Origin of the sequence: Parasaccharibacter sp. TMW 2.1891 (assembly GCF_023337675.1) — a bacterium.
GTDB lineage: Bacteria > Pseudomonadota > Alphaproteobacteria > Acetobacterales > Acetobacteraceae > Bombella > Bombella apis.
Genome location: NZ_QORT01000001.1, coordinates 517,700 through 979,072 on the forward strand (window position 1 = coordinate 517,700; position 461,373 = coordinate 979,072).

Here is a 461,373-nt window from a genome sequence, read left to right on the forward strand (position 1 = left end):
CCTGCATGAGCATGGCCAGCCTCCGATGAACTTTCAGGCTCTCTGTCAGGGCTGCGACCTTCCGGCCGCCGTGCTCAGGCCCATCCGGGAGCTGCTGCACCTCAAGTCCAGAAGCCGGGAGCAGCAGAGCGGCCCTTCCATCCCTGCCGTGAATGAGCTGATCGAAGCCGAATTCGCTTACGCCGAGGCCATGACCCTGCCAAGGCCGGGCATGGACGTTCACGAGCAGGCCGAAGCCTTGTTTCGGAAGCTGGTGAAAGCCGAGTTCTAGGAAAGGCTGACCACTACCGGCACATGGTCGGATGGCTTTTCCCGTCCCCGTTCGTCCTTGTCGATGGTGAAGCCGGTCAGGCGGTCGGCAAGGCGGGGGGAGAGCAGGGCATGGTCGATCCGCAGGCCGGAATTGCGCTGGTAGGCTCCGGCCTGATAGTCCCAGAACGTGTAATGCCGCCCCGCAGGGTGCAGGCAGCGCAAGGCGTCCGTCAGACCGGACCAGAGAAGGCGGCGGAAGCCCGCACGGCTTTCCGGGCGGAGCAGGGCATCGCCCGGGGACAGGGCCTTGGGGGCGTAATCCTCTTCTGTCGGGCAGACATTGTAATCCCCGATGAAGGCAAAGGATCGTTCCTCTTTCTGCAGGGTCAGGGACCGCTGGTGCAGGGCCTCAAGAAAGTTCAGCTTTTTGGCGAAACCGGCGTCCCCGCCTGAATTGCCATTGGGCAGGTAGAGATTGCCGATGGTGACCCCTTCAAGCTCCGTCTCGATGTAGCGGGCCTCGTCACTCTCGAAGCCGGGCAGATGATCGGTCGTGACGGTCAGAGGGACACGGCTGATGAGAGCCACTCCATTATAGGCCTTCTGCCCCGCCACGGCGACGTGAAATCCGGCTTCCTCAAAGAGTTTCGGAAACTGGTGCGCCTCGCACTTGATCTCCTGAAGGCACAGCAGGGTGCAGTCCGGGTTACGGTCCAGCCAGTCCTTTACCAGATGGGCACGGGTGCGGATGGAGTTGATGTTCCAGCTGGCAAAGGTCAGGGACATGGGGTGGCGGGCCTCCAGAGTGAAAAGTCAGGCGAGGGAGAAGCTGCTGCCACACCCGCAGGATGAGGCGGCATTGGGGTTGTTGACGGTGAAATGGGCACCCATCAGCTTGTCGATGAAGTCCAGCTCGGCCCCTTCCAGAAGGTCGAAGCTGACGGGGTCGATGAACACGCGGGCCCCGTCCTTTTCGATCAGATGGTCACCAACCTTTTTCTCCCGCACCAGTTTGAACTGGTACTGGAAGCCATTGCATCCTCCGGCGAGAACGGACACACGCAGGGCCATGCCGTCCGGTTCGGACTGCTGGCTGATGATCTCTGCAATGCGGGCAGCTGCCGCCCCTGAAATGCTAAAATCGGCCACGGACAATCTCCATAATCATCACAAAATTTCACGCCATTGCAGCATACATGGCGGAGAGATGTTGACACTATAAGGCCGGCCGCCAAGAATCGAAACCGGAAAGGCTGTATGCTTCGTGCGGCCCGCTCGGATATGGGGATGGCAGATGGAAATGGCCAGATACGCAGTGCAGCGGCAGGGTGCCCGTGGGCGTCAGTTTGCCGAGGAGGAAAGCCGCACCCGCACGCCGTGGCAGCGGGACAGGGACAGGGTGCTTCATTCATCCGGTTTCCGCCAGCTGCAGTACAAGACGCAGGTCTTCCTCAATCACGAGGGGGATTTCTTCCGTACCCGCCTGACCCATTCGCTGGAAGTTGCCCAGATTTCCCGTTCCATTGCCCGGACACTCGGTGTCAACGAGGACCTTGCGGAGGTGATCGCCCTGGCGCATGACCTTGGCCATACGCCTTTCGGTCATGCCGGTGAGGATGCGTTGCAGGCCGCCATGAAGGACTGGGGCGGGTTCGACCACAATATCCAGTCCCTCCGGCAGGTCACCGAGATCGAGGCCCGCTATCATGGTTTCGACGGCCTCAACCTGACATGGGAAACGCTGGAGGGGCTGGCGAAACATCACGGGCCTGTCCGCCGTCCTGCACCGTGGCTGGCCAGTTTTGATGGGCGCTACCCGCTGGAACTCTCCAGCCATGCCTCCGTGGAAGCGCAGATCGCCGCCATCTGTGACGACGTGGCCTATCACGGGCATGACCTTGATGATGGTCTCCGTGCCGGTCTTCTGAGTTTTGAGGACATCGAGGCGGTTCCCCTGCTGAAAACCTGCCTCGAGGAGGCCCGGTCTCTGAACTGGTCAGGGCATGGAGCGTTCGACCGTGACCAGCGCATCCGTCATGAAACGGTCCGGCGTGTCATCAATCGGCTCGTCAGCGACCTGATTGAACAGAGCCGGAAAGCTCTGGATGAGCTGAAGCCGCAGAATGCCGATGACGTACGCCATGCGGGTCGTGCCATCGTCGAATTTTCTCCGGAAATGGCAGACCGGAACAAGGAAATCCGCACATTCCTTCACGCCCGGATGTATCGCCACTGGCGTGTCCGGCGGATGACCCGCAAGGCCCGCATCGCTCTGGCCGACATATGTGCCATTCTGGGGGATGAGCCGGAACTTCTGCCCACGCCCTGGCAGGAGCTGGCCCTGGAGCGGCGACGTGCAGGCAACGAGGCTGCTGCACGTCGTGTCGTGGCTGATTATATTGCCGGGATGACAGACCGTTTCGCCATGGAGGAACATCGCCGCCTGATGGACCTGTCCGTTCTGGGGTAAGAGGTTGCAAGAATCGCCTGTTCTGGCAGCGAGTGCCTGCTGGGCTGTTTCAAAAAGAGGCGGTGGCTTTTATAGTGGCACGGAACAAGGATGGCAGGCAGTTCTGGTGGCCTGTCATGTAGTGGATCATGACCCCCTTTCAGGGGATTTTGACAGGTTGGATAGAGAAAGTTGCAGAATATGGCCGGCATTGCCCCGACAGCATCATCCCCGGATTGTCTTTTCGCCATCATGCGGGAGAAGGTCGTAACAGCTCTCAAGGCCGTTCTGCCAGACCTGCCGGACGATGTCGCAGCCCGGGTGGAGGTCACGCCTCCCCGTGATGCCGCCCATGGGGACATGGCCACCAATGCCGCCCTGCTGGCCGCCAAGCCCGCAAAGCGCAAGCCGTTCGAAATCGCCAGGGAGCTGGTGGCCGAGCTGGCCACCCTGCCGGAGATCGCCCATGTGGAGATGGCCGGTCCGGGCTTCGTGAACATGACGCTGAAGCCGGAGCTGTTCCACGATGTCGCCCGGGCCGTGCTGAAGCGTGGGGCCGCCTATGGGCGGTCCACCCTCGGGGCGGGGCGCCGTGCCAATGTGGAATATGTGTCCGCCAACCCGACAGGCCCGATGCATGTCGGTCATTGCCGTGGTGCTGTTGTGGGGGATGCGCTGGCCAACCTGCTGGAGGCGGCAGGTTTCAGGGTTACACGGGAGTATTATGTCAATGATGCCGGGGCACAGGTCATCGCCCTGACATGGGCCGCCTACTGGCGCTACCTTCAGGCCATCGGTACGGATATTCCTGCCGAGGAATTCGGAGAGCTGGCACCCAGCGGACTGCAATATCAGGGTGAGTATCTCATTGCCGTCGGGCAGGCACTGGCCGAAAAGCATGGCCGCTCCCTCGCATCCGCCGATGGTGGCGTGGCCCCGGTAGACACATGGTTCGGGACCGTCCGTGCGGAAGCCCTTGAGCACATGATGGGCATGATCCGGGATGACCTTGCCGCTCTGGGTATCCATCACGAGATTTTCAGCAGCGAGGCCGAAGTGCTGAAGAGCGGCGAGGTTGATGCCGCCATTGCCAGCCTTGAGACGCGTGGCCTGCTTTACGAAGGCGTGCTGGAGCCCCCCAAGGGCAAGAAGCTGGAAGACTGGGAAGCCCGCCCGCAGACGCTGTTCCGTTCCACCGAATTCGGTGACGATCAGGACCGTGCCCTGCGGAAGTCTGACGGGTCCAACACCTACTTCGCCAATGATGTCGGCTATCACGCCCGCAAGGCGTCCCGCTCCGATCTGCTGATCGATGTTCTGGGAGCTGACCATGGCGGGTATGTCTCCCGCATGAGGGCTGCCGTCGCCGCCCTGACGGAAGGGAAGACGGATTTTGAGGTCGTCATGTGCCAGATCGTCCGTGTGGTGAAGGACGGTGAGCCGGTGCGCATGTCCAAGCGGGCCGGGACCTTCGTCACGCTGCGGGATCTGATTGATGAGGTGGGCCGGGATGCCGTGCGCTTCACCATGCTGACCCGCAAGGCCGATGCGCAGATGGAGTTCGATCTGAACGCCGTCGTGGCGCAGACCCGGGACAACCCGGTCTTCTACGTCAACTATGCCCATGCACGCTGCCGGTCCGTCCTGCGGTTGGGAGAAGAAACCTATGGTGCCGCCGCCGTGACGGACGAGGCGCTCGCCGGGCAGGACCTGTCCATCCTGACAGCGGATGAGGAGCTGGCCGTCCTGCGCCGCATTGCCAGCCTGCCACGGCAGGTCGAGGCTGCCGCTCTTGCCCGGGAGCCGCACCGCATCGCCACATACTGCATCGATCTGGCATCGGACTTCCATGCGCTCTGGAACCGGGGGCGTGAGGAAACCAGCCTGCGTTTCATCCAGGATGATGCACCGGAGGCCAGCAAGGCCCGGCTGGCCCTCGTGGCCGCCATTGCCTCAACATTGCGGATCGGCCTTGGCATCCTTGGTGTCGAAGCCGTAGAGGAGCTGCGCTGAACCATGTCCATGCCGGACGATCACCATAACGACATAGCGCCCCCTCAGGCTGATGACCGCCTGGGGGGAGGAAGCCGCAGGCCGCCCCGCAGTCGCCCTGATGAATCTCGGGGAGAACGGGCCGAGGTACGGTCAGGCCTGCTGGCGTCGCTCATGGGGGGGCAGTCCGGCACACGGGGATTGATGCTGCTTGGCGTGATCGGGGCTGCGCTGCTGCTGGGGATTGGTGGGGTCTGGAGCTGGATGGCCAGCCATCATCCGTCTGGTGTTCCGGTCATCGGTCCGCCACCTTACCCTGTGAAGGATCGTCCGGCTGATCCGGGTGGCATGATGGTCATGGGTGATGACACCACGAAGAGCGATGTGACCGGTCGTGGAGCCGTGCATCTGGCTCCCCCGCCTGAACAGCCGGATGCCAGCCTGCTGGCCGGTCGTCTGGCACCGTCCGCCTCCGGGCCCGGGGCAGGAGAAGCGGCCCAGAAGGTAGCGTCTGCCAATAGCGGACCGGCAGGGGATGCAGTGTCGCCCGGGAAACAGGTGGCTGCCCCCGGAGGGGACGCGGATGCTGGAAAAGGTGGCGTGACCCAGGGCGGGGACATCCAGAGCACGTCCCTGCCGCCAGATGATACGGCGGATCAGACGGCAAAGGGAGATGTGGCGGATAAGGGGGCGTCCTCAGCCACAGTGTCCGCGCCGAAGAAGCGTGAGCCATCATCCGATGCTGGGGATGAGGCCGATGAGGCGGACAACAGCCCGGATGAGGCCAGCAGCAGGGTGGAGACGCCAAAGCGGAAGACACCGCCGGCCCGCAAGGCTGCTGGGGATGATGTGTCTGATGGGGCGTTGCCGCCGCCTGTACCCGCCCGGGCAAAGCCTGCCACCCCGATGGTGTCTTCTGAGGGACCCCGCAGAAAGGCTGCTGAAACAGGTGCGGCAGGGCGGTATGAGGTCCAGCTTGCTGCTCTGGCCAGTGAGGATCAGGCCCGGCAGGAATGGAGCCGCCTGCGCCACAGGCTGCCCGACCTTCTGGGAGGGTATGATCCGGTCTACCGGAAGGTGGAACGGGACGGGAAAACCTTCATTCGGCTGCGCATAGGCGGGTTCGAAGACAGGGCGGCGGCACGCCAGCTCTGTGTCCGGCTGCATGCACAGGCACAGGCCTGCGCCGTGGCGACGAACTGATCGTGGCGGCATCAGCCAGTGAGTGACGCATTGCATCTCGTGCTGGAGGGATTCGAGGGACCGCTGGACCTTCTGCTTGACCTTGCACGTTCCCAGAAGGTGGACCTCCAGCAGATTTCCATTCTCCAGCTCAGTGAGCAGTATCTGGAGGTTGTGGAGCGGGCCCGGCAGGGGGCGGCGGCCCTGCGGCTGGAAATTGCGGCGGACTGGCTCGTCATGGCAGCCTGGCTGGCGTGGCTGAAGTCCCGCCTTCTTCTGCCCTCGGCCGAGCAGGATGATGAAGCGGAGGATGCTGCGGGCCAGCTGCATGAGCGGTTGATCGACCTGGAGCAGATGCACCGGGCGGCCGCCTGGCTGGAGGAACAGCCACGGCTGGGACGGGATGTTTTCGCCCGGGCCGAGGCGGAAAATCACACACGGATTGAAATGGCACCGCTGAAGGGGGATGTGCCGTCCCTTGTTCTGGCCTATCTGGCGGCACGGCGGCGGGGAGGGCGCAAGCGGACCTATTCCCCCCGTGTGGCACGGTACTGGAGTGCCCAGCAGGCGCGGGAGGCTCTGGCCCGCCTGCTGGGGCGCAGGCGGGTGGCAGGCTGGCAGTCCCTGACAGATGTTCTGCCAGAGCTGATGGAAGGTGGAGCGCTGGAGAAGCGGGCTGCTTTGGCCGGTGCCCTGATGGCCGGGCTGGAAATGGCTCGTGGCGGCAGGCTGGAGCTGCGGCAGGACAGGGCCTTCGGCACTATTGAATGGCGGGAAAGAGAGGAGACCGGGCATGAATGAGAGAGGGCCAGCCTTTCAGGAGCTCCCGCCGGACATGGCCGGGCAGGATGAGTTTGCCAGAGCTGTAAGCCTCGTGGAGGCTCTGCTTTTTGCCAGTGCAGGGCCGGTGACGGCCAGCAGCATTGTGGGGCTTCTGCGGGAGCAGGGGCTGGAGGCACAGGCCGACAGTCCGGGTGCCGTGCTGGATGGGGTAGCCCAGCGGTACAGGGGCCATGCGGTGGAGCTTCAGGCCATTTCCGGTGGCTGGCAGTTTCGGACGAGAGCCGTGTTCGGCCCGGCTCTGGCACGGGTGATCGAGCGGCCGAGACGGCTGAGCCAGGGGACACTGGAGGCTCTGGCCATCGTGGCCTATCACCAGCCCTGCACTCGGGTGGAGATCGAGACGATCCGCGGGGTCCGGCTGGGGCAGAGCATTCTTGATACATTGCTGGAGGAAGGGCTGATCACGCCCAAGGGTCGCAAGGAGGTACCGGGCCGTCCCGTACTGTGGGGAACGACGCCCCAGTTCCTGAAACTGTTTGGCCTTGCAAGCCTTGCAGACCTGCCCCGTAGGGAGGAATTGCTTTTCGAGCCTTCTTCCGATGGGGCGGGAACTGGGCTAGAAGACACCATACAGCCTTCATGAGGGGAGATGGCCACCGATGTTCGACCTGAGCTGGACAGAAATTGCCCTTCTGGTGATCGTGGCCCTCGTCTGCATTGGCCCCAAGGACCTTCCGGTAGCCATGCGGACCCTGTCCAGAGCCATAAAGGGCATCCGTCGGTTGGGGGCAGAGTTCCAGCAGCATATTGATGAGATGGTCAAGGAGGCGGATCTCAGCGAGGCGAGGGACCAGCTGCGGGAGATCAGGCAGTTCAGCCCACGGGAGCAGCTGCGCAGGGCCATTGACCCGGACCGCTCGCTGGACAGGCAGCTGGATGTTGGGCGGCAGGAAGGGATGCCCATGGCGCCTCCACCGCCACCACCACCACCTCCACCACCGCCCGCACCGGGCAGTGAGGAGTTGGGGGGCTCCCGGTCCCATGTTCCCCCCGCCCAGCCTCATAACGCCCGTATGCAGGCACAGGCAGAAGCGCTGGAGCGTGCCCCGGCCATCCTTCCTCCGACAACAGCCCTGCGGTTGATCGAGGAATCCCGTTATTGGCACCGTCCGGCATTTCTTCCGCCGGAGATTGCCCTGCATAATGGTCGTCGTGCGGCCATCCTGACAGCAGCCCAGCCCTCTGAGAGCATGAAAGGAGAGCCGCAGCATGGTTCAGCCTGAGACATCCGGTGATACGGCACGGACACCCGCCCAGCAGGTGGAGCAGCCTGCTGGGGCGCCGGGGGGCGGAACGGTGCCAGGGCAGGCGCAGGAGCGCAGCGTGGCCGGTGATACGCCCATGCCCCTGCTTGATCATCTGATGGAACTGCGGCGGCGGCTCATCTGGTCTCTGGCAACCTTTGTGGTGGCCTTTCTCGTCTGCTATCATTTTTCCGGCGAGATATACCGGTTTCTGGCGGCGCCTCTGGCCAGCATCATGCGGCAGAAGGGCGAGCAGCCGCATCTCATCTATACCGCCCTGTACGAGGCTTTCTTCACCTATGTGCGTGTGGCCGTGTTCGGGGCGTTCTTTCTGTCTTTTCCCATGATGGCCATCCAGGCATGGATATTCATTGCGCCGGGTCTGTACCGCAATGAGAAGAAGGCGTTCGCCCCGTTCCTGATCGCCACGCCGCTGCTGTTTCTGGCCGGGGCGGCGCTGGCCTATTATCTGGTCTTCCCGTTTGCGTGGAAGTTCTTCCTGTCCTTCCAGCAGCTTGGTGGTGAGAACCAGATGGGGATTGAACTTCAGGCCCGCGTGTCGGAATATCTGAATCTGGTCACGAAGATGATCATGGCCTTTGGCATCTGTTTCGAGCTGCCTGTGGTGCTGACCCTTCTGGTCCGGGCCGGACTGGTGGGTACGGCCCTGCTGCGGCGCATCCGCCGTTATGCCTATGTAGGTGCCTTCGCCATTGCGGCGGTCATCGCCCCGCCGGATGCCATCACCATGCTTGGGCTGGCCATACCGCTGGTCGGGCTGTACGAGGTGTCCATCCTTGCCGCCCGCATGGTCGAGCCGAAGCCGGTTACGGCCGATGACGATGATGAGGCCCTGCCCGAGCGTGGGGACGCCGCCTGAAGGCGACATTTCCCCGGCAGGGGAAACTGGTATAGACAGACCCTGACAGTTGTAGAGACCCAGCGGAGTATCCCGACCCATGCATGACCTCAAAGCCCTACGTGCAGACCCCGCCGCTTTTGATGCCGCCCTTGCCCGTCGTGGCCTGCCCGCCGTGGCTGAATCCCTCGTGAAGGAGGATGAGCAGCGCCGTGCCGCCCTGGCCGAGTTGCAGGAGGCACAGGGACAGAGAAAAGGGCTGGCCAAGGAAATCGGACAGGCCAAGCGCAAGGGTGAGGATACGGCTGGGATTGAGGCTCGTGGTGCCGCCCTGCGGGACCAGATCGCCACGCTGGAAGCCCGGGCCAATGAGATACAGAAGCGTATTGATGACGTTCTCCAGAGCCTGCCGAACCAGCTGGATGCAAACGTGCCTGATGGCCGGGATGAAAACGACAATGTGGTCGTGCATCAGCGGGGGGAGGTGCCGTCCTTCGCTTTCGAGGCGAAGCAGCATTTCGAGCTGGGCGAGGCTCTGGGCATGATGGACTTCCCCTCCGCGGGAAAAATTGCCGGGTCCCGCTTCGTGATGCTGCGGGGCGCCCTGGCCCGGCTGGAGCGGGCACTGGGGCAGTTCATGCTGGATACCCATACGGGTGAATTCGGTTATGAGGAAGTGACTGTCCCTCTGCTCGTCAATGATGCAGCCATGTATGGCACGGACAAGCTGCCGAAATTTGCCGAGGATTCCTTCCATACCGATGATGGCCGCTGGCTGATCCCGACCGGTGAAGTGCCGCTGACGGCCTCCGTCATGGGGGACATCCTGCCCGCCGAGAGCCTGCCACGCCGCATGACGACCCTTTCCACCTGTTTCCGGTCCGAGGCCGGGTCGGCAGGGCGGGACGTGCGGGGGATGCTCCGTCAGCATCAGTTTACCAAATGTGAGCTTGTGTCCGTTGTGGCACCAGAGGAGAGCGAGGCGGAGCATGAGCGCATGACCCGTGCTGCCGAAACGGTGTTGGAAAGGCTGGGCCTGCCCTTCCGCCGGGTGCTGCTCTGTGCCGGGGATACGGGCTTTGGTGCGGCAAAGACGTACGATCTGGAAGCCTGGCTGCCGGGGCAGAAGGCATGGCGTGAGGTGTCGTCCTGCTCCAACACGAGGGACTTTCAGGCCCGCCGCATGAATGCCCGGATGCGCCGGGAGAAGACGACGGTTTTCGTCCATACCCTCAACGGCTCCGGCCTTGCTGTGGGCCGGGTCATGATCGCCCTGATGGAAGTCCACCAGCAGGAAGATGGCAGCATCAGGGTGCCGGAGGTTCTGCGCCACTACATGGGTGGTCTGGACGTCATCCGGGCTTGAAAAAGCAGGAGGGATCATCCGTATCGGCTGGGATATGGATGATTGCCTGATGGTGCTTGAGGCCTGAAAAATATTTCCATTGAGTCATGAGCCTGCTTGCTGGTCAGTGGCGGGGGGCCTGTGATAGATGTCGTGGACTTGATCATGTGCAGGCGGCATGGACGCTCTGGCATATTTTGTTTTTCAGGATAACTCATGACACTGCTTCGTTCTCTGGGATGTGCCTTTGCTGTGGGTACATTGGCCCTGTCTGCCTGCTCATCATCTATCGGGCCGCACAACATGCGGCGCGACCGGCTGGATTATGAGAAGGAGATGAGTCGGCAGCAGAATCAGGAGATGCTCTTCAACATCGTGCAGCTCCGCTATTCCCTGTCACCTACATTGATCGAACCGACACAGATCATCTCGGCCTATACGGCAGAGACGAATACCAGTGCGAACATCAGCGGTACGCCCTGGATTCAGGGTGCCGGGGGAACACTGGGCGGTTCGCTGGGCTATTCCTATAGTGACAGCCCGACGGTGACGTATCAGCCGGTTTCCGGGATGCAGTTCTCGGTCAACATCCTGCGGCCCATCTCACCGCAGACGCTTCTGCCGCTGATTTCCAGCGGTCTGCCGGTCGATACGCTGTTGCAGATGACGATGCAGTCCATCGGTCCAGCCAGCAACACGACCAGCACGATTGCCGGGACGGAAGGCAAGGAAGCTTCCATCCGTTTCACCTATCTGCTGCGGGCACTGCGGAAGCTCCAGGCAGGCAATGCGCTGAGTATCCGGAGCATTGCGCCGACACCGGCAACCAAGACGCAACCCGCTCAGCCAGAACGGACCTTCATCCTGCTGCCCCACAGCAGTGCGCCGGAGATTACCGAGCTTCAGGGGCAGGTGCGGCAGGCTCTCCAGCTTCCGCCGGGCTGTGAACAGGCCGAGGTCATCTATGGCCGTACGGCGGATCATCCGGGCCAGGTGGCGATGGTGACACGTTCCATGCTGTCGATCTGGGAAGACGTTGCGAGCACGATGGAAGTGCCGCAGAAGATGGTGGACAAGGGCGTGACGGCTCCTTCCGTCGTGCGTGGTCCGAACGAACCGCAGCCGGCCATCATCATTCATTGCAGTCCGGAGAAACCCAGCAACGAGCAGGCTTATACCTCCGTCGAGTATGAGGGATCATGGTACTGGATTGCCAAGGATGATCTGGCCAGCAAGCTGGCTTTTTCGATGCTCCAGTTCATTCATGCCATTGCGGAGACAGCGTCTGCCAAAGGGGCCATGGTCACCATTCCCAGCCGCTGAGGCTGACTGGCTGACCTGAAACAGGAACGGGCGTGCCTTGTGAAAGGCCCGCCCGTTTTTTGAGGTGGATTATTCCTTCCTGCGCCGTTTGTGTGGTTTTTTCTTCTCGAAGCCTCCAGCCTTGCCTCGTGGTCCCTTGGGCCGACCATGATTTTCCTGGCGCCCGGGAGGGCCAGTCCGGCGACCCTGATGGCGGCGGGAGGATTCACGCATCCGGCTCTGGGTGCGAAGAACCTGCTCGATCCATTCATCGAGAATGGCGGCGTTGCGTTCGGCAACGATGAGTTCCGGATAGTTCTCCGGGAAGCGCATGGCCAGCCACCGCCATGTGACAAGGCGGCGATGGCGTTTCTCGGCCCGTTCCAGCTCTTCCCGTCCGGCCGTGGCGGCGGCGGGGAGACGGCCCGTGCCGGGGGGGAAGATGCGCTGCCCACGGGCATGGAGGGCGGCCCATTCCACAAGGCGGGGAATCCCGTTGTCCCGTGTGTTGATCGGGCACATGGCGTAGGTCCAGCGGGTGGAGAGGTCCAGCCCGTCCACGCCTTCCAGTGTGGCGGCAATTTCCAGAGCCTGCTCCATGTCGGCAAGACGGTAATTTGGGTCATCCGGGCGGAGGACAGCCCGCTTGATGCGGGTCAGCACGCCGTAAAGGCTGTCTGATCCCATTTCCTGCGCAACGGCCTGTACGATGTCCGCATCGGGCTGGACGAGGGGGCGGAGTTCCAGCGTGGGTTCCGGCGGAGCGTCCAGCATCTGGCGGATGAAGCTGGGGCGGCCTGCCCCTTCCAGCACGCAGACCAGTCCTTCCTCATGCTTGCCGAAACGGCCTGCCCGTCCACCGATCTGTTTGACTTCCTGCGAGACAAGGTTGCGTGTCTGCCGTCCGTCATATTTGCGCAGCGTGCTGAACACCACCCGGCGGATGGAGAGGTTGAGGCCCATGCCGATGGCATCCGTCGCGATGAGGATGTCCGCTTCACCCCGGTTGAAGCGGGCGGCCTCGGCCCGGCGGACTTCCGGGCTTAGGGCACCATAGATGACGGCGACCCGGCGGTTATGGGCCATCAGTTCGGCACGGAGGTCCAGCACGTCCCGGCGGGAAAAGGCGATGAGGGCATCACCGGCCCGCAGGTCCGTCAGGGCCAGTGTTCCGGCGGGGCGGAGCGGGCTTTTGCGCTCCAGATGGATCTCATCCACCGGGTCATTGCAGAGTTCGGCAATGCGCTTGACGAGCGGGATGCAGTCCGCCGCTCCGAGGATGAAGACGTGCCGTGCCGGAACGCCCATGATGGCGGCCGTCCACGCCGCTCCCCGGTCCGGGTCGCTGAGCATCTGGGCCTCATCGATGATGGCTACGTCAACAGGGGTGCTGAAGGGGCACATCTCCACCGTGGCGGCCAGATGGCGGGCCGTGGGGTCGATGATGCGTTCTTCTCCGGTTGTCAGGGAAGCCGGAACACCCCGGCTGAGCATGGCTTCCCGGAATTCATGGGCCAGCAGCCGCAGGGGGGCGAGGGCCAGACCGCTCTCTGCCTGGGCGAGGGCCTCCAGCGCCGTGTGGGACTTGCCGGAATTGGTAGGGCCGGTCACCAGCGTGATGCGGCGTTTCAGCGCACGGGCAGTGCGGAAATGGGCGGCGAAGCGGTCCAGTGCGGCGACACGGGCGATGGCCGCATTGCCCTTGCGGGCCTGCGGGCTGTCATCATAGCCGTCACTCTCCTTCTGGCCCGTGCCACGTCGCCAGCTGTTGAGCAGGGGGCGGCATTTTTTCAGCTCTGCCGGGTCGAAATGGAAAATCTCCAGCCCGTCCGGCTGCATGTCCCGCTTGGCGACGGGGATGCGGTTCTCGGCGATCCAGCGCAGGGCTTCCCGGCGGGAGCAGTGCAGCAGGGCGGGAACCTTCTCGAAGCCGACAAGGGTGGCTTCCCAGTCCCTGATCTTCTGGAGTTCCCGTGCCCGGCGGGCTTCGGCCCTGGCCCGGATATCTTCCTGCTCCCGTGCCCGGCGTTCCTCCTCAAGGATCATCTCATCCTCGAAGCCAAGGTCCACGCCACCAAAGGCCCGGGCGATGCTGTGGGAGAGCCGTTCAATCTGCGTGCCGGAGAGGAAGGTGCCGACATCGGCAAAGTCCGCCCGCATGTCGTCCAGCACCCGCAGGGGGGTGTCTGCCATGTCCCGCCAGCGTTCTTCCAGCACGCTTTCCAGCACGGCGTTCTGGCCGTTCTCGTCAATCAGCGGATCGCTGATGCGTTCGGCCGCCAGAAGGACATCGGCCTTGCGGACCCAGACATCTCCGTTGCGATGGGCACGGTTCATCATGCCACTGGCCCAGCTGCGGCGGCGGACCTGGCAGAGCGCATGGAGCAGCTCGGCCTCGTTGATCTCCGTCTTGTCGGCTCCCAGCCGGCGGGCGACCTGCCGCAGGAGGGCGGCCCGTTCCCGTGGGGTGATGGCCAGGTGCGCCCCAAAGGCAGATTCAGCCTGTTCGAGGGCACGTTCTGCCGGGGAGGCGGGGGTGAAGGAGGAGGGATCGTGGGGCTGGGAACTGTCTGTCATGCAGGTGTTTTCAGGAGGGCAGGGCCGGGAAGTCAAGAGAAAAGGGGGCATGGCGTCCCGTTTCTGGTGACAATCGGGTAAAAGAAAGGCATGTTGTCGAACATGCCGGTCGGTGCCCCCGGTCTCCGGGTGGTGCCGTGCCCTGTTGACTGAACATGATGTGATTTTTGCATTTCTGGAGATGACGACGGATCATGAGCACGCCTTACCCCGCTGAATCCGCCCCCACACCTGTGATTGATGAGCCGTTGACCGGCCTTGTCCCCTTTGAGGGGCACGAGGGCCAGTACCGCCTTGCCGAACCGACCAAGGAATATGGTCATCTCTATCCGGCCAAGGTCCAGCAGGTCCATCACTGGACGAACCGCCTTTTCAGCTTCACCACGACTCGTGACCCCGGCCTGCGTTTCTCCAACGGCCAGTTTGCGATGATTGGCATCGAGGTGGAGGGCAAGCCGCTGCTGCGTGCCTATTCTCTTGCTTCCGCCAACTATGAGGATCAGATGGAGTTCCTCTCCATTGCCGTGGAGAATGGTCCGCTGACCTCCCGCCTGCGTCACGTCAAGGTGGGTGACACGGTGCTGATCGGCCGCAAGCCGGTGGGGACCCTGCTGCTGGACAACCTGAAGCCGGGCCGCAATCTGTATTTCCTCTCCACCGGGACAGGTCTTGCGCCGTTCCTGAGCCTCATCAAGGACCCGGACGCCTATGACCGTTATGAGAACGTGATTCTCACCCATACGGTGCGTGAGCGTGGCGAGCTGGCCTATCGTGATTACATCACGAACATCCTGCCCAAACATGAGTTCCTCGGTGAGGATGTGGCCGCCAAGCTGAAATATTATCCGGCTGTCACCCGTGAGGAGTTCCCCGTGCAGGAGCGCATCACGGCCCTGATCAATAACGGGCGCATCTTCCGTGACCTGAACATTGACGAGCTGGACCCCGAGCATGACCGCGTGATGATCTGCGGGTCCCCGGAGATGCTGGCCGATACCCAGAAGCTGCTGGAAGAGCGTGGCTTTGAGGAAGGCAACATGAGCCGTCAGGGCTCCTATGTGGTCGAAAAGGCTTTTGCCGAGCGGTAAAGGCGAGGCTGTAAAATCAGCGGACCCGTAAGCGGGCAGGTTCGAGCGGGTATGAGTAGGCGATGTGTGGCGGGGCCCCTCACGCATCGGTGAAGCCCCTCGGGCCTGCCCGTTCTGCTATCTGGTGGAAACGGGTCATGCAGGTGTGGCGATAATCAGGGCCTGTTTCCCTTGGCTGAAGGGGGAGAGGTGGGAGGAACGTTATGCAGGATTATGATCTCTTTGTGATCGGTGCGGGGTCGGGCGGGGTGCGCTGCGCCCGCATTGCAGCCCAGAATGGTGCCCGTGTGGGTATTGCCGAGCGCAGACACTGGGGTGGTACCTGTGTCAATCTGGGCTGTGTTCCCAAGAAGCTGATGGTCTATGCAGCCGAAACGGGCCGGATGATCGAGGATGCCCCGGCGTTCGGCTGGGATGTGCAGCGCCCGTCCTCCTTTGACTGGTACGGCTTCCTTGCCGCCAAGGACCGGGAAATCGAGCGGCTGAATGGCATTTATGTCTCCATGCTGGAGAAGGCCGGGATCGACCTCTACACGGGTGATGCCCGATTGCTGGATGCCAATACGCTGGAGATCGGCCCGTCCGTTCTGGCACCGGAGGCTCCGGTCCAGCGCATCCGGGCCAGGAAGATCGTGCTGGCACCCGGCTCCACCCCCGTGCGGCTGGATATTCCGGGTGCTGAGCTGGCCATCACCTCTGATGAGCTGTTCCATCTGCCCGAGCGGCCCCAGAGGGTTGCCATCATTGGCGGCGGTTATATCGGGGTGGAATTCGCCGGGATTCTGGCGGGCATGGGCTCGCAGGTGGACCTGTTCTACCGCCAGCCCCTGCCACTGCGTGGATTTGATGAGGAAGTCCGTACGCATCTCAGGGAGCTGATCGACCTGCATGGCATCACCCAGCATCCGGGCACCTCGCCGGTCCGTCTGGAGGATATTGGTGGCGGCAGGGCCGTTCGTCTGGTGATGGATGACGGGGCCTCTTACGAGGTCGATGCGGTCATCATGGCTACGGGGCGCCGGGCTGCCGTGGATTCCCTAGGGCTGGATGCCGCAGGTGTGGCGCTGGAGAAAGGACATGTCGTGGCGGGGGTGGATGGCAGGACCAATGTGCCCTCCATCTATGCCATCGGGGATGTCAGGGATCAGTACAACCTGACCCCTACTGCCATTGCGGAAGGTCACATGCTGGCCGAGCAGCTCTTCAATCCGCAGGGGCGGACATGGTCCTTCGAGACCCTGCCGAAGGCCGTCTTCTTCTCATCCCCCGTGGGTGTTGTGGGAATGAGCGAGGAAGAGGCAGCCAAAACGCATGATCTTGCCATCTATACGTCCCGCTTCACCCCCATGCGGCAGACGCTGCCCAAACGGGCAGGGAAGATACTGATGAAGCTGGTGGTGGACCGCCACAGTGATGTGGTGCTGGGTGCCCACATGGTCGGGCCGGATGCTCCTGAGATCATCCAGATGCTGGCCATTGCCGTGACGGCGAAGCTGACAAAGAAGCAGCTGGACCAGACCGTGGCCCTGCACCCCAGCACGGCAGAGGAGTTCGTGACGATGAGGACGCCCACCCGTCTGGTGGACCGCCACTGAACGGGCTGGCAGGAGGGCAGGGCGGATCATGAACTGGCTCAAGTTACAGCCGAATACCCTGAGTGCCGTTCTGTTCTCCCTGCGGACGACCATCGCCTCGCTTGTGGCGCTTGCCATCGCCTTCTGGATGGAGATGGGATCGCCCCAGTGGGCTGCCATGACGGTCTGGATCGTGGCGCAGAATTCCCGTGGGATGAGCCTTTCCAAAGGGCGCTGGCGCATTGCCGGAACCCTGCTGGGCATGGTGGGAGGCATCAGCCTGATAGCGGTAGCCCCGCAGCATCCGTGGATTTTCTTTGTGTTGCTGGCCGGCTGGGTTGGCTGGTGTACCGGCATGGCCTGCATGCTGGAGAATTTCCGGGGTTATGCCATGGTTCTGGCCGGTTATACCGGGGCCATCATTGCTGTCGGTGCTTCGGAACATCCCGATCAGGTCTTCTATATTGCCATGGCCCGCGGGTCTTACATCCTGCTGGGTGTGGTGTGTGAAATGGTGGCAGGAATGGTCACCGTGCCGGGGGCAGACCGGGTGGCCCGTACGGACCTCCAGCAGCGTATGGCTGCCCTGCTCAGCCAGACAGCCGCGGCTCTGGCCCTCATCCTGCGTCAGGACGAGAAGGGTGTGGCGGAGATGACCCGCATTCTTGGCTCGTTGCAGGGGTTCAATGATCAGCTTGAATTCATCCGTATTGATTCCCGTCATGCAGGCGAAGAGGCGGATCAGGCCTATGTGACGCTGGAGCGTGTGTCCTTCGTGCTGGCCCGTGGGGTGGGGGTCCGCTCCCGTCTTGCATCAGCACCGCACATACCGGCCCGGCTGGCAGCCGGCCTAGAACGTGTCGCCGGGGAGCTGGATGGCATCGCAGCCCTGCTCAGGCAGGACACGGCTCATGTCATGGCTGGGCTGGGCCAGCTTGAAACCATGCTCCAGGAAAATCATGACGAGCTGGAACGCTGCCTCTCCCGGGATGATGAGGATGCTCTCCAGCAGGGTATTGTTGGGGTAGGGGTGGAGATCATGCTCATTGATTTCCGCTCGGCGGTGGAGTCCCACTATGCAGGTCTGCGGAAACTGCCCGCCCTGAAACGTCATCGCATAAAACGTCAGGCGGATGGGCGGCTTGCAACCATCAACGCCATCCGGGCTGCCGTGGCCATATTGATCGGCGCCTTTGTCTGGGAGGTGACGGCATGGTCCTATGGGGGGGCTTACATGAGCCTGCTCAGCGTGGTGTGCGCCCGGTTCGCAATCATGAACAACATGATCCTGATCAGCAAATATTTCTTCTATGGGGCTGTCTGCTCCGTACTGGCCAGCATCATTCCGGTTTTCCTGGTCATGCCCATCACGTCGGACTATGCCGTTTTCGCCATACCGGTTGCCGTGCTGATGTTCCTCGGGGGGCTGGCACTGCGTATACCCGCTCTGGCAGGGGTTGCAGCGTCCTATGTCAATTTCTTTCCGTGGGTTCTAACTCTGGACAATCAGGCCAGGGTGGATGAGGTGACATGGTTCAACCAGTCACTTGCCCTGTTGCTTGCCTTGTGGAGCGGTGTGCAGGTGTTCCGCACGGTTCTGCCTTTCTCCGTGACACAGGCATGGGCACAGTTGCGGCGGCAGCTGGTCAAGGAGATTCAGAAGCTGAAAGAGCCCCTGCGGGGACGGGCCCAGACCCAACGGCTCTGGACCAACGAGACAACCCTGCGGATGGAGCAGATCATCCGTTTTGCGGGCCAGATCCCGCAGGATGAGGTTGACAGCATGATTCGTGGCACGCTGGCCGTCATGACGGTCGGGCGGAACCTGTTGACCCTGCGGGACCTTGTTGCGCTCGGGCGTCTGCCCCCAAGTGCCCTGGCCGCCGGGGAGCATATGGTCCGGGACATCATCCATCTGACTGAACAGGGGCAGGAAAGCAGCCCGATGACGGTGGAAGAGTTCACGCAGGAACAGGCCCATCTGGAAACTGTCTTCCATGGCAGTAGAGGGCTGTCCCGCCGGCGGGACCTTGCTGCCGGGATAGGCTGCCTCAGGATCATCCGCTTTGAGTATCAGACAAGCCGGACGTTCTTTCTCAGGGGGTATGGCGCCGCAGCAGGGCAGGTACTGGGGGCAGGATGAAAAAAAGCCCCGTCTCCCAGTGGGGAGACGGGGCTTTTCCGGGGGCGGGCTGACCGTTTACAGGTCTCTTTTCCCCTCAGAAACCATTGCCGCGCGGGGCGACCCAGCCATTGCCGGTAGCGTCACCCACCTGGCCACTCTGGATGGGGTTGGTATCCTGATAGGAGCTGCCGAATTTGCCGAGATTGCTGCCCGTGACAGCATCACGGTTGGAGCGGAGATGGGCCTCGTGCTCCGGGTCCGGGCCATTTTCGAACTCCGTGGAGGGAACATCCTGATAGCCCGGCGGCGGCGGACGATGCCCCCGGGCACGGAAGTGCTCACCACCTTTCACGGCGTTTTTCTGTGCCTGCTGGGCAGCCTGTTTTGAGGAGGTAGTGGCGGGGTTGTCCTGATAGGGGGTGCTGAAGTGGACCGTCTGGGCCATGGCACCCGGCATAGCAGCCGGAACAAGAGCCGCAAGACCGAGGGCAGCCGTCACGGCTGTCAGGCATCTGGAGACTGAATGAAAAGGCGAAGCCATGTGTGTTCTGTTCCTGCGTAGATGGGAAGTACTTCCTTCCCCCATATATCCTTTCAGGCGGCGGGATGATCAAGCCTTTTCAGGGTAAAATGATGAAGGAACCGCAGGGCGGTCATGGCATGGCCGCATGGGCGAAAGGAGCCGGGTTGAATATTTTGCGGCCTGCTCTACCATTCAGCGGACATTTCGGTCATAAAATCACCCACTGGAATGACAGCTCCAACCATTACGTTACGGGCGGCCCATCCCATGAGCAGGGTCGCTTCCCTTGTCGCAGGAGAACAAGATGCAGCAGTCAGACGGGCACAGCAGCACGACACAATGGTCACCGGCCAGCTGGCGCCTGCGTCCGATCCGTCAGGCCCCGACCTATGAGGATGGGGCAGCCCTTGCCGCAGTGGAAGAACGTCTGCATCGCTATCCGCCGCTCGTTTTTGGCGGGGAGGCCCGCCGCCTGAAAGAGCGTCTGGCGGCTGCCTCCCGCGGGGAGGCCTTCGTTCTTCAGGGAGGGCCTTGTGCCGAAAGTTTCGGGGAGTTCACCGGGGACATCATCCGGGATACGTTCCGTGTCCTGTTGCAGATGGCTGCCATCCTGACCTTCTCCGCCAAGGTTCCGGTCGTGAAGATCGGGCGCATGGCCGGGCAGTATGCCAAGCCCCGTTCTTCCGATGTGGAGAAGCGGGATGGCGTGGAGCTGCCCTGCTACCGTGGTGACAATGTCAATAGTCCGGAATTCACTGCCGAGGCCCGCAGGCCGGACCCGGCCCGTATGGAGATGGGCTATTTTCAGGCGGCAGGCGTGCTGAACCTGCTGCGGGCCTATTCCCGGGGCGGGTTTGCCAATCTGCATGACATCCATCGCTGGAATCTGGACTATGTCCGCAACTCCCCGCAGGGTGAGCGTTATGAGCAGCTGGCCTCCCAGGTGGAGGATACGCTGGCCTTCATGAAAGCCTGTGGCGTGGAGGACAATGCCCCGCATTACGATGAGGTGGAGTTCTATACCTCTCATGAGGCCCTGCTCCTGCCGTATGAGCAGGCTCTGGCCCGTGTGGATGAGGTGACAGGCCGCCATTATGGCCTGTCGGCCCATTTCCTCTGGATTGGCGACCGTACCCGCCAGCCGGAGGGGGCGCATGTGGAGTTCCTGCGTGGGGTGGACAACCCGATCGGCATCAAGGTCGGGCCGACCACGACCATTGAGGACCTCCAGAAACTTCTGGAAATCCTTAATCCGCAGGATGAAGCAGGCCGCATTACGCTCATTTCCCGCATGGGCCACAGCAAGGTGCGTGAGCTCCTGCCCCCGCTGCTGGAGGCCGTGCGCAGGACAGGCCGGACCGTGACATGGATATGTGACCCCATGCACGGCAACACCACCACGTCGTCCAACAAATACAAGACCCGTGCTTTCGAGCATGTTCTGGACGAGATCATGGGCTTCCTTGATGTGTTCGAGCAGGCCGGTGTGGTGCCTGGTGGTATCCATCTTGAGATGACCGGCAGCGACGTGACGGAATGTACGGGTGGTCCCCGGTGTCTGACGGATGCCGATCTGCCGACCCGGTACACGACATTCTGTGACCCGCGGCTGAATGCCGAGCAGTCTCTGGAGATCGCCTTTCAGCTTTCAGACCGGCTGAAGCGTATTTTCGGAAAACGCTGAAGGTGTCCGCCCGGCCGTAAGCGCAGGATCGGCCCAGTTCTGTCAGGGGAGACAGCGTGATGAGTTGGAAACAGACTCTCGAGCAGGCCTGCAGCCCGCAGGAGGCGTTGGATGCGCCGCAGATCGAGGGACGGACGGATGCCTATTTCCTGCGGATGCGGGACATCGTCAGCCAGTTTGGCGATTGTGAGGTCACCTATGCCGTGTTCGTCCGCCGTCCAGTCGTGGCGGCCTATGGGCTGGCCCTGCAATGGGTGCAGAATGTCGCCCGTCATCAGGGTTTTTCCGTCAGGATCACGGAGGTGCATCCAGAAGGTACATGGGTCGGAGCAGGGGATCCGCTCTTCTATCTGACAGGGTCGCTTGTTGCGCTGGCGCCGTTGGAGACGTTGCTGCTCCAGAAGACGGGTGCTGCCTGCGTGGCAGCTCATAACGCCTACCAGATGGCCCTTGCCCTGCCGAAGGTGCCTTTTCTGGCGATGGATGCCCGTCACTGTGCCGGTGGTGAGATGCAGGAGCTGATGGCCTATGCCGCTGCCGTGGGGTCACGGGCGGCACAGGCGGAAGGGGCCGTGGGCTTCATCGGCAATGCCAACCATGCCACGGCCCGTTTTTTCGGGCAGGAGCGTGGATTGGGGACCATGCCTCATGCCTTCATCGGTTATGCCGGGTCTACCCTGCGGGCGGCGGAAATGTATGTGGAGCGTTTCCCTGATGAACCTTTGACTGTGTTGGTGGACTATTTTGGGCAGGAAGTGACGGACATGCTGGAAGTCTGTCGCCGCTTTCCGGAAAGGGCCGCCGCAGGTGAGTTGAGTGTGCGGCTGGACACGCACGGAGGGCGCTTCCTCGAAGGGCTGGACCCGCAGCGTTCCTATGAGGTGCTGGAGCGGAACACGCCAGGCACCATCCGCCGCTACCGGTCGGAAAAGGAGCTGCGCTATCTGGTAGGGACGGGCGTTTCTGCGGCCGCCATCTGGCGGATGCGGGAAGCGTTGGATGAGGCAGGTTTTCCGAAGGTGAAAATTGTCGTTTCGTCCGGGTTCGGTATTTCCAAATGCATGGCCATGCATGATGCTTCTGCACCGATCGACATTGTGGGGACGGGGTCGTTCCTGCCGGATCGTTGGTCAGAAACCTACGCCACGGCTGATATTGTTTCCTACGACGGTGAGCCGAGGGTGAAGATCGGGCGTGAGTTCCTTCTTCAGAAAATTCAGGAAAGGGCCGGATGATGAATGACGAGGATAAAGAAGCCAGACGGGCTTTCATCAATGGAATCCGGGGCGGAGAAAGCGGGCAGAGTACTGAGGAAGCCGTGCAGGCAGAGGCCGAGGCAACCATGAAGCAGGATGAAGCCGGTTGGGTTGTCCGTATTCTGGATCAGTCCGGCGCCAGTGAGGGTGACGATGATGTGGTGGAAGAGGTGAAGGGCTTCTTCGACCTCGCCCACGCCAACGCTTTTGCCCGGGCTTATGTGCGGGACAGCATCGAGCGGTGCCGTGTCCCCGGTGCGGCGGATCGGGATGTGTTGCAGAGCTGGTTTGCTTTTGGCGAGAATGCCGAGGTCGTGGATGCTGGGGAAGACGGATGGAAGTCCAGCACGGAACTGGATGATTTCGTTTCCAGCCCGGCCACGCCGATGGAACGTGACTGGCGGGCACTGGACCCCCGCCGCCTCGTGAGTGACGAGGAGCTGGCCGGACCGCCTGATGAGGACGGTCAGGATGACGATGATGATGAGGCCTTCGTGGCAGAAGTCATCCGCCGCCGTCAGAACGGGCAGCAGTAAGGGACCGGGAACTGGCCCTGCAGCCATGCGTCCCATGAGAGAATGAGAACAGAGTACGGTATGAAAGTACGTTTTGCCCCTTCACCAACAGGGCATCTTCATGTTGGCAATGCCCGTCTTGCCGTGGCGAACTGGCTGTTCGCCCGTCGGCATGGTGGCCGGTTCCTGCTGCGGATGGATGATACGGATACGCAGCGTGGCAACAGTGCCTATGAGGAAGCCATCCGCCGGGACCTGACCTGGCTGGGGCTGGACTGGGACGAGTACGCCCGCCAGTCGGAACGTCTTGCCCGGTATGAGGAGGTGATCGAGCACCTCAAGGAAACGGGGCGGCTCTATCCCTGCTTTGAGAGTGAGCTGGAGCTGAAATACAAGCGGGAGCAGCGTCTGCGGGCTGGCAAGCCGCCGCTTTATGACCGTGGCATGCTGAAAATGACGGCCGAGCAGCGTGCCCGGGCGGAGGCCAACGGCAAGGTGCCGTACTGGCGTTTCAAGCTGAGCGGGGCCACCCGCCGCTGGACCGACCTCGTGATGGGGGACTGCCATGTGAAGCTGACCGCCGTTTCCGATCCTGTTCTGGTGCGGGCGGATGGCAGCATCCTCTACACGCTGGCCTCGGTGATTGATGATCTGGACATGGGCATCACCCACATCCTGCGGGGTGAGGACCATGTGACCAACACGGGCGTGCAGCTTGACCTCGCCGAGGCCCTTGGGGCGAAGGAGGGACGTTTCACCTTCGGGCATCTGCCACTGCTGCTGGGGCAGGATGGTGGCAAGCTGTCCAAGCGTCTGGGAGGGCTGGCCCTTTCCACATTGCGTAATGACGGGATCGAACCCCGTGCCCTCGTGGCCTATCTGGCCCGTCTGGGCAGTTCGGATGACCCGCAGGCTGCCTCCAGCATGGATGAGATCGTGCGCGGCTATGACATCGGCCATGTGTCCCGGTCCGCGGCCCGGTTCGATGTCCCGCAGCTGCTGGGGCTGAACCGCCGTGTCCTGCATGGCATGTCCTATGAAGAGATACGGCCTCACCTGCCGGAAGGGGCTGATGAGGCCTTCTGGCTGGCCATCCGGGGCAATATCGATCTGGCCGTGGAGATCGCTCACTGGTGGTCTGTCGTGCAGGGGGACATCGTGGCTCCGTCCCAGCCTGAAGAGGCAGGGTTTCTTCAGGAAGCAGCCCGTCTCCTGCCGGAAGGACCGTGGGATGGGACGGTCTGGAAGCGTTGGACTGACGTGCTGAAGAGTGAAACCGGCCGCAAGGGAAAGACGCTCTTCCTGCCCCTGCGTCTGGCCCTGACAGGCGAGGATGCTGGGCCTGAACTGGCAGCCCTTCTGCCGCTCATGGGGCGGGAGCGGGTCCTGCACCGTCTGCAGGATGCCATGCAGCATTGACCTGATGAGACCGGGGCGGGCTGCCTGTCAGTCTGTCCCGGCAGAGGTCTCATCTGTCACGGTGATGGGCTCCTCATCCCTGGCGGGCAGCGGGTCTGGAGATGTCGTGTGGAAGAGGCTGAAATCCACTTCCATCAGGCCCTGTCCGGAGGCTCTCAGCAGGCTGACGAAGCGTGCCCCGTAGAGCATGTCCTGTGCCATGTAGGTATGGTGGGCGAAGACATCCTGCGCTGAAACGGGATCGGTGGCATTGAAGATGAGGAAAATGCGGGCCTGTTGTTCCTCAAGGGTGGCTTTGTCCAGCCCGTGGAGTGGACTGCTTTCCGTGATGTGGTGGGTGAAGGAGAGGCTGACCGGAAAAACCGGGAAATGGTTGTAAACCAGTGGCAGTATTTCCAGCTGGAGCGAGGTATGGCCATTTTCGTCGCATCGCGTACGGGCCAGAATGGCCTCCACGCTGGTATTCATCAACGGTGTATTGCGCAGGTTCCCCAGCCGGAAATTGAGTTTGAGATTCTCCCCCTCCTGGAAGATCGTGACGATGCTGCTGAACAGGACCCTGGCCTGCGGGCGTGAAAAACGGGCGAAGACAAGCCCGGTGATGATGGCGGTCGAGATGACCCCCACCAGCATCTCGAACGTGGCGAGTGCATTGGCCGCTGGGCTTTGGGGATAGATATATCCATATCCGACTGTGGAGAGGGTCTGGGCGCTGAAGAAGAAGTCTCCCCAGAAATTTCCACTGTGCACGTTGCTCAGCCCATGCGGCACGAGATAGAAACCGACGCTGAACAGCAGGTTGAGCAGCAGATAGGCGGCTGTCATCGTGGCAAAGAAGGGCAGCCACCCCATGGTCAGACAGTTGTGATACATGTCTCCCAGCAGGCGGCCCTTTGTTTTCCTGCGCGTGACGATGTTCAGGATGTTGTCCTGCGAGAGAAGGCTCAGACCCGGTGTCTGTGGTGCCGTCTTATGCTGGTGGAGCAGGGTTTCTGGCAGTTTCAGATGCATGGGGAGCCTATGGCAGGATGGAGGGATGGGGATGCTGCCTGCCCGGAATCTGGCCGGGCAGACCGGGACGGGTCATTTCATATGGCGGATTTTCCGGGCCCGTGAGAGTTCGCTGACGACACCATGCAGTGTCCGCAGTTCCTGTTCCGTTACCTCTCCACGGGCGAAAAGATGGCGCAGGTTGCGGATCATGCCCGGCCTTTTCTGCTCGTGGTGGAGGAAACCGCACTCATCGAGATCCCGCAGCAGGTGGGTCATGAAATTTTCCACCTCGCCCTTGGTTGCCACATGCGTCTCGTTGGTCATGAGATACTGCTCCGGCACCGTATCTTCGGTCAGGTACCATTCATAGGCCATGACCAGCACCGCCTGGGCCAGATTCAGCGACATGAAGCGGGGATTGAGCGGATAGCGGATGAGTGTGTCCGCCCGGGCCATGTCCTCATTGTCCAGCCCTGCCCGTTCGGGACCGAAGAGGATGCCGCTTTTCAGCTTCCGGCTGCTGGTGGCCCGCAGTTCTGCTGCTGCTCCACGGGCTGTCATGACCGGTTTGATGATGTGGCGGGGGCGTGGACAGGTGGCAAAAACACGGTGGAGGTCGGCGATGGCGTCATCCACCGTCTCGAAGACCGTGGCCTCTTCAAGGATGCGGTCGGCACCGGAGGAGGCATACCAGGCCCGGGGCTGCGGCCAGCCGTCACGGGGGGCCACGAGGCGGAGATGGAACAGCCCGCCATTGGCCATGGCCCGGGCGGTGGTCCCGATATTTTCAGCCAGCTGCGGGCGGACAAGGATGACGACGGGGTCAAAGGGAGCGGGCGGAGCCAGATCAGCTCCACCATTACGGCCTGTCATGGGATGACTTATCCTTTCCGCCATGTTGTGCCGGCAGGTCCATCTTCCAGAAGGATGCCCTGTTCTGCCAGGTCGTTGCGTATCTGGTCGGCCAGTGCAAAGTCACGGGCCTTGCGGGCGGCCAGACGTTTTTCAATCAGGGCTTCAATGGTGGCGGGGTCAAGGTCTGTCCCTCCCTGGAACCAGTCTGCCGGTTTCATGGTGAACAGCCCAAGCAGCTGCCCGCCGGCCCAGAGGTGGTTCGCAGCACTCTGCTGGCCTTCCAGCGCAGCATCGGCGTAACGGTGGAGAGCGCTGAGGGCCAGCGGCGTGTTGAGGTCGTCACACAGGGCTTCCAGAATGTCGGCCGGAATGCTGTCCGTGCTGGCTGGTGGCGTTTTCTCCAGCGCCCGGTAGAATCGGTCCATGATGCGGCGGGCTTCGTCCAGCTTCTCCCATGTGAAGTCCAGCGTGGAGCGGTAATGGGAGCCAAGAAAGAGCAGCCGCAGGGCCTCGGCTGGAGCACGCTCCAGCACTTCATGGATGGTATGGAAGTTGCCCAGGGATTTGGACATCTTCTCACCATTGGAGAGCAGCATCCCGGTATGGACCCAGTGCCGGGCGAAATGGCCATGCGGATAGCAGCAGAGGGATTGTGCCCGTTCATTCTCGTGGTGGGGAAAAAGCAGGTCGTTTCCACCGCCGTGAATGTCGAAACTCTCCCCAAGATAGCGTTCTGCCATGGCAGAGCATTCAATGTGCCAGCCGGGGCGGCCACGGCCATATGGGCTGTCCCAGCCCGGCTCATCGTTGCTGGAAGGTTTCCAGAGGACGAAATCGCCAGGGTTGCGCTTGTAGTCGGCCACGTCCACCCGGGCACCGGCCAGCATGTCCTCCAGCGAGCGGCCCGACAGGGCCCCGTAACTGGGGAATGATGTGACGTCGAAGAGAACATGCCCCTCCGTCTCATAGGCATGGCCCTGCGTGATGAGGCGGCCGATCATCTCCAGCATGTCGGGAATGTGCTGGGTGGCTCTGGGTTCCACAGTGGGAGGCAGGATGTTCAGGGCAGCAAGATCGTCGTGGAAGTCTTTCGTGGTCCGTTCTGTCAGATGGGAGATGTCTTCATCATTCTCCCGTGCCCGCTGGATGATCTTGTCGTCAATGTCGGTAATGTTGCGAACGTAGGTAACCTGTGGGTAGAGCGCCTTGAGCAGCCGGACAAGCACGTCTGCACTCAGCATGGAGCGCAGATTGCCGAGATGGACCCGGTCATACACGGTTGGCCCGCAGAAATAGAGGCGGACATTGCTGGCATCATCGGGGGTGAAGGGAACAGTGGTGCGCTGATGGCTGTTGTGAAGCCTCAGGCCGGGCCGGGGGGAGATGGGGGCTGTATTGCTCTTCTGCGTGCTCATGTCTGTTCAATGCGACAGAGATGCGTTTGGTGCAACAGGGGAATTTATTTTTAGAATTTGCACTTTGCTTTATATGCGATAGAGACGGTCTCATGTCTGCATCACGTATGAAACAGGGCCCCCAGATTGTGGGGATGCCGACCCATATCCGCACTCTTGTGCAGGTTGGCCTGCCTCTTGCGCTGTCCCAGCTTTCGGAGATGGCCATGGCGGTGACGGATACCGTTCTGCTGGGCAGCCTGGGGGTGGATGCAGTCGCCATCGGGGGAATTTCCAACAATTTCTTTTTCACGACGATGATCTCCTTTCAGGCCGTGCTTGGTGGAGTCGGCGTGTTGCTGTCCCATGCCCGTGGTGGTGTGGAGCATGGCCATGGGGGCGGGCATGACAGGCGCAGCATCATCAGTGCGGGGGTCGTGCTGGGCATGGTGGCGTTTATTCCCTGTCTGCTCCTTCTTCTCTGTTCCAGCGGTATTTTCAGCCTGATGGGGGAGCCGGAGATGGTGACCAGGCAGGGAGGGCAGTTCATCAATGTGCTGCTCTATGCCCTGTGGCCCAATCTGGTTCTGCTTGGCCTGTGTCGTGTGGCTCTGCCATCCCTGGGAGCGGAATCCCTGCTGTTGTGGACGATGCCAGCCATGGCCCTGTGCAATGGGGTGCTCAATGCGGCCCTGATTCACGGCTGGTTCGGCCTGCCAGCCTATGGGCTGTTCGGGTCCGCTCATGCCACGATGCTGACGGGCTGGGCCATGAGCCTCGTCCTGCTGCTTCTCTGCCTCGGGCGGCCACAGCTCCGGCACCTGCTGAAGCCTGCGAGGGTCCACTGGCCGCTCTTCAGGGAACTGCTGGTGCTGGGTCTGCCCATGATGGTCACGGCAGCCTCCGAGCTGCTGCTGTTCCAGATCACGACTCTCAATGCAGGGCGATTGGGGACACGCAGCCTTGCGGCGCATCAGGTTGCACTGAACACGATTTCTTTGCTTTTCATGGTGTGTCTGGCCATCGGGCAGGCGGCGAACGTACGGGTGGCTTACTGGCGGGGGGCCCGGAAGAGGGCAGAAGCCTGTCGGGCTTCCAGCGGTGCCCTGTTGCTGGTGCTGGCCTGGACCATTCTGACGGGCCTTGTCCTCATGCTGCTGCCGGGTTGGATCGCCCGCCTCTATTATACTGGTGGACCACCGGATGCCGGTACGTTCGCCACTACCGTCCTGCTGCTGAAGATTGCCGGAATTTTCCAGATCGTCGACGGGGTGCAGGCTGTCTGCAACGGGGCGTTGCGGGGCTGTGGGGATACCTTTGTTCCGATGGTGATCAGTATCGTGAGTTATGGTGTCGTGGGGATCGGTCTGGGGTACTGGCTGGCTTTCCACCAGGGCTATGGTGTGGAGGGGCTATGGATCGGCCTTGCGGCCGGGCTGGGTGTGACGGCCTTTGCCCTTGGGGCACGGCTTTACCTTCTGCTGTACAGGACGGGGGATGCACGGCCTTAAAAAGGTCACTTGCGGGAAGACCCTGCGGGAGGATAGGTAATCTGAAACATTTTTCAGGTTGTTAAATGTTACTTTATAGGGATTGAGATGCTGGTTGTCTCAATTCGTTTGAAAAAAGGGGTCATGCTCCCGTATCGTCGGGCGCTTCGATGTGTAAAAAAGATGAGTGGTCTGGTTGGTCAGATGCTTTGCGAGGGCAGGTGTTTCCGTATGTACGGGGGCAGGCCCTTCAGGGCTGTGTGTTGTCCCCGTAGCTGGAAACAGGAGCGTGCATGAAGCTGCCCGGAGTATTTTCTTTCAGGGCTCATGGAGCCCCAAGGTGGGGGCTGGCCCTGCTCATGGTGCCCTTGCAGGGTTGTGCCGGGATCGGGGCGCCGAGTTTTCCTCTGGCCGGTGCGTATTTTCCGGCCTGGCTCATCTGCCTGTTCATCGGTGCGGTGTCCGCCGCCCTGCTGCGGCTGGTCTTTCTGATCCTGCATATTGATGGCCTGTTGCGGTATCATCTGGTCACCTACCTTTCCATGGGCACGATGATAGGGCTTGTCGGCTGGCTTCTTCTCTACGGGTAATTCAGGGGCGGTTTCATGAAAAAAGAACGGATTAAAGGCCGCTTCCCGGTGGGGAGCGTGATTGCAGCAGCCACGCTGTTATGTGCTCTCTTCGGTGTCCTGTATGTGGATCACCGGTCAGGCCAGCATCCCAACAGTGATAGTGCTGTCATCTATACGGAAAGCGTACATGTGGCCGCTCTGGTGGGTGGGCGCCTCCAGACTCTTTCTGTCCGGGAGAATCAGGTCGTCCACAAGGGGGATCTGCTGTACCAGATTGATCCCGAGCCCTATGAGATTGCCCTGCACAAGGCTGAGGCCAGTGAAACACAGGCACAGGCCGACCTGAACGACGCCCGCCGTGCTCTGGCCGTCCGCATGGCCAATGCGGCAACCAACGAGCGCAAGCGGCACCAGGCCGAGGATGAGAAGGACCTTGCCTGGCGTACGGTGACCCGTCTCAAGCCATTGGCCGAGCAGCATTATGTGTCATGGCAGGTCTATGACCAGGCCGTGACAAAGTTCAACTCTGCCGTGGATGCCCTGGCAGAAGCCCAGCACGAACAGCAGGCCAGCCAGGTGGCTGTCGGTGATGTCAAACACGCCGAGGCCATGCTGCAGGAAGCATCCGTGGCGGTGGAACATGCCCGCTATGAGCTGCGTCAGACCCGTGTGACGGCCAACATAGATGGCTATGTGACGAGTCTGAATGTTCGGGAAGGCGAGGTGCTGGCTGCCAACGAGAACCTGTTTACGCTGGTTTCCAAGGATGAGTGGTATGCCATTGCCCCAATCCGGGAAATCAACCTGAAGCCGGTCCGTCCGGGTGACTGCGCCACCGTGTATTCCATGATTGATCGCAGCCATGCCATCCACGGGGTTGTCGAGAGCATTGGCCGGGGTGTGACGACCGATTACATGAGGGAAAGCGAACGTGGTGTGCCGTCTGTCGAGCGGCAGATGGACTGGGTGCATATTGCCCAGCGCTTCCCTGTGCGCATCAGGATCGAACATGCTCCTGAACATCTGATGAGACTGGGGGCAACAGCCAACGTGGAAATTCTCCATGGTGCTGCCTGTCATGGTTAAACCCTATCTGGACGCCTTCATGCGTCTCTGGCGGTTGGCCGTAAGGCCAACCCGTGGGCGCACGGCGCTGGCCTTGCGGACCGCCATCGTATGCATGGCGCTCGTCCTCATAGGTGAGATATGGCAGCTGCCCATGTTGACCCTGCTCACGCTCACCCTGGGGGCGTTGTGGCAGGGGAACAGGGTGGCGAACATGAAGATCTCCGTCATGTACATCATCTTCTTTTCCGGTGTGACGGGGGCTCTCTATGTGGGGGTTGCCACGACAATCAACAATTTTCTGGCAACGCTCATTTTCAACCTTGTTCTCAGCTTCGTCTTTTTCTTCCTCAGCACGACAACCATCCTTGGCATGATCAGTGTCATTGGCGGGTTGATCCTTTCCTACATGCTGGTGGCGCTGGACAATGTGCAGAGCGGTGACAGTATCGCCCGTCTTGTTCTGTCGGCATGGCGTGTGTTTCTCATCATCGCCGGCATGATGGCCTTTGTGGGGAGCTGTCTTTCTCCGTCTCCAGAGCATGTCCTCACGGACCAGATCATCGAGCGGCTGCGCCTGTCGGCGAAATGTCTGGGACGGCGGGGCGAGGGGCGCGGCATCCCTCAGGCCTGGCAGGATGCTGTCATGGATACCGTGGGTGAGGGGGTCAGCGGCATGTTCGGCATGCTCGGTGCTGCCACTGCGGAACAGCGCTGGAGCCCGGAAGACCTGTCCTACCTGCGCCGGGCAGCTCTGAACAGTTTTGGCATCCTGCAATTTGTTGAACGCTGCCTGAAGCCCAACGCCCCCATTTCCATGGAGGATTGTGCGTATCTGGCCAAGCGGCTGGAAGAAGCGGCGGAGTGTTTTGAAACAGGTGGCCGCCCGGCCGAAACGGGCACGGATCAGGTCTGCTCAGGTGATATCGCCCAGGAGATGGAGCGCCTGCTGAACAGTCTGGACCAGCCCCTGACAGCCGAGGACGTGCAGCTGCCTTCCAGCCAGTCCGGAAATGCCGCACCGAAAAAGAAATCGGGCTTTTTCCTTCCTGGTGCCTTTACGGACCCGGAGCATGTCCGTTTTGCCGTCAAGGGGACCGTCTCTGTCTGCCTCTCCATCATCACATACAAGATGCTGAACTGGCCGGGGGTGCATACGTGCATCATCACCTGCTTCATCGTGTCCCTGCCGACGATGGGGGCCGTGCTGGACAAACAGCGGCTGCGTATTGTCGGGGCTCTGATAGGCTGTTTCATGGCCATGGGCACCATCGTATGGCTCATGCCACACATGACGGACATAGCCGAGATCATGCTGGTCATGGGTGTGGTCATTTTCATCGGGGCATGGGTCAAGGCCGGCGACCAGCGTATTTCCTACCTTGGGTTGCAGATCATCGTGACCTTCACGCTGGCTGATCTTGCCAAATATGCGCCAACGACGGATCTGACGGTGCCCCGTGACCGTATCATCGGTATCTTGATCGGTCTGGCCATCACATATGTCGTGCATACCATGTTCTGGCCACACAGTGCGATGGGTGGGGCCCTGCAAAAGCTCAAGGCGCTTGATGGCCTGCTGGCGCAGGATATCACGGACTGGAATCACGACCAGCGCATGCTTCAGGCGGCACGGATACAGGAAACGGCCAGTGGGGCCATGAGCCAGCTGCGGCAGGTCATGATAGAACCGGCCGCCATGCGTCCGACAAAACATCGCATGAGGCAGTACATGCTGTTCCTGCGGCGTGCGGCCATGAGTGCCGGGTGTCTGTTCGGGGATATTGCTGCCAGCCAGCAGAAACAGTCTCTTCGTCTGGGGCAGATACTGAAGGGGGGAGAGACCGCTTCCCTTAAGGAAGGAGGAGGTCTCTGATGGATGGTTTTGAGTGGAAACAGGTCATGGAGCGTAAAAAAATGCAGCAGCCGGGGAAGGTATGGCGCAGGGCCGTGCTGGTCTGTAGTGCTCTTCTCTGCAGCAGTGCGTTGAGTGGTTGCCAGACAACGGCCATGCGGAATATGCCGCCTGCCCCCAACCAGCCATGGAATGCACCGGTTGATGTGAATGGTCATATCATGGAGGGGCATGAAAAAGGGGCACCGGGCCAGAAGGGGGGACGTGTCCTGAAAATGCCTGCGGGGTACCGCCTCGCATCGGACCGTGTCCTGCCGCAGCCTGCTGCACTGGGCACCGTGCAGGTGGATCATTCCTACGATCTGGCCGATCTGATCGACATGGCCCAGTCCATCAACCCCTCTACACGTCAGGCCTGGGATGCAGCACGGGTCAGTGCGGCAGAGACGGGCATTGCCCGCTCGGCCTATCTGCCGCATCTGACAGCCGTAGCCATGGGGGGGTATGGCCTGCTGGAGCCACACAACCGCTTCCGGGTGGCAGGCCAGCATGCGAGTCTGAATACCCGCCTTCAGGGCACACTGGAACGTCAGCAGGTCGGGCTGGAATGGTTGCTGTTCGACTTCGGCAAACGTCGTGCCGTGATGGAGGAAGCGACCCAGAAGAGCATTGGGCAGAACATCCTCTTTACTGGTGAACACCAGAAGGTCATCCACAAGGTGGCTCTGGCTTATTACCGTTATGCGGCTGCTCTGAACAATGTGGCGCTTGTGCGCCAGTCTCTTGAGAATGCCCATGCGATTGCCCGGGCCGCAGATGCCAACCTGAGAAACGGGGAAGGGACGGTCATTGATACGTCACAGGCCGAGCAGGCCGTGGCGGAAGCCGAGCTGGTGCTGGCCAGAACGGAAGGGGATGTGGAGACATACCGGCTGGAGCTGCTGGCTGCCGTGGGCGTGAATCCATCCCAGCCACTGCATGTGCAGACGGACAGCGGGAGGAACATCCGCGTTGAGGATATCCGCCTGAGTGATGAGATGGTGCATGAGGCTGTGGCCCGTCGGCCGGATGTCCTGGCAGCCTATACGAGCCTGCGTGCCGCCCAGAGTGCGGTGGAAGGCGCCCGTGCCAGCTACAGGCCGCAGATTTTCATGAGTGGCAATGTCGGGTACAACTTTGATGACCTGCATTTTCGCAATCTGCCGCTTGTCAATGTGAACTCGATCAACGATCGTGTGCATACATTCGGGGGTCTCATCACGGCAGGTATTTCCGTGCCGATCTATGATGGCGGGCTGCGTCGCAATCGTCTGCGGCAGGCGCATGAGCGGGAAGACAGTGCCCGTGCTGCGCTGCAGGACACGCAGAACAATGCTGTCCGGACGATCGTGAGTGCAGAGGCCATGCTGCATACGGGCATCACGGCCTATCAGGCGGCACTGAGCCTCCAGAAGGCCAGCCAGACCGGCTTTGATGCCGCCCTTACAGCCTACCGTTCGGGTGATGGTACGATGACCCGGATGCTGGAGCTCCAGAATACGCTGCTCAATGCCCGTCTGTCCGTTTCGGACAGCTATTACGGCATGTTGAGTGCAGCCGCATCATTGGCTTATGCGGCTGGTACGCTGGGCAGCAGCAGTGTTCTGTCCAATATTGAAGGTTCATTGGAAGAAGCAGCTCCGGCTGTGCCGGTCTCCAGCGGTCAGGCCCCCGGCTGAGGGGCCTGCCGTTTTTTCATGGCTTGTGAAGGCGGGCGACCTGGAGCGTGACGAGGTAGATCAGCAGCCCGCTGGCTGAGAGGATGGCCCCGCCCCAGCCAACGGCGCTGATGCCCAGGCCGTGCTCTACCAGCATGGCACCCAGGGATGCCCCCAGAGCGTTGGCGATGTTGAAGGCCGAGTGATTCAGCGAGGCTGCCAGCGTCTGGGCATCTCCGGCAACATCCATGAGACGGGCCTGCATGGCGGGACTGAGGATGATCGTGGCAGCAGGCAGGAAGAAGCAGACAACCAGCATGGCAGTGCTGGAGGGAAGCAGCAGCCAGAAGGCCAGCATGAAGACAACGCTGGCAATCAGGCTGAAAATGGTCGTGCGGTTCAGGTTCCTGTCAATCATGGCCCCGCCGAAGGCATTGCCGGCGACCATTCCGCATCCCCAGATGACCTGATAGAGCGTGACCATCCAGGGGCTGAGATGCGTTACCTGTCCCAGCCCGGAGGTCAGGAAGGTATAGACGGCGAACATGCCGCCGAAACCGATGGCCCCGGTCAGCAGGGTCAGCAGGACGTGGGGGTTCCTGAAGGCGGACAGCTCGGAACGGGCATTGATGTTGTTCTGCGGGCGGTCAGCGGGGATGAAAAAGGCTACCCCGGCCACGCAGATCAGCCCCAGAACGGACAGGGCTCCATAAATCACTTCCCACGGAACATATTGGGAGAGGAACGTGCTGAGTGGTGCGCCTATGACGGTGGAGATCATGATGCCGGACAGGACCATGCTGATGGCCCGTCCCCGCCGGGCCCGTTCGACCATGGAGGCACCCGTCAGGGCAGCGATACCGAAATAGGCCCCATGGGGCAGCCCTGTGATGAAGCGCATGACCTCGATGGGCAGGAGTGAGGTAAAGAGGATGGTGCCGATATTGCCGATGCAGAACAGGGAGAGCAGAAGCAGCAGGACTGTCCGGCGGGGCAGGCGGGCTCCGGCGATGGCCATGATGGGGGCACCCACTACCACGCCAAGAGCATAGGCGGAGATGACGGCGCTGGCCTGCCCGATGGAAATGTCAAGGGCATGGGAGAAGGCAGGCAGGATGCCCATCATTCCGAATTCTCCCGTGCCAATGGTAAAGGTCCCGAGCATGAGGGCTGCAATGGCCGGGGCGACGCCATGAGGCGGGGTCAGGCGTGGGCCTGTAACCGTTTCGGTCTGCTCCATAAAGGGAGTGCTCCAGTCTGATTGGGGATGACGAGGATATACGGGATATGGCCTGTTTTTTCCAATCTCTTCTTGCCGTTCAGGCATGGCGTACGACCTTCCCACATGGTCGGATTTCTTGACACTCTGTGCTGCCTCGTGTAACGGCAGTGCCATTGCCGGGAATGTTGGATGGTCTGGCCGGGATGATGCGTGCTGTGGCGCACTGTTCCATGAGGTTCGCAGGCTGTTCCGTTCTCCAAGTACCCCGTGATGGGGGAGGGGAACCTACCGGTGCAACAAAGGGCTGTCGCACAGAGCCGCCGGTCTGAGAGAATACGGGTTTAACCGATGTCAAAACGTCTTGAGAGCAAGTACAAGATCAACCGCCGCCTCGGCGTCAACCTGTGGGGCCGTGCCAAGTCCCCGGTCAACCGTCGTGAATATGGCCCGGGTCAGCATGGTCAGCGCCGCCGTCAGAAGCCGTCTGACTACTCCGTGCAGCTGATGGCCAAGCAGAAGCTGAAGGGCTATTACGGCAACATCAGCGAGAAGCAGTTCCGCCGCTATTATGACGAGGCCGTGCGCCGCAAGGGTGATACCTCTGAGAACCTGATCGGCCTGCTGGAGCGTCGTCTGGATGCCGTCATCTACCGTCTGAAATTCGCCATGACGCCGTTCGCTGCCCGTCAGTTCGTCAGCCACGGTCATGTGCTGGTCAACGGCAAGCGCGTCAATATCCCCTCCTATCTGGTGAAGGAAGGCGATGTGATCGAGGTGCGTGAGAAGTCCAAGCAGCTCGCCATCGTTCTGGATTCCGTCCAGAGTGCCGAGCGTGATGTGCCGGAATACATCGAGGTGGATCATCGCCAGATGAAGGGTACCTTCATCCGTGTTCCGCAGCTTTCCGATGTGCCTTACCCGGTGCAGATGGAACCGAATCTGGTGGTCGAGTTCTACTCCCGCTAAGATACGGCTACTGGCTGTATATGGAGGCGCCGGGCGGTTTTACCGTCCGGCGTTTGCCGTTTCTTACGCTCTCTTCCCAGGAAGGCTGATATGTCCGACCCTACCATCGCTGCGGAGATTCCCCGGCGGCGCACTTTTGCCATCATTTCCCATCCTGATGCCGGTAAGACCACGCTGACAGAGCGCATCCTGCGGGCAGGTGGGGCCATCCAGATGGCCGGGAATGTCCGGGCCAAGGGAGAGCGGCGGCGGACACGGTCGGACTGGATGAGCATCGAGAAGGACCGTGGCATTTCGGTCGTCACCTCGGTGATGACCTTCAATTATGGTGGATGTGTCTTCAACCTGCTGGACACGCCGGGCCATGAGGACTTCTCCGAGGATACCTACCGCACGCTGACAGCGGTGGACTGCGCCGTGATGGTGATTGATGCCGCCAAGGGCATCGAGGCCCGGACCCGCAAGCTCTTCGAGATCTGCCGTCTGCGGGATATTCCCATCGTCACCTTCATCAACAAGATGGACCGTGAGGCGCAGGACTGTTTTGCCCTGCTGGATGAAATCTCCAGTGCGCTGGCTCTGGACGTCTCCCCGGCGACATGGCCGGTCGGGCGTGCGGCGAAATTCGCCGGTATTTATGACCTTCGTACGAAGTCCTTGCACCTGAAGGAAGAGCTGCCCGAGGATGATGAGCGGCTGGCCCAGATGCGGGAAGAAGTAGAACTGGCCGAGGTGGCCCTTCCTCCTTTCGAGAAGGAATTTTTCGATGAAGGACATCTGACGCCCGTTTTTTTCGGTTCAGCCATGAAAGAGATTGGGGTGACGGACCTTCTGGATGCTCTGGCTGCCTATGGGCCGCCGCCCCGTGCCCAGCCCTCTGAGACACGGGATGTGCAGGCGACGGAAGAGAATGTCACGGCCCTGATTTTCAAGATTCAGGCCAATATGGACCCCAATCACCGGGATCGCATGGCTTTTGCCCGTGTCTGTTCAGGGAAGCTGACCCGTGGGATGCGTCTGAAGCATGTGCGTATCGGCAAGCAGTTCGCCCTTCATACGCCACAGTTTTTCTTTGCGCAGGACCGGCAGCTGGTGGAGGAAGCCTTTGCCGGGGACGTGGTGGGGATTCCCAACCATGGGACACTTCGCATTGGTGATACGTTGACGGATGGTGAAGACCTGCGCTTCACGGGGGTTCCGCATTTTGCCCCGGAAATCCTGCGTCGTGTGCGGCTGGATGATGCCATGAAGGCGAAGAAGCTGCGTCAGGCCCTCGTGGAGCTGGCGGAAGAGGGGGTCGTCCAGTTGTTCCGCCCGCAGGATGGAGCCCCGCCAATCGTGGGCGTGGTGGGGACCCTCCAGCTGGACGTGCTGCAGTCCCGCCTTCAGGCGGAATATAACGTGCCGGTCGGTTTTGAGAGCACGCCTTTCACGCTTGCCCGTTGGGTCACGGGCGATAAAGCTGCCCTGGAGCAGTTTGTGGCCCTAAACCGGAGTGCGATGGCTGATGATCTGGATGGTGATCCAGTCTTCCTTGCCGGTTCTGGCTTCATGATGAACCGGGCTATCGAGATGAATGAGGCTCTCAGTTTCCATGACATCAAGCAGATCGGGATGTCTGGAACGGCCTGAAGTTCTTCCTGCCCGAAACATGAGGAAAGGCCCGGGCGGGAGACCGTCCCGGGCTTTTCTGTTTTCAGGGCAGCCTGATCTGCACGGAGACAGGACAGTGGTCTGAAAGGGTCAGCCCTTGTGCCACATTGCGCAGGAGCATGACACGGAGACTTCCCGGAATGAACCAGTCCCGGGCCTGATTGCCGAGCAGGATGTGATCGATGAACAGGTCACCACTGCGGCGGCAGGGGCTGGTAAAGCCCGCCGTGGTGAGGGTCAGGCTGGCGTCGTTCTGGAGATTTTGCATGAGAGGGTCAGCCGGTGTCAGGCGGCGGTTGAAATCTCCCAGAATGGCAAAGGGCGTCCCGTCATCCACCCTGTCCAGTATCCAGTCCTCGATGACATGGAATTGTTGATAGAGTAGGGAACAGGCACGTTTTCTGGCAGCAAGAGGCTGTGCCCAGCATCCGGTCTTCAGATGGACGATGAGCAGTCTCAGGCTGGAGGCTCCTTTGCGGAGGGTGACATCCATGCCGCCCCGGAGGGGGTGATGATGCCCCGGCTGCGGGATATTGAGAGCCGTGATCTCGGGATTGACGGTGACGCTCAGGCCGGCCGTCCGCCGGATCGCCAGTCCGACCTTCTGGGGAATAGGGTCTGGCGTGATGTAGAGGTCATACTCGTCCTGAGGGAAAACAAGCTGGGCCGCCGCAAGACTGTCCACTTCTTCAAAAGCGAGGATGTCACTGTGGAGACGGTGTGCCTGATGACGCAGGGCTGCGAAGTCTGCAGCCGTGCGTGTGGGGGCATCAGGGGGCAGGGTATGGTCACTGGCAGGGCGGAGGGTGAGCCAGTCCATGTTCCAGCTGGTCAGCTTCAGGCTTTCCGAAGCCTGTGCTGGGGACAGCAGCAGGATGAGGCTGCACAGCAGAGAGAGTGCAAGGGACAGGGCGTGGCATGAAAAACCGCCTGCCCCGGGGGACAGACGGCTCTTCGGTGCCAGAAAGGGCACGCTGTCAGGCATGGTTGGCTGTGCCGGTTTCCTTGAGAAGGGCGATGGCCTCTTCAACGGAATATTCCGTCTTGTTATTCTCGTGGAGAATGTACATGCGTCCATTCTGGATGTCGTAGTACCAGCCTTGTACGTTCAGCTCGTTACGGGACAGAGCCTTGGCAACGATCGGGTGTGTCTTCAGATGGGTGAGCTGAAGGCGGACATTGGCCTCAGCCAGATCGCGGACATCTTTGGGGCCAACATCTTCAGCCCGCAGATCGCCGATGGTGGCAGCAGCGGCCTCGGCATTGTGCAGCCAGCGGCGGACGGTTGGCATGTCGGCCAGCTTTTCCGGGTTTGTGGTCAGATTGATGAGGGCGGACATGGCCCCGCAGTTGGAGTGGCCACAGATGATGATGTTTTTTACCCCCAGAGCTCCGACGGCGTATTCGATGGCGGAAGCCACGGCCCCGACCATGTTGCCATAGGCCGGAACGATGTTGCCGACATTGCGGATGAGGAACAGCTCACCCGGTTCTGTCTGGGTGATCAGGCTCGGGCTGATGCGGCTGTCGGCGCAGGTGATGAATAGCGTTGGTGGGTTCTGATCGTAAGCCAGACTCTGGAAGAGATCCTTTTTTTCCGGATACACCTCTTCTTCAAAGGTGCGGACGCCATCAAGGAGTTCCAGAAGAGTGTTACGGTGGAAGACCATAGCGTTATGTTTCCTGATCAAAGACGCATCATGCGGGGCAAAGCCCTGGCGAGCCCACTATGGGCGAGGCAGGTCACGGTGCCCATAGGCCATATATTAAAAATCTTTTTAAGAAGCGTCCAGACGAAAGCCCCTCCTGATTCATGAAATGTCTTTCATGACCTGGGCGGGCAAGGCCAGAGCAGGATCATCTGCAAGAAAAAAGCGTCAGGCCCTCCATAACAGGCCTGACGCTCTCTTCAGGGTAGTTCTTTTCGTCAGAAAAGAGGTCTCGCAGGTCTCAGCCTTCGGCCAGTGTCTTGCGCAGCATGGCGAATACGGCATCGGCAGCCGGTTCGGAGCCACCAGCCTGCGCCATGTCAGGGCGGCCACCGCCGCCTTTGCCGCCCATCAGGGCGGAGGCTTCCCGGGCCAGCTTCACGGCATCGAAGCGGTCCGTAAGGTCCTTGCTGACGGCGATGACGATGCTGCCCCGGTCATTGGCGCCGGAGATCAGGGCCACCACGCCGGAGGAGATCTGCTTCAGCAGGCCATCAGCCAGCCCCTTGAGGTCCTTGGGGCTGACATCCTCAAGGAAGCGGGCCGCCAGAGTGACGCCATTGATGGTCTCGCTGGAGGCAGACCCTTCCCCCGTGGCCAGCTTGTGCTGGAGGGAGGAAATCTGCGCATTGAGAGCCTTGCGTTCTTCCAGCAGGGCGGCAAGACGGGCCGGAGCCTCGGCAGGCGTGACCTTCAGGAGGGCAGCCATTTCGGCCAGCCGTTCCTCACTGGTGCGGATGGTCTGCTCGGCCGCAGCCCCGCAGACAGCCTCGATACGGCGGACGCCGGAGGAGACGCCACTTTCGGAGACGATGCGGAACAGGCCGATCTCACCCAGACGGGTCACATGCGTACCGCCGCAGAGTTCGATGGAATAGGCCTGACGGTTTTTCTCATCCTCATTGCCCATGAAGACGACACGGACTTCATCGCCATATTTCTCACCGAAGAGGGCCATGGCGCCGCTTTCAATGGCCTGTTCCTGCGTCATCAGGCGGGTTTCGACCGGGCTGTTCTGGCGGATGCGGGCATTCACCTCGGCCTCGATGGTTTTCAGCTCATCCTCCGTCAGAGGGCGGGGCTGGCTGATGTCGAAGCGCAGACGGTCCGGCGTGTTCAGGCTGCCCTTCTGGGTGACATGCTCACCGATATGGCGGCGCAGGGCCTCATGCAGGAGATGGGTTGCGGAGTGATGCCCCCGCACGGCGGTGCGGCGGGCGTGGTCGATCTCGGCATGAACATCCATGCCCGGCCTGAGCGTGCCTTCCACGATGCGGCCATAATGGACGATCAGGGAGCCGTTCTTCTTCTGCGTGTCAGTGATTTCGATCCGCAGGCCCGGGGCTGTCAGCGTACCATGATCGCCAACCTGTCCGCCGCTTTCTCCATAGAAGGGGGACTGGTTGAGCAGGATGGCGACTTCGTCACCGGCTTTGGCTTCGGCAAGCTCATCGCTGCCACGGAAGACGGCCTGCACCTGGGCATCGGCAGCCTCGCTCACATAGCCGAGGAACTCCGTGCTGCCGAAGCGGTCACGGGCATCGAACCAGACGGTCTCCACGGCACTGTCACCGGAGCCAACCCAGGCGGCACGGGCACGCTGGCGCTGCTCGGCCATGGCACTTTCAAAACCGGCCTCATCGACCTTGTGGCCACGCTCACGCAGCACGTCCTGCGTCAGATCCAGCGGGAAGCCGAACGTGTCATAGAGCTTGAAGGCCACGTCACCGGGCAGATGACCGTTGCTGGAGAGGCGGCCCATCTCGTCTTCCAGCAGGGCCATGCCACGGCCCAGAAGGGCGGAGAAGCGTTCTTCCTCACCCTTCATGGTTTCGGTGATGAGGGCCTTGTGCTGGTTCAGCTCAGGATAGGCATGGCCCATCTGCTGGATGAGGGCAGGCAGCAGACGGTAGAAGACCGGCTCCTTCGCTCCCATCAGGTGGAGGTGACGCATGGCACGGCGCATGATGCGGCGCAGCACATAGCCACGTCCCTCACGGGAGGGCAGAACACCATCGGAGATGAGGAAGGCGGTGGACCGCAGATGGTCGGCCACCACACGATGGCTTGTCTTGAAGCGGCCATCCGCATCCTGTTTCAGCAGGTCGGCAGAGGCCTCGATGAGGGCACGGATCGTGTCCGTGTCGTAATTGTCCTTCTTGCCCTGCATGACAGCGGCGAAACGCTCCAGCCCCATGCCGGTATCAATGGAAGGGTGGGGAAGATTGGTCCGCTTGCCTTCGCCTTCTTCAAAGAACTGCATGAAGACGAGGTTCCATATCTCGACGAACCGGTCGCCGTCTTCATCAGGGCTGCCTGGAGGGCCACCGGCCACGGACGGGCCATGATCGTAGAAGATTTCGGAGGACGGACCGCAGGGGCCGGTATCGCCCATACGCCAGAAATTGTCGGACGTGGCGATGGGGATGATCTTGTCATCCGAGAGGCCAGCGATCTTCTTCCATAGGGAAGCGGCCTCATGATCGTCCGCATAGACGGTGACGAGCAGCTTCTCGGCCGGGATGCCGAAGCCTTTGGTCAGCAGCGTCCAGGCAAATTCGATGACCTCAGCCTTGAAGTAATCTCCAAAGCTGAAATTCCCCATCATTTCAAAGAATGTGTGATGACGTGCCGTGTAACCGACGTTGTCCAGATCATTATGTTTGCCACCGGCACGGACGACCTTCTGGGCTGTTGTGGCCCGCTTGAAAGGCAGGGTCTCCTGCCCGGTAAAAACGTTCTTGAAAGGCACCATCCCCGCATTGGTGAAGAGCAGGGACGGATCATTCTGCGGAACCAGAGAGGCAGACGGAAGGATGCGGTGCCCGTGGGATTCAAAATACTGAAGGAATTGTGCGCGGATATCGTTGGTACTGATCATGAGTCTGTAGGTCCGGGTTCCGGAGAAAGAAAGGATGGTTCCTGTTTTCTAGCCGATTTTCTGGCTTTTGGAAATGGAGGTCCGATGGAGGAGATGCAGGGAAGCGTGCAGGTAAAGAAGACCACCAGCCGGGGAATGGGGCTTTATGACTGGGGGGTCTTCTTGTGAAAGACGAAGTGATGGCAGAGGGCAAAATTGATGAACATGCCGCCTGCTGTCCCGCAGAGCAGAGCAATGACGGTGTAATGCCGTGTCAGCGGCCAAAGGCTGAAGAGGGCCAGCACGATCCCACGGTTGATGATGAAACCGGGAAGATTGGCCAGTACAAAGCGCCCCCATTGATGATGCACCTTGTGGCGTTTGCGGCAACAGTCCCGGAATGTCCAGTAACGGTTCAGAATCCAGTTGTTGCTTGAGGCAATGACATAAGCAAGCAGGGCGGCAGCACGGAGCCCGACAACATGGCGGAAAAGGGAGAGGCTTGCCCAGTCCACGAGAAAGCCGACAGCTCCCACAACGCCGAAATAGAAGAAGCGCTGCATGAGAGGAAGGAACTTCATCAGGCTTCTGGGAATGAACTGTTCAAGCATTTTTCAGCTGGAAAACCATAAGGATTGTTGCAGAGGCGGAGGGGACCCTAACACAGCTTCACAGGGGAGAGGTAAATCTTTTCTTGTGAAAGGTTGCACAGGGGGAACGGGCCATAAAAAAAGGGTGCCCGAAGGCACCCTTTTCCGTGACCGTAAGGCCCGGGCTGAAAATCAGCTCTGAAGATTACTTCAGGATGATCTCAACGCGACGGTTCTGCGGCTCACGCGTGTTCTTGGCAGTTGCCACCAGCGGGTTGGCATCGCCGTAACCGTGGATGTCGATGGCCGTAGCCGGAACGCCCAGACGGATCAGCTCAGCCTTGACGCTGTTTGCACGACGGAGGGACAGACCCATGTTGTACTTCTCACCGCGCGGACCCGGATGAGCAGCGGAGTTATCGGTGTAACCGTTAACTTCGATGCGTGTCGTCTGCACGTGTGTGGAAGCCTGGGCAGCCTGGGCAACGATGTCGCGGGCGCGGCCTGTCAGGTTGGACTTATCCCAGTCAAAGAAGACGAGGTAAGTACGGGCAGCCTGAGCCGGCGGCGGAACGACAACATGCGGAGCCGGCGGCGGCGGCGGCGGAGCATTGTTGAAGGCATAACGCAGGCCGAGCATGAACTGGTGCGTGTAGCGCGTGTTGAAGCTTACGCGGTCACCCTTGCCATGGTTCTCGTTGTTGTTGTGCAGGTACTGACGGCCGCTGGTCACGCCGCTCATGGAACCCGTCTGGCCCATGAAGCGATATTGCGTGGTCAGAGCCAGGCCCGGAACGCCCGGGATGTCGTAAGCGGCACCAGCGATGAACTGAGCAGCGAAACCACCCTGGGTGTTGTTGAAGTTCGGGTCAGGACGACCGGTGCTGCGGTTGTAGACCTTGCGGTAACGCTGCCACATGTAACCAGCACCGATACCGACGAACGGTGTAACCGGAACATCGTTCAGGCCGAACATGCCGAGATCGATGTCATACAGCACGTTGGCGAACCCGCCCCAGCCTTCGCTCTTGCCGTGGGCCTTGCGGTTGCCACCAGCGGCAAAGGCGCCACCCAGACGGGTGATGTGGGTCTGGTTGTAGGTGCCCTCGATTTCGAGGCGCAGGCCGTTACCGAAGCCGTAACCAGTGGAGAGGTAGCCGTTGAAGCCGGTGCCGGAGTGGGCGTTGCCACCGATGCCACGACCGTGGGAGGTGCCAGGGTTACCCTGACGGAACTGCTGGTGCTGAACCAGGTTGTAACCGCCTGCCATGTCGACATACGGGCCGGTGATCGTGCTGGCCATGGCAAATGACGGCAGGGCCACCATTGAGGTCATGGCGAGAAGTGCATTACGAATACGCATTTACTTCCTCAGTCCTTAATTCTGTATACTTACGGCCATTACGGTTGGCGGGCGTCGGAACGATCACCGTATGGAGCCAGCGCGGCCGATAACCGAGATGTAATGGAAAGCTGGTAGGAAGTTAAGAGGTTTTCCGCCCTGCGTTTGCGATGGAAGATACACTGTGACCAATACAACACATTATCGGAATAAAGGCTGGAATGTGGCGGTATCAGGGGGCAAAACCTTCAGCCAGAAGCAGGGCCCGGACATCATCCATGGCGACATCACGGCAGGTGAAAGCCATGCCGATTCCGCGGAGCAGAACGAAGGTGATCTTCCCGTCGCGCAACTTCTTGTCCCGGCCCATGTGGTTCAGCAGGGTTTCCGTACTGAGGCCGTGGGGCAGGTCTGCTGCACCGGCGGGCATTCCCAGGGCGTGGAGATGGGTGTCAAGCCGTGCCAGGTCATCCTCGGGGGCAAGCCCCATCCTGACGGACAGTGCCAGGGCCATGTGCAGGCCGATGGAGACGGCTTCCCCATGCAGGAGGCGGCCGTCATAATGGAACTCGGCTTCAAAGGCATGGGCGAAGGTGTGGCCCAGATTGAGCAGGGCCCGACCGCCTGATCCTGCCTGCTCCCGTTCATCGTCCTGTACGACTCCGGCCTTGAAGGCACAGGCCCGGCGGACAGCTTCACCCAGCTTCCCGGGCTCTCCCTCCAGAACGGCCTGACCATTGGCTTCGCACCAGGCAAACAGTTCGGCATCAGCGATGAGGCCTGCCTTGACGATTTCTGCATAACCCGCCACGAGCTGGCGGCGGGGGAGAGTGGCCAGCGTTTCCGTATCGGCCAGCACGAGCCGGGGCTGCCAGAAGGCTCCGATGAGATTCTTTCCGGCCCGGGCATTGATTCCCGTTTTGCCTCCGACAGAACTGTCCACCTGTGCCAGCAATGTTGTGGGAATCTGGATGAAGGGAATCCCGCGCAGCGCCGTAGCCGCCACAAATCCGGCAAGGTCACCAATGACCCCCCCACCCAGGGCAATGACGGTGGTGCCACGCTCGATGCCCCGTTCGAGCATTTCTTCCATGACGGCTTCAAAACGGGCGAGAGATTTGCTGCCCTCTCCCGGAGGCACGATGATGGTGTGAAAGCGGATGCCGACCTCACGGAAACTGCGTTCCAGCGTGGCCAGGTGATGGGTGGCAACTGTCTCGTCGGTCAGGATGATGGCGTGGCCATTGGGCAGATGGGGCTTTACCCGCAGGCCCGCCTGCGCCAGCAGCTCACGGCCGATGAGAACCTCATAACTGTGGCCGGCGAGAGCAACCGGGACATGATGGGGCAGACCCGTATTGGCAAGGGTATCAGTAATGGTCCGGGTGGCCTGTTCCACGCTTTCATCTCCACAGTCGATAATGATGTCTGCCTCGGCATAGCGCGGATACCGCACGGTGGCGAGCTGACGCAGGGTGGCTGCCGGGTCGCCCTGGGCGAGGAGGGGGCGGCTTCCACGGTTGTTGAGCAGGCGTCTGAGCAGGACAGCCATGGGGACATGCAGCCAGACAGCACAGACATCTGTTGCCTCGTGGATGAGGGCACGGGTCTGCGGATGCATCCAGGCGCCACCACCGGTGGCCAGAATGCAGGGGCCGTTCTTCAGGAGGCGGCGTATGACCCGATGTTCCCCGGCACGGAAATGGGCTTCGCCATGGTGGGCGAAGATTTCCGGGATGCTCTGGCGGGAGGCTTTTTCGATCTCGGCATCGGTATCGATGAAGGGGATGCCATAATGCTGGGCCAGCATCCGTCCCAGAGTCGTTTTTCCGGCCCCCATGAGGCCGACAAGGACAATGATGCGGAATGGTGGTCTGGCTGGCTGCGGGGCGTGCAAGGAAGGGGACATGCTGTCCCTCTATCACGGGTGAGAGAGGTGGGGTAGGTCTCTCATCGCCCATGTCTCTGGGAGAGTGTGTCTCCGGTGGAAGAGAAGAGGGTTTTTAAAACGGGATGATCCTTCTATAAACGGGACGTATCCTTTGACATGGAGCCGTCTTATGAAAACCGTTGCCCGTCTGGTGCTGGTCCTGCTGGTTCTTGTGGTGTTGGTGGGGGGTGGGTACGTCCTGACGGCTCACGATACGCAGCCCCCGGCACCGGTGATGGTGCATCGTGACCTGACACCGCAGGCCGTGGCCCCTGCCACCTCTGCCCAGAAGGTGGCCCCGGGCCTGCCGGAGCTTCCACCTGTTGGAGGGCATTGAGGAGCGGCCCTCATGACGGACGGGCGGGAGGTCCGGCGCTGCCCTGCAGAATCTGCTGCCCTGATAGAGGCGTTTCTTGAGGCCATCGTGGCAGAACGGGGAGCAGCAGAGCAGACGAGAGCGGCCTATCGGGCTGATCTGGAAGATTTTGCCTGCTGGTGTGCGCCCCTGTCGTTGGCAGATGTATCCCGGGGCAGTGTACAGGCCTATTTTGCCGACCAGGGGCGCCGTGGCATTTCCGCCCGGACACAGGCCCGCCGTCTTTCCTGCTTTCGGCAGTTTGCCCGTTTCATGCTCCAGATGGGCGTGCGGGCGGACGAGCTGACCGCCGGGCAGGCATCTCCCCGCTATCAGAGTGGTCTGCCTCATCCATTGAGTGAGGATGAGGTCAGGCGACTTCTGGAAAAGGGCACCTGCGGCCATGCGGATCTGCGCCGGGACCTTCTCTCCCGTGTGGCGCTGGAGATGCTGTACACGACAGGCCTGCGCATCAGCGAGCTTCTGAGCCTGCCAGCGGGCTGTGTCCGGCAGAGAGGCGGCATGCTGCCCGTGCGGGGCAAGGGCGGGCGGGAAAGGCTCGTGCCTTTCTCCAGCGCAGCCAGGGAAGCGGCAGAGGCGCTGCTGGCCTATGATGCCGTGCTGGACAGCCCGTGGCTGTTCCCGGGGCGCAATCCCCGGAAGCCACTGACAAGGCAGGGATTCGACAAGATACTTCATGCCTGTGCGCTCAAGGCCGGGCTGGACCCCCTGCGTGTCAGCCCGCACGTGCTGCGTCATTCCTTTGCGACCCACCTGCTCAACAGGGGGGCGGACCTGCGGGCGCTTCAGGTGCTGCTGGGACATGCCGATATCACGACGACCCAGATTTACACGCAGGTCATGACGGAGCGGCTGAAAGAAGTTGTCCGCCAGCATCATCCCCTGGGGCAGGACAGGCAGAGCGGGGAGGCGGGAAAGCGGGGGTGATAGCCGGCTCCGGCAGAGTTTTCCTGCTTCGTGTCAATTTAGGGCTGTCTTGCGTCCTGTTTGCGTGCTATCGGGCAGAACATGCGCCAGTTCCTAGATTTCGAAAAATCGGTTGCCGAGCTTGAGACCAAGATCGGTGAACTTCGTCAGGTTGGTCGCCAGGAGGATGGCGCTGGTCTGGATGGTCTGAACATTGATGAGGAGACAGCCCGCCTTGCGGAGAAAGCGGACAAGCAGCTCCGCACGCTCTACAGCAAGCTGACCCCTCTCCAGAAAGTGCAGGTGGCCCGTCACGCACAGCGGCCTCATGCGCTGGATTACATCCAGTCGCTGATGACGGATTATACCCCGCTCGCCGGGGACCGTGTTTTTGGGGATGATCAGGCTCTTGTAGGGGGGCTGGCCCGTTTCCGTGGGCAGCCGGTCGTGGTCATCGGGACCGAGCGTGGTTCTGATACGGAGAGTCGTCTCCGTCACAATTTTGGCATGGCCCGACCGGAAGGGTATCGCAAGGCCCAGCGTCTGATGCGCATGGCAGAGCGTTTTGGCCTGCCGATTCTGACATTTGTGGATACGGCCGGTGCGTGGCCGGGGATTGATGCCGAGGCCCGCGGGCAGGCAGAGGCGATTGCCCGGGCGATTGATACCTGCCTTCAGGTCAAGGTTCCGCTGATCGCTACGGTGATCGGCGAGGGCGGGTCTGGTGGTGCCATTGCCATTGCCGCAGGCGATCGTGTTCTGATGCTGGAACATGCCATTTATTCTGTCATCTCTCCCGAGGCGGCCGCTTCCATTCTCTGGCGTGACCCCAAGATGGCGCCAGCCGCTGCCGAAGCGCTTCGTCTGACGGCGCAGGATCTGAAAAAACTTGGCCTGATCGACCATGTGATTGATGAGCCGGTGGGGGGCGCCCAGCGTCTTCCTGCTGAAGCCATCAATCGCGTGGGTGAGGCCATTGCTGCAGAACTGGCCTCCGTCCAGGGGCTCTCAAAGGAAGAGCTGCTGGCCCGGCGTCGGGAGCGTTATCTGGAAATGACACGGGTAGGCTGACCGTTCCGCCTGACTGATATGGAGTTTTTGGGAAAGCCGCCTTTTTAGGCGGCTTTTTTTTTCAGGCTCCTCGTGGAGGATCTCCCTCCAGGGGGGTGAAGCCCAGGCTGGCAAGAAGGGTGCGCAGGGCCGCCCCAGCCAAGGTGACAGCCTCAGCGTCATAGCCTTTTGCAACAAGGGCCACACCCCGTTTCTGTCCTTCGTCAAACGGGTAGGAGCCGATATCCAGTGTAGGGAAGTCATGCTGGATGGCCGTGAGTGCCTCGGCAAGATCGCCTTCATAGACATTGTAACTGTACCAGCTGGCACTGGTCAGTGGAGCTCCGCCCTCAAGACGTGGCATGAGCCAGCCCACCATGGCTTGAAAGATGCGGGGGACTCCGGCCATGACATGAACATTGCCCAACGAGAACCCGGGTGCTGTGGACACGCTGTTTTCTATGGGTGTGGCGCCTTTGGGCAGCCATGCCATGCGCTGTCTGGCCTTGTTGAATTCTCCCGCCGGGAAGAGGGCTTCCAGCTGGTGGAAGCTCTCTTCATGGCATGTCAGGGGGACCCCAAAGGCCTCGGCCACACATGCAGCGGTAATGTCGTCATGGGTGGGGCCGATGCCGCCGCTGGTGAAGAGAAGATCGAATCGGGCCCGGCAGTCATTGATGGTGGTTATGATGTGTTCCGGGATGTCGGGAATGACCCGGACTTCAAGAAGTCGGATGCCTCGGCCATTCAGGGCCTGGGCCAGGACACGGATGTTGGCGTCCTGCGTGCGGCCTGAAAGGATTTCATTGCCGATGACAAGAAAACATGCAGTACGGGGAGCCATGAGCCTGTAATACCTTGGTGCTGGCCGCATTGTTTTTCTGCGGGCTTGGGGCCCTCGGGCGTGGCATCCGGGGGTGTGGAAATTGAACCTTCTTCATTATATGGGAGGGTATGGCCTTTTAGAAAGGGAGAGATGCCTGTGAAGCTGGAACACCATAAGCCCGTGTGCCTGTCAGAGTTTCGAGCAGTGCTGGGGGAGGGGCCGGTCTGGATCAAGGCAGAAAATTCTTTCTATTTTGTCGATATTGTGAGTCACCGCATTCATCGGTACAGCCTGACGGATGGCTCCCTGTCAGGCTGGGATGCTCCCAATCGTACGGGTTTTCTTCTGCCTGTCAGTGACGGGACATTTCTGGCCGGTCTGCCGGATGGTCTGCATCGGTTTGATGTGAAAAAAGGCTATTTCGAGCGGGCCTGCGTCATCGAGCCGGACGATGAGGGGAACCGGCTGAATGATGGCTGTGTCGACCAGCGGGGGCGCATCTGGTTTGGTACGATGGATGACGGGGAAAGTCGGGAGAGCGGGTCTCTCTACCGGGTTGACCACAGGAACGGCCAGCTGGATATCTCACATTGGGATAGTGGTTATACCGTTTCCAACGGTCCGGCCCTGTCACCTTGTGGTCGGGTGCTTTATGCCTGCGACAGTCCCCGGCAGCGTATCTACGCCTTTGATGTCGCAGCAGATGGCCGCCTGACAGGCAAGCGCATTTTTGCCACTTTCACCAAAGGGTATCCAGATGGGGTTGTGACGGACAGCGAGGGCAATCTCTGGTGCGGGACATGGGCAGGGGGACAGATCACCCGCTTCCGCCCGGATGGCACCATGATGGACCCGATTGCCCTGCCGGTCGCCAATGTCACGAAGGTGGCGTTTGGTGGGGATGATTACAGGACCGTGTTCGTGACGACAGCCCGCAAGGGGTTGGACCCCGAGGAGCTGGCAGCCCAGCCGCAGGCTGGTGGCATTTTTGCGTTCCGGACGGACGTTCCGGGCAATCCGCAGCACAGTTTCGTGCTGGAAGGTGTCTGATCCTTCGTCTGTTGAGGGTAGACCTGCCAGGAAAGGGGCTTTCGAGGGCCCCTTTCGTCCATGTCAGCCCAGCAGGGCCTGAATACGGGGAACAAGAGGGGCATCGGCCTTGGGCATGGGGTATTCATCCAACCTTGAGGCAGGCACCCATGCCAGTGTCTGGCCTTCCCGCCCGACAGGGTCATTCTCCCACTCCCGGACAAGATAGAGCGTCATGAGCAGGTGGAAGGTAGCACAGTCTTCACTGACAAACGTGAAGGGTTCCAGGCGGTCGGGTTGAACGGTAATGCCCAGCTCTTCATGGAGCTCCCGTGCCAGGGCGGTTTCCGGGGATTCGGGTACTTCCACCTTTCCACCGGGAAATTCCCACAGTCCGGCAAAGGTTTTTCCCTCCGGCCGCTGTGCCAGCAGGACAGAGCCATCCGGCTGGATGAGGATGGCTGCCACGACAAGCAGAGTGTGGGGACGGAAAGGTGAGGTCATCAGAGGCTCCGTATCCAGAATGTCCTGTTGTATGGGATGCCAGTTGAAAATGCGCCTTTTATGTCACAGGGGAAAGAGGAAACGTTAAAAAAACGTCATAACCTTTGCGGCAGAGGCTGCTGCTCTGTAGGAAGTCCACCATAACATGAGTTGATAGCTGCCCTGACAGGGAGACAACCCTGACATGGGCTTTTTATTGTGTGCCAATATTGTTGGGAGTGCCAGACGCATTGCGCCGCCATCTTCTTCTGTCCTCTGCTGCCATTTTTCTGGGAATGGGGAGTGGAACTGCCTTTGCCCAGACCCGTTCATCAACTCCGGTGAGTTCTGCTGGTAAAACGGCAGGTGTTTCTGCCGCACAGCATGGTGGGCACACCCTGACGGGGCACCGGCATGGCAGTCGCCGGGATATGACAGGCAAGGGTGGAAACCAGGCAGCAGCGGCAGGGACTGGTGCAGGGCGTGTGAAGGCGGCCAGCCATCACAGGCCGAAATATGTGTCTGCTCATGGGGTGCAGAGCCTGTCCGTCCATGCCTCGCATGTCAGCCGGGCGGCGGAGCTGGTCGTACCGAAAAGCGTGATGAAGGAATATGTGCCCGGGACCAGCCCCTACAAGGCACTGGACCGTATGCCGGGCGTGAGCTTCACCTCCACGGACCCGTTCGGAATCGACAGTTTCGGGGCGAATCTGTACGTCCGTGGCTTCTTCATGAACCAGCTGGGCGTGACGCTGGATGGCATTCCCCTGAATGACCAGACCTATCAGTCCGTCAATGGTCTGAGCCTTGCCTCGGCCATCATTCCTGATGATATCGGCAGCATGACGATGTCGCAGGGTGGGGGTGGCGTGGACGTGCCGTCCACCAACACGCTGGGCGGGACCATCCGTTTCACCTCCAGCGATCCGTCCGACAGGCTGGGGGGCAAGGTCAGCCAGGCTTTTGGCAGTTATGGGTCTTACCGCACCTATGCCCGGTTTGATTCCGGCCGTCTGAATGACTCCGGCACGAAATTCTACACCTCCTACGCCCGTACGGATGAAGGCATGTGGGAGGGGAAGGGGGACCAGTTCCTTCAGCAGGTCAATGCCAAGCTGGTGCAGCCGCTTGGCGAGCGCAGCAGGGTTTCGGCCTTCTTCGACTGGACGGACCTTCAGCAGCAGAACTATCCGGACCTCTCACTGGGGATGATCAACAATCTGGGCTGGCGTGTCCCGCATCTCTACCCGGATTATGGCAAGGCCTATCAGTGGGCGCAGCAGTGCAATAACAGCCCGAACAATTTCATGGCCTATCCGGGGTCCAACGGGCAGGTGAATGCCTGTCAGATGCCCTATTATGACGGTGGGCAGCATGAGACCAATTTTCTGGGTGGCCTGAATCTTGATCTTGCCCTGACGGACCATCTGACATGGCATACCACGGCCTATGGTCACGCCCAGTCCGGCAATTACAGCTACACGGCTGCCGCATCCGCCGCTTCGGAGGACCCGGACCTGCAGGTCGCCACGCCGAATGGCGTGCCGCTCTATCAGGAAGTCTGGAAGAACAGCCAGCAGCGTTTCGGCATCAACAGCAGTCTGGACTATCGCTGGAGGCATCACAGGATCAACACGGGTGTCTGGTACGAGAACAACAACCAGACCGCCGGGCTTTACAATTATCTGGAGCCGGAGCTGGGGGCGGGTGCGCCCGTCAAGGCGGTCGGGCCTTACAATGTGTATGGGCCGGCCGACCGGGTCTATAATTTCAGATGGCGTACCAATGTGGTGCAGACCCACCTTCAGGACACCTACACCATCCTCAAGGGGTTGACGCTGACAGCGGGCTTCCGCTCCCTGATCTCCCAGACATCCGGTGGCGGGCATGAGAATGACGACTCATGGGCGGCTCTGGATGCCGGTGGCCTGCCCTCCGGCTCCCTTCATGCCACGGGAGCTTTCCTGCCCCATTTCAATCTGGACTGGCGTCTGAACCGGCAGAACGAGTTCTACATCGACGTCTCCAAGAACATGCGGGCCTATGAGGTCTCCGGCACGGGTGTGGCCAACTCGCTCTTCTCCGTGCCCAACCAGCAGGAGTTTCTGCGGCAGAAGGCGCAGACCAAACCGGCCCGGGCCTGGACCTACATGGGGGGGTATCGTTTCACGTCTTCCATCGTGCAGCTGGATGCGACCGTCTATCACTCCACCCTGATGCACGAGCTTCTGGCTGGGGCACGGGGAACGATGTTCAATCCGATTTCTGAAGAATTCGATTTCGGGCGCATCTCCATGACGGGGGCCAATGGCAGCGTGTCCGTCCGTCCCCTGCCGGGGCTGATCATCACCAATACGCTCAGTTACAACAAGGGCACCTATGACCGGAACGTGACCTCCAGTGCCGGGAATTATTACCCGCTGAAGGGCAAGAACATCGTCAATTACCCGGCGTGGATGTACAAGGCTTCCATCGCCTATACATGGCGTGGGCTGAATGCGCATTTTGATGCCAACTATTTTGGCAGGCGGTATTACAGCTTCATGAACGACACCTCAATCGGCAGCTACTGGCTGGCCAATACGGGGGTGACTTATACGTTCAGGAAACTGGCAGGCGTGCGGGACCTGACGGTCAGCTTCAACGTCTACAACCTGTTCAACAACAAATATATCGCCATGATGGGTGAGAACAACAACCCGCCCGTGGGGGATTACCAGTCCCTGGAGCGCGGGGCGACACGGGAATATTTCGGAACGATCAGTGCAGCCTTCTGACTGGTCCGCAGCATGAAGAACGGCCCGCTCTGGTTTCAGGCGGGCTGTTCTGCTGTTCAGCGGGCTTCTTCGGCCAGTTCGGCACTCAGGGCGGTGATGAACTGCGAGGCGACCCGGCCGGAGCGGCTGCCCCGCTGCATGGCCCATTGCAGGGCACGCCGGTGCAGCTCCTCCCTGGCGATGGGGAGCTGCCTCTCCTCCGCATAGGCATTGATGATGCTGAGATAATGGGGCTGGGAAGCACCATAGAGGCCGATCCACAGGCCGAACCGGTCGGAGAGGGACACCTTCTCCTCGATGGCCTCGCCCGGGTTGATGGCATCCCCCGCTTCATTCTCGATCATGTTCTGCGGCATGAGGTGGCGGCGGTTGGAGGTGGCATAGACCAGCACATTGTCAGGCCGTCCGGCGATGCCCCCATCCAGGACCGATTTCAGGGACTTGTAATCCGCATCCTGCGTCTCGAAGGAGAGATCGTCACAGAACAGGATGACCCGGCGGGAGGTGCGGCGCAGCAGGGCCAGAAGCTGCGGCAGGGTGGCGAGGTCATCCCGTGGAATCTCGATCAGTGCCAGCGGGGGCTGGCCGTTCCTGCGCTGTTCCTCATTGACGGCCAGAAGACAGGCCTTGACGAGCGAGGACTTGCCCATGCCTCTGGCACCCCAGAGCATCACGTTGTTGGCTGCCAGTCCGTGGGCAAAGAAGCGTGTGTTGCCCATGACCTGCCTGATCTGCCGGTCAATGCCCTTCAGCAGCTTCAGCGGGACGGCCTGCATGTGGGGGATGGGCAGCAGATGGCCGCTCCCGCCCTGCCAGATGAAGCTGTCCTGCGTGGGGTCATCCAGCATGGCAGGGTTTGCTGGTGGAGGAGCCATGCGTTCCAGACTTTCGGCAATGCGGGTCAGGAGAGGGAGAAGAGCGGTTGCTGGCATGGTCTTCCTGTGTAATGAGCTTGACGTGACGGTCTGGCACGATATGGTCCGCAATTATCTCATCAAGATGGAACCAACACCACCTATGCACAATATTCTTTTTTCCACGGCTTATGCCGCTGATGCCGGTACCAATGGCGGCGCCTTCAGTTCGGCAGCGCTTGTGCAGTATGCACCTTTCGTGCTGATCTTTGTGGTCTTCTATTTCTTCCTGATCCGCCCACAGCAGAAGCGCCAGCGTGAACTGCGGGAGGAGCAGAACAGCCTGCGTCGTGGTGACCGGATTGTCACGGCAGGTGGCATCGTGGGGACGGTACAGAACACCCGTGATGATTCGCAGGAAGTGGATGTGGAAATCGCACAGGGCGTGAAGGTGAAGGTCATCCGCAGTACGATCACGACCATCCTGCGGCGTGAGGGCAAGCCTGCCAACGAGGCGTAAGGGAACGTTCCTCAGCGGGTTTCATGCCCAGCTGGCACCATAAAGAAAAGGCCCTGCCACGATGAACCGTGGCAGGGCCTTTCTCATGTCGGGTGGGCCGGACGATCAGGCACCCTTTAGGCAGCTCTCGGCGTACTCGTAGTTGGCGAGACGGTCGAGGAAGTTGGTGACGTAGTCCGGACGACGGTTGCGGAAGTCCAGATAGTAGGAGTGCTCCCACACATCCAGCCCCAGCAGCGTACGCCCCTCATCCTCGGAGAGCGGATTGGCGGCATTGGCCGTCTTGGTGACCTTGAGCTTGCCATCGGAGCCCAGAACCAGCCATGCCCAGCCAGACCCGAACTGTGTCGTGGCAGCCTGCTTGAAAGCGGCCTTGAAGGCATCAACGGAGCCGAAATCCTCGGTCAGTTTCTTCTCCAGCGCACCGGGGATGCGGCCGCCGTTGGGGGAGAGGCAGTTCCAGAAGATGCAGTGGTTCCAGTGCTGGCCGGCATTGTTGAAGACCGGGGCCAGGGAGGAATCAGCGTGAGACAGGGCAATGATTTCTTCAAGGGCCTTGCCTGCCAGTTCCGGCTTGCTCTCGACGAAGCCGTTCAGGGCTGTGACATAGGCCTGATGGTGCTTGCCGTGGTGCAGCTCCAGTGTTTCCTGGCACATGCCGGCATCGGCCAGGGCGTTTTCGGCATAGGGGAGTTTTGGGAGTTCAAAAGCCATGTGAATCTTCCTTGACATATGAGGGGCAGGAGGCATCCCTCCTGCCAATTCATGACCCCCTCTAGCTATGGTTGCCGGGCGGCAACGTCAAGGTGTGTGGGGCGGAGTGTCTTAAAAAAAGAGTAAAACAGTCCCAATAGTGGGAAGAAGGGCCGCTGGGTACCTTTCAGCGGTTGGCAGCCTCCCGTTCCATCCGGGCAATCAGGGCGGAGTAATCGTCATCAGCATGATTCCGATTGGAGGCGGCCAGATTCTGGGAGGCTGCCGCCATGCCGTGCATCGGGACGCCACAGCGGCGGGCGGCCTCCATCAGCAGGCCCATGTCCTTGCTCATCAGGCGGGTTGGAAACTGGGAGGGGAAATGCCCTGCCTTGCCCATGCCGATCTTGCGCTTGTGATGGGGGCTGATGACGGCCAGTTCCTGAAGGGCATCGAAAAGGACGCTGCGCTCCACGCCAGCGGCCAGGCCATAGGCGATCCCTTCAGCAATGATGTTCAGCGTGCCCCCCATGATGCCGTTGACGACGAGCTTCAGCCGGGCTGCGCTCCCGGCCGGACCGGCATGGATGGTGATGCGGCCGATATGGTCCAGAATGGGGCGGGCGAGCGTTACGGTTGCTTCCGGGCCTCCCACCAGCATGATGAGGGCCCCTTTTTCGGCTTCCGGCGTGCTGCCTGACATGGGGGCGTCCAGCACGGCGACATTGCGCTCACCCAGCAGGGCTGCGAGGTGGTCGGCCTGTTCCGGTGAGACGGTGGAGGTGTCCAGCACGAGCTGCCCGCTCCGCAATCCCGCCAGGAGGCCATCCGGGCCATGCAGGGTCGTGTTTTCCGCCTCGTCATTCGGGACACAGATGATGATGGCGTCGCTCCTTTCCGCCACGAGGCGGGGAGAGGCCAGCATGGGGACATCCGCCTCAGCGCCATTGCTCCGGCCTGATGGCGTGTGAGCGACGACATCGTATCCGGCCCGGACCAGATTGCGCCCCATGAGGGACGCCATGGCACCATAACCGATGAAACCGATGGTCTTGATGGACATGGGTGGGTTCCTTCCAGGGTTTGTTGAGTCAGTCTGTATGGAGGAGATGGACCGGGGTGGGCGGGGATTAAAGAGGGATGGCGGAAGCGTGATGGAAAGCCGCCATGAAAAAACCCCGCCGGAGCGGGGTTGGAAAAGGATCATTCCTCGTCGTCGTAATCTTCTGCATCGGCCGGGTGGCGGATGGGGGGACGGGACCGGTTGTCCGCATTGCGGCGGGTGAAGTGGTGAGCAATGTCAGCCAGTTCCACGAAGTGGTCTGTCTGGCGGCGCAGGTCGTCACCAATCATCGGTGGTGTCGTCTTGACGGAGGAAATGACCGTGACCCGCACGCCACGGGACTGCACGGCCTCCACGGCACGGCGCAGGTCGGAATCCCCGCTGACGATCACGATATGGTCCAGCCGGGGGGCCTGTTCGATCAGGTCCACGGCCAGCTCGACATTCATGTTGCCCTTTACGCGGCGCTGGCCGGACTGGTTGGTGAATTCCCGTGCCGTCTTGGTGACCAGATGATAGCCGTTATAGGCCAGCCAGTCTGTCAGCGGGCGGAGGGGGGAGTAATCTTCCGTCTCCGGCATGGCCGCATAATAGAAGGCCCGCTGGAAGGAACACTGCTGTTCGAAAAGATCCCGCAGGGCGAGGAAATCGACCTCGAACCCCAGGTTGCGTGCGGCGTGGTGCAGGCTGGCCCCGTTGATGAAAAGTGATGTGCGATCGTTTTTGCGTAGGAGAAGGTTGGACATATGGCTCACATATGGTCTTGGGTTAGTCTTGGGTGCGGGGAGTGTTGATCAAGAAATGTCCTGTCAGTCTCGGGCAGGGCTGCCCTTTGATTGTTTCCCTGTTCCGTATGTATGGCGGACTCAGCACCAGATCTGATGATGGAAGGCATGTCGGGTGGAGAAAGCAGGACAGCCTCCTGCTTCCCTCTTACAGCTTTGCGTTGCGTCAATAAAGGCCTTTGTGGTAACAAAAGTCCAGATTGTGAGATAGCAATGGGATGGGCTGCCTGTTTCGGCAGGTGGGGCTGTCCCGGCCCGTTTGCAGGGGCCATTTCAGCATGTGAGTGGGGAGCGCCGGTTTTATGGCACGTGTGACCGTAGAGGACTGCATCGAGAAGGTTCCGAACCGTTTTGACCTGGTGCTGCTGGCCGCCCAGCGGGCCCGTGGTCTTTCCCGCGGGGAGGAGATGCAGGTTCCGCGGGATAATGACAAGAATACCGTTGTTGCCCTGCGTGAGATCGCCGAGGATCATGTGAGCCTCGAGGGGCTGAAGAACGGCATTGTCCGCTCCATGAGCAACCAGCCGGAAGTTGAGCCTTCCGATGAGGAAGTGATGGACCTCATCCCGACAGACCAGAACATTTTCGGTCTTCAGGATGTATCTGCGGAAGAGGAAGCTGCCAACATGGCAGCTGATGAAGCCGGCTCCGGCCGGGGGCGTCGCTAAGCCTTTCAGGAACTGAGGTGTGCGCCCTGGGGAAGGGCCCCCTTTTCTTCGCCTTCGGGCGGGGATGGGATGCAGGTTCTTCCATCAGTGAAGAATGGGGGCTGATCCATGGCTGATGAAACGCTGCTTTCCACCGATCTCCCGGCGGAGACGGTGGCTGGTGCCGGGGACGCCCTCTTGCAGGATTTCCACCCCTCCATAAGCGGCCTGCTGGAGCGGGTCCGCTGTTACGATCCCCATGCTGATCTGGCCCTGATGCAGGAGGCCTACGATCTGGCCGCCAAAGCCCATGAGGGTCAGTGCCGGGACAATGGTGATCCTTACATCACCCATCCGATTGCCGTGGCCAACATACTGGCCGGGTTCCGTATGGACCCCGTGTCCATCATGGTGGGTTTCCTGCATGATACCGTGGAGGATACGGGCATCTCTCTGGAGATGCTGGCAGGGCGTTTTGGCAAGGATGTAGCGGCCATCGTTGATGGCGTGACCAAGCTGACACGGCTGGAGCTTCAGTCCGACAGGACCAAGCAGGCGGAGAATTTCCGCAAGCTGGTGCTCGCCATGTCGCGGGACATCCGTGTGCTCATTGTCAAGCTGGCGGACCGGCTGCACAACATGCGGACGCTGCATTATGTCCAGCGGACAGACCGGCGGCAGCGTATCGCCAGGGAAACACTGGACATCTACGCCCCTCTGGCCGAACGCATCGGCATGGACCGGGTGAAGACGGAACTCCAGGATATTGCCTTTGTCAATCTGGAGCCGGAGGCTGATGCCACCATCCGGGCCCGGCTGAATTACCTGCGTGGGCAGGGTGCGGACATGATCGAGCAGATACGCTGCGAGCTGGCCACACTCTGCAAGGAAGCCGGGGTGGAGGGGGCGACCGTCATCGGGCGGGAAAAATCCCCCTATTCCATCTGGGAAAAGATGAAGCGGCGGAATGTTGCTTTCGAGCAGCTTTCCGACATCATGGCGTTCCGCATTCTCGTGCCCACGAGAGAGGCCTGCTATGCGGCGCTGGGGGCGGTGCACGGGGCCTACCCCATGATTGCCGGACGCTTCAAGGACTACATCTCCACCCCCAAGACGAACGGCTACCAGTCCCTGCATACAGGGGTGACGCTCTATCGGCCGCACAGCCAGAAGATCGAGGTGCAGATACGCACACCGGAGATGCACGATCTGGCAGAGAATGGCGTGGCCTCCCACTGGAGCTACAAGGATGGCAGCAGCCCCAGCGAGCATGAGACGGCCGTTCTTTCGGAAACATTCGGGGCCTATACCCGCAAGCTGCGTTGGGTGCAGGACCTGCTGGACATTCTGGAGGACAGTCAGGGGCCGGACGAGTTTCTGGAGAATACCAAGCTCGAACTCTATCAGGATCAGGTCTTCTGCTTCACCCCCAAGGGACAGCTCATTTCCCTGCCTCGTGGGGCTACGCCGGTGGATTTTGCCTATGCCGTACACAGTCAGGTCGGGGACCGGTGTGTGGGGGCCAAGGTCAATGGGCGTCTTGTCCCGCTGAAGCATGTTCTGGAGAATGGCGACCAGATCGACATCATGACGGCACGGGGGGGCACGCCGTCCCCGTCATGGGAGCGGTTTGTCGTCACGGGCAAGGCCCGTGCCCGTGTGCGGCGCTTCGTGGCCCTTCAGCAGCGGCAGAACAACGTTGAGAATGGCCGTGGTGCTGTTGCCCGTGCGTTCCGCCAGAAAGGTGTTGATGGGTCGGAGAAAGTGCTGGAGGGCCTTCTTGGCACGCTGAAGCAGAACAGCCTTGATGAGCTGTATGGCAGCGTCGGGGCCGGGCAGCTGGACCCGAGGGATGTTGTAGGGGCGGCCTATCCGGAGCTGTCCCGTCAGGGGCAGGTGCCCCGTATCGTGCCCGGCCTGTCCCCCCGGCTGGAGGGAAGGCTGGACCAGAAGCCCCTGCCGCCAAGACGGCCTTCCAGTTATGAGGGCACGTTGGTCAATGGTGTCGGGCGGGGTATTGAACTGCACTTTGCGGGTTGCTGCCGTCCTTTGCCGGGGGACCGCATCGTGGGCATCATTGCCCAGGGCAAGGGAGTGACCGTACATCGGCGCAAATGCCACAATCTCAGCATGTTTTCGGACATGCCCGAGCGCTTTCTTGAAATCTCATGGAGTGAGGAGGCCCTTGGGCGGACAGGGCGGGATGCCCCCCGTTACACGGCCCGCCTTTCCGTCGTGGCGGGAAATGACCCGGCTGTTCTGGCAGCGCTGACCAACCTGGCCACACGGCACGAGGCCAGCGTGATCAATCTGCGGATCGTGAACCGCCAGCTGGATTTCATGGAAATTCTGGTGGACCTCGAGGTGCGGAGCAAGGGGCATCTGGCAACGGTTCTGGCAGGGTTCCGGGCCGAGAAGGGTGTTCTTCAGGCCGAACGGACAAAGGGATGACCTCATGATTCTGGGGATCGGGGTTGATCTCTGCTCCATCGGGCGGATCGAACGGGCCCTGGCCCGCCATGGGGATGCGTTTCTGGAGCGTGTGTTCACGCTGGAGGAGCGTCAGTATGTGCAGGCATTGCGGGGGGCGGCCCGGGCAGGGGCCTGTGCCAAACGCTGGGCAGCGAAGGAGGCCTGCGCCAAGGCTTTGGGAACAGGCTTTGCCCAGGGGGTGCAGCTTCAGGATATTTCCGTGGGGCGGAATGATCTGGGGGCTCCTGTGCTCAGCCTTTCGGGCGCAGCGGCGACCCTTCTGGACCAGCGCCTGCCAGCAGGGCATCGGGCCGAATTGCTGTTGAGCCTGAGTGATGAGCCGCCCATGGCCATGGCACAGGTGCTGATACAGGCTGTTGCCCTTTAGTCTTGGCGGCTTGAAATATCGTCAGGATGGAATTAACGCATGACCCGGCGGGTCAGGCAGGCTATGGCAGAAACGGGCAGGGCAGTCTGCCTGCTTCTTGCCAGAACAGGATGAACAGGGACCATGAACGAAGACAGACAGGAAGAACAGACAGAAAAGCCGGAAAGCCTTCTGGCCTCCATAAGACAGATTCTTCTATGGCTCATTCTGGTGGTTGCCGTACGTTCACTGCTGGTCGAACCGTTCAATATTCCGTCTGCCTCCATGATCCCGACCCTTCAGGTCGGGGATTTTGTGGCGGTCTCCAAGATGAGCTACGGTTATTCCCGGTATTCTTTTCCGTTCTCGCCGCCGTTCATTTCGGGACGTGTGTTCGCTTCCATGCCGCACCGTGGGGATGTGGCGGTGTTCCGGTTCACCAAGGATACGTCAGTCGATTACATCAAGCGGATTGTCGGCCTGCCCGGGGATCGCATCCGCATGGAACAGGGGCATCTCTTCATCAATGGTCAGGAAGTGCCGCGGGAGGACCGGGGGCATTACAGCGTGATGGATGAGCGGGGCTATGTGCTGTCTGGGACCCGTTATCGGGAAATGCTGCCCCGGGAGGATGGCAAGACGGTACCGCATGATATCCTGAAGATGCGGGATGATGACCTTGCCAACAATACGCCTGAATATACCGTGCCAGAGGGCTGTCTGTTTGCCATGGGGGATGACCGGGATGACAGTTCGGACAGCCGCTTTCAGGGAGGGCATGAGAGCGGTGCCTGTGCTGTCCCTGCCGGGCGTGATTATCTGACGGATAGCGGCGGTCATGATCTGGGGTTCGTGCCTGTGATCAATCTGGTCGGACGGGCAAAGATGGTGCTGTTCTCCGTTGATATGCGGCATCCGGCCTGGCAGTTCTGGTATTGGCCGACAGAGATACGCTGGGGCCGTTTCCTGCGTGGTATTGACGAATGATGACACGTGATGAGGCTGTCCGCCATGTCGAGGCGAAGCTGGAACACCGTTTTGCTGACCCCGCACTTCTGCATGAGGCTTTGACCCACCGGTCCGCCGTGCCACGGCGGCAGGGACGGAACCGGGGGCGGCAGAAGGGGCATGCTCCGGGGAAAACGCCACGGGGGCAGGGGTCCAACGAGCGTCTGGAGTTCGTGGGGGACAGGGTGCTTGGCCTGCTGATGGCGGAATGGCTCTTTGAGCGCTATCCGGAGGAGCAGGAAGGCGCTCTGGGGGCCCGCCACGCCCATCTGGTCTCCCGTCCTGTTCTGGCCCGGATTGCGGAAGGGATTGAGCTTTCCGAGGCGATACAGATTGCCCAGCATGAGGAAAGTGCCGGCATACGTGTTCTGGCCAGCGTTCTGGCCGATGCGATGGAAGCCCTGCTGGGCGCACTCTATCTGGATGCCGGGCTGGACCCGGCCCGGCATGTGGTCCGTCGCCTCTGGGACAGGGACATCGAGAAGAGTGGACAGCCCCACAAGGAGCCGAAAACGCTGCTTCAGGAGTTTCTGCTGGGGCGTGGCGAGGCCTTGCCGCATTATGAACTGACCGCCGCTGATGGGCCGTCCCATGCACCGATCTTCCGTGTGGAGGTCCGGGCACTGGGGCAGGTGGGTGTTGGCCGTGCAGGCAGCAAGCGGCTGGCTGAAAGTGCGGCGGCGACAGATTTGCTGAAGAAGATGGGGCAGGAGACAGAACGTGCCTGAGGATACAGAAAAGACCGCCACGGGCGGAGAGACACGCTGCGGTTTTGTTGCTCTTGTCGGGGCTCCCAATGCAGGAAAATCCACCCTGCTGAACCGCATGGCTGGGGCCAAGCTGTCCATCGTCAGCCCCAAGGCGCAGACGACACGGTTCCGTACGCTTGGCATTGTGATGCGGGATGCGGCGCAGATCGTGTTTGTGGACCTGCCGGGCATCTTCAAGCCCCGCCGACGGCTGGACCAGGCGATGGTCAATGCTGCCTGGAGCGGGTCGCAGGATGCTGACCTCAACCTGCTGCTGGTGGATAGCCGCATCGGTCTGACAGACGAGATCAGGGAGATCATCGCTCGACTGAAAGAGGGGAAGCGGCCTGTCTGGCTGGTGCTGAACAAGACAGACCTCATCCAGCGGGATCAGCTTCTGCCCCTGACGAAGGCCATCACGGACCTCCTGCCGGTGGAAGAGGTCTATATGGTCAGTGCCCGGTCCGGTGATGGGGTTGAGGGCCTGCTGGACGGGTTGGCCAGGGCCATGCCCGTTGGGCCTTACCATTACCCTGAAGATGATCTGACAGATCTGCCAGACCGTCTGCTGGCAGCGGAAATCGTGCGGGAGCAGGTCTTCCTCCAGACCCATGAGGAGATTCCCTACCATGCCACGGTGGAGACGGAATCCTTCAAGACACGCAAGGACGGATCCATCCGCATCGACGTGACGATCTACGTGTCACGGGCAGGGCACAAGGCCATCCTCATCGGGGAGCGGGGGCAGCGCATCCGGGAGATCGGGATGCGGGCCCGGAAACAGCTGGAAGGCCTTCTGGATGCTCCCTGCCATCTTTTCCTCAATGTGAAGGAGAGGGCTGCGTGGGACAAGGAAACAGCCCGCCTGCGGGCCCTCGGTCTTGCAGATTATGGCTGAAGCGCACGAGTTTCGCTTGTTCATGCAGGGGTAGCTCTGTATGAGGGAGCAGACAGATTTCAGGACATCATCAACCAGAGAGCCGGTACGATCATGAGCACCGCCCCCCAAGAGCCGAACTTCCCTTATAAACGGGTCCTTCTCAAAGTGTCTGGCGAGGCGCTGATGGGCAAGGGAACTGCCGGTGTTGACCCGGAGATGGTGGACATGGTGGCTGCGGACATCGCCGGTGTGGCCGCTCTGGGCGGGCAGGTCTGTCTCGTCGTGGGGGGAGGCAACATCTTCCGTGGACTGGCCGCTGCCGCCAAGGGAATGGACCGGGTGCAGGGGGACTATGCCGGGATGCTGGCAACGGTCATCAATGCCCTGATGCTCCAGAATGCGCTGGAGAAGCGTCATGTGGAGACCCGGGTGATGACGGCCATCCACATGGCCTCCATTGCCGAGCCTTATATCCGCCGCCGGGCCGTCCGTCATATGGAGAAGGGCCGTGTGGTCATCTTCGCAGCCGGTACGGGCAATCCGTTCTTCACAACTGATACGGCTGCTGCCCTGCGGGCGAACGAGATGGAGTGCGATGCCCTCTTCAAAGGAACGCAGGTTGATGGTGTCTATTCCGATGATCCTCGCCTGAATCCCGATGCCGAGCGTTATGAACAGCTGACCTACATGGATGCCCTGGCCCGCAATCTGAAGGTCATGGATGCAGCAGCTGTCAGTCTCGCCCGGGAGAATGCTCTGCCGATCATCGTGTTCAACATGCATGCGCCGGGGGCTTTTGCGGCAGCCATGAAAGGTGAAGGGCGCTTCACCCGGATTGTTGAGGGTTGAGAGCGAGCGACCAGATTACCATGTCAGTCCGCACCGGCTGACGAACGGAACGATTACTGAGGAAGTGATTTGCCATGAGCACAGAACTGAACGACCTGCTTGATGACCTCAAACGTCGCATGGAAGGGGCGCTGGAGAGCCTGCGCCGTGATCTCTCTGGCCTGCGCTCCGGCCGTGCCAGCCCGAACCTTCTGGAGCCGGTACGTGTGGAGGCTTATGGCTCCGTGGTGCCCCTCTCCCAGGTTGGTTCCGTTGCCGTGCCGGAAGCCCGGATGCTGACGGTCTCTGTCTGGGATGCCAGTGTTGTTTCCTCTGTTGAGAAAGCCATCCGTGACAGTGGGCTGGGGCTGAACCCTGCTGCTGAAGGGCAGACCATCCGTGTGCCCATCCCGCAGTTGACAGAGGAACGACGCAACGAGATGGCCAAGGCCGCTGCCCGTTACGCCGAAGGTGGCCGTGTGGCCGTGCGTGGTGTCCGCCGGGATGGCATGGACAAGGCCAAGGCCCTGGAAAAGAATGGCGATATCAGTCAGGACGACATGAAGGTCTGGACGGCTGCCATCCAGAAGCTGACAGATGAGCATATCGGCCGTGTGGACAGCCTGCTGGCTGACAAGGAGCGGGACATCAAACAGGTCTGATCGCCAGAACATTGTCGGAACTTCACCCTTCTTCCCGCCCGGCTGGCACACTCCCACGTCATGTTGCCGTCATCATGGATGGCAACGGACGCTGGGCCAGAGCACGTGGCGTACCGATCGCACAGGGCCATCGTGAGGGAGGCGAGGCCGTGCAGCGTTGCGTCCGTGCCGCCATGGAGCATGGGGTGGATTATCTGACACTCTATGCATTCTCATCAGAGAACTGGCGCCGGTCTGGTGAGGAGATCAGCGACCTGACAGGGCTGATGCAGTTTTATCTGCGGCATCGTTTCCGGGAGCTGGATGAGCAGGGTGTCCGGCTGCGCATCATTGGTGATCCTGAACGTTTCGGGGCGTCTTTCTGCCGGGAGCTGCGTCGGGCAGAGGAAAAGACATGCCACAATACCCGGCTGACTCTGGCTCTGGCTCTTTCCTATGGCAGTCGTGCGGAGATTGCCGGAAGTGCCCGCCATTTGGCCGAACGGGTCCGGGCGGGCACGCTGGAGCCGCATGAGATTGACGAAGCCCTGTTCGCCAGTGCCCTCCAGACGCATGACATGCCCGACCCCGACCTTGTCATGCGGACGAGTGGAGAGAGCCGACTTTCCAATTTCCTGCTCTGGCAATCCGCCTATGCAGAACTTGTGTTTCTTGACGTGCTCTGGCCGGATTTCGGTGAGAAGGATTTTGCCGAGGCCATGATGCGGTACATGCGCCGTCAGAGGCGTTTCGGTGGGCGACCAGAATGACAGAGTTGCAGAAACGCATCCTCTCCAGCCTTGTGATTGTTCCGGTGGTGCTCCTCTGTCTCTGGTTTGGTGGATGGGCCTATCGGGTACTGGTGCTGCTCGTCATGGTCGGGATTGTCTGGGAAGGGGAAACCCTGCTTGGCCAGCCGATGAAAAGTCTGCGGGGTGCTCTGCTTCTGCTCTGGCCTCTCTGTGGTGGACTGATCGCCATCAAAGGGCAGTGGTTTGCGGCCTTTTACCTTCTGGTGTCCAGCGTCCTGTTTGGCAGGCGGGCCTGCGGTCCGGTTCTGGTGGCCATGCTGGGTGGTTTTTCCCTGCTCTGGCTGCGGGGGCGGCCTGACGGTTTTTTGGAGACCTTTTTCGTCATTTTCGCCGTCATAGCCAGTGACAGCTGCGCCTACGCCACCGGGCGTCTGATTGGCGGGCCGAAACTGGCCCCGGCCATTTCTCCCGGCAAGACCATTTCCGGCTCGCTGGGGGGCATCGTGGGAGCCGTGATCCTCGGCGGGCTGGTCGGGCACTGGTCGGGTCATGGTTGGTCGTTCTCTGCCTGCCTGACGGGCGGAGTGATTGCCGTGGCGGCCCAGGCAGGCGATCTGCTGGAGAGTGCCTTCAAGCGGCGTCTGGGCGTCAAGGATTCAGGGCGGCTCATCCCGGGTCATGGGGGACTGCTGGACCGGCTGGATGCCCTCCTGCTGGCGGCCCCTGTTGCAGCCATCCTGGCCCTCATGGCCGGAGAGGGGCCATTCTGGCAGCTTTTCCGTTAAGTCTTATTCTGGAGCGGCAGTCTCTGCTATAGGTCTGTCATGAGGCAGACCCGCCATCACGTATCATGTTGAAATCATCAAGGGAGAGGTATTCCATGGGGGGAGGTTCCGGGCGTCGGCGCATTAGCGTGCTTGGCAGTACAGGCAGCATTGGTGTCTCGACAGTCGATCTTCTGAAGCAGCAGGCAGACTCCATCCAGGTGCGGGCTCTCGTGGGGGGAAAGAACGCTGCCCTTCTGGCCGAACAGGCCCGTGAGCTGAACGCCGAGCTGGCCGTCCTGAATGATGAGCAGCATTACGAGGAGCTGAAAGAGCGTCTCGCTGGCACCGGCGTGAAGGTAGCTGCCGGACGGCAGGCTGTCATCGAGGCCGGTGCGCTGGAAGCGGACTGGACGATGGCCGCCATCACTGGGGCTGCCGGCTTGGCCCCCACGCTGGAAGCCATCCGCAACGGGCACAAGGTGGCTCTGGCCAACAAGGAAGCTCTCGTTTGTGCTGGCAACGTCATGCTGGAAGCTGTGCGTGATGCCGGAGCCGAGCTGCTGCCCGTTGATTCCGAACATAATGCGATCGTGCAGTCCCTGGGTGGGGCGGACATGTCCCTCGTGGAGAAGATCGTCCTCACGGCCTCTGGCGGACCGTTCCGCTGCTCCACGAAGGAGGAGATGGCGAAAGCCACGCCCGAACAGGCCCTGAAGCATCCCACATGGTCCATGGGGGCCAAGATCACGATTGACTCCGCCTCCATGGCCAACAAGGGGCTGGAGGTCATCGAGGCCGCCCGCCTGTTCGATCTGCCGGAACATCAGATAGACGTGCTGGTTCACCCGCAGTCAGTCGTGCATGGCATGGTCTGTTTCCGTGATGGCAGCTTCGTGGCCCAGATGGGGACGGCGGACATGCGGATTCCCATCGCACACACGCTGGCCGCCCCGACCCGGATGCAGACGGGATGCGAGCGTCTGGATTTCGTGAAGCTCGGGCAGATGAATTTCGAGGCAGTGGATGAGGACCGCTTCATCCCGCTGCGTCTGGCCCGTCAGGTCCTGCGGGCTGGTGGCGTGGCCCCGACCGTGTTCTCCGCTGCCAACGAGATTGCCGTGGAGGCTTTTCTCGCCGGGAAGATCCGTTTCCTTGGCATTGGTGAGCTGATTGATGCCAGCCTTCAGGCTATGCCGGAAAACCCGGTGCCGACATCTCTGGAGGATGTCTATCACTGGGACGAAATGGGGCGTGAGCTGGCCCGGACACAGATGAAGCGGATGGCCGACCATGCATAGTCTTCAGAGCATCCTTGCCGGTCTGGCCGTTTTCGGGATCGTCGTCTTCATTCACGAGCTGGGCCATTATCTGGCCGCACGCTGGCGTGGTGTGCAGGTGACCGTCTTTTCCATCGGGTTCGGTCCTGCACTGACATCATGGAAGGACCGGGTCGGAACACGCTGGCAGATCAGCCTGCTGCCGCTGGGAGGGTATGTCAAACTCCACGGGTTTGAGAACCGTCCCGATGCGCCCCGGGAAGAAGGTGACGAGAATGCCTTCAACCGCAAGTCTGTCCTCTCGCGGGCAATCGTGACGGTGGCGGGGCCTGTCTTCAACTTCCTGCTGACGATCCTTCTGTTCGTGGTGCTGCTGTCCTGCTTTGGCAGGCCGGAGACCCGGCCCGACATCGGCACGCTGGCCCCGAATGGTGCAGCCATGAAGGCCGGGCTTCAGGTGGGTGACGAGATACAGCGTCTGGACGGGCATCACATCCTGAGCATTGGCGACATCCAGGCGCAGGTGGCGGCCCATCCGGGTGAGGTCATGAAGGTTGGTCTGCTGCGGAAGGGGCAGAGCCTGGAGCTTCCGGTCACGCTGGACCGTATCCAGCAGGGGGGGCATGACGTCGGTCGGCTGGGGGTTGGTTTTGCCGTCAGCCACAGTGCGCCCCTGCCTGTCTACAAGGCTGTTCCGGCGGCCATCGGGCAGACGTGGGACATGTGCGGCAACATGCTGGAGGGAATCTGGCAGATCATCAGCGGGCAGCGGAGCGCCAGGCAGCTCTCCGGGACCATCGGCATCATTCACATGTCCGGGCAGGCCGTGGATTATGGCGTGGCCAGTGCGCTGGGGTTCGTGGCTCTCCTGTCCCTCAATCTTGGCCTGCTGAACCTGTTCCCCGTGCCGATGCTGGATGGCGGCCATCTGCTTTTCTATGCTTTTGAGGCAGTTCTGGGGCGGCCTCTCTCCGAGCGGACACAGAGCTATGCCCTCCAGTTCGGGCTGCTGCTGGTCGTGGGGCTTTTCATTTTCTCAACGGTGAATGATCTCAGAGGGTTGGGAGTTTTTCACTGGTTGTTTGCACATGGGGGTTGATCTTTCCCCCTCCAATGATGGAAAAGACCTTCTAGGGTAGAGTATATAACTGAAACAGGCAGCTCCCTTCATTGTGATGTCGTGGGAGTCTGTCTGGTGCGGTTGTGCGTATGGGACTGTCTGGACCTCCTGCATCAGGGTTGTGTGGCGGGATGGCCGTTCGTAGAAATTTGGGACGAGGAATACCGGTTTTGTCAGGATTGCGTACGAAAAGGTTCCGGCCGATGGCCGTTCGACTGGCTCTGCTGGCTTCTGTCTGTACGGCACCGGCTTTGCTCTGTGCGGCAGAGGCAGCCCCCCAGAAGGGGCGCAGCATCCATCATGCCCGCCGGTCTGCGGGGGATGGCTATGCGCCGGCCGGTGGTCTGATCCAGGCCATCGAAGTCCACGGCAATACCCGGATCGAGACCAGTACCGTCCTTTCCTACATGGTCGTGCAGCCGGGCGACAGTTTTGACCGTGATGCGCTGAACCGTTCGCTGAAGACACTTTACGCTACAGGTCTCTTCAGGGATGTGACGCTGAGGCGTGAAGGCAGCACCCTGCTGGTGGAGCTGACGGAAAATCCCGTGGTGAACCGGATTGTCTTCGAGGGGAACCATGCCCTCAAGGACAAGGACCTGATGAAGGAGATCAGCCTGCGGACCCGTGCCGTCTTTTCGGCCCAGACCGTGGCTGTGGACAGGCAGAAAATCCTGAACATGTATGCGGCCCGTGCCCGCTATGGGGCCACGGTGGTGCCGCAGGTCATCCGTCTGTCCCACAATCGTGTTGATGTGATCTTCAACATCAATGAATCCCAGCAGACACTGGTCCGGAAGATTGCTTTTGTTGGCAATGACAGTTTCAGCGAAGCTGCCCTGTCTCATGTCGTGTCTTCCAAGGAACATGCCTGGTACCGTTTTTTTTCTTCCTCGGATGAATATAACCCGGAGCGTATCCGCTACGATGCGGAACTGCTGAGACGTTTCTATCTGCATAGCGGCTTTGTGGATTTCCACATGGTGGATGCCACGGGTGAGCTCTCTCCGGACCACAAGAGCTTCTACGTCACCTACACCCTGCATGAAGGGCCACGGTACCGTCTGGGCAAGATTGGTGTGCGTTCCAATGTGCATCATGTCACGGCTGACACGATGAAGAGGCACATCGAGGTTTACAAGAACCAGTATTATGACGGTACGGCCGTGCAGGACAATGCGACGGACATGCAGGAGTGGCTCCAGGCCAACGGGCACCCGTTTGCCATGGTCCGGCCTGAGATTGCCCGCAATCCTGAAAAGAAGGTCGTTGACCTGCTGTTTGATATTGTCGAGGGGCCGCATGTTTATGTGGAGCGGATCGACATCAACGGCAATACGATCACACGTGACCATGTGATCCGCCGCAACCTGCCGATGGTCGAGGGCGATGCCTATACGCCGTTCAACCGCAAATATTCCAAGCTGGCCCTTCAGGATATGGGGTATTTCAGCAGCACCAATGTGGACCAGTCCCAGGGGTCTGCGCCGGACAAGGTCAATGTCAGTGCCAATGTGGTGGAGAAGCCAACCGGCGAGTTCTCCCTCGGCGGTGGGTACTCGACCGATGCCGGTATCATGGGGAATCTCGGGTTGAAGCAGCATAACCTGCTGGGGACCGGGATTGATGCCGGGTTCTCCGGTACGGTTGCCTATTATGAGAAACAGGCCGACCTGTCCGTGACGGATCCATACTTCCTCGGGCGCAATTTCGTGGCCGGGTTCGACATTTATACGATCCAGAACAATTACCAGACGTATCAGAGCTATAATGAAGGCCAGTATGGTGCGTCTGTCCGGCTTGGTTATGCCTATAACCGGTATCTTTCCCAGTCCTGGACCTATACGGTCGTGGACCGTCACGTGGGTAACGGGGTGCCGGGGTCGCAGTATCCGGGGTGGGAAGATGACACGCCGTCCGTTTATGTGCGTGATGCCGCAGGCTGGTCGCTCCTTTCCCAGATTGGCACGAACATCACTTATGACCGTCGTGACAACCGCATGAATCCACGGTCTGGCTACGTTCTCAGTGCCGGAGGTGATTTTGCCGGTCTGGGTGGCAACGAGAAATATTACCGTGTCAAAGCCAATGGCAGCTATTATCTGCCGCTGGATGACCTGACAGGCAGCCACAGCTGGGGCTTCCAGTTCAAGGGCGGTGTTGGCTACATGCATGACTGGAGCTCCAGCGGCGACCGCAACATCGTCGACAACTTCTACCTCGGTGGTCAGAACCTGCGCGGGTTCCTCCAGGGTGGTGTCGGGCCCCGCAGCAGTCATTACAAGGCGCCCTGCCACAGCGGTGCCGCCAATACGCCGCTGGGGCAGGCCCGTAATGGCTACTGCCCGGGTGCCGGACAGGAGGACCTGATCGGTGGTACTTTCATGTACACGGCATCTGTCCAGCTGAATTTCCCGCTGCCGATGGGTGACAGCCTTGGCATCTCCGGGCGTGGCTTCATCGATGCCGGTAGTCTTTCCGGCAAGCGTGTGAAGGACCGCAACCATTACCGTAACTGGAACGACCCGTACTATACGCCGATTGGCGGCAGCACCATGACGCCCCGTGTCTCTGGTGGTCTTGGTATTTCCTGGAAGAGCCCCTTCGGCCTGGTCAATATTGACGGTGCGGTCCCGATCCATCGTGAGCATGGGGACAGGCTTTATCCGGTTCGCTTTGGCTTCGGGCAGCAGTTCTGAGGAAAGGTGCAGGCCACGATGCCGGCTTCATTCCGGGCTGGCAGGGTGACCTGGGGGATGCCCATTTTCATAAAGAGGTTTTTCATGTCACGTTTTTCACTGCCTTTGACCCTGATGACCGCGAGTGCTCTGGCTTTCATGGCGGTTGGTTCTTCCGTGGCTGCTGATGGCAATGATGGAAACGGTGCCTGGTTTGTTCCGAAAACGGCCCAGCCATCGGCTCCAGCCGCCTCCCATCATCATGCGGCTCCGGCTGCTGCTCCTGCTCCGGCTGCCGTGCCGGACATGGCAGGCCTGGATGATGGTGGTGATGCTGGCGCTCCAGATGGGGAAGGCCAGCAGCAGGCAGCGCCCGTGCTGCCTCTGCCGCCTGTACCGTCTTCTCCGGCTGTTCCGAAGGAAGATGCCCCGCCGCCGGTTGTGCTTGGCCTCATCAGCGTTCAGGGTGTGATGCAGCTTTCCACGGCTGCGCAGGAAATGCAGCAGGTGCTTGGTGAGCGTCGTGACCGTCTGGCCCGTGCGGTGCAGAAGGAAGAGGGCGCCTGGCGGGAAGAGCAGCAGAAGCTTCAGGTTCAGGCTCGCACTCTGACATCCGACCAGCTCCAGCTCCGTGTCCGTCATCTGCAGGAGCGGCGTGCGAAGGATCAGAGGGATTTCAGCAACAAGGCCCGGATCATTCAGGAAGCCTATCAGGTGGCATTCCATCAGATCGAGCGTGTGCTGGAGCAGCGTGATGGAATCATTGCCAAGGTGGCTGCGGCCCATGGCATGAATCTTGTTCTGCATGCCGAGCAGGCTGTCCTGCATGTGGATGGTCAGGACATAACCGAGGAGGTAGCAGACCGTCTGAACAAGGTTCTGCCGCATGTCTTCATTCCGGATGACGGGGTGGACCCGGAGGTTCTGGCAAAATCCGGGAAGATGCCGACAACGGCTGATGAAGAACGCCTGATGAATCAGGCGGCTCCGCAGCAGCCTGCCGAGGCTCCGGCACAGGCCAAGGGGTCCATCCTGCGTCGCCAGAAGTAAGGGGAAGGGCGATGGTGGCGGACCAGCTCCCGGGTGATTCCCGTTTTTTCAGGCGGTGTGGCCCTTTTGCGTTGAAGCACCTTCTGGAAGTAACGGGAGCGGAGGCCGCAGGTTGCGCTGAGATGGGGGCGTCTTTCGAGGGCGTGGCCCCGCTTCATGCTGCTGGCCCGCAGCACATCTCCTTTCTGGACAACCGCCGCTATCTGCCCCTTCTCAAGGAGACGAAGGCTGGCGCCGTCGTGCTGGCCCCTGCTTTTGCGGACAAGGTGCCAGAAGGCTGTGCCGCTCTGGTCAGTCGGGAGCCCTATCTGGCATGGTCCCGGGTTGCCCGTCTGTTCCATCCTCTTCCGCCTGCACGGGCCAGCCAGCATCCGACGGCTGTCATTGGTGAGAATGTCGTCATTGGTGACCGGGTGGAGATAGGTCCTTTTGCGGTCATCGGCGATGGCGTGCAGATTGGTGATGGCTGTGTCATTGGGCCTCATGCCATGCTGGGGGACCATGTCGTGCTGGGAGATGGCTGTCGGATCGGGGCGCATGTAACTCTCACTCATGCTCTGCTGGGGGAGCGGGTCATCCTGTATCCCGGGGCCCGGATCGGGCAGGATGGTTTCGGCTTTGCGGTGGGGCCTGACGGATTTGAGACCGTTCCCCAGCTGGGGCGTGTCATCCTTGAGGATGGTGTGGAGATCGGTGCCAATTCAACGATTGACCGAGGCTCCATGCGGGATACGGTCATCGGGGCCGGGACCCGGATCGATAATCTGGTGCAGATTGGTCACAATGCCCGTCTGGGTCGGTGCTGCATCGTGGTATCGCAGGCTGGTGTTTCAGGTTCCACCGAGATTGAGGATTTCGTGACGATTGCAGCCCAGGCTGGGCTCATCGGTCATATTCACATTGGCAGCAAGGCCCGTATCGGGGCGCAGTGTGGCGTGATGAATGATGTGGAAGCCGGGGCTGATGTCATCGGCAGCCCGGCTATGCCGTTCAGGGAATTCTTCCGAAATGTGGCGACGTTGCGTAAGCTTTCGCGCAAGTAAGATGATCCAGTTGGTGTTTCGGGATTTTTTTTGGTAATAAGGTGTAGACATTGACTGCCTCTCCCCGCGGGGACAGGGGCGGACGGTTGCATTTTGTCGAAAAAAAACCGGGAGATGAGATAAGTGGGTGATGCTGCTGGGCAGACACATCAGGTGCCTGAGAGCGTAGATGTGATGCAGATTATGAAGGCGATTCCTCATCGCTATCCTTTCCTCCTGCTGGACCGGATGGAAGAGATCAAGGCGGCGGAATCAGCCGTTGGCATCAAGAACGTGACAGTCAATGAGCCATTCTTCCAGGGGCATTTCCCAGCACGCCCTGTCATGCCGGGTGTGCTCATCGTTGAGGCTATGGCCCAGACGGCGGCCACGCTTGTCGTGCTGACACTGGGCAAGGCCTTCGAGGGCAAGCTGGTCTATTTCATGACGGTGGAGAATGCAAAATTCCGTCGCCCGGTCGGGCCGGGGGATCAGCTGCGCATTCATGTCAACAAGGAACGCGCCCGTGGAACGGTCTGGCGGTTCCGTGGGGTTGCCAAGGTTGATGGAACCACGGTGGCGGAAGCATCTTTCAGCGCCATGATCGTGGACTGATTCTGATGCCAGAACCGGGACAGCGCCCTGGAAAAACCGAGATTCATCCCACGGCTCTTGTGGATCCACGGGCGTCCCTCGGTCAGGGAGTGAGGATTGGTCCCTGGTGCATGGTCGGTGCGGATGTGCGGCTGGGAGATCATGTCCGGCTGCACGCTTCTGTCATGGTGGGCGGGCATACGGTGCTGGAGGATGGGGTGGAGGTTTACCCCTTTTCGACCGTAGGCTATCCCCCGCAGGACCTGAAATATGCTGGAGAGCCGACCAGGTGCCATATTGGTGCAGGGACGGTTGTACGGGAGAATGTGACCATCCATCGGGGCACGGCACAAGGCACGGGAGAAACCCGGATTGGCCGGGGCTGCCTGCTCATGGCCAATGCCCATATCGCTCATGATTGTGTGTTGGGTGATGGTGTCATCATCGTCAACAACGTAGTCATGGGGGGGCATGTCCTGATCGGGGACGATGCCAGGATCATGGGCTCTGCGGCCCTGCATCAGTTTGTCCGCATCGGGCATGGGGCTGTTGTCGGAGGGCTGTGCGGTGTGGAGATGGATGTCATCCCGTACGGCAGCGTCCTGGGTAACCGGGCCAGGCTGGTTGGGTTGAACTGGATCGGTCTCAAGCGGTCTGGCGTGGAGGCCAGTGAGATTCAGCAGATGCGTCTGGCGTTCCGGGAGCTTTATCCACGGTCTGGCCGTGGTGGGCCGCTTTTGGGAGAACGCATGGACCAGGTGCGTCAGCGTTATGGTCACATTGAGCGTGTACGGGAAATGCTACGCTTCATGGAGGCTCCCAGCCGCCGTGGGCTGACGCGGCCGGGACAGGCTGGCAGTGACAGGGATGTTGACAGGTGAGCAGGCCTGCACGGGTTGGGATCCTGGCCGGTGGCGGGCCGCTTCCAGCCCAGGTGGCAGAGGCTCTCAGGAAAAGAGGGCGGGAGCCTTTTCTCATAGGCTTCCAGGGTTTTGCTGATGAAGCCCTGCTGGCCCCTTATTCTCATGAAATGATCCGTTTGGCAGCGGCCGGTGCGATCCTTCGGTCTCTGCGTAGGCAGGGATGTTCCGAACTTGTCCTGATAGGACCTGTCCGCCGGCCCTCATGGCGGTCTTTGCGGCCAGATGCGGAGGGGGTGCGCCTGCTGGCCCGGCTTGGGCGTGCCCTGTTTGCCGGTGATGACGGCCTGCTGGCATCCATCATCCGGCTGCTGGAAGAAGAAGGCTTCCGGGTGCGGGGAGCGCATGAATTCCTGGATACGGAGAGCAATCGCTGGGGAGCATGGGGCAGGGTTCCCCCTGACCGTCAGGCCATGGCCGACATTCATCAGGCCGTGCGCATATTGTCTGTCATGGGGCCTCTGGACATAGGGCAGGGATGTGTGGTGCAGAATGGCCTGACACTGGCTGTTGAGGCCCTTGAAGGAACGGATGCCATGCTGCATCGCTGTGGAGGTCTGCGGCAGGATGGGGTGGCTGGTGGGGTGCTCGTGAAAATGCCAAAGGCAGGACAGGAGCTGCGGGCGGACATGCCTGCCATTGGGCCGGTCACTATCAGGAATGCGGCAGCAGCCGGGTTGCGGGGGATCGCCTTTCCCGCACGGCTTACCTTGGTCATGGAGCCAGATCGCTGTATAAAGGAGGCGGATCGTCTGGGACTGTTTCTCTACGGGCTGGGACCAGACTTCCTTTCTGACAAAAGGACATAAAGATATATGAGCATCTATCTTCATACGATGGTCCGTGTGCGGGACCTTGATCGCAGTCTGGCTTTTTATCACCTTCTGGGCATGCGTGAACTCCGTAGGCTGGAGGTGCCGGAGGGGCGTTTCACGTTGGTTTATATTGGTTATGAGGGTAATGCCCGTGGTGAGGCCGAGATCGAACTGACCTATAACTGGGATCAGACCGAGGATTACACACACGGGACAGGCTTCGGGCATTTTGCTGTTGGCGTGCGTGATGTCGCAGCAGCTGTGGACGTGGTCCGCCAGGGCGGTGGGCGTGTCACCCGTGAGGCCGGACCGATGGGCAATACGGGTATTGTCATTGCCTTCGTGCAGGACCCTGATGGCTACAAGATCGAGCTGATTGAAAAGAAGGACGCCTGAGCTCAAAAGCCGGGTACAGCTTCGGGATCTGTCCGCTCTGGATGGAATTGCAGGATTGACAGGGCAGGGCCATCCCCTTAAAAGCCACTCCCTGAGTGGAGGGGCGTTACTGGGTGCGTCCTGTTCTGATACACGTCTTCACAGGTGTGTTGTTGAGATTAGAGGATTGAAAAGATGAAGCGCACATATCAGCCTTCCCGTCTGGTTCGTAAGCGTCGCCACGGTTTCCGCACGCGTTCTGCTACTGTTGGTGGTCGTCGTGTTCTGGCAAGCCGTCGCGCCAAGGGCCGCAAGAAACTTTCTGCCTGAGCATGAAACAGCCTGACCGCCTGAAGAAGCGGTCGCAGTTTCTGCGTGTGGCCCGTAAGGGCCATAAGGTCGTGTCTCCCGGGCTGATTGGCCAGGTTCTGCCGGAGCCGGGGGACGTGACGGTACGGGCCGGTTTTACCGTGACCAAGAAGGTCGGTAATTCTGTCGTGCGCAACCGTACCCGTCGCCGCCTGCGGGAGGCTCTCCGCCTGGTGGTGAAAGAGGAAGGCTGTTCTTCCTCTGGTGATCTCGTCCTGATCGGACGCGCCGCAACCAGAAAGCGGCCTTTCCCCCTTCTGAAGCATGACGTGCGTCGGGTTCTGCAGGCCCTTGGCCGGGAAGAGGCAGAGTGAGGGCGGCCAGCGGGCTGTTTTCGCTTCTTCTGTTGGGGCTGATAAGGCTCTATCGCCTGTTCCTCAGTCCATTCATGGGACGGCAGTGCCGTTTTCATCCCAGTTGCAGCGTTTATGGCGAGGAAGCCATCCGCCGTCATGGTCCTGTGCGGGGTGGGTGGCTGACACTTTGCCGCATTTGCAGATGCCATCCTTTTCATCCGGGTGGCGTGGACTATCCCCCCTGATCCGCCTCTGATGCTCTGGCAGAAAATGTAAAAAAAATGGCGTGGCTATTGTTTTGAGGACGATTTTACGCCAGTGAAGAGGCAATCTACCCTTCCAGCATGAAGAAAGAGCGGCTCCAGCCCGATGGAAAGTAGCAAACGTATTATTCTGGCCGTCATCCTGTCGGCCATGATCCTGATCGGTTTCAACATCTTCCTTCCGCCGGACAGACACAAACCGGTGGAGGATCAGGGGTCTGCTCCGGCACCAGCGTCTGCCGTGCAGCAACCCGCTCTGGCATCTCCGGCGCCTGCTGGCCCTATGGATGAGGCGGATGATCACCAGGAACATCGGCTGAAGGTTACGTCATCGGATGTGCAGGGTTCCTTCAACCTTCGTGGTGCACGGCTGGATGATCTGGAGCTGACCCGCTATCGTGAGACGATTGCCAAGGACAGCCCTCTGGTCCGTCTGCTGGACAGGGCAGGCGGTGCCCAGCCGACCTATCTGGTCATTGGCTGGGAAAATGCTGCCGGGTTCACCACCCGTCTACCCAATGACCATTCCCTCTGGCAGGTTGATGGGGAGCAGACCAGCCTGACGCCGGAATCCCCGGTCAGCCTGCGTTGGGACAATGGGGCAGGGGTCCGCTTCCTCATTCATCTGGAGCAGGACCACCACTACATGGTGACGGTGCGGCAGGAGGTGGAGAACCATTCCGGCCAACCCGTGTCGGTCTATCCGTTCCAGCGTGTCCAGCGTGACTATCTGCCGGAGGATACCGGTTCCTTCACGGCTTATGAGGGGCCAATCGCCGTCATGAATGGCCGTCTGGCGGACAAGGGGTACAAGTCCCTGCGGACTGATGGCAACGGCCCGGACCATGTGTCATGGACAGACGCCGGAAAAGGCGGCTGGGGTGGCATCACGGATAAGTACTGGCTGACAGCCGTTGGGGCGGATGCGTCTGCCAACGTGCGCATCCGGTACAGTTACCTGCCGGAAGAGCACGGGTCCTATCGTGTGACCTTCACTTCGCAGGAGCCGCAGGTCATTCAGGACGGGGCCCGCCTCGGGCAGGGCAGTTACCTGTTTGCCGGGGCCAAGGAGCCGGGCCTGCTGCGCTATTATGGTCGCAAGCTGGGGCTGCCCCGTTTTGATGACAGCATCGACTTCGGCTGGTTCAGCTTCCTGACGAAGCCGATCTTGTTTCTGCTGCACTGGCTCTATGCGCATATCGGCAATTTCGGCCTTGGGCTGATGGCCATGACGCTGATCGTCAAGATTGTCCTGTTCCCGCTGGCCTCCAAGGCGGCGCAGTCTTCGGCCCGCATGCGCATGATTGCGCCGAAGGTCACGGAGATCCGTGAAAAATACAAGAATGATCCGGCAACCATGAACCAGAAGGTCATGGCCATGTATAAGGAAGAGAAGATCAACCCGGCAGGTGGATGTCTGCCCATGCTGATCCAGGCACCGATCTTCTTTTGCCTGTACAAGATGCTCAATCTCAGCATTGATGAGCGTCATGCGCCCTTCTTTGGCTGGATCAAGGACCTTTCCGTACCGGACCCGACCAATCTGTTCAATCTGTTCGGGCTGCTGCCGTTTGATCCCACGCACATCTTCTCCTTCCTGCATCTCAGCATCTGGGGGGCGGCACTGGGCATCACCTTCTGGCTGCTCCAGAAGCACAGCATGGTCAGCATGGACCCGGCCCAGGCCCGCATCATGCAGTTCATGCCCATCGTGTATGTCTTCGTGATGTCCAGCTTCCCGGCGGGCCTGCTGGTCTACTACACATGGAACAACGTGCTGACTTTCCTTCAGCAGCATTACATCGAGCGTCGGACCAGCCTGCCCGTGCCGTTGATCGGTCGCAAAGGCAAGGCACCGCGCAAGGGCGGTGAGAAGAAGAAGGGCTCGTGATGGAGCAGATGCAGACAGTCCTGCCCAGCGAGGATGAGCTGGAGGAAGGACGCAGACTTTTTTCAGGTCCCTGTGATTTCTTCTTCGGGGCGCAGACAATCGAGCAGCTGCCCCCGCCCGACCGGGCGGAGGTGGCGTTTGCTGGCCGCTCCAATGTGGGCAAGTCCAGCCTCATCAATGCGCTGACAGGCCGGAAGGCTCTGGCCCGAGCTTCGTCCGAGCCGGGGCGGACCAAGCAGCTCAATTTCTTCAATCTGGGGGGGAGGCTCTCCCTCGTGGACATGCCCGGTTACGGCTTTGCCAAGGCCTCCAAAGCGGTGAAGGAAGATTGGCAGAGGACGATGTTCGCCTATCTGCGGGGCAGGCCGAATCTGGCCCGCGTGATCCTGCTGATTGACGGGCGTGTGGGCCTCAAGGCTTCCGACAGGGAGGTCTGCGACCTGTTGGACAGGGCCGCTGTGGTGTTCCAGATTGTACTGACGAAATGTGATGCTCTGTCGGCTTCCGCTCTGGCCACACGGCAGAAAGAGGTGGAGGCTTTGGCAAAGACCCATGCGGCGGCTTTCCCGCATATTGTGGCAACAAGCAGCACGACATCATTGGGGATTGCCGAGCTGCGTGGCATAATGGCCCGCTTTGCCGAGCCCGCCGGTACACGGCCCTGAAAAGTTTTTCTGTATAGTGAAATGCCCATGTCTTCTTCTGATACCTCTTCTACCGCTTTCCCGGATGCCCTGATGGCCCATGGTGGCCTGCTGAGCGACCAGCAGCAGGCTGCCGTCCTTGCCGGTGCGCTGCCTTATCTGCGCCGTTATGCTGGCGACACCATCGTGGTGAAGTATGGTGGTCACGCTATGGTCGAGAACAGCCTTGCCGCCACCTTTGGCCGGGACATTGCCCTGCTCAAGCTGGTGGGCATCAACCCGATCGTGGTGCATGGCGGTGGTCCGCAGATCAACAGCATGATGAAGCGGCTTGGTGTTGAGTCCCGCTTCATTGATGGCCTTCGTGTCACGGACCGTGAGATGATCGACGTGATCGAGATGGTTCTCTCCGGCACGGTGAACAAGCAGGTGGCCGATCTCATCAGCCACGCTGGAGCGCTGGCCGTGGGCATTTCGGGGCGTGATGGGCGTCTGATCCAGGCCAGCCGTCTTGTCCATTATCACCGGACGGAAGGAAACGGGCGGGAAGCGGTCGATCTGGGCTTTGTCGGCAAGCCGGAGCATGTGGACCCCCGGGTGCTGTATGCCCTGCTGGGGGCTGGCCTGATCCCGGTCGTGGCGCCGCTCGGGGCTGGGGATGAAGGTGAGATTTACAACATCAATGCGGATACGGCTGCTGGTGCGGTTGCCGGTGCCGTGCGGGCCTCCCGCCTGCTGATGCTGACGGATGTTCCCGGCGTGCTGGATGAGAATGGCCAGCGCATCGAGGAGCTGACAGCCGAGGAAGCCCGCCGTCTCATCCGGGAGGGGCACATCACGGGCGGCATGATTCCCAAGGTGGAGACCTGCCTCAAGGCCGTGCAGGCCGGGGCCAAGGCGGCCGTCATTCTGGATGGCCGGGTGCCACATACCTGCCTGCTGGAACTCTTCACCAGGGCAGGGCAGGGTACGCTCATCAAGGCGGACTGAGAGATGGGGCAGGGCAGCCTGCCTGGATTATGGTTGTAGAATAAGGAGCGTTTTATGGATCACGCAGAGCTTCGCAAGCAGATTGAAACCCTTTGGGAAGACCGTGCCAGCCTGTCCCCGCAGACGCAGGGTCAGGCCCGTGATGTCGTGGAAGCCGCTCTTGCCGGGCTGGATGACGGGACCTTCCGCGTTGCCGAGCAGCAGGAAGATGGACGTGTCGTGCATGAATGGCTGAAGAAGGCCGTCCTCATGTCCTTCCGCCTGTATGAATCCGAGCCGATGGCCAATGGCTGCGGTGGGGCTCCGGGTTTTGACAAGGTGCCGCTGAAATTCGCCGGCTGGGGCAAGGCAGAGTTCGAGAAGGCCGGGTTCCGGGCCGTTCCGGGGGCTGTCGTCCGCCGTTCCGCCTACATCGCTCCGGGTGTCGTGCTGATGCCGAGCTTCGTCAATCTGGGTGCCCGTGTCGAGAGCGGCACGATGATCGATACATGGGCCACGGTCGGCTCCTGTGCACAGATCGGCAAGAACTGCCATATCAGCGGTGGTGCCGGGATCGGCGGTGTTCTGGAGCCGCTCCAGGCCGCACCGGTCATCATCGGGGATGACTGCTTCATCGGTGCCCGTTCCGAGGTGGCCGAGGGCGTGGTCGTGGAGCGTGGCTCAGTCCTCTCCATGGGCGTGTTCCTTGGGGCCTCCACCAAGATCGTGGACCGTACGACGGGTGAGATCCATATGGGGCGTGTTCCGGCCTACTCCGTGGTCGTGCCGGGAACCCTGCCGCCGAAGACTCCGGGCGGGCCGTCCCTGGCCTGTGCCGTGATCGTCAAGCGTGTTGACGAGCGGACACGCTCCAAGACATCCATCAATGAGCTGCTGCGTGACTGAGTGACCTCATGAGCCATCCATCATCTCCTTCCAATCCCGTCGCCCTGTTGCAGGACCTTCTGCGGTGCCGCTCCGTCACTCCGGCGGATGACGGGGCACTGGGCGTCGTGGCCCGGTCGCTGGAGATGATGGGGTTTGAGGTCACACGCCTTTCCTTCGGTCCCGAAGGCGGGCAGACGCCCAACCTCTATGCCCGGCTGGGGCAGGGCGGTCCCTGTCTCTGCTTCGCAGGGCATACGGATGTCGTTCCTCCCGGTGAGGGCTGGAGCTGCGACCCTTTCGCCGGAGATATCCGGGACGGGCATATCTACGGCCGTGGCACGGCGGACATGAAGGGCGGTGTCGCCGCTGCTCTGGCTGCCGTAGCCCGCAGGCTGGAGGCCGGACCGCTGAAGGGCAGTCTGGCCTTCCTCATAACGGGGGATGAGGAAGGACCGGCCCGGTATGGCACCCGTTCCGTGCTGGAATGGATGAAAGAACAGGGCGAGGCCCCGGATTTCTGCTTGCTGGGCGAGCCGACCAATCCGGCTGAAATGGGCGAGGTCATCAAGATCGGCCGCCGTGGCAGCATGAATGTGGTGATTACCGTCAAGGGCACGCAGGGGCATGTGGCCTATCCGCATCTGGCAGACAATCCCATTCACCGCCTTGTGCCGATCCTGCATGATCTGACATCCCGCACGTTGGATCACGGCAGTGACTGGTTTGCTCCGTCTTCCTTGCAGATCACGAGTGTGGATGTCGGGAATCCGGCCACCAACGTCATTCCCGCCACGGCACAGGCCCGGGTGAACATCCGTTTCAATGACCTTCATACGAGCGGCAGCCTGCGCAACTGGATTGAGGATGTCGTTGCCTGCCATGCGCCGGAGGCTGATCTTGATGTGGCTGTCAGCGGGGAATCTTTCCTGACGGAACCCGGTGCCGAGGTGGAGAAACTTTCCCAGGCCGTGCAGGCCGTGACGGGGAGGACGCCAAAGCTCGACACGGGCGGGGGAACATCCGATGCCCGCTTCATCACGCATTGCTGCCCCGTGGCGGAGTTCGGGCTTGTGGGGGCCACCATGCACAAGCGTGACGAGCATGTGTCTCTGGCCTCCGTGGAGCAGCTGACACAGGTTTATCTGGAGTTCATGCAGCGTTTTGGTGTCTGAGCTTCTTTCACAATGATGGATGTCTGGGAAACCCGCCCGTCTGAGGCGGGTTTTCTGTATACAGGGCGGGACTCTGTAGCACGGCCGATACTGGAAAGAGGAGAGAGCCCCGCATGTCCAGAGGGAACGGGTCATCACGGATGAGGTTGTTGGCCCCTGCTACGCTGCGGTCCTTCGTCCGGCGTGACGGGCTGGGGCTGTTCCTGCTGGCCCTGCTGACGGGGGGACTGGCGGGCTGCTGTGTCCTGCTGATCAATGTCGTGACCCTCGGCCTGCATGTCGTGTTCTATGGCCTGCATAATGGTGGCAGACTGTCGGAACTGCCTGCACTGCCACTATGGCGTTGTCTGCTGGTACTGGGCGGTGGTGGTCTGGCGGTTGGCGGGCTGAGTGCCCTGCTGCGTCGCTGGATGAAGCGGCGCCCGGTGGACCCGGTGGAGGCCAATGCCCTGCATGGCGGGCGCATGTCCGTCCGGGACAGTATCAGTCTTGCCGTGCAGACGGTCCTGTCCAACGGCGTGGGGGCCTCCATCGGGCTGGAGGCTGGCTATGTGCAGATATCCGCTGCTTTCGGTTCGTGGCTGGGGCGGGTCTTCCATGTCCGGCGGGAGGACATGCGGATTCTGGTGGGAGCCGGGGCGGCCGGGGCTGTCAGTGCCGGGTTTGATGCTCCGATTGCCGGAGCCTTCTATGCGTTCGAGCTGGTGCTGGGAACGTACAGTCTTGCCAACCTGTTCCCCATTGCGCTGGCGGCCATGGCCGGGCTGGGTGTCCGGCATCTCATGCGGATGGATGGCGGCCTGCCACCACTGGTGACCAGCTGGCAGATGGGCTGGGCTGATGTGCCCGGGGTCAGCCTGCTGGCCATTCTGTGTGCTTTCGTGGCCATTCTCATCATGTACTGCGTGACGCAGACCCAGGCGGTGTTCCAGAAGCTGCCTGTACCGGTCTGGCTACGGCCTGTCGCTGGTGGTCTGCTTGTGGCCTGTCTGGCGGCACCTTTCCCCTCGGTCCTGTCGGCCGGGCATGGTGGGGTTGGGCTGGTGCTGAAGGGGGAGATCGTGCCGTCCTTGGCTCTTCTGCTGCTGGTCCTCAAGGCGGTGGCGTCGTGCCTGTCCATCGGGTCGGGTTTCCGGGGTGGCCTGTTTTTTGCCTCGCTGTTTCTGGGTGTTCTGGCCGGTGAGGCATTCGGGGCTCTGCTGGCTCCTTATGGTCTGGCCCCGGCTGATGGTCATGTCTGTTCCGTGCTCGGTATGGCGGCCATGGCCACGGCCATCATTGGAGGCCCCATGACGATGATCTGCATGGTGCTGGAAATGACGGGGATCATGCCGCTCAGCAGTGCCGTGGTGCTGTCGGCCACCCTGTCCCTGCTGACGGTCCGGAGGCTCTTCGGATACAATTTCGCGACATGGCGTTTTCACCTGAGGGGAGAGACCATCCGGTCCGCCGTGGATGTGGGCCGCTTCCGTACCCTGACCGTGCAGAAGCTGATGCGGGCACAGGTCCGCAGCTTTCCGGCGTCCATGACCATTCGGCAGGCACAGGCGCAGCTGACACTGGGGATTGAGGAGCGGCTCGTGCTGGTGGATGAGGAGGGCCGGTATCAGGGAATTGTCCTGGTGTCCGAGATCACGGCGGCCTGCGCAGGCGAGGAGCCTGTCTCCAGTCTGGCCTGCTATCGGGACATCATGCTTGAGCCGCACATGACCATCCGTGAGGCAGCCGACCTGTTTGCAGAGGCGGAAGCTGACGTGCTGGCCGTGGTGGAGGATCGTCAGTCCCGCCAGCTTGTCGGGCAGCTGAGCGAACGGCACACGCTGCGCTGCTACGCCGTGGAGCTGGAGCGCAGCCGCCGGGACCTTGCCGGGGATGGACGTTTTTCCGTGTGATGGTCCGTCCCCGGTGGAGCGGACTTATGGAGTGGTGCCGAGGATGGCCTGTCCGGCACTGTAGATGTGATAGAGGCTGCTGGCGGGCATGTGGTCCGTGGCAGTCTTGCCCTGCTCATCCAGCCGGTCGATCCACCCGCCATTGAGCGGGGCCGGGGCATAATGGGTGAAGAAGAGCTGGCTCATGGTGGCGAGCCGTTCCTGCCGGGACTGGAGATCCGCCGGACCATGCTGGGCCAGAAGGCGCATCATTTCGGTCTGGGGCCAGATGCGTGTGGAGGCTTCCAGCATCGAGCCATCATCCAGCAGGGCATCCGGCAGGAGAGGGCCGGGAGCGGTCTTCTGAAGGCGGTCATGGAGGCGCTGCTGCGCCTGACGGGCAGTAGCGGCGTGCCTGCCATCGGGGGCAAGACGGAGATACTCGCCCAGTAGCCAGCACCATTCCGCCTGATGGCCGGGTTCGACACGGTTCTGGCCCGCAGGCCGTTCCGGCTTCCATTCCGGCGTGAAGAATTCCAGCAGGGCATCCGTTCCGGCCGGGATGAAGGACTGCAGGGCCAGTTTCAGGATGGCATCGGCATGATGGAGGAACACCTCCCGACCCGAGACCTCGAAAAGTGTCAGACAGGCTTCCAGCAGATGCATGTGGGGGTTCTGGGAGTGCCGGTCCGACGTGGCAGGCAGGACATCCCGGTATCCGCCATGTGTGGAGGGGAAGAGCTGGTCGATTTCGGCCAGGCTGGCCTCTGCCCTGTGCAGCAGGGCGGGGTCTTTGCCCAGACGGTAGGCCCATCCATGCGCGAAGAGGATGAAGGCGTGGCCGTACAGGTCCCGTTTTGCGTCGGAAGGGGCCAGATCAGGCCCAAGGGCGAAGACCCAGCCTGCGCTGCCGTCGGCCCGGTGATATCGCTGCGTGACATGGTCCAGCACCGTCAGGGCCTGCTCCCCGGCGTCGTAATGGCCGTTCAGGGCGGCCTGACAGTAGGTGGCGATCTGCCGGGCCTGCACCATCAGGCGGCGATGGGGCAGGGTGATGGGGGTGGCCTCAAAGGTCAGCCGCTCGTGATAGAGGCCTGCATCCCTGTCGAAACCGGCCTGGGACCAGAGGGGCAGAGCCTTGTGGAGCAGCCAGTCCTGCCATGTCTGTCTGTATGTCATTGTTGGGTGTCCTTTGCCGGGTGGCTGTCATCCATCGTCTGCACGATGCGGCTTGTGGAATGTCCGTCCAGCAGCGGGGCCAGACAGACACGCCCGCCATGTTCCCTGACGACATCCCCCCCGACGACCTCATCTTCCCGGTAATCGGCCCCTTTCACGAGGACGTGGGGCTTCAGGGCGGAGATGATGTCCAGTGGCGTGTCCTCATCAAAGAGGACGACCAGATCGACATGCCGCAGGGCACGGATGACCGTGGCCCGGGCCTGTTCTGTCTGGAGCGGGCGGCGGGGGCCTTTCAGCCGCCTGATGGAGGCGTCGGTGTTGAGGGCGACGATCAGCTTGTCACCCTGGCTGGCGGCAAACTGGATGAGCGAGACATGGCCGGGATGGAGCAGGTCGAAACAGCCATTCGTCAGGACGACGGAGGCTCCGTGCCGTTTCCAGTTCTCCACGATGGCGCAGGCGTCGGGCAGGGGAAGGCAGGCTCCGCTGTCGGCGATTTCTTCCAGCAGCTTCTGGTGCAGTTCGTCCCGGGTGACAAAGGCCGTGCCCAGCTTGCTGACGGCAATGGCGGCGGCCGTGGTGGCCATGGTCACGGCGCTGGCCAGGGAGCGGCCACTGGCCAGGGCACAGGCGATCGTGGCGATGACGGTGTCCCCGGCCCCGGAGACGTCATAGACTTCTGAAGGATGGGCACGGCAGTGCAGCGGGGCGGCCTTCTGCTGCCAGAGCGTCATGCCCTTTTCGGAGCGTGTGAGGAGAATGTCGCCGCCCGTCAGCGGGGCGACGGCGGCGCAGGCCTGTTCCACCTCCTCATCATCCGTCAGTGTCCACGGGCGGCCTGCCGGGTGGGCGATGCCGGAGGCGGCAAGGGCCTTGCCGAGTTCCTGCCGGTTGGGTGTCAGCAGGCTGGCCCCCCGATAGGCGGAGAGATCGGCCCGCTTGGGGTCCACCAGAACGGGAATGTTCCGGCTGCGGGCGGCCCCCATGATGGCGTGCAGGACACGGTCGGAGAGGACACCTTTGGCATAGTCGGAGCAGATGAGAATCCGGGATGTTTCCAGTGCCTTCAGGGTGGAGGCGATGAGGGCCTCCTCGGTGGCCCTGGAGAAAGGGACGAGCTTTTCATTGTCCAGCCGGACGATCTGCTGCCGCCCGCTGAGGACACGGGTCTTCGTGATGGTCGTCCAGCTGGCATCATCGACCAGACCATCCAGCCTGATCTCCTGCCATACCGAAAGGGCCTGACGGAGCGTCCCGGCCGCCTGGTCCGTACCCACCACGCCGACCAGATGGACCGGATGACCGAGGGCGGCCACGTTCACGGCCACGTTGGCGGCTCCGCCGGGCGTGGACCGCTGGTGGCTGCTCAGCAGGACAGGGACGGGGGCTTCCGGCGAGATGCGGGTGACATCCCCGGTGATGTACTGGTCCAGCAGCAGATCACCCAGAATGGTGATGGCACCGTCAATCAGCGTGTCAGTCAAAAAACGTCCCTCCCTTCAGGAGACAGCACTGCCCGTGAGTGGCGTTCGGCAGCGTCCGTGGCCTCATGTCTGGAGAGGAAAGTTTAGGATGTTTTTACCACTCTGTCGTCAGGGAAAGGGTCTTATCCAGCCCGGAAGAGGGTCTGTGGCATAATAAATAAATTTTATACATTTTTGAAGTTGACAGTGATAATTATGACACATACTCATGCAATACAGACTGAAACAAAAAAAACAGGGCCGGGAAGTACGTAATGTCTCGTCATGTTCACTTTATATCCGGTCTTCCCCGCTCAGGAAGTACCCTTCTTAGTGTTCTTTTAGGGCAGCATCCTGACATTTACTGTGCAGAATATTCAACACCTGTCTGTTCTCTCATGACAAAGATGCTTTCCGTTATTTCAGAAGGTGAATATAAAACTGAATTCAGCGATGGAAAGGTCATGAATCTTCTTAAGAAGACAATGGATACATATCACGACATGCCATCAAGGCCGAATCTGGTCATTGACAATAACCGGGCCTGGTGCAGCAAGCTTCAGCTTCTGGACTATCTCTACCCTGATGCAAAAGTGATCTGCTGTGTGCGTGATCCTGTCTGGGTGATCAACTCCTTTGAGCGCATCATTGGCAGGGACCCGATGCTTTCATCCTATCTCGTGCCCGTGGAACATCGGGCCACGCTTCATCAGCGGGTGAATTATCTGCTGTCTCCTGCGGGGGCTTTCGGTTTTGCGTATCAGGCCTTGCAGGAGGCGTTTTTCGGACAGTTTTCGTCCAAACTGGTACTGGTTGATTATGACAGCCTGGTGACACAGCCCCTGTCCGTCATGCGTCTTCTGGAAAAGGAACTGAACGTTCCTGCGGCCACTTACGACATGAACAATGTCCGTTACACGCCTCCTACGGCATACGACAAGGCTCTGGAAACGCCGGGCCTGCATGAAATTGCCCAGAAGGTGGAGCCCCAGAAGCATCCTCTCATATTGCCACCCGATGTCGTGAACCGTCTTGCTGGGGGTGCATTCTGGAGGGACAGAAGCATGAACCCGAAGTCGGTACGGATCATATGAAAACCAGCAGAGTTTATGGCCGGAAAGGATCATCCGGGTAGCCGACATCCATCAGGCATAGGCCATCGGGGGGAGCGGTGGGGCCAGCCTTGCAGCGGTCCCGGGCTTCCAAAGCCTCCTTTACACGGTCCGGGTGCCATTGATGATGGCCGACCAGAGCCAGCGTTCCCACCATGTTGCGGACCTGATGGTGCAGGAAGGACCGGGCCTGCACGTCCACATGGACATGGTCGCCGGAGCGGGTGATGGTGAGTTCATCCAGCGTCCGCAGGGCATCACGGGCCTGACAGGCTGCCGCCCGGAAGGAGGTGAAGTCATGCCCGCCCAGCAGATGGTTGGCGCCTTCCTGCATGGCCTCGACATCCAGCGGGGCACGGATGTGCCAGACGAACCCTTCCTGCATGGCCGGACGGGCCGGACGGTTGAGGATGGTATAGCGGTAACGCCGCCATGTGGCGGAGAAGCGGGCGTTCCAGCCCTCGGGGGCCGGGGCGGCTTCCAGAATGGAAATGGGATGGGGCTTCAGATGGTAGCCGATGGCGTCCCGCACGGCCTTGCGGCTGAGGGGGGCATCATCGGGAAAGTCCAGATGGGCCACGAGTCCGGCGGCATGGACGCCTGAATCGGTCCGGCCCGCTGTCACGCTGCTGACCTTGCGGCCCTGCGTGAGATGCTCGGCGGCCTCCTCGATGAGCTGCTGGACGGAAAGGCCACTTTTCTGGCGTTGCCAGCCGACATAGGGCCGCCCGTCAAATTCGATGCGGATGGCCCAGCGGCTGATGCCGGGCGGGGCGGCGTCAGTCAAGGCGCATCCCTCTGTCCAGTTTCGTGCCACGGAGGAAGGCCTCCCGGTCCATCATGGCCCGGCCCGGTTTCTGGATGCGTTCGATCCGCAGGCAGCCTGTCCCGCAGGCAATGGTCAGCCTGTCATCCAGAACCGTGCCCGGAGCAGGAGCCGAGGCCATGAGGGCGGCAGTCTCAGCCGCATCAGTCAGGCTGACGGCACCGATGCGGTAGGTCTGTCCATCCAGCAGCGTGTAGCTGCCGGGCCACGGAATGAAGGCCCGTACCTGACGTTCAATCTCCACGGCAGAACGGCCCCAGTCGATCTGCCCGTCCTTGCGTTCCAGTCTTGGAGCGTAGCAGCTCCGGGAATCATCCTGTGGAACGGCAGTTGGCTGTTCCTCCAGCGTGCGGACGACCAGCTGGGCACCGATCCCAGCCAGCCGGTCATGCAGGCTGCCTGCCGTGTCCTCGGGTGTGATGGGGGTGGCCTCGGAGAGAAGGACGGCTCCGGTATCCAGCCCCTTGTCCATCTGCATGATGCAGACGCCGCTTTCGGCATCTCCGGCCCGGATGGCGGACTGGATGGGCGAGGCCCCCCGCCAGCGGGGGAGCAGGCTGGCATGGATGTTCAGGCAGCCCAGCCGGGGAGCTTTCAGGATGGCTTCCGGCAGGATGAGGCCGTAGGCAGCCACGATGGCGGCATCGGCCTTCAGGCTCTGGAAGAAGGCCAGCTCCTCATCATTGTGGCGCAGTTTTTCCGGGGTCCGCACGGGAATGCCGAGCTCATCGGCTGCCTCATGAACGGGCTGACGCCGCAGGGCCTTGCCCCGGCCTGCGGGACGGGGGGGCTGCGTATAGACGGCGACAATCTCATGCCCGGCCTCGATCAGGCCGTGCAGGGCCGGGACGGAAAAATCCGGCGATCCCATGAAAACGAGGCGCATGGGTTATCGTCTCCGCTTCTGTTCCTTGGCCAGACGGCGCATGATCATGTTGCGCTTCAGGGAGGACAGATGATCGACGAACAGGATGCCATCAAGATGGTCGATTTCGTGCTGGATACAGGTGGCCAGCAGGCCGTCCGCATCCTGCTCGATGGTCTGGCCGTCCAGGTCACGATAGCGGACACGGATGGATTCCGGCCGGATGACCTCGGCATACTGGTTGGGGAGGGAGAGGCAGCCTTCCTCCCGCACGGCCAGGGTCTCGGTGGACTCGATGATCTCGGGATTGATGAGGACCATCGGTCGGCGGGGTTCATCCTCCCGGGCGACATCAACCAGCACGAAACGCTGGCTGAGCCCCACCTGCGGGGCGGCCAGACCGATACCGGGGGCCTTGTACATGGCGGAGAACATGCCCGGCAGGGCCTCACGGAGGGCCGTCATGTCTTCCGGGCGGACCTCATGGGCCACCTGGCTCAGCACGGGCTGGGGGGCAACAAGGATTGATGTCGGGGCGATGTCATCAAGCCGGTCGAGAAACTCTAAATTTTTCATGGCAGGCATGTTAGCGGCTGGCTGTGTGTAATGCCAGCCTGTTCTTTGATGCGGCAGGCCGGGGCATGGCGGGCCTTGCATCATGGTCTTTCCATCCTCATATCAGCGGGGACGGGCGATGCCTTGTGTAGGGTCGTTCGTCATCATTCACGTCTCGCTCCCTGAGGAGGCATTTTAGAGCCATGTCGTCTGGACGTCTTTTCACTTCCCCCATGTTTCTGGGGTTTGATCATCTGGAACAAATGCTTGAACGGGCATCAAAAACAGCATCGGATGGGTACCCGCCCTACAATATCGAACAGCTGAGCCGCACGGCACTCCGCATCACGCTGGCTGTTGCAGGTTTTGTCATGGATGATCTCCAGATCACCCAGGAAGACAACCAGCTCGTGATTCGTGGGCGGCAGGCGGATGACACGCAGGGGCGCGTTTTCCTGCACCGTGGGATTGCAGCACGGCAGTTTCACAAGGCCTTTGTTCTGGCAGAGGGAATCGAGATTGCTGGAGCCTGGCTGGATAATGGCCTGCTGCACATCGACCTTCATCGCCCGGAGCCGGAGGTGCGGGTGAAGCATATTGCCATCCAGCAGGGCAGTTCCGGGGGAGCCGTACGGGCCCCGGCATCACCAGCCCGTGATGTGGAGCTGGCCCGTGATCTTCCTCCTGTCGCAGAGGAGGAGCCTTTTGGCCGGGAATGATGAGAGGGGAGCCTCTGCCGACGCTGGGTTGGCAGGGGACATGCAGGTCCGGGCCCGTACCATGACGGGTGCGGAGCTGCGGGACTGGGGCATGAAGGAAGTTGCCTATTTCCGGACCATTATGCATGAAGGAGCCACGCTGGTGGCCATTCATGCAGCAGACGGTACCCCGGTCGGCATTGTCGAGGACGAGGACAGTGCCGTGGATGCCATTCTGGAGCAGGACATGGTGCCGACCTTCCTGCAATGAAGGGCCAGCCGTGGGGCTGTCCTTTTCTGACGGACGGAAGACTGGCTCATCGTTTGTTCTGTAAGCCGCAACGTGTCTGGCTCCAGCCAAACAGCAGCCATAGGGGAAGGACCATGACGACCATGCAGGCGAGGTCGAGGAGGTCACTGTGTCCGATGCCCCAGTAGAGGCCCAGCTGGTGGGAGGTACGGTCCGAGATCATGCAGCACGTGACGAAAAAGCAGGATTGTGAACCTTTGAACAGGATTTTCTTCATGGCCTCCCCAGTATCCGGAGTGGATATGGGCACATCCACTTTTCCTGACAGATACTGGCAGCTCATTATGGCAGGGGTGTGAAAGAATTTTCCCCCTTACAGGGAGAAATTCTCTCCCAGATAGACCCGGCGCACGTCCTCGTTGGCCACGATGGCTTCCGGTGTTCCTTCCATCAGGACACGGCCGCCATGAAGAATATAGGCCCGGTCGATGACCTCCAGCGTTTCACGCACGTTGTGGTCTGTGATGAGAACGCCGATGCCACGGTCCTTCAGATGGGAGACGAGGGCACGGATCTCACTGACGGCAATGGGGTCGATCCCGGCCAGTGGCTCATCCAGAAGGATGTAGTTTGGCTGGCTTGCCAGGGCGCGGGCGATCTCGAGACGGCGGCGTTCACCCCCCGAGAGAGCCAGGGCAGGAGAGTGGCGCAGACGGGTGATGCCGAATTCAGCCAGCAGGCCATCCAGCATGGCCTGCCGCCTGTCCCGGTCCTTCTCGACGGCTTCCAGAGCAACAAGGATGTTCTGCTCGACATTGAGCCCTCGGAAAATGCTGGCTTCCTGCGGCAGATAACCGACTCCCAGCCTGGCCCGCCGGTACATGGGCAGGGGGGTGATGTCGGCACCATCAAGCGTGATGCTGCCCATGTCTGTCTGCACCAGCCCGACAATCATGTAAAAGCTGGTCGTTTTTCCTGCACCATTCGGGCCAAGCAGCCCGACAGCCTCGCCACGCTGCACGTGGAGAGAGACATCATGGACGACGGTGCGCTTTTTGTAGCTTTTGCCGATACCCCGGGCAGCCAGGCCTGGTTTCCCCTGATTTTCCTGCATGGTCATTTGCCTGCCTCATTGGGGACGATCAGCCCCTGTACGGGATCGCTGGAGCCGGAGAGCATATGGGAGACGCCGGTCTTCATGTTCACGATGGCCTGCGAACCATTGTTCTGGTTCTGCCCCTGCGTGACACGGACATGGCCGATCAGCCGGGCCAGCTCCGGTCCGGCCAGATAGACGCCACGGTCTCCGGTAGCGGTCTGCCGGTCCGTACGGATGACCACATGGCCCCAGCCATAGGCCCGGTCCAGATTGCCACTCTTCGCTTTTTCCCCACCAGCAGCCTGGCTGGCCCTGTTGGCGGCTTTCTGGGCATCGGAAAGTTCCACAGCCTGCATGACATCAGCGGTGATGCGTTTGCCGTCACTGGTATTGACGGTCGCTTCTCCCCAGCCAATGGAGGTATGGGTCTGGGGGTGATATTCCACAAGGTCCCGAGCTGTCATGAGCTGACGGGGCGTAGTGAATTTCATGGCTTTGCCCGTCATCAGCAGGACGGCCCTGTCAACATCGTACAGCCCGTGATCGCCCCAGCCCTGATCTTCCAGATTGTAGATATGGACATGGCCGAAGGCCTCAACACGGTACAGTTCCATGTCGCTGCTGCCACCATTTTTCTGGCTCTCATCAGTACTGGATGTGCCTGCGGCCTGCTTTTTCGGGCGCAGATAACCGATGAGTGTATCGGCATCGACAGTCATGTCGCCCCGCTGGGCACGGGCACCTCCCGTCAGGGTAACGGTCTGGCGGTTATGGTCGTAGATCTCTTCTTTCTTCCAGAAAAGATGGACGACCTGCCCATGGGCCTGATCCCCGGGTGTCGGGTCGGCTGCCAGAGCAGTGGGAGAGGGGGCCAGGGCCTCGGCCAGAAGAAAACCGGCAGCGGCAAGAAAAGCATGAGGGCGGGAAAAAACAGGGAGACGCATCATGCTTCCTTTATGGGCTTTTCGGCGTTGCGGGAGAAGAGGGGGCGGGTGATAAATCCTCAAAATGATCCGTACGTCCGGCACCGAGGAACTGGAGAGTCCCTGTCTGCTGGTCCATGAAGGCGCCTTCTGCATCCTGCGTGCCGAAGGGCCCTTCGGCATGGACCCAGTCATGCGTGGCGATGACCTGCTGGGGCAGGTCAATATCGGCTGAAGGGCTGTTCAGCAGGACGCCGTCACTGCGGTAGACCACGACATGGCCGTTCAGTGTCAGCGTCTGTTCGTGCTGGAGATACATGCCGCTATCCGCCCGGGCATGGACCCACTGATGATTGTGCAGCAGGATGTCTGCCTCAGGCTCGGTCATGTCGATGCGGTCCGGCTCGCTCTGGCGGGCAATGCGGGATGTGATGGTATAGGGGCGGTCCTGCGAATCAAGATCGTGGTAGGCGGCATGTTCCATCATGCCGCTATCCGTATGGGCATGACGCATGCTGGCCAGAATGGCGCTGTTCTGGTGGATCAGATGATTGATTTCCGGCCATATGGCGACCGAGAACAGCAGGAACATCGCAAGACCGGGGAGACCCCATTTGGCCCGCTTCAGCAGCAGGCTCCGTCTGGCCATGGCTTCGGCTGAAGGGGGCGTGCGCCGTCTGGCCATGCTTTCCTGTCGCATGGCATCCAGCTGGCGGGTCTTTTCCAGACGGTCCGGGTCAAAATCTTCCCGGTTGGGCTGCGGTGCGTTCATGAGAGACCTGCCCGCAGGAGATCATGCAGATGAAGAATCCCGACAGGGCGACGCTCTTCATCCAGAATGAAAAGACTGTTCACCGGGACAGGGCGGTCATTCATGAGGTGCCGTATGTCCTGAGCCCGCATGTCTGCCGTGCCCGTCAGGGGCGTGCGGTTCATGATCTCCACGGCCGTGGTGTTGTCGAGATCACGGTCCAAAGCGGGGCGGAGGTCACCATCGCTGATGAGCCCGGCAAGGCGGCCTTCGTCATCCAGAATGCCGATGCAGCCGAAACTCTTGTGGGTGATTTCCAGAATCACGGCACGAAGGGACATGTTTTCATGGCCCAGTGGCATGTCCTGCCCTGTATGCATGAAATTGCTGACGGGGCGGAGCTGGGCACCCAGCGTCCCTGCCGGATGCAGGAGACCGAAATCATGCGCATTGAAGCCACGGCGTTCCAGCAGGGCGATGGCCAGCGCATCCCCCAGGGCCAGCTGGAGCAGGCAGGAGGTTGTCGGGGCCAGTCCCATCGGGCAGGCTTCCGGCGCGGCAGGGAGGATGAGGGGAATCTGCACCGACTGGGCCAGTGTCGATGAGGCCCGTGTCGTAAAGGCGATCTGCGTGAGATTCAGGCGGGCTGCATGAAGCAGGACTGGCGCCAGCTCGTTGGTCTCGCCGGAATTGGAGAGATAGAGGATGACATCATCGGCCTCTACCATGCCGAGATCCCCGTGGGCGGCTTCGGCAGGATGAAGGAACAGTGATGGTGTTCCCGTGGAGGCCAGGGTGGCGTTGATCTTGCGACCGATATGGCCGGATTTCCCCATCCCTGTCAGGATGAGGCGGCCTTTCATGGACAGTATGGCAGTGAGAGCGGCTTCAAACCCTTCCTGCATGGGGCCACGCAGGCACGCCTCGAGCTGCTCAAGCCCCTGACGTTCTGTCTGGAGGGCACGGCAGGCGGTCGAGAGGGAAGATGAGGTCATGGAGCAGCTATGTCAGGCACGATGGGCGAAAATGTCCGACACATCATAGCCCAGAAGATCCAGCTTTGCACGGGCAGGGAGGAAATCATAGCAGCTCTGCGCAAGATCACGCCGCCCTTCCCGGATGAGCATGGCTTCCAGCTTTTCCCAAAGGGCATGGAGATGCAGCACATCGGAGGCTGCATACTGGCGCTGCTCTTCTGTCAGGGTCGGGCTGCCCCAGTCGGAGCTCTGCTGCTGTTTGGACATCTCGACGCCCAGCAGCTCCCGGCTGAGATAGGCAAGGCCATGCCTGTCCGTGAAGGTATAGACAAGACGGGCGGCAATCTTCGTGCAGATGACGGAATTCAGCGTGATGCCGAGATAATGCTGGAGAACGGCCACGTCGAACCGGGCAAAATGCATCAGCTTGGTGACAGAACTGTCCTGAAGGAGCGCCTTGAGGTTGGGGCAGTGCCCGTAGCCACGCCCGCCCAGATGTTCCGGCACGAACTGTACGAGATGCGCCTGACCATCCCCGGCGGAAATCTGCACGAGGCAGAGGCGGTCCCGGTGGGGGTTGAGCCCCATGGTCTCGGTATCAATGGCGATGGAAGAGCCCAGCTCAAGATTGTCCGGGAGGTCGCCCTCATATAGATGAATGGCGTTACGCGGAGTGCTCATAGATTCACCGGATTTTCTGAGAGGGGACAATTCTGCCCTGCATGTCAGGGGAGAAAGCCTTGGTGCCCAGAAGAAGACTCGAACTTCCACGTCCTTGCGGACACAGGCACCTGAAGCCTGCGCGTCTACCAATTCCGCCATCTGGGCATAAAGCTGTAAGAGGAAGCTGTCTCCGTGAGGAAGCCGCCTCAGCTCTGTTGAAGATGCTTTTACGGCGCAGGAGGGGGGACGTCAATGAGGAAAATGCATCCTTTTGAAAAAAAACGAATGGAATGATGTTAGGCTGAACATAGGTCCGTTTCGGACTTATTTTGTAAAATGAAAATGACAATCATGCGCATTTTCAGGATGTTATGATGCTCATTAGGTAAGCGGTACTGTCTGGTCTTTTATGGTTGAGCTGTTTAGTGCTGGGGCGACAAGGACCATTCTGCGCTTCACGGTGCAGGCAAGACGGGGATTGATGTCATAATGGCTGAACAGATGCTGCGGTTCGTAAACTGCTCCCAGAAACTCCCGGACAAACGCTCGGCTGCCGAGAGACGGGGGGATTTTGGCGAGATTTACGCCGGGTTCAGCCCTCAGAGGGCGCAGGAGCAGGCGTCACGCTGTTCCCAGTGTGGGATTCCGTACTGCACGGTCCACTGCCCGCTGGGCAATGTCATTCCCGAATGGCTGCGCCTGACGACGGAAGGGCGGCTGAAGGAAGCCTATGAACTTTCCTCCAGCACCAACAGCTTTCCGGAAATCTGTGGCCGCATCTGTCCGCAGGACCGTCTCTGTGAAGGGAACTGCGTCATCCGTCCGGGTTTCAGCAGCGTGACCATCGGGGCCGTGGAGCGGTATGTTACCGAGACGGCCTTTGCGGAAGGCTGGGTCCTGCCCCGTCTGCCCGCCGAGGAAACGGGGCAGAGCGTGGGGATTGTCGGGTCCGGCCCGGCCGGTCTTGCCTGTGCCGAGCGTCTGCGGGCCGCAGGGCATGAGGTGCACGTCTATGAACGGCAGGAAAAACCCGGCGGGCTGCTGATGTACGGGATTCCGGGCTTCAAGCTGGACAAGAGCGTCGTGGAACGTCGTTGGAAGCTGCTGGAGAAACAGGGAATCATCTTCCACCTGGGGCAGTCCGTCGGGCATGGCGATGGTGCTCTGCCTCTGGAGGAACTGCGTCAGCGGCATGATGCCGTGTTTCTGGCCACGGGTGTGTATCGTGCCCGGCAGGTGAAGGGGCCGGGGGCCGGTCTGGCCAACGTGGTGGAGGCCCTTCCTTACCTCAAGGCCTCCCAGACGGAGCATGAGACTGCTGGCCTGACAGCGAAAGGCAAACGTGTCGTGGTGCTGGGGGGCGGTGATACCGCCATGGACTGCGTCCGCACGGCCATCCGGCAGGGGGCGAAGGAAGTGGTCTGCGCCTATCGTCGGGACCGTGACAACATGCCCGGCTCCCGTCAGGAGGTTCTCAATGCGGAGGAAGAAGGAGCCCGCTTTGAGTGGATGCTGACACCGGAGGCCTTCCTTGGCGATGACAGGGTGAAGGCCGTCCGCCTGCGGGAGATGCGCCTCGGGGCAGCTGATGCGGCGGGCCGCCGGGCCGTGGAGCCGACGGAATCGACTCGTGAACTGAAAGCCGATCTGGTCATCTGTGCGCTGGGGTTCGAGCCGGAAGACCTGCCGGACCTCTGGAACCGGCCCGACCTCGCCGTGACACGGTGGGGCACGCTGGAGGTCTCCGGCAGCGGGCATGAAACCAGCCTGCCGGGTGTCTTTGCCGGTGGGGACATCGTCCGGGGGGCGAGCCTCGTCGTCTGGGCCATCCGGGACGGGCGGGACGCCGCCGATTCCATCATGAACCATCTGTCTGCCGGGGCTGCCCGGACCGCAACATCTGTCGGGGAGTGTGCCTGATGACCACCATGAACGAAACCACGACCATGACATCCGCTCCGGAAACGGCACGGGACTTCGTGAAGGCCTATCAGGCCAATGTTGAACGGCTGGAAGGGCTGTATGACCCGGCGCAGGAGCATGATGCCTGTGGTGTGGGGCTTGTGGCGGCGATGGATGGCAGGCCCAGCCGTGCCGTGGTGCAGGCGGGCATCGAGGCCCTGGGCAACATCTGGCACCGTGGTGCCGTCGATGCTGATGGCAAGACGGGGGACGGGGCTGGCATCCATGTGGAAATCCCGCAGAATTTCTTTGAGGATGCCATCCATAATGCGGGTGACCTGCGGATCGAGGGACGCATCTCCGTCGGGATGGTCTTCCTGCCCCGCACGGACCTGGGAGCGCAGGAACGCTGCCGCCAGATCATCGAGACGGAAATCCTGCGGTTCGGCTACGGCATCTATGGCTGGCGTCAGGTGCCGATTGATACGGCCTGCATTGGCGAGAAGGCCAACGAGACCCGCCCCGAGATTGAGCAGATCATGATCCGCAACACGCTGGGGCGTGATGAGGAAACGCTGGAACGGGACCTCTATGTCATCCGTCGTCGGATCGAGCAGGAGGCGACACGGGCACAGGTGGAGCTGTACATCTGCTCCCTGTCCTGCCGCTCCCTCATCTACAAGGGCATGTTTCTGGCGGAAAACCTGACGGATTTTTACCCGGACCTGCTGGATGAGCGGTTTGTCTCCCGTTTTGCCATCTATCACCAGCGTTATTCCACCAACACCTTCCCGAAATGGAAGCTTGCCCAGCCTTTCCGCAAGATCGCCCATAACGGGGAGATCAACACGCTCTCCGGCAACGTCAACTGGATGCGGGCGCATGAGACACGGCTGAGCAGCCCGGTGCTGGATGACTACATGGAGGCCCTCAAGCCGGTCGTGCAGGTGGCGGGGTCCGACACGGCCGCTCTGGACAATGTCTTCGAGCTTCTGACCTTCGCTGGACGGACGGCACCATCGGCCAAGGCCCTGTTGATCCCGGCAGCGGCGGGGGCGAATTCTTCCCTGTCCGCCCGGGCCAAGGCATTCTACCGCTACTGCAATGCCGTCATCGAGCCGTGGGACGGTCCGGCGGCCCTGTGCGGGACGGATGGCCGCTGGATCATCGCCGGTCTGGACAGGGCCGGTCTGCGGCCGCTGCGCTACAGCATCACGAAGGACGGGCTGCTGATCGTCGGGTCCGAGACGGGCATGGTGCGTGTGCCAGATGAGGCCATCGCCCTGCGTGGGCGGCTCGGGCCGGGGCAGACCCTTGCGCTGGACCTTGATGAAGCCCGTTTCTACACGCCGGATGACGTGCTGGACATGCTTATCAACCGGCAGGATTATGAGAGCTGGATCAGGGACGGCATCGAGGATGTCGGGCCGCTGATGGCTCGGGTGACGGAACCGGACGGCATTGATGCGGAGATGCTGCGCCGTCGCCAGCTGGCCGTCAACCTGACCTATGAGGACATGGAGGCCACGCTCCAGCCGATGGTGGAGAATGGCAGCGAGGCTCTGGCCTCCATGGGGGATGACACGCCGCTTCAGGTGCTGTCCCGGCATTATCGGGGGCTGTCCCACTATTTCCGGCAGGGATTCAGCCAGGTGACGAATCCGCCGATCGACAGCCTGCGGGAAACACGGGCCATGAGCCTGGTGACGAGGCTGGGCAATCTGGGCAACATCCTTGCCGAGGAAGCGGGCCAGTGCCAGCTTCTCCAGCTTTCCAGCCCCATCCTGACGAATGGCGAATTCAGCCGTCTTCAGGAGATGTGCGGCAGGCAGGGTGAGGTTATCGACTGTACCTTCCCGCTGGCCGAGGGCGAGGACGGGATGCGGGCGGCCCTGACGCAGACATGCCAGAAGGCCGAGGATGCCGTGCGGGGTGGCTGTGCCCATCTCTTTCTGACCGATGAACACGCCACGGAGGACCGTGTGGCGGTTCCCATGGTGCTGGCCGTGGCGGCCGTGCATGTCCATCTCACCAATCACAGCCTGCGGACCTTCACCTCCGTGAATGTCCGGGCCTCCGATGTGCTGGACGTGCACAGCCTCGCCGTGATGGTCGGAGTGGGGGCCTCCACGGTCAATCCGTGGCTGGCCCAGCAGAGCATTGCCGATCGTCTCCAGCGGGGGCTGTTCGGAAAGATGACCCTGCGGCAGGCCATGGAGCAGTACCGCAAGGCCGTGGACAAGGGGCTGCTCAAGATCATGTCCAAGGCGGGGATTTCGGTCGTCTCGGCCTATCGTGGCGGGTACAATTTCGAGGCGATCGGCCTCTCCCGTGCGCTTGTGGCCGAGTTCTTCCCCGGCATGGCGTCCCGCATTTCGGGCATCGGCCTGCCCGGTATCGCCCGGAACGTCATCAAGGCGCACAGGCAGGCATGGCAGCCCGCCAACGTGTCTCCGCTGCCCATCGGGGGGCGGTACAAGATCCGCCCGGGTGGGGAGGCGCACTCCTTTTCGGCCAGTGCGGTCCACATGCTTCAGACGGCGGTGCAGGCCAACAGCTACAGGCTCTTCCGCCGTTATGCGGACGCTCTGGAGGCGCAGGAGCCGGTCGCCCTGCGTGATCTGCTGGATTTCCGTTCCAGCGCACGGTCCATTGACGTGGATGACGTGGAAGGCATCACCCAGATCCGCCGCAGGCTGGTTGCCCCGGGCATCTCCCTCGGTGCGCTGAGTCCGGAAGCGCATGAGACGCTGGCCATCGCCATGAACCGCATCGGGGCGAAGTCCGATTCCGGCGAGGGAGGCGAGGACCCGGCCCGGGCCACACCACGGCCCAACGGGGACAATGCGTCCTCGGCCATCAAACAGGTGGCGTCCGGCCGCTTCGGCGTGACGGCGGAATATCTCAACAATTGCCGGGAGCTGGAGATCAAGGTCGCACAGGGGGCCAAGCCGGGTGAGGGGGGCCAGCTTCCGGGCTTCAAGGTCACGGAGCTGATCGCCCGTCTCCGTCATGCCACGCCGGGCGTCACGCTGATCTCGCCGCCGCCGCATCATGACATCTATTCCATCGAGGACCTTGCCCAGCTGATCTACGACCTCAAGCAGATTAACCCGGAGGCGACCGTGACGGTGAAGCTCGTGGCCCGGACGGGCATCGGGACCATCGCCGCCGGTGTGGCCAAGGCCAAGGCTGATGCCATCCTGATCTCCGGCCATTCCGGTGGGACGGGGGCCAGTGCCCAGTCTTCCATCTATTATGCCGGCCTGCCGTGGGAAATGGGGCTGAGCGAGACCCATCAGGTGCTGATGCTCAACCGTCTGCGTCATCGGCTGAAGCTGCGCGTTGATGGTGGAATCAAGACCGGGCGTGACGTGGTGATCGCCGCTATGCTGGGGGCCGAGGAGTTCGGCATCGGTACGGCGGCTCTTGTGGCGATGGGCTGCATCATGGTGCGGCAGTGCCATACCAATACCTGCCCTGTCGGTGTCTGCGTGCAGGATGAGGAGCTGCGGAAGAAGTTCGAGGGCACGCCGGAGAAGGTCATCAACCTGTTCACGCTGATCGCCGAGGATGTCCGCAACATTCTGGCCCGTCTGGGATACCGCTCTCTTGAGGAGATCATCGGCCGGACGGACCTGCTCCATCAGGTCTATCGTGGCTCGGATTATCTGGATGATCTGGACCTCAACGCCCTGCTGGTGCAGGCGGATACGGGCGGCTTTGCCCGTCACTGCACGCTGGAGGGCCGCAATGAGGTCCCGGACACGCTGGATGCACAGATCATCGCCGATGCGCAGCCGCTGTTCGAGCGGCGGGAGAAGCTGCATCTGCACTATATCGTCCGCAACACGCATCGTGCGGTGGGGACGAGGCTGTCATCCCTCATCACCCGTCGCTTCGGCATGGCCAGCCTGCCGGAAGGGCATCTGACGCTCTCCCTGCGTGGGTCTGCCGGTCAGTCCCTTGGGGCCTTCGCCGTACAGGGGCTGCGCATCGAGGTGGAAGGTGATGCCAACGATTATGTCGGCAAGGGCCTCTCCGGGGCCACTCTGGTGCTGCGGCCCAGCAGTGCGACACCCTGCGCCACGGAGAAGAATTCCATCATCGGCAACACGGTGCTTTATGGTGCGACGGCGGGAGCACTCTTTGCCGCCGGGCAGGCCGGAGAACGGTTCGCCGTGCGGAACTCCGGTGCCGTGGCCGTGGTGGAAGGCTGTGGCTCCAATGGCTGCGAATACATGACAGGCGGTACGGTCGTTGTTCTGGGCAAGGCCGGGGACAATTTCGGGGCAGGCTTCACGGGTGGTACGGCCTATGTGCTGGACCGTGATGGCGACTTCCCGAAACGGGTGAATCACGACACGGTCATGTGCCAGCCCGTGACGGCCAGACGGTGGAAAGATGAGCTGCGGGGCCTCGTGGAGCGGCACGAGCGTGAGACGGGCAGTGCCTATGCGGCGGATCTTCTTCACCACTGGGAGGAGGTTCTGCCGAAATTCTGGCATGTCGTGCCGAAGGATTATGCCCGCATCATCGGGTATGAGGAGGCCGATCTCAGAAGCCTGTCAGCCTGACAGGGGCCACCCGGGCAGGGCTGCGGGGCTGGAGGATGGACCGTGACAGAAAAGAGAGTTTTCACAGCCCCCTCGCTTGGCTAGTCTGCAGGGATGATGACATCATTTCTCAAGACACGCTCCTTTGCCCGTCTGCCGGAAGGCAGGCAGGTTTCCGCCCCGGAAGGTGAGGCGGCTGCGCCCGTGGCCGCCCCCCGCTGGGACCTTTCCGACCTCTATGCCTCCCCGGAGGACCCGGCCATTGAGTCGGATTTCGTCCGGCTGGACCATGAGGCCCGGACATTTGAAAGCCGCTGGAAGGGTACGCTGGGCAAGGCCTCTCCGGCCGATCTGGCCCATGCCCTCCAGGGCTATGAGGTGATCGAGGAAGGGCTGGGGAAGATCGGTTCCTATTCCCAGCTTCTCTTTGCAGCCCACACGACCGACCCTGCCTGTGGCCGTTTCGCCCAGAGCGTGCGGGAACGTCTGACCGCCATTTCAGCTTTCCTGCTGTTCTTCCCGCTGGAGCTGAACCGGCTGGATGATGCAGCCCTTGAGAAAGGCTTCAGCGAGAATGCGGAGCTGGCCTCATGGAAGCCTTATCTGCGGGACCTGCGGGTCTTCCGCCCCTATCAGCTTTCCGATGAGGTTGAGCGTGTTCTGATGGACATGGCCGTCTCTGGCCGGAATGCGTGGGTGCGGCTGTTTGACGAGACCATGGCCGGGCTGATGGTCTCCTTCGAGGGGAAAGAGCAGCCGCTGGGCGACGTGTTCAATTACATGACGGACAGCGACCGGAAAAAGCGGGAAGGGGCGGCCAGGGCCATCAGTGCCACGCTGGCAGCCAACAACAAGCTGCTGGTGGGCATCACCAACACGCTGGCCAAGGACAAGGCCACGATTGATACCATGCGGGGTTACCCCCGGCCTGTCAGCAGTCGCAACCGGGCGAACATGGTGGAAGACGAGGTGGTGGATGCGCTGGTGGATGCCGTGCAGTCGTCCTTCTCCCGTCTCTCCCACCGTTATTACGGCATGAAGGCCCGCTGGCTGGGGCTGGACAAGCTGGAACACTGGGACCGCAATGCCCCGCTGCCCGACGTGCAGGACAGGCGGCTGAGCTGGGATGAGGGCAAGGCGATCGTCCAGCGTGCCTATCAGGATTTTGATGAGGAGATGGGCCGCCATGCCAGCACGTTCCTCAACAGCCCGTGGATCGATGCGGCAGCCGTACCGGGCAAGTCTTCCGGGGCGTTTGCCCATCCGGTCGTGCCCTCCGTGCATCCTTACCTGCTGATGAACTATCATGGCCGTCCCCGTGACGTCATGACGCTGGCCCATGAGATGGGGCACGGCATCCATCAGATGCTGGCCGGGAAGAAGCAGGGCTATCTCCGTTCCGACACGCCGCTGACGCTGGCCGAGACGGCCTCCGTCTTCGGGGAGATGCTGACCTTCCAGTCCCTGCTGGATGCGGAGAGTGATCCGAAGCGCCGTCATCATCTGCTGGCCTCCAAGGTGGAGGACATGCTGAACACGGTCGTGCGGCAGATCGCCTTCTACCAGTTCGAGGTGCAGGTGCATGATGAACGCCGCAGGGGAGAAATCCCTGCCGAGCGTCTTGGTGAAATCTGGCGGGACGTGCAGACACGCAGCCTTGGCCCGGCCTTCAGCTTCACCCCGGATTATGACCTCTACTGGTCATACATTCCGCATTTCATCCACTCGCCCTTCTACGTGTACGCCTATGCCTTTGGCGACTGTCTGGTGAATGCGCTTTATGGCGTGTATCAGGACAGCCCGGCAGGCTTTGCGGAAAAATACAAGGAGATGCTTGCCGCCGGTGGCACGTTGCGCCATCAGGAGCTGCTCGCACCGTTCGAGCTGAATGCCGGTGATCCGTCCTTCTGGAACCGTGGTCTGGATGTCATTTCCGGGCTGATCGACCAGCTTGAGGCTGAACCGGCTGCATGAGGATGAAAGCCGGCCTGCACGCCATGCAGGCTGGCACACTGCCTGACAGGGCAACAGGTAAGGGTTGAGATCATGGCACGTGAACGTGACATCGACAGGACGGGCTTTGTCGATAACATGCAGCGCATGTTCCGGGCCTCCAGCATGGTGGGGGGTGTTGCGGCCCGCATGGCCGGGCACAAGCTGGGCCTGCGGAGCAACACGACCAGCCATGCGGAGGAGCTGCGGGCCGTTCTGGGCAACCTGAAAGGCCCGATGATGAAGGCTGCCCAGCTTCTCTCGACCATTCCCGGTGCCCTGCCTGATGACTATGCCGAGGAGCTGGCCCATCTCCAGGCCAATGCGCCGCCAATGGGATGGAACTTCGTCCAGCGGCGGATGAGGGCCGAGCTGGGGGCGGGGTGGGAATCCCGCTTCCGGTCTTTCAGCCATGAGGCCGTGGCGGCGGCGTCACTGGGGCAGGTGCATCGTGCGGCTCTGGCCGACGGGCGGGAGGTGGCCTGCAAGCTGCAATATCCCGGCATGGCGGGAGCCATGGAGCAGGACCTCCGGCAGCTGAAGCGGGGTCTGGGCGTGTTCAGCCTCGTGGGCAATGCCATCCGGCAGGATGAGGTCTATGCCGAACTGGCCGAACGGATGCGGGAAGAGCTGGACTACACACGGGAGGCCAGCCACCTGCGGCTCTACAGGCTCATGCTGGCGGATGTGCCGGAAGTTACCGTGCCTGCCCCCGTACCCGGGCTGGTCACGGAACGGCTGCTGACGATGGACTGGGTGGGGGGCCGCTCCATGAAGTCCGTGCTGGAGGAACAGCTCCCGCAGGAAGAGCGCAACGCCATTGCAATTGCGCTGTTCAAGGCCTGGTACAGGCCCGTCTATCATTATGGTGTCGTGCATGGTGACCCGCATATGGGCAATTTCACCGTGCGGCAGGATGGTGGGCTGAACCTGCTGGATTTCGGTTCCGTACGCATTTTCTCGCCCCGGTTTGTCGGTGGTGTCCTGTCTCTCTTCGATGCCCTGCGGGATGGCGATGAGGAACGGGCCTACGAGGCCTATCATGACTGGGGCTTCAGGGACATTTCACGGGAGCGGGCTGCCGTGCTCAATGAGTGGGCACGCTTCTTCTATCGTCCTCTCATGACGGATGAAATCTGCAATGTGGAAGAGAGCAACAACCCGCAGGAGGCCCGCCGGGTGCTGGAGCATGTCTATGACGGGCTGAAGCGCACGGGCGGCATCACTCTGCCACGGGAATTCGTCATGCTGGACCGCTCGGCCATCGGGCTGGGTAGTGCCTTCCTGCGGCTGGGAGCACGGGTGAACTGGCACCGGCTCTTCATGGAGCTGACGCAGGATTTCAATGTGGATGTTCTGGCGGCCCGGCAGAAGGATGCCCTGCGGAAGGCGCAGGTCCAGCCCGCCAGATGAAGGAAAGGCCGGACGGGTGAGCATACCGGTCCGGCCTTGCCTGTCAGGATGGGCAGAGAACTGTCAGCGGAAGAATTTGCTCAGCAGGTTGCCGCCGATTTCCTGGATCACGTCCTGCTGGAGGGCCTTGCCGAAGCTGGCGAAGCCGCTGCCCTGTTCACCGGAGCTTTCGCCCCCGTTTTTCTCGCCGAGATGGCTCACCAGACCGGCCAGCTGGCCGACGAGGTCTCCGGCATGGCCCTGGCCATTCTGGAAGATGGAGGAAATCTGCTGGAGGCTCGCAGCCCATTCCCCGGCCTGTGCGTCGCCATTCTGCGAGGCGTCCTGCATCTGGCCGATCAGCCGGTCAATCAGCTGGAAGGCCTGCTGCGCCGTGTTGCGGAACTGCGTGTAGCTCTGCTCGATCTGTTCGATATCCATAAGGTTCTGACCTTTTTGTGGAAGTGGAGCCTCATTGGGCAGTGAAGAGGCGGTGTGATGGTAAACGACCCTGTAAAAACTGCCAGTCTTTTTATGAGGAATGAACAGCCGGAAACGGGTGGCTCCATTTATTCCGTCAGAGGCATCTTGTGGTGGCAGGAACATGCTCCCATCTAGGGGCCATGGCAGTTTCTTCGTCGTCCCGCAAAAAGAAAAAACCGGTCACGCCCCGTCAGACGGATTTTTTCCCTGAAAAACAGCCCGCCAAACCGAAGACCAACCGGTTTGTCGTCAAATCGGATTACGAACCCTCCGGGGACCAGCCGCAGGCGATTGCCGCCCTGCTGGACGGGTTGCAGGCCGGGGAGCGGGATCAGGTGCTGATGGGTGTGACAGGGTCGGGCAAGACCTTCACCATGGCCAAGGTGATCGAGGCGGCGCAGCGGCCCACGCTCATCATGGCTCCCAACAAGACCTTGGCGGCCCAGCTCTATAGTGAGATGAAACAGTTCTTCCCCGACAATGCGGTGGAATATTTCGTTTCCTACTATGATTACTATCAGCCGGAAGCCTATGTGCCCCGCTCGGATACCTTCATCGAGAAGGACAGCCAGCGCAACGAGCGCATAGACCGGATGCGCCATGCTGCCACGCAGGCCCTGCTGGAAAGGAACGATGTCATCATCGTGGCCTCCGTGTCCTGCATTTATGGTATCGGCTCGCCCGAATCCTATGCCCGCATGAAAATCCGCCTCGTGCCGGGGGAGATCATCGATCGGGACGACCTGATCCGCCATCTGGTGGAGCTGCAATACCAGCGGAATGATCTGGCCTTCGAGCGTGGGTCATTCCGGGTGCGGGGGGAGCAGGTGGACATTTTCCCCATCCAGAACGAGGACAGGGCGTGGCGTGTCATGCTCTTCGGGGATGAGGTGGAAAGCATCACCGAATTCGACCCGCTGACGGGGGAGAAGACGGCTGATCTGGAAGAGGTCAGCCTCTATGCCAGCTCCCATTATGTGACGCCCCGCCCAACGCTCAATCAGGCGATGGTCAGCATCAAGGATGAACTGCAGGACCGCATCCAGTATTTCAGGGACAAGGGAAAGCCGCTGGAGGAAGAACGCATCCTTCAACGGACCAATTTTGATCTGGAAATGCTGGAAACGACAGGCGTCTGCAAGGGAATTGAGAACTACTCCCGCTATCTTTCAGGTCGCCGTCCCGGTGATCCGCCGCCAACCCTCTTTGAATATCTGCCGGAAGATGCCCTGCTGATCGTGGATGAAAGTCATGTCGGCGTGCCCCAGATTGGCGGGATGGAACGGGGGGACCGTGCCCGCAAGGAAACGCTGGCAGATTTCGGGTTCCGTCTTCCCTCCTGTCTGGATAACCGGCCCCTGTCTTTTTCGGAGTGGGATGCCTTCCGGCCGCAGAGCATCTTCGTGTCCGCCACGCCGGGGCCGTGGGAGATGGAACAGACGGAAGGCGTGTTTGCCGAGCAGATCATCCGTCCGACCGGCCTGACAGACCCCATCACCATCATCCGACCCGTGGAAGGGCAGGTGGACGACCTGCTGCATGAGGCCAGGGCGACCATTGCCGAGAATGGCCGTGTCCTCGTCACGACCCTGACCAAGCGCATGGCTGAGGACCTGACGGAATATCTTTCCGAACATGGCGTGAAGGTGCGGTATCTCCATTCCGACATTGATACGCTGGAGCGCATGGAGATCATCCGGGACCTGCGGCTGGGGGCCTTTGATGTTCTTGTGGGCATCAACCTGCTGCGGGAAGGGCTGGATATTCCCGAATGTGCCCTTGTGGCGATTCTCGATGCAGACAAGGAAGGCTTCCTGCGGTCCCGCACCTCTCTTGTGCAGACGATCGGCCGTGCGGCCCGTAACGTGAATGGCCGTGTCCTGCTCTATGCGGACAAGGAGACGGACAGCCTGCGTTACGCCATCGAGGAAACGGCCCGCCGCCGGGAAAAGCAGATGGCCTGGAACGAGGCGCACGGCATCACGCCGCAGACGGTCCGCAGCCGCATCAGCGACACGCTCTTTCAGGAAGAGCTGGCGGGCAAGGAAGCCCCGCCGGAGTCTGATCCACAGCTCACCATTGACGATCTGCGCAAGAAAATGCGTGAAGCAGCAGCTGAGCTGGACTTTGAACAGGCCGCCGCCCTGCGGGACGAGATTCACCGGCGGGAGGCCAGCGACATTGGCCTCATTGCTCCGGCCCCGGCAGCTTCGCAGGCCAGACAACGCAAGACGACCAGACGGAAAAAGAAGGACTGACCATGCTGGAACTCAAGAGAGACGGGCAGAGCCTGACCATCCTGCCGGAGACGGGGGCTGCCCTTGGCCAGTGGCAGGTGCAGGGGCATGACATGCTCCGTCCGGTCGCCAATCCGGCCCTGCGGAACCAGAAGGGCGTGGCCGTGGGGGCCTATCCTCTGCTGCCCTATGTCAACAGGATTGCAGACGGCCATTTTGCCTTCGGGGGAGAGGAGCACAGGCTTGTCCCCAACATGGAGGGCTGCCCGCATCCCATCCATGGCAATGGCTGGGAGCATGAATGGCAGGTGGCGCACAGAACGGACAGTCACGCCATCCTGACTTTCGATCACACGCCTTCTGATGATGAAGCCGGTCGGGGGGAATGGCCCTATGCCTATCGGGCCGTCATGTCCTACGAGCTGCGGGCGGACGGGCTGCATGTCTCCATCGTGATCCGGAACAGCGATACGGTCGATCAGCCGGTCGGTCTGGGGTTCCATCCTTTCTTCCATTCGGAGGCCAAATCCCGCCTGAAATTCGCAGCGGACTCGGTCTGGCTGACGGACGGTCACGGCCTGCCGACCGAAAAAAAATCCTGCGAAGGTGAGTGGGATTTTTCGACAGGGCAGGCCCTTGAGGAGCTGAAGCTGGATAACGGGTTTGCCGGGTTTGCCGGTCAGGCCCGGCTGGAGCAGCCCGGGGGTCTGCCAGACCTGACGGTGGAAGCGGACCGGATTTTCTCGCATCTGGTGGTCTTCTCCCAGCCGGAGGAGGGCTATGTGGCCATCGAGCCGGTCACGAGCATGACGGATGCCCTCAACAGGCCGGAGATCGCCGGGCGTGGCGTGCATGTGCTGGCACCGGGGCAGAGCCTTGGTGGCATGATCCGCTTCCGTGCTGATGTCTCACGTCGTCCGGCGGAAGGCTGACGCCGCATGGCCGCCGAGAAGATTGCCCTGCACCGTTATCTTTCCCCACAGGGTGCGGCCCGGATGCGGGCTGAGCTGAAAGAGCTGACCCAGAAGGAGCGGCCGCAGGTCGTGGAGGTCGTCTCATGGGCGGCGAGTAATGGCGACCGTTCGGAGAATGCGGACTACCAGTATGGCAAACGCCGCCTGCGGGAGATCGACCGGCGCATCCGGTTCCTGACGAAACGGCTGGATCAGGCCGTGATTGTGGACCCGGCAGCCCAGACCAACCGGAACCGTGTCTTCTTCGGGGCCACCGTCTGCTATGCGGATGAGGAGGACCGTCATTATACCGTGACGATCCTTGGCGTGGATGAGTCCCGGCTGGAGCATGGGGAGGTCAGCCTGCAGGCTCCGGTGGCCCGTGCTCTCATGAAAGCTGCCGTGCATGACGAGGTCACCATGCAGACACCATCCGGCCCTGTCCTTGTGGAAGTGCTGTCCATCGCCTATCCAGACCCGGCCTGATATGGTGGGGGCCTGAAAGAAACCGTTCGGTCCTGAACTGCTTTTGCGGAGTTATTCTTATGGTCCAGTCCTCTTCCTCCCGGCGGCGTGTTGCCGTGCAGATGGACCCGCTGGAAGACATCAACATCGATGGTGATTCCACCTTTGCCCTGATGCTGGAAGCCCAGCGTCGTGGGCACGAGCTGCATGTCTATCACCCCACCACCCTGTCCCTGCTGGAAGGAAAGGGCACGGCAGGCCGTCTTCAGGCCCGGAGCCGCAGGGTGACCGTACAGCGGAAGAAAGGCGATCATGCTGCCTTTGGCCCGGAGGAGGTTCTGGACATCGGCTCATGTGATGTCGTGCTCATGCGGCAGGACCCGCCTTTCGACATGGGCTACATCACGGCCACCCACATGCTGGAGCATGTTCATGGCACGGGCGAGGGGCAGGCCCTCGTGGTGAATGATCCGGTATCCGTACGCAATGCACCGGAGAAGCTGCTGGTCACGCATTTTCCCCAGCTCATGCCGCCAACGCTGGTGACGTGGGACCGGGAGGCGATTGCCGCTTTCCGGCAGAAGCACAGGGACATCATCCTGAAGCCGCTTTATGGCAATGGTGGAGCGGGCATCTTCCGGGTGAAGGAGGATGACGAGAATTTCTCCTCCCTGCTGGAGATGCACTTCTCCCGCTCCCGTGAACCGCTGATGGTGCAGCGTTATGAGCCTGCCGTGCGGCTGGGGGACAAGCGCATCATCCTTGTGGATGGCGAGCCGATCGGGGCAATCAACCGTGTTCCTGCGCAGGGTGATGCCCGGTCCAACATGCATGTCGGCGGCCGTGCCGAACGTGTGGAACTGACGGACCGTGACAGGGAAATCTGCCGGACCATCGGCCCGTACCTGAAGGAACATGGCCTCATTTTCACGGGGATTGACGTGATCGGGAACTGGCTGACGGAGATCAACGTCACCTCCCCGACGGGCCTTCAGGAACTGGACCGTTTTGATGGCATCAACAGTGCCGGGATGATCTGGGACTGCATCGAGGCCCGTCTTTCCTGAAAGGAAACATGGAAGCGGCCTGGCCCTATGGTCAGGCCTTTCACCTGTTTGGTGTCTGGTCCGTTTTCCGTGTTACGGTCTCGTGGGGAGGCTCTTCTGGTGATGTGGAGCCGTCCTCTGCCCTGGCATCTTTTTCAGGGTCGGAAGGATAGAGATTGTCCCGGAATGGAATGGGTACGCCATCAGAGAAATATCCATTTTCCACCTTCAGGTCCCTGGATGGTCTGTCCCGGCTGAACCTGTTGATGAGCCATGGAAACAGTCTTTCATGGTAATAGACGACATAAAGGGCCACCCAGAAAAACAGGCAGAGAAGGGCCAATATGAGATCGAGATGCTTCATCGTGTGATCCAGTCATGAGTTCTGGTTCTGTTCTGGACAGGTAGACCAAATTTTTTCGCATAATATCGTCAGAATACCTTGTCAGCCAAGGGCGTTGGGGGGCAAGAAAGGGGCGGACTGATCGGTATCAGTAGCGATAATGCTCCCCGCTTTGTTGGGGGCAGACAGTTGAGGCTGCATTTTCATGGTGTCTTCCCTTAAACCCCGTTCTTCCCTCGATGCTGACAGCGTACGTGATGCCTATCGCCGTTGGGCCCGCATGTACGACAAGGTTTTTGGCGGTGTATCTGCTTTCGGGCGACGGCGGGCCGTGGCGGCTGTCAATGCGCTTCCGGGCACGCGTGTGCTGGAGGTGGGAGTTGGAACCGGGCTGGCCCTTCCTTCCTACAGGTCCGACAAACGCATTACAGGAATCGACCTCTCGGAAGACATGCTGGCCCTTGCCCGGGAGCGTGTGAAGAGGGAAGGTCTCCGTAATGTTGATGAACTTATGGTGATGGACGCCGAACATACCACCTTTGCCGATAACAGCTTTGATATTGCCGTCGGCATGTTCGTGGCCTCTGTCGTGCCTCATCCGGACCTGCTTCTGGCAGAGTTGAAGAGGGTGGTGAAACCGGGGGGACACATCCTTTTTGTCAACCATTTCCTTGCCCGTGGGGGCCTTCGGCTGAAGGTGGAGAAGGTCATGGCCCGGGCCTCCCGTGCGCTGGGCTGGCATCCTGATTTTGCCATTGAATCCCTGCTTCCACCGGAGGATATGGCCCGGGCGACCATCGTGCCCGTCCCTCCGGCGGGTCTGTTCACCCTCGTGACATTGCCGCCTGAGAAGACTAAGTAGGGGAAATCCATCTGCCTTCGAGCAAGGCAGATGTTTCATGGTGGCAACAGGCTGGCGGAATAGAGTGACTTCAAGGCCGTTATTTCAGACAGTATCTTCATCCCGTCATGGGAGAAGCGGTGGGGCGTTTTTTCTGCTGGCGTTGTTTGCTGGCATGTTGGGGGGCGCCATGGGGTTGCCTTTCCTGCATGTGCATCCGTCTCCTGGTGTCGTTGTGTCCCATGCCGTGCTGATGACATTTTATGTTGTATGCCCGGCTTTTCTGGGCGGGATGGCCCGCTGGTTCCTGCCGGACCTGCTGAAAGGCGAGGGCATGGCTCTGCCGTTTGCGGTCCGTACCGGTTTTGGCGTGCTGGCTGTAGGTGCCTTTCTGTTGCCGGTCATGCCGTTTGTCGGGCTGGCTCTCTGGAGCATTGGCGTGCTGGCGCTGGCTTTCAATGTGCTGGCCACGGTTCTGGAGATGCGGTCCATCCCCTTCCGTGATTGTCCGCCGCTGGTCTGGGCGTTTCTGGCCAATGCTCTGTCTGTGCTCATCATCGCTCCCGTTCTGCTGGCTTTTCTGCTGCGGAGTGGTCTGGCTGGTGCCGGGCCTGAAGCCCTTCTGACGGTTCTGCGTGGCAGTGTGGAAATGACCCTGCTGAGCGTGCCTTCGCTTGGCATCATCATGGCTGCTCTTCTGCCCGGGCAGAAGGAGCAGGGGTGGGTACCCCGCTGTGCTCCCCATGCGTTTGGCGTCATGGGTGTGGTGCCTGTTCTGCTCTGGGCTGACCATCTCTTCGGCGGGCTTCCGTCATCGGTTTACAGCGCTGGATTAAGCATCGGGCTGGGGGTTCCCTGTCTGGTTCTTCTCGTAGCCTTTGCCGGGGATAGATGGCGTACTGCCCTGCCATCGGGGCCAGTGGCGGCCTGGGCTTCCGGTGGGCTTGTATTGCTGCTCGCTGGCTGGGCCGCCATGCTGACCGAACCAGTCTGGGGCATACAGGGGGTGCCGCCGGGGGCCTTCGTTCTGGGGGCGGCAGGGCATCAGCTTGTGATGTTCGGCAGCCTTCTTGCTCTCAGTGCAGCTTTCTATGGCTGGTGCGGGGCCAGACTGGCACGGTGGGGGCGATCTTTCTCCATTTTTGGCATGATTCATGCTTTCATCACGTTTGTCGGGGCGCTCTGTTCCATTCTGCCGCAGCTGGTCGTGCCTGCCGTGCTGTTGATGGGCTGCAGCCTGCTCATGTTCGCCCTGTCTGCCGGAATGGTCTGGTATGGCCTGCTGGTAGAGCGGACCCAGGGGACAATGGGGCTTTTTCCTGAAGAGTAAGGTGTTTTTCCATGCAGGCATCATCCGGTCTTTCGGCCTCTCCACTGGCCCGTTTTCTGGGGGCGCTGCGTGTCGAGGGACATGCTGGTGATACGGCTCTGCAAGATTGGGTGGCGCTGCTCAAACCACGGGTGATTTCACTTGTGGTCTTCACCGGGTTGGCGGGCATGGCCGTAGCGCCGAAATGGCCGTCCGTACCTGTCGGGCTGGTCATCATTGCCTGCATTTGTGTTGGGGCCGGTGCGGCGGGTGCCATCAACATGTGGTATGATCGTGACATTGATGCGATCATGAAGCGAACCCGCGTTCGTCCTGTTCCCGGAGGGCGGGTCGAACCAACGAGTGCGTTGGTTTATGCGGTTGTGCTGTCGGTAGCCTCCGTTGTGCTGCTCTGGTTGGCGACCAACCTGCTGGCGGCAGGGATTCTGGCTTTTTCCATCTTTTTTTATGGTGTGATCTACACCATGTGGCTCAAGCGCAGCACGCCGCAGAACATCGTGATTGGCGGTGCAGCCGGAGCTTTTCCCCCCATGATCGGTTGGGCAGCGACGATGGGATCGCTGGACGTGCTGCCGGTGGTGATGTTCGCCATCGTCTTTCTGTGGACGCCTCCGCATTTCTGGTCGCTCTCCCTTTATGCGTGCAAGGATTACGAGAGTGCGGGCATCCCCATGCTGCCAGTCGTGAAGGGCGCACGCCATACACGCTGGCAGATCGTCATCTACACTTTCATTCTGGGCGCCGTGTCTCTCGTGCCGAGCGTGGTCGGGCAGTGTGGCTGGTTCTACACGGTCTGTGCCAGCCTGCTGGACCTCGGTTTCATCTATTACGGCCTGCGGGTCCTGTTTGACAGACAGGATGAGAAGGGGAACAGCCTGACGAAAGATAAACCGGCCCGTCATGCGTTTCGCTATTCACTGGCCTATCTGTTCTTCCTCTTCTGTGGCCTTCTGATTGACAGGGTTCTTCTGGCATGAGCGATCATAACACTCCTTCCCGCCGCCAGGGCCGTCTCTTCGGCATCGTTCTCGGGCTTTCCTTTTTCACGCTGGCCCTGTTCGTGGTGGCTTTGTACCGACTGTGACGTCTTCTCGTAGATGGGAAAGAAAACCCCGCCTGCCTGTCCATGAAAGGTTCAGGCAAGCGGGGTTTTTTCATTCAGGTGAGGGCGGCTGAGAGGCAGGGTGGCTGCCTCTCGCCCAGGGGAGTGGTCACCCGGCCTGCTGGATGGCGGAGAGGATCCAGTTGCCCCGGCCATCGGCACGGAGGAAGGTCCAGAGTTCCGTGATGGTCTGGCGTTCGGTTTTGCTGCCGTCCAGAACATTGCCCATGCTGTCGGTCGTGACATCAATGGCGGAATATTGCAGGGCCACGGTGGCGTAGGTGATTGTGCCTTCCCGCCAGGCTTCGGCAAGGTCACCCCGCAGGAACTGGATATCAGAGACGATGTTGCGGGCACCACGGCTTGTCAGCTCGGAAAGCTGGTTGTTGAAGTAACTGACCATTTCAGGCGTCGCCATGCGCTGGAGGGACATCATGTCCTGTGCGCTCCAGGCAGCCTGTACGTTTATCAGCAACTGCTGGAAGGTGCTGTAATCATCAGGCGTCAGGGTCACGCCCTGCGAAGGAGCCTGCTGCGGCTGGCTGGTGAAGGGGGAGGAAGCGCCACCGGCTGCACCAAACAGGCCAGAGCCACCTGCATTGCTGGACATGGTGTTGTTGGAAGACCGTTTCCGCCAGAGTTTGATGAGGAAATTGATGATGAAGGCAACGACCAGCACCTGAATGAGGAAGCCGAAGAAGGACCCGCCGCCCCCGCTGAAACCGCTGAAGAAGCCATGCCCGCTCAGCATTCCGAACAGCCCGGCCCCAAGGAAGCCACCAGCCAGCCCGGTCAGAAAGGGGTGCCGCATGGCAAAGGGTGGTCGCATGCTGTTGCCGAAGTTTGGCCGACTGAAGCCGCTCTCCGGTGCCGGAGAGGCATAGGACGGCGTGCGGGGCGTCATGCTGCGGTCCATGGGCCGGGTCCAGTTGGGGGTGAGGCTGGTGCGGGGCGGGGGGCTATAGGTGCGGGAGCCCCGGCTGCCCAGGGAAGACCCCATGCCAGCTCTGGCATCGGCAGCCGGAGCAAGGGCAAAGAGTGGCAGGCACAGGGCTGCCGCTGCGAGGGGGAAAAGACGAATACGCATAATCTGGTCAGTCTCCAGCAAGACTCATCTGGTCAATACGGATGGTTGGGGCGTGATGGCCCGTCATCAGGTTGAGGTCATTGGCGGGGATGAGCCGCGCAAACATGTCAAGCAGATTACCTGCCACCGTGATGCCTGATACAGGCTCGGCAATCTCGCCATTGCGGATCATGAAGCCTGAACCGCCCCGGCTGTAATCGCCTGTCAGCATGTTGATGGCGTTGCCCATCAGTTCGGTGATGAGCACACCCTCCCTGATATCACGTCTCAGTTCTTCAGGGGAGTGGGTGCCCGCATGAAGGAACAGGTTGGACGGACCGGGGTGGACATTGCCCCCGCTGGTCCGGTTGGCCCGGCCATTGCTGGCGGGCAGACCCAGCCTGCGGGCACAGCGGCTGTCCAGCAGCCAGTGGCGAAGCTGCCCGTCTTTCACAAGGTCCAGCGGCAGGCAGGCCGTGCCCTCACCATCAAAGGGGCGGGAACCGGCAAGACGGGGCAGGGTCGGGTCATCGGTGATGGTGACGCCAGACCCAAATACCGCTTCATTCAGCCTGTCCTTGAGGAAGGAAGTCCCCTGCACGATGGCGGATCCATTGATCGCCCCAGCGAGATGCCCCAGCAGGGAGCCGGACACGCGGGGGTCGAACAGGACCGGATAGAGGCCCGTTCTGGGGCGGGTAGGGTTCAGCCGGGCAAGGGCACGGCGGGCCGCCTCATGGCCCAGCCGGGCAGGATTTTCTAGGTCGGCCTGATGCACGGCACTGTGCAGGGCATAATCCCGTTGCATCCCTGTTCCTGTTCCCGCCAGGACGCTGACGCCACAGCTGTGGCCGCTGCGCTGATACTGGCCGGCAAAGCCGGCACTGGTGGCCAGGGCGATGTCCTGAAGGGTCGTGCTGGTTGAGGCACCACTGCTGTTGGTGATGCCTGCATGTGAGAGGGCTGCGTCTTCCATCTCACGGGCTCTGTCCAGCAGGGCCGGCGTATCCGGCGTGCCAGAGGGGTCGAGCAGGTCGAGCTTTGCAATCGTGCTGGCAGGAACAGGCATGAGCGGTTCGTCTGCCAGACCGTCATCAGGGGATGGAGGAACGACCCTGGCCATGGCACAGGCCCGTTCTGCAAGCTGTGAGAGGGCTTCCGGCGTTACGTCATTGCCGGAGACCGTGGCCACACGGCCCTGATGGAAGACACGCAGCCCGAGGGACAGGCTCTCCGCATGGCGGAGGCCTTCCGCCTGACCCTGCCGGATCATGGCGGAGCGGCTCCGGCCACGGAGCATGACCGCATCGGCATGGTCGGCACCGTGCTGGCGGGCAAACTTCAGGGCGGCCTCAAGATGGGGGAGCAGATCGGTCATGCGGATTTCAGTGCGGCGTGGATGGCATCTGGCCCGGGGATGTTGCGGGCTGGTCCCATGGTGGTCAGCGTCGGAGCCCCGTTGAAGATGGTCCGGGCCATGGCCAGGACGTCCTCTTCCGTTACGGCATCGATCTTGCGGATCATGTCGCTGGTGGAAATGATGCGGTCATGGACCTGGATCTGGCGGGCGATCTGGGCACAGCGGCTGCCTGTGCTCTCCAGCGACATGAGCAGCGAGGCCTTGAGCTGCGTGCGGGCACGGTCCAGTTCTTCCTTGCTGATTCCCTTCTGGAGGGTGCTGAGCTCAGTCAGGGCGGCAGGAATCAGTTCGTCCGTCTTGTCTGGCCCGGTCCCGGCATAGAGGCCGAACATGCCGCTGTCCGCAAAGGGGCTGGCAAAGGTGTAGACGCTGTAGACGAGCCCGCGCCGCTCCCGGATTTCCTGGAACAGACGGGACGACATGCCACCTCCCAGCAGGGTGGAGAGGATCATGGCACTGTAATAGCCTTTTTCCCGATAGCCGGGGGCGGGGAAACCCAGCAGGAGGTGGACCTGGTCCAGCTTGCGGTCCGTCTGCTTCATCCCGCCGACATACCGGCCCGGTACGGCCTGTGGTGGCGTGTGCGTGGGCAGGTCGGCAAAATGGGTACGGACGAGGTCGACAACCTCATCATGGTGGAGATTGCCCGCTGCGGCGATGACCATGTTCTGCGTGCTGTAATGCTCATGCATGTAGGCCATGAGCGTCTCCCGGCTCATGCTGGCGATGCCATCTTCCGTGCCAAGGATGGGGCGGCCCATGGGCTGATCGGGGTAGGCACATTCCTGGAAATGGTCAAAGACGATGTCATCAGGCGTATCATTCGCCTGACCGATTTCCTGAAGGATGACACCACGTTCCCGCTCCACTTCTTCCGGCAGAAAGGTGCTGTGGGTGAGGATGTCGCCGATGAGGTCCACGCCAAGTGGCAGATCATCCTTCAGCAGCTTGACGTAATAGGCTGTATTCTCCCTGGCCGTGTAGGCGTTGAGATAACCGCCCACATTTTCGATTTCCTCGGCAATGCGGATGGCAGAACGACGCCCTGTTCCTTTGAAGGCCATATGCTCGAGAAAATGGGCTGCTCCATTGGTGGCTTCGCTTTCATGGCGGGTGCCAGCAGCCACATAGGCTCCGAACGAGACGGTTTCGACACGCTCCATCCGTTCCGTCACGATGTTGAGGCCATTTTCAAGAGTCGTACGTCTGATCTGTTCGCTCATGCAGTTCTGCGTGTCCATGATGTGAGAAGAAGCGGAAAGTGTTTGCAATATGGGGTGCCGGGAGTCTTTTTCCAGTCCCCCCGTTTTTCACGGGGCAGACGGAAAAGGGGACAGCCTGACAGGGCCATCCCCTTTTGCCCATGTGTAGCAGCCAGCGCAGGACTCAGCGTCCGCGATGCGCCCGGACAGCCGCTTTGACCTTTTCGAGGTCGTTGGGAAGAACCTCATAACGTTCCTTGCGGGAGAAGAGGTCTGCCAGATGCGGCGGCAACTCCGGATGGATGCCGGTTGCTTTCTTTACGGCATCGGGGAACTTGGCCGGGTGGGCCGTGGCGGCGGCCACCATCGGCACGCCTGCTTCACGGAAGCGCCGCCCCGCTGCCAAGCCGATGGCGGAGTGAGGGTCTGCCAGATAATGGCTTTCAGCGTAAAGTGCCTTCATCGTGGCGGTCGTCTGCTCGTCACTCAGGGCAACGCCGTGGAAAGTTTCCCGGATCTGCTCCCAGGCGTCATGTGGCACGGCCATGCAGCCCGTCTGCCGGAATTCTTCCATGATGGCACGGCAGCGGTTGGGATCACGGCCCAGCATCTCGAACAGCAGACGCTCGAAGTTGGACGAAACCTGAATGTCCATGGAGGGGGAGAGGCTCGGCTCCACCTGCCGCTTCGTCATGTCGTTGTTCAGAAGGAAGCGGGTCAGGATGTCGTTCCGGTTGGAGCCGACACAGAGATGATCGACAGGCAGCCCCATCTGGCTGGCTACCCAGGCGGCCAGGATGTTGCCGAAGTTGCCGGTTGGCACGGCGAAGGAAACCGGGCGGTCCGGCCCACCAAGAGCGAGGGCGGAGCGGACATAATAGGGAATCTGGGCTGCAATGCGGGCCCAGTTGATGGAGTTGACGGCGGAGAGGGCGCAGTCCGTACGGAAGGATTCATCGGCGAACATGGCTTTGACCATGTCCTGACAGTCATCAAAGTCGCCTTCCACGGCGATGTTGAGGACGTTGTCCTCCAGCACTGTGGTCATCTGGCGGCGCTGGACTTCCGACGTCCGGCCATGGGGATGGAGAATGACGATGGACACATGTTCCCGGCCACGGAAGGCCTCGATGGCGGCGGATCCTGTATCGCCCGATGTGGCACCGACAATGGTCACATGGTGGTTGCGCTGTTTCAGTACATGTTCGAAGAGGCGGCCAAGCATCTGCATGGCCATGTCCTTGAAGGCGAGCGTCGGGCCGTGGAACAGCTCCAGCGAAAAGAGACCATCCTCCACTTCCACCAGCGGTGCTACGGCGGCGTGGTCGAATTGTCCGTAGACGTCGTGCGCCATGGTACGGAGTGTGTCACGGTCTATGCTGCCCTCGGTGAACAGGCCGATGACCTCTGCCGCAAGGTCGGCATAGGAGAGGGTGCGCCAGCCTGTCAGGGTCTCGCGGGGGATATGCGGCCAGTGATCGGGCATGTAGAGCCCGCCATCACCAGCCAGACCGCTGAGCAGAATATCGGAAAAGTCGGGGGCAGCGGCATCCAGTGTGCCGCGGGTAGATCGATAACGCATGCCCCCACTATATCACCGAAACGCCATCAGGGCAGGGTAATTTCCAGAAGATGCTGGTGATTGGTTGTTGGGGCCGGATTCATGCCGTTTTCCGGCATGGCGGAACCGGTCAGGACAGCCAGCCGTCCCGGCACGCCTGAGCGGCCTTTGAGCAGTGTGACGGCCTGGGCATCATAGAGTTTCTCATCATGAAGCAGACGCCAGGGCAGGCGGTCGGCACCAAAGGCGAGCAGGTCTCCATGTTCGATGTCGATCATGTAGATCGTGTCATCCCGGCTGATGGTCATGCCGCCAAGGCTGGGGGTACGGCGCCAGTTTGTCATGGCTTCTATCCGTTCCGCCGGGCCAAGGCTGGAATCGGTCAGAATGTCAGTTCCGATTCGGTAAAGTGGCCCTGTCGGAGTCTGATAAAATAGCCAGTTTTTGCCGTGGTCCAGTAGGAGGAAGCGCACGTTGCCCCCCGTTTTGGGCTGCCCCTGTGCCGTCGTGACGGGCTGGCCATGCCGGATGAGAGGGGCATGGCTGCTGAGGGAGGGGGCGCCTTCCAGCAGACGCTCTGCATGACCGCTCCTGAGGTCGATGATGACGAAAGCCGGAACGCCGTCATCGACCAGAAAAGCCTTGCTGTCCGTGACCTGAAGGGCCGAAATGTGGCTGCCGACGGCCAGGGCGTTGCTGAAGCCGATATGGTTGAGGATGACCCCTGTATCCGGTGCGATATTGAGCAGTGCGGGCGTGGGCGCCTGTGTTACGGCCCAGAGGCCCTGGGATGTCGCCGTCAGGGCCGTGATGGCGGGCAACTCGTCCATCAGGAGAGTGAGGCGGCTGTCCACGGGGTCCAGACGATAGATCTTGCCCGTCATACCCAAGGCGAAGGGGGACCCATCGGGAAGGGAATTCAGCGAGGGGGCCAGCGGCAGGCTCAGCTCATGTTCGCCAACAATCCGGGCCTGCACATGGGCGTCCTGCCAGGGGCGGTCTGCTCTGGCAGCGGGGCTGAGCCCCAGAACGGCGGCCGACATGATAAGGGCTGAGGTCAGCAGTGAGGACAGACGTATTTTCATGGCAGGTATCTGGGTGTTCCCCGATGGTTTTGCAAGTTCCGGCCTTTGGGAGCTGGTGAGTGTGGCAGATGGGGGAGGGTCAGGCCGAGCAGAAAGCCCGTGGCTGGAGCTGTGAAGGTCCAGAGGAACAGTCCCTCCAGTCCTTCCAGAAGGCAGGCTCCGGTCAGGCCGGCGGCAGGCAGGGCCAGGCGGAGAAGCGTCTGCAGCGTTCCGGCAGGGGGAAGATGGCAGGGATTCTGTCGCCTGTAGGTGGGCAGTCTGTTGAGATGGAGCAGCCAGACAGCAGCCCAGAGGCCCATGAGGAACAGGATGATCATGCTGCCTGCTTTCGGAAAAGATGCAGAAGAACGGACAGGGCAGCCAGTCCAAGGCAGGCTGCCAGAAGGTCCACGGTGCCGAAGAGGAGAGGTCGCCCCGTATGAAAAGGGCGAGTCAGCAGGTCGAGTCCTGTAGTGCCAGTGCCCAGAACAGCCACAAGGGCGAGCTGCTGGCAGGTTGCCGGTCTGATGATGAAGGCATGGAGCAGTGAGAGGCTCCAGAGACCGAAGAAAACACTTTTTTCCCAGAGAATGGGCGACAGGGAAAACGGCGTGGGGAGGCGTGTGCTCCAGAACAGGGCCAGCGTGGCCAGGGGCAGCCCCAGTGTGGTGGCGATGGTGACGGCCTCATGACTGCGCTGGAGGCGCTGCCGGATTGTGGAGGAAACAGGGTGATGGGTGATGCTGTTCCTTTCCGACTGCAGGAAGAGGACCAGGCCGGACCCGATGATGATGCAGCCCATCAGACCGCTGAAGCAGTAGAACCAGCGTGTTGCCAGTCCGGCCCAGCGCAGGTTGTGCAGTCCCACGAAGAAGCTGTGTACGGTCGGGCAGACGGACCGGGGCGGCAGGGTGGGGTGGGAAGGTGTCAGGGCCTGCCTCTGGAGGCAGAAATGCAGGGTGTCAGGGCCATAAAGGCCGATTTCCCTGCCGGTCTGCATGAAGAATCCATCTGCTACCGTGCCCCACTGCCGCAGGCCGTTTTCGGTCAGGCTGCTGATGATGGCGGGAGACAGGGACGGTGGTATGGCTGTGTGGGCCTGATGGCGACTGGCATGGCCTGCGGGGTGATGGGGCGGGTTCATCATGTGGATGAGCTTCTGGGACTGAAGGATCACGCCGGACAGGCCGATGATGAACAGGACGGGCAGGCTCAGCGTGCCGCACAGCAGGTGCAGGTCCAGCCAGCGGCGTTGGGAGGCAGCCCGGGGGCGGAAAAGTAGCAGGTCCGGCAGGAAGCGGCGCAGCTGGAGCCACAGGCCGGTCAATAGTGTCACGAGCAGACCGATGCCTACGGTGGTTGTCAGTATCTGCCCCCATGGGTTGGGCAGGTGAAGGCTGGCATGGAGGGTCACGAAAAACGTGCCGCCGGTGACGTCATGGTCTGTCAGCGGCAGGCCCGTGTCAGGCGCAAGGGCCGGGCCGAGGAAGATGCGCCCATCATAGTGCCAGAGGCGGAAAACGGGGTCCCGTGGAGAGGGAAGTTTCAGGAAAGCGAAGATGCCCGTGTCGAGCTGTGTCTTCAGATTCTGTCCGGCCTTCAGCAGGCCGGTGTGTGTCATGGCGGGCAGGGGACTGTGGAGGGCGGTGCGGGGCTGCATCCAGCCCTGTATTTCCGGAGAAAAACAGGCCAGCGAGCCGGTGAAGCAGAGAACGAACAGGAAAAGGCCAGCCGGGAAGCCGATCCAGCGATGGAAAAGGCGCAGTGCGGTGCGGAGCCTTGGAGACATGATGGACGCAACACGGCATAAATGAGAATGATTCTCATTTATTACGAGGTTTTGGCAGTTCTGTAAATGGGGCAGGACGCAAAAATGACAGGGGTGTAAAAAACGGTAAGAGAAAAAAGGTTTTTTTATGAAAAAAAGTTGAGAATAATTATCGTTAACATATAAAGCGGCACTCATTCAGTTTCACAGTTCAGGATGGGCACGCATGGTTATTCCTTTCCGTTTTTCCCGCAGAACCGTCACTCTCTGGTGCCTTCTGGCAGGCAGCATGCTGACGGGGCATCCCGTCTGGGCTGCCGGAGATGAGGGCAGAGAACAGACAGCAAAGGGCCAGATGGCACGGTCCGGCCAGCCGGACGGCAAGGTTGACATCAGGAAGAAGAGCGTCGGAAAGGACCGTCAGCAGGCGGACGCACCCCCGGTGGAAACCATCCTCGTCAAGGCACGGCGGCGGGAGCAGATGGAGGTGAAGCTGGGCGGGCAGGCCGGCGTGCTGGGCAACAAGAAGGGGCTGGACCTGCCCTTCAACCTGCGCAGCTATACGTCCAGCATGATCCTGAACCAGCAGTCCCAGACACTGGGGCAGGTGCTTCAGAACGACCCGTCCGTGCGGACGACCTATGGTTTTGGCAATTTCTCGGAGACGTTCATCATCCGGGGGATGCCGGTTTATGGGGATGATGTGGCCATCAACGGCCTGTATGGAATCAGCCCCCGCCAGCTGATCTCTCCCCAGCTCTATGATTCGGTGCAGGTGCTGAATGGGGCAAGTGCCTTCATCAACGGGGCCGCTCCGGGGGGAACGTCGGTCGGTGGCAACATCAACCTCCAGTTCAAACATGCGGGGAGCGAACCGCTCGCTCGTCTGACGGGCGACTACACCAGCAGGGGGCAGGGCGGCGGCAGTCTGGATGTGGGGCGCCGCTTTGGCAGGAATGACCAGTTCGGCATCCGTTTCAATGCGGCGGGCATGGATGGCCAGACCTCCATTTCTGGTGAGCGGCGTCATTCCGTTGCGCTGGGCCTGGATACGGACTGGCACAATGACGACACCCGGATCAGCCTCGACATCAACTACCAGAACCAGAACGTCCAGCAGGGGCGGGGGTCCGTGGTGCTGAATTCCGGTCTGACGGCCGTTCCCAGACCCACGAGACCGGGGCGCAACTGGAGCCAGGGCTGGAGCTATGAGGACATGCACTATGTGTTCGGGCTGCTCAATGTCGAGCATGACCTGAACAGCCATGTCATGCTTTATGGCACGTTCGGGGGCATGACAGGCCATGAGGAAGGCAATTACGATACGGTCTATGTCTCGGACGGGCTGAAGGGCACCGGCTTCGGATACGGGTCCTACGTCCCCTACCAGCAGACCAATGAAAGCACCCGGGGTGGCGTGCGGGCGCATTTCAGGACAGGTTTCCTGAAGCATGAGGTCAATGCCGGTGGGTCGGCCCTGTGGTCGGAGGCCTCCACGGGCTATGCGGGCGGAATGGTCGGCGATACGAGCCTGTATGCTCCCGGGGTCCAGGCCAAGCCGGCGTCGGTCCATCACGTTTCGGCAACGCCAGCCACGAAGACGCAGCTTTACAGCCTGTTCTTCTCGGATACGATGTCTTTCTGGCACGACCGCATCGCCCTGACGGGAGGCTTCCGGTACCAGCATATTCTCCAGAACAGCTACCAGTACACGCCGACCCATTATTCCCGGGATGCCATCACGCCTGTGGTCGGGCTGGTGGTGCATGTGGCCCGCCATGCTTCTCTCTATTTCAACCGGGTGGAGGGGCTTAACCAGGGGCTTCAGGCCCCGGCACGGAGTTCCCTCTATCCCAATCTGGTCAATGCGCAGCAGTTCCTGTCACCCACACGGACCGTCCAGTATGAAGTTGGCGGGAAATATGACATTGGCCGCTTCAGCGCGTCCCTGGCCTTCTACCGGTTGGACCGGCCGACAGGGCTGGTCGAGGATTATGGGACGGAACAGATATTCAAGGCCAGTGGCAGGCAGCGCAATCAGGGCATCGAGCTGAACGTCAATGGTGAGATCATTCACGGGCTGCGCTTCAACGGGGGCAGTGCCCTCATCCAGGCCAAGCAGGTCAAGGGGGACTATGTCGGCAACAGGGCTGTCGGCATTCCCGGTTATACGATCAACGGGAATCTGGAGTATGACATTCCTTTCGTGAAGGGACTGACCCTGACGGGGCGTGTCACCCATACGGGCCATCAGTGGGTCAATGTCCAGAACTCCCTGCGGATTCCGAACTGGACGACCTACGATCTCGGAGCCCGCTACACCTTCATGATGACACCGAAACGCCCGATGACCTTCCGTTTTGGTGTGGAAAATCTCACCAACAGCCATTACTGGGCTTCATCCTACACGGCGTTCAGCAGCGTGAACGGTTATCTGACCCAGGGGCTGCCACGGACCTTCAAGGCGTCTTTCTCGACCGACATGTGAGTCGAACTGGACGGGGCCATGCCATGCAGGCACGGTCCTGTTCCCGTCAGGAGATGTCCGCCTCCGTGTGGCGGAGCGTTTCCAGCAGGGCCGTCTGAAGGGCCTCTTCCTGCTCTGGCGTTGCCAGCTTGTGACCTTCCGCATCCGTCACATAGAATACGTCCACGGCCCGCAGCCCGTAGGTCATGATATGGGCGGAAGAAATGTGCAGCTTCAGGCGGCTGAGCGTGGCGGTGATGTTGTACAGCAGGGCCGGTCTGTCCCGCCCGTTGACCTCGACGATGCTGTGATTTTCTGACGCATCATTGTCGATGAGAACACGGGAGGGAATGGGAAGGGCTTCCAGCCGCCGGACGAGGGGGAAGCTGGCGGCACTGAGTGTCTCGTCCAGATTGACGTCCCCTTCCATGACCTGCGTGATTGTCTCACGCAGGCGTTCTACATGTTCCGGCTCCAGAAAAGCCTCGCCGTGAGGGGTCTGGAACCAGAACGTGTCCAGCACCATGCCATTGTGGAGCGTATGGATGCGGGCATCGGCGATGGTGGCCCCGCAGAGGGCCAGTGCCCCCGTGATGCGGGAGAAGAGGCCCGGCTTGTCCTTGCAGAAGACGGTCAGCTCCGTGATTCCCCGGCTCGGGAGGGGGACGATGTCCATGATGATGGCGTTGTCACGCCCGTCCTCACGGTGTTGGCTGATCAATCCGGCATGGCGGACATGGCTCTGCGGGTCGAAGCTCAGCCAGTAGCCGGGGCTGCCAAGCTTCATGAAGGAGGCGATGTCTGCGGGGGCCATGTCTTTGTCCATCAGCTCCTGCCGGACGAAGGCCTTGTTGTGTTCCACCCGTTCATCATCTTCCCGGGCCTGCAGGCCGCCTTCCAGCACATCGGCTATGCGGGTATAGAGGCGGCCCAGCAGGGTGGCCTTCCATGCGTTCCATGCCCGTGGGCCAACGGCCCGGATGTCGGCAATGCTGAGCAGGAGCAGCATCCGCAGCCGCTTGGGGGACTGGATGGTGTCAGCGAGGTCCAGAATGGTCTGGGGGTCATCAATGTCCCGGCTGAAAGCCGTGCGGGACAGCAGCAGGTGGTGGAGCACCAGCCATGAGACCGTATCTGTGTCGCTGGCGGAGAGACCAAGCTGCTGGCAGATATGTGTGGCGATTTCGGCCCCGATCTCGGAGTGGTTGCCGCCCCGGCCCTTGCCGATGTCATGCATCAGCGTGGCAAGATAGAGCAGGGGCCGTTGTGTCATGGTACGGGCCAGCCTGTAGGCCAGCGGCAGCTCGTCTGCCATGCGGTTCTGCTCAATCATCCGCAGGATACGGATGGCTTCGATCGTATGGGCATCCACGGTATGGATGTGATAGCCATCAAACTGCGTCCGACCGAGGATGCGGGACCAGCCAGGCAGGAGATGGGAGAGGATGCCCGTCTCGTTGAGCAGTGGCAGCCAGAAGAGGCGGTCCTGCCACTGCTCGGGATATTGCTCCGGTACAGTAGCTGTGCCTGGTGTCGGAAGTTCAGCAGCCGGTTCGCAGAGCAGCCTGATGAAGAGGGCGGAGGCCTCATCATCATGGCGGAGGAAGGCGCTGTGCCGTTCAAAACGGATGATATGCTGTATGGCAGCAGGGTGCAGAGCCAGTTGATGGCGGCGTGCACAGTCCAGAAAACGCAGGACGGTCACAGGTTCCCGGACAAGGGCTAGCGGGTTGGGGAAACTGAGGCAGCCATCAATGCGCTGGAATCCGTCTGGCCCCGGTTCCACCCGCGGGGGGCGCTGCTGGAGCTGGTTGCGCAGGTGCAGAAGGATGGCAGGCTGGAAGACATGGGTCAGCCGCATCACGGCCCGGGCCATGAGGAAATGGTGGCGCATGAAGCGCTCCACCCCTCGCTGATGACCATGATTGCCATAGCGCATCCTGGCCCCGATAATGGGCTGGACATCAAATGTCAGACGTTCTTCATTCCGGCCGGTGATGTAATGAAGGTTGAGCCGCACCGTCCAGAGGAAGTTCCAGAGGCTGCGGGTACGGGATATTTCCCGTTGTGTCAGCAGGCCGAGCAGGGTACAGGCCGGGGCCAGCCCCTGGGCACGCTGGAGGTTGGATTTTATTGAAAGACCATTTCCCAGCACGGCATAGCCAATCCAGTTCAGGACCTGAAGGTCCCGCAGCCCGCCTTTGCCTTCCTTGATGTGTGGCTCGACCAGATAGGGTGTATCACCAAACCTCTGGTGCCGCTCCTCCCGCTGGGTGATGGCCTGGAGGACGAAGCGCTCCAGTGCAGGGCCTTTCAGATAGGCTTCCAGCTTTTCCTGGAGAGCCAGGACGAGTGATTTCTGTCCGTGGAGAGGGCGTATGTCCAGCAGGGTCGTGCAGGAGGTCTGGTCTGTTCTGGCCATCTCCATGGCACTGTCGATGGTGCGTGTGGCATGGCCGACCCGCAGCCCGAGGTCCCACAGTGTATAGAGGATGTACTCGATGGCTTTGATGAGGTTCGCAGAGGGAGGGGCCTCGGTCAGGAAGAGCAGGTCCACATCACTGAAGGGGGCCAGCAGCCCCGCACCATGTCCGCCCGTGGCACAGAGGCAGAAGGCCTCACCTGTTCCATCTTCCTGTGGGGCAGAGGGCAGCCCGGCATGGCGGGCCAGTTCTGCAATGACATGGTCCATCAGCAGGGCGAGGTTGCGGGCTGTTTCCACACCGCTCGTTTCCCGTTTTTCAAACTGCTGGCGGATACGCTCCCGTTGCAGGCCGAGTTCTGTTCTCAGCCGTTCCAGGGCTTCCTGGCGGGGCACGACGGGCTGCCAGGCCTGGCTCATGTGTGATGGAGGGGTGGAGGTGAGGGGAGCAGACATGACAGCTCTCTTGTTGGCGGCAGGCTCTGGCAGGTTTTGCAGGGTACCCGTTGCGTCATTCTGCATCCGCAACATCCTTTTTGGCAAGGCCATCCATCAGGCTTTTCAGCTGATAGAGGGCTGAATGGGCCTCCCGGGGGGAGAGGGAGTCCGGGTCCAGCCCTGCCAGTTCGTCACGCAGGGCATGGAGGGTGGCCAGTCCGTCGGTGGAGGTATGGCCAGTGGGCAGGGGGGCATCCGGTGGAGGGGTTTCCATGGCGGCCTGTTCAAACAGGGGCAGGCTGGCAGGCTGGCGGGTCTGTCCCCGTTCGCCCTCGAGGCGTGCCAGCAGGACCCGTGCCCGCTGGAGGACGGAAGCTGGAATGCCCGCCAGCTTTGCCACATGCAGGCCCCAGCTTTTCTGGGCCAGCCCGGGCCGGACCTCGTGCTGGAAGACGACATGCCCCTTCCATTCCCGCACGGCCATGGTGCAGGCGGCCAGCCGGGGGAGGGTTTCCAGCAGGGCACCGAGCTCATGAAAGTGCGTGGCGAAGATGGTGCGGCAGCGCAGCTGGGAGTGCAGGGCCTCCAGCGTGGCCCAGGCGATGGAGAGGCCATCCAGCGTCGAGGTGCCCCGCCCGATCTCATCCACCACGACAAGGGAGCGTGGTCCCGCCTGATTGAGGATGGCGGCGGTCTCCGTCATTTCCACCATGAAGGTGGAACGCCCACGGGCCAGATCGTCGGCCGCCCCCACACGGGAGAAGAGCCGGTCCACGATGCCGATCGTTGCCTCCTGTGCCGGGACGGGCAGCCCGGCCTGTGCCAGAATGACGGCCAGGGCGTTCTGCCGCAGGAAGGTCGATTTCCCGGCCATGTTGGGGCCTGTCAGCAGGATGGCGTGTTTTTCCGGTGGCAGGGTGCAGTCATTGGCGATGAAGGCCGTGTCATGGGCGGCCTGATCGTGCAGGGCGGCTTCCACCACGGGGTGACGGCAGGAACGGAGCGTGAAGTCTTGCCCGTCCGTCATGGTGGGGCGGCACCATGTGCCACGGTCCATGATGCGGGCGCAGGAGATCAGCGCATCCAGCTCGGCCAGGGCACGGCCGACATCATCAAGGGCAGGGGTGTTGAGGCAGTGCTGGGCCAGGTCGGCAAAGAGGTGACGTTCCAGCTCGTCAGCCTTTTCCGATGCTTCCAGAATGGCCTGGTTGAGCGAGGAGAGTTCTTCATTGGAGAAGCGGGCGAGACTCGCCGTGCCCTGCCGCAGGCTCAGCCCCTCATGCTGGCGCAGCTTCCGGCCTGCCGCCGCAGGAACCTCGATGACGTAGCCGAGCTGGTTGTGATGGCGGATGCGCAGGCTGGAAATCTCATAGTCTTCCGACAGGCGGACCTGCAGCTGGGCGATCAGGCGGCGGCTGTTGTCCCGCAGGTCCCGCTGGCGGTCCAGCTCGGCATCAAAGCCGGGAGCGATGACCCCACCATCCTCGATCTTGACGGGCAGTTCGGCATTTAGGGCGGCCTCAAGCCGTTCCAGCAGGGCGTCGGCCCGCCCGTACAGGCTGGCTCCGACATGGCGGATGCGCTCGGGCATGCCGGTTTCTGTCAGTCCGCCGAGTATCCCGGTGATCTGATCCGCTGCCCGGAGCGTGTCCCGGATGGCGGCAAGGTCCCGTGGCAGGGGACGGCCGCTGGAGATGCGCCCCAGGGCACGGGCGGAATCGGGAGCCTGCCGGAGGATGTCCCGCAATGTTCCCGTGGGCTGGGGATGCTGGTGAAGCCAGCTCCAGCCCTCCTGCCGTTGCGTGATGAGGGTGAGGTCCGTGCTGGGGGTGCTGACCCAGTGGGACAGAAGGCGGGTACCGGCCGCTGTGGCTGTCTGATTGACACTGGTGAAGAGCGTGTGCCTGCTGCCGCCATCCCGGGACTGGAGAATGTCGAGACTGCTGCGGGTGGCCGGGTCCAGCCCCATGATGCTGTCCAGCCCGTGGTCGATGGGAGGGGCCAGCCGGGGCAGCCTGCCCGCCTGGCTGCGGCGGACATAGTCCAGCAGCACGGCACAGGCGATGATCTGTTCATCCCGGAAATCCCCCAGCGCATCCATCTGGGCGACCTGATAGGCGTCTGTCACGGTGCGTTCTGCGGCCTCCCGGCTGGGGGCGGCCGTGGAGGGGGTGATGATTCCGGCATGGTCCGCCGGGATCAGGGCCGGGTCGGAGAGAATTTCCGAGGGGGAGAGGCGGGCCAGCAGCTCGGCCAGGGTGTCTGCCTCCAGCCGGAGCAGTTCCAGCGTACCGGTGGAAATGTCGATCCAGGCCGCCCCGAGGCAGTGCCTGCGGCGTCTGTCCGGGGCGACGATGGCCAGGAGCGTGTTGGCCCGTCCGGCTTCCAGCAGCTCATCTTCCGTCAGGGTACCGGGCGTGATGACACGGACGATCTCCCGGCGGAGCGGGCCTTTCTGGCCCTTGCGGGGGATTTCCGTCTGTTCGGCCACGGCCACCCGGAAGCCCCGGCGGATGAGCCGGGAGAGGTAGACCTGCGCCGTGCCCACGGGCACGCCACACATGGGGATGGGTTCCTCATCATGAGTTCCCCGGTGGGTGAGGGTGATGTCCAGCGCAAGGGCGGCCGCATGGGCATCGCCAAAGAAAAGCTCGTAGAAGTCTCCCATGCGGAAGAAGAGCAGGGCATCAGGTTCCTGCTTTTTCAGGGTGAACCACTGCTCCATGGTCGGCGTGACCTTCCCCGTTACCTGCGGGGGAATGGGAGGGACGGATGGTTTCTGGTCGACCATGCAGAAAAAAGACCTCACCGCTTTGTCGTGGCTGGGCAGCCCATGAAGATTAATAGAAGGTTAAGTTGAGATGCGATGCTTCTTATTATCATGAAATGGTGAGGGGAAGGCCAGAGTCATGATGGCAGGGCAGGGTAGAGTGGTTTCCCTTGCCACAACCTGCCCCGGGGCGGCATGGTGGCCTCATGAGTACTGCACCGGAAAATCATGTTGTTTTTGAAGATGTTCTCCCGATGGCTCAGGGACTGCTGGAAGCCGAACGGGACGAAATCGCCAATCTGGCCAATATTGCTGCCCTGCTGTTCGAGGCGATGGCGCAGGTCAACTGGGTCGGTTTTTACCTGATGAAAGGTGGTGAGCTGGTCCTTGGTCCGTTCCAGGGCCGGGTGGCCTGCACGAGGATCGCCGTGGGCCGGGGCGTCTGCGGGGCTGCCGTGGCCGAGCGGGCCGTGCAGCGTGTGGCGGATGTTCATGCCTTCCCCGGTCACATCGCCTGTGATGGAGCCTCGGAATCGGAGATTGTCCTGCCCATCATGAAGGGTGGGGAAGTGCATGGCGTGCTGGACATCGACAGTCCCGTGAAGAATCGCTTTTCGGCAGAAGATCAGGCACAGCTGGAAGCCCTTGTCCGGCTTCTGGAATCGCATCTCTGAAATTCTTTTTCCGCCTGCCTAGCGCCTGAAACGCCGGAGCAGGCGGGTACGGAGTTCCTCCAGTCCCAGCACCCGCAGGGCCACGAGCAGCCCGCCATAAAGTGCGGCGCTGCTGCCGATCAGGATGATCAGGGCGCAGAGTCGGGGCAGGGCGTGCCATTCCGGCAGGCCGGTGGTCAGAAAGCGGGCACAGCCCCAGGCCCAGACGCCCATGATGAGAGCGGCCACCATGATGCGGATGGCCCGTGACAGGCTCGTGACGGTGGGGCGGAACGAGTCCCGTCTCCAGAGCAGCAGGGCCAGTGCCCCCATGTTGACGATGGCGGCCAGCGTGCTGGCCAGTGGTGGAGCCAGATGGGCCAGCGTGCGGTACAGCAGCAGGTTGAGGGCCAGATTGATCCCCATCGTGACGAAGCCGATGCGAACCGGTGTCGTGGTGTCGCCTTCGGCAAAGAAGGCCGGAGCCAGCAGCTTGATGATGATGAAGGCGGGCAGCCCGAGCGCATACATGCGGAGGGCTGCGGCGGAATTCTGCACGTCATGGGGTGTGAAATGCCCATAGCCGAACAGGGTGGCCATGATCTCCGGTGCCAGGCTGAACAGGCCGATCATGGCGGGGAGGCTGAGCAGCAGGGCGTAGTTCAGGGCCTGGTTCAGGCTGGTCTGGAGGGCAGAGCGGTCATTGGCAGCGACATGACGGGTGAAGAGCGGCAGCAGCGTCGTGCCGAGGGCCGCCCCCAGCACGCCAAGAGGAAGCTGGTTGACCCGGTCTGCAAAATAGAGCCACGAGATGGAGCCTGTTGGCAGCAGGGTGGCGATGATGGTGTCGATGGTCAGGTTGATCTGCGTGACGCCGGAGCCGACCAGCCCCGGCAGCATCCGGCGGAGTAGCAGCCGGATGTCGGGCGACAGCGCCGGGCGGACCAGTGGCACCGTCATTCCGGCCTTTCGGGCTGCCCAGAGCAGCCCGGCAAGCTGGGCGATACCGGAGAGGGTGATGCCCCATGCGCTGGTCGGGGCGACATGCTGGTGCCCCCAGAAGGCCCCCACAAGAATGGCGGCGATCCCGACGATGTTGAAGGAAATGTACGCCGCCGAGGCGGCTGCGAAATGGTTGCGGGCATTGAGGATGCCGGCGACCAGGGCTGCCCCGCAGATCAGCACCGTATAGGGCATGGTGATGCGGGTGAGCTGCACGGCGATGGCGAAACGGCCCGTGCCGTGGGAGCGGAAGCCGGGGGCGATGAGGTCGATCACCCACGGCATGAAGATTTCTGCCAGAATGGTCAGCAGGCTCAGCCAGAGCAGCAGGAGGGAGAAGGCCTGCCCGGCCAGCAGAAGGGCAGCCGGTGGGCCTTCCTTCTCATAACGGGATGTGAAAAGCGGAACGAAAGCGGCGTTCAGGGCCCCTTCTCCGAAGAGGCGGCGGAACATGTTGGGCAGGCGGAAGGCGATCTGGTACGCATCCTGCACGGGGCCGGCTCCCAGAAACATGGCCAGAAGCTGGTCCCGCACCAGCCCCAGCAGGCGGGACAGCATGGTCCAGCTGCCAACGGTGAGAAGGTGACGCAGCATCGTTCAGGCGTGTTTCCGGCTTACCCGGCGGATCTCCTCCAGCAGGCGGGGGGCCTGGGGGTCTGTCAGCGGAGTGAACCAGCGGTGCAGCTTTCCCTGACGGTCGATGAGATATTTGTAGAAATTCCAGCGGGGCAGGGAGAGGAAGCCTCCTTCCTTCGCCAGCCAGCGGAACAGCGGAATGGCTTCCGTTCCCCGGACGACGGAGCGTGCCGCCAGAGGGAAGCTCACGCCATAACGACGCTGGCAGAACTGGCTGATCTGCTCCGATGTCCCCGGCTCCTGTCTGCCGAAATCATTGCTGGGCACGCCAAGCACGATGAGGCCATCCGGCGTGGAATGTCCCATGTCACGCCACAGGGTCTGGAGGCCCTCATACTGTTTGGTGAAGCCACATTCGGAGGCTGTGTTGACGACCAGTACGGGGCGGCCCCGCCACTGGGAGAGGTCAATCTCGCCGCCTTCAAGGGCGGGGAGCCGGAAATCATAAAAGCTGGTCATGATGGGGCCTATTCAAAACGGGTGGGGCGGTCCAGCAGCTCGTCACGGGCCTGATGGGGGGTCAGCTCCCCGGACAGGAGACGGGTGATGACATTGATGATGGGGGTTTCGATGCCGAAACGCTGGCCAAGCTCCTGCAATGTCGGGGCTGTCAGAACGCCCTCGGCCACCGTGTCACGCTGGGCGAGGATGTCCTGTATGTTCTCGCCTTTCCCCATGGCCACGCCCAGGCTGTAATTGCGGGATCCAGCCCCCGTGGCGGTCAGGATCAGGTCGCCCATTCCGGCCAGGCCGTACATGGTACGGCCCTGCCCCCCCATGGCATCGACAAGGCGGGCCGTTTCGGCCAGCGCACGGGTGATGATGGCGGCTCTGGCATTTTCACCCATCCCGGCACCGACACTGATGCCCGCCCCGATGGCGATGACATTCTTGGCCGCCCCGGCGATCTGCACGCCCAGCGGGTCCGTGCTGGCATAGAGGCGCAGGGTGGGGGTGGTGAGGCGTTCGGTCAGCGCCGTGACGAAGGCGAGATCATGCGCGGCCAGCGTGGCTGCGGCGGGCATGCCCCGGGCCACCTCGATGGCGAAGTTGGGGCCGGAGAGAACGGCAGCCGGTCGGCCGGGCATGGTCTGCTCCACGATCTGGAGAGGGAGCAGGAAGGTGCCCCGCTCCATCCCCTTGCAGCATGTGATGACCGGCACGTCAGGCTTCAGATGCTTCTGGAGGGCCATGGTGACATCCCGCAGCCCCTGCGTGGGGACAACAAGCACCACGATGTCGGCTTCCGTCGGCAGGTCGCTGGTGACGGTGACGGCCTCTGGCAGGGTGACCTGTGGCAGGTGCGGCAGGGCACGGATGCCTGCCGGAACGGGAGTGCGTGTCCAGAGGGTGATCCGGGCGATGTGGGAGAGGGTGCAGGCCAGAGCAATGCCCCATGCTCCGGCACCGATGACGGCAATATGTGGCTGGACGGTCATGCGGATGGTTCCATCAGAGAGCTGTGTCCGGTGGAGGACGTTTCCTGTGTGGCCTGTGGCCGGTAGGGCTGGCGTTCACTCAGCGGCCAGCGGGGGCGGGGGGCCAGGGTGATGTCGTCCGGCACCTCACCCTGTTTCAGCCGTTCCAGCGCAGCCCAGCCGATCATGGCGGCATTGTCGGTGCAGAGACGTAGCGGGGGCGCAAGGAAGGTGATCCCGTGCTGGCTGGCAATTTTTTCCAGCCTCTGGCGCAGCACGCTGTTGGCCGCCACGCCACCGGCCACCACGAGTGAGGTGACCTGCGGTGCCAGAGCCAGAGCATTGAGGATGCGGTCCGCCATCACGTCCGTCACGGCCTGCTGGAAGGAGGCGGCGAGGTCGGCGGCCACCTGCCGGGGCAGGGCCTCACGTCCGTATGGTTCGATGTGGCGGGCGACGGCCGTCTTGAGGCCGGAGAAGGAAAAATCGCAGCCGGGGCGGCCTTTCAGCGGGCGAGGCAGGCTGTAGGCCTGCGGGTCGCCTTCTCTGGCGAGCTTCTCCAGTGCCGGGCCGCCGGGCCAGCCCAGTCCCAGCATCTTGGCCACCTTGTCGAAGGCTTCCCCGGCGGAATCGTCAATCGTGCCTCCAAGGCGGCGATACTGGCCGGTATCCTCCACGGTGATGCACTGGCAGTGCCCGCCAGAGACGAGCAGGGCGAGATAGGGGAAAGCCGGGGCCGTTTCATCCGGCCGCAGGGCCGCAGGCAGGCGGGGGGTCAGGATGTGGCCTTCGATATGGTTGATGCCCATGAAAGGCTTCCCGCAGGCCATGGCCAGCCCCTTGGCGTAGGAACTGCCAACAATCAGCCCGCCAATCAGGCCGGGGCCGGTCGTGGCGGCAAAAAGGGCGATGTCCTCCAGCTCCAGTCCGGCCCGCTGGAGGGTCAGCTCCACCAGTTCCGGCAGGGCCTTCAGGTGGGCACGGGCGGCCAGCTCCGGCACGACACCGCCCAGGGCAGCATGATCCTCCTGCGAGAGGACGCTTTCCCCGAGCAGGGCTCCGTGGGCGTCCAGAATGGCGCAGGCGGTGTCATCGCATGAGGTCTCGATGGCCAGAAGCGGCGTCAGGTGGGAAATGTCAGACATGATTGGTTCATTATGGCGGATTCTTCGGAGCATGACACCCCTTCCAGAATCGGTTATGGAGGGAACACCATGAATGCTTCAAACTTTTCCTCCGCAGCACTTCAGAAAATTGCTGCCGAAGCGGCTCGCCGCTCCCATGCGCAGGCTCCACCGGACCGGCGCAAACTTCCCCTGCGGGTCGGGACACGGGCGTCCCCGCTGGCACTGGTGCAGACGCGGCACTTCCTGACCCGGCTGACCCGTTTCTGTCCCGTTCTGCGGGACATGGGGGCCTTCAAGGAAGAGCAGATGCAGACCTCCGGGGACCTGAACCTCAAGGACCGTCTGGCCGAGATCGGTGGGAAGGGGCTGTTCTCCAAAGAGATTCATGAACTTCTGGCCGTGGGCGGGATCGATTTTGCCGTCCACAGCCTCAAGGACCTTGAGACCCACCTGCCGCCGGGACTGGTGCTGGCCTGCACGATGAAGCGTGAGGATGCCCGTGATGTGCTGATGCTGCGCAAACGGGGCGTGACGGTTGATCCTGAAAGGCCGTTCGACTGTCTGCCAGAAGGAGCACTCGTGGGCTGTGCGTCTGTCCGCCGCCAGGCGCAGATGCTTCATGTCCGGCCGGACCTCCGCTTCACCCTGCTGCGGGGCAATGTGCAGACCCGGCTGGACAAGCTGGGGGCAGGACAGTGCGATGCGACGCTGCTGGCCTACGCCGGGCTGAAACGCCTCGGCATGGAAGACCGCATCGACGTGCCGCTCTCCCCCGAGGTGATGCTTCCGGCCTCCGGGCAGGGCATCGTGGGCGTGACGGTACGGGAGAGCGACCATGAGCTGAGGGAGCTGCTTTCCGCCATTGAGGACCCGGAGGCCCGTGCCGTGGCCACGGCGGAACGTGCCCTGCTGGCGGAACTTGATGGCTCCTGCCGGACTCCGATTGGCGGTTATGCCCAGCTGAAGGAAGGGCGGCTTCATCTTTCCGGCCTCGTGGCCAGCGAAGATGGCACCTTCCTGCTGCGCCGGGAAACTGAAGGACTGCCGGAAGATGCGGCTCGTCTGGGCTATGAGCTGGCCTGTGAGCTGCGGCGGGATACACCGCCTGCCATCTTTGCGAAGATCGTCCAGCCATAACGACCATGCGTCAGACTGTGCTGGTAACCCGGCCTGAGCCGGGGCTGAGCGAGACAGTCGGTGCCGTGCAGGCGCAGGGCTGGCGGGCTGTTGCCAGCCCTGTCATGACCATACGTCAGGAACCGCCAATGGCGGACCGGCCCTGTCATGCTCTGCTGGTAACGAGCGGTCAGGCCCTGCCTTTTCTGGTCCATCAGGACCGTGACAGGCTGCTGCTGACAGTGGGCCACCGTACGGCGGAGCGGGCTGTGGCGATGGGGTTCCGGCGTGTCGAGGCGGCATCAGGGACACAGGCCGGTCTGGAAACGCTCTGCCGTCAGAAAGGGTTGTCTGGCTCCGGCCTTGTGCTGGCCTGCGGGCGGGGGCGGCATGGACAGCCCTACGGGGCCGATCTGGCGGTCAATCTGGGGGCGCAGCGTGTTGAGGCCTATCAGGTACAGCCTGTCAGACAGCTTGCTGCGGCGGCAAGGACCGCCTTGGCGAGCAAAGAGGTGAGTGCTGTCCTTTTTTATTCCAGTGAGACGGTTTCCCTGTTCATGGAGCTGTGCCCGCCGGACCTGTACCGGCAGCTTGGCCATTGCAGGGCCATCTGTCTCTCCCAGGCCATCGCCGGGCGTGTCAGGGAGAGCGGCCTGTGGGGGCAGGTTGAGGTTGGTCCTCCCCTGAGGCTGCTGGGAAGAGGATAAGAAAAAAGGCGAACCCTCATTGGGTCCGCCTTTCCTTGTTGTGGTCTGGCCACAGCGTGTTTTCCGGCTTCAGGCTTCGCCTTCCGGCTCGGGGAAATTCTGCTCCTGCTTGGCCTGCCACAGAGCGGCAAAGTCGATGGGCTGGAGAGCCACCGGCGGGAAGCCGCCATCTCGTGTGACATCACTGATGATGGCCCGGGCGAAGGGGAAGATCAGGCGGGGTACTTCCACCAGCAGGATCGGCTCAATGATTTCCTGCGGCGGGTTGTCCAGCGTGACGATGGCGGCATAGGCGAGCTCCGTGATGAACACCACTGGCCCGGGGGTCTGGCTTCCTTCTGCCGGAGCCTCGGTGGCCTCGGTGCGGATGATCAGCGTGACCTCATAGATGGACTGTTCTTTTTCGATGCGGTTCGCCTGCACGTCGATGTTCACGCCAACCTGCGGCGGAGCCTGAAGGGAGGTGAAGGTTGACGCACCACGGGGAACTTCGAAGGAGAGATCCTTGGTATATTGCAGGTTGATGGCCAGCGGCAGGGAGGGAGGGGTGTTGTCCTGCGGGGCCTCAGGGTTTGTCTTGTCGGACATTCGGGATCATCCTTGCGTGAACGTAACTCTAGATGGGGCGCCCGCAGGGATGAAGCCGCTTTCCGACGGGGGGATGGGCCCGCCTCCTGCGTACGCACGTCTTTTATGGCGGTAGCATGTCTTGAAGAAGGGGCCAAGCAGATGCGGTTCTTCTTTTGCTGCTGCGGTGCGAGAGGGTGGTCACTCTTGAGATTGCCGACGGGGCGGCCTACCTTTAGGGCATGATGAGGAGAGGGCCGTGCAGGCCGGCTCCGGGTGTGATGATTGGGACTTGAGATGACGGATTTCCCCTGGGATATCGTTTTTTGGGCTCTGCTGGCCGTGGCCGTGGGCAGTGCCGTGTTTTTTGTTCTGGGGCGCCGCATGGGGGCGCAGGCCATCCGGCAGGAACAGATGCCGGCAGCCCGTGCTGTTGGCCAGCGGCAGGAGGGGGGCGTGGCCGATGCCCCCAAGCCGCCGCCGTTGCCCGGCCGTGTCGGCGGAGAGCAGAAAGCGACGGAATACAGGCTCCCGGAGGCGGATACGCAGCTCGGACAGGCTCTGGCCCGAGTCGGAACGGATGTCAGCGGGTTCTCGGCAGAATATTTCCTGAAGAAGGCTGAGGATATTTTCGCCCGTACCATCAAGGCCTTTGCCTGCGCTGATCTTCCTGCGCTGGAGAAGGTTCTGTCTCCCGCCGTGCTGGAAACGTTCAGTCACGTTCTGGAGGAGCGGAAGAAGCGTCATGAGCAGGTTCATCTGGAACTGCGACGGATCGAGCGGCTGGATTATGCATCCGTGCATCCGGGAGATGGGGAGGGTGGTGCCTGCCGTCTCGGTGTCCGCATCGTGTCGTGGCAGGTCAGCTACTGCCGGGATGAGAAGGGGATGCTCGTCGAGGGAACGGAAGCCCTGACGGAGTTTCGTGATCGCTGGACCTTTGAACAGGGCGAAAATGGCCAGTGGAAGGTGGTTGCCACAGAAGCGGACTGAGGCTACCCCGCTGGGTAAGGTTGGTCTCCCGCACGGGGAGGCCGGGTATGATGAAGACCCGGTGCTTGTTCATGCCGGGGTGGGGTAACTCTGTCATGATGAAACGTCGTTTCTCCTCTGCTGGTCTGGTGCTGGGCCCTCTGATGCTTCTTCTTGCCGGGTGTATGCCCGGCGCTCCCAAGGGCAGGATGGATGTTGCTCCTGTCAGCTTCAGCCAGCTCCCCGGCTGGGAGGGAGAGGACCATACGGCGCTGGTCAACATGGTGCGGCTGGAGTGCCTGCGTATCGCCCATCTGCCTGCGGGGGCTTCTCTTGGAGGCGCCGTTACCCTGCCTTATGGCCGTGACATGAAAGACTGGAAGAATGTCTGCGTGGCAGCCTCGTCGGTGCGGAGTAACAGGACGGAGGCCAGACAGTTCTTCGAGAGCTGGTTCCAGCCCTACCTCGTCCAGCAGGATGCTTTCTATACGGGGTACTATGACCCTGAGGTTTCTGCCTCGCTTACACAGGGTGGAGAGTATCAGATTCCTGTTTATGCCCGCCCGAAAGACCTCCTGCGGGGGCGGGATGAAAATGGCGAGCTGGAATATGGCCATTGGGTGAATTCCGTGTTCCGGCCCTATGATGACCGGGCAACCATCAATTCTGGTTCTCTGGAGGGGAAAGGGCTGGAGCTGGCCTGGCTGAAAAGCCCTGTCGATCTGCTGTTCCTGCAGACGCAGGGCTCTGGCCGTTTGCGCCTGCCGGACGGCCAGCAGGTGTTTCTTGGTTATGATGGCCGCAATGGGCGGCCTTATGTTCCGATTGGCCGCGTGCTGGTCAAACGTGGGCTGATGAAGTCGGAAGATGTGGATGCCCAGAGCATCCGGGACTGGCTGGCCAACAATCCGGATCAGGTTGCTTCTGTCCTGGAGGCAAACCCCAGTTATGTCTTTTTCCGCCGCACGCAGCGCACGGCTGATGAAGGACCGACAGGGGGCTTTGGCCTGCCGCTGACTCCTCAGCGTTCTCTTGCCGTGGACAGGCGCTTCGTGGGGTATGGGATGCCTGTCTGGGTGAATATCAGTGGCAAGGATGCGCAGGGGCGTTTCGTGACATGGTCCCGGATGGTCTTTGCGCAGGATACCGGGAGCGACATACGGGGTGCAGCGCGTGGGGATCTGTTCCTCGGGTGGGGTGAGAAGGCCGCCAGGATTGCTGGGGACATGAAGAATCACGGTCAGATGATGGTTCTCGTCCCCCTGCCTGAGGCAAAGCAGGCTGGTGAGCAGCCGGTCGTCGGTACGGCAACGGAGGTCATGGCAGCAGGGGCGGGGCAGACAGCCAGATGATTCGTGCGCGTCGTGAGACGCTGGGGATGCATACGCTCATCCGGGGAGACTGTCTGAGTGTCATGCGGCGTATGCCCGCAGGCAGTGTGGATGTGGTGGTGACATCCCCTCCCTATAATCTGGGGCTTGCTTACCGCAGCTACAGGGACAGCCTCTCCGAGGAGAGTTATCTCGACTGGATGGAGATTATCTGCTCCAAGGTAGCCCGTGTGATGCGGGATGATGGGTCTTTTTTTCTCAATATAGCCGGGTCATCTGCCCAGCCATGGTTGCCATTCGAGCTGATGGTCCGGTTGAGGAAGCTGTTTACCCTTCAGAACCATATTTCATGGATCAAGTCCGTATCGGTAGGGGAGGTGACGCATGGGCACTTCAAGCCGGTCAATTCACCTCGCTACGTCAACCGGAACCATGAGCATATTTTCCACCTGACCAAACAGGGAGATGTGGAGCTGGACCGGCTCGGGGCGGGTGTTCCTTTCACGGACAAAAGCAACATCCATCGTCGCCAGCACAGGGAGGACCGGCGGTGTCGGGGTGATACATGGTTCATCCCCTATGAAACGGTACGGAGTCGTTCAGCCCGCTACAGCCATCCGGGGACCTTCCCCGTTGCCCTGCCGGAGCGTTGCATCCGCCTGCATGGGGTGCATCCTGAGATGATGGTGCTGGACCCGTTCATGGGAACGGGGACGAGCCTTGTGGCCGCAGAGTCGCTGAAGGTCCGCTCCATCGGCATTGAGGCCGATACGACCTATGTCCGGTTTGCACGCAAGCGTCTGCGTGCCATGATAATGCAGGGTGATACCGGCGCAGTGACGGAAGACGGGGCATAACAAGGTGGCAAGACGGACTCTGGGTGATGATGAAGCGGCGCTGTGGAAAGCTTTCGTCTGGGATGTTGCCCCGTTGCGGGGGCGAAGGGAGGCTGCGGGCAGGTTTGTCCGGGAGGAGACTGGCAAGACGGAGAGTACGGTAGCTCGCCAGTCGGAAGGGGGGCGGAATACAGGGATGATGACGGTCAGGCTGGTGATGGCCCAGCCGGCCAGGGCACCCCGTCCCCGTCCTGCCCCGCATGTGGGGGTCCGTGCTCCTGGCCTTGATGATACGCAGTGGCGTCGTCTGTCCCGTGGGCAGATGCGTGTGGATGCCCGGCTCGACCTGCATGGCTACGTCGTGCAGGAGGCTTTTGAGGAGTTTCACCGCTTCATGCAGCGCAGTCGTGTCATGGGGTGGCGCTGTGTCGAGGTCGTTACCGGGCTGGGCAGTGGCATCCGGGGAGGGAGCATCCGCCGGGAATTGCCTCATTGGCTGCATCGTGCCGACATAGCGCCCATGGTGCTGGGTGTGGTGCACAGCCATCAGGGAAATCAGGGTGCCTTGCGGCTTCTTTTGCGGAAAAAACGCTAGAAGAGGAAAGGGAGGATCATTCCGATCTTGGAGAAGGGGAAGAGGTTTTCTATAACATTAATGTCGAGAATGATTATCAATTAAAGCAGGAGGTTTCATCCATGGGGGGCATGGTGTCCCTGCGGGATGACCTTTCCGGGAAAGGCGCAAGATCATGGTTTCATTGAAAGCCCTGTTTGGCTCTGCCGGCGTCATGCTGGCAGCCCTGGCTGGCGGTATGTGGCCAGTCCATCAGGCTCAGGCGAAGGATGTGCGGGACATCACGGGGGCGGTCGTGTCCGTTCCGGATCATCCCCAGCGCATCATTCTGGGAGAAGGGCGGCTGATCTACGCCTTGGAGCCTCTGGAGGGAAAGCATCTGTTTGACCGTATCGTCGGCTGGCAGGGGGAATTCCGGGAGGCCGACAGACAGAATTATGAGCAGATGCTCAAGACATTTCCGGAGGCTGACAAGGTCGCCGTGATCGGACGGACAACCGCTGATACGATCAGTCCGGAAAAGGTGCTGGACCTTCATCCTGATCTCGCCATTTTCAGCACGACCGGCCATGGTCCCGGGCAGACTGGTGATGTGACGGCCAGGCTGCGGGCAGCGCATGTGCCTGTCCTGTTTGTGGATTTCCGGCAGGACCCGGTAAAAACGACCGTCCCCAGCATGGTCATTCTCGGCCAGGCCCTCGGGCGTGAGGCAGAAGCAAAAGCCTATACGGATTTTTATGAAAGCCGTCTGAAGGCCATCCAGTCTGTCGTGGAGACAATCCCGGAGGCCCAACGCCCCAGCGTGTTCATCAACATGCTGGCCGGGGCGCGGCAGAGCTGCTGCCATACGGCAGGGCGAGGCAACATGGGAGCCTTTATCGAGGCTGCCGGGGGGCGCAACATCGCAGCCGATCTTCTACCGGGTTATATCGGCGATGTTTCGGCAGAGATGGTCATCGCCAAAGATCCCGACGTGCTGATTCTGGATGGCACCCGGGGGCCGGGCAACAGCGGGCCGGGCCTGAAGATGGGATCACAGGTGACGCCGGAGATGGCGCAGGCCTCTCTTGCGGCCCTGCTGAAAGCGCCTGAACTTGCCGGGCTTGGGGCGGTCCGCAATGGACGTGCCTATGGTATCTGGCACACGTTCTATGACAGTCCGTTCAATATTCTCGCCATTGAGGTCATGGCAAAATGGTTTTATCCCGAACGCTTCAGGGATCTGGACCCGGATGCTGACCGCAGCCTGGTACAGAGCCGTTTTACAGTGATGCCGAACAGCGGGACATATTGGATCAAGGCGAATGCCCATTAAAGAGACAGAGACCAGAACAGACGGGCCATCAGACGAAATGGCCCGTCTTGCCGCACGATTGACAGGCATACAGGCATCCTATGTAAAGCTGACCCGCCACAGGGTGGGTGTCCTCTGCCTGATGGCAGGGCTGATCCTTTTTTCCATACTGCTTGATTTTTCCCTGGGCCCGGCCGGTCTTGGCCCGGCGGCCTTGTTTCATGCGCTCATGCATCCCTCATCCGGGACGAATGCCGTCATCGTATGGCATATCCGCCTGCCTTATGCCCTGATGGCGGCCCTGGTGGGCGTTGCTTTGGGAATATCCGGTGGGGAGATGCAGACGGTGCTGGATAACCCCCTGGCCAGCCCTTACACGCTGGGTGTGTCGGCGGCGGCGGCATTTGGGGCCTCTCTGGCCATCGTGCTGCATTGGCATATCCCTTATGTGCCGGAAAACTGGATGGTCCCGCTGGAGGCGTTCGTGTTTGCTGTGGGTTCGGCTGGTCTGCTGGAGCTGGTGGCCCGGGCACGGGGCCATTCCACGGCCATGGTGGTGCTGTTCGGTATTGCGCTGGTATTCACTTTTCATGCCTTCGTGGCCTTGATGCAGTTCATCGCTGATGAGGATGCTCTTCAGGACCTTGTTTTCTGGACGATGGGTAGCCTGACCCGGGCTGACTGGGGCAAGATTTCCGTCATGAGCCTCGGTTGCCTGTTGGTGCTGCCGTTCTGCTTCCGGGCGGCTCCGGCCCTGACAGCCCTGCGGCTGGGGGAGGACCGGGCAGCAAGTTATGGTGTGGATACGAAACGCCTGCGGATGATGTCTCTGCTGCGCATCAGTGTGCTGTCTGCCCTGGCTGTATCCTTTGTCGGGACGATCGGTTTCGTGGGGCTGGTTGCGCCCCACATTGCCCGCCGCCTGCTGGGGGAGGATCATCGTTTTTATCTGCCCGGGGCTGCCCTGTGCGGTGGGCTCATCATGTCGCTGGCCTCCATCGCGGCCAAGAACATTCTGCCGGGGGTCGTGATTCCGGTGGGGATTGTTACCTCACTGGTGGGAATTCCTTTCTTCCTTGCCGTGGTTCTGAGAAAGGGGGCCTGAAATGGGGAACTGTCAGACACATCAGCTGGAAGTTGAAAATTTCAGTGTCCATTATGGGCGGCGGCAGGTCCTGCATGACATGACGCTTGCCCCCATGCGGGCCGGGCGTGTGACGGCCCTGCTGGGGCCGAATGGCTCGGGCAAGTCCACCTTCATGCGGGGAGTTGCCGGCCTGACCCGGGCGGAGGGGTGTGTTCGCCTTGCCGGGCAGGATCTTTCAAAACTGGGGGTTGGTGAGCGGGCCAGGCTGGCTGCCTATCTGCCACAGAGCCTGCCGCCTGCCGTTCATCTTCAGGTGATCGAGGCGGTGATGGTGGCCCGTCGGGCGGGGGAGGCCGTGTCTGCCGAGTGTGCCCTGCGGGAAAGCACCGACGTTCTGGAGGAGCTGGGTATCGGCAGGCTGGCCCTGCGCTACATGGATGAACTGTCCGGTGGTCAGCGGCAGATGGTGGGACTGGCGCAGGCCCTGGTGCGCCGTCCGGCCATGTTGCTGCTGGATGAACCCTTGAGTGCGCTGGACCTGCGGTATCAGTTTGCCGTCATGGACGTCGTCCGTCGTGAGACACGGAAACGTGATATCGTGACGCTACTGGTTGTTCACGATCTGAACATCGCTCTGCAACGTGCTCATGATGTTGTCTATATGCGGGATGGTCGGCTTGTGGCACAGGGGGCTGTCATGGCCGTGACAACACCTGCCGTGCTGGGAGATGTCTATGGTGTCCAGACCCGTCTGGAGGTCTGTCCCCGTGGGCTGCCCCATGTGCTGGTGGATGGCATTATTGGGAGTGATGGCTGAGGCACTGTGCTGCCGGAAAGTCCCATGATGACCCGCACGGATACCATGGCGTGTTTGTCAGGTAGGGACAGGATGAGCCATTGCCCAGTAACGGACTGTTTTCAGATGTCGTGAGTTCTTTCGGGGCTTTTCTGGTCAGGAGGCCCCGATGCGTTATCTCGTGACGGGTGGTGCCGGTTTTGTTGGCAGTCATGTCGTGCTTGCCCTGCTGGATGCAGGGCATGAAGTTGCTGTTCTTGATGATCTGAGCACAGGGCATCGGGCAGCCGTGCCACCTGGCGTCCCTTTCTTTCTGGTCGATCTGGCCAGTCAGGAGGCCACAGCGGGTGTGATGGCCCAGGGGCCGTGGGATGGTGTGCTGCATTTCGCTGCCCTGTCCCGTGTTGGTGACAGTGTGAGAAGGCCCCTCCATTATCTGAGGCGGAATTATCTCACCACGCTCAATCTCATCGAAGCCTGTGTGGCCCATGGCGTGAAGAAATTTGTCTTTTCCTCCACAGCGGCACTGTTTGGAGGAACGGAGCGCACTGGCCTCATTTCAGAAGCGGCATCTGTTGATCCCGGTTCCCCCTATGGGGAAAGCAAATTCATGATCGAACGTGTCCTGCATTGGGCTGACAGGATATACGGCATGAGAAGCGCCTGCCTGCGTTATTTTAATGCTGCTGGGGCCGATCCCGCTGGAAGGGCAGGTGAAGATCATCGCCCTGAAACGCACCTGATTCCTTTGACGATCGAGGCTGCGTTGGGAATGCGGCCAACGCTGAAGCTGTTTGGCCTGGATTATCCAACGATGGACGGGTCCTGTATTCGTGACTATGTGCATGTCGCCGATATTGCCGAAGCCCATCTCAGGGCGCTGGAGCAGATGGAGCAGGGCAGCATATGCTACAATATCGGGACCGGGTGTGGTTATTCCAATCTGGAGGTTATTGCCAGTGTTGAAAGGGTAAGCGGCCGGTCGGTACCTTGGGAGCCTGCTCCAAGGCGGGAAGGAGACCCTGTCAGACTGGTGGCAGACCCGGCACGACTGCACGCCGATACAGGCTGGACGCCCAGATTTGCAGGGCTTGACATGATTGTTGAAACAGCCCTGCGCTGGCGGCAGGCTCATCCGCAGGGCTATGCTGACTGATCATTCTCCAGCTCCGTATGGAGCTGGACATGAATGCTTCAGGGCCAGATGACTTCTGGTGGCATGGACATCAGGATGGCCTCGGTATTGCCGCCTGTTTTCAGGCCGAAGAGCGTCCCCCGGTCATAAAGGAGGTTGAACTCCACATAACGGCCCCGTCGCCTGAGCTGGGCCTGACGGTCTCCATCCGTCCAGGGAGTGAACATCCGCCCCCGGACGATGCCGGCATAGCTGTTCAGGAAGGCTTCTCCCACATCCCGGGTGAAGGTGAAGTCATTGGCGAGGTTCTGGCTGTCCAGCCAGTCATAGAAGATGCCGCCCAGCCCACGGGGTTCGTTGCGGTGTTTCAGGAAGAAATACTCATCACACCATTTCTTGAAGCGGGGATAGTAGTCCGGGTCGTGTCTGTCGCAGGCCTCCTGAAAGGCCCGGTGGAACGTGGCCGCATCTTCGAGGGCTTCCGGGCTTTCAGGGAACATGGGCGTGATGTCGCCACCCCCACCGAACCATCCCTTTGAGGTGATGATCATGCGGGTGTTGAAATGCGCCGCACTGACATGGGGGTTGCAGGGATGGGCCACCAGAGAGATGCCTGTGGCAAAGAAGCGTGGGTCCTCCGCCGCACCGGGAATGGTCTTGCGGAATTCTGGTGAAAATTCCCCCCAGACGGTTGAGACATTCACGCCAACCTTCTCAAAGACACGCCCCTTCATGACAGACATGACACCACCGCCACCTTCAGGCCTCTCCCAGGCCGTACGCTGGAAACGCCCCGGCAGCTCATGCCCGGCCAGAACGGGAGCGTCCCCGGCTGCTGCCTCGTCTTCCAGAGCCTCATAGGCGGCGCATATCCTGTCACGCAGGCTTTCGAACCAGCTGCGGGCCTCGTCCGTCAAGCCGGCATGGGGCAGGTCGGGCAGGGCAAAAGGCGTTGAGGATGGCATGGGCATCTCCTGATCTGTGTGGGGCAGAAATGGATGGTTTGTCACTCTGGGTTGTCATGCTGTTCATAGGCCAAAAGGCTCATTCTGGCTTACTGGCTTTTCCTGATGTTGTAAAAAGGGCAGGCAACCCTGCCTATTGATTTTTGGGTTGGTCTTCTGAAAGACTGTCCGCTATCTGATGAGAGGACTGCCGGAAGGGTTGTGCGGGACTGTGTGCCCTGCGAGCGGCGACCGGGTCGAGGCAGGATGGAGTGAGGATTTATGGTTGCAGACAAGATGATCGAACCTGTCATTGGTGTCATCGGGGGCTCAGGCCTTTATGAGATTGACGGGCTGGAAAACCGGGAGTGGCGGCGTTGTGAATCCCCTTGGGGCGCTCCTTCCGATGAGCTCCTCTTTGGCACGCTGGAGGGGGTGCGCTGCGTGTTTCTGCCCCGTCATGGCCGTGGGCATCCCATTCCGCCCTCACGTCTGAATTACCGTGCGAACATTGATGCCCTCAAGCGGGCCGGTGTGACGGACATCATCTCTCTCTCTGCCGTGGGGTCTCTGAAGGAAGAGCTGGCTCCGGGCCATTTTGTGCTGGTGGATCAGTTCATTGACCTGACACAGGGGCGTCCCCGGACCTTTTTTGAGGAAGGCTGCGTGGCCCATGTCAGCATGGGTGAGCCGGTTTCCGCCCGCATGGCCACCACGCTGGCTGATGAGGCCGAAAAGCTGGGTATCACGGTTACACGGGGCGGCAGCTATGTCGTTATCGAGGGGCCGCAGTTTTCCACCCGGGCCGAGAGCGAGCTTTATCGCTCATGGGGGGCGTCGGTCATCGGCATGACGAACATGCCGGAGGCCCGTCTGGCCCGTGAGGCAGAAATGAACTATGCCACCGTTGCCATGGTGACCGATTATGACTGCTGGCACGAAGAGCATGAGCACGTCACGGTGGATGCTGTCGTCCGTACCATGAAGAGCAACTCCAAACATGCCCGGGAGCTTGTTCGCCGGGCCATTCCGGCCCTTGGCAAGGCCCGCCCCATCTGCACCGGTACCGGTGCAGCCGAGCGTGCGCTGGACAATGCCATCATCACGCCGCCGGAAGCCAGAGACTTCTCCGTTCTGGCCCGTCTGGACGCTGTTGCGGGGCGTGTGCTGTTCAGCTGAGCGCCAGCCTGATGGCTTTGTGAAGGGAGGGCCTCCCCGCTGGATGGCGGGGAGGTCTTTCTGCATGCAGGGCTTTCAGAAACCGTGAAGCAGGCCCCCGTCAACCGGGATGCGGGTCCCGGTGATGTAGGCCGCCAGAGGGCTGGCCAGAAAGGCGGCCATGTGCCCCAGCTCTTCGGGTTGGCCGTAGCGGCCTGCGGGCACGCCGTTTTCTTTCTGCCTGCGGAACTCTTCGAGCGGAATACCAGCCTTTTCAGCCCGTATTCTGTTCAGGGTGGCGACGCGGTCCGTCTCGAAGCGGCCGGGCAGCAGCGTATTGACCGTCACGCCATCATGGGCGACCTCCCGGGCGAGGGTTTTGCCCCAGCTGGCCAGGGCGGAGCGGAGTGCGCTGGAGAGAACGAGGTTGGGAATGGGCTCCACGATACTGGTGGAGGACACCATGATGATCCGGCCGAACTGTCGTTGCCTCATGCCCGGCAGATACTGGCCGACAAGCTGCATGACAGGCAGAAGCATCGTGGCGGTTTCTTTCTGCCAGAGTGCCGGATCGCAGGCCGTGGCAGGCTCTAGGGGCGGTCCGCCGCCATTGCCGATGATGATGTCCGTCTCCGGCATGATATTCTGGAGGGCTGTCAGGCAGGTCTGTACGCTGTCTGGTGCCGAGAAATCCACGGCATGCCAGTGCGGGGTGATGCCGGTCTCGGCTGCCAGATCATGAGCGGCCTGCCGCAGTCTGTTTTCATCACGGGCCAGCAGACAGGGGCGGACGCCTTCCCGTGCCAGGGATCGGGCAATGCCCAGTCCCAGCCCCCGGCTTCCTCCCATGATGATGGCTGTTCGTTCTTGCAGATGCAGGTCCATGATGGCCTCTCCTGATCCTGTAAAGACGCCCCTTTTCAGGGAATGGAAAAGAGAAGTTTTCACCTCTTCGTGGTCAGGAGCAAGAGGGAATGAAACGGTGTGGCTCATGACAGGATGCGCCTATTCATGAATGTTTGTTTAAAAGTAAGAACGATTAAAAAATCTCCGGTGCCTCGGAGGGGAGTTCTTGACGCTACAGGGGGGCGTCACTATCTCTCATTCGCCCCGTTTGATCGGGGAGTTTACTGGTGCGCTGCTAGAATGAGCGCAATAACCCGGCTGCGCTGCTTTATGGAAGGGCCAGCCTAAAATGGAGTGATCCATGACGAAGTTTCGTCCCCTTCACGACCGTGTAGTGGTCCGCCGTCTGGACGGTGAAGAAAAAACCGCCGGTGGCATCATCATTCCTGAAACCGCCAAGGAAAAGCCGATGGAAGGCGAGGTCCTGGCCGTTGGGTCCGGTGCCCGCAATGAGCAGGGTCAGGTCGTGGCGCTGGATGTCAAGGCTGGCGACCGTGTCCTGTTTGGCAAGTGGTCCGGTACCGAGGTGAAGATCGGCGGTGAAGACCTGCTGATCATGAAAGAGAGCGACATTCTGGGCATCGTCGGCTGAGGCCACATTCCCGGACATTTTTCTCTCCGACCATCTTTGAAGGAATTAGGTGTTATGGCTGCTAAAGACGTGAAATTTGGTGCTGATGCCCGTGAGCGCATGCTCCGTGGTGTTGATATTCTTGCCAATGCCGTGAAGGTGACGCTCGGTCCGAAGGGCCGCAATGTCGTTCTGGACAAGAGCTACGGTGCCCCCCGCATCACCAAGGACGGCGTTTCCGTCGCCAAGGAGATCGAGCTGGCCGACAAGTTCGAGAACATGGGCGCACAGATGGTGCGTGAAGTGTCCTCCAAGACCAACGATGTGGCTGGTGACGGCACCACGACCGCTACCGTTCTGGCCCAGGCCATCATCCGTGAGGGTGCCAAGGCTGTCGCCGCCGGCATGAACCCGATGGACCTGAAGCGTGGCATCGACAAGGCCGTGCTGCGTGTCGTGGAAGAACTGAAGACCCGCACCAAGAAGATCTCCTCCCAGGATGAGATTTCCCAGGTCGGCACGATCTCTGCCAACGGCGAGTCCGAAGTCGGCAAGATGATCTCCGAAGCCATGGAGAAGGTCGGTCACGAGGGTGTCATCACGGTGGAAGAGGCCAAGGGCCTGCACACCGAGCTGGATGTCGTGGAAGGCATGCAGTTTGACCGTGGCTACATCTCCCCGTACTTCGTGACGAACACGGAGAAGATGACGGCTGATCTGGAAAACCCTTACATCCTGATCCACGAGAAGAAGATCTCTTCTCTCCAGCCGATGCTGCCGCTGCTGGAAAGCGTCGTGCAGTCTGGCCGCCCGCTGCTGATCATCGCTGAGGAAGTCGATGGTGAGGCTCTGGCCACGCTGGTCGTCAACAAGCTGCGTGGTGGCCTGAAGATCGCTGCCGTGAAGGCTCCGGGCTTCGGTGACCGTCGCAAGGCCATGCTGGAAGACATCGCCATCGTGACCGGTGGTCAGGTCGTCTCCGAGGATATCGGCATCAAGCTGGAATCCGTCACGCTGGACATGCTTGGCACGGCCAAGAAGGTGCATATCGACAAGGAGAACACCACCATCGTCGAGGGTGCCGGTGCTGCCGAGGGCATCAAGGGCCGTTGCGCCCAGATCCGCTCTCAGATCGAAGCCACGACATCCGACTATGACCGTGAGAAGCTCCAGGAGCGTCTGGCCAAGCTGGCTGGTGGCGTTGCCGTCATCCGCGTCGGTGGCAGCACCGAGGTCGAGGTGAAGGAGCGCAAGGACCGCGTTGATGATGCCCTGCACGCAACCCGTGCGGCTGTTGAGGAAGGTATCGTCCCGGGTGGTGGTACGGCTCTGGCCCGTGCAAGCCTGCTGTTCGATGACCTGACCTTCGAGAATGACGACCAGCGTGCTGGTGCCCAGATCGTTCGCAAGGCTCTTCAGGCTCCGCTGCGCCAGATTGCCCACAATGCTGGTGAAGATGGTGCCGTGATTGCTGGCAAGGTGCTGGAACTGAGCAACTATAACGAAGGCTTTGACGCCCAGAAGGGTGAGTACAAGGACCTCGTGGCTGCCGGTATCATTGACCCGACCAAGGTCGTCCGCACGGCCCTTCAGGATGCAGCCTCCGTGGCTGGCCTGCTGATCACCACCGAAGCCATGGTTGCCGAGCGTCCGGAGAAGAAGTCCGACGATGCTGCTGGTGCCGGTATGGGTGGCATGGGCGGAATGGGTGGCATGGGTGGTATGGGCGGCTTCTGATCGCTCATCCTTCCCCATCCCGGTCACTCTGGCCGGGATGGCCTCCTGTCCCGTACAGGCAGAAAGAAAAGCCTCGCTCTTTCGGGAGCGGGGCTTTTTTGTGTTTTACCTGTTCAGGAAGCCGTCAATGTCTGTCAGTGCTTCGCTCAGCGGTAGACGCTGGACAGGTACGCCATCAGGGAAGGCGGAGAGAAGGCGGGACGGCATCCGGCTGTCCAGAATGATGAACACGCCCCGGTCATCAGCCCGGCGGATGAGGCGCCCGAAGGCCTGACGCAGGCGCATCCGGGTGATGAGGTCGTCATAATCGCCCGGCCTGCCGCCGGAAAGATGGCGGCGGCGTTCCCGGTGTAGGATGTCGGGCCGGGGCCAGGGGGTGCGCTCCATCACCACCATGCGGAGGGCCTCTCCAGGGACATCCACGCCATCACGCATGGCATCCGTGCCCAGCAGGCAGCTGTTCGTCTCGGTACGGAAGACATCCACCAGCGTGGCGTTGTTCATGGCGTCCACATGCTGGGCGTAGAGGGGGATGTTCTTCATCCCCAGCGGCTCATGGATGCGGCGGTGGACCTCTTTCAGCCGTTGAATGGCTGTGAAAAGCCCCAGAGCTCCTCCATTGGCGGTTTCAAAAAGAGCCTGAAAGGCCTGCGCCTGTGCTGCCGGGTCCCGTGAGACATCCGTGATGATGTAGGCCCGTGTCTGGTGGGCATAGTCGAAGGGACTCATCAGGGCAGCCCGCATGGGGGGCTTGAGGAAATGCGCCGTGCCCAGTCGTCGCTCAGCCTTTTCCCATCCGGCTTCCCCGTCTTCATCCGGGCTGCGGTCCCGCAGGGTGGCGGAGGTGATGAGCAGCCCGTGCGTGGTGCTTTGCAGGGTGCTGGCGAAGGGAATGGTCGGGTCCAGCCAGTGGCGGTTCAGGGCAATGTCGTGTCCTCCCTGGAGGAGCCGTGTGGGGGGTAAAGGCTCCCGGTGGATGAAGTCCACATAGGTCGGCAGGCTTGTCTGGGCAACGGGTTGCTCCATGATGGCCCGTACCATGCTGATCCACCCTTGAAGGCGGGAGAGGGCACGGCGATGCAGGCTGCGTATGGTTCCCTCCAGCCGTTGCTGGAAGGCTGTATCGGGGTCTTCCTCCTGCGCTTCCAGAGCTTCCTGAAGGTGCCGGATGATCCGGTCCAGCGGGGTGACGATGTCCTGAAGGGCCGTGAGCAGGGTTTCGGCGTGCTCACGCAGCGGGGCGGGTATGGGGTGCAGGTCGCATTCCTGGCGAGGATAATGGCCCTGCTGGCCGCGGGTCTGCATCTGTATTTCCGCTATGCGGGCATCCAGATGCATGTCCAGCATCTGGAGGAACGCCTCGGCCGGTTGGGGGAGGGACGCTTCCTCGACCATGGCGAGGGGGAAAGGGTCTTCCTCATCGTCATCAGGCGGGGTGGCAGGCCTGTCTTCCAGCGGGGGGACGTCTGGTGGCGGCGGGGCCATGCGGGCCTGCCGGGCCTCATGCAGGCGTCCGCTCCAGCCGGGGCGTGGCAGGCCTTTCTGTGTGGCAAGGACAAGCTCCTGAAGGGCATCCTTGAGGGCTGGCAGGCGCTCCATCAGGTCTTCCATGCGGCGCATCAGGCCACGGGCACGGGAGCGGCTCCCCTCAGCCCCGAGTATCCAGCGGCGCAGGTCGGCTGCTTCCAGCCCGGAGAAGACCAGAGAGAAGGCATTGTCTGCTGCATCAGGGATATGATGGCCTTCATCAAAGACATAACGGGTGGGGACGCCATTTTCGTCTGCCAGATTGCCGGGTGCCATGTCCTGCGGCAGCATGGCGTTCCACGCTGCCTGGGACAGGACGAGCGCATGGTTGGCGATGACGAACCGGGCATGTTGTGCACGGCGTATGCCATGCTCGATGAAGCAGCTCTGATAATGCGGGCAGGCGGAATGGATGCACTCGCCCCGCCGGTCGGCAATCATGTTCAGCAGCCCGGGCTGGAACAGGTCCCCGAACCAGCCGGGAAGGTCGCCCCCCATCAGGTCGCCATCTTCCGTGGTCTCGGCCCAGAGAGCGAGAAAGACCAGCGGGATGAGGCCAGGCTGCGCCTGTGGCTGGCGGTTGAGAAGGGCGGTGGTGATATCTTCCAGGTTCAGGAGGCAGAGATAGTTTTCCCGCCCCTTGCGGATGACGGCAAGTTCATGCCGTTCTGTCGGATCGGGGTAAAGACGGGTCAGTTCCTGTTCGATCTGCCGTTGCAGATGGCGGGTATAGGTACTGACCCAGACAGCTCCGTCATTCTTTTCGGCCCAGAGGCTGGCCGGGGCGATGTAGCCCATTGTCTTGCCCGTGCCGGTACCCGCCTCGGCCAGCATGATGTTGGGGGCATTGGCGACATCCCGGGGGGTGAAGGCGTAGCTGGTGGCCGAGGCAAAATCGGCCTGACCGGGGCGGGGTTCTGCATGCCTGCCCAGCAGGGCGGAAAGACGCCTGCGGGCTTCCTGCTGGCTGACTGGCTGGCTGCCAGCAGGGGGACGGGGCGCACGCTCCTCCCACTGGGGCAGGCGCCGCCATATTTTCAGGGCATCAATTTCTCTGGATCGTCCCGAAGATGCAGAGGGAGGAGGCAGGGCCTCTTTCACGATGTCGTGCCAGCTCCATCCGGCCTGGTCCAGAGTGGGCAGCAGAAGGTGGAGCGTCGCGATTTTCTGGGGAGGCTGTCCCGACAGCTCATCCAGAAGGTGCTGGGCAATACGGTAGAGACTGTCGGCCTGTAGGGGAGCTGTATCCGTCGGTTCTGCAAGGCCCAGCTCCAGGGCGAGGCCACGGGCTGTCGGGGTCACGCTCCGGGCCGGATGGACGAGAAGGAAGAGTTCCAGCAGGTCCAGCCAGGGAGCGGGAGGAGGTTCCGGGGGCAGTTCCAGCAGGCGGAGCGTGGCAGGCCCGTGGATGAGCAGCGGCGGCGGCAGCTGGCGGAGCATGTCCCGGACTTCGGCAAGGGGGATGTCCAGCACCTCACCATCAGGCGTGATGAGGGAGGAGAGGCCATGTCGTGCGATCAGGGCTGGCGCATCAAGGTGGGAGCGGAACAGGCTGGGCATGCTCCAACTCATACACAGGAAGTCCCCCTTCTGCGAGGGGAAAGCAGTGCACGTCCCGCCTGCATACTTGACCAGAGGGGGGAGGGTTCATAATTAACGTAGTCTTATGCAGAACAAAACGCCTTCTCCCCAGAATGATTCGTCTTTCCCCAAGCTCTGGCCGTTTGAGGAAGCCCGTAAACTGGCTGCCCGTGTGGCAGACAGGGACCCCAGCAAACCGGTTCTGATGGAGACAGGCTACGGGCCTTCCGGCCTGCCGCATATCGGTACGTTCGGCGAAGTGGCCCGGACGACATGGGTCCGGCAGGCTTTTGAGAAGCTGACAGGTCGCCAGACCCGTCTTCTGGCCTTTTCTGATGACATGGATGCCCTGCGCAAGGTGCCGGGCAATGTCCCCCAGCAGGAGATGCTGGCTGAGCATCTTGGCCTGCCGCTCTCCCGTATTCCCGATCCGTTTGGCACGCATGAGAGTTTTGCGGCGCACAACAATGCCCGCCTGCGCCAGTTCCTTGATGCGTTCGGGTTCGATTATGAATTTGCTTCTGCAACCGATTACTACACGTCCGGCATCTTCGATGCGGCGCTGAAGCGTGTTCTGGAAGAGCATGACCGCATCATCGAGGTGATCGCTCCCACGCTGGGCAAGGAACGGCGGGCGACCTATTCCCCCGTGCTGCCGATCCATCCCGAGACGGGCCGTGTCATGCAGGTGCCCATCATCAGCGTGAACCCGGAAGCCGGGACAGTCGTCTGGAAGGACGAGGACGGGAAGAGCTTTGAGACATCCGTCTATGGCGGACAGGCCAAGATGCAGTGGAAGGCCGACTGGGCCATGCGCTGGTATGCTCTGGGTGTCGATTATGAGATGTCCGGCAAGGACCTCATCGACAGCGTGAAGCTTTCCTCCAGGATATGCCGCATTCTTGGCAGTGAGCCACCGCTGAACCTGACCTATGAGCTGTTCCTCGATGCCAATGGGCAGAAGATCAGCAAGTCCAAGGGAAATGGCCTCTCCGTGGAGGAATGGCTGCGGTACGGCCCGTCGGAGAGTCTGGCTCATTACATGTTCCAGCAGCCGACCCGTGCCAAAAGGCTCTATACGGACATGATCCCCAGAGCCACGGATGAATATCTGGCCCTCGTGCAGAAGGGTGAGCAGCAGAGCGCAGAGGAGTTCCTTTCCAACCCGGTATGGTTCATCCATGAAGGGAAACTGCGCCCGCAGGATACCAGCCCGGTTTCCTTCACAGCCCTGCTGAATCTGGCCAGTGTGGCCAATGCCAGGGAAGTGGAGACACTCTGGAAGTTCCTGCGGCGTTATGATTCCAGCCTGTCGCCAGAGACACATCCTTATGTGGCACGGCTGGTGCAGCACGCTCTGGATTACTTCAATGAGCGTGTCCGTCCGACCAAGGTGTTCCGTGCTCCGACGGAGACAGAGCGCAAAGGTCTGGAAGACCTCGCAGCAACGCTGAAGACGGTGCCGGACAATGCGACCCCGGATGATGTGCAGAATGTCGTATTTGAGGTCGGCAAGCGTTACTTTGCCAAGCCGGAGCTGCGGTCCTGGTTCGGGTGCCTGTATGAGGTGCTGCTGGGGCAGAAAGAGGGCCCCCGCTTCGGCATTTTTGCGGCTTTGTTTGGCCTGAAGGAGACTGTTGCCCTCATTGATGAGGCTCTGGCACGTCCTGTTGAGCCTGCCGGGGCAACGGAGGAAACCAGAGGCTGAGGCATGACGGCTCCCTCCGGTATGCCAGATGGTGCGGATGCCTCTCCGTCACTTGCTGACGGACGGCTGCGGCGTTTTCTGACGCGTCTGCCGGCCATGGTGGGGCTGGTCCTGCTCATTTTTGCGGGGCTGGTGATCTGGCGGGAGCTTCAGCATCTGTCCCTCCAGCAGGTGATGGCGGGGCTTCATGCCATTCCTGCCGCCGCCTTGTGGAAGGGGGCCGGGGCAACCATTCTTTCTTATGCCATCCTGTCTTTCTACGATGGTCTGGCCTGTCATCATGTGCAGGCGGGCATTTCGTGGCGGCGGTCAGCCTTTGTGGCGTTCTGTTCCTATGTCCTGTCCCATAATCTTGGGTGCGCAGCCATTTCGGGCACGGCTGTGCGCTACAGGCTCTATCGTAACTGGGGTGTGCCGGGGATCAAGATTGCGGCCATCGTGGCGTTCTGTTCCGTCACCTACTGGCTGGGGATGCTGGGGCTTGTGGGGTTCATCCTGCTGGCCCAGCCGGGCATTATTCCTTATGTCCGTCATCTGCCGCCCTGGGTAACTGATCTTGGGGGGGCAGCCTGTTTCTCTGTCCTGCTGGCCTATGTGCTTCTGCCCTGCTGGAAGCAGGAAGTGCATATTGGCAGGTGGACATTGCGGTTTCCAGACTGGCGGATCGGGCTGGGGCAGATCCTGTCCAGCATGGCGGACATGTCTGCTACCGCCCTGATCGCATGGTGTGTGCTGGATACGCTGCCCAATGGGAGCGGCCTGACATTTGGCGGGTTTCTGGCCATTTATATCGGGGCTTACACGGCCGGTCTGCTGGCCAATGTTCCGGGTGGGCTGGGAGTGTTCGACAGCACCATGCTGCTGGCGCTGTCCCCGTGGTTTTCCGTGCCGCACATCATGGCAGGGATTCTGGTTTTTCGCCTGTTCTATTACATCATTCCCCTGCTTCTGGCGGGTGCCATGTTTGCCGGGCATGAGCTGTTCATAAAAGGGGCACCTCTGCTGGCCCGGTTTGGCAGGACCGTGGAGCACAGCCAGAGTTTGCGTTCATCTGAAGCGGATTTCGCCACGATCGTTGCCACGGGCAGTCAGGCCGTGCTGGGCATCGTCATCGTGGTTTATGCCCTTCTGGCACCATTGCCTCCGTTCCATTCTTTCTGGAGTGCGGTCCTTCTTCAGGGCGCCGCTTTTCTGCTGACCCTCATCGGGGTGATGCTCGTCGGCCTGTCTCTGGGGCTGTCCCAGCGGGTGGCGTTGGCTTGGCGGCTTTCTGTCGGGGCTCTGTCCATCACGCTGGTGATCCTGACCGTAAGGCAGGCCCATTGGGTGGCTTTTCTTGTCGTGCTGGCCGTGCTGTTCGTTTTGCTGCCATTCCGCAAAACCTATTACAGGCAGGCTTACTGGCGGGTAGAGCCGTTTTCTCCTTTTGTTCTGGCGCCATTTTCGCTCTGGCTGTGCGGGTTGGCCGGTGTCAGCTGGATCGCCCGTCAGCGGCATCTCGGGCATGTCTGGTGGCGTTCTATGGTTCATGATGCCCATACGGCGGTCGGGCGCTGGTTTCTCGGTGGTGCGGCCGTGTGCTGTCTGCTGGGGCTGTGGTTTGCCCTGAGGAAAGCACGGCTGCATCTTCTCCCATGGAACATGGATGCCCGGGTGCAGTACGCCTGCCTTCAGGATTCAGCAGAGGCTCTTTCCCTGCCGTGTGAGCGCCTTTTCGTGCCTGATGGCATTTTGTCGGATGCAACGGGGAAGGCTGCCTGCGCGGTGGTCCGGCTGAAGCCTTTCCTGCTGTCGGAGCCAGTGCTCCTGTGTCTGGGCGGAGCCGTGGGGGCACGGGGACAGCGGGGTGGTGCTGTCTGGCGGCTGCGGGATTACGCCGTGCAGGAAGGGTGCCAGCTGGCCGTCCTTCAGCAGGGAGCACGGCAGGCGGACATCTACGCCTCTTTCGGCCTTGGTCTTTTTTCTCTTGAAGGCGACGAGGGATGGTTTCTTGTCTGCCGGCCGGAAGATTATCACGCCCTGAAGCTGCTGCTGGGCCTTTAGAAAAACCCGTTTTCCTCATCAGCCAGAAGAGGGCTGACGTGCGGCAGGGCAAGCCCCGGCTGGGCCGGGTAGGCTTCCAGAATCTGGAGATGGAGGCCGGTGCCAGAAGGCAGATGCTCTACCAGACTGATGTGGTCTACTGTCATTTCAGAGCTGTGAAAGAGGTTGTGCCGCTGTATCCATGGGATGAGATCGGTCGGGGAGGCCGGTTCCAGCCAGGCAATGGTCACTTCCGGGACGACGGCACGGCGGGGCAGGGAGAGGCCTGCGCGGCGGAGGGTGCTGGCAAGCCGCTTCTGCAAGGCAAGTAGCGGGGCCTGCGGAGTGAGGCTGACTGTCAGCCGGTCTTCCATCTCTCCCATCTGATGGCCGACCTGATGGAGGGCCAGAGAGAAAGGTTCCCATCGCAGGTGGGACAGGGTCATGTCCAGCTCCTCCATCTCGTGGCGGCTGTTTAGGTGGCCAAGGGGCTGGAGGGGGATCAGACACTGTTCTGCCGGTGACCAGCGGACATCATCCAGACTGCCACGCAGCAGGCCAAGTTCTGCCTGTATGGTGGGGGACAGCGTGAGGGCGAGGGAAAGATTCATGGGGCCTCCCGCAAATCAGGGAGATTAACAAAAAGAAAGTCAGGGTCTTGTCCTGAATTCTTGACTTGGGAAGAAACTACCCCACATTCTACGGGAACGATAGGGACGGGCCCAGTGAGTCCCCCCTGAAGACTTATCGCAGCAAGTGGATATCATGGCTTTCCATTCCGATTACGAGACAACACGAGGACAGGCGGCTGCCGCTTTTGATGCGGGTCTGCGGGCTTACATGCTGCGTGTCTACAACTGGATGGCTCTTGCTCTGGGGATAACGGGGGTGACGGCCTATGCCGTGGTCCATACGTCGCTCCGGGCGCTGTTCTTTCATGTCGTGCAGAGAGGGGATGCTTTTGCGCTGGCTCCGACCGGACTGGGGATGGTGAGTGTTTTCGCCCCTCTGGTCTTTGTCATGGTGCTGTCCTTTGGTGTGAACCGTCTCTCCCGTTCGACAGTGCAGCTTCTGTTTGTGCTGTTCAGCGTGGCCATGGGCGTCAGCATGGCATCGCTGCTTCTGGCCTACACAGGGTCTTCTGTTGTCCGGACATTCTTTATTGCCGCCTCCCTGTATGGCGTCATGTCTCTCTGGGGGTATGTGACGAACCGGTCCCTCATGGGGATGGGGTCGTTCCTGACGATGGGGCTGATAGGTCTGGTGATCGCTTCTCTGGTCAACATGTTCATCCCGGCCCATGGGCTGACAGTGGCCATATCTTTCATCGGGGTGCTGCTGTTCACGGGGCTGACAGCTTATGACACCCAGCGCATCAAGCTTTCCTATCAGCAGTATGCGTCTGTCCTTCCGGCTGAAGAGACGGGGAAGATGGGGATCTATGATGCCCTGACGATGTATCTGAATTTTGTAAATCTCTTTCAGTTCCTGCTGCAGTTTACAGGAACAAGATCTGGTGGGCGCGATTGATCCACTGATGAGTCGGGTCAGTGCCCTGACAGGAAGAGGAGCCTCCGGGCTCCTTTTTTGTTGCGATTTTTTGCGGTTGAAAGGAAAATGGAAAATTAAGCGATCATCTTCTTGTTTTTGATGAAAATATGATGTTTTCTCAGAAATGGCAGATAACCGGTCTTTTTTTAAAAAGACCGACGGGGTTCCTTTTTTTTATGAGGCTTGCCCCCTTGTAATCTCCGTTATTCGGGAAGAATAAAGTGGGCGGCACTGGGGTCTCAGGGCTCCATATTTCATATTGAGTACGGAGGGAGTTCCCTTCTGTTGTCAGGATACGAACGGGAAAGGCACATATAAGATGACAACGTTCGGTGGCGATCGCGCTGTCCTGACTGTGTCAGAAAGTGTTCCGGCCTTTTTACGGCGGAACAACAGATAGAGGCAGGATCCATGAAAAGACTCTGGCGATTTTTCCCGGCGTTGCCTGCATTGATGCTGTCGGGCTGTACGGTTGATCTTCTTCAGCCAGCCGGCCCGATCGGGGAAGGTAATCGCGACATGATGGTGCTTGAATGGGCCGTCATGATGTGCGTTGTGGTTCCGGTGATTATTGCGACACTCGTATTTGCCTGGAAATACCGGGCTTCCAATACGAAGGCGGAATATCTGCGGAACTGGTCACATTCAAACAAGATTGAAGTGTTCATCTGGGGTGTCCCCATTCTGATCATTCTTGTTCTGAGTGTCTTCAATTACTGGAGCACGCATTATTACGACCCGTACAAGCCCATCTCCAAAGAGATGCAGGTAAAAGTTGGTGCGCCCGATGCAAAGCCGCTCCATGTGGAAGTTGTTTCCCTGGACTGGAAGTGGCTGTTCATTTACCCAGACCTTGGGATTGCAACCATCAACGAGCTGGATGTCCCCACAAAGACACCTCTGGATTTCCGGATTACGTCTGACAGTGTGATGACATCGTTCTTCATTCCGCAGCTGGGGTCACAGATCTACAGCATGGCCGGGATGGAAACACAGCTCCACCTGATGGCAAGCCGCCCGGGCAATTTCCAGGGTGAGGCCGCCCAGTACACGGGGCCGGGCTTCTCCGACATGCGCTTCCGCACGATTGCCATGCCGCAGGAGCAGTTTGACGCCTGGGTACAGAATGTACGCAGTGGCGACAATCCGCTCGCAGCCAAGGAAGCCTTGGATGCACAGACGTACCTGAAATATCACGCCGCACCGGCTGCCCCGCATGCTGAGGCACCCAAGCCGGCTCCGGTCGTGTATTTCTCCAACGTACAGTCTGGGCTGTTTGAGAGCATTGTTGCGAAATACAATGTCGGCATGACCCATGAGAACCACGGCACGAGCATGGGCGACAAGTCCATGGACATGCCTGCTGAGTCTCATACGGCTGCACCTTCCAATACCGGCATGTGAGGACTGATCTAAAGATGCTCGGAAAACTTACCCTTTCGTCCATACCGTATGATGTGCCGATTCTTGTCGGTACATTCATCGGTGTGGCTGTAATCGGGATTGCCGTTCTTGCGGCGGTCACCTATTTCAAAAAATGGGGTTATCTGTGGCGCGAGTGGCTGACCACGGTCGACCACAAGAAGCTCGCCATCATGTATGTTGTTCTCGGTCTCGTCATGCTTGTGCGTGGCTTTGCCGATGCGCTGATGATGCGTACACAGCTTGCCCTTGCCTACGCAGGTAACCCCGGTTATCTGCCTCCGCACCATTATGACCAGGTCTTCTCGGCCCATGGTACGATCATGATCTTCTTCATGGCCATGGTGATGATGCAGGCCCTGTTCAACTTCGTGGTGCCATTGCAGATTGGTGCGCGCGACGTTGCGTTCCCGCTGATCAACTCGATCAGCTTCTACATGACGCTCGTCAGTGCCATTCTCATCAACATCTCCCTCTTCATTGGTGAGTTCTCCAATGTTGGCTGGCTCGGCTACCCGCCGATCTCCGAACTGCAGTTCAATCCCGGCGTCGGTGTGGATTACTACATCTGGTCGGTGCAGATCTCCGGTATCGGTACTCTGCTGACAGGGATGAACTTCCTGACGACGATCATCAAGCTGCGTGCCCCCGGCATGAAGTGGATGCACATTCCCGTCTTCACATGGACGGCTTTCTTTGCCTGCATCATGATCCTGACGACCTTCCCGGTTCTGACGGTTTCCATGGCTCTGCTGGCTCTGGATCGTTACCTCGGCATGCACTTCTTTACCAATGATGGTGGCGGTAGCGTCATGCTCTACCTGAACCTGATCTGGTCCTGGGGTCATCCGGAAGTTTACATCCTCATCCTGCCTGCCTTCGGTGTGTTCTCCGAAATTGCAGCGACCTTCTCCGGCAAGCCGCTCTTCGGTTATGCCACGATGGTCATCGCAACGGGTATCATCACCTTCCTGGGCAGCATCGTGTGGGTTCACCACTTCTTCACGATGGGTGCTGGTGCTGATGTGAACACCTTCTTCGGTATCATGACGATGTTCATCGCCGTGCCGACGGGTGTGAAGATCTTCAACTGGCTCTTCACCATGTACAAGGGGCGTGTCCGCTTCGAAGGTCCGATGCACTGGATCGTCGGCTTCATGATCACCTTCTCCATCGGTGGTATGACCGGTGTCATGATGGCCATGCCGGCAGCAGACTGGGTGATCCACAACTCCCTGTTCCTGGTGGCGCACTTCCATAACGTGATTATTGGTGGTGTGTTCTTCGGTTACGTGGCTGGTCTGAGCTACTGGTTCCCGAAGGCTTTCGGCTACAAGATGCGCGATGTCTGGGGTAAATGGGCGTTCCGTTTCTGGTTCGTCGGTTTCTACCTCTCCTTCATCCCGCTCTATGCTGTTGGTCTGGAGGGCATGACCCGTCGTATGAACCATTACGACAACCCGAACTGGCACCCCTGGCTGCTCGTGGCCTGTGTTGGCGTGTTCGTTCTGGCTGCCGGTCTGGCCTGCCAGGTCATCCAGTTCGTGCTGGCTGCGTTTGACGCCGTCAACAAGAAGCCGGATGCTCTGGATCTGACGGGTGACAACTGGGGTTCTGGCCGTACGCTGGAATGGTCCCTTCCATCTCCGGTTCCGCACTACAACTTCGCACGTCTGCCGGTCATCCGTGGCCTGGATACGTTCCATATCGAGAAGGAGCTGGGTCGCCCGGCACCGGTCTCCGAGCTGGAGCCGATCCACATGCCGAAATATTCGGCTGTTGGCCCGATGCTGGGTGCCTGCGGGCTGCTGATCGGCTTTGCGCTGGTCTGGCACATCTGGTGGGCTGTGATCGTAGGGCTGGTCGTAGCCTTCTTCACCATCGTTCACCGCAGTGCGAACCTGGATGTTGATTTCTACGTCACCGTGGAAGAGATCCGTGCTGATGAAGAAGCTTTTGCCCGGCGGCTTGCCGCTGCCAAGGCAGCAGAGTAAAGGGAGGCGATGAAAACCATGTCTTATGACGTAATGCACGCGCCCTCTGCTCATCACGATGAGCATGAGCATCATCAGCAGGAAACCACGATCTTTGGTTTCTGGATCTACCTGATGACGGACTGTATCATTTTCGGCACGCTGTTTGCCGTCTTTGCTACACTCTGCCATCACTTTGCTGGTGGGCCGACGGGGAAGGACCTGTTCGATATCAAGAATGTTGAGATCGAAACAGCCATCCTGCTTTTCTCCTCCATCACCTACGGCTTTGCTTCCATCAACGCCCACAAGAAGAACAAGGGTGCCGTGCTGGGTTGGCTGCTGCTGACCTTCGTGCTCGGCGTGTCCTTCGTCGTTCTGGAGATCAACGAGTTCCACGAGCTCGTGGCTCACGGCGCAGGGCCGGACAAGTCCGCCTTCCTGTCTTCTTTCTTCACGCTGGTAGGGACACACGGGCTGCATGTCACGATCGGTCTGATCTGGATGCTGGTCCTGTTCTTCCAGATCATGGGCAAACAGGGGCTTAGCACCCGGATGCAGACGAAACTGACGTGCCTGAGCCTGTTCTGGCATTTCCTTGACATCGTCTGGATCTGCGTCTTTTCCTTCGTTTACCTGGGGAGTGTTGTCTAATGAGCGGGAATCATACGACATCGCACGAAGGTGAAAATCACGGCTCCTATGGCTCCTACATTGTAGGGTTCATCCTTGCCGTGGTCCTGACAGTGGCATCCTTTGCCACTGTTCTCAGCAAGGCCTTCTCCTTCTGGCAGACGATTGCCATTCTCGGTGTGCTGGCTGCGGTCCAGATGGTCGTCCATCTGATCTTCTTCCTGCACATGGGTACGAAGAGCCTCTCCCAGCGGCAGAATCTGGCAGCTTTCATCGTGACGGCCCTGATGGTCCTGATCGTGGTTGCCGGGTATCTGTTCGTTCTCTGGGACGCTCAGGCGAACATGATGGCTGGTTGATAGACCGGCCCATCATGTCAGCGACATGAAGAAACCGGTGGGGGGAAACCTCCACCGGTTTTTTTTATGTGTGATGCAGCCGTGGCAGCCATGCAAAGAAAAACCCCCGGAGGGACAATTCCCCCCGGAGGTTCTGCTCCGTTCCAGCAGGAAGAAGGCTGGCGTCAGTCCTTGTGTGGCTCTTCGGAGAGCATCTCACGCTTGCCTTCCTTGCCGTTCCATTCCTCACGGTCGGCCGGGGGCGTGCCCTTCTGGCTCATGTTCGGCCAGATGGCTGAATATTTGGCATTGATCTCCATCCAGTCAGCGGCACGGGCATCACTGTCGGGGAAGATGGCTTCTGCCGGGCACTCAGGCTCGCACACGCCGCAGTCAATGCATTCATCAGGATTGATGACGAGGAAGTTCTCACCAGCGTAGAAGCAGTCAACGGGGCAGACTTCCACACAGTCCATGAACTTGCAGCGAACACAGTTTTCTGTGACCACATAGGCCATTATTGCCGTCTCCGGTTTGGTGTTGCAGGCCAGCCAAACGGCCCATTTCAAAGATTCCAGCACTGATATGCCGAAAGCGGAGGGCCTTTTGCAAGCCTATTGTCAGAAATTGGCCGTCTTTTCCTCGATCCGTTCATAAAGGAGGGCGGCCTCTCTGGCAGGACCACGCCGCTCTCCCAGCTGCATGACACGCCATACGCAGACCTCCCCCTGACGGTGGGGAGAGGCGAAGCTGACGATGTCTCCCAACCGGAGGCGGGCATGGGTCTTGTGGGTCCGCTGCCCGTTGATGCGAACCCGTCCCTTGCGGATGAAGGCGGCGCAGAGACCACGGGTTTTGGCTAGGCGGGTGTAATAGAGCCAGAGATCAAGCCGCTGTCCGTCCATCATGATGATCTGCCAGATGACCAGTTCCGGAGGGCTGCGAATGGTGAGTCGGCCTGCTTCTGGGCGGCTTTCTGTTCCCTGCGGTCAGCAGACGGTTTCTGTTGCCGGTTCCTGCGCCGTTCGGTGCCTTTCTGGCGGCCGGAAGGCCGTGTGTCCCTGTGGCCCGTCCGACCCAGAATGATGAGGGGCGAGGCGACGCCATACTGCCCGGCCGAAAGCGGCTGCGGCGCATGATGGGGAATGTTCAGGCTCTTGAGCAGGGCGGGCAGCAGGGCCGCCTTTATCCCGAGGGATGAAGCCAGTGTGTCGGGAGCCATGATATTGTGGCCGGGCTGCCTGCCATGAGGGCGAAGGGTGGAGAGCAGGGCATCCAGCCTGTCCAGACGGACATGCACGGGGCCGGCCTTTTCCCAGCCCGGCGGGGGGATGGGATGGCCATCGCTTGTGAGACAGATGCGGGCGGCATCGGGTGTGGCCTGCTGGCGGTCATGCCAGATGTTGTGCAGCAGGACCATCATCGGCAGGCAGGCCGGGCGGAACAGCTGCGGGCAGTAGACCTGCCGCCAGCCGATGCGAACCCCGCTGCGGTGCAGGCGTTTTCTCTCGGCAGGGGTAAGGGTGCGGTCTTCGGGCAGGGTAGGGGTGGTGCCGCCATCCTCCCGCAGGCGGTAATAGAGGCCACGCAGGGTGGGACTGTCCTGCAGCTTGTCTTCCAGACGGAAAAAGAATTCCAGAACGGTGCTGATCCGCTCCGTCATCAGGGCCTGAAGATGGGTCTGTACCTGTCGGCTCTGGTGGTTGTCCTGAAACTCACCGGGCAGAAGCTGGATGAGGGGGTGAAACAGGTCATCGCCCCGCACGAGGGTGGCAATGGGGGCACCTTCCCAGTGAATCTGCCTGTCATCGGTCAGGGTGAACCGGCTGATGTCCTGTGTGAGGAAATGGCGTATCCGGGCGGGCATGGCCTGCCGCAGGGCACGCCTGCCTGCCCGGCGCAGCAGGTCACCCTCCCGGCTGTCGGCGGGCGTGTCGATCTGCATGGTGAAGCCCACAATCTGCCCGACCTCGTGCCCTTCCACGATGATGCGGTTCTGGGGGGTGACGGCATGGAGAGCCTCGGAGGCCGCCCCGGGTTCAGGACGGCGGAGCAGGGCGGTGGCCCGCCTGTTGACGAAGCGTTCCTTCAGCCGTTCATGCAGCGTGTCGGAGAGGCGGTCCTCCACGGCACGGCAGCGTTCCTGCCACTGGCGGCTCTGGTGCATCCAGCCCGTCCGGGCAGCCACATAGGCGCAGACCCGCACGCCGGAGAGCCGGTGCATCAGTGTGTCCATGTCGCCATCCAGCCTGTCCAGCCCTCTCAGCTGGCCTTCCATCCACGCCGGAGGGATGCGGCGATGTTTCAGGAGGTCAAGGAACAGGCGGGCACAGAGGCGTGTATGGCTGCCATCGCCCAGCTTGCGGAAGTCCGGAATCTGGCAGACATCCCAGAGCAGTTCCGTTGCCCTGTGGCCACGGGCCACTTCCCGGATGTCGTCCATCTGCATGAGGCCGGTCAGGACATCCAGATCGGAGGCCGTACGCCCGGTGATCAGGCCGGGGCGGGGAGGCTTGCGCATCAGGCTGTTGAGAAGCGTTTCGGGCGAGGTGTAATCCAGAGCCGTCTGCCGCCAGTAGACGGCCTTGATGGCCTCGAACTCATGGTCTTCCACCGCCTTGACGAGCTGCTGGCTCATGGGCGGGCAGGAGGCCGTCGTGCCGAAGGTACCATCCCTCATGCCCCGGCCAGCCCGACCGGTGATCTGGGCGACTTCCTGCGGCGTGAGGGCACGGGAGTTCTGGCCGTCAAACTTGTGCAGGGCGGCGAGGGCGACATGGTCCACATCCATGTTCAGCCCCATTCCGATGGCGTCGGTAGCCACGAGATAGTCCACATCCCGGTTCTGGTAGAGGGCGACCTGTGCATTGCGGGTACGGGGGCTGAGACGGCCCATGATGATGGCACAGCCACCCCGTTTCTGCCGGATGGCCTCGGCAATGGCATATACCTCCGTGGCGGAGAAGGCCACGATGGCCGAGCGTGGTGGCAGACGGGTGAGGTTGACCGGCCCGATGTTCGTCAGCCGGGAGAGGCGTTCCCGGGTCTCGATCGTGATGCCGGGAACCAGCTGCCGGAGCAGCCCCCGGATGGTCTCAGCCCCCAGAAAGAGCGTTTCTCCCTTGCCACGGGCATGGAGGAGCCGGTCGGTGAAGATGTGGCCACGGTCCGGGTCTGCGGCGAGCTGGATCTCGTCAATGCCGACAAAATCCACCTTCCGGTCCAGCGGCATGGCCTCCACCGTGCAGGAGAACCAGCGGGCCCCCGGTGGAATGATTTTTTCTTCCCCTGTCAGCAGGGCGACATGGCGCTCGCCTTTCAGCTTCACGAGGCGCTCGTAATTCTCCCGGGCCAGCAGGCGGAGGGGAAAGCCGATGATGCCGCTCTGGTGCGCCATCATGCGGGTCAGGGCGTAATGGGTCTTGCCGGTGTTGGTGGGGCCAAGTACGGCATGGATCACCCCCGATTGCCGGGAAGTGGCTGGGGCAAAGGCTGGATGTGGTCCCGTCATGGCTGGAATGATCTTGCCTGAATCGGATAAAAGCAAGACATTCCATGCAGTTTTTCAGGAAGGCCAGAGTCACGCTCTGGATGATGGGACGGTATCCATATGTCTGACGCTCCGTTTTTGCCCCTCTGTACCTCTGGCGATGGTGGGGTGGCTCTCCCCCTCCATCTGGTCAAGGCGGGTGATGAGGCGACCCTTGCCCACCTGTTGGGGGAGCATGAGGCCTTCCTGCGGCAGCAGGGCTTCGAGGGGCGTGCGGGGCAGTTCACCTTCCTGCCGGGTGGTTCCGGTGTGGCCGGGGCCGTGTTCTGCGTGGAGGAGGGGAGAGGCCCCATGCCTTATGGTGCCCTGCCTGCCCATCTGAAGGAAGGATGCTGGCAGCCGCAGCCTGAAGGGCAGGAGGACGCCGCTCACGACGCCATGCTGGAGGAGCTGGTTCTGGGGTTCTGCCTTGGGGCGTATGATTATTCGCTGAAGCATGAGGGAGGCAAAGACCAGAAGACGGGGCCAAAACTCTGCATTCCGGCCAGCCTCGGGAGAGAGGCCCGGATTCTGGCCCGGGCTGCCTGGCTGGGGCGGGGCCTTATCAACACGCCCGCCAATCTCATGGGACCGGCGGAGCTGGCTACTGCTGCCCGCAGGATGCTGGAGGAGCGGAAGGTTGCGGTTGAGCTGGTGGAAGGTGAGGCTCTGGAGAAAGCCTATCCCTGTCTGGCGGCGGTGGGTGCCGGGTCGGACAGACCAGCCGTGGTCGTGATCGGCCGCCGGGATGGCCGGAGCAAGGATGCTCCCCGCCTGTCCCTCGTGGGGAAGGGCGTCTGCTTCGATACGGGCGGGTATGACATCAAGCCCGGCTCCTCCATGGCGAAGATGAAGAAGGACATGGGCGGGGCTGCCCTGATGCTGGCACTGGCCTGTGCCCTGCTGGATGCCGGAACCGACATTGCGCTGGAAATCCGCCTCGGCTGTGTGGAGAACAGCGTCTCCGGCCATGCCATGCGCCCGGGGGACGTGCTGACAACCCGAAGGGGGCTGCGTGTCGAGGTGGGCAACACGGATGCGGAGGGGCGTCTCGTTCTGGCAGACCTTCTGGCAGAGGCTGCCGAGAGCCAGCCTGACGTCCTGTTGGATGCGGCGACGCTGACGGGGGCCGCCCGTGTGGCTCTGGGGCCTGACCTGCCTGCCCTTTTCAGCAATGACGAGGAGCTGGCGGACCATATCCTGACCTCCGGCAGGGAAGCTCACGACCCGCTCTGGCAGCTGCCGCTCTGGGCAGATTATGACGGCTGGATGGACAGCTCCATTGCGGACTGCAACAACCTGTCATCCCGCCCGATGGCCGGGGCGATCACGGCAGCCCTGTTCCTCCAGCGTTTCGTTCCGGAAGGGCAGAGATGGGCGCATGTGGATACCTATGCGTGGAATGACACGGCCCGGCCCGGTCGTCCCGCAGGCGGGGAGGTGCTGGCCCTGAGGGCACTTTTCCGTGCGTTCTCGGAAAGTTTCTGAAAAGAAACAATTTGTAATCTTGTGTGCAGCAACCTGTTTTTTCTTGCCTTTTGCAAGGGAAACGGGTTTTGGAATGGCTGCCTTGCGCTGAGAGTGCTTGTCATTTCGATGTGAAAACGTCACAGAATGGATAGTAGAATGAAATCCCTATACAGGTGCGTCTGATACCACAGCCGGAAGGCTTGCTGGGCCGGCAGGATGATAGGGTGTGTGAAACCGGGAAACGATGGGGCTTTTGTTATGAGTCGGAATGCTGATAATCGCATGCTTCAGTTGCTGCGTGATACGATCGTTTCCACAGTACGTGGTGAGGGGCCGGATCTTTCTGCCCGTCAGCTGGCTGTGTTTCTGAGCTGCTATCTGGAAGATGGCGCCCATACGGTGCGGGGCCTTGCCCAGTCTCTCAATGTGTCCAAACCAGCTATTACCCGTGCGCTGGACCGATTGAGCGAGCTTGATCTGGCCCGCCGCAAGGTGGACCCGCTGGACCGTCGTTCCATTCTTGTTCAGCGAACCCTGAAAGGCTCGGCCTATTTGCGGGACCTGCGTGGCGTGATGGAAGAAGCCTGCGCTGATGATGTGGTCGTCCGTGCGCCTATTCTTTCATCCGTGGCGTCTCTCCAGACCCGTCGGGCTGGCTGATTTCTTGTCCGGGCCTGTTTCTTTTCTCGACCTGCCCGCCCAGCAGAGGCGTCTTGGGGCGGCCCTGCGGGAGCGGCTGGATCGGGTTCTGGCTCATTGCCGTTTCGTAATGGGGCCGGAAGTGGCGGAGCTGGAGGAGCGTCTGGCCCGTCATGGCGGTGCCAGACATGCTGTCGGCGTGTCCTCCGGGACGGATGCTCTGCTGATGGTTCTGATGGCGGAGGGCATTGGCCCCGGCATGGCGGTTTTTCTGCCAGCCTTTACCTACACGGCCACTGCGGAGGTGGTGCTTCTGCTGGGGGCGGTGCCAGTTTTTGTGGATGTGGACCCGCATACCTTCCAGATCAGCCTGCCATCTCTGGAGCAGCGTCTGGCGGATGTCCGGCAGGATGGTCGTCTGAAACCTGTAGCCATCATGGGGGTGGATCTGTTCGGGCAGCCAGCCCCATGGGATGAGCTGAACGACCTTGCCACCCGGGAAGGGCTTTTTCTTGTTGCGGACTGCGCCCAGTCCTTTGGCGCTTCTTATAGGGGGCGCCGGCTGGGGCATGAGGCCAGAGCCACGACTTTGTCCTTTTTCCCTTCCAAACCGTTGGGATGTTATGGCGATGGCGGGGCCGTCCTGACGGACGATGACGACAGGGCCGCACTTTATCGCTCTCTGAGAAGCCATGGGGAAGGGCCGCAGCGTTATGACGTGCAGCGCATCGGGCTGAATGCCCGGCTGGACAGTCTTCAGGCAGCTGTTCTGTTGGCCAAGATGGATGTTTTTGATGAGGAGCTGAAGAGGCGTGAGGCTGTGGCCTGTGCTTATGATGCTGGTCTGCCGTCGCTGGTCCGTCCGCCAGCACGGGTGCCGGAAAGCCAGAGCGCTTGGGCTGTCTATTGCGTGACCCTGCCATCCCGTGCCCTGCGGGACAGTTTGCGGGCCCGCCTTGCCGAGGCGGAAATCGCCACGGCCATCTATTATCCCATGCCGTTGCATCAGCAGCCAGCGTACCGGGCGGTGCATGATGGCGTTGCCCTGCCTGTGGCAGAGAGGATAGGAGAGCATGTGCTGGCCCTGCCGATCCATCCTGATCTTTCTGATGAGGCGGTTGCGCATGTGCTGGCTGTGACTGGAACATGGGCGGAGGAGCAGGATGAGCCGCAACAATAAGTTTCTTCTGGTTTTTGCGGTGGCGGTGATCGTGCCGGTCGTGCTGATCTGGACGGTGGCGTGGCCCATTCTGCGCCCTTGGTCCCTGCCGGACATTGCCCGTGGGACAGTGCAGGAAGCTGGAGAAGAGCGGAACCTCATGGCCGATGAGATCACGGCCATGAACCAGTGGCTGCACCAGCACCAGACAGGCTGGGGAATTTCTGGCGAGGTCCCCCCCAAGGATACACCGGCGGAGGCTGTTTATCAGCTTTCCAGTGCCGATGGTCAGGCCGTCATTCTGTCAGCCTGGCACTTCCGGCATGGTGCCGATGTGGTGGGTATCCAGACAAAGGCAGGTGGGGCGTACCGGATGCGTTCTTTCGAACGTGGGACACTCCATCTGCCTGATCTTCCCTGAGGGGGAAAGTCGCTCATTTCTTGGGCGGAGAGGTTGAGCCATCCGTCTCCTTTTTTGTGCTGTCAGATTGTTCCTGCCTGTTTCTGGCCATTTCCAGCTGGGTCAGCTCACTGGTTTCCAGCTGGGTTTTTGTAGCATCCGCCAGTGGTGGAGTCGCCTTGTCAAACACGGCCAGCAGAGCGGCCGTGATGGGGGACGCCAGCACAAGCCCTGGCACACCAAGGATGGAGCCGAAAACACTCTGTGACAGGATGGCCAGAGCAGGCGGCATGTGAACGGCCCGCCGCTGGATGAGGGGGGCCAGGATGTTCCCTTCGCAGAACTGGATGATGCTGTAGAGAATGGCCACGAAGAAAGCCTCTCGTGTGCCGAGGGACAGGCTGATGAGCAGGGCGGGCACAGCCCCCAGGATGGCCCCGATATAGGGTATGAAGTTGCAGAGCCCGGCCACGACACCCAGAGCAAGGGCCAGCGGAATGCCGATCAGATATAGGCCGAGGCCGGAGAAAAGACCGACAGCCAGCATGTCCAGAGCCTGTCCGGCGGTCCATGCCCAGAGAGTGTTGCCTGCACTGTAGAGGAGGTTGCGGGCGGTTTCCCGCTGGTCGGGCGGTACGAGCCGAAGAAAGCCGTTGATGTAGAGGGACGGGGAGACGGCAAAATAGAAGGCTGAAATCAGCACGACAAAGAGCGTACCAACCAGACCGAAAGCGCTGCCCAGCAGGCCGGTGACGGACCCGGCAAGACCAAAGCCAAAGCTGCTGAGGGGGGTTGTTGCATCATTGCCGCCCAGCGAGACGGGCAGGTGGTCCAGCACCATCTGCCCGATGGTTGTCTGGGAGAGATGCTGGTGCATGTCACCGGACTGTGCAACCAGGGCGTTCTTGAGGGCAATGAACTGTTCCCCGATGGCCGGGCCGTTGCTCCAGACCAGAGCCGTCATGATGCCAATGACAGCGAGGGCGACAAGGCTGACAGCAACCGGATAGGGAATGAATTTCATGTGTCGCCGCAGGATGCGGGCCAGCCCGTGCAGAACAATGGCCATCAGTGTGGCAGCAAACAGGACCGCCAGTACCTCGCCCATGAGCCAGATGGCCAGCATGATGAGGGAAAGCCATAACGTCAGGCGAATGATGCCGTAGATACGGTCCAGCGCATTGGCGGGAGTCTGCTGTGCCGCAGGAATGGGAGGGCGGTTGAAGAAAAAAGACATCGGGCGGGGCAGTTCCTGTGAGGGGCGGCGAAGATGACGAAAGAGATAATGTGGCTTATTTCATGGCAGGTCAATTTGTGGCTTTTTCAAGTTCCTCCTGCGCTTCCAGCCAGTGCATTTCCGTTTCGTCCTGTTTCTGGCTGACGAGGGCGAGATCGCTGTTCAGCGTGGCAATATCTTCTGCACGGCTGGACTGATAAAGGTCTGGGTCGGCCAGTTTGGCTTCCAGCTGGGCTTTGGCTTTTTCCAGACGTTCCAGCCGTGTTTCCAGATCACGGATCTTGCGGCGGAGTGGAGCGAGCTGGCGGGTCTGCTCCTTGCGCTGGGCACGCTGCTGGTTCCTGTCCGGCTGCGGGATGTCGTCATCCGTGTCTTTCCGGGATCGGGCTGCCTGACGCTGGTTTTCCTGCGTGGCCTGTCTGGCCCGTTCGTCCAGCCATGTGCGGTAATCGTCCATGTCGCCGTCAAAAGGCGTGATCGTTCCGTTTTCGGCAATCCAGAGCTGGTCAGCGACGGATTCCACCAGATGGCTGTCATGGCTGATGAGAATGACGGCCCCTTCAAACTCACCGAGGGCACGGATGAGCGCATCACGGGCATCAAGGTCCAGATGGTTGGTCGGTTCGTCCAGCAGCAGCAGATGGGGAGCGTGGCGGGTGGCCAGAGCCAGAAGCAGGCGAGCTTTCTCGCCACCGGAGAGGCTGCTGACAGGGGTTTCCGCCCGTTCTGCATCCAGCCCGAAACGGGCCAGCTGGGCACGGACCTGTGGCGGGGTGGCCTCCTTCAGCGTACGGGCCATGTGCTGGACGGGGGTTTCATCCAGAACCAGCTCATCCGTCTGATGCTGGGCAAAATAGCCGACCCGCAGGCGGGAGGAGGCCTGCACCTCGCCGGACATGGGAGACAGCTGCCCTGCCAGAAGTTTGGCGAAGGTGGATTTGCCGTGCCCGTTGCGCCCCAGCAGGGCTATCCTGTCCTCACTGTCCAGCCGGAGGGAGAGGCGGCGCAGAATGGCCGTCTCACCATAGCCGACGGACACGTCATCCAGTTTCAGCATGGGGGGGGGCAGGGCACCGGGGGCCGGGAAGGAGAAATGGGTGGGGGTGTCTTCCACCACCGCATCAATCTGCGGGAGGCGGGCCAGAGCCTTCAGGCGGGACTGGGCCTGCTTGGCTTTCGTGGCCTTGGCCCGGAAGCGGGCCACGAAGGCCTCCATCTTCGCCCGCTGGTCTGCCAGCTTTTCGGCCTGCCGGTTCTGCTGGAGCCTCTGTTCCGTGCGTATCTGCACGAAGCGTTCATAGCCGCCGGGGGTGAGAGAGAGTTTCTTCTGGTCCAGATGGGCAATGGCCTGCACGCTGTTGTCCAGCAGCGCACGGTCATGGCTGACGATCAGGGCCGCACCGGGGAAGCGGGCCAGCCAGTTCTCCAGCCAGAGCGTGGCCTCGATGTCCAGATGGTTCGTCGGCTCGTCCAGCAGCAGGAGGTCGGGGGCCAGAAAGAGCGCACTGGCCAGGGCCACACGCATCCGCCATCCGCCCGAGAAATCATTGACGGGACGCTGCTGCGCCGCCTGATCGAACCCCAGACCCGCAAGAATGGTGCTGGCCCGGGCTGGCGCACTGTGGGCATCGATGGCGAGCAGGCGTTCATGCACGTCCGCCAGACGGCTCGGGTCTGTCGTGCTGTCGGCCTCTGCCAGAAGGCGGGTGCGTTCCTCATGGCTGTTCAGGACCGTGTCCAGAAGAGAGAGGTGGCCGGAGGGTGTTTCCTGCTTCACCCGGCCCATCGTGGCACGGCCGGAAAGGGTGATGCTGCCGCCATCGGGAGAGATGTCCCCGGCAATGGCGGCCAGAAGGGTGGATTTTCCTGCCCCGTTATGGCCGATCAGCCCGATGCGCCGCCCGGGTTCGATGGTGAGGGAGGCCTGGTCGAGCAGGGTACGGCCTGCGATGCGCAAGGTAAGATCGGTAATGGAAAGCAGACTCACGCAGGCCCTCGGACGATGAAAATACGAAAAAAGATGCCCCGAACACTACCAGAAACAGGTTTTTTCCTCTAGGGGAGGCTGATTATAGACGTCTATTACTGAGGAGGGTCTTATGGCTCTGGAACGTACACTGTCCATCATCAAGCCTGATGCCACACGTCGCAACCTGACCGGCAAGGTGAATACTGTATTCGAGAATGCAGGCCTGCGCATCGTGGCCCAGAAGCGCATCCAGCTGACAGAGAAGCAGGCTGGTGCTTTCTACGAAGTCCACAAGGACCGCCCCTTCTTTGGTGAGCTGGTGTCCTTCATGTGCTCCGCTCCGGTGGTCGTGCAGGTTCTGGAGGGCGAGAATGCTGTTGCCCACCATCGTGACGTGATGGGTGCCACCAACCCGGCCGAAGCCGCAGAGGGAACCGTCCGCAAGCTTTATGCCCAGAGCATTGGCGAGAATTCCGTTCATGGCTCTGACAGCCTCGAGAATGCAAAGCGTGAGATTTCTTTCTTCTTTGCCGAGACGGAAATCCTGCCCTGATCCCTCTCTGAATGGAGAGCGGCATGGGGCATCGGCCCCTATAAGAAAGGGAGCCGGAGACGGCTCCCTTTTCTGTATCCAGCTGGTGGATCCTGTTCAGGAAATCTGCCGTCCCTCGATGAACCGGCGCAGTGTTTCCGGGTAGAGGCGGTGTTCCTGCTCCAGAACACGGGCTGCCAGAGTGTCAGCATCATCGCCGGGCAGGACGGGGACATGGGCCTGGGCCAGAATGGGGCCTTCATCCACACCATCTGTTACGAGATGGATGGTGCAGCCATGCTCCTTGGCTCCCGCCTTAAGGGCGGCCTCATGCGTATGCAGGCCGGGGAAGGCGGGCAGCAGGCTGGGATGGATGTTGATCATGCGGCCCTGCCACTGCTGGACAAGCCAAGGGGTCAGCACCCGCATGTAGCCTGCAAGGCAGATCAGCTTCGCACCAGAGGCCCGGACGGCCTCGTCCAGTGCCCGCTCATGAGCTTCACGATCCTTGCCGTATTCCTTGTGGGGAATGCAGAGTGTTTTTATTCCAGCCCTGCTGGCCGTTTCCAGCCCGGCCGCATCGGCCCGGTTGCTGAGGACAAGAACGATCTCGGCAGGAAAGTCTGGCCGGGCACAGGCTTCCATCAGGGCGACCATGTTGCTGCCACGACCGCTGATGAAAACGGCGATGGGGGTCTTCTTCACCATTGGTTCCTCAGCCCAGATTCAGCGGGGAGGTGAGGCGGAACGGCGTGCTGCTGCGGACGACACGGCCAATCAGCATGGCTTCTTCATCACGCTGTTCCAGCTCTGCCATGACCTTCTCCGGCTCGCTGGTGACCAGCACCATGCCGATGCCGCAGTTGAAGACCTTCAGCATTTCATCCTCGCTGACAGGTCCCTGTTCGGCAAGCCATGAGAAGATGCCGGGGATCGGCCAGCTCTGCCCGTCCACTTCCACACCCAGCCCTTCAGGCAGGACACGGGGCAGGTTCCCGGGCAGGCCGCCACCGGTGATATGGGCGCAGCCATTGATCAGCTTCTTCTCATGCAGGGCAAGAACGGTGCTGACATAGAGGCGTGTGGGCGTCAGGAAGGCTTCGGCCAGCGTCTGCTTCGGGGAGAAGGGGGCAGGGTCGTTCCAGCTCAGGCCGGAGGCTCCCACGATGTGGCGGACGAGGGAGAAGCCGTTGGAATGGACACCGGAGGATGGCAGGGCGATCAGGCTGTCGCCTTCATGGATGGTGGCGGGCAGCATGGCATCACGTTCCACGGCACCAACGCTGAAGCCTGCAAGGTCGTAATGGCCCTTGCCATAGAGGCCCGGCATTTCGGCCGTTTCACCCCCCACCAGGGCGCAGCCGCTTTCCTTGCAGGCGTTGGCAATGCCCTTGATGATCCGTTCCGCCACGGCGACGGAAAGGCTGCCCGTTGCCATGTAGTCTAGGAAGAAGAGTGGCTGGGCACCCTGCACGATCAGGTCATTGACGCACATGGCCACAAGGTCGATGCCGATCTCATCATGCAGGCCGCTTTCGATGGCGAGCAGGAGCTTCGTGCCCACACCATCCGTGCAGCTGACGAGCACGGGGTCTTTCAGGCCCGCTGCCTTGGGGTCGAACAGGGCACCGAACCCTCCAAGCCCGCCCATGACACCGGGGCGTGTCGTGGCCTTGGCCGCCGGCTTGATGGCATCGACCAAGGCATCTCCGGCTTCGATGTCCACACCGGCTGCGGCGTAACTGGCACTGGGGGAGGAGGATGTCTTGGTCATGGGGGTATGATGTCCCTGCTGGTTGATGCTGGTGCCTTTATAGAGCATCCTGCGTGAAGACGGAATGTGCAGGACTGTCAAATCATTTCGGTTTTGTGAAAGAATGGGAAACCTTCTGCTCCCCGATGACAGGGGCAGGCAGGCTGAGGCAAGGGGGCGGATGAAGCGGGGATGACAGACGCACGGGTACAGCTGGTGTTGGATCTTCAGCAGGACCGTCCTTTCTCGGCGGAACGGTTCATTGCTGGTTCGTCCAATGCGTCGGCGCGTGCATGGCTGGCACGGGCCCGCTGGCCGGAAGGGAGGCTCTGGCTGTGGGGGCCTGCGGGTACAGGCAAAAGCCATCTGCTGCATGTCTGGGCGCAGCAGAATGGGGCTGTGCAGTTCGAGGCTGCGGCACTGTCCTGTGATGCAGATGGGGCCCTGCTGGTGGCGGGGCAGAAGCTGGAGCCGGGCGTGACCCCGTTCGTGATTGACCATCTGGAAGGGCTGGAGCAGAAACAGGAAGTGGCGCTGCTGCATCTGCTCAACCGTGCTCATGCGGCGGGCAGGCGGGTGCTCATGGCATCCCGGCACCCACCGGCACGCCGTTTTTTCCATCTGCCAGACCTTGCGAGTCGGCTCAGGGCGACCATGACAGCGGGGCTGGAAGAGCCAGAGGATGAGTTGCGGGCAACCCTGCTGCTGTCTCTCATGGCTGAGCGGCAGCTTGTCGTGCCACAGTCCGTCACGGACTGGCTCTGGCGTCAGCTGCCCCGGACAGGGGAGGCACTGGTCCGGGCGGTGAACAGACTGGATGATGCCGCCATGAAACGGGGCAGCGCCATCAGCCGTGCTCTGGCCATGGAGGTGCTGGTCGATCTTCTCAAAGAAGAAGACTGATGGAGCCTTGCCTGGTCCGGGGGAAGAAATAAGAGGCGATTTTCTGCCAGATCAGGAACTGTCCAGCCCCAATTGCATTTGTTACCTGCAAGGCTGAAATACTATCTTAATAATTGTCATATTGACGGAACCTCTGTCTTATTGAAGCAATAAAGAAGCGGGATTGTGCCTGCTGACCAGCCAGGTGAGGAGACTGTCATGTCCAACATAGGGAATATGGCGTTTGTTGAGACAAACATGGCGAGTGAAGCCATGACAAAGAAACATCAGACCCGTTTCATCAATCGTGAGCTTGGCTGGCTGGATTTCAACCAGCGTGTTCTGGATGAAGCTGAAAATCCGGCAGCGCCCCTGCTGGAGCGGCTGCGCTTTCTCTCCATCAGTGCGGGCAACATGGATGAATTCTACGCCGTCCGTGTCGCTGGGCTGGTGCACCAGCTGAAGGATGGTTCCGGCAAGAAAAGCCCCGACGGGCTGACCCTGGCCCAGCAGCTTGAAACGGTACGGCACCAGGCATGGCATCTCCAGGGAGAGCAGCAGCGCATCTGGGGTGACATGCTGAAGGAGCTGCGGGACGAGAATATTCTCATCAGGAATGTTGAGAAGCTCCATCATCACGATCAGGAGTGGCTTTCCAAATATTTTGACAGCCAGCTTTTTCCTGTACTGACGCCGCTGACCCTGAATCCCACCCATCCCCTGCCGTTCATCTTCAGTGGCGGGCAGGCGCTGGTGCTCTGTCTCAAGGACCCGAAGACGGATCATCACATGATGGATGGCATGGTTGTCCTGCCAGAGCAGCTGCCTCGTTTCATCCGTCTGCCGGACCAGGATGACACGATCCGCTTCGTATTGCTGGAGGATGTGATCTTCCGCTTTGCCAAACGTCTGTATCCGGGGCTTCATGCCAGCCGTTCAGGCATGTTGCGCCTTGTGCGTGACCTGGATGTGGAGCTGGAAGAAGATGCTGAAGACCTGCTGAACAGCTTCGAGAAGGCTGTGAAGGAACGGCGGCGTGGGGCCTGCATCCATCTGGAGGTGGATGGTCGCCTGCCCGGGCATCTTATCCGCAAGCTGGGCGTGGCCAAGGATGATGTTGTCCATCTGCCGACCATGGTCGGTGTGGGCGATGTCAAGCAGCTCATCGTGTCCGACCGGCCGGAGCTTCTTTTCAAACCGTATCATCCCAGTATTCCGCAGCGTGTCCTGAAGCATGACGGCGATTATTTCGCCACGATCCGGGAGGCTGACCTTGTCGTCCATCATCCGTATGAGAGTTTTGATACGGTTGTTCATTTCCTCCAGCAGGCAGCACGGGATCCGGATGTCCTGTCCATCAAGCAGTCTATCTACCGGACATCGCATGACAGCCCGATCGTGGATGCGCTGATCGAGGCTGTTGAGGCGGGTAAATCCGTTACGGTAGAGGTGGAGCTGCGGGCCAGGTTTGACGAAGAAGCCAATATCCGTCTTGCCCGGGCACTGGAGACCAGAGGCGTGCAGGTCGTGTATGGTCTGGCGGCTTACAAGACCCATGCCAAGATGATCCTGGTGGTACGGCGTGAAGGCGACCACCTCCAGTCCTATGCCCATTACGGGACGGGCAACTATCATCCCAATACAGCTAAGATCTATACGGACATTTCCTATTTTACCTGTAATCCCGTCCTGGTTGATGACTGTGCCCGGCTCTTCAACTGTATTACCGGCGCTGCGGTGCCGGAGCTTCATGCGGTGGCTTTTTCGCCTCTTACCATTCGCCCGACGCTGGAAAAGCTGGTGCGGGAAGAGATGGAGCATGTCAGCGCCGGACGGCCCGGGCAGATATGGCTGAAGATGAACAGCCTTGTGGACAGGAAGCTGATCGAGCTTCTCTACGAGGCATCACAGGCCGGTGTGAAGATCACCATTGTGGTGAGGGGGATGTGCAGCCTGCGGCCGGGTGTGCCGGGCCTTTCTGAAGGGATTGAGGTACGGTCCATCGTGGGGCGGTATCTGGAGCATGCCCGTGTTTTTGCCTTTGGCAACGGGTGTGAGCTGCCTTCCCGCCAGGCAAAGCTGTACATTGCATCGGCTGACTGGATGAAACGGAACATGGACCGCCGCATTGAGGCCATGGTGCCCATTACGGATACGGAGTCTCATGACCGCATCCTGGGCGAGATCATGGTGGTGAATGTTCATGATACGTTGCAGAGCTGGGTAATGCTGCCTGATGGCCACTGGAAACGTGTCGAACCCGGCGAATCTCCCCTTTCCGCGCATGAGTATTTTATGGAAAAAGCCTCTGCGTCGGCTAAAGAAGCAGACACTCCAGCGAATCCCCGGCTGGACTCCGAGGATGGGGAAGGGCCTGCGAAGGAGGCGTAAGAATGGTGTATACGGCAGCGCAGTGGGGGGGACGGGAGTCCCGCCGGGCTGCAATCGTGGACCTGGGCTCCAACTCCGTGCGGATGGTGGTCTATGAGGGGGTTGCCCGCAATCCCGTTCCCATCTTCAACGAAAAGGCCACTCTGCGTCTTGGCGCAGGGCTGGAGGCCACAGGGATGCTGAGCGAGGAAGGCATCAACCGCGCGTTGGAGGTCCTTGCCCGTTATCAGGCCATCGGTCAGGCCATGAAGGTGGAACCGTTCGATGTTCTTGCCACGGCTGCCGTGAGGGATGCCCATAATGGGGCTGACTTTGTGAAAGCGGCCAAAGCCCGCATGCCGGAAGCCCGCTTCCGTGTGCTGAATGGAGAGGAAGAAGCGGATTATTCCGCCGCAGGGGTGCTGTGTGCCCTGCCGGATGCTGATGGTGTGGTGGCCGATATTGGAGGGGGCTCGCTGGAGCTGATCCGTGTCAGGAACGGGGCCTATTTCGAGGCTGGGACGACACCGCTTGGAGTGATCCGGTTGCGGGAGCGTTCGCAGGAGGACCTGGGAGAGGCCAGCAAGATTGCCAGAAAGACGCTGGCAGATGTCTCATGGCTGGAAACGGCGGCCGGCAAGCCGCTTTATCTGGTGGGTGGGGCTTTCCGGGCGCTGGCCCGCCTGCATGTGGCCCGTATGGAGTATCCTCTGAACATGGTCCATCTCTTCCGGCTCAGCCGGGCAGAGGCAGAGGAAATGGCAGGCTGGGTCATCGGGGCCAGCCGCAAGCAGATGGAAAAGATCGGCAACGTCCCACGCAAGCGGATGGTGGATGCGCCATTTGCAGCCCAGGTTCTGCTCGCCCTGCTGGCCCAGACAGATGCGCAGGAGGTCGTTTTCAGTGCGGAGGGTCTGCGGGAAGGCTGGTACATGCGTGAGGTTGCCTCCTCTGTTGCTGAGGAAGACCCTATGGAGGCTCTGGCGCGGGAGATGGCAGGGCGGCTTGGCCGTAATGCCTCCTTGGCCGAGCCTCTTATCACATGGGTGTCTCCTGTCTTCCTGACTGGACTGGACTGGGTAGAAGATTCTTTTCTGGCAGCACAGCTCCGGCTGGCCTGTACCATCTCCGATATCGGGTCATATGACCATCCGCAATATCGGGCAGAGCAGACCTATCGACGGGTCCTGTACTGTCATGGTGTTGGTTTTTCCCATGAATCGCGGGCCTTTCTGGCCCTCGTGCTGGCCGTGCGGTACGAGATCAACAGGGATGATCCCGTTCTGGAGCCGTCCCGCCGTCTGCTGAGCAAGGGACGCTACGAGGCGGCCGTGCAGCTCGGGCTGGTGCTGCGTCTGGTCTATACATTATGTGCTGGGACAGAGGTTCTTTTGGAAAGAACACACCTGGCCATGAAGGATGACAAGCTGGTGCTCAGCCTGCATGGCAGTCGACTGCGTTCTGGCGGCAGCGCCATTTCCCGTCAGCTGGAACGCCTGGCCGAGGCACTGGGGATGAAACCGTCCCTGCGCTGACAGGCGGCTGTTTTCTGTACAAAGAGCCAGCATCCCCGATAGGATGGCTGGCTCTTTTTTTAATCTGACATGATCTTGCGGGCCTGGTCCTATTCCCAGACGTTTTGTCGTCCTTCAGGGGGCATGTCAGACGGTTCAGCTTTTTCTCCATTCCACCCGATATGACGGGTTTCTGCCGGCTGGCTCCCGCCATCTGACAGGGTCAGTGCGACTGACGGAGGGGGGCAAGAAGCCGGTTGAGATAATCCAGCTCACTCTGGGGGCGGGTGCGGTCAGAGGCACGACGTTGCAGTTCACGCTCGATGTCATGGGCACGGTTGCGCTCATGGTCCGGGATGTGGGCATCAGAGTCCGGACTGTCATCCAGTTTCCGGCCCAGCGGGTCCTGATTCTCCGGCTGTTTTTCCTCATCATCATGTGTGTCCTCATCCTGCCCGCCGTTCGGGTCGTCATCGGGGGAGGCAGAGGGGGTGCCGTTCTGCTCATCTGGCGATGAGGAGGCAGAAGGAGGAGGAATGAAGCCAAGATGCCCCTTGCTTTCCTGACTGGATGCAGATTGGTTCCGGCTCATCTCATGACGGGACTGTGACAGATCATTCAGGACGGTCTGGATGTTCTTCACGCTTTCTTCGTCCTGACGGTTGGCGAGGCTCTTCAGGACAGCTCCCATATCTTTTTCTGCTTTTAGCAGATTGGACATTTTTTTCTTTGTCAGGGTTTCCCCACGATGGTTGAGCGTGCCGGCCAGAAGGCGCAGGGCATATTGGGTTGCATGGTCCTTTTGCCGTTCATCAGCATGGAGGAGAACGGCCTCCTGATCCAACTGTGATGTTGTGGAAGAACTGTCTGTTGAGGCGGAAACCATGCCAAGCTGGCTGAGCAGTTCGGCTGTGGACATCTGGGAGACATCCTTGTGCTGGGTGTCCTGATCATCCGTTTTGGGGCGCTCTGAGGCAAGACGTTTCTGGGCGTGGTTCAGAAGGTCGGTTTCCTGCCGTATCAGATCCCGCAGGGCGAGGCGCTGGGTACGGGCTTCAGCCTGCGCCTGCATGGAGGCGGCCAGCGACTGCATGTCTGGCAGGGTCGCCTGCCGGAGCTGTTCGGCAGGTTCCACCATATTGCGCAGGTGCTCCAAAGCCTGTTCTGTCCGTCCGGCCAACGCATCAGACTGGACCTGCCCGGCAAGGCGGATCCAGGGCATTCCCCGGCCACCGGGCATGGGCATGACGAGGCCGCTTTGGCTGGCTTTCTGGAAAATGAAGGCCATGTGGCCGTCCAGAGCAGTTTTCAGGCTTTCCAGTTCGTCATGCAGCGCCTGCTGTTCAGCTGGAGGCGGGGGAGCGGGATGCTGCCCGAGAGCGAGAAGATGCAGGCGTATCCCGTTCTGCAAGGCCCGTACATGAAGCATGGAGGCCGCAATGGCCTGCCCGGATTGTGAACGGTCTTCCGCATAAAGGGCTGTGAACCAGAGCTGTTCAGTCAGGGCCTGGAGGGGCAGGCCTGTCGTTGCCTGCCGCTGTAGCAGGGCGAGTGGCAGGCTGAGATCAGCCGGAAGAGGCAGGTCTGTCAGAAGGGCCAGCAGGTGGGCTGCCTGTGCTTCTGTTGTGCGCTTGAGAACAAGAGCCAATCGCAGGTCCAGCAGTGCGCGGCTCAGTGGATCGTGAAAGGAACGGTGCCCCAGGCGGAAGGTCTGGAGTTTGGAGCAGCGTTCTTTGCCAGAGCTGCTGCGGGCGCAGAGCTGCCCGGCAACTTCCAGCCCGGCGAAGGGGCTGTCGGAGAGGTCGAGCCGGGTGGTGCCCGTGGCTTTGGTCGGCTGTTTTTCCAGCGGCAGGGGAATGGTCAGACCATGAGCAGGGTCCGGCGTGTGCGCTGGTGGAATGATGGGGTGCAGTCTGGCTTCCAGGGAAGCGACACCATGGGGCTGGCTGACTGACCATGGAAAGCTGGTATACCAGTCCTGCGATATGGCACCGGCTTTGGCGGTCCATTGAATGTCTGGCGGTGTGTCGGCACTGACATGAAGCTGCCAGCGCCCCAGCCTGCGGCCCCGGACAGAAAGACTTATGGTGCCGCTCTTTCGCAGGGTTCCTTCAATCTGCCAGCTTCCTTTCTCCCGGGATGTCTGGCTGTGCTCGACAGTACCATGCAGGGCGGGGCGTCCTGATGTGGCGTCCAGCACGGCGTGGAGCCGTGCTCCTTCCGGTAGTGAGAGGGCGGGACTGTGTGCCGTCAGGAAAATGGGTGGGCCGGGTGAATAGGCGGGCTGGTCGATCCATGCCTGCATGGCAGGGAGCGGTGCGGCGTCATCATCCATGCCGGGGATGAAGCCAGCCTTCAGTCTCAGCCCGGCCTGTGGTCCCGCCAGCCCCCCAAGGACGAACAGGCAGAGCACGACAAGAGCGGTTGTCAGCCTGCCTGCCCAGTGTGGAAAGAGCCGTGGAAGACGCAGGCGGAGAGAGTCGAACGAGTCCAGAAGCCGTTGCCGGTGGATGGTCCAGAGCTGCCCTTCCCGGCGTATGTCTTCCTCGGAGAGGCCTTCAGGCAGAGCGGGGCGGTCTGTCAGGGCTGCCAAGGGCGGAAAGGCAAGCCCGGAATCGCTGGCGATACGCTGATCCACCTGTGCAGCGGAGGGACGGGGCAGGCGGTGGAGGCGCCGGGCTGCCAAGAACAGCACACTTCCGAAGGAGGAGACTTCCAGCAGGAGGTGCAGGCTGTCAGGCAGGGATTGTGGGAGATGAAGCAGGGCCGCACAGCCCCACAGGCCAGCAAGCAGCAGGGGCCAGCGGGCATGATGCCAGCACTGTTCCAGCCGGAGCCGACGGTAGGCCTGCCGCTGGATGTGGGCAAACCGGGGAGGGAGGGGTGTGGGCTTCACGGGGGTCAGGGGCGGGCCAGCCAGTCGGGGACGGCTTCCTGTGCCAGCAGCTCTTCAAGTGTCTGGCGTCTGCGGATGATGGCTTTCCGGCCGCCTTCAATCATGACCTGCGCAGCAAGGGGGCGTGAATTGTAGGTGGAGCTCATGACTGTGCCATAGGCTCCGGCATCCAGCAGAGCAACCAGATCTCCTTTCTTCAAAGGGGGCAGGGAACGCTGGCGGGCAAAGATGTCGCTGCTCTCACAGATGGGACCGACCACATCTACGCACTCTTCGGTGGTGGTGTCCGGTTCGTTCAGGGGGAGGATGCCATGCCAGGAATCATACATGGCTGGGCGGACGAGGTCATTCATGCCAGCATCAATGATGACGAAACGGCGGGCAGCGTCCTTCACGTCGATCACACGGGCCAGAAGAACCCCGGCGGGTGCCGCCAGCCAGCGGCCGGGCTCGACATGCAGCTGCACATCCAGGTCTCCCAGCGTCTCGGCAATGACATCAGCCAGCATGGCGGGGGGAGGTGCCTGCTCGTTCCGGTAGGCGATACCAAGGCCGCCGCCGCAGTCAATGTCGCTGACATGCAGCCCATCTTCCCGCAGGGTGCGGACGAGTGCGGCAATTCGCTCATAGCCTTTGCGGAAGGGAGCTGCCGTCACCATCTGGCTGCCGAGATGAACGGCAAGACCGACCAGCTCCACACCGTGCATGTCTGTCTGTGCCTTCCGGTAGAGGGCCGGGATGGCGTCATGGTCAATGCCGAATTTGTCTTCGGCACGCCCTGTCGTGATCTTGCTGTGTGTCTGGGCGTCAATATCGGGATTGACCCGGAAGGCGATGCGGGCCCGCTGCTGCATGTTTTGTGCCAGAGCGTTGAGCCGGTGCAGTTCTTCCACACTTTCGACATTGATCTGACCGATCTGATGATGAATCGCCAGCTCCAGCTCGTCATCCGTCTTGCCGATTCCTGAGAAGACGATGTCACGGGCCCTGATGCCCGCCGCAAGAGCCCGCCGCAGCTCTCCACCGCTGACGACATCAGCCCCGAAGCCACATTGTGCCAGAACGGTCAGGCAGGCCTGATGATCCTGTGCCTTGACGGCAAAGTGGCAATGGATGGGCAGATTGCGGGCCCTGAATGCATCCTGAAGGGCATGGGCACGCTGGCGTAGCGTATCGGCGCTGATGACCCAGCAGGGTGTTCCGTGCTCTCTGGCAATATCCGTGAGAGAGGTGCCATCCATGACCAGCCCCTGTCTGCCTTCGTAGGACAGGTTGGGGTGGTTGTTCAGGAGGGTCTGGAATGTCGGGTCGGGATGTGTCGAAGTCATGACCGCATGATTACAGACCAGCAGCCAAAATGGGAAGGTGTAACCCGCAGGAAACAGGGGTGCAGCCGCAGACAGTACGGAACACCCTGACGCTCTTCCCAAGCAGCTATGGAAGCGCTTCAATCATGTATTCTGGATGAGGAGATATGTGGTGCACCCGAGAGGACTCGAACCTCTAACCCCCAGATTCGTAGTCTGGTGCTCTATCCAATTGAGCTACGGGTGCAGACCTCGGAAGACCCGAGTATATGATGACATGGTGCACCCGAGAGGACTCGAACCTCTAACCCCCAGATTCGTAGTCTGGTGCTCTATCCAATTGAGCTACGGGTGCGCCGTGTTGAGGAGGCTTCTATCCGGTCTGGGGCAGTGGTGCAACCCCACTGGAGAAGTTTTTTTAAATATTTTCCAGTGGGATGTTCCCGGCGTTTTTCAGCGGCGAATCAGCGAAACATGGGCACGGCAGCGTGGTGACGTGTAGGTCCCACCGATGGCCGTACCAACCGGATAGCCGTTGAATGTCTGCCTGTAGGGGGTATCGTTCATTCCCTTGTCGGTCAGTTCGGCTAGGTAGTGCTGCTGGCCTTTTTCATAGGTGCCCCGGAGAGTGGATGTATTCATGCCGGGGTTGAAAACGACCTCATGCCCACGGATGCGAAGGGAGGATATGTCCTTGGTCGGGCAGATTCCCTGCTCGGTAACGAGCTTGCCCGTCCACAGGCCATAGGGGTCGGAAGCCGGGTCGGGAAGGGAGGAGCAGGCCCCCAGAGTGCAGAGGCTGACCAGACAGGTGAGAAAAGCGGGACGCATTGCGCAGTTCCTGAAAAACATGTTCGAGTAATGTGAGCCGCCGCGGAAATCTTTGCCGGAAGGTAAAAACCGGTGGAGAATAAGGATGACGTTGGCGGTCGATCGTCCTATAGAGACTAGCACGAATTGAGCATTGTGCCATATCCAGCAGGCGAGGCCCGGAACTTGACGCAGAAAAACGCAGACACCCTTCAGCAGCTTGATGAAACCCTCCATGAAGACCGTATCCTGATTCTGGATTTCGGCAGCCAGGTGACCCAGCTGATCGCCCGCCGCGTGCGGGAAAGCGGGGTGTATTGTGAGATCTGGCCGTTCACTTCCCCGCTGGAGAAAATCCGTGAGTTCAACCCGCGGGGCATCATCCTGTCCGGCAGCCCGGCCAGCGTGCATGACGACAATGCGCCGACCCTGCCGGAAGGGCTGCTGGAGCTGAAGCGCCCCATTCTGGGTATCTGCTACGGCCAGCAGGTTCTCTGCCATACGCTGGGCGGGCGTGTGGAAACCCATGACCACCGTGAATTTGGCCGTGCCTATATTGATGTCGCCGAGGAATGTGCGCTGTTCCATGGCCTCTGGGCACAGGGTGGGCGTGAGCAGGTCTGGATGAGCCACGGTGACCGTGTGGCGGCCCTGCCGCCGGGCTTCAGGGCTGTGGCCTATTCCGAGGGGGCACCGTTTGCCATCATCGCCAATGAAGAACGCCGCATCTATGGCGTGCAGTTCCACCCGGAGGTGGTGCATACGCCACATGGGGCGGAGCTGATCCGCAACTTCACGCATGGCGTGGCAGGCTGCTCCGGCACGTGGACGATGGCCGGTTTCCGTGATCTGGAAATTGCCCGCATCCGCAAGCAGGTGGGTGATGGCAAGGTGATCTGTGGTCTCTCCGGCGGGGTGGACAGCTCCGTGGCGGCCAAGCTGATCCATGATGCCATCGGGGACCAGCTGACCTGCATCTTTGTCGATCCGGGCATCCTGCGTGCCGGTGAGGCCGACGAGGTGGTGAAAACCTTCCGTGACCGTTTCAACATCCATCTGGTCCATCGTGATGCCTCCGACCTGTTCCTTGGCGAGCTGGCCGGGGTGACGGACCCGGAGGTGAAGCGCAAGACCATTGGCCGCCTCTTCATTGAGGTCTTCGAGCAGGAAGCGGCCAAGCTGGGCGGGGCGCAGTTCCTGGCGCAGGGCACGCTGTATCCGGATGTGATCGAGAGTGTCAGCTTCAATGGCGGGCCGTCCGTGACCATCAAGTCCCATCACAATGTGGGCGGTCTGCCAGAACGGATGAACATGGAGCTGGTCGAGCCGCTGCGTGAGCTCTTCAAGGATGAGGTCCGTGCGCTGGGCCGTGAGATCGGCGTGCCGGAGCATATTGTCGGGCGGCATCCATTCCCGGGGCCGGGGCTGGCCATCCGTATCCCCGGTGACATCACACGGGAGAAGCTGGACCTCCTGCGGAAGGTGGACAGCATCTATCTGGAGGAAATCCGCAAGGCTGGCCTGTATGATGAAATCTGGCAGGCTTTTGCGGTTCTCCTGCCTGTCCGCACAGTGGGCGTGATGGGTGATGACCGTACCTACGATCAGGCCTGCGCCCTGCGTGCCGTCACCAGCACGGACGGCATGACCGCCGAGGTCTATCCCTTCACTTTCGAGTTCCTCAACCGTGTCGCTGGCCGCATCGTGAACGAGGTGCGTGGCATCAACCGTGTCACCTACGACATCACCTCCAAGCCACCGGGCACGATCGAGTGGGAGTGAGACTGCAGAACATTATGGGGAATGATGGGGAAGGCCTGCAGGAATGCAGGCCTTTTTTGTGCCCTGATGATGGTCAGGAAGATGTCAGTCTGTACAGAAAGGTCATGAGATATGAGAGCATGTCCTATGAGGGAAAAGATGAGTGAATAGAGACTGCCAGGCGGTTGGATTTTATTGCATTTCCCTCCTTTCCTGGGAGGAGTGGTGTTCAGTCCGGGTAAGGGATGGCTTTCACAAGCAGAGTTGAACCGGAGGCAAAGAGGATGTTCCAGCCATTGCTCCCAGTATGAAGCCGATCCTCCGCCCCAGTCTGCCCATGAGGATCGAAGCTCCAAAAGTTGTCAGGCAGGCCACGAGCGTGATGAGGGAGTAAGGGAGAGTGGCCAGAGTCTTGTCAGGCGTCAGCTGATAGCCGACAATCCCTGTCAGGGTCAGATCGACTGAGAATGAAGCCGTGAAAAGCAGCTGCCCCAGAAACAGGATCATGAGGCGGCCTCTGGTGGTCTGGGGCATGATCAGGACTCCCTGATGCCTCATTGTTGGTCCTGATTTGTGGTATGAGTGTGTTCTGGTTCGCATGGGTGGACAGAAGCGTGGCGTGACCATGCCACGCTTTTCTGGCAGGGCAGGGTTGCTGTACATGAGCGGATTTTTTGGACATGAGAGGGGGAATACGGCTTGCCCAAATGGCTGTCCCTTGGCAGGGATAAAGGGATGAGAGTACCTGTTTCATTTTCCTGTAGGCTGCCTGTGCAGGGGGCGTTACCGATTGTGGTGATGGCCCTGTTTGCAGCTTGTCCCGCCCGTGGGGCGGAGGGAGAGCAGGCTATGTCTCATGCTTCCCATCATCATGGTAAGCGGCATGAAAAGCACCACGCCGCCGTGCATGAGCCAGCCCATGCGGCAAAAGCGCATGGGCGTGTCCACCATGGGCGCACTACCCCTCACAAGGTCGCTCCTGCGGCTCCGACGACGCAGCCAGCTCCGCCTCCTGTTCCCGACAATGTTGGTACGGAGACAAAGCTGCCACTGCCCCGCTATGCCGCCATGCGGGCGGACCGTGTTTACATGCGGCGTGGCCCCGGTGAGCGGTATCCGATCGACTGGGTCTATCATCGCCGTGGATATCCGGTGCTGATCGAGCGGGAATTCGGGGTCTGGCGTCTTGTGGAGGACCAGGATGGCCAGAAGGGCTGGGTACATCAGGTGACGCTGCATGGCAGCCGTTCCTTTATCATACCCGGTTCCGTGTCCTATGATGGGGATGCGTCTAAAGTTTCGACCACGGGTCATGCTGATTCCCGCATTGTGGCATACGTGCCGGCGGGGGAGGTGGCACGGGGCCAGAATCATGACGTCCCTCTGATGAGTTCGGACAAGCCGGACCGGACCGTTGTCGCCCTGCTGGAGCCGGGGGCGATCGGAAAGATCAAGGCCTGTCCACAGGGCTCATCATGGTGTCATGTCACAGTCAGGGGCTATGACGGGTGGATCGAACGCCGCCTGTTATGGGGGGTGCAACCCGGTGAAATCATTCAGCCTGACTGAACAAATGAAAAGTCGAGGAATGTTATGACAGCCAACATCCATCATCGCCGCACTCGGATTGTTGCGACCCTCGGGCCGGCATCAGAAACCGCTGAGCAGATTCTCCATCTTGCCAAGACCGGTGTGAATGTTTTCCGCCTGAACTTCTCCCACGGTGCCCATGATGAGCACGCCGCCCGCCACAAGGCCGTGCGTGAGGCCGAAGCCAAGCTGGGCCGCCCTCTGGCCGTCCTGGCCGACTTCCAGGGGCCGAAGCTGCGTGTTGGCGTGTTCAAGGATGGCCCGGTCCAGCTGAAGGTCGGCCAGAAATTCACGCTGGATCTGGACAAGACCCCCGGCGATGCCAACCGTGTCAACCTGCCGCACCCGGAGATCATCGCCGCTGTTGATGTCGGTCACCGCCTCCTGCTGGATGACGGCAAGCTGGCTCTGCGCGTCACGAAGAAGCACAAGGAAGCGCTGGAGACGGAAGTTCTCGTGGGGGGCAAGCTCTCCGAGCGCAAAGGTGTGAACGTTCCTGACGTTGCCCTGCCGATCCCGGCCCTGACAGAGAAGGACCACAAGGATCTCCAGTTCGCCCTCTCCATTGGTGTGGATCTGATCGCTCTGTCCTTCGTCCAGCGTCCGGAAGACATTCAGGAAGCCCGTGACATCGTCAAGGGCCGTGCATGGATCGTCACCAAGCTGGAGAAGCCGCAGGCTGTTGAGTGCCTCGATGAGATCATCCGTCTCTCCGATGCGCTGATGGTGGCCCGTGGCGACCTGGGTGTCGAGCTGCCGGCCGAGGATGTTCCGGTCATCCAGAAGCGTGCCATCACCGAGGCCCGTCGTCAGGGACGTCCGGTCATCGTGGCAACGCAGATGATGGAAAGCATGATCAGCAGCCCGGTGGCGACCCGTGCGGAAGTCTCCGACGTGGCCAATGCTGTTTACGACGGTGCTGATGCTGTCATGCTCTCCGCTGAGAGTGCTGCCGGTTCCTTCGGGCCGGAAGCCGTGGCCACGATGGCTCGTGTCACCGCCCGTGTGGAGCAGGACCCGGAATGGCGTGCCCGCATGGACCGCATGCGCCCGGTCTCCGAGCACACGATCCAGGGTGCACAGGCCAAGTCAGCCTTCGATGTGGCCCGCAACGCCCGTGCAGCCGCTCTGGCCGTGCATACGGAGAATGGCCGCAGTGCCGTGCTGGTTTCCCGGGAGCGTCCGCATGAGCCGGTCGTGGCCCTGACGAACGAGACGACCTCCCGCCGCCTGTGCGTGGTCTGGGGCGTGTTCCCGAAGGTTGTTTCCAGCAAGGATGATGTGAAGGCCGTTGGCGAGTTCGCCAAGGGTGGTGAGCATGTCGTCCTGCTCGACAGCTCCAAGAACCTGCGCATCGTCAAGGTCTGATCCTTCGCTGATGCGTTGTCTGCATCCCTGGAGGCTTCGGCCTTCCGGGATGCAGGGAGAAAAGAAGGAGCCCGGCAGACTGATCACCTGCCGGGCTTTTTTTGCATGGGGTTGAAGAAGAAACGGTCAGGCCTGCTTGTTCTCGATCAACCCCTGCCGGATACGGCGTCCACGCCTGATGCGCTCCGTGATGGCCTCGGAATCGCCATTACGTATGGCCTCGACCATGAGGTGGGCATCCTTCTCGAAACGCTCGAACGTGGCGAGCAGGACGTCCCTGTTTGTCAGGAAGATGTCTCGCCACATGGTCGGGTCGGACGCAGCGATGCGGGTGAAGTCCCGAAAGCCCGAAGCGGCATATTCCAGCACATCGGCCCGGAGGTCGGCGGAAAGACGGTCCGCAGTATCGCATATGGTGAAGGCCAGAAGATGCGGGAGATGGCTGACCATGGCGCATATCTGGTCATGATACTGGTCGGTAATCTGTCGGGTGCGGGCCCCACAGCGCTGCCAGAAAGTTTCCATCGTGGTGATGGCTTCAGAGGGTGTTCCCGCGGGGGGGACGAGCAGGGTCCAGCGATTCTCGAACAGGGTGGCGAACCCGGCATCTGGGCCGGAATATTCCGTACCAGCCATGGGGTGAGCCGGAACATAGCTGACATCTTCTGGCAGCAGAGCGCTGATGTCCGGCCCCAATGTGCTGCGGACGGAGGCGACGTCACTGAGGATGCTCCCGGGCCTCATGTGGGGAAGGATGGCTGCAGCGACCGGCCGGATGGCCCCCGTGGGAATGCAGAGGATGACAGCATCGGATTTTGCGGCTGCCTCTGTCAGGGAGGCTGTGACTTCATCCGCCAGGTCCAGCTCTCTTGCCCGCTGGAGAACAGCCGGGGCGCTGTCGGCTGTGATGAGGCGGCGGGCAAGGGTGCCTGTCTGTCGGGCACGGCGGAGGATGGAAGAGCCGATCAGCCCCGGGCCGATGATGGTCAGGGTGTCAAAGAGGGGGGCATCAGCCATGGAGATATCCGTTTCATCCTGTAAAGCGCATGTGGGCCAGTGTGTTGTTCAGGACCGGCGCAGCTGGCGGAACTCATAGAGCTGCCAGAGCAACAGGACAGGCACGCCGATGACGATGTCCCGTCCCCGTCGCAGCAGGGAGATGCTGATGGAAATGTCGGCACTGATGCCGAACAGATGCCCCAGAGCCACATAACCTGCTTCCTGCACCCCCAAGGCACCGGGCACCAGAAAACCGGCGGACATGATACCACAGACGGCCCCTTCAATGGCCAGTGCATTGAGAAAAGAACAGTGTGCGCCCAGCAGGATAAGGGACAGCCATGTCAGCAGGGCGCTACCAATCCAGCAGAGCAGATGCAGCGCTGCCCCCAGGCCGATGCGGACCGGCTGGTCCCAGAGGCTTTCAATATAGCTCTGGAAATTTTCGCTGTTTTCAGCCAGCGCATCATGCCAGTCGGCAGAGATGTGCTTGGAAAGAAAACGGGCCAGCGCCTGGAGGGCATTGCCGCTGCGCTGCTGTGTCCAGATGAAACCCGCCATGCCGATGCTCAGCAGAACGATGCCAATGGCCAGCGGCCAGACAAATCGCCCGGCATCGGCCTGGCCGACAAGGCAGAGCAGGGCGATGATGATGAAAGCGAGCTGCCCCAGAACTTCCGTTGTGATGTCAACAATGTTGGCGGCAACTCCCTCTGTCCAGCTGATGGGCTGTCCATCCGTCGTATGGCGGGGGTGGCCCGCCGTGGTGGCCCGTATGCCGATGAGCATTCCGCCAAGCTGGGAAAAAGGCAGGCACGCTGCTGCAGCATCCCGGACAAACCGGGAAAAGGTCAGGCGGAGGAAGCTGATGCTGGCGATGCTGCTTTTCCAGGCGACGCCGAGGAGAACGTTGACGGCCAGCTGGCTGAGGATCAGCAGGATGAACCCGCTGAGGCCGATCTTGGCAAGTGAGGCCAAAATCGGGTGTATGCCAGTACGCAGGGTCAGAAAACAGAAAAGGACGACACCTGTAAGGGAAAGAACAAAGGGAAGTATTTTTTTCAAGGTGTCCGCCATAGTGTTAAATTCATGTTCATGTCCTTCTAGGCCACTCCGTGGCGCACGTCCAATCAGCAGGGCTTTACCCGCCATGATGACGGGGCCTATATCCGGCAGAACAAGGCGCTGAAGTGAGGAAGGAGCGGAGATGTCAGAAGATGTGACCCTGGTGACCGGGGCAACCGGTTTTGTGGGATCGGCCGTCGCACGGGCTTTGCTGGAGCGTGGTCGTCGTCTGCGCCTTCTGGTCCGGCAGACATCGGATCGCCGCAACGTGGCCGACCTGCCCGTGGAATTTGTTGTCGGAGACCTGGCAGACCCTCAGAGCCTGGCTGAGGCGCTGGAGGGCGTGACCTATCTTTTCCATGTAGCGGCGGATTATCGCCTTTGGGTACCAAACCCTGAAGTGATGATGAAGGCCAATGTCGAGGGAACCCGGCGCCTGATGCTCGCCGCCATGAAGGCGGGTGTAAAGCGTATCGTGTATTGTTCCTCCGTTGCGGCACTGGCCACGGCCCATGATGGCATTCCGGCCACGGAGTCTTCCCCCGTGACGGAGGATCAGATCGTGGGCGTTTACAAGCGGTCCAAATATCGGGCGGAGCAGGAAGTTCTGCGCCTTGTCCGGGAGGAGGGCCTGCCGGCTGTCATTGTGAATCCATCGACTCCGGTGGGACCACGGGACATCAAGCCGACACCGACCGGGCAGATGATTCTGGACTGTGCGACAGGCCGTATGCCGGCTTATGTCGAGACTGGGCTGAATATTGTCCATGTTGATGATGTGGCAGAAGGCCATGTGCTTGCTTTTGAGCATGGTACGATTGGCGAAAAATATATTCTGGGCGGCGAAAATCTCATGCTGGGTGATCTTTTTCGCATGGTGGCGGAGGTCGCCCATCGCCGTCCGCCCCGTATCCAGCTCAGGCAGTCATGGCTTTATCCGGTAGCCTATCTTTCCGAACTGTTGGCAAAAGGCTTTGGAATTCAGCCTCGTGTCACGAAAGAGATGCTGGACATGTCCAAAAAGTTGATGTTTTTTTCTTCGGCCAAGGCGGAGCAGGAGCTGGGGTACCGCCCCCGTCCGGCCCGTCAGGCCGTTGCCGATTCCGTGGCCTGGTTCCGCCAGCATGGGCGGGGACATTTTTTATCTTGAGAGGTAGTAGCAGGCTGGCACGGTGATGGTTTTTGTGATGGCGTTGTTTTCCTTGTTGGCCTGGCTGGGGCTGACATTTTTTCATGGTCAGTTCTGGATTGGTGGCCCCTGGCTCAGGAGGGGGCTGAAGGCCAGACGTTGGAAGAATGGCCTTCCAGCCGTGGCTGTCATCGTTCCAGCCCGTGATGAAGCAGCCTCCATCAGTGCCTGCCTGTCTTCCCTGCTGGGGCAGGATTATCAGGGGCGCTATCATGTTTTCCTTGTGGATGATGAAAGTACTGATGGTACGGGGGATATTGCCCGCCGTGTGCCAGACCCGCAAGGACGCCTGACCGTTCTGGATGGGAAGCCCCACCCGGCGGGGTGGAGCGGCAAACTCTGGGCCGTTGGGCAGGGGCAGGAAGAGGCTCTGGAGTTCCTTCCTGCTGATGGCTATGTCCTTCTGACAGATGCCGATATTGTCCATAAGGAAGACCATGTTTCCTCTCTGGTGGAGAGAGCCCAGAGCGAAAATATCGACATGGTTTCCGAGATGGTGAAGCTGAACTGCGCCTGTTTCTGGGAAAAGGTTTTTGTTCCGGCCTTCGTCTATTTCTTTGCCATGCTCTATCCTTTTCGAAGGATCGCTGACCCGCAGTCTCCAGTGGCTGGAGCTGCCGGGGGGACGGTGCTGATCCGCCGCAAGATGCTGGAGATGATAGGGGGAATACAGACCCTCAGGGATGCCTTGATCGACGACTGTACGCTCGGTGCCCGTGTCAAGGAGGCCGGAGGGCGGCTTTATCTTGGGTGCAGCGAACAGGCATGGTCTATCCGCACCTATCAGACCTTGGGCGAGATATGGCACATGATCGCCCGCAACGCTTATGTCCAGCTCGAATTCTCCCCCTGGAACCTTCTGAAAGCCTTGGCCGGCATGGTTCTGATATGGTTTCTGCCGGTTCGCCTTCTTCTGTTCGGCCGTGGTAAAAACCGCGTGGTGGGTGGCTGTGCATATGCGCTCAGCTGCATTACGTTCATGCCGACCCTGCGCTGGTTCAACCTGTCATGGTGGCGCGTCCTCTCATTGCCGCTGGTGGCTGCCTTCTACATGATGGCAACCGTCGGCTCCGCAGTGAATCATTATCGGGGCAAAGGTGTCAGCTGGCGCGGGCGGTCGTATGAAGGAGCAGAATCATGATGCCACAGTCTGGTGGGGCCATGGCGCAGGAGGATGCCCATATCTGGGGAAAACAGGACGTTTCTTCCAGCAAGGGCATGAAGGATGAGAACTTCCCCGTCGGGTCTTTCCTGATATCTCCGGGACACAGGCCCGCCGTCCATGCCTATTACAGGTTTGCCCGTGTGGCGGACGACATGGTGGACAATACCCGGCTGTCTCCCGCTCAGAAGGTGGTCCGGCTGAAAGCCCTGCGTGAGGTCCTGCACGGCGAGCGGAAGCCCCCGCCTGGCCGGGCTGATGCCTGGAGTGCGGTCATCCTCCGGACGGTTCTTCAGGAGCGCAACCTGCCGTTGGAGCTGGGAAGCGACCTGATAACGGCCTTCATCATGGATGCGGAAAAGACACGCTATGAACACTGGTCGGAGCTGCTGCATTACTGCCGCTATTCGGCCAATCCCGTAGGGCGCTTCCTGCTGATGCTGCATGGTGAAGGGGAAGAGACCTTCGGTCCGTCGGATGCGCTCTGTACGGCATTGCAGATTGTCAATCACATGCAGGATGTCAGCAGTGATCTGAAGCAGCTGAACCGCTGTTATGTGCCTCTCCCGTGGTTGCAGGAAGAGAATGTCCGCCTGAAGGACCTCATCCTTGCCCGCAGCAAGCCGGGTGTACGGCGCGTGTTCGATCGCATGCTGGCTCATGTTGATGCCCTGAATGAGGAGGCCGCACGTCTTCCCGCACTTGTGAAAGACCGTCGCATGAGGCTGGAGGCCGCCGTGATCGTGGCACTCTGCCGCCGCCTGACAGAGCGTCTGCACCGGCAGGACCCGATAGCCGAACGGGTGGCGCTGACAAAGTCTGATGGTCTGCGGGCGTTGGGCTGGGCCATGCGTTACCTGCGCTGAGGCGGGTTTCATGCTGGCTCTTTGCCACGGCAGACTTTGCCGCTAGAAGAGGGCAGGCTGTGATCGGCCTGTGGTTACGGTTCTGGCTGCGGCCATTGAAGGGATATGAGGAAGGTTATGGTCTCTGTTCGTCACAATACGTCTCAGGGTCTGCCATGTGCTCCGTCTGACCTGAGACAGGTGGAAGAGATCGTCAACCGGTCAGGGACGTCGTTTGGACGGGGGATGAAAATCCTGCCTCCCGGGCGGCGGGATGGCATGTTTGCCATCTATGCCTTCTGTCGTGTCGTGGATGACATCGCCGATGGCGACACCCCTCATGATGACCCTGCTTCCGCCCTGGAGAGCTGGAAAGGTCGTATTGCCGCCCTGTATGAGGGGCAGGCCGATACGGCGCTGGAGCGTGTCCTGCTTGAGGCCATCAGGCAGTTCGGGCTCAGGCAGGATGATTTCATTGCCATCATTGATGGGATGCTCATGGATTGTGGTGAACCGGTCGTGGCTCCTGATGAGGCTACGCTGGACCTGTACTGCGACCGGGTGGCGTCTGCTGTGGGCAGGTTGTCCGTGCGCATCTTCGGCACGCCGGAGGAGCAGGGGGACAGGCTTGCCTACCATCTGGGCCGTGCCCTTCAGCTGACGAACATCCTGCGTGACATTGCCGAAGATGCAGCCCGTGGACGGCTGTACCTGCCAGCCGAACTGCTGCGGCGTTACAGCGTGCCGGCTGATCCCGCCGAGGCTCTCTATGCCGTTGGGCTGGATGGGCTGTGCCGTATCCTCGCAGGACGGGCAAAAGATCATTTCCGCCGGGCTACGGCTCTGATGAAACAGTGCCCGGCAGCCACGGTGCGCCCGGCCCGGATCATGGCGGCCTCCTACCGGGTCACGCTGGCCGCTCTCTGCCGCCGTGGCTGGCGCAACCCGGAGGCCCCTCTGCGGGTTTGTTCCGTCCGCAAGAAGCTGGCCATGCTGCTGGCGGCGGCTGGAGTGTCATTGTGAGCCATGTTCATGTCATTGGTGGAGGACTTGCGGGTCTTTCCGCTGCTGTGGAGCTGGCACCCCAGGCGCAGGTGACCGTCTATGAGGCTGGTCCGGCCTGTGGGGGGCGGGCCCGGTCCTTTCATGACAGGGCGCTGGACACGGTCATCGATAACGGCAATCATCTGCTCCTTTCCGCCAATCCTGCCACGTTCCGCTATCTCGACCGTCTGGGTGCCCGGGATACGTTGCAGGGGCCGGGGGCTCCCGTTTTTCCGTGGCATGATCTGGAGGCGGGCCTTTCCTGGACGTTGCGCCTCTCGCCGGGGCGTCTGCCTTTCTGGCTGCTGCGGCGGGGCAGCCGTGTGCCCGGTATGCGCCTTGGGGAGGTGAGGGCTCTGTTCCGCCTGATGAAGGCTGGTGATCAGGCCAGCGTGGCAGACTGTCTCCTGCCGGGGCAGTTTGCCCGGCGCCTGCTGGAGCCGCTGGCTGTCTCCGGCCTCAATACGGGCATAGACCGGGGAAGTGCCCGTCTGCTGGGTAACATCGTACGGCGGACGCTGGCTAAAGGGGGACAGGCCTGTTGCCCGTGGATGGCCGCCAGAGGGCTTTCGGAAAGTTTTGTGACCCCCGCACTGCATTACTTGGAGCAGTTTCATGCTCAGGTGCTTACGGGTACGCGCGTCTCTGCCCTTGCGTTTGGGGATGGATCAGGGCGTGTGAGTGCGCTGGAGACATCCAGTGGCCCTGTGAGACTGGGGGCAGAAGATGCGGTCATCCTGGCCGTTCCGTCACCGGTGGCGGTCGGGTTGCTGCCGGGGCTGGAAGGGCCGGATGAGTTCGAGAGCATTGCCAATGCCCATTATCGCCTCCAGCAGCCTCTGCGGCCTCGTGGTGCTCTGAAGCAGGCTGGTTTTCTTGGGCTTGTTGGTGGTGTGGCGGAGTGGGTCTTCCTGCATGATGAGGTCCTGTCCGTCACGGTCAGTGCGGCCAACCGCTATGCGGACTGGCGCCAGGACGAGATGCTGGCGCACATATGGGCGGAACTGCATCAGGCCCTGGACCCGCTGGTTGAGACCCCGCTGCCGCAGGACATGCCGGCTGCCCGGTTGATCCGGGAGAAGCGGGCCACCTTTGCAGCCACACCGGAACAGGATAAAAAGCGGCCGGGAGCAAAAACGGCTCATCCCAATCTTGCTCTTGCCGGGGACTGGACGGATACTGGTCTGCCTTCCACAATCGAGGGTGCCATACAGTCCGGGCTGGTGGCGGTGGGAGCGCTTGGTTTTCGCACGGCGTCTGCCGGAGCGGCGTGTACCTGAAGAACTGGTTTATGGTCTCCGCACATGTGGACAGGCACAAGCCCTGCTGTGCGAGGATTTTGGAGGAGAGGTCAGTGAACAAGACGTTGTTCCGTCATAACATGGATGCCACGGTGGTGGAGCAGGCTGTCAGGGCTTCCCATACTGCCTTGGGCAAGCGTCAGAAGAGTGACGGTCATTGGGTCTTTGAACTGGAAGCCGATGCAACCATCCCGTCGGAATATGTTCTGCTGCGCCATTTCCTTGACTGCATTGATGTGGAGCTTGAGCAGAAGATCGGAGTCTATCTGCGACGGACACAGGGTGAGCATGGGGGCTGGTCTCTCTATACGGATGGCCGGTTTGATCTTTCCGCCAGCGTGAAGGCCTATTTCGCCCTGAAGATGATCGGGGATGATCCGGAAGCCCCCCACATGCGCAAGGCCCGTGCGGCCATCCTGCATCATGGCGGGGCAGAGCGGAGCAACGTCTTCACCCGCATCCAGCTGGCCCTGTACGGGGAAGTTCCGTGGGATGCCGTGCCCGTCATGCCAGTGGAGCTCATGCTGCTGCCCCGCAAGGCGTTTTTCTCGGTCTGGAACATGTCCTACTGGTCCAGGGCGGTCATAGCGCCGCTGCTCATTCTGGCAGCTTACAGGCCGTTGGCCCTGAATCCCCGTGGCGTGCGGGTGCAGGAGCTGTTCAGGAGACCGCCAGCCACCATCAGGGACTGGATACGCGGTCCGTACCGGTCGGTCTGGGGGCGGGTATTTACCGGTCTGGACAAGCTCATCCGGCCGCTGGTTCCATTCATTCCCCGTTCCGTTCATGAGAAGGCCATCCGTGTCACGATCGATTTTATCGAGAAGCGGCTGAGTGGCGGTGGACTGGGTGCCATTTATCCTGCCATGGCGAATGTGATCATGATGTACCGGACCCTGGGGGTGCCGGATGATGATCCACGGGTTGTCCAGGCATGGGAGGCGGTACAGGGCCTGCTGGTAGTGAAGGATGATGAGGCCTATTGCCAGCCCTGCGTGTCGCCTGTGTGGGATACGGGGCTTTCCGGTCTTGCCATGCTGGAGGCTTCGACCGGTGCCAGGGGCGTGATGCCGGCCGAGACGGCGATTGCCCTGAAGAAGGCCGCTGCCTGGCTCAGGGAGCGCCAGATTCTGGATGTCAGAGGGGACTGGGCCATCAATGCGCCGACCCTGCGTCCGGGAGGTTGGGCTTTCCAGTACGAGAATGATTATTATCCGGACGTGGATGATACGGCTGTTGTCGGCATGTTGCTGCACAGGATCGACCCTGAAGAGAACCGTACGGCCATCGAGCGTGCCCGGGAATGGATCATTGGCATGCAGAGCAGCAATGGTGGTTGGGGGGCCTTCGACATCGACAACAACATGGAGGTGCTGAACCACATTCCATTCTCCGACCACGGTGCGTTGCTGGACCCACCGACGGTGGATGTCTCCGCACGTTGCATTTCGTTCCTCTCCCAGTTGGGTCATCCGGAAGATCGTGAGGTGATCCGCAAGGGACTGGATTATATCCGCTCCGAGCAGGAAAAATCCGGCAGCTGGTTCGGCCGCTGGGGGACGAATTACATTTACGGCACGTGGTCCGTTCTCTGTGCCCTGAACATTGCTGGTATCAGTCATGATGACCCGATGGTGCGTCGGGCCGTCGCCTGGCTGGAGAGCGTACAGAATGATGATGGCGGCTGGGGTGAGGACTGCGCCAGCTATGAGGGGGCCCCACAGGGCCTTTACAAGGAGAGCCTGCCGACCCAGACGGCCTGGGCAACGTTGGGGCTGATGGCTGTTGGTCGCCACGATAGTGAGGCTGTCCGCCGTGGCATGGCCTATCTGATGCAGGCGCAGGATGATCAGGGTGAATGGCACGAGGCGCCGTATAATGCCGTTGGTTTCCCCAAGGTTTTTTACCTGCGCTATCATGGCTACAAGCAGTTCTTCCCGCTCATGGCGCTGTCCCGGTACCGCAATCTGGCTGATAGCAATTCCGGGCAGGTGGAGTTCGGTTTCTGATGCTGGGGGTCCTGGCAGGGCTCAGGCAGGAAGCACGGCTGGCCCGCCGTTTTTTCCCCGGGGCGAAGATCGCCCTGAGCCATGCCTGTGAGACCGGGGCACGGCAGGCTCTTCAGGCTCTTCAGGATGAAGGTGTGACGGCATTGCTGTCTTTTGGCTGCTCCGGGGCGCTGGATGCCGTCCTGCCACCGGGGAGTGTGCAGGTGGCTGAATATGTGCAGGCTGATGGTGAGCATTACAGGGCTGATCCCGCCCTGAGTGCCCGTTTCGGTGCGGCCCAGGCGGCTGTCCGGGGTGGCATCCTGCACAGCCCGGTCATGATTGGCACGGCCAGAGAGAAAGCTGACCTTTTTTCCCGGACGGGGTGCCACGCCGTGGATATGGAGAGTGGTCTCGTAGCCCGGTCTGGCCTGCCCTTTGCGGTTCTGCGGGTGATCTGTGACGATGCGGGCAGGGACCTTCCCCCCGCTGCCCGGGAAGGCCTGAAGGACGGGCGGGTCCACGTGCCGGCTTTGCTGGGGTCCATCCTGAGGCATCCCGTGCAGATTGGCGCCTTGATCGGCCTGGGGCGTGATGCTGCCCGTGCCCATCAGGCCATGGCTGATTTTCTGGAAACACTTCCGCTCGCACGGGTCTGAAAGGCGTCGTCGGAGTACTTGCGTTTCCGTCCGGCCTGTTCTAGAGAAGGGCCGTATTTGCCGCTTCCATGTGGGGCGGGAGGTATATTTCGCACGCATGGCCCGGATTGCCTGGTGTCCCTTGCCACCAAGGGGCGTTGCCATGCGGAGGACAAACCAGAGAAAGAAAGTTTCAGACTATGGCAATGCCACAGTTCACGATGCGCCAGCTGCTCGAGGCTGGTGTTCATTTCGGTCATCACACACGTCGCTGGAACCCGGCCATGGCACCGTACCTGTTCGGTGTCCGCAACCAGGTGCACATCATCGACCTTCAGCAGACCGTTCCGCTGCTGGACCGCGCCCTGAAGCAGGTGCGTGACACCGTGGCTTCCGGTGGACGTGTTCTGTTCGTCGGTACGAAGCGCTCCGCTGCCGATCTGGTGGCTGATGCAGCACAGCGTTGCGGCCAGTACTACGTCAATCACCGTTGGCTCGGTGGGATGCTGACGAACTGGAAGACCATCACCGGCTCCATCAAGCGTCTGCGTGGCATTGACGAAATGCTGGCTGGCGACACGACCGGCCTGACCAAGAAGGAAGTCCTCGACATCACCCGTGACCGCGAAAAGCTGGAACGCTCCCTTGGCGGCATCAAGGATATGGGTGGCCTGCCGGACCTGCTGTTCGTGATCGACACGAACAAGGAGAAGCTGGCTGTTGAGGAAGCCAACAAGCTGGGCATCCCCGTGATTGCCGTGCTGGACAGCAACTCCGACCCGAAGGGTGTCACTTTCCCGATCCCGGGCAATGATGATGCCATCCGTGCCATCGCCACATATTGCGACCTGGTCTCCGGTGCCGTGCTGGATGGCATTTCTGCCGAGCTGGCTGCGTCCGGGCAGGACATTGGCGCTTCCGCAGAGCTGCCGGTTGAGGAAACCGTTGTGGCAGAGAAGGCTGAATAAGCCTCTCCGGCTTTTGGCCACAGGGCCATGCGGACAGTCCGGCCCGTCTTTCATGGAGTGGCCGGACAGTGGATATTGTGACATGAACAGCTCATGCAGCCGTGGAGACTTTCCGGCTGCATGGGTGTTTTATCGGGGATGAAGAGATATGGCAGAAGTTACTGCTGCAATGGTGCGTGAGCTGCGCGATACAACAAGCGCAGGCATGATGGACTGTAAAAAGGCCCTGACGGAAGCCAATGGCGACATGCAGGCTGCCATCGACTGGCTGCGCAAGAAGGGTCTGTCCCAGGCTGCCAAGAAGTCTGGCCGCGTTGCGGCTGAAGGTCTGGTGGGTGTGGCCGTTGATGGCAAGAAGGCTGCCATGGTCGAGGTCAATGCCGAGACGGACTTCGTGGCTCGCAATGATGCCTTCCAGCAGGCTGTGGAAGACATCGCCAAGGTGGCTCTGCAGGTTGGTGGTGATCTGGAGGCCGTCAAGGCTGCCAAGATGCCGTCTGGCCGTACTGTTGCTGATGAGCTGACCCATCTGGTCGCCACCATTGGTGAGAACATGAGCCTGCGTCGCGTGGACGTGCTGAGCGTGCCGTCTGGTGTCGTGGCCAGCTACGTTCACGGTGCCCTGCGCCCCGGCGTAGGCCGTATCGGTGTGCTGGCTGCTGTCGAGGCTCCTTCCGAGAGTGAAGCTCTGCTGACACTGGGCCGCCAGATTGGTATGCACGTTGCTGCCACCAGCCCGACGGCTCTGGATGTGGATGGCGTGGACGCTGCGTCCGTTGCTCACGAGCGCAAGGTGCTGGAAGACCAGGCCCGTGCCTCCGGCAAGCCGGAAGCCATCATCGAGAAGATGGTGGAAGGCCGTATCCGCAAGTTCTACGAGGAAGTGGTTCTGCTGGAGCAGGTCTGGGTGCATGACGGTGAGAGCCGCGTGAAGGAAGTCGTCAAGAAGGCTGGTGCCAAGCTGGTTGGTTTTGCCCGCTACAAGCTGGGTGAAGGCATCGAGAAGGCTGAGACGGACTTTGCTGCCGAGGTGGCTGCGGCTTCTGGCCAGAAGAAATAAGCCTTTAACGGTTTCTTGCTAGAAGAAAGGGGCTTCGCCAATATGGCGGGCCCCTTTTTCTGTCTTGAGGGTAACGGTATGGAGTGGGAAGACCCGGCCATCATCCTGCGGCTTTCTCCTCATGGGGAAAGCAGTCTGCTGGTCCGTGCACTGACCCGGCATCGGGGGGTTTTTCATGCTCTGGTGCGTGGCGGGCAGTCCCGGCGGCAGGCGGCGCTCTGGCAGGAGGGCAGTCTGGTCGTGGCCCGCTGGAAGGCCCGCCTGCCAGAACAGTTGGGTTACATGACAGCGGAGCTTGTGCGGCCCACAGCGTCTTTCCTCCTCGACCATCCTCTATCTCTGTCCCTGCTCGGGAGTGCCTGTGGCCTGTGTAGTGAAGCCCTGCCAGAGAGGGAGCCACATGAGGCGCTGTTTGCGTCTCTGGCCCATTTCATGGGGGTGATGAGCGTGTCCGCCGCCCTGCCACCCGTGGCGCTTTATCTGCGCTGGGAACTGCTTCTTCTGGAGCAGCTGGGGTATGGCCTGACGTTGGACCAATGTGCCGTTACGGGCGTGCGGGAGGGGCTGGCCTATGTGTCTCCCCGCACGGGGCGTGCCGTAAGTGAGGAGGGAGCTGGGGAGTGGAAGGATCGTCTTCTTCCTCTGCCGTCCTGTCTTCTGGATGATGAAGAGGAAGGAAAGCCGGCAGACTGGCTTGCTGGGGCAAGGCTGAGTGGCCATTTTCTTCAGCGGGCTGTTTTTGCTGCCTGCCATCGTCCTTTGCCCGCTGCACGGGACCGGCTGATGACAGCCCTGTATCGACTGGCTGAGGATGCGTCCTCTGGACAGGAGGAAGAAGAGCGTGTCTAACCTGTCTCCATCAGAGAGGCGAACATGAAGCAGGAGACCTTATGACGGGCGATCTCGCCGGGCATATCGAAGATACACGGCTGGCTGAGGCACTGAGTGAGCGTTATCTGGCCTACGCCATGTCCACCATCACGTCACGCTCTCTGCCGGATGTACGGGATGGGCTCAAACCGGTGCATCGCCGTTTGCTCTATGCCATGCAGCAGCTCAAGCTGGACCCGAGTTCCGGCTTCAAGAAATGTGCCCGTGTGGTGGGTGATGTCATCGGTAAGTTCCATCCCCATGGGGATGCATCCGTCTATGATGCGCTGGTGCGTCTGGCGCAGGATTTTGCCGTGCGTTATCCGCTGGTGGAAGGACAGGGCAATTTCGGGTCCATTGATGGCGATGGTGCGGCTGCCATGCGGTACACCGAAAGCCGCATGACCGAAACGGCCCGCATCATGCTGGAAGGAATCAGCGATGATGCGGTCGATTTCCGTCCGACCTACGATAATGAGGATCAGGAACCGGTCGTCCTGCCGGGGCTTTTCCCCAATCTTCTGGCCAATGGAGCGGCCGGGATTGCCGTGGGTATGGCCACCAGCATCCCTCCTCATAATGCCGCCGAACTCTATCAGGCGGCCCGGTTACTGATCGAGAAGCCGGACTGTAGCACGGAGGAGTTGCTGGATGTCGTGCCGGGGCCGGATTTCCCCACCGGTGGCCTGCTGGTTGAGGACCGCCAGACGCTCGTCCAGGCCTATGAGACAGGGCGTGGCAGCTTCCGCATCCGGGCACGCTGGGCGGTCGAGAAGGGCCGTGGTGGCGCATGGACCATCATCGTCTCGGAAATTCCCTATCAGGTGCAGAAGGGTAAACTGATCGAAGATATCGCCAGGAAGATGGAAGAGAAGAAACTTCCTCTCCTGGCTGATGTACGGGATGAAAGCACAACGGATATCCGGTTGGTTCTGGAACCCAGAACCCGCAGTTGCGAGCCTGATGTGCTGATGGAAACGCTCTTCCGGCACACCATGCTGGAAAGCCGCTTCAGCCTGAACATGAACGTTCTCAGCCAGGGGAAAATCCCCGGCGTGCTGTCTCTCAAGGATGTTCTGAAGGCATGGCTGGAGCATGTGCATGATGTACTGGTCCGCCGCACGCAGCACCGTCTGGATGCCGTCCTGAAAAGACTGGAAATTCTGGATGGTTTCCTGAAGGTCTATCTCAACCTTGATGAGGTCATCCGCATCATCCGGGAAGAGGATGAGCCGAAGCCTGCCCTCATGAAAGCGTTCTCCTTGAGTGAGCTTCAGGCGGATCATGTGCTGAACATGCGTCTGCGGTCCCTTCGACGGCTGGAAGAAATGGAAATCCGCAAGGAATGGGACGGTCTGGGCAAAGAGCAGGCGTCACTGGAGGCTCTGCTAGGGTCTGAAAAGCGGCGCTGGAGCCGGATCGGGAAAGATCTCCAGAAGATGCAGGCCCTGTTTGAAGGTGGACCCTATGGCCAGCGTCGCACGGTCATGGGTGAGGCCCCGGTCAGCATTGATACCTCTGCCGCTCTGGCGGTGGAACGGGAACCTGTCACGGTGCTTCTTTCACAGGAGGGCTGGGTTCGTGCTGTCAAGGGGCATGGGCATGATGTGGAGAACCATCGCTTCAAGGAAGGGGACGGACTGGCCTGGCATGTCGAGTGTCAGAGTACGGACCGTCTCTGTCTGATGGCAGCCGGGGGGCGGGCTTTCACGCTGAAGGTGGCGGACCTGCCCCGGGGGCGTGGCTTTGGTCAGCCGGTGCGGACACTGGCTGATCTGGCGCAGGATGATCAGGCTGTGGCCCTGTTTGTTCTTGGTGAGGATGATGCCCGGTATTTTCTGGCCAGTACCGATGGCCGGGGGATGCAGGTGGCCGCCAGCAATCTTGCAGCAGAGAAGAGAACAGGGCGGCAGGTGTTCAACGTGCGGGATGGAGCGCAGGTATGGCTTGCCCTGCCCGCTGAGGGGACGCATGTTCTCTGCCTGACAACAGCCAGACGTGCGCTCATTTTCCCGCTGGAGCAGGTGGCCGAAGTGGCGAAGGGAGGGGGTGTCAGCCTCCAGAAACTGGCTGATGGCGTGGCGATCAGTCATATCCGTCTCTTCTCTCTGGAAGAGGGCCTCGTCTGGCAGGAGGGGCAGAAGGTCCGGTCCCCGGCTGATCTGGCCCCGCTGGTTGGCCGCCGGGGCGCTGTCGGGCGGGCAGCACCACAATGGATGCTGCGCCGATAGGCGGGACAAGCCTGAAACAGCCTGCCGGCCGTCTCCGCCTGCAGGTGGGGGCGGGCTGATTAATGGGACCATGCTGAGGAGAGGACATGGCAGCGCTTTTTTCATACACCTTCCTGCTGGGGCTGCTGCATGTCAGTCTTTCCCTTCTGGTAACAGGCCATATCCTGCTCACCAAACGGGATACGGCTGCTGCCGCTGGCTGGATAGGTTTCTGCTGGGTCATGCCCTATCTGGGGTCGCTGCTTTATCTCTGCCTGGGGATCAATCGTGTCCATCGCCGGGCGCAGAAGCTGCGGGAAGATGTCAGCCCGGAGGAGACGGCCTTTCTGGCGACATGGACCCATGATGCTGCCGACAGTTTCATGGCACCTCTGGTAAAGATGCTGGATGGACTGACTGGCCTGCCCCTGCTCAAGGGGAACAGCGTGACCTGCCTGCATGATGGCGACCATGCGTATCCGAGGATGCTGGAAAGCATTGCCCGGGCAAAGCACTCCATTCTGCTCTGTTCCTACATTTTTCGGGATGATGGAATCGGCAGGAAATTCGTGGCAGCTCTGGCGGAGGCCCGGCAGCGTGGGGTCGAGGTCCGTGTACTGGTGGATGGTATCGGCAGTGGCTATCTCTACAGCCCGATCATCCAGAGGTTGAAGCGGGAGAACATACCCTGTGCCCGGTTCATGCATTCTCTCTGGCCTTGGCGGATGCCGTTCATCAATCTGCGGGACCATCGCAAGATATTGGTGGTGGATGGCCGGACAGGCTTCATGGGTGGGTTGAATATTGGAGCGGAAAATCTGCTCAACCAGCCCAGAGGGCGGCGCATCCCGGTGGCGGATACGCATTTCCAGCTGGAAGGCCCCGTGGTCCAGCAGCTTTCCGAGGTCTTTGTGAGGGACTGGGCCTTCACGACTGGGGAAACCCTGGAAGGGGAGCGTTATTTTCCGGTGCCCGTGGCGGGTGGCAGCATTCCGGCCCGTGTCGTGACGTCAGGGCCGGACATGGACGTTGAGAAGATTGAATATACCATTCTTCAGGCTGTCATTCTGGCCCGCAGCCATGTCTGCTTCATGACCCCTTATTTCATCCCGGATAACCGGTTTGCCACAGAGCTTGGGCTGGCTGCCCTGCGTGGGGTGCGGGTGGATATTGTTGTTCCCCGTCACAGCAACCATCCGGTGACGGATTATGCCCGCAATGCCCGCCTCAGGAACCTGGTGCTGGCGGGTTGCCGGGTCTGGCTGGGGGATCCGCCTTTCAACCATTCCAAGCTCATGACAGTGGACCGGGCCTGGAGCCTTGTTGGCAGTGCCAATCTGGACCGACGTTCCCTGCGTCTCAATTTCGAATGCAATCTGACCCTGCATGGTGCGGAGACGGCAGGTCATCTGGAAGAGTTCATCCTTGGCCATTGCAGCCATCAGCTGACGCTTGCTGAAATTGATTCATGGTCCCTGCCGGTCCGCCTGCGGAATGCGGCCTGCTGTCTCTTCCTGCCTTATCTCTGATCAGGAAGGGTGAGGCTGCTGCTTATGGCCTCTGGTTGCAGGGTGACGGCAATGGGGCGATGGTCTGATCCGAAACGGGGATAGACCCGCCGTTCCATCAGGGAGAAACCGCGGACAAGGCAGCGGTCCAGCCGCAGGGGCACCCTGTCGAGCATCCGGTGGGTCTGCTCCCGTGGTCCCACATCCCTGAAACCCCGCAACATGGCGGGGCCTACCTGATTGAAGTCTCCGATGATGATGGCCCGTTCCGGCAGTTCCTCCCGGATGAGCCGCAGCTGACGCCGGTTGAGGATGGGACCGTGGGAGAGATGGACATTGGCGAGGCCGAACGGCCCAAACCCTGTATCAAATTCCAGCAGCTGGGCAGAACGGTGGGCAGCCAGACCGGGCGGCAGCATGTGCAGCCGTGGGGAGGAGAGAAAGGGATGGCGGCTCCAGCAGGCGGTGCCATGGACCCGTCCCTCTGAAGCCAGACGGCTGAAATGCCCCCCTATGAGGTCGGGCAGACGGTTGATGAAGGGGCGGCATTCCTGCATGAGCAGTATGTCGGGCTTCGTAACCCGCAGCAGGAGGCGGATATCCTCCAGCGTGGCACCATCCTCATGAAAAAGGTTCCAGCTCACCAGCCGGAGGGCATGGGGGACTGCAAACGGCAATGTCGGGTCCTGCATTGTTGTAATGACCTGATAATCAACAGAAACAAGACCCATCTGCACAGGCCTGAAAGGGAGAAGGCAGTCTATACCGTTTTGGCGGTAAAGAACATCATGGAACCTTCATGCCAGATACCGGCCTTCTCTACAGGAGAAAGCTGTACGGCAGGGGGCTTCATGAAGGGGGGTTGCGTCTCTTCGTGAAGAAGGGAAAATGTCTGTCCGACCCGCATGGATAGCAGGAGTGACAGGTATGAAGAGCAGGAGCAGGACCATAGGGGCAGGGTCTGTCATTGGTGAGGGCTGGCAGAAATTTGCGACGTTTCTGACCCACGCCGGGCGTCAGCAGCCGGGTCGGGAAGGCGGGTTTGTCAACATGCCGGTTGAGCGTGGTTCAACGGTCGTGTTCCCGACGGTTGAGGACATGGAGGCCCAGGGCGTTCATGCCTACGATCACAGGCTTGTTTATGGCGCCATGGGCAACCCCGTCCAGCACAGGCTGGAACAGGTGATTGCAGCCCTGGAAGGCGGAAGCCATACGCAGGTTGTCAATTCCGGTCTGGCAGCCTGTAGCGTGGCTCTGCTGGCGTTCCTGAAGAGCGGGGACCATCTGCTTCTGCCAGATTCCGTCTATGGTCCGACACGGCGTTTTGCGTTGGGAATGTTGGCCCGTTTTGGGGTTGAGACCGGCTTTTATCCGCCCCGTGCGGATGAAGCCACCCTGCGGGCGCATCTCCGGCCCAACACGGCCGTGGTTTTTGCCGAAAGCCCGGGCAGTCATACGTTCGAGGTGCAGGACGTTCCCCGGATCGCCCGTCTGGCACACGGAGCCGGGGCACGGCTGCTGCTGGACAATACATGGGGGATCGGGGCGTTCCAGCCCTTCACGCATGGGGTGGATGTGTCCATTCAGGCCCTGACGAAATATCCCAGCGGCCATGCGGATGTGATTCTCGGGTCCATCACGGTCCAGCGGCAGGAACACTGGCAGGCCCTGCGCCGTGCCGCCATCGAGCTGGGAGCCTGCGGTGCCCCGGATGACTGCTGGCTGACCCTGCGGGGCCTGAAGACCATGGCTGTCCGTCTGGCCCAGCAGGCCCGCTCCGCTTATGAGCTGGCCCTCTGGCTGGAGAGTCGCCCGGAGGTCGCCCATGTGCGGCATCCAGCCCTGCCGGGCTGTCCGGGGCATGAGATATGGAAGCGTGATTTCACGGATGCCAGTGGTCTGTTCGGTGTGGAGCTGGTTGAAGGGATCACGCAGGAAGCCATGGTCGCCATGCTGAACGGACTGAACCTCTTCAGCATTGGAGCCAGTTGGGGGGGGTATGAAAGTCTTGTCCTGCCGACATCCGGGGGACTGACACGACATCATGAAGAGGGTTTGCCGAAGGGCGCAGCCTTCCGTATTCAGGTCGGGCTGGAGGACGTGGCGGATTTGAAGGCTGATCTGGCCCGTGGGCTGGATGGACTGTCTTCCTGATCTTCAGAGCGGGGTGCGGTAGGAGAGAGCTTCTGCCGCATGGTGTTTCTGCACGGTTTCCGTGCCGTCCAGATCGGCAATCGTGCGGGCGACACGGAACATGCGTGTGATGCCACGGTGTGAAAGTTTCATCCGCAGGGCTGCCTGTTCTGCAAGAGCCAGGGCGTCCGCTTCGAAGAGGAACCCATCGGGGGGCATGGTGCTGTTGCAGGTTCCCTGTCGTTCCATCTGCCGATCATAGGCCTTTTGCACTCTGGCCCGTACCTCTGCGCTGCTTTCCCCTGTGGGGGCACTGCTGATGGCCAGAGGTGAAAGGGAGTGGATATGAACGCACAGATCCATGCGGTCCAGCATCGGGCCGGAGATGCGGGCCGTATAATCCTGTGCGCAGCGTGGTGCCCGGTTGCAGGAACGCTCGGCATCATGGACATACCCGCAGCGGCAGGGGTTCATGGCGGCAACAAGCTGGAAACGGGCCGGATAGTGTGTATGCCGTGCGGCACGGGAGATGGTGACCTCACCTGATTCGACAGGCTGGCGCAGTCCTTCAAGACAGTTGCGGGGAAATTCAGGGAGTTCATCCAGAAACAGGACGCCATTATGGGCGAGGCTGACCTCGCCGGGCATGGCTTTTGGACCGCCACCGACCAGAGCAGGCAGTGTCGTATTGTGGTGTGGCGCCCGATAGGGGGGACGGTTGACAAGCTGCCCGGCAGGCAACAGGCCACCAATGCTGTGGATGCGGCTGGTCTCCAGGATTTCCGTCGCAGAGAGATCAGGCAGGATACCGGGCAGACGGCTGGCCAGCATGGATTTTCCAGACCCGGGCGGGCCAGACATGAGCAGGGAGTGACGACCTGCGGCGGCAATTTCCAGCACACGACGGGCCTGCATCATGCCCTTCACATCCCGGAGGTCGAGGCCATAATCGGGAGGCTGGGGGGTAGGAGGGGGTTCATCCGGCAGGGGCTGTTCTTTGCGGAGATGGCCGATCAATGCCGTGAGGGATGGCGTGGCGATGATCTCAAGGGCCGGATGGCCCCAGCGTGCCTCTGCCCCCTGCGATGCTGGGCAGATCAGCCCTTGGCCCTGGGTCGATGCTGTCAGGGCGGCGCAGAGGATGCCGTTTACAGGGGTGACCGTTCCATCAAGGGCGATTTCACCCAAAGCGGTCAGGGCCGTGATGGAGTCGGCCGGGATGACACCCATGGCGGCAAGCAGGCCCAGAGCGATGGGGAGGTCGAAATGGGCTCCTTCCTTGGGGAGGTCGGCCGGGGTGAGATTGACGAGGATCCGTTTCGGAGGGAGGGCCAGCCCCATGGCGGAGAGTGCCGCACGGACACGCTCCCGGGATTCGGCAATGGCCCGGGCGGGCATTCCGACAATGATGAAGGATGGCAGCCCGCTGGAAATCTGAACTTCCACCATGACAGGCAAGGCATCGATTCCAGAGAAGGTGACGCTCTGGATGCGGGCAAGAGCGGGCGGGGTGGTGGCCATGATCAGAAGTCCTTGTGGGTCGGATATGAAACCGCCCGACAGTGGACCTGCCGGGCGATTGTCAGAAGCAGACCGGACAGGGCAGCAGGACGGCTCAGTCTTCAGCCGGGACCGGACGGATGGAGCGGGCCCGCAGGGTTCCTTTCAGGCTACGGAGCTGCTCCAGAAGCTCTTTTTCCAGTTCGGCGACATTCTGGCCTTCCTGTGCTTCGGCTTCGGTCACGACGTAGCCAAGCTCACCATCTGTCTGGAGGAACTGGGCCGTCAGGTTGCAGGCGGCTTTGGCAAAAATGTCGTTGATCTGCCCAAGGATGCCCGGCTGGTTGGAGTGGACATGCATGAAGCGCATCCCGCCGGGGCGCTCACCCAGCTGAACCTGTGGGAAGTTGACAGCCCCGATGGTGGAGCCGACATCAGAATAATCCACCAGCTTCTGGGCGACTTCGACACCGATGCGCTCCTGTGCTTCCATGGTGGAGCCACCGATGTGTGGGGTCAGCAGTACGTTTTCCAGCCCCTGGAGCGGAGAGGTGAAGCGCTCCTGACTGCTCTTCGGTTCCACGGGGAAGACGTCGATGGCCGCACCCATCAGGTGGCCGTCCTTCAGGGCACGGGCCAGGGCTTCAATATCCACCACCGTGCCACGGGCGTTGTTGAGCAGAATGGAGTTCGGCTTCATGGCCCGGATTTCAGCCTCGCCGATCATGTTCTGCGTTTCCGGTGTTTCAGGAACATGCAGCGTCACGATGTCGGACTGGCCCAGCAGCTCTTCCAGAGAGCTGACGGCAATGGCGTTGCCGTGTGGCAGGCGGGGGGCGATGTCGTAAAAGAGCACCCGCAGGCCGAAGGATTCGGCCAGAACGGACAGCTGGGACCCGATGGAGCCGTAGCCCACGATGCCGACCGTCTTGCCGCGGACTTCCCACGCATTGTTGGCGGACTTTTCCCAGCCCCCCTTGTGGCAGGCCTCCGAGCGGGACGGAATGCGGCGCAGCAGCATCACGATCTCGCCCATGACCAGCTCGGCCACGGAACGGGTGTTGCTGAAAGGCGCATTGAAGACGGGAATCCCGGCCATCCGGGCAGCCTTGAGGTCCACCTGGTTGGTGCCGATGCAGAAGCACCCAATGGCCATGAGGCGGTTGGCAGAGTTGATGATATCGGCTGTCAGCTGCGTCCGGCTGCGAATGCCGACCATATGGACCCCCTGAAGGGCTTCCTTGAGGGCATCGCCTTCCAGGGCGCCTTTCAGCCGGGTGACAGAGGCGTAGCCCTGCTGTTCCAGATAGTTGACGGCACTGTCATGGATGCCTTCCAGCAGAAGAATGTTGATTCTGTCTTTGGCGAGGGAGAGGGGCATGGCGGGTAACCTTCATCGTGGGAACCGGGTCAGCAGGCGTGACCTCGTGAAGAATCGTTATCTATGTGTAATGGACAGATCGTCAGGTGGAAAGGGCTTCCATGGCCTCATCACGCAGGGGTGTGCTGGCACAGGCCAGTACGGTGCCGTCACTTTCCAGTGTCAGCGGGGCGCCGGACCAGTCCGTCAGGCTGCCACCGGCCCCCCTGATGATGGGGGCCAGTGGGCCCCAGTCCCATGGTTTGAGCGTATCTTCCGCAATGAGGTCGATCTGTCCCAGAGCCAACAGTCCGTAAGCGTAGGCATCTCCTCCCCATGAGGTCCGGCGGACTTTTTGCTGAAGTGCCTGAAACTGCCGGAACTGGGCAGGACGGAAGATTTCCGGTGCCGTGCAGGAAAGCTCAGCCTCTTTGAGGCGGACAGTCTGCCGGGTGCCGATGGTGCCGGGCATGTGCGGGGCGACATAGCGGCTGGATTCACCATCCAGCCCGAGCCAGCGTTCATTGGTGACGGGCTGGTCGATCAGGCCCAGTACGGGACGGCCTTCATGAAACAGTGAGATCAGTGTCGTGAAGCTTGGTCGGCCCGTTACGAAGGAGCGTGTGCCGTCAATGGGGTCCAGCACCCAGAGCCAGTCTTTCCCCGGAGTGCCAGAGGCACCGGCCTCTTCGCCCAGGATGGCATGATGGGGAACATGCTTTTCCAGAATGGCCCTCATGGCAGATTCGGCTTCCCGGTCGGCCAAGGTGACGGGGCTGTCATCGGCCTTGGAGATGATGGTGAGGGACTGGCGGAAATACGGCAGGATGACCTGTCGGGCAGCATCGGCGCAGCGCTGGGCAAGGGCCAGATGGGAGGAAAGATCAGACTGACGCATGAGGATTGTGCCTTTTTCCTGCTGGGTTGATTGACGTGGACAGGACCGCACGGCAATCAGGGATCATGCAACCGATTATTGTCATTCCCTCCAGAATTGCCTCCACAAGGCTTCCACGCAAGGCTCTGGCCGAGATTGATGGCGAGCCCATGATCGTTCATGTCGCCCGCCGGGCTGTGGCGGCCGGGTTGGGGCCTGTCCTCGTGGCGGCCGGAGATGAGGAAATCCGGGACGCTGTGGCAGGCATGGCGGGGGTGAAGGCCATTCTGACAGACCCGGCCCTGCCAAGCGGATCGGACAGGGTGCAGGCGGCGATTGAAGCTCACGACCCGCAGAGGCGGCATGACTGCGTGATCAATCTTCAGGGTGACCTCCCTCTTGTGGAACCGGAGACCCTCCAGCAGGCCTTGCGCCCACTGGCAGAAGGGCGGTTCGACATCGGGACACTGGTTGCCCCGGTGCAGAGTCCCGAGGAGCGTGACGCCGAGTCGGTCGTGAAGGTGGCCTGTAGTTTCCAGAGTGACGATGACGTGGCCCGGGCACTCTATTTTTCCCGGTCCGTGATTCCGTGGGGTGAGGGCGTGTACTGGCATCATGTGGGTGTCTATGCGTGGCGTCGTGAGGCCTTGGCCCGGTTCGTTACCCTGCCGCCCTCCGGGCTGGAAGAGCGGGAAAAGCTGGAGCAGCTCCGTGCGCTGGAGGCGGGCATGACGATTGGCTGTGCCCGGATTGCCACGGCTCCCTTGGGGGTGGATACGCCGGAAGACCTTGCGAGAGTCCGGGCCAGAGTGGGGGAGCAGCCATCATGCCGGTAATTGCGTTTCAGGGGCGGCCGGGAGCTTATTCCGATCTGGCCTGCCGGGCCACACGTCCGGGCTGGGCCACGCTGCCCTGTCGCAGCTTTGCCGAGACGATCGAGGCCGTGCGGGATGGTCTGGCGGATGAGGCCCTTCTGCCATGCGAGAATTCCCTTGCCGGTCGTGTGGCAGAGATCCATGCGCTGCTGCCGGAAGCGGGATTGAAGATCGTGGGGGAGCATTTCCAGCGGGTGGAACACTGTCTGTTGGGTGTGAAGGGGGCACGGCTTGAAGATGTGAAGCGTGTCCATACGCACCCTGTGGCGATGGCGCAGGTCCGGGGTCTTCTGGCACGGTATGATCTGGAGCCGGTAACAGAGTTTGACACGGCGGGAGCCGCCGAGCTTGTGGCAGGCTGGGGGCGCAGGGAAGAGGCGGCGGTGGCGTCCTCCCTAGCTGGAGAGCTGAACGGGCTCGAAGTTCTTCTGCGCAATGTGGAAGATGCTGCCCACAATACCACCCGTTTCTACCGTGTGGCCCCTCCGGACGCTGTGGTGGAATCCGTGGCAGGCCAGCCGATGATGACGACGCTGATCGTTCATGTCCGGCATGTGCCGGGGGCATTGTGTGATGTTCTGGCCTGTTTTGCACGGCATGGGGTCAACATGACACGGATTGAAAGCTACATGCTGGGAGGCTCTTTTGAGGCATCCCGTTTTCTGATGGACATTGAGGGGGCGCCGGATGACAGGGGAGTTCGGGAGGCTCTTCTGGAGCTGGCAGGGGTGAGCCAGGATCATCATGTGCTGGGCACCTACCGGCGGAGTTCGTTTCGGGATGAGATGTGACCTTTCTCCAGCGGAGAGGTCTCACTATAATGGCAGCAGAATGTCGGCTGGCGAGGTCAGCCCACGGATTTTTATGAGCAGGGACAAGGGTGGAGAGTAAAGAGATGGCACAGAATATCAATGAACGGTACCACAGCTCGCTGACCGCCCTGATCACCCCCATGAAGAAGGACGGCACGCTGGACGAGCAGGCCGCTACCAGGCTGATCGAGCGTCAGATCCAGGGCGGGACGACAGGCCTCATTCCGTCCGGGACAACGGGGGAAAGCCCGACGCTCTCCCATGCGGAACATGGCCGTGTCGTGGAGCATTGTGTGGAGGTGGCTGCTGGCCGTGCGCTCGTGATGGCCGGAGCAGGCTCCAACAGCACACATGAGGCTGTGGGTATGGCTCGTCATGCTCACAAGGTGGGGGCCGATGCCCTGCTGGTGGTCGTTCCCTATTACAACAAGCCGACGCAGGAAGGGCTGTACCGCCACTTCATGACGGTGGCTGACGCCACGCCGCTGCCGCTCTGGCTGTACTGCATCCCGGGCCGTTCCGTTGTGGACCTGACGCCGGAGACCCTGGGGCGTCTGGCCAAGCACCCGAACATTGTCGGTACGAAGGATGCTACGGCCAATCTTTCCCGTCCGCTGGCCGTGCGGCGGGAGGCTGGGGCGGACTTCAACCAGCTTTCTGGTGAGGATGGGACCATCCTGTCCTTTCTGGCCGCCGGAGGGCACGGCTGCATCAGTGTGACGTCCAACGTGGTACCGGATCTCTGCTCCCAGCTCCACCGTCTCTGGCGGGAAGGGAAGGTGCAGGAGGCCATTGCTCTTCAGGACAGGCTGCTGCCGCTGCATGATGCCCTGTTTGCCGAGACCAGCCCAGCCCCGGCAAAGTACGCCATGTCCCGTCTCGGGTTGTGCGAATCCACGCTGCGCCTGCCAATGGTGGAGCCGACGGAAGGAACGAAGAAGCGTGTGGACGAGGCTCTGCGTTTGCTTGGCCTTCTGGATTAAGACGGACCATGGCAGCCAGCAAGAAAAAAACAAAAGGTGGGCTCATTTCCCATGGCATCGCTGCGCAGAACAGGAAGGGCCGTTTCAACTATACCATTCTGGAAACGGTTGAAGCGGGTCTTGTTCTCAAGGGGCCGGAGGTCAAGAGCCTTCGCATGGGCCGAGCAACACTGACCGAGGCCTACGCCGTAGAACGGAATGGTGAGCTGTGGCTCATCAATTCCTATATTCCGGAATATCAGGGAGGGGTGCTGTCCCGGTTTGATACACGGGCTCCTCGCAAGCTGCTGCTGCACCGCAAACAGCTGGCCAAATATATTGGAGAGGTCACCAGAGCCGGGGCTTCACTGGTTCCGCTGGACATTCACTTCAATGCCCGTGGTGTAGCCAAAGTGACACTTGGTCTTGGTAAGGGGCGCAAGAAGGAAGACAAACGCCACGCCATTGCAGACCGTGACTGGCAGCGAGACAAGGCCCGTCTGCTCCGTAACAAAGGGCGTGGAGATTATTGAGGGGAATTCCCCGTTAAAGCTGCCCCGGGGCCAGTAGTAGCAGGATGGGATGCCCGTTTCTGCTGGTTGTGGGCAGAGGATACAGAAAACCCCACGTTCCTTGCGGGCCGTGGGGTTTTTCTTCAGCGGATGCGGAAGACTGTCTTATTCGGCTGTAATCTCTACAGCCTCAGGGCCTTTGTGTCCCTGAACAACCTTCATGCCGATCTGCTGGCCATCAGCCAGACCATGCAGGCCAGAGCGCTCCAGAGCAGAGGCGTGGACGAACACATCCTTGCCACCTGTCTCAGGCGTAATGAAACCGAAGCCCTTCGTGGTGTTGTACCACTTGACGATTCCACGCATTTCCTCGGCCTGGGACAGGTCCGGAGCAGGATGGAAACGTTCCTGGCGCATGGGGGCAGGGCGACGGGGGGCTTCTGCTGTGGCCGTGCTGGCATCGACAGAAATCACCTCAGCCACCTGGCGGCCTTTCGGCCCCTGGCCGACACGGACAACAACGGTCGTTCCCGGTGCAGGCTCAGCATGGCCGAGGGCGCTGATCGTGTTGGCATGGAGGAAAACATCGCCACTGCCATCGCTCAGGCCAACGAAGCCAAAGCCACGCTCGGTGTTGAACCATTTGACGGTACCGGTGATCTCCGGACCTGTCGGGGTGATCTGCGGGCCACCACGGCCACCGCCACGGCGGGCGCCACCGCCAAAACCACCGCCACGCGGGGCATCGTAACTGCCGCGATCATCAAAATAGGAAGGCTGGGTCATGAAATCGCGGTCAAAACCGCCGCGGCGAGAGGAAAAGGAGCTGCGGTCGGATCTATTATTTCTCAAGGGTCTCGTCCCGTACTGGGGTCATCAGGGAGGAAGCGGTCGATCCGCTCCCTCAGGGTCATTATGTTGGAAACATGCCTGCATGTTCCACTTCTGACGGTAGCATGTTTTTTCAATTAAGCCACAAGGAAAAAGATGAAATTACGATAATTTTTTCTGCCGTTATTATGCTGCGTCATCTGGAAGTCTAATTGTAGGCCACTCCTTCGTAGAGATGACAATAATGTAAGTTTATGGCTGAACAAATATTGTTAACAATTTCTGTGACAGTCTTTTATTTCAGCCAGATACAAGCAGTCTGTCCGGTATGGCCCGGTCGAACAGATGCAGGAGGTCCTGGAGGGCCTCTCCCCTTGGCCCTGTCAGGTCGGGGTTGCGGGTGAGTTCACGCTGGCTGTCCTGCCGCATGGCTGTCAGAAGCAGGGAGAGGCGGGTCGGGTCGGCCAGCCGGAAGCCCGGCAGGCCGGACTGTCGGTTGCCTGTCAGGTCGCCACCACCACGGATGCGGAAATCTTCATCGGCAATCAGGAAGCCATCCTCCGTATCCCGCAGGAGGTGGAGGCGACGCTGGGCTGTGAAGCTGGTGCCTTCACTGTGCAGCAGCAGGCAGAAGGATTTCTGTGCCCCCCGGCCGACACGGCCACGCAGCTGATGCAGCTGGGCCAGACCAAAGCGTTCGGCCTGTTCGATGACCATGATGGTGGCATTGGGAATGTCCACGCCGACCTCGATGACCGTGGTGGCGACCAGCAGGCGGGTCTGGCCTTTCTGGAAGGCCGTCAGGGCGTTCTGCCTCGTGTCGATGTCCTGCCTGCCATGAGCCAGCCCGATGATGGGGCCGAAACGTTTTGTGAGCTCCGCCCAACGTTCTTCTGCCGCTGCGGCACTCTGCGTTTCACTCTCCTCGATGAGGGGGCAGACCCAGAAGATCTGCTTCCCCTGGTCCAGGGCCCGTTTCATGCCGGCAAAGATGTCGTCCAGCTTGCCCATGTTGTGCACGGTCGTATGGATGGGCTGGCGCCCGGCTGGCTTGCTGTCCAGCCGGCTCACGCCCATTTCGCCCCATTCTGTCAGTTGCAGGGTGCGGGGGATGGGGGTGGCGGTCATGACGAGAAGGTCGGTGGCTGCCCCCTTGCTGGCCAGCCTCATGCGCTGCTCCACGCCGAAGCGGTGCTGCTCGTCGATGACGGCCAGGCCGAGGTCGGCAAAGGTGACGCCATCCTGAAAGAGTGCATGGGTGCCTATGGCGATCTTCGCATGGCCATCGGCCAGTTTCGCCAGTGCGACCCGCCGTGCCTTCCCCTTGACGGAGCCGCTGAGAAACACGAACGGCACCGGGCACAGGGCCTCGCACGTGCTGGCATGCTGCTGGGCAAGGATCTCCGTCGGGGCCATGAAGGCGGCCTGTGTTCCGGCCTCGACGGCCTGGAGCATGGCCGTCAGGGCGACAAGCGTTTTTCCGGCGCCGACATCCCCCTGGAGCAGGCGCATCATGGGGGCGGGACGCTCCATGTCCGCTGCGATTTCGGCCATGACACGTCGCTGCGCCGGTGTGGGTTCATGGCCGAAACGCTCAAGCAGGGTACGGCGCAGGGAGCCATCGCCCGCCAGCGGGCGGCCCGTGCGTGTCCGGGCCTGCATCCGGGCCAGCCCCAGGCAGAGCTGGTCCGCCAGAACTTCATCGGCTGCCAGCCGGGCACGGGCACGCTCCAGAATGGGAGTAGGGTCGTCGTCGGAAGGCAGCGTCTCGGGGAAGTGCATCAGCCCAAGAGCCGTGGCGAAGCTGGGCCAGTTCCGTTTTTTCACCAGGGGCGGGTCCAGCCATTCCGGGAGGTCGGGCGGGATCAGGGCCAGGGCGGCCTGCATGGCTTTCCGCACGGTGGAGGGAAACAGCCCGGCCGTGAGGGGCCAGACCGGTTCCAGCCACGGGAATCTGTCCTTCTTTTCCCAGGCCATGATGTGGTCCGGGCGGGAGAGGGTCAGCCGGTCATGGTAATGCCCGACCTTGCCGGAAACGAGGATTTCTGCCCCCTCTGGGGGGAGGAAGAGCCGCCCCTTCTGGAAGAAGGTGATCTCCAGCGTGCCGGTGCTGTCTCTGGTGGTCAGGATGGTGGGCTGGGAGGAGCGGACGGGGCGGCGGATGCCTGTCACACGGACACGGCTTGTCAGGATGTCGCCCGCTGGCAGTTTCCGCCCCTCGGCGACGCTCATGAGCCTGCGCCGGTCGATCAGCTTTTCTGGCAGGGTGAAGAGCAGGTCGATGATCCGCCTGCCGCCGCTGATCCGGCCCAGCATCGTGGCGTGGCGGGGGCCTGTGCCCGGCAGGCTGCTGATGGGAGCCAGAAGTGGCGCAATCCGTGCGGAAGGGGGAGCTAGGGGCATGGCATCGGGGGCGGGTGGCTTCCGGGCTGACAGGGGGGCTGTGGAGGGCTATAGGGTAGCAGAACCGGCCGATAATAAAAATGTCCTTAGTGGAGAGCCCGCCCTGATGCCTGTTGATCGTTCTGCCGTTGCGTCCTTTGGTCCGACAGTCTGGGGGGTGCCTGATGGGGCGGTGGCATTCCTGCTCCTTCAGCGTCTGGCGGAACATGAGGGGACGCTTGTTCATGTGGCACATGATGACGCTGCCCTGGCGTCTCTGGCGGACATGCTGGGCTGGCTGATGCCGGAAGTCACCGTCCTGCGCTTTCCGGCATGGGACTGTCTGCCTTATGACCGGATTTCCCCCAATCCTTCCATCGTGGCCGAGCGTGCCGCCACGCTGAGCCACCTTCTGGAGCCACGGCCCAAGACGGGCCGCATCGTGCTGACGACCATCCATGCCATGCTCCAGCGTGTGCCGCCCCGTGCGGCCTTTGCGGGGCAGACCATCCATGTGAAGGTCGGTGATACGCTGGATGCGACCAGTCTGGCGGAACGGCTCGTGGGCAACGGCTACAGCCGTGTGGATACGGTGATGGAACGTGGCGAGTTCGCCATGAGGGGCAGCATTTTCGATCTTTATCCCGCTGATTCCGGGGAGCCTGTCCGGCTGGACCTCTTCGGGGATGAGGTGGACAATATCCGCAGTTTTGATGCCGCCACCCAGCGGTCCACGGACCAGCGGACGGAGTTCAGCCTGACGCCGGTTTCGGAATATGCGCTGGACAAGCCCAGCCTGAGCCGCTTCCAGACGGGCTGGCGGGACGTGTTCGGCGTGGGAGCGATGGAGGATGTTCTCTACCGCCAGCTTCTGGAAGGACGCAGGGCCAGTGGAGCAGAGCATTATCTGCCACTGTTCCATGACGGCGACGGCCAGCATATGGAAACCCTGCTGGATTACCTGCCGGATGCCGCCCTGAGTTTCGAACGGGACACGCCGGAAATCCTGACGGCACGGCTGGACATGATCGCCGACCATTATCAGGCCCGCTGTGCCGCCGGGCATGAGGGGGAGCTGCCCTATCGGCCCCTGCCACCGCACCGGCTCTATCTGAACCGTCATGGCTGGGACGGGATGCTGAAGGGTCACCCCACCGTCCTGCTGTCACCTTTCGCCCAGCCCGATGGCGCAGAAGGCGTGGATGCCGGGTACAGGCCGGGTCCGGTCTTTGCCAGCATGGGCGGTGCCGGACGGGAAGGGGTCTTCCACCAGTTCTCCACCCATGTGCAGGACTGGGCGAAGCAGGGACGGCGGACCTATCTGACGGCCTGGAGCAACGGCTCCCGGGAGCGGATCAGCAGCCTGCTGCGGGACCATGATATTCCCTGCGAGAGTTTCGATGACTGGGCGCAGGCGGCGGGCATGGCCCGTGGGGCTGTCGGGCTTGTCGTGCTGGGCATGGAACGGGGCTTCACCGGGGAGCGTCTGGCCTTCGTGTCCGAACAGGACCTGCTGGGGGAACGTCTGGCCCGTCCGCCCCGGCGCAGGCGCAAGGGCAATGACTTCATCACGCAGATCGGCGAGATTTCAGAGGGCGATCTCGTCGTGCATGAGGAATACGGCATTGGCCGTTATGTCGGGCTGGAGACGGTGCGGGAAGGGCGTGTGGCCCATGATTATCTCTCCATCCTGTATGATGGTGAGCAGCGGCTTCTTCTGCCCGTGGAAAATATTGATCTGCTGAGCCGTTTCGGCTCCGAGCAGGGGGCGGTGCAGCTCGACCGTCTGGGCGGCAGCTCGTGGCAGGCCCGCAAGGCGAAGATGAAGACCCGCCTGAGGGAAATGGCCGGCGAGCTGATCCGCACGGCGGCGGCCCGTGCCATGAAGGAAGCTCCCATCATGGCTCCGGCTGAAGGGATGTGGGATGAATTCTGCGCCCGTTTCCCCTTCATGGAGACGGAAGACCAGTCACGGGCCATTGCGGACGTTCTGGAGGACCTGAGCAGTGGCAAGCCGATGGACCGGCTCGTCTGCGGTGATGTGGGCTTCGGCAAGACAGAGGTGGCCCTGCGGGCAGCTTTCGTGGCGGCCATGTCCGGGATGCAGGTGGCGGTGGTCGTACCCACGACCCTTCTGGCCCGGCAGCATTATATCGGCTTCAGGAAGCGGTTCGAGGGGCTGCCCGTGAAGGTGGAGCAGCTCTCCCGCATGGTCACGGCCAAGGAAGCCACGAAGGTGCGGGAAGGGCTGGCCGATGGAACGGTGGACATTGTTATCGGCACCCATGCGCTGCTCTCGAAAGCCGTGTCGTTCGAACGGCTGGGAATGCTCATCATTGACGAGGAACAGCATTTCGGCGTGTCCCACAAGGAGAAGCTGAAGGCCCTGCGGGAAGACGTGCATGTGCTGACGCTGTCCGCCACGCCCCTGCCACGGACGCTTCAGCTGTCCCTTTCCGGCGTGCGGGAAATGAGCCTGATCGCCACCCCGCCGACGGACCGTCTGTCCGTACGCACCTTCATCACGCCTTTTGACCGGGTGATGATTCATGAGGCCATCCAGCGGGAACGCTTCCGGGGAGGGCAGGTCTTCTGCGTGGTGCCCCGTCTGACGGACATGCGGCACATGGCCGACCGGCTGCGGGAGATCGTGCCCGATGCCCGCATTACGGAGGCTCATGGCCGCCTTACTCCCACCGAGCTGGAAACGGTGATGACGGAGTTCTCGGAGGGGAAATACGACATCCTGCTTTCCACCAACATCGTGGAGAGTGGGCTGGACATGCCCCGGGTCAACACGATCATCATTCATCGGGCGGACATGTTCGGCCTTGGGCAGCTTTACCAGCTGCGGGGCCGTGTGGGGCGGGCCAAGCAGCGGGGCTATGCCTATCTGACCTGGCCGCAGACGCATGTCCTGTCGGCTTCATCCGTCAAGCGGCTGGAGATCATGCAGACGCTTGATTCCCTTGGGGCGGGCTTCACGCTGGCTTCTCATGACCTTGACCTGCGAGGGGCAGGAAATCTGCTGGGGGATGAGCAGTCCGGTCACATCAAGGAGGTGGGAATCGAGCTGTACCAGCAGATGCTTCAGGACGCCGTGACGGACCTGCGCCGGATGAGGAACGAAGGCGAGGAGGAAGATACGGGCTGGACGCCGAACATCATCCTCGGCCTGCCGGTGCTGCTGCCGGAGGACTATGTGAAGGACCTGCCCGTCCGTCTTGGCCTGTACCGCCGCATTGCCGCCCTGAAGGATGAGGCGGATGTGGACGCCATGCGGGTTGAGCTGGTGGACCGTTTCGGTCCTCTGCCGCAGGAGGTGGAGAACCTTCTGGATGTCGTGATGATCAAGAAGCTCTGCCGTGAGACGGGCGTGGAGCGGCTGGAGGCAGGCCCGAAAGGCATGGTCCTCCAGTTCCGCAGGAACAGGTTCGGCAACCCTGATGGTTTGATCCGCTGGGTGGCCCGCAATGAGAAGGCCGGTGTGAAGATACGGCCTGACCACAAGCTGGCCATGGTGCGGGAAATGACCAATGCCGTGCGTATCAGCATGGCCCGGAAGATTCTGGCTTCTCTGACCAAGCTGCTGGAGAAGGTTCGCCCGACCGAGGCAGGCTGAAGGTTGCTTTCAACCCGCAAAGCAGGAATGGGGCGGCAATAATGGTGCCGCCCCATTTTTCATGTTGTTGCGGTGTCGGACAGGTTCAGGCCTGTGTGACGAGATAGGGGGTGGATGCAGAGCCGAACATTTCATAATGGATGCGATCCATGGGAATATCCTGCTCCCGCAGGGTGTGGATCATGCTGACCATGAACTCTGTCGGGCCACAGATATAGAAATCAGCCTGTCTGTCCTTATGCGCTTTCAGCCATGAGGGTGTGAGGCGTCCAGTATGGCAGTTCAGGCCATCTGTCCGTTGTGGAAGGCTGTTCATCTGGCTGTAGAACAGGTCTGCCGTAATGGCTCCGCAGGCAGCCAGGCCATGGGTTTTGCGGGCAAAAATTTCGTTGTCTGCTGTCTGGGTGCCATGAATGAAATGGATGGCCGGATGTGAAGTGCGGGTGGTCAGTGCTTCCATCATGGACATGACAGGCGTGATGCCTGCACCAGCAGAGATGAAGCACAGTGGCCTTTCGGAGGAAGATTGCAGGAAGAAATCACCGGCTGGAGCAGAGACATCCAGAGTATCACCTGTCCGGACATCGTCATGGAACCAGCGGGACACGACGCCGTCTTCCTGTTTCCTGACAGTGATGCGGTAATGGTCATCTGCCGGGGCTGATGAGATGCTGTAATTGCGGCGCTCCGGGCCATGGCCAGGGATGTTCAGCCGGAAGCTGAGATACTGGCCCGGCTGGTGCTGCATGACGGGCTGGCCATCCACCGGCTGAAGGATGAAGGAGACGGTGTCAGCCGTTTCCTCATGCCTATTGGCGATGCGGAAGGCACGCCATCCTGTCCAGCCGCCTTTTCTGGCGGCGTGGTCCTCATATATCTGCCGTTCCCGGTTGATCAATACGTCAGCCAGAAACCCATAAGCCTCTTTCCATGCCTCCATGATTTCAGGTGTGGCCTGCTCTCCCAGGACATGGGCAATGGCCCCAAGCAGCGCTGTGCCAACATGGGGGTAATGTTCTGGCAGGATGTTCAGCCCGACATGTTTTTCGGCAATACGCTCGATCATGTCCTTCAGGGCCGTGGGACCGTCAATATGGCGGGCATAAGCGAGGACGGCATAGGCCAGGGCCCTGGGTTGGTCGCCATTTTTCTGATGGGAGATGTTGAAGAGGTCTCGGATGTTTTCATCACTCAGAAGGCGGCGATACATCTCTCTGGTGATGTCGACGCCATGAGCCTCCAGGGCAGGAATACAGGCTTTGACGATGGTACGGGTCTGTGGGGTGAGGGAAATGGACAAGGATCACACTCTCTAAAAGGTGTATAAAAAATACACCTTTAAAATAGGTCGATACCAGCCGTTGTCAAGCCGGAAGAGACGAGGCAAGGAAACAGGTTGGCAGATGTCATCTTTCTGTTAGTTTCGGAGAAGGAGCCACTGCCACCACGTCTCCTCTTTTGCATGCAGGCTTGGAGTGACGCCGGATCATCTGAAACACGACCGGAAGGAAGCTCCCGGAATGCGTCTGACCCTCTATACCGACTATGCCTTCAGGTCCCTGATCTATCTGGAGACACAGAAGGAGCGTCTCGTCTCCATTGGCGAGATTGCCCGCGTGTACGGCATATCAGAGAATCATCTGGTCAAGGTCGTGCACAGGCTGGGGCGGCACGGCTTCATCAAGACGCTGCGTGGCCGCAATGGTGGGCTGCGTTTGGGCAGGAATGCTGAGGAGATCTATCTGGGAGACATTGTCCGCTGCACGGAGGATGATCTCGCCCTTGTCGGCTGCATGGGCAAGGAGGAGGGAGCCTCTGGCTGCATTCTGGTTGGTGGCTGCCGTCTGAAACAGACGCTGCTGAAAGCCCGATTCGCTTTCATGGATGTGCTGGATGAAGTCACGCTGGCCGATGTCACGGCCCCTCATGAGCGAAGTGTCCTGATGCAGGCCGTGCAGGAAATGATGACTGGAGCGGAACGGTGATGGATGTTGCTGTCAGGATCAGGGGGTGTTGCTGTCAGGCCACTTCATGAATTTTCGCCAGTTGGCATTGGTGCTCTGGTAGGCAAAGTGTGAGCAGGTATCGAGTGTCTGCTCGACCTGACGATGGGCAACAAAGGCGATTCCTGCTGCCATCAGGAACTGGCTGATCTCATGGAATGGAACTTTCTGGTTTTTCAGGGTGTGGGCGATCCAGCTCATCGTGCCGACAACCATGGCGCCGGGGCCGGTCGAGACCCAGACATTTTCAAAATAGCCGGTTTCCAGAATGTGCCGGACCCGTTGGAACATGGTTTCCATGATATGCTGCATGAGAGGGTTGCCAGCCTCCTGGATGAGCACGTCGTTGTCGAGGCACCATGGTTCGCCGACGGAATAAGGTAACAGCGTCCTGAAATGTGTGCCTCTGGTTATGTCTGTCAGAGGGGCACGGCTTGTTACATCCGCATCAATATAGACGCCGCCTTTTACATGCAGGTAGCAGAGCCGCCAGAAGTCCGACCGCATGGCCGGGTGAGGGCAGACGTCATAGAGGGCGGTGATGCTGGCGCCATAGTGGTCATGGATGAACACCCGGGCGGAGGCATCACATTCCAGATGGTAGGAGAAAGCCGGGTTGTCATTCCGGATGCCTTTCATGGCAGCCTGGACGTCTTCCGGCGGTTCAGGGCTGTCCCAGAACTGGGCAATGTGCTTCGGAATGTTCCGGGGGAATTCCTGTGGAACGCAGCGGGACAGGACCGGAAACAGGGACTGTTCCAGACCGATCGGCAGAAGGGCAAAGCAGGCGTCCTGATGGCCGCAGAGCGCCCCTATGAAGAGGTTCCGAATCGGTTCCGGATAGTCGTTGAACTCACGGCTCACCACGGAAACCCGTGGCAATGACGTAAAGCTCGCTCGATTCCTTGCGGGAGGCAGGGGGTTTGACGTGCTTGACGACGGCAAAATTGCGTTTCATCAGGTCCAGCATGTCTTTTTCGGACCCTCCCTGAAAGACCTTGGCGATGAAGGCTCCGTCCTCGGCCAATATCTTCAGGGCGAAATCCAGGGCATTTTCGGCCAGGGCCATGATGCGGATATGATCGGTTGCGGCATGGCCGGTCGTGTTCGGTGCCATGTCGGACATGACGAGATCAGCCCGCCCGCCCAGCATGGCCTGGAGCCGCTCCGGCATGTCGGCCTCCATGAAGTCACCCTCGATGATCTCGGCCCCCGGCACCGGGTCCACCGGCAGCAGGTCCACGCCGATCACCTTGGCAGCTCCACGCTTGACGGCAATCTGTGCCCAGCCTCCCGGGGCGGCCCCGAGGTCCACCACCCGGCTTCCGGGCCTGATGAAGTGGAAGCGGTCATCCATTTCCAGCAGCTTGAAGGCGGCACGGGAGCGCCAGCCCTGCTGTCGTGCCGCTGTCACGTAGGGGTCGTTCAGCTGGCGGTTCAGCCAGCGCTGCTGCGCCGGCGTGCGGCCCCGTGCCTTGCGGAGTTTTACGGTCTGGGTTCGCAGTGTCTGGGAGGTGGCGGCGTCATCCGCCGTATCCCGGGTGCCGGGCGTGCGGGAGTGGCGCAGGGGTTTGCCGGGGATGCGGGGTGGCGTGGCACCGCCCTTTGGCCGGCGGGAGGAAGGAGGCGTGTGTTTCGGACTCATGGAGGGAAAGATAGGCTCTTACTGTCGCCCTGCAAAGCCTGTCCGTTGCTGCCTGCCCCTTTTTGCCTGTAAGGGATGAGGGATCATGAGCAGAAAGGCTCATCATCTTGAGAAACAGGTACAGCTCTTGAGACAGTTTTACGCCGCTTTTGTTCTGGCCGCTCTGGCCCTGTGTGTTGGTGCCGCTCTGGGGTACGGACATACGCCCAGCCTGTACGGTGCTCTCATGGGTGTGGAGGGCGTGGCCATTCTTGCCCTGATGGAAACGGCTGAATCCATGGATAATGCCATCGTGGATTATGGCATCCTCAAAACCATGTCGCCACGCTGGCAGAAGCGGTACATCAGCTGGGGGATGCCTCTTTCCGTACTGGGGATGCGGTTCCTGTTCCCCGTGCTTCTGGTCGCTCTGGTGGCCGGGCTGTCACCATGGCAGGCGGCCCGTCTCGCCATCATGGAGCCGCAGCGTTATGCCGCCATCATGCTGGGGGCAAAGGACATGATTTCCGCTTTTGGTGGGTCGTTCCTTCTGCTGATTGCGCTGAACTATTTTCTGGATGATGACAAGACGCATCACTGGCTCTCATGGCTGGAGCGTCCGGCAGCCCGTCTGGGCGGAGTGTCAGCCCTGCCGGTCGGGCTGACACTGGCAGTTCTCATGCTCATCACCCGCCTGATAGGGCAGGGGCATGACCCGATGGCCTTCCTGTTCTGGGGCTGCGGGGGGATTGCGGCCTATATTCTGGGCAAGGAAACGCTGGTCTGGCTGATAGGCGAGCCGGGGGCGTCCCGCATGGCGGCTGGCGGGGGGCTGCTGACCTTTCTGTATCTGGAATTCATTGATGCCAGTTTTTCCTTTGATGGTGTCATCTCGGCCTTTGCGATCACGACGGACCCAGTTGTCATTGCGCTGGGGCTGGGCGTGGGGGCGATGTTTGTCCGTTCCATGACACTCTCCATGCTGAAAACGAATGCTCTGGCCGAGTATGTCTATGTGGAGCATGGGGCGTTTTACACCATTTTCATCCTTTCCCTCCTGATGCTGGTCAGCGTGCTGGTGGAGGTGCCGGAGTGGGTGACGGGGCTTGTCGGGCTTGTCCTGATTGGTGGAGCATTTCTGGCCAGCGCACTCCGGCGTCCGGTAAAATAAGGAAAAACTTTCCCATCCCCCTTGCGTCGTGGGGGGAATGGGGCTAGAACCCCTCCAGCAAACGCCGCTTGGGAGATAGTTTAGCGGTAGAACTACCGGCTCTGACCCGGTCAGCCCTGGTTCGAATCCAGGTCTCCCAGCCAGTCATGTGGTGTGTTTGCTCCAGGGGGAAGCCCCGACCGCTTGGGAGATAGTTTAGCGGTAGAACTACCGGCTCTGACCCGGTCAGCCCTGGTTCGAATCCAGGTCTCCCAGCCATTTTTCTCAGACAGGTTAATCGTTCCGTTACATTCTGCCCATGGGGTGGTTTGCGTAACAGGGTGCGCCGCTGTAAGCAGAAGCTCCCTGACCGAGACTGGATTATGGTGAGACTGTGGCTGCAAATATTTCTCCTGACCTGATCGCCCGTTATGGCGGCAACCTGCCACGCTATACCAGCTATCCTACGGCGGTCAGTTTTTCTGATGCCATCGGGCCGCAGGAGGTGGCAGACTGGCTGAAGGCCCTGCCGCCAGAGCAGTCCGTCTCCCTGTATTTCCACGTCCCGTTTTGTGACGAGCTGTGCCGCTTCTGTGCCTGCAACACGGCAGTGATGCGGCAGGAAGAGGCACGGGCAGCCTATGGTGACCTTCTTTTGGAGGAGATGCACCGTATCGTTGCACTGGTTGGGCAAGGGCGTGTGGTCCGGCATCTCCATTTTGGTGGCGGCACACCGACAACCCTGCCAGAAACGGCCCTGCGTAACGTAATGTCCGCAGTGCGGGAACAGTTCCGGCTGGCTGATGATGCTGAAATCGCCATGGAGATGGATCCCCGTCATGTGCCGGAGGGCATGCTGCCCCTGTTGGCCGAGCTGGGCTTCAACCGCATCAGTTTCGGTGTGCAGGACCTTGATCGTATTGTGCAGGAGACCTGTGGGCGTGTGCAGTCTTACGAGCAGACGCTGGCCTGTGTGGAGCAGGCCCGTGCGGCAGGGGTGAATGGGGTGAATATCGACCTGATCTATGGCCTGCCCTATCAGACAGTCGAGAGCGTACAGGACACGGCCCGGCGTGTTGCTGGAATGAGGCCAGACCGTCTGGCTGTTTTCGGCTATGCCCATGTCCCGTGGAAACAGAAACGCCAGCAGCTCATCCCGCAAGACTCTCTCCCATCTTCGGAAGAGCGGTTGCAGCAGGCGGACAGGATCGACCGTGTTCTGGTTGAGGAAGGCTACAAGCCCATCGGGCTGGACCATTATGCCCATCCTGAAGATGCCATGGCCCATGCCTATGAGGCCGGTACGCTGCATCGCAATTTTCAGGGCTATACGATCGATTCATCACCCGTCCTGCTGGGGATGGGAGCATCGGCCATTTCCATGACACCTGACGGATTCTACCAGAACATTCCGTCTACGGCGGCTTATATCCGGGCATTGAAGGAGCATGATGGCCTTCCCGTTGCCCGGGGGGTGTTCCGTACGGAGGAGGACCGCTGGCGGGGGAAGGTGATCGAGACCGTCATGTGCCTTTCGGGCGTGGACCTGACACCCTACATCCCGTCAGGACAGGGTCTGGAACAGGCTTTTGCAGAAGAGCTGGAAGCCCTGCGTCCTTTCGAGGAGGACGGGCTGATCCGCTGGGAGGGCAACCGGGTGAGCCTGACAGAAAAGGGCGGCCCCTTCCTGCGGCATCTGGCGGCCGTATTCGATACACGGCGCAAGGAACTGGCCGCAGCAGGCGAGGGGAAACCAGTCCCCCGTTTTTCTTCCTCCCTGTGAGGAGAGCAGGCTGCAGTCTGTTTTCCTTTGCCTATGGTTACAGAGTGCGTTATGAGACCCTGCCAACAGCTTAATTACCCTTTCAGTGGTGGTAGGCTGACCTAGTTGTATTGAACAGGACGCACGAGCGAGGGCGTAGGCATCATGACCAATTTCCAGAATGACAAACTTTACAGCCGTGTGCGTGATGCCCTGGCCTTTGATGACGTGCTGATCGAGCCGGTTGAATCATCGGTTCTTCCCGGTCAGGTCAGCACGAAGACACGTCTTACCCGCAAGCTGGAGCTGAACATTCCGCTGCTCTCTTCCGCCATGGATACGGTGACGGAAGAGGAAATGGCCATCTCCATGGCGCAGCAGGGCGGCATGGGTGTCATCCACAAGAATCTGACGCTGGAAGGACAGGCCGAGCAGGTCCGTCGTGTGAAGCGTTTTGAGGCTGGCATGGTGGTCAATCCCGTTACGGTGGGGCCGGACCAGACGCTGAGCGATGTTCATGAGATCATGGCCCACCATGGCATTTCCGGCCTCCCGGTCGTGGAGAAGGATGGCAGGCTGGTTGGTATTCTGACCAACCGTGACATGCGCTTTACCGAAGATAAAAATACCCGTGTGCGGGACCTGATGACGCATGAGGGGCTGGTCACGGTCCGGCACGGGGCATCCCCGGATCAGGCCCGCCAGCTGCTGCATGATCATCGGATCGAGAAACTGCTGGTCGTGGACGATGCGGAACGCTGCATCGGTCTGATCACCGTCAAGGACATGGACAAGGCCATGACCCATCCGCTGGCCGTGAAGGATGCGGAGGGGCGTCTGCTCTGCGCTGCGGCCATCGGCGTTGGGGAGGATGGTCTCCGCCGTGGGGCGGCTCTTGTCGAGGCGGGCGTGGATGTGCTGGTGGTCGACACGGCCCACGGTCATTCCCGTGGCGTGCTGGAGACCGTGGCCCGCCTGCGTGACAGATATGCCGACGTGCAGCTGATCGCCGGCAACGTGGCCACGCCAGAAGCTGCCAGGGCGCTGATCGAATCCGGTGCAGACTGTGTGAAGGTCGGCATCGGTCCGGGGTCCATCTGCACGACCCGTGTCGTGGCCGGTGTGGGTGTGCCGCAGTTCTCCGCCGTGCTGGAAACGGCAGCCGCCTGTCATGAGCTGGACATTCCTGCCATCGCCGATGGCGGTATCCGCACGTCCGGTGACATCGTCAAGGCCATCGGGGCCGGTGCTGATGTCGTGATGGTCGGCTCCATGCTGGCCGGATGTGAGGAAAGCCCCGGCGAGAGCTTCCTGTATCAGGGGCGGACCTACAAGGCTTATCGTGGCATGGGGTCCATGGGGGCCATGGCCCGTGGTTCGGCAGACCGTTACTTCCAGGGTGAGGTGAGGGACACGCTGAAGCTGGTGCCGGAAGGGATTGAAGGGCAGGTGCCGTACAAGGGGCCGATGGCGGCTGTCGTACACCAGCTGATCGGTGGCCTGCGGGCTGGCATGGGCTATACCGGCTCCGCCACGATTGCCGATCTTCAGGCCCGTGCCCGCTTCCGCAAGATCACCAATGCGGGTCTGCGGGAAAGCCACGTGCATGATGTGACCATCACCCGGGAAGCTCCCAACTATCGGCTTTAATTGGCTTTGAAAGGTCATTTTTTCCTTTCCTGATGAAAGGAAACGGAGTAGGCGGGGGCCATGACCCCCGCTGCTCGTCTTTCTGGTGCGATTGATCTGCTTTGTGCGATCCAGAACGCACCGCACCGTCCGGCTGATGCCGTTGCCAACAATTTCTTCCGTGAACGCCGCTATATCGGTGGTGGTGACCGCCGGGCCATTTCCACCCTTGCGTGGGACGTGCTGCGGGCATGGCGTCGGCTGCACTGGCATCTGCGGGCGGACCTGCGCTACCGGCATGAGGATGTTTCCCCGAGGCTGCTCTGTGCGGCCATGCTGCATTTTGTCGGGCAGCCCCTTTCATCCATCCAGTCCCTTTTCAGCGGGGAGCGTTACGCTCCAGCTCCGCTGAACGAGCGTGAAATGGTCATGCTGGAGGCTCTGGAAGGGCAGGACATCAGCAGCGAAAAGCAGCCACTGCCGGTCCGGCTGGAATATCCCGACTGGCTGCACCCTTATCTGGTGGAAGATTTTGGTGACAGGCTGGAGGAGGAAATGCGGGCCCTCATGGGGGCACCCTCCCTGGACCTGCGGGTCAATCTTCTGAAGGGCACACGGGAGGAGGCCCTGCGCCGTCTCCGGCGGGAAGGTTTTCAGGGGGAGCCGACGGCTCTCTCTCCGTGGGGCATCCGGCTTGAAGGGCGTCAGCCCGTCACGGCGGCGGCTCTTTTCCGGGAAGGGCTGGTAGAGATACAGGATGAAGGCAGCCAGCTGATCGCAGCTGCCGTGGATGCCAGACCGGGGCAGAGGCTTCTGGATTACTGCGCCGGTGCTGCCGGGAAAACGCTGGCTCTGGCCATGACGATGGAGAATAAAGGGCAGATCGTGGCCTGTGATGTCTCCCGGGTCCGGTTGGATGGTGCCACGAAGCGTCTGCGCCGGGCGGATGTCCATAACGTGACACGGCATCTGTTGAGTGAAGGCGACAAATGGGCGAAACGGCGGGAAGGCCAGTTTGACACGGTACTGGTGGATGCTCCCTGTTCCGGTACCGGGACATGGCGGCGCAATCCTGATGCCCGCCTGCGTTTGACAGAGGAGGACATCAAGGAACTCTGCGCCAAGCAGGCAGCCATTCTGGACATTGCAGCCCGTCTCGTCCGGCCGGGCGGGAAGCTGGTCTATGCCACCTGTTCCCTTCTGGGGGCGGAGAACGGAAAGCAGATTGAAGCCTTCCTGAAGAGGCAGGAGGCCTACACCCTGCTGCCTGCGGAGAAACGTTCCACCCTTTTGCCGGAAGAACTGCGGCAGGAGGCACTTTTCTCCCTGACGCCTCATGGTTTCGGGACGGATGGTTTCTTCGTGGCGGCCATGGAAAAAATGTCCCAGGGCTGAGACGCATGCAGGGACGGGCTATCCGGTCTCCTGTCTGTCCCTGCGGCGGATTTGTGCATCTGTCATGAAAATGGCTAATATTTGGACAATGGCCAGCCTGTTCCTGCTACGGGGCCGGGCGGTCCTGTCTGACTGGAGGAAACAGATCCCCTATGGCCTATGATGTTCTCTTCGGTGTGGTGCTGACATTCGGGGCAGGGATGCTGGCACAATGGGTTTCCTGGCGCCTGCGGCTCCCAGCCATTGTTCTGCTCTTTGCCATGGGGCTGCTTTTTGGCCCTGTTCTGGGGTGGCTGCATCCATCAGAAACATTGGGTCATGCGTTCCGTCCACTGGTCTCCATGCTGGTGGCCCTGATCGTCTTTGAGGGTGGAATGGTGCTGGATATCCGCCAGCTCCGGGAGGCCGGGCAGGGCGTTGCCCGCCTGACGATGGTGGCCCTGCCAATCAACTGGATACTGGGAGCTCTGGCAGCCCATTATGTTGCCCATCTGGAATGGGGAACATCCTTTCTCTTCGGGGCCATCATCGTGGTGACGGGGCCGACGGTCATCCTGCCCCTGTTGCGGAGTGCCAAACTCCAGCCCCGTGTGGCGGCCTTCCTGCGGTGGGAGGCCATCGTCAACGACCCGCTGGGGGCCATTCTGGCTGCCGTCGTCATGCAGATCATGCTGTTGCATGTGGACCTGCACAAGCAGATTTTCTTCGTCCATACCTTGCCGGACATGCTTCTGGCTGGGGCTGTTTCCGTGGCGGCGGGCATTTTGCCTGCCTATCTGCTGCGTTACCTTTTTACCCGGGACCTGATGCCGGAGCTGTTGAAGGTACCCATCATGGTCACGCTGGCGCTGATCATTTTCGAGGCCTGCACGCTGGTGATGGAAGGGGCCGGCCTGATTGCCGTGACAGTCTTCGGCATGATGCTGACCAACCTGCATATCCCGGGCCTGAATGAACTGAAACGGACCAAGGAATCTCTGGTGGTCCTGATGGTATCCGTTCTGTTCATCCTGCTGACGGCCGACCTGCACCGTGCCGTGCTGGCCAGACTGTCCATTCCCATCCTGCTTCTCACGCTGGTTGTGCTGTTTGTCGTTCGCCCCCTGTGCATTTTCCTGGCCACGCTGGGGACAAGCATCAGCTGGCAGGAACGGATTTTTGTCGGATGGATCGCTCCACGAGGGATTGTTGCGGCGGCTGTGGCTGGTGCGGCGGGGATCAAGCTTTCGGAGGCGGGGTACGCCTCTGCCGATCTTGTCATGCCGGCCGTGTTCTGCGTGATTGCCGTGACGATGATCTGCCACGGTTTTTCACTCGGCCCGCTGGCACGAAGGCTGCATCTGACTCTCTCCAATGAGCCTGCTCTGGTCATTCTTGGTGGTAATGCTTGGTCGACCGATCTGGCGGTCTGCCTGAATGAGGAGAAGGTACCTGTTCTGCTGGTGGATACGACAGCGCAGGAACTCATGCCCGCAGCCCGGCGTGGGGTGCCGGTCCTCAAGGCGGAACTTCTCTCCGCAGCGGGGCAGGAGGCTCTGGAGGAGCGCCCGGCGGACTACCTGATCGCCACGACCGGGGATGCCATCTATAACGGGATGGTCTGCGGGCACATGGCTCCGCATATGGGGCGGGAGAGGGTCTATCAGGTCAGTCCCGGTGTGGCCCGGCTGGACCTGTATCGTGGTCTCTCACGTGATGCCCGGGGAAAGGTGCTGGGAGAACCGGGCTGGAACTATACGTTCTTTGATACCCTGTTCAGTCGTGGCTGGCGTTTTGTCTGTCAGAGCGTGACGGATGCCACGGTGGATCTTTTCGGGAAAGAAGAAAACCGGTTGGATCTGCTCATTGTTCGCCGGGGTACGGGCATCTTCGTTCGCTCGGCAGAAGATCGGGCCTGGACCATGCCGAGCATGGGGGATCTTGTCATTTCCATGAGGGCGCCGGAAAGCCGTGATGAGGGGGCAGATGTAAAAGAGGAAGCAGAACTGCGTGCAGGGGCGTAGTGCTTGGCCGTCATTCGGGCTAGTGTAGTGCCCTATCAGAAAGACAGGTCCTCCCTGTCTGCCCATCCGGCATGGGCGGAGAGGCGGGGTTTTGAGTGCATTACGGACGGGATTTTTGGGATATGAATGCTCATCACTCAATACTGATTGTTGACGATGATGATGCCTTGCGCCTTCTGCTGGCTGAACAGCTGGGAGAGGAGGAAGCGTACCGCGTTGAACAGGCTGCCACCATTGCGGCTGCACGGGAGGTGATGGATCACTCTTCTGGAGGCAGGACAGACATTCTTCTGCTGGATGTGAACCTGCCAGATGGTGACGGGCGGGATTTCTGTGCCGGGCTGCGGGAGAGGGGCATTCATATCCCCATCATCATGATGACGGGGTCGCATGATGAAGATGACGTGATTCGTGGTCTGGATGCTGGAGCGAATGACTATGTGGCCAAACCGTTCCGCATGGGCGAGCTGAAGGCCCGTCTGCGGGCGCAGCTGCGTCTTTTCGAGAACAGTGAGGATGTTGTTTTTGATATCGGTCCCTATGTTTTCCATCCGGCCAGGAAGCAGCTGGTGGACCAGAAAAAGGGGCAGCGCATCCATCTGACGGAAAAGGAAACGGCAATCCTGAAATATCTCTACCGTGCCGGTGGGCAGCCAGTGGAGCGGGACGTGCTGCTGCATGAGGTCTGGGGCTATCACGCCTCGGTGACGACCCACACGCTGGAAACGCACATCTACCGTCTGCGGCAGAAGATCGAGCCTGATCATGGCCGGGCCGGGATCCTGCTGACGGAAGGTGGTGGGTACTGCCTGAATCCTGATCTCTGACGGATGGTGCCCTGAGGGCGGACAGAAGAAAGGCTGGCAGGAGGAAGTCCTGCCAGCCTTTCTGCCATCTGGTCCAGTCTGGTCAGACGGCCAGATCCATCATGACGGGAACGTGGTCGGAAGGGGAGGTCCAGTCCCGCATGGGGCTGAGGACATTGATTGTCTTAAGGCCGGGGAGAAGGTCCGGTGTTGTCCAGATATGGTCCAGACGGCGCCCCCGGTTGGATTTTTTCCAGTCACGATTGCGGTATGACCACCATGTGAAGAGCTTTTCCGGTTCTGGAATGGCCTTCCGCATGGCGTCTTCAAATCCGGCATGAAGCCATTCGGTCAGGCGTGTCGTTTCCGGTGGCGTATGGCTGACGATTTTCAGAAGCTGACGGTGGCTCCAGACATCATGCTCCAGCGGAGCGATGTTGAGATCACCGACCAGAATGCTCCGCTGTGGCGGATTGGCCCGGAACCATGCTGTAGCCTCCTCAAGGAAGGCGAGTTTATGGGCGAATTTTTCATTTTCCTGCGGGTCGGGAATATCGCCACCGGCGGGCACGTAGAAATTGTGGAGCGTCACCGGCCCGGTTGCTGTCTGGATGCTGGCAGCCACATGGCGGCAATCCTCCCGGCCACACCAGTCCGGCGTGCCGGTAATGGGCTCCAGCGGTGTGCGGGAGAGAATGGTGACCCCATTATAGCTCTTCATTCCACGATAGAGCTGATGGGGAAAACCCAGCTCTGCCAGTGCATCACGGGGGTAGAGAGGGTCCGGCACTTTGGTTTCCTGAAGGCAGATGACATCAGGGGCCTGTTCCTCAATCAGACGCTGGAGCAGGGGTAGCCGGAGGCGGAGTGAATTGATGTTCCATGTAATGAGACGCATGTTTTCTGATCTCCTCTGGAGCGGGAAATTTCAACGGATGATCTTGCGATGAACAGGGTTTACCCCAATCTGGGGGGAATGAATAAGGAAAGTCTCCCGCATATGCCCATCCTGATGATCGACAGCCATATTGATATTCCATGGAACGAAAAAACGGCGGAAGGTCTGCCCTGCTGGCATAAGCGGGACCAGGCGGATGTTGCCATGCGGGATGTGGAACGCCGGTTTACCGTTCCCAAGGCGCAGGCCGGTGGGATGGGGGTGGCCTGTCTGGCTGCCTATACACCGCAGGCTGGTCTGGATGACGCAGGGCATGAGGCAGCGTGGCAAAGAGCACGGGCCATGCTGGAGGCGATGGAAGAGATGGTTCCGCTTCATCTTTCCGGGCAGGCTGTGCTGTGCCGGAGAGTTCCGGATATCCGGCGGGCTACGGAGGCCGGGCAGGTGGCTTTGGTGCCTGTCATGGAAAATGGCTACCCCTTGGCGGATGACCCGGCCCGGATCGGCTATCTCGCCCGGCGGCATGGCGTGCGTTACATGACCCTGACCCATAATGGCCATAACCTTCTGGCGGATTCGGCGGTTGTCCGGCAGGGGCCGGCAGAAGTGCATGGCGGTCTGTCCGCTCTGGGGCGGGAGGTTATTGGTGAGATGAACCGGCATGGTGTGCTGGTGGATGTTTCCCATGCATCCCGCAAGACCATGATGCAGGCGGTGGATGCATCCTCAGTTCCTGTTTTTGCCAGCCATTCCTGTGTGCGGGCTTTGTGTGATCATCCCCGCAATCTGGATGATGGACAGCTTGATGCACTGAAGGCCAGTGGTGGCCTGATCCAGATTACAGCCATGGGGCCATTCCTGCGCCGGGGTGGTGGTGGAACGCTGAAAGATTTTGTGGAGCATGTGCTGTATGTGGCCCGCAGGATTGGTGTCGAACATGTGGGAATTTCGTCCGACTTTGATGGCGGAGGCGGGATAGAGGGCTGGCAGGATGCCAGTGAGACTCACCATGTGTCCAAAGCGCTGGCTGTTGCTGGTCTGGATGCCGGGGAGATTCGGGCCATATGTGGAGAAAACATGCTGCGCCTGTTGCAGAGGGCAGAAGATAAAATTTCGGAATGTCAAACCTGATTTTTACTTTTTGAGAAAATTCGTGGTATTTTTTGCACAGTAATTTTTTCAGAAACGGGATTGACAGCCCACACCGCCATCAGGGGGCAGGAAAGGGGAGGATGCAGGGATAAAATCTTTTATAATTCCTTATTTTTCAGATGGTTATATTCTTTGCCTAAAAAATGGGCAATCTATGAAAAAAGAAGAGAAACCCTATGCTGTGTGCTTTTACCCTTGGAGTATTCACAGCTTTGTCCACAGGAATGGTGGATGAGTATGAAAGGCGCAGCATGATCATGAAAAACTGGCGGAAAACTAGGACATATGCCTGAAAGACCCCACGGAGCCCCTGCGATTCGGAAAGCCCTGAAGACGATTCCTGAAAGTCCCGGCGTGTATCGCATGATCGGTGTGAAGGGGGAGGTGCTGTATGTCGGCAAGGCGCTGAACCTGAAGAAGCGGGTCACGTCTTACACGCATGTCGCCCGTCTGCCGGACCGGTTGAAGCTCATGGTCTCTCTGACGGCCAGCATGGAAATCGTCGTGACACGAACCGAGGCCGAGGCCCTGCTGCTGGAGGCCAACTACATCAAGCGGATGAAGCCCCGCTTCAACATCCTTCTGCGGGATGACAAGAGTTATCCGTGGCTTCTGCTGAGCGGGGATCACGCCTATCCCCGCCTGATGCGCCAACGGGGGAAGCCCGTCAAAGGGGCAACCTATTGGGGGCCTTTTGCGTCATCCAGAGCAGTGGACCAGACAATTCAGGTCATTCAGCGGGCCTTCATGCTGCGGACCTGTACGGACAGCGTTTTCGAATCCCGGACCCGCCCCTGCCTGCTGCACCAGATCAAGCGTTGCTCTGCTCCCTGCGTGGAGCGCATCAGCCCGCTGGAGTATCAGGGGCTGGTGGAACAGACGAAGGAATTCCTGAGTGGAGGCGGCCGGGAGCTGCAACAGCGCCTGACCCTGGAAATGGAACAGGCTTCCGAGGAGCTGGCTTTCGAACGGGCTGCTCTCATCCGTGACCGTATCCGGGGGTTTGCCAATCTACGGGCCTCAGGAGCCATCAATCCGGCCAGCATCCAGGAGGCCGATGTCGTTGCGCTCTGGCAGCAGGCGGGGCAGAGCTGCATCCAGGTCTTTTTCATCCGTGGTGGTCGCAACAATGGCAACAGGGCTTTCTATCCCCGGCATGAGGCAGATGAGCCTGCGGCTGATGTTCTTGCGGCGTTTCTGCTCCAGTTCTACGAGGACAAGCAGCCTCCTTTACAGGTGCTGACAAGTTCTGAGCCTGCTGAACAGCCTCTGTTGACTGAAGCGCTGAGCCTGCAACGGGGGCAGAAGGTGCAGATTCTCCAGCCGCAGCGGGGTGAAAAGAAGGCGGTGTTGGACCACGCCATTCTCAATGCTCGTGAAGCTCTGGAGCGTCGGCTTGCAGAAACGGCCGGGCAGGCCGTTCTGCTGGAAAAGGTGGCCGAGCTTTTCGACCTGCCCGAGCCACCGAAACGTATTGAAGTTTATGACAATTCCCATCTGATGGGACAGGCTCCCTATGGCGCCATGATTGTGGGCGGCCCGGAAGGTTTCGTGAAGCGGGCTTACAGGAAATTTGCCATCCGTGGTCCTGTCGCTCCGGGTGATGATTTTGGCATGATGAAGGAGGTCATGACCCGTCGCTTTGCCCAGCTGACACCGGATGATTCAGGGAGTGAAAACTGGCCGGACCTGCTGCTGATTGACGGCGGCAAAGGGCAGGTACGAGTCGTCCGGGAGATTCTGGCGGAGAGGGGCCTGTCCTCCATTCCTGTAGTGGGTATTGCCAAGGGGGTGGACCGCAATGCAGGGAGGGAATGGTTCTTTGTGGAGGGGAAGGAACCGTTCCAGCTGCCCGTCAATGATGCTGTCCTCTACTATCTTCAGCGGTTGCGGGATGAGGTCCACCGTTTTGTCATCACGACACACAGGGCAGGACGTTCCAGAGCGTTGACCCGTTCCGGCCTCGACGAGATTCCCGGTGTTGGCCCAGCTCGCAAGAAGGCTCTGCTGACCCGTTTCGGCTCTGCACGCCATGTCGGGCAGGCGGCTCTGGAAGAGCTGGAGCATGTACCGGGAATTAATCGCGAAATGGCACAGGTCATTTATGGATATTTCCATCCAGAATGGGTAAGAGAACAGAGTGACGTCCTCAAAAAACCCTGACTGAGCACCGTGTTGGGGGGGGCCTTCCATATTAGGGATATCAGGTGATCAATCTTCCCAACCTTCTCACTCTGTTCCGTATCCTTGTCATCCCGGTGCTGATCGGGTGTCTGGCAGGTGGTGGCCTGTGGGCTGATATGGCGTTTCTGCTGTATGTTGGCGCCTGTGTGACCGACTATCTCGATGGGGCTCTGGCCCGTCGGCAAGGCCTGACATCAGACCTTGGCAGGATGATGGATCCGATTGCAGACAAGCTCCTTGTCGGGGGGCTTCTCCTGGCACTCGCAGGGATGGGAGGGCTGCGGTTCTGCTCGTTGTATGCAGCCATTCTCATCATGCTTCGGGAAATCATGATCAGCGGGCTGCGGGAGTATATGGCCTCCCGCAATGAGACGATTCCGTCCACCCGTCTGGCCAAATGGAAGACAGGCACACAGATGGTGGCCATCGGTTTCCTGATTCTGGGGGAGGGGGCTTCTACCTCCTTTCATGACGTGACATGGTGCTTTGGCGTAATTGGCGCTGCGCTGCTCTGGCTGTCTGTCATTCCGACGCTTCTGACGGGGACAGGCTACCTCAAGGCGACCGTGGCGCAGATGCGGAGATAGACTTAGTGTGAGGTATCTGGCAGCTCGAGATGATGGTGGCAGAAGGTGGGCTGAGCCTTCCTGGGGACAGGTTGCGATGGTTGTAAAGGGTAGGGAATGAAAAGCAGGGAAGGAAAGCTAAAGAGGGTAGGCGCTGTCATGTCCTTCTTTGCGGTGGGGTGTACCAGTTTTTCGGTCAGCTGCACGGGTCTGGACAGGCATCTGGGCAGTACGATCAATCCTTTTGGCAATCCGAACATGCCAGATGCCCGGAGCGAGACGGCGCAGCGTGTCCGGGGAGTGAAGCTGAGCACAATGCCTGTTCTTCCCGAGGAGGGGGATGTCTGGCCGGGTCAGCCGGAGCCTGTGCCCAGCCTTCAGGATGTCAGCCGGTCTGACAGGAATTTTGTTGAGAAATGGCAGAAGGCACGACCACAGCTTGATGCGGATCTCCGGCAGCAGCTCAATGATGGCCAGGGCATGAGTGTCGGGGAAGATGTCGGGCAGCGTTATGGGTCCGGTAGGGGCGTGATGCCCATAGGCAAACCCATTCCATCCCATGTCAAGGATAATGCGCGGCCTTACATGGAGCCCGCAGGGCGGGGTGTGGTTACCATTCCCAATGGTGATGGAACGGATACGCTCATCGCTCCTGATGGCAGCGTGAAGGTTGTCAGTGCGGGCAAGGCGTCCCTGTACGCACATGCCAGAACATTCGGGCATGTTCATTCTTCTGAGGAATCGCGGCAGGAGGCTCAGGCCGAGCTCCAGAAGGCACCGCCGGCAGAACCGCTTTCCCATCTGGAGCGCAGGGCTGGCGGGGGTGCCGTATCCCGGCAGCCAGCCTACAGGGAGCCGACGATTACGGAAGCGCCCCGTCCGCAGCCCAGGGTTGAGGTTCTTCCCGAACCGCAGCGTCCTGTACGTCAGGCGCCAGCCGTTACGGAAGCGCCCCGTCCGCAGCCCAGGGTTGAAGTTCCTCCCGAACCGCAGCGTCCTGTACGTCAGGTACCAGCCGTTACGGAAGTGCCCCGTCCGCAGCCCAGGGTCGAGGTTCCTTCCGAACCGCAGCGTCCTGTACGTCAGGTACCAGCCGTTACGGAAGCACCCCGTCCGCAGCCTGAGACTGGTGTCGTAGCAGCTCCTCTTCCACAACAGTCTGGAGCTGATGAAGAGATGGGCAGACAGCACAGGTCCAAGGGCAAGGCTGGAGCACATCACAGGCCTGAGGCTGCAGTGGTGGATGCAGCACAGCCGGTGGTGGAGCCGCATCGGACGCATAGGCATAAGCATACGCAGGCCCGTCAGCATGAGGTGGTGGTTATCGAGAGGGAGCATCACACGGTCGCTGGGCGGCATGTGGAAGCACATGCCCAGAAGGAGCGTCATCATTCGAGCAGAAAACGTGATGATGATTACGTGGATGCTCTGGGCTTTGAGGCTCCTGCGAGGTCCCATCGTTCTCATAAGAGTGAAAGGGTTTATCAGTTTGACTGGGACAAATGAGACCCATCTTGTGAGAAAAAGAGCATAATCTGTCTCAATGAGGGTATCGTGGGCTGGAAAGGGCTTGACCTGAAAGGCTCAAGGTATCATTGTCCCGCTCAGGTATAGGGGATGTGCTGCTCCGACACTGATGAAGCAGCGTCCCATCATGCGGCAGCAGTCCGAGGGTAGTATGGCCAAGACAAACGTAATCATGATCCGTCTCGTTTCTTCTGCAGATACGGGTTATTTCTATGTCACGAAGAAGAATGCCCGTACGGCAACGGGGAAGATGGAAGTACGCAAGTACGACCCGGTTGTGCGCAAGCACGTTGTCTTCCGTGAAGCGAAGATCAAGTAATCGTCATTCCATTTGACGAAAAAGAAAGGCGGCCTTTTGGGGCCGCTTTTTTTTATGTGTCATTGCCCCCAAGCGTGTAGAAACGCCTTGATGGTTTGCAGGGAAACGTGAGGTGAGCGGGGGCAGAGCCCGCTTATCCTGTCTGTCAATAAAGAGAATTTTTCTCACCGTAGGGAATGACCAGATCGCCCTTGCGGCTGCTGTTGAGCATCACTCGGCTCCGTTCATCCAGCATGTCCGGGTCCAGGGCTCTTTCATTCAGCGCCATGACGCGCCGACGCCAGATGTCCTGCTCCTTATGGGCATCCAGCAGGGCGGACTGTGCCTCTGCCTGAAGTTTCTTCTGTCGTTGATAGGCCTCAATACCAAGAGTCCCATGCAGGGCATTCCAGATGAAATAGGCTGTCAGAAGTAGAAAGAGGAGCGGAGCGAATACAGCACCCAGTCCACGCCGTAGCAGAGCGATCATGCAATGGCTCCTCGGTCTTCATGTTGATCAGGTTGAAACGGTTATCACCTTATAAGCGGTTGGTGGGAGAGGCAAGGTATCTGCCGGCCATGCCAGAGAGAAATCTGAAGGGGAGGTATAAAAAAAGCCCCCACCCGTTTCCAGGTGGAGGCCTTTTCCGCAAGTTCAGCCGGGAGAACCGGCTAAACTGCTCCCGTAATTACTTGCGGGCTTTTTTCAGGATGCTGTGACCAGCATACTTGGCGCTCTTGCCCAGCTGCTGCTCAATGCGGATCAGCTGGTTGTACTTGGCCATGCGATCGGAGCGGGAGAGGGACCCGGTCTTGATCTGCCCCGTGTTCACGGCGACGGCGAGGTCGGCAATGGTGCTGTCCTCTGTCTCACCAGAACGGTGGCTCATGACAGTGGTGTAGCCAGCGCGCTGGGCCATTTCCACAGCGTGCAGTGTCTCTGTCAGGGAGCCGATCTGGTTCACCTTCACGAGCAGGGAGTTGGCAACACCCTTCTCGATGCCTTCCTTCAGGCGGGCCGGGTTGGTCACGAAGAGATCGTCACCGACCAGCTGGATGCGGTCACCCAGACGCTCTGTCAGCTCTTTCCAGCCTTCCCAGTCATCTTCAGCCAGACCATCCTCGATGGAGACGATCGGGAACTTCTTGGTCAGTTCCTCAAGGTAGGAGACCATCTCGCTGGAGGAGAAGCTCTTGCCTTCGCCCTTCATCTCGTAACGGCCGTTCTTGTAGAACTCGGTGGAGGCACAGTCGAGAGCGATGGTGATGTCCGTACCGAACTTGTAGCCGGCATCGGCAACGGCCTTCTCAATGTACTTCAGGCCTTCCTCTGTGGACTTCAGGTTCGGAGCAAAACCACCTTCATCACCAACGTTGGTGTTCAGGCCGTTCTTGTGCAGCTCTTTCTTCAGACAGGCGAAGATTTCGGAGCCCATGCGGATGGCTTCAGCAACGGAAGAAGCCCCGACCGGCTGGATCATGAATTCCTGGAAGTCGATGGCGTTGTCCGCATGCTCACCACCGTTGATGATGTTCATCATCGGGACCGGCAGAACATGGGCGAATGTGCCGCCAACATAGCGATACAGCGGCAGGTCCAGCTCTTCAGCTGTAGCACGGGCCACGGCGAGGGACACACCGAGAATGGCATTGGCGCCAAGGCGGCCTTTGTTCGGTGTACCATCAAGGTCGATCATGGCCTGGTCGATGGCGATCTGGTCTTCAGATTCCATGCCACGCAGCTTGTCGGCGATCTCCGTGTTCACGGCGTTGACGGCCTTCAGGACACCCTTGCCGTGGAAGCGTTTTTTGTCGCCATCACGCAGTTCTACAGCTTCGTGGGCACCGGTGGAGGCACCGGAAGGAACAGCGGCACGACCGGTAACACCGGAGGCCAGTTCAACATCTACCTCAACAGTCGGGTTACCACGGCTGTCCAGAATTTCGCGGGCAATAATATCAACAATAGCGCTCAAGGGACTTCTCCTGACTCTATGCGGCGGACCCCGAACGGCCTATTATCAGCCGCAGACCGGATCCGCTTTCGCTCTATTTCAGTCTCAAAATCCGCGCCCGAGGTCAATTAAGATGCGACAATTTCCTGTCACGGCTGCCATGCTTGTTGCGCTTGGCGGCGTTTTTCCCTTTTTGGTGGGGGGCTGGCTGTTTCTGGCGGGTGTGCTGACATCCCTGCCACATCTCAGCCAGATCCTTCTGGCCTATGGGGGATGCCTCCTGCCTTTTTATGGGGCTGTACAGTGGGGTTTGCTGGCCAGCAAACCCACGATCATTCCGCCAAAGGGAGAGAGCCTGCGGGACAGGCGGGCGCTTCTTTCAGGGACGTTTGCGTTTCTCTGGGGGTGGCTTGCCCTCTGCGTAGGCCTGCTGGGAAATCTGCGCACAGGCTTCGGGCTGGAGGCAATCGGCTTTGCAGGAATTTTTGCTCTGGAACGAATCGCCAACCGGCATGGTGACCTGCCGCAGGGATATATCATGGTCCGGGCCATCAGCACCGGTCTGTGCGTGATTGGCTTCCTGTTTGCCCTTCTATCACCGCAAGGCCAGTTTTGAGAGGGAGGAAGGGCCTCTGATCAGAGGCCCTCAGCTTTCACGAGTTCGTCAATCTTTTTGAGTGGGGTCAGCAATGACCGCATTTCAGCAAGGGGGATCATGGTCGGGCCATCACTGGGGGCCGTATCCGGTTCCTGATGGGTCTCGATAAACAGGGCGCTGACACCTGTCGCCAGGGCGGCCCGGGCCAACGGAGCAACGAATTCACGCTGCCCTCCGGTGGCTGTACCCAATCCGCCCGGTTGCTGCACGGAGTGGGTGGCATCGAAGACAACGGGATAGCCGGTGCGCGCCATGATGGGGAGGGCCCGCATGTCGTTGATGAGTGTATTGTAGCCGAAGCAGGTGCCACGTTCGCAGAGCAGGATACGCTCATTGCCGGTAGATTTCAGCTTGTCGACAATGTTCTGCATGTCCTGCGGAGCGAGGAACTGCCCCTTTTTGACATTGATGGCCCGTCCTGTCCGTCCAGCGGCCAGAAGAAGGTCTGTCTGACGGCAGAGAAAAGCCGGAATCTGGAGAACATCCACAGCTTCAGCTGCAGGAGCACACTGTTCCGGTGCGTGAACATCCGTCAGCACAGGAATATTGAAGCGGGACCGGATGTCGGAGAGGATTTTCAACCCTTCCTCCATACCGACACCACGGGCAGCATGGACGGAACTGCGGTTGGCCTTGTCGAAACTGCTTTTGTAAATCAGCTCGATATCCAGCTCCCGACAGAGCCCATGCAGGGCTTCGGCCATGAAGAAGGCGTGATCACGGGATTCGATCTGGCACGGGCCAGCGATCAGCCGGAAGGGCTGATCCTGACCAATGACAAATTTGCCCAGAGGGACGCTCATACATCCTGTTCCCGTGACAGATGTTCTTTTTTTGCAGCGCCGACAAACCCTACGAAAAGCGGGTGCGGGTCGAACGGCTTGGAAAGCAGCTCTGGATGGTACTGCACACCGATAAACCAGGGATGGTCTGGATATTCCACCACCTCGGGCAGAACGCCATCGGGAGACATGCCAGAGAAGCGCAGGGACGTTTTTTCCAGCACGTCACGGTAATGGACGTTGACTTCCCAGCGATGGCGGTGGCGCTCACGGATGTCCGTCCGGCCGTAGACCTCTGCAACACGGGAGCCTTCAACCAGTCTGGCCGGATAGGCACCGACACGCATGGTTCCGCCAAGGTCGCCTCCTTCACGGCGGCGCAGCAGTTCCGTGCCACGGGCCCATTCGGTCATCAGGCCGACCAGTGGCTCATCTGTCGGGCCGAACTCCGTGGAGGAGGCCTTCTTCAGGCCTGCGAGGGAGCGGGCACATTCAATAACGGCCATCTGCATCCCGAAGCAGATTCCAAGGAACGGAATCCGGTTTTCACGGGCATAACGGACAGCGTTGATCTTGCCTTCAGACCCACGTTCGCCAAAGCCGCCCGGCACGAGGATGCCATCCATGCCACGCAGCTGCTCTTCAAGACTGGAGGGGTCTTCCAGTTCTTCTGCATCAATCCAGTTCATATGGACACGGACATCCTGCGAGATGCCACCATGCAGAAGGGCCTCGGCAAGGGACTTGTAGCTGTCCAGCAGGGCCGTATATTTGCCGACGATGCCGATGCGGACTTCGCCTTTCGGCTCCCGAACGCCACGGACGATTTTCTCCCAGCGGGAGAGGTCTGGCGCTGTTTCGAACGGCAGGCCGAAATAACGCAGAACTTCACGATCCATGCCCTGCTCGTGATAGGCGATAGGGCAGGCGTAGATTGTATCGACATCCAGCGCTGCAATTACGGCTTCGGGACGGACATTGCAGAAGCTGGCAATTTTCTGCCGCTCTGTCTGCGGAATGGGACGGTCGGAGCGGCAGAGCAGAATCTGCGGCTGGAGGCCGACATTCTGGAGTTCCTTGACGGAATGCTGGGTCGGCTTGGTTTTCAGCTCACCAGCGGAGGGAATGTAAGGCAGGAGGGTCAGGTGAACACACATGGTGTTCTCATGCCCCAGATCATTGCGGAGCTGGCGGATGGCTTCCAGGAAAGGAAGACTCTCAATGTCGCCAACCGTGCCGCCGATTTCAACCAGGACAAAATCGTAGCCATCCGTATCGGTAACCACGGCTTCCTTGATGGCATCCGTGATGTGCGGAATGACCTGGACCGTAGCCCCGAGGTAATCGCCACGGCGTTCCCGGGCGATGACATCGGAGTAAATGCGGCCCGTCGTGGTGTTGTCGGAGCGACGGGCATGAACACCCGTAAAACGCTCGTAATGACCGAGATCGAGGTCGGTCTCGGCACCGTCATCAGTGATGAACACCTCACCATGCTGATACGGGCTCATCGTGCCCGGATCAACATTCAGATAAGGGTCCAGCTTCCTGATGCGGACCTTGTGCCCACGAGCCTGGAGGAGGGCAGCCAGAGCCGCCGAAGCGATACCTTTACCGAGGGAGGATACAACCCCACCCGTCACAAAAACAAAGCGCGTCATGGGAGGCCCTTATATAGTGAAGAGGGGGGGAAGGGGAAGCAGATTATGTACTCCGCTTCCCCCAAAAATGGCCTCAGGGATGCTGTGGCTGGGACGGCGCTGTCGGAGCCGCTGGAGCTGCTGGTTGGCTGGCAGGAGGATGGGCCAGAATGTCCCGCGTGTTGCCACCGCTGGAGGCCCCACGGTTCAGCACGGCCAGACACAGGCAGAGAATCATGAAAATGGCAGCCAGAACGGCCGTACCGCGGGTCAGCAGGGTGGCTGTCCCCCGGCCGGACATGAAGGAGCCAAGTCCCTGACTGCTGCCAACGCCGAGACCACCGCCTTCGCTACGCTGGATCAGGATAATGCCGATGAGGGCCAGGGCAACCAGAACAGTGAGGATAAGCAGTAATGTGGTCATGCAGTCAGGTCCAACAGGTTATGGGGAAGGCTGAGGCGTTGTTGCTTCAGCCGCAGCGCCAATGATGTCCAGGAAGCTTCGTGCCTCGAGGCTGGCACTGCCGACAAGCACCCCATCCACTGCCTCTATGGACATGATGGAGGGAGCCTGCACGGAAGTTACAGACCCGCCATACAGGACCGGAACACGAATGTCATCCGTCATGAGTCTCATTGGCAGCAGAGCACGGATCAGCTGGAGCTTTCTCTGGAGCTCTTCCCGGGAGGGTGTGATACCACTGCCGATGGCCCAGACAGGCTCATAGGCCACGATTCCACGGAAGCCCCGTGTCAGGGAGCCCTCAATCTGTGTGGAAAGTACGCTGGCGGCCCGACCTTCGTTCCGTTCAGCCAGATGTTCGCCAATGCAGACGATTGGCGTCAGTCCGGCTGCCGTGGCGGCCTTGACCTTCTGACGGATGACTGCGTCCGTCTCCCCATGGTTCTGGCGCCGTTCGGAATGCCCCAGGATGACATAGCGTGCTCCCATGTCCCGGATCATCGGGGCGGAAATATCCCCCGTGAAGGGCCCGGAGGAGGCCGGGTAACAGTCCTGTGCCCCCAGGGCCAGCTGCTCGTGGGGCAGGCAGACTTCCTTCAGGGCCTGATGGACACCATCGAGCTGCGTGAAAGGCGGACAGATGATGGTGTGAAGGTGGGCTGGCGGCGGGGCTTCTTTCATGCCATGGGCAATGTCCCGTGCGAGCTGTAGGCCGTGCTCGTGGCGAGCCTGCATTTTCCAGTTCCCAATGACGAATTTGGGTACGGTGGTCATTCTGCTCTCCCCGGTCGGCACGATGCATCCACTGCGCATGAGCAGAGAAGGGACACGCCGTGCTGGTCAATCTGTGTCGGCATCTCTATGCTGGGGCAGCTTAGCGGGTTTTCCCGGCTAATGCTATTCTGCCATCAGTAAAGTGATATGCGTCTTCGATGATTACTGCCCTGCGTCATTTCCTGGTTGACTCCTGGCTCGGCCGGGTGATCGCCTTAATGGTTTTCGTGTCTTTTGTTGTACTGGGAGGCACCTTTTTTGGGCTGGGCGGCGGCATGGCCGGTCTGGGCGGTGATACCGTGGTGCAGGTCGGAGCACACAAGATCACCCCTGCCGAGTTTCAGAAAGCCATCCAGAATCAGGTTGCCTCTGTCCTTCAGCAGACGGGTGGTTCGGCTGAATTCCTGAAGACCCCGCAGGGACGGCAGGAGATCGGCCATACGGCCCTGCGCAGTCTCATTCTGGTGCATGAGGGAGAACTGGCTGGCAGGCGGAATGGCCTCAATCCTGGGGATGAAACGATTCGTGGGGTTGTTTTTGCCATGCCGGATTTCCAGGATCCCAGTGGCCGCTTTGACCCGCAGAAGATGGAGGCGGTGCTCGGGCGTAACAATATGAGCCATCAGGATCTGACGCAGGAAGTACGGCGCATGCTTTATGGTAGTGCCACTCTGCTTGCATTCGGTAAAACCGTGCAGCCCCCGGCGCAGGAGCTGGATTGGCTGATGAACTATATCGGTCATGGCGCCGTGGTGGATATGGTGCGTCTGCCGTTCTCTCTGGGAGAGGTGTCTGTCCAACCGACTGATGGGCAGCTGAAGCGTTATTATCAGAACCATCTCTGGCAGTTCCGGCAGCCGGAGTACCGTCATGCCCGGATCGTGATCATGACGGCAGGCAGTGTCGCAAAGACGATCCAGATTTCTGATGAGGACCTTCAGGCGGCATACAGGATGAAGATGCAGGACCCCGCCGAGGCGGCCCGGCATAACAGTCCGGAACTGCGCTCCATTGAGGTGCTGGCCGTGACGGATGAGGCTACGGCAAAGAGTCTGGCGGCAGCATGGCGGGGAGGGCAGTCTTGGGCGGCTTTGCAGAAGCAGCACCCTAAAGCCATTCCTGCCACGTTGAATGACGCCCGTCTGACCGATCTGCCTGATGAGGCCTTGGGCAAGGCAGCGTTTGCCACGCCGGAGGGTCATGTTTCTGCGCCTGTTCATACGGCCGCTGGCTGGAGCGTGGTACATGTGCTGTCCGTCAAGCCTGCGAGACATGCCAGTTTTGAAAGCCTGAAGGACAGTCTCCGTGAGGATCTGGCCAATGAACGGGCGACGGCCATGCTGAAGGACCGTCAGAGAGCCTTTGAGGAGGCCGTGGCCGGGTCTGTCACGCTGGACAAGGTTCCGGCCGACATTGGTGCTTTCCCTCTGGAAGGCAGTCTGGATTCCCATGGCAATCTGCCGGGCGGGGAGCCTGCTCCTTTGCCGGGTGATGCCGCCCTGCGTCAGGCTCTGATAGAGCAGGTCTTCAGTCAGAAGAAAGATGAGCCGCCGCATGTCGTGACCGGACCGGATGGCAGTGCTTTTGCCGTGCTGGTGGATGGTGTCACGCCGGGCAGGCAGGAGCCGTACGAGGCCGTGCAGCAGGCCGTCAAGGATGCCTGGCTGGCGGATGCCCGGAAACACGCCACTGAGCAGAGGGTCACCGCCCTGTATCAGCAGGCGAAAAAAGAGGGGCTGCGTCAGGCTCTGGCAGGACAGAAAGAGGGAGCCATGCTCCAGAAGGATGAGCATTTTTCTCGCCTCCAGCTGCGGAACGATGTGCCCGCCCTCATTCTCAGGGCGGCGCTTGAGCAGAAACAGGGACAGACAGCCATGCTCCAGGAGGGAGATGGCTACTGGCTTGTCAATGTGACAGGGCAGTATGCGGAATCACCGACCATGATGCAGGCCATCCGGCAGCGTCAGGCAAGCCTGATAGCCGGGGCTTACCGCAATGATCTTCAGGAGACGCTGGGCATGTCCTATACCCGGGAGGCTCCTCCCCGTCATTTCAATGCAGCTCTGTTCAGTGATGTGAACGAGAGGGTGCTGAGCATGATTTCAGGAAGGTTGGGCCAGCAGTGAGCAGGATATTACATAGGGTAGAAGCAGCCGATCTGCTGACACCGCTCTCGGTTTTTCTCCGTCTTTCCCGTCTGGTGGATGATCCGTACCGCCTCTTTTTCGAGAGTGTGGAGGGAGGCGCTGCCAGAGGGCGGTATTCCATCATAGCCCTGCTGCCGGATACGATCTGGCGCTGCAAGGATGGTCAGGCATTCCGTGATGGAAGGCCGGAAGAGGCGGCTCCATTGGTGTCGCTGAAGGCTCTGCTTGATGAGAGCCGTATGGACCTGCCGGAGGGGTTGCCCCCGATGATTGGCGGTGTCTTTGGCGTGCTGGGCTATGACATGGTCCGGCAGATGGAAGACCTTCCCAACCCGCCGCCGAATGACCTGGACCTGCCAGAAGGGGTGATGATCCGTCCCCGGCTGTTTGCTGTGTTCGATACGGTGCGGGACGAGCTGATTCTGGCCACCCCGTTGCGTGATGGCATGGCCAGGGCAGAAGGGGAGGCGCTGCTGGAGAAGGCTGTGGCCGCTCTGCGGCAGCCCGTTGCTGACCCGGCAGAGACCCTGCCAGAGGGAACCCGGCTGGCGGAGCCTGTTTCCAACATCATGCATGAGGCTTTTCTCCAGAAGGTGAGGACGGCGCAGGATTATATTGCAGCGGGTGATGCCTTCCAGATTGTTCCGAGCCAGCGTTTCACGACAGCGTTTCCCCTGTCGTCACTGGCCCTGTATCGCAGTTTGCGGCGCATCAATCCGGCACCGTTCCTGTTTTTGATGGAGCTGGGTGAATTCACCCTCGTAGGGTCGTCCCCGGAGATTCTGGTGCGGATGCGGGATGGTATCGTAACGGTCCGTCCTCTGGCCGGAACCCGGCCCCGCGGGCGGGATCGGGCCCATGATCTGGCACTGGAGAAAGAGCTGCTCGCTGATGGCAAGGAGCTTGCCGAGCATCTCATGTTGATCGACCTGGGCAGGAACGACGTGGGGCGTGTGTCCCAGCTCGGGACCGTGGAGGTGCCCGACCGTTTCGTGGTGGAGCGCTACAGCCACGTCATGCATATTTCATCGACCGTGACGGGCCGGGTGAAGCCGGGGTGCGGGGCGCTGGATGCTCTCTCGGCTGCTTTCCCGGCGGGAACGCTGACCGGGGCGCCGAAGATACGCACCATGGAAATCATTGACGAGCTGGAGCCCACCCGGCGTGGCCCTTATGCCGGGTGTGTCGGCTATTTCGGAGCGGATGGTGACATGGATACCTGCATCGGTCTGCGCATGGCCCTGCTGAAGGATGGCCAGATGCATGTGCAGGCCGGTTGCGGTGTCGTGGCGGAATCTGACCCTGAGGCGGAATATCAGGAGACGAGAGCCAAGGCCCGGGCGCTCTTCACTGCTGCGGAGGCGGCCATTGGTCAGGCTGTTCATAATGGGCAGCAGGCGTTTTCTGGGGCAGGGGGGTGTAATTCCTCATCCCGCACATCATCTGAGAAAGCAGATATGACCTCTGGATGTGAGGAGAGAGTCAGATGATCCTGCTGATTGATAACTATGACAGTTTCACTTTCAATCTGGTGCATCATTTCGGAGCACTGGGTGTGGAATGTGCGGTGAAACGGAATGATGCGCTGACCGCAGACCGGGCGCTGGAGATGAAACCCTCTGCCATTGTGCTGTCTCCCGGCCCCTGTTCCCCCGATGAAGCGGGTATCTGCTGTGAGCTGATTGAAAAAGCAGCGGGGAAGGTCCCCGTGCTGGGTGTCTGTCTGGGCCACCAGTCCATTGGGCAGGTCTTCGGGGCGAAGGTCGTCCGGTCTGCCGTGCCGATGCATGGCAAGATCAATGCCATCCATCACGATGGCAGCGGGGTCTTTGCCGGACTGCCCGACCCGGTGGATATGGTGCGCTATCACAGCCTGACGCTGGACCCGGACAGCATACCGGATTCGCTCATCGTCAATGCAAGGACGGAGGATGGTGTCATCATGGGGGTCCGTCACCGGGAGCATCCGATCCATGGTGTGCAGTTCCACCCTGAAAGCATTGCCTCCAATTCCGGGCGTGACCTTCTGGCCAACTTTTTGCGACTGGCCAATGTTCTTCCGCAGAAAGAGGGTGCAACTGGCTGATGGGCGGGCAGGAGAAGCCATTTGCGTCTTTTCTCAGGAAAGTCGCCGCCAGAAAGGAGCTGGATGTTTCTGAGGCGGAGCAGGCTTTCAGGCTCATCATGCAGGGAGCCGTTTCGGATATTGAACTTGCCGCTTTCCTGATGGCCCTTCAGATGCGGGGAGAGACCGTTGAGGAGCTTTCAGGTGCTGTGCAGGCCGTGCGGCAGAGTATGCAGGCCTTGCAGAACGTGCCGGATGACACGGTGGATGTCTGCGGCACAGGGGGCGATGGCCTGGGAACATTGAATGTCTCCACAGCCACGGCCTTTGTTCTGGCTGGGCTGGGCGTGCCCGTGGCCAAGCACGGGGGGCGGGCCCTGTCTTCCCGGGCCGGGGCAACGGATGTTCTGGAAGCTCTGGGGATTCCTGCCGATGCGGACCATGCCCGGCAGGAAAAACGTCTGAGGCAGGAAAATCTCGCTTTTCTGGCAGCGCCGTTCCATCACCCGGCCATGCGTGTGGCTGCACCTGTTCGCAAACAGCTTGGTTTCAGGACACTCTTCAACCTTCTGGGGCCGCTCTGCAATCCGGCGCGGGTCCGGCGGCAGCTGGTGGGCGTGTTTGATGAAGTCTGGTGCCGGCCAGTGGCCCGGGTGCTGGGTGAGCTGGGGGCTGTTTCCGCTTGGGTTGTGCATGGTCATACGGATGAAGGCGGAATTGATGAACTGACTCTCGCCGGCCCAACACACAATGATGTGTGGGAGAATGGGGAGATCATTTCTTTTGACCTGACACCGGAAATGGCCGGTCTGCCGCATTACGGCATTGCCGCCCTGAAGGGGGGAGACCCCATCTGCAATGCCCAGCGCATGAGGGCTCTTTTTGCAGGAGAAACAGGCTGTTATCGGGATACGGTGCTGTTGAATGCAGCTGTTGGCCTGCATGTTGCCGGGCGGGGGAATCTGCTTGAGAGTGGCCGTCTCTCTGTTCCCGCTCTGAGGCGCAACGTGGCCGAGGCAGCCCGCTCCCTTGATGAAGGGCTGGCCCGGAAGGCTTTAATCCGGGCTCAAACGGGTGTAAGTGCTCAGGACTGAACGCTAGAACCGTTCGGTAATGTTCCAAGGTAAAGATTCAGGACGATCATGATTTTTTTGCCACAGCGGTCGATGGCTGCTTTTGCCCCTGCAGAGGATGGTGGACAGGTTCCGGCTTCTGATGTCCCTTCAAATGGTGATGCACAGGAGGCGGTAGCGTCGGAAGTCTCCCAGCCTGCCACATCAGGTAGCGGGGAGAGCGGCGGTGATGTGCTGGAGCGCATCTGTGCCCGGACCCGCCTTGATGTCGAGCAGCGGATGCAGGTGATGCCGCTGAAGGAGATTGCTGCCAAGGCAAAGGAAGTCTCCATGCCGACCCGTGGGTTTGGTCAGGCCCTTCAGCATATTACGGCTGACAGGCGTGTGGGACTCATCGCAGAGGTGAAAAAAGCATCTCCATCGGCAGGAATCCTGCGGCCTGAGTATGATCCGGCGCAGATCGCCCGGTCCTATCAGAATGCTGGGGCAAGCTGTATTTCCGTTTTGACGGAAGGGTCCTGTTTCCACGGGAGTGCGGAAGACCTTCAGGCCGTCCGTGCTGCATGCAGCCTTCCGATCCTGCGGAAGGATTTCATCCTTGAGCCATGGCAGGTTCATGAGAGCCGCCTCATCGGGGCGGACTGCATCCTGCTTATCATGGCCGCCCTGAAGGAAGATGAGGCTGTTGAGCTGATCGCTCTGGCCCGTGGTCTGGACATGGATGTGCTGCTTGAGGTGCACAACGAAGAAGAGCTGAATCGGGCGCTTGCTTATGACAGTTTCCTGATCGGCATCAACAACAGGAACCTCAAGACATTGAAGACGGACATTCAGACGACGCTGGACCTTGCTCCGCAGGTTCCGCCGGATCGTCTTGTCGTGTCCGAGAGTGGCATTGCCACGCCGGATGATCTGGCCAAGGTTGGCGAGGCAGGGTGCAGTGCCGTTCTGGTCGGAGAATCACTGTTGCGTGAGGAAGATCCGGGGCTTGCAGCCCGCAGGCTGCTCGGTTTCTGAAAAGAGTACCGGTCCGGTATAAAAAATGGTTGGAGGGGGTCTCGGATAGCTAGCTTTTGGAAGGGACTGTTGTTACAAGTCCGCCCTATCTGAAATCGTCAACCGCGGGAGAGTGTCATGGGTTCTATGACGGACGCGCCGAACCGGCAGAATGGCCCGGCGCTATCACGGGAGGAAATGGAGCGTGCCTACAGGGAAATGCTCCTTGTGCGTCGCTTCGAGGAAAAGGCCGGCCAGCTGTACGGCATGGGGCTGATCGGTGGCTTCTGCCATCTTTATATCGGTCAGGAAGCTGTTGTGGCTGGTATCGGTCTCGCCATGAAGAAGGGCGACCGTTCCATCACCTCCTATCGTGATCACGGGCAGATGCTGGTGGCTGGCATGACGGCCCGTGGCGTCATGGCGGAGCTCACAGGCCGTTCAGGGGGGTATTCCCACGGCAAGGGTGGCTCCATGCACATGTTTTCAAAGGAACAGGAGTTCTACGGAGGGCATGGTATTGTCGGAGCGCAGGTGGCCATCGGGACCGGCCTTGCCCTGACGAGTGCCTACAAGAAGGATGGTGCCGTTTCCATCGTGTATTTCGGTGAGGGTGCGTCCAATCAGGGGCAGGTTTATGAGAGCTTCAATCTCGCCGCCCTGCACAAGCTTCCCTGCCTTTATGTGATCGAGAACAACCGTTACGGCATGGGGACTTCCATTGAGCGCTCCTCCGCCTCCAAGGACCTCTCGAAGAATGCCGCTCCGTGGGGAATTCCATCCCGTAAGGTGGATGGCATGGATGTGGCCGCCGTTTATCAGGCCGCCAAGGAAGCCATGGAGCATTGCCGCTCCGGCAAGGGGCCGTTCCTGCTGGAGATGGAAACTTACCGCTATCGTGGCCATTCCATGTCAGACCCGGCGAAGTACCGCCAGCGGTCCGAGGTGGACGAGATGCGCCGGACACGTGACCCGATCGAAACGCTGAAAGCAGAAATGATCAAGCACGGGATTGATGAAGCCTTCTTCAAGGCAGTGGAACAGGATGTGAAGGCCACTGTGAAGGATGCTGCCGAATTTGCAGAAACCAGCCCTGAGCCGGATGCATCCGAGCTCTGGACCGACGTTCTGGTGGGGGAATAACTCATGGCCTCTCCTATTCTCATGCCTGCTCTCTCCCCGACGATGGAGGAGGGAACACTGGCCCGCTGGGTCAAGAAAGAAGGTGATGTGGTCAAGCCCGGCGAAGTGATCGCCGAGATCGAGACCGACAAGGCCACCATGGAAATGGAAGCCGTCGAGGAAGGCGTTCTGGGGCGCATCCTCGTCACCGAGGGAACGGACCACGTGGCGGTGAACACGCCCATCGCCGTCCTGCTGGAGGAAGGTGAGGACGCTTCTGCAGCGGACGGGCTGGACCTCGGTCCCAAGGCTGGCTCTGCTTCCAAGGTGGAAAAGAACGTTCCTGCCCAGACGCCCGCACCACAGGCTCCGGCCAGCACCTCCACGACCGATCTGGTCGAGCCTGAATGGGGGGAGACGGCCGAGATCACCGTGCGTGAGGCTCTGCGTGATGCCATGGCTGCCGAGATGCGTCGTGATGAGGACGTGTTCCTGCTCGGTGAGGAAGTGGCCCAGTATCAGGGTGCCTACAAGGTCAGTCAGGGCCTTCTGGATGAATTCGGTGCAAAGCGTGTCATGGATATGCCCATCACGGAGCATGGCTTCACCGGCATGGCCGTTGGTGCCGCCCTGTCCGGTGTGAAGCCGATCGTCGAATTCATGACGATGAACTTCTCCCTTCAGGCTGTGGACCACATCATCAACTCTGCCGCCAAGACACGTTACATGTCCGGTGGTCAGATGTCCTGTCCGATCGTGTTCCGTGGTCCCAACGGAGCAGCGGCCCGTGTCGGGGCGCAGCATTCCCAGTGCTTTGGCAGCTGGTATGCCCACATTCCGGGCCTGAAGGTCGTGGCCCCGTGGTCTGCGGCAGATGCCAAGGGCCTGCTCCGTGCCGCCATCCGTGATCCGAACCCGGTCGTGGTTCTGGAAAACGAGATCATGTACGGCAAGAAGTTCCCATGCCCGGTGGATGAGGATTTCATCCTGCCGATCGGCAAGGCCAAGATCGAGCGTGAAGGCAAGGATGTGACGCTGGTCGCTTTCTCCATCATGGTTGGCGTGGCTCTGGAAGCTGCCGAGCTTTTGGCCGAGCAGGGCATTGAGGCCGAGGTGATCAACCTGCGGACCCTGCGTCCGCTCGATACGGAAACGATCATCAAGAGCGTGAAGAAGACGAGCCGCATCGTGTCGGTGGAAGAAGGCTGGCCGGTTGCGGGCATCGGGTCCGAAATCTGCACGGTTGCCGTCGAGCAGGCCTTTGACTGGCTGGATGCCCCTCCGGCCCGTGTCTGCGGGCTGGATATTCCTCTCCCTTATGCAGCAAATCTGGAGAAGCTGGCCCTGCCCAAGCCGGAATGGATTGTTGAGGCTGTGCGCAAGCAGTTTGGAGACTGAAACCGATGGCAATCAATATTTTAATGCCGGCCCTGTCTCCGACCATGACGGAAGGTACTGTCGCCCGTTGGCTTAAAAAAGAGGGTGACATGGTCCAGTCCGGCGATGTGATCGCCGAGATCGAGACCGACAAGGCGACCATGGAAGTGGAAGCGGCGGATGAGGGGATTCTTGGGAAGATCCTCATTCCGGAAGGGACCGAGCATGTGGCCGTGAAAACCCCGATCGCCATTCTGGTGGATGAGGGGGAAGATGTTCCGGAGGCTCCGGCTGCCGGGGCAAAGCCGGAACTGGAAAAGAAGGCCGGAGTAAAGGACGAGACTCCCGCCCCGATTGAGATTTCCTCTTTCGACCCGGACAAGAAGCCGGCTGCACCTGAAAAAGGCAAAGGGGAGCGCATCTTCATTTCTCCTCTGGCCCGTCGCATTGCCAAGGAGCATGGGGTTGATATTGCCAGCCTGGCAGGGACAGGCCCCAATGGCCGCATCCTGCGGCGTGACGTGGAGAAGGCGAAGGGGCAGAAGCCTGCCCCGGCTGCGTCGTCTGCGGCCGCTCCGGCAGCTGGTCATGTGGAGCATGTGAAGCATTCCGGGATGCGGAAGGTGATTGCCCGCCGCCTGACGGAATCCAAGACACAGGTGCCGCATTTCTATGTCTCTGTTGATATCGAGCTGGATGCCCTGCTGTCCCTGCGCAGCCGCCTGAACAAGGCTCTGGAGGCAGAGGGCTGCAAGATTTCTGTCAATGACATGATGATCAAGGCCGTGGCTCTTGCCCTGAAGAAGCTGCCGGGCCTGAACGTCCAGTTCACCGAGACCGAGATGCTGCATTTCGAGGATGTGGACATTTCCATGGCCGTCTCCGTGCCGGATGGGCTGGTGACGCCGGTCATCCGGCAGGCTGACCGCAAGAGCCTCAGGGAGATCAGTCAGGAGGCCCGCAGTCTTGCGACCCGTGCCCGTGATGGCAAGCTCTCGCCTGAGGACTATCAGGGTGGAACGTTCTCCATTTCCAACATGGGCATGTTTGGCGTGAAGGACTTCGCTGCCATCATCAATCCGCCGCAGGCTGGCATCCTTGCGGTTGCTTCGGGTGAGAAACGCCCCGTGGTGCGGGATGGTGAGCTGGCCGTAGCAACCGTCATGACGGCCACGCTCTCGGTGGATCATCGTGCCGTGGATGGTGCTCTTGGTGCGCAGTGGCTCAATACGCTGCGTGACCTCATTCAGAACCCTTATTCTCTGGTGCTTTGATCATGTCCGACCTTTTTGATCTTGTTGTGATCGGTGGTGGCCCGGGGGGCTATGTGGCCGCACTGCGGGCCAGCCAGCTTGGCATGAATGTGGCTCTGGTGGAGAGCACCCACATGGGTGGCGTGTGCCTCAACTGGGGCTGCATCCCCACCAAGGCCTTGCTGCGCTCCGCCGAGGTGTATCATACGCTCGGCCATCTCCAGGAGTACGGTCTTTCTGCCAACCAGCCGTCCTTTGACCTCGCAGCCATTGTGAAACGGTCCCGTGGCGTGGCGGAGCGGATGGGGAAGGGCGTGGCCCATCTTCTGAAGAAAGCCAAGGTCACGACCTTTGATGGCCGTGGCAGGCTGGCCGGTCGTGCTGGTGAGGCGCATAAGGTCTCCATCACGAAGGATGGCAAGGAAACGGCCCAGATCCGTGCGCCTCATGTCATTCTGGCCACCGGGGCACGGGGGCGTCAGCTTCCCGGGCTTGAGACGGACGGCAAGCTTGTCTGGGGTGCCCGTGAGGCCATGACGCCGGATACGCTGCCCAAGCGGCTTCTGGTCATCGGTTCTGGTGCCATTGGCATCGAGTTTGCCTCTTTCTATCGTGATCTTGGCTGTGAGGTCACGATTGCTGAAGTGGCTGACCGTATCCTCATGACCGAGGATGCCGAGATCAGCGCACAGGCGCACAAGGCGTTCGAGAAGCGTGGCATGACCATCCATACGGGTGCGAAGGTTGGTCCGCTGAAGAAGGGGGCCAATGAGGTCTCCACCACGATCGAGACGGCAAAAGGCAAGGTTGACCTGACGGTGGATCGTGTGATCTGCGCCGTGGGCATCGTCGGTAACGTGGAAGACCTCGGCCTCGAGGGGACGAAGGTCAAGGTGGACCGTTCGCACATCCAGACGGACGAGTTCTGCCGCACGGGTGAGCCGGGCATCTATGCCATCGGTGACGTGGCGGCTCCGCCGTGGCTGGCCCACAAGGCAAGCCATGAAGGTGTGATCTGCGTCGAGAAGATCAGCGGACGCTCTCCGGAGCCTCTCCATGCCCGCAACATTCCGGGCTGCATCTATGCCCGTCCGCAGGTGGCTTCCGTGGGGCTGAGCGAGGAGAAGGCCAAGGCAGAGGGCTACAAGGTCCGTGTCGGGCGGTTCCCCTTCCTGGCCAACGGCAAGGCCGTGGCCATGGGTGAGCCTGAAGGCATGACCAAGACGGTCTTTGACGCCGAGACGGGCGAGCTGCTCGGTGCCCATATGATCGGCTCCGAAGTTACGGAGATGATCCAGGGGTATGTCATTGCCCGTACGGGCGAGCTGACCGATGCTGAGCTGATGGAAACGGTCTTCCCGCATCCGACCATCTCGGAGACGATGCACGAAGCCGTTCTTGCCGCTTATGAGGGTGCTCTGCACATCTGATTCATGGTCCAGCGTATCGTCATCAATCATCAGCGGGAGCGTATGGCGGCCATACGGCATCCTGAGAAGGCTCACCGGCCGGACAACCCCATCCAGAAGAAACCTTCATGGATCAGGGTGAAGGCTCCAGGGAGCAATCCCGTCTATGATGAGACAAGAGAGCTGATGCGCACGCATGGCCTGGCGACCGTCTGCGAGGAAGCAGCCTGCCCGAATATCGGGGAGTGCTGGTCCCAGCGCCATGCGACCATGATGATCATGGGTGAGATATGCACGAGGGCCTGTGCCTTCTGCAATGTCACGACGGGCCTTCCCAACCGGCTGGACCCTGATGAACCTGCCCATGTGGCGGAGGCTGTGGCCAAGCTGGGGCTGAAGCATGTGGTCATCACATCGGTGGACCGTGATGACCTGCCTGATGGCGGGGCGCAGCATTTTGCCGATGTGATCGCTGCCATCAGGGCTGCGTCGCCCGGTACGACCATAGAAATCCTGACACCCGATTTCCTGCGGAAGCCGGGTGCGCTGGAGGTGGTCGTGGAAGCCCGGCCGGATGTGTTCAACCACAATATCGAGACGGTGCCCCGGCTCTATCCGGGGATACGCCCGGGGGCCCGTTATTATCAGTCAGTCCGTCTTCTGGATGAGGCCAAGAAGCTTGATCCGTCCATCTTCACGAAGTCCGGCATGATGCTGGGGTTGGGTGAAGAGAAGATGGAGGTGGCGCAGGTGATGGATGATTTCCGGATTGCCGATGTCGATTTTCTGACACTGGGTCAGTATCTCCAACCCACTGTCAAACATGCGGCAGTGAAAGCCTTCGTCACGCCTGATGAATTTGCTGATTACGGTGCCATGGCCCGGGCGAAGGGGTTCCTTCAGGTCAGCTCGTCTCCGCTGACCCGGTCCTCCTATCATGCGGACCGGGACTTTGCCGAGCTGCGTGAGGCCCGGGAACGTCGTTTGAAAAAGGGTCAGGGCTGATGCCGACACACGCTGAACAGAGAGTGATTCCCTATTCTGCTGAGCAGCTTTTTGATCTGGTAGCTGATGTTGGCAAGTATCCCGAGTTTCTGCCCTGGTGCGTGCGATCGGTCGTTCGGTCACGTATGGAAGACGAGCTGCTGGCCGACCTGACAATCGGCTTCGGACCGTTCAGGGAAAGCTATACGAGCCGTGTGCGGCTGGAGCGTCCCCATCGTATCGTCGTGGGGTATGAGCGTGGTCCTTTCAAACATCTCAAGAATGTCTGGACCTTCACACCGGAGGGGCAGGGCTGCCGTGTCGATTTCTTTGTGGATTTTGAGTTCCGGTCCCGCCTTCTGAGGAATGCCATTGGCATGGTCTTCAATGAGGGGGTCCGCTTGATGGTCAAGGCTTTTATTACCCGGGCTGGGGCAATCTATGGGCCTCCCGGAGGGAATGCAGGCTGACAGGACCAGCAGACGAAAGATCTGTTGCCCGGTCTGGATGGGGTGGACTTACAGACCTGTTTTTTATGTAATATTTCTTTTAGTGCTGTGTGGATTGTTTTGCAGAAGTATTCGTCCTACACTGCCCCCGTCGTCACATGGAAGGACGATTGAGGAGGATTTATGAAGAAACTGTCTCTCTCTGCTGTCGCTCTGATCGGCCTGACAGCTGCTGCTGCTCCGGCTTTTGCTGCTGATGCCCATCATGCTCGCCATCACCATCATCATGGCAAGAAGTGCAACATGAAGCATGGCCAGAAGAAGGAAGACGGCAAGGCTCCGCAGGCTACTGAAGATCTGAACGCATCTTCCCTGCAGAAGTCCCAGCCTGCAGCTCCGGCTCCGGAAGCAGCTCCGGCCCAGCCTGCGGCTCCGGCTCCGGAAGCAGCTCCGGCCAACTGATCCAGGCCTGTTTCTGGCAGTGGAAAAGCGGTCCCGTCTGGGACCGCTTTTTTTATGATTCGTCCCTAAAAGATCAATGGGGCAGGAGAAGTGCGTAAAGGGACATGTCCGTGGTGATGTGCTCGATATAGACTCGTGTTTCCTTATAGGGGATGAGGAGAATCCAGCGCAGCAGACTGTCTTCATCTTCACGTGTTGGAGACGTGGGGCTGCCTATTTCGTCCTGCCACTGCCTGGAGCGGCCAGGCCCGGCATTGTAGGCAGCCAGTGCGTAGGGCAAAACCTGACCGAACTGGGCCTGAAGGTCCTCCATGAAAAGGCTGCCGATCATCGTGTTGATGTTGGGGTCCAGCAGGTCGGCAGGGGATGTCAGCTGATACGGTAGAGCATGGCGTTTTGCTGTCCGGATGGCTGTTGGCAGGAGAAGCTGCGTGAGGCCAAGTGCATGGCGGGGGCTGACAGCGTATTCATCCATGCTGCTTTCCTGGCGGATCAGGGCTGGCATGAGGCTCGGGGGCAGGGAAGTGGGGACCATGACACGGGGTGACGGATAGCCTCCCGGATAGAAGGCGATACCCTGCCGGGCCAGCTGTCGGGCCACGAGGATGGCAGGCTTGGGCAGGCCAAGTCTGGTTGAAAGGCGTGCTATGGCTGGCTGCCCCGCCCGGTCATCCTGTGTCCTGCCCTGAAGATAGGTCAGGAACAGGGTAGCATTCTGGTTGTCACCAGCCTGTTGCAGCCGTGTTGCGGCTGCCATCAGATCAGGTCGTGGCGACTTTCCTGCTGGTGGCATGGGGGGCAGAGCAGCCAGTTGCTGTTTCAGCAGTGCGAGGAAACGCATGTCCCGGTTGGTGGCCGAGAGAAATGCTGTGTGCGTCAATCGTGCCAGAGCCATTTGGCCGTAAAAGGTGGTCGGCAGGGTTGCTGCTTTCCTGAAGAGTGGTCCGGCCTGGTCCGGGTGCTGGCTTTCCAGACTTCGGGCCTGCCAGTAGAGCCCTGCGGCCCGGTGGTTCAGGTCTGTTTCTGCTGCCAGAGCCTTGAAATGTGGTGCAGCCCGGTTGGGGTCATGCAGCAGCATGAGGGCGATATATCCGGCCATCATGTGGCTGTCTTCGGTCTGGCTGGAGGCAGGTATGGTGTCCAGCAGGGCAAAACCCGTCAGTGCGGCATCATGTCTGCTGGAGCGTAACAGGGCCCGGACAAAATTTGTACGCTCGTCCTGCCATTGTGTGACCGTCGGCAGGGAGAGGGCACCGACGGACGTTGTGGGAAGCGGTTGCTGCCAGAGCTGGATGGCTTCATCCAGCCGGTCGTGAAGGCGCAGATATTTCAGTCGATAATAAACCAGCATGGCATCGCTGGAGGCATCCGTATTCTGGAAGGCAGCATCGGCGTCAGCCGTGGCAAAACGGTTGGCCAGCCGTGCTGTGAGGACAGGACGCAGAGCAGGAGGTGTTCGTTGAAGCTGCTCCCTGGCAAGGGTGACCGGGCCGTTGCGTTCCAGCCGCTCGTAGCGTTTCAGTTCATCATCGGCTGTCAGATGGGCTGAAAAACGGGTAAGGAAAAGCCCCTGTTCTGCCGGACCCATGTCTGTTTCCCGCCAGAGCCGACGTGCCTGGGTTGGGAGGTCCGGCAGAAAGGAGGCACAGGCGGCGAGAAGATCACTGCGCATGATGGGGAAGGCAGGACACAGGGCCTGACGTGCCTGCGCCGATGTTTCCATCAGCATGGCCCGTTCATACCGGCTTTCGATGCGTTTCTGCAACGGCCAGGCAGGTTGCTGGCGGAGAAAAGCCGCATAACGCTGGGCTGGGTAGGCCGTGCCTCCCGGGGCCGTCAGCGCTTTCCATTCATCCAGCCGGGATGGAGACGATGCGGATGGAACAGAAGGGGAAAGGCCGAGCTCTGCTTCCAGTGATCTGGAAGTGTCGCCCCATGCTGTCACGGCCGGAGCAGAACAGGCGAGGGCCAGAACGCATCGGAGGATTGTCCGACCCGGTCTGCCTGGCGGTTTAATGGACGTTCGGAAAGCGGATATCATGATAGCCTTGGTAAAGAAGGTGCAGGCTGAGGCCGAGCATGATCAGGACGCCAACCCAGCCCAGCCAGCGCATCCGCAACAGGAGGGTGGGCGTATGGATGACGCCGACCGTGATGATCACGAGGGAAATGACGAGCCCGACAATGAGGATGATGTGGTGATGGATGGACACACAGGCGATGGCGAGAATATTGTCCAATCCGAGGGCGAGGTCCGCAATGATGATCTTGGGAATGGCCTCGGCCAGGCTGGTTGAGTGGCTGCTTGTCTCTTCCGGGACGGGGGACGTGAGGGCACGGTACAGTGTCCAGCTTGTCCAGAACAGCAGAACGCTGGCTACAAGTTTCGTGTAGGAAAAAATGAGGAGATCACTGAGGATCAGGGTCAGCCCGATCCTGAGAAATGCAGCCAGAGCCGTGCCGAAGATCAAAGCCTGCCGCCTGTAGCGCCGTATTTCTGCCTGTGTCTCGGAGGACTGGAAATTTTCATCGGTTCCGGTTGGTCTGATGCTGTCTATGATCCTCTTGAGGATGATCACGTTATAGCCGCTGAGGGCCAGATTCAGGAGGATGGTCAGACAGACCATCACGATGAAATGGAAAAGAGACATGATCACACGATCGTATTTGCAGTGTCCGGCCTGCCTTTGTCGGCCCTCCATTATAGCCAGAAATCTTTTCTGATGCAGTAAAATGATTTCTCCGGAGAAGATTGATAAAGACGGTTCTGCTTCCCTTCCTGTAAAAGCCGGTCTCTTTTCGCTGTCGGCTCTGGCAAGAGGGTACTGTTTGGGGTAAGCAGGGCTGGATTGCTTTTTCTGCAGGAGTTACGTCATGGTTCCCCGCTATTCGCGTCCTCGGATGACGGCCATCTGGTCACCGGTCAACCGTTACCGCATCTGGTTCGAGATTGAGGCTCTGGCCTGTGAGGCGCTTGCCAAGAGAGGGGAGATTCCGGAAGACGCTGCCAGGATCATCCGCACGAAGGGTGATGAGGCCATGGCGGCATTCTCCGATGCTGATGTGGCCCGGATTGATGAGATTGAAGCCGAAACCCGCCATGACGTCATCGCCTTCCTGACATGGCTGGCAGAAAAGGTCGGACCGGAGAGCCGTTTTGTCCACATGGGCATGACATCCTCTGATGTCCTGGATACCTGTTTGGCCGTACAGCTGACGCAGGCGGCCGATATTCTCCTGGAGGACATGGACATCCTTCTGGCTGCACTGAAAAAGCGTGCCCATGAGCACAAACATACCGTCACCATCGGGCGCAGTCACGGCATCCATGCTGAACCGATGAGCTTCGGTCAGAAGCTGGCCGGGCATTATGCCGAGTTTGCCCGCAACCGTCGCCGTCTTGAGGTGGCCCGTGAGGAAATCGCCGTCTGTGCCATTTCCGGTGCGGTGGGTACCTATGCCCATATCTCTCCCGAGGTGGAAGAATATGTGGCCAATCACTTGGGGCTGAAGGCGGAGGCTGTCTCCACGCAGGTGATCCCCCGTGACCGTCATGCGGCTTTTTTCTGCGCTCTGGGCGTGATCGCCAGCGGGATCGAGCGTCTGGCAACGGAAGTACGGCATCTCCAGCGCTCTGAGGTGCGTGAGGCAGAAGAATTCTTCCATGCCGGGCAGAAGGGCAGCTCGGCCATGCCCCACAAGCGGAACCCGGTTCTGTCCGAAAACCTGACGGGCCTGGCCCGTCTCATCCGCTCTTATGTCACTCCGGCGCTGGAGAATGTGGCCCTGTGGCACGAGCGTGACATCAGCCATTCCTCTGTGGAGCGGAACATCTGCCCGGATGGGACGGTCACGCTGGACTTCGCCCTGGCCCGCTTGTCCGGGATGATGGAGAAACTGGTGGTCTATCCAGACCAGATGCTTGCCAATGTGGAAAGCCTTGGTGGCGTGGTCCATTCTGGCGAGGTGCTGCTGGTTCTGGCCCGTGCTGGCATTTCCCGGGAGGATGCCTACCGGATCGTCCAGCGTGCCGCCATGGCAACATGGACGAAGCTCGGTACGCCAGAAGGCCGGACATTCCGTGAAAATCTGGAGGCTGATCCCGAGGTGGCCGGACGGGTCGAGAAGGCCGTGCTTGATGATGCTCTGGATCCCGCACGGCATCTCCGTGCAGTGGACCAGATATTTGCCCGCGTTTTTGGCTGAACAGCAGGGCCGGAGCTGCCGGCCTGATCTCAGGCTCGTCTAAGGGCGTCCAGCTGTGCTAGGCTGCCCGGACGACCTGTAGGTGCATCGATTAAGGATTGAATGACATGGCTCGCCGTCGTCAGATTTATGAGGGAAAAGCCAAGATCATTTTTGAAGGGCCGGAGCCGGGAACGGTCGTCCAGTACTTCAAGGATGATGCAACGGCAGGCAATGGGGCCAAGAGTGGCGTCATTACGGGCAAGGGTGTTCTCAACAACCGGATCAGCGAATATCTGATGCAGCGTCTGGGGGAGCTGGGCATTCCCACCCACTTTATCCGCAGCCTGAACATGCGCGAACAGCTGGTGCGGGAGGTGGAGATCATTCCGCTGGAGGTCGTGGTCCGCAATGTTGTGGCGGGGTCCCTTTCCAAGCGTTTTGCCCTGCCTGAAGGTGAGCGTCTGTCCCGGACCCTTGTGGAATATTATTACAAGAATGATGCGCTGAATGACCCGCTGGTTTCCGAAGAGCATATTGCCACATTCGGCTGGGCGCATCCGCAGGAGCTTGAGGAAATCCAGAGCCTCGCCCTGCGGGTGAACGACTTCCTGTGCGGCCTGTTTACGGGTGTCGGGATCACGTTGATTGATTTCAAGCTGGAGTTCGGTCGTCTCTGGCAGGGGGACGAGATGAGGATAGTCCTGGCTGACGAGATTTCACCAGACAATTGCCGTCTGTGGGACAGCCGGACACAGGAGAAGATGGACAAGGACAGGTTCCGTCGGGACATGGGTGGCGTCGGTGAGGCCTATCAGGAAGTGGCACGTCGTCTGGGTATCCTTCCGGAACATGGCCAGGCTGAAAGCGTAGCTGCGGAGAGTGTGTGATGAAGGTTAGGGTGTTTGTTTCTCTGAAGGACGGTGTGCTGGATCCGCAGGGCAAGGCAGTAGAGCATGCGTTGCATTCTCTCGGGTTCGAGGGGGCATCTGATGTGCGGATCAGCCGTGTGGTGGATCTGTGCGTGAAGACTGACAGTGCAGAGGCGGCCAAGGAGAAGGGAGCTGAAATGGCTCGTGCTCTTCTGGCCAATGAGGTGATTGAGGATTTTCGGGTAGAGGTGGTTGGATGAAAAAGTCTGTTCGGCAGACAGGGCTTGCCCTGTTTTTCAGCATGGCATGTGTGTTCTTGGGGACTGCGGCTCACGCTCAGCGTATTTCATCTCTTTCAGGCGCTGAGCTGGAAAAGTTCTGCCAGAAAGAGTCCAAGCGGGCTGCCTGCGGGTCCTATCTGGCCGGTGTGGTCGATGGTGCTGCTTGGTCGCAGAGTTTTGGGGCTCTGGTCGGGGCACGCCCTGCGACGGCTTTCTGTCTGCCTGCGGGGATCAAGGGTATTCAGGTCCGGTCGCTTGTTGTCGGCTGGTTGGCTGGTCATGATGGCGTGGCCGCCCAGCCTGCCGGACGGGCCGTCTATCAGGCCCTTCATGCCAACTATGCCTGCCCTACGGGCATGGCCGGCATGTATGTTGAACAGAGGGCTGAAGCGCAGAATATTTCTTCTCTGCCGGGACGTGGCCTCGTCTCCATGTGCACGCATGAGAGTGGCCTGCTCGCCTGTGACGGCTATCTGGCCGGAACGATGGACAGTGAGGTCTGGGCCCGCAATTATTCCACGGTCGAGGGAGTCCATACACCGGTGGCTTTCTGTGTCCCGAAGGAAATCCGGGGAGCCCAGCTCCGGGCTTTGGTTGTCGGGTGGTATGCTGGTCATGAAGATGCCATGAACGAACCCGCCGGGCGTGGTATCTACCGGGCCCTGCATGACAACTATCCGTGCTCTTCCACGATACGGCCCATCGCCTCGGCACCAGCGGCTCAGTAGAGGACAGTAGACAGTCAATGAAAACAGGTATCGTCGTTTTTCCGGGCACCAATCGGGAGCGCGACATGGCTCAGGCCTTCCGGGTGGTATCCGGCCGGACACCTCAGATGCTCTGGCATCAGCAGGACAGTGTCGAAGGGTTTGACCTGATCGTCCTCCCCGGTGGGTTCAGCTTTGGGGATTATCTCCGCAGCGGTGCCATGGGGGCTCATTCACCGATCATGAAAGCCGTGCGCCAGTTCGCCGAGAAGGGTGGTTATGTCCTTGGTGTCTGCAATGGTTTCCAGATTCTGACGGAAGCCCAGATGTTGCCGGGGGCGCTCCTGCGTAATGCGGGGATGCGCTTCCTCTCGCAGGACTGTCACCTGAAGGTTGAAGGCCGTGACAGCATCTTCACGGCTGGCTGGAAGCATGGTGATGTTTTCCGTGCACCCATGGCCCATGGGGACGGCAACTACACGGCTGCGCCAGACGTGTTGGACCGTCTGGAGGGAGAAGGCCGTGTCGCTTTCCGTTACTGCACCGCAGAGGGGCAGGTGAAGGACGGGGACGAGCACGTAAACATGAATGGCAGTGCCCGGTCCATTGCCGGTGTGCTGAGTGAGAACCGCCGTGTCTGTGGTCTCATGCCGCACCCTGAAAATCTGACAGAGGAGATCCTTGGCGGCACGGACGGCTTGCCGCTCTTTAACGGGATCATGGAGGCACTGGGCTGATGACAGCAGCACCTGTTGATATCGAGCTTGCACGCTCTTTCGGCCTGAAAGATGACGAATATGAGACGGTGCTGAACATCATGGGACGGACGCCGAGCCTGACAGAGCTTGGCATTTTCTCCGTCATGTGGTCGGAGCACTGTTCCTACAAGTCATCCCGTCTTCACCTCAAGACATTGCCCACCAAGGCTCCATGGGTCATCCACGGTCCGGGTGAGAATGCCGGTGTGATTGATATTGGAGAAGGCTTGGCCGCCGTCTTCAAGATGGAAAGTCACAATCATCCTTCATTCATTGAACCCTATCAGGGAGCCGCAACGGGTGTTGGTGGTATCCTGCGTGATGTGTTCACCATGGGTGCCCGCCCCATAGCCAACCTGAATGCCCTGCGCTTTGGTGATGCCTCCCACAAGGATACCAAGCGTGTGGTGGATGGTGTCGTGCGCGGTATTGGTGGCTATGGCAACTGCATGGGGGTACCGACCGTTGGCGGTGAGGTGAACTTCCATTCTTCCTATAACTGCAATCCGCTGGTCAATGCGATGACGGTCGGGATTGCCCGGCAGGACCGTATCTTTCTTTCAGCTGCGGCAGGTGTAGGTAATCCGGTTGTTTATGTCGGCTCCAAGACGGGGCGTGACGGGATTCATGGTGCCACCATGTCTTCAGCGGAGTTTGATTCCGAATCAAGCTCCAAACGTCCGACCGTGCAGGTGGGGGACCCCTTCACCGAGAAACTTCTGCTGGAGGCGTGTCTGGAGCTGATGGCCACCGATGCGGTGATTTCCATTCAGGACATGGGGGCAGCGGGCCTGACTTCATCTGCCGTGGAAATGGCCAGCAAGGGTGGTGTCGGGATTGATCTGGAGCTGGATCATGTCCCGCAGCGTGAGCCCAACATGCATGCCTATGAGATGATGCTTTCCGAGAGTCAGGAACGCATGCTCATGGTGCTGCGTCCTGACAGAACGGAAGAAGCTCGCCGGATTTTCGAGAAGTGGGAACTGGATTTTGCCATTGTCGGAAAGCTGACTGACAGTGGACGCATAATCGTGCGGCATAATGGAAAGGTTGAAGCGGATATTCCTCTCGGTCCGCTGGCCGATGAGGCTCCGATCTATGACCGGCCTACGGTGGTGTATGAACGGCAGCCTGCTCTGGTGGCGCCTGCTGATCCATGTGGAATAGAGGCAGGACTCTGCCGCCTTCTGGCGGGTGCCAATGGGGCCTCCCGTGCATGGATATGGAACCAGTATGACAGCGGCGTGGGCGGGCAGACTGTCCAGCGTCCCGGTGGGGCTGATGCGGCCATCGTCCGGGTGGAAGGGACTGACCGTGCTCTCGCCATGACGACCGACTGCACACCACGGTACGGTCAGGCTGATCCGTATGTTGGGGGAGCTCAGGCCGTGCTGGAAGTGTGGCGGAACCTGACAGCCACAGGTGCCACACCATTGGCCATGACGGACAATCTCAATTTTGCCAGCCCGGAAAATCCACGTATCATGGCGCAGTTCGTCGAGGCTGTGAAAGGGATTGGCGATGCGGGGCGTGCTCTGGACTTCCCGGTCGTCAGCGGCAATGTCTCCCTGTATAATGAGACCCGTGGTGATGATGGTTCGGTGACGGCCATTCAGCCAGCTCCTGTGATTGGTGGTGTCGGTGTTCTGGATGATGTCCGGAAGGCCGTTGGTCTGGCCATGCCGCAGGACGGTGAGCTTCTTCTGGTTGGTGAGACCAGGGGGGAGCTGGGTCAGTCCATCTGGCTGAAGGAAATCCTGGGTCGTGAGGAAGGGGCCCCGCCGGCTGTTGATTTTACGGCAGAGCGGCGCAATGGCGACTTCGTGCGTGAGCAGATCCAGAAAGGTCTTGTCGAAGCCTGTCATGATGTGTCAGACGGCGGCCTGATCGTTGCTTTGGCTGAGATGGCCATGGCAGGTGACAGGGGATGCATTCTTGAAAAAGGACCGGCCGGATTGGCGGAGCATGTCTACTGGTTTGCTGAGGATCAGGCCCGGTATGTATTGGCCACGAAGCAGGCTGATGCAGTGCTGGAGGCTGCACAGGCGGCTGGTGTACCGGTATCCCGCTTGGGCCGTATCGGCGGTGATGTGTTGAAGCTTGATGGCGTCATGGCGGTATCGGTTGAACATCTCCGTAAGCAGCATGCCTCTTTCTTCCCCCGTTTCATGGGGCAGAAAGAGGAGGATGCTCCGGTCGTGCATCTGGATGAAATATCCTGAGAAAACGAAGAGTAAGGAGGCTTCGACCATGATGACAGCAGAAGAGATAGAGAAGACCCTCCGGGCAGCTTTCCCTGATGCCGAGATTGTGGTTGAAGACCTCGCAGGTGATGGCGACCATTTTGCCTGTGAGGTCGTCAGCGAGGCATTTCGTGGTGTGCCACGGGTAAAGCAGCACAAGCTGGTTTATGAAGCTTTCGGGGACCGTGTCGGAACAGAGCTTCATGCTCTGGCCGTCAAGACACGTATTCCTGGTTGATCGAGAGGACATGATCAAATGAATGAGGCTGTTTTTCAGACCATCCAGTCCCTGGTGGACAAGAATCCCGTCATGCTCTTCATGAAGGGCGACAAGCAGTTTCCGCAATGTGGGTTTTCTGCTCGTGTCGTGCAGATTCTTACCCATGTGGGTGTGGATTTTGAAACGGAGAATGTGCTGGAAAGTCCGGAGATGCGTCAGGGTATCAAGGATTTTTCCCAGTGGCCGACAATTCCACAGCTTTATGTGAAGGGTGAGTTCATTGGCGGGTGTGACATCGTGACGGACATGTACCAGAGCGGTGAGCTGGAGAGCCTTCTGGCAGAGAAGGGCCTGCTGAAAAACGGGGACTGATTTCAGAGCAGGATGGTCCTCATTAAATAAAGGTCAGCGTAGGCTTCCAACGTTGCTTTCTTCATCCTGTTGTGATTAGAGTTGCCCATTATTTGTGGAATGAGGTCCATCCCTGTTGTAGCGGCTTGGGGTAAAGGTGGAGGGTTGATGACATGGTGAAATCCCTTAAGGGAGGGGTTCTTTTTGGGCTTCTGGGGTTTGTGGGGCTGGCGTCTGCTCCTTCTGCCCATGCAGATCGTATCCTGACAGAGCATGAGGCAAGCAAGCTGACATTCAGTGCGCTCATCGCCCCGCCATCGGCCTTTCATCATGTGACGGTTGCCCGTCGGGCAGCGTTCCATGCACGTGGCGCTGTGCCGACCCGTCTGGCCGCTTCACATTATCATCGGGCTGTTGCTGTCCGGACCGTGGCTTTCCATGGCCATGTTGTCAGCAGGCATCAGCGGAATACGCATCATCGCCGCGGGTGAGCCTGTCTCCCTGTAAGCATGAAAATGGGAAACCCCGCAGGCTGAATTGGCCTTTGTGGGGTTTCTTTTTGTTCGGATGAAGTGGTCAGTATAGACGGAGGGCATCCTCTATCTGTTCAATGCGTCCCGTCTTATCGATGACCAGCACATCCAGCCGGGTATTGGGGCGCTGCCAGTCTGGTCTTGTCTCGAGAATGAAGGAAAAAGCCCGGAGCAGGCGTTGGCTCTGTTGGGGCGAAAGAGCGTACCGGGCTTCGTTCAGGGTTGTGCGTTGCTTGACCTCAATGGCAAGAAGCCACTCATCATTGGCGACAAGGAGGTCGATTTCTCCGCAGGGAGTTCGTAGCCTTCTTGCCAGGGGGGTATACCCTTGTCTGGCCAGAAATTCTGCAGCAGCATCTTCAGCCTGTTTGCCTGCCTGATAGGCCAAGCTACCCCGCTTCCTGCGGTGAGGAGGCGGGATGAGAGAAGATGGTTTAGCGGGCACGCAGCAGACGGGCTGCTTCGACAGCAAAATAGGTGAGGATGCCGTGGCAGCCGGCACGACGGAAGGCCATGAGACTTTCCAGAATGGTCTTCTCACGGTCCAGCCAGCCATTCTCAATGGCGGCCATGATCATGGAATATTCACCGGAGACCTGGTAGGCGAATGTCGGTGCGGCAAAACTGTCACGCACCCGGCGGATGATGTCCAGATAAGGCATCCCTGGTTTGACCATGATCATGTCGGCCCCTTCTGCGAGGTCCATGGCGACTTCACGCAGGGCTTCATCACTATTGGCGGGGTCCATCTGGTAGCTTTTCTTGTCTCCGCCGAGCAGGGCATCGGAGCCCAAAGCGTTGCGGAACGGACCATAAAAGGCAGAGGCATATTTGGCCGCATAGGCCATGATACGCGTTGTGTGGAAGTCATGTTCATCTAAAATGCTGCGGATGGCTTTAACGCGGCCATCCATCATGTCGGATGGGGCAATAATATCAATGCCAGCCTTCGCTTGGTTCAAGGCCTGATGGCGCAGAACATCTACCGATTCATCATTGAGGATGTGACCATCCTTAATTAAGCCATCATGACCGTGGGATGTGTAGGGGTCCAAAGCCACGTCCCCTACTAAAGCAAGGTGAGGGTAAGCCTGCTTTAAGACGCGCGCGGCTCGGCACATCAGATTATCAGGGTTAAGGGCTTCCTCACCAGTTTCGCTACGTTTTTCCAACGGTGTAACGGGGAAGAGGGCGACAGCGGGGATGCCAAGCTCCACAGCGGGACGCACATGCTCTACTAACAGGTCTAAACTGACCCGTTCCACCCCCGGCATGGCCTTCACTTTTTGGCGTTGTTGCTCGCCTTCACAGATGAAAATGGGCCAGATGAGATTATCAACATGCAGATGTGTCTCACTTACAAGGCGGCGTGTGGCATCGTCAAAACGGTTTCGCCGTAAGCGTGTCTGCGGGAAAGAGCTTTGCATCATGCCCGCATGATGCCTTTCGGGGGGCGGTCTGACCAGAGGAAAATGCGGCCCGGCCATTACGGGAAGCCGTCAGGCGGGCGGGGCGCGTGTCTCCTTTATCTGGATATTCGTGGGATGTGCTGCCCTGTTATCGCTGCATGGGTTTCGCTTTGCAGGTTTTGGGGTGGTGGAAACATGGTTGTTTTGAGGCTGTTTCTTATCTGTTAATTTTTTTGCCCTTCTCATAAGAAAAGTTTATTGTGTATTCTTAATTTATAGAGCCATTAGCCATCTGGGGGCCTTGTGCAGGAACATATAGATTTTTTGAATTATTATGGAATAATGGAACTTTCTTATACGGCCTCAATAGATGAGATCAAGAAAGCATGGCGCATATTGGCCAAAAAATTTCATCCTGATGTTAATAAATCACCTAATGCCAAGGAGATATTTCAGAAAATACAGAAAGCTTATAGTGTATTAAGTGATGAGACGAAAAAAGATTATTACGACAAAGCCTGTATAGCTGCATATTGGGACCGGGAGCGCAAGCGGAAGGCGGAGAGAGAGCAGCAGGAGCGTGCGCGAAAGCAAAGGGAGGCGGCAGAAAAAGCGCGGCGGGACGAGGCGGAAAAAAGAAGACAGCAGGAGCGGGCACGACAGCAAAGAGAGGTGGAAGAAAAAATGCAGAAGGAGAAGCGGGCGCGTATACAGAAACAAGACGAGGAAGAAAGAAAGAGAGTTAAGAGGATTTTAACGTTATGTTGGTTAGCTTTTATGTTCATACTAATGTTAGTGTGCGTCTATTCAGACAATAAACGGCAGGAGCATATACGAGAGAAAAGAGAAGCAGCTGATAAAGCGAAGCGTGAAGAGGTTACGTATTCTTATAAAAAAGATATTGTGAATAAAACAGATGATGAGAAAGAGTCTTATTTAAGGAAAATAGGTGATGGTCTTAATTATTATAGGAATGGCTCTTTTAAGGAGGCTTATTTTTTATTTAAGGAAGCGGCAGATAAAGGAAATGCAGGAGGAAAGGCTCTGTTGGGGGTCATGTACGCCCAAGGTGATTATGTACCTATTGATTATGATAGGGCCGTTTCTTTACTGAAATCGGCTTCCGCTTCAGGAAGTTCCATCGCCCAGTTTAATCTGGGATTCATGAGTTTGGGCGGGTATGGCCTTCCCAAGGATACAGCGGCCGCCATGACGTACTTTGACGAAAGTGCAGATAATGGAGATGCATGGCTGAAAATGGATATATGCTATCTTTACGCCTTCAATGATAAATTCCCTCGTGATTATGGAAAGGCCCTGCATTATTGCCGTCTGGCAGCTGATGAAGGATCGTCAGATGCACAGAATTATCTCGGTATCGCCTATGCCGTTGGTTATGGTGTTGACGTTGATTATAACAAGGCCGTGACATGGTTCTCGAAGGCTGAAAAACAAGGAAATAGAGACGCCAGAATAAATCTGGGTTATATGTATTATTATGGGCTTGGTGTTCCACAGAACATAAACTATAATTCTGATTGGAATTATTACGATTTTTCATATAGAAAAGCTGGTTCCTTCCTTGGGTTTTTCCCTGCTCATTGATGATCCGGGTCTGAAAAGAGCTTTCCCGGAAAGATTGTCTGGCTAAAGGTAGGCGAGGGGAGGGATCGAAACCCTCCCCAGTATCCCTCACTTCCCGCCGTGGCGCAGGCGGGCGCGGTGCATCCCGTAGCAGACATAGACCCCCATGCCGATGAGCAGCCACAGCACCAGCCGCACCCATGTCATCAGGTCCATGGAGACCATGACGGCTCCGCAGGAGAGGATGCCGAGCATGGGCACGAGGAACGGCCCGCCCGGTGTGCGGAAGCGGCGCAGGGCGTCCGGCTGGCGCAGGCGCAGGATCATCACGCCAAAGCAGACGATGATGAAGGCCAGCAGCGTGCCGATGGAGGTCATCTTGCCGAGCATGTCGATGGGCAGGCAGGCGGCCAGCACGCTGGCGGCAATGGCGGTGATGATATGGGAGGCCCAGGGCGTCCGGCTCTTCTCGTTGAGCCTGCCGAACAGGGGCGGCAGCAGCCCGTCCTGCGCCATGGAGAGGCAGACACGGCTCTGGCCCATCAGCAGCCCGTAGATCACCGAGATATAGCCCAGGGCAATGCCCAGGGTGACAAGGCTGGAGAACCAGGAGATGTACATAAAGCCGTTGGTCTTGCCTTCCCTGATGCAGGAGAGATTCTCCTCATTGGGGAGACGATTGGCACGCTCGGGCAGTCTTTATGGTTGAAGGAAATCCTCAACCGTGAGGAGGGCGCACCTCCTGCGATTAATTTTGAAGCTGAGCGGCGGAATGGTGATTTCGTGCGTGGATTGATTCAAGATGAGCTGCTCACGGCCTGTCATGATGTTTCAGATGGTGGGCTTTTGCTCGCTGTGGCTGAGATGGCTATGGCAGGTGGGATCGGTTGCAGCCTTGCGGATGCTCCTGCGGATATGCCTGCTCATGCTTATTGGTTTGGGGAAGTGAGAGTCTCTAAAGAATTGTTTAAGGAGAGGCAATTTTTATTGCTTTCTTTTCCTTAACATGATTAGAGTTTTCATTATTTGTGAGAGATGCGTTATCCCCTCTAAGCGGATGGGGTGTGAGAAGGGGCGATAGATGAAGATATCCCGTACAAAGGGGGGCTATTTTTGGCCTTCTGGGCTTAGCTGGTGTAACGCTGGCTCCAGCTCATGCTGAGCGTGTTTTGACAGAGCATGAAGCGGGTAAATTAACATTTGATGCCCTCATTGCGCCTCCTTCAGCATTCCAGCATGCTGCTCGTCATTCATGGCGGGGGCATGTTTTGGGGAGCCGCGTTGCAGCCACCCATCGTCATCATGCTGTAGCAGTGCGGAATGTGTCCTATTATAGTCATACTGCTGCAAGGCACGGGGGGGTAACTCATCGTCACCGTGGGTGATGCGTCTCTTGCCTTTCATCTACTATCAAAAGCTTCATCATGTGCGTGATGAGGCTTTTTTTGATGCTTTAAGTAAGTCGTAGCGCATCTCGGATGTGGTCAATCTCACCAGCTATATCAATGATGATGACATCAAAGCGCGTACTTTCCCGTTGCCATTCTGGATGGGTTTCAATGACGAGTTGAAACGCCCGCAATAACCTCTGGCTTTGACGTGTGGACACGGCGTACCGGGCTTCGCTTAGGGTTGTACGTTGTTTGACTTCAATGGCGAGTAAGTAATCATCATTGGCTGCAAGCAGGTCAATCTCACCATAAGCTGTGCGATAGCGGCGGGTTAAGATTGTAAAGCCTTGGTGATGGATATAATCTTCAGCTAATTTTTCCGCCTCAAGGCCTGCCTTATGGGCAAGGCTTCCCCGTCTCCTACGGAGAGGAGAGGGGGCAAAGCGTGGCTTAACGACCACGCAGCAGACGTGCCGCTTCAACAGCGAAATAGGTCAGGATGCCATGGCAGCCAGCCCGGCGGAACGCGATGAGGCTTTCCAGAATGGTCTTCTCACGGTCCAGCCAGCCATTCTCAATGGCGGCCATGATCATGGAATATTCACCGGAGACCTGGTAGGCGAATGTCGGTGCGGCAAAACTGTCACGCACCCGGCGGATGATGTCCAGATAAGGCATCCCTGGTTTGACCATGATCATGTCGGCCCCTTCTGCGAGGTCCATGGCGACTTCACGCAGGGCTTCATCACTATTGGCGGGGTCCATCTGGTAGCTTTTCTTGTCTCCGCCGAGCAGGGCATCGGAGCCCAGAGCGTTGCGGAACGGACCGTAGAATGCAGATGCATACTTGGCTGCATAGGCCATGATGCGGGTTGTCTGGTACCCATTTTCATCCAGCGTGGAGCGGATGGCCCGGACGCGCCCATCCATCATGTCGGAGGGAGCAATGATGTCGATGCCGGCCTCTGCCTGGTTGAGGGCCTGTTTGCGAAGAACCTCGACGGACTCATCATTCAGAATCTGTCCATCCCGTACTAGGCCATCATGCCCGTGGGAGGTGTAGGGGTCCAGAGCCACATCCCCGACGAGAGCAAGCCCGGGATAGGCGGCTTTCAGTATCCGGGCAGCACGGCACATCAGGTTGCTGGGGTTCAGGGCTTCCGTTCCCATCTCGTCACGTTTTTCCATGGGTGTGACGGGGAAGAGAGCGACAGCTGGTATGCCCAGCTCGACAGCGGGGCGGACATGCTCCGCTAGCAGATCGAGACTCACACGTTCCACGCCCGGCATGGCCTGTACTTTCTGACGCTGTTTTTCGCCCTCACAGACAAAAATTGGCCAGATCAGATTATCGACATGCAGGTGTGTTTCGCTGACAAGGCGGCGTGTGGCGTCGTCGTGACGATTGCGACGCAGGCGGGTGTGGGGAAAAGAATGTATCATCATGCAGGCATGATGCCTGTTGAAATCCCGTATGACCAGACCCCTTAAAAAAAGCCACCCTCGCAGGAGGGTGGCTTCATGGAGGAGATGGTGGCTTTCAGTGGCGTGTATGTTTGAGGCGGCTGCGGTGCAGACCATAAACGGCGTAGATTCCAAGGCCGACCAGGAGCCAGAGGGCCAGCCTGATCCATGTCATGATGTCCATGGAAAGCATGACGGTTCCGCAGGACAGGATACCGAGGATGGGGACGAGGAATGGCCCCCCCGGTGTCTTGAAGCGACGCACGGCATTCGGTTGACGGAGGCGCAGGACCATTACACCGAAACAGACAATGATGAAGGCGAGCAGTGTCCCGATGGAGGTCATCTTGCCAAGGATGTCGATGGGCAGGCAGGCTGCCAGAATGCTCGCCACCACGGCTGTGATGATATGTGAGGACCACGGTGTCCGGCTGCGTCTGTTCAGGGTTTCGAAGAGGGAGGGCAGAAGGCCGTCTCTGGCCATGGAGAGACAGATGCGGCTTTGGCCCATGAGCAGCCCATAGATGACGGAGATATACCCCAAGGCTATGCCGAAGGTTATGAGGGCAGAGAACCAGGGGATATGCAGGCTGTGCAGGACCGTGGCGACCGGGTTGGGGTCATGCAGCATGGCCTGGTAATTGACGACACCGACAATCACGAAGGAAAAAATGGCGTAGATGACGGCGGCCAGTACCAGGCTGCCCAATACGCTCAGGGGGATGTTGCGCTGGGGGTTGTGGCTGTCCTGTGCCGCTGTGGAGACAATATCAAAACCGATATAGGCGAAGAAAATGAGCCCCGCAGCCCGCATCACGCCACTTGCGCCGAACTGTCCGAACTGCCCTGTATTGGCCGGAATGAAAGGGTGCAGGTTGGCAGCGCTGATGTGTGGCAGGCAGATGACCGTCACGCTTCCGATAATCAGCAGCTTGAGAGCCACGATGGCCATGTTGATCTTGCTGGAGCCTCTGGTGCCACACATCAGCAGGCAGGTGACGGCGCAGATGATGAAGACGGCAGGAGCATTGAACCAGGCGCGGACGAACTGTCCGTCCGACGTCATGATGGAGGCACCGGTAGGGGCCAGCAGGCGGGGATCCAGCGAAATGCCGATTTCATGCATCAGGCTGGCAAAATAGCCTGACCAGCTGGCTGCTACCGTGGAAGCGTTTACTGTATATTCCAGGATAAGATCCCAGCCGATGATCCAGGCGATGCCTTCCCCCATGGAGGTATAGGCGTAGGTGTAGGCGGACCCGGCCTCGGGAATCATTCCGGCGAGTTCGGCATAGCAGAGACCGGCAAAAGCGCAGGCAATTGCGGCGATCATGAAGGAAAGCGTCACGGCAGGGCCGGCATACTGCCCTGCGGCCACGCCCGTCATGGAGAACAGGCCAGCACCGACAGTGACACCAACACCCAGGGCAATCAGCTGCCACGGCCCCAGTACACGATGTAGCCCTGTTTCGGGGGCTGCCGCCTGGGATATTGGTTTGGTACGCCAGAAAGGCCGTCTCATGTACTTTGCTCCACGATGTTTCGGTATCGTCCAGAACAGGAGGACGGCCGTTCAGCCGTTCGTCCTGAGATGACTGTGCCGTATGCTATAAGCGAAATAGATGACAGCACCAATGACCAACCAGATAATTAGACGCATCCATGTGATCAGGCTCATGGAGAGCATGACACTGCCGCAGGAGATGATGCCCAGGCAGGGGATCAGAAGCGGCCCTCCGGGCAGGCGAAAGGTGCGGGGTGCATCGGGAGATGTGAAACGCAGGGCGATGACACCTGCGCAGACAATCACGAAGGCTGTCAGGGTTCCGATGGATGCCATGTTGGCCAGCACATTGATGGGCAGGCAGCAGGCCAGTACGCCACTGACAAGGAAGCTGAGCATGTGGCTGGGCACCGGCGTATGGCTTTTCGGGTGCATCCGGCGGAAGAAGGTGGGCAGCAGGCCATCCTGGGACATGCTCATCAGGATGCGGCTCTGGCCCATCAGCAGGCCATAGACGACAGACACATAGCCCAGACAGATGCCGCCTTTGATGAGCAGGCTGAGCCATGGGATGTTGACGACATCCATGACGGTAGCCACGGGGCTGGGGTCATGGGCGAAGTGGTGGTAGTCCACCACGCCAACCAGCACGGCCGATACGATGACATAGACGGTTGCACAGATGATCTGGCTGCCCAGGATGGCGAAGGGCATGGAACGCTGGGGGTTCTTTGTGTCCTGCGCCGCCGTGGAGACGATGTCGAACCCGATATAGGCGAGAAAGGCCATCCCGGCTGCCCGCATGACACCACTGAAGCCAAAATCCCCATAATGTCCTCCGTTGGGGGGGATGAAGGGATGAAAATGGGCCAGTTGGACATAGGGGATGCAGGCAACGGTCAGGCCGACCAGCACGCAGATTTTGATGCCCACGATGAGCGCATTCATCCAGGAGGATTCTTTCATGCCCCGTGTCAGCATGATGGTGACCAGCCAGAGGATGAACAGGCAGGGAGCATTGAACCACGCATGGGCCTTGTGGCCGTCGGGCAGTTCAACCAGCGTCATGGGCGGGTTCAGGAGCCGTGGATCGATGACAATGCCCCAATCCCGGAGAAAGGAGGTCATGTAGCCGGACCAGCTGGAGGCGACGGCCGCCGTGCTGACGGTATATTCAAGGATCAGGTCCCACCCGATGACCCAGGCAACGAATTCACCGAGGGCGGCATAGGCGTAGGAGTAGGCCGATCCGCCAGAGGGGATCATGCCTGCCAGTTCGGCATAGCAGAGACCGGCAAAGCTGGCGGCAACCGCAGCGATGAGGAAGGCGAGCGGAATGGCCGGGCCGGCATAAAGTCCTGCTGCCACACCTGTGAGGGAAAAAAGACCGGCCCCTATGGTTACACCCACTCCAATGGCGATGAGCTGCCACGTCCCGAAGATGCGCTTCAGTCCGGTGGATGGAGGAGTGGAAGAGGTGATGGCCTTTTTGCGCCACAGGGATGACATCATGGGGAAGAAGATCTCATGTCCGGTCGTTTCTGGTCTGCCCCGGATGCGGTATCCTTTGCGGGGAACCGCATCCAGGGTGATCTCTCTTCTATGGAAGAATATTATAAATTTCCACCCTGTTTTGTAGAATTATTGCGTAGTCTACTTTTCCTGATGCCATAAGCGAAATAGACGCAGAAGCCGACTGCCAGCCAGAGGATCAGACGCATCCATGTGAGCGGGCTCATGGATACCATGACGATCCCGCAGGAAATGATCCCCAGCAGGGGCACGGCGAACGGCCCGCCCGGCACCTGGAAGCTGCGTGGTGCCTCCGGTGCCCGGAAGCGCAGGGCCGTCACGCCGGCACAGACGATGACGAAGGCGAGCAGGGTGCCGATGGAGGTCATCTCCCCCAACGTGGCGATGGGGACGCAGCCCGTCAGCACGGCGGCCGTTGCCGCAGTGATGATATGGGCCGTCCAGGGCGTGCTGGTGCCTTTGTGCAGTCTGGCAAGGAAGGGGGGCAGAAGGCCGTCATCGGCCATGTTCATGGCAATCCGGCTCTGCCCGATGAGCAGGCCGAACAGCACGGAGATGAAACCGAAGGTGATGCCGATTTTCACCAGCACGGCCATCCATGGCATATGAATCTTGTCCATGGCCGTGGCAACGGGGCTGGGGTCATGGGCGAGGGCACGATAGTCCACCACACCAAGAAGGATGGTGGAGAAAACGACATAGATGACAGCACAGGTCAGCAGGCTCCCCAGAATGCCGATCGGCATGTTGCGCTGGGGGTTCTTCGTGTCCTGTGCGGCGGTGGACACGATGTCGATGCCCACATAGGCAAAAAAGGCCATGCCAGCAGCCCGCATGATGCCGCTGATCCCGAATTCTCCGAATTTCCCCGTATTGGCCGGGATGAAGGGGTGGAAATTGCTGGCATCGACAAAAGGCGTGCAGACGATGATCAGGCCGATGATGACGAGAATCTTTACCAGCACGACCAGCGAGTTGAGACGGACGGAGAAGTTTGTGCCCCGCATCAGCATCAGGGTGATGATGAAGAGAAGCAACATTCCCGGTGCGTTGCACCACGCATGGGCGGTGTGACCATCCGGCATGACGACATCCGTCATTGGTGGTGCAAGCAGTCTCGGGTCAATGATGATGTTCCATCCCTTCAGCAGGGAGGCGATGTAGCCCGAAGCACTGGAGGCGACGGCCGCCGCCCCGACCGTATATTCCAGAATCAGGTCCCAGCCGATGATCCAGGCGACAATTTCACCCAGTCCGGCGTAGGCGTAGGCATAGGCGGACCCGCCGGAGGGCAGCATCCCGGCCAGCTCGGCATAGCAGAGCCCAGCGAAGCTGGCGGCGATGGCGGCGATGAGGAAAGAGATGATGACTGCCGGGCCGGCATTCTGTCCGGCAGCAACGCCTGTAAGGGAAAAGAGACCCGTGCCAACGGTGACGCCAACACCCATGGCGATGAGACGCCAGGGGCCGAACACCCTTTTCAGTCCACTGTTCTGACTTTCTGGAGGGGGGACTTGTTTGGTCTGCCAGAAGGGCAAGGTCATTGGTGGGTCTCTCGCATTTTTTAAACGTAATTAACCTGCGACGATAGACGCGCTTAGCTCTCGCGCCTATAGAAAGAAAAGAGTTTTTTTGCGGGAGATGGATGACAATGTCCAAAAGCACCAATCAGGCCGGTCTGCATTCTTTCTTTCATGCCCCCCTCAAGGAGAGGGATCATGAAGTCAGTGCGATCCTGAATGCCGAGCTTGAACGCCAGCAGGATGGCATCGAGCTGATCGCTTCTGAGAACATGGCGTCTTTCGCCGTAATGGAGGCTCAGGGGTCCGTCCTGACCAACAAATATGCCGAGGGTCTGCCGGGTCGCCGCTATTATGGTGGCTGCGTTGATGTGGACAAGGTCGAGAATCTTGCCATTGACCGTCTGAAGAAAATTTTCGGTGCTGAATTCGTCAATGTCCAACCCCATTCCGGTGCCAACGCCAATCAGGCGGCCTTCATGGCACTGGCAAAGCCGGGTGACACCATCCTCGGCATGAGCCTTGCCGCCGGTGGCCACCTGACCCACGGTGCAGCCCCGAACTATTCCGGCAAATGGTTCAAGGCTGTCCAGTACGGCGTGCGTGGCGAGGACGGCCTGCTCGATTACGAGGAGATGGAGCGTCTGGCCCGTGAGCACAAACCCCGCATCATTGTGGCGGGCAGCTCGGCCTATCCCCGCGTGATCGACTTCCCCCGTTTCCGCAAGATTGCTGATGAGGTCGGTGCCTATCTGATGGTGGACATGGCCCATTTCGCCGGGCTTGTGGCGGCTGGCCTCTATCCCAGCCCGGTTCCTCACGCTGATATCACAACTTCCACGACACACAAGACGCTGCGTGGCCCCCGTGGTGGTATCATCATGACCAACGATGCGGATATTGCCAAGAAGATCAACTCTGCGGTGTTCCCTGGTCTCCAGGGTGGCCCATTGATGCACGTCATCGCCGGTAAGGCTGTAGCTTTCGGTGAGGCCCTGCAGGGTGAGTTCAAGGAATATCAGCAGCGTGTGCAGGCAAATGCCCGTGCGCTGGCTGACGAGCTGCTGAAATGTGGGTTCGATATCGTGACGGGTGGTACGGATACTCATCTTGTGCTGGTGGACCTGCGCCCCAAGAAGGTGACCGGCAAGAAGGCCGAGGCCCTTATGGAACGTGCTGGCATCACCGCCAACAAGAATGCCGTGCCGTTCGATCCTGAAAAGCCGTTCGTCACCTCTGGCGTGCGTCTGGGCAGCCCGGCCGCCACGGCCCGTGGTTTCGGTGAGGCAGAGTTCCGTCAGGTGGCTCGCATGATTGATGCCGTGCTGAGCGCTGATGAGAATGATGACGCTACCTTCGAGCGTATCCGCAAGGATGTGAAGGAGCTGTGTGCTCGCTTCCCGATCTATGATCGTGCGTCTGCCTGATCATGTTCAGTTCTGCCGGGGGAGGGCGTGCAAGTCAGCCCCCGGCAGGAAGGCCGTTCTATAGCGTTTCCGTCGTGATGATGCGGATGCGGTACTGGATGTGCTTCTCAATATCCCGCAGGCGGGTCCGTTCTTCCAGCGTGGCGAACGTGACGGCCCGCCCCTGCTTTCCCGCGCGGGCTGTCCGGCCGATGCGGTGAATGTAGAGTTCTGGCGTCTGGGGCAGGTCCATGTTCACGACGAGCTGGATGTCGTCAATATCAAGTCCGCGGGCGGCAATGTCCGTTGTCACGAGGATGGACCCGGTCTGATTCTGGTAGCGGTCCAGAGTCTTTTTGCGGTCTCCCTGCGTCTGCCCGCCATGCAGGGCAATGGCCCTGTATCCGGTTTTTCTCAGGAGTTTTGCGACGGAATCGGCTTTCTGCTTCGTCTTCGTGAAGATGATGCTTCGACCCGTTCCGTCTTTTACCTGTGCTCCTGACCGTTCCAGAAGTGTCAGGAGCAGGGAGTCTTTCTGCGCCTCGGTGATGAACAGGGCCTGCTGGCGGATGCGCCGTGGCGTGACCTCTTCCTCGCCGGGTTCCACCCGCACGGGGTCTTTCGTGACCTGTTTGGCCAGTGTCATGACAGGTTCCGGCAGCGTGGCGGAACAGAAGATGGTCTGGGGCCGGTCGGCGATATAGGGCACGAGAGCCGTCATGCTGGCGGAGAATTCTTCATCCAGAAGACGGTCAGCCTCATCCAGCACCAGATAGATGATGTGTTCCAGCGACAGTTCGCCTTTCTCCACGAAGTCCAGAAGGCGGCCATGTGTAGCGACGATGATGTCGGCTCCCTGTTCCAGTGAGCGTGACTGCTGATCACGGGGCACGCCGCCACAGATGACCCGCGTGCGGAGGGGAAGTTGACGGCCCAGCTGACGGCAGACCCCGGCTGTCTGCATGGCGAGGTCACGGGTTGGCTCTAGGATCAGGACCCGTGGAATGGACCCGGCAGTTCCGTCCTGCTTGAGGCTGGCCAGTTTCTGGAGGGCGGGCAGGACGAAAGCTGCCGTCTTGCCCGTGCCGGTCTGGCCGGGCAGGAGAACGTCACGCCCCGCCAGAAGGGGGGGGATGCCCTGCTGCTGTATGGGGGTTGGTCTGGCCATGCCTGCTTTCCGGGCGGCCTGTGCCAGCTCGTCTGAAAGGCCGAGGTCTGTAAAATCTGTTTGTGTCATGAATGCTGTTCTTGCCAGAAGAGGGATGTCGATGTGATGCACGGGACCATACCCGCAGGAGATCAGGAATGCATGCAGCCATCATAGCTGAAGATTTCGCCGGAATGAGATCCCAGGGGCGAGGGCTGGCAGAGCGGACGGGTTTTTCGTGGGAGTTCCATCCTGTCATCACCAACAGGGGAAGGCTGGTCTCACGTCTGTCCGTCCGTTTCTGGCCGCATTCTCTGGGTCTTTTTGCCCCATTCAGCCTTTCTTCTGCAACCCGTCTCATCATCAGCGTGGGTGGAAAGGGCGGTGTGGCCGGGGCGGCTCTCGGAAAACGGTACGGTCTGCCAGTAGTGCAGATACAGCACCCACGAGCGAAACTCTCCCCCTTTGCTCTTGTCGTGGCCAGTCAGCATGACCGGCTTGAGGGGCCGAATGTGCTTTCAGTCCGTACAGCCATGCATGATGTTACACCGGCCCGTCTGGAAGAAGCTGGCAAGCTGTGGAAGGATCGTATCCGGGCAGGGGCAGAAAAGGTGTTGGGGGTGCTTCTGGGTGGCTCCAATGGGCGGTACAGGTTGGAAGAGGCCGAAGCTGCGGTCCTGTCGGAGAAGCTGGCCGGTTTCATGCAGGTAACTGGTGTTCGCTGCGTGCTGACACCATCCAGACGGACATCACGGCAGGCTTTGGAGGTGCTGCGGGAGCGCCTGAGGCCTCTGGGGGGTGTCGTGATGGAAGGAAAAGGGAATGAGAATCCTTATATGGGACTGCTGGCCTGCGCTGATGCTCTGGCTGTGACGCAGGATAGTGTATCCATGATCTCCGAAGCAGTGGCGACGGATCGCCCTGTCTGTATTCTGCCATTGAAGGGTCGGTCTTCAAGGCTTGAGAGGTTCGTCAAGATACTTGAAAAAGAGGGACGTGTGCAGTCTTCTTTAAGAAACGTTTCGTTTTCTCCTTGTAAAAGACTTGACGATACTTCTCTGGCAGCAGAAGAAATACATCGCCGTATTCAGTTCAATCAGGAAGGATGACCCAATGCTGGATATCAAGACATTTGGCCCGCAGGGGGGGAACGTCCTTTATAAGGCTTTGTCTCACCCTCTGGTTGTAGAGGGAATGAAAGAGCTGGAGCAGACGCTTCAGCACTGCTCTCTTGCCGTTTATGACCCGGAGGGGTACCTGCCGACAGTATGCGGGCTGTATCCTGCTCTTCAGCCTTCCGTCATCCTGACGCATGATAGCGAGCAGGTCGGGCAGCCTGATGGATTTGGCGGGCAGAAAAAGGCTGTCGTCCACATTGCCGAGATTGATGTGGATGCGGTCCTGGCCCTGTCTTTTGATGATACCAGGATGCGGTCCCGTCTTGGGGGATTTCTCGGAGGGAAGCCTCTTCATACTCTGGGGGATGCGCGGTTGCCGGATAAATTTCTGCCTTACCGGCGGCCTTATCTGGACAAATGCAATTTTGCGACCAATTTTGCCTTTTTCCGGGAGACTGAACAGTTCAGCACCAGGCTGGTTACGGCGAATTATTGGTCGAATTATGGTGCAGAAACGATCCGCTATTGGTTGCGGCTCTTTGATGTTACTGGTCACGTTCTGGCTGAATGGTTTGAGGAGGTGGAAGAGGCTGATGCGGGTGTAGTGATTGACAGCCGCACGGTGAAGAAACAGTTTGGCCTGCCAGATTTTGTTGGACAGCTTTTCATTCATGTCATCGGGGCGAAAGGCCATGATGTCGTGAAATATGCGCTGGACAGTTTTGGCCGGAATGGTGATCCCAGCCTGTCTGTTACCCATGATGCCAATGCCTGGCCTTCCATGCGGTTTGCCACATTGCCAGCTCCAGACGACGAGGAGACGGTCCGCCTCTGGATACAGAACAGTCATGGCACGGCCATTCCGTCAGGGGCGATCACGCTGAACCCGATGGGCGAGGAAGAGCATCGTGCGGTAAAGCAGGTTATCGGACCTTATGAGACGGTCGCTGTTGATGTGGGAGCGTTGTTTCCTGATCTGGAATGGCCAGCCCAGCTTGAACTTCGTTCCGGGCAGCATCTGGTGCGGCCCCGCTATGAGGTTGTGCAGAGGGGCCGGACCCGTATTGCCCATATGAATGTTGAGCGTGCCGACCTGCTGCCGGACCCGGCAATCCGCACGATGTCCCCGTTGCTTGGGCGTGGTTTCGTTCTGCCTTTTCCGGTGCCGGACCCGGCCATCTATACGAGTTTCGTCCAGCCGACCCCCATGTCGGAAGCCCTGGAGAGCCTGCCGATGAGGCTGGATTTGTTTGATGAAGCAGGCCAGAGCTGTGGCAGTCATTTTCTGGGTAAGCTGCCCCGGAATCATCAGGGAGCCGTGGCCCTGCATGAACTGATGAATCAGCCCGGTCATGCGGAGCTGGTCTATGATTTCCGTGATGGGGGGGAGGGAGATGGCTGGCCTCATGCGCTGATGCGTTATCGCCATATCGGGACAGATCATGCCGCCGAAACCAGTTTTGGCGGACATATTTTCAACACCATGATGACCTGGCGGAATGAGCCGCAGTCTTATGCAGGTCCACCGCCGGGCCTGACCACCCGGCTGTTCCTGAAGCTGGGGCAGAAGCTTGATGGTGTTACCCTGAAAAGCTTCTGCCATCTGATCTATCCCACGTCCCTGCGGGATGGGCGTCAGCCTTCCAGGACCTGTCTGCATCTTCACGCTGCCAATGGGGCTGAAGTGGCGCAGGAGACCATCAGTATCCAGCCTTCCGGCTCCTGGCTTCTGAAGCCTCATGAGCTTTTTGATGCGGAGCTGTTACAGAAGGCAGGAGAGGGGGGGTATGTTCTCATACGGGACCTGACCTGCCGTCTGTTCGGGTATCATGGGCTGGAGAATGGCGTTGGGAGTTTCTCTCTGGATCACATGTTTGGTTTTTGAGAGGGTTATTGAAATAATCTGTACCGTTCTCCCTTATTGCTCTTGCAAGCGCCGGGGGAGAGCGGTATAAAGCGCTCATCCAAAGAGACGGATGCGTAGCTCAGCGGTAGAGCACTGCCTTCACACGGCAGGGGTCACAGGTTCAATCCCTGTCGCATCCACCACGCTTTTTTCCCAGAAAACTGCCGTTTTTCACTATCCCGAGACAGAGCATCTCTTAGTGATTGACCCAAATTTGACCCAGGTTTAACCGTTTTTGTGGTCATAAGAGTGGGTCAGGGAGAAGCTTGGATGGCTTTTATTGCCCTGTCCGTGGCAGCTCGGAAGAAGCTGAAACGTCGTCTGGAAAAACATGCAGGGCTCCGCCCGCGAGGGAGTGTGACCATAGAAGCGCGCGTTAGCGTCCAGGGTCGGCGTCTCGCGAGGAGTTTTTCTGACAGTTCCGATATTTTCACCAACCTGGATGCCGCCATCGCTTGGCAGGCCGTTCAAAAGGCGTCTCAGGACGTTCCACAAGGTGTTGGTCAGCCAGTTGTTCCACTGGCTGATCCTGTTCCTGTGGAGACTGTTTCTTCGTCTTCCCCGTTTGCCGAATGGACAGTGGCTGATCTTCTGAGAAAATTTGGGCAGTATCATATCGAACAGGGGAAAGTCAGTTACGTGTCCCATATTTCCTCGTTCCTCAAACGCTGGAAAAAGCTTCCCCTTGTGCAGTGCAAGTTAGGCACATTGCGCGCGGTTCATATTCGCCAGTTTCGTGAAAGCATGAAGGAAAAGGGATTATGCGCTGCGACGATCAACAAACGGATCGGGTTGATTGAAGTTGCCATCAATTTTCTGAATCGCGAACACGATGCTGAGCTGACCAACTATGCTTCTTCAGATTACGTCGCCCATATCAAGAATGCCGACAAGCGCCGGAGCCGCCGCGTCAGTGACGAGGAGCTGACCCTCATCCTCCGGCATTTCAAAGGCCCCACAGCCAGACATGCGGCAGCCCTGATCTGTTTCTGCTTCCATCAGGGCACAAGACGCTCAGAGGCCTTCAACATGACCTGGGGCGACGTCGATTTTGACAATCACGCCATTCGCTTTCCCAAACACAAGACGATGAATTACGACCAGGAACTTGGCGGGCAGGTTCGTGTCATGACCGGCAAGGCGCGGGACCTGCTGTTACGGCTCAGGGAGGAGGCAGGCCGTGTTACTGCCTCCCAAAAGGTCTTCAATGCCTATGCGAGAGTGGATGGTTACAGCCTTGCCTTCAGGCGCGCGACCAAAGAGGCCGGACTGGAAGACATCCGCCTGCATGACCTCCGGCATGAGGCCACAACGCGGATTGCTGCCCTCTGTGGTCATAATACCTCCCTCATCAAGCGTGTTACCGGCCATCGGGATGATGCCTCCCTGGCCCGTTATACCCATACAAGCACCAACAGCATAGCCATGCTCATGTCCAGGAATGCCATTCAGCATGAATAACCATGAATGCGCATCCATTTCTTCAACAAACTGCAACGGAAATTTAGGGTAAACTGAAAAAAGTGCTTTTTTTGTAAGTTTATTATTCCATACCTTTGTCTCAAATAAAGATTTTGTCTGAGACAACTGGGGAAAAGCCTTGCCTGGACCTGCCAATAAATATGAAGGGACTGTTTTCCCCGCTGGTATGCGCCAGCGGGGGAAGACGGCCATTCAGGCACGGTTCAGCTTTCAGGGGAAGCGTCATGAGAGAACCTTCTCATCCGGACGAACCCTACAGGACAACCTGAAGACGGCCATGCGCTGGCAGGCTGCACAGAAAGAGGAATTGAAGCTTCGTTCATCCCGGGATCATGGCAGCGTCAAATTTTGCGGAATGACCCTGGAGAGCGGGCTGAGACTACTGGACCTTCATTATCGGGCTGAGAAAAAACCAGCTATCAGGGCTATATCGCCTTCCTGCTTCAGAACCCGGAGCAATTTCCCCTTCTGCGCATCCCCCTGGAAGCCCTGCAACGCAGTGACATCACGAAATTCAGAAAGGACATGCAGGTTCCCTATACGGTGCCTGCAGGGCAAGCCTTTTTACGGGGACGGGCCCGCGTGAAGGGTAAAAGACCACTCAGGGGAAAAACGCGTTCCCGGGCGACGGTCAATAAATACATCAACCTGCTTTCCGTCGTCATTGATCACCTCAATGAGGAGCATGACGCCGATTTTGAAAATGTCGTAAAGACCGTCAGGAAACTCAAGGGCGCTGACAGGAAACGAAAGCACCGCGTTATGGATGACGAGTTTGCCGCCATCCTGTCCCACATCCCCGCGCAGGATGCTTCCGATATCGTGGAATTTTTCACCTTTTCCCTCAATCAGGGCACAAGGCGGCAGGAAACCTTCAATCTGACATGGGGTGATGTCGATCCTGCCAATTACAGATTGACGCTTCCCCATCACAAGACCGAGGCCCATGACGACGAGGAAGGCGGACAAATCCGCACGCTTACCCGGGCAGCGTGTGAACAGATTCAGCGTTTGAGACAGCACTATAAGGCAGTCCATGGCCGGGCACCCGACCCGGAAGCACGCATTTTCACCCGCTATCAAACCGAAGCCACATACAGCAAGATATTTGCCAGGGCAGCACGGGAAGCCGGGTTGCAAGACATTCGTCTGCATGATCTGAGACATGAGGCGACAACGCGCATTGCCCGTGACTGTCGCTATAACAGCACCCTGACCAAAAGCTACACCGGCCACAAGGATGAACGCTCCCTGGCCCGCTACTCCCATGCCAGTCCCCGGGATATTCATGACACCGTGCAGCAGTTACAGGTCCAGAACGGCCGGGACGGACAGGCAGCGCAACAGGGATCGTCTCCTCCTTCCGATACTGCCGTGCTGGAAGCTGACCAGAAAGAGCAGACAGCTCTTGCGAACCTGATTGAGCGCATCAGAAATGATAAAAAATCCAAATCCCTTCTTGTAAATTTCTTCACATCTCTCTCTGACAGCCTGTGATTTTGAAGCTGCATTTCTCCTTCATGTAACGATGTTCTTCTGTTTCGTGTCCGACCTTCCGTAACTTTATGCCAGCGGTCTGATTTGTTGCACAAATCAGAGCTGACCAGGGGGGATACTCCCCCCGTGGACCCCCTGAACACGGAGGAACGGCATGAAGGGAATAAAAGAACAAAGCAGCAGCATGGGCATACGCATCACGCCCACGCAGGCCCGGCAATGGAGGATGGCGGCTCTCAGAGCAGGTCACAAAACCCTGTCCAGCTGGTTGAGGAGTCTGGCCAGTCAGGCTGCCCGAACTGGCGACACAGGCCGGGAGCTGGCCACGGAGCTTGCCGCCCTGCGTACGGAGCTGGGACGGATCGGCAACAACCTGAATCAGCTCACACGCTACAGCCACCAGCAGGGCCAGATGCAGGATGTGGAAGCCTGTCTGCAAGAGGTCCGGCAGGCAGCCCGGAGTGCCCATGCTGCATTGCAAAAACTGACCGGAACGCCTCGTGCCGGAACATCAGCCCATGATCATCAATAGCGATGCGCTCAAGGCAGCTCCCGGCCCTGAAGGGTTGATCCATCACCTGCTCGGCAAGCCGGAGGATAACGAGACGATCCGGCTTGTATCCGGCTCACGGGACAGCATCCGCTTTGCCTATGATGATGCCCGGTCCCACGGAAGCAAGCGGGGCGTGCTGCATATCAAGCTCTCCCCCGATACCACCCAGACACTTACGGCGAAGGACTGGCAGACCTGTCTGACACGACTGGCACAGGAATATCATTTTGAAGGTCGCGAGATCAGCATCATCGAGCACAGGAAAAAGGGCCGGGTGCATCGGCATGTTGTCGTGCCCTTTGTGGACCCGGTCACGGGCCGAAAGCTGGATATGGGGTTTTCCAAATTGCGAGACGAGAAATGCGCCCGGCTTCTGGAAATGCAGCTCGGCCACAAGCTCACCCCCATGAAGCCCGGGCACCGGAAAGCCGTCTGTGCCTATCTCAAGAAATCAGGCCAGAGGCAGGCCGCTGAATCTGTGGCTGCCTTGCCGGATTCCGGCATCGGCACCTCCCTCATGGCTCATCAGAAGGCCAAAAGACTGGGACGTGACCTTGCCGATGAGAAACAGCACATCAAGACGCTTTTTCAGCAGGTAGACGGCCCCGCTGCCTTCAGGGCAGCCCTAAAGACGGAGGGACTGGAACTCCGGAAGGGTGACAAGCCGGACCGTTACATCATTTGCCATTCCGGGGGTGGGCTGATCGGTTCGGCCAACCGCCTGACAGGATGGCGCGTCAAGGATTTTCAACATTACATGGAGACAGATCATGAAACTATTCGGCAGAAAGCCACCCAAATCTCAGAACAGGGTCAAAAGCACGAACAAAACAGCCCAGCCCGCCCGCAAGACACAGGACAGGACACCAGCCCCGGCACCCGCCTCAAGGACACCACCCTCCAGCGAGAGGAAAGGGCCGACAACCGGGGAGAGACTGATCAACTACTCCCAGAAGACACTCTACCAAAGCAGCCGGGCTGCCAGCGCAGCAGAAGAATTGCTCGGCCTGTTCAATCAGGACCAGGGAGAAAAGCAGGACGATCCTATCCAGCTTCTGCAAGAGACGCTGGCCCAGCTGGTGGAGCTGGAGCTGAGCAACGCCGAGAGGCTGACGCGGCTGGAAGAGGCTCTCTTGCGGAACAGGTCAGGCGGCTCCGGCAACCCGTCACAAAAAAAGCGTCACTGATTGCCCGGACGCGGCTGAGACGGGGCCTTGATCCAGCTTATTTTGCCGACCTTCTGCCCCGGAACGAGATCAGGGACCCTGTATCGGGCAACACCCTTTACCGGGCCAGGCTGATACGCCGTTATTACGGCCTTTCGACAGAAGAGCCTGTCGAGCCGCATGAAAGGCTTATCGAGCGGGCCAGGCAGATGGCATGGGTTGGTATGGGGGCGGATCATCTCCGCATCAGGCTGAAGAATGGCGAGCAGTTCAGGGATTATGGGACCGCATGACCTGTCCTCCCAGCCCCATCCAGCCTGCTACGGCACGGGAGATCGTGCTTTCAGCCATCGCCAAGGGATGGCCAGCCATCGAGGTGACAGGCTCGCAGGACTTCAAGGACGAGATTGCCATCCATGCCAGACTGAATGGCATTCCGTGCGATCATGAGTTGAGTGAGAGGGCGCAACGCAAGTTTGTGGCGATCGTGAAGGAAAGGGGAGTGCCGCTCCGGATGGAGCAAGAGATGGGTTCGCCTGGACTTTAGGGCCTGTTAGGTCTTGAAGAGAGGAATTTTTTTCTTATCTATCTGGCATGAGTATGATGCAGTCAGTTCTGTCAGATCAGAGCTGGTCTTTCTGGGAACCACTGATCAAAGACATTCGCCCCAAAAGAAAGACACCACCAAAGAACCCAGGCTCTGGGCATGGTATTCCTTGATGGAACAACCATTCGTGCGCATCACAAGGCAGCTGGGGCTGCCAAAAAGGGGGATACAGGGAATGCCCAAAAGGTCGTGAAGCTCTTGGCCGCTCACGTGGAGGATTGGGCACCAAGGTCTGCGTAGCGGTCGATGGCCGCGACAAGGTCTTGTCTTTCACCCTCGCACCCGGGCAGGTGCATGAATTGCCAGCCGCCTGTGCTCTCCTTGATGATCTTCCCCACACGCCGGTTATGTTGTCTGCGATCGCGGCTATGCTTCCCACAAGTTCCGTGAAGATATCTAGAACCGGGGGGCGCGTCCTGTCATTTCATCCAAGCGAAATGATACCCAAGTCAGTTGTCCAGAATGGGCTTACAGACATCGCCATTTGGTGGAAAATCTCTGGGCAAGGCTCAAGGAATGGCGGGCTGTAGCAACCAGATATGAAAAGACCGCATCCTCTTTTCTTTCCGTCATCCTCATCGCTGCAATCGCTGATTATATTAAGACATAACAGGCCCTAGTCCTGTTGAAATAGTCAGTGCGGTGGCAGTGGAATATGGAAGGTCGGATACTCCAGAGCCTCCACGACCTGTTGGAGGTTCTGCACGGCAATGCCGCTTGTGTAGGTTGTGGTGCCCTGCGATCGATGGCTGGCTTCATGGCCCAGCAAGGTATCAATCCAGAGTTCTCTGATATTGCCACTTTGGTTCCGCAGTTTGGTCGAAACCGTATGCCGGAAAGAGTGGAAGGTCACAGTTTCCGGCAGGCCAAGGCGTTTCTTGAATTTTGAAAAGGCCTGCGCAAAGTCCGTTCCCCGCCCTCGGGCAGAGGGGTTCAGGTCTGGGAACAGGTAGTGTTCTCCTTTCTGCACAAGGTCGAGCACACCCCATTGCAACAGATGACTATGGATAGGAATAAGCCGTGTCCCGGCTACTGTTTTCGGTGACCAGTTATCCTCGGGGTGGGGGCGGACATGAAAGCAACGAATACCATTGACGGTCACAATATCCTGTGTGCGTAGGTTACAGAGTTTCCCAAGGCGCATTCCGGTATACAGGGCGATGGTAATGAGACCGACATAACTGCGCAAAGAGGTTGTGGTGCTTGTCCATTGGGCTGTGGAAAGCTGGGCCAGTTCGCGGTCTGTCCAATCTCGACGGTCAATCTTCTGGGTCACATCGTAGGTCCACCCCGCCCATGGATTACGGGCCACGATTTCGCGTTGCACAAGATGCCCCCAGAGGGCCGAGAGGCGGGAGAAATGGTTTTTGACTGTCTTGCCGCTGAGTGTTTCAAGTTCTTCCTCTTTGGCCCGCAAAATTGCGTCATGAATGCCAAGAGAGTTCTTATGTTTGCCGTGGGTCGAGGGCAGGGCAAAGAGCATATCCCGGAACTCCCCAGCCACCCCGCCGGTAATCTGGTCAACAGGCTTGTCACCAAAGGCTTCCACGAAGAGACTGATGGTCTTGCCGGTATCGCGGATAATGCCGGGGCTTTTGGTTTTATCGCGATAAATGAACTGGTCCACCATTGCCGTGATGGTCGGACCTGTCTTTTTCTTGGGGCCGGGTGTGGCTTTATTGGGAGTAGGACAAACAGAAGTCTCCTCCTGCACAGGCATAAAAGCCGCCTGTGTTTCCTGCCCGGCATTTTTGATAGACACCACGATGGCGCTCAGGTTGGCAATCTGCTCCCGCAGCATGGTTTTTTCTGTGGCGTTGCGTAGATAGTCCTTGGTGGCCGTGGCGTGTAGTTTCTGGAAGCCTGCCATGAGACTATCGAGGCCGTCATTGGATATCTTAATAAAGTCTTGCAGTTGCTTCAGGTTCTCCATCTTTTCGAAGTAGAACCGTGCCTTTTTATAGGTGCGTTCAGCCTCCACCCGCTCCTCTTCAATCGCAATCATGCGTTTTGTGTCGCGCATGATGTCCTTATAGAGGGCGAGAAGCTTTCTCAGTTCTTCTGGGGAGGCATCTTCATACATGACTTTGGCTTTACTAAAGAACTGTCCGGTTCTGGCATAAAGCCCGGCTGCGCGTTCGCGTGCAACCCGCTTGCTGCTGGTCTGAAGGGAAAGAGAGATTTCCGTGCGGCCCAGCAGGGCACGAAGGGGGAAGGGGATGGTGCGGCGGAAGTGGCAGTGTGCGCCAAGCAGACGGAGTATGTCGGTTCCCATTATGGGAAGGTGAACGGGACACGGTCCTTTTGTCCTGCCAAGCAGGCACTTTACTCAATATTTTCAAAAGATTAGTGGTGCGAACTGCGGGACTCGAACCCTGAGAAGCGGGTGAGTTGCGTTCGAAACCTTACTGATTTCATCAAGCAAAACGCTAAAAGACGTCCTTCTTGGTAACGATTTATGAGAAGCACTTTGGAGAAGAAGTGAGTTCTCGTCAAGAGACTTCCCAAAACGTTCAAAAAGGTGAGGGGGTGGCAGAGGGGCGCGGTGTGGTCTGCGGGTTCGGTGCGGGTTTTTGCCGGGTTTCGGTCTCTTTTTCCTGCTTGAAAAACTCGTTTTGAGGTTCTGCTGTTTTAGAGTGGTCTGCCTGTAAAATCATAAGAGCCTGCTCAAGCTGCCCTGTATACTGAGCATGGAAGAAGGCTTTTCGTGTGACCTCATCAAGGTCTTTATGCAGGCCGGGGAGTTGCCTGAGGTGGCGTAAGCGGTTTTGAGCGGCTTCGAGGGTTGGCCTATAGGCAATCTCAGCGTTCTTTTGCTCCTCTTTCCGCTGTGCCATGGATTTTTGATAAAGTGTTCGTAGTAAAGCGAGAGTTCTCTCTTTGTTGAGTAGGGCGGACACATGCTGTCTTTTCTGGTCATAGTAGTTTTCCAGAGACCGTTCCCGCGCTGTGGGCACAGGCAAGGTTAGGGGCCGGGGTGGTTTTTCTCTCAGGCCAAACAGGTAAAGTAAGGTCTCAATGAGGTAACGGAGTATTTCAGCAAGGATAAGCAGGGCTTTTTCAAAAGCCTCATCAGCTTTGTGCCGTCGTCCTGTTATACCTCCTAGCAAGGAGGCATAGGCCGCTTCACGTTCCTGATGCGCCAAGTCAAGTGTTTCCTTGGTCTTTTTGAGTTTTATCCGAAGGGGCCTTATTTCTTGTAAGATGTTTTGGAAGACTTGGTCGCGTGTTGGCACAGGGCCATAAAGCGATAACGGGTTCTGGCGTATGATGTGTTCACATCGGGCCACCTCATTTTTCCAGTCTGTCAGGTAATGGGCAAAACCGGGGTTAAGGTTTTGTGTCTGAGTGAGAGACGTTACTGTCGGACGATAGCTTGGCCTTCTACGCAGGGGCATAATCATGGCCTCTGCGGGCAAGACGCGCGGCGGTCTGGCGCTCAGCGGGCTTAACCGGCGGGCACGAGCTGAAACCGGGCGTACTAGGCGGGGTTCTTCTGCTGGCAGAGCTTCCTGCATGAGCAAAGCATGGAAGTCTTTCATACGTGTTTTGGTCAGGCGGGTAAAAGAGCCAATCAGAGTGCCGTCTGCTGTTTCAATAATATGGGCACCCGGTCTGGTGGTGCTTCTATCGCCTTCACGCATCACGAGCCCCTGTTCCTGTAACAGAAGCCGGAAGGCAGGGAGCTTTTCGCCCGACTGTTGCCAGAGAGCGGTAATTGCTTTTTTCAAGGCCGGTAACTCCAAAGCCTGTCGTTCTGTTATCCGGCGTGCCTGAGAGGTGTACGCAGCGCGGGGGAGGGAGGCATCCTCAGATATAAGGGCTTCCACCAGTTGGGCTTCGCTGTGCTTGCCTTCTCGATGTAAGGCGGTAGCAATAGCCGCATCATGACGCCCTGCTATTAAAGGGTGACCCAGCCTGATTTCTTCTAAGCGAGCGATTTTCTCCAGTCGCATGTAAGAGAAGCGGCTACTCAACACATGGTCATGTTGCCATTCAGGCAGAATAAGATGACCGTGCCTCTTGCCGTCTTTCTGGTGAAGGATAAGGGTGCGAGAGACTTTATCCGCCCCAAGTTCTTCACAGAGCCGGTCGGCAAACTCTGACAGTTCTGTATCTGTCATAGTTTGTTCGGGATTAAAGGCGATATGACGGAGGCCATAGGTCAGGCCTTCGCGTTTTGCTTCCTTCACCCAGTCTTTGAGCCAATACTCACTACCTTCACGCACCAGAATGGCTTCGTTCTTCTTACCCCGCAAGACATGGGTGGCAAGGGCTTTATGGCCGCTGCCTGTCTTGATGCGGGTTTCCTTGACAATCATGGCCGCACATTTGTGAGGACAGGATCAATGTACCGTCTGCCGGGAGGCGGGACGGATACGACGCAACAGCCTGTCCGTCCGGTCTTTCAGGGCGTCGATATTGTCCAGTGTCGTGGCACAAGCTACAGCCTCACTACGGTTTGCGGCGTGGGCCAGTTGGTTGAGGTTGTTGCCAATGCGGGCAAGGTCTCCCCGTAGGCCTCTGAGTTCAGAAAGGAGCCGGTCGCCCTCTTGGCCTGCGAACTCGGCGTCACGCAAGAGAGCGCGTATCCAGCCAGCGGTGGTGTGGTGTCCGGCCCGTCTGGCGACGACTTGCCAGCGGTCGAGTTCGTCGGGTCTGGCCCTGACGGAAAGGCGGGACGTTCGGATTTCGGGCATGGTTTCAGTCTCCCTATTGTGGGGGTCAACGAGGGAGACACTCCCCCTTGCCAGCTTGTCCAAGGTTACCCAACGGGTAGCCATTGGACACTGCTGGCTCCTGACACAAACCCCATGGAGACTAAGGTACTCTATTTCCATGAAAGGAACGAAAAAAGAACAAATTCTTAACGATTAAAGTGAAGGAAGCTTCTGGAGGGTATGTCTCAGTATGAATGGGAGGCTTAAGTTATGGTCTCCTTTCGCCTCATCTCGGTCATAAGAAGAGCCGTTCCAGTTTCCGTAAAGCGGACGGTCGGCAATAGTGCTCGTTATCCGCCGATGTCCTCCTCCAGACTTCTGATTGCTGCATGTGCAGCTGATCAGGAGAAAGTATCATGGAAAAGAAAACGCGTTTTCCATCGCCTACGCTGAAGGCGTCCGTGCCTTGGAATGCAGGAAAAATGGTTGGCGCCAAGCGGGCGCTCAAAGAAAAGCACGTCTGGGCTATTCGGTTTTGGCTGGGGAGCGAACAACGTGTCAGAGATAGAGCTTTGTTTGATCTTGCTCTCGATAGCAAACTCAGAGGCTGCGATCTTGTCAGCCTTCGTATCGGCGACATCGTTACCAGTGGTCAGGTGCGCCACCGAGCCATGGTCGTCCAGCAGAAAACTCGACGACCTGTGCAATTCGAAATTACAGAAACAACGCGAGAAAGCGTGCGGGCGTGGCTGGAACATCGAGGTGGTGGCTTGAATGAGTATGTTTTTCCGAGCCGCCTAAGCGCCAAAGCTCACCTGAGCACAAGGCAATACGCCCGGCTTCTGGATCAATGGGTTCAGGCGGTGGGACTGATCACCGGGGAATATGGAACTCATTCGCTCCGCCGGACAAAGGTTGCCATGATTTACAAACGAACCGGTAACATCCGGGCCGTTCAGATTCTGCTTGGTCATTCAAAACTGGATAGTACGGTTCGATACCTTGGGGTGGACGTCGAGGACGCGCTGGCACTGTCAGAAACCACTGACCTCTGAAATCGAATAGGTATCATGAATTCTCTACCTCCTCCTTCTGTGTACATGCTATGATGACACACAAGGAGGAGACCATGAGCGAGCATCTCTCAGATAATGCGCCAACCCCACAGAAAATTGGGGTTCGAGAGTTCCGGGGAAACCTGACAGCGTATCTGCGTCAGGTCAGACAGGGTACTACGATCCTCGTGACGTCTCATGACGAGGTTGTGGCTGAACTGCGACCGCTGGCTCCTTCCTATCGTCCCCGCCGTCAGCCAGGAGCTCTTCGCGGGCGGATCAAAATGAGCGAAGATTTTGATGAAACGCCGTCGGACATTCTTGAAAGCATGGAACGCGACCTGTGAAGGTTCTGCTTGATACGCATGCGTTGCTGTGGTGGCTTTCGGACTCCGACAGACTGGGTGAGAATGCACGGGAGACTATTGCGGATCCAGTCCACGATATTCTGGTGAGTATCGTGTCACTCTGGGAGATTGCGATCAAAATCCGTATCGGAAAACTGGATGCGGATATGAACGACATTCTGGCAGCCATTCCCGGGGAAGGTTTCTCACTACTACAAATACAGCCCGAACATCTTAAGATTCTGATGTCTTTACCTCTGCATCATCGTGATCCGTTTGACCATCTCCTTATGGCGCAGGCGCAAGCTGAATACGCCACATTTCTTTCGGAAGACGGACAAATGGATCATTACCCCATCAAGCGAATACGCTGTTCGTGAAGCAGAAACCGCCGTCAGAACACGTCCTCCTGTTTGTCGTTCAGCCTTTCGCTTCGGTTTCCTAAAAGCGGACATGCCCTGAAGATCTAGTCAACTGCCAGAACATCTATCTACGGAAGGCCGGACTTTGGCTCGCTTACAAATAACCACGAGTGACGGAGGATCCGTCGGCTCCAGTTTTGCTTAGCAACTCAGTCGCCGTGGAGTATTCTGTTGCCACGCGTTCATATCTGCCGAATGCAGGAAGGTATCGGTAGAAACCGCAGTTTCGTCGGAGAGAGCTCCGCCCTGTGCATCCATACTCCGCCCCCATTTCATCTGCGGGTTTCGGATAGCTGTTTATTGATAGAGCGAACCTTTCAATTACTCTCACCGTTGATGGACGCCCGCAGAGCTCTCCCAAATTGCAAGCATCTGTTTTGATTCCCTGACGCATGCTACAATTTCCGCTAATAATGTTCTTCGTGAGATGGAGTAATTATGCGGATCATTAAACCAAATCTTGATTCGCCAATTCTGGACGGTGATTACCGCCATGCGCTCGTCCATCTGGCGTGGTATCGGGAAGACAGTAGGCGCTTTCTTCTCTTCGGAATGGTGGAGCTGTTCCCATCTGAGCTACCGTCACCTGACCCAACAAAGGAACAGGCTCTGCCTGTGAGGTCGCTTGGACGCCGACACTCTGTGTATGTTCGGCGGATTGTCATGACGGCTGAGGACGCCTTGGCATGGTATGCCAAGTGCCGAGAGGGGCATGTCATGCTTCCCAATACAAACGGGGAATGGGATCTACTTGCGACATCCCAGTTCAGAGAAGAGCCAGCTTGGCCCAATTTGCTGATCACCCATCAATTGCCCTTCCATAATTGGGGAACGGTTCGCGCTCACCACCTTGTCCAGACGGCCATTCTGCCGGAAGCACGGCTCCCCCTGACCAACTTAACAGCGGTTGGCTGGCTAACCGATAAATTGTTTTTCAACTTTCTCGAATTTGGCGAATGGTTGGGGTCGATCAGCCTTATCGCTCCTAACCCAGTCCTTCGCAACCTCCACCACACGCTTGCCGTCGAAGAAGCTGGCGAAGCTAGCGACATTCATCTGATCGAAAGGCAGGGCCACGACGTCCACAAGCTCGTCCTGTATTTAGGCGAGCACCGGTATGGCGGTGTGGTTTCCTATCGCAGTATCGATCTAGACGGAAATTATTTACGAATTTTTCATGTCGGTCGGACAGAACAGGTCAGCCTTGCCTTGGTTTGCCCGCAGCGCGGCGTACTCGAATGGCACGACCCGGTCGGCTTCCTGCGTCAAATCGGAACGACGATTGAGATGGCAAGCGCCACCAAAATTGTAAAAGTACCGGATACCTCTGGGCGCCCCGGGGAAACCTACGAGCAAACGGTGATGACCAAGGGAGGGGAATTCGTCATTGGAGATACGACGAGCGACGATGGAGACGTGGCCGTCCACTTCAATTCTGCCAGACGAAGCCGGGAGCGGAAAGAAGAAGCTGGGCGGCTTGGGCAGAAATTGTTTCATGGTGATGAGAACGAGGCGCGAAGTTTTGTTCGAGGTCTTATCAGTCAGGCACGGCAGAGGGTATGGATAGTCGATCCCTATTTTACGACGCTTGAGCTGTTCGCCTATGCCTTGGCCACCAGCCGCTCAGAGGTCGATGTAAAGATCGTTACCTCGGCCGAGCGGTTGCGAGGTAGGGATCAAATAGCACCGATCCGTGAGGCTGGCGAAGTATTACTGGAACAGGTCAAAGCGCTATCGGAAAAGGGCCGGTTCGAAATTCTGGTGATGACCGGTAGCCGTTCGCCGATACATGATCGCTTTCTGGTCATCGACGACGACGTCTGGCTGTCTGGCAATTCGTTCCACTCCATCGGGGAGCGTGCTGGAATGATGATCAAGCTGCCAGCACCTGAGCTGGTGATGGACCGCATCATGGGAATTATTAATCCCATTAACCACCGTGCCATGGCGCTGAAAGAATGGGTCAGGAAACGAAAGGCCGATAAGAAAAAAGCGGAACAGGATGGTAAGGGCAGTAATGGATGAAAAGATCCCCGTTTCAAGGGAGCGAACCGGCATTACAGGTTCGTAATCCAAAGCCTTCAACCACCTTCCACGGTGAACCTGAATTGCTGTGGGCATCAATCCCAGAAGACTATAGTACTCGAGAGAGTGATACTGAGCTTGCTCCTAAGTATCCATTGATCAAAAAGCGTAGCAAGCATTATGATTCTGGTCCTCTTGGCCTGAAGACGTTCTGGGAAAAAATCGCATCATCTAGGCGTTTATGGATACTAGATACGCATTTCGGAAGTAAAAATCTATTGTTCCTGAGGGATCAAATGGAATTAGCTCCTGCACTTAGCGATTTTCATTTAATTACGGCGGAAAAAAACGTACGAAAAACGTTTAAAAGTATAAGAAAAATTCTCGAGGAAAAGCATCGGCTGGTAGCGGATGCAACATTTGGCGTCACAGAAATAGATCGACATGACTTTCCTTATTTACATGATCGTTTTGCCGTGACCGATGATGAACTTTGGCATTTTGGCGGAACGGTAGGATGTTTGCAGGCAGCCATGACCGCCGTCAGCCGAGGCTGGGATGCAAGAGAGCGTCACTTTATCAGTCTATTTGAAGAAATACGAAAGTTACACAATCTTGAGGGAGCATTACGGCAATGAACGACGGGCCGCCGGATGACGAAAACCCATGGATCGACAACCATGATAAGATGGTCGGAGTTGCCAGAACTGCCGCATCAGAGCCTTGGGCAGATGAGGTCTGTCGAAGGTTAGTTCCGGCTTTGGCTGAGGAATTTAAGGTTCCTTTTTCCGGAAAATACTATGACCGGCTCAGGGAGGTCGAACCTCAGATATTCGACGCTTTGCAGGAAGTTTGCATGGTGTCGGCGCTGCCAGCGCAATTGGCCGAGAGCATGGACATGGTTGCAGAATCTGCGAGCAAGTATCCGGAACTTGCAGGTGTGCTGGGGAGAGTGCTAGCCGAAGCGGTGATCGCTGAGCCGCACGGAGCCGCGATTGCACGCGGACTTATCGGCGACAACTTCGTGGCCCTTGATATAATGATTGAGACCATGAGGAACGCGTTTCAGACTACGGGTCAAGAGGCCGTAATTATCGCCCTTAAAGGCGTCGTCACAGACATTGCCGAGCACCCAGAGGTCGGGCTATTCCCGCGAGAGCAAAATGGCTTTCTGGAATTCCTGCGCCAATGGAAGGCATCGCGGGAGTTGGATAGTGTATTCGGCCATGGATTCGGAAACGTAACGTGGTTTTACAGGCCAATTGATCTTGTCCGTGTGCTGCGGCCGTTAGATCGCTCACAGTATCTTGAGTTGCTAGAGGACACAGCCCTCCCACTTGCGCTTCATCACGAATTTTATGCCCATGACGTCGTCGAAAACCTCGACGAAATTCTGGCACTGCTCTGCGTGGCTCCTTCTATTCAAATGGTTGACCCGTCCGGAGGGATGACGTGGAATGGAAAAATCGCCGCTCCGATACTGTTGACCGTTGGTCATGAGCACGCCGTGCGGATTGGCAGGCCGAAAGATGGGCGTCAAATTGACCGCGATGAAATGAATCGGAAGGTTCACGATGTATTCGTCAAGCTGACCGATGTTTTGCTTGAAAGAGAGGACGGCAAATTTCTGGGCCTGCAGTGGCTTGGATACCTAATTGGCGAGGAAGGGAGACGGCAATCACGTGCGTCGCATCAGTGGTCTCCCATACCGACAGCCATTGATGTTCTAACTGAGGCGATGGCAGCCAAAGGCTACGGATTGACCGACGCTCTAGACGCATTCCACGAAATTCTGCCGTCACCAAACGGACTTGAAGTCATGCGGTTGTCAAGAGTCGGTAAGAAAAAATGGGGACGCGGCACCTCGGGTACCGATGCTTTCCTTGCTGCTGTTTTGTTGGAGCAGGCGGATGTACATGGCAATCGGGAATTCGACGCCACCAACCTCTTGCTGTTGTATCGATCCCTTCTCATCCAAAGAGACCGCGGGCTAGACATTTTTTCCGATGCCGACTTTCCCACTTGGAGGAACTGGCAGCCAGCTGCGCTTTATGCGTGTCTGAAAGACCCAAGGCAAGAGTGGCAGGACGTTTGGCACTCCCTATCCGAACAGCGGCGGCGGAGCCGTCATGTTCTCGACGACCGAGGTGCCGACGATCCCAGTTTTTTTCATATTTGCCTTGGGCTGAGCCTGATCGACTGGCTACTAACCCCAAAATTTTCCAAGCCTCAGCAGGCGCTGTGCTGCTGGCGAGCGGTTTTTGATGCGACGTTCTGCATGTCCCTGTCGGTTCATTTCTTCCAAGCCAACCGATGGCGGCATGCGCTTGCAAAACTGTTCGCTAGGCTTCCCCACGTTCTTCGTGCGTCAAATTCAGAGACTTCCTATGCCATCGAGGTAGCAAGAGAACTAGCGCGATTGGGAGGAGACGACGAACTTCTAGCATGGTGTTCCTCCATGGCGTTAGCGAACGGTATTGAACTTCAGGACTTAGCGGTAGTTTTATTGGAATTGCAGCCTCAGAAGATCGATTTGGCCCTGCGGCTAAAGGAATTCGTTGAATGGGAACAACGCTCTGGCATTAGACGTCCCTCTTCAGGGCTGGTCGGGGAATGCAGCCGGATCATAAGAGCATTAAGTCAAGACATGATGTAGAGGAATTTAGTAATAACGTAGCGTGTAGGATAACAGTATCAGCATATCCCCATCAGTTTGTGGTATTTTGCACCATGCACAACCGGCTGATCTTGAGACCTTTATCTACCCCCAGGCATTTCCCTCGCCCAGAGTTACTGAGAACGGATGATCAGGGCCGTTTGAATATCGTCGTAGCTCAAGGGGGGGGGGCGTCAGCAGAGTTATAAGGTCACGACAGCGTCTTCGACCTACACAAGAAGGTTGTCTAGCATACTTTCGACAATGGCTGGAGGTATTGTATTGATGTGGCGACCGAACTATTTGTGGTTTTTATTGGTAGCATAAGCGAAGAGTTACTTGCATATTTAGACAATGGTAACGAAATAAATTAAATTAACCGGTGATTCTGCATTATAATTTTTATAACAGACTCCTTATTTTATTGATAAATACAAGATTTGGTATTACTTTTTCACAAAAAACAATACGGTTGCTCTATAGATTAATAGACTGAGTTCCCCTAAGCGAACGTCAGAGTCGCATTGGTGAGTTCTCCGTAAAGGATTCTGAAAAAACGCATATGATGATAAATAACGAATAATTTATGTATATTTATTGTCTAGATTTTTACATCATTTTGAGAATTGAGAGCTGATTTTGGTCAGAATCAATGTCCGGTATTTTAAGTTCTACGCCCAAAACCGGACCGACCGCATTCCCCCCCAAAGCCGTCATGGTTTACGCCTCAAGAAGAGTGTTGGATAGCTTACAGCTTCCACGGTCTGCCTAAGGTTTTCGGTTGCAATACCTGAGAGATAAGTTGTGGCCCCTTGGCTTTTGTGGCTGGCTTCATGACCAAGAAGGGCATCAATCCAGAGTTCTCTGAGATTTCCCGCCTGATTGCGTAGGCGGGTGGATACTGTGTGCCGGAAACTATGGAACGTAATGGCAGCAGGAAGGCTAATTGTCGTTTTGAATTTCGAGAAATTCCGGCCAAAGTCTGTGCCACGTGGGCCGCTTTGGGGTGTTTTTAGTTCAGAAAACAGGAATTTCTCACCGTCTTTCCTGAAGTCCAGAATGCCCCAGTCCAGCAAGGCGCTGTGGATGGGCACGTTCCGGGTGCCTGCTTCTGTCTTGGGTGTCCATTTGTCTTCGGGGTGAGGGCGGATAACAAAGCAGGGGATACCGTCAACCTCCTGAATGTCCTCATTCCGTAGGTTGCAGATTTCTCCCAGCCTCATACCGCTATAGGCAGCAACCAGTGTGATGCTTGCAAAGGTCGCCTGTGAGATGGTGCTGCACGTCCATGGTGAAGACGAGAGTAGGGCCAGTTCATCATCTGTCCATGCCCTACGTGGATTGCGTTTGGTCAGGTCAAAGTCCCAGTTGTTCCATGGGTTCTTCTCTGCAATCTCGCGGCGGAGTAGCTGGTTCCATAAGGTTGAGAGGCGCATGAAGTGGTTCTTCACGCTCTTGCCGCTGAGGGTCGGCAGGTCAAACTCCTGCGCCCGTTCGACCTCAGTATTTAAATCCAAGTCCTGCTTGCCTTTGGCGTAGGAGGTCGGCAAGGAGAAAAGCAGGTCTCTAAACTCCCCAGCCACGCGCCCGGTAATCTCTTTAATCGGCTTATCGCCGAAAGCCTGTACAAACAACGCCACGGTGCGGGCGGTTTCTTTCTTGGTGGCCTCACTCTTCTGGCTGTCTGCCAGCAAGGCAAGCTGAAGGGCTTCTGTCAGGCGCGGAGAGGTTGGGACAACTGGAGACGGTGTAGGAGATGCCAACTGATGGGACGGTGGTACTGCACCGGAGGCCTGAGACAAAGCTGGGCCTGTCTGGAACAGTTTGATCAGCGTTGCATGAAGCCGGTCTATCTCTTCGGTCTTGCGGGCAAGACTGGCTTTGTCCTGCGTCGTGCCCGTGATCATGTCCTTGCGCAGCTTTATCATGCTCTGGTTCACCTGTTCCAAAGCCTGTGAGGAATAGTCGATGAAAGCCTTTGTTCTCAGCATGTCTTCATAGCGGCTCATGCTGGCGCGGTAGCGTTCAAGTCTGAGTTGCTCTGCGGCATTGTGTTCGTTGGTCTCTATGACCTCGTTCTGCTTTTTGATGATGTCTTGATAAAGGGCCAGAAGGTCGTCTTTGGTGATGGGCTTCTTCTGGGCTGGATCAGTCATGAGGCGGGCCGTTCTAAATAGTGCACTGGTCTGGGCATGGAGGGCCATGGCAGAGAGGCGGGCTTCTGATTTGTTCCCTGTCTTAAGGGAAATCCAGAATTCAGTTTTGCCGAAGAGGGGCCGTAAGGCAACGGGGACGGCACGGCGGAAATGGTAATGGGTGCCCACGAGAGCCAGCATTGGGAACTTCTCCATTTTGGAGAAGGACTATGGAGAAGCGGGTTTACACTTCACTGCTTTCAGGATTTCTTAATAAAATCAATACGTTAAGGTATGCGAACTGCGGGACTCGAACCCGAGCCAACCCGCAGTGACACGATTCTAACTTATTGAAACAGCAAAAAGAATACGACGTGCTGTCTTCCGGTTAGCATTCTAGTTCCCTGAATTGGTTAAACAGTCTGGGAACTTGGTATGGTGAATTTAACCTCAGTCTTCTGGTTTCTGGAAGGGGTTTATGATGGTCATCATGTCAAAAATCCGCTGACCGTTCTGCATATCTTCGGACAAGAGGGTTTCAATGCCATTTTCCATGGCGCAGGCCAGAATCATGGCGTCATAGGTCTGGAGCCCATACCGTTCGATAATGGCCCAGCCATGGCTGTAAACAGCTTCCGTGATGGGATGGATCGTGACCAGCCCCCGGAAGTCGGTAATCAATGTTTTGATGTCGTCTAGTGGAAGTCTGGTTTTACGCCTGAGCGTATTTGTGGCTTCGTTAAGTGTCTGAACCGAGATATGGCAGTCCTGATGCAGAAGGAGACTGTCAGCAATGCCGGCCTTTTCTGTTCCTTCTTCCATCATGGCATAGAGAAGGATGTTCGTATCTAGAAAGAGAGACATTAGTCTTCGGGACGTTCAAAACGGAACCCGGAAGGCAGTTTTTTCCCGATTTCTTTCAGGGAGCGGAGTGCTTCTTCGCGGGATTTCAGGCGTGTGAAAACAGCATCCACATTGTCGCCTTCCTGCAAACCAAGCTGTTTGACAATGTGGGAGGGAATACGCACAGCAAGGCTGTTACCCCATTTGGAAACCTGCATGAGAACCTCCTATGTTGGATATACGTAAATACAGAATGTTTATCTTACCTGCAAGGAATATTACGATATAATCTATTGGGGTTGCTGGCTGGGACAACCCAAATTATCAGTCGAGATGGTCTGGAATCGCTTTGACGATAGCATGCATTTTTTTGATATATGTTATATTGCATTTAAAGAGAACAAGAGTGATGCAATGACCGAAAGTAATTCAGTGGAGTGTGTACCGAAGAGTATCGTGCGCTACATTAAAGAGAATCCGCATATGGCTGTTTCCGTTGCTCTGTTCTGCGGCGGTGGGTTGGCTCTTCAGCGCGACGTTACATCACTTGCAGGCTCCTTGTTCGGTGCCGGTGGAGCGCTCCTTGGGGCTTGGATCACTGAATTGAACAAGCGTCGTTCTGAGGCAGAAGAGAAAGAAAAAAAAGAAGCTGGTGCCGTTGCAGCACTTGCGCCAGAACTACAACATACCATTGAACGAGTTCAGTATATTCTGGATAGATCAACAGTTAATTTTAGTTGTGAATCCGCTGTTGAGAGCGTGAAAAATAACGACCAGCAGGCGGATTTCCGACCTTATTTCCCGACGCTCTATCCGAGCGCGTCCCAAGTGCGTGATCTGCCTGATAAGAAAGTTATTGTCCTTATCCGTTACTATGATTCGTTGAATGAGATATCCCATTGTGTTGACGACTGGTGGGAGCGGGAAGGACAGCTTGCCGTTAACATTTTCAATATGCTCATGCATGCCGCAGAAAAAAGTCTTCGGTTGGGTTTGATATGCGTCCGTGAGTTCGACCTTGAGGCACGTTTTCCACCACCACACGAATCTTATGGTACATTGACGTCACGTATCGAACGTTCGCTTTCCCATGCGTCCCAAGCTCGTAAGCGTCACTTGGATCGTGCTGAAGCACTTGATCTGAGATCTGGAAAATCCAAGGAGCCAATGCCCTTTCGAAAATACTAGATATGTGGCCGACAATTACTCTCTTGGTCTCTCCGCATAACGACGATATTTAAAGCTCTTTCTGGTTTACCCAGATCGGTGCAAACTGTTCCGCCTGACGTAGAATATGTTTGACTGCTTCAGCTTCCATATCCGGCGGGTATCCATAGTGACGCAGCAGGCGTTTGACGGAAGTGCGCATTTTGGCGCGGGCCTGCGCCATCACCGTCCAGTCCACTGTGGCATTTTCCCGAATGGTCTTCACCAGTGCTGTGGCGATAACCCGTAGGCTGAGGTCGCCCATGGCTTCCTTGGCGTTCTGGTTCTGGGCCAGTGCGTCATAGAAAGCGATTTCTTCCTGTGTCAGACCCAGTTCCTCGCCACGGTCGCGGGCGGAGGCCATGTCACGGGCCATGCGGATTAGTTCATCCAGAATTTGAGCGGACGTCAGGGCGTTGGCATGGTAGCGAGCAACGGCCTGTTCCAGCCTTTGTGAAAAGGCTTCGGCTTCCGTGATGTTGGAGCGGGTTCGGCTGCGTATCTGGCCTTCCAGCAGTTTTTTGAGCGCTTCAATGGCCAGGTTGCGCTGAGGCATCTCGCGCACTTCTTGCAGGAAGGCGTCCGAGAGGATGGAAATATCAGGCTTTCCAATACCAGCGGCTTCCATGATGTCGATAATATCAGTGGAAATGACGGCCTTGCTGACCAGTTGCTTGATGGCCAGTTCGCGCTCCTGCGCACTGCGCCCATCGGTGCCGGTGCTCACACTCTTGACCAGAGCCGCCCTGACGGCCTCGAAAAACCCGATTTCATCGCGTAATCTGGCGGCTTCATCACTGGCAGACGCCAGCGCAAAGGCGACTGAGAGCGCCTTGACGGCATCCGGGTAGCGTTTCTGGGCGGCCTTACGCTCGTCATCATTTTTGGCAGATGCCATGGCGCGTTGCTGTTGGCCCAGAATATGGTCAAGCGCTCCTGCCATGATGGAAAGCTTAGCCTTGGGTGTTGCTCCGTCCTGCAAGGCAGGGCGGTAGTCAAAACCACCAGCCTGACCGGGGTTGAACATGGCCCGTACGACTTCGTAGCGTTCCTGCAAGGCGCGGATGGCCTCGCCTTCATCGATGCCGACCTGTTTGCGGTCTCCGGCGGAGTATTCACCCAAAGCCGCCTTCAGGTTCTGGGCAAGACCGATATAGTCCACCACCAGACCGCCGGGTTTACCCTTGAACACACGGTTGACGCGGGCAATGGCCTGCATCAGCCCGTGCCCACGCATAGGCTTATCCACATACATGGTGTGCATGGAAGGCACGTCAAAACCCGTCAGCCACATGTCGCGCACAATAACCAGCCGGAGCGGGTCGTTATTATCCTTCATGCGTTTTGCCAGCAGTTCACGTCGTGCCTTGGACTTCTTGCCGATATGGGGCTGGAACCCGGCAGGGTCGGATGAACTGCCGGTCATCACCACCTTGATGGCTCCTTCATTGTCATCGTCACTATGCCAGGTGGGGCGTAGGCGGATGATCTCGTTATAGAGCGCCACACAGATAGCTCGGCTCATACCTACGATCATGCCTTTGCCTTCAAGGGCAGTCAGGCGGTTTTCAAAATGGGTCACAAGGTCTTCGGCTATCCGGCGTAGGCGGGGTTCTGAGCCGACCAGTGCTTCCACGCGAGAGTATTTCTGGCTGAGCTTGTGTTCCTCGTTCTCTGAAAGCCCTTCGACAATATCGGCCAGTTCGTCGTCCAGCTCTTCCTTGAGGTCTTCATCCAGTTCGATACGCACAAGGCGGCTTTCGTAATAGATGGGCACGGTTGCGCCATCCTCGACAGCCTGCGCAATGTCATAAATGTTGATGTACTCGCCAAAAATACCGCGTGTGTTCACATCGGCATTTTCAATGGGTGTGCCGGTAAAGCCGATAAAGGACGCATTGGGCAGGGCATCGCGCAGGTATTTGGCAAACCCATAAGTCATTTTGCCGGTCTTGGGGGTGAATTTGGCCTCCAGCCCATACTGGCTGCGGTGTGCCTCATCCGCCATGACAACCACATTCCGACGGTCGGTCAGCACGGGCAGGCTGGTTTCCCCGTCTTCGGGCTGGAACTTCTGCAAGGTGGTAAAGATGACACCACCCGAGGTGCGCCGGAGGAGTTTCTGCAAGTCCTCCCGGCTGTCCGCCTGCTCCGGTGTCTGGCGCAACAAAGCCTGTGCGCCGGAGAAGGTGGCAAAGAGCTGGTCATCCAGATCATTGCGGTCTGTCAGCACAATGATGGTGGGGTTTTCCATCTCGGGGTGGCGGGCAATCACACCAGCATAGAACGTCATGAGCAGGCTCTTGCCGGACCCTTGCGTGTGCCACACCACACCCACCTTGCGGTCTCCATCCGGTGCAGCGGCCCGCACAGTCTGCCCTACGGCTTTCCGGCAGGCATGAAACTGGTGATAGCCCGCCAGAATTTTTATGGGGCTGCCGTTCTTCTCGCCAAACAACACAAAGTCACGGATCAGGCCCAGAAACCAGTGCGGGGTGAACACGCCCCGCAGCACGGTTTCCATCTCCTCATGGTTTTTGGCGATCAGGTCTTCGCCGTTGATCGTGCGCCATGGCATGAAGCGGTCACGGTCGGCTGTGAGCGAGCCAACGCGGGCCTGTGTGCCATCCGAAATCATCAGCGCTTCATTGAAGCGGAATAGCGACGGAATAAGGCTGCGATAGGTCTGGAACTGGTTCCAGGCTGAATCCAGCGTCGCGTTCTCGGAACTGGGACTTTTGAGTTCAATCACCCCAAGCGGCATACCGTTAATGAACAGAACAAGGTCTGGCCTGCGGTTGGCCTCGTCCTTTTCAATGACGAACTGGCGCACGACCAGAAAGTCATTGTTCTCCGGGTTCTCAAAATCCAGCAGACAGACCCTAGCGCCAGACTGTGTGCCATCCTCGCGCACCACATCCACCGGCACGCCATTGACCAGATAGTCATGCAGGCGGCGGTTTTCGTCCACATGGTCGGGTGTGTCTTCGCGGATCAGGGCCAGCAGGGCTTCATCGCGTGAGGCTTGGGGAAGGTACGGATTTAGCTTGTCTATTGCTGCCCGCAGGGGTTTTTCCAGAATGACGTCCGATAACGAGGCACGTTCGGGCTTTTTGCCCCCGGGGGCAATATCTGGCCCCCAGACAATGGTGTAGCCACATTCGCGCAGAATATCGCAGGCCCAATCTTCGATCTCGTTTTCGGACAGAAAGCTCATGCCGCGTCTTCCACCATTTTTTCGGCATCCCGGATGCTGATTTCGCCGGACATGAGTTTGGGGAGGAGGAGGTCTCGAAGTTGGGCGAGGGAATTTATTTCTTTGAAATTGGATATAACTTTTTCTTTCATAGTATCTAGAGAATTTTCTAAAAAAGCGCCCAATTTTTGAGATGGGATGCACACTTCGAAAGAGGGAATAGCTTCTTTATTTAAATGCAGAACGGTAGTTCCAGAAGTGTAAGAGTAAGCGTGATTTTGAAACTCTTCACTTAAAAGAATCTGATATATAAATGACATTCCAGTCAATTCTGTTTTTTTTCTAATAATTCCAACATCGAGTGATGCAACTAATGTTTTATATTTTTGGTCATGCACAACAATTGCAGGTTTCCCGATTACATCTGCTGCTTGGGTGACATCAGTAAGAGCAACTATTAAATCTCCAGGAGAGACAATTTGATCGTCATGATATTTCCCCGTGAATGCTTTGAGTCCATCATGTCGATAGCCGCCTCCTCGCATAAAAGATTTTAACGTGACTAAAGCCGTCTCTGATTCCTGTAGTTCGCTGCTTTTGTAAGAGCGCCCCTTTGTAACAGATATAAGGTCATTTAATAATACTCTATGCCACCCCTCGGGCTTACCCTCATCATCCAGCCTGTCGGGAAAGAGTTCCCACACTTCTGGGGCGAGGTAAGGGGCTTCTCCGGCCATTTTTGCCCGTGTCGGGCCAAAATCGACAAACCAGTCCCGAAACAACGCCCGCGCCATGGCTTCCAGCGTTTCGTTCGTCCGGCGGTTGAGTTCGATTTTTCTATCAAAAGACTGAGCGTATTGAGCAATATATTCTTGTTTTTTCCGTGATAAATTGGGGAAAGGTAAGTTTTTTAAAAAATCGGTGTCTAATTTCCCAGCCCCAATTCCTGTCACGCCCAAATTTTGGTTTAGCGTATTGCGTAAACTTTCCATCCAGAAATGTAGAAAAACCGGATCAGTATCATCTTTTGGGCAAATGGCTTTTACATCCTGATTAAAAGCAACTGCTTTTTCTACATAACAAATCGGAATGTAATTAAATAAACCACTGCCTCTTACTAGAATTAAACTAGAGCCTTTGGGAGCCATTTTAGACCCGGCAATTAATCCTTCATAAGTTATTTTAGGAGAACCGTTGCCAATAAACCGGTCTGTCATATTGGATGCAGAATACCATGAAATATCACCTCCCCAGAAAGCCGGATTAGCTTTATTGGGCGTCCCTCCTGACATAAAATCTGCTGCATCTGAAAGTATTTTCATGGTTGCACCAGCTTAAGAACTTCTAGAATTTTCTCTTGATAAGTTTGGCCTTCGGCTACCTGTTTTATGAATTGATTTCTTAATGTTGCGAAGCGTTCGGTAAATGGCACGCTGTCTTCTTCGGCTTCCTCTGTCCCCACGTAGCGGCCCGGTGTCAGAACAAAGCTGTGCTGTTCCACTTCATTCAGCGTGGCGGATTTGCAGAAGCCCGGACTATCCTCATAGGTGCCCGCGTCCTTTTCTCCACGCCATGCGTGGTAGGTGTCAGCAATGCGGGCCACGTCCTCGTCCGTCAGTTCCCGGCGGGTGCGGTCAACAAGTTTGCCCAGCTTGCGGGCGTCAATAAACAGGATTTCTCCGCGCCGGTCTCGCCAGCCCTTTTGCTTCTTGGTGCGGGTGAGAAACCATAGGCAGGCCGGAATCTGAGTGGAATAGAAAAGCTGACCGGGCAGGGCCACCATGCAGTCCACCACATCGCCCTCCACCATCCGGCGGCGGATTTCGCCTTCGCTGTTCTGGTTGGAGGACATGGAGCCATTGGCCAGTACCACGCCTGCCGTGCCATCGGGGGCAAGATGCCACAGAATATGCTGGAGCCACGCATAGTTGGCATTGCCCGCAGGCGGCTTGCCGTACTGCCAGCGCGGGTCTTTCTCTAGGGACGCATTCCACCAGTCCGACACGTTGAACGGCGGGTTGGCCAGAATATAGTCAAAGCGCAGGTCTTTCAGCTCGTCGCGAAGAAAGCTGCCCTCATTGTTCCAGCGAATGTCCGCGCCAATACCCCGCACGGCAAGGTTCATACGGGCCAGACGCCAAGTGGTGTGGTTGCTCTCCTGCCCGTAAATGGCAATATCACCCAGCTTACCGCCATGGGTTTCCACAAAGCGTTCGGACTGCACGAACATGCCACCAGACCCACAGCAGGGGTCGTATACCCGGCCTTTGTAAGGTTCGAGCATGGAAACCAGCGTGCGCACCACGCTGGACGGCGTGTAGAACTCGCCCCCGCGCTTACCTTCGGCTCCGGCAAACCCGCCAAGGAAGTATTCATAGACCCGGCCCAGCACGTCCCGCGCCTTGTCGTCCGTATCTCCCATGCCGATGTCAGAGATGAGGTCGATCAACTCACCCAACATCACGCTATCAAGGGCAGGCCGTCCGTAATCCTTGGGCAGCACACCCTTAAGCTGCTCCGGGTTGGCTTTTTCAATAGCCAGCATGGCGTCATCAATCATCTTGCCGATGCCGGGAGAACGGGCATTGTCCCTGAGATGAGACCAGCGGGCGGTCTCGGGCACCCAGAAGATGTTTTTAGCCAGATATTCGTCAGGATCTTCCGCCGCCGCCGGGTCATCCAGTATCAGCGCGGCATGGCGGGCTTCAAAGGCAGTGGAGATGTAGCGCAGGAAGATCAGGCCAAGGGCCACATGCTTGTAATCTGAGGGTTCAAGGTTCTTGCGCAGCTTGTCAGCCGCCAGAAACATCTGCTGTTCAAAGCCCAGTGTCGCACTCGCTGCCTTGGTTTTGCTTGCTTTGGGGGTTTTCTTGGGAGCTGGGGCAGCATCAGGGTTCTTGCGAGGGCGACCGCGGGGCATGAAAAAAAGCCTTGTTTCTCAGAAAATTCAGATGCCCCAGTTTAACGGAAACTGGCGATCTGGTCGAGAGGCAATGGCGGGATGGAGGGCTGTCTGACATTGTGTGCCAGTGGCGAAGCAGGATTTTATGGTGATGGTTCCATGGCCGGTTTGGGTGGAGCGATGCCCATGGTGTTTCTCAAGCCTTCTGGAACAGACAGTTTTGAGCGCAGGCGAGCGATTTCCTGTCTCGCCCTTTCTTTTTCAGCTTGGTGGGCCTTGTCCCATTGTCTGATACGGTCTGTTCTCGCCTGCACCAGTCTGTCAAAACGATGCTGGAGCCATGGTTCGAGTTTTTCCGGATCAGCCATGGCGGAAAATTCGGCATCATACTGTTTCCTGAATTCTTCAAGGACAGGTCTATCCTGTTCTGTCAGGATAGACCGGACAGGTTCTGGCGGTGTTGAGCGCAACCCGACAATATGCAGCAACGCCTGTACAACAAACCGCAGGACTTCCAGAAATTTGAGCAAAAGCTGCTGGCAGACTTTTTCCAGTTTCCCAGTTCGTCCGGTCATGCGTTGCCAGCGGCTTTCTTCCGCCTGTTCCCATTCTTTTTTGGCACGACGATAACGAGTAAAGCTACTCCGCAGTTGCTTCTGGTAGGGGGTGAGGGCTTTTCGCCATTTTGCGAGCATTTCTTCCCTCTTTAATGGTGCCCAGCCCTTTTCTGGCGCTCTCTGGTCAAGGATAGCCTGCTGCTCCTGAATGGCCTGCCTGATCCGGTGGCGGATACGGGCTTCTTCCGCGCTGAGGATCAGCGGATACAGTGGTTTCGGCGGGGTGTGTAGCATGACGGCTGGCCTGTCTACATCCTCCATCTGCCTGCGCCTAAGTGCGTCAATCGCTTTATTCCTGCGTGGTAGGCGGATACGTTTTGGACTCCTGTTGGGGGCAGGTGAGGCGTCGGGGACGGAGAATATTCCAGTTTGGTCATTCTCTGATGTTATGCGGACGGGAACACGGGTGCTTCTGATATCCAGTTTCGACTTTTCGTGTTCTGCTGATTGTTCTTTTGCCAGAAGCTTTCGGAATTCCGCCATGCGCACTTTTGTCAGCCGGGTAAAGCTACCAATGAGTGTTCCATCGTTCTTTTCAATGATATGAGCGCCGGGGCGTGTTTCTTTTCGATCACCTTCCCGCAAAGTCAGGTCATGTTCCGCCAGCGCCGCCCGGAATGATTTTAACCCGTCAGAGCGGTTCCAGAGAGAGGCAACAAGCTGTTTGAGTTTTGGCAGGTCAAGTTCTTGTCTTTCCGCTATGCGGTGGGCCTGCGATGTGTAGGCAGCGCGAGGTTTGGGGCTGTCAAGAACAGGGATCAGTGCTGCGACCTGTTCCGCTGCCTGATGATGACCTTCTGTACGCAGTGCTTTGGCAATAGCTTTGTCATGCCTTCCGGGCACGAGAGCATGACCAAGCCGGATTTCTTCCAGCCGGGCAACTTTCTCCAGACGCATCCATGTGAACCGGCTTTCCAGAACATGGTTGCCCTGCCATTCGGGCAGGATCAGGTGCCCGTGTGTGCTGCCGTCTTTCTGGTGGATAATAAGAGTAAGGTGTTCCGGGTCGGCGTGGAGTTCATCACACAGGCGACGGGCGAAGTCCGAAAGCTGGTCATCGCTCATGGTCTTGTCAGGATTGAAAGCGATATGGCGCAGACCGTATCTCAGCCCCTCCCGTCTGCCTTCGCGCATATGGTCACGCATGAGCCAGTCCGACCCCGCCAGAACCCGGATGGCTTCATTCTTTGCACCATGCAGCACATGGCGGGACAAAGCACCTGCGCCACTTTTTGTTCTGATCCGGCTTTCTTTGATGATCATGGGGCATGACCACAAACAGTCAGTGCAGGGGCAGTGCTGGCCTGTCGCACCTGCGACGGGCAGACTTGTCAGGGTGGTTTCTCCGTGAGTGGCGGAGAAGGTAGTCAAGATGCTGGATCAGTTTCTCAATCTCGTTCAGGACACCCTCGCAATGCACGGCATCGCCGCAGTTGGCAGAATGGGCAAGCTGGTTGAGGTTATTCCCGGCACGGGAAAGCTGATGACGTATCCCACGTAGTTCATCGGGAACGTGTGGCCCTTTATGCCCGGCCAGTTCTGCACTGGTCAGGAGGGAGCGTATCCATTGTGCGGTGGTGGCATGGCCATGAGCGCTGGCGATATGGTTCCAGCGCACCAGTTCATCGGGTGATGCACGGACGGAAAGGCGGGAAGTTCGGGAAATCGGCATAACAGAGTTCTCCTTAAAGAGGGGGTTAACGGGGGAGATCTCTCCCCCTTACCAGCTTGCTCCATGCACCCTTTGGGTAGCCATGGAGCACTGCTGGCTCCCTGTAAGGGTAACCTATTCAGATGCCTGATTTCCGAACTTTTTTTGATGCAAACAAGATGGCGAGAATAAGCCTTTCAAAAAGGTATGATGCACTCTGCTGGGTAGTGAAGGGCTTCAATAACCTGCTGAAGATTGGCAACGTCAATCCCGCTGGTATAGTTCATGGTTCCTTGCGATTTGTGGGACGCTTCATGCCCGAGCACGGTGTCAATCCAGAGTTCGCGGATATGGGCTTCCTGATTTCTAAGTTTTGTCGAGACGGTATGGCGGAAGGAATGGAATGTCACTGCTTCTGGCAGACCAAGCTGCTTTTTGTGCTTTGAGAAGGATCGGGCAAAGTTATCGCCCCGTTCACCAGAAGTAGAAACGGTCAGGTCCGGGAACAGATATTTTGCACCATTGTCCTCAAGTAGATTCAGCCCCTCCATTCTGAGCAGACTGGAATGAATGGGAATGATACGGGTGCCCGCTGACGTTTTGGGTGACCAGCCATCTTCGGGGTGAGGGCGGACATGGAAGCAGGATACTCCGTCGATCACCTCAATATCCTGTCTGCGTAAATTGCAGATTTCGCCTAACCGCATACCTGTGAACATGCCGATGCTGATAATGCCAGTCCATGTCCTGTGAGAGACAGCGGTTCCCGACCACTGAGTGCGGGCGAGCAAAGCCAGTTCACCGTCAGTCCATCCCCGGCGGACAATCTTTTTGGTGACATTGAAGTCCCAACCGGCCCATGGATTCTTGTCGGCAAAGTCGCGTTTGACCAGATGACCCCATAGTGCAGACAGTCGGGAAAAATGATTTTTAACCGTTTTACCCCCTACCGTTTCCAGACCTCGTTCCTGAGCCTGTGCAATGACAACACGTAACGGGAGAACAGTCTTGCCCTTACCATGTGTTGCGGGCAGGGAAGAGAGTAGGTCAAAGAACTCTCCCGCCACGTTGCCGGTAATCTGTCGCACGGGCATGTGGGTGGCTTTTATGGTGTCGGCACTCTTTGTTTTGTCGGAATAGATGAAGCGTTCAGCCATGGTTGAAAGAAGAGGCGATGAAATTTTAGGGGCGGGTTTGCGCTCTTCCGGTGCAGGTGAGGCCATTGTCTGTGGCACCGGCTGGACAATATGGGCAGGCTGGCGGCTCTGGATGTCAACGATCATGCCGGACAGGCGGTCGGCTTCCGCCTTGAGCATTTTCTTTTCCTGTTTGCTCAGGGCAACGCCGGTGGTGAGCTGCTGACGCAGACTGTCAAAGCGCTGACCGATCTCGCGTATCTTTCTTGAGCTTTCATCGAGGAAGGCGTTTTCGTTCTGAATTCTTTCGAGCAGGGCCATGTTATGGGTGGCGTCGCGAATTTTGCGGTCAAGGGCATGGCACTCTTCAGCCAGGGCGAGCGTCTCTTCCTGATCCCGGATCATCTGGGCCTGAACGGCCAGCAGGTCTTTCATCAGATCGGTGTCAGGCTTCTCGTCCATCATCCTTGCCCTTTCAAACAGTGTGCCCGTGGCTGCATAGAGGGCAGTCGCCCGTTCTCGGGCAATGAGCTTACTCTGAGTTTGCAGGGAAAGGGAGATTTCGGTTCTGCCGAGGCAGGCTTGCACGGCCTGAGGAACCGCGCGACGGAAGTGGTAGTGTGATCCTATGAGTCGGAGCATCTGCGTTTCCCAGTCTGGGAAGACAAACGGGAAAATCCCGCAGACCCGTCAAATTCTCATTTTACTGTTATATTTCAACAGGTTAGTGGTGCGAACTGCGGGACTCGAACCCGCTCGCTTTGGTCGCAAACAATCAGACAACCCATTGAAACAGAACGATAATTTCAGACGAAATCATCCTTCACATGGTGACTGCGGGTTCACTGTGCGGGCAAACCCGTGGTGCAGTCAAGAGAGGGATTTGTCTGGCTTTTGGTAACGATACCATGTATATACTTGGTATAAACTCCAACTAGGGAAAATCATCATGCAGGGCGTTGTCAGGAAATGGGGGAACAGTGCAGCCATTCGTCTTCCTGCTGGTGTGCTTGAAGCTGTCAGTCTGAAGATTGATCAGGCCGTCGATGTCCGGGAAGAAGATGGACGCATCATCATAGAACCAGTCAGAGCAGTTCCTCTTAAACTGGAAGAATTAGTTTCCGGTATTACAAACGAGAACCGCCATGATGAAATGGACTTCGGTCCATCTGTTGGTGGTGAAAGCTGGTGAGTGGCAAAGCAATGACTGTCTGGGTTCCTGATTGCGGGGACATTGTCTGGCTTGAGTTTGATCCGCAGGCGGGCAGGGAGCAGGCTGGGCACCGACCTGCTGTTGTGCTGAGTCCTGTCAGCTATAACGCTAAAGCTGGAATGATGCTGTGCTGTCCGACAACGACCAAGATCAAAGGTTATCCTTTTGAAGTGGCTTTGACTGGAAAAACTGCCAGTGTAGCCTTGTCAGATCAGGTGAGAAGTTTGGATTGGCGCGTTAGAAAGGCAAAGCTCAAAGGTAAAGTTTTACCAGAAGAACTTGAGGCCATCCGACAACGTATCAGATTGCTGGTTGGGTAATAAAAACAAGTTTTTCAATAATTTTTCAAAAACAAAAGAAAACAGGGAGCCAGCCGTGCAAACCAGCTGACACGTTGTGTCGCGATGGTTCGCAAAATGGTCAGGGGGAGACTATTGCTCTCCTCCGCATCTCCCTCCTAAAAAAGTAGGAGACACCCAGTGTCACGGCCGTACGAGCGTGCAGCTAATCCGATCAGAAGGCGATATTAAGTATTAAAGAAGTTTTCTTCTATAAAAAGCTCGTAGAGAATCTGGAACCGGCATTCTTCCTCCGAGAACCTCGAAAAAACGTCCTTCACGAACAGCCCCTGGGATGCGGATAATCCGACCACCTGCTGATCTTCGTCTAGAATTTGCCTCATTAAGCGCACTCAGAAGTAAAACTTGGAAGAACCAAATGTCGTATTTACCTCGCACCCACTTCTTAGCTGAATTGATATCGAGTATGCGCGCCCATTTTAGTACACTTGAAATAGAAGGCCTTTTTTCGTTTGAAATTACTCGTTTCTTAAACTCTACAAATCCTGATTTAGTAAGTTGCGGGTCTAGACCGGATAAAGTGACTATACCTTTCAATCCGGTTGTATTACGAAGGTTGGGAGCGCAGCCTTCCTGCTTTGCCGCTATAATCCACGCACTGAGCGGTAAAATTTTTCTATAGAACTTCAGTAAGCCTGTGGATATTGTATTTTCAATGCGAGAAAATTCTGGATCTGCCTTGGATATTCTAATGATATCTGACATAAGTATTCTTGCGCCACACACATTCGATAGATCATTTTCTATGGAGTAGTGATCAGTAATATATGTATGTTCATCTATTTCCACTTGGATACCTAGAATATCGTCATAGTCTCTATCAACAAAAAATAGACATTTGTTAATATCGTATAATTCTTTTTTTGCTGAATCTCTAACTTCTATTACATTTTTTTTTCCGCCGCAGTCATAGATATAATAATTTTTATCTCCAACATAACGTCTCGCTTCTGGCATATAAAATAAACCATCTTCTTCTCCTTCGAAGAAGAAATGATATTCTTCCTGATTTGGATTATACAATAACTTAAACTGGTGCAAGGCAGCTATCGAAGAGTTGGCCTCTTCTGAAAGATATTGCGCGTAATCATCGATAATAGTCATTGAGAGAGGCCGCTTGTCCGACGACGCAGATCAACAGCTGTATTTTTTAATCTATTTTGGTAAATAAACGGACTATGAGTTACAGATAACACAAAACTACAGCGATTAGAGTCGAGTATATCTGTTAAAAATCTCTTCTGCCAAGGAACTGACAGCGATAACTCTGGCTCATCAATTATCACAATTTGATTGTCCGCATCATCTAAATATAAATGAGAGAATAGTGAGACAACTTGTTTTTCTCCAGAAGACAGCATACTTAAATCTATAGGGCGACCACGGTCGTCTTGTATTTTTATTGTAAACTTAGTGTCATCGTATAGCATCTCTTTGCCCGGCCTCAGATATGCATTGCATACGTCTACAAAAGCCGTCACCTGAATCTCTTGCTTAGATATATCGGCACTTGCACTCATAAGTCTGGTAAAGTAATGAGCCAAATAACGATCATTGACTTCCATTTCTGTCCGTTTTTTTCCTTTCATGCTGAGGATTTTTTCTCTAAGAAGTTCTTTTTCGTTAATTGATAGTACTTGCTCACTTACACGACCAAGGATAATCGCTAGGCCGTTTTCATCAAGTTCCGATATCTCAGATGGAGAATACTGATCGGCAGTACCCTTAATCACATCTCGCAGGTAGAGCCCAGATAGGTCGTTAAACTGGGAAAGTGAGTAATCTCGTAAGAAGCGGATTTTGGTATCAATGTTGGACCTCACATCCTCCATTCCGAAGCTCACAAGATCAACATAATGTTTGGCGGATCGTGTGAAAGCAAAAGGAACGTTAGAGCGCGTTGACATTCTTATCCGCTCTTCAAGATCAGGAAATATCTCCTTTAAATCCTTCTCAATGCGTCTGTAAGTTGGCAAATACAGAGTTCGACCCGAAAAACGATTCGTGAGTAGTTTTTCAATATTTAAGCGAGGCGAGGAAAATATATCATCATCTTCATAGGATGATATTCTGCGGAAGATTGACATTTGAAGTTGACGAATTTCTTCCTTTGGAATGGATAATGCATCAGAAAATTTTTCATAAGATCGCGACCGCATGCTTCTAGAAGAGATAAACTCTTCGAGGAGATCTGCTGCCTTCAACTTTTCTAGATGGCTATATATTCTAGATGATGGGGGAAAGTCTTGTGTGATTTTATCAAATTGCGAAAGTCCTGTTATATCTGCTCGGAGAGCCCTAATCTCATCATCACCAAACCACAAGGCGACTTCTGTAAAGTCATATTCAACTAAACGGCTCCACTGTCGCGATACAAAGAAATAAAATATGTTCGTGACGCTGCTTTTTCCTATACCGTTCGGTCCAACGAGTATAAGCGCGTCACCTTCGATCGGCAGACTTATATCTCGATTACCAAAGAGTCCCTTGATCTCAAATTTAGTTGGTCGTTTCATCTCAACCTCAGCCTGCGGTGATAATACGGTTATCTCACTGTAAGGCTTTTTTTCAGAAGTAGGTAGTTGATTAAAATATTTCGTACTTACTATCAAGCAAGATCAGGCGTAGACGAAGCGTTTTCGCTCATGTCTGCTTTGCGAATAGCGAATAGCGAATAGCGAATAGACAAGTTAGATGTCTGACATGAGGGCGGAAACAGTCATTAAAGTCAGTCTTAATTCATTGTTTTGGGGTCAACGGGGGAGGTTTCTCCCCCTTGCCAGATGCTCAATGGGTAGCCATTGAGCACTGCTGGCTCCCTTTTAAAGCGTTCCCTTTTTGAAGGCTGTTTCCGGGTAGTTTATTGCTTCTATGGTTTGCAGCAAATTGGCTGTTGAGATGCTGGTCAGATAGGTTGTGGTTCCTTGGCTCTTATGGGTGGCTTCATGACCCAACAAGCGGTCAATCCATACCTCCCGGATATTGGCATTCGCGTTTCTGAGTTGGGTCGATACGGTGTGCCGGAAGGAATGAAACGTGATTTCAGCGGGCAGGCCAATGCGGGTCTTGAGCAATGAGAAAGCTCTGCCAAGGGCTGCTCCCCTGACACCCTGTTTTGAGGTTTCCAGACCCGGAATGAGATAAGGGCTGTCAGTGGTATCCTTGAGGGCCAGCACACCTGCTTCAATCAGTTTTGAATGGACGGGCACAATGCGGGTGCCAGCTTCCGTCTTGGGTGCCCAGCCGGTTTCGGTGTGAGCCCGGATAAGGAAACAGGGGATACCATCGACAGTCTGGAGGTCTTCCTTGCGCAGGGTGCAGATTTCACCCAGTCTCATGCCTGAGTAAGCAGCAATCAGTGTGACCAGCCGGAAGGTCTGTTCTGGCACCGAAGTGCTATGCCATGAGGCAGAAGCCAGCAAAGCCAGTTCTTCGGTCGTCCAGCTTCTTCTGATGGTCTTCTGTCCGTTCTCGAAATTCCAGCCTGTCCATGGGTTCCGTAAGACCAACTCCCTTTGGTGTAGCTGGTTCCACAGGGCGGAGAGGCGCATCATATGGTTTTTCACGCTCTTGCCACTCAAGGTCGGCAGACCTTCCTCTCTGGCCCTCTGTGCTTCTTCCTCAAGGGTAAGGCTGCTTTTACGTTTGCCCGGCGATGCGGGAAGGGAAAACAGGAGGTCTCGGAACGCCCCAGCCTTTTCGCCTCCTATGATGGATACGGGCGCATCTCCAAAAGCTTTCAGGAAAAGGTCTACCGCTCGCTGGGTGGCTTTCTTGGTGTCAGCACTGGCATGGGGACTGTCCAAGACAAAGCGTTTCAGGGCACCGGAGAGCATTAAAGGTTGGGTTTTTGGTGCTTTGGCTGCTTTCTTCACTGTTAGGGGTTTGGGCACCAGTGCTGAAACTGGCACAGACCCCGTTTCCTGAGCAGATGAAGGCAGGTTCACGCTCTGTAAGTCCCGCAGTGAAACCCGCAGTCCTTCAAGCCTGCTTAAGGCGTCTGGTTCAGAGAGGGCCAGATGGGTTTGAGAGAACAGTTCTGTGGTTCTGGCATGGAGCAGTGATGCCCGTTTTCGGGCCTCATTCTGATAGCCTGTTTTCAGGGAAACCCAGATTTCCCGCCGATTTAAGGCTGCTCGCAGAGCAGGGGGAACGATACGGCGGAAGTGGTAAGTGGTGCCTCTAACTCGGAGCATAAAATCTTCCCTCAGTGGGGAAGGACGATGGAGCAAAGACAGCCTTTGCCCCTCATTCAGCCGAAAAATCGTGCTATTTCAGGTGTCTGTGGTGCGAACTGCGGGACTCGAACCTGCATCAACCCGTAGTGACACTTTTCTGACTTATTGAAATGGCGTAGAGAATATAATGAGCTGTCTTCCAATTAGATTTTTCTTTTTAACATTGGTGAAGCATTCTGGGAAGATGTAGGCATGGTTGGACCCGGTTTTGTGCGAAATGCTTTTTCCCCGTGCATTCCAAGAATATTTACATACCAGTCGAATGATACATCAATGTCATTGACGTTCAGAACAAGATGATCGATCGCTATAACGGATAAGGCGGACATAATACGTCTCCATGTTCGTGAGGTGGGGGGTTCTAAAAACCTTTGTCTGACTTTTCTTGTGCCTGATTTCAGGCTTTTGATGTGTTGATTTTCGCTCTGGGTTTTGAGCAGAGCGAGGGGGGCATGCTCTGTATTGCTACGCGCTCGTGTTAATCCGCTCCAGGAGGAGAAAGCGGCGCATATTATAGACGATATTGGCCAGCCCGACCTTCATGGTGGCCCGCGTTATGCCTACGGTTCGGACAAACAGCCCCGTCTGTGATTTCTGATCGGCAAAGACATGCTCGACACGCGACTGGATAACGGATTTTCCTGCATTGGATCTCTGGATATGGCATGGCATAGGCTTGAGATGCGGCTTTTTCCTGTGAACCTTCGAGACAACGCCCTGCTTTTCCATGAAGGCTTCATTGGCTTTTGAGCGGTAGGCTGTATCCGCCCAGACATCAGACGCCGTATTGCTGCGATCAAGAAGTCCCTCACGTAGATCCGCCTTCTCCGCATTGGTATTGCGCTGCTTTGGAGCCGCTACCAGCGTAGCATCCAGGATCTGACCTGACATCGGCAGATAACCGGCATTCCGCAGGGTCGTATCAAAGCGGTTGAACAAAACATCAATGGCTCTCGCCCGTGTCAGACGTTCACGAAACAACCATACCGTTCTGGCATCAGGTACACGGTCCGACAGTCCCAGACCTAAAAAGCGCATGAAGGAGAGACGGTCGTTGATCAGCTATTCTGTCCGTTCATCAGACAGATTGTTGAGTGTCTGGATCAACAGGATCTTGAACATCAGCACCAGATCAAACGGCGGACACCCGCCTTTGCTCCCGTTTGAATAGGCCAATGCCCTGTCCAGCTCCGGCGGAACACCTCAAAATCCACAATCCAAGAAAACGCTTCTCCTCATTCCTCCAATCAGAACCGGGAAAATGGAATCACAGCGTAGGCCTCAATACCAAGAGGTTTTTAGAACCCTCCATGCACATGATCGGCCCTGTTTTCTCGTACACTCGGCACAGCCAGGTCCGCATTACGTGACTTTGCTGATTTCTCTGTTCAAGCTTAATCATAATGCCTTGGTGAGGGCGCGTCATCCTGCGTAGCAATGACACGTTATCGGCCTGCGGGATCAGTACTGCTGCTGAATTGTAGCGGCCCATTAGCTTTAGTCTGGTGATTTCTCAATTGGTTTGCAAGTTTGTTTTTTATTGTCTTAGGTTCGTCCAAAAGATTGACCCAGAAGCGACCCAGATTTACAAGCTTTTTCATCCTTTTAACCATGGTGTGTTTGTCTTCGGGATTAGCTGTAACACTAGAGAAACTTGGGTTTTTTGAAGATAAAGAAGCGTGTGGGATCGGCCTTCACACGGCAGGGGTCACAGGTTCAATCCCTGTCGCATCCACCATGGATTTCCCGGAAAACTGCCGTTTTGCTGTGAGCGACGAAGTGTTCTTCGCTGCAGGTGGAAGAGCTGCCGGTTGGAAGTCGAATGCTGAACGAGCGGCAAGCTACCGTCCCTCAGGGGGTCTCTATCCTGCCACGAGGCCGGGGATAGAGACCGGGCCGTCATGGGGTTGTCAGTCCCATTCCTTGTCCTGCATTTTCCGGATTTCGGGGATGATCTCCTTGGGTGAGACGTTCCGGGCTTTGGAGTGGTCATCCAGTATCACGTCCACCATCTCGGAGATGTCCCTGTCGGGGTCAATCTGAGGCTTGGTGAATTCAAGGTCTTCGTGAGAAACGAGGCTTTCTTCCGGGCAGTACCAGTTCTTGTGCGCTTCGACCATCCGGTCATTGAAGCCGGTCTCGTAAGGCCCAGGGTTGATGCAGGCTACGGAGACACCGAGGTCTTTCAGTTCATTGCGAAGGCTGCGGGCTGAGGTTTCCAGAGCATGTTTGGAGGCACAGTAGGCACCCGTGAAGGGGCCTGTGATGACGCCAGCAATGGAGCTGATGAAAACGATCCGCCCCCGTTTCCTCTTTGCAAAGCGACGGATGAAGGGGTGTGAGACCTCCATTGTTGCAAAATAGTTGACCTCGAACTGACGGCGCAGGACAGGCATTGGCATGTCGGCCAAGGCACCGCCTTCACCGATGCCGGCATTGTTGACGAGAATGTCAACGTCGTGCCGGGCCAGATAGGCACGATCAACGGGGTCCGTAATGTCAGCCTTGATGACGGAAACAGTCACTCCTGCTTCCTTGGCGGCTTCTTCCAGGCAGTTCATCTGGCTGTGCAGATGAACTGCCCCGATGACACGATGGCCGCGCTTTGCCAGTTCGATGCTGAAACGCAGGCCGAGTCCACTGCCTGCGCCTGTGACCAGAATTTTTCGCACTTCATTTGTCATTTCTGGATGATCCTTTGGTTGAATCGGAGCTGACTTCGGACAGCCCTACGATGGGATCCTTGACAAAGACTTTGTCTTTATCAGGACGGTTGGTTGACAGCCCTATGAAAAGGGAAGGGGGCTGCTACTGCCCGGTTGGTAGATGTCACCACCGGGAAGGAAGCAGTAGGGGGCGTCCAGAAGCGAGACATGACCAAAATTGGAGAGACCAGCAATAACGCTGTCACTGGGCATCCGGAATACATAGCTGGTATATGCCTTGCGGCCGCTGAGACTGAGGCTGACGGGTAGGATGTCGCCGCAGGTCAGGAACAGGAGAGCTGCCCGACAGAGTCAAGAATCTCCAGACATGAGGAGGCTTGGTGCTCTTTGAGGAGGTTTTCGAGAAACCCCCATAGATATGAGATCATCTGCCCGTTCATGAGGTAATGCTTTCTCTGTAGCACATCGTCATAATAGGTGGCGCAGACACTGCCTCCACGGAGCCATCATCAAACGCCGTGATGCCGCTCTGCGTGCCGAGGCGCATCAGTGCCCGCCTGCACAGGTCAATGGCTGTCGTCATGGCGTGACTTACCCTTTGGAGGCTGTCTTCTTGCCAGCCTTCTCATCGGCAGTCGGTTCATCAGCTTTGGCCGCAGGAAGGTCTTCATGCCGGGGCGGCACATCGTCAGGACTGGTCAGATGTTCCTGCTGGGAAGGAGCCCCGTCAGGACGGGTCAGGTCTTCCTGAAAGGCCCGGCTGCTCACGTCCCTCTGGGCCAGCCTTTTCTTTGTCGGAACGGGCCTCATCATCCAGCGGCTCCAGATTGAAGCCGGGGATGCCGCTATAATCCATTTCCTCATCAACGGTCAGAAAGTGACCGTTGATGAAGCTGTTCTGGATGACACGATATCTTGCCATGATTGCCTCACGCCACATAGTTCTTGGGGTAGGCGATCTGGGCGGGAACATCGAGATTGATGCCAGCCGTCACCGTGCAGGATGTCATGGCCTGTGCCTGGAAGATAGGGTGATCATGCGTAGCCTGTATCTGAGGGATTGAACTGTCCTGTTGTGGTCCCCACTTTCAAAGATGGTTGGATGTCTGCAAGTGGATGGAGGGGTTATGCTGTATACGCACGTTGTCATCGGGACGAATGATCTGCCACGGGCCAAGGCTTTCTACGATGCCCTTTTCAACGTTCTTGGAGGGCAGGCCCTTGGGGAACTGATGGGTAAGCTGCTTTACGAGAAGGATGGTCAGATGTTCATGGTTGGGCGCCCCATTGATGGGCAGCCTGCCACAGCTGCGAATGGCTTTACCCTTGGTTTTGCCCTTTCGAGCGTGGAGGCGGTGGAGGCTTGGCACAGGGTTGGTGTTGAGCATGGTGGAACCGCAATAGAAGACGCACCTGGCGTGCGGACCATCGGAGGCAGGAAATATTTCATGGCCTATCTCCGGGACCCCGATGGCAATAAGCTTTGTGCCCGTCACGATATGTGAACGTGGGATAATTGCAGGGGGGGCGGGAATTACTGCGAGTCCCGTGGGTATGATTGATTGGATCATACGAGGCTCCTGTGTATGTGAGGTTTTTTCTTTTCCTTCAGTGTGTTCTGATGAAGGAAAACAGGAGGAGATAGCCATGTCTTTATCATCCAGGCTGGCCCGTATGTTTCTGCTGGGAGGAATGGCCATTGGGGCCTGTACTTCTTCCATAGGGTTCGCTGCTTCGGGAAATACCACGGCTCAGCAGGGAGGGCTGAAGCAGATAACGGCGCCGTTTTCTGGTTCTGTGAGTCCTGCAGGAGCGGTGGAGGACAACAGTACGGGGAAGATCATCGGAGAAGTTGATCGGACCGGTGTCGTGTATGACAATACGGGCACGGTGGTAGGGTCGATCGATTCGAAGGGAATCGTACGGAATGCCAAGGGGGTGGCTGTGGCTCAGGTTGCACAGAACAACCGTCTTGCCGGGATAGCGTTTCTTCTGGGCAGGTAAGTTCTGTTCTCTGATTTGCCCTGCCCGGTTTATGGGGCAGGGTGAGTCCGTGCCATTTCGGATAGAATGTCCGTGATGTCTTTTTGTACTTTTTCAAAATGGCGGTTGGGTTGTAACGTCTGCAGGTTCAGGTAGCAGGCACGGTTGATTTCCACCTGCAGGGTCTGCCGATTTTCTTCCATCTGGCCGTATCTGCCCGTTATGTAGCCGCCCGAGTAGGGTGTGTTTCGCTGGACATGGTACCCTTTCTCGAGGAAAAGGTGCTCCACTAGGCTGATAAGTCTGTCGGAGCAGGTTTTCCCATGCCTGTTCCCTAGGACGACATCACAGGGGCGGGACTGTGCCAGTGGTGGCATGGAATGGATGTCCAGCAGGATGGAAGCGCCAAACTGTGCGTGCAGTGTTTTCTGCGTCTGCTGGAGCGCTGTATGATATGGCTCCCAATATTGTGAAAGGCGATGTCCCGCCTCTTCGAGAGGCAGGCAATAGCGGTAGATGCTCTTGCCTGGCGATGTGCAGCGGGGAATGACACCATAACCTGCGCTGACTTTCGTGCTGAGGATGAGGTCCTTCTCAATGAGAGGAGGAGAAAACATGGTGGCATCCAGTTCTCTCCAGTCCCGGTTTACATCGCAGAAACTGCGAGGAAACAGGGCCTGCACGAGGCTCAGGCCATTCTCAGGGGCATATTGAAGGAGCTGATCGGTAAATCGGTCCTCCATGCGTTCCAGCTCTGTCATGGGCAGGACGGCCATTTCCAGGAAATGCTGGGGGTAATTGCGCCCTGAATGTGGAGAGGAAAGCAGGAAGGGTGTCCGCTTCCGGCAGGAAGGAAGATGGATCCCGACAGTGGAAGACGGGCGGGCAGTGTTGGTGCATGGAAGTTTCTGATTTTTTTTCACAATAAAGGCTTGCCACAATCCATAGGCTGAGGTAAACACCATTTCACACCAGACGGGGGCGCATAGCTCAGCGGTAGAGCACTACCTTGACATGGTAGGGGTCACAGGTTCAATCCCTGTTGCGCCCACCACCCCTCTGGTGATTAACTCCCTGAAAATATGCTTGAAGTGCAGGTGGCTGTATAGCCATCTTCTTTCTATTCTAGCGAAAATTTCACTTAGCCTGTAGATTTTCTGGTACGCGCAGAGAATGTGTATTGGTGTGGAAAGGAAGAGACCATGTTCCTGAGTCATATTGTTGTGGGATCGAACGATCTGGAAAAGGCCAAGGCGTTCTATGATGCCCTGTTCGGTGTCATGGGAGCTGATTTCTGCCCGCAGGATAATCCGGACAGGATCGTGTACCAGAAGGATGGGCAGATATTCATCATCACACGTCCGATCAACGGGGAGGCTGCTACGGCTGCCAATGGCGGTACGGTTGGTCTCGGCCTGTCGTCTCCCGAGGATGTACGCAGGTGGCATGAAGCTGGCATCAGGGCAGGGGGAACAGCTGTTGAAAATCCGCCAGGTGAGCGTGTGGTGATGGGCATGAAGCTTTATCTGGCCTATCTTCGTGACCCAGATGGAAACAAGCTCTGTGCGTTTCATAAAATGTAACGGGTAATTCAGACCGGATTATTCGGTTTTCGTGAAATGGCCGCATCTCCTGGAACGGGGGATGCGGCCATTTTTGTTCATGCCATGATAAAAATGCAGCCCATCCATACAGTTGCCATGATGAAACTGGACTGCGCCTTATCTGATTTTAACTTATTGTAAAATAAGAATTTTATTTTTAAGATAAATTTTATTTATTGCCTTTCATGCCTTCAAAAATAATTCCTTTACCAAGGTTAATTGCAATTACCCCGTCTGGAGTTTTAACTTCTGGGAAACGAAGCGGGAAGCAATGGAATTTTCCGTTCGTCACCAGCCTTTGTAATCGTGCGGGGCTGCTTACTTGAGTGAAAAGGATGTATTCATAATGAGCTCTCACTCACCACATAAACCAGTAAATGCAGGTCGTCGGCATGTTCTTGGAGCACTCGGTGCTTCTATTCTGGCTGGCGGCGCTGGCAAGGCTGTGGCCCAGTCTCTCGGTTTCCCCGCACCGCCTGCCGGGCTGGGCAAACGCCCGTATCCGAATCTGCTTCGCCCGATGAATGATGGTCCCCGCAAATTTGGCTATGCCATCGTGGGTCTTGGCAAATATGCCGTCAATCAGATCCTGCCGGCTTTTGCCGAGTGTGAATATGCCAAGGTGACGGCGCTGGTCAGCGGCGACATCAACAAGGCCCGTCGTCTGGGCAAGCATTACGGGATCGAGGAATCGCACCTCTACACCTACGACAATTTTGACAAGATTGCGCAGGACCCGGAGGTTGACGCCGTTTACATCATCCTGCCCAACTCCCTGCATGCCGACTTCACGGAGCGTTCTTTCCGTGCCGGCAAGCATGTGCTGTGTGAGAAGCCGATGGCCGTCACGGTCGAAGAGTGTCAGCGCATGATTGCTGCCGGCAAGAAGGCTGGCAAGAAGCTCATGATTGGCTATCGCTGCCACTTTGACCCCGTTACGCACAAGGCTATCGAGCTGGCCCGTACCAGCATTGGCAAGCCGCAGATCATTACCACGGATAACGGTGACAATACCGACCCGACGGATCCGACCTACCAGTGGCGTCTGACCCGCTCCCTGTCTGGTGGTGGTGCGCTGATGGATCTGGGCATCTATGGCGTCAACGGTTCACGCTACATGCTGAATGAAGATCCAATCGAGGTCCAGGCCACCATCATGCCGCCGTCTGACCCGATGTTCCGTGAGATCGACGAGACCATCGTCTGGATCATGAAGTACCGTTCCGGTGCCGTGGCACATGGCAGCGCCTCCTTCAACGTGAATGCCATGTCCCGCTTCAACCTTCAGGGGACGGACGCCTCCCTGCGGATGGACCCGGCCACGAGTTACTGGTGCAACAGTGTCAGCCACTGCACCACTGGTGACACGCATACATGGTCCACCCCGATGTTCACCATCCCGGCCCTGAACCAGTTCTCTGCACAGCTGGATCATCTGGCCATCAGCGTTGCCAACAATACGCCGCTGGCAGCCACGGGTGAGGAAGGGATGCAGGATGTCCGTCTGATTCAGGCCATGTATCAGTCTGCCCATTCTGGCAGCCGCCCGGTTTCCACCGATTGGGGTGATTGGCGCAAGACCATCTGATCATTTCGATTGGATGTCATGCAGGAGGGAGGCCGCATTTATGCGGCCTCTCTTTTTTGTATCGGCAGGATCAGGCCGCAGTGGCGTCCAGCCAGCCCTGGAGCATGTAAGCGGCGGCCATCTTGTCCACGACCTCGCCACGCCTCTTGCGGGTCATGTCGGCTTCCTGAACGAGGAAGCGGTTTACGGCACTGGATGAAAGCCGCTCATCCCACAGGCAGGCAGGCAGGCCCAGCCGCTCACTAAGGTCATTGGCCCAGTCACTGGCGGCACGTGCCGCCGGGCCAAAGCTGCCATCCAGTGAAAGTGGAAGGCCGACCACAATCCCGCCAATTTCATGTTTACGACAGAGGGTCTGAAACTGGGGAACCATCTGCTTCATTTTACCACGGGCCAGCACGGTCAGGGGGGAGGCCAGCATGAGAGCAGTGTCGGAGAGCGCCACGCCAATCTGTTTGCTGCCGGGGTCCAGCCCCAAGATGGAATGTGCTGCAGGGAGCTGATTACGCAGGTCATGTGGATTGAATAGTGTCATGGCAAAGGGGTATGATCGCTTCCATGGCCGTAATAGGCTGATGTGATTGATGTCTGAAAGCAGGATTATACATGTCGCTTGATGCGAAAACAGTGGCAAAAATGGCCAGGCTGGCAAGGGTTGGCCTCTCGGAAGAGCAGGTTCACACCTATCAGAAAGAGATGCAGGGGATCATTGGCTGGGTTGACCAGCTCAATGAGGTTGATGTGACCGACGTTCCACCGATGATTGGAACTGGTTTGGCCCAGCCACGTCTGCGGGACGATCAGGTGACAGATGGCAACTGTCGGGACAAGGTGCTCTCCAACGCACCGGACCGTGAAGGCCCCTTCTATACCGTGCCGAAGGTGGTGGAATGATGAGCAGCATTTTTGATCATACTCTTGCTTCTGCCCGTGAGGCTCTCCGGTCCCGCAAGATTTCTGCCGTCGAGCTGGTCGATGCCCATATTGATGCCATTGAACGTCTTGATGGTGGGCTGAACAGCTTCATCACCCGCACGCCCGAGCAGGCCCGTCTGGCCGCCAAAGAAGCGGATGCCCTTCTGGCGAAGGGAGAAGGTGGAAGTCTCTGTGGCCTGCCCATCGGGATCAAGGACCTTTTTGCAACGGAAGGCGTTCGTACGACGGCTGCCAGCAAGATTCTGGGTAATTTTGTGCCGCCTTACGAAAGCACAGTGACAGCGAACCTGAAGCGTGATGGGGCCATTTCGCTGGGCAAACTGAATCTTGATGAATTCGCCATGGGCTCCACGAACCTGACCTCTGCTTTTGGTGGTGTGGAAAATCCGTGGAAGCGTCGTGATTCCGATGCAAAGCTTGTGCCGGGTGGCTCTTCTGGCGGGTCCGCTGCTGCTGTGGCGGCAGGGCTTGTTCTGGGAGCGACCGGGACAGATACGGGCGGTTCTATCCGTCAGCCTGCGGCTTTCTGCGGTATTACGGGAATCAAGCCGACCTATGGCCGCTGCTCCCGGTTTGGGACGATCGCCTTTGCCAGCTCTCTGGATCAGGCGGGGCCGATGGCCCGTACCCTTCAGGACTGTGCCATTCTTCTTGAATCCATGGCAGGGTTCGACCCCAAGGATTCCACCAGCGTGAACAGGCCCGTCCCACATTATGAGGCGGCTCTTGGACGTGGCGTGAAGGGGCTGAAGGTCGGTATTCCAAAGGAATATCGCATCGATGGTCTGCCTGCCGAGATTGAAGCCATCTGGCAGCAGGGGATCAACTGGTTGAAAGAGGCTGGCGCCGAAGTGGTGGACATTTCCCTGCCGCATACGAAGTATGGTCTGCCAGCCTATTACATTGCCGCTCTGGCAGAGGCATCCTCCAACCTCGCCCGGTATGATGGTGTCCGCTTTGGGGAGCGTGTCAGCGGTGCGTCTCTGGATGCACTTTATGAAGCCACCCGTGCTGCCGGATTTGGGGATGAGGTGAAGCGCCGTATCCTGCTGGGCACCTATGTGCTGTCTTCCGGCTATTACGATGCTTACTATCTTCGTGCCCAGAAGGTTCGTACGCTGCTCCAGCGTGACTTCCTGAAGGCGTATGAAACGGTTGATGTCATCCTGGCCCCAACGGCTCCTTCCGGGGCTTTTGCCTGGGATGAAAAGCCGACTGATCCGGTTCAGGTCTATCTGAATGACGTCTTTACGGTGCCGGCCAGCATGGCAGGCGTGCCGGCCCTGTCCGTTCCGGCCGGGCTGGATGGCCGTGGCGTGCCGCTCGGGCTCCAGCTGATCGGCCGTTTCTTTGATGAAGAAACGCTGCTGGCCGCCGGCTCCGTTCTGGAGCGGGCCGCTTCCTTTACCCATCGTCCCACCATTCATGCAGGGGTGTCAGCATGAGCGCATATCGTATCACGGGTGAAACTGGCGAATGGGAAGTCATTGTCGGGCTGGAGGTCCATGCCCAGATTGTCAGCCAGTCCAAGCTGTTCTCTGGTGCCTCTGCGGAATATGGCGGGGAGCCCAACACGCACGTCAGCTTGGTTGATGCCGGTTTTCCCGGCATGTTGCCTGTCCTGAACCGTGAGTGTGTGGCGCAAGCCGTACGGACGGGCCTTGGGCTGCGGGCACAGATCAATCTTTTCAGCCGCTTTGACCGGAAGAACTATTTCTACGCTGATCTTCCGACGGGCTATCAGATCAGCCAGTTTGAGCATCCGATCGTTGGTAAGGGCACGGTCGAGATCGAACTTTCTGATGGTGAGATCCGCCATATTGGCGTGACCCGCATGCATATGGAACAGGATGCAGGCAAGTCCATTCACGATCAGGACCTGACACGCTCTTTCATCGATCTGAACCGTGCGGGTGTTGCTCTCATGGAGATCGTGAGTGAGCCGGATATCCGCTCTCCGGAAGAGGCTGGGGCTTACCTCCGCAAGCTGCGTCAGATTCTCCGTTATCTGGGGACGTGTGACGGCAACATGGAGGAAGGCTCCATGCGTGCGGATGTGAACGTTTCCGTCCGCCGTGAGGGGGAAGAAGGGTATCGCACGCGCTGCGAGATCAAGAACGTCAATTCCGTGCGTTTTGTCATGCAGGCGATCGAGGTCGAGGCGCAGCGGCAGGTGGACATCTGGGAGTCTGGTGGAGAGATCGATCAGGAGACCCGTCTTTTCGACCATGTGAAGAGCGAGACACGGTCTCTGCGGACGAAGGAAGATGCGCATGATTACCGCTACTTCCCGGAGCCGGATCTTCTTCCGCTGGTCATCGAGCAGTCCTGGGTTGATGAGCTGAAGGCTGCCTTGCCGGAACTTCCAGAGGACAAGCGTGCCCGTCTGGAAAAAGAATATGGCGTGTCCCGCTATGAGTCTGGCGTGCTGACGGCGGAGCAGTCCGTTGCGGATTTTTACGAGACGGTTGCCCGTGGGGCTGACGCCCGTCTGGCCACGAACTGGATTCTGGGTGACTTCTTCGCCGCATTGAACCGTACGGGGCGTAGCATCGAGGATAGTCCTGTTTCTGCCGAGGCCCTGCGTGAGCTTCTGTCCCTGATCAGTGATTCCACCATCAACGGGAAGATTGCCAAGGAAGTCTTCGAGGACATGGTGGAGACGGGGGAGAAGCCCTCTGTCATCGTGGATCGCAAGGGCCTGCGGCAGGTGACCGACACGGGAGCCATCGAGGCGGCCATCAGTGACATCCTGACGGCCAATGCAGACAAGGTGGAAGAGTACAGGAGCGGCAAGGACAAGCTTTTCGGCTTCTTTGTCGGGCAGACGATGAAGGCGATGAAGGGGAAGGCAAATCCTGCCATGGTGAACGAGCTGCTGAAGAAGCTGCTTGCCTCCTGAAAATTATGAAAAAGAGTGCTGTAGGGGGGTTTACGTCAGCGTCATTTCCCCCTACAAACACTCCTGCAAACGCCGTGTAAAAACCGTTTACAGCGGAGGGGTGGCCGAGAGGCTGAAGGCGGCGGTTTGCTAAACCGTTATACGGGTAACTCCCGTATCGTGGGTTCGAATCCCATCCCCTCCGCCACGGTTCTCTCAGAAAATAGCAAAAAATTGGATGATCGTGTAACGGTTTTAGGTCCGTTTATCGTGCTTGTCTCAGTCGTGCTGTGGGGAATTTTGAGGGGGCTCAGAATGAGCTGTAATTCCCCAGCAGGCCGCATTTTCCCGCAGGGTATAATCGAGATCAGCCGCTTGGATGTGGACGTTCTTCAGCTCTGGGTGAGCCACCGTCTCTGCATAGGCACTCCGTTGCTGTTCTATCGTAGGTGTTCGCAGGTTGAGGCAACTGCTGGCGGATGTGGACCTCGCTGCACCCTCCTAGCAGGGTGAGGCCACAGGTCTGTACTAGAGCGTATGGGACGTACAACCAGAGAAGGTTTTCACTGGCCCTCGGTCTGTGGCGTACTGGCTGCTGCCTCGTCTATGCGGACCATGGTTGCGTTCTGGGCATTGGCCTCACCGGCAATGATGAGGGACAGGCCCTGAAGCGTTGTCGGCTGGCGCAGCCAGTGCAGGGGCTTCATGCTGCGGCCTCCTGCACTCCGGCCACTCTGTCGACCAGCGGGCCATAGGGATTTTTCCCGTTTTCCATGAGAATGATGGCCCTCATCAGACCCGCCACGAGATGTGGCGTGAAGGGTCCGATCTTCTGGTCCGGTGTGACGCCGAGGGCATGGGACACGCCTTCAATGTAGCTGGCCGTGTCGTTCTCGCTGGGAGGCGCCCATTTGCCGATGATGCCCGCCACCGTGTCTAGACCATCCCTCTGGTTGTAGCGCAGCAGCTGGCCTCGCAGGGCCATCAGCCCGGCTTCCGGCGTTGCGAACACGGCAAAGCGTGGATGCACGCTTTTTTCAAGATGCGCCCCGGCCTGTCCGACATAATTCAGATTGCCAGGATTGTTGTTGCGGATGCCCCGTACTTCCATGGGCCTACCCTCCGATGTGAAAAATTTTCATGATGACGGCGACGATGATTCCGCCCGCTTCTGACCCACCGGCAATGAACATGCTGCGCCATGAGTTTCCGTGCCTGACTTTGGAGAGGATCTGTTCCAGCATCTGCTGCTGGGTGGCCTGCCTGTCCTTGAGGACGGCCATGTCCATCTCGACGGCCCGGATGTCCTTCTTGATTTCAAGCCCCTCGGCACGGGTCAGGTACTGGCTGCTCATGGATGCTTCACCCCGGCCCCGGAGGCATCCACTCATGCACTGCCATTGAAAAAGACGGGCTGCCCCGTCCCGGCACAGTCCGTGCAGAAGAAGGCCGTACCGATAGGAGCCGAAGAGGTAGGGCGGAGTAGGGAAGGGCCTTCAGGCCTGTGCCCCCATCAGCTCCGAGCAGAGCAAACCCCTGTGCTTCCGGCGGCAGGGCGCTGCGGTCAAACAGGCCGTGTTGAGCTGGGGAGACGGGGATGCTGTCCGCAAGGACTGGACTGGCCAGAAGGAGGGCGGCAAGAGGCGGGGTATGGAAGGTCTCCATCTGTGATGGTTGTCATCCAAACAGGGGAATGTAATTCCTGTGTGTGTTTGATGGAGATTGGCGTTATGTTCGGTTCAGCATTGATGGAGATATCTCATGGTCCGCTTGCCGCTTCCGCCATTTTCCATAGATACAGCTGCCCAGAAAGTTCGTCTGGCTGAGGATGCCTGGAACAGTCGCAGCCCGGAACAGGTGGCTCTGGCTTATACGCTAGATAGTAAGTGGAGGAACCGTGATCGTTTCATCACTGGCCGGGATCAGATCACGGCCTTTCTGACGGAAAAATGGGCCACTGAGCTGGAATATCGTTTGATAAAGGAATTATGGGCCTGCACCGATGATCGCATAGCCGTACGCTTTGCCTATGAGTGGCGTAGTGGAGCAGAACGGTGGTTTCGGTCGTATGGGAATGAGAACTGGGAGTTTGATGAAAACGGGCTGATGAAAAACCGCATCGCCTCGATCAATGATGTTCCCATCGGGTGCAGGGAGCGTAAGTATCACTGGCCACTGGGACGGAGGCCGGATGGGCACCCGGGGTTAAGTGATCTGGGACTGTAAGTCGGCCTCATCGCCCATAGGGGCTCCATGTCGGCGATACGAGGAAGCCCTGCCCTTGACTGTGCTGGACGAGCTTTGTAGCCGGGATTTATCATGTCCTGCAGGCGGTAGATCACGCCATATTTCAGGGCGGCATTGATGCCCGGGAGATTGCCGAACGGTATCTGCCCGGAGGCAAAACGGACAAGATCGGCCAGATAGGTGCGGGCCTTCTCGGCATCAGGACTGCCGACCAGCTCGTCACGGGTGGCGGTGAATATCCCGGCCAGTTTCGTGATGTCGGAAATGGTTGGCCCCGCCAGTGTTTCCAGCACCGTGTTCCCCATGCGGCTCATCTGGCCGAAGAGGAAGTCCCCATAAATCCCTGCACCCCCGCCCTGGGCCATGGCCGACATCCATGTGCGGACATCACCTGCATCCCGTGGCTCTTTCCCGGCCAGTATGGCCTTGGCCTGCATGGCGACATAGCCCAGCACGGTCGTGGCGGCGATCATGTGGATGACACCGGGCAGGTCCAGCCCGTTGCGCTGGACCTCACGCTGATAGAAGCGGCGGATATGTGAGGCCGGGAAGCTCTTGAACTGGAGCATAAGCCGTGCGGCCTGTCCGAGCAGCGGGTTAACGTCATCCAGCCGGTTGCTGATGCCCCTGAAGGTAGCCTGCGTGCGGGCATCTGGTTCCGTCATGCCCTCCCGGGTCTGGTCGGTGATGTAGGCATAGAGCTTTCGGGTCAGGCTGTCCCGCACGTCATCGGCTGTCTGTCCTTTCTCGAGGAGGGGAGCCACGGCATCGTCAGACAGGCATCCCATCTCGCTGGGCAGGATATGGTCTTCTCCAGCGGCTGTCCGCACGGCCTGCCGCATCACGTCCCATTCCGGCCGGGTGATGCCGAAGCGTTGCAGGCTGGCCCGCAGCTTTCCATCAAGGGCCTCATAGGACAGACCGGCATTACGCCCCAGATTGTGGGAGAGCATCAGGCCGATGCCCTCGGACAGGCTGTCCGTCCAGTATTGCAGCCCGTTGATGCGGTAGAATTTGTTGATGAGGTCGCTCATCTTGCCCAGTGGGGCATCATTGGCGGAGAAACGGCTCATGACGGATCCAAGATGTCCTTGCAGCCCCACGCCCAGCAGCCGGGCGATCTCTTTGCGCTCTGCCGGGTTTTTGCTGCTCAGGCCCGGAGCAAGGGCTTTCAGGCTGTTCCAGTAGCTTTCCAGCAGCGGGACGCCATTGTGTCTCAGCACGGCGGCATTGATGGCCAGATCGGGCAGGGAGGAGATCATCACGCCGCCCAGTTTCGTGATCTGGTTCCACGCATGGGCGTAGGCCCCGATGGTTTCCACCGTCTTGTTGGCCGGCTGTCTGGCCCGGCCTGTCACGATGTCCAGCAGGGCACTGCGCTCCAGCCTGCGGAGCCTGTCCACCATTCTGGCATCAGCCCTCTCACGGGCGGCCTGCACGCTTTCTTCGATCATGCTGCGGAACATGTTTTCAGGGTTGGTGCCCAGATCGCCCATTACGGCGGCGTTGCGTGCCCCACTGATGAGGCCCTTGAAGATGCTGTCCACCACATGGCCCTGGCCGAACTTCCTGTTGTAGGCCAGCCAACCATCGGCATCTTTGAAATGCAGCACACGGTTCTGACTGACCTTCTTGGCTCTGTTTGATGTGCCTTTGAAGCCGGAAAGCCAGTCCCGCCCGTTGGCGTTATCATGCTCACCGGTGGAGAGGTTCAGCCAGACATTGCGGAGGAAATCTTCCTTCGACTGCTTGGCGGGCATCATCTCGAAAGTACGGTCATCCAGCAGGGGGAGGATGGTGTCCCGCCAGTTCTGGTAGGCCCGGTCCGACCCATCGCCCCGTATCTTCCACATGTCGTGGCTCTGGCGGGTGACGTAGTGGTCGGCCTTGCCAATCCAGGCGCCTTGCCTGTTCTGCATCAGCCGCACTGTGTCCTGATATTCAGACAGAATGCGGGCGGCCTCGGCAGCCAGCTTATTGCCCGTTGGCGCCCCGGATTTCGGGTCATCCAGACGCCACATCTCACGGGCCACATCGGCATCAAACTGTTCATCACGCTTCAGCAGGGCCTTGAAGACGCCTGCCTTGTCCAGATCATGCATGAGAGGGCCGAGAAGCTGGGCAGTGCGGGCGTGGCTGCTGGCATCCACAGAGAGGGCGGCGCCATTCTCCCCGGTCTGCTTCCCGGCAAGGATGCCTTCCAGAGAGGCTGCTTCATCACCAGCTACGATGCGGCGGCGCAGTTCGGCCCGGACGATGAGGTTTTTCTTGCGGGCATTGGCCTCTATGATGGCAGCCAGACGCTCCTCATCGGCCATGCGGGCACCGGCCTTCTCCAGTGCCTCCCGAGGGGACAGACCCTGCTTCATGTAGCGTCCGGCTTCCTTCTCCAGCCGCCCGAACATCTCGTCAAGCTCTGCCTTGGACATTTCACGGCCAGCGGCTTTCTCGGCTTCGTTGTAGCACGGGTTCTCGTGGGTCATGGGGCTTTCCTTGTAAGGCAGGCGGCGGCGGAGGTGAGGGCATCGGCATTGCCATCGGAGAGATCCTTTTCACGGCGGATCTCTGCCAGTTCTTCAGGGCTTATCTGATCGCCTAGGGTGGCAAGCTGACGGTCTATCTGGTCAGAGTAGGTTTGTGCTTCGATAATGGATTTATCTTGACTTTGGGGAGAGTGATTCCCATTATCCAAAATGTCGCTGTGACGGATACCGTCATCACGGCCATGCCCGTCAGCCTTTGGAGGCATGGGTCCGGTGGGTCCGGCATCTCTGCTGTGGGGATGCGGTGGGGTGTGGTCCCCACTAAGCAGCGATTTTCCTTCGATGTATTTTCTCTCAAACATTCCTGCCGTGGCAACGCGGTAATAACCATCCTCTTTCATGAGATGGAGGACGGCCACTTTGTGCAGGCTTTTTTCTTCGGCATTTTCCCCCATATGGGCGATAATGTAAGATCCGGTGGCGTTATTCCGCTTTGGACGGTCACGCCTGATTTCTGTTGCATTCCCAAGAACATGACGAACAAAGTCATCAACGTTGGTGAAGCCAAGCGCTCTTATCTCGTTTCCATGTCTGGCTTCGATATGAAGTCTTCCATGCCCCCCACCAATATCTATGCCTTCCTTGTTAAGCCTGACGGTATGCTTCCCATCAGCAATGATAGTTGGCCAGGCTGGCGTATCTTTCATGCCAGCTGGCATATGCCAAATTATATTAGGATGATCCCCAGCCGCTGAAAGGTCCAGATGCTCAATACCGCTGGTCGGGAGTGGGGAAACATCCTGGCCCTGTTCCGGGCTGGGGGCTGTTTCCCTCTGGGCTGCAAGACCGGCACGGCTCTGCGTGACCTCATGATCTTCATGACCATGGAGGTTTCTCATGATGGCTTCTGCCGCATCCTGCTGGATGGCATCGAGCCGCTGCCTTGCGTTCTGATAGGCCTCTTCCACATGGCCCTGCCAGCTGGCGTCGTGGCCTTTTCCCCGTTCTGCCTCGATGAGGCGCAGGGCCTGCTCCACGGCATCTTCCGGGCTGTCCTTCTTCAGGATGGAGCCAGCAAGATCGTAAAGGTCCAGCCCCTCAAGGCCTGAATCAAGATGCTGGGCATAGCGGCCCAGACGCTGGCGGGTGAGGGCATGGAGAAGCTCCTGCCTTGCCCCGATGCGCTCCATGTGGGTGGCACGGCCATGGTCCAGCATGTCCGCATACCGCTCCCATGTGGCATGGCGAGACACCCGCAGGGCATCCTCCATGGCGGCATCGGGGTGCAGGCCGGACAGGATGGCCTCCGTGGCATGGGCATGCTCTTCCGGTGTGAGGGTGATGTCTGCCGCCCGGGCCGCTGCATCAGCATCATCGGCAGCCTGTTCCCGGTGATGTTCCTCCAGGGCGGCAGTATCCGTTCCGTTTTCGGCCAGCCTGCCATCAGGGAACACCTTGCGCCCGTGGCTTTCTTCCACCATGGCATCCAGAAGGTCGCTGATGTCGGCATCGGGCCTGAGATAGCCGTGCTCTATGGCCCGTTTCCGTGCCGTATCCAGAGACATGCCCCCATTGCGGCGCACAAGGCCGATGCGCTGGCGGTGGATGTCATTGGCCTTCAGCTCGCCGCCTTCATCCAGCACCCCACCGTGGCGGGTCAGGAAGGTGAAGAGGGATGGAGCTGATGTCGGCTTCCCGGTCGGCATGGCAGGCTGGGGCGCAGCAGCATCTGGCTGCTCCGGCTCATCATCGGGACGCTCATACAGGGCCGCTTCATCCAGCGTGTCAGCATGGCTCTGCCGGAGCTGGGACAGGTCATCAGCAATCCTGTCCCGCAGGGGAGGTTGAGACACCGTTTCATCAGGCTCGGCACCATGCCCGGCCATGGTGCGGTCAAGCCCGTCTCTGGCGTTCTGGACCTCATGGATGTTCAGCAGGCTCTCGGCATTGCCGGGACTGTCGCTGGCCATGGAAGCGAGACCATCGGCCAGAACCTGCCCCCTGGCACTGGTTCCGGCCCGTTCGAGACGCCGGCCAAAGGCATGGCCCAGACCATGCAGGCCACCCCCCATGATGCTGCCGAAGCCGATGTCCCGGAGGGCCTGACCCATGCTCCAGTCATTGTGCTCGTCACGGTCCAGATACATGTTGAGCGGCTCGAGGGCCGCCATGCCGATGGCACCCTGGCTGGCACCCTGTACCACACGTCCCGGCAGGCTGCCGGACAGGGCCGCACCGGCACGGCGGTTCAGCCCTTCGGCACTGAGCAGGCCGCCTGCCACACGCTCCATGCCCAATCCCTCGGCACGGGCGGCGGCACTGCCAAGGACAAGGCCGATGCGCTCCTCCCCAAGGCCGGGGATCAGGGCGGCGGCATAGTTGATGGGGTCCAGAAAAGCAGGAAGGGCACCTGCCGTTGTGTTTAATATGCTGTTGATGGCACCGCCCGGCCTATTGCGGATGGTGTTCTGCCGGATGAGGTCAGCCTGCTTCTCATCATTGAGGGTCTGGGCAAGTGCAGAAGAAACAGGCTGGTCGAAGTTCAGAACACCCCTGATGCCATAGCGGGCATTGGCATCTTCCGGGCTTAGGGTATCGCCTTCGGTGCTTTTCGTCTCATGGCGCAGCCAGTCACCGATGCGGACGACCGGCATGTCATTGATGCCCGCCATGACGGATGCACCAAGAGACTGCTCAAGGGATGACTGTTGCCCCGCCAGTCCTTCATCCTGAACACTCCTGAGCGTGTTCAGTCCGCCTGAAAAAAGTGACATATGCCCTCCCTGTGGCGGGAGAGCATGTCAGGGATTTGTAATTCGGGTGTGTGTTTATGAGGAAGAAATGCTCCAAGAAAATAGTTCGTAAACTGTGTCTAGGTAAGAATTTTATCGTCAATATGTCCAATTTTTGGAGGTAAGATCGGATTATTTTATTAAAAAACATAGCAGCATGAATTTAATGTGAAGTCACTTGGATATATAAAAAATTATTATACGTTTCTAGATGGGTGTTTTGGAAAGTTAGAGAATTCTCAGGAGGTTTTTATGTTGTCTTCAGATGATCCAAGAAAAGAAATTCTTAAAACTATATACGAATTATATAAAATAAAAAACAGACGAGTATTTTTCCCTATATATAAAGTAAATGCCACAAGAGAGGTAATATTAAACCATGTTCCTGCTGATAGTTCTTATAAGAAAGATGTTAATTATTTTGATGAAGTTTTATTATCCTTGGAAAAAGAAGAATTTATTTCCTTTGTGTACTTCCATGAATCGGAATACGTTTCTCTTTCGAAGGAAGGCTATGTCAGTTTAGGGATTACAGTAAATTATGTCTTAGGAGATAACACGACTCCTCTTAGGAATAGTAGAGGGGCTCAGATTCATCATACTTTTTTATATGACGATATAAATAAAAAAGAATTATTTCCTGTTAGAACAGGCAGAGACGCTGTGAATCAGGGGGATGAGAATGTAAGAGACATAATGGTTTTGTACTGTGGGGTACTAAATAATCAGGAGCCTCGTCCATCTATAGAAGAGGCGGAGATGTTGTATAAAAATACATTTGGAAATCTTGATATTGAATTTTGGGATAATGAATTTTTTAACAAGTTTAGGGGGGAAGATAAAAAAATTAATTTTTCAAATGATGAGTTTTTTAGTGAGCTTGAATGTCACTTCAAAGAGATGATGAAGCGTGAGGAGTGAATTATAGGCGGGATATCCACTAATGGAAGGGGCTGACTAACCCGCCCAAAACCCTAGCGAGGGCGGGGAACACTCTTCTGGTCTGGTCCTATTTCCTCCAACTGGGGAAGAAGGGCCTGTGCATTTCTGCACAGGCCCCCAGAATGGTCAGGCCGCTTCCCCCGCTGCCCGTCTGATTTCAGAGACGAAATCGCTATATTCATCGTTCTGGTTGTTGATAATCAGGCGGAGCAGCCCGGCGACACCTGCGCCGTCATATTCACGGTCGGGCACGCACCCTTCCACGACAGAGAGGGCGGATATCAGGTTGTCCCAGTTCTGCTGCACGTAGCGGCAGGTGGAGAGCAGCCGTTCAAGACGAGCCTCTGGCGTGGAGGCTGTGAAGGCGTTGGTCGGGTTCATGCCACGCCTCCCTTCTTGGGGTTAAACGTGCCAAGCGTCTGCGCCAGTCTGGTCAGGCCTTTCTGGGTTATCATGGGCTGGCCGTAGGTTTCCCGTCCGGTCGTGTTGTGAAAGATCGTGACTTCTTTCACATCCATATACCCGGCCTTGATTGGGGCGGCATAGGCCAGCTTTCGGCCAGATGAAGAGTGGACGTACAGCCATTTGATCGGCGACATGACAAGCTGCCGGATGAACAGCTTTTCCGGCCATCCGCACAGTTTGGCACTCTCCCGCAGGGTGAACAGTCCGTTCGTGTTGGCCAGCTCGTCAAAAGCAGCAGCCTTGGGCGCAGCGGCTTCCAGCTCTGCCCTCTGCCGTGCCAGCGTGTCGTTGGCCAGCTGTAGGGCACGGGCCATGATCTGCTCCGGCGTTTCCTCCGGGGTAGCCACTATGTAGCCGCCGGTCTTGCGGATGGCGGGGAGGATTTCAGAGACCACTTTTTCTTCAAACTGTTCCGCTGCTGGCAGCTTGGAGCGCATGACCAGACGGTAAAGGTCACGTTCAGGAATGATGCTCATTCCACGAGGGGAGGAGCAGGGGATTCCTAAACCCGCCAAAACGGCGGCTTTGCAGTTTTCTGCGGCTTTGCAGTGGGTTCTTACTGCTTTGTCGGCATCTCTATAACCGAGAGCCGTTGCCACTTCCCCAGCTACGAACCAAGCGTCTCCGTTGCGCTCAAAGGCCGTTACGGCAGTATCGCCAAACTCAAAGGCAACGATCGTGCTGGATTTTGACACATTATTGGTGCTATTACTCATCCCAGAGTGTTCCTTTCGAGGTTCATTGTTCAGAGGCGTTGGGATTGGCTTGCAGGCTTTCCAACGCCTTTTTTGTTATTTGCTGTTCAGTTCTCATCATTGTTCCTGTTGGCTTGATCGTAGATCTCCCGCAGAAGCAAGTTTAGCTCAGCTGTGAATGTCCGCCTTGCATCAAAAGCCCGCTTTCTGATCCATTCATGCACATCAGCATCAATGCGTGTGCTGGTTGGGCGTGGTGAATTTCCCATAATTTCTCCAAATGCTTACTTGCACATCTTGTGCATTACGTTTTTGGCATATTAGATTCTTGGAGGTCAAGACCGATTTGCAATTATTTTTATGTGCCTATATCATCTTTGCACACACAAAATTGCAGGAGCGGTTAAATGGCGGCAGAACGTAAGAAAAAGCGCACGCCTAAGACGGAGTCTTTGACTATTAGGTTGGATCCTAAAATGCGTTTTGCTTTAGATTTTGTTGCTCGCATGAAGGGACAGACAATTACTAAAGTAATTGAAACGGCTGTAATGGAGAAAGCAGACAATGAGTTTGTTATTCATGAAACTTTTGATTGGAATGACGGAGAGGTTAAAGAGAAAAGAACATGGAAGGATTACTGGAATGTAAATGAAGCCGTCCGTTTTATAAATTTAGCAAGAGCAAAAGAAACAAATCCAACTTTTGAGGAAGAGTTTTGCCTTCAATTTATGGAAGATCATAATAATTATTTCTTTAAAGGGGGAGATGGCTCCCCGGACAAAGAAAAACTTGATGTTCTTTGGCCTCTGATGCCAGAATTTTTGGCTGTTTGGGAAGAAACAAAGGCAACAGATCGCGAGAAAGTAAAAATTATGATGGACAAGGCATTGATTAAAGCAGGGCTAATGCATGAAAAGTTTGGTACTTGTGGGGAAGAACTTCCCTTCTAGGAACCGCCCCATGAAAAATCTCCTTCTCATCGCCGCCGCCGTGCTGGGGGCTGTGAGGTAGGCTGAAACAGTTGGTGCGTCTCAGCTGCCCAGCTCCACATCCACGCTGATGCTGGTGACGGTCACGGGGAGCGGCTGGTCGGTCTGGAGGATGAAGCTGCCCTTCTGGGTCCAGTTTGGTGTTGGTATCCGCATGGTCAGGCCGGAGATGAGCGCAGGGCCGGTGTCTTTCTTCTGGTAGGGATTGGGTGCTGACGGCCCGGCAGCGGCACCCTGACCGTCCAGCCCGTGGAATGTCTTCCCTCCGTCTGTGGAGACGCTCAGGCCGGAGCTGTTGTAGAGCGAGGCATAGACCTTGCTGACCCGTTTGCGCCGGGCGAACTGTGGAGGGTTTCCGAGATCCAGCGGCAGGGTGACGGCCCGTGCATGGATGGGCAGCCCGACCGTGACCACGCTGCCGGGCCGTGGCAGGGCGAGGGTGCCGTCATTCCCCACCGTCAGCCCCGTGAAGCCCCGCCCGTCAATGCAGGCTGACACGGTTGCTCCCGCCAGATGACCCAGCCCGGAGACGGTGCCGGTGTCCTTCCCCTCATAGCGCAGGCCGCAGTCCACGAACCATGAGCGGGTGATGTCGTCATTCTCCATTCCCAGCTGGCGGGACTGGATGCGCTCGATGGTGTAGCTCTGCCGCCCGGCAAGGCTGCGCTTCACCACCACATAGGGCGTATCCTCGATGGCACCGTAGCCATTCTCCTCCGGCACGACCGCAACGGACTGGAAGGCCCCGCCCTCTGTCCTGTGCTGGTGCCATGCCATGACGTTCTGTTCCTTCAGGTAGGTCATGCCGAGCATCGTGCCGTCAGACCGCACGGCCCAGATCAGGTTGAAGGGGAACTGGGCGAAGGACCAGTCTGATATCGTGTAGCCATAGAAGAGATGGTCAGCCAGGACGGAGAGGTCATTGCCCTGATAGATCTGTGCGTACCAGTCATATTGCAGGTCACGGATATGGCTGCCCTTGTTTTCGATGAACAGAACGTCAGTATTGATGGGCAGGGGCTGCACGTCCGAGCTTCCCACGAACATCTGCGGTATGGCGGTGAAGTTGCTGGGCGTGATGGGCGTGCCGGTCTGGCCGCCGGAGATCTTCCAGATGCCCGTTCCGGTAAAAGCCAGAAGGTCCGCCATCGGTACCAGATGCTTGATGGTGTTGACCTGCTGGCTGGCGATGGTGGCCGTTATGGCATCATCGGAGACGACCGGCGTGTGGATGTCGAAATTGGTGTAGTTGGCAGAGCGGCTCATCCAGACGGTCTGGGGATAGGCGAGAGACCCGGCAAAGACACGCCGCTGCTGGAAATAGGTTACGGAAACCGGGTTGTTGCTGCCATCAAAGGGATTGCGGTGGGCAGGCGGCCCATTCTCTGTATCGGGTGCATAGTTCACGTCATCGAAGCTGAGGGACGTGGTGTTGCCAATCAGCCCCCACTGTCCGGCAAAGCGGCGATAGACGTTGTAATAGTCCGCTCCCGTCACGGCAGGCCATGAAAGCGTGTTGTAGTTCCCGTAATTCGTGTAGTAGCCGATGTTGTAGTTGGTCACGAACCTGCCGACCTCGACCGGTACCTGCGACGTGACCGTACTGGTCCTGCCAGTCACAGGGTCAGTGACCGTCTGGGTCTGGGTGGTCATTTCCGTCTGGGAAGGCGCCAGCGTGGCGTTGCTCTCCGTGTTCCTCTCATTGGAGACGGAGGTGACGGCATATTCATATGTCACCTTTGATACGCCTGGTGTCGTGCCCGTATTGGCGGCATTGCCTTCCACGGCAGAGGCCAGAAGTGATGAAGGTGCCTCTATCCCGGCACTGTAGGAGATCACCTCCAGCGTCCAGTCCAGCTCCCCATGGCGGGAGAGGTTCATGGCCGGATAGCCGGAATGGGTCAGGGTCATCACGTCGGCAGACTGGGCATGGCGCAGCCAGAAGGCATCCCCGATGCTGTAAGGCGTGGCCAGCTCGTAGGGGCTGCCATCGGCATTGGCGAGATAGGCCCCGTTGCTGATGAAGCGGAGATAGCGGTCGCCAAACTCCAGCACATAGGACTGGGTATTGTTGTAGATGAAGGCGATCAGCTTCGGTGGGGGACCTGAGGCATCGGCCTTTGACGTGCCGACATACTGTGTGCCGGGGCGGTTTGAGATGCCGCCCTGCACATGCACGAAGAAATTGGTCAGCTCGGCGGCACCGGAATGCCATTTCTCCATGTCGGCCCTGTATCCGACCAATGGAGCCATCACGCCGCCGCTGAAGGAGCTGAACCATGTCAGGCCGACCTGCGGGCCAGAAGGAGCCTGTGCCATCAGGGCCTCCATCCGTAGAGGCTGACATCCTGCCCGGGGAAGACGACCCAGACCCGGTGCACACCTGTCGGGGACTGGATGATCTGTGTCTGGCTGCTGTCGACATTCCCGCCCTTTGACTGTGGCACGGCCAGCCTGGCCAGCACGGGTCCGTCCTGCCTGTCGAGACGGAACTCCATCACCCCGCCATGCTGGCTGTATGTGACGGCGGCCAGGGATGAGACGCCCTGTCCGAAGTCGACGCCATCCCAGTAGATGCTCCTGCCACAGCAGCCATGCACGGTTGCGGCCACACGCCCTCCCATGCCGTTGGGTGACCATGAGGGGGTACCGCCCCGGATGAAGTCACTGGCCGTGCCGTCCAGTGTCCAGTCCGTCCGGTTTTTCAGGGTGTTCCCCTCGACCCACGCAATGCCGCTGGTCTTGAGGGACGGAATGGTGAACGTGGCCGTGTAGACTGGGTTGCCGAACCCGTCACTGCCGGACGTGCCCACGCTGTAGGAGAGGGGCTGCGGGAATCCATGATTGTAGTCCGGTGCGGCATACCATGCCTGCCCGGTCGGCCTGCTGCCATAGAGCTGCATGGTGACCCTGATGTTTTTCTGCTCGACCGGGCTGTGGGTTCCATCCGGGTCGTCGATGCGGTTGTCCTTCAGCCCGACCAGATTGGTCAGGGACACACCTCCCGCCACGCCAGCCCTTTCCCACGGGTGATAATAGACTTTCCCGGCATTGCCATCGGATGCCCCGATGTTCTGGCCGGAGCTGTCCGAGATGAAGACGATGTCCGGCGTGTCCGCGGAATGGCCCCGCAGCAGGTCCCGGAAGGCGACGAACCAGTTGTAGTAATCCGCCATGAACTGCTGGAGGTCGGCTCCCATTTTCAGGGTAGGGCGGGGGAAGAAGGGTCCGGGGATGAGGTGGTCGATGTCCCCCAGCATCAGCTCCGACGCCCCCGAGACGGCGACCTGCCCCAGAAGGAGCTCTATGCCGGGACTGCTGGCCGGGCAGACCTTCTGGCCACCGTCATCCTCCGGGTTGCAGAAAGGCACGGTGTCGCCACTCAGGGCCTTGTACGGGTCCAGGGATCCGCTCATGACCTGCTGGGGGTAATAGGCGACGATGAGGGGACGGCTGGTCCATTCATGCGCCTGCTCCATCAGCCCGTTGAAGGAGGGGAAATAGGCATTGTCTCCGAACTCCGGGTGAGGCTCGACATAGAGGTTGCAGCTGTTGCCCCGCACGGCCTCGTCCTGAAGGTTCCATGTGGATACCTGGTTGATGTCCGTGCAGACGCCCGTTGCGGCCTGGACCTGATTGGCGAAGTCGGCGAGGTAGCTGCCGAAATCGTAGATCAGGCGGCCTTTTGCGTCATGGGCGGACATGCCCGGGTCGCCAAGCGTGTCCAGATGGACCCCGTCAAAGCCCCAGCCCTTCAGGGCGGCGAGATACTGGCTGGTGATCCATTTCTGCCAGCGGCCATTGGCCGGATTTTCCTGCACGATCCCGTCGATGGCCCATCCCCAGTCTTTCCAGTTTCCGCCGATGCTGATCTGGTCGGCGACCGTGCAGGTGCCTTTCAGGCCGCACCGGTTCCGGAAGGCCCCCATGCCGATGGTGACGTTGGGGTTACGGGAAGGCCAGTCCGCATAGGCTCCGTTCCAGAGGGTATAGAGCTGGGAGAAGATGCCATGTCGGCGGAAGGCCCCGACCAGCCCAGCCGTTTCCTCACGGGTGACGGTGACGTTCTGGAGGTTCCGCCATGAGGCGGCGTCGGTGTAGGGGGCATCATGGCGGGATCCCCAGTCATAGAACTGGACGATGTTGATGTGATACTGCGCCATGTTGCGGGCGACGGCTTCGTAATCGGTGACGGACTGCATGGCCTGCGGATCGACGAAGCCCTCGATGGGGTCATCCTGGGCATGGTTGGCCACGTTGATGGCCCCGCTTGCGACATCGACCGGGTCTGAGGAAGAGCTCCCCGTCCCCGTGCACATGGCGTACCCGCTGTCGGAAGCCTGGAGGGCATTGATGGAGAGCTGGTAACCGTTGGCCACGAGGGATGGCACAGTGATGGTGAAGGTTTCCGTCTGGCTGGCCCCGTCCGGGATGCTGACATTGTGGGCGTCGATGGCCAGCAGATAGCCACGGGAGCATGTTGTGAGGTTGAGCTTGCCGTTGAAATCGGCTCCCGTGGTGTTGGTCATCTCGATGCTGATGGTGGCCCTGTCTCCGGGCTGATAGAAGGCCCGGTCATCAATCACCCTCCTGATGAGGGGGCCGCTCAGGATACCGGCATGGGCGGACCCGGCCATGCCCAGCAGCAGGGCCGTGGCGGTCAGTGTCTTTTTCATCAGTCTTCATCCTCAATCTGATACCAGCCGGACAGGCTGATGGAGGCGGCATCCTCCACGTCACGGTCCGTCACGGCGTTGGCCGGCTCACCGGTGTCCTGTCCCTTGAAAGAGAAAGTTGATGGAGCAAGTATCTCAAGTTTGAAAGACGGTATACTGATACTATGTGTAGTCTAAATTTTATAAATGAGAATCTCAACAAAAGAGTAAAATTTATTAAATAAATAAGCTACAACTTAAAGTGTGTACGAAATACCTTATCGAGCCAAGGTACGCTAATAGCATAGTTATGCTCTTCAGTTCGATAATGATGAAGTAAATGGTGTCTTTTCCAAAGAGAAAAAGGAAAACGTTTCATTTGAAAGTTATGTGTTGCAAAATGTACAGAATCATAAAAAATATAACCAAGATAAAAACCTAAAAAGAGAGCACTCCCTAAACCAATTTTCAATAAGAAGACAAAAAGGGCCCAAATGACCAAACCAACGGGAAGGGTTACTATGACAGGCATCAAAGTACGATAAGGGTGATTGGGCTGAATGTGATGATTGCCATGGAAAATATAAACAAGACGTTGTATCATCTTTCTTTCACTTGAAAAGTGAAAGATAAAACGATGGAGTGTATATTCTGTCAAAAACCAGATAAACAAACCATAGACTATATATAGTATGGTATGCCAAAAGTGCACATTGTACTCTACTGTTATAGTTAACACTATGCTTTCAAATACAAAACAACAACACAGGAAGGTCCGAAAAGAGATAAATGTCAAAGACTCCATCCAATCCTGACGAAAAATTCGAACGGGAGGAGCTTTTTTTGAAAGCTTATGATGTGGAATCGAAGGCTGTGTTGGATCGGCTGTTCTAATAAGTCTGGAAGAAGATTCTGACATGACTACACTGCTCCAAACCGGCAACATCGACGATTATTAGCTACTTTTAGGATCGAAAGCTTACGCTCTTTGCGAGAATCCCGTCATAGGAAAACAGACTAATCCACCCTGCGTACTACTCAGAGTGACCTTCAATACCATATTTCAGATTCTTAACGAACACCATATAGACCAATAGTGGCGGCCTGTCCCATGAATGTGCCTATCAACATATCTATCTTGTAAATTGCATCCGTAGCAGCATCAGCAATCAAAATAGCATCATGATCCTTCATAGGAATTTTCTGAGCCAAGAAATATTGCGTAGGGTTCAGCATATCAATTTCATAAATGACTGGAGCTGAGTGCTCACCTTCCTTGATGGGTACCCCGAGACGACGACAAATTTCTGCATCTTCGTAGCGGATTAAGTAGACGGCATTTCCATCCGCTCTATTATCGGCTGGTCCGCCAATTCGAGCAATGGCTCCCGCTAAGCTTAGATTAGCCGTTCCAAACTGTACTTCGTTCCTTTGCTGGGTCTGTCCAACAGCTCCAAAAGCAGTGAAGGTTCGCGGTTGATAGATAACACGGATGCGGTCACCAGGATCAGCTCTAATATCTTCCTCAGGATGATCCTCGAGAGTTGCTAAATCAGTTGCGCCAATCTTGCCTTGTCGAACCAATTCCACCTGTGAATCTTTTGGTGGGTACTTGGCCCCTCCAGCGATAGCGATCACATCTGACAAATGTTCATTCGCTAGAGAAAGAACGACACGACCTGGGCGCAATATCTCTCCCGAAACTATTACAGTATTTCCTATATCATTCTGAATACGGACCATAACCTGTGGATCTTGAGATTTGTCTTTTAGATGACTTTGGATAATCATTGCCACTTGGCTTGGAGTTTTCCCCAAAACATTCATTCTCCCAACATATGGTACCATTATTGTACCATCTCCTTCCACTTGAGTGGGAGGGAGATTTTGCGATGAAATACGAGGTGCTGCGCCAATTACACTCTCACCATTGGAGCTGGTGCCGCTTACACTTCTGTCGGATGAAGAAAAGAGACCATTTCCTAGTTCGAATATAGTAATCCCCAAAATGTCTCCTGCGCCGATGTGGTCATTAAGAGAAACTCTAAGATTGCTTTTATCTAATGTCGAGATTAGTGGACGCACCTGGGAGGCGAGTATGTCGGCGATTTCGGGGGTTACGGGAAACAATCTATAATGAAGGGCCGTCGTATTGGCAGAAGATTTAGTATACTGGTGGACCTGTTTTTGTGTTGGGCTGGAGCGTGGAACCCAGCTGCAGCTGGCCAAAAGCAAAGCTGCCAAACCAGTTGTACCTCTGAAAAGCAACGCAGATGCTCTTACGTTATGAGCGAACGCTTTTCTACACGAGGAAAACCGGATCATTTTATCGTCCTGATGATGATAATTCTAAAAAGATGCCCCGTTCTTATCCATTTTTTATAAACGATGCAAGCCCAGCATGTATCGTCGGCATATAGGGAAGACCATATTAAGAGTGGTATTTTTGTAGGAAGCTTGACGAGTAAAGATTGGCATTGGTAAGAGCGTGCTGGCTACCGTCGGGATGAGTTCTGTGCGGATGATTGGGGAGGGCAGGAGATTGGGTGATACGGCCTCAGAGGTTGAAAGTGAGGGACGGATGATTTCTTCTCAGGAGAGAAACATTGAGCTTTCATCTGGATCTGCAAAATCAACAATCCGATACTTAGGTGAGTATGTGGTAAATGGGCTCATCATGAAGGTGCCAAGGTGGCTCCGCAAGCAATGGATGTTTTCTGTCGTTGTTTTGTTCCCAACCTTGCTGGTTGCTTCTTATTTGTGGTTTTTTGCCTCCCCTCAGTATGTTTCAGAAACACATTTTTTGGTACGTGGAAAATCATTAAATAGTTCAGGGTTTGGTGGAATGGTTGGTCTTTTGGAGGCTAATCATGGAGGTACGCAGGACACGTATGCTGTTCAAGATTACATGATGTCGCGTGATGCGCTGCGTATGCTGATTCAGAAGGTTGATCTAAGGGCTGTTTTTTCCCGGTCATATGCGGATTTTTTGGCTAAATTTCCTTCTATAGTTACCCGCAATGATTTTGAGAGCTTCTATTCTTTTTATTTAACACATGTGAAAGCCCAAATTGATGAGGAGACTGGGATTTCACATTTAAAGGTTCGCACGTTCTCAGCTGAAGACTCGCAAAAGGTGGCGCAAGCTCTCTTGGATGCTGGTGAAAAACTTGTCAATGAGATGAACGATCGGCAGCGCTATAATACTTTACACGCTGTACAGTCGGAGCTTGACGTAACCTTGAAGGAACTGCACGAGACGGAGATGCAGTTAGCGGCTTATCGGTATAGCAATGAAACAATTGATCCAATGAAGCAGGCTGTTCCTATGATGGGAACAGCTCTTTCCTTAGAAGCAACGCTTTCCATGATGGAAGCCGAAAAAAAACAACTGGATCTTACGGCGCCGCATAGCCCTTTGAGGAAGGTATATGCCCAGCGGATTGCGTCAATTCAAACGCAAATGAAAAATGCCCAGGCTCATATAACTGGGCATGAGATGAATTCTGGGTCGTTGGTACCTAAATTGCTTGGTTATGATGAACTGGCAGTCAAAAAAACGATAATTGAGAAAAAATTGGCAGCAGAGACGACGGCCTTGGAAATGGCGAAGGCTCAAGCGGATCGTCAAATGTTGTATGTCACGGTTGTAGCTCAACCCAGTCTGCCAGATTATGCTGCTTATCCACGAACTGCTGTGTTTATTGTGTTGACCTTCATAACGATGCTGATTTTTTATGTTATTGGGTCTCTTCTTGTCTCAGGTGCGAAAGAGCATACTCTTCAGTGAGAGAAAAATGGTTAATAAGAAGGTACGAAGCGCTAAAAAACATGTCAATTTGACATTGTCTCAGTCCATTTTAACGCAGTTACGTGTGATTTATGCGTTAATTATGCGAGAAACGTTAACAAGGTATGGTCGTGAGAATATAGGATTTCTTTGGGTGGTGGGAGAGCCTATTCTTTTTTGCGGAGGGGTGACAATTATGTGGACACTTGTTCGTCCTTCGCATGAGCATGGTCTTCGGATGACTGCTATGGTTGTTACGGGATATGTTCCTTTGGTACTTTTTCGGCATGCTGTTGTTAGATCAACGAAAGCTTATGCGGTTAATTCAAGCTTGCTTTATCATAGGTTGGTAACTCCTCTAGATATCATTACTGCACGTATTACTTTGGAAGTGATAGGTGTCATGATGGCTGCTATCCTTGTTCTCTGCGGTGCTGTTTCATTGGGGTACATGGAACTCCCAGAGGATTGGGCTTTAACACTTTCTGGGTTTGGATTTGTTGTTTTTTTTACTTATGGTATTTCGTTTATATTTTCCTATTTGACTGAACGTTCTGATTTGTTGGAGAAAACGGTTAGTGTTTTGACATATCTTGCCCTGCCGTGGACTGGGGCTTTTGTGATGATTGATTGGATCCCTCCAAAATATAGGTGGGTTCTTGAATATACCTCTCCTATAGCCAATGGAATTGAAATGATGAGGTCTGGATTTTTTGGTTCTAAAGTTGTTCCACATTATTCTATATGCTTTATGACTTATACGTCTCTACTTACGTTTATGGTTGGGTTGTATCTTTGTTTAAGAGTTAGACCTCATATAGAGTTATCGTAATATGGAGGCGAAGTTGATGGGTAAGTTGATATGTCAAGATCTTTCGAAAGCTTATCATGTTGGAAAAAAAAGAAGACTCATCTTAGATCGTGTAAATTTAGAGGTTAATTATGGAGATAGGCTGGGAATATTGGGACGAAATGGAGCAGGAAAATCTACTTTAATTAAGATGATTGGTGGAATTGAACAGCCGACTAGTGGAACAATTCATTATGGGATGACGGTTTCATGGCCGTTGGCTTTTGGAGGGGCTTTCCAAGGTAGTCTTTCTGGGCATGATAACTTGCGTTTTATTTGTCGTGTTTATCATTTAGATTATGAAGAGACCTTGGATTATGTGCAAGGCTTTGCCCAGTTAGGTAGACAGTTTTATGATCCTGTAAAAACATATTCATCAGGTATGCATGCGCGATTGGCTTTTTCGCTTTCTCTGGCGATAGAATTTGACTGTTATTTGATTGATGAAGTAATTATGGTTGGAGATGCACGTTTTGCGCAAAGGTGTGAAGATGAGCTTTTTGCAAAACGTGCGGATAGGACACTCTTGATTGTTTCACATAATACTGATTTTATTAAGCATACCTGCAATAGGGCCGCTCTGATTCATGACAAGAAGGTATTTCTCTCTTCTTCTGTTGACGAGGGAATTGAAAAATATTACAACTTATGAAAATTTGCTGAGGTGAGTGTTAATGAAAGCACATAAAATAGAAGCTGTTCATCAGATTTTAATTCTTGACAAGGGAAGTGGGAAACTTCCTGATTTCGTGAAAAATAATAGACAAGCGATCAAAAAGATATATCCGAAGGCGAAATATAGGCTGTGGAATGATAGGACGATTAAAAAATTTTTGAAGAAAAATTTTCCTGCTTCTGTCTTTGAGGCCTATGAGACGTTATGTCCATATGCTTATAAAGCAGATCTTGTCAAATATGCTTTGTTGTATGTTTATGGAGGGTTGTGTGTTGATATTGGTGTCTTGTTGTTAAAGCCTTGGAACATACCTTTCTCTAAGGATGTTGCGGCCTTTAAGGAGCCTTCTTTTATTTCTCCGAGTTGGTCGGCAATTCAAACTGGCCTTTTGTGGGCGTTGCCTCGACGGGAAGAATTCCGTTTGGCAATTGATCTCATAGTGGAAAACTGTCGTAAAAAATATTACGGCTTCAATCCGTTGTATCCGACAGGTCCGGTTTTGTTGGGAAAGGTCTTTTTGTCTGTCATGGCTTCTAGGAAGGATACTTTAGAAGCAGATAGTCAGTATGTAAGTCAGACACGTTGCGTTACTGCGGAGGCTGATATCATTAATATGACGTACGTATCAAGAGAGGGTATTGTTGTAGCGATTCGGAATAAGAAAACAGGTGGAGATTTAAAGGAGATAGGTCTCAAAAATTCTAATAATTATAATGAGTTTTGGCATACACGGCAGGTTTATGCTGAAAATCCTATGATATGGAATTCAGATGATCCTCTTATATTTGTAAAAGGTGGATTGAGTAAAACGGAAAGCGGGCAGATTATTTCCTTAGATAGGAAGGAGGGTATGACGTATGGGCCATACGTTTCTCTCCCAAAAGGGAGATATAGATTCTCTATTGTCTTTGAGGAGGAAAGTTTTTTTGATGAAATAAAGTTATCTGTAGTGTCTAATTATTCTGAAATAGATCACCATTCTATTGTTTTTTCCTGTGATGAGCTTGTCTCCAATGTTTTTTCCTATACGTTTGATGTCGAGGAACTGTGGCGGAAGGTGGAATTTAAAATTTATACGCCAAATGGTTTTTTGGGGGGGATAAAGAAAATTCTAATAGAGAATCAAGAGAGGTCTTTTCCTCCCCTTCCAGGAGAAAGGGGGGTATCCTCTGGACTTTTAGGTGGTTTTTTAAAATTTGTGAGAGGAATTTAAAATGTCAAATGAGTTTCATGAAATAAAATATCTTCATCAAATATTTATTGTTGATGATTTTGTCTTGCCCCGTAGTTTTTCTCCTACTATTCAGCATCATATTGATGTAGCTCGTTCATTATATCCTCAAGCCGTATATAAAATGTGGTCTGGCAATGAAATAAGAGAATTTATTAAACGTCATTTTTCAAAAGATGTTTTGAAAGCTTTTGATACCTTAACGCCTTATGCCTATAAAAGTGATTTGGCTAGATATTGTCTAATGTATATTTACGGTGGGTTATATTTTGATCTTTCTATGTACATGCTAAATAGATGGCAGATTCCGAAACAGTGTGGTGTAGCCGCTTTTTATGAAACATATGATGGAATGGAATGTTGGGCTAGTTTGCAAAATAGCCTTTTATGGTCCTTACCTAAACGCAAGGAGTGGAAGGTACTTATTGAAAAAATTGTAAATAATTGTCGTAATAGATATTATGGCCCACATGATCATTATGTTACAGGCTCACCTCTTTTGGGACGTAGCTTTGCTACTGTTATTAGTGAGAATTCTAATATGTTGGATATCGACGATCAATATATTGGAGAAGTTAGATACATAACGCCTGAAAGGTTTGTGCAGAATGTTACTTTTGTAAGTCCTGATAGAAGGGTTGTCGCATTGAGAAACAAGAGCGTAGCGGGCAATATATCAGAATTGGGTGTTAAGGGAGCTAATAGTTACTGCCTTCTTTGGAAGCAAAAAAAAGTATTTGGAGAAAAGAATTATGAGTGGCTTGCTAGTGATCAGCATATTATTCCTATAGGGAATAAAAAAATAAAAAAGGAAAATGGAGTGATTTATGTTTCCCATGCTCGAGGAAGAGTTTTTTTTGGTCCATATGTTGATTTGCCTGCGGGTAGCTATAAGATAACTCTTAACTTCTTGCCGAATACCAAGTATAGGCGTATTTTTTTAGATATTGCAACCGAAAATACGATATATAGAGAATATGATTTTGACTATGGCTTTGTAAGTGAGCACAATAAAGAAGTTTTTTTCTTTAATTTTGATTCTAATAAAAAATCCGTTGAATTTAGGATGAGTGCTTTTGGAGATTTTTTTGGAGGGGTAACGGGTATAGTTATTGAAGATAATTCCAATTATGTTTGGGATGCTAGCCATCCTACTCTACGTCTGGCTGATGGAGGTAAGAAGGATGAGAATTCTATTCTTGTTACCAAAAAAGATCTTGGTAAGATTTTGTATGGCCCTCATGTTGATTTGGAAGCAGGATTTTATCGACTTAATATTAAATTCATTGAGGGAACAGTTTTTAAAAATCTAAAGATTGCAGTAACTGCTGCCTTTGCTCAGGAATCAATCGAAAATTTTGAAACCAGGTATCCCACTGAGGCGGAACGTTCTAACGAGACGTATGATTTTTTTCTATCTAAGAGGAAAGAATTTGTTGAGTTCGTATTGTATGTTGACGGGGATTTTCAAGGTGGAATTTCTCAACTCTCTCTTGAAAAGGTAAAGGCCGCCCCAGAGGAGAAATATGAAAAAAAGAATAAGTTTTCTTTCTTAAAATTTAGGACGAATCTATTTAGGTTTTCAGATTAGAAAAGGGGATGTTTTATGAAAATTGCGCCTAGAGTACTAGTTGATGGATTTAATTTGGCTCTTCCTAAAGGGACGGGGGTTGCTACTTACGGTCGCGTTCTTTCTAGGACATTAAGTAGTATGGGATTTAAGGTAAACGTACTATATGGACTAAATATCCCTAGGAGGTTGAATGAGAATTTACAGGAAGTTATGTTTTTTAATCAATTAGCTGCAGATATGCGATACAGGAGGCCTCGGCTGTATTCTCCTGGGTGGTGGCGACAAACGGCTTTCAATTTTTTGGGGCATAAAGCTGAGTTAATTAGATTTAATAATTGCGTGGAGGCACGATCCTTTGAGGAGCACATGCCTACGTTTGATTGTATTTTTAATATTCCTTTTATTTTCCAGATGGCAGCTGGTTTTTTTAAGAAAACTGGATGTTTTTTAAAAATAAAAAACACAATGAATCAAGATATAGTGCATTGGACGTATCCTTTACCGATTAAGGTTATTGGAGCAAAAAATATTTATACTATTCATGATATAGTTCCATTGAAGATGCCTTATACAACTTTAGATGATAAGATTTATTATTATAATTTAATGAATTCATTAGCCAATGAGGCTGATTATATCTGTACGGTTTCTGAATACTCTAAGGATACTATTATTGATTTCTTTCCAAAGTTTCAAAATAAGATTTTCAATACATATCAATCGACACCATTTACTCTTTCTGATATCTCTTATGAACGGACAGAGCGGGAAATAAATAAACTATTTGGTATTTCTGGTGGGGGGTACTTTATATATTTTGGCCAGCTTGAGCCTAAAAAAAATATCGGTCGTTTATTAGAAGCCTTCTTATTATCTGAAACTAATCGTCCTTTAGTATTGGTAGGGTCTAATGGGTGGAAAGAAGAAGAGGAATTAAGATTTCTTGAGCAGGGAATTGCTATGGGGGTGATTATTCATATTCCATATGTTCCCGTTAAATTACTAAGATCTTTAATACAACATGCACGTGCTGTGTTATTCCCCTCCATATTTGAAGGTTTTGGTCTACCTATTTTGGAAGCCTTTAATTTAAAAACGGCTGTTCTCACCTCTAATACTGGAGCCTTGAAAGAAGTTGCTTCTGATGCAGCTCTATTGGTTGATCCATATGATGTTAATGCGATAAAAGCCGGAATCGAACGATTAGATAAAGATGATTTTCTTTGCAACTCATTAAAAGATAAGGGTAAGGAGCGTGCAGTTTATTTTGATGAAGAGAATTATAAAAAGAGGTTGTTGGAATTTTATAGTATAGTATTAGAAGGATAGCTTTTGATCTTTTCATAAAAAGAAGAAATATTTCTTTTATACAGGTTGGAAGAGAAGAATTTTGCTCTCTCTAATCCTGCCTTAATCATTCTTTTTTTGTCGTTCTCACTTAGCTGATCGAGTATATTTATGCAATTTGCCATCTCTACTATATTAGTAGCATCGCATAGCATGGCTGCATCACCGGAAATTTCTTCTGTAACACCTCCACGGCTGGTAAGAACTGGAACACCTAATGACATGGCTTCAATAATTGGAAGTCCAAATCCTTCTGCAAGGCTTGGAAAAAGAAGGGCTTTAGACTCTTGAAGAGTCCGTAACAGAGAGAAACGATTGCTCCATGGTAACCGAATTACTTGGCTACTTGAACCATACGGCTTATAATTCGGTCTATCATCTCCATCAGGACCAATTAAAATAAGTGGGGTTTTTGTTCCACTAAGAGCATGGGCCTCCAATAATCTTTCAATATTTTTTCGATGTTCAATGCGACCATAAAATACAAATGAATCAGCTGGAGCAATTCGGGGAGCATTCGATATGGAATTTCTTACTTGTTTACTAAATTCAACGGGTTGATATAGAGTCGTTATACGATCTGGATGCACAGAAAGTAAATTAATTATTTGATTTCGAACTGTTTCTGAAACGGCGACAAAATGGACAGGACTTTCTATTAAAGAAGATAAAATTCTACGAAACCGAGTAGGATCGATACCTGTTAAGGAAGGATGTGTAAGCGGAATTATATCATGAATTGTAACTACATTTTTACATCCTTCCATAAAAAGAGGAAGCGGATATGTCCAGTGCATTATGTCTGGTGGAGAAAGAGGGGTTAGTCTTAAAAGTCGCTTATGATATCGATAATGAAGATGTGCTACACGATAGAGGTCGTTTGCTAGGAAAGCATCTCCCCAGACGGATTGAAACATATTGCTTATTGTAGGAGCACGGGAAAGTAGAGCAGCGATTATGCGAGATGCAATCGATAGGCTCGAATATCCCTCCACGTTTTCTAATAGCCACGCTGTACTATAACCAAGTTCTCTAGTTACATTACTATGATTGATTGCGTAATACTGAACGCCAGTCCCATTTCTACGTCCAATATTGCGTCCATCAAACCATATTGTCGAGTGGCTTCTGTGGGATGAAAGAAAAGAATTATCCATTATTTTTATTAGTCGTTTTGGGTTAGTGTGAGACAGTGAGAGAGAGTAAGAGCTACGCTCTGAGACCATGAAAAGGGAGACCATTTTTTAAGGCGCTCTTTTTGAGCCTGCCATAGAGGGCCGTATTGTGAAAAGTCGTCTATTATTTTTTCCCACTCTGTTGCATCAAGTGGAGACACATAGGATGGAATATTTTGGCCTATCTCACGTAATGCAGGAATGTTGGAGCAAATACTGGGCACTCCTAGACTCATAGCTTCTGTGAGCGGTAAACCATAACCCTCTGTAAAGCTTGGGAAAAGAAGACCGTTAGAATATCTTAATAAGGAGGCAACACATTCGTCAGAAAGACCACTTTCCTCTATAACAAGATTCTGCAAAGCGGGTGACCTTTCTAATAGGTCTAGAATATTTTCATTTTCCCATCCACGCTTACCAATAAGAATAAGATAAGGGACGGCCTCTTCCCCACGTTGCTGGACAAGGTAACGCCACAAATGGAGCAACAAAAGATGATTTTTACGCGGTTCGATTGTACTGATATACACGAAATATGGCTTTTTATATTTATAATTTTTGCACTCTTGATTAGTATGATAGATGGCCTGCTTATGGACCCCATGTGGTGTTTTCCAAATAGGGATGCCATGGCGGTTTGCTTGGGAGAAAAATGGCTTTAATGATTCTCTCACAGAGTCAGTTGGTACAATTACAGCTCGAGCCAGTTCTATGACGCTATCAATACGGGCTTTGTGACGTATTTTTTCGCGAGGTCGTGAGTACTCTGGATATTCAATAGGAATAAGATCATGTACCATGGGTATGAAGTAGGATCCTGTCTTAGAAAGAAAATTTCTTATTATTTTTTTATGCATTAAATGATGGTGAGATACTAGAAAATAGAATTTTATACCATTAATATCAGGAAAAGAGTTAGGAAAAAACAAATATATTTTTAGTTTTTTTGCAATATTCTTTGCTTCCGCTATTTTCTCTTTGTGACCTAAATTCCATCCATTAAGTAAATTTGAGATAAACGTGGTAACGGTACTGCGTGGAAGTCTTCCAAGGCGTCCAGTTAAAGAAAGGGCGACAAAATAGGTTTGATCTTGATGATGTGTTAAAAGGTATTCAGCATAAGCGAGTTCAACTCGATCAATCCCCGTAGGAACTGCAGATCCTGCTCTTGAGAGCAAGCGTGATATGTCAAGAATAAATGAAATTGATGGTACTGTCATTTTATTGTACCCTTCTGCATGTGGAATAATTTTCCAAACGGGAAATGGTACTTAACGTCAGCTTTTCAAGCCCTTCTTCAGAGAAGAAACCTCCAGGGATTAGGCATTGATCTATCAGTACACGACGAAAAGCCGCAAAGATGAGTGGGTCAGGTCGCTGGGGTGCCTGCCAGAAAGCTTTCAATGTCGATTGCGCAGTCAGTCCCGGCATGTCGTAAATGGCGTGACCCAAGGTAATGACAGGGACATTATGAGCCAGAGCCAGGGTACCAGTCGTGCTGTTAACGGTTACGACCCCACGGGCATGACGCACAAGCCTGGCTATATCTCCAAGCTCCATGTAATCCACACGATTGCTGACACCATGCGCAGCAGCAAGTCGCTGGACAAGTTTCTTCCAGTCCTGCACACCATTGTCGAGCGGATGCTCTTTAATGACAAGACGCATCTCCAGTGGGGCATTCTTGGCAAAGGATACAAGAACTTCGGTGATGACTTCCGCCACGCCTGAATAGGAAGAATGCAGGCGTAGCTGGGCATCGGCATCCAGTTGCAGAGGGAGCAGCATGTAAGGCTTGGGCCCTTCAACCAGCCATTCAGTCAGTTCGTGACTGCGTTTTTTAGCCTTTTTACGGCGACAGAGGCGTCGCAACCACCCAACGCCTTCCACCAGGGGCGGCCAGGGGCGATAATCTGTCCAATGCGGGAAACGCCACTTCAGAAGAATGGTGGCCGCATTATAGGCCACGCCTTCCAGTGCACGACGTGGGAAGGAAGAGGGGACAGGCTCATGTGGGGCAGCAGGAGGCAGCTGGCTGGCACGCTGATAGTACCAGTCAGGGTCTTTGGGTAGCGTGGAATTACCGTTAACGCCACCAAGTTCCAGGGTGACCCAGTCTGGCCGGATATAGCCTTCCTCAAAAACATGGACGGCAATATTCATTTCACGGCAGATGAGGATGGCCTGCCGATGGAGTTCCCGGCAGTCACCAAACAGCAGCACGTCCGTGATATGATGTTTTTGCAGGATATGCCCCAGAAAGGCGGGCCATGTCCCATAATTGCTGCGGAAGGCAATACCACCTCCCAGACGCCAGAAAAGCTCATCCCCTCCATTGAAGTTGATCTTCCACACATTATGCCCCCGTTTTTTCAGGGCACGGCCAACGGATTGGAAAAAAGGCCCCATGAGCCCCTGGAGCAGCAGGAAATTGCGTTTTGTTTTTGGGGGGATCTGGAGCGACATGGGCACAAGCGTGCTGGTCTCTGTCAGGCTCGGATCTTCAAAAAAATTGGATGGATATTCGGCGTGTTCCGTCTCTTCGGGAGGGTGGCCAGAATATGTTGTCTGGGTATTGTCAAGCATGAGGGGCCCGGCATGATGAAATGAAATGTGTGAAACAACGGCGTAGCTGGCCCTGCCTCTGCCGTAATTTCATGGCGTATGTTGGCTTCCAGAGCTCAGTCTTGCCAAAACAGTCAATCAGCTCCTCCACGTCACATCGCTGTTCTGTCTCTGGATTGATATAGAGCGGATACAGAATAAGGGCGATTGCAGCAAGGTCTGTTACATCCAGTTGACGCCCCCGGCGGGGAAGAGATGGTCCCAGATGTGTCGTCAGTCCCCAGCCAGCGTAAAAGGGGGCACCGTATGTTGTAACCTTTTTGCCACGTATCAGCGCCTCAAAACCTGTCAGGGATGTGAGGGTGTGTACCTCGTCAACATGTGTAAGGAGCTGGCTCATGCTGCCACTGCGGTCAATGCTGTTGGCGTAGGCAAGAATGGTTGCTTCGGAAAGATGACCGGAACGATGGCCGGCCTCCACATCAGGGTGGGGCCGATAGATGATCCATGCTCCAGGATTCCTGCGGCGAACCTCACGCAGCAGGGCGAGATTATCCGTAATCTTGCCTCCGCCCCTTACGACAGACAGATCTCCAGCAACCTGCCCCGGAACCAGAATGACCGGCCCCCCCTCAGGATGCTCCATTTTGAGGGGAGATGAATCAGGCGTAGCGGCATATTTGGAAACATGAAGCGTTTTGAGGCGCTCCATGAGAGTATCGGCTCTTCTACGGAGGGCTGGTGCAACCTCGGTATCCCTCAGCATGTCCTCCAGATCACTGGGGTGGGAGGGATCAACATAAGCGCCCTGGCTGTCCAGGATAATGGAGCATGGAGGCAGAAACCCGCTTCCCAGCCCCATGGACCGGATGAAGCCATCTTCCACGAAGAAGAGGGGCACCCGCATGGCATAAGCCTGTGCCTGCAGGGCTGGTGTGATGCGGTTTGCCCAAACAGCCAGTCCAGCATTCTTTTTCCGGGCATAGGCCAGAGCCCGACGGGGCGACCAGAAAAACCGGATGGGGTCTCTTCCTTCAAGAAAAGAACGAATGCGGCGCTGTTTCCACCATGCTATTCCATGGCAGGCTACGACAGGCCTGATGGCTCTGGCTCCAGACGCAGGGACATGGCATGACATGGTGAAATGGGGCCTTTTCCATACCGGATAGGTGGTAGAAACACTAGCTTGTTATCAGGAAGTCTTTTTTTTGGGAAGAGAGGGGTGGTGAATATAATTTAATTTCCACGATTGAATAATAATTCGACCGATAAGTGGAGTTTATTGGCAAAATTTCCATTTCATTGATCAATCCATCCCTGAAATGTCCAGGGAAAACTTCATGAATCCGTTTATTCTGTCATTTCTTTCGGAGTTCCAGTATCTTCAATGTCATATTACATTACAGAATTATGTTTGATGATTGTAGGGAGCCTTGTCATTGGAGAAGGTATCGACCTTTTTGTTCACCCTGTCCGTATTGTAAGAAAGCCCTCCCTGGTCCTTTTACGCTGTTTTCCAGTCATGATGGCAACCGGTATTTTTCTTTGCCTGACAGGTGTCATCTGGCTTTCCCTGCTGCTGAGTGCCATCCTGATGGGGCTTCTGGTAACGGCATCCAACCTGAAGCTGCGCCTGTTGAATGAACCTTTGGTTTTCACGGACTTTGCCCTGATCGATGCGTTCATGAAGCATCCACGTTTTTATCTTCAGGGCATTCCGCCTGCTGTGCGGTGTGTTGTCGTAGCTGGTGGTGCAGGGGTGCTCTACCTGCTTGCATGGGCTTCATCACTGTCTGTCGAGTTACGGCTGATGGGCTGTATCGAGGCAGTCGCCGTGGGACTATGCCTCTGGTGGCTCTTGGCAAGGGGAAGTCGTTCCGATGAAACAGGGCCGGACGTGTGGCGGGATGTGCGTGAGGGAGGGCTGCTGCCAACACTGCTGCTTTATGCCTGGCGCTGCCATGAGCTGGCACCGCTACCCGTCAGGCCTGCCTTGTTGCGGACGGCTGCCGCACCAGAGTCTGTCATCGTCATCCAGTGTGAATCATTTGCCGATCCTGCGGAGCTGAAGAATGAGTGGTCGCCTCTGCCAGAGCTCGTCCGATGTCGGCAGGAAGCGGTACAATGGGGAAGGCTCCTGCCTAGCGGATTAGGTGCCTATACGATGCGTAGTGAATATGGGGTTCTGTGTGGCGATGATGAGGAGATGCTCTCATATCGCCGGTTTGATCCATTCCTGACAGCGGATCAGTCTCCGTCCCATGCCCTGCCGAATCGTCTGAAACATTTTTATGAAACGGCTCTTTTCCTGCATCCCTATGATCTGCGTTTTTATGGTCGGAATCGTCTGCTGCCCTTATGGGGGTTCAATGACGTCATCGGGCGGGAATGTTTTTCCGAGCAGGACAGGGTTGGCCCGTATGTAGGTGATGCTGCGCTAACAGCACGGCTGCTGACATATCTCCAGAAAAACGATCATTTTCTGGCCTACTGTGTGACAATCGAAAATCATGGTCCCTGGAAGAAAGGGCGGTTGGAGCAATCGAGTGGTGCAGAAGCGTGGCATCAGCACGTGCAGAATGGTGATGCCATGTTGCGGGAACTGCTTGCAGAGATCAAAGGGAGCGGGCGGGACATCATGCTGGTATTCTTTGGGGACCATCGTCCGGCGCTGGAAGCATTGCCCGCTGTTGAAGGACTGGAGAGGGGGACACCCTATGTCATACTGCGGCCCAATGGGCCAGAGGGAAGTCGCGTATCATCTGAGCCTGTAGATGTAACACCTGCCGAGCTCCATCGGAGCATTCTTCATCACGTCAGTTCCTGAAAAGATACGCTATAAAAAAAGGGCGCCTGATGAAGAGGCGCCCTTCTTCTTTTCATATGCCAGAGAGGATTACTTGGCTTTCCCCTGGTTGGCGACAGCTGCTGCCTTGGCAGCAATTTCCTCGGCATCACCCAGATAGTAGTGCTTGACCGGCTTGAAGTTCTCATCGAACTCATAAACCAGCGGCACACCTGTAGGAATGTTCAGGTTCAGGATTTCATCTTCCGTCATGTTGTCCAGATATTTCACCAGAGCACGAAGGGAGTTGCCGTGAGCAGCGATGATGACCTTCTCGCCCTTCTTGATGCGCGGCAGGATGGTCTTCTCCCAGTAGGGAATCACACGCTCAATGGTCAGGGCCAGGCTTTCCGTGACGGGCAGCTCATCAGCACTCAGATGGGCATAACGCGGATCATGACCGGGGAAACGCTCATCGGAACGCTCCAGAGCAGGCGGCGTGACAGCAAAACCACGGCGCCACTGCTTGACCTGCTCATCGCCATATTTCTTGGCTGTTTCAGCCTTGTTGAGGCCCTGGAGAGCACCATAATGACGTTCATTCAGACGCCAGTTCTTCTCAACGGGCAGCCATGCCTGATCCACACCGTCCAGAATGTTCCAGAGTGTATGGATGGCACGCTTCAACACGGAGGTATAAGCGTAATCGAAGGAATAGCCTTCCTTGTGCAGCAACTGGCCGGCAGCTTTGGCTTCGCTGCGCCCTTTCTCTGACAGGTCGACGTCATACCAGCCAGTGAAGCGGTTTTCCTGGTTCCACTGGCTTTCCCCGTGACGAACCAGAACAAGCTTTGTTACGGCCATGATGATCTCCTTAATGTATAAGGTTTTAGCAACACTGGGAGATTGCGCCACTACAGCCTGAACTGCAAGGGCTCAGCCTCACTTCATGCCGTCTGTCAGAGCATAGCCGTTATGAGGCATGACAGGGACGGAGAGAAAAAGGCCACCCGCAGGGGATGGCCTTTGTTCTGATCGGGCATGGAAGGGATGATCAGGGGGTTCCCTGCTTCTTTTCCTGCTCTTCGGTAAAACGGCGAGCCTCTGATGAAACGGTCAGTGTCATGGTCAGACCGGCGGTCAGCAGATAGATGATGGCAAATGTCCAGATGACGTAGGCCATGCCGACGCCGAAAATCATTTCGCAGAGGGAAACAATGGCAGGCCCTACCCATGTCGACGCTCCAGCGCCCAGCCCGAGTATGGACAGCGCAGCGGCTTTCTCCCGTGGGCAGATCTGGGGCATAAGACCGGAGAGAGGAACGAAGGCAGCGATGGAGGCTCCATAAAGTATGCCCACAACCGCAGCCGCTGCGAAATTGCCCGGATACCAGAGGGGAACATAATAGAAGAGGGGAATGGTGATGAAGCCACCGATACCTCCAAAAACAGCCACGACGAAGCGGTAGCCCATTTTGTCCGCCACCATGCCTGAAATCAGATTGACGATGATGTTGCTCAAAAAGATGAGTGACAGCAGGTTGAGCCACTGCCCGAGCGTGAACCCCAGATGATCGACAAAAAAGCCGGGCATGATGGCCAGAAAGGCATATTCCGATGATGTATCAACCGTGCGGACAATACCGGCAATGAGAGTTTTGGGCTCACGCCAGATGATGCTGATGGAGCCCAGAAAGATCTGTCGGGCAGGAACATCGGCAGGTAGAAGACGGCGATTGCCGGTTGGCTCCCTTGTGAAAAGCAGGGCGATCAGTCCGCCGAGAACAACCAGCCCCAGAGAGCACCAGAAGGTGTTGATTTCACCGATGGCAGGAATCGCAAAACGGGCAAACTGGGAGCCGAGAGTAGGCAGGCCGGCAGAGAAAGAGAACCAGAACCAGCCGGCTGCCGCTCCAAGCATGGATGTTGGTGTCGCTGCAGCAATCCAGACCAGGAAACCATAGGCGAACAGCGGATAGGCAAACCCGCGGAGAGCATAGAACGTCAATATCCATGTACTGTTGTTGGGGGTAAGCCCAAAAACAAGGAAGCAGACCTCCAGGACAGCCCATAGGACCAGACCGCTCCACATGACCTTTTTAGGTCCCATGAGATCGGATAGTGGCCCGGCAAACCAGGCGGCAATCATCACGGTGATGCCGTAAAAAGTGAAAAGCTCGTTGACGAAACTCTGGGGGTGGCCGGTGTGCAGCATGAACGTATCCAGGTATCCCGCCTCGACACCATCGCCGACCATGAAGAGAAGCTGTCCGACAAAGGCCCAGAACAGGGCGGCCGGTATGCCTATTTTTTCAACAAAGTGTGGTTTCTTGTCTGGCGTGCCTGCCATGAAATCTCTCCATTTGTTGGGGAGGGATGAAAAAAGCCAGTCCGTGGCGCTTCATTCCTCAATAGATAATTGACTGGCCTTACGAGAGTGCTCAGGCCCCTTGAATTAGCGTCCGTACAGGAAGCGTTTTATTGGAGCCCTGAAATAGGAATTCAGTATGCCTGTCCAGACGCAGAAGTACGCTTCTGATATCATAAAGATGATTTTTTTTCAATTTTGTATATTCAGCGACCAGTTCTCCCTTATCGCCCGGGATATCTGGCGAATGGTAGAGATATTCCATGGTCGTGTCATGAATCACTTTCTGTTTTCGGTGAAACCTGAATTTTTTCATACCCATTTCGCTATCATTCTGAAAAGCCTTCGAGAAAGAAAGGAGAGAATTAAGTTGCGAAAGAATGTCATTATCATTAGCGTCACAGGGGTGCAGCAGAATGGAAGGCGGGCTCCAGATGATTATATGCTCATGCAACGGATTGTCTGACAGGGACGTGCAGGCGGCCATCCAGGCCGGAGTTGTGAAAGTCTCCGAGGTTTACTCTGCCCGTAAGTGTCAGGTGAAATGCGGCAACTGCGTAAAGGGAGTCGCTTGCCTTCTGAAAGAAGCAAAGCGGAAAACCTGTCCCTGCCCGACAACTATGGCAATAGAGCAGGGGATGGCTGCACAGATAGCCAATGGTGATGACCCGATACAAAAAAAAGAAGCCTCCCTTTAAGAGAGGCTTCTTTCATCAGTCTGGCTTCTGACAGTGATCAGTGGCCGCTATTTTGGTCGGCGCTTTCAGAGTTCAGCGTAATGTAGCGTTCCAGGCCGATCTGCTTGATGAGGTCCAGCTGGGTGTCGATGAAGTCTTCATGGGCTTCTTCGTCAGCGAGGATGCGGAAGAGCAGGTCGCGGGACACGAAGTCACGGACGCTTTCGCAATAGGCGATGCCCTCGCGGATTTTCTCCAGAGCCAGAGCCTCGACCTTCAGATCACATTCCAGGATCTCTTTGACATTCTCGCCAATGTGCAGCGGGTTCAGATGCTGCAGGTTCGGCAGTCCACCCAGGAAGAGGATGCGCTCGATCAGCCAGTCGGCATGACGCATTTCTTCAATGGACTCTTCATATTCCTTCTTGCCCAGCTTGGTGACGCCCCAATGGTTCAGGGTGCGGGAATGAAGGAAGTACTGGTTGATGGCTGTCAGCTCATTGGCAAGCTGAGCATTGAGATATTCAATTACTTTCGGGTCTTTTGCGGCCATTTTTCTCTCCATCGCATGAAGTATGAACTGTAGGATTATCTCCAACGAAGGTCGGTATAGTCTTCAACTTTGAGGATTGCAATATAAAAATTAAATTACGATGTATTCGTACTTGATAATCATTATCAAAGAGACTTTATAAGAAAGATTATCAAAATCGCACGGTGAGTATTTCATGGTTTTTCTTGTCATTTCGATATATATTTAAAAATCCTGTCTTCCCCATAAGTTTTTCTTTTCATTGCTCCTGATGCCCACACCCCCCATCTTGATACTGGGAACAGGATGGAATCGTTTGCTGAATCCTTATTGTTTGATATAAATGGAACATATTCCCACATAACTGAAGGATGGATGTTATGGATCTTCTCCACGTTCTGAAAACACGGTACACGACCAAGGCCTACGATGCGGCTCGCCGTATCCCGGAGGAGACGGTGCAGCAGCTGCTGGCAGCCCTGCGGTACAGCCCGTCTTCGGTCAATGCCCAGCCTTGGCATTTCATCATTGCCGATGATGATGCAGGCAAGCAGCGTCTGGCCAAGGCAACACCAGATTCCGGGTCTCTGTCTTATAATCGGCCCAAGATCACGCAGGCCTCTCATGTAGTGGTTCTCTGCGCCCGCAATGAGCTGCCGGAATCTTATCTTGAGACAGTGCTCGACAAAGAAGAGCAGGACGGACGCTACGCTGATGCTGCGGCCCGTGAGGGTTTTGGTACAGCCCGTGCCGGGTATGTCCAGCAGCATCTGGATGCTGGCGATGTCGCCCACTGGAACCAGAAACAGGTTTATCTGGCACAGGGCTTTCTGCTGCTTTCCGCGGGGCTGTTGGGTGTTGATGCAACACCAATTGAGGGCTTCCTGCCGGATGTCATTTCAGAAGAATTCGGCCTGAAAGAAAAAGGGCTGACACCTCTGGTCATTGTTGCGCTTGGCTATCATTCTGACAAAGATGCCAATGCGACATGCCCGAAATCCCGCCTGGCACCTGAGAGCATCTTTTCGAAGGCCTGAGCAACACAAGGCTTCACCGGGGGATTACGATCTTCCGGTGGGGTCTACAGGCATGCACTCGGAGCGCTTGAACGGAAAGCAGATTTTCAAGGGGAAGTGGCGGAGAGAGAGGGATTCGAACCCTCGGTACGCTATTAACGTACACACGCTTTCCAAGCGTGCGCCTTAAGCCGCTCGGCCATCTCTCCGCAAGCGATGGGGGGACAATACCATTATTCTTTACGAGTGCAAGCCTTTTTCTGAGAATTTTTCACAAATTTTTCAATAAGAAGCGCAGACTTGATCCCAGGAGCTTCTTCCACACCGGATGAGACATCAACGGCTTGGGCGCGGCTGACCCGTACAGCCTCGCTCACATTGTCAGGGGTCAGTCCACCGGCAAGAAGCCACGGAGCAGGAGCCTGCCACTGGCGTGTCAGCGTCCAGTCAAACACACGCCCCAGCCCACCGGGGCGGGTATCTCCTTTCTGGGCCGGTGCTTCGATGACATACCCATCCATGGCTTTCGAGACAGGCAGATCGTGCTGCTGGGCGACGCCACGGGCCAACCAGACGGGCCGACCTGTCTGCTCTTTCAGGGTGAAAGCAGTGGCTTCATCTGTATAGAGTTGCAGAATATCCAGAGGGATACGCTCCAGAACGGCAGCAATCTGCTCATGGGTTGGCCGCACAAAAAGCCCGACACGAAGAGGCCCCCCCGCAGAGGGAGACGCTATGGCCTCATGCAGCCGGGCTGCCTGTTCCGGTCGGACAAAACGGGGGGAGGCGGAATGGAACACAAGACCAACCCAGCGCACACCCGATACGGCACAGGCTTCCATATCTTCTGCCCGTGTCAGACCACAGATTTTGACATCAACCTTCACAAGGTCGCAGCCTGCAATTCATCCTGAATGGCCTGTGCGGCGGCGGCGGGATCATTCGCCCGAGTGATGGGACGGCCAACCACGATCCAGTCGGCACCAGCCCGTGCTGCCTGTGCTGGTGTCATGATGCGCTTCTGGTCATCCGTGCTGCTGCCTGCGGGACGAATGCCCGGAACGACAAGTTCTGGTCCGTCACCCAGAGCATCACGCAGCGCCGTAATTTCATGAGCTGAACAGACCAGACCATCAGCTCCGGCCCGGACAGCCATCCGGCCCAGCCGTACCACTTCCTTTAGCGGTGTGGTGTTGATGCCTATCTCCGCAAGGCTTTCCTCATTCATGCTGGTCAGTACAGTCACAGCAAGGAGCTTGGGGCGCTTCCGCCCGTCATCGAAAGCCTCTTCCAGAACTGCACGGGAGCGGCTGATCATCTCGGCCCCACCAAGTGCGTGAATGGTCATCAGGCTCGGCTGGATGGGAGCCAGAGCCCGAAGGCCAGAGGCAACCGTGTTGGGAATGTCATGCAGCTTCAGATCCAGAAAAAGCTCCTGCCGGGCGGCCAGACTTTTTACGGCATCCAGCCCGCAGGCATAGGTGAATTCCAGACCAAGCTTGATGGCATCAACCTTGCCTTCCAGCGCTGCTGCCCAGTGCTGGGCCTGGTCGTGGGAGGCGGTATCCAATGCGGCAATGAGGCGGGTACGACGAATAGACATGAGGAAATGGTCTTATTTCTGTGAAGAAGGCTGGATCGCATCAGAAGTGGGAGCAACACTGCCCGCCTTGAGCTGGTCGAGCCGCTGATGCAGCTCGATCAGCTGTTTCTGGGATGTACGCAGCTGTGATTCGGCCTTGCGGGCGCGGCGACGCTGGCGCAGTTCGCCTGTCAGGCCAAGCAGCAGCCCCAGCACGAGGGACGGCACGGCAAGCAGGGTGATGAGTTTTCCCATTTTGATGGAGAAGCCGAATGAGGCCAGCCAGACGGTGGCATCATCAAGATTGCTCATGGCGAAAATGGCCGTAAAGGCCAGAAAAAGAACGATGATCAGAAGGCGAATCATGCGGATTGCTCCTACCCTGCCTTGTGGCAGTAAACAAGATGGACCAGGAGGGTCATGAAGAATGCTGGTGAATGTTGTTGGCGGACTCTAGAAGAACTCGCCCATTCTGTCATCCATCTGTTTTGTCTTTACATGATCTTGATGAAAGGAGGTGTAGTTATCCTCCCTAAAAAGGGGAAACTCTGGTATTAGGCGCTCAGGCGTCGTCTCAATGCTGGAAAGGCTGGTAGAAGCAAGATGGACACGGATGGGACCTTTTTCGAGGCTGTAGCGAATGATCGGGCAAGGGCTCCTGTCTGGAGTGAATTTGATGCCGCTTGGTACCGTCGCCGTTATGCCCGGCAGCTGGCAGAGGCGGGGACGGTCTGGACGGACGGACAGCTTGCCGAGCGATGGCAGAGCGGTGAGGGACAGGAAGGAACTTCACCCAACAGGTATTTTGATGAAGAATGGTACCTGAATGCCTATCCTGATGTCCGGCGTGGCGTGCAGGAGAAAGGTATCTTTCAGAGCGGGTTCCAGCATTATGTAGATGTAGGCTGCCAGAGCTGCTCTGGACACTGGCTTTTCTCGGCAGAATACTACTTCAAGGTGAATTCGGACTACAGTCTCCGGGCCATGCGTGAGGCAGGGCATGTCAATGCCTATGACCATTTTCTCCGTGTCGGGGATTATGGTTTCCGGTCGCCTCATTTCCTTTTCGATGCCGAACTCTTCATTCGTGAATGTCTGGGGAAAAACATTCCGTTTGATCCCTCCCAGGGGGCCTTCAGCCAATATCTGGCCCTCGAATATCCTGACATGAAAACAGTCAGGACGTCCTGGTACTTCGATCCTGTCTGGTATCTTGAAAAATATCCCGATGTTCTCAAGCTGATAGAGGATGGCGTATTTACAGGGCCACTTCACCATTACATGGGATGTGACAATCCCAGCGCTTATGATCCGAACCCTTATTTTGATGAATCCTATTATCTGGCACAGAATCCTGACGTAGCTGATGCCGTGAAAAGCGGAATGTTCCGCAATGGTTATGCCCATTTCATCCGGGCAGGGATCAGTGAGCTGCGCAATCCATCGGCTGATCTGGATTTCAGGGCGTTTGTGGCCACGCTGGATATGCCCCAGTCACTCAACAAGGCACACGTGGACAATCCCTTTCTGCTCTGGATTTTACAGCAGGAAGGGCGGACAGGCGCCGAAATTCCCGGGATTTCCATTACTGCCGCCAACAGGCTGGCGTTATGCAAGGTCGAAGCCAGTCTGCCCTCCCTGTTCAGGAAGCCTTTGAGATTCGTGAATCAGGCGTCTCCCCAGCTGAGTGTCGTTCTGTTTTCACAGGGCAATTATCTGCTCGATATTGCAACGCTTGCTTCCCTGCATGCGCAGGGTATTCCCGACATGCAGGTCGTCGTGGCCAGTACGGGCAACACCCTTTCCCGGCAACGGCTGGATCAGGCAGTAGAGGGGTTGCGGCACGTTGTCAGCGACAAGCTCCAGCCCCTGGCGCAGCAGTTGCGGGAGAGTCTGCCTTTTCTTGCCGGTGAGCGCATCCTGCTTCTGGAATCCGGCGTGCAGCTGTTGCCCATGGCCCTGTCCTTTGCCATGGCTTCCATGATGGCTGAAGAAAGTGAGGGGGGCGGCAAACTTCTTACAAGCATCAATACCGTACTGGAAGCAGGTAGCGCTGTATGGCGTGATGGCAGCATCACGTGCCATGGTCAGGGAGAAAAAGGACAGGCCCAGTCTGTCAGTTTCCAGAAGATGGTGGAAGCCATTCAGGGGGGGCTGCTGTTCTGCCATCGCACAGCGATGGAACAGGCACTACACTACCTGGAAGGGCACAGGGCGGAGCCTTTCTTTACCTGTTTTTCCATGGCGTTGCGGGCCACGGGGCGGACCCTGTCTTATTGGCCAACCGTACAGGCCAGACTGCTGAATGCCACGCCGGAAAGTTATGCGAGGCGGACCATGGGAAAGGATGCCTTGCGGCATCTATTCCCCGTTTTTCTGCCCAGACATGCCGTGGCACGAGGGGACGCCCGCATGGGCAAGAGCTATCGCCCTCTTGTCATGATGGTTTTCCCCCATCTTCCACGCCTGATTGAAGGTGGTGCAGCACGGCGGGTCATGCAGCAGATTGATGCTTTCCGTTGGCTGGGCTGGCAGGTGCTGGTTGTCGGTCTGGACCGGAAAGAAGAAGACAGGCTCGTCATTCCTCATGATTATCCAGCTGATGTGGAATGCTGGCGGGGTGTGGATGATTTTTCATCCTTCCTGCGGGACCGGTTGACCGACATGAAACTGCTCTGGATTGGTGGAACGCATGTTCTGTCCCGTCTGGGGCCGGTTCTTGCCACAGGGGACATTTCCCTTCAGGACAAGCTGATCGTTCTTGATACTGTCAATCAGGACGGCACGGCCCTCAGAGCTGTGGAAGAGCATCTGCGACGTCTCGTTGGCATTGTGGATGAGCCGGCACGTCTCATGAGGGAAGCCAGAAAAGAACTGGATTATGCGTGGCTCTGCCAAGGCATCGTGACGGGTGATGAGCAGACAACCGCACTGCTGCACAGGCTGGGCTACGGCAATGTCACAGCTCTGCCTTATGCTGTGTCATGCCGGCAGCTGGGCAAACAGGACGAATTTGAACGGCGGCAGGGTATTTTGTTCCCTCTTTCCATCTACCGGGCAGGGGATTCCGGACATGACGGATTTGACTGGTTCTGCCTTGCCGTGATGCCCCACTTGCAACGTCATTTCAGTCTGCCACCTTCCATCGGGATCGGAGGGTATCATCATCCTTTGGTCGATCTGGGATTTTATGAGCGCCTGGCACCACTGGATGGCTTGGCCGAAATGGATACGCTGCCCAGGATGATGCAGCGATGCCGTATTCTCATGGACCCTTCGCGGGTCCCGGCCACACAGGCTACCGAGATACTGGAAGCCGCCGGTCAGGGCATCCCGGCCGTGCTGAACAAGGTTCAGATGGAACGTCTGGGCTGGAAGGATGAAGAAGAAGCTCTGGATGGTGGTTTCAACGATCCGCAGCATTTCGCCCGGCAGATCATCCGTCTGTATGAAGATCCGGCTCTCTGGGACCGGATACGGCGCAAAGCGCATGAAACGGTCAGGGAGAGGCACGGCCATGGTCGCCTGCATGAAGCTTTTGGGCGGTTCATCGAGGCATTACTGAATGGGCCCGCTACGGTAGCCCCCCCTGCCGGGAAGGAAGGGGTGTCGCTACATCGCTCCTTTGCACCAGCCCCTCTGCGCATCGTGTTGAAACCGGCTGGAGACCCCCCTGCCGCCGAAGATAAAGATGAAGAGTCGGAAGACGGGCTGGAGGATGAATTCATGCCGCTTCCCACTCATCTGGGTGTGACATTGCCTGAAGAAGACCAGAATCAGAAGGAACAGGCTGACAATGACTGAACGTATGGCCGCAGTCCTCCAGCATGTGGAGGCCACCAAGGAGACGGCACTGGAGCGGCTTTGTGAACTGTTGCGGATTCCCAGCATTTCCACACAGAAGCAGCACAGGGATGATTGCCGGAAAGCCGCACGCTGGTTGGCGGACGAATTGCAGGGGCTTGGCTTTACGGCGTCTTTGCGGAATGTTTCATGGGCAGAACCGGGGCATCCAATGGTTGTCGGGCATGATGATGCCAATGCAGAGAAGGTACGGAACGGGCAGACCCACGTTCTCTTCTATGGTCATTACGATGTTCAGCCGACAGACCCCGAAGCCCTCTGGTTAACGGATCCGTTCGAACCCTGCCTGAAGAAAACCGGCGATGGCCGGAAGGTCCTCGTGGCCCGGGGAGCGAGCGATGACAAAGGGCAGGTGATGACCTTCATCGAGGCCTGTCGGGCATGGAAAGCTGTTCATGGGGATCTCCCCGTGGCTGTCAGTTTTCTTTTGGAAGGTGAAGAAGAATCCGGTGGTGAGAATCTGCTTCCCTTTCTCAGGGAGAATCAGGAAGAGCTGAAAGCTGATATTGCCCTGATCTGTGATACCGCCATGCCGGACAGGGAGACCCCGGCCATCACGACCTCTCTGCGTGGCACGGTTGCCGAGGAAATCGAGCTCGTTGCTGCCAGCCAGGACCTTCATTCCGGCATGTATGGCAATGCTGCGGCCAATCCGGCTTTTCTGCTCTGCCAGATCATCAGTGGCCTGCGTGATGAGCAGGGGCGGGTCACACTGCCCGGTTTTTATGACGGTGTGACCGTGCCTGATGAGCATACCCGCCAGCAGTGGCGGACACTCTATCCTGATGATGCAGCCCTGCTGGAAGATGTCGGCCTGTCCCATGCTGCTGGTGAGCGGGGCTTCAGTGCCATTGAGCAGACATGGTGCCGTCCGAGTTTTGAGGTCAATGGCCTTGCTGGCGGGTATCAGGCGGATGGCTTCAAGACGGTCATTCCGGCCCGGGCTTCGGCGAAGGTATCATTCCGTCTGGTACCGGGGCAGGACCCACTCAGGATTCGGGACTCCTTCCGGGCTTATGTCCGTGCAGCCCTGCCGGAAGATGTCGAGGTTGTCTTTACGGGGCATGGAGCTTCATCCGGTTTTGCCGTGAATCAGGACAATCCCTTTCTTCTGGCAACATTGGACGCTCTGGGTAAGGAATGGGGCAAACAGGCCGTCATGACTGGTTGTGGAGGCTCGATCCCGGTAGCAGAGGAAATCCGTGAAGCCTTGGGCATGGATGCACTCATGGTGGGATTTGCTCAGGCTGATGATCGGATACACTCTCCCAACGAGCAGTATGGTCTTGATTCATTCTTCCACGGGATACGCTCATGGGTCCGCATCCTGGCTGCCCTAGCCCGATGAATCGTATAAGACCAGGCATGGCGCAACCTGTTGCCCTGACCATGGGAGACCCGGCTGGCGTGGGGCCGGAGCTGACACGCCGTGTCTGGGAGTGTCTCAGAACGGCTGGGCGACCTTTTTTCTGGATAGGGAATCCGGTGCTGCTGGGAGGCAACACACCCTACCGGGAAATAGGCCATCCGTCCGAGGCAGCCGCCTGTTTTGCAGAAGCCCTGCCCGTACTGGCGCTTTCCTGCCCGGAACCGGTCAAACCCGGGCATCCCTCAACAGGCAATGCCGTAGCGGTGATCGAGAGCATCAGAAAAGCTGTTCATTACGCTCTGTCAGGGGCAGCCGGAGCTGTCGTGACAAACCCTATTGCCAAGCATGTGCTGGCAGCTTCCGGTTTTCCCCATCCGGGGCATACAGAGTTTCTGGCAGCTCTGTGTGGTGCCAGTGGCAGGGAAGTCATGATGCTGGCCTGCCCGCAGCTCAAGGTTGCTTTGACAAGCATTCATGTCTCGTTGAGACAGGCCATCGAGACGCTTTCGGTAGACCGCATCATGGCTGTGAGCCGGGTAACGGCATCTGCCCTGCAACGTGATTTCGGTCTGGTCCAGCCTCGGCTTGCCATTGCAGGGCTGAACCCTCACGCAGGTGAAAATGGCATGATGGGGGATGAGGAAAGCCGCATCATCAAACCCGCTATAGAGGCCTTGCAGCGGGAAGGGCTGGAGGTAAGTGGCCCCATGCCGCCAGATACCATGTTCAGTGCCGCTGTCCGTCCCCGGTACGATGCGGCAATCTGCCTGTATCACGATCAAGGCCTCATCCCGGTCAAGACGTTGGACATGGCTGGAGGTGTCAACGTCACACTGGGTCTGCCCATCATCCGCACATCGCCAGATCATGGAACAGCCTTTGATATTGCCGTCGGTCCGGGTGAGACAGGAAAGGCAAGCATTTCAAGCCTTTCATCAGCGCTTGCCATGGCCCATGATATGGCAAGCCAGCGTGTCATGAGTGATGCGCAGACTCCATGAAGAGGGAAAGGAACAGCCCATGATCCGTCTTGGTATCAATGTTGATCATGTTGCAACATTGCGGAACGCACGGGGTGAGCGCTACCCCGACCCTGTCCGTGCTGCTGAGCTGGCTCTGGAGAATGGGGCTGATGGTATTACGGCCCATCTGCGTGAGGACCGCCGCCACATTCGGGATGAAGATATCCGTCGCCTCCGGGCGCTTTCGGCTCCACTCAATTTTGAAATGGCTGTCACGGACGAAATGGTGACCATGGCCTGCGCACTGAAGCCCCACGCCTGCTGCCTTGTGCCCGAAAGACGGGAGGAATTGACAACAGAAGGTGGGCTTGATGTCGTAGGATTACGAGAAAGTCTGGCCCCGCATGTCAGCCGCCTTCTGGAAGCTGGCATCCGTGTTTCGCTGTTCATCGATCCAGAGCCGGAAGCCATTCGCACGGCGGCTGCTCTGGGAGCTCCGGTAGTTGAACTGCATACGGGAGCCTACGCTCTGGGGAAAGAAGGCGAGCTGGAACGTCTCCACAGGGCTGCCCATATGACAGCTGAATGCGGGATTGAACTTCATGCCGGTCATGGTCTGACCTATGAGAATGTCTCTCCCATCACGGAACTGCCTGGGCTGAAAGAACTCAATATCGGCCATTTCCTGATCAGCGAAGCCGTCTTTGTCGGGCTGGGAGCTTCCGTGCGGCGGATGAAAGATCTGCTTTCCTGAAGACTTCATCAACCGTCATGGAGAGGTCCCGTCACTGGGACCTCTCTCAGGATTCAGTTGGGCTGTGTGTTGAAGATGGGCAATCCATTATTGCCCTGCTGGATACTGAATAGCCCATTGTTACGACGGACCTTAGGGATGCTCCCGTCTTTAGGAGCTGGCTGGATAAGAGGTTCGTTCGGCTTATGATCGTAATTCGGAACAAATTTACTTGATTTGTCGGAATAGGTGGCCTCTGGCCGCTGCTCTTCCGTGGGCATGGAATGAAATGCCGAAATCGGCCCCATGGGCCAGACGCCCGGAGCATCACGCATTGTTCCTTCTGGCTGTCGTGCACAGCCGCGTGTCAGCATGGAGCAGATACCATCTTCGCCAATATATTCGTCATCGTCGCCCGCATAATGGATCTCGGCAACCCGATCATGATCCATACGGACAAGCATCCGGCAGCTTGAGCCAGCTCCACCGAAAATAGACTGATAGGCGCTGATAGCCGAACTTACTGGAAGAAGGCCAGAGCTGGGGAGAGGGGCGATCGAACGGGAAATGTCGTATTCCCAGATCGCCGTACTGTCATTCAGTGATTTGGTCGAATTGGGAGCTCCCGCACAAGCCTGCAGATCATAGCTTGTCATGCCGATCATTTCATATTGAGCTTTGTGAGCCTCATGGGCATCCCAATAACCGCAGGCAGAGAGGCCGAGCGGCAGCATACAGGTAAGCCGGAACAGGATTTTCTGAAATGTCATTCTCTCTCCATCAGAGTAGAAAGGCAGGCAATGGGGGGACTGCTTTATCATGTTTTTCTTTCTGTCTGAAAGATGGGTTTTAGTCTCCAGTGCAATCGGTTAGAGAAGGAGGAGCCGTTTCCCTTTTTGGAGTTTGCTTTATGGCCGATATTTCCGCTGCTGAGGTTCCCCGCCTGCAAAAGGCACTGCGCCGTCTGCTGGGCTCTCCGGAGCTGACAGTTCAGGTCCCGCCACGCAAGGGCATGAGTGTGGAAATCGCAGTGGCTGGTGAAGTCGTGGGGACTGTGTATCGCGATGAGGATGAGGGCGAGGTCTCCTATGCCGTCAACATGACAGTGCTGGAAGAAGACCTCCCTCCTGCCTGACCTGTAGCGGTCTTACCGGTACAGCAGGAAACCTCTCATCCTTGATGGTGAGAGGTTTTTTCATATGCAGGTACTGCTTTCAAAGCAGAGGTGCACAGCTCTGACGGAGCCACGGGTGCAGCTCATCTTCCAGCAGTGGCAGGAGCTTTTCCAGAACCGTGGCATGGTACTGGTCCAGCCAGTGCCGTTCTTCTGCTGTCAGAAGCTCCATGGCGATGAGACGGCGATCTATGGGGGTGTGGGTCAACACCTCGAACTCCAGGGAGGGCCGTACGGTTCCGGGCAGGGAACTTTCCCGAACGAGCAGCAGGTTCTCGATACGGATGCCGTAAGCGCCAACCTCGTAATAGCCCGGTTCGTTGGAAAGGATCATCCCTGGTACAAGGCCGGTCGGCCGTGGCGCTACGGAGATGGATTGAGGCCCCTCATGGACGGAAAGATAACTGCCAATGCCATGGCCGGTACCATGATCAAAATCCAGTCCCTGATTCCAGAGAGCCGCCCGGGCAAGAGTATCCAGCCTGTAACCTGGCAGTCCCATGGGGAAACGCTGGCGGCTCAGGGCAATATGCCCCTTCAGAACTGCCGTGAAAGCTTTCTGGATGGCGGCAGGTGCTTCATCCGGGCCAGTCCAGATAGTCCGTGTGATGTCCGTGGTGCCGAAAGGATATTGCGCCCCACTATCAACCAGATAGACGCTGTTTTTCTGGAGGATGCTGTCATGCCCGGCTTCGGCCCGGTAATGAGGGTAAGCGCCGTTGGGACCAGCCGCAGAAATTGTCTCAAAACTGGGGCCCCGATAATCAGGGGACATGGCCCGGAACGCCTCAAGGCGATCGGCCAATTCTGTTTCACGATGGCCGGGGCCATGTTCTTCCAACCAGCGCAGGAACCGGGCCAGAGCAATGCTGTCCAGTTCATGCGCCCGACGGTTGCCATCCTGTTCCACGGTTGTTTTGATGGCTTTGGGAAGAGTGCACAGGTCCGGCCCATCAGCGATGTGAGCTCCGGCGTCCTTCAGGACCATGCTGAACCAGACTGGCGTCGTGGCAGGGTCCAGCCGTACGGTTTTTCCGGCCAGGGCCTGCAAGGCCTTCGACAGTTCGGAAGGAGGGAATGGACGTATGCCTGAATCTTCCGGGGCATCATGGAAACGGGTCACATCAGCAAAAATGTCGGCCGAACCATCAGCATGAAGCAGGCCGTACGCATGGGCGACAGGGGTCATGGCAATGTCACTTCCCCTGATGTTCAACAGCCAGGCGAGGGACGGGCAGTCCGCAAGGATCATGGCATCCTGCCCCGCTTCATGCAGCTGCCGGGCCAGACGATCCCGCTTGCTCCGGCTCGTTTCCCCTGTAAATTCGAATGGTTGGTGATGGATCAGATTGGCTGGTGAGGGAGGCTGATCATGCCATGACATATCTATTGGATTGTCAGACAGGGGTACGAGCTGAATACCATCCGTCTCCCATGATGAGAGGTCTCTCTGGCTGGTCAGCCGGGGGTCATACCCGATGCGCAGCCCTTGCGCTTTCTCAGCCAGCCACTGCCGGGGAGGATGCTGGCCGCCATGACGGGTTTCCCACAATGCCGCCGGAGCCTGCTCGGCCATCTGTACGGTGTAGCGGCCATCGGAAAAAACACAGCCGGTTTCTGCCAGCAGGATGGCAAGGCCAGCACTGCCCGTAAAACCGGTCAGCCAGGCCAGTCTTTCAGAATGGGGCGCAACATATTCCCCCAGATATTCATCACCCCGGGTGACGATGACACCGGAAATGCCAAGTCTATCGAATTGCTGGCGGACGAGAGCAGGACGGTCCTGCAAAGGAATGGATGAAAGAGACACAGACGCCACCATGGAAAAACGGGAGAGAACAGTCAGGCTGGTTTCCGAAGGATCAAGGTACTCCAGGGGCCTTCCCTGAGCTGCTTTTCAAGGATCAGGCCCTGCCTCTGGTGGGCAACCAGCACCATGCGGGCCTGGGTATTGAGCAGTCCGGCCAGGATGGCTGTTCCCCCTGCCTGAAGGTTGCGGGCAAGATCCTTGGCCATGCGGCAGAGAGGACGAGCCAGAATATTGGCAAAAACAAGATCATAGGGAGCATTGCGGCGAACAGCTTCCGTATGCCAGCCATTGCCGAAGCGGCAGTCCAGCAGGGGGCCGAGCCTGTTCAGCCGGGCATTGGAAGCTGCAACACGGACAGACCATGGCTCGATATCCACGGCCAGAACAGGGCGATGCAGTAGGCGAGCCGCTGCCATGGCCAGAATACCGGACCCACATCCCATGTCCAGAATATGACGGGGGCGCCGATGGGCAATCTGTTCCAAGGCACGCAGGCACCCGCGGGTGGAACCATGTTCACCGGACCCGAAAGCGATCCCGGCATCCAGTATGATGTCCAGCCGATTGGAAGGCGGCGTCTCCTTCAGATGTGTCCCCCGGATACAGAACCGCCGTCCGACATATTGGGGAGGGAAGGCTTCCTGCGTACGGGCCAGCCAGCCTTCGGCCTCGGTGTTCTGCCGGTGCAGGGGAGCGTCCACGCCTGTCATGGCACGGACAAGCGCCAGGGCGTTATCCAGCTCCTCCTCATTCCGCCCTTTTTCCTTGACGGCTTCCAGCCGCCAGTAACGCTGCTCATCATCCTCTTCGAACATGCCGACCGTGTCACAGACCCCAAGCAGGGCCTGCTCGAAAAGTGGAACGTGTATTTCCTCCACCACAATGGAAAGTGTCTCCAGCGCCCGGGCATGGCGGGAACCAACATGGGTGGGGGCAATAGGGCTCTGTTTTGTCTTCACGATACGACCTCTATAAAACCGGCCATGATCCGCTTCAGACCGATATTTTCAAAATTGATGGACAGACGATCCCCTTCAACCCCGATGACCACACCTTCACCGTAACGGTTGTGACGCACCGTCGCTCCGATGGGGACGGCAGGCTGCACAGCGGACGGTCTGGCCCGCTGTTGTCCTGACAGAACCTGAGCCCTGTGCCTGAAAAATGACCTTGAGGGCAGGGCGTGACCGGCCTCTGCAACATTCCGTAAAACCTGTTCTTCAGGCAGTTCATCCAGAAAGCGGCTTGGTATGGAGTCCTGCCAGTTTGCATAAAGCCGACGACTGTTTGCATGGGATATGATTACCCGCTCACGGGCACGGGTAAGGCCGACATAAGCGAGGCGCCGTTCTTCCTCCAGAGCCTGGTTTCCACCTTCATCCAGAGAACGCTGGGACGGGAAAAGGCCTTCCTCCCATCCGGGCAGGAAAACCGTTGGGAACTCAAGCCCTTTGGCGGCGTGGAGCGTCATCAGGCTGACCTTGTCCGGATCGTCTTCAGCATTGTCGCTGTCCATCACAAGGGCGATATGTTCCAGAAACGCATCCATTGTTGGAAATTCACCAATCGCCCGGATCAGCTCCCGGATGTTGTCCAGCCTGCCGGCGGCTTCTATGGTCTTCGGGTCATCCCGCCACATGGCGAGATACCCACTTTCTTCCAGCACCATGTCAGTGGCGACAACATGGCCTTCCTTGCCGACAGTGTCTCTGGCCCTGGAGAGGCTGTCCATCAGGTCCGACAGCGTGGCGGCCGCCTTGCCCTTCAGCTGCCCCTGTTCCAGCTGATGCTGAAGCGTCTGTTGAAGGGACAGCCCCCTCTCTCTGGCAGCATTCCGCAGACGGGTCAGGGCAACACTGCCAAATCCCCGTTTGGGCAAATTGACGATGCGCTCAAAGGCCAGATCGTCGACGGGATACAGCACTGCCCGCATATAGGCGATGGCATCCCGTATCTCGGCCCGTTCATAAAAACGCAAACCGCCAATAATCTGATAGGGAATGCCCATTTTCATCAGGGCATCTTCAAAGGGACGTGTCTGGAAACCAGCCCGCATCAGAATGGCGATGGAACCGTAAGGATGACCTTTTGTATGAAACTCCTGTATCCGGCGGCCAATGACACGGGCCTCGTCATCCGAGTCCGGCATGTTGATGACCTCGACAGGATCACCCTCCATGATGTCGAGCCCAGGCCGCAGAACCTTGCCCAACCGTCCCTCATTATGGGCAATGACCTGCGAAGCCACGGTCAGGATGCGGGGGGTGGAACGATAATTCTGCTCCAGCCGGATGATCCGTGCACCGGGAAAATCTTTCTCGAAACGGAGGATATTGGCGATGTCGGCACCACGCCATGAATAGATGGATTGATCGTCATCCCCGACGCAGGCAATGTTAGAGGGTTGTCCATCCTGCCTTCTGGCCAGAAGACGCAACCACAGATACTGGATGGTGTTCGTATCCTGATATTCGTCAACCAGAATATAGCGGAAGCGTTTCTGATACTGCTCCAGTACATCGGGATGCTGACGGAGGATGGTCACCACATGCAGCATGAGATCCCCGAAATCACAGGCATTCATTTCCTTCAGACGTATCTGATAGGCGGCGTAGATGGCCGGGAGCTGGCCATTGGCCAGTTCAGGTGTCTGCGCAGCAGTGATGCCATCGGGCAGCAGGGCCTGATCTTTCCATAACTGGATCTGATGCATGATCTGTGCCGGAGGAGAGCGCTTGAGGTCCAGTTTCCAAGGCTCGATGACCTGCTTGAGAAGACGGAGCTGGTCGTCCGTATCGAGAATGGTGAAGTTGCGCTCCAGCCCGACATGTGGCGCATGCTGCCGAAGCATGCGGGCACAGAGAGAGTGGAAGGTTCCCAACCAGAGGCCTTCCACTGGTCGGCCGAGGATGGCGCTGATGCGCTCCCTCATTTCCCGGGCAGCCTTGTTGGTAAAGGTCACGGCCAGTATCTGCTCGGGCCATGCCAGCTTTTCCAGCAGGATATGAGCGAACCGTGTTGTCAGAACCCGGGTCTTCCCGGTACCGGCACCAGCCAGAATCAGCAGGGGGCCTTGCGTCGTTTCCACGGCAAGACGCTGCTCTTCATTCAGCCCGTGCAGATAATCAGGACCGGAAGACGGAAAACGGGGGGAAAAAAGATCATCCATCACAATTATCTGGTATAATGCGGCTCATACCCGCTGGCTAGGACATAACCATAGATTGTGAAAAAAGCAGTTTCATCCAAACAGGGGCACAGGGCACGGATGAGAGAGCGCATCCTCACCCATGGAGCCGAGACCTTGGCCGACTATGAGCTCCTGGAGGTTCTGCTTTTCTACGCCATTCCTCGCAGGGACACCAACCCGCAGGCCAAAGCGCTGCTTTCCGCTTTCGGGTCGATAGGGAAGCTGTTGCAGGCATCTTCTGCCAGACTGGAGCAGCATGGTCTGAGCGAGCGCATCATGAGCCTTCTGGAACTGCCCGTATTGGCAGCACGCTCCCTCATGGAGAGTGATGAAGACATGCCGCTTCAGCTGGGCAATGCCAAGGCTCTGATGAATTATCTGAAAGGCACATTGCAAAGGACAGATGAGCCAGCCATCGGTCTGATCTGCCTGGACAGCAACAACGGCCTGATCATGGAAAAGCTGCTGCCAGCAGCCAGTAACCTTCATGCCCTCCACCGATCAATTGCACAGACACTTCTCAACTGCCACGCCACTGCGGCCATCGTCGTCTATTACCATCCACGCAGTCCAGCCACGGCACTGGCTCCAGAGGTACGGGGGCTGAGACAGGTCTTGCGGTCTCTGGATGTCATCGTCCATGAAGGCATCCTGATTGGTGAGGGATGGTATGTCAGCATGAGTGAATCCGGGCTTCTATGAGGAGGATGACCATTACGGACCGTCTGCCCTCCGTCAGGGAGAGCTTTCACAAAATCGCATCGTTTGTTGTTGCCGGGAAAGATGCCCGCAAGGAGCTGGTTGAGCGCCTTCTGCGGCATCATTCTTCACTGGCTGAACTCATTTCAGCTCAGCCAACGGACAGAAAGGCCATAAACCGGGATGATGTGCCTCTGGCCGTATTCTGTGCTGTGCTGAAAGAGCTGGCCCATCGGTATGGACGGTCCTTGCTGCCAGAGGGCAACCTGCTGGAGCAACCGGAATTGCTGAAGGACTATCTGATGGTCCAGATGGCCAGGGAAAGAGTGGAACAGTTCCGGCTGCTTTTTCTGGATGACAGGAAACACCTCATCCGCGATGAAGTGCAGAGCCACGGGACAATCAACCATGTTTCGGTCTATCCACGTGAGATAGCAAAACGATGTCTGGCGTTGGGCGCAGCCGGAATCATCATGGTCCACAATCATCCGGGAGGGCAGGTAAACCCATCCCGGGGAGACATCACCATGACCCAGGCCATTCAGAAGGCATTGGCTGTCATCGATGTCTGTCTGATAGACCATGTCATCATCACAAGAAAAACCCAGACCAGCTTCCGCCAGCTTGGGCTTCTTGATGATGACTGATCAGTCCTCAAGCTGGGGCTGATAGCGGGAAAGAACCATGCTTCCGGGCAGCCCTCCACGAGGGAAGATGCGGTTTACATGGCCCATCTTGCGCCCCGGGCGAGCTTCCTCTTTTCCATAGAGGTGGATGGAGGCATTTTCCTCCCCCACGATCTCTGGCAGGAGCGCCATGTCATCCGGGCCAATCAGATTATGCATGTAGGCATCAGAATGGCGTCGGGCAGGTGGCAGGGGCAGCCCGGTCACGGCCCGGACATGCATTTCGAACTGGTCTACCAGACAGGCACTCATGGTCCAGTGGCCGGAATTATGAGGGCGAGGCGCAATCTCATTGACAAGGAGCCTGCCATCCCGATCCTCAAACAGTTCCACCCCCATGATACCGACAAGCCCGAGTTTTTCAGCCAACGTTGCGGCCAGGGTCTGCGCTTTTTCAGCCAGATCGGGCATGATGGGGGCTGGTGTGATGGAGACACGGAGGATCCCCTGGCGATGATGATTTTCCGTAACATCAAAGCAGCGCATGGTGCCTGCTGCATTGCGGACAACCATCACGCTGACCTCACGGGCAAAATCAATTTTCCGCTCCGCAACCAGCGGATAGGGGAGGGTGTCTGCCTCTGCTGCCAGAGAGTTGAAAGCGGCTTCATTCTCCAGACGGAACTGCCCCTTCCCATCATAACCGAAACGGGTTGTTTTCAGGATGCAGGGAAAGCCGAATGATGGGAGAGCATGAAACTCCTCTGCCGAACCGATTTCCCTCCAGGGGGCAACCGGCAGGCCGAAGGATTCCAGAGTGGTCTTTTCGGTGATACGGTCCTGGCTGGTTTCCAGAATATGACCGGATGGATGGACCGGACAGAACCGTGCCAGATGGGCCAGACCCTCTGCGCTGATATTTTCAAATTCAAACGTGATGACGTCACAGGAACGGGCGAACTGCTCCAGACACACCGGATCATCGTAAGCACCAACCGTGAAACGGGCCGATGTTTCCGCTGCCGGGCTTGGCTCACTGTTGGAGAGGATATGGACCCTATAGCCCAACCGGGCAGCGGCCACGGCAGACATGCGACCAAGCTGTCCCCCCCCAACAATGCCGATCCAGGCGCCAGGCTGTAATGCTTCCGTCTTCATCCTGCAGGAACCTCAGCAACGGAAGCCGTCTGCCGTACCCTGAAGGCTTCAAGCCTTTCGGCTATGCTGTCATCGGAGAGGGAAAGGACAGATGCAGCCAGCAGAGCTGCATTGATGGCTCCAGCCTTGCCGATGGCCAGTGTGCCGACAGGTACCCCGCCAGGCATCTGCACGATGGAGAGCAGACTGTCCTGCCCTTTGAGCGTGCGGCTTTCCACCGGCACTCCAAAAACAGGCAGGGTCGTCCATGCTGCACACATTCCTGGCAGATGGGCTGCGCCACCCGCTCCGGCAATGATGACCTTCAGGCCACGTTCACGAGCCGTTCTGGCATAATCAGCCAGCCGGTCCGGCGTCCGGTGGGCGGAAACGATCCGGGCCTCATAGGGGATGCCCAGAGCGTCCAGCTGCTCACAACCATGCTTCATGGTCTCCCAATCCGACTGGCTGCCCATGATCACACCGACTGACGGCGCTGGTGAGACACTCATCGTGTTCTGTCCCTCTTTGTCTCAGAAGCTGTTGCCGGTTTCATCACGGGACGGGAAGAGGCTCTCCGGGTCGATTGCCTCATGATCATTCTCAAGCGGCTTGCCTTCCCGGACGAGACGGTCATTGGCGGCCTGAACGGCAGCATTCAGGTCTGTCTGGGTGCAGAGGCCAAGGATGACTGGGTCACGAGGCTTGATGTTGGGGCTGTTCCAATGCTCACGGTTGCGGATTTTGGCAATCGTATCCTTGGTTGTGCCCAACAGGCGGACAATCTGGGTATCGTTCAGCTGCGGGAACTGGCGCAGGACAAAAGCGATGGCATCGGGGCGATCATGCCGCTTGGCCACCGGCGTGTAGCGTGCCCCCTTGGCACGACGGGCCACGGGATTGGGAGTGGCTGTCAGCTTGAGCCGGGCGGCGGGATTGGCCTCACAGCGCTTGATCTCGGCTTCAGTCAGCTGATTGTTTTTTACAGGATCATAGCCGTTGATCCCGCCGCCAACCTCACCATCAGCAATAGCCTGAATCTCCAGCGGGTGCATCCCGCAGAAAGTGGCGATCTGGTCAAAGGTAAGGCCGGTTTTCTCAATCAGCCAGACGGCAGTTGCCTTCGGCATTAGCGGCAGGGTCATGTCAACGCAGTCCTTTGCAGAGCGATAATATGGTCCGGCATCTGGCAGGGCCCGGGCCACTCTGGAAAAGAATCACCCGCCACCCGCATGAGGGGCGGTGCCTGCGACAATGCACGACAGTGCCGCCAAGATGCGTCAGAGACCATGAGAGGTCAAGATGGAAAGAAATAAAAAGAAACCCTCCACCCGAGGAAAAGGGTGGAGGGTTTCTTTATCCAGACATCCCGTAAAGGGAAACTGTCTTACTTCTTGATATTGCCAATACCGGAGAAGCGCTTGTTGAACTTGGCAACCTGCCCCCCTGTATCCAGAATACGCTGAACGCCCGTCCAGGCCGGATGGGTCTTGGGGTCAACGTCCAGACGCAGCTTCGCGCCGGGCTCGCCGTAGCAGGAACGCGTTGTATATTCGCTGCCATCAGCCATCACGACCGTGATTTCATGATAGTCGGGGTGGATACCGGGTTTCATAATATTTCCTGAACCTGATGAAAGAAGCTCCGATACCGACCGGAGCAGACGGAGCCCTCCATAAAGGATATGGCTCGGAAAATAAAGGTTGGGCATCATTCTTTTTGTTGATAAAGCGATTCTTAAAGACTTCATACAGTTTTGCCATAATACGCTGTATGCTACGGCAGAGCTCGGCTACATGGCGCAGATCGTGCCTGTCGTGCGGTCTAGATTCTTCAAATTTCAGGAAAAGGCTATATGAGTCCTATCAAAACACCTGGCTGGGTTTCTGATTTTCAGAAATTCATCATGCGCGGGAATGTCGTGGATCTGGCAATCGGTGTGGTGGTTGGCGCTGCTTTCAGCTCCATCGTCAACAGCGCCGTCAAGGATCTCCTGACCCCGATCCTGGGTCTTCTGACGGGGGGCGTGGACTTCAGCAACATCTTCATCACCCTGAAAGGGCCGGTCAAGGATACACTGGCAGAGGCACAGAAGGCCGGAGCCGTGACCATCAATGTGGGCCTGTTCCTCAATGCGGTCCTCCAGTTCCTCATCATTGCCTTCTTCATCTTCTGGGTGATGCGTCTGGTCGGCAAGCTGCACCGCAAGGAAGAAGCGCAGCCTTCCGCCCCGCCGGCTCCTTCCAAAGAGGAAGTGCTGCTGACGGAGATCCGTGACCTCCTGGCGGCACGCGCAGTAGAGAAATGACCCGTTTTTTTCCCATGAAAATGACGGCACGATGCGCCCTGGCGGGTCTTGCTCTGGCAGGCGTCCTGTCTGCCAGTTCCGCCAAGGCAGATGGTACAGCTTTCGGGGTCCCTCTGTCGCCCAATGCGCACCTTTATTCATATTTCATCATCAATGGAATGGCCCGTGGCGCTTTCCTTCTGGGCCAACTGCACCAGAAAGATATGCCTACGCTGATCCAGATGGATGAGGTGACCCGCAAGGCTGTGATCCACAATCTGGACTCACAGACGATCAGGTCGGACTTCAGGGCGGAACAGATACTGACCCGTTATCTTGGGCTTATTCTGAAATAGCTCCCGGGAGCTGGCCAGGATACAGAAAAGGGGGCTCCAGAGCCCCCTTTTTTTCTGACCATATTCCGTTGAAAAGGCTGGTCTCAGCCTGCTTTGCGCAGTCGCTTCTGCCCCATCAGGAGCAGAAGTGGTGCGGCAATGAAGATGGATGATGATGTCCCCACGACAATGCCGAACAGCATGACCGTAGCAAAGCCGGTCAGCGTGCTTCCACCAAACAGTGCCAGAGGCAGAGCGGCAAGGAACACCGTCATGGACGTACCCAGTGTCCGGTTCAGCGTTTCATTGATGGAAAGATCCAGCAATTCCCGCAGTGGCATTGTCCTGTATTTGCGGAGATTCTCACGGATACGGTCATACACGACCACCTTGTCATTTGTGGAATAACCCAAGATGGTGAGCAGTGCCGCAACCATGACGAGATCAAACTCGAACCGTGTAACCACCAGAAAACCAATGGTTTTTGTCAGGTCCAGCACGAGTGTGATGACAGCACTCAGGGCAAACTCACGCTCGAAGCGGAACCAGATATAGATGAGAATCATCCCGAGGCTGAAGAGGAGGGCAAGCACACCATCCCGAAACAGTTCGGACGACACGGACCCGCCAACAGCATCAGCCCGCTGGATCTGGACACCGGGAACAGCCTGCACGATGACCGTGCGGACCTGATCCACCAGCTTCTGGGTAACATGCTCATCTTCCCCCCCTGGCGGAAGGTTGATGGCAATGCGGACATCCTGCGGAGACCCGAAAGACTGTACGGAGGCCGCATTGATGTGACCGGCCTTGAGGACCTCCCGCATATGGGCGGGATCTTCCGCTGCTGGAGAGTGGGTTTCCACGATGATTCCACCCCGGAAATCAAGCCCCAGATTGAGGCCCGGCGCGATGAACAGCACCACAGAGGCGATGGAGAGAAGGGCGGAGACAATCAGACCGGCATGACGGCCACGCATGAAGTGGATCTGTCGGTCATCACGTACGAAACGGAGAAGAGGGCGAGAAAACATGGCGATCAGACCGGCAATTCCTGTGGACGTTTATGAGCATACCAACGGACAATCAGCATGCGGGACAGCACCAGCGTCGTGAACAGCGTGGTGACGATACCAATGGTGATGGTCAGGGCAAAGTTGCGGACCGGCCCCGTACCAAAGACAAAGAGCATGACATGGGCGAGGAAGGCCGTAGCATTGCTATCGATGATGGTCCCCGTGGCCCGCTGGAACCCGGCCTGAAGCGCCTGAAGGGGTTTCCGGCCGTTCCGTACTTCTTCCCGGATACGCTCATTGATAAGAATATTGGCATCCACCGCCATGCCGAGGGTCAACAGGATACCCGCCATGCCCGGCAGGGTCAGTGTTGCTCCAAAAAGCGACAGGATGGCCAGGATCATGACCAGATTGGCGAACAGCGCAATGTCCGCATACAGGCCGAACCGGCCATAGAACAGCAGCATGAACAGTACGACCAGCACAAAGCCAGCCACAAGACTGACCACACCAGCATGAATGGAGGCTGCACCAAGGCTCGGCCCGATGCTGCGCTGTTCCACTACGGCAAGGGGAGCAGGAAGGGCCCCGGCACGGAGCAGCAGCGCCAGGTCGGAGGCGGAACGAGCTGTGAAGCGCCCGGTGATGATCCCGCGCCCCGCCGTGATGGGGCCGTTGATGACAGGGCTTGTCAGGATGTGACCGTCCAGAACGATGGCGAACGGCTTGCCGACATTCTCTGTCGTAATGCGGGCAAAGTCATCTGCACCTTTATTGTCAAACTTCAGTTCGACAACCCATTGCCCCTCATTCATTGTGGCAGCGGCGTCTGTCAGGTTGGCACCATCCACGTCGACCCTGTCCTCCACGGCGATTTCTCCACGCCCTTCAGGCAGGGGCAGCATGGTCGTGCCGGGACCAGCATGGAGCGGGTCTGGAGAGACGAGATGGAAGGTCATGCGGGCTGTTGTGCCCAGCAGGGTCTTGATACGTTGAGGATCGCTGATGCCCGGCAGTTCCAGCACGATGCGGTCTTCCCCCTCACGGGCAATGCTCGGGTCGATGGCACCGGTACTGTCGATACGGCGGCGGACAATCTCGATGGAGCGTGACACAGCCTCCCGGGCCCGGGCCCGGATGGATTCCGGTGTCAGGCTGATGACGAAGCGGCCATCTTTCTCATTGATGGCCAGTTCACCAGGAATGGAGGGCGTCAGTTCTTCCAGAACCTTCCGGTCGCTCTCCTTTTCACTTTCGGAGCGGGGCGTGAGCAGCACGGAGGCCGTAGCATCATCCCGCTGGATGAGCCGATAGCCAAGATGGGCACTAAGCAGCCCCTGACGGATCTCACCTTCCAGTGACTGAAGCCGGTCATGCTGGAGAGTTTTCGTATCCAGCTGCAACAGGAGATAGGAGCCTCCCCTCAGATCAAGCCCCAGATGTACCTGATGCCAGGGCAGGGATGATGAGGGAGATTTCATGAAATTGGGCAGGCAGAGCAGGGCACTGATCAGACAGATGCCCACCACGCCTAACATCCTGAGGCGGCTGTAATACAACATAAGGGGTCAGAGAACCTCAAAAACGTGGAAATGAAGAGGCCAGAACTAATCTCGCAGATGGGTGCGACCATGCCCTCTCCAGTATTTTATTGCAACCATTATGCATGGCTGCATGGCGCCTTGCACAAGCATTTCCGGGTGCTATGATTCCTTCCATGAAGACGGAAAAGCTCCTTGATGTCGCCATTGCGGGTACCGGGCATTTTGGCCGTTATCATGCCCTCCAGGCTGCCAGACACCCCCGGGAGCGGCTGGTCGGGCTGTACGACCCTGATCATGGTCGTGCCCAAAGCATTGCGGAAGAAACGGGAACCTCTGCCTTCAGAAACTACGGGGAGCTGCTGGAACGGTGTGAGGCTGTCATCATCGCTTCCCCTGCCGAAACACATTATCAGATGACACAACAGGCCCTGATGGCCGGCTGCCACGTGTTGGTTGAAAAACCTCTCGCCGCCACAAAAGAAGAAGGGGCCGCACTGGTACGCTGTGCTGGAGAGCAGGGACGCATCCTCCAGGTCGGACACCTGCTGCGTTATTCGGCCGAGCATCAGGCCATTTCAGCCCGCATGAAACAGCCTCTGTACATCGAGGCCACAAGGATCGCTCCCTACAAGGAGCGGGGCACGGATGTATCAGTCGTGCTGGACCTGATGATTCATGATCTCGACTTCATCCTGTCCCTTGTGGACAGCCCCATCCTCCATATTGATGCGATGGGCGCCGCCGTCTCCAGTGCTCATGAAGACATCGCCAATGCACGTGTCCGTTTTGCCAATGGCTGCGTTGCCTCCATTACGGCCAGCCGCATTTCTCTCAAGACCGAACGGAAAATGCGTCTTTTCTCTCAGGAAGGCTATCTCTCGGCGGATTTCATGAGTCGACAGCTGGTTTTCATAAACCGTCATGAAGGAATACCCCTCCCGGGCAGCAATGGCTTCCGGCGGCAGAGTGTGCGGTGGCATGACCATGACAACCTGGCTGCCGAGCATGATGCTTTTGTGGCGTCCTGTCTGGATGGTGCTCCCGTGATGGTGGATGGACAGGCCGGTCTCAGGGCTCTTGACGCTGCCCTGAGAGTTGGTGAAGAGATACGGGCTGCGCAGGAGTTGATCCGGCATGCAGGTCTGATCGACTGATCAGGACACTATAGTGCATTTCCTTACGACATGAAGGGACAATCATCATGGACATGACTGACTACACGCAGCAGATCAACGCCATAAATCCTTATCTGAGCCTGCTGATCTTCGCCATCCTCATGCTCTCCATGCTGGCGCTGTATTTCCTGCCCAGCATCATTGCCATCATGCGGCAGCATCCCCAGAAATGGCTTCTCATCGGTCTGAATGTCTTTGCTGGGTGGACAGGATTCTTCTGGATCGGCCTGCTCATCTGGGCACTCTGGCCAAAAGAAAAACTGGTTGCATTTCAGGATGGACAGGGCTGGGGCCCCTATCAGGCACATGATCGGACCCAATCTTTTGGAGGATCATCTTCTGACCGGCCAACTGAAACGCTGGAGCAGCTCGCCCAGATGAAAGACCGTGGCGCCCTGACAGAAGCTGAATTCGCCAAGGCCAAGGAACGTCTCATCAACCGCCTGTAACGGCATGTCCTTCCAGCCCGCCATTGCAGGCTGGAAGGACCTTTGCCGAAGATCAGTTTTCCAGCAGTTCTTCCCGTTTGCTTTCAAGCTCAACCCAGCGCTCTTCCGCTTGGCGCAGCTTTGTCTCGGTGTCTTCCAGCGCAGCCGTAATCTTTTCAAACCGGACAGGGTCCCGGTTGTACAGCCCGGGGTCAGCCAGAGCATTCCGGCAAAGCATGGCGTCTTTTTCAAGTTTTTCAAGAAGCTCAGGCAGCCGGTCCAGCTCCCGTTGTTCCTTGTAGCTCAGTTTGACGGTCTGTTTGACAGTACGTACAGGGGAAGAATCTGTATCGCTGGAGGAGGGGGCCGTGTCTTTCTGGCGTCTCTCTACGGGAGACCGGCCCCTGCGTTGGGCCAGCATGTCTGAATAGCCACCAGCATATTCAATCCAGCTGCCATCACCCTCTGCCACCAGAGTTGAGGTTGCCAGTCTGTCCAGAAAATCACGATCGTGACTGACGAGCAGAACCGTCCCAGCATAATCGCCCAGCATGTCCTGCAACATATCCAGCGTCTCAAGGTCCAGATCGTTGGTAGGCTCATCCAGCACGAGCAGATTGGAAGGACGGGCCAAGGCAGCCGCCAGCGCCAGCCGCCCCCGTTCTCCCCCGGAGAGATGGCTGACTGGCGTGCGGGCCTGTTCCGGCCGGAAGAGGAAGTCCTTCATGTACCCAATGACATGCCGTTTTTCCGTGCCGACCTGTACCATCTCGCCATGTCCGTCCGTCAGGAAGCTGGCCACACTCTGGTCGCCATCCAGGGCGCTGCGCTGCTGGTCCAGCGTCACCATCTGGATGGACGGACTACGCCGGATTTCACCGGCCTGTGGGGTCATCTCACCGGTCAGCAGGCGCAGAAGCGTCGTTTTCCCGGCCCCATTGGCCCCGCAGATTCCCAACCGGTCGCCTCTGGTCACCTTCAGCGTCAGATCACGGATGAGGGGACGCTCCGGATAGGCCCAGCCAACACCTTCCGCAGCCATGACAATCTTGCTGGTATTCTCCGTCTCACTGGCTTCCAGCTTCAGGGAGCCTCTCTGGCGGGAGGCAAGATCACGCCGCTCCGCCCTCAGGGCGGCCAGTTCAGCAACACGACGGACATTTCGCTTTCGGCGTGCTGTGACGCCATAGCGCATCCAGTCTTCCTCACGGGCAATCTGACGGTCCAGCTTGTGCGCTGCCCGTTCGGCAAGCTCAATCTGCTCGTCCCGCCATGATTCGAAATGAGCGAAGCTGGCGTCCAGCCTCTGCGTGCCCCCCTGATCCAGCCAAATGACTGCCTTGCACAATGTTTCCAGAAAACGGCGGTCATGACTGATTATGATCATCCCCGCTCCCGAGGCCAGAAGCTCCCGCTCCAGCCAGGCGATGCAGGGGAGGTCCAGATGGTTGGTCGGTTCATCCAGAAGGAGAAGGTCCGGCTCAGTTGCCAGAGCCCGGGCAAGGGCGCTTCGGCGTGCTTCCCCTCCAGAAAGACTGGCACATTTTTCACGACCATCCATGCCGAGCTCACTCAGCATGGCTCGGGCCCGGTAATGGGCTGTCTCGTCCAGATCCGCCGTCACATAATCGAAAACCGTGTCCCACCCAGAAAGGTCGGGTTCCTGCGGCAGATAATGTACTTTCAGCCCTGGCTGGAGGAAACGCTCGCCATCATCCTGTTCCAGCTCCCCCGCTGCAATGCGGAGCAGGGTGGATTTGCCCGAGCCATTTCGCCCGACAAGGCAGAGCCGTTCACCCGGCAACACGGAGAGCGTGGCACCGTCCAGCAACGGACGGCCACCCAGAGTATATGAAATGTTCTGTAGATTGAGGATTGGTGCAGACATGGGCCTGATGTGAAGAAACCGGAGCAGATTTGCAATATGGAACGGATGAAGAGGTGAAAGAAAGATTTTTCCGATGGAAAACTTTTACTCTGTCTGTTTTTCTTTTCCCCGCTTCCTCTGTATATGTCTCCCCATGAAGGCAGACAAGAAGATGCTCAAAGGCTGGGTACGGCAGCAGAATGGCGCCAATCGCCCAGCCACCATGTGTATGGCCCTGATCGGAATGTGCAACGTCCTTGCCGGAATGGTGCTGGTATGGAGCCTGGCCTCCATTCTGGCAGGCCTGCTGGCAGGCGGGGGGAGGCTGGATGCCCGCTGGTTGGGTATGTTCATCCTCATGTCTGTCGTCCGTGTCATTCTGGGATATGTGCAGGAACACTTGGCTGTCTCCAGCGGTGAGCTGGCCCGCAAACGCCTGCGGCGCGAGCTGCTGTCCCGCTTTTTTGCACAGGGGCCGGCGCTACTCCGGCATCAGCACAGTGCTGCACTGGCGTCTCTGTTGACAGACCGCATCGAAGCGCTGGAGGGCTATTTTGCCCGCTGGTTGCCTGCCTCGGCCCTTTGGGTGGTAGCGCAGTGGTCTGTCGTTCTTGTTGTGTTCTGGCAGAATCACCGGGCAGGGCTCATTCTGGGGGGATGCTGCCTTTCCCTTCCTTTTTTCCAGGCCGTGTTCGGCATTGCTACAGCCATTGCCTCACGCCGTCAGCTTCTTGCCCTCAACCGCCTCCAGGTCCGTTTTCTGGACAGGATCAGGGGCATTGCTACCATCGTTCTTTCCGGCAATGCGGAAAAAGATGCCCAAGGCCTGGGGCAGGCTGCTGATGAACTGCGACAGCGGACCATGAAAGTGCTGCGTCTGGCCTTTCTGACATCAGCATCCACTGATGTTGCCATGATCGTTGCCTTGGTCTGGATCGTGATCGACCAGCGCCACGGTCTCATGCATGGCGGGTCTGTTGCGCAGACAACCAGCATCCTGTTTGCCGTGCTCATGGTACCAGAAGCCTTTGCGCCATTCCGTGCACTCTCAGCGGCCTATCAGGACAGAGCACAGATTACCAGCAGCGGCGAGGCCATACAGAAACTGCCGACCCTGCCAGAAATGGCAGCTGGCACATCTGCTGACCAGCCACGTGCCGAGCGGACGGCTCGGGGTATTGAGCTTGATGTGCAGGGGGTTTCCTATCAGTGGGTAAAGGATCGGCCACTGGCGCTTGACGATGTATCATTCCAGCTCAAGGCGGGTGACGTGGCCCTGCTGACGGGCCCATCAGGAGCTGGAAAATCAACCCTCATTGAAATGCTGCTGGGTTTCATCAGGCCCCTCGAAGGTTCCATACGTCTTGGCGGTGTCGACCTCCAGGCGCTGGGCCCGGCAGAAATCACGCAACAGATCAGCTGGATTGGTCAGAAGCCGGTCATTTTTGCAGGTACGCTGCGTGAGAATATCATGTTCGCTGCACCTGAAGCGTCTGAAAAGCAGCTTCAGGCGGCTTTGGAAGCATCTTCCATCACGGGATATCTGCCCCTGCTTCCTGATGGGCTGGAGACCAGACTGGGTGAAGGAGGATTCGGCCTTTCAGGTGGGCAGGCCCAGCGGATCGCCATCGCCCGTGCCTTCCTGAAAGATGCCCCGCTGCTCATCATGGATGAACCTACCGCCCATCTTGACCCCATGACGGAGCAGGACATCCTCATGTCTCTCCGGAGGCTGCTGAAGGGTCGTACAGCCCTGATTTCCACCCATTCGCCCCAGTTCCACAATATTGGTGAGACCGTGCGTCTTACCATGGAGACGGGACGGCTTACGGAACAGGAGACACTGGCATGAGGCAATTGCAGCCATTATGGAATGTATGGAAAGCCCGTGGGGGACGCCTGCTTATCGGGCTGGTTCTGGCCGAACTTTCCGTCTGTGCCGCTTTCCTGCTCATGGGCCAGACCGGCTCCCGCCTCGGGCTGATCGCCATTGGTGGGGTCGTTGCCTTTGGCATCCTCCGCTTTGCTGGCGCCGCCCGTATCATTCTCCGCTATCTGGAACGTCTGGCCACGCATGACGCCACCTTTCGGGTTCTTGCAGACATCCGCCTCTGGTTTTACAGAAATCTGGCCAAAGGAGCCGCAGCTGGGCTGGGCTTCCGGCGTTCTGGTGATCTGCTCTCCCGCCTCGTGGCCGATGTGCAGAGTCTGGACAGTCTCTATCTGCGTATTCTGGTCCCGCTGGCAACGGCGCTGTTCAGTCTGCCCATCGTCATCTGGGTTTGTCTGAAGGGAAGCCTGCTCCTGGCACTCAGTATCGGTGTCATTTTCTGCCTGGTCGCCTTTGCCTTGCCGGCACTCATGGCGAAACTGTCCTATCGCTGGGGGCCAGAGCTGCAACAGGCGCAGGCTGACATGAACAATCAGGCCCTTGATCTCGTGGGAGGGATGCGTGAATTGCGCATCTTCGGACAGGAAGATGCCGCTGCAGAGCGGTTTCTGGCCGCAGAGGAAGCCTTTTACACCGTGCAGCGTCGACAGGGACAGGCCATGGCACACATCCATGCCATCTCCCTGTTGCTGACCCGCCTGGGGATCATCCTTGCTCTGGCAGGATGTGCGGGAGTCTTCTTCCCTGAAGAGCAGGCTGTCATGGGCATCACCATTCTTTTTGTTGTCATGACTGCTCTGGACAGCATCGTGGATCTACCAAGGGCAGGCCTTCTTTTCGGGCGCATCCGCCATGCGGCAGAACGTGTGGTGGATGCCACGGTCATTCCTGAAGGCACTCCCGCAGAAGGAACAGCGCCTGCCCCCGCTGGCCATGAGATTGAAGGGCGGGACGTCACCTTTGGCTGGACACCGGAAAAACCCGTTCTGCAGAATGTGAATTTCAGACTCCGGGCAGGGGAAAGGGCCGCACTTGTCGGACCATCAGGTGCCGGGAAGTCCAGTCTTGCAGCGCTGCTGCTCAAGGTCGTGGCGCCTCAGGAAGGAAGCATTACACTGGGTGGGCAGGACATGGCTTCCATCCAGACCGAGGCCCTGCGGGAGCAGGTGGCATGGCTCTCTCAGGCAAGCCATCTTTTTGACGACACGATCCGCTCCAATCTGCTTCTGGGACGGGAGGGCTTTTCTGACAAAGCCCTCTGGGCTGCTCTGGAACAGGCGCAGATTGCTGATTTCGTGCGTTCCCTGCCTGATGGGCTGGATAGCTGGATTGGTGAAAACGGGTCCCACATTTCCGGCGGGCAGGGGCGCCGCATTGCTCTGGCCCGCGTGCTGCTTTCTGAAGCCCCGGTACTGATCCTTGATGAACCCGGTACCGGGCTCGATCTGGAGACGGAACGTGCCTTTCTGGCAACACTCAACCAGCTGGACCGCTCCCGTACCATCCTGCTGATTACCCATCGTCTTACAGGAGTGGAACAGTTGGATCACCTCTGGACCCTCCATGAGGGACGCCTGAAGTCCCAGCCTCTTTGAGCCATGGATGCATTTTTACCACTCCCAGGGCCCAGACCCATATTGACCGGAGCTCAAAGCACGGGCAGTTAAAGATGATCATTTTCCATAGGTAACGAGAAGGATGCTCCCATGAAGAAAGTTTCTGCTTTCATGCGTCGTCTTGCTCCCGTGGGGGCGACCTCCCTCATGGTGGCCGGGCTTCTGGCTGGCTGCGTATCGCATCCGCCGCGGGATGATTATGTCGTGTTTTTTGATACGGAGTCTGTGAGCCTCAGCCCCACAGGGGAGGCCATCATCGCCAGCGCCGTTGATGCCGCCCACAAACGGAATATCTCGCACATCACGGTTTCCGGTTCTGCCGGGAAAAATGAGGATGCGGACGTGCTGAAAAAACTCGCAGATGCCCGTGCGGATTCTGTGGTTGATGTGCTGGTGCGGGATGGCATCAAGCGTGAGGATATCCGCAAGGAACCCTTCGTGCCAACAGATGTCGAGAATTCACGCGTCGCCTTCCGTCGTGTCACGGTCCATCTGGGCGCACATTGATTCAGGAGCACGATCAGCATGACGGGGAACCCTGCGAAGGAATAGGGAACCCCATTGATCGCTTTCCCCGTCATGTTGGTGAAACTCCTGAAGCTGTCCTGCACCGGGTTTTTGGTTTTGAGAGCTTCCGGGGCCTTCAGGAGAGTGCCGTTCAGGCCGTCATGAAAGGGGAGGACGTTCTCGTCCTCATGCCAACAGGCGGCGGGAAGAGCCTGTGCTATCAGGTACCGGCTCTCTGTCGCAAAGGGGTTGGGCTCGTCATCTCCCCCCTGATCGCCCTGATGGAAGATCAGGTTGCCGGGTTGAGGCAGCTCGGGGTGAGGGCATCAGCCCTTCATTCCGAAATGGAGTATCAGGATCAGCAGACAGTCCGGGAGGATCTGCTCTGTGATCAGCTCGACCTCCTCTATATTTCACCCGAGAGACTGCTGACACCGTACAGCCTCAACCTGCTGCGGCGATGCAGCCTGTCGCTCATTGCTATTGATGAAGCGCATTGCGTTTCCGCCTGGGGCCATGATTTCCGGCCGGAATATCGAGAGCTGGCCAATCTGAAGCAGCTGTTCCCCAGAGTTCCCCGCATTGCGCTGACAGCCACGGCAGACCCTCGCACACGAAGTGACATGCTGGCGGCTCTGGACATGCCCCAGGCTCACATACTGATGGGCAGTTTCCACAGGAGCAACCTGTTTCTTCAGGCCCAGCCCAAACACTCGGAGACACGTCAGGTTCTGGATGCACTGGACCGCCATATGGGACAGGGTGCGGCCATCGTCTATTGCGGTAGCCGCAAGAAGACGGAAACACTGGCCCGGCAGCTGCGTGAAAAAGGCCATACAGCTTTTGCTTTTCATGCTGGCATGTCCCCCGCCGACAAGAAGAATGTCCTGTTGCGGTTCCGTTCTGGTGAGCCCATGATCGTTGCGGCAACCATAGCTTTTGGCATGGGCATCGACCGCCCGGATGTCCGCACCGTCATCCATCTGGACATGCCGACGTCACCAGAGGGCTATTACCAGCAGATAGGCCGTGCTGGACGTGACGGTGAACCATCGCATACTCTTCTGCTTTACAGCGGAGAAGGTGTCGCCAGAGCCCGCTACTGGCTGGAAGAAGCCCAGGTGCCGGAGGCGGAAAAACGGGCGATGCAGGGACGGCTGGAAAGCATGATTTCCCTGACAGAAACAACAGGTTGCCGGACCCAGGCCATTCTGGCCTGTTTCGGTGAAACGCTGCATGAACCCTGCGGCCATTGCGATAACTGTCTGCATCCTCCCTCTACCTTTGATGCCACTGAAGCAGCACAAAAGGTTCTCTCCACCATATACAGGACAGGCGAACGGTTTGGAGCCGTGCAGCTCATTGCTGTTCTCAAGGGCAAAATGACAGAAGCGGTGGAACGCCACGCCCTTCAGCACCTTTCAGTCTTCGGGATTGGGAAAGACAGAACGGATGTCTGGTGGCGTATGGTCATCCGGCAGCTCATAGCCCGTGGCGCGATTGGCATGGTGGGGGATCATGGCGGATTGGGACTGAAGCGGGAGACAGCACGGCCCATTCTCAGGGGAGAGGTGTCCGTCAGCCTGAGGGAAGATGCAACGTCACGCCACATGGCCAGCATGGGGGACACGCCACGGAATGACCCCAATGAAGGGCTTTCTGATGAAGAATATCGCCATTTCCTGGCGCTGAAGATGTGGCGGCGGGAAGAAGCCTATCAGCAGGAAATCCCGCCCTACATCATTTTTCGTGACGCCACCTTGCGGGAGATCATCCGGGCCCGTCCAACCAACAGGCAGGAGCTGGGAGACATCCGTGGGGTTGGTCAGAGCAAGATCGAACGTTACGGCGATGCGGTTCTGGCCATTCTGCAGGAAGCTCCCTGAAAAGGGGAGCATCAGGGGCCGACGTGTTTTTCTTCCACAATCGGCTGCATGACAAACGAAGCCGTCACGTCTCCCACATCCTGAAAATGAAACGTGAAATCAAGTTTGCTGCCAGCCTGATAGGGGACTTTCAGCCCGTGGCAGATCAGATGATAGCCACTTGTCGGAAAAACGAGCGTCCCTTCATGCGGCACAGCCATGCGCTGGAAAATATCATATGTCTGCCGGGGAGACTGGATCGCAACCTGGCTGTTCCGGTTCGACGTGACGGAATTGCATCCGGGAGATGTGATACCGCGCAGCAGCATGTCCGTTACCCCATGATTGCTCAGCGAGAATGTCCCGAAAGCAAACGGAGCTTCCCTGTAGCGTGTGTGCAGCGCGGCATCATTGATGGTGATGCTCTTCAGGGAAAGAGGCGGGGGGGCTACACCACTGTCGGTAGCGGCGGCACTTTCCAGCCCGAGACCGATCAGCAGGGCTGCTATTGTCAGGGAGTTGCGTCCTGTCCTGTTCATGATCCTCGCTCCTGCCATATGGCCTGGGAAAAGACAGGGCAATCATAAAGAAAAAAGCCCTTTCATATTCCTCAATGCTGCCATTTCCGATAAACTGTGCAGCAGGCGGGGTCAAGAAAGACCCTGCTCTGGTTGCTTTTCGGATTATGCCATGTACTGCCCTTTTTGCGGAAATCAGGAAACGCAGGTCAAGGATAGCCGCTCGGCAGAAGATGGCGCTGCCATCCGCCGTCGGCGTGTCTGCTGTGCCTGTGCGCAACGCTTCACCACCATTGAACGTGTGCAGCTGCGTGAACTGACCGTCATCAAGGCCGATGGTCGCCACATTCCTTTCGATCGTGACAAACTGGCCCGGTCCATCCGGATTGCCCTGCGGAAACGGCCTGTCGATGAGGTACAGCAGGAGCGCCTGCTGAATGGCCTTGTCAGACAGCTGGAAGCCTCCGGCGAACAGGAAATCCCATCCTACAGGATCGGAGAGCTCGTCATGGATGCGCTGCGTGAGATTGATGGCGTTGCCTATGTCCGCTTTGCCAGTGTCTATAAAGATTTTCGGGAGATTGAGGCGTTCTCCAAAATTCTTGTCGATATGAACAGCCCCGCCAATCCCCCCTCTCAGGAGACCCCATGACCGAACCGTCATCCACTACATCACGTAAACGCAGCCGGACAATTGCCCGCATGGCAGCCACGCAGGCCCTGTATCAGTGCGAACAGACAGGTGCCAATCCCGAGAGTGTCCTCATGGAGTTCATCCGGCACAGGCATGTTGCCTCTACGGCCTGTTTTGAAGATGGCCATATTCCTGATGCCGACCTGAACCTGCTGGAAGAGCTTGTCCGCAATGCCGTGCTGAAACAGGATGCCATCGACACGACTCTGACAGCACTGCTTCCTGAAAGCTGGCCGATGGACCGTCTTGACCCTGTCCTGCGTGCCCTGTTGCGCACGGCTGTTGGAGAAATGATGACAGGGCTGCCAGCCCAGGTTGCCATCAATGAGTATCTGGATGTCGCCCATGGCTTTTTCAGTGGGGATGAACCGAAGATGGTCAATGGCATTCTGGACAGATTTGCCCGTCAGCTGGGCGGAGAGCAGGGCGCACGGTAAAGGACGGTACAGATGGGCGAGTTTGACTTCATAGCCCGGCATTTCCGTCCGCTTGCAGGGCCCGGCGCCATGGAGCTTCGCAATGATGGAGCAACCATGGCTCTCCCAGCAGGGGAAGAACTTGTTCTCTCCAGCGATACCATGGTTGAGGGGCTTCATTTCCTCCCAGATGATCCGGCAGGGACGATTGCCCGCAAGCTGCTACGCTGCAATCTCTCAGACCTGGCTGCCATGGGCAGTCGGCCACGCCATTACATGCTGAATGTCAGTGTTCCGCCAGGACGGCATTATGATGAAGCCTGGTTTACGGAATTTGCTGCCGGGCTGGCAGCGGATCAGAAACAGTATGACATTTCTCTTCTGGGAGGCGACACAACTGGCAGTCCTTCCCCGCTGATGCTGAATGTCACCATTCTGGGATCAGTCCAGCGGGGACAGGTTTTACGCCGTGATGGTGCCAGAGCAGGAGATGGTGTCTGGATTACCGGCAGTCTCGGACGGGCTGCGTTGGGATTGCAGATCCGACTGGGCAAACTGGCGACAGGGGACGCTTCTCTTGTAGAGGCCTATCGTATACCGACACCTCGTACCGGCCTTTCCCTGTATGGTATCGTCAGTGCTGCCATGGATATCTCGGACGGTCTGTTGCAGGATTCTGGCCATATTGCCGAAGAATCTGGTGTGGCCATCACCCTTTTTGAAGAAAAGCTGCCTCTTGTCCCTGAGGTTGCTGCCCATATGGCGACTCACCGGGAGATAATCCTCCTCGGAGGGGATGATTACGAACTTCTGCTGACCTGCCCCGCCGCCAGCGAGGACGCTTTGCAGGCCCATTGCAGACAGCACGGTGTGCCCCTCACCAAAGTGGGCATGGTGACAGAAGGCGAAGGCGTGACCATGCTGGACAGACAGCACGCCCCCATCAATTTCTCACGGACCGGCTGGCAGCATTTCTGATCACTGCCAGACCATGATGGAGGAAGAAGGGCACTTCCTCCACCCAGCCTCATCAGGCAGAAAGATTTTTTTCGTAAAGACGATGTGTTTTATGTGGATGAGGCACGAGAGATTCCGCCAGATTCCTCATTCCGACATCACTCTCCAGAACCCAGCCAAGTTCAACCCATTTGTAAGGCAGCGTATGACCACGACGCATCAGTTCCACAATGGCGAGAGAAGGCAGAAGCGACCCAAGCATCGTTCCGCGCATTTTGCTGGAAACACCCAGCAGAATCACACGGGCCGACCGAAAACGGTGCGTTGCCAGCCGGTAGCCAAGCCGCATCCACCCAAGAGGTGATGGTGCTCCTCCCAGATCCCCCGCAATGTCGTAGAGATTGGGAAGAACCATGGCCATGGCAACCGGTTCGCCATTCTGATCAATCTGGACATAATGCTCAGGGCGCAGGAGCGGCTTGATCTGCTCGATCATGGCCGTCATTTCGTAATCCTGCATGGGCACAAAATTGTACTTATGTGACCAGGCATCATTATACAGCTTCCGCAGCACCTCTCCCTGGGTAGTGATTTCCTTCTTGGAAAGATTGCGGGTCGTAATCGTGCTGAGCCGCCCTTCACCGAGTCTCAGATTGCCTGGAACCTTGAAGCGCTCTTCCGTCGTTCCATCCAACTCCAGCCGGTAGCTCAGCAGGTCCTGCGCCTTCTCATATCCACATTGACGGATGAGGGCATCCAGACCTTTCGGGTGCCAGGGAATGGCAATCATGGGGGCGGAGCGCTGCCCTTCCACCATGGTCCCGGTCTCCGCATTTCCGCTCAGCGTGACTGGGCCGCGTATCTTGGAAATCTGCCGTTTTTTCAGCCAATCCTCAACAGCCTGTAGAAGGGCTGAGACAATCTCCCGTTCAGGAATGGCATCAAGCGCACCAAACTGCCCAATAACTTCCTGCCAGTGATCAATTGCCTTATGATCAACAATCGCGGCGATTCGTCCAACGGGGCGACCATCGCACCAAGCCAAGAAATACTGTATCTCCGCATGGCGGAAAACCGGGGATTCCTTGGGGCTGAGCAGGTGCCTCTGCTCCATGTCCAGCGGGGGGACGAAGCCGTCCATTCCTTTATAGATATGGCGCGGAAGTGTGATAAAACGACGTAAATCTCCCCGTGTGGTCACGGGACGAACATCGACCTTGGCAGATTGAGAGTTTGGCGCTTCACATTGCATAGCAATGGCTATACTCGTACACGAGCCTTCCCGCTAGAGGGCAAAAATGAAAGGGGCTTCATGTCCAGACCAGAAAAAAACTCAACGATGCCTCGGCATCACATCCTCATAACTGGCGCTTCCAGCGGCATCGGGGCGGCTCTGGCGGAGTATTATGCCCGTCCCGGCGTACATCTGACACTGTGGGGACGGAGTGAAGAGCGGCTGGGAAAAACGGCGTCCGCAGTGCGTGCAAAAGGTGCCAGCGTGGACATCTTCAGCATCGACCTGACACAGGCCGATGAGGCCCTGAAAGCCCTTGCCTATACCGATGACCAGCTGCCGATCGACATCCTGATCCTCTCAGCCGGGATGGCGGACATCCGGCCTCATGGCGCCCTTGCTGAATCAGCAGAGACAGCCCTCAGAATGTCCATGGTCAATTTTGCCACCCCCGTGGCCATGGCCACCGAAATGGCAAACCGCATGGCAGCCCGTCGTCATGGACGCATCGCCCTGATGGGGTCTGTCGCTTCCTTCCATGATCTGCCGCTGGCCACAGTCTATAGTGGCTCCAAAGCAGGGTTGGGACGCTTCAGCACGGCCCTCCAGGCAGCCATGACACCTCATAATGTCCGTGTCTGCCTGATCGCTCCAGGTTTTGTGGATACCCCCATGAGCCAGCGGCTGGACGGTGAGCAGGCTTTCCTCGTTCCGGTGGAGAAAGCAGCCCGCAAAATCGCCCGCAGCATCAATCAGGGCAGGGGGGTTCTTGTATTCCCGTGGGTGTTCCAGCTGACCCGTCTGCTGGAGATGGTCCTTCCCCGTCCTATCGCCCATCGCATCCTGCGGCGGCTGGATGTCATGCAGCATCCTGAACATGAAAAGACTGCCCACCAATAATTGAAGAAAACCTTACAGGTCAGGTGCTTGCAGACAGGAAGGGGGCATGGGAAAATGGAGCAGCACATCTCTCTGCGTATTGAAGGGATAAACGTATGAAAGAAATTGTTGCCGTTGATATCGGCGGAACCCATGCCCGCTTTGCCATCGCTGAAATCAAGGATGGTCGGGTGGTGTCTCTCGGGGAAGCAACGACACTCAAATGTGCCGAGCACGCTTCCCTGGCGCTGGCATGGGAGGCTTTTGGCCGGTCACTGGGGCGCCCCATTCCCCGGGAAGCGGGCATTGCCGTGGCCTGTCCGATCAATGGCGAAGTCCTCAAGATGACCAACAATCCGTGGATCATCCAGCCGGCCCAGCTTGGCAGCCGCCTGAAGCTGGATGATTTCGTTCTGGTGAACGACTTCGGAGCGATCGGTCATGCTGTGGCCCAGGTTGGCCCGGAATACATGAACCACCTGTGTGGTCCAGATGTTGATCTTCCCTCCGAGGGGACCATCACCATTCTTGGTCCGGGTACGGGACTGGGGGTGGCAAGCCTTCTGCGTGGCGAAGATGGATATCATGTGATCGCTACGGAAGGTGGGCACATGGACTTCTCGCCGCTGGATGCGGTGGAAGATCATATCCTTCAGGCGCTTCGTGAACGTTTCCGTCGTGTTTCTGTTGAGAGAATCGTCTCAGGGCCGGGCCTGACCAACCTGTATGAAGTCATTGCAGAACTTCAGGATCGTCCCATCACCATCAAGGACAACCGCACCCTGTGGACCACAGCGATGGAAGGAACGGACAATCTGGCCGCCGCAGCACTGGAGCGCTTCTTCCTGAGTCTCGGAGCTGTTGCCGGGGACCTGGCTCTTGCCCATGGGGCTCATGGTGTTGTTGTGGCCGGTGGGCTGGGCCAGCGCCTAGCAAATATTCTACCGCATTCCGGCTTTGCTGAGCGGTTCATCGCCAAGGGGCGTTTCGAAACCATGATGAGCGAAATGCCGGTGAAAATCATCACACATCCGCAGCCTGGCCTGTACGGTGCTGCCGCTGCTTATGCCAGCAAACAGGCAGAAACTGCTTGATCTGAATGAGGGGAGTCATCCAGAAAGAGGATGCTCCCTTCCTTCATCATGATATGATTTTCTGAAAAAATGCAGGTCTGATCGAGGGCCCTGTTCCATTCGCTCCATATTTTGCCAAGCCGCACCCTTTTTCGTCATGTTTCGGGAGAAACAGCTTGGACGAAGTAGAATCTGAAATTCCATGAAGCGCCTGTGTGGCCTGCGACCACACAAAAAACCGTCATCAAAAAGGGAAATTCCCCAGAAATATTACCCCCTTATATGCCCCCAAAATTGTGGGATACACCGGGACTAATCGGAATAGTCGCTACCCCGAGAATGGCTGTTTCTCAAGGTGTCTGGGACGTATCGGGAGGAATCGGGATAACACCATGGAGGTCTGGGCGGGAATCGAACCCACATACGCGGATTTGCAGTCCGATGCATAGCCATTCTGCCACCAGACCTCAGGTGTGTGTCCTTAATAAGGATTATTACTCACAGGTCAATAGGGAGAAAACGATACAGGGCATTTTTCGCTTATTTTCAGTGAGATTCTCCCTTATAGTCCCTCTTGCACATCTTTTCCGAAACAGACGACCAAACCGGCAGATTAACGAGCATGAAACTCCCGCCCCATTTTTTTTCAAAAATTAGAAAATCGATGAAGATGGGGCTGGGCCTATGTGTTGGAGCCGGGCTCCTGTGCCAGCATGGCCATGCCCAGACAGCGGTTACAAATCCCAATGGCAACCCGGAGTTCGTCCCTCATACCCTGAAAGATGCCTTGGCTCTGACCTATCTGACGAACCCCCAGCTTCGGGAAGCCCGGGCGCAGCTCCGCTCTGTTGATGAGCAGATGTCCGCAGCAGAGGCGGGGTGGCGACCAACCATTACGGCCAATGGGTCACTGACCTACTACAAGGGCAGCAGCCGCTACACACAGCAGACCGAGATCAATGGCCAGACTGTCAGGCTGCCCAACATCCAGCATTATAACAGTGGCGGTTACAACACGACCGTATCGCTGACCCAGCCCATCTATCAGGGCGGAAAAACGGTTGCGAGCATCCATATGGCCCGCAACCAGATTTTTGCCCAGAGAGCTCGGCTGATAGAAACGGAGCAGGAGGTCCTTTACGGGGCCATGAATGCCTATGTCCGTCTGGTCGCCAATCTTCAGCTCCTCCAGGTCAGCATCAATAATGAGAGGGCTCTGCGGGCCCAGCTGGATGCAGCGAACAGGCGCTTCCGCCTCGGGGAACTGAGCCGGACAGACGTGGCGCAGGCGCAGGGTGCCCTTGCAACAGCCACGGCCGAACGTCATCAGACAGAAGGTGCCGTGCAGGCAGCCCAGGCCAGCTATCTCCAGGTCGTTGGTGTGCCGGCCCCACCAGACCTCGTTCCACCACAGCCTCTGGCCCTGCCTGTCCGTACGGAACAGGAAGCCGTAGCAGAGGCCGTGCGGAACAATCCGAACGTGATCGCCGCACTCTTCAATGAAGCACAGCAGAAAGACAACATCTCCCTCCAGATGTCGGCCATCATGCCCAAACTTTCTGCCGGAGTGGCTTATCAGCGTTCAAAAGATCAGGGGCAGGACCAGTCCCTGCAGGACAACAAATACGCCACGCTCAACCTCCAGATTCCCCTCTATCAGGGAGGGAGTGAATATGCAGCCGTCCGGCAGGCCCGCCAGACGGCCATCGCAGCCCGCAATGAGGTGGATGTCCAGCGCAGGTCTGCCCTGGAGCAGACATCAGAAAGCTGGCAGACCTACATGTCCATCAAGGACACGCTCCGCAGCCACCAGATTGCCGTTTCCTCCAATATGGCGGCCCTTGCCGGTGTCGAAAGGCAGGCTCTTGTCGGTACGGCAACAACCCTGTCCGTCCTCCAGCAGCAGGCCACATTGTTGCAGTCACAGCGTGCACTCATCCAGAGCGTGACATCCTTGGTCACCTCCTCCTACGACATTGCCCGTGCCATGGGCCATCTCACCGCTGTGGACCTGAAACTGAATGTCCCCCTGTATGATGAAAAAGCCTATTATCATGCCGTTAAAAACCGCCTCTGGGGCGTTGGGGATTATCAGGTGAACCAGCCAGGCCGATAAATGGGGGAGGGGTTTTTCGCCTCTGCCTATCGGCAAGTTTTCATGCCGGTGATATGAACATCACCCTCTGACACGCTACATCATGACCCGGGAAACCATGTCCGAACAGAATGCACACTCTTCTCTGATTCCTTCCGATCTGGAAAAGGCCTTCATCCCCGCCGATTACGAAACCACACTTTACAGATTGTGGGAAAATGCCGGGACGTTCAGGGCGGACCCCGGGAAAGGTGGCTCACCTTATTCCATCATGTTTCCGCCCCCCAACGTCACGGGGACACTGCATCTCGGGCACGCCCTGACCTTCACTCTCCAGGATATTCTTATCCGCTGGCAGAGGGAGAAAGGGGCCAATGTTCTCTGGCAGCCCGGTACAGATCATGCCGGTATCGCCACGCAGATGGTTGTCGAACGGGCTCTGGACAAGGAAGGCATCAACAGGAAAGAGCTTGGTCGGCCCCGCTTCATTGAGCGTGTCTGGGACTGGAAGAATGAATATGGCGGGACCATCATCCAGCAGCTTCGCCGCCTTGGTGCCTCGGCGGACTGGACCCGTGAACGGTTCACCATGGATGAAGGTCTATCACGCGCCGTTCGCAAGGTATTCGTCCAGCTGCATGAAGAAGGGCTGATCTATCGGGACCGTCGTCTTGTCAACTGGGACCCTGTTTTCCGCTCGGCCATTTCTGATCTGGAGGTGGAGAACAGGGAAACAAAAGGCTCCATGTGGCATATCCGTTATCCTCTGGAAAACGGTGGAACCATCACGATTGCCACAACCCGACCGGAAACCATGCTGGGCGACGTGGCTGTGGCCGTCAATCCGGAAGATGACCGCTATACCAGCATGGTTGGCCAGACCATCATCCTTCCCCTGACGGGGCGGCGCATCCCTGTCGTGGCAGACGAACATTCAGACCCGGAAAAGGGAACAGGGGCTGTCAAAATCACACCAGCTCATGATTTCAATGACTTCGAAGTCGGAAAGCGTCATGACCTGCCAGCACCGACCATTCTGGATGAAAGCGCCTGCATCTGGCTGGATGAGATCCGTGCCGAACTGGCTGACCACGCTGGCATAAGCGACATCGAGTTCGTCCAGGCTCTGGAAGGTCTCCACCGTGATGAGGCCCGTAAGAAGATCGTTGAAAAGCTGGAAGAGATGGGCTGGCTGGAAAAAATCGAGCCCCATGTGCTTCAGGTACCCACAGCCGAACGTGGCGGTGCCATTGTGGAGCCGAGACTGACGCTGCAATGGTACTGCGATGCGCCCAGACTGGCACAGCCCGCCGTCGAGGCTGTCCAGTCCGGTGAAATGGTCTTTGAACCCCAACAATGGGAGAATACCTTCTTCGCCTGGATGAGGGACCTTCAGCCGTGGTGCATCAGCCGTCAGCTCTGGTGGGGGCATCAGATACCGGCCTGGTATGGGTCTGATGGAAAAACCTACGTTGCAGAGACGGAAGAAGAAGCCCAGAAGAAGGCTGGCCCTTCCATCACCCTGACGCAGGATGAAGACGTGCTGGACACATGGTTCAGCTCGGCTCTCTGGCCGTTCACGACACTGGGCTGGCCGGACAGGACGGAAGAGCTGGAGTTCTATTATCCAACCAGCACCCTGGTCACCGGCTTTGACATCATCTTTTTCTGGGTATCCCGGATGATGATGATGGGGCTTCACTTCATGGGGAAGGTTCCTTTCCGCAAAATACTGATCCATGGCCTTGTTCGGGATGAGAAGGGACAGAAAATGTCCAAGTCCCGAGGCAATGGTATTGATCCTCTGGATCTGATTGCCGATTACGGGGCGGACGCTACCCGCCTTGCCATTGCTGCGGGTGCTGGGCTGGGACGGGACATCAAGCTGGGCCGTACCCGTGTTGAAGAACATAGAGCCTTCATCACGAAGCTCTGGAACGCCTCCCGGTTCCTCCAGATGAATGGCGTGAAACCGAATCCCGGTTTCAATCCATCTGCTGTCCAGTCCACCATGGCCCGCTGGATTCTGGAGGAAGCCCGCAAGGCCGTGACACAAGCCGATGCGGCACTGGAAGCCTCCCGTTTTGATGAGTACACACGCTGCTGTTACAATTTTGTCTGGAATATTTTCTGTGACTGGTTCGTGGAATTCTCCAAACCGACCTTCCGGGCCGGTGGTGTGGAGGCAGAAGAGCTGAAGGCAGCTGGTGCGTATGTACTGGGTATTATTCTGCGCATGATGCACCCCGTCATTCCATTCGTGACCAGCACGCTCTGGGAGAAGCTGGGTTATTCTGGACCGTTTGGGACCGACAGCTGGCCTGAGATTCCCCAGATTGCCGGTGCTGAAGACGCTGCGGATGAAGTCAACTGGGTCATCCGGTTGATCAGTGATGTGCGGACTGTTCGGGCAGAAATGAATGTTCCGCCATCCCAGAAAGCCCCGCTGCTGCTGCGTGATGCTTCGGAAAAAACGCTCGAACGGGCCCGTAAATGGCAGGCTGCCATCGACCAGATGGCTCGTGCCTCCGAAGTTTCACCACTGGCAGGGGAGCCGCCGAAAATGGCTGCCCAGCTCATTCTGGATGAAGCAACCATCTTCCTGCCGCTGGAGGGTGTGATCGACCTTGAGGCGGAAAAAGCCCGTCTCCAGAAGGAAATCACACGGCTTGAGGGGGAAATCGGCAAGGTCGAAAAGAAGCTCGGCAATGAGAACTTTGTTGCCCGTGCCAAGCCTGAGGTTGTTCAGGAAAATCGTGACCGGCTGGAGACGTTCCAGCAGGAGCTTGCCAAGCAGAAAACAGCTCTGGGGCGTATAAGCTGATTTCCCGTTGCCATCAGAGTAAAAAAAAGCCTGCCCTGAAACGGCAGGCTTTTTTATTGTAAGGGATTTATCGAGAGGGACGGTACTGACAACCGTCCCTGATATTACAGCTTCTTGACGATGATCTGGGACAGATCCCGAACAGCCCCATGGGCTGCACTGGTCGTCATGGCCGCATAAGCCTTCAGAGCCGTGGAAACGACACGTTCACGCTGAGGCTGCCAGCCTGCAGAGCCCTTCCCATGCATGGCAGCACGGCGCGCTTCAAGCTCTGTCTCCGACACTTCCAGATGCAGACGCCTTTCAGGAATGTCGATGATAATGGCATCACCTTCTTCCACCAGGCCGATCAGACCGCCTTCAGCGGCTTCCGGAGACATGTGACCAACAGAAAGCCCAGAACTCCCGCCTGAAAAACGTCCATCAGTAATCAGTGCGCAGGATTCTCCCAGCCCCATGGATTTAAGATAGCTGGTCGGGTAGAGCATTTCCTGCATTCCCGGTCCGCCTTTGGGCCCTTCATACCGGATGACCACGACATCACCCGGTATGATCTCCTTGCCCAGAATGGCATTCACAGCAGCATCCTGACTGTCAAAGACACGGGCACGCCCCTTGAACTTCAGAATATGTTCTGCAACCCCTGCCGTTTTGACGATGGCGCCATCCAGCGCCAGATTTCCATAAAGAACAGCCAGCCCGCCATCCTGCGAGAAGGCGTGGTTCCGGTCACGCAGAACACCGGTCCGACGGTCCCGGTCCAGCTCCCTGTACAGGCTGTTCTGGGAAAAAGCCTCAACCGTCCGCACACCACCAGGCGCTGCCCGGAACAGCTCTTCCGCCTCATCCTGATTCTGCATGATGTCCCAACGCCTCAGGGACGCCGCCAGCGTAGGAGAGTGCACAGTCGGCGTTCCCGCATCAATCAGGCCGGCACGATCCAGCTCTCCAAGAATGGCCGGAATCCCGCCAGCCCGGTGGACATCCTCCATATGTACATTGGCAACGGAGGGCGACACCTTGCAGAGGTGAGGGACCTTCCGGGACAGGGCATCAATATCACTCATCGTGAAATCGACTCCGGCTTCCCGGGCTGCGGCCAACAGATGCAGCACCGTGTTGGTGGAGCCCCCCATGGCAATGTCCAGCGTCATGGCGTTGGTGAAAGCCGCCTTCGTAGCAATGCCACGGGGAAGAGCCGTTGCATCGCCTTCCTCATACCAGCGCTTTGCCAGCTCTACGCTCAGGCGGCCAGCCCCAAGAAAAAGCTCCTTACGTTTGGCATGTGTCGCCAGAAGAGAGCCATTGCCCGGCAGGGAAAGACCAAGCGCCTCCGTCAGACAGTTCATGGAATTGGCCGTGAACATGCCCGAGCATGAACCGCAGGTCGGACAGGCGGATCGTTCCACACGTTCGGAGATGTCATCACTGACACGTTCATCAGCTGCCGCCACCATGGAGGTCACAAGATCAACCGCCCGCTCAATGCCGTCCATGTCTGCCTTGCCAGCTTCCATTGGCCCGCCAGACACGAAAACGGTCGGGATGTTCAGCCGTAGCGAGGCCATGAGCATGCCCGGTGTAATCTTGTCACAGTTGCTGATACAGACCAGCGCATCGGCACAGTGGGCATTGACCATATATTCCACGGAATCCGCAATCAGTTCCCGTGAGGGCAGGGAATAGAGCATCCCGCCATGCCCCATGGCGATACCGTCATCCACGGCAATGGTGTTGAATTCCCTGGCCACACCACCGGCTTCCTCCACAGCCGAAGCCACCAGAGCTCCCATGTCCTTGAGATGGACATGACCGGGCACGAACTGGGTATAGGAATTGGCAATGGCAATGATGGGTTTGCTGAAGTCCCCATCCTTCATGCCTGTCGCTCTCCAGAGCGCACGGGCCCCTGCCATGTTGCGGCCACGGGTGCTTGTATGGGAACGATAGGCAGGCATTCAGGAAACCTCTTTCAAAAAAAATATTTCAGGGCGTTCTATAGTAAGAAACGGTAACATAAAACAAAAAAATTGAAAGATATGAAAAGCATGGTGATTGCCCCCTAGCGATACAGGCCGCTGAAGGCCATATGCAGGGCACTCACGATTTTAGACAGACAGGAGCAACCATGACACAGACATCATCCATCATCCTTGGGGGCGGGTGCTTCTGGTGTGTCGAAGCCATCTTCAACGGTCTCAGGGGCATCATCTCTGCCAAACCCGGGTATGCGGGTGGTCATGTAGAGCATCCCAGCTACAAGGCTGTCTGTACCGGCAGGACCGGCCATGCCGAGGTAGTACGGGTGGTGTTCAATCCTGCTGAAATTGGTCTGGAAGATATTCTCCGGGTTTTCTTCACAACCCATGACCCGACCCAGCTGAACAGGCAGGGCAATGACGTAGGCACGCAATACCGCTCCGTCATCTTTGGTGATGAAGCCCAACAGGCCGTTGCCCGGACAGTCCGGGACGACATTGCAGCCCAGAACATCTGGGAGGCACCGCTTGTCACCTCCATTGAGGGACCTGCCCACTTCTGGGAGGCGGAAGAAAGCCATCATGATTATTTTGCCCGCAACCCGGAAACAGCCTATTGCGCCGCTGTCGTGGCTCCCAAGGTTGCCAAGGCCCGCAAGCTCTACCGGGACCGGCTGAAATAATCAGTTCTCCATCATGACAACAGTGGAGGAACGGAAAAAGGTTCCTTCACTCGTCATATTCCAGCAGCACACGGTCCGTTTCTTCATCATAGCCAAACAGATTGGCATAACGGGCCCATGATATGGCTGTATTCATTGTCTGCCGGGCATAGGTTGTGGACATGGTATCTTCCAGCTTGCGGCGGAATATATCAGCATCCATGGCATGGTTGCTCCGCTCATCCAGCGTGCTGCGGATCAGCTTCAGCAGCGGGACGGAATGGAGCAGGGCCGTCCGCATGATGTCCCGGCGCGCATCGGCATCGCCTTCCACGAAGGTACGGCCCGTGCTGGTAAGCATGATGTCTCCATCCTCCAGCTCTGCAAAATCCAGCAATTGCAGGGTTTCACCCAGCGGGAAAAGGTCATCAAGAGTCATCTGGAGTTGATTGGCCAGCTCCGGCAGGTCTGCCCGACCAGAGAGGGGCGCATGTTCCAGCGATTCCATGAGGCCGACCAGAAGTTCAATGGAAATGTCGGGCAGCACGATGAAGGAATCACTCTCATCCTGAACCTCTCCCTGATCGGGCGTGGAAAGGTCAGCCTCCGAAACACTGGGCGCCCGAAGGGTCATCAATGTATATATCTGATCCACAAAATGGCGGAAATCATCGTCCTGACGATTCCGGGGATGGGGGAAGGGCACAACAATCTCATGCGTGATACGCCCTGGCCCCGATGAGAACAGTAAAATCCTGTCACACATCAGCACGGCTTCTTCAATGGCATGAGTGGCCAGCACCATGGCTTTCAAAGGTCCCAGCCGATGTTCCTGCCACAGTTCTATCAGGTCTGTTCGCAGGTTTTCGGCGCTCAGATGATCGATATTGAGAAAAGGCTCATCAAGCAGAAGGATTTCAGGCTGCCGTGCCAGAGCACGGATCAGCGAGGCCCGTTCTGCCAGAGCATCAGAAAGCTCTCTCGGATAGGCACCTTCATATCCGTCCATATCGAGGACCTCGATGATGGCATCCGCAATTTTTTCCCGCTCTTCCCGGGGCTGACGTCTGGCCTCCAGAGCAAGAAGAACATTTTCCCGTACTGTCAGCCATGGAAAGAGAACATCATCCTGAAGGATGATGGACACCGTTTCGAGCGTCTGGGCAGTAGCTCGTCCTTCCCGCCAGAACACTTTCCCCTTTCGGGGCTGTTCCAGGCCAGCCATGATCTTCAGAAGGCTGGATTTGCCCGAGCCTGAACGTCCGACAAGCCCCAGAATTTCCCCCTCCCGAACATCCATGTTGACCTGTTCAACAATGGGAACGTCCTGATGGCGGGATTTATGTGCAAACTGTGCACAGTCGGCCAAGCGTAAGATAGCACTCATGAGCTAGATCCTATAACGGTGCGCCATGCGCTCCTGCAATGGAATGCAGATACCCCATCGGACAGACACAGCCATCAGCGTCATCAGGCACAGCAGGATGCCCTGTACACTGTAGGCGTGAGCCTGAAGAATACGCAGATGGAGCGTTTTCCTTTCCAGCAGAGCGGCCAGATAGACATTATCCCAGAAAAAAGGCAGCGCCACGACAGCTGCCTGCAGCAGAGGCGGGCAAAGCAGGGGCAGGCGGACATCCTTCCAGAATGACCACAGGGGCAAACGAAGATGATGCCCCATCACGATGAACTGACGCCCCGCAACGTCGGCTTCCCGAAGAAACGCCCAGCCAGTGATGCCCATGACCGCCAGAGCCGGCATGACATTCAGAGGAACGGGTACGGACAGTCCCAGCCAGACCATGAAAACAGGGAAAAGCGCTACCACCAGGCAGGCCTTCCGGATCCGCTTCTGCACCTGTACAGGAGCACCCAGCAGCAGGCCCCCCAGCCACCCCCAGACCCCACCAACCAGACAGACCGCTACCACAAGAGCTCCCAACGGCCCCGGTATGCCCCAGAACCCCCAGGAAAGGATCATGGTCAGCATGGTTCCGGCCCCTCCCAGCAGGCAGCGCCTCTTCCAGGAAGCGGAACGCTCCTCCAGCCTCTGTGTCTGCATCTGGTCACAGACGGCATAATGCCGACCGTATCCGCGCAGGGGCGCAATAAGACCATGCTGAACCAGCAGCACAGGCACCAGCATGAGAAGCAGTACGCCACAGGCGAACAGCTCTCCGCCTGTTTTCAGAGCCGAGAGAAGTGCTCCCCCCAACCCGGAAGGGGTATGGGAAAGAAACAGTGCAAGAACCAGCTCCCCTCCCAGAATACGGAGCCAGAAATCGGGCAGGTCCCTCAGAACGGACCGTACGAGTTCAGGGAAGGCAAACGGGATGTGAAGGCGCCAGAAACCCTGCCAGCGCCCCAGCCGCAAGGCTCTTGCCGTTTTCAGAAAACTGGACGGGATTCCTGTTTCCGCTTTCAGGGTGGCATGGACACTCCTGACCAGCAGGCTGAAGCAGCCCACCGCCACGACATCCCAGAACGGCGTCATGACCATACAGAACAGCCCGACAAGGCAAAGGGAGGGAATTTCTCCCAGTATGGCCGTCACACCAGCCAGCGCCCGACGCAGGCCAGTCGAACAGGCCGCCAAGGAGAGGAGAACACAATGCCCCGCAGCCGCCAGAAGCAGCGCCACCACTCCCTTGCCCAGGGTCCAGAACATATCATCCCATGGAGACGGGAAGACAGGGAAGGGCACCAGACCACATGCCCGCAGAAGCCCATACAGTCCCCCCAGAATCAGGACACAGCAGGAGAGACCACTTCCCTGATAAGCCAACAGCCAGTGCCTGCTTCTTTCCCCCAGTCTGGAAAGGTACGCAAAGGGCCAAGTATCCCGTCTCATGGCTGGCCCATGGCCGAATGAATCTTCATGACCGACCCCTCAAAAATCAGCCGCCGGGACTGGAAAACCGGTCAATGGCCGGTACTGCCGAAGCCCCCATGCCCTCGGTCTGTTGTATCAAGGCTGCTGCACTCCTGCCACTGCATTCTCACGACAGGCGCCAGAACCCCTTGGGCAATCCTCATCCCACGTTCGATGACAAAATCTTCCGCCCCGGCATTGATGAGGATGATGCGGATTTCTCCCCGGTAATCTTCATCAATGGTGCCGGGACTGTTGGGCACCATGATGCCGTGCTTCAGGGCCAACCCGGAGCGGGGACGTATCTGAAGCTCATGCCCCTCAGGCAGGGCAACACACAGCCCTGTCGGCACCAGTTTCCGCTCCCCCGGACGAAGTATCAGAGGCTCCTGCACCGCCGCCTGGAAGTCAACACCGGCAGCTCCGGCAGTTCCATAGGCAGGCAGCTCCAGCCCCTCGGAATGGGGGAGGCGAAGAATACGGACTTTCACGACATCGGACATGGCTTGATCCCCTCACAGCTAAAGCCAGAGGACTGTTAATCCTGTTTCTGGAAAAAAGCCACCACCCGCTCTGCAAGCTGTTCTGCCAGAGCGGGTTTGGTCATTTCTGGCCAGCTCTCCGTTCCATTCTCTGTCAGGAACAATACCTGATTTTTCTGCCCACCAAACGGATGCCGGCTCACATCATTGGCAAGAAGCCAATCACACCCCTTGCGGCGACGCTTCTGCTCCGCATGACTCTGAAGATCATCCGTCTCCGCCGCAAACCCGACAACCAGTGCCGGACGTTTTGCAACATGGGACAGCGTGGCCAGAATGTCAGGATTCTCTCTCAGGGAAAGAACAGGCGGAGCCTCTGCCGTTTTTTTCATCTTCCGGCTGCTGACAGTCTCAGGGCGCCAGTCACTGACAGCTGCCACACAGATGGCTGCATCAGCCGGAAGCTGTGCAAGGCAGGCAGCCTTCATCTCTTCTGCCGTCCTTACGTCAATCCGCTGGACAGACGGTGGAGTGGGCAGAAAGACAGGACCACTCACGAGCCGGACGTCGGCACCTCTGGCCGCCAGAGCGCCTGCAATGGCATAGCCCTGAAGCCCTGATGAATGGTTGGAAATGAAGCGGACAGGGTCAATCGGCTCTACCGTCGGGCCGGCCGTGACAATGATACGGCACCCCCTCAGGCCTGTTCCCCCCGACAGGGTTAAACGGACTGCCGCCAGAATCTCGTCCAGCTCTGCCAGACGTCCCATGCCGGTTTCACCACAGGCCACGGCACCATGCGCCGGACCAACGCATCGGACACCCCGCTGCTCCAACAGGGCAAGATTGGCCTGTGTGGCAGGATGGGACCACATGTGAGGATTCATGGCCGGTGCCAGAAGAATGGGAGCTGCCGTTGCCAGGAGAAGGGTCGTGGCCAGATCATCAGCCATGCCCTGTGCCATGCGAGCCATCAGATTGGCCGTGGCCGGGCAGACCAGCACCAGGTCGGCCGACCTGGCAAGAGCGATATGACCGATTTCACTTTCCTGCCCGGGGCGGAACAGCTCATCATGGACAGGAGCGCCACACAACACTTCCAGGGACAATGGCGTCACGAACTGCTTCGCCGCTTCCGTCATGACGGGCACGACCTCCATGCCCTCATGCCGGAGCTGCCGAGCGAGATCCAGCGCCCTGTAGGCAGCAATGCCACCTCCCAGAATGAGAATGACGCGGGCCATGCTCAAAGCCGCCAGCCAGAATGAATGGCCACGATCCCTCCCGAAAGATTCTGATAGGATACACGATCCATCCCCGCCGCCCGCATCATGCCTGCCAGTGTTTCCTGATCCGGGAACATGCGGATGCTTTCGGCAAGATACTGATAGCTCTCCGCATCACCAGCAATCATCTGCCCCATGCGGGGCAGCACCTGAAAGGACCAGAGATCATAAAGGGCCGAGAGGGCCGCCACATCCACTTTCGAAAATTCAAGGCAGAGAAAACGCCCGCCCGGCTTCAGCACACGACGGACCTCCCGCAGGACAGCATCCTTGTCCGTACAGTTGCGCAGTCCGAACGCCATGGAGACCCTGTCCATCGAAGCATCAGGAAAAGGCAGTGCCTCGGCATCAGCAACACAGACATCCATCTCCCCGATCAGCCCGGCCTTGATGGCCCGCTGACGGCCAACTTCCAGCATGGCCTCGTTGATGTCCGAAAGCACGGCATGGCCACCACCACGACGCAACCAGCCAAAAGTGATGTCTCCCGTACCGCCAGCAAGGTCGAGCAGCCTGTATCCCGGCTGCGGGGACAGCATGGTCACGAAGATGCGCTTCCAGACCCGATGGATACCGAGGGACATGGCGTCATTCATGACGTCGTATTTGCCAGCAACGCTTTCAAAAACCTGTCGGACCAGCGGTTTCTTTTCGCCCCGTGGCACATCACGGTAGCCGAAATCAATCGTATCAGCCTCAAAATCAGCTGACGAAGAAGAGGAGGTATGGGAAGAATGGTGTTCAGTCATATGCCACCGTTATCTCATTGCGGATATTTATGCCAGAACTCCCCGAAGTTGAAACCATTCTCCAGAGCATGAAGGCTTCGCTGAAGGGGCACAGCCTGTCCAGCGTGGAGGTCAACCGGCCTGACCTGCGTCTGCCTTTTCCGCCAGGTCTCTCCACAATCCTCCTCCATCAAACGATCATCCAGTTGAGACGTCGTGCCAAATATATTCTGATGGATTTCCAGCATGGCTGGACCCTTCTCATACATCTGGGCATGTCCGGCAGGCTGTTCATCGACCCTGCCCGCCAGAATCTGCCACCCCGCAAGCATGAGCATCTCGTCCTGTGGACCAGCAACGACCATCGTGTCGCCCTGGTGGATCCCAGACGTTTCGGCATGGTCTGTCTCTTCCAGACAGAACAGGAACACCAGCAGCCACAGCTTGCCCATCTGGGAGTGGAACCTCTTTCTGACCAGTTTACGGCAGAAACCCTTGCGGCAACCCTGGTCACGACACGGATGCCTATCAAGAATGCCCTGCTGGACCAGCGCCGGATTGTCGGACTGGGGAACATCTATGTCTGCGAAGCCCTGTTTCGGGCCCGCATCCATCCCGCACGGGCCGCTGACAGTCTGAGCAAGGCGGAGACAAAACGTCTCTGCAGCCTCATTGTGGAGATACTCCAGACGGCTATTGCAGCCGGAGGCTCCACATTGCGGGACTATGTGCACACTGATGGCCAGCCAGGGACTTTCCAGACCCTGCATCTTGTCTATGGCAGGGAAGGGCAACCCTGCCCAGCATGCCTAGCAAAAGGGCATTCCAGCCCCATACAGCGTATGACACAGAGCAGTCGGTCCACGTTTTTCTGTCCACACTGCCAGAAAAAGTTGCGTAAGTGACCCGTTATTGCCGCAGGATATGAAGACAGTGCTTGACGCCATGTCAGCGGAGCGGTAGAGGGGCAGACATTATTTTTTAGCGAACTATCCGCAGGAAACCTGAAGCCCATGGCAAACAACGCATCTGCCCGTAAACGCATCCGTCAGAACGAGCGCCGCCGTCTGCGCAACGCTTCCCGCCTGTCCCGTATGCGTACCTTCATCAAGAATGTTGAGAAGGCCATCCTGTCCGGCGACAAGAATGCAGCGGCAGAAGCACTTCGTGCGGCCCAGCCTGAGATGCAGCGTGCAGCTGGCAAGGGTGTGATTTCCCGCAACACGGTCAGCCGCAAGCTCTCCCGCCTCTCTGCCCGCATCAAGTCTCTTACCGCCGCTGCCTGATCGTCCGATCCAGGCAGAATGGCCCGTTTCATCAGGACCTGATGAAACGGCTTCGGGCGCGCCCACTGGGCGCGTTCTTTTTTTGCCCTCACGCAAGGCGGGGTCGTATCATGGCCCAAGCAGGCTTTCCCTTTCCTGAAGGTTAAGCTAGTGTGACAAGGCACCCAACGCCCCGGCAAAAACACTTGATTACCCCTTCTGGCGGGTTCTACCCTAGCCGAAGGCCTGCAAGACCATGAAGTACGGAGATCAGAAGTGGAAAAAGCTCAGTCCCAGGACGCTGCTATGGCCTCTTCTGAAAATTCTGCTCTCAAGGCATCTTGGCTGCGCATCTGCGATCGCCTGAAAGGTGAGGTCGGCGATGTGGAATACAGGATGTGGATCCAGCGCATTACGTTGGGCCCGCTGGATGATGATGAAATTACCCTCTACCTGCCGGAACGTTTTCTGAGAGACTGGGTCCGTGCCCAGTATGGCCAACGCCTTCAGTCCCTGTGGCGTGAAGAGAATCCAGCTGTCCAGCATGTCGAATTACGGATCGACAAGAAAGCACAGCGTGCCGCAAAAACCGGGGATGATGCTCCACAGGCTGAAGAGGGCGGGGGGGCTGCGAATCTCTCCATCAGCGCCATGGCCAATGAAGATGCAGCGGCCCTGGATCGTGAAGAGGCCGTTGCAGCCACTTCGCCCTCGATGAATGAGGTGCGGAATGATCTTGCCGTCCCGCTGGACCGCCGCTTCACGTTCGACAATTTCGTGGTCGGCAAGCCCAATGAATTCGCCTATGCCTGTGCAGGGCGTGTTGCGGATCATCCCGCCAGCCCCGGTTTCAACCCGCTCTTCCTGTACGGTGGCGTTGGTCTTGGCAAGACCCATCTCATGCACGCTATTGGCCTCAAGCTGATCAGCCGCGGGAACATCTCGGTCGCCTATATGTCTGCCGAGAAATTCATGTACCGTTTCATTGCGTCCATGCAGTCCAAATCCCAGATGGAGTTCAAGGAACAGCTCCGGTCGGTTGATGTGCTGATGATTGACGACCTCCAGTTCCTGATCGGGAAGAACAGCACGCAGGAAGAATTCTTCCATACATTCAATGCGCTGGTGGATGCAGGGCGGCAGATCATCGTCAGCGCTGACAAGAGCCCCTCTGATCTTTCCGGTCTGGAGGACAGGCTCCGCACACGGCTGGGCTGCGGTATGGTAGCGGATATTCACGCTACGACCTTCGAGCTGCGCATTTCCATTCTGGAAGCCAAGGCCAAGGCCTCTGGCACGCCTGTCCCTCCCAAGGTGCTGGAATATCTGGCCCACAAGATCACCACCAACGTGCGGGAGCTGGAAGGTGCACTGAACCGCCTCATCGCCCATGCTGATCTGGTAGGCAGACCCGTCACGCTGGAATCGACACAGGATGTCCTCAAAGACATGCTCAAAGCTCATGAGCGCCGTGTCACGATCGATGAAATCCAGCGCAAGGTGGCCGAGCATTTCAATATCCGTCTGACCGACATGTCATCAGCCCGTCGTGCCCGGGCCGTGGCCCGCCCCCGGCAGATTGCCATGTATCTGGCCAAACAGCTTACAAGCCGCAGCCTCCCGGAAATCGGCCGGAAATTCGGCAATCGGGACCATACGACTGTCATGCATGCCGTGAACCGCATTTCGGAGCTTATGGAACAGGACCCCGGTCTGGCTGAAAGCGTCGAGCTGCTGCGCCACATGCTGGAAAGCTGAAGATGGCTTTTCAAGCATGTCCTTGTTTTGCTAGAGAGACATATTACTCTTCCCGATAAGGCTTTGGGGTTGTCATGAAGTTCACAGTTGATCGCGCGCCACTTCTGCGTGCACTGTCTCACATTCAGGGTGTCGCTGAAAAACGGAACACCATCCCCATTCTCGCCAATGTGCTGATGGAGCATGATGGCGAGGTTCTGCGCCTGACAGCGACGGACATGGAGATTGCCGTCGTCGAGGAAATTCCATCAGAGGCCACACATGCCGGGTCCGTCACTGTTCCGGCTGCCGTTCTCTTCGAGATCGTCCGCAAACTGACCGATGGTGCCCTGATCGAGTTCGAACAGAAGGATGCGGAAGGGCCCCTTCACCTCAAGGCCGGGCGGTACGAGACGAGCCTGAACGTTCTGCCAGTTGATGACTTTCCGGCCATGGTAGCAGGCGATCTGCCTCATCATTTTGCCATTCAGGCAGGTGATTTGCGTCGGCTGGTCGACCGTACCCGCTTTGCCATGTCCAACGAGGAGACCCGTTATTATCTCAACGGCATCTATCTCCATATCGTACTGGTGGACAAAAAGAACCATCTCCGGGCTGTGGCGACAGATGGACACCGGCTGGCCAAAGTCGACGTTCCAGCGCCTTTCGGCGTAAAAGAAATGCCGGGCATCATCATCCCCCGCAAGACCGTAACCGAAGTTCGGAAACTGCTGGATAATGATGGAGCCTCCGTAGAGGTGGCTCTTTCAGAGACGCGCATCCAGTTCCGTATCGGTTCCATCTTGTTGACCTCCAAGCTGGTGGATGGCACTTTTCCGGAATATACCCGTGTCATTCCCCAGTCCAATTCACGCATCCTGCGTGTTACCAAGCAGGATCTTGCGGCAGCCGTAGGTCGTGTGGCGGCCATCAGCCAGGAACGTTCCCGCCCGGTAAAGCTGACCATCACGAAGAACCATCTGACCCTCTCCGCAACCAGCCCCGATCAGGGCATTGCTCAGGAGGAGCTGGATGAAAACAGCGTCACCTACGACAATGACGACATGGAGATCGGCTTCCAGGCCCGTTACCTGACGGACATCACCGACCAGATCGACGCTGAAGCCGAGTTCGCCCTTGCCGACAGTTCATCTCCGACACTGATCCGCGATACGGCCGAACCTGCGGCTCTGTACGTTCTCATGCCCATCCGGGTCTGAACGATCTCCTTGAACCTGCACCGTCTGACATTAACGGATTTTCGTAATTACAGACGGTGCGTCTGGGAGCCGTCCGCCACCCTGTCCGTCCTGACAGGGGAGAATGGCAGCGGCAAAACCAATTTTCTGGAAGCCCTTTCCCTGCTTGCCCCGGGGCGGGGGCTTCTGGGCTCACCAGCTCATATGCTGCCCCGCCACGGAACAACCCAATGGGGCGTCGCCGCCCATCTGGAGCGGGAAGGACAACAGTTCCAACTGTCTACCGGCCTGACCGAGGGGCGAGGACGCCGCATCTTTCTCCTGGACGGAGAAAGAACACGGACCATGGCAGAAATTGCCCGACTTTATTCCTGCGTCTGGCTTACTCCGCAGATGGAACGTCTCTTTCTTGAAGGTGCTGGCAGCCGTAGACGGTTTCTGGACCGGCTGACCGTCGCTCTCCTGCCGGATCATACGCAGCAGCTCATGGCACATGAGCGGTCCGTCATGAGCCGGAACCGCATCCTGCTGGAACAGCCTGATGAAACGGCCTGGCTGACCTCCCTGGAAGAATCCATAAGCCGCCACGCAGTCGCCATAACGGCAGCCCGGCTGCATCTTCTCGAAACATTGGAAGAAACCCCTTTCGGCAATGAAGCTTTCCCCCAAACCCTTCTGGAGCTGCACTGCCCCATCGCCACAGCGCTGAAAGCCAGCCCGGCTCTGGAAGTGGAAGACAAGCTCCGCCACGCCCTGCAACAGTCCCGCCTTCAGGACAAAGCCCGCAAGAGCACCTCCATCGGAGCACACAGGGCTGACATGAGCCTGCGGGACGCCATGACAGGCCGTCAGGCAGCACACTCCAGCAGTGGACAGAAGAAAATCATGCTCCTGAGCGTCATCCTCTCCCATGCCCATGCCATCAGCAGGGTCTGGGGGCAGGCTCCCGTCATCCTTCTGGATGAACCTTTGACCCATCTTGATGAACGGCGGCGGATCATCCTGATGGACAGTCTCTCTGCCCTGAAAACGACCACCATCCTGACAGGAACCGAAGCTGAACCTTTTTCTTCCATCAGAAACATTGCAGCTTTCTTTCATGTTCAGAATGGCGCACTCCATCCGGCATGAGGCGGCCAGAATATGGCCTTTTCTCACGGTTATTTCGGGATAACCCCGGTGACAGCACTGGTCAGGAAAGGCTTCTGACAGTATATTCACCCATCAAAGCTCTCAGCCAACCGGAGTAATGCGCAGGCATGTCAGAATCCCATAACCAGCCGGAAATTCAGTCTTCCGATCATGAGGAATATGGCGCCTCTTCCATCTCCGTCCTGCGGGGGCTGGATGCTGTCCGCAAGCGGCCTGGCATGTATATCGGGGATACGGATGATGGCTCCGGCCTGCATCACATGGTCTTCGAGATCATTGATAATGCCGTTGATGAGGTACAGGCAGGTTTCGCCTCCTACTGCATTCTCACTCTGAATGGGGACGGCTCTGTCACAGTCCGGGATAACGGGCGTGGTATCCCGACAGACCTGCACGAGGAAGAGGGGATCAGTGCGGCTGAAGTCGTGCTGACCAAGCTGCATGCCGGGGGCAAATTCAATCAGAATTCCTACAAGGTTTCCGGCGGTCTGCACGGTGTGGGGGCTGCGGTTGTCAATGCTCTCTCCGAGACCATGGATGTACGCATCTGGCGACAGGGCAAGGAACATGCCATTCATTTCCGGCACGGTGAGCGTGTAGCTCCCTTGGCCGTCATCGGTGATTCGGACGAAGAAAACGGAACGGAAGTCACCTTCAAGCCGAGTGCGGAGACATTCTCCAAAACTGAATTCGAATTCAGTATCCTGGAGCGCCGTGTCCGTGAGCTGGCCTTCCTGAATTCGGGTATGAAGATCATCCTGCGTGATGAGCGTCACAGTGAGCCACGGGAGGTTGTCTTCCACTATGAAGGGGGACTGACAGCGTTCGTCAAATGGCTCAACAGCTCCAAGACGCCACTGATCGATCCTCCCATCACCGGGGAGCTGCAGGATGAAACATCTGGCATCAAGGTGGAATTTGCTCTCTGCTGGAATGACAGCTTCCACGAGACCATGCTGTGCTTCACCAACAACATTCCCCAACGTGATGGTGGCACCCATCTGGCCGGTTTCAGGCAGGCCCTGACGAGGGCCGTCGGGAAATATGCCTCTCTGCTGGGCAACAAGAAAGAAACCAGCAATCTCACAGGTGAGGATATGCGGGAGGGGCTCTCCGCCGTTCTTTCCGTCAAGGTTCCCGATCCTAAATTCTCATCCCAGACAAAAGACAAGCTGGTTTCTTCCGAAGTTCAGCCTGTCGTGCACACCATCGCCGCCGACATGATCGGCCACTGGTTCGAGACGCATCCCAAGGAAGCCCGCATCATCATTGCCAAGATTGCTGATGCCGCCAGTGCGAGAGAGGCCGCCCGCCGTGCCCGGGAACTGACACGGCGCAAAGGCGTTCTGGATGTCTCATCCCTGCCGGGCAAACTGGCCGACTGCCAGGAACGCAACCCGGAAGGGGCAGAACTCTTCATTGTGGAGGGGGATTCTGCCGGCGGAACAGCAAAACAGGGACGGGACCGCCGTTTCCAGGCCATTCTGCCTTTGCGTGGCAAAATTCTCAACATTGAGCGTGCCCGCTTCGACCGGATGCTTGGCTCTGCCGAAATTGGCACCCTCATCACAGCCTTGGGCACGGGGATCGGTCATGGTCCAGCCGAGCAGGGGGGCTTCAATATTGACAAGCTCCGTTACCACAAGATTGTCATCATGACGGACGCTGACGTGGATGGCTCCCACATCCGCACCCTGCTTCTGACCTTCTTCTTCCGGCAGATGCCCCAACTCATCGAAAACGGCCATCTCTACATTGCCCAACCGCCGCTCTTCCGTGCCAAACGTGGACAAGAGGAACGCTACCTCAAGGATGAACCTGCACTGGACAGCTACCTGCTGGACAAGGCCCTGAGCAATGCATCCCTGACCTGCCATGACGGAACCGTACTGGACGGTGCGGAACTCCGTGACGTGATTGACCGTTGCAGCCGACTGGCACAGGACATGCGGGCACTTTCAGCCCGTGTCCCGCTCTGGATCATGGAGCAGGCGGCTGTCAGCGGGCTCATCAACCCTGATGCAGCGATCCGACAGAAAGCAGTCGATGGCTTCCTGGCCAGACTGGAAGCAGCATCTCCCGAAAATGAGCGGGGCTGGGAAGTTGAGGCCGACAGCCAGGGCGTCACCTGCCGTCGTTTTCTCCGTGGTGTGGGGGAACGCTACACGTTTGAAGCCACACTGCTTCGCTCCAGTGAAGCACGCCGTCTTCTCGCACAGTCCCAGTGGCTTGCTGAATTCTTCAGCAGGCCCGTGACATTGCAGCTTGACCAGAAGAATTTCGAATTTTCTGGCCCGGGCATGATGATGGAACAGATACTGGCCCAGGGGCGCCGTGGTCTGGCCATCAACCGCTTCAAGGGCCTGGGCGAAATGAATGATGAGCAGCTCTGGCACACCACGCTGGACCCGGCCACCCGGACCCTCCTGCAAGTGCAGGTTGGCGATGTCGAAGAAGCGGGGCAGGTTTTCTCCACCCTCATGGGGGATGTTGTCGAACCCCGTCGTGAGTTCATCGTGGATAACGCACTGAAGGTTGCCAATCTTGACGTCTGACACGCTTTCAATCCGCCGCTCCATCACTGGCCGCCTGCTGGCGGGCCTGACGCTGGCTTCTTCCTGTCTGCTGGCCCCGGGGGCTCTGGCAGAGCAGGCAGACGCGCCTGCACCGGCACCCTCACTGAAAAGCGCAGCCGACACCCTGCCTGCCGCACAGAACATACATCTCCGGTACGGTGTTTTCATTCATGGGTATCGTGCCTTGGGCGCTGATGCAGATTATGTCCTGCAACCTTGGGGCTACGGAGTGGAGACGCATCTTTATACCGTTGGTCTCGCCAGCTGGTTTTTGACACTGAATCTGCTGAGCAGTGCCCAGGGGCACTTCAACGGAGATAATGTTGCGCCGGTTTCCTTCAGCAACAGTGGATTTGCCCATGGCGAGGAAGAAAAAGCTCACATTGATTTTGATCTGACTGGCCCGCATGTGGCCGTCTTCCTGCCAGTAGACAAACAGCGGGAGCCATTGCCCGCTGCAGAGCTGAAGCAGTCTGTCGACATGCTCAGTTTTCTTGTTGCGCTGACACACCGGATGACGCTGAAACAGGACTGCACTTTCAGCAGACCTGTTTTCGACGGTATCCGTCTGTCCTATCTGGATGTTCATGGCCCCAGCCAGACGACCCTTCCCAAGGATCATGGGTCCTATTTTCGGGGGGACGCCCTGAAATGTGATTTCACGGGACGGCAGATTGGTGGTTTTTCCATCGGCACACGCTTCAAGGCCGCCCAGTCCAGTCCTCACAAAGGAACCGTCTGGTTTGTCCATGATCCTCAGGGCGGGTTCGTTCCAGCACGCATCGAATTCGATCACTACAAGATGGGGCAGATTCTTGTCGTTCTACAGGCAGCACCAAAAGTCTCTGCTGTCACACACACCCAGACCCGCTGAGCCTTCCCCTCATGCACCTGTCTTCATTCCATGGGAGGCCTGATCTATGAGTTCCATGACTACTGCCATCATTCTGGCTGCCGGTATGGGAACACGCATGAAGTCCCGGTATCCCAAGGCCATGCAGCGTCTGGGAAACCGCCCAATGATCTGGCATCTGATCGAAACAGCCCGGCAGGTCGTGGACCGCATTGTGGTCGTCATCGGCCCGGGAATGGATGATCTGGCCCGGCAGGTATCTCCCCACACAACTGTCATCCAGCATGAACGTCTGGGCACGGGACACGCCGCAAAAACAGGCGTGGATGGATTGGAAGAGGGACGGGCTGTCATACTTTATGCTGATAACCCACTCCTGACAGCCGATACCATGCAGCGCCTGCTGGATGCCCAGGGAGAACAGGAGAACGTACTGTCCCTGTTGGGAATGCGCCCTGCTGTGCCCGGGCATTATGGGCGGATTGTGACAGGCCCCGATGGGCAGGTGGAACGGATCGTCGAGTTCAAGGATGCTTCCGACGCCGAAAGGCACATTACACTCTGCAATGCAGGCATGATGTGTGCTGAGGTTGCGCAGCTGAAAGACTGGTTGGGCCGCATTACCCCCGAAAATGCCCAGAACGAGTATTATCTGACGGATATCGTCGCTCTCGCAGCCCGGCAAGGACGAGTAAGCTGCGTCGAGGGGACGGAGGACGAGCTGGCCGGCATCAACTCCCGGGCCGAGCTGGCAGAGGCCGAAGCACGGCTCCAACAGCGTCTGCGCCAGAAAGCATTGCAACAGGGCGCCACCCTAATTGATCCATCCAGCGTCTTTTTCGACCCTGATACCATCATTTCTGCCGATGTGGTGATCGAACCCAACGTGTTCATTGGGCCTGGCGTCACTCTCGAAGAAGGTTGCGTAATCCGTGCCTTTTCACATCTGGAAGGATGTGTTGTGAAGCAGGGCGTCGTGATTGGCCCTTATGCCCGGCTGCGTCCTGGCACTGTCTGCCATGAAGGCAGCCACGTCGGCAATTTCGTGGAACTCAAAAACACGACTCTGGGGGCCGGAAGCAAGGCAAATCATCTCAGCTATCTGGGGGACAGCCAGATAGGTGCGGGGAGCAATATTGGCGCTGGCAGCATAACCTGCAATTATGATGGCGTCTTCAAACACGGAACCGTTATTGGGGAAGGCTGCTTCATAGGGTCCAATACCATCATGGTGGCCCCCATCCAGATTGGCGATGATGCCATGACAGCGGCAGGCAGTGTCATCACGCAGGACGTTCCCGCCGAGGCCCTTGCATTCGGGCGGACACGGCAGGACAATAAGGCAGGCAAGGGGAAGGCTCTCCAGCAGGCACTGCGGAAGAAGAAGGAACAGGGCTGATGTGTGGTATTTGTGGCGTCGTCGGACACCGTCCTGCTACTCCGATCGTATTTGAAGGGCTCCGTCGGCTGGAATATCGCGGTTATGATTCTTCCGGCATTGCGACCGTGGAGCATGGTCGGCTCGCACGTTGCCGGGCTGCCGGAAAGCTGGATAATCTGGCCAAGGCTCTGGAGGAAACACCCCTTTCCGGTACCACAGGTATTGGCCATACCCGTTGGGCAACCCACGGAGCACCAACCACCAACAATGCCCACCCGCACAGGGTCGGAAAAGTGGCGATTGTTCATAACGGTATTATCGAGAATTTTTCAGACCTGAAGAAAACCCTTGAAGCCGGGGGGCGTACCTTCGAGACTGAAACGGATTCAGAAGCCGTCGCCCATCTGCTGGATGAGCATATCCAGAACGGTCTGCCTCCCAAGGAAGCTGCTTTTGCAACCATCCGTCAGCTCCAGGGTGCTTATGCCATTGCCATGATCTTTGAGGGACATGACAATCTCCTCATCGGGGCCCGTCATGGCGCTCCTCTGGCTATTGGCTACGGCGAAGGGGAGATGTTCCTCGGGTCGGACAGTCTCGCCCTGGCACCGCTCTCCAGCCAGATATCCTATCTTGAAGATGGGGACTGGTGCGTGCTGACGCGGGAGCATGTCGAGATTCTGGACGGGCAGGGCAGGGCTGTTGAGCGGCCGATCCAGACAGCCTCCCTGACAACGGGGCAGATTGGCAAGGATGGGTACCGGCATTTCATGGAGAAGGAACTCCATGAACATCCCGTAGCCATTGGCCAGACGCTCCAGCGCATCATCGACCCTGTCACACGTCGCATTGCTCTGCCAGACATGCCATTTGATGCCAGTACGCTGTCCCGTGCTACGATCACGGCCTGCGGTTCAGCTTTTTATGCTGGCATGGTCGGCCGCTACTGGCTTGAAGAGCTGGCCCGGCTGCCGGTTGATATTGATGTGGCCTCCGAGCTGCGCTACCGGAACCCGCCACAGCCTGACAAGGGGCTGGCACTGCTCATATCCCAGTCCGGTGAAACAGCCGATACACTCGGGGTGCTGAGGGAGCTCAAGACGGCAGGGCAGAGCATCGTCTCCATCCTGAACGTGGAACATTCCACCATGGGCCGGGAGAGTGATCTGGTTCTGGGCATGGTAGCCGGACCAGAAATATCAGTTGCCTCCACCAAGGCATTTACGGCCCAGCTTGCCGTGCTTGCTGCCCTGACCATCGATTTTGCCCGCCAGCGCAACCTGCTGGATGAAAAACGGGAACGGGAGCTGACAGACAACCTGCTGGACCTTCCATCCCATGCCATGGAAGTTCTGGGCCTGTTTGACCAGATACGCACCATGGCACGGGTGATTGCCCAGGCCAGGGACGTCCTCTATCTGGGACGTGGAATCTGCATGCCTGTTGCCCAGGAAGGGGCGCTGAAGCTCAAGGAAATCAGCTACATCCATGCAGAAGCCTATGCCGCTGGAGAGTTGAAACATGGTCCCATCAGCCTGATCGACCCCAGTGTTCCTGTCGTGGCGATCGCACCTTCCACCATCCTGTTTGACAAAACACTTTCCAACCTTCAGGAAGCCCGGGCCCGTGGGGGACGCATTCTTGTCTTTACTGATGAGAAGGGGGCTGAACGGCTGAAAGACATTGCAGAACACATGGTCATCCTGCCGGATGTCAGTGCCTTCGTGGCGCCCATCCTCTACACCATTCCGGTACAGATTCTGGCCTACGAAGTTGCCCTGCTGAAAGGTACGGACGTGGACCAGCCCCGCAATCTGGCCAAGTCCGTTACCGTGGAGTAACGACGACGCCCCGTTAATGCTTCAGAAAGGTGGAAAGCAGGTAATAACCCCCTGCAAGGCTTGCCTGACAGGGGTTTTGCGCTTACTCTCCGGGCAGCGTGATCAGAGGGTGAAAAAAGGGGATATCAGATGGAAATAGGGCTGGCAGCTGTACTTCTGACCCTGGTTTTCCTCCTTTTTCTCATCAGCTTCATTCCGCCCCTGGCCAAGAAGATCAACCTGCCTGAAACGGTCATCATTGCCGTATTGGGGATAGGGCTGGGGGCAGCGTCCTCTCTCGTCAACAATTCCATGGGGCTGGACCTGCTGGAAGGACCGGCAGGGGCTCTCCTGTCATTCCCCATCAGCAGTGAGGGCTTCCTGCTCATCTTCCTGCCACTCCTGGTCTTTCAGGGGGCCATGGGGATCAATGTCCGCAGTCTGACCCATGAAATCGCCACGGTGCTGCTGCTGGCCATCGTGGCTGTCATTGTCTCCACAGCGACTATTGGCTTTGCCCTCTATCCCTTTGCACAGCAGAGCCTCGTTGCTTGCCTCCTGCTGGGGGCCATCGTGGCCACGACAGATCCCTCTGCCGTGGCCAGCATTTTCCGTGAGATCGGCGCAGCGGCCCGCCTAAGCCGCCTTGTGGAAGGGGAAGCCCTGCTGAACGACGCAGCGGCCATTGCCATTTTCACCATCCTAGTATCGGCCATCACCGCCCATCACCAGATCAGTTTCAGTGAAGCCTGCATAGATTTTCTGACCAACTTTGCCGGAGCCGTCATCATCGGTGTGTCAGTCGCCCGACTGGCCCTCATCATGATTACTGCCATCAGCGGATTCCCCGCAGCTGAGATCACACTCTCCCTCGTGCTGCCCTATGGGGTTTACATCCTCTGTGACGATATCCTCGGGTTTTCCGGTGTGGTCGCCACGGCCTCTGCCGGTCTGACCATTTCGGCTTTTGGTCCATCCACCTTCCGTCCCCAGACGTGGCGCTTTCTCCGGGAATTGTGGGAGCAGATCGAGTTCTGGGCCAGTACGCTCGTCTTCATGCTAGCGGCCATGCTTGTCCCCCGTATGATGATCGGCATGACGAAGTGGGACCTTCTGCTGATCTTCATTGCCAGTCTGGCAGGGCTGATCGCCAGAGCAGCCGTCATCTTCGGCCTCCTTCCTCTCCTGATCCTCACCAGACTGTCGCCACCTGTTCCATTACGCTTCAAGACCACCATGGCCTGGGGTGGCCTGCGTGGCGCCATCACGCTGGCGCTGGCACTTGCTGTCAATGAAAACCCGCACATCAACGATTCCATCACCCATTTTGTCGGGATCGTAGCTACCGGATTTGTACTGACCACACTTCTCATCAATGGTACGACGCTACGCTCTCTGGTTCTTTTCCTGAAGCTCGACAGGCTGTCCCCCATTGATGAAGCCCTGCGAAACCAGATCATCGGTATCGGTCTCAGCCATGTGGCTCAGCGTGTGGCCCATGTGTCTGATGAACTCAGTTTTGGTGCCCGGACACGGGGCGGGGTCATCAGCCGGCTTGAACAGCGTGCCGAAAAGGAAAAAGCCAGCAACAATTTTGAGACAGCACTGACCGACAAAGATCGCGTCAACATGGCCCTGCTGACCATTGCCAACCAGGAGCGGACCCTGCTGCTGGACCTTTTCCGGGTTCAGGGAATGTCCAGCCGTCGGGTGATCGAGACCCTGCTGCGCGCTACAGAGGCCATCGTGGATGCCACCCAGCTGGAGGGACGGTATGGCTACGTCAAGACACGCCGCAAGAGTCTTCAGCCTTCCTGGCGTCTCCGCCTGGCACAGATGCTGCACAGGCGCTTTCATATTGATCGCCCGCTGACCGCCTGCATGATGGAGCGTTTTGAAACGCTGATCATTTCCCATCTGGTTTCCACATCCCTGATACGCTTTGTCCGGGAACGCATGGAACCCACTCTGGGACTCCGTATTACGGAAATCGTGTCTGAAGTGCTGGGACGGCAGCGCAAACTGCTGGATGATGCCCTGGCAACACTGAGGCTGCATTATTCCGGCTATTCAGAAGCGCTGGAGGGACGTCTGTTGCGCCAGATAGCCCTTCGTCTGGAAGATGAAGAATATGCCACTCTGGCAAAGGACAACCTCATCTCGCAGGAACTGCATCGGGAGCTTCATAAGTCGATCGAACGACAGAGGAATCGGCTGGACACGCCGTTACGCTTCAACCTGCGCAGTGGCATTGAGCAGCGTCTGAGGTCTTTCCCTGCCTTCAACGGGGTTCCAGATGCAGCCCTTCATGAACTGGCGGGCCGGGTCTTCATCTGTTTCCTCTCGCCAGGGGAGATACTGATCCGCAAAGGCGAGCGCATCCGCACGATCTATGCGCAGGTGGCAGGTCTTGTAGAAACATCCACCAGCACGGAAACCCAAGAAGTCATGCTGGGAGCAGGAGACCTGATTGGCGCCAACAGCCATATTCAGGGACAGAGAGCGCATAATACGGTCCGCTCCCTGCAATTTTCCCACATGCTGGCCATTCCAAAAGCTGATTTTGACAGGCTTCTGCAAACCTTTCCCATCGTGAAGCGTCAGATCATGAAGCGGCATGACATGAGGCTGAAGGGCTCTCTCGGAGCCAACGTGGTCATTACCAGAGAAGGCAACACCATCTCTCCAGCCCATGAAGCCGGTTTCATCATTTCGCCGATCGTGGAAAAACGCTGACTTTTTCAGCCGTGGGAAGAACCTGCCAGAAACAGGCGGCTGCCAATCCTGCTGGAGGCCATCAGGCCGAGCGTAGACAGGAAAGCAGCGCCTGAATGAAGCGACCAGAAAAGCGCATCAGGGATCTGGTGCAGCATCCCTGCCAGCTTGCCGACCATCAGGTTTCCCAGAAAAATATGCAATGTAAAGCAGGAAATCAGTGTCGTACTGTGCCGTGCAGGTGCATAACGGGAGAAGAGGGCCATTCCGATAGGAAAAGTCATCCCGCAGCCAATGTCATTGACGGTATGGAAGGCCACACCCCACCAGAGGCTGACCTGATGAGGGGCGGGGCAGACATATTCTCCTGCGATCAGGAATAACGGCCCAGCTGTCGCAATGGCGCTACCAATGATGATCTTTGTCATGTCATGTACGGGGCGGCCACGGCGGTGATCATACCAGCGCCAGAACCACAGGACCAGAAATCCCGTAATCATGCTGATGACGCTATCCAATGAAACCAGCGTACTGACGGGACACGTAATGCCCATGACAGTCAGGCGATAATGATCACTGCCCCAGAGAAGATAACCATCCATGATTTCCTGATTGGGAAGAACTCCAAGGGCAAACAGGCCTACCAGCCAGAGCAGAAAGACAATCCGTTTCTTTTCCACCACCGTGCAACCGACTGGCCGGATGTCCTTGCCAACAGCAAAGGAGGCCGTTTCTTCTGGGAGATAACGACACCCCATGAGATAACCAGCCAACCCCATCATCATCGCACAAGCTGTTGCCATGAAAGCCCAACGCCAGGCAATGGTTCCCAGAAAGGCGCAGAGAAGGGGAGAGATGATGGCCATGATCTGTATGCTCTGGCTGTAAAGCTGATAAGCATCAGAACGTCTACGGTCTTCCAACGTATATAGCGCTCCAACCTGCGCCTTCAGGCTGCCGGACAAAGCAACACCTGCCAAAAAGAGCCACAGGGCCAGAACAAAACAGCTTTCCGCCATCATGAGGGTAAAACTGACTGTCAGCAGACTGATGCCAATGACAGCAGAACGCGTCCGGCCAAGGCCGTGATCTGCCATGAAACTTCCCACAAATGGAGCTGCAAATATGACCGCCATGATGAGGCCCGAAAGACTCCCAGCTGTGGCGTCCAGACCACTGGGAGCGTACAGGCTATCATTGATGGACAGAAGGGACGGTAGGCCCAGAATATGCCGGGCCCGGTCTGTGTGCTGCAGGATGTCCTTCAGATACACCACCAATATGGAAAGCATCCCGTATTGGGCAAAGGAGAGCCAGCCTTCCGTCCAGAACAGAACCCACAAACCTTTGGGATGCCCAAGAAATTCAGTCTTCGGGTTTTTATATCTGGCTGGAAGGATATCAAATAATCTGTCAGTCATGGGTTGTCTTATAGCAGCGACAGAAATCTTGTGGGAGTTCCCTTCACAAAAGAAAATCGCATAATAAAGATTATGCAAACTCATATATGTTAAAACCAACCAGATAATCTAACGACCAGCCATACATACCAGCAAATTCAACGTATCAAACATCCATGACGCCACAATCATATGACCTCACAGAACCCAATGGCAATGTGCATCCCATGCTGCGACCATATAGTGCATTGGGCTGATCCAGCCCATACCATTACCCAGTTCTGTTCTTGGCCATCAACAGATCAGAAACTGACAGACAATTACCGGCACGAACCATTATAAAAACGATCAAACCTGTAGCCCAGAGACGTCAGCACCTCATAACCGATCGTACCCACACATTCGGCCATCGTAGCAATATCCTGCTGCGGCCCGATGAGTGTCAGCCATACACCCTCCCGGGCAACCTCATCCGGCAACTCCGTAACATCAATGGAAAGACTATCCATGGAAATCCGCCCGAGAACAGGCAGACGTCTATCTCCCCACCATAAGGCACCATCCCGGGCAAAAGAACGGAAGATGCCATCGGCATAGCCAATACCAACAGTCGCCACACGCCTGCGCCGCTCTGCACGATAGGTCAGGCCATACCCGATACTCCCCCCTGCTTCGACAATCCTGACCTGCAATATCTGAGCCTCAAGCCCAATGGCTGGCACGAGTGGGCAGCTCTCCCCATGCGGCGGAATGCCATAAAGCGCAATACCGGGGCGAACCATCTCGAAATGATAGTCAGCTCCCAGGAAAATGCCGGAAGAAGCCGCCAATGACCGAGGCACATCGGGAAAAACTGCACTCATGGCCAGAAAACGCTGAAGCTGCTCCCTGTTGGCAGGGTCATCCGGCTGGTCAGCACAGGCCAGATGGCTCATGACGAGAACCGGCTTCAACCCTCTCAGAACCTCGGCGCGAAGGTCATCTTTCGAAACCCCGAAACGGGACATGCCCGTGTCGAACTGAAGAGCCGCCGGATGATCCTGTCCCTCCCCATGACAGAAAGCCCGCCACTGCCTTACCTGCTCCAGACTGTTCAGAACCGGGATCAGACCATGCTCCACCATCGTTTCCGGCTGCCCTGTCAGGAAGCCATGCAGCACGAAAATCCTCTTGTCCGGCAGCAGTCTCCGCAGCTGGCATCCTTCCTCCGGCTGGGCCACAAAAAAGGTCTGGACCCTGTCAGCAAGACTGGAGGCAATCTCCCGCACACCCAGCCCATAAGCATCAGCCTTGACCACAGCAGCACATTCCGCACCCCGTACGCACTCCGCCAACCACGCATGGTTCCTCCTGATAGCGGCAAGATCCACCGTCAGACGGGCACTTGTCTGCTTGCAGAAATGCATCTCTCTGGCCTCTCATTCTCATGCTGTCCAAGATCAGGCGCCCTGATCTTACAGGAAATATCTTCCTTAGAAATTATTATTTAATGATAAAATCCCATACCGTTTTTTCCCTGTTTTCCGGGCTTTTCTCCCAGTTTTCAGGAAGGAAGACAAAGCCTCCCGCCAGAGGGCAGCAATTTTGTCGGTGAAAATCATGACATATGCTTGAGGCAGAGGGGTGTTCTGTATTAGAGACAGGGCACAGCATTACTGCTCTGCGGGCGCAGAGTGGTCTTTACCCTATGAACAGGGGTCAAGTTTTTTTGATTTCGCAGGGGCCTCAGGATGTTCAGTCCGATGGTCCAAACGGAGCTAGTCCAGGTTTGACCGAGGCCAATCAGAAACCCACTCCCACACTCTCCATCACCCCGAGCCGCTCCGGCATCGAGCGCCGCTATGGAGACTTCCCCAGCTTCCCCGCTGCCCTTGACTACGCAGCACAGGGGGCCAGTGGCTTCAATATCTATTCTGGACGGGGAACCCTGCTGGAAGTCCTCCCCTACAGCAAGCTGCGACAGCAGGCCCATGCCATGGCCCGCCGCCTGCTCGGCCTTGGACTGGAGCCGGGAGACAGGGTGGCCATTGTTGCGGAAAGTGACGGTGATTTCGCCCGCATTTTCTTCGGTTGCCAGTATGCCGGTCTCGTCCCCGCCCCCCTGCCCCTCCCTGTCGCTTTTGGTGGCAAGGAAGGGTACATCGAGACACTGCGTGGCATGATCACAAGTGCGGATGCCAGAGCCGTTGTCGTCCCCAAGGTCATCGGTGACTGGACAGCCGATATCGTCGCTGGTTTTTCCCTTCTCTTTGGCGGGTCCCCGGCTGAACTGACAGCCTGTGAGGAAAAGGATATTCCGCTGCCGGAAATCAGTGAGGATGCTCTCTCCTACCTCCAGTTTTCATCGGGCAGCACTCGCTTTCCCATGGGCATCAGTGTGACGCAGAAAGCCGGAATGGCCAATGCTCACGCCATTGCCCGTCATGGTCTCCAAGTCTATCCCAGCTCTGATGAGCGGGATGACCGTTGCGTCTCATGGCTGCCGCTTTATCATGACATGGGGCTTGTCGGTTTTTTCCTGACGCCCATGACCTGCCAGCTTTCTGTCGATCTCCTGCCCACACGGGAGTTTGCACGCCGTCCGCATATCTGGCTGGAGCTGATTGCCCGCAACAAGGCAACCATGTCCTACAGTCCTTCCTTTGGCTACGAGCTCTGCGCCCGCCGTGGCGCCCGGGAGGATATTGATCTTTCCTCATGGCGTGTGGCCGGTATCGGCGGTGACATGATCCGCCCGCACATCATCCACAATTTCGCCGAGACTTTTGCCAAACGTGGCTTTGATGAAAAGGCCTTCGTCGCCAGCTATGGCATGGCCGAAACAACTCTGGCCATCAGCTTTGCCCCGCTCAACACCGGGCTGCGTACAGATACGGTCGACCTCTCCATCATGGAACGGGAAGATTATGCGCAGCCGGCTGAGAAAGGTACCGATACGGCACGTGACTTCGTGCTGTGTGGCGTCTGCCTGCCCGGACATCAGATCGAAGTGCGTGACGGTTCCGGCAAAGCACTGAAGGAACGTCAAGTTGGCACCGTCCATGTCCGCGGCCCCAGCCTGATGAAAGGCTATTTCAACCGCCCGGACGAAACGGCAAAGGCCTTCTCCGGGGATGGGTGGCTGAATACTGGCGATATCGGCTACATGCTTGATAACCAGATCGTCATTACCGGGCGTGCCAAGGATCTCATCATCATCAATGCCCGAAACATCTGGCCGCAGGACCTGGAATGGGCCGCAGAGCATGAAGTCGACTCTCTCCGTTCCCGTGATGTCGCCGTCTTCTCGGTTGAAGATGGCCAGGGAGAGCGGGTTGTGGCGCTTGTCCAGTGTCGCTACACGGAAGAAGAACCCCGTAGCAGACTGAAAGAAGAACTGGTTGCCCTGTTCCGCCGTCTACATGGTATTGATGTGGATGTGGTACTGGTGCCGCCACGGTCTCTGCCCCAGACCTCATCGGGAAAGTTGACCCGGGCTCGTGCCAGGGCCATGTACCTCAACAAGGAATTCGCCTGAGAGCTGAAGAGGCCATTCCCAAATATGAGAAGGAAGGTCATGCTGGTCTTCCTTCTTCGCTTGGTCACAAAGGGACAAGACATGACAGACAGTGTTGCTGATATCTCTCACATGATTCTCCAGAAACTTCTGGAAAACCCGAAAGTGCCACGCGACATTTCCGAAGACAGTCGGATCGTGGAAGACTTGGCCTTCGACAGTCTCGCCGTCATGAATTTTGTGATGGAGATTGAGGATATGCTTGATGTCTCCGTCCCTCTCGACAAGCTTGCAGACATCCGTACCATAAAAGATCTCGCTTCCTGTCTGCATACCATCAAGGCAGAACAGGCATGAGCGCTGGCATTTTTGACAAATACGCCACTCTGAAGGGAAATTACGACTCCCTCATGGCTGCAAGCCCGAGGAATCCTTTTGGCGTCGTGATAGAGCGCCCTCTTTCCGCTACGGTCGGTATCATCGAGGGGCGGGAAACCCTTCTCTTCGGTACCAACAATTACCTTGGTCTCAGCCAATCCACCGCAGCACGGGATGCAGCCATCCATACGGCCAAAACCATGGGCGTGGGCACTACAGGCTCCCGCATTGCCAATGGTACGTTCGGACTGCATCAGCAGTTGGAAAAGGCTCTGACGTCCGTTTTCAGAAAAAAACACGCCATGGTGTTCTCGACAGGATACCAAGCCAATCTGGGGACGATTTCAGCCCTCGTGAACAAGGATGACATCCTTTTTCTCGATGCTGACAGCCATGCTTCCATCTATGATGGAGCCCGCCTTTCTGGGGCACAGGTCATCCGCTTCCGGCACAATGATCCGGCGGACCTGGAGAAGCGTGTCGCCAGAACAGCCAAAACGACCGGGGCCCGCCTGATCATCGCTGAAGGCATCTACTCCATGACGGGGAACATCGCTCCCCTCAAGGAGTTCGTCGAGGTCAAGAAGCGCCACAACATTCCCCTGATGGTAGATGAGGCCCATTCTTTTGGTGTGCTGGGCGAGCATGGCCGTGGCGTTGCAGAAATGCAGGGCTGTGAGGACGATATCGACTTTATCGTCGGAACGTTCTCCAAATCTCTCGGGACGGTCGGGGGATATTGCGTAACGGATCATGATGAAATTGATCTCATGCGCCTCTGCTCCCGCCCCTACATGTTCACAGCCTCGCTGCCACCTGAAATCATCGCAGCAACCCTGGCGGCTCTCGAGGAAATCCAGAACCGTCCTGATCTGCGCCAGAAACTGCAAGATAATGCGGCCCGACTGCATCAGGGATTCAAGTCTGTCGGACTGAACACGAGCAACTTCGTTTCCCCGGTCATTGCCGTCACGCTGGAAGATATTCCGCAGGCCATTACCTTCTGGAACGCACTCCTTGATGCCGGAGTCTATGTCAATCTCTCCCTGCCTCCGGCAACGCCGGACAACAGGCCGTTGCTGCGCTGCTCTGTCATGGCGGCACATTCTGCTGCCGAAATTGACCGGGCCGTAGAGACATTCGGCACCATCGCCAAGGAACTGAAGCTGGTCTGATCCCGCCCGACAGGCCGAAGCCCCCAAAGCAGGATCATGATTCCGCTTTGGGGGCTTTTCTTTTGATAAGCATCCCCATCAGGCCGTTGTCATGATCTCCCTGACCGGAGATGCCGGGCCCGCCAAAGAAAAAGCGGCAGGGTCCAAATAGGGTGCCTTTTCTCAAAAGCCGATACGTGGATCGTCTGTCCCGTGTGCCTCTGTATTTTCCACAGCAGGTAGCTCACCCCATCCCTGAACGTAAACGCTGCCTTGATGAGACGTGCCACGTTCAACGGCTTCCCAAAGGCTTTCACCCTTCCCCAGTCCCGTGTTGCCTTGTCTCTCGCTGAAGCCGTAAGCTGGGGAAGCAGAACGTCTCCCTGCGCAGCATAGCTCAGGGAGGCCTGCCTCCAGGCTGCTTTCAGCAGGATTTCGTATCGCTCTTCTCTTCCTGCCAGAAGGTTGTGGCTGCGTCCCTTCTTTTCCACACGCAGCTCGGCAGCGTAGGTATGGGCAAACAGATCGTGCCAGTATACGTCCGCCCTGCCCTGCTCAGGTCCCAGCAAGGCCGCCCAGCAGGATGCCGTAACCACACATTGGCTGATGGCCTGTAAAAGACGATCAGCACTTCCAGCATCACGTACCCAGACCAGACGCACCGGCTGGCAGAAGCGGGCCCATATGGTCGTATCCACTGTAAAAAGCGTACTGCGCCCGAGAAACTGCGCTATGGATAGAAAGGCAACTTTTGCCCGTATGGTCCGCCCCTCTACCTCATGTTCCATGTAATAGACATTGGGGGGAAGAAGACGATTGGCCATACGGGCCAAGGCATGTCCACCCAGACTTTCCGGCCGGTCTGTGATGACATAGAAATCAACGATCCCCTCGGGATCAACCTTGCGGAGAACCGATCCATAAAACAGGACACCGAGCGGCGGCCTGCGCAGCCGGCTGGCAACAGCCTCTGCAAACTGGGCGAGCTCTCCAGCTACGGGCGTTGTCAGCTCATTGATGAGCGTCTTCCTGATGATGTCAGACATGGACAAACCGAAAGGCCGGTCCTTCTTCCAGTTTCAGGCGGCCACCGGCAGAAACTGGAAAGACCTCACCATCCAGAACAAAATCACTGTCTGTTTCAAGCTGCATCGCCCGGGCAGTAGCGCTCGTGTAATCCTTGTGTGCCCGCAGCCATTCCGGTGCCCGCCCCCTCAGGAGGTTGAAACAGGCCTTCGGCAACGCCTCAGGAAACGCATGGACATCAAGAAAATGGAACCCGTCCCTACTGGTATCTTCATTCCAGAATGGCCAGATGCCATGAGACAGTTTTTCCAGCGCTGTCGTCATGAAAAGGAAGCTGCGCCCCTCCCTGCCTGGCACAGGCAATCCCGTTCCCTCTGCCGACCAGGAGAGCCTGTCCCCATTCATCCAGGAATGGCGGCTGCGACGGAAAAGAAGGCTCGCCATGCTGCTGAAGAGCGTAAAGAAAACAGCAAGATCATGCGGAGCAAATTTCAGGACATTCGGCGAATGAGCGATACGGACAGCTCTGGCATATCCCGTACAGCCACCAAACATGCCCAGTACCGAAGGCCGTTCTCCATCCGGCCAGGACAATCTTATGGGCGTCCTAATACAGCTTTTCAGCCCTTCAGGGCGCAACAGACGATCAATGGCGGCCTCGCCATGCAGGCCGAACCCGACATCACCGGCTATGAGATTGGTATTGCCGGAAGGCAGAATGGCCACGGACGGCAGGGGACAGTCATGATAGACAGAAGCAATCGCTGTCAGACAGGCACTGACCGTACCATCCCCCCCACTGATGGCAATCAGATCCACACCCCGGCTTTTCAGTTCAGTCAGATGCGCAGGGAGATGGCTGTCATTTAGAGCAGATACGCAGAAATCCCCCATTTTTTGCCGTGCCATTCGCACGAACTGCCCTTTGTCCTGAGCATTTTTGCGGCTGTTGGGGTTATGTATCAGGGCCGATTGTACGACATTCATCAATTTCTGCATCTATCCACCACGCATCCGCCCAGAAACATAAAAAAGCCAGGCTATTTCATACGCTGGCCGAACCCCTTTAACATGGCTATGCTAAGGGGGCCAGCAAGGAGTTTTTCTCCTGAGAGATCACCCGCCCCTTCATGGATATGGTGCAACAATGCTTTCCGACCCGTCCGCCACTGCATCTTCCCGGCGTGACCTTTCTGTCTGTCTGGCCCATATGTCAGACCCGCATCTGCCTCCCCCCACCATCGCATGGTCTGCCTTCCTCAACAAACGTCTGCTCAGCCGCATTCTCTGGGTCAGCAGACGGAAGCATGTCCTGCTGCCATCCGTCACAGCCGAGCTGCTCGAAAACATCGCCTCCCACAAGGAACTTTCTGCCCTGCTCATCAGCGGCGACATAACAAATTTCGGCACGAAGGAAGAATATCGTCAGGCGGCTGCCTGGCTGTCCACCTTGCCTCTCACTCCCGTCGTCGTACCAGGCAACCATGACTTCATGGCGCCCATTTCTTACAGGAACAGCCTGGCACAGTGGGAAACGTGGTCCGACAGTGCCTTTCCTTTTGTCCGTTTTTTCGGAAGGGTCGCCGTCATCGGGCTCAACTCCGCCCTGCCAACCCCTCCTTTTACCGCCTACGGACGCATCGACAGGAAACAGCGCCAAAAACTGGCAAGCCTGCTTGCGAAATTGGGTGAAGAAGGATACTGCCGGGTTGTCATGCTTCATCATCCCCCTCGCAAAAAGCTGCTGCCTTTCAGGAAATCCCTGATCAACACGCCAGCCCTGTCCAGCCTCCTGCGTCGCCATGGAGCAGACCTGGTCCTGCACGGACACTCTCACGATGCAACCATAACCACCGTCGAGGGGACAGACATACCCCTTCTGGGGGTCGGCGCTGCGGCCATGAACAGCCAGAATCCCGAGCGCAGGGCCTCATGGAACCATCTTACCTTTACCCCGCATGAAGAAGGATGGCAGATCAGGCTCATCCGCCGAGACCACACGGGGCACCCCTTTTCCCACATGGAATGGTTCTCCAGCATTTCGGCAAGGCAGCCTGCATGTTGATACGAAGTACCCTGCCAACACTGGATCGCTACCTGCTGAAGCAGCTGATTCCCCCCTTCACGATTGCATTGGGGACGATGCTTGTTGCCCTGCTGCTGGAGCGACTGCTGACGCTGTTCAACCATCTGGCCAGCAGCGGCAGCTCCATTGCCACACTGATCACGCTTCTCAGCGATCTCCTGCCCCATTATATGGGACTGGCGCTACCGGCTGCCCTCTGCATCGCAATCTTCATGACCGTCAACCGGATGAGCGATCACAACGAGATTGACGTGCTGTGTGCCGGCCATATTTCCCTGCTGCGCATCAGCCAGCCTTACATCAAGGTCGGGGCCATATTGGCCACCCTCAGCCTGCTCCTGTACGGCTACATTCAACCGATTGCCCGATATGACTACCGGGAAGGATTCTATTTCGCCAAACATACGGGCTGGGCACCCCACCTTCAGTCTGGCATGTTCGCCTCAACATCTTCCACCACCATGCTGACAGCAGACCGTGTCGACCATGGTGGGGCCCGTCTGAAAAACATCTTCATCCGCAATCTGAAGGATAATGGGAAAGCTGAGCTCATCACGGCTCCCAGAGGGCTGCTGACCATTTCTGAGCGGGACCAGGCCACCCAGCTCGACCTCTGGGATGGGCAGGTCATTCACGTTAACACACCAGATGTGCCTGACGACCATGCTACCGTTACCCATTTTGAACATATAGCCCGTGTCATCGAACGCAGCAAAAGCCGAAAAGCTTTTCGATCCCGTGGTGATGATGAACGGGAAATGACCACACCCGAGCTGTTCCAGGCCCTCCGCCACGGCTCCCCACGCATTTCCTACATCGTGCTCCGCTCCGAAATGGATTTCCGTCTGGCACGGGCCATCAGCATCATGTTCATTCCACTGCTTGCCATCGCTTTCGCCATCGGGCGCAAGCGTCGCCGATCCGTGGTCGGGCAGATCATGCTCGCCATCATTCTGGTCGGCTTCAATGAGGTTCTCCTTTTTGGGCACAGCATGGCCACAAATGGAAAAGCCTCCGTCTGGCTGACGATCTGGGTTCCCGAATTCCTCTTCTGCATTGGCTGCACAGCAGCCCTGCTGGCACGCTCCCAGGTCTCCTGGCGTCACAGAAAACCGGTACTCCTGAACAGGACGTCACCATGAGAGTCCTGCCCTCCAATCCCACCCTGCTTCAGGTCTTTCTCAAGCCGCTTCTGACAAAGATTCTCCTATGCTGTGGCGTGCTGACAGCCCTGCTCGAGATTCTTGCCCTGCTGGATGATGCCTCCACCATTCTGGACAGGCATCTGGGGATTAGTGGCCTGTTCCGATACATAGGCCTGCACCTGCCAACACTCATCGTTGAAATCATGCCCCTCTCGGTCATGATCGGGGGCCTGTTCACGCTGCTTCAGATGGCACTCTCCAGCGAGATTGCCGTGCTGCGGGCAGCCGGGCTCTCTACCCTCAACATGTTCCGCTACCTTCTGCCCATTCCACTCCTGCTTGGCGTCATCTGCATGGCCGTGCAACTATGGGTCATTCCCCCCTGTGAGCAGGAACTCAACCGCTGGTGGAACGAAGGCGCAACACAGGCCAATGCCACTGACGATCTACACAGCCTGTGGTTCCGCCTCGGAACAGACATCATCCATGTTGAAACCATCAGCCATGGTGGAAGAAACCTTTCCAAGGTCATCTTCTACCGTCGTCAGGCCGAGAACGGAAACCTGACCGCAGCCCAGTATTATGAAAATCTGGTCCATGAAGGAGGACACTGGGTCAACCATGGCATCGCCAGGCAGCTGACCGTTTCCAACGAACAGACACAGGTTCAGCTGAGCAGCGAACCGCCCCCTCCCACCCTGACGGCATCCCCGCAGGAGATCATCAACATGACATTGCAGGGCGTGTATTATACCCCGCATCAGTTCTGGAAAATTTTCTCGGGAAAAGTGCCATCCAATTTACCTAGGTCAAATTATCTGATGGCATTATATGCTACACTGATGCTGCCGGTGCAGATGGCGGTGATGCTTCTCATCACTCTGCCCATCACCTACATTCCGCCGCGTGCGGGATTGCGGAACCCGTTGCCGGTGTACGTGATGGCGGCTGGTCTGGGAGTGGTCATTCTACAGGGCATGATCTCGGCTCTGGGAAATTCAGGTTCCCTTCCCATATTAATCGCTATAAGTTCGGGCCAGATCGTGGCAGCCCTGTTTGGTCTGGCATGGATACTGCGGATGGAGGAAAAATGAGTACGTTCAAACAATTTTTCCAGGGCACGACTCTCATGCAGAAAGGCAGGAGTTATGATCTGGGAAAAATGAATCTTTCGCAGTTATGGGCGGCTTACCTTACCTATCCGACAATCCTGCTCTATTTTGCCCTGATTATCGGTACGGCCGTACTTAGCCTGTATCTGCGTCACAGCTGGTGGGGAGTCCTCATCCCCATTCCCGTCATTGTCGCTGTCTATCCGACAGCCTGGTACATCATCCACCGTTACATCCTGCACGGACGCTGGTTCTACCGGAACCCCATCACAGCCTCCATGTGGAAGCGTATCCATTTTGACCACCACCAGGATCCCCATCTGCTCGAAGTCCTGTTCGGCTCTCCTCTGAACACAGTTCCGACCATGATGGTCATCACCATGCCCATAGGCTGGCTGATTGGCGGCTGGGGTGGAGCTTTTTCAGCACTCTCCACAGCGCTGGTCATGACCTGCATCTATGAATTTTTCCACTGCATCCAGCATCTGGCCTACAAACCCCGCTGGCAGTGGGTGGTGTACATCAAGCAGCTCCATGTCCTGCACCATTTTCACGATGAAGATGGCAATTACGGCATCACCAACTATCTGCCAGATCGCCTGATGGGTACCTTTTACCGGGCCGCCAAGGAACGCCCCCGCAGCCCGTATGTCTTCAATCTGGGCTACACGGTCGAAGAGGCAGAGCGTTATCCTTGGGTCATGCGGCGGACAGGTGCCCCTCCCCGTGACCGGCCGGACCCTGCCCGTGCTCCCAAGAACGAAGAACTTTCCAAGAGCGCATGAACATTCCAGTCCTGATACTGGCCGGGTCGCGTGACGGCGAGCGTGACCCTCTGGCCCGCATGGGGCAGGTATCTCACAAAGCATTGCTACCCATTGCAAACAGCCCCATGATTGAGCGTGTTCTCCATACGCTTGAACAGGTTCCTGAAATCGGGCCAATATGGGTCAGTATCGAACAGCCCGGTCTATTGAGCCATTTGGGGGATCGCATCACTCTTTTGCGGTCTGCCCCCTCTCCAAGCGAAAGTGTTGCCCAGGCACTCGACGCCATCGGCACGCCCTGCCTCGTCACGACGGCAGACCATGCTCTGCTCCGCCCGGAGTGGGTCAGGGAATTCATCGAAAAGAGTCGGACAGCCAATGTCGACCTGACGGCCGGTGTCGCCTTGAAGGAGACAATCCTGCGGGACGTACCCCAGACCAAGCGGACCTACATCCGCTTGGCAGATATTCAGTTTTCAGGCTGCAATCTCTTCTGGCTGGCTACTCCACAGGCGAAAGCCGTAGTTGCGCTCTGGCAGCGTCTTCAGCGTTACCGGAAACAGCCTCTGCGCATGGCCATGATTCTGGGGCTGCCGACCATTCTGCGTACCCTTACGCGCACGCTCAGTTCCCACAGGCTTGAAGAACGCATACATGCCCTCACGGGCGCCAGAATACGACTTATCCCTCTCTCTGACGGCCGGGCTGCTGTCGATGTTGACAAACCCGCTGACGCAGCTCTCGCAGAGCAGTTGCTGAGTCACCCCTGACATTTCCCTTCATGCCGCCCCATTCTGACAACGGCATGAAGAGAAACACGATCTTACTTCAAAATCTGTCTCTTGATATTGAAGAGAAGAGGTCCCAGTCCGCGGCGTATTTTCTTGAAATCCGCCAGCGTTACATCTCCAGCGGCAGAAAGAGTATGCATGCCGTCTGGATAGTCCCTGATTTCCGGCAGATGCACTGGGACGGAATCTCCCCCGCAAATTGACGGCCTCCCCTTACCAAAGCCACTGATCCGAAGCAGACGGATGCCACCGCCGTATGTCTCCGAACAATCCTGCACTGGCAGGAACACTTCATCGCCCTCAACAAACGGCGTCCCTCCCGGACGGGCACCGCTGCGGTCAATCAGAAAATGCCCCATATCGCACCATGGGCCTGTCAGCTCTTCTGCAAGAGCAATGTGCAATGTGCTCTGCCGTGCCTGTTTAGGGGCAGGTGGTGTCCAGAACAGCCACCAGCGTCCAGCATAATGAAGTGGGGTGGCGTCAATCGCTCCAATGGGGAAGTCGAACATGGGCACACGCTGCCACTCATAGGGAAAGGATGTTGCCTTGTAGAGTGTCAGACGCCCGGACTTGTAGGCCTCCGGCAGCATGTAGGTCACTCCCTCGTGCCGGAACACATAGGGATAAGAGAGATGCCAATCCTCACTCAGGACACAGCGACGCTCCTGCAGGGCGAAGGACTCATCGTAAATGAGAACCTCAATGACACCCTTGGCCTGACTGTAATCATAATACTCAGCAAAAACATGCAAGCGTCCCCCGTCCCACAGACCAAAAGGATCTGCAAGAAACCCATCCTTTCCACAGGACGGCAGGAACGTCATGTCTATGTCGTCCAGACTGTTCTGCCGGATAACCTGCTCAAAAGGAGCATGAAGAATGGCCGAACGCCAATAGTCCATTTTAAACAGCTTCATCTCTTATCATCCTACGGATACATGCTCATAAAATCATCTTCCACCATACAGAGCTGCCCTCTCCAGTGGAAGAGCTACTGTTCCTCTGGAATGGCTGACAGCCGGAGCATCTTCCTGTACTTTTCTGCCCCGGACACGTCGCAGCTGCCATATTCAAGGATTCATGAATGCCCATCACATACGATACGGATACCGCCATCGACATCCGCTTTCATGCGGCCTGTTCCATCATCAAGGAAGCTGCGGCCCTTGCCCTGAACATGCAGCCTGCCCCCGGTAAGCCAGCCGCTGATCTCAAGGGCCATCAGGACTACGTGACTGAAGCAGACAGGACCGTGGAACAGTTTGTCACGGCCCGTCTGGGAGCCCTCTTCCCCGAGGATGCCTTTCTGGGAGAAGAGCATGGCGGCAGCTCATCCGGGCTCTTCCGATGGGTCATAGACCCTATTGATGGCACATCCAATTATGCCAGAGGCCGTAATCGCTGGTGCATTTCTCTAGGCCTCATGCACCGGAATGTCCCGGTGGCAGGTATCATAGAAGCTCCAGCCATCCGGGAAAGCTTTACGGCAAGAAAGGGAAAAGGCGCCTTCCTCAATGGAGCCCCCATCAAGGCATCAACAACCGACAAGATGAATGAAGCCATGGTGGAAATTGGCTGGTCACCCTACGTCCCCGAAGGCTGGTACCCCGAAAAGATGCAGGCCCTTTTGCACAAGGGGGTCATGCCACGGTCGCTGGGGTCTGGCGCCCTCGCTCTGGCTGACGTTGCCTGTGGTCGCTCGGATGGTTATCACGAATACGTCATCTTCCTCTGGGATGTTGCTGCGGCCTTGGTCCTTCTTGATGAAGCTGGAGCCCGCGTGTCACCTTTCCTGAAAATGGGCGGCCTGACGCAGCGTACGACCATCCTCGCCTGTGCCCCGCTGGTTGCGGCAACCCTCTCGAAGACACTAGGCGTTACACTAGATTAAGTTTATAGTTCCAACGTGCATCCGTTTTCAGCCTACAGAGAGGTTTCCGATGTCCAAGTCATTTTCCTACATCTCACGGACTGTTTCCATTGCTGCGGGTGTTGGCATGCTCGCCATGAGCGCCTGCGCCGGTGACGCAGCCGCTGCCAAGATTTCCAAACAGCAGGTTCTCGTAAACAAGGCTACATTCGCCGTGCAGTCCGCTCTGCTTGACTCCAAAGTCAAGGAAAAGACGGCCCATGTACTTGGCGAGACAAAAGCCGTCGTGATCTGTCCCGACGTCACGAAGATGTCTCTCATCGTTGGTGGTACCGGTGGGCGTTGCGTCCTGCTGGCCCGTGGTGCCAACAATTCCTGGTCTGACCCGGCTTTCTATAACCTGAGCGCAGGCTCCTTTGGTCTTCAGGCTGGTTATCAGCACAGCCAGCTTTTCTTCTTCATCACGTCCCAGAAAGCACTCCTGAACCTGATGGATCACGAGTTCAGCTTTGACGCCAGTGCCGATGCTGCTTTTGGCAATGACAGCAGCAGCACACAGAACACCCCCAAGGAAGTCTATGCCATGCAGAAGATGAAGGGGGTTTTTGCTGGTGTGTCCCTCGGCAGCAGCAAGCTGAAACCCGATAGTGAGGCGAACCGTTCCTATTACCATCAGGTCGTCGGGCCGGAAGACATCGTCGTGCGGATGCAGGTCAACAACAAGTCAGCCGATGCGCTGCGTCGTGTCGTCATGAAGGCCTTCAACCAGTAAGATTGAGGCAGATCATACGGTCTTCTCACAGATGGGGCATTATCCAGAAGTGGATAATGCCCCTTCTTCTTTTCAGGTATCCCGCTGCACAGGAAAAATTACTGGGCTGCCGCTTTTTTCATACGGCGATAGGCACGGACGTTATCCGTCTGTTCGGCAAGGGTATGGGCAAAATTATGCCCCCCATGTCCTGTTGCGACAAAATACAGCGCATTACCCGAAGCGGGATGAGCTGCTGCCTCCAACGACTCACGACCAGGCGAACAGATAGGCCCCGGAGGCAGACCCGGATGAAGATAACTGTTGTAGGGGCTTTCTGTCTGCAGGTCCTCATGCGTCAAGGGGCGAGGCAGCACCCCATCTCCATCGCTCAACCCATAAATGACAGTCGGATCTGTCTGAAGCTTCATTCCCTGTTTCAGACGGTTCAGGAAGACCCGGGCGATCTGTGGTCTCTCCTCTGCCAAAGACGTCTCCCTTTCCACGAGCGAAGCCAGAATCAGCAGCTGTTCTGGTGTGGTTATGACACCCTGCAAGGCTGCTTGATCCCGCTGATCCCAGATCGCCTGAAGCGTCTTACCCATCAATTCTGTCATGTGATGCAGAAGTGCCTGTCGCTCCATGCCCCAGACATAAAAGAACGTCTGAGGTGCCACCTGCCCCTCCCCTATGGTGGGAAGGTCTCCTTGCAACGCAGGTGCCTGCATCAGTAATGTCCTGATGCGCTTTGCTGTCAGGCCCTCCGCTACGGTCAAACTGTGCGTGACAGGATGCCCATGACGGAGAATCTCAAGACTGTGAGCCATGGACACCCGCTCTGGAAACTTCAGTTCCGCTGCATGAATCGCTCCCTGTGAGCGGGTGGCATACATGGCTACCTTGAAGAACAGGGAAGACACACCACCCCGTGCCAGAATCCCATTTTCCTGAAGGGCTTCAATGACCCGACCAGTGCCACCCTTTGGGATGACAACCACACGCTCTGTCTGTAAAGGCCCCGGGTCTGTGTAATGGCCATACCCGGCGAAAACGGTTCCACCAGCAGCGGCCAGCAGCAAAGCAAAGACCCGTCCTTTTGTCAGGAGACGGAAACGCTTCCTGGCCCTGCTTCCACTCTCTTCTTCAGGCCCCTGTTTTCTGGAAGTGTCTGATGCAGGTTCCTGTGCCATCGTTTCAGTCTCCAGCGTCGAAAATCTGCATCAGACAGTCAGATCAGCCCCTGAACCGCTTCAGAACAAGGCTGGCGTTGGTCCCACCAAAGCCAAAGCTGTTGGAAAGAGCAACATCCACCTGCTGCTCTTTCGCCTTGTGAGGGATACGGTCCATGGCGCTCTCACTGGACGGCTCATCCAGATTGAGCGTAGGAGGCAGGATACCATCACGCATGGCCTGAAGGCAGAAAATGGCCTCCACGGCGCCAGCGGCACCCAGCAGATGCCCGATCGCCGACTTTGTGGACGACATGCTCGTACCAGCAGCTGCATCACCAAACAGGCGCTCTACAGCCCCGAGTTCCAGATCATCCGCCATTGTGGAGGTCCCATGAGCATTGACATAGCCAATCTCGGCAGGGCTGACCCGGGCATCCTTCAGGGCAGCCTGCATGGCACGGAAGGCCCCTTCATGATTCTCCGCCGGAGCGGTGATGTGATAGGCATCCCCCGAAAGACCATACCCAACGACTTCGCCATAAATCTTGGCACCACGACGCTTTGCATGTTCGTACTCTTCCAGCACGACCACGCCGGCACCCTCACCCATGACAAACCCGTCACGCTGCCTGTCCCACGGGCGGGATGCTGTTGTCGGACTGTCATTGAAACTGGTCGAAAGGGCGCGGGCTGAACAGAAACCGGCAATACCGAGCTCGCAGATGGCCGACTCTGCGCCACCAGCAACCATTACCTTCGCATCGCCATGCTGGATCAGACGGGACGCATCACCGATCGCATGGGTACCGGACGCACAAGCGGTCACCACGGCATGATTCGGCCCCTTGAAACCATAACGGATGGACAAATGCCCCGCCGTGAGATTGATCAGCGATGAAGGAATGAAGAAAGGAGAAAGACGACGTGCCTTGCCTGCTGCCACAGCCAGCGAGTTGTCGTAGATCGTTTTCAGGCCGCCAATGCCAGAACCGATCATGACACCTGTTGCACAACGATCTTCCTCTGATTCCGGCTTCCAGCCTGAATCTTCCACAGCCTGGATACCCGCTGCCAGACCAAGATGGATGAACCGGTCCATCTTTTTCTGTTCCTTGACAGGCACCCAGTCGGAAAGGGTAAGTCCACCCTCTTCCGTTGGTCCGGCTGGAACTTCGCCTGCAATTCTCGCCGGAAGATCAGAAGCATCAAACTGTGTGATCGGACCAATGCCGGATTGAGAGTTGATAAGGCGCTTCCATGTCAGTTCTGCACCAACAGCCAACGGGCTGACTACGCCTATTCCCGTAACGACCACACGTTTTCTGTCCGTTCCAGAGCCGCTCATCGCCGCCTTACCTCACAATTCGTAAATACGCATAAAGCGAAACGGACTTGCTCCGCTTCGCTCTTTCAGAACGGAGCGGACTGATCCCCGACCAGCCCGTCCCGTCATCCAATCCCTACACCGGGAATCAGGCAGCTTTCTGCTTGGTGATATACTCGATGGCATCATTCACAGTAGCAATCTTCTCGGCGGCATCTTCCGGAATCTCGACGGAGAATGCTTCCTCGAAAGCCATGACCAGCTCGACCGTGTCCAGACTGTCAGCGCCCAGATCGTCGATGAAGGAAGCATCCGGCTTCACCTGGCTTTCTTCGACGCCCAAATGCTCGACGACGATCTTCTTCACCTTGTCAGCGATTTCGTTGCTCATCTGCCTTAAATCCTTGCTACCCCTACCGGGTGTTTCTAAGAAAAAAACCTGCCTGCCTGTCAGCTTCGGGACATCGGAATGCCCGGCAATGAAGCCATACTCTGAGCCTTTGCCAGGCCAAGCAGGCCGCGCTTAGCATGTTTTCCTGCAAACGCCAACTTTTTCAGACCATGGCCATCCCACCATTAACATGAAGCGTCGTGCCCGTCACCCATGCGGCCTCGTCCGAAGCAAGATAGACAACGGCTGCAGCAACATCCTCCGGGCGCCCCATACGGCCAAGCGGAATGTTACCCAGCAGCTTCTCCCGTACAGCTTCCGGCAGAACATCGGTCATCGCAGTCTCCACGAAGCCCGGTGCCACAACATTGACCGTCACACCACGGCGGCCTGCTTCCTGGGCCAGAGACTTGCTCATGCCCACCAGACCGGCCTTTGCAGCTGCATAATTGGCCTGCCCCGGATTGCCCGTTGTCCCCACAATGGAAGAAATGGAGATGATACGCCCGGTACGGCGCCGCTGCATCCCTTTCAGCGCAGCACGGGCCAGACGGAACGGACTTTCCAGATCGACTTTGAGCACCTGTGCCCAATCATCATCCTTCATCCGCACGGCCAACGTATCCCGTGTCAGCCCCGCATTGTTGACAAGAATATCCAGAGGCTGCCCTGCCACTTCCTCTGCACGGGCCACCAGAGCATCGGCCTGTGCATCATCCGACAGATTGGCCGTGACGACATGCACACGCTCACCACCCAGAGCCGCTGCCATATCCTGGAGGGCTCCCTCCCGTGTTCCGCTCAGCACGACAGTCGCACCACACTCATGCAGCTGACGGGCAATGGCCGCACCAATACCACCAGAAGCGCCGGTCACCAGAGCCAGCTTACCAGAAAGAGAAAACATCAGGACTACCCCCTTACAGGCTTTTCAGCATTGTTTCGATCTCTGCTGGAGTTCCAGCATGATCAGCCGCCAGATCAGGCACGATGCGACGCGCCAGCCCTGTCAGCACCTTCCCGGCACCCAGCTCATGCTGGCAGGTAACATCCTTGCCCGGCATGGAAAGTACAGTCTCCCGCCAGCGCACACGCCCGGTGATCTGCTGGCCCAGCAAGGTACGGATGTCATCAGGCTGAGAGACTGGTTCTGCCGTCACGTTGGCAATGACAGGAATGGCGGCAGGCCGGAACGCTGCCCCTGCCAGAGCCTCTTCCATCTCGGCGGCAGCCGGTGCCATCAGAGAAGAATGGAACGGGGCTGATACGGGCAGCTTCACCACACGGCGGATGCCTCTGTCCTTTGCCGCTGCCATGGCACGGTCCACCGCTGCCATATGCCCCGAAATGACGATCTGCCCACCACCATTGTCATTGGCGATTTCCAGAACATCACCTTCCGCACAGTCTGCACAGATCTCCTGCGCCACATCCGGCTCAACACCCAGAATGGCCGCCATGCCTCCCTGCCCTGCAGGCACGGCACGCTGCATCGCCTGGCCCCGCAGGCGGAGAAGGCGGGCACCCTCGGCAATCCCCATGACACCAGCTGCTGTCAGGGCAGCATATTCTCCCAGGGAATGGCCTGCCAGAAGCGTGGCTTTCTCTTTCAGGGCAAAGCCCCCTTCATGTTCCAGCACCCGCACGGTCGCCATGGAAACTGCAAAAAGAGCCGGCTGGGTGTTCTCCGTTGCCGTCAGCTCGGCGGGATCCCCCTCAAAAATCAGCCGGGAAAGATTGGCCCCAAGAGCTTCATCCACCTCTTCAAACACGGCACGGGCAACAGGGAATGCCTTGTACAACTCCAGCCCCATCCCGACAGACTGGCTGCCCTGACCAGGAAACACAAACGCATGACGAGCCATGCAAACACCTCCAGCTTTCAGTTTATCAACGGTGATGACAAAAGAACGTCAGCGGGGAATCAACCGCCCGCGCTGCCATGATTCCGCAGCGTCTCCGGGGCCCATTCCATCAATGCTTACGGCGTAGTCAAGAGCGCTCATAACCTTGTTGCTCAGCATCATGATGGACAGCTCATCCAGCATGTCTTCATCCACCTCCGCACGAAGCCCCTTGCGCAGAACAAGCCGGGCCGTCTGCACCTCGCCAGCAAGCAGGTCTCCATCAGGAAGACCCTCCAGCATCTCGACATGGAAAACGGCATGAGGCTGCCAGACAGCGACCAGAGGACAATCCCCTGCCTCTTCCACCTGCTTCAACCGCGGGAAGACCTCTTCCGGCGCAACAACTTCAAGAGGGAGCTCCTTGAGGGCAGGACGCTGCTCAAAAGCTTTCTCCACAAACGGGCGTGCCTCGGCCGTGGTAAGAAGGGAGGTAAAGTCTGCAGCCTTCCAGCCAGCACCCTTCCCTGATTTTTTAAGGGCGGAAAACTGAAGTTCAGGATGATACAGGCTACCAATGGCTTCATGCCCATGAGACAGAATGACCTCATCCTGCGGGAACCATGCCGACACGAGAATATCGACCTCGCCATCGTCCAAAGCCTGTAAACGTTCATCCCGGCTCAGATCAGCATAGGCGACTTCCTCACCATTCGCCTCGATGACACGGGCCACGCCACTGGCACAGGCGGCATGCAACGCCGTGTAAAGATGACCAATAGTGAGATATGACATGAAACAGCCCCGCATGATGAAGAAACAGACCCGGGATAGCCATAGCCCGGCCGTTTGTGAAGCCCCGCCCCCATTTTTCCCTCAGGCAGGGGCTGGCTTCGCAGGACGATGGTCTGCTCCTGTTACCATATCTTGACCCGCTGCTCCGGCGGCAGATACAGCCTGTCTCCCGCTTTCACACCGAACACCTGATACCAGAGATCGATATTGTGAACCGGCATGTTCACCCGGCTGGCAGCTGGAGCATGCTCGTTGGAAAGAACCTGCCGTTTCAGGGCATCTGGCCTGTCCTTCTCACGCCAGACCTGCGCCCAGCCAAGAAACACTCTCTGGTCTCCCGTCCAGCCATGAAGAGGTGCCTCCGTCCGACCATGAAGGCTGTCATGATAGGCCTGCACCGCCAGATTCAGCCCCCCAAGGTCAGCAATATTCTCCCCCATGGTCATCCTGCCATTCACATGCAGGCCGGGAAAAACTTCCTCGGCATCATACTGGGCCCCGAGTCTTTTCGCTCTTTCCTCAAAAGCCTGGGAAGACCGGCTGCTCCACCAGTCATGCAGGCGACCATGCTCATCATAATGACGGCCCTGATCATCAAAACCATGGCTCATCTCATGACCAATGACCCCGCCAATGCCGCCATAATTGACGGCCATATCACCCGTGGGGTCAAAGAATGGCGGCTGGAGAATGGCCGCAGGGAAAACGATCTCGTTCTTTACCGGGTCATTATAGGCATTCACTGTCTGAGGCGTCATGTCCCATTCGTCCCGGTCCACGGGACGGTCGAGCTGGTCCAGACGATGATGCCAGTTGAAAGCGATGCCACGTGAGGCATTGCCATAGACATCGCCCGGGCGAATATCCAGTGCGGAGTAATCCCACCATTTGTGGGGATAGCCCACCTGCATGGCAAAATGATCCAGCTTGACGAGCGCCGCCTGACGGGTCGGAGCATCCATCCATTCATTATGCTCCAGCCGCCAGCGGAAGGCCTTCTTCAGCTCCTGGACCAGCCCGGTGATCCGATCCTTCGCCTCAGGCGGGAAATAATGTTCTACATAGAGGCGCCCCAGCGCCCAGCCCATGGCCGTATTCGTAGCACGGACAGCACGCTTCCAGCGGTCGGGCTGGCGCTTCATGCCCATCAGAATCCGACCATTGAAATCAAAAGACGCATCTGAAAACTCACGAGAGAGATATGGCGCTGCATTGTCGGCCAGATGAAAAGACAGCCAGGCCTTGACCGTCCTCCTGTCAGCCCCGGCAATGATCCGGGCCATCTCCGCAATGGATTCCGGTTCACGCACATCGATCACACGCTCCATCAGACCTGCCTCTGGCACCCCCATGGTCCGCAGGTAAGTGACCCAATCCACATCGGGCGCCAGACCAACCAGCTCTTTTACCATCATCGGATTGAACATCTTCACGGGGTCCCGTGTCTGATCACGGGGAGTTTCCACCTTCGCCAGTGCCGTTTCCAGAGCCACAACAGCTGAGGCGTCATTGTCCGGATCAGGCCAGTCCAGCAGTTCCAACATTCTGGCAACATGAGCCCGGTAGGCATTTTTCTGCGGGGCCAGGGCAGGATTGCTGTAATAGCTGATGTCAGGCAGCCCAAGACCCCCACTGATGCCAATACTCATGCCCTGATCCAGCATCAGCATGTACTGTGTCGGATCCTTCTGGTTCTGTTCAATATCCAGAGCAAAAGGGCTGTACATGAGGGAGCTGGCCGAAAGACCGAACAGACGGGCCAAGGATGCCCTGTCATTCATGTCCCGTATCTGGCCCAGCTCCACCTCAAGCGGATCGCCACCTTTGGCATCAACAGTCTTCTGATCGAGAAAGCTGCTATAAAAGGTTGCCAGCTTGCTGCGTTCGTCTCCCACCTCCGCATACGGTAGCAAGGCCTCCAGAAGCGCTTTCTGCCTTACCTGAGACAGTTCAGCGAGAATATGGAAAGGCCCGTAACTGCTCATGTCGTCAGGAATCTTCAGCTGACCGATATAATGGCCGTTGGCATAGGTAAAGAAATCCTGCCCTGGCGGAGTGGCCGGA

Annotated in this window: 403 protein-coding genes, 10 tRNA genes and 4 pseudogenes (2 of these 417 only partly in view); 244 read left to right on the top strand and 173 right to left on the bottom strand. The window is 58.1% G+C overall.

All coding sequences use genetic code 11. The features are described 5' to 3' along the window. Window positions 1-271, top strand: the 3' end of a protein-coding gene (locus DTJ15_RS02210; RefSeq protein WP_248460436.1) for a nucleotidyltransferase domain-containing protein. The gene continues 545 nt to the left of window position 1, outside the view; the window shows 271 of its 816 coding nt (coding positions 546-816); its start codon lies off the left edge, out of view; the stop codon is at window positions 269-271. On the opposite strand, the gene xth is transcribed toward DTJ15_RS02210, so the two are convergent. Next, window positions 268-1,038: an exodeoxyribonuclease III gene (gene xth / locus DTJ15_RS02215; RefSeq protein ID WP_248630388.1), complete on the bottom strand. Its 771-nt coding sequence runs from the start codon at window positions 1,036-1,038 to the stop codon at window positions 268-270. The two genes, DTJ15_RS02210 and xth, sit on opposite strands and share 4 nt — an antisense overlap. Before the next feature lie 27 nt (window positions 1,039-1,065). Next, window positions 1,066-1,401 carry an iron-sulfur cluster assembly accessory protein gene (locus DTJ15_RS02220; protein ID WP_248630389.1) on the bottom strand — a complete coding sequence of 112 codons (336 nt, stop codon included), beginning with the start codon at window positions 1,399-1,401 and terminating at the stop codon, window positions 1,066-1,068. A gap of 145 nt (window positions 1,402-1,546) precedes the next feature. Between DTJ15_RS02220 and DTJ15_RS02225 the strand changes: the two genes are divergently transcribed. The 9 genes from DTJ15_RS02225 (at window position 1,547) to DTJ15_RS02265 (ending at window position 11,489) form a co-directional block, all read left to right on the top strand. Beyond that, window positions 1,547-2,722: a deoxyguanosinetriphosphate triphosphohydrolase gene (locus DTJ15_RS02225; RefSeq protein ID WP_081562981.1), complete on the top strand. Its 1,176-nt coding sequence runs from the start codon at window positions 1,547-1,549 to the stop codon at window positions 2,720-2,722. Between the two features lie 180 nt (window positions 2,723-2,902). Further along, the gene (gene argS, locus DTJ15_RS02230) at window positions 2,903-4,714 is read left to right on the top strand and encodes an arginine--tRNA ligase (RefSeq protein ID WP_408902164.1); all 1,812 of its coding nucleotides are present in this window, start codon (window positions 2,903-2,905) and stop codon (window positions 4,712-4,714) included. 3 nt (window positions 4,715-4,717) lie between these two features. Further along, window positions 4,718-5,896, top strand: coding sequence for an SPOR domain-containing protein (locus tag DTJ15_RS02235; protein ID WP_249109312.1), 1,179 nt, complete (start codon window positions 4,718-4,720; stop codon window positions 5,894-5,896). Between the two features lie 18 nt (window positions 5,897-5,914). Further along, window positions 5,915-6,676: a ScpA family protein gene (locus DTJ15_RS02240; RefSeq protein WP_081562984.1), complete on the top strand. Its 762-nt coding sequence runs from the start codon at window positions 5,915-5,917 to the stop codon at window positions 6,674-6,676. Beyond that, window positions 6,669-7,301, top strand: coding sequence for an SMC-Scp complex subunit ScpB (gene scpB, locus DTJ15_RS02245; protein WP_249109313.1), 633 nt, complete (start codon window positions 6,669-6,671; stop codon window positions 7,299-7,301). Before DTJ15_RS02240 ends, scpB begins: the two co-directional genes overlap by 8 nt. Before the next feature lie 16 nt (window positions 7,302-7,317). Beyond that, window positions 7,318-7,941 (top strand): Sec-independent protein translocase protein TatB, encoded by a 624-nt coding sequence (tatB, locus tag DTJ15_RS02250; protein WP_052349119.1) that lies wholly within the window; start codon window positions 7,318-7,320, stop codon window positions 7,939-7,941. 118 nt (window positions 7,942-8,059) lie between these two features. After that, the gene (gene tatC / locus DTJ15_RS02255) at window positions 8,060-8,842 is read left to right on the top strand and encodes a twin-arginine translocase subunit TatC (RefSeq protein ID WP_043561487.1); all 783 of its coding nucleotides are present in this window, start codon (window positions 8,060-8,062) and stop codon (window positions 8,840-8,842) included. 79 nt (window positions 8,843-8,921) lie between these two features. Then, window positions 8,922-10,187: a serine--tRNA ligase gene (gene serS / locus DTJ15_RS02260; protein WP_249109314.1), complete on the top strand. Its 1,266-nt coding sequence runs from the start codon at window positions 8,922-8,924 to the stop codon at window positions 10,185-10,187. Window positions 10,188-10,382: 195 nt separating this feature from the next. After that, a complete protein-coding gene (locus DTJ15_RS02265) occupies window positions 10,383-11,489 on the top strand; it encodes a hypothetical protein (protein ID WP_052349118.1) in 1,107 nt (368 codons plus the stop codon). 69 nt (window positions 11,490-11,558) lie between these two features. Here DTJ15_RS02265 and DTJ15_RS02270 read toward each other — a convergent pair whose 3' ends face one another. Continuing rightward, window positions 11,559-14,045 carry a helicase-related protein gene (locus DTJ15_RS02270; RefSeq protein ID WP_249109315.1) on the bottom strand — a complete coding sequence of 829 codons (2,487 nt, stop codon included), beginning with the start codon at window positions 14,043-14,045 and terminating at the stop codon, window positions 11,559-11,561. A 194-nt stretch (window positions 14,046-14,239) separates the two neighbouring features. Here DTJ15_RS02270 and DTJ15_RS02275 point away from each other — a divergent pair, with 194 nt between their 5' ends. The 3 genes from DTJ15_RS02275 to DTJ15_RS02285 all read left to right on the top strand — a co-directional run bounded on the left by DTJ15_RS02275 (window position 14,240) and on the right by DTJ15_RS02285 (window position 18,850). Continuing rightward, entirely contained in the window at window positions 14,240-15,133 is an 894-nt protein-coding gene (locus DTJ15_RS02275) for a ferredoxin--NADP reductase (RefSeq protein WP_081562988.1), read from the top strand. Between the two features lie 203 nt (window positions 15,134-15,336). Beyond that, window positions 15,337-16,728: a glutathione-disulfide reductase gene (gorA, locus tag DTJ15_RS02280; RefSeq protein WP_043560748.1), complete on the top strand. Its 1,392-nt coding sequence runs from the start codon at window positions 15,337-15,339 to the stop codon at window positions 16,726-16,728. Window positions 16,729-16,756: 28 nt separating this feature from the next. After that, entirely contained in the window at window positions 16,757-18,850 is a 2,094-nt protein-coding gene (locus DTJ15_RS02285; RefSeq protein WP_081562990.1) for an FUSC family protein, read from the top strand. Window positions 18,851-18,926: 76 nt separating this feature from the next. Here DTJ15_RS02285 and DTJ15_RS02290 read toward each other — a convergent pair whose 3' ends face one another. Then, window positions 18,927-19,373, bottom strand: coding sequence for a hypothetical protein (locus DTJ15_RS02290; protein ID WP_043560745.1), 447 nt, complete (start codon window positions 19,371-19,373; stop codon window positions 18,927-18,929). A gap of 286 nt (window positions 19,374-19,659) precedes the next feature. On the opposite strand from DTJ15_RS02290, the gene DTJ15_RS02295 reads away from it, so the two are divergent. The 4 genes from DTJ15_RS02295 to gltX all read left to right on the top strand — a co-directional run bounded on the left by DTJ15_RS02295 (window position 19,660) and on the right by gltX (window position 24,229). Further along, window positions 19,660-21,039: a class II 3-deoxy-7-phosphoheptulonate synthase gene (locus DTJ15_RS02295; RefSeq protein WP_043560743.1), complete on the top strand. Its 1,380-nt coding sequence runs from the start codon at window positions 19,660-19,662 to the stop codon at window positions 21,037-21,039. 59 nt (window positions 21,040-21,098) lie between these two features. Next, entirely contained in the window at window positions 21,099-22,274 is a 1,176-nt protein-coding gene (locus DTJ15_RS02300) for a nicotinate phosphoribosyltransferase (protein ID WP_086431121.1), read from the top strand. 107 nt (window positions 22,275-22,381) lie between these two features. After that, window positions 22,382-22,831, top strand: coding sequence for a hypothetical protein (locus DTJ15_RS02305; protein ID WP_043561474.1), 450 nt, complete (start codon window positions 22,382-22,384; stop codon window positions 22,829-22,831). 60 nt (window positions 22,832-22,891) lie between these two features. Next, entirely contained in the window at window positions 22,892-24,229 is a 1,338-nt protein-coding gene (gene gltX, locus DTJ15_RS02310; protein ID WP_086431120.1) for a glutamate--tRNA ligase, read from the top strand. A 27-nt stretch (window positions 24,230-24,256) separates the two neighbouring features. On the opposite strand, the gene DTJ15_RS02315 is transcribed toward gltX, so the two are convergent. The 3 genes from DTJ15_RS02315 to cysS all read right to left on the bottom strand — a co-directional run bounded on the left by DTJ15_RS02315 (window position 24,257) and on the right by cysS (window position 27,492). Further along, the gene (locus DTJ15_RS02315; protein ID WP_103765385.1) at window positions 24,257-25,240 is read right to left on the bottom strand and encodes an ion channel; all 984 of its coding nucleotides are present in this window, start codon (window positions 25,238-25,240) and stop codon (window positions 24,257-24,259) included. Between the two features lie 72 nt (window positions 25,241-25,312). Continuing rightward, window positions 25,313-26,095, bottom strand: coding sequence for an RNA methyltransferase (locus DTJ15_RS02320; protein WP_043560726.1), 783 nt, complete (start codon window positions 26,093-26,095; stop codon window positions 25,313-25,315). Between the two features lie 8 nt (window positions 26,096-26,103). Beyond that, entirely contained in the window at window positions 26,104-27,492 is a 1,389-nt protein-coding gene (gene cysS / locus DTJ15_RS02325) for a cysteine--tRNA ligase (protein WP_086431119.1), read from the bottom strand. A 92-nt stretch (window positions 27,493-27,584) separates the two neighbouring features. On the opposite strand from cysS, the gene DTJ15_RS02330 reads away from it, so the two are divergent. The 5 genes from DTJ15_RS02330 to DTJ15_RS02350 all read left to right on the top strand — a co-directional run bounded on the left by DTJ15_RS02330 (window position 27,585) and on the right by DTJ15_RS02350 (window position 34,171). Next, a complete protein-coding gene (locus DTJ15_RS02330) occupies window positions 27,585-28,982 on the top strand; it encodes an MATE family efflux transporter (protein ID WP_232086312.1) in 1,398 nt (465 codons plus the stop codon). A gap of 272 nt (window positions 28,983-29,254) precedes the next feature. After that, on the top strand, window positions 29,255-29,551 hold the full coding sequence (locus DTJ15_RS02335; RefSeq protein WP_081562994.1) for a YtcA family lipoprotein: 297 nt from the start codon (window positions 29,255-29,257) through the stop codon (window positions 29,549-29,551). Window positions 29,552-29,566: 15 nt separating this feature from the next. Beyond that, window positions 29,567-30,619, top strand: a complete 1,053-nt coding sequence (mdtN, locus tag DTJ15_RS02340) for a multidrug transporter subunit MdtN (protein WP_081562995.1) — start codon at window positions 29,567-29,569, stop codon at window positions 30,617-30,619. Continuing rightward, a complete protein-coding gene (locus tag DTJ15_RS02345; RefSeq protein ID WP_081562996.1) occupies window positions 30,597-32,474 on the top strand; it encodes an FUSC family protein in 1,878 nt (625 codons plus the stop codon). Before mdtN ends, DTJ15_RS02345 begins: the two co-directional genes overlap by 23 nt. Next, window positions 32,474-34,171 carry a TolC family protein gene (locus DTJ15_RS02350; protein ID WP_249109316.1) on the top strand — a complete coding sequence of 566 codons (1,698 nt, stop codon included), beginning with the start codon at window positions 32,474-32,476 and terminating at the stop codon, window positions 34,169-34,171. Before DTJ15_RS02345 ends, DTJ15_RS02350 begins: the two co-directional genes overlap by 1 nt. A 16-nt stretch (window positions 34,172-34,187) precedes the next feature. Here the strand turns inward: DTJ15_RS02350 and DTJ15_RS02355 are convergent, their stop codons facing one another. Further along, window positions 34,188-35,390: an MFS transporter gene (locus tag DTJ15_RS02355; protein WP_043560722.1), complete on the bottom strand. Its 1,203-nt coding sequence runs from the start codon at window positions 35,388-35,390 to the stop codon at window positions 34,188-34,190. Window positions 35,391-35,720: 330 nt separating this feature from the next. On the opposite strand from DTJ15_RS02355, the gene rpsD reads away from it, so the two are divergent. Both rpsD and DTJ15_RS02365 read left to right on the top strand, forming a co-directional pair. After that, on the top strand, window positions 35,721-36,338 hold the full coding sequence (gene rpsD, locus DTJ15_RS02360) for a 30S ribosomal protein S4 (protein ID WP_043560719.1): 618 nt from the start codon (window positions 35,721-35,723) through the stop codon (window positions 36,336-36,338). A gap of 90 nt (window positions 36,339-36,428) precedes the next feature. After that, window positions 36,429-37,970 carry a peptide chain release factor 3 gene (locus DTJ15_RS02365; protein WP_043560717.1) on the top strand — a complete coding sequence of 514 codons (1,542 nt, stop codon included), beginning with the start codon at window positions 36,429-36,431 and terminating at the stop codon, window positions 37,968-37,970. Window positions 37,971-38,034: 64 nt separating this feature from the next. On the opposite strand, the gene DTJ15_RS02370 is transcribed toward DTJ15_RS02365, so the two are convergent. The 6 genes from DTJ15_RS02370 to aroB form a co-directional block, all read right to left on the bottom strand. Beyond that, window positions 38,035-38,976, bottom strand: a complete 942-nt coding sequence (locus DTJ15_RS02370; RefSeq protein WP_166651623.1) for an endonuclease/exonuclease/phosphatase family protein — start codon at window positions 38,974-38,976, stop codon at window positions 38,035-38,037. Continuing rightward, window positions 38,969-39,661, bottom strand: coding sequence for a carbonic anhydrase (locus DTJ15_RS02375; protein ID WP_043560716.1), 693 nt, complete (start codon window positions 39,659-39,661; stop codon window positions 38,969-38,971). The genes DTJ15_RS02370 and DTJ15_RS02375 overlap by 8 nt, the downstream gene beginning before the upstream one ends. Before the next feature lie 280 nt (window positions 39,662-39,941). Further along, the gene (alaS, locus tag DTJ15_RS02380) at window positions 39,942-42,581 is read right to left on the bottom strand and encodes an alanine--tRNA ligase (protein ID WP_043560713.1); all 2,640 of its coding nucleotides are present in this window, start codon (window positions 42,579-42,581) and stop codon (window positions 39,942-39,944) included. 143 nt (window positions 42,582-42,724) lie between these two features. Continuing rightward, entirely contained in the window at window positions 42,725-43,141 is a 417-nt protein-coding gene (locus DTJ15_RS02385; protein WP_166651622.1) for a GtrA family protein, read from the bottom strand. Window positions 43,142-43,355: 214 nt separating this feature from the next. After that, window positions 43,356-44,513, bottom strand: coding sequence for an OmpA family protein (locus tag DTJ15_RS02390; protein WP_043560711.1), 1,158 nt, complete (start codon window positions 44,511-44,513; stop codon window positions 43,356-43,358). A 211-nt stretch (window positions 44,514-44,724) separates the two neighbouring features. Then, window positions 44,725-46,401 carry a 3-dehydroquinate synthase gene (gene aroB / locus DTJ15_RS02395; protein WP_249109317.1) on the bottom strand — a complete coding sequence of 559 codons (1,677 nt, stop codon included), beginning with the start codon at window positions 46,399-46,401 and terminating at the stop codon, window positions 44,725-44,727. A gap of 151 nt (window positions 46,402-46,552) precedes the next feature. On the opposite strand from aroB, the gene DTJ15_RS02400 reads away from it, so the two are divergent. The 3 genes from DTJ15_RS02400 to DTJ15_RS02410 all read left to right on the top strand — a co-directional run bounded on the left by DTJ15_RS02400 (window position 46,553) and on the right by DTJ15_RS02410 (window position 48,775). Beyond that, window positions 46,553-46,759, top strand: coding sequence for a hypothetical protein (locus DTJ15_RS02400; protein WP_249109318.1), 207 nt, complete (start codon window positions 46,553-46,555; stop codon window positions 46,757-46,759). A gap of 12 nt (window positions 46,760-46,771) precedes the next feature. Next, on the top strand, window positions 46,772-47,725 hold the full coding sequence (locus tag DTJ15_RS02405) for a tyrosine recombinase (RefSeq protein ID WP_081562999.1): 954 nt from the start codon (window positions 46,772-46,774) through the stop codon (window positions 47,723-47,725). Window positions 47,726-47,806: 81 nt separating this feature from the next. After that, complete coding sequence (locus DTJ15_RS02410; RefSeq protein WP_043560709.1) at window positions 47,807-48,775, top strand: acetyl-CoA carboxylase carboxyltransferase subunit alpha; 969 nt, start codon at window positions 47,807-47,809, stop codon at window positions 48,773-48,775. A 61-nt stretch (window positions 48,776-48,836) separates the two neighbouring features. On the opposite strand, the gene DTJ15_RS02415 is transcribed toward DTJ15_RS02410, so the two are convergent. Next, complete coding sequence (locus DTJ15_RS02415; RefSeq protein ID WP_081563000.1) at window positions 48,837-49,598, bottom strand: molybdopterin-binding protein; 762 nt, start codon at window positions 49,596-49,598, stop codon at window positions 48,837-48,839. A 138-nt stretch (window positions 49,599-49,736) separates the two neighbouring features. Here DTJ15_RS02415 and DTJ15_RS02420 point away from each other — a divergent pair, with 138 nt between their 5' ends. After that, a complete protein-coding gene (locus DTJ15_RS02420; protein ID WP_227431368.1) occupies window positions 49,737-50,630 on the top strand; it encodes an SMP-30/gluconolactonase/LRE family protein in 894 nt (297 codons plus the stop codon). A gap of 63 nt (window positions 50,631-50,693) precedes the next feature. Here the strand turns inward: DTJ15_RS02420 and mutT are convergent, their stop codons facing one another. Continuing rightward, entirely contained in the window at window positions 50,694-51,113 is a 420-nt protein-coding gene (gene mutT, locus DTJ15_RS02425) for an 8-oxo-dGTP diphosphatase MutT (RefSeq protein ID WP_043560701.1), read from the bottom strand. Window positions 51,114-51,331: 218 nt separating this feature from the next. Here mutT and DTJ15_RS02430 point away from each other — a divergent pair, with 218 nt between their 5' ends. Then, entirely contained in the window at window positions 51,332-53,869 is a 2,538-nt protein-coding gene (locus DTJ15_RS02430) for a TonB-dependent receptor (protein WP_248630402.1), read from the top strand. Between the two features lie 56 nt (window positions 53,870-53,925). Here DTJ15_RS02430 and DTJ15_RS02435 read toward each other — a convergent pair whose 3' ends face one another. After that, the gene (locus tag DTJ15_RS02435) at window positions 53,926-54,801 is read right to left on the bottom strand and encodes an ATP-binding protein (protein WP_249109319.1); all 876 of its coding nucleotides are present in this window, start codon (window positions 54,799-54,801) and stop codon (window positions 53,926-53,928) included. Between the two features lie 85 nt (window positions 54,802-54,886). Here DTJ15_RS02435 and yajC point away from each other — a divergent pair, with 85 nt between their 5' ends. Beyond that, window positions 54,887-55,243: a preprotein translocase subunit YajC gene (yajC, locus tag DTJ15_RS02440; protein WP_043561439.1), complete on the top strand. Its 357-nt coding sequence runs from the start codon at window positions 54,887-54,889 to the stop codon at window positions 55,241-55,243. Between the two features lie 105 nt (window positions 55,244-55,348). On the opposite strand, the gene DTJ15_RS02445 is transcribed toward yajC, so the two are convergent. The 3 genes from DTJ15_RS02445 to DTJ15_RS02455 form a co-directional block, all read right to left on the bottom strand. Beyond that, the gene (locus tag DTJ15_RS02445; protein WP_043560695.1) at window positions 55,349-55,957 is read right to left on the bottom strand and encodes a superoxide dismutase; all 609 of its coding nucleotides are present in this window, start codon (window positions 55,955-55,957) and stop codon (window positions 55,349-55,351) included. A 166-nt stretch (window positions 55,958-56,123) separates the two neighbouring features. Further along, a complete protein-coding gene (locus tag DTJ15_RS02450; protein WP_081563003.1) occupies window positions 56,124-56,999 on the bottom strand; it encodes an NAD(P)-dependent oxidoreductase in 876 nt (291 codons plus the stop codon). Between the two features lie 140 nt (window positions 57,000-57,139). Then, window positions 57,140-57,745 carry an NYN domain-containing protein gene (locus DTJ15_RS02455; RefSeq protein WP_043560690.1) on the bottom strand — a complete coding sequence of 202 codons (606 nt, stop codon included), beginning with the start codon at window positions 57,743-57,745 and terminating at the stop codon, window positions 57,140-57,142. A 341-nt stretch (window positions 57,746-58,086) separates the two neighbouring features. Here DTJ15_RS02455 and rpoZ point away from each other — a divergent pair, with 341 nt between their 5' ends. The 28 genes from rpoZ (at window position 58,087) to DTJ15_RS02595 (ending at window position 85,130) form a co-directional block, all read left to right on the top strand. After that, entirely contained in the window at window positions 58,087-58,452 is a 366-nt protein-coding gene (rpoZ, locus tag DTJ15_RS02460) for a DNA-directed RNA polymerase subunit omega (protein WP_043560688.1), read from the top strand. Between the two features lie 108 nt (window positions 58,453-58,560). Continuing rightward, the gene (locus DTJ15_RS02465) at window positions 58,561-60,882 is read left to right on the top strand and encodes a bifunctional (p)ppGpp synthetase/guanosine-3',5'-bis(diphosphate) 3'-pyrophosphohydrolase (protein WP_081563004.1); all 2,322 of its coding nucleotides are present in this window, start codon (window positions 58,561-58,563) and stop codon (window positions 60,880-60,882) included. A gap of 4 nt (window positions 60,883-60,886) precedes the next feature. Then, window positions 60,887-61,291 carry a holo-ACP synthase gene (acpS, locus tag DTJ15_RS02470; RefSeq protein ID WP_081563005.1) on the top strand — a complete coding sequence of 135 codons (405 nt, stop codon included), beginning with the start codon at window positions 60,887-60,889 and terminating at the stop codon, window positions 61,289-61,291. 123 nt (window positions 61,292-61,414) lie between these two features. After that, window positions 61,415-62,257: a signal peptidase I gene (gene lepB / locus DTJ15_RS02475; protein ID WP_043560682.1), complete on the top strand. Its 843-nt coding sequence runs from the start codon at window positions 61,415-61,417 to the stop codon at window positions 62,255-62,257. Then, window positions 62,254-63,006 (top strand): ribonuclease III, encoded by a 753-nt coding sequence (gene rnc / locus DTJ15_RS02480; protein ID WP_086431112.1) that lies wholly within the window; start codon window positions 62,254-62,256, stop codon window positions 63,004-63,006. Before lepB ends, rnc begins: the two co-directional genes overlap by 4 nt. After that, window positions 62,999-63,925, top strand: coding sequence for a GTPase Era (gene era, locus DTJ15_RS02485; protein WP_052349102.1), 927 nt, complete (start codon window positions 62,999-63,001; stop codon window positions 63,923-63,925). The genes rnc and era overlap by 8 nt, the downstream gene beginning before the upstream one ends. Window positions 63,926-64,018: 93 nt before the next feature. Further along, window positions 64,019-64,756 (top strand): UMP kinase, encoded by a 738-nt coding sequence (gene pyrH, locus DTJ15_RS02490; protein WP_043560680.1) that lies wholly within the window; start codon window positions 64,019-64,021, stop codon window positions 64,754-64,756. A 74-nt stretch (window positions 64,757-64,830) separates the two neighbouring features. After that, window positions 64,831-65,397 carry a ribosome recycling factor gene (gene frr, locus DTJ15_RS02495; RefSeq protein ID WP_043560677.1) on the top strand — a complete coding sequence of 189 codons (567 nt, stop codon included), beginning with the start codon at window positions 64,831-64,833 and terminating at the stop codon, window positions 65,395-65,397. Between the two features lie 11 nt (window positions 65,398-65,408). Further along, complete coding sequence (gene uppS, locus DTJ15_RS02500; RefSeq protein ID WP_283162639.1) at window positions 65,409-66,146, top strand: polyprenyl diphosphate synthase; 738 nt, start codon at window positions 65,409-65,411, stop codon at window positions 66,144-66,146. Further along, window positions 66,143-66,913 carry a phosphatidate cytidylyltransferase gene (locus tag DTJ15_RS02505; protein ID WP_043560672.1) on the top strand — a complete coding sequence of 257 codons (771 nt, stop codon included), beginning with the start codon at window positions 66,143-66,145 and terminating at the stop codon, window positions 66,911-66,913. The genes uppS and DTJ15_RS02505 overlap by 4 nt, the downstream gene beginning before the upstream one ends. Before the next feature lie 95 nt (window positions 66,914-67,008). Continuing rightward, window positions 67,009-68,193 (top strand): 1-deoxy-D-xylulose-5-phosphate reductoisomerase, encoded by a 1,185-nt coding sequence (gene dxr, locus DTJ15_RS02510; protein WP_249079408.1) that lies wholly within the window; start codon window positions 67,009-67,011, stop codon window positions 68,191-68,193. Next, the gene (rseP, locus tag DTJ15_RS02515; RefSeq protein ID WP_249109321.1) at window positions 68,186-69,271 is read left to right on the top strand and encodes an RIP metalloprotease RseP; all 1,086 of its coding nucleotides are present in this window, start codon (window positions 68,186-68,188) and stop codon (window positions 69,269-69,271) included. Before dxr ends, rseP begins: the two co-directional genes overlap by 8 nt. Window positions 69,272-69,495: 224 nt before the next feature. Further along, the gene (gene bamA, locus DTJ15_RS02520) at window positions 69,496-71,991 is read left to right on the top strand and encodes an outer membrane protein assembly factor BamA (protein ID WP_043560665.1); all 2,496 of its coding nucleotides are present in this window, start codon (window positions 69,496-69,498) and stop codon (window positions 71,989-71,991) included. A gap of 84 nt (window positions 71,992-72,075) precedes the next feature. Beyond that, on the top strand, window positions 72,076-73,020 hold the full coding sequence (locus DTJ15_RS02525; protein ID WP_103765425.1) for an OmpH family outer membrane protein: 945 nt from the start codon (window positions 72,076-72,078) through the stop codon (window positions 73,018-73,020). Between the two features lie 11 nt (window positions 73,021-73,031). Then, window positions 73,032-74,063, top strand: a complete 1,032-nt coding sequence (gene lpxD, locus DTJ15_RS02530; protein WP_043560663.1) for a UDP-3-O-(3-hydroxymyristoyl)glucosamine N-acyltransferase — start codon at window positions 73,032-73,034, stop codon at window positions 74,061-74,063. 174 nt (window positions 74,064-74,237) lie between these two features. Then, window positions 74,238-74,657, top strand: coding sequence for a 3-hydroxyacyl-ACP dehydratase FabZ (gene fabZ / locus DTJ15_RS02535; protein WP_154981692.1), 420 nt, complete (start codon window positions 74,238-74,240; stop codon window positions 74,655-74,657). Window positions 74,658-74,662: 5 nt separating this feature from the next. Further along, on the top strand, window positions 74,663-75,517 hold the full coding sequence (lpxA, locus tag DTJ15_RS02540; protein ID WP_249109322.1) for an acyl-ACP--UDP-N-acetylglucosamine O-acyltransferase: 855 nt from the start codon (window positions 74,663-74,665) through the stop codon (window positions 75,515-75,517). Beyond that, window positions 75,514-76,365, top strand: a complete 852-nt coding sequence (locus DTJ15_RS02545) for an LpxI family protein (RefSeq protein ID WP_043560655.1) — start codon at window positions 75,514-75,516, stop codon at window positions 76,363-76,365. Before lpxA ends, DTJ15_RS02545 begins: the two co-directional genes overlap by 4 nt. 6 nt (window positions 76,366-76,371) lie before the next feature. Next, on the top strand, window positions 76,372-76,767 hold the full coding sequence (gene gloA, locus DTJ15_RS02550; protein WP_043560652.1) for a lactoylglutathione lyase: 396 nt from the start codon (window positions 76,372-76,374) through the stop codon (window positions 76,765-76,767). A 174-nt stretch (window positions 76,768-76,941) separates the two neighbouring features. Then, window positions 76,942-77,076: a 50S ribosomal protein L34 gene (gene rpmH / locus DTJ15_RS02555; RefSeq protein ID WP_081563011.1), complete on the top strand. Its 135-nt coding sequence runs from the start codon at window positions 76,942-76,944 to the stop codon at window positions 77,074-77,076. Between the two features lie 2 nt (window positions 77,077-77,078). Continuing rightward, window positions 77,079-77,429 carry a ribonuclease P protein component gene (gene rnpA, locus DTJ15_RS02560; protein WP_043560650.1) on the top strand — a complete coding sequence of 117 codons (351 nt, stop codon included), beginning with the start codon at window positions 77,079-77,081 and terminating at the stop codon, window positions 77,427-77,429. After that, window positions 77,426-77,656 carry a membrane protein insertion efficiency factor YidD gene (gene yidD, locus DTJ15_RS02565; protein WP_081563013.1) on the top strand — a complete coding sequence of 77 codons (231 nt, stop codon included), beginning with the start codon at window positions 77,426-77,428 and terminating at the stop codon, window positions 77,654-77,656. Before rnpA ends, yidD begins: the two co-directional genes overlap by 4 nt. A gap of 124 nt (window positions 77,657-77,780) precedes the next feature. Beyond that, window positions 77,781-79,565: a membrane protein insertase YidC gene (yidC, locus tag DTJ15_RS02570; RefSeq protein ID WP_249109323.1), complete on the top strand. Its 1,785-nt coding sequence runs from the start codon at window positions 77,781-77,783 to the stop codon at window positions 79,563-79,565. After that, window positions 79,565-80,230, top strand: a complete 666-nt coding sequence (gene yihA / locus DTJ15_RS02575; protein WP_373364570.1) for a ribosome biogenesis GTP-binding protein YihA/YsxC — start codon at window positions 79,565-79,567, stop codon at window positions 80,228-80,230. Before yidC ends, yihA begins: the two co-directional genes overlap by 1 nt. 72 nt (window positions 80,231-80,302) lie before the next feature. Next, window positions 80,303-81,199, top strand: a complete 897-nt coding sequence (argB, locus tag DTJ15_RS02580; RefSeq protein WP_043561420.1) for an acetylglutamate kinase — start codon at window positions 80,303-80,305, stop codon at window positions 81,197-81,199. Window positions 81,200-81,253: 54 nt separating this feature from the next. Continuing rightward, on the top strand, window positions 81,254-82,084 hold the full coding sequence (dapD, locus tag DTJ15_RS02585; protein ID WP_081563016.1) for a 2,3,4,5-tetrahydropyridine-2,6-dicarboxylate N-succinyltransferase: 831 nt from the start codon (window positions 81,254-81,256) through the stop codon (window positions 82,082-82,084). 8 nt (window positions 82,085-82,092) lie between these two features. After that, window positions 82,093-83,238, top strand: a complete 1,146-nt coding sequence (dapE, locus tag DTJ15_RS02590) for a succinyl-diaminopimelate desuccinylase (protein ID WP_249109324.1) — start codon at window positions 82,093-82,095, stop codon at window positions 83,236-83,238. Between the two features lie 140 nt (window positions 83,239-83,378). Then, window positions 83,379-85,130: a chloride channel protein gene (locus DTJ15_RS02595; protein WP_249109325.1), complete on the top strand. Its 1,752-nt coding sequence runs from the start codon at window positions 83,379-83,381 to the stop codon at window positions 85,128-85,130. Window positions 85,131-85,154: 24 nt separating this feature from the next. On the opposite strand, the gene DTJ15_RS02600 is transcribed toward DTJ15_RS02595, so the two are convergent. Continuing rightward, the gene (locus DTJ15_RS02600) at window positions 85,155-86,288 is read right to left on the bottom strand and encodes an AGE family epimerase/isomerase (RefSeq protein WP_249109326.1); all 1,134 of its coding nucleotides are present in this window, start codon (window positions 86,286-86,288) and stop codon (window positions 85,155-85,157) included. Beyond that, complete coding sequence (rfaE2, locus tag DTJ15_RS02605; protein WP_249109327.1) at window positions 86,285-87,775, bottom strand: D-glycero-beta-D-manno-heptose 1-phosphate adenylyltransferase; 1,491 nt, start codon at window positions 87,773-87,775, stop codon at window positions 86,285-86,287. The genes DTJ15_RS02600 and rfaE2 overlap by 4 nt, the downstream gene beginning before the upstream one ends. A gap of 254 nt (window positions 87,776-88,029) precedes the next feature. On the opposite strand from rfaE2, the gene DTJ15_RS02610 reads away from it, so the two are divergent. Beyond that, entirely contained in the window at window positions 88,030-88,848 is an 819-nt protein-coding gene (locus DTJ15_RS02610) for a sulfotransferase (RefSeq protein ID WP_249109328.1), read from the top strand. A 13-nt stretch (window positions 88,849-88,861) separates the two neighbouring features. On the opposite strand, the gene truA is transcribed toward DTJ15_RS02610, so the two are convergent. Genes truA through def form a run of 3 tightly spaced genes read right to left on the bottom strand, consistent with a single transcriptional unit; the run spans window position 88,862 to window position 91,133 of the window. Further along, the gene (gene truA / locus DTJ15_RS02615; RefSeq protein WP_043560635.1) at window positions 88,862-89,653 is read right to left on the bottom strand and encodes a tRNA pseudouridine(38-40) synthase TruA; all 792 of its coding nucleotides are present in this window, start codon (window positions 89,651-89,653) and stop codon (window positions 88,862-88,864) included. After that, window positions 89,646-90,578: a methionyl-tRNA formyltransferase gene (fmt, locus tag DTJ15_RS02620; RefSeq protein WP_249109329.1), complete on the bottom strand. Its 933-nt coding sequence runs from the start codon at window positions 90,576-90,578 to the stop codon at window positions 89,646-89,648. The genes truA and fmt overlap by 8 nt, the downstream gene beginning before the upstream one ends. Window positions 90,579-90,581: 3 nt before the next feature. After that, window positions 90,582-91,133 (bottom strand): peptide deformylase, encoded by a 552-nt coding sequence (gene def, locus DTJ15_RS02625; RefSeq protein WP_052349200.1) that lies wholly within the window; start codon window positions 91,131-91,133, stop codon window positions 90,582-90,584. A 212-nt stretch (window positions 91,134-91,345) separates the two neighbouring features. On the opposite strand from def, the gene DTJ15_RS02630 reads away from it, so the two are divergent. Next, entirely contained in the window at window positions 91,346-91,831 is a 486-nt protein-coding gene (locus DTJ15_RS02630) for an Hsp20 family protein (RefSeq protein WP_249109612.1), read from the top strand. Then, window positions 91,818-92,081 (top strand): DUF1150 family protein, encoded by a 264-nt coding sequence (locus DTJ15_RS02635; protein WP_249109330.1) that lies wholly within the window; start codon window positions 91,818-91,820, stop codon window positions 92,079-92,081. The genes DTJ15_RS02630 and DTJ15_RS02635 overlap by 14 nt, the downstream gene beginning before the upstream one ends. A 46-nt stretch (window positions 92,082-92,127) precedes the next feature. Here the strand turns inward: DTJ15_RS02635 and DTJ15_RS02640 are convergent, their stop codons facing one another. The 7 genes from DTJ15_RS02640 to DTJ15_RS02670 form a co-directional block, all read right to left on the bottom strand. Next, window positions 92,128-92,370: a hypothetical protein gene (locus DTJ15_RS02640; protein WP_249109331.1), complete on the bottom strand. Its 243-nt coding sequence runs from the start codon at window positions 92,368-92,370 to the stop codon at window positions 92,128-92,130. Between the two features lie 63 nt (window positions 92,371-92,433). Continuing rightward, a complete protein-coding gene (lptB, locus tag DTJ15_RS02645; protein ID WP_043560625.1) occupies window positions 92,434-93,180 on the bottom strand; it encodes an LPS export ABC transporter ATP-binding protein in 747 nt (248 codons plus the stop codon). Beyond that, the gene (locus DTJ15_RS02650) at window positions 93,177-94,106 is read right to left on the bottom strand and encodes an LptA/OstA family protein (RefSeq protein ID WP_248630411.1); all 930 of its coding nucleotides are present in this window, start codon (window positions 94,104-94,106) and stop codon (window positions 93,177-93,179) included. The genes lptB and DTJ15_RS02650 overlap by 4 nt, the downstream gene beginning before the upstream one ends. A 7-nt stretch (window positions 94,107-94,113) precedes the next feature. Beyond that, complete coding sequence (lptC, locus tag DTJ15_RS02655) at window positions 94,114-94,854, bottom strand: LPS export ABC transporter periplasmic protein LptC (protein ID WP_249109332.1); 741 nt, start codon at window positions 94,852-94,854, stop codon at window positions 94,114-94,116. Beyond that, complete coding sequence (locus DTJ15_RS02660; protein WP_043560609.1) at window positions 94,851-95,828, bottom strand: SIS domain-containing protein; 978 nt, start codon at window positions 95,826-95,828, stop codon at window positions 94,851-94,853. The genes lptC and DTJ15_RS02660 overlap by 4 nt, the downstream gene beginning before the upstream one ends. A gap of 12 nt (window positions 95,829-95,840) precedes the next feature. Next, complete coding sequence (locus tag DTJ15_RS02665; protein ID WP_043560607.1) at window positions 95,841-96,491, bottom strand: ribonuclease D; 651 nt, start codon at window positions 96,489-96,491, stop codon at window positions 95,841-95,843. 60 nt (window positions 96,492-96,551) lie between these two features. Continuing rightward, window positions 96,552-96,638 (bottom strand) — tRNA-Leu (locus DTJ15_RS02670). A 324-nt stretch (window positions 96,639-96,962) separates the two neighbouring features. Between DTJ15_RS02670 and DTJ15_RS02675 the strand changes: the two genes are divergently transcribed. From DTJ15_RS02675 to DTJ15_RS02690, 4 genes are all read left to right on the top strand, one after another. Then, window positions 96,963-98,393 (top strand): NAD(P)-dependent oxidoreductase, encoded by a 1,431-nt coding sequence (locus DTJ15_RS02675; protein WP_249109333.1) that lies wholly within the window; start codon window positions 96,963-96,965, stop codon window positions 98,391-98,393. Continuing rightward, complete coding sequence (gene gltB, locus DTJ15_RS02680) at window positions 98,393-102,952, top strand: glutamate synthase large subunit (RefSeq protein ID WP_408902165.1); 4,560 nt, start codon at window positions 98,393-98,395, stop codon at window positions 102,950-102,952. Before DTJ15_RS02675 ends, gltB begins: the two co-directional genes overlap by 1 nt. 93 nt (window positions 102,953-103,045) lie before the next feature. Next, window positions 103,046-104,905: a M3 family oligoendopeptidase gene (locus DTJ15_RS02685; protein ID WP_249109334.1), complete on the top strand. Its 1,860-nt coding sequence runs from the start codon at window positions 103,046-103,048 to the stop codon at window positions 104,903-104,905. A 72-nt stretch (window positions 104,906-104,977) separates the two neighbouring features. After that, window positions 104,978-106,336, top strand: a complete 1,359-nt coding sequence (locus tag DTJ15_RS02690) for an AarF/ABC1/UbiB kinase family protein (protein WP_043560600.1) — start codon at window positions 104,978-104,980, stop codon at window positions 106,334-106,336. Window positions 106,337-106,399: 63 nt separating this feature from the next. Here the strand turns inward: DTJ15_RS02690 and DTJ15_RS02695 are convergent, their stop codons facing one another. After that, window positions 106,400-106,756, bottom strand: coding sequence for a hypothetical protein (locus tag DTJ15_RS02695; protein WP_154981585.1), 357 nt, complete (start codon window positions 106,754-106,756; stop codon window positions 106,400-106,402). A gap of 182 nt (window positions 106,757-106,938) precedes the next feature. Here DTJ15_RS02695 and uvrB point away from each other — a divergent pair, with 182 nt between their 5' ends. The 4 genes from uvrB to gshB are packed head-to-tail and all read left to right on the top strand — an operon-like array spanning window position 106,939 to window position 111,520. Next, entirely contained in the window at window positions 106,939-109,056 is a 2,118-nt protein-coding gene (gene uvrB, locus DTJ15_RS02700; RefSeq protein WP_249109335.1) for an excinuclease ABC subunit UvrB, read from the top strand. Window positions 109,057-109,058: 2 nt separating this feature from the next. Continuing rightward, entirely contained in the window at window positions 109,059-109,967 is a 909-nt protein-coding gene (locus DTJ15_RS02705) for an aldose 1-epimerase (RefSeq protein ID WP_043560595.1), read from the top strand. Between the two features lie 6 nt (window positions 109,968-109,973). Beyond that, on the top strand, window positions 109,974-110,474 hold the full coding sequence (greB, locus tag DTJ15_RS02710; RefSeq protein WP_043560592.1) for a transcription elongation factor GreB: 501 nt from the start codon (window positions 109,974-109,976) through the stop codon (window positions 110,472-110,474). A 59-nt stretch (window positions 110,475-110,533) separates the two neighbouring features. Beyond that, window positions 110,534-111,520 (top strand): glutathione synthase, encoded by a 987-nt coding sequence (gshB, locus tag DTJ15_RS02715; protein WP_081563030.1) that lies wholly within the window; start codon window positions 110,534-110,536, stop codon window positions 111,518-111,520. Window positions 111,521-111,560: 40 nt separating this feature from the next. On the opposite strand, the gene DTJ15_RS02720 is transcribed toward gshB, so the two are convergent. Then, window positions 111,561-111,863: a hypothetical protein gene (locus DTJ15_RS02720; RefSeq protein ID WP_249079438.1), complete on the bottom strand. Its 303-nt coding sequence runs from the start codon at window positions 111,861-111,863 to the stop codon at window positions 111,561-111,563. Between the two features lie 184 nt (window positions 111,864-112,047). Here DTJ15_RS02720 and DTJ15_RS02725 point away from each other — a divergent pair, with 184 nt between their 5' ends. From DTJ15_RS02725 to DTJ15_RS02735, 3 genes are all read left to right on the top strand, one after another. Further along, window positions 112,048-112,704 (top strand): class I SAM-dependent methyltransferase, encoded by a 657-nt coding sequence (locus tag DTJ15_RS02725; protein WP_103765432.1) that lies wholly within the window; start codon window positions 112,048-112,050, stop codon window positions 112,702-112,704. A 169-nt stretch (window positions 112,705-112,873) separates the two neighbouring features. After that, window positions 112,874-114,013, top strand: a complete 1,140-nt coding sequence (locus DTJ15_RS02730) for a hypothetical protein (RefSeq protein WP_249109336.1) — start codon at window positions 112,874-112,876, stop codon at window positions 114,011-114,013. An 11-nt stretch (window positions 114,014-114,024) separates the two neighbouring features. Continuing rightward, window positions 114,025-114,990, top strand: a complete 966-nt coding sequence (locus tag DTJ15_RS02735) for a heme o synthase (protein WP_043560582.1) — start codon at window positions 114,025-114,027, stop codon at window positions 114,988-114,990. A 234-nt stretch (window positions 114,991-115,224) separates the two neighbouring features. On the opposite strand, the gene DTJ15_RS02740 is transcribed toward DTJ15_RS02735, so the two are convergent. From DTJ15_RS02740 to DTJ15_RS02770, 7 genes are all read right to left on the bottom strand, one after another. Then, a complete protein-coding gene (locus DTJ15_RS02740) occupies window positions 115,225-116,202 on the bottom strand; it encodes a TIM44-like domain-containing protein (RefSeq protein WP_043560579.1) in 978 nt (325 codons plus the stop codon). 7 nt (window positions 116,203-116,209) lie between these two features. Next, on the bottom strand, window positions 116,210-117,559 hold the full coding sequence (locus DTJ15_RS02745) for a TldD/PmbA family protein (RefSeq protein ID WP_086431092.1): 1,350 nt from the start codon (window positions 117,557-117,559) through the stop codon (window positions 116,210-116,212). Next, complete coding sequence (locus DTJ15_RS02750) at window positions 117,556-118,824, bottom strand: pitrilysin family protein (protein WP_086431190.1); 1,269 nt, start codon at window positions 118,822-118,824, stop codon at window positions 117,556-117,558. Before DTJ15_RS02750 ends, DTJ15_RS02745 begins: the two co-directional genes overlap by 4 nt. 163 nt (window positions 118,825-118,987) lie before the next feature. Continuing rightward, entirely contained in the window at window positions 118,988-120,385 is a 1,398-nt protein-coding gene (gene thrC / locus DTJ15_RS02755; RefSeq protein WP_043560577.1) for a threonine synthase, read from the bottom strand. 26 nt (window positions 120,386-120,411) lie between these two features. Continuing rightward, window positions 120,412-121,449, bottom strand: coding sequence for a hypothetical protein (locus DTJ15_RS02760; protein WP_081563035.1), 1,038 nt, complete (start codon window positions 121,447-121,449; stop codon window positions 120,412-120,414). Then, the gene (locus tag DTJ15_RS02765) at window positions 121,446-121,766 is read right to left on the bottom strand and encodes a hypothetical protein (RefSeq protein WP_249109337.1); all 321 of its coding nucleotides are present in this window, start codon (window positions 121,764-121,766) and stop codon (window positions 121,446-121,448) included. Before DTJ15_RS02765 ends, DTJ15_RS02760 begins: the two co-directional genes overlap by 4 nt. Then, the gene (locus tag DTJ15_RS02770; RefSeq protein WP_249109340.1) at window positions 121,763-123,217 is read right to left on the bottom strand and encodes a PepSY domain-containing protein; all 1,455 of its coding nucleotides are present in this window, start codon (window positions 123,215-123,217) and stop codon (window positions 121,763-121,765) included. The genes DTJ15_RS02765 and DTJ15_RS02770 overlap by 4 nt, the downstream gene beginning before the upstream one ends. A 205-nt stretch (window positions 123,218-123,422) precedes the next feature. On the opposite strand from DTJ15_RS02770, the gene DTJ15_RS02775 reads away from it, so the two are divergent. After that, window positions 123,423-125,684, top strand: coding sequence for a TonB-dependent siderophore receptor (locus tag DTJ15_RS02775; protein ID WP_249109342.1), 2,262 nt, complete (start codon window positions 123,423-123,425; stop codon window positions 125,682-125,684). A 46-nt stretch (window positions 125,685-125,730) separates the two neighbouring features. On the opposite strand, the gene DTJ15_RS02780 is transcribed toward DTJ15_RS02775, so the two are convergent. Next, window positions 125,731-128,607: a [protein-PII] uridylyltransferase gene (locus DTJ15_RS02780; protein WP_249109343.1), complete on the bottom strand. Its 2,877-nt coding sequence runs from the start codon at window positions 128,605-128,607 to the stop codon at window positions 125,731-125,733. Next, the gene (mutS, locus tag DTJ15_RS02785) at window positions 128,597-131,314 is read right to left on the bottom strand and encodes a DNA mismatch repair protein MutS (RefSeq protein WP_249109345.1); all 2,718 of its coding nucleotides are present in this window, start codon (window positions 131,312-131,314) and stop codon (window positions 128,597-128,599) included. The genes DTJ15_RS02780 and mutS overlap by 11 nt, the downstream gene beginning before the upstream one ends. A gap of 185 nt (window positions 131,315-131,499) precedes the next feature. Here mutS and DTJ15_RS02790 point away from each other — a divergent pair, with 185 nt between their 5' ends. Continuing rightward, on the top strand, window positions 131,500-131,967 hold the full coding sequence (locus tag DTJ15_RS02790; RefSeq protein WP_283162640.1) for a GAF domain-containing protein: 468 nt from the start codon (window positions 131,500-131,502) through the stop codon (window positions 131,965-131,967). Between the two features lie 18 nt (window positions 131,968-131,985). Here DTJ15_RS02790 and murJ read toward each other — a convergent pair whose 3' ends face one another. From murJ to tsaD, 4 genes are read right to left on the bottom strand one after another with little or no spacing between them, the layout of a single operon-like run. Continuing rightward, a complete protein-coding gene (murJ, locus tag DTJ15_RS02795; protein ID WP_043560565.1) occupies window positions 131,986-133,542 on the bottom strand; it encodes a murein biosynthesis integral membrane protein MurJ in 1,557 nt (518 codons plus the stop codon). 3 nt (window positions 133,543-133,545) lie between these two features. Beyond that, a complete protein-coding gene (locus DTJ15_RS02800) occupies window positions 133,546-134,043 on the bottom strand; it encodes a glutathione peroxidase (protein WP_043560564.1) in 498 nt (165 codons plus the stop codon). Window positions 134,044-134,051: 8 nt separating this feature from the next. Continuing rightward, complete coding sequence (locus DTJ15_RS02805; protein ID WP_043560562.1) at window positions 134,052-135,023, bottom strand: NAD(P)H-dependent glycerol-3-phosphate dehydrogenase; 972 nt, start codon at window positions 135,021-135,023, stop codon at window positions 134,052-134,054. After that, window positions 135,020-136,147 (bottom strand): tRNA (adenosine(37)-N6)-threonylcarbamoyltransferase complex transferase subunit TsaD, encoded by a 1,128-nt coding sequence (tsaD, locus tag DTJ15_RS02810; RefSeq protein WP_154981572.1) that lies wholly within the window; start codon window positions 136,145-136,147, stop codon window positions 135,020-135,022. The genes DTJ15_RS02805 and tsaD overlap by 4 nt, the downstream gene beginning before the upstream one ends. A gap of 69 nt (window positions 136,148-136,216) precedes the next feature. Between tsaD and hemC the strand changes: the two genes are divergently transcribed. Together hemC and DTJ15_RS02820 are read left to right on the top strand one after the other, a co-directional pair. Then, window positions 136,217-137,266, top strand: coding sequence for a hydroxymethylbilane synthase (hemC, locus tag DTJ15_RS02815; protein WP_043560559.1), 1,050 nt, complete (start codon window positions 136,217-136,219; stop codon window positions 137,264-137,266). A 5-nt stretch (window positions 137,267-137,271) separates the two neighbouring features. Continuing rightward, window positions 137,272-137,952, top strand: coding sequence for a uroporphyrinogen-III synthase (locus DTJ15_RS02820; protein ID WP_249109346.1), 681 nt, complete (start codon window positions 137,272-137,274; stop codon window positions 137,950-137,952). Window positions 137,953-138,021: 69 nt separating this feature from the next. Here the strand turns inward: DTJ15_RS02820 and secB are convergent, their stop codons facing one another. Continuing rightward, a complete protein-coding gene (gene secB / locus DTJ15_RS02825) occupies window positions 138,022-138,540 on the bottom strand; it encodes a protein-export chaperone SecB (protein ID WP_043560554.1) in 519 nt (172 codons plus the stop codon). A gap of 276 nt (window positions 138,541-138,816) precedes the next feature. Here secB and DTJ15_RS02830 point away from each other — a divergent pair, with 276 nt between their 5' ends. The 8 genes from DTJ15_RS02830 (at window position 138,817) to galE (ending at window position 146,565) form a co-directional block, all read left to right on the top strand. Continuing rightward, entirely contained in the window at window positions 138,817-139,512 is a 696-nt protein-coding gene (locus DTJ15_RS02830; protein WP_081563043.1) for a Tim44/TimA family putative adaptor protein, read from the top strand. A 95-nt stretch (window positions 139,513-139,607) separates the two neighbouring features. Then, window positions 139,608-140,843: a murein transglycosylase A gene (locus DTJ15_RS02835; RefSeq protein WP_249109348.1), complete on the top strand. Its 1,236-nt coding sequence runs from the start codon at window positions 139,608-139,610 to the stop codon at window positions 140,841-140,843. Next, a complete protein-coding gene (locus DTJ15_RS02840) occupies window positions 140,840-141,679 on the top strand; it encodes a site-specific DNA-methyltransferase (RefSeq protein ID WP_086431081.1) in 840 nt (279 codons plus the stop codon). Before DTJ15_RS02835 ends, DTJ15_RS02840 begins: the two co-directional genes overlap by 4 nt. Window positions 141,680-141,683: 4 nt before the next feature. Continuing rightward, the gene (locus DTJ15_RS02845; protein ID WP_249109349.1) at window positions 141,684-142,253 is read left to right on the top strand and encodes a Smr/MutS family protein; all 570 of its coding nucleotides are present in this window, start codon (window positions 141,684-141,686) and stop codon (window positions 142,251-142,253) included. A 154-nt stretch (window positions 142,254-142,407) separates the two neighbouring features. Beyond that, a complete protein-coding gene (locus tag DTJ15_RS02850) occupies window positions 142,408-143,547 on the top strand; it encodes an ABC transporter substrate-binding protein (protein ID WP_043560542.1) in 1,140 nt (379 codons plus the stop codon). Between the two features lie 37 nt (window positions 143,548-143,584). After that, window positions 143,585-144,631 (top strand): iron ABC transporter permease, encoded by a 1,047-nt coding sequence (locus DTJ15_RS02855; protein ID WP_052349086.1) that lies wholly within the window; start codon window positions 143,585-143,587, stop codon window positions 144,629-144,631. A gap of 1 nt (window position 144,632) precedes the next feature. Then, window positions 144,633-145,430: an ABC transporter ATP-binding protein gene (locus DTJ15_RS02860; RefSeq protein WP_043560539.1), complete on the top strand. Its 798-nt coding sequence runs from the start codon at window positions 144,633-144,635 to the stop codon at window positions 145,428-145,430. A 148-nt stretch (window positions 145,431-145,578) separates the two neighbouring features. Continuing rightward, window positions 145,579-146,565 carry a UDP-glucose 4-epimerase GalE gene (gene galE / locus DTJ15_RS02865; protein WP_043560537.1) on the top strand — a complete coding sequence of 329 codons (987 nt, stop codon included), beginning with the start codon at window positions 145,579-145,581 and terminating at the stop codon, window positions 146,563-146,565. Window positions 146,566-146,603: 38 nt separating this feature from the next. On the opposite strand, the gene hemF is transcribed toward galE, so the two are convergent. Beyond that, the gene (hemF, locus tag DTJ15_RS02870) at window positions 146,604-147,509 is read right to left on the bottom strand and encodes an oxygen-dependent coproporphyrinogen oxidase (protein ID WP_081563047.1); all 906 of its coding nucleotides are present in this window, start codon (window positions 147,507-147,509) and stop codon (window positions 146,604-146,606) included. A 261-nt stretch (window positions 147,510-147,770) separates the two neighbouring features. Here hemF and DTJ15_RS02875 point away from each other — a divergent pair, with 261 nt between their 5' ends. Next, a complete protein-coding gene (locus DTJ15_RS02875; RefSeq protein ID WP_043560531.1) occupies window positions 147,771-148,667 on the top strand; it encodes an S-methyl-5'-thioadenosine phosphorylase in 897 nt (298 codons plus the stop codon). 75 nt (window positions 148,668-148,742) lie between these two features. Here DTJ15_RS02875 and DTJ15_RS02880 read toward each other — a convergent pair whose 3' ends face one another. Further along, window positions 148,743-149,531, bottom strand: a complete 789-nt coding sequence (locus DTJ15_RS02880) for an SDR family oxidoreductase (protein ID WP_249109351.1) — start codon at window positions 149,529-149,531, stop codon at window positions 148,743-148,745. A gap of 322 nt (window positions 149,532-149,853) precedes the next feature. Here DTJ15_RS02880 and groES point away from each other — a divergent pair, with 322 nt between their 5' ends. Both groES and groL read left to right on the top strand, forming a co-directional pair. Further along, window positions 149,854-150,144, top strand: coding sequence for a co-chaperone GroES (groES, locus tag DTJ15_RS02885; protein ID WP_249109353.1), 291 nt, complete (start codon window positions 149,854-149,856; stop codon window positions 150,142-150,144). Between the two features lie 54 nt (window positions 150,145-150,198). Continuing rightward, on the top strand, window positions 150,199-151,860 hold the full coding sequence (gene groL, locus DTJ15_RS02890; RefSeq protein WP_043560525.1) for a chaperonin GroEL: 1,662 nt from the start codon (window positions 150,199-150,201) through the stop codon (window positions 151,858-151,860). A 105-nt stretch (window positions 151,861-151,965) separates the two neighbouring features. Here groL and DTJ15_RS02895 read toward each other — a convergent pair whose 3' ends face one another. Beyond that, complete coding sequence (locus DTJ15_RS02895) at window positions 151,966-154,959, bottom strand: ATP-dependent DNA helicase (RefSeq protein WP_249109355.1); 2,994 nt, start codon at window positions 154,957-154,959, stop codon at window positions 151,966-151,968. A gap of 94 nt (window positions 154,960-155,053) precedes the next feature. Here DTJ15_RS02895 and DTJ15_RS02900 point away from each other — a divergent pair, with 94 nt between their 5' ends. Both DTJ15_RS02900 and DTJ15_RS02905 read left to right on the top strand, forming a co-directional pair. Beyond that, window positions 155,054-156,676, top strand: coding sequence for a lysine--tRNA ligase (locus DTJ15_RS02900; RefSeq protein ID WP_248630427.1), 1,623 nt, complete (start codon window positions 155,054-155,056; stop codon window positions 156,674-156,676). Window positions 156,677-156,679: 3 nt separating this feature from the next. Continuing rightward, on the top strand, window positions 156,680-158,719 hold the full coding sequence (locus tag DTJ15_RS02905; RefSeq protein WP_249109356.1) for a lysylphosphatidylglycerol synthase domain-containing protein: 2,040 nt from the start codon (window positions 156,680-156,682) through the stop codon (window positions 158,717-158,719). On the opposite strand, the gene DTJ15_RS02910 is transcribed toward DTJ15_RS02905, so the two are convergent. Beyond that, window positions 158,716-159,309, bottom strand: coding sequence for a 2'-5' RNA ligase family protein (locus DTJ15_RS02910; RefSeq protein WP_249109357.1), 594 nt, complete (start codon window positions 159,307-159,309; stop codon window positions 158,716-158,718). The genes DTJ15_RS02905 and DTJ15_RS02910 overlap by 4 nt on opposite strands. A gap of 154 nt (window positions 159,310-159,463) precedes the next feature. Here DTJ15_RS02910 and DTJ15_RS02915 point away from each other — a divergent pair, with 154 nt between their 5' ends. From DTJ15_RS02915 to cyoD, 5 genes are all read left to right on the top strand, one after another. After that, window positions 159,464-160,228, top strand: coding sequence for a Bax inhibitor-1/YccA family protein (locus DTJ15_RS02915; protein ID WP_248460507.1), 765 nt, complete (start codon window positions 159,464-159,466; stop codon window positions 160,226-160,228). A 432-nt stretch (window positions 160,229-160,660) separates the two neighbouring features. Next, window positions 160,661-161,653 carry a ubiquinol oxidase subunit II gene (gene cyoA, locus DTJ15_RS02920; protein ID WP_227431357.1) on the top strand — a complete coding sequence of 331 codons (993 nt, stop codon included), beginning with the start codon at window positions 160,661-160,663 and terminating at the stop codon, window positions 161,651-161,653. A 14-nt stretch (window positions 161,654-161,667) separates the two neighbouring features. Further along, entirely contained in the window at window positions 161,668-163,665 is a 1,998-nt protein-coding gene (locus DTJ15_RS02925) for a cbb3-type cytochrome c oxidase subunit I (protein ID WP_043560513.1), read from the top strand. 18 nt (window positions 163,666-163,683) lie between these two features. Then, on the top strand, window positions 163,684-164,298 hold the full coding sequence (cyoC, locus tag DTJ15_RS02930; protein ID WP_043561362.1) for a cytochrome o ubiquinol oxidase subunit III: 615 nt from the start codon (window positions 163,684-163,686) through the stop codon (window positions 164,296-164,298). Continuing rightward, entirely contained in the window at window positions 164,298-164,636 is a 339-nt protein-coding gene (gene cyoD / locus DTJ15_RS02935; RefSeq protein ID WP_043560511.1) for a cytochrome o ubiquinol oxidase subunit IV, read from the top strand. Before cyoC ends, cyoD begins: the two co-directional genes overlap by 1 nt. Before the next feature lie 164 nt (window positions 164,637-164,800). Here the strand turns inward: cyoD and fdxA are convergent, their stop codons facing one another. From fdxA to DTJ15_RS02950, 3 genes are all read right to left on the bottom strand, one after another. Then, a complete protein-coding gene (fdxA, locus tag DTJ15_RS02940) occupies window positions 164,801-165,133 on the bottom strand; it encodes a ferredoxin FdxA (protein ID WP_043561359.1) in 333 nt (110 codons plus the stop codon). A gap of 102 nt (window positions 165,134-165,235) precedes the next feature. Then, the gene (locus tag DTJ15_RS02945; protein ID WP_043560508.1) at window positions 165,236-165,523 is read right to left on the bottom strand and encodes an RNA-binding S4 domain-containing protein; all 288 of its coding nucleotides are present in this window, start codon (window positions 165,521-165,523) and stop codon (window positions 165,236-165,238) included. Beyond that, window positions 165,520-168,126: a helicase-related protein gene (locus DTJ15_RS02950; protein ID WP_249109358.1), complete on the bottom strand. Its 2,607-nt coding sequence runs from the start codon at window positions 168,124-168,126 to the stop codon at window positions 165,520-165,522. The genes DTJ15_RS02945 and DTJ15_RS02950 overlap by 4 nt, the downstream gene beginning before the upstream one ends. Window positions 168,127-168,225: 99 nt before the next feature. Here DTJ15_RS02950 and DTJ15_RS02955 point away from each other — a divergent pair, with 99 nt between their 5' ends. The 4 genes from DTJ15_RS02955 to DTJ15_RS02970 all read left to right on the top strand — a co-directional run bounded on the left by DTJ15_RS02955 (window position 168,226) and on the right by DTJ15_RS02970 (window position 171,833). After that, a complete protein-coding gene (locus DTJ15_RS02955; RefSeq protein WP_249109359.1) occupies window positions 168,226-169,632 on the top strand; it encodes a M17 family metallopeptidase in 1,407 nt (468 codons plus the stop codon). A gap of 240 nt (window positions 169,633-169,872) precedes the next feature. Beyond that, entirely contained in the window at window positions 169,873-170,274 is a 402-nt protein-coding gene (locus DTJ15_RS02960) for a MarR family transcriptional regulator (protein ID WP_249109360.1), read from the top strand. A 4-nt stretch (window positions 170,275-170,278) separates the two neighbouring features. Next, window positions 170,279-171,433: a DegT/DnrJ/EryC1/StrS aminotransferase family protein gene (locus DTJ15_RS02965; protein WP_227656582.1), complete on the top strand. Its 1,155-nt coding sequence runs from the start codon at window positions 170,279-170,281 to the stop codon at window positions 171,431-171,433. Beyond that, entirely contained in the window at window positions 171,417-171,833 is a 417-nt protein-coding gene (locus DTJ15_RS02970; protein ID WP_043560501.1) for a hypothetical protein, read from the top strand. The genes DTJ15_RS02965 and DTJ15_RS02970 overlap by 17 nt, the downstream gene beginning before the upstream one ends. 13 nt (window positions 171,834-171,846) lie before the next feature. Here the strand turns inward: DTJ15_RS02970 and DTJ15_RS02975 are convergent, their stop codons facing one another. Continuing rightward, a complete protein-coding gene (locus DTJ15_RS02975) occupies window positions 171,847-173,049 on the bottom strand; it encodes an AI-2E family transporter (RefSeq protein ID WP_086431072.1) in 1,203 nt (400 codons plus the stop codon). 70 nt (window positions 173,050-173,119) lie between these two features. Next, window positions 173,120-175,036, bottom strand: coding sequence for an ABC-F family ATP-binding cassette domain-containing protein (locus DTJ15_RS02980; protein WP_249109361.1), 1,917 nt, complete (start codon window positions 175,034-175,036; stop codon window positions 173,120-173,122). A gap of 112 nt (window positions 175,037-175,148) precedes the next feature. Here DTJ15_RS02980 and ndk point away from each other — a divergent pair, with 112 nt between their 5' ends. After that, window positions 175,149-175,571 carry a nucleoside-diphosphate kinase gene (gene ndk, locus DTJ15_RS02985; RefSeq protein WP_043560494.1) on the top strand — a complete coding sequence of 141 codons (423 nt, stop codon included), beginning with the start codon at window positions 175,149-175,151 and terminating at the stop codon, window positions 175,569-175,571. A 96-nt stretch (window positions 175,572-175,667) separates the two neighbouring features. On the opposite strand, the gene purN is transcribed toward ndk, so the two are convergent. Next, window positions 175,668-176,258 (bottom strand): phosphoribosylglycinamide formyltransferase, encoded by a 591-nt coding sequence (gene purN, locus DTJ15_RS02990; protein ID WP_081563055.1) that lies wholly within the window; start codon window positions 176,256-176,258, stop codon window positions 175,668-175,670. A 7-nt stretch (window positions 176,259-176,265) separates the two neighbouring features. Further along, complete coding sequence (gene purM, locus DTJ15_RS02995) at window positions 176,266-177,324, bottom strand: phosphoribosylformylglycinamidine cyclo-ligase (protein ID WP_043561347.1); 1,059 nt, start codon at window positions 177,322-177,324, stop codon at window positions 176,266-176,268. Window positions 177,325-177,495: 171 nt separating this feature from the next. Between purM and DTJ15_RS03000 the strand changes: the two genes are divergently transcribed. The 3 genes from DTJ15_RS03000 to DTJ15_RS03010 all read left to right on the top strand — a co-directional run bounded on the left by DTJ15_RS03000 (window position 177,496) and on the right by DTJ15_RS03010 (window position 182,090). Next, entirely contained in the window at window positions 177,496-178,206 is a 711-nt protein-coding gene (locus DTJ15_RS03000; RefSeq protein WP_086431070.1) for a DnaA ATPase domain-containing protein, read from the top strand. Window positions 178,207-178,458: 252 nt separating this feature from the next. After that, window positions 178,459-180,576, top strand: a complete 2,118-nt coding sequence (locus tag DTJ15_RS03005; RefSeq protein WP_249109363.1) for an RNA degradosome polyphosphate kinase — start codon at window positions 178,459-178,461, stop codon at window positions 180,574-180,576. A gap of 2 nt (window positions 180,577-180,578) precedes the next feature. Then, complete coding sequence (locus DTJ15_RS03010; RefSeq protein WP_086431069.1) at window positions 180,579-182,090, top strand: Ppx/GppA family phosphatase; 1,512 nt, start codon at window positions 180,579-180,581, stop codon at window positions 182,088-182,090. Window positions 182,091-182,292: 202 nt separating this feature from the next. Here DTJ15_RS03010 and DTJ15_RS03015 read toward each other — a convergent pair whose 3' ends face one another. The 5 genes from DTJ15_RS03015 to DTJ15_RS03035 form a co-directional block, all read right to left on the bottom strand. Beyond that, entirely contained in the window at window positions 182,293-184,965 is a 2,673-nt protein-coding gene (locus tag DTJ15_RS03015) for a DUF4175 family protein (protein WP_249109365.1), read from the bottom strand. Window positions 184,966-184,970: 5 nt separating this feature from the next. Beyond that, on the bottom strand, window positions 184,971-186,293 hold the full coding sequence (gene lysA, locus DTJ15_RS03020) for a diaminopimelate decarboxylase (RefSeq protein ID WP_249109366.1): 1,323 nt from the start codon (window positions 186,291-186,293) through the stop codon (window positions 184,971-184,973). A gap of 149 nt (window positions 186,294-186,442) precedes the next feature. Then, a tRNA-Arg gene (locus DTJ15_RS03025) sits at window positions 186,443-186,519 on the bottom strand. A gap of 31 nt (window positions 186,520-186,550) precedes the next feature. Further along, a tRNA-Arg gene (locus DTJ15_RS03030) sits at window positions 186,551-186,627 on the bottom strand. Window positions 186,628-186,725: 98 nt separating this feature from the next. Further along, on the bottom strand, window positions 186,726-187,103 hold the full coding sequence (locus DTJ15_RS03035; protein WP_249109368.1) for a hypothetical protein: 378 nt from the start codon (window positions 187,101-187,103) through the stop codon (window positions 186,726-186,728). A 165-nt stretch (window positions 187,104-187,268) separates the two neighbouring features. Between DTJ15_RS03035 and guaA the strand changes: the two genes are divergently transcribed. Further along, a complete protein-coding gene (gene guaA / locus DTJ15_RS03040; protein WP_081563461.1) occupies window positions 187,269-188,864 on the top strand; it encodes a glutamine-hydrolyzing GMP synthase in 1,596 nt (531 codons plus the stop codon). Between the two features lie 231 nt (window positions 188,865-189,095). Here guaA and DTJ15_RS03045 read toward each other — a convergent pair whose 3' ends face one another. Then, a complete protein-coding gene (locus DTJ15_RS03045; RefSeq protein ID WP_249109370.1) occupies window positions 189,096-189,377 on the bottom strand; it encodes a hypothetical protein in 282 nt (93 codons plus the stop codon). A gap of 315 nt (window positions 189,378-189,692) precedes the next feature. On the opposite strand from DTJ15_RS03045, the gene DTJ15_RS03050 reads away from it, so the two are divergent. Further along, window positions 189,693-190,412 (top strand): SH3 domain-containing protein, encoded by a 720-nt coding sequence (locus tag DTJ15_RS03050; protein WP_227431355.1) that lies wholly within the window; start codon window positions 189,693-189,695, stop codon window positions 190,410-190,412. A gap of 24 nt (window positions 190,413-190,436) precedes the next feature. Then, window positions 190,437-191,801, top strand: coding sequence for a pyruvate kinase (gene pyk / locus DTJ15_RS03055; RefSeq protein WP_043560476.1), 1,365 nt, complete (start codon window positions 190,437-190,439; stop codon window positions 191,799-191,801). Window positions 191,802-191,927: 126 nt separating this feature from the next. On the opposite strand, the gene DTJ15_RS03060 is transcribed toward pyk, so the two are convergent. Together DTJ15_RS03060 and DTJ15_RS03065 are read right to left on the bottom strand one after the other, a co-directional pair. Next, on the bottom strand, window positions 191,928-192,818 hold the full coding sequence (locus DTJ15_RS03060) for a prephenate dehydrogenase/arogenate dehydrogenase family protein (RefSeq protein ID WP_043560473.1): 891 nt from the start codon (window positions 192,816-192,818) through the stop codon (window positions 191,928-191,930). A gap of 48 nt (window positions 192,819-192,866) precedes the next feature. Beyond that, window positions 192,867-193,877 (bottom strand): lysylphosphatidylglycerol synthase domain-containing protein, encoded by a 1,011-nt coding sequence (locus DTJ15_RS03065; protein ID WP_249109372.1) that lies wholly within the window; start codon window positions 193,875-193,877, stop codon window positions 192,867-192,869. Window positions 193,878-194,007: 130 nt separating this feature from the next. On the opposite strand from DTJ15_RS03065, the gene hpnA reads away from it, so the two are divergent. From hpnA to DTJ15_RS03125, 12 genes are all read left to right on the top strand, one after another. After that, on the top strand, window positions 194,008-195,015 hold the full coding sequence (gene hpnA, locus DTJ15_RS03070) for a hopanoid-associated sugar epimerase (protein ID WP_043560468.1): 1,008 nt from the start codon (window positions 194,008-194,010) through the stop codon (window positions 195,013-195,015). A 25-nt stretch (window positions 195,016-195,040) separates the two neighbouring features. Beyond that, the gene (locus tag DTJ15_RS03075; protein WP_043560465.1) at window positions 195,041-196,195 is read left to right on the top strand and encodes a glycosyltransferase; all 1,155 of its coding nucleotides are present in this window, start codon (window positions 195,041-195,043) and stop codon (window positions 196,193-196,195) included. Further along, window positions 196,192-197,082: a squalene synthase HpnC gene (gene hpnC, locus DTJ15_RS03080; RefSeq protein WP_227449636.1), complete on the top strand. Its 891-nt coding sequence runs from the start codon at window positions 196,192-196,194 to the stop codon at window positions 197,080-197,082. The genes DTJ15_RS03075 and hpnC overlap by 4 nt, the downstream gene beginning before the upstream one ends. Before the next feature lie 117 nt (window positions 197,083-197,199). Beyond that, window positions 197,200-198,084, top strand: a complete 885-nt coding sequence (gene hpnD, locus DTJ15_RS03085) for a presqualene diphosphate synthase HpnD (protein WP_081563073.1) — start codon at window positions 197,200-197,202, stop codon at window positions 198,082-198,084. After that, window positions 198,081-199,385: a hydroxysqualene dehydroxylase HpnE gene (gene hpnE / locus DTJ15_RS03090; RefSeq protein WP_249109374.1), complete on the top strand. Its 1,305-nt coding sequence runs from the start codon at window positions 198,081-198,083 to the stop codon at window positions 199,383-199,385. Before hpnD ends, hpnE begins: the two co-directional genes overlap by 4 nt. A 101-nt stretch (window positions 199,386-199,486) precedes the next feature. Further along, complete coding sequence (gene shc / locus DTJ15_RS03095; RefSeq protein WP_249079732.1) at window positions 199,487-201,415, top strand: squalene--hopene cyclase; 1,929 nt, start codon at window positions 199,487-199,489, stop codon at window positions 201,413-201,415. After that, window positions 201,415-202,053: a hypothetical protein gene (locus tag DTJ15_RS03100; protein ID WP_154981556.1), complete on the top strand. Its 639-nt coding sequence runs from the start codon at window positions 201,415-201,417 to the stop codon at window positions 202,051-202,053. The genes shc and DTJ15_RS03100 overlap by 1 nt, the downstream gene beginning before the upstream one ends. A gap of 179 nt (window positions 202,054-202,232) precedes the next feature. Continuing rightward, on the top strand, window positions 202,233-203,000 hold the full coding sequence (rpsB, locus tag DTJ15_RS03105) for a 30S ribosomal protein S2 (RefSeq protein WP_043560449.1): 768 nt from the start codon (window positions 202,233-202,235) through the stop codon (window positions 202,998-203,000). A 148-nt stretch (window positions 203,001-203,148) separates the two neighbouring features. Beyond that, on the top strand, window positions 203,149-204,060 hold the full coding sequence (gene tsf / locus DTJ15_RS03110) for a translation elongation factor Ts (protein WP_043560447.1): 912 nt from the start codon (window positions 203,149-203,151) through the stop codon (window positions 204,058-204,060). A 42-nt stretch (window positions 204,061-204,102) separates the two neighbouring features. After that, on the top strand, window positions 204,103-204,909 hold the full coding sequence (recO, locus tag DTJ15_RS03115) for a DNA repair protein RecO (RefSeq protein WP_249109375.1): 807 nt from the start codon (window positions 204,103-204,105) through the stop codon (window positions 204,907-204,909). 41 nt (window positions 204,910-204,950) lie between these two features. After that, entirely contained in the window at window positions 204,951-207,161 is a 2,211-nt protein-coding gene (gene parC / locus DTJ15_RS03120; RefSeq protein ID WP_103765464.1) for a DNA topoisomerase IV subunit A, read from the top strand. 86 nt (window positions 207,162-207,247) lie between these two features. Then, entirely contained in the window at window positions 207,248-208,669 is a 1,422-nt protein-coding gene (locus DTJ15_RS03125; RefSeq protein ID WP_086431047.1) for a phospholipase D-like domain-containing protein, read from the top strand. On the opposite strand, the gene DTJ15_RS03130 is transcribed toward DTJ15_RS03125, so the two are convergent. Next, window positions 208,660-209,379: an endonuclease/exonuclease/phosphatase family protein gene (locus tag DTJ15_RS03130; RefSeq protein ID WP_248460534.1), complete on the bottom strand. Its 720-nt coding sequence runs from the start codon at window positions 209,377-209,379 to the stop codon at window positions 208,660-208,662. The genes DTJ15_RS03125 and DTJ15_RS03130 overlap by 10 nt on opposite strands. 196 nt (window positions 209,380-209,575) lie before the next feature. Here DTJ15_RS03130 and metC point away from each other — a divergent pair, with 196 nt between their 5' ends. Then, the gene (gene metC, locus DTJ15_RS03135) at window positions 209,576-210,802 is read left to right on the top strand and encodes a cystathionine beta-lyase (RefSeq protein WP_086431046.1); all 1,227 of its coding nucleotides are present in this window, start codon (window positions 209,576-209,578) and stop codon (window positions 210,800-210,802) included. A gap of 3 nt (window positions 210,803-210,805) precedes the next feature. Here metC and DTJ15_RS03140 read toward each other — a convergent pair whose 3' ends face one another. The 3 genes from DTJ15_RS03140 to DTJ15_RS03150 all read right to left on the bottom strand — a co-directional run bounded on the left by DTJ15_RS03140 (window position 210,806) and on the right by DTJ15_RS03150 (window position 214,539). Continuing rightward, window positions 210,806-212,302 carry a YifB family Mg chelatase-like AAA ATPase gene (locus tag DTJ15_RS03140; RefSeq protein ID WP_249109377.1) on the bottom strand — a complete coding sequence of 499 codons (1,497 nt, stop codon included), beginning with the start codon at window positions 212,300-212,302 and terminating at the stop codon, window positions 210,806-210,808. A gap of 94 nt (window positions 212,303-212,396) precedes the next feature. Beyond that, window positions 212,397-213,662, bottom strand: a complete 1,266-nt coding sequence (serA, locus tag DTJ15_RS03145; RefSeq protein ID WP_043560435.1) for a phosphoglycerate dehydrogenase — start codon at window positions 213,660-213,662, stop codon at window positions 212,397-212,399. 82 nt (window positions 213,663-213,744) lie between these two features. Continuing rightward, the gene (locus DTJ15_RS03150) at window positions 213,745-214,539 is read right to left on the bottom strand and encodes an inositol monophosphatase family protein (RefSeq protein ID WP_086431044.1); all 795 of its coding nucleotides are present in this window, start codon (window positions 214,537-214,539) and stop codon (window positions 213,745-213,747) included. Window positions 214,540-214,604: 65 nt separating this feature from the next. Here DTJ15_RS03150 and DTJ15_RS03155 point away from each other — a divergent pair, with 65 nt between their 5' ends. From DTJ15_RS03155 to smpB, 4 genes are all read left to right on the top strand, one after another. After that, window positions 214,605-215,354: a 3-deoxy-manno-octulosonate cytidylyltransferase gene (locus tag DTJ15_RS03155; protein ID WP_249109379.1), complete on the top strand. Its 750-nt coding sequence runs from the start codon at window positions 214,605-214,607 to the stop codon at window positions 215,352-215,354. Then, window positions 215,345-216,184, top strand: a complete 840-nt coding sequence (locus DTJ15_RS03160) for a prephenate dehydratase (RefSeq protein ID WP_043560427.1) — start codon at window positions 215,345-215,347, stop codon at window positions 216,182-216,184. The genes DTJ15_RS03155 and DTJ15_RS03160 overlap by 10 nt, the downstream gene beginning before the upstream one ends. Before the next feature lie 104 nt (window positions 216,185-216,288). Then, window positions 216,289-217,188 (top strand): 4-hydroxy-tetrahydrodipicolinate synthase, encoded by a 900-nt coding sequence (dapA, locus tag DTJ15_RS03165; RefSeq protein ID WP_043560424.1) that lies wholly within the window; start codon window positions 216,289-216,291, stop codon window positions 217,186-217,188. Window positions 217,189-217,196: 8 nt separating this feature from the next. Beyond that, window positions 217,197-217,700: an SsrA-binding protein SmpB gene (gene smpB / locus DTJ15_RS03170; protein WP_081563081.1), complete on the top strand. Its 504-nt coding sequence runs from the start codon at window positions 217,197-217,199 to the stop codon at window positions 217,698-217,700. Window positions 217,701-217,844: 144 nt separating this feature from the next. On the opposite strand, the gene DTJ15_RS09090 is transcribed toward smpB, so the two are convergent. Then, entirely contained in the window at window positions 217,845-218,531 is a 687-nt protein-coding gene (locus DTJ15_RS09090; protein ID WP_081563082.1) for a cold-shock protein, read from the bottom strand. A gap of 279 nt (window positions 218,532-218,810) precedes the next feature. Continuing rightward, window positions 218,811-220,913 (bottom strand): ATP-dependent DNA helicase RecG, encoded by a 2,103-nt coding sequence (gene recG / locus DTJ15_RS03185; RefSeq protein ID WP_249109381.1) that lies wholly within the window; start codon window positions 220,911-220,913, stop codon window positions 218,811-218,813. 106 nt (window positions 220,914-221,019) lie between these two features. On the opposite strand from recG, the gene mfd reads away from it, so the two are divergent. Continuing rightward, a complete protein-coding gene (gene mfd / locus DTJ15_RS03190) occupies window positions 221,020-224,514 on the top strand; it encodes a transcription-repair coupling factor (RefSeq protein ID WP_249109382.1) in 3,495 nt (1,164 codons plus the stop codon). An 85-nt stretch (window positions 224,515-224,599) separates the two neighbouring features. On the opposite strand, the gene hmpA is transcribed toward mfd, so the two are convergent. Continuing rightward, window positions 224,600-225,814, bottom strand: a complete 1,215-nt coding sequence (gene hmpA, locus DTJ15_RS03195; protein ID WP_249109384.1) for an NO-inducible flavohemoprotein — start codon at window positions 225,812-225,814, stop codon at window positions 224,600-224,602. Between the two features lie 220 nt (window positions 225,815-226,034). Here hmpA and DTJ15_RS03200 point away from each other — a divergent pair, with 220 nt between their 5' ends. Next, on the top strand, window positions 226,035-226,499 hold the full coding sequence (locus DTJ15_RS03200; RefSeq protein ID WP_081563464.1) for an Rrf2 family transcriptional regulator: 465 nt from the start codon (window positions 226,035-226,037) through the stop codon (window positions 226,497-226,499). 18 nt (window positions 226,500-226,517) lie between these two features. Here the strand turns inward: DTJ15_RS03200 and DTJ15_RS03205 are convergent, their stop codons facing one another. Then, window positions 226,518-227,381, bottom strand: a complete 864-nt coding sequence (locus DTJ15_RS03205; protein ID WP_249109385.1) for a glycosyltransferase — start codon at window positions 227,379-227,381, stop codon at window positions 226,518-226,520. Next, window positions 227,371-228,162, bottom strand: a complete 792-nt coding sequence (locus DTJ15_RS03210; protein ID WP_043560413.1) for an RlmE family RNA methyltransferase — start codon at window positions 228,160-228,162, stop codon at window positions 227,371-227,373. The genes DTJ15_RS03205 and DTJ15_RS03210 overlap by 11 nt, the downstream gene beginning before the upstream one ends. Before the next feature lie 85 nt (window positions 228,163-228,247). Between DTJ15_RS03210 and DTJ15_RS03215 the strand changes: the two genes are divergently transcribed. The 8 genes from DTJ15_RS03215 (at window position 228,248) to DTJ15_RS03250 (ending at window position 236,907) form a co-directional block, all read left to right on the top strand. Beyond that, window positions 228,248-229,312: a DUF475 domain-containing protein gene (locus tag DTJ15_RS03215; protein ID WP_249079515.1), complete on the top strand. Its 1,065-nt coding sequence runs from the start codon at window positions 228,248-228,250 to the stop codon at window positions 229,310-229,312. Window positions 229,313-229,381: 69 nt separating this feature from the next. Beyond that, window positions 229,382-229,455, top strand: a tRNA-Gln gene (locus DTJ15_RS03220). 41 nt (window positions 229,456-229,496) lie between these two features. After that, window positions 229,497-229,570 (top strand) — tRNA-Gln (locus tag DTJ15_RS03225). Between the two features lie 115 nt (window positions 229,571-229,685). Then, window positions 229,686-231,074 carry an oxygen-independent coproporphyrinogen III oxidase gene (gene hemN / locus DTJ15_RS03230; protein ID WP_086431037.1) on the top strand — a complete coding sequence of 463 codons (1,389 nt, stop codon included), beginning with the start codon at window positions 229,686-229,688 and terminating at the stop codon, window positions 231,072-231,074. Between the two features lie 144 nt (window positions 231,075-231,218). Beyond that, window positions 231,219-232,703, top strand: coding sequence for an IMP dehydrogenase (gene guaB / locus DTJ15_RS03235; RefSeq protein WP_081563087.1), 1,485 nt, complete (start codon window positions 231,219-231,221; stop codon window positions 232,701-232,703). Window positions 232,704-232,763: 60 nt separating this feature from the next. Beyond that, a complete protein-coding gene (locus DTJ15_RS03240) occupies window positions 232,764-234,077 on the top strand; it encodes an RsmB/NOP family class I SAM-dependent RNA methyltransferase (protein WP_249109386.1) in 1,314 nt (437 codons plus the stop codon). Window positions 234,078-234,229: 152 nt separating this feature from the next. Beyond that, the gene (locus DTJ15_RS03245; RefSeq protein WP_249109387.1) at window positions 234,230-236,080 is read left to right on the top strand and encodes a sodium:proton antiporter; all 1,851 of its coding nucleotides are present in this window, start codon (window positions 234,230-234,232) and stop codon (window positions 236,078-236,080) included. A 122-nt stretch (window positions 236,081-236,202) separates the two neighbouring features. Then, complete coding sequence (locus DTJ15_RS03250; protein WP_043560399.1) at window positions 236,203-236,907, top strand: response regulator transcription factor; 705 nt, start codon at window positions 236,203-236,205, stop codon at window positions 236,905-236,907. Window positions 236,908-236,989: 82 nt separating this feature from the next. On the opposite strand, the gene DTJ15_RS03255 is transcribed toward DTJ15_RS03250, so the two are convergent. Further along, a complete protein-coding gene (locus DTJ15_RS03255; RefSeq protein ID WP_043560396.1) occupies window positions 236,990-237,784 on the bottom strand; it encodes an exodeoxyribonuclease III in 795 nt (264 codons plus the stop codon). Between the two features lie 102 nt (window positions 237,785-237,886). Here DTJ15_RS03255 and DTJ15_RS03260 point away from each other — a divergent pair, with 102 nt between their 5' ends. From DTJ15_RS03260 to rpmG, 5 genes are all read left to right on the top strand, one after another. Further along, window positions 237,887-238,915 carry a dipeptidase gene (locus tag DTJ15_RS03260; protein ID WP_249109388.1) on the top strand — a complete coding sequence of 343 codons (1,029 nt, stop codon included), beginning with the start codon at window positions 237,887-237,889 and terminating at the stop codon, window positions 238,913-238,915. A gap of 306 nt (window positions 238,916-239,221) precedes the next feature. Continuing rightward, entirely contained in the window at window positions 239,222-241,099 is a 1,878-nt protein-coding gene (gene uvrC / locus DTJ15_RS03265) for an excinuclease ABC subunit UvrC (RefSeq protein WP_043560393.1), read from the top strand. A gap of 44 nt (window positions 241,100-241,143) precedes the next feature. Beyond that, window positions 241,144-241,707, top strand: coding sequence for a CDP-diacylglycerol--glycerol-3-phosphate 3-phosphatidyltransferase (pgsA, locus tag DTJ15_RS03270; RefSeq protein WP_043560391.1), 564 nt, complete (start codon window positions 241,144-241,146; stop codon window positions 241,705-241,707). Between the two features lie 138 nt (window positions 241,708-241,845). Next, window positions 241,846-243,192, top strand: a complete 1,347-nt coding sequence (locus DTJ15_RS03275) for a hypothetical protein (protein WP_249109389.1) — start codon at window positions 241,846-241,848, stop codon at window positions 243,190-243,192. Between the two features lie 172 nt (window positions 243,193-243,364). Further along, the gene (gene rpmG / locus DTJ15_RS03280; RefSeq protein WP_043561310.1) at window positions 243,365-243,532 is read left to right on the top strand and encodes a 50S ribosomal protein L33; all 168 of its coding nucleotides are present in this window, start codon (window positions 243,365-243,367) and stop codon (window positions 243,530-243,532) included. Between the two features lie 145 nt (window positions 243,533-243,677). Here the strand turns inward: rpmG and DTJ15_RS03285 are convergent, their stop codons facing one another. Both DTJ15_RS03285 and eno read right to left on the bottom strand, forming a co-directional pair. Further along, entirely contained in the window at window positions 243,678-244,001 is a 324-nt protein-coding gene (locus DTJ15_RS03285) for a septum formation initiator family protein (protein WP_043560387.1), read from the bottom strand. A gap of 199 nt (window positions 244,002-244,200) precedes the next feature. Then, window positions 244,201-245,487 carry a phosphopyruvate hydratase gene (gene eno, locus DTJ15_RS03290; protein WP_043560384.1) on the bottom strand — a complete coding sequence of 429 codons (1,287 nt, stop codon included), beginning with the start codon at window positions 245,485-245,487 and terminating at the stop codon, window positions 244,201-244,203. Window positions 245,488-245,599: 112 nt separating this feature from the next. On the opposite strand from eno, the gene DTJ15_RS03295 reads away from it, so the two are divergent. Next, window positions 245,600-246,082 (top strand): DUF3429 domain-containing protein, encoded by a 483-nt coding sequence (locus DTJ15_RS03295; RefSeq protein ID WP_086431032.1) that lies wholly within the window; start codon window positions 245,600-245,602, stop codon window positions 246,080-246,082. A 20-nt stretch (window positions 246,083-246,102) separates the two neighbouring features. Here the strand turns inward: DTJ15_RS03295 and kdsA are convergent, their stop codons facing one another. The 4 genes from kdsA to tpiA all read right to left on the bottom strand — a co-directional run bounded on the left by kdsA (window position 246,103) and on the right by tpiA (window position 249,783). Next, window positions 246,103-246,927: a 3-deoxy-8-phosphooctulonate synthase gene (gene kdsA, locus DTJ15_RS03300; RefSeq protein ID WP_249109390.1), complete on the bottom strand. Its 825-nt coding sequence runs from the start codon at window positions 246,925-246,927 to the stop codon at window positions 246,103-246,105. Further along, window positions 246,924-248,567, bottom strand: a complete 1,644-nt coding sequence (locus tag DTJ15_RS03305; RefSeq protein WP_249109391.1) for a CTP synthase — start codon at window positions 248,565-248,567, stop codon at window positions 246,924-246,926. Before DTJ15_RS03305 ends, kdsA begins: the two co-directional genes overlap by 4 nt. A gap of 73 nt (window positions 248,568-248,640) precedes the next feature. Continuing rightward, window positions 248,641-248,970, bottom strand: a complete 330-nt coding sequence (gene secG, locus DTJ15_RS03310) for a preprotein translocase subunit SecG (protein WP_043560365.1) — start codon at window positions 248,968-248,970, stop codon at window positions 248,641-248,643. 18 nt (window positions 248,971-248,988) lie between these two features. Next, window positions 248,989-249,783 (bottom strand): triose-phosphate isomerase, encoded by a 795-nt coding sequence (gene tpiA, locus DTJ15_RS03315; protein WP_043560363.1) that lies wholly within the window; start codon window positions 249,781-249,783, stop codon window positions 248,989-248,991. Between the two features lie 158 nt (window positions 249,784-249,941). Between tpiA and DTJ15_RS03320 the strand changes: the two genes are divergently transcribed. From DTJ15_RS03320 to DTJ15_RS03375, 12 genes are all read left to right on the top strand, one after another. After that, complete coding sequence (locus DTJ15_RS03320) at window positions 249,942-251,909, top strand: peptidyl-prolyl cis-trans isomerase (protein WP_283162642.1); 1,968 nt, start codon at window positions 249,942-249,944, stop codon at window positions 251,907-251,909. After that, complete coding sequence (locus DTJ15_RS03325) at window positions 251,906-253,420, top strand: chorismate-binding protein (RefSeq protein WP_249109394.1); 1,515 nt, start codon at window positions 251,906-251,908, stop codon at window positions 253,418-253,420. Before DTJ15_RS03320 ends, DTJ15_RS03325 begins: the two co-directional genes overlap by 4 nt. After that, on the top strand, window positions 253,417-254,016 hold the full coding sequence (locus DTJ15_RS03330) for an aminodeoxychorismate/anthranilate synthase component II (RefSeq protein ID WP_249109396.1): 600 nt from the start codon (window positions 253,417-253,419) through the stop codon (window positions 254,014-254,016). The genes DTJ15_RS03325 and DTJ15_RS03330 overlap by 4 nt, the downstream gene beginning before the upstream one ends. Continuing rightward, window positions 254,016-255,089: an anthranilate phosphoribosyltransferase gene (gene trpD, locus DTJ15_RS03335; protein WP_248460548.1), complete on the top strand. Its 1,074-nt coding sequence runs from the start codon at window positions 254,016-254,018 to the stop codon at window positions 255,087-255,089. Before DTJ15_RS03330 ends, trpD begins: the two co-directional genes overlap by 1 nt. A 48-nt stretch (window positions 255,090-255,137) precedes the next feature. Next, window positions 255,138-256,085: an indole-3-glycerol phosphate synthase TrpC gene (gene trpC, locus DTJ15_RS03340; protein ID WP_081563098.1), complete on the top strand. Its 948-nt coding sequence runs from the start codon at window positions 255,138-255,140 to the stop codon at window positions 256,083-256,085. 117 nt (window positions 256,086-256,202) lie between these two features. Next, window positions 256,203-257,207 (top strand): pyruvate dehydrogenase (acetyl-transferring) E1 component subunit alpha, encoded by a 1,005-nt coding sequence (gene pdhA / locus DTJ15_RS03345; RefSeq protein ID WP_192848099.1) that lies wholly within the window; start codon window positions 256,203-256,205, stop codon window positions 257,205-257,207. A 3-nt stretch (window positions 257,208-257,210) separates the two neighbouring features. Next, on the top strand, window positions 257,211-258,584 hold the full coding sequence (locus tag DTJ15_RS03350) for a pyruvate dehydrogenase complex E1 component subunit beta (protein ID WP_086431029.1): 1,374 nt from the start codon (window positions 257,211-257,213) through the stop codon (window positions 258,582-258,584). Between the two features lie 5 nt (window positions 258,585-258,589). Continuing rightward, window positions 258,590-259,837, top strand: a complete 1,248-nt coding sequence (locus DTJ15_RS03355; protein WP_249109397.1) for a pyruvate dehydrogenase complex dihydrolipoamide acetyltransferase — start codon at window positions 258,590-258,592, stop codon at window positions 259,835-259,837. 2 nt (window positions 259,838-259,839) lie between these two features. After that, complete coding sequence (gene lpdA, locus DTJ15_RS03360; protein WP_081563099.1) at window positions 259,840-261,246, top strand: dihydrolipoyl dehydrogenase; 1,407 nt, start codon at window positions 259,840-259,842, stop codon at window positions 261,244-261,246. A gap of 3 nt (window positions 261,247-261,249) precedes the next feature. After that, complete coding sequence (lipA, locus tag DTJ15_RS03365; protein WP_043560338.1) at window positions 261,250-262,230, top strand: lipoyl synthase; 981 nt, start codon at window positions 261,250-261,252, stop codon at window positions 262,228-262,230. Continuing rightward, a complete protein-coding gene (locus DTJ15_RS03370) occupies window positions 262,230-262,679 on the top strand; it encodes a type II toxin-antitoxin system RatA family toxin (protein ID WP_249109399.1) in 450 nt (149 codons plus the stop codon). The genes lipA and DTJ15_RS03370 overlap by 1 nt, the downstream gene beginning before the upstream one ends. 162 nt (window positions 262,680-262,841) lie before the next feature. After that, window positions 262,842-263,120 (top strand): hypothetical protein, encoded by a 279-nt coding sequence (locus DTJ15_RS03375; protein WP_043560331.1) that lies wholly within the window; start codon window positions 262,842-262,844, stop codon window positions 263,118-263,120. Window positions 263,121-263,193: 73 nt separating this feature from the next. Here DTJ15_RS03375 and DTJ15_RS09130 read toward each other — a convergent pair whose 3' ends face one another. Together DTJ15_RS09130 and DTJ15_RS03385 are read right to left on the bottom strand one after the other, a co-directional pair. After that, complete coding sequence (locus DTJ15_RS09130) at window positions 263,194-265,065, bottom strand: lytic transglycosylase domain-containing protein (RefSeq protein WP_249109401.1); 1,872 nt, start codon at window positions 265,063-265,065, stop codon at window positions 263,194-263,196. A gap of 67 nt (window positions 265,066-265,132) precedes the next feature. Further along, complete coding sequence (locus DTJ15_RS03385; protein WP_227449634.1) at window positions 265,133-265,771, bottom strand: TerC family protein; 639 nt, start codon at window positions 265,769-265,771, stop codon at window positions 265,133-265,135. Between the two features lie 223 nt (window positions 265,772-265,994). On the opposite strand from DTJ15_RS03385, the gene purB reads away from it, so the two are divergent. The 9 genes from purB (at window position 265,995) to DTJ15_RS03430 (ending at window position 273,228) form a co-directional block, all read left to right on the top strand. Then, complete coding sequence (gene purB, locus DTJ15_RS03390; RefSeq protein ID WP_249109402.1) at window positions 265,995-267,326, top strand: adenylosuccinate lyase; 1,332 nt, start codon at window positions 265,995-265,997, stop codon at window positions 267,324-267,326. A 107-nt stretch (window positions 267,327-267,433) separates the two neighbouring features. Further along, entirely contained in the window at window positions 267,434-268,195 is a 762-nt protein-coding gene (purC, locus tag DTJ15_RS03395) for a phosphoribosylaminoimidazolesuccinocarboxamide synthase (RefSeq protein WP_043560324.1), read from the top strand. Continuing rightward, a complete protein-coding gene (gene purS, locus DTJ15_RS03400; protein WP_043560321.1) occupies window positions 268,195-268,437 on the top strand; it encodes a phosphoribosylformylglycinamidine synthase subunit PurS in 243 nt (80 codons plus the stop codon). Before purC ends, purS begins: the two co-directional genes overlap by 1 nt. Further along, window positions 268,434-269,186 carry a Rap1a/Tai family immunity protein gene (locus DTJ15_RS03405; RefSeq protein ID WP_052349075.1) on the top strand — a complete coding sequence of 251 codons (753 nt, stop codon included), beginning with the start codon at window positions 268,434-268,436 and terminating at the stop codon, window positions 269,184-269,186. Before purS ends, DTJ15_RS03405 begins: the two co-directional genes overlap by 4 nt. Before the next feature lie 17 nt (window positions 269,187-269,203). Next, window positions 269,204-269,902, top strand: coding sequence for a phosphoribosylformylglycinamidine synthase subunit PurQ (gene purQ, locus DTJ15_RS03410; RefSeq protein WP_249089211.1), 699 nt, complete (start codon window positions 269,204-269,206; stop codon window positions 269,900-269,902). Further along, window positions 269,902-272,145 carry a phosphoribosylformylglycinamidine synthase subunit PurL gene (purL, locus tag DTJ15_RS03415; RefSeq protein WP_248460552.1) on the top strand — a complete coding sequence of 748 codons (2,244 nt, stop codon included), beginning with the start codon at window positions 269,902-269,904 and terminating at the stop codon, window positions 272,143-272,145. Before purQ ends, purL begins: the two co-directional genes overlap by 1 nt. Window positions 272,146-272,176: 31 nt before the next feature. Beyond that, entirely contained in the window at window positions 272,177-272,404 is a 228-nt protein-coding gene (locus tag DTJ15_RS03420; protein WP_081563465.1) for a BolA/IbaG family iron-sulfur metabolism protein, read from the top strand. An 18-nt stretch (window positions 272,405-272,422) separates the two neighbouring features. Continuing rightward, window positions 272,423-272,758: a Grx4 family monothiol glutaredoxin gene (gene grxD / locus DTJ15_RS03425; RefSeq protein WP_043560315.1), complete on the top strand. Its 336-nt coding sequence runs from the start codon at window positions 272,423-272,425 to the stop codon at window positions 272,756-272,758. A gap of 152 nt (window positions 272,759-272,910) precedes the next feature. Beyond that, window positions 272,911-273,228, top strand: a complete 318-nt coding sequence (locus tag DTJ15_RS03430; RefSeq protein WP_043560313.1) for a hypothetical protein — start codon at window positions 272,911-272,913, stop codon at window positions 273,226-273,228. A gap of 85 nt (window positions 273,229-273,313) precedes the next feature. On the opposite strand, the gene DTJ15_RS03435 is transcribed toward DTJ15_RS03430, so the two are convergent. Then, entirely contained in the window at window positions 273,314-273,658 is a 345-nt protein-coding gene (locus tag DTJ15_RS03435) for a YraN family protein (protein ID WP_249109403.1), read from the bottom strand. A gap of 46 nt (window positions 273,659-273,704) precedes the next feature. After that, on the bottom strand, window positions 273,705-274,700 hold the full coding sequence (gene hemB, locus DTJ15_RS03440) for a porphobilinogen synthase (protein WP_249109404.1): 996 nt from the start codon (window positions 274,698-274,700) through the stop codon (window positions 273,705-273,707). A 282-nt stretch (window positions 274,701-274,982) separates the two neighbouring features. On the opposite strand from hemB (DTJ15_RS03440), the gene DTJ15_RS03445 reads away from it, so the two are divergent. Further along, the gene (locus DTJ15_RS03445; RefSeq protein ID WP_249109405.1) at window positions 274,983-276,284 is read left to right on the top strand and encodes a DnaJ domain-containing protein; all 1,302 of its coding nucleotides are present in this window, start codon (window positions 274,983-274,985) and stop codon (window positions 276,282-276,284) included. Window positions 276,285-276,371: 87 nt separating this feature from the next. Here the strand turns inward: DTJ15_RS03445 and DTJ15_RS03450 are convergent, their stop codons facing one another. Continuing rightward, on the bottom strand, window positions 276,372-276,884 hold the full coding sequence (locus DTJ15_RS03450; RefSeq protein WP_349292846.1) for an APC family permease: 513 nt from the start codon (window positions 276,882-276,884) through the stop codon (window positions 276,372-276,374). On the opposite strand from DTJ15_RS03450, the pseudogene DTJ15_RS03455 reads away from it, so the two are divergent. Further along, a pseudogene (locus tag DTJ15_RS03455) lies at window positions 276,876-277,160 on the top strand (AIR synthase-related protein); the annotation flags it as partial. The gene DTJ15_RS03450 and the pseudogene DTJ15_RS03455 sit on opposite strands and share 9 nt — an antisense overlap. Before the next feature lie 312 nt (window positions 277,161-277,472). On the opposite strand, the gene DTJ15_RS03460 reads toward DTJ15_RS03455, so the two are convergent. From DTJ15_RS03460 to DTJ15_RS03485, 6 genes are all read right to left on the bottom strand, one after another. After that, the gene (locus DTJ15_RS03460) at window positions 277,473-277,667 is read right to left on the bottom strand and encodes a hypothetical protein (protein WP_249109406.1); all 195 of its coding nucleotides are present in this window, start codon (window positions 277,665-277,667) and stop codon (window positions 277,473-277,475) included. A 49-nt stretch (window positions 277,668-277,716) separates the two neighbouring features. Beyond that, window positions 277,717-278,115, bottom strand: a complete 399-nt coding sequence (locus DTJ15_RS03465) for a YraN family protein (RefSeq protein WP_249109407.1) — start codon at window positions 278,113-278,115, stop codon at window positions 277,717-277,719. After that, window positions 278,105-279,100: a porphobilinogen synthase gene (gene hemB / locus DTJ15_RS03470; RefSeq protein WP_249109408.1), complete on the bottom strand. Its 996-nt coding sequence runs from the start codon at window positions 279,098-279,100 to the stop codon at window positions 278,105-278,107. Before hemB (DTJ15_RS03470) ends, DTJ15_RS03465 begins: the two co-directional genes overlap by 11 nt. Window positions 279,101-279,194: 94 nt before the next feature. Beyond that, window positions 279,195-280,640, bottom strand: coding sequence for an amino acid permease (locus DTJ15_RS03475; protein ID WP_249109409.1), 1,446 nt, complete (start codon window positions 280,638-280,640; stop codon window positions 279,195-279,197). A gap of 51 nt (window positions 280,641-280,691) precedes the next feature. Continuing rightward, window positions 280,692-282,134 (bottom strand): APC family permease, encoded by a 1,443-nt coding sequence (locus DTJ15_RS03480; protein WP_043560304.1) that lies wholly within the window; start codon window positions 282,132-282,134, stop codon window positions 280,692-280,694. Window positions 282,135-282,235: 101 nt separating this feature from the next. Beyond that, window positions 282,236-283,699, bottom strand: coding sequence for an APC family permease (locus tag DTJ15_RS03485; protein WP_249109411.1), 1,464 nt, complete (start codon window positions 283,697-283,699; stop codon window positions 282,236-282,238). A gap of 107 nt (window positions 283,700-283,806) precedes the next feature. On the opposite strand from DTJ15_RS03485, the gene glyA reads away from it, so the two are divergent. Further along, window positions 283,807-285,102 carry a serine hydroxymethyltransferase gene (glyA, locus tag DTJ15_RS03490; protein ID WP_249109617.1) on the top strand — a complete coding sequence of 432 codons (1,296 nt, stop codon included), beginning with the start codon at window positions 283,807-283,809 and terminating at the stop codon, window positions 285,100-285,102. A gap of 58 nt (window positions 285,103-285,160) precedes the next feature. Here glyA and DTJ15_RS03495 read toward each other — a convergent pair whose 3' ends face one another. Continuing rightward, window positions 285,161-286,318: a DEAD/DEAH box helicase gene (locus DTJ15_RS03495; RefSeq protein WP_249109412.1), complete on the bottom strand. Its 1,158-nt coding sequence runs from the start codon at window positions 286,316-286,318 to the stop codon at window positions 285,161-285,163. A gap of 68 nt (window positions 286,319-286,386) precedes the next feature. On the opposite strand from DTJ15_RS03495, the gene DTJ15_RS03500 reads away from it, so the two are divergent. The 3 genes from DTJ15_RS03500 (at window position 286,387) to DTJ15_RS03510 (ending at window position 289,395) form a co-directional block, all read left to right on the top strand. After that, window positions 286,387-287,337, top strand: coding sequence for a mitochondrial fission ELM1 family protein (locus DTJ15_RS03500; RefSeq protein ID WP_249109413.1), 951 nt, complete (start codon window positions 286,387-286,389; stop codon window positions 287,335-287,337). Window positions 287,338-287,341: 4 nt separating this feature from the next. Continuing rightward, a complete protein-coding gene (locus DTJ15_RS03505; protein ID WP_249109414.1) occupies window positions 287,342-289,231 on the top strand; it encodes a hypothetical protein in 1,890 nt (629 codons plus the stop codon). 89 nt (window positions 289,232-289,320) lie between these two features. Then, window positions 289,321-289,395 (top strand) — tRNA-Val (locus DTJ15_RS03510). Between the two features lie 82 nt (window positions 289,396-289,477). Here DTJ15_RS03510 and DTJ15_RS03515 read toward each other — a convergent pair. Continuing rightward, the gene (locus DTJ15_RS03515) at window positions 289,478-289,900 is read right to left on the bottom strand and encodes a hypothetical protein (protein ID WP_249109415.1); all 423 of its coding nucleotides are present in this window, start codon (window positions 289,898-289,900) and stop codon (window positions 289,478-289,480) included. 96 nt (window positions 289,901-289,996) lie between these two features. On the opposite strand from DTJ15_RS03515, the gene DTJ15_RS03520 reads away from it, so the two are divergent. The 6 genes and pseudogenes from DTJ15_RS03520 to DTJ15_RS03545 form a co-directional block, all read left to right on the top strand. Beyond that, window positions 289,997-290,713: a site-specific integrase gene (locus DTJ15_RS03520; protein ID WP_249109416.1), complete on the top strand. Its 717-nt coding sequence runs from the start codon at window positions 289,997-289,999 to the stop codon at window positions 290,711-290,713. Between the two features lie 603 nt (window positions 290,714-291,316). Continuing rightward, complete coding sequence (locus DTJ15_RS03525; protein WP_249109417.1) at window positions 291,317-292,231, top strand: tyrosine-type recombinase/integrase; 915 nt, start codon at window positions 291,317-291,319, stop codon at window positions 292,229-292,231. A gap of 154 nt (window positions 292,232-292,385) precedes the next feature. Beyond that, window positions 292,386-292,763, top strand: coding sequence for a plasmid mobilization relaxosome protein MobC (gene mobC / locus DTJ15_RS03530; protein WP_192848156.1), 378 nt, complete (start codon window positions 292,386-292,388; stop codon window positions 292,761-292,763). Next, a complete protein-coding gene (locus tag DTJ15_RS03535; RefSeq protein ID WP_249109418.1) occupies window positions 292,750-294,243 on the top strand; it encodes a relaxase/mobilization nuclease domain-containing protein in 1,494 nt (497 codons plus the stop codon). Before mobC ends, DTJ15_RS03535 begins: the two co-directional genes overlap by 14 nt. Beyond that, window positions 294,240-294,497 carry an LPD7 domain-containing protein gene (locus tag DTJ15_RS03540; protein ID WP_249109419.1) on the top strand — a complete coding sequence of 86 codons (258 nt, stop codon included), beginning with the start codon at window positions 294,240-294,242 and terminating at the stop codon, window positions 294,495-294,497. Before DTJ15_RS03535 ends, DTJ15_RS03540 begins: the two co-directional genes overlap by 4 nt. Window positions 294,498-294,623: 126 nt before the next feature. Then, window positions 294,624-295,167: pseudogene (locus DTJ15_RS03545) on the top strand (IS5 family transposase); the annotation flags it as partial. A 24-nt stretch (window positions 295,168-295,191) separates the two neighbouring features. Here the strand turns inward: DTJ15_RS03545 and DTJ15_RS03550 are convergent. The 3 genes from DTJ15_RS03550 to DTJ15_RS03560 all read right to left on the bottom strand — a co-directional run bounded on the left by DTJ15_RS03550 (window position 295,192) and on the right by DTJ15_RS03560 (window position 299,257). After that, the gene (locus DTJ15_RS03550) at window positions 295,192-296,832 is read right to left on the bottom strand and encodes a tyrosine-type recombinase/integrase (protein ID WP_249109420.1); all 1,641 of its coding nucleotides are present in this window, start codon (window positions 296,830-296,832) and stop codon (window positions 295,192-295,194) included. A gap of 238 nt (window positions 296,833-297,070) precedes the next feature. Further along, window positions 297,071-298,879 (bottom strand): relaxase/mobilization nuclease domain-containing protein, encoded by a 1,809-nt coding sequence (locus tag DTJ15_RS03555; RefSeq protein ID WP_249109421.1) that lies wholly within the window; start codon window positions 298,877-298,879, stop codon window positions 297,071-297,073. A gap of 24 nt (window positions 298,880-298,903) precedes the next feature. Next, on the bottom strand, window positions 298,904-299,257 hold the full coding sequence (locus DTJ15_RS03560) for a plasmid mobilization protein (protein ID WP_249109422.1): 354 nt from the start codon (window positions 299,255-299,257) through the stop codon (window positions 298,904-298,906). Between the two features lie 377 nt (window positions 299,258-299,634). On the opposite strand from DTJ15_RS03560, the gene DTJ15_RS03565 reads away from it, so the two are divergent. The 6 genes from DTJ15_RS03565 (at window position 299,635) to DTJ15_RS03590 (ending at window position 305,723) form a co-directional block, all read left to right on the top strand. After that, the gene (locus DTJ15_RS03565; RefSeq protein ID WP_249109423.1) at window positions 299,635-300,273 is read left to right on the top strand and encodes a tyrosine-type recombinase/integrase; all 639 of its coding nucleotides are present in this window, start codon (window positions 299,635-299,637) and stop codon (window positions 300,271-300,273) included. A gap of 50 nt (window positions 300,274-300,323) precedes the next feature. Continuing rightward, window positions 300,324-300,620, top strand: coding sequence for a type II toxin-antitoxin system Phd/YefM family antitoxin (locus DTJ15_RS03570; RefSeq protein ID WP_249109424.1), 297 nt, complete (start codon window positions 300,324-300,326; stop codon window positions 300,618-300,620). After that, entirely contained in the window at window positions 300,617-301,000 is a 384-nt protein-coding gene (locus DTJ15_RS03575) for a type II toxin-antitoxin system VapC family toxin (protein ID WP_249109425.1), read from the top strand. Before DTJ15_RS03570 ends, DTJ15_RS03575 begins: the two co-directional genes overlap by 4 nt. 480 nt (window positions 301,001-301,480) lie before the next feature. Next, window positions 301,481-303,067: a VPA1262 family N-terminal domain-containing protein gene (locus DTJ15_RS03580; RefSeq protein ID WP_249109427.1), complete on the top strand. Its 1,587-nt coding sequence runs from the start codon at window positions 301,481-301,483 to the stop codon at window positions 303,065-303,067. Continuing rightward, window positions 303,064-303,705 (top strand): hypothetical protein, encoded by a 642-nt coding sequence (locus DTJ15_RS03585; RefSeq protein ID WP_249109429.1) that lies wholly within the window; start codon window positions 303,064-303,066, stop codon window positions 303,703-303,705. The genes DTJ15_RS03580 and DTJ15_RS03585 overlap by 4 nt, the downstream gene beginning before the upstream one ends. Next, window positions 303,702-305,723: a hypothetical protein gene (locus tag DTJ15_RS03590; RefSeq protein ID WP_249109430.1), complete on the top strand. Its 2,022-nt coding sequence runs from the start codon at window positions 303,702-303,704 to the stop codon at window positions 305,721-305,723. Before DTJ15_RS03585 ends, DTJ15_RS03590 begins: the two co-directional genes overlap by 4 nt. Window positions 305,724-306,436: 713 nt before the next feature. Here DTJ15_RS03590 and DTJ15_RS03595 read toward each other — a convergent pair. From DTJ15_RS03595 to DTJ15_RS03605, 4 genes and pseudogenes are all read right to left on the bottom strand, one after another. After that, window positions 306,437-307,879, bottom strand: coding sequence for a site-specific integrase (locus DTJ15_RS03595; protein WP_249109432.1), 1,443 nt, complete (start codon window positions 307,877-307,879; stop codon window positions 306,437-306,439). A gap of 15 nt (window positions 307,880-307,894) precedes the next feature. After that, window positions 307,895-308,074: pseudogene (locus DTJ15_RS09145) on the bottom strand (DUF6538 domain-containing protein); the annotation flags it as partial. 234 nt (window positions 308,075-308,308) lie between these two features. Further along, window positions 308,309-308,722 carry a PIN domain-containing protein gene (locus DTJ15_RS03600; protein ID WP_249109434.1) on the bottom strand — a complete coding sequence of 138 codons (414 nt, stop codon included), beginning with the start codon at window positions 308,720-308,722 and terminating at the stop codon, window positions 308,309-308,311. Further along, window positions 308,722-308,919, bottom strand: coding sequence for an AbrB/MazE/SpoVT family DNA-binding domain-containing protein (locus tag DTJ15_RS03605; RefSeq protein ID WP_061498081.1), 198 nt, complete (start codon window positions 308,917-308,919; stop codon window positions 308,722-308,724). Before DTJ15_RS03605 ends, DTJ15_RS03600 begins: the two co-directional genes overlap by 1 nt. A gap of 115 nt (window positions 308,920-309,034) precedes the next feature. Between DTJ15_RS03605 and DTJ15_RS03610 the strand changes: the two genes are divergently transcribed. Further along, window positions 309,035-309,889: a hypothetical protein gene (locus tag DTJ15_RS03610; protein WP_249109436.1), complete on the top strand. Its 855-nt coding sequence runs from the start codon at window positions 309,035-309,037 to the stop codon at window positions 309,887-309,889. Between the two features lie 49 nt (window positions 309,890-309,938). Here the strand turns inward: DTJ15_RS03610 and DTJ15_RS03615 are convergent, their stop codons facing one another. The 6 genes from DTJ15_RS03615 to DTJ15_RS03640 all read right to left on the bottom strand — a co-directional run bounded on the left by DTJ15_RS03615 (window position 309,939) and on the right by DTJ15_RS03640 (window position 320,051). Then, on the bottom strand, window positions 309,939-313,124 hold the full coding sequence (locus DTJ15_RS03615; RefSeq protein WP_249109438.1) for a type I restriction endonuclease subunit R: 3,186 nt from the start codon (window positions 313,122-313,124) through the stop codon (window positions 309,939-309,941). Continuing rightward, window positions 313,121-314,425, bottom strand: coding sequence for a restriction endonuclease subunit S (locus DTJ15_RS03620; RefSeq protein ID WP_249109441.1), 1,305 nt, complete (start codon window positions 314,423-314,425; stop codon window positions 313,121-313,123). Before DTJ15_RS03620 ends, DTJ15_RS03615 begins: the two co-directional genes overlap by 4 nt. After that, window positions 314,422-316,023 (bottom strand): class I SAM-dependent DNA methyltransferase, encoded by a 1,602-nt coding sequence (locus DTJ15_RS03625; RefSeq protein ID WP_249109442.1) that lies wholly within the window; start codon window positions 316,021-316,023, stop codon window positions 314,422-314,424. The genes DTJ15_RS03620 and DTJ15_RS03625 overlap by 4 nt, the downstream gene beginning before the upstream one ends. A gap of 125 nt (window positions 316,024-316,148) precedes the next feature. Then, window positions 316,149-317,768, bottom strand: coding sequence for a hypothetical protein (locus DTJ15_RS03630; protein ID WP_249109444.1), 1,620 nt, complete (start codon window positions 317,766-317,768; stop codon window positions 316,149-316,151). Window positions 317,769-317,904: 136 nt separating this feature from the next. Then, window positions 317,905-318,294: a MobC family plasmid mobilization relaxosome protein gene (locus tag DTJ15_RS03635; protein ID WP_249109445.1), complete on the bottom strand. Its 390-nt coding sequence runs from the start codon at window positions 318,292-318,294 to the stop codon at window positions 317,905-317,907. A gap of 176 nt (window positions 318,295-318,470) precedes the next feature. Then, window positions 318,471-320,051, bottom strand: a complete 1,581-nt coding sequence (locus tag DTJ15_RS03640) for a DUF6538 domain-containing protein (protein WP_349292848.1) — start codon at window positions 320,049-320,051, stop codon at window positions 318,471-318,473. Window positions 320,052-320,358: 307 nt separating this feature from the next. On the opposite strand from DTJ15_RS03640, the gene DTJ15_RS03645 reads away from it, so the two are divergent. Both DTJ15_RS03645 and mazF read left to right on the top strand, forming a co-directional pair. Beyond that, window positions 320,359-320,601 (top strand): AbrB/MazE/SpoVT family DNA-binding domain-containing protein, encoded by a 243-nt coding sequence (locus DTJ15_RS03645; RefSeq protein ID WP_025826418.1) that lies wholly within the window; start codon window positions 320,359-320,361, stop codon window positions 320,599-320,601. Between the two features lie 11 nt (window positions 320,602-320,612). Beyond that, window positions 320,613-320,942: an endoribonuclease MazF gene (gene mazF / locus DTJ15_RS03650; RefSeq protein ID WP_212354098.1), complete on the top strand. Its 330-nt coding sequence runs from the start codon at window positions 320,613-320,615 to the stop codon at window positions 320,940-320,942. A gap of 213 nt (window positions 320,943-321,155) precedes the next feature. Here the strand turns inward: mazF and DTJ15_RS03655 are convergent, their stop codons facing one another. The 8 genes and pseudogenes from DTJ15_RS03655 to DTJ15_RS03685 all read right to left on the bottom strand — a co-directional run bounded on the left by DTJ15_RS03655 (window position 321,156) and on the right by DTJ15_RS03685 (window position 328,807). Beyond that, entirely contained in the window at window positions 321,156-322,085 is a 930-nt protein-coding gene (locus DTJ15_RS03655; RefSeq protein WP_249109448.1) for a DUF4435 domain-containing protein, read from the bottom strand. After that, window positions 322,082-323,497: an AAA family ATPase gene (locus DTJ15_RS03660; RefSeq protein ID WP_249109449.1), complete on the bottom strand. Its 1,416-nt coding sequence runs from the start codon at window positions 323,495-323,497 to the stop codon at window positions 322,082-322,084. The genes DTJ15_RS03655 and DTJ15_RS03660 overlap by 4 nt, the downstream gene beginning before the upstream one ends. A 306-nt stretch (window positions 323,498-323,803) precedes the next feature. After that, window positions 323,804-325,177: a site-specific integrase gene (locus DTJ15_RS03665; RefSeq protein WP_249109450.1), complete on the bottom strand. Its 1,374-nt coding sequence runs from the start codon at window positions 325,175-325,177 to the stop codon at window positions 323,804-323,806. Between the two features lie 185 nt (window positions 325,178-325,362). Next, the gene (locus DTJ15_RS09150; RefSeq protein WP_081847719.1) at window positions 325,363-325,548 is read right to left on the bottom strand and encodes a VOC family protein; all 186 of its coding nucleotides are present in this window, start codon (window positions 325,546-325,548) and stop codon (window positions 325,363-325,365) included. A 136-nt stretch (window positions 325,549-325,684) separates the two neighbouring features. Then, window positions 325,685-326,451 (bottom strand): annotated as a pseudogene (locus DTJ15_RS03670) (transposase); the annotation flags it as partial. A gap of 678 nt (window positions 326,452-327,129) precedes the next feature. Further along, the gene (locus tag DTJ15_RS03675) at window positions 327,130-327,903 is read right to left on the bottom strand and encodes an SDR family oxidoreductase (protein WP_154981489.1); all 774 of its coding nucleotides are present in this window, start codon (window positions 327,901-327,903) and stop codon (window positions 327,130-327,132) included. Window positions 327,904-328,321: 418 nt separating this feature from the next. Further along, entirely contained in the window at window positions 328,322-328,468 is a 147-nt protein-coding gene (locus tag DTJ15_RS03680; protein ID WP_166651616.1) for a hypothetical protein, read from the bottom strand. Between the two features lie 144 nt (window positions 328,469-328,612). After that, entirely contained in the window at window positions 328,613-328,807 is a 195-nt protein-coding gene (locus DTJ15_RS03685) for a hypothetical protein (protein ID WP_249109452.1), read from the bottom strand. Window positions 328,808-329,015: 208 nt separating this feature from the next. Here DTJ15_RS03685 and DTJ15_RS03690 point away from each other — a divergent pair, with 208 nt between their 5' ends. Both DTJ15_RS03690 and DTJ15_RS03695 read left to right on the top strand, forming a co-directional pair. Continuing rightward, complete coding sequence (locus DTJ15_RS03690; protein WP_043561274.1) at window positions 329,016-329,390, top strand: VOC family protein; 375 nt, start codon at window positions 329,016-329,018, stop codon at window positions 329,388-329,390. Between the two features lie 142 nt (window positions 329,391-329,532). Then, complete coding sequence (locus tag DTJ15_RS03695) at window positions 329,533-329,889, top strand: hypothetical protein (protein ID WP_043560268.1); 357 nt, start codon at window positions 329,533-329,535, stop codon at window positions 329,887-329,889. A 29-nt stretch (window positions 329,890-329,918) separates the two neighbouring features. Here DTJ15_RS03695 and DTJ15_RS03700 read toward each other — a convergent pair whose 3' ends face one another. Then, on the bottom strand, window positions 329,919-330,833 hold the full coding sequence (locus DTJ15_RS03700; protein WP_081563113.1) for an N-formylglutamate amidohydrolase: 915 nt from the start codon (window positions 330,831-330,833) through the stop codon (window positions 329,919-329,921). Window positions 330,834-330,847: 14 nt separating this feature from the next. Here DTJ15_RS03700 and DTJ15_RS03705 point away from each other — a divergent pair. From DTJ15_RS03705 to DTJ15_RS03715, 3 genes are all read left to right on the top strand, one after another. Beyond that, window positions 330,848-330,922, top strand: a tRNA-Val gene (locus DTJ15_RS03705). A gap of 148 nt (window positions 330,923-331,070) precedes the next feature. Then, complete coding sequence (locus tag DTJ15_RS03710) at window positions 331,071-331,451, top strand: VOC family protein (RefSeq protein ID WP_081563114.1); 381 nt, start codon at window positions 331,071-331,073, stop codon at window positions 331,449-331,451. A gap of 367 nt (window positions 331,452-331,818) precedes the next feature. Next, the gene (locus tag DTJ15_RS03715) at window positions 331,819-333,060 is read left to right on the top strand and encodes a Gfo/Idh/MocA family protein (protein WP_052349072.1); all 1,242 of its coding nucleotides are present in this window, start codon (window positions 331,819-331,821) and stop codon (window positions 333,058-333,060) included. 70 nt (window positions 333,061-333,130) lie between these two features. On the opposite strand, the gene ruvX is transcribed toward DTJ15_RS03715, so the two are convergent. Continuing rightward, entirely contained in the window at window positions 333,131-333,595 is a 465-nt protein-coding gene (gene ruvX, locus DTJ15_RS03720; RefSeq protein WP_043560262.1) for a Holliday junction resolvase RuvX, read from the bottom strand. 71 nt (window positions 333,596-333,666) lie between these two features. Here ruvX and gatC point away from each other — a divergent pair, with 71 nt between their 5' ends. The 4 genes from gatC to DTJ15_RS03740 all read left to right on the top strand — a co-directional run bounded on the left by gatC (window position 333,667) and on the right by DTJ15_RS03740 (window position 337,085). Continuing rightward, window positions 333,667-333,954 carry an Asp-tRNA(Asn)/Glu-tRNA(Gln) amidotransferase subunit GatC gene (gene gatC / locus DTJ15_RS03725; RefSeq protein ID WP_043560260.1) on the top strand — a complete coding sequence of 96 codons (288 nt, stop codon included), beginning with the start codon at window positions 333,667-333,669 and terminating at the stop codon, window positions 333,952-333,954. Then, complete coding sequence (gatA, locus tag DTJ15_RS03730) at window positions 333,954-335,441, top strand: Asp-tRNA(Asn)/Glu-tRNA(Gln) amidotransferase subunit GatA (RefSeq protein WP_043560258.1); 1,488 nt, start codon at window positions 333,954-333,956, stop codon at window positions 335,439-335,441. The genes gatC and gatA overlap by 1 nt, the downstream gene beginning before the upstream one ends. After that, on the top strand, window positions 335,438-336,898 hold the full coding sequence (gene gatB / locus DTJ15_RS03735) for an Asp-tRNA(Asn)/Glu-tRNA(Gln) amidotransferase subunit GatB (RefSeq protein WP_249109453.1): 1,461 nt from the start codon (window positions 335,438-335,440) through the stop codon (window positions 336,896-336,898). The genes gatA and gatB overlap by 4 nt, the downstream gene beginning before the upstream one ends. Window positions 336,899-336,992: 94 nt before the next feature. Next, window positions 336,993-337,085 (top strand) — tRNA-Ser (locus tag DTJ15_RS03740). Window positions 337,086-337,440: 355 nt separating this feature from the next. Here DTJ15_RS03740 and DTJ15_RS03745 read toward each other — a convergent pair. Genes DTJ15_RS03745 through DTJ15_RS03755 form a run of 3 tightly spaced genes read right to left on the bottom strand, consistent with a single transcriptional unit; the run spans window position 337,441 to window position 338,232 of the window. Next, entirely contained in the window at window positions 337,441-337,584 is a 144-nt protein-coding gene (locus tag DTJ15_RS03745; protein ID WP_193599779.1) for a hypothetical protein, read from the bottom strand. Then, window positions 337,581-337,988, bottom strand: coding sequence for a structural protein P5 (locus tag DTJ15_RS03750; RefSeq protein ID WP_249109454.1), 408 nt, complete (start codon window positions 337,986-337,988; stop codon window positions 337,581-337,583). The genes DTJ15_RS03745 and DTJ15_RS03750 overlap by 4 nt, the downstream gene beginning before the upstream one ends. A 4-nt stretch (window positions 337,989-337,992) precedes the next feature. Next, complete coding sequence (locus tag DTJ15_RS03755; protein WP_249109455.1) at window positions 337,993-338,232, bottom strand: hypothetical protein; 240 nt, start codon at window positions 338,230-338,232, stop codon at window positions 337,993-337,995. Between the two features lie 406 nt (window positions 338,233-338,638). Here DTJ15_RS03755 and DTJ15_RS03760 point away from each other — a divergent pair, with 406 nt between their 5' ends. Further along, window positions 338,639-339,103, top strand: a complete 465-nt coding sequence (locus DTJ15_RS03760) for a nuclear transport factor 2 family protein (protein WP_249109456.1) — start codon at window positions 338,639-338,641, stop codon at window positions 339,101-339,103. On the opposite strand, the gene DTJ15_RS03765 is transcribed toward DTJ15_RS03760, so the two are convergent. After that, window positions 339,043-341,607 (bottom strand): hypothetical protein, encoded by a 2,565-nt coding sequence (locus tag DTJ15_RS03765; RefSeq protein WP_249109457.1) that lies wholly within the window; start codon window positions 341,605-341,607, stop codon window positions 339,043-339,045. The two genes, DTJ15_RS03760 and DTJ15_RS03765, sit on opposite strands and share 61 nt — an antisense overlap. Next, the gene (locus tag DTJ15_RS03770) at window positions 341,604-344,381 is read right to left on the bottom strand and encodes a hypothetical protein (RefSeq protein ID WP_249109458.1); all 2,778 of its coding nucleotides are present in this window, start codon (window positions 344,379-344,381) and stop codon (window positions 341,604-341,606) included. The genes DTJ15_RS03765 and DTJ15_RS03770 overlap by 4 nt, the downstream gene beginning before the upstream one ends. A gap of 270 nt (window positions 344,382-344,651) precedes the next feature. On the opposite strand from DTJ15_RS03770, the gene DTJ15_RS03775 reads away from it, so the two are divergent. Then, window positions 344,652-345,320, top strand: coding sequence for a hypothetical protein (locus DTJ15_RS03775; RefSeq protein WP_249109459.1), 669 nt, complete (start codon window positions 344,652-344,654; stop codon window positions 345,318-345,320). Between the two features lie 147 nt (window positions 345,321-345,467). Here DTJ15_RS03775 and DTJ15_RS03780 read toward each other — a convergent pair whose 3' ends face one another. Both DTJ15_RS03780 and DTJ15_RS03785 read right to left on the bottom strand, forming a co-directional pair. After that, window positions 345,468-345,722, bottom strand: coding sequence for a hypothetical protein (locus DTJ15_RS03780; protein ID WP_248460565.1), 255 nt, complete (start codon window positions 345,720-345,722; stop codon window positions 345,468-345,470). Then, window positions 345,719-346,522 (bottom strand): phage antirepressor KilAC domain-containing protein, encoded by an 804-nt coding sequence (locus DTJ15_RS03785; protein ID WP_248460566.1) that lies wholly within the window; start codon window positions 346,520-346,522, stop codon window positions 345,719-345,721. Before DTJ15_RS03785 ends, DTJ15_RS03780 begins: the two co-directional genes overlap by 4 nt. Window positions 346,523-346,908: 386 nt before the next feature. On the opposite strand from DTJ15_RS03785, the gene DTJ15_RS03790 reads away from it, so the two are divergent. Further along, on the top strand, window positions 346,909-347,451 hold the full coding sequence (locus DTJ15_RS03790) for a hypothetical protein (protein ID WP_086431881.1): 543 nt from the start codon (window positions 346,909-346,911) through the stop codon (window positions 347,449-347,451). Between the two features lie 81 nt (window positions 347,452-347,532). On the opposite strand, the gene DTJ15_RS03795 is transcribed toward DTJ15_RS03790, so the two are convergent. From DTJ15_RS03795 to DTJ15_RS03810, 4 genes are all read right to left on the bottom strand, one after another. Next, the gene (locus DTJ15_RS03795) at window positions 347,533-349,809 is read right to left on the bottom strand and encodes a hypothetical protein (protein ID WP_249109461.1); all 2,277 of its coding nucleotides are present in this window, start codon (window positions 349,807-349,809) and stop codon (window positions 347,533-347,535) included. After that, on the bottom strand, window positions 349,809-352,166 hold the full coding sequence (locus DTJ15_RS03800) for a glycoside hydrolase family 66 protein (RefSeq protein ID WP_249109463.1): 2,358 nt from the start codon (window positions 352,164-352,166) through the stop codon (window positions 349,809-349,811). The genes DTJ15_RS03795 and DTJ15_RS03800 overlap by 1 nt, the downstream gene beginning before the upstream one ends. Before the next feature lie 229 nt (window positions 352,167-352,395). Then, a complete protein-coding gene (locus DTJ15_RS03805; RefSeq protein ID WP_249109464.1) occupies window positions 352,396-353,064 on the bottom strand; it encodes a sterol desaturase family protein in 669 nt (222 codons plus the stop codon). Window positions 353,065-353,216: 152 nt separating this feature from the next. Then, window positions 353,217-354,389 carry a polysaccharide biosynthesis/export family protein gene (locus DTJ15_RS03810; protein WP_248460612.1) on the bottom strand — a complete coding sequence of 391 codons (1,173 nt, stop codon included), beginning with the start codon at window positions 354,387-354,389 and terminating at the stop codon, window positions 353,217-353,219. 298 nt (window positions 354,390-354,687) lie between these two features. Here DTJ15_RS03810 and DTJ15_RS03815 point away from each other — a divergent pair, with 298 nt between their 5' ends. Genes DTJ15_RS03815 through DTJ15_RS03840 form a run of 6 tightly spaced genes read left to right on the top strand, consistent with a single transcriptional unit; the run spans window position 354,688 to window position 361,594 of the window. After that, window positions 354,688-355,935, top strand: coding sequence for a capsule biosynthesis protein (locus DTJ15_RS03815; RefSeq protein ID WP_249109466.1), 1,248 nt, complete (start codon window positions 354,688-354,690; stop codon window positions 355,933-355,935). A 7-nt stretch (window positions 355,936-355,942) separates the two neighbouring features. Next, the gene (locus DTJ15_RS03820) at window positions 355,943-356,767 is read left to right on the top strand and encodes an ABC transporter permease (protein WP_248460613.1); all 825 of its coding nucleotides are present in this window, start codon (window positions 355,943-355,945) and stop codon (window positions 356,765-356,767) included. A gap of 16 nt (window positions 356,768-356,783) precedes the next feature. Then, window positions 356,784-357,437: an ABC transporter ATP-binding protein gene (locus DTJ15_RS03825; RefSeq protein ID WP_249079735.1), complete on the top strand. Its 654-nt coding sequence runs from the start codon at window positions 356,784-356,786 to the stop codon at window positions 357,435-357,437. A gap of 22 nt (window positions 357,438-357,459) precedes the next feature. Next, window positions 357,460-358,674, top strand: a complete 1,215-nt coding sequence (locus DTJ15_RS03830) for a glycosyltransferase family 32 protein (protein ID WP_249109467.1) — start codon at window positions 357,460-357,462, stop codon at window positions 358,672-358,674. Between the two features lies 1 nt (window position 358,675). Further along, window positions 358,676-360,283, top strand: a complete 1,608-nt coding sequence (locus tag DTJ15_RS03835; protein ID WP_249109468.1) for a glycosyltransferase family 32 protein — start codon at window positions 358,676-358,678, stop codon at window positions 360,281-360,283. Between the two features lie 15 nt (window positions 360,284-360,298). Continuing rightward, window positions 360,299-361,594 (top strand): glycosyltransferase family 1 protein, encoded by a 1,296-nt coding sequence (locus DTJ15_RS03840; protein ID WP_249109469.1) that lies wholly within the window; start codon window positions 360,299-360,301, stop codon window positions 361,592-361,594. On the opposite strand, the gene DTJ15_RS03845 is transcribed toward DTJ15_RS03840, so the two are convergent. From DTJ15_RS03845 to DTJ15_RS03860, 4 genes are read right to left on the bottom strand one after another with little or no spacing between them, the layout of a single operon-like run. Beyond that, window positions 361,570-362,853 carry a glycosyltransferase family 1 protein gene (locus tag DTJ15_RS03845; RefSeq protein ID WP_349292849.1) on the bottom strand — a complete coding sequence of 428 codons (1,284 nt, stop codon included), beginning with the start codon at window positions 362,851-362,853 and terminating at the stop codon, window positions 361,570-361,572. The two genes, DTJ15_RS03840 and DTJ15_RS03845, sit on opposite strands and share 25 nt — an antisense overlap. Beyond that, entirely contained in the window at window positions 362,778-364,007 is a 1,230-nt protein-coding gene (locus tag DTJ15_RS03850; protein WP_249109471.1) for a glycosyltransferase family 1 protein, read from the bottom strand. The genes DTJ15_RS03845 and DTJ15_RS03850 overlap by 76 nt, the downstream gene beginning before the upstream one ends. Window position 364,008: 1 nt before the next feature. Further along, complete coding sequence (locus tag DTJ15_RS03855; RefSeq protein WP_408902167.1) at window positions 364,009-365,373, bottom strand: capsule biosynthesis protein; 1,365 nt, start codon at window positions 365,371-365,373, stop codon at window positions 364,009-364,011. Further along, on the bottom strand, window positions 365,366-366,490 hold the full coding sequence (locus DTJ15_RS03860) for a hypothetical protein (RefSeq protein WP_081563129.1): 1,125 nt from the start codon (window positions 366,488-366,490) through the stop codon (window positions 365,366-365,368). The genes DTJ15_RS03855 and DTJ15_RS03860 overlap by 8 nt, the downstream gene beginning before the upstream one ends. 384 nt (window positions 366,491-366,874) lie before the next feature. Between DTJ15_RS03860 and DTJ15_RS03865 the strand changes: the two genes are divergently transcribed. Next, the gene (locus DTJ15_RS03865; RefSeq protein WP_249109472.1) at window positions 366,875-368,179 is read left to right on the top strand and encodes an LTA synthase family protein; all 1,305 of its coding nucleotides are present in this window, start codon (window positions 366,875-366,877) and stop codon (window positions 368,177-368,179) included. Between the two features lie 69 nt (window positions 368,180-368,248). Here the strand turns inward: DTJ15_RS03865 and gpmA are convergent, their stop codons facing one another. Together gpmA and DTJ15_RS03875 are read right to left on the bottom strand one after the other, a co-directional pair. Then, window positions 368,249-369,001, bottom strand: a complete 753-nt coding sequence (gene gpmA / locus DTJ15_RS03870) for a 2,3-diphosphoglycerate-dependent phosphoglycerate mutase (RefSeq protein ID WP_081563131.1) — start codon at window positions 368,999-369,001, stop codon at window positions 368,249-368,251. 190 nt (window positions 369,002-369,191) lie between these two features. Next, window positions 369,192-370,487 (bottom strand): MFS transporter, encoded by a 1,296-nt coding sequence (locus tag DTJ15_RS03875; protein WP_081563132.1) that lies wholly within the window; start codon window positions 370,485-370,487, stop codon window positions 369,192-369,194. A 452-nt stretch (window positions 370,488-370,939) separates the two neighbouring features. Here DTJ15_RS03875 and DTJ15_RS09155 point away from each other — a divergent pair, with 452 nt between their 5' ends. Next, window positions 370,940-371,203, top strand: coding sequence for a (2Fe-2S)-binding protein (locus DTJ15_RS09155; RefSeq protein WP_227431460.1), 264 nt, complete (start codon window positions 370,940-370,942; stop codon window positions 371,201-371,203). Between the two features lie 37 nt (window positions 371,204-371,240). Here the strand turns inward: DTJ15_RS09155 and bfr are convergent, their stop codons facing one another. After that, window positions 371,241-371,735, bottom strand: a complete 495-nt coding sequence (gene bfr / locus DTJ15_RS03880; RefSeq protein WP_081563135.1) for a bacterioferritin — start codon at window positions 371,733-371,735, stop codon at window positions 371,241-371,243. Between the two features lie 359 nt (window positions 371,736-372,094). On the opposite strand from bfr, the gene nfsB reads away from it, so the two are divergent. Continuing rightward, window positions 372,095-372,751 (top strand): oxygen-insensitive NAD(P)H nitroreductase, encoded by a 657-nt coding sequence (gene nfsB, locus DTJ15_RS03885; RefSeq protein WP_081563470.1) that lies wholly within the window; start codon window positions 372,095-372,097, stop codon window positions 372,749-372,751. A 97-nt stretch (window positions 372,752-372,848) separates the two neighbouring features. Here the strand turns inward: nfsB and DTJ15_RS03890 are convergent. The 4 genes from DTJ15_RS03890 to DTJ15_RS03905 all read right to left on the bottom strand — a co-directional run bounded on the left by DTJ15_RS03890 (window position 372,849) and on the right by DTJ15_RS03905 (window position 374,678). Next, window positions 372,849-372,939, bottom strand: a tRNA-Ser gene (locus DTJ15_RS03890). A gap of 24 nt (window positions 372,940-372,963) precedes the next feature. Further along, window positions 372,964-373,617 carry a phosphoribosylanthranilate isomerase gene (locus DTJ15_RS03895; RefSeq protein WP_081563136.1) on the bottom strand — a complete coding sequence of 218 codons (654 nt, stop codon included), beginning with the start codon at window positions 373,615-373,617 and terminating at the stop codon, window positions 372,964-372,966. Continuing rightward, complete coding sequence (gene pyrF / locus DTJ15_RS03900; protein ID WP_043560210.1) at window positions 373,614-374,333, bottom strand: orotidine-5'-phosphate decarboxylase; 720 nt, start codon at window positions 374,331-374,333, stop codon at window positions 373,614-373,616. Before pyrF ends, DTJ15_RS03895 begins: the two co-directional genes overlap by 4 nt. A 12-nt stretch (window positions 374,334-374,345) precedes the next feature. Next, entirely contained in the window at window positions 374,346-374,678 is a 333-nt protein-coding gene (locus DTJ15_RS03905) for a hypothetical protein (protein WP_043560207.1), read from the bottom strand. A 237-nt stretch (window positions 374,679-374,915) separates the two neighbouring features. Between DTJ15_RS03905 and DTJ15_RS03910 the strand changes: the two genes are divergently transcribed. The 4 genes from DTJ15_RS03910 to DTJ15_RS03925 are packed head-to-tail and all read left to right on the top strand — an operon-like array spanning window position 374,916 to window position 381,261. Beyond that, the gene (locus DTJ15_RS03910; protein ID WP_249109474.1) at window positions 374,916-378,116 is read left to right on the top strand and encodes a glycosyltransferase; all 3,201 of its coding nucleotides are present in this window, start codon (window positions 374,916-374,918) and stop codon (window positions 378,114-378,116) included. Beyond that, the gene (locus DTJ15_RS03915; RefSeq protein WP_249109475.1) at window positions 378,109-379,524 is read left to right on the top strand and encodes a M20/M25/M40 family metallo-hydrolase; all 1,416 of its coding nucleotides are present in this window, start codon (window positions 378,109-378,111) and stop codon (window positions 379,522-379,524) included. Before DTJ15_RS03910 ends, DTJ15_RS03915 begins: the two co-directional genes overlap by 8 nt. Before the next feature lie 17 nt (window positions 379,525-379,541). Next, window positions 379,542-380,546, top strand: a complete 1,005-nt coding sequence (gene pdxA / locus DTJ15_RS03920; protein WP_249109478.1) for a 4-hydroxythreonine-4-phosphate dehydrogenase PdxA — start codon at window positions 379,542-379,544, stop codon at window positions 380,544-380,546. A 19-nt stretch (window positions 380,547-380,565) separates the two neighbouring features. Continuing rightward, window positions 380,566-381,261, top strand: coding sequence for a pyridoxine 5'-phosphate synthase (locus DTJ15_RS03925; protein WP_043560193.1), 696 nt, complete (start codon window positions 380,566-380,568; stop codon window positions 381,259-381,261). Between the two features lie 53 nt (window positions 381,262-381,314). Here DTJ15_RS03925 and DTJ15_RS03930 read toward each other — a convergent pair whose 3' ends face one another. Continuing rightward, the gene (locus tag DTJ15_RS03930; RefSeq protein ID WP_227431435.1) at window positions 381,315-382,010 is read right to left on the bottom strand and encodes a hypothetical protein; all 696 of its coding nucleotides are present in this window, start codon (window positions 382,008-382,010) and stop codon (window positions 381,315-381,317) included. 140 nt (window positions 382,011-382,150) lie between these two features. Between DTJ15_RS03930 and DTJ15_RS03935 the strand changes: the two genes are divergently transcribed. Further along, entirely contained in the window at window positions 382,151-382,375 is a 225-nt protein-coding gene (locus DTJ15_RS03935; protein WP_043560191.1) for a DUF3126 family protein, read from the top strand. Between the two features lie 79 nt (window positions 382,376-382,454). Here DTJ15_RS03935 and DTJ15_RS03940 read toward each other — a convergent pair whose 3' ends face one another. The 3 genes from DTJ15_RS03940 to DTJ15_RS03950 are packed head-to-tail and all read right to left on the bottom strand — an operon-like array spanning window position 382,455 to window position 387,393. Beyond that, window positions 382,455-384,224, bottom strand: a complete 1,770-nt coding sequence (locus DTJ15_RS03940; protein ID WP_249109480.1) for an aminopeptidase P family protein — start codon at window positions 384,222-384,224, stop codon at window positions 382,455-382,457. Window positions 384,225-384,256: 32 nt separating this feature from the next. Then, on the bottom strand, window positions 384,257-385,162 hold the full coding sequence (locus DTJ15_RS03945) for a 50S ribosomal protein L11 methyltransferase (RefSeq protein ID WP_249109618.1): 906 nt from the start codon (window positions 385,160-385,162) through the stop codon (window positions 384,257-384,259). 17 nt (window positions 385,163-385,179) lie between these two features. After that, window positions 385,180-387,393 (bottom strand): ATP-dependent helicase, encoded by a 2,214-nt coding sequence (locus DTJ15_RS03950; protein ID WP_081563141.1) that lies wholly within the window; start codon window positions 387,391-387,393, stop codon window positions 385,180-385,182. A gap of 99 nt (window positions 387,394-387,492) precedes the next feature. Between DTJ15_RS03950 and DTJ15_RS03955 the strand changes: the two genes are divergently transcribed. Together DTJ15_RS03955 and DTJ15_RS03960 are read left to right on the top strand one after the other, a co-directional pair. Continuing rightward, on the top strand, window positions 387,493-388,116 hold the full coding sequence (locus tag DTJ15_RS03955; RefSeq protein ID WP_052349065.1) for a JAB domain-containing protein: 624 nt from the start codon (window positions 387,493-387,495) through the stop codon (window positions 388,114-388,116). A gap of 5 nt (window positions 388,117-388,121) precedes the next feature. Then, complete coding sequence (locus tag DTJ15_RS03960) at window positions 388,122-388,760, top strand: RadC family protein (protein WP_249109482.1); 639 nt, start codon at window positions 388,122-388,124, stop codon at window positions 388,758-388,760. Here DTJ15_RS03960 and DTJ15_RS03965 read toward each other — a convergent pair whose 3' ends face one another. From DTJ15_RS03965 to rpmE, 4 genes are all read right to left on the bottom strand, one after another. Beyond that, window positions 388,761-389,897 carry a 5-(carboxyamino)imidazole ribonucleotide synthase gene (locus DTJ15_RS03965; RefSeq protein ID WP_249109483.1) on the bottom strand — a complete coding sequence of 379 codons (1,137 nt, stop codon included), beginning with the start codon at window positions 389,895-389,897 and terminating at the stop codon, window positions 388,761-388,763. Next, the gene (gene purE / locus DTJ15_RS03970; RefSeq protein ID WP_043560177.1) at window positions 389,894-390,388 is read right to left on the bottom strand and encodes a 5-(carboxyamino)imidazole ribonucleotide mutase; all 495 of its coding nucleotides are present in this window, start codon (window positions 390,386-390,388) and stop codon (window positions 389,894-389,896) included. Before purE ends, DTJ15_RS03965 begins: the two co-directional genes overlap by 4 nt. Before the next feature lie 21 nt (window positions 390,389-390,409). After that, a complete protein-coding gene (locus DTJ15_RS03975) occupies window positions 390,410-391,021 on the bottom strand; it encodes a DUF1013 domain-containing protein (RefSeq protein ID WP_052349063.1) in 612 nt (203 codons plus the stop codon). Between the two features lie 242 nt (window positions 391,022-391,263). After that, complete coding sequence (gene rpmE, locus DTJ15_RS03980) at window positions 391,264-391,491, bottom strand: 50S ribosomal protein L31 (RefSeq protein WP_043560174.1); 228 nt, start codon at window positions 391,489-391,491, stop codon at window positions 391,264-391,266. A 240-nt stretch (window positions 391,492-391,731) separates the two neighbouring features. On the opposite strand from rpmE, the gene mscL reads away from it, so the two are divergent. Further along, a complete protein-coding gene (gene mscL, locus DTJ15_RS03985) occupies window positions 391,732-392,184 on the top strand; it encodes a large conductance mechanosensitive channel protein MscL (protein ID WP_043560173.1) in 453 nt (150 codons plus the stop codon). Next, a complete protein-coding gene (locus DTJ15_RS03990; RefSeq protein ID WP_043560170.1) occupies window positions 392,181-392,519 on the top strand; it encodes a hypothetical protein in 339 nt (112 codons plus the stop codon). The genes mscL and DTJ15_RS03990 overlap by 4 nt, the downstream gene beginning before the upstream one ends. An 83-nt stretch (window positions 392,520-392,602) precedes the next feature. Here the strand turns inward: DTJ15_RS03990 and secF are convergent, their stop codons facing one another. After that, a complete protein-coding gene (secF, locus tag DTJ15_RS03995) occupies window positions 392,603-393,532 on the bottom strand; it encodes a protein translocase subunit SecF (RefSeq protein ID WP_043560166.1) in 930 nt (309 codons plus the stop codon). Between the two features lie 5 nt (window positions 393,533-393,537). Next, a complete protein-coding gene (secD, locus tag DTJ15_RS04000) occupies window positions 393,538-395,076 on the bottom strand; it encodes a protein translocase subunit SecD (RefSeq protein ID WP_192848197.1) in 1,539 nt (512 codons plus the stop codon). Between the two features lie 155 nt (window positions 395,077-395,231). Between secD and DTJ15_RS04005 the strand changes: the two genes are divergently transcribed. Together DTJ15_RS04005 and DTJ15_RS04010 are read left to right on the top strand one after the other, a co-directional pair. Then, entirely contained in the window at window positions 395,232-396,212 is a 981-nt protein-coding gene (locus tag DTJ15_RS04005) for a Gfo/Idh/MocA family protein (RefSeq protein ID WP_249109485.1), read from the top strand. Window positions 396,213-396,259: 47 nt separating this feature from the next. Next, window positions 396,260-396,682, top strand: coding sequence for a superinfection immunity protein (locus DTJ15_RS04010; RefSeq protein WP_052349062.1), 423 nt, complete (start codon window positions 396,260-396,262; stop codon window positions 396,680-396,682). Between the two features lie 52 nt (window positions 396,683-396,734). Here DTJ15_RS04010 and DTJ15_RS04015 read toward each other — a convergent pair whose 3' ends face one another. Continuing rightward, window positions 396,735-398,549 carry an ABC-F family ATP-binding cassette domain-containing protein gene (locus tag DTJ15_RS04015; protein ID WP_249109486.1) on the bottom strand — a complete coding sequence of 605 codons (1,815 nt, stop codon included), beginning with the start codon at window positions 398,547-398,549 and terminating at the stop codon, window positions 396,735-396,737. A gap of 133 nt (window positions 398,550-398,682) precedes the next feature. Between DTJ15_RS04015 and cydD the strand changes: the two genes are divergently transcribed. The 4 genes from cydD to recQ all read left to right on the top strand — a co-directional run bounded on the left by cydD (window position 398,683) and on the right by recQ (window position 404,428). Beyond that, the gene (gene cydD / locus DTJ15_RS04020; RefSeq protein ID WP_249109487.1) at window positions 398,683-400,380 is read left to right on the top strand and encodes a thiol reductant ABC exporter subunit CydD; all 1,698 of its coding nucleotides are present in this window, start codon (window positions 398,683-398,685) and stop codon (window positions 400,378-400,380) included. Further along, window positions 400,377-402,014, top strand: a complete 1,638-nt coding sequence (gene cydC, locus DTJ15_RS04025; RefSeq protein ID WP_249109488.1) for a thiol reductant ABC exporter subunit CydC — start codon at window positions 400,377-400,379, stop codon at window positions 402,012-402,014. Before cydD ends, cydC begins: the two co-directional genes overlap by 4 nt. Window positions 402,015-402,125: 111 nt before the next feature. Continuing rightward, window positions 402,126-402,542, top strand: coding sequence for an OmpA family protein (locus DTJ15_RS04030; RefSeq protein WP_081563148.1), 417 nt, complete (start codon window positions 402,126-402,128; stop codon window positions 402,540-402,542). A 41-nt stretch (window positions 402,543-402,583) separates the two neighbouring features. Beyond that, window positions 402,584-404,428: a DNA helicase RecQ gene (gene recQ, locus DTJ15_RS04035; protein WP_052349192.1), complete on the top strand. Its 1,845-nt coding sequence runs from the start codon at window positions 402,584-402,586 to the stop codon at window positions 404,426-404,428. 11 nt (window positions 404,429-404,439) lie between these two features. Here the strand turns inward: recQ and DTJ15_RS04040 are convergent, their stop codons facing one another. Beyond that, window positions 404,440-404,946 (bottom strand): copper chaperone PCu(A)C, encoded by a 507-nt coding sequence (locus tag DTJ15_RS04040; RefSeq protein WP_052349061.1) that lies wholly within the window; start codon window positions 404,944-404,946, stop codon window positions 404,440-404,442. 151 nt (window positions 404,947-405,097) lie between these two features. Between DTJ15_RS04040 and nrdR the strand changes: the two genes are divergently transcribed. The 3 genes from nrdR to thiL are packed head-to-tail and all read left to right on the top strand — an operon-like array spanning window position 405,098 to window position 407,013. Further along, window positions 405,098-405,577 carry a transcriptional regulator NrdR gene (nrdR, locus tag DTJ15_RS04045; protein WP_043560151.1) on the top strand — a complete coding sequence of 160 codons (480 nt, stop codon included), beginning with the start codon at window positions 405,098-405,100 and terminating at the stop codon, window positions 405,575-405,577. Then, window positions 405,574-406,056 (top strand): transcription antitermination factor NusB, encoded by a 483-nt coding sequence (gene nusB, locus DTJ15_RS04050; protein WP_249109489.1) that lies wholly within the window; start codon window positions 405,574-405,576, stop codon window positions 406,054-406,056. Before nrdR ends, nusB begins: the two co-directional genes overlap by 4 nt. 12 nt (window positions 406,057-406,068) lie before the next feature. Beyond that, window positions 406,069-407,013: a thiamine-phosphate kinase gene (thiL, locus tag DTJ15_RS04055; protein ID WP_081563150.1), complete on the top strand. Its 945-nt coding sequence runs from the start codon at window positions 406,069-406,071 to the stop codon at window positions 407,011-407,013. A 52-nt stretch (window positions 407,014-407,065) separates the two neighbouring features. On the opposite strand, the gene DTJ15_RS04060 is transcribed toward thiL, so the two are convergent. Continuing rightward, window positions 407,066-408,244, bottom strand: coding sequence for a hypothetical protein (locus DTJ15_RS04060; RefSeq protein WP_043560144.1), 1,179 nt, complete (start codon window positions 408,242-408,244; stop codon window positions 407,066-407,068). An 87-nt stretch (window positions 408,245-408,331) separates the two neighbouring features. Between DTJ15_RS04060 and DTJ15_RS04065 the strand changes: the two genes are divergently transcribed. Both DTJ15_RS04065 and glk read left to right on the top strand, forming a co-directional pair. After that, on the top strand, window positions 408,332-409,126 hold the full coding sequence (locus DTJ15_RS04065; RefSeq protein ID WP_043560141.1) for an SDR family oxidoreductase: 795 nt from the start codon (window positions 408,332-408,334) through the stop codon (window positions 409,124-409,126). A gap of 95 nt (window positions 409,127-409,221) precedes the next feature. Beyond that, complete coding sequence (gene glk, locus DTJ15_RS04070) at window positions 409,222-410,199, top strand: glucokinase (protein WP_154981442.1); 978 nt, start codon at window positions 409,222-409,224, stop codon at window positions 410,197-410,199. A 372-nt stretch (window positions 410,200-410,571) separates the two neighbouring features. Here the strand turns inward: glk and DTJ15_RS04075 are convergent. Then, window positions 410,572-410,645: transfer RNA gene (locus DTJ15_RS04075), tRNA-Cys, on the bottom strand. A gap of 197 nt (window positions 410,646-410,842) precedes the next feature. Here DTJ15_RS04075 and DTJ15_RS04080 point away from each other — a divergent pair. Then, on the top strand, window positions 410,843-412,294 hold the full coding sequence (locus DTJ15_RS04080) for a TolC family outer membrane protein (protein ID WP_081563152.1): 1,452 nt from the start codon (window positions 410,843-410,845) through the stop codon (window positions 412,292-412,294). A 97-nt stretch (window positions 412,295-412,391) separates the two neighbouring features. Then, window positions 412,392-415,097: a valine--tRNA ligase gene (locus DTJ15_RS04085; RefSeq protein ID WP_249085509.1), complete on the top strand. Its 2,706-nt coding sequence runs from the start codon at window positions 412,392-412,394 to the stop codon at window positions 415,095-415,097. A 104-nt stretch (window positions 415,098-415,201) separates the two neighbouring features. On the opposite strand, the gene ilvD is transcribed toward DTJ15_RS04085, so the two are convergent. Beyond that, window positions 415,202-417,055, bottom strand: coding sequence for a dihydroxy-acid dehydratase (gene ilvD / locus DTJ15_RS04090; RefSeq protein ID WP_086431393.1), 1,854 nt, complete (start codon window positions 417,053-417,055; stop codon window positions 415,202-415,204). A gap of 170 nt (window positions 417,056-417,225) precedes the next feature. Here ilvD and msrA point away from each other — a divergent pair, with 170 nt between their 5' ends. Continuing rightward, on the top strand, window positions 417,226-417,759 hold the full coding sequence (gene msrA / locus DTJ15_RS04095) for a peptide-methionine (S)-S-oxide reductase MsrA (protein ID WP_043560130.1): 534 nt from the start codon (window positions 417,226-417,228) through the stop codon (window positions 417,757-417,759). Window positions 417,760-417,805: 46 nt separating this feature from the next. Here the strand turns inward: msrA and DTJ15_RS04100 are convergent, their stop codons facing one another. The 5 genes from DTJ15_RS04100 to ubiE form a co-directional block, all read right to left on the bottom strand. Beyond that, entirely contained in the window at window positions 417,806-419,125 is a 1,320-nt protein-coding gene (locus DTJ15_RS04100) for an AAA-associated domain-containing protein (RefSeq protein WP_043560129.1), read from the bottom strand. A 3-nt stretch (window positions 419,126-419,128) separates the two neighbouring features. Continuing rightward, on the bottom strand, window positions 419,129-420,406 hold the full coding sequence (locus DTJ15_RS04105) for a hypothetical protein (protein WP_249109490.1): 1,278 nt from the start codon (window positions 420,404-420,406) through the stop codon (window positions 419,129-419,131). A gap of 254 nt (window positions 420,407-420,660) precedes the next feature. Beyond that, window positions 420,661-421,113, bottom strand: coding sequence for a dUTP diphosphatase (dut, locus tag DTJ15_RS04110; RefSeq protein ID WP_043560125.1), 453 nt, complete (start codon window positions 421,111-421,113; stop codon window positions 420,661-420,663). Between the two features lie 35 nt (window positions 421,114-421,148). Continuing rightward, entirely contained in the window at window positions 421,149-422,336 is a 1,188-nt protein-coding gene (gene coaBC / locus DTJ15_RS04115; protein ID WP_249109491.1) for a bifunctional phosphopantothenoylcysteine decarboxylase/phosphopantothenate--cysteine ligase CoaBC, read from the bottom strand. Between the two features lie 2 nt (window positions 422,337-422,338). Next, window positions 422,339-423,127 (bottom strand): bifunctional demethylmenaquinone methyltransferase/2-methoxy-6-polyprenyl-1,4-benzoquinol methylase UbiE, encoded by a 789-nt coding sequence (gene ubiE, locus DTJ15_RS04120; protein WP_081563158.1) that lies wholly within the window; start codon window positions 423,125-423,127, stop codon window positions 422,339-422,341. Window positions 423,128-423,156: 29 nt separating this feature from the next. On the opposite strand from ubiE, the gene mutM reads away from it, so the two are divergent. The 10 genes from mutM to DTJ15_RS04170 all read left to right on the top strand — a co-directional run bounded on the left by mutM (window position 423,157) and on the right by DTJ15_RS04170 (window position 437,825). Next, window positions 423,157-424,011 (top strand): bifunctional DNA-formamidopyrimidine glycosylase/DNA-(apurinic or apyrimidinic site) lyase, encoded by an 855-nt coding sequence (gene mutM / locus DTJ15_RS04125; RefSeq protein WP_249109492.1) that lies wholly within the window; start codon window positions 423,157-423,159, stop codon window positions 424,009-424,011. Between the two features lie 108 nt (window positions 424,012-424,119). Beyond that, complete coding sequence (rpsT, locus tag DTJ15_RS04130) at window positions 424,120-424,392, top strand: 30S ribosomal protein S20 (protein ID WP_043560115.1); 273 nt, start codon at window positions 424,120-424,122, stop codon at window positions 424,390-424,392. Between the two features lie 285 nt (window positions 424,393-424,677). Next, complete coding sequence (gene dnaA, locus DTJ15_RS04135; protein ID WP_154981439.1) at window positions 424,678-426,129, top strand: chromosomal replication initiator protein DnaA; 1,452 nt, start codon at window positions 424,678-424,680, stop codon at window positions 426,127-426,129. Window positions 426,130-426,203: 74 nt separating this feature from the next. Then, the gene (gene dnaN / locus DTJ15_RS04140) at window positions 426,204-427,328 is read left to right on the top strand and encodes a DNA polymerase III subunit beta (protein WP_043560108.1); all 1,125 of its coding nucleotides are present in this window, start codon (window positions 426,204-426,206) and stop codon (window positions 427,326-427,328) included. A gap of 9 nt (window positions 427,329-427,337) precedes the next feature. Further along, on the top strand, window positions 427,338-428,438 hold the full coding sequence (recF, locus tag DTJ15_RS04145; RefSeq protein ID WP_081563160.1) for a DNA replication/repair protein RecF: 1,101 nt from the start codon (window positions 427,338-427,340) through the stop codon (window positions 428,436-428,438). A 128-nt stretch (window positions 428,439-428,566) separates the two neighbouring features. After that, a complete protein-coding gene (gyrB, locus tag DTJ15_RS04150; RefSeq protein ID WP_081563161.1) occupies window positions 428,567-431,014 on the top strand; it encodes a DNA topoisomerase (ATP-hydrolyzing) subunit B in 2,448 nt (815 codons plus the stop codon). Next, window positions 431,004-431,909 carry a hypothetical protein gene (locus tag DTJ15_RS04155; protein ID WP_052349059.1) on the top strand — a complete coding sequence of 302 codons (906 nt, stop codon included), beginning with the start codon at window positions 431,004-431,006 and terminating at the stop codon, window positions 431,907-431,909. Before gyrB ends, DTJ15_RS04155 begins: the two co-directional genes overlap by 11 nt. Before the next feature lie 46 nt (window positions 431,910-431,955). Then, entirely contained in the window at window positions 431,956-433,287 is a 1,332-nt protein-coding gene (glmU, locus tag DTJ15_RS04160) for a bifunctional UDP-N-acetylglucosamine diphosphorylase/glucosamine-1-phosphate N-acetyltransferase GlmU (protein ID WP_249109494.1), read from the top strand. After that, window positions 433,287-435,110, top strand: coding sequence for a glutamine--fructose-6-phosphate transaminase (isomerizing) (gene glmS / locus DTJ15_RS04165; protein ID WP_043560099.1), 1,824 nt, complete (start codon window positions 433,287-433,289; stop codon window positions 435,108-435,110). The genes glmU and glmS overlap by 1 nt, the downstream gene beginning before the upstream one ends. A 129-nt stretch (window positions 435,111-435,239) precedes the next feature. Beyond that, a complete protein-coding gene (locus DTJ15_RS04170) occupies window positions 435,240-437,825 on the top strand; it encodes a cation:proton antiporter (RefSeq protein WP_086431402.1) in 2,586 nt (861 codons plus the stop codon). Window positions 437,826-437,830: 5 nt separating this feature from the next. Here the strand turns inward: DTJ15_RS04170 and DTJ15_RS04175 are convergent, their stop codons facing one another. Together DTJ15_RS04175 and alr are read right to left on the bottom strand one after the other, a co-directional pair. After that, complete coding sequence (locus tag DTJ15_RS04175) at window positions 437,831-439,309, bottom strand: MFS transporter (protein WP_349292850.1); 1,479 nt, start codon at window positions 439,307-439,309, stop codon at window positions 437,831-437,833. Between the two features lie 215 nt (window positions 439,310-439,524). Next, complete coding sequence (gene alr, locus DTJ15_RS04180) at window positions 439,525-440,610, bottom strand: alanine racemase (RefSeq protein ID WP_249109496.1); 1,086 nt, start codon at window positions 440,608-440,610, stop codon at window positions 439,525-439,527. 362 nt (window positions 440,611-440,972) lie between these two features. Here alr and DTJ15_RS04185 point away from each other — a divergent pair, with 362 nt between their 5' ends. The 3 genes from DTJ15_RS04185 to spt all read left to right on the top strand — a co-directional run bounded on the left by DTJ15_RS04185 (window position 440,973) and on the right by spt (window position 444,253). Beyond that, window positions 440,973-442,721 (top strand): fatty acyl-AMP ligase, encoded by a 1,749-nt coding sequence (locus DTJ15_RS04185; RefSeq protein WP_043560091.1) that lies wholly within the window; start codon window positions 440,973-440,975, stop codon window positions 442,719-442,721. A gap of 81 nt (window positions 442,722-442,802) precedes the next feature. Further along, complete coding sequence (locus DTJ15_RS04190; RefSeq protein WP_043561221.1) at window positions 442,803-443,057, top strand: acyl carrier protein; 255 nt, start codon at window positions 442,803-442,805, stop codon at window positions 443,055-443,057. Beyond that, window positions 443,054-444,253: a serine palmitoyltransferase gene (gene spt / locus DTJ15_RS04195; RefSeq protein WP_043560089.1), complete on the top strand. Its 1,200-nt coding sequence runs from the start codon at window positions 443,054-443,056 to the stop codon at window positions 444,251-444,253. Before DTJ15_RS04190 ends, spt begins: the two co-directional genes overlap by 4 nt. 89 nt (window positions 444,254-444,342) lie before the next feature. On the opposite strand, the gene DTJ15_RS04200 is transcribed toward spt, so the two are convergent. Continuing rightward, the gene (locus DTJ15_RS04200; protein ID WP_081563169.1) at window positions 444,343-445,278 is read right to left on the bottom strand and encodes a hypothetical protein; all 936 of its coding nucleotides are present in this window, start codon (window positions 445,276-445,278) and stop codon (window positions 444,343-444,345) included. Then, window positions 445,271-446,257: a diacylglycerol kinase family protein gene (locus DTJ15_RS04205; RefSeq protein WP_248460666.1), complete on the bottom strand. Its 987-nt coding sequence runs from the start codon at window positions 446,255-446,257 to the stop codon at window positions 445,271-445,273. Before DTJ15_RS04205 ends, DTJ15_RS04200 begins: the two co-directional genes overlap by 8 nt. 148 nt (window positions 446,258-446,405) lie before the next feature. On the opposite strand from DTJ15_RS04205, the gene DTJ15_RS04210 reads away from it, so the two are divergent. Genes DTJ15_RS04210 through DTJ15_RS04230 form a run of 5 tightly spaced genes read left to right on the top strand, consistent with a single transcriptional unit; the run spans window position 446,406 to window position 451,138 of the window. Beyond that, window positions 446,406-447,323 carry a metallophosphoesterase gene (locus DTJ15_RS04210; protein WP_052349057.1) on the top strand — a complete coding sequence of 306 codons (918 nt, stop codon included), beginning with the start codon at window positions 446,406-446,408 and terminating at the stop codon, window positions 447,321-447,323. Further along, a complete protein-coding gene (locus DTJ15_RS04215; RefSeq protein WP_081563172.1) occupies window positions 447,317-448,486 on the top strand; it encodes an LptF/LptG family permease in 1,170 nt (389 codons plus the stop codon). Before DTJ15_RS04210 ends, DTJ15_RS04215 begins: the two co-directional genes overlap by 7 nt. Then, window positions 448,483-449,583, top strand: coding sequence for an LptF/LptG family permease (locus DTJ15_RS04220; RefSeq protein WP_052349056.1), 1,101 nt, complete (start codon window positions 448,483-448,485; stop codon window positions 449,581-449,583). Before DTJ15_RS04215 ends, DTJ15_RS04220 begins: the two co-directional genes overlap by 4 nt. Continuing rightward, window positions 449,580-450,386, top strand: coding sequence for a sterol desaturase family protein (locus DTJ15_RS04225; protein ID WP_154981432.1), 807 nt, complete (start codon window positions 449,580-449,582; stop codon window positions 450,384-450,386). The genes DTJ15_RS04220 and DTJ15_RS04225 overlap by 4 nt, the downstream gene beginning before the upstream one ends. Next, the gene (locus DTJ15_RS04230; RefSeq protein ID WP_154981431.1) at window positions 450,383-451,138 is read left to right on the top strand and encodes a nucleotidyltransferase family protein; all 756 of its coding nucleotides are present in this window, start codon (window positions 450,383-450,385) and stop codon (window positions 451,136-451,138) included. The genes DTJ15_RS04225 and DTJ15_RS04230 overlap by 4 nt, the downstream gene beginning before the upstream one ends. A gap of 53 nt (window positions 451,139-451,191) precedes the next feature. On the opposite strand, the gene DTJ15_RS04235 is transcribed toward DTJ15_RS04230, so the two are convergent. Beyond that, the gene (locus DTJ15_RS04235; protein ID WP_043560078.1) at window positions 451,192-452,079 is read right to left on the bottom strand and encodes a hypothetical protein; all 888 of its coding nucleotides are present in this window, start codon (window positions 452,077-452,079) and stop codon (window positions 451,192-451,194) included. Between the two features lie 167 nt (window positions 452,080-452,246). Between DTJ15_RS04235 and DTJ15_RS04240 the strand changes: the two genes are divergently transcribed. Next, the gene (locus tag DTJ15_RS04240) at window positions 452,247-453,053 is read left to right on the top strand and encodes an inositol monophosphatase family protein (RefSeq protein WP_043560076.1); all 807 of its coding nucleotides are present in this window, start codon (window positions 452,247-452,249) and stop codon (window positions 453,051-453,053) included. A 49-nt stretch (window positions 453,054-453,102) separates the two neighbouring features. After that, entirely contained in the window at window positions 453,103-453,804 is a 702-nt protein-coding gene (locus DTJ15_RS04245) for a lipid-binding SYLF domain-containing protein (RefSeq protein WP_052349055.1), read from the top strand. A gap of 98 nt (window positions 453,805-453,902) precedes the next feature. Here DTJ15_RS04245 and mltG read toward each other — a convergent pair whose 3' ends face one another. The 7 genes from mltG to DTJ15_RS04280 form a co-directional block, all read right to left on the bottom strand. Continuing rightward, window positions 453,903-454,973 (bottom strand): endolytic transglycosylase MltG, encoded by a 1,071-nt coding sequence (gene mltG / locus DTJ15_RS04250; RefSeq protein WP_043560075.1) that lies wholly within the window; start codon window positions 454,971-454,973, stop codon window positions 453,903-453,905. Window positions 454,974-455,016: 43 nt separating this feature from the next. After that, window positions 455,017-456,300 carry a beta-ketoacyl-ACP synthase II gene (gene fabF / locus DTJ15_RS04255; RefSeq protein WP_043560074.1) on the bottom strand — a complete coding sequence of 428 codons (1,284 nt, stop codon included), beginning with the start codon at window positions 456,298-456,300 and terminating at the stop codon, window positions 455,017-455,019. A 127-nt stretch (window positions 456,301-456,427) separates the two neighbouring features. Then, entirely contained in the window at window positions 456,428-456,670 is a 243-nt protein-coding gene (locus tag DTJ15_RS04260) for an acyl carrier protein (RefSeq protein ID WP_043560073.1), read from the bottom strand. A gap of 163 nt (window positions 456,671-456,833) precedes the next feature. Next, window positions 456,834-457,577: a 3-oxoacyl-[acyl-carrier-protein] reductase gene (fabG, locus tag DTJ15_RS04265; protein ID WP_249109498.1), complete on the bottom strand. Its 744-nt coding sequence runs from the start codon at window positions 457,575-457,577 to the stop codon at window positions 456,834-456,836. Window positions 457,578-457,590: 13 nt separating this feature from the next. Further along, window positions 457,591-458,535 carry an ACP S-malonyltransferase gene (fabD, locus tag DTJ15_RS04270; RefSeq protein ID WP_043560071.1) on the bottom strand — a complete coding sequence of 315 codons (945 nt, stop codon included), beginning with the start codon at window positions 458,533-458,535 and terminating at the stop codon, window positions 457,591-457,593. A 48-nt stretch (window positions 458,536-458,583) separates the two neighbouring features. Next, entirely contained in the window at window positions 458,584-459,309 is a 726-nt protein-coding gene (locus DTJ15_RS04275) for a glycine betaine ABC transporter substrate-binding protein (RefSeq protein ID WP_154981430.1), read from the bottom strand. A gap of 122 nt (window positions 459,310-459,431) precedes the next feature. Further along, on the bottom strand, window positions 459,432-461,373 hold the 3' portion of the coding sequence (locus DTJ15_RS04280; RefSeq protein ID WP_249109500.1) for a M13 family metallopeptidase. The gene runs 152 nt beyond the window's last position; only the last 1,942 of its 2,094 coding nucleotides appear in the window; the start codon falls outside the window, past its right edge; it ends in the stop codon at window positions 459,432-459,434.

Coding starts and splice junctions, on each gene's coding strand:
- xth (WP_248630388.1), bottom strand. CDS start 1,038: ATGTCCCTGACCTTTGCCAGCTGGAACATCAACTCCATCCGCACCCGT.
- DTJ15_RS02225 (WP_081562981.1), top strand. CDS start 1,547: ATGGAAATGGCCAGATACGCAGTGCAGCGGCAGGGTGCCCGTGGGCGT.
- argS (WP_408902164.1), top strand. CDS start 2,903: ATGGCCGGCATTGCCCCGACAGCATCATCCCCGGATTGTCTTTTCGCC.
- DTJ15_RS02235 (WP_249109312.1), top strand. CDS start 4,718: ATGTCCATGCCGGACGATCACCATAACGACATAGCGCCCCCTCAGGCT.
- scpB (WP_249109313.1), top strand. CDS start 6,669: ATGAATGAGAGAGGGCCAGCCTTTCAGGAGCTCCCGCCGGACATGGCC.
- tatB (WP_052349119.1), top strand. CDS start 7,318: ATGTTCGACCTGAGCTGGACAGAAATTGCCCTTCTGGTGATCGTGGCC.
- tatC (WP_043561487.1), top strand. CDS start 8,060: ATGCCCCTGCTTGATCATCTGATGGAACTGCGGCGGCGGCTCATCTGG.
- serS (WP_249109314.1), top strand. CDS start 8,922: ATGCATGACCTCAAAGCCCTACGTGCAGACCCCGCCGCTTTTGATGCC.
- DTJ15_RS02265 (WP_052349118.1), top strand. CDS start 10,383: ATGACACTGCTTCGTTCTCTGGGATGTGCCTTTGCTGTGGGTACATTG.
- DTJ15_RS02270 (WP_249109315.1), bottom strand. CDS start 14,045: ATGACAGACAGTTCCCAGCCCCACGATCCCTCCTCCTTCACCCCCGCC.
- DTJ15_RS02275 (WP_081562988.1), top strand. CDS start 14,240: ATGAGCACGCCTTACCCCGCTGAATCCGCCCCCACACCTGTGATTGAT.
- gorA (WP_043560748.1), top strand. CDS start 15,337: ATGCAGGATTATGATCTCTTTGTGATCGGTGCGGGGTCGGGCGGGGTG.
- DTJ15_RS02285 (WP_081562990.1), top strand. CDS start 16,757: ATGAACTGGCTCAAGTTACAGCCGAATACCCTGAGTGCCGTTCTGTTC.
- DTJ15_RS02290 (WP_043560745.1), bottom strand. CDS start 19,373: ATGGCTTCGCCTTTTCATTCAGTCTCCAGATGCCTGACAGCCGTGACG.
- DTJ15_RS02295 (WP_043560743.1), top strand. CDS start 19,660: ATGCAGCAGTCAGACGGGCACAGCAGCACGACACAATGGTCACCGGCC.
- DTJ15_RS02300 (WP_086431121.1), top strand. CDS start 21,099: ATGAGTTGGAAACAGACTCTCGAGCAGGCCTGCAGCCCGCAGGAGGCG.
- DTJ15_RS02305 (WP_043561474.1), top strand. CDS start 22,382: ATGAAGCAGGATGAAGCCGGTTGGGTTGTCCGTATTCTGGATCAGTCC.
- gltX (WP_086431120.1), top strand. CDS start 22,892: ATGAAAGTACGTTTTGCCCCTTCACCAACAGGGCATCTTCATGTTGGC.
- DTJ15_RS02315 (WP_103765385.1), bottom strand. CDS start 25,240: ATGCATCTGAAACTGCCAGAAACCCTGCTCCACCAGCATAAGACGGCA.
- DTJ15_RS02320 (WP_043560726.1), bottom strand. CDS start 26,095: ATGACAGGCCGTAATGGTGGAGCTGATCTGGCTCCGCCCGCTCCCTTT.
- cysS (WP_086431119.1), bottom strand. CDS start 27,492: ATGAGCACGCAGAAGAGCAATACAGCCCCCATCTCCCCCCGGCCCGGC.
- DTJ15_RS02330 (WP_232086312.1), top strand. CDS start 27,585: ATGTCTGCATCACGTATGAAACAGGGCCCCCAGATTGTGGGGATGCCG.
- DTJ15_RS02335 (WP_081562994.1), top strand. CDS start 29,255: ATGAAGCTGCCCGGAGTATTTTCTTTCAGGGCTCATGGAGCCCCAAGG.
- mdtN (WP_081562995.1), top strand. CDS start 29,567: ATGAAAAAAGAACGGATTAAAGGCCGCTTCCCGGTGGGGAGCGTGATT.
- DTJ15_RS02345 (WP_081562996.1), top strand. CDS start 30,597: ATGGTGCTGCCTGTCATGGTTAAACCCTATCTGGACGCCTTCATGCGT.
- DTJ15_RS02350 (WP_249109316.1), top strand. CDS start 32,474: ATGGATGGTTTTGAGTGGAAACAGGTCATGGAGCGTAAAAAAATGCAG.
- DTJ15_RS02355 (WP_043560722.1), bottom strand. CDS start 35,390: ATGGAGCAGACCGAAACGGTTACAGGCCCACGCCTGACCCCGCCTCAT.
- rpsD (WP_043560719.1), top strand. CDS start 35,721: ATGTCAAAACGTCTTGAGAGCAAGTACAAGATCAACCGCCGCCTCGGC.
- DTJ15_RS02365 (WP_043560717.1), top strand. CDS start 36,429: ATGTCCGACCCTACCATCGCTGCGGAGATTCCCCGGCGGCGCACTTTT.
- DTJ15_RS02370 (WP_166651623.1), bottom strand. CDS start 38,976: ATGCCTGACAGCGTGCCCTTTCTGGCACCGAAGAGCCGTCTGTCCCCC.
- DTJ15_RS02375 (WP_043560716.1), bottom strand. CDS start 39,661: ATGGTCTTCCACCGTAACACTCTTCTGGAACTCCTTGATGGCGTCCGC.
- alaS (WP_043560713.1), bottom strand. CDS start 42,581: ATGATCAGTACCAACGATATCCGCGCACAATTCCTTCAGTATTTTGAA.
- DTJ15_RS02385 (WP_166651622.1), bottom strand. CDS start 43,141: ATGAAGTTCCTTCCTCTCATGCAGCGCTTCTTCTATTTCGGCGTTGTG.
- DTJ15_RS02390 (WP_043560711.1), bottom strand. CDS start 44,513: ATGCGTATTCGTAATGCACTTCTCGCCATGACCTCAATGGTGGCCCTG.
- aroB (WP_249109317.1), bottom strand. CDS start 46,401: ATGTCCCCTTCCTTGCACGCCCCGCAGCCAGCCAGACCACCATTCCGC.
- DTJ15_RS02400 (WP_249109318.1), top strand. CDS start 46,553: ATGAAAACCGTTGCCCGTCTGGTGCTGGTCCTGCTGGTTCTTGTGGTG.
- DTJ15_RS02405 (WP_081562999.1), top strand. CDS start 46,772: ATGACGGACGGGCGGGAGGTCCGGCGCTGCCCTGCAGAATCTGCTGCC.
- DTJ15_RS02410 (WP_043560709.1), top strand. CDS start 47,807: ATGCGCCAGTTCCTAGATTTCGAAAAATCGGTTGCCGAGCTTGAGACC.
- DTJ15_RS02415 (WP_081563000.1), bottom strand. CDS start 49,598: ATGGCTCCCCGTACTGCATGTTTTCTTGTCATCGGCAATGAAATCCTT.
- mutT (WP_043560701.1), bottom strand. CDS start 51,113: ATGACCTCACCTTTCCGTCCCCACACTCTGCTTGTCGTGGCAGCCATC.
- DTJ15_RS02435 (WP_249109319.1), bottom strand. CDS start 54,801: ATGCCAGCAACCGCTCTTCTCCCTCTCCTGACCCGCATTGCCGAAAGT.
- yajC (WP_043561439.1), top strand. CDS start 54,887: ATGCACAATATTCTTTTTTCCACGGCTTATGCCGCTGATGCCGGTACC.
- DTJ15_RS02445 (WP_043560695.1), bottom strand. CDS start 55,957: ATGGCTTTTGAACTCCCAAAACTCCCCTATGCCGAAAACGCCCTGGCC.
- DTJ15_RS02450 (WP_081563003.1), bottom strand. CDS start 56,999: ATGTCCATCAAGACCATCGGTTTCATCGGTTATGGTGCCATGGCGTCC.
- DTJ15_RS02455 (WP_043560690.1), bottom strand. CDS start 57,745: ATGTCCAACCTTCTCCTACGCAAAAACGATCGCACATCACTTTTCATC.
- rpoZ (WP_043560688.1), top strand. CDS start 58,087: ATGGCACGTGTGACCGTAGAGGACTGCATCGAGAAGGTTCCGAACCGT.
- DTJ15_RS02465 (WP_081563004.1), top strand. CDS start 58,561: ATGGCTGATGAAACGCTGCTTTCCACCGATCTCCCGGCGGAGACGGTG.
- acpS (WP_081563005.1), top strand. CDS start 60,887: ATGATTCTGGGGATCGGGGTTGATCTCTGCTCCATCGGGCGGATCGAA.
- lepB (WP_043560682.1), top strand. CDS start 61,415: ATGAACGAAGACAGACAGGAAGAACAGACAGAAAAGCCGGAAAGCCTT.
- rnc (WP_086431112.1), top strand. CDS start 62,254: ATGATGACACGTGATGAGGCTGTCCGCCATGTCGAGGCGAAGCTGGAA.
- pyrH (WP_043560680.1), top strand. CDS start 64,019: ATGAGCACCGCCCCCCAAGAGCCGAACTTCCCTTATAAACGGGTCCTT.
- frr (WP_043560677.1), top strand. CDS start 64,831: ATGAGCACAGAACTGAACGACCTGCTTGATGACCTCAAACGTCGCATG.
- DTJ15_RS02505 (WP_043560672.1), top strand. CDS start 66,143: ATGACAGAGTTGCAGAAACGCATCCTCTCCAGCCTTGTGATTGTTCCG.
- dxr (WP_249079408.1), top strand. CDS start 67,009: ATGGGGGGAGGTTCCGGGCGTCGGCGCATTAGCGTGCTTGGCAGTACA.
- rseP (WP_249109321.1), top strand. CDS start 68,186: ATGCATAGTCTTCAGAGCATCCTTGCCGGTCTGGCCGTTTTCGGGATC.
- bamA (WP_043560665.1), top strand. CDS start 69,496: ATGGCCGTTCGACTGGCTCTGCTGGCTTCTGTCTGTACGGCACCGGCT.
- DTJ15_RS02525 (WP_103765425.1), top strand. CDS start 72,076: ATGTCACGTTTTTCACTGCCTTTGACCCTGATGACCGCGAGTGCTCTG.
- lpxD (WP_043560663.1), top strand. CDS start 73,032: ATGGTGGCGGACCAGCTCCCGGGTGATTCCCGTTTTTTCAGGCGGTGT.
- fabZ (WP_154981692.1), top strand. CDS start 74,238: ATGCAGATTATGAAGGCGATTCCTCATCGCTATCCTTTCCTCCTGCTG.
- lpxA (WP_249109322.1), top strand. CDS start 74,663: ATGCCAGAACCGGGACAGCGCCCTGGAAAAACCGAGATTCATCCCACG.
- gloA (WP_043560652.1), top strand. CDS start 76,372: ATGAGCATCTATCTTCATACGATGGTCCGTGTGCGGGACCTTGATCGC.
- rpmH (WP_081563011.1), top strand. CDS start 76,942: ATGAAGCGCACATATCAGCCTTCCCGTCTGGTTCGTAAGCGTCGCCAC.
- rnpA (WP_043560650.1), top strand. CDS start 77,079: ATGAAACAGCCTGACCGCCTGAAGAAGCGGTCGCAGTTTCTGCGTGTG.
- yidC (WP_249109323.1), top strand. CDS start 77,781: ATGGAAAGTAGCAAACGTATTATTCTGGCCGTCATCCTGTCGGCCATG.
- yihA (WP_373364570.1), top strand. CDS start 79,565: ATGGAGCAGATGCAGACAGTCCTGCCCAGCGAGGATGAGCTGGAGGAA.
- argB (WP_043561420.1), top strand. CDS start 80,303: ATGGCCCATGGTGGCCTGCTGAGCGACCAGCAGCAGGCTGCCGTCCTT.
- dapD (WP_081563016.1), top strand. CDS start 81,254: ATGGATCACGCAGAGCTTCGCAAGCAGATTGAAACCCTTTGGGAAGAC.
- dapE (WP_249109324.1), top strand. CDS start 82,093: ATGAGCCATCCATCATCTCCTTCCAATCCCGTCGCCCTGTTGCAGGAC.
- DTJ15_RS02595 (WP_249109325.1), top strand. CDS start 83,379: ATGAGGTTGTTGGCCCCTGCTACGCTGCGGTCCTTCGTCCGGCGTGAC.
- DTJ15_RS02600 (WP_249109326.1), bottom strand. CDS start 86,288: ATGACATACAGACAGACATGGCAGGACTGGCTGCTCCACAAGGCTCTG.
- DTJ15_RS02610 (WP_249109328.1), top strand. CDS start 88,030: ATGTCTCGTCATGTTCACTTTATATCCGGTCTTCCCCGCTCAGGAAGT.
- fmt (WP_249109329.1), bottom strand. CDS start 90,578: ATGCGCCTCGTTTTCATGGGATCGCCGGATTTTTCCGTCCCGGCCCTG.
- def (WP_052349200.1), bottom strand. CDS start 91,133: ATGAAAAATTTAGAGTTTCTCGACCGGCTTGATGACATCGCCCCGACA.
- DTJ15_RS02630 (WP_249109612.1), top strand. CDS start 91,346: ATGTTTCTGGGGTTTGATCATCTGGAACAAATGCTTGAACGGGCATCA.
- lptB (WP_043560625.1), bottom strand. CDS start 93,180: ATGACCATGCAGGAAAATCAGGGGAAACCAGGCCTGGCTGCCCGGGGT.
- DTJ15_RS02650 (WP_248630411.1), bottom strand. CDS start 94,106: ATGATGCGTCTCCCTGTTTTTTCCCGCCCTCATGCTTTTCTTGCCGCT.
- lptC (WP_249109332.1), bottom strand. CDS start 94,854: ATGAACGCACCGCAGCCCAACCGGGAAGATTTTGACCCGGACCGTCTG.
- DTJ15_RS02660 (WP_043560609.1), bottom strand. CDS start 95,828: ATGACCTCATCTTCCCTCTCGACCGCCTGCCGTGCCCTCCAGACAGAA.
- DTJ15_RS02665 (WP_043560607.1), bottom strand. CDS start 96,491: ATGAGCACTCCGCGTAACGCCATTCATCTATATGAGGGCGACCTCCCG.
- DTJ15_RS02675 (WP_249109333.1), top strand. CDS start 96,963: ATGGCTGAACAGATGCTGCGGTTCGTAAACTGCTCCCAGAAACTCCCG.
- gltB (WP_408902165.1), top strand. CDS start 98,393: ATGACCACCATGAACGAAACCACGACCATGACATCCGCTCCGGAAACG.
- DTJ15_RS02685 (WP_249109334.1), top strand. CDS start 103,046: ATGATGACATCATTTCTCAAGACACGCTCCTTTGCCCGTCTGCCGGAA.
- DTJ15_RS02690 (WP_043560600.1), top strand. CDS start 104,978: ATGGCACGTGAACGTGACATCGACAGGACGGGCTTTGTCGATAACATG.
- DTJ15_RS02695 (WP_154981585.1), bottom strand. CDS start 106,756: ATGGATATCGAACAGATCGAGCAGAGCTACACGCAGTTCCGCAACACG.
- uvrB (WP_249109335.1), top strand. CDS start 106,939: ATGGCAGTTTCTTCGTCGTCCCGCAAAAAGAAAAAACCGGTCACGCCC.
- DTJ15_RS02705 (WP_043560595.1), top strand. CDS start 109,059: ATGCTGGAACTCAAGAGAGACGGGCAGAGCCTGACCATCCTGCCGGAG.
- greB (WP_043560592.1), top strand. CDS start 109,974: ATGGCCGCCGAGAAGATTGCCCTGCACCGTTATCTTTCCCCACAGGGT.
- gshB (WP_081563030.1), top strand. CDS start 110,534: ATGGTCCAGTCCTCTTCCTCCCGGCGGCGTGTTGCCGTGCAGATGGAC.
- DTJ15_RS02720 (WP_249079438.1), bottom strand. CDS start 111,863: ATGAAGCATCTCGATCTCATATTGGCCCTTCTCTGCCTGTTTTTCTGG.
- DTJ15_RS02725 (WP_103765432.1), top strand. CDS start 112,048: ATGGTGTCTTCCCTTAAACCCCGTTCTTCCCTCGATGCTGACAGCGTA.
- DTJ15_RS02730 (WP_249109336.1), top strand. CDS start 112,874: ATGGGGTTGCCTTTCCTGCATGTGCATCCGTCTCCTGGTGTCGTTGTG.
- DTJ15_RS02735 (WP_043560582.1), top strand. CDS start 114,025: ATGCAGGCATCATCCGGTCTTTCGGCCTCTCCACTGGCCCGTTTTCTG.
- DTJ15_RS02740 (WP_043560579.1), bottom strand. CDS start 116,202: ATGCGTATTCGTCTTTTCCCCCTCGCAGCGGCAGCCCTGTGCCTGCCA.
- DTJ15_RS02745 (WP_086431092.1), bottom strand. CDS start 117,559: ATGACCGATCTGCTCCCCCATCTTGAGGCCGCCCTGAAGTTTGCCCGC.
- DTJ15_RS02750 (WP_086431190.1), bottom strand. CDS start 118,824: ATGAGCGAACAGATCAGACGTACGACTCTTGAAAATGGCCTCAACATC.
- thrC (WP_043560577.1), bottom strand. CDS start 120,385: ATGCGTTATCGATCTACCCGCGGCACACTGGATGCCGCTGCCCCCGAC.
- DTJ15_RS02760 (WP_081563035.1), bottom strand. CDS start 121,449: ATGAAAATACGTCTGTCCTCACTGCTGACCTCAGCCCTTATCATGTCG.
- DTJ15_RS02765 (WP_249109337.1), bottom strand. CDS start 121,766: ATGATCATCCTGTTCCTCATGGGCCTCTGGGCTGCTGTCTGGCTGCTC.
- DTJ15_RS02770 (WP_249109340.1), bottom strand. CDS start 123,217: ATGTCTCCAAGGCTCCGCACCGCACTGCGCCTTTTCCATCGCTGGATC.
- DTJ15_RS02775 (WP_249109342.1), top strand. CDS start 123,423: ATGGTTATTCCTTTCCGTTTTTCCCGCAGAACCGTCACTCTCTGGTGC.
- DTJ15_RS02780 (WP_249109343.1), bottom strand. CDS start 128,607: ATGCAGAATGACGCAACGGGTACCCTGCAAAACCTGCCAGAGCCTGCC.
- mutS (WP_249109345.1), bottom strand. CDS start 131,314: ATGGTCGACCAGAAACCATCCGTCCCTCCCATTCCCCCGCAGGTAACG.
- DTJ15_RS02790 (WP_283162640.1), top strand. CDS start 131,500: ATGAGTACTGCACCGGAAAATCATGTTGTTTTTGAAGATGTTCTCCCG.
- murJ (WP_043560565.1), bottom strand. CDS start 133,542: ATGCTGCGTCACCTTCTCACCGTTGGCAGCTGGACCATGCTGTCCCGC.
- DTJ15_RS02800 (WP_043560564.1), bottom strand. CDS start 134,043: ATGACCAGCTTTTATGATTTCCGGCTCCCCGCCCTTGAAGGCGGCGAG.
- DTJ15_RS02805 (WP_043560562.1), bottom strand. CDS start 135,023: ATGACCGTCCAGCCACATATTGCCGTCATCGGTGCCGGAGCATGGGGC.
- tsaD (WP_154981572.1), bottom strand. CDS start 136,147: ATGTCTGACATTTCCCACCTGACGCCGCTTCTGGCCATCGAGACCTCA.
- hemC (WP_043560559.1), top strand. CDS start 136,217: ATGAATGCTTCAAACTTTTCCTCCGCAGCACTTCAGAAAATTGCTGCC.
- DTJ15_RS02820 (WP_249109346.1), top strand. CDS start 137,272: ATGCGTCAGACTGTGCTGGTAACCCGGCCTGAGCCGGGGCTGAGCGAG.
- secB (WP_043560554.1), bottom strand. CDS start 138,540: ATGTCCGACAAGACAAACCCTGAGGCCCCGCAGGACAACACCCCTCCC.
- DTJ15_RS02830 (WP_081563043.1), top strand. CDS start 138,817: ATGACGGATTTCCCCTGGGATATCGTTTTTTGGGCTCTGCTGGCCGTG.
- DTJ15_RS02835 (WP_249109348.1), top strand. CDS start 139,608: ATGATGAAACGTCGTTTCTCCTCTGCTGGTCTGGTGCTGGGCCCTCTG.
- DTJ15_RS02840 (WP_086431081.1), top strand. CDS start 140,840: ATGATTCGTGCGCGTCGTGAGACGCTGGGGATGCATACGCTCATCCGG.
- DTJ15_RS02850 (WP_043560542.1), top strand. CDS start 142,408: ATGGTTTCATTGAAAGCCCTGTTTGGCTCTGCCGGCGTCATGCTGGCA.
- DTJ15_RS02855 (WP_052349086.1), top strand. CDS start 143,585: ATGGCCCGTCTTGCCGCACGATTGACAGGCATACAGGCATCCTATGTA.
- DTJ15_RS02860 (WP_043560539.1), top strand. CDS start 144,633: ATGGGGAACTGTCAGACACATCAGCTGGAAGTTGAAAATTTCAGTGTC.
- galE (WP_043560537.1), top strand. CDS start 145,579: ATGCGTTATCTCGTGACGGGTGGTGCCGGTTTTGTTGGCAGTCATGTC.
- hemF (WP_081563047.1), bottom strand. CDS start 147,509: ATGCCATCCTCAACGCCTTTTGCCCTGCCCGACCTGCCCCATGCCGGC.
- DTJ15_RS02875 (WP_043560531.1), top strand. CDS start 147,771: ATGGTTGCAGACAAGATGATCGAACCTGTCATTGGTGTCATCGGGGGC.
- DTJ15_RS02880 (WP_249109351.1), bottom strand. CDS start 149,531: ATGGACCTGCATCTGCAAGAACGAACAGCCATCATCATGGGAGGAAGC.
- groES (WP_249109353.1), top strand. CDS start 149,854: ATGACGAAGTTTCGTCCCCTTCACGACCGTGTAGTGGTCCGCCGTCTG.
- groL (WP_043560525.1), top strand. CDS start 150,199: ATGGCTGCTAAAGACGTGAAATTTGGTGCTGATGCCCGTGAGCGCATG.
- DTJ15_RS02895 (WP_249109355.1), bottom strand. CDS start 154,959: ATGAGTTGGAGCATGCCCAGCCTGTTCCGCTCCCACCTTGATGCGCCA.
- DTJ15_RS02900 (WP_248630427.1), top strand. CDS start 155,054: ATGCAGAACAAAACGCCTTCTCCCCAGAATGATTCGTCTTTCCCCAAG.
- DTJ15_RS02905 (WP_249109356.1), top strand. CDS start 156,680: ATGACGGCTCCCTCCGGTATGCCAGATGGTGCGGATGCCTCTCCGTCA.
- DTJ15_RS02910 (WP_249109357.1), bottom strand. CDS start 159,309: ATGAATCTTTCCCTCGCCCTCACGCTGTCCCCCACCATACAGGCAGAA.
- DTJ15_RS02915 (WP_248460507.1), top strand. CDS start 159,464: ATGGCTTTCCATTCCGATTACGAGACAACACGAGGACAGGCGGCTGCC.
- cyoA (WP_227431357.1), top strand. CDS start 160,661: ATGAAAAGACTCTGGCGATTTTTCCCGGCGTTGCCTGCATTGATGCTG.
- DTJ15_RS02925 (WP_043560513.1), top strand. CDS start 161,668: ATGCTCGGAAAACTTACCCTTTCGTCCATACCGTATGATGTGCCGATT.
- cyoC (WP_043561362.1), top strand. CDS start 163,684: ATGTCTTATGACGTAATGCACGCGCCCTCTGCTCATCACGATGAGCAT.
- cyoD (WP_043560511.1), top strand. CDS start 164,298: ATGAGCGGGAATCATACGACATCGCACGAAGGTGAAAATCACGGCTCC.
- fdxA (WP_043561359.1), bottom strand. CDS start 165,133: ATGGCCTATGTGGTCACAGAAAACTGTGTTCGCTGCAAGTTCATGGAC.
- DTJ15_RS02945 (WP_043560508.1), bottom strand. CDS start 165,523: ATGATGGACGGACAGCGGCTTGATCTCTGGCTCTATTACACCCGCCTA.
- DTJ15_RS02950 (WP_249109358.1), bottom strand. CDS start 168,126: ATGACGGGACCACATCCAGCCTTTGCCCCAGCCACTTCCCGGCAATCG.
- DTJ15_RS02955 (WP_249109359.1), top strand. CDS start 168,226: ATGTCTGACGCTCCGTTTTTGCCCCTCTGTACCTCTGGCGATGGTGGG.
- DTJ15_RS02960 (WP_249109360.1), top strand. CDS start 169,873: ATGAGTCGGAATGCTGATAATCGCATGCTTCAGTTGCTGCGTGATACG.
- DTJ15_RS02970 (WP_043560501.1), top strand. CDS start 171,417: ATGAGCCGCAACAATAAGTTTCTTCTGGTTTTTGCGGTGGCGGTGATC.
- DTJ15_RS02975 (WP_086431072.1), bottom strand. CDS start 173,049: ATGTCTTTTTTCTTCAACCGCCCTCCCATTCCTGCGGCACAGCAGACT.
- ndk (WP_043560494.1), top strand. CDS start 175,149: ATGGCTCTGGAACGTACACTGTCCATCATCAAGCCTGATGCCACACGT.
- purN (WP_081563055.1), bottom strand. CDS start 176,258: ATGGTGAAGAAGACCCCCATCGCCGTTTTCATCAGCGGTCGTGGCAGC.
- purM (WP_043561347.1), bottom strand. CDS start 177,324: ATGACCAAGACATCCTCCTCCCCCAGTGCCAGTTACGCCGCAGCCGGT.
- DTJ15_RS03000 (WP_086431070.1), top strand. CDS start 177,496: ATGACAGACGCACGGGTACAGCTGGTGTTGGATCTTCAGCAGGACCGT.
- DTJ15_RS03005 (WP_249109363.1), top strand. CDS start 178,459: ATGACAAAGAAACATCAGACCCGTTTCATCAATCGTGAGCTTGGCTGG.
- DTJ15_RS03010 (WP_086431069.1), top strand. CDS start 180,579: ATGGTGTATACGGCAGCGCAGTGGGGGGGACGGGAGTCCCGCCGGGCT.
- lysA (WP_249109366.1), bottom strand. CDS start 186,293: ATGACTTCGACACATCCCGACCCGACATTCCAGACCCTCCTGAACAAC.
- DTJ15_RS03035 (WP_249109368.1), bottom strand. CDS start 187,103: ATGCGTCCCGCTTTTCTCACCTGTCTGGTCAGCCTCTGCACTCTGGGG.
- DTJ15_RS03045 (WP_249109370.1), bottom strand. CDS start 189,377: ATGCCCCAGACCACCAGAGGCCGCCTCATGATCCTGTTTCTGGGGCAG.
- DTJ15_RS03050 (WP_227431355.1), top strand. CDS start 189,693: ATGTCTCATGCTTCCCATCATCATGGTAAGCGGCATGAAAAGCACCAC.
- pyk (WP_043560476.1), top strand. CDS start 190,437: ATGACAGCCAACATCCATCATCGCCGCACTCGGATTGTTGCGACCCTC.
- DTJ15_RS03060 (WP_043560473.1), bottom strand. CDS start 192,818: ATGGCTGATGCCCCCCTCTTTGACACCCTGACCATCATCGGCCCGGGG.
- DTJ15_RS03065 (WP_249109372.1), bottom strand. CDS start 193,877: ATGGCGGACACCTTGAAAAAAATACTTCCCTTTGTTCTTTCCCTTACA.
- hpnA (WP_043560468.1), top strand. CDS start 194,008: ATGTCAGAAGATGTGACCCTGGTGACCGGGGCAACCGGTTTTGTGGGA.
- DTJ15_RS03075 (WP_043560465.1), top strand. CDS start 195,041: ATGGTTTTTGTGATGGCGTTGTTTTCCTTGTTGGCCTGGCTGGGGCTG.
- hpnC (WP_227449636.1), top strand. CDS start 196,192: ATGATGCCACAGTCTGGTGGGGCCATGGCGCAGGAGGATGCCCATATC.
- hpnD (WP_081563073.1), top strand. CDS start 197,200: ATGGTCTCTGTTCGTCACAATACGTCTCAGGGTCTGCCATGTGCTCCG.
- shc (WP_249079732.1), top strand. CDS start 199,487: ATGGATGCCACGGTGGTGGAGCAGGCTGTCAGGGCTTCCCATACTGCC.
- DTJ15_RS03100 (WP_154981556.1), top strand. CDS start 201,415: ATGCTGGGGGTCCTGGCAGGGCTCAGGCAGGAAGCACGGCTGGCCCGC.
- rpsB (WP_043560449.1), top strand. CDS start 202,233: ATGGCAATGCCACAGTTCACGATGCGCCAGCTGCTCGAGGCTGGTGTT.
- tsf (WP_043560447.1), top strand. CDS start 203,149: ATGGCAGAAGTTACTGCTGCAATGGTGCGTGAGCTGCGCGATACAACA.
- recO (WP_249109375.1), top strand. CDS start 204,103: ATGGCGGGCCCCTTTTTCTGTCTTGAGGGTAACGGTATGGAGTGGGAA.
- parC (WP_103765464.1), top strand. CDS start 204,951: ATGACGGGCGATCTCGCCGGGCATATCGAAGATACACGGCTGGCTGAG.
- DTJ15_RS03125 (WP_086431047.1), top strand. CDS start 207,248: ATGGCAGCGCTTTTTTCATACACCTTCCTGCTGGGGCTGCTGCATGTC.
- DTJ15_RS03130 (WP_248460534.1), bottom strand. CDS start 209,379: ATGGGTCTTGTTTCTGTTGATTATCAGGTCATTACAACAATGCAGGAC.
- metC (WP_086431046.1), top strand. CDS start 209,576: ATGAAGAGCAGGAGCAGGACCATAGGGGCAGGGTCTGTCATTGGTGAG.
- DTJ15_RS03140 (WP_249109377.1), bottom strand. CDS start 212,302: ATGGCCACCACCCCGCCCGCTCTTGCCCGCATCCAGAGCGTCACCTTC.
- serA (WP_043560435.1), bottom strand. CDS start 213,662: ATGCCCCTCTCCCTCGCCAAAGACAGAATCAACATTCTTCTGCTGGAA.
- DTJ15_RS03150 (WP_086431044.1), bottom strand. CDS start 214,539: ATGCGTCAGTCTGATCTTTCCTCCCATCTGGCCCTTGCCCAGCGCTGC.
- DTJ15_RS03155 (WP_249109379.1), top strand. CDS start 214,605: ATGCAACCGATTATTGTCATTCCCTCCAGAATTGCCTCCACAAGGCTT.
- DTJ15_RS03160 (WP_043560427.1), top strand. CDS start 215,345: ATGCCGGTAATTGCGTTTCAGGGGCGGCCGGGAGCTTATTCCGATCTG.
- dapA (WP_043560424.1), top strand. CDS start 216,289: ATGGCACAGAATATCAATGAACGGTACCACAGCTCGCTGACCGCCCTG.
- smpB (WP_081563081.1), top strand. CDS start 217,197: ATGGCAGCCAGCAAGAAAAAAACAAAAGGTGGGCTCATTTCCCATGGC.
- recG (WP_249109381.1), bottom strand. CDS start 220,913: ATGCCCCTAGCTCCCCCTTCCGCACGGATTGCGCCACTTCTGGCTCCC.
- mfd (WP_249109382.1), top strand. CDS start 221,020: ATGCCTGTTGATCGTTCTGCCGTTGCGTCCTTTGGTCCGACAGTCTGG.
- DTJ15_RS03200 (WP_081563464.1), top strand. CDS start 226,035: ATGCGTCTGACCCTCTATACCGACTATGCCTTCAGGTCCCTGATCTAT.
- DTJ15_RS03210 (WP_043560413.1), bottom strand. CDS start 228,162: ATGAGTCCGAAACACACGCCTCCTTCCTCCCGCCGGCCAAAGGGCGGT.
- DTJ15_RS03215 (WP_249079515.1), top strand. CDS start 228,248: ATGAGCAGAAAGGCTCATCATCTTGAGAAACAGGTACAGCTCTTGAGA.
- guaB (WP_081563087.1), top strand. CDS start 231,219: ATGACCAATTTCCAGAATGACAAACTTTACAGCCGTGTGCGTGATGCC.
- DTJ15_RS03240 (WP_249109386.1), top strand. CDS start 232,764: ATGACCCCCGCTGCTCGTCTTTCTGGTGCGATTGATCTGCTTTGTGCG.
- DTJ15_RS03245 (WP_249109387.1), top strand. CDS start 234,230: ATGGCCTATGATGTTCTCTTCGGTGTGGTGCTGACATTCGGGGCAGGG.
- DTJ15_RS03250 (WP_043560399.1), top strand. CDS start 236,203: ATGAATGCTCATCACTCAATACTGATTGTTGACGATGATGATGCCTTG.
- DTJ15_RS03255 (WP_043560396.1), bottom strand. CDS start 237,784: ATGCGTCTCATTACATGGAACATCAATTCACTCCGCCTCCGGCTACCC.
- DTJ15_RS03260 (WP_249109388.1), top strand. CDS start 237,887: ATGCCCATCCTGATGATCGACAGCCATATTGATATTCCATGGAACGAA.
- uvrC (WP_043560393.1), top strand. CDS start 239,222: ATGCCTGAAAGACCCCACGGAGCCCCTGCGATTCGGAAAGCCCTGAAG.
- DTJ15_RS03275 (WP_249109389.1), top strand. CDS start 241,846: ATGTCCTTCTTTGCGGTGGGGTGTACCAGTTTTTCGGTCAGCTGCACG.
- rpmG (WP_043561310.1), top strand. CDS start 243,365: ATGGCCAAGACAAACGTAATCATGATCCGTCTCGTTTCTTCTGCAGAT.
- DTJ15_RS03285 (WP_043560387.1), bottom strand. CDS start 244,001: ATGATCGCTCTGCTACGGCGTGGACTGGGTGCTGTATTCGCTCCGCTC.
- DTJ15_RS03295 (WP_086431032.1), top strand. CDS start 245,600: ATGCGACAATTTCCTGTCACGGCTGCCATGCTTGTTGCGCTTGGCGGC.
- kdsA (WP_249109390.1), bottom strand. CDS start 246,927: ATGAGCGTCCCTCTGGGCAAATTTGTCATTGGTCAGGATCAGCCCTTC.
- DTJ15_RS03305 (WP_249109391.1), bottom strand. CDS start 248,567: ATGACGCGCTTTGTTTTTGTGACGGGTGGGGTTGTATCCTCCCTCGGT.
- secG (WP_043560365.1), bottom strand. CDS start 248,970: ATGACCACATTACTGCTTATCCTCACTGTTCTGGTTGCCCTGGCCCTC.
- tpiA (WP_043560363.1), bottom strand. CDS start 249,783: ATGACCACCGTACCCAAATTCGTCATTGGGAACTGGAAAATGCAGGCT.
- DTJ15_RS03320 (WP_283162642.1), top strand. CDS start 249,942: ATGATTACTGCCCTGCGTCATTTCCTGGTTGACTCCTGGCTCGGCCGG.
- DTJ15_RS03330 (WP_249109396.1), top strand. CDS start 253,417: ATGATCCTGCTGATTGATAACTATGACAGTTTCACTTTCAATCTGGTG.
- trpD (WP_248460548.1), top strand. CDS start 254,016: ATGGGCGGGCAGGAGAAGCCATTTGCGTCTTTTCTCAGGAAAGTCGCC.
- trpC (WP_081563098.1), top strand. CDS start 255,138: ATGATTTTTTTGCCACAGCGGTCGATGGCTGCTTTTGCCCCTGCAGAG.
- pdhA (WP_192848099.1), top strand. CDS start 256,203: ATGGGTTCTATGACGGACGCGCCGAACCGGCAGAATGGCCCGGCGCTA.
- DTJ15_RS03350 (WP_086431029.1), top strand. CDS start 257,211: ATGGCCTCTCCTATTCTCATGCCTGCTCTCTCCCCGACGATGGAGGAG.
- DTJ15_RS03355 (WP_249109397.1), top strand. CDS start 258,590: ATGGCAATCAATATTTTAATGCCGGCCCTGTCTCCGACCATGACGGAA.
- lpdA (WP_081563099.1), top strand. CDS start 259,840: ATGTCCGACCTTTTTGATCTTGTTGTGATCGGTGGTGGCCCGGGGGGC.
- lipA (WP_043560338.1), top strand. CDS start 261,250: ATGGTCCAGCGTATCGTCATCAATCATCAGCGGGAGCGTATGGCGGCC.
- DTJ15_RS03370 (WP_249109399.1), top strand. CDS start 262,230: ATGCCGACACACGCTGAACAGAGAGTGATTCCCTATTCTGCTGAGCAG.
- DTJ15_RS03375 (WP_043560331.1), top strand. CDS start 262,842: ATGAAGAAACTGTCTCTCTCTGCTGTCGCTCTGATCGGCCTGACAGCT.
- DTJ15_RS03385 (WP_227449634.1), bottom strand. CDS start 265,771: ATGTCTCTTTTCCATTTCATCGTGATGGTCTGTCTGACCATCCTCCTG.
- purB (WP_249109402.1), top strand. CDS start 265,995: ATGGTTCCCCGCTATTCGCGTCCTCGGATGACGGCCATCTGGTCACCG.
- purC (WP_043560324.1), top strand. CDS start 267,434: ATGGCTCGCCGTCGTCAGATTTATGAGGGAAAAGCCAAGATCATTTTT.
- purS (WP_043560321.1), top strand. CDS start 268,195: ATGAAGGTTAGGGTGTTTGTTTCTCTGAAGGACGGTGTGCTGGATCCG.
- DTJ15_RS03405 (WP_052349075.1), top strand. CDS start 268,434: ATGAAAAAGTCTGTTCGGCAGACAGGGCTTGCCCTGTTTTTCAGCATG.
- purQ (WP_249089211.1), top strand. CDS start 269,204: ATGAAAACAGGTATCGTCGTTTTTCCGGGCACCAATCGGGAGCGCGAC.
- purL (WP_248460552.1), top strand. CDS start 269,902: ATGACAGCAGCACCTGTTGATATCGAGCTTGCACGCTCTTTCGGCCTG.
- DTJ15_RS03420 (WP_081563465.1), top strand. CDS start 272,177: ATGACAGCAGAAGAGATAGAGAAGACCCTCCGGGCAGCTTTCCCTGAT.
- grxD (WP_043560315.1), top strand. CDS start 272,423: ATGAATGAGGCTGTTTTTCAGACCATCCAGTCCCTGGTGGACAAGAAT.
- DTJ15_RS03430 (WP_043560313.1), top strand. CDS start 272,911: ATGGTGAAATCCCTTAAGGGAGGGGTTCTTTTTGGGCTTCTGGGGTTT.
- hemB (WP_249109404.1), bottom strand. CDS start 274,700: ATGATGCAAAGCTCTTTCCCGCAGACACGCTTACGGCGAAACCGTTTT.
- DTJ15_RS03450 (WP_349292846.1), bottom strand. CDS start 276,884: ATGTACATCTCCTGGTTCTCCAGCCTTGTCACCCTGGGCATTGCCCTG.
- DTJ15_RS03460 (WP_249109406.1), bottom strand. CDS start 277,667: ATGAAAGGCAAGAGACGCATCACCCACGGTGACGATGAGTTACCCCCC.
- hemB (WP_249109408.1), bottom strand. CDS start 279,100: ATGATGATACATTCTTTTCCCCACACCCGCCTGCGTCGCAATCGTCAC.
- DTJ15_RS03475 (WP_249109409.1), bottom strand. CDS start 280,640: ATGAGACGGCCTTTCTGGCGTACCAAACCAATATCCCAGGCGGCAGCC.
- DTJ15_RS03480 (WP_043560304.1), bottom strand. CDS start 282,134: ATGATGTCATCCCTGTGGCGCAAAAAGGCCATCACCTCTTCCACTCCT.
- DTJ15_RS03485 (WP_249109411.1), bottom strand. CDS start 283,699: ATGACCTTGCCCTTCTGGCAGACCAAACAAGTCCCCCCTCCAGAAAGT.
- glyA (WP_249109617.1), top strand. CDS start 283,807: ATGTCCAAAAGCACCAATCAGGCCGGTCTGCATTCTTTCTTTCATGCC.
- DTJ15_RS03495 (WP_249109412.1), bottom strand. CDS start 286,318: ATGACACAAACAGATTTTACAGACCTCGGCCTTTCAGACGAGCTGGCA.
- DTJ15_RS03500 (WP_249109413.1), top strand. CDS start 286,387: ATGCATGCAGCCATCATAGCTGAAGATTTCGCCGGAATGAGATCCCAG.
- DTJ15_RS03505 (WP_249109414.1), top strand. CDS start 287,342: ATGCTGGATATCAAGACATTTGGCCCGCAGGGGGGGAACGTCCTTTAT.
- DTJ15_RS03515 (WP_249109415.1), bottom strand. CDS start 289,900: ATGGGACACGTAACTGACTTTCCCCTGTTCGATATGATACTGCCCAAA.
- DTJ15_RS03520 (WP_249109416.1), top strand. CDS start 289,997: ATGAAGGAAAAGGGATTATGCGCTGCGACGATCAACAAACGGATCGGG.
- mobC (WP_192848156.1), top strand. CDS start 292,386: ATGAAGGGAATAAAAGAACAAAGCAGCAGCATGGGCATACGCATCACG.
- DTJ15_RS03535 (WP_249109418.1), top strand. CDS start 292,750: ATGATCATCAATAGCGATGCGCTCAAGGCAGCTCCCGGCCCTGAAGGG.
- DTJ15_RS03540 (WP_249109419.1), top strand. CDS start 294,240: ATGACCTGTCCTCCCAGCCCCATCCAGCCTGCTACGGCACGGGAGATC.
- DTJ15_RS03550 (WP_249109420.1), bottom strand. CDS start 296,832: ATGGGAACCGACATACTCCGTCTGCTTGGCGCACACTGCCACTTCCGC.
- DTJ15_RS03555 (WP_249109421.1), bottom strand. CDS start 298,879: ATGATTGTCAAGGAAACCCGCATCAAGACAGGCAGCGGCCATAAAGCC.
- DTJ15_RS03560 (WP_249109422.1), bottom strand. CDS start 299,257: ATGCCCGAAATCCGAACGTCCCGCCTTTCCGTCAGGGCCAGACCCGAC.
- DTJ15_RS03565 (WP_249109423.1), top strand. CDS start 299,635: ATGGAAAAGAAAACGCGTTTTCCATCGCCTACGCTGAAGGCGTCCGTG.
- DTJ15_RS03570 (WP_249109424.1), top strand. CDS start 300,324: ATGATGACACACAAGGAGGAGACCATGAGCGAGCATCTCTCAGATAAT.
- DTJ15_RS03580 (WP_249109427.1), top strand. CDS start 301,481: ATGCGGATCATTAAACCAAATCTTGATTCGCCAATTCTGGACGGTGAT.
- DTJ15_RS03585 (WP_249109429.1), top strand. CDS start 303,064: ATGAAAAGATCCCCGTTTCAAGGGAGCGAACCGGCATTACAGGTTCGT.
- DTJ15_RS03590 (WP_249109430.1), top strand. CDS start 303,702: ATGAACGACGGGCCGCCGGATGACGAAAACCCATGGATCGACAACCAT.
- DTJ15_RS03595 (WP_249109432.1), bottom strand. CDS start 307,879: ATGACTGATCCAGCCCAGAAGAAGCCCATCACCAAAGACGACCTTCTG.
- DTJ15_RS03600 (WP_249109434.1), bottom strand. CDS start 308,722: ATGTCTCTCTTTCTAGATACGAACATCCTTCTCTATGCCATGATGGAA.
- DTJ15_RS03605 (WP_061498081.1), bottom strand. CDS start 308,919: ATGCAGGTTTCCAAATGGGGTAACAGCCTTGCTGTGCGTATTCCCTCC.
- DTJ15_RS03610 (WP_249109436.1), top strand. CDS start 309,035: ATGGTCTGGAATCGCTTTGACGATAGCATGCATTTTTTTGATATATGT.
- DTJ15_RS03615 (WP_249109438.1), bottom strand. CDS start 313,124: ATGAGCTTTCTGTCCGAAAACGAGATCGAAGATTGGGCCTGCGATATT.
- DTJ15_RS03620 (WP_249109441.1), bottom strand. CDS start 314,425: ATGAAAATACTTTCAGATGCAGCAGATTTTATGTCAGGAGGGACGCCC.
- DTJ15_RS03625 (WP_249109442.1), bottom strand. CDS start 316,023: ATGCCCCGCGGTCGCCCTCGCAAGAACCCTGATGCTGCCCCAGCTCCC.
- DTJ15_RS03630 (WP_249109444.1), bottom strand. CDS start 317,768: ATGCGTGACCATATGCGCGAAGGCAGACGGGAGGGGCTGAGATACGGT.
- DTJ15_RS03635 (WP_249109445.1), bottom strand. CDS start 318,294: ATGCCGATTTCCCGAACTTCCCGCCTTTCCGTCCGTGCATCACCCGAT.
- DTJ15_RS03640 (WP_349292848.1), bottom strand. CDS start 320,051: ATGCTCCGACTCATAGGATCACACTACCACTTCCGTCGCGCGGTTCCT.
- DTJ15_RS03645 (WP_025826418.1), top strand. CDS start 320,359: ATGCAGGGCGTTGTCAGGAAATGGGGGAACAGTGCAGCCATTCGTCTT.
- mazF (WP_212354098.1), top strand. CDS start 320,613: ATGACTGTCTGGGTTCCTGATTGCGGGGACATTGTCTGGCTTGAGTTT.
- DTJ15_RS03655 (WP_249109448.1), bottom strand. CDS start 322,085: ATGACTATTATCGATGATTACGCGCAATATCTTTCAGAAGAGGCCAAC.
- DTJ15_RS03660 (WP_249109449.1), bottom strand. CDS start 323,497: ATGAAACGACCAACTAAATTTGAGATCAAGGGACTCTTTGGTAATCGA.
- DTJ15_RS03665 (WP_249109450.1), bottom strand. CDS start 325,177: ATGCTCCGAGTTAGAGGCACCACTTACCACTTCCGCCGTATCGTTCCC.
- DTJ15_RS09150 (WP_081847719.1), bottom strand. CDS start 325,548: ATGTCCGCCTTATCCGTTATAGCGATCGATCATCTTGTTCTGAACGTC.
- DTJ15_RS03675 (WP_154981489.1), bottom strand. CDS start 327,903: ATGACAAATGAAGTGCGAAAAATTCTGGTCACAGGCGCAGGCAGTGGA.
- DTJ15_RS03680 (WP_166651616.1), bottom strand. CDS start 328,468: ATGACGACAGCCATTGACCTGTGCAGGCGGGCACTGATGCGCCTCGGC.
- DTJ15_RS03685 (WP_249109452.1), bottom strand. CDS start 328,807: ATGGCAAGATATCGTGTCATCCAGAACAGCTTCATCAACGGTCACTTT.
- DTJ15_RS03695 (WP_043560268.1), top strand. CDS start 329,533: ATGTCTTTATCATCCAGGCTGGCCCGTATGTTTCTGCTGGGAGGAATG.
- DTJ15_RS03700 (WP_081563113.1), bottom strand. CDS start 330,833: ATGGTGTTTACCTCAGCCTATGGATTGTGGCAAGCCTTTATTGTGAAA.
- DTJ15_RS03710 (WP_081563114.1), top strand. CDS start 331,071: ATGTTCCTGAGTCATATTGTTGTGGGATCGAACGATCTGGAAAAGGCC.
- DTJ15_RS03715 (WP_052349072.1), top strand. CDS start 331,819: ATGAGCTCTCACTCACCACATAAACCAGTAAATGCAGGTCGTCGGCAT.
- ruvX (WP_043560262.1), bottom strand. CDS start 333,595: ATGACACTATTCAATCCACATGACCTGCGTAATCAGCTCCCTGCAGCA.
- gatC (WP_043560260.1), top strand. CDS start 333,667: ATGTCGCTTGATGCGAAAACAGTGGCAAAAATGGCCAGGCTGGCAAGG.
- gatA (WP_043560258.1), top strand. CDS start 333,954: ATGAGCAGCATTTTTGATCATACTCTTGCTTCTGCCCGTGAGGCTCTC.
- gatB (WP_249109453.1), top strand. CDS start 335,438: ATGAGCGCATATCGTATCACGGGTGAAACTGGCGAATGGGAAGTCATT.
- DTJ15_RS03745 (WP_193599779.1), bottom strand. CDS start 337,584: ATGAAGCCCCTGCACTGGCTGCGCCAGCCGACAACGCTTCAGGGCCTG.
- DTJ15_RS03750 (WP_249109454.1), bottom strand. CDS start 337,988: ATGGAAGTACGGGGCATCCGCAACAACAATCCTGGCAATCTGAATTAT.
- DTJ15_RS03755 (WP_249109455.1), bottom strand. CDS start 338,232: ATGAGCAGCCAGTACCTGACCCGTGCCGAGGGGCTTGAAATCAAGAAG.
- DTJ15_RS03760 (WP_249109456.1), top strand. CDS start 338,639: ATGGTCCGCTTGCCGCTTCCGCCATTTTCCATAGATACAGCTGCCCAG.
- DTJ15_RS03765 (WP_249109457.1), bottom strand. CDS start 341,607: ATGACCCACGAGAACCCGTGCTACAACGAAGCCGAGAAAGCCGCTGGC.
- DTJ15_RS03770 (WP_249109458.1), bottom strand. CDS start 344,381: ATGTCACTTTTTTCAGGCGGACTGAACACGCTCAGGAGTGTTCAGGAT.
- DTJ15_RS03775 (WP_249109459.1), top strand. CDS start 344,652: ATGTTGTCTTCAGATGATCCAAGAAAAGAAATTCTTAAAACTATATAC.
- DTJ15_RS03780 (WP_248460565.1), bottom strand. CDS start 345,722: ATGAACCCGACCAACGCCTTCACAGCCTCCACGCCAGAGGCTCGTCTT.
- DTJ15_RS03785 (WP_248460566.1), bottom strand. CDS start 346,522: ATGAGTAATAGCACCAATAATGTGTCAAAATCCAGCACGATCGTTGCC.
- DTJ15_RS03790 (WP_086431881.1), top strand. CDS start 346,909: ATGGCGGCAGAACGTAAGAAAAAGCGCACGCCTAAGACGGAGTCTTTG.
- DTJ15_RS03795 (WP_249109461.1), bottom strand. CDS start 349,809: ATGGCACAGGCTCCTTCTGGCCCGCAGGTCGGCCTGACATGGTTCAGC.
- DTJ15_RS03800 (WP_249109463.1), bottom strand. CDS start 352,166: ATGAAAAAGACACTGACCGCCACGGCCCTGCTGCTGGGCATGGCCGGG.
- DTJ15_RS03805 (WP_249109464.1), bottom strand. CDS start 353,064: ATGTCAGAATCTTCTTCCAGACTTATTAGAACAGCCGATCCAACACAG.
- DTJ15_RS03820 (WP_248460613.1), top strand. CDS start 355,943: ATGGTTAATAAGAAGGTACGAAGCGCTAAAAAACATGTCAATTTGACA.
- DTJ15_RS03825 (WP_249079735.1), top strand. CDS start 356,784: ATGGGTAAGTTGATATGTCAAGATCTTTCGAAAGCTTATCATGTTGGA.
- DTJ15_RS03830 (WP_249109467.1), top strand. CDS start 357,460: ATGAAAGCACATAAAATAGAAGCTGTTCATCAGATTTTAATTCTTGAC.
- DTJ15_RS03835 (WP_249109468.1), top strand. CDS start 358,676: ATGTCAAATGAGTTTCATGAAATAAAATATCTTCATCAAATATTTATT.
- DTJ15_RS03840 (WP_249109469.1), top strand. CDS start 360,299: ATGAAAATTGCGCCTAGAGTACTAGTTGATGGATTTAATTTGGCTCTT.
- DTJ15_RS03845 (WP_349292849.1), bottom strand. CDS start 362,853: ATGGTCTCCCTTTTCATGGTCTCAGAGCGTAGCTCTTACTCTCTCTCA.
- DTJ15_RS03850 (WP_249109471.1), bottom strand. CDS start 364,007: ATGACAGTACCATCAATTTCATTTATTCTTGACATATCACGCTTGCTC.
- DTJ15_RS03855 (WP_408902167.1), bottom strand. CDS start 365,373: ATGCTTGACAATACCCAGACAACATATTCTGGCCACCCTCCCGAAGAG.
- DTJ15_RS03860 (WP_081563129.1), bottom strand. CDS start 366,490: ATGTCATGCCATGTCCCTGCGTCTGGAGCCAGAGCCATCAGGCCTGTC.
- DTJ15_RS03865 (WP_249109472.1), top strand. CDS start 366,875: ATGATGGCAACCGGTATTTTTCTTTGCCTGACAGGTGTCATCTGGCTT.
- gpmA (WP_081563131.1), bottom strand. CDS start 369,001: ATGGCCGTAACAAAGCTTGTTCTGGTTCGTCACGGGGAAAGCCAGTGG.
- DTJ15_RS03875 (WP_081563132.1), bottom strand. CDS start 370,487: ATGGCAGGCACGCCAGACAAGAAACCACACTTTGTTGAAAAAATAGGC.
- DTJ15_RS09155 (WP_227431460.1), top strand. CDS start 370,940: ATGATTATATGCTCATGCAACGGATTGTCTGACAGGGACGTGCAGGCG.
- bfr (WP_081563135.1), bottom strand. CDS start 371,735: ATGGCCGCAAAAGACCCGAAAGTAATTGAATATCTCAATGCTCAGCTT.
- nfsB (WP_081563470.1), top strand. CDS start 372,095: ATGGATCTTCTCCACGTTCTGAAAACACGGTACACGACCAAGGCCTAC.
- pyrF (WP_043560210.1), bottom strand. CDS start 374,333: ATGTCTATTCGTCGTACCCGCCTCATTGCCGCATTGGATACCGCCTCC.
- DTJ15_RS03905 (WP_043560207.1), bottom strand. CDS start 374,678: ATGATTCGCCTTCTGATCATCGTTCTTTTTCTGGCCTTTACGGCCATT.
- DTJ15_RS03910 (WP_249109474.1), top strand. CDS start 374,916: ATGGACACGGATGGGACCTTTTTCGAGGCTGTAGCGAATGATCGGGCA.
- DTJ15_RS03915 (WP_249109475.1), top strand. CDS start 378,109: ATGACTGAACGTATGGCCGCAGTCCTCCAGCATGTGGAGGCCACCAAG.
- pdxA (WP_249109478.1), top strand. CDS start 379,542: ATGGCGCAACCTGTTGCCCTGACCATGGGAGACCCGGCTGGCGTGGGG.
- DTJ15_RS03925 (WP_043560193.1), top strand. CDS start 380,566: ATGATCCGTCTTGGTATCAATGTTGATCATGTTGCAACATTGCGGAAC.
- DTJ15_RS03930 (WP_227431435.1), bottom strand. CDS start 382,010: ATGACATTTCAGAAAATCCTGTTCCGGCTTACCTGTATGCTGCCGCTC.
- DTJ15_RS03935 (WP_043560191.1), top strand. CDS start 382,151: ATGGCCGATATTTCCGCTGCTGAGGTTCCCCGCCTGCAAAAGGCACTG.
- DTJ15_RS03950 (WP_081563141.1), bottom strand. CDS start 387,393: ATGGATGATCTTTTTTCCCCCCGTTTTCCGTCTTCCGGTCCTGATTAT.
- DTJ15_RS03955 (WP_052349065.1), top strand. CDS start 387,493: ATGAGAGAGCGCATCCTCACCCATGGAGCCGAGACCTTGGCCGACTAT.
- DTJ15_RS03960 (WP_249109482.1), top strand. CDS start 388,122: ATGACCATTACGGACCGTCTGCCCTCCGTCAGGGAGAGCTTTCACAAA.
- DTJ15_RS03965 (WP_249109483.1), bottom strand. CDS start 389,897: ATGAAGACGGAAGCATTACAGCCTGGCGCCTGGATCGGCATTGTTGGG.
- purE (WP_043560177.1), bottom strand. CDS start 390,388: ATGAGTGTCTCACCAGCGCCGTCAGTCGGTGTGATCATGGGCAGCCAG.
- DTJ15_RS03975 (WP_052349063.1), bottom strand. CDS start 391,021: ATGACCCTGCCGCTAATGCCGAAGGCAACTGCCGTCTGGCTGATTGAG.
- rpmE (WP_043560174.1), bottom strand. CDS start 391,491: ATGAAACCCGGTATCCACCCCGACTATCATGAAATCACGGTCGTGATG.
- mscL (WP_043560173.1), top strand. CDS start 391,732: ATGAGTCCTATCAAAACACCTGGCTGGGTTTCTGATTTTCAGAAATTC.
- DTJ15_RS03990 (WP_043560170.1), top strand. CDS start 392,181: ATGACCCGTTTTTTTCCCATGAAAATGACGGCACGATGCGCCCTGGCG.
- secF (WP_043560166.1), bottom strand. CDS start 393,532: ATGTTTTCTCGCCCTCTTCTCCGTTTCGTACGTGATGACCGACAGATC.
- secD (WP_192848197.1), bottom strand. CDS start 395,076: ATGTTGTATTACAGCCGCCTCAGGATGTTAGGCGTGGTGGGCATCTGT.
- DTJ15_RS04005 (WP_249109485.1), top strand. CDS start 395,232: ATGAAGACGGAAAAGCTCCTTGATGTCGCCATTGCGGGTACCGGGCAT.
- DTJ15_RS04010 (WP_052349062.1), top strand. CDS start 396,260: ATGGACATGACTGACTACACGCAGCAGATCAACGCCATAAATCCTTAT.
- DTJ15_RS04015 (WP_249109486.1), bottom strand. CDS start 398,549: ATGTCTGCACCAATCCTCAATCTACAGAACATTTCATATACTCTGGGT.
- cydD (WP_249109487.1), top strand. CDS start 398,683: ATGAAGGCAGACAAGAAGATGCTCAAAGGCTGGGTACGGCAGCAGAAT.
- cydC (WP_249109488.1), top strand. CDS start 400,377: ATGAGGCAATTGCAGCCATTATGGAATGTATGGAAAGCCCGTGGGGGA.
- DTJ15_RS04030 (WP_081563148.1), top strand. CDS start 402,126: ATGAAGAAAGTTTCTGCTTTCATGCGTCGTCTTGCTCCCGTGGGGGCG.
- DTJ15_RS04040 (WP_052349061.1), bottom strand. CDS start 404,946: ATGAACAGGACAGGACGCAACTCCCTGACAATAGCAGCCCTGCTGATC.
- nrdR (WP_043560151.1), top strand. CDS start 405,098: ATGTACTGCCCTTTTTGCGGAAATCAGGAAACGCAGGTCAAGGATAGC.
- nusB (WP_249109489.1), top strand. CDS start 405,574: ATGACCGAACCGTCATCCACTACATCACGTAAACGCAGCCGGACAATT.
- thiL (WP_081563150.1), top strand. CDS start 406,069: ATGGGCGAGTTTGACTTCATAGCCCGGCATTTCCGTCCGCTTGCAGGG.
- DTJ15_RS04060 (WP_043560144.1), bottom strand. CDS start 408,244: ATGCAATGTGAAGCGCCAAACTCTCAATCTGCCAAGGTCGATGTTCGT.
- DTJ15_RS04065 (WP_043560141.1), top strand. CDS start 408,332: ATGCCTCGGCATCACATCCTCATAACTGGCGCTTCCAGCGGCATCGGG.
- glk (WP_154981442.1), top strand. CDS start 409,222: ATGAAAGAAATTGTTGCCGTTGATATCGGCGGAACCCATGCCCGCTTT.
- DTJ15_RS04080 (WP_081563152.1), top strand. CDS start 410,843: ATGAAGATGGGGCTGGGCCTATGTGTTGGAGCCGGGCTCCTGTGCCAG.
- DTJ15_RS04085 (WP_249085509.1), top strand. CDS start 412,392: ATGTCCGAACAGAATGCACACTCTTCTCTGATTCCTTCCGATCTGGAA.
- ilvD (WP_086431393.1), bottom strand. CDS start 417,055: ATGCCTGCCTATCGTTCCCATACAAGCACCCGTGGCCGCAACATGGCA.
- msrA (WP_043560130.1), top strand. CDS start 417,226: ATGACACAGACATCATCCATCATCCTTGGGGGCGGGTGCTTCTGGTGT.
- DTJ15_RS04100 (WP_043560129.1), bottom strand. CDS start 419,125: ATGAGTGCTATCTTACGCTTGGCCGACTGTGCACAGTTTGCACATAAA.
- DTJ15_RS04105 (WP_249109490.1), bottom strand. CDS start 420,406: ATGTTCTGGACCCTGGGCAAGGGAGTGGTGGCGCTGCTTCTGGCGGCT.
- dut (WP_043560125.1), bottom strand. CDS start 421,113: ATGTCCGATGTCGTGAAAGTCCGTATTCTTCGCCTCCCCCATTCCGAG.
- coaBC (WP_249109491.1), bottom strand. CDS start 422,336: ATGGCCCGCGTCATTCTCATTCTGGGAGGTGGCATTGCTGCCTACAGG.
- ubiE (WP_081563158.1), bottom strand. CDS start 423,127: ATGACTGAACACCATTCTTCCCATACCTCCTCTTCTTCGTCAGCTGAT.
- mutM (WP_249109492.1), top strand. CDS start 423,157: ATGCCAGAACTCCCCGAAGTTGAAACCATTCTCCAGAGCATGAAGGCT.
- rpsT (WP_043560115.1), top strand. CDS start 424,120: ATGGCAAACAACGCATCTGCCCGTAAACGCATCCGTCAGAACGAGCGC.
- dnaA (WP_154981439.1), top strand. CDS start 424,678: ATGGCCTCTTCTGAAAATTCTGCTCTCAAGGCATCTTGGCTGCGCATC.
- dnaN (WP_043560108.1), top strand. CDS start 426,204: ATGAAGTTCACAGTTGATCGCGCGCCACTTCTGCGTGCACTGTCTCAC.
- gyrB (WP_081563161.1), top strand. CDS start 428,567: ATGTCAGAATCCCATAACCAGCCGGAAATTCAGTCTTCCGATCATGAG.
- glmU (WP_249109494.1), top strand. CDS start 431,956: ATGAGTTCCATGACTACTGCCATCATTCTGGCTGCCGGTATGGGAACA.
- glmS (WP_043560099.1), top strand. CDS start 433,287: ATGTGTGGTATTTGTGGCGTCGTCGGACACCGTCCTGCTACTCCGATC.
- DTJ15_RS04170 (WP_086431402.1), top strand. CDS start 435,240: ATGGAAATAGGGCTGGCAGCTGTACTTCTGACCCTGGTTTTCCTCCTT.
- DTJ15_RS04175 (WP_349292850.1), bottom strand. CDS start 439,309: ATGAGTTTGCATAATCTTTATTATGCGATTTTCTTTTGTGAAGGGAAC.
- alr (WP_249109496.1), bottom strand. CDS start 440,610: ATGCATTTCTGCAAGCAGACAAGTGCCCGTCTGACGGTGGATCTTGCC.
- DTJ15_RS04190 (WP_043561221.1), top strand. CDS start 442,803: ATGACAGACAGTGTTGCTGATATCTCTCACATGATTCTCCAGAAACTT.
- spt (WP_043560089.1), top strand. CDS start 443,054: ATGAGCGCTGGCATTTTTGACAAATACGCCACTCTGAAGGGAAATTAC.
- DTJ15_RS04200 (WP_081563169.1), bottom strand. CDS start 445,278: ATGTCTGACATCATCAGGAAGACGCTCATCAATGAGCTGACAACGCCC.
- DTJ15_RS04205 (WP_248460666.1), bottom strand. CDS start 446,257: ATGCAGAAATTGATGAATGTCGTACAATCGGCCCTGATACATAACCCC.
- DTJ15_RS04210 (WP_052349057.1), top strand. CDS start 446,406: ATGCTTTCCGACCCGTCCGCCACTGCATCTTCCCGGCGTGACCTTTCT.
- DTJ15_RS04215 (WP_081563172.1), top strand. CDS start 447,317: ATGTTGATACGAAGTACCCTGCCAACACTGGATCGCTACCTGCTGAAG.
- DTJ15_RS04220 (WP_052349056.1), top strand. CDS start 448,483: ATGAGAGTCCTGCCCTCCAATCCCACCCTGCTTCAGGTCTTTCTCAAG.
- DTJ15_RS04225 (WP_154981432.1), top strand. CDS start 449,580: ATGAGTACGTTCAAACAATTTTTCCAGGGCACGACTCTCATGCAGAAA.
- DTJ15_RS04230 (WP_154981431.1), top strand. CDS start 450,383: ATGAACATTCCAGTCCTGATACTGGCCGGGTCGCGTGACGGCGAGCGT.
- DTJ15_RS04235 (WP_043560078.1), bottom strand. CDS start 452,079: ATGAAGCTGTTTAAAATGGACTATTGGCGTTCGGCCATTCTTCATGCT.
- DTJ15_RS04240 (WP_043560076.1), top strand. CDS start 452,247: ATGCCCATCACATACGATACGGATACCGCCATCGACATCCGCTTTCAT.
- DTJ15_RS04245 (WP_052349055.1), top strand. CDS start 453,103: ATGTCCAAGTCATTTTCCTACATCTCACGGACTGTTTCCATTGCTGCG.
- mltG (WP_043560075.1), bottom strand. CDS start 454,973: ATGGCACAGGAACCTGCATCAGACACTTCCAGAAAACAGGGGCCTGAA.
- fabF (WP_043560074.1), bottom strand. CDS start 456,300: ATGAGCGGCTCTGGAACGGACAGAAAACGTGTGGTCGTTACGGGAATA.
- DTJ15_RS04260 (WP_043560073.1), bottom strand. CDS start 456,670: ATGAGCAACGAAATCGCTGACAAGGTGAAGAAGATCGTCGTCGAGCAT.
- fabG (WP_249109498.1), bottom strand. CDS start 457,577: ATGTTTTCTCTTTCTGGTAAGCTGGCTCTGGTGACCGGCGCTTCTGGT.
- fabD (WP_043560071.1), bottom strand. CDS start 458,535: ATGGCTCGTCATGCGTTTGTGTTTCCTGGTCAGGGCAGCCAGTCTGTC.
- DTJ15_RS04275 (WP_154981430.1), bottom strand. CDS start 459,309: ATGTCATATCTCACTATTGGTCATCTTTACACGGCGTTGCATGCCGCC.